This window comes from Myxococcus sp. SDU36 (assembly GCF_030168875.1).
GTDB classification, from domain to species: domain Bacteria; phylum Myxococcota; class Myxococcia; order Myxococcales; family Myxococcaceae; genus Myxococcus; species Myxococcus vastator.
This window is the reverse complement of sequence record NZ_CP077414.1, coordinates 1,941,909-2,403,281: the sequence shown is the minus strand read 5'-3', so window position 1 is coordinate 2,403,281 and position 461,373 is coordinate 1,941,909. Positions and strand designations below refer to the sequence as shown.

The window sequence follows — 461,373 nt, the reverse complement described above, 5'->3', positions numbered from 1 at the left end:
CCTCTTCCTGATGAAGAAGCGCTACGCGTGACGGGGCAGGCGTCCGGGGCCCGCCTGGACGCCTGCTTTCAAAGCCGGAAAGGGCTCGGGATGATGGGAGCTGCCAGGGAGTTGTACTGGCTGCATCCGTTTTCCCCCCCAGACCGGAGAGTCGATGACCCGCTTCCTCCTGGGCGCCCCCGCCCTGCTCGCCCTCGTGTCGTGCGCTGGTGCCCCGTCTCAGCCGGCCGCCGTCACCCCCGCGCCCCACGTGGCGCCCGTCGTCGAGCGGGCCCTCGCGGTGCCGGACGCGCCGCGGCTGACGCGCAAGGAGCAGGTGCGGCGCATCCTCCCCTACAACGTGCGGCTGCAGCTGTCCTCGAAGGGCAGGGTGCGGAGCACGGCGTCGGGCGTGGTGGTGGGCGCCGAGCGGGATGCGGACGGCGCCACGGTCGCCTGGGTGGTCACCAACGCGCACGCGGTGGCCATGGATGGGATGGAGGCGCCGGAGTTGCGCGTGCTGGTGGACCGCCGCGCGGAGTCGCTGGAGCACCGGGGCGAGGTGGTGGCCATGGGCCAGGTGCCTGACCTGGACCTCGCGCTGGTGCGCGTGCCGGGGCTGGACCTGCCCGCGGTGGAGCTGGCGGACGACGCGGAGCTGGAGCTGGGCGAGGACGTGGTGGTGGCCGCCTCGCCGTTCGGCCGCGCGCTGTCGCTGTCCGGCGGCATGCTGTCCCAGGTCGAATGGGACAAGGCGTCGCAGCGCCCGAAGATGGTGAAGACGGACGCCCCCATCGGCTATGGCGCGTCGGGTGGCGGCATCTTCAGCCTGGCGACGGGCCGGCTGCTGGCCATCGTGGAGGGGTACCGCACCGCGAAGGTGGACTTCGAGGTGCAGGAGGAGAACTACAGCTTCGACGTGCCCATGCCCGGAGAGACGTTCGCGGCGCCCAGCGCGAAGGTGCGCCACTTCCTCCAGGCCAAGGGCTTTGGCCGGCTGCTGGCGCGCAAGCCCCTGACGGAGGGTGGCGTCGCACACGCCGCCGGGCGTTAGTCCCTTCGCGCGGTGTCCCGGTCCGCCGGGCTTGCCTGGCTGGAATCTCGACACCGCGCGAGAGCGGGGTACATCCGCCCGACGGGAGGTGTGGGATGGCCGGACGTGTCTCGTGGGATCAGTACTTCATGGACATCGCGACGCAGGTGGCCTCGCGCGCCACGTGTGATCGGAAGCACGTGGGCGCCGTCATCGTTCGGGGCAGGACCATCCTGTCCACCGGCTACAACGGCGCCATCCGCGGGCTGCCGCACTGTGATGACGTGGGCCACATGATGGAGAACGGCCACTGCGTGGCCACCGTCCACGCGGAGGCCAACGCCATCATCCAGGCGGCCACCAACGGCGTCAGCATTGAAGGGGCGACCATCTACACCACCGCCTCGCCGTGCTGGCCGTGCTTCAAGCTGATCGCCAACGGGGGCCTGGTGCGCATCGTGTTCGGCGAGTTCTACCGGGACCCGCGCATCTTCGAGTACGCGGCCCGGCTGAAGCTGGACCTGGTGGGTCTGGGCGAGGCCGCCCGGCCTCCCGCCTCGGGTACCTGATCACCCTGCACGGCGGGGCAGGAGCGGCCGCTGCGCGCGGCGCGCGCGCGCCTCAATCGTCACCTGGAAGACACTCATGGTTGGACGTAAGTCCGCGCCGTGCATGGGGAATTCGCCGCTTCCGGCAAGAATTACCGACCCAGGGTTGACGATGTTGGAGCGGCTCCCTAACTCTTGGCTCGGCTGGGTGGCGGCGGGGGTGGAGCAGGGAAAATCCCGAGGAGTTCCAGTTGGTTACATCGACAGCAATGTCAAATAGTGCACCCTCTGAGGAGGACGCGCAGCAGCCCGTGGTGGGCGCGGCCAGGTACCTGGCCGTCCCCACGCTCATGGACAGCCTGCTGCACGACGTCCGCAATCCGTTGAACGCGCTGGCCATCCACCTGGAGGTCCTGGCGGAGAAGCTGAAGGCGGAGACCGGGAGCGTGCCGCCGTCGCAGGAGAAGAACCTCAAGGCCATGCGCGATCAAATCCAGCGCGTGGACGGCATCCTGAAGCTGTTCAACGACTTCGTCGTCTTCCGCGGCGGCGCGCCGGGCGTGGCGGACCTGACGGAGGTCACCACGCGGGCGCTGGGCGTGCTGGGGCACGAGGGCCGCAAGCGCCGCGTCCAGGTCCAGGCGGCGGTGGAGGCGGGCGTCCAGGTCCACCTGGGGGACACGTCGGAGCTGGGCTTCCTCCTCATCCAGACGCTGCTGCGCGCCTTCCACCGGGCGGAGAATGGCGGCTCGATCCGCGTCACGGTGCGCGGGGACGAGAAGAGCGCGGTGCTGGAGGTCGAGGACTCGGCCGGCGCCTGCCCCGAGCCCCTGCCCGATGCCGTGGCCGCGCTGCAGCTGCGCTGTTCAGAACTGGGCGTCGACCTGTACGTCCGGGCGGGGGTTTGCCGCCTGGGTTTCTCCCGCGCCTGAGTGTCACAGCCAGACGGGCCGGATCTTGATTTCGAGTCACGACAACTTCGCGTCACGACGCAGTACGGGAGGTCTTCACTTGGGCAGCGCACGAATCCTGGCCGTGGATGACGAACGCGACACCTGTGAGGCGCTGGCGGACATGCTCAGCGCATGGGGACACAAGGTCGAGATCGCCTTCGACGGGCATGACGCCCTCCGCAAGGCAAACGAATTCCGGCCGGACGTGGTCCTGTCGGACCTGGCCATGCCGGAGACGGATGGGCTCTGGTTGCTGCGCAACCTGAAGGAGGAGCTGCCGGACTGCCCGGTGGTCTTCCTGACGGGGCGGGGCACCATCGACGCCGCGGTGGAGTCCATCCGAGAGGGCGCCTACGACTTCATCGTCAAGCCGCTGGACACCGCGCGGCTCAAGGTCTGCATCGACCGGGCGCTGGAGAAGAAGGAGACGATGCGCGAGGTGCAGACGCTGCGGCGGCGGCTGAAGCAGCTCGGCTCGTCGGACCTGATTGCCCAGTCCGCGGGCATGCGCAAGGTCATCGAGCTGGTGGAGAAGGTGGCGCCTTCCAAGGCCAGCGTGTCCATCAGCGGCGAGTCCGGCACGGGCAAGGAGGTGGTGTCCCGCGCGGTGCACAACCTGTCGCTGCGCCGCGACAAGCCCTTCATCGCCATCAACTGTGCGTCCATCCCGGCCACGCTGATTGAGTCCGAGCTGTTCGGCCACGAGCGCGGCGCCTTCACCGGCGCGGATCAGCGGCGGCCCGGCGTGTTCGAGATGGCCCACGGCGGCACGCTCTTCCTGGACGAACTGGGTGAGATTCCCATCGAGCTGCAGGCCAAGCTCCTGCGCGTGCTGGAAGAGGGCAGGCTGCGCCGGCTGGGCGGCAAGGTGGAGATCGAGGTGGACGTGCGCGTGCTGTGCGCCACCAACCGCGACCTCAAGCAGGAAATAAAGAACGGGCGCTTCCGCGAGGACCTCTACTTCCGCCTCAACGTCTTCCAGATCCACCTGCCGCCCCTGCGCGAGCGCCGCGACGACGTCCCCATCCTGGTGCAGCACTTCGTGGAAAAGTTCCGCGGCGACTCCGGCAAGCGCGTCAGCGGCGTGCACCCGGAGGCCATGGAGGTCCTGAAGAACTATGAATGGCCCGGCAACATCCGCGAGCTGCGCAACGCGGTGGAGCGCGCCGTCATCCTGTGCGACGGGGACCTCATCACCCGCGAGCACCTGCCGCCCGACATGGCCGGCAAGAGCCCGGAGCGCCACACCTTCCGGCTGCCCTTCGGGCTGAGCCTGGACGCGGTGGAGCGCGAGTACATCCTGGGCAGCCTCCAGCGGAACGGGAACAACAAGGCCCGCACCGCCGAGGTGCTGGGGGTGAGCGAGAAGACGCTCTACAACAAGCTCAACCGCTACGCGGCCGAGGCCCGCGCGCAGCAGGCGCCCGGCGGTGGCGGCCCCCTGGGCGGGCAGGGCAGCGACGGCGGGATGGGTGCCATGGGCACCAACTCGTTCGTCATCCGCTGACCTCATGGGTAGGAAATCCCCTTCGGATTCCGGGCCCTTGGCCTGGCTCGGCGAGGACGCCCGCCCAGGCGGCGACCCCGCCGCGAAACCCCCGTCAATTCTTGACTTTTGACCTCCGGGCGGGGGATTCTTGGGGGGTCTCCCACCCACAGGGAGTGCCCGGCCGTACATGTTCCACGCCTCGGGCAACTCCAGCGGCGCCAACGATTCGGGCGCCCCGGAGTGTGCATCGGGTGCCGCGGGGGGGCACAAGGAAGGCCACAACGCAATGAGCGACGCGCGAGTACTTCACTTCTTCGGCGGCAAAGGCGGGGTAGGCAAGACTACGCTCGCGGCGGCATATGCGTTGAGGCTGTTGGAGGAGGCGCCCAAGGAACGGGTGCTGCTCGTGTCGTTGGACCCGGTCCGCTCCCTGTCGGACCTGGTGAAGAAGAAGCTCCCGGCCAAGGCGACGAAGCTGCTCCCTGGCAAGGGAGAGGGCGGCGTGTACGGCCTGGAAGTGGAGCCGGCGGCGCTGATGAAGCCCTTCCTGGCGTCCTATCTGCCGGCGCTGGCGAAGGCCGCCGCGAAGGGCACGCACGTGTCGGAGGACGACATGGGCAAGCTGTATCAGCAGGCCGTGCCGGGGCTGGAGGAGCTGGTGGCGCTCTTCCACGTGGTGGAGCTGCTGGAGGGCGAGGCGTTCGACCGCATCGTGGTGGACGCCGCGCCGACCAGCCACACCCTGCGGCTGTTCGACCTGCCGACGAGCCTGCGCAAGTTCCTGGGCCTGGTGAAGGCCGGTGGGGACAAGACGGAGGCGCCGGCGAAGAAGGGCAAGAAGGCGGCGGCCGCCGCCGAGGCGCCCGGCGTCCTGGAGCAGGTGGGGCAGAAGGCGGAGAAGCTGCTGGCGCTGCTGAAGGACCCGGCGCGCACGGCCTTCCACCTGGTGGCGCTGGCGGAGCCGGTGCCCGAGGCGCAGACGCGCATGCTCTTCACCCAGCTTCGCGAGCGCGGGCTGCCGGTGACGGAGATCGTCGTCAACCAGATCGAGGACAAGGACGGCTGTCCCGCGTGCCAGGGGCGCCGCGGCCTGCAGGCCCCCCACGTCCGCAAGTTCCAGGCGCTGGACAAGCTGGTGCCGGTGCACCTGCTGGGTCGGCGTGAGGTGGCGCCGCGCGGGCTGGAGGGCCTGGCGCTGCTCGCCAAGGCATGGGCCGGCGGCAAGGAGACCAAGGCGCTGGAGTTCTCCGCGGCCGAGGGGCCTCCGGCGCTGGTGCGCGCGCCGTCCATGCCGCCCATCGCCGCGCCGCCGCTGCCGCCCACGCGGCTCATCTTCTTCGTGGGGCAGGGCGGGGTGGGCAAGAGCTCCTGCGCCGCGGCCGCCGCGGTGACGCTGACGGAGAAGGAGGGGCCGGTGCTCCTCATCTCCACGGATCCGGCGCACTCGCTGTCGGACGTGCTGCAGAGCCGCCTGACGGACACGGAGACGCAGGTGAAGGGCACCAAGGGCCTGTACGCGCGCGAGCTGGACATCGCCGGCTGGTTCAATGCCCTGCGCAAGCGGGTGAAGGAGAAGGCGGAGAAGGCCTTCGAGGGCGCGCCCCGTTCTGGCAGCGAGGTGCCCGCGGATCTGCTCTACCTGCGCAACCTGCTGGAGTGCGCGCCGCCGGGCATCGACGAACTGGCCGCGCTGTCCTGCCTGACGGACGCGCTGGTGCAGGAGCGGTTCAAGCGCATCGTGGTGGACTCGTCGCCGGTGGTGACGTCGGTGCGCGTGGTGGAGCTGGCGGAGACGGCCAAGACGTGGCTGGGCGCGCTGCACGGGGTGCTCACCAAGCACCGCGCCAAGGGCCTGGGCGAGCTGGCGGATGACATCGCCGGGATGATCAAGCACGTGAAGCGCTTCGAGGACGCGCTGGCCTCCCCGAGCGAGGCGCGCTTCGTGGTCGTCACGCGCGGCGAGGAGCTGGCCGCGGCCCGCACCGAGCGGCTGGTGGAGTACCTCAAGGAGAAGAAGCTCCCCGTGGAGCGGGTGCTCGTCAACCGCGTGGGCCCCAAGTCCACCTGCGAGAAGTGCGAGAACCGGCGCAAGCTGGAGCTCAACGCGGCGAAGGCCATTGAGAAGAAGCTGGGCCTGCCCGTCACCATGGCGCCGGCCCTGGGCCGTCACCCCGCGGGGCTGCGCGAGCTGAAGGCCTTCCGCACCGCGTGGTACGCGCTGTCGCCGCCGGCCGCGAAGATCAAGGCGGCCTGAGGTCCAGGTTCGTCGTGGAGCGGGTCCCTGGGGGCCCGCCGGGCTTCATTCCGCCCGGCGGGAGCGTCCCGGCCGTTCCGCGGCAGTAGAGGGGGCCGCCGCCACATCCGCCTCACGCCCTGATTCCACCCCGAAGAATCATCCCTTCCCACCTGCCCCCATGCGCACCATGACGACGCGCATCATGGGTGCCAAGGGGGTTGCGCGGGCCGTATCTGAAAGCGAGCGTGTGCCGCCGCGGGACTGATGGCTGGAAGGCACGGAGGCCCCGCGGGGCTCAGGCCTCGCATTCCGAAGGTGCGTCAGTGAACGTCTCCAGGCCGGGGAAGGTGAGGGCGCCCGTCTCCGTCAGCGTGCCTTCCAGCGGCGCCCGCCCCTTCAACCGAAGCGCTACCTGCCTGCCGCGGACCGTGTAGCGGCCTCGCACTTCTTTCTGGCGGGGCGTTCCCTCCGGGTCGACCTCCTTCGTCCACAGGGTGGCCTTGCCGGACGGGCCGAAGCGCAGCCCCTGGGTGGTGCCGTAGACGCCCACGCCCGGGCCGAACCAGGAGACCTCGCGCAGCAGCACGGGGACATCCGCCTCCCGCGCCGGGCTGCGGCCCAGCAGCTTCTGCCAGCCCAGGGTGTCCCGGATGGGGGTGAAGTCCGCGTCCTCCTTCGCGCGGGTGAGGCGCCGGGCATCCAGCTTCACCGCCTGGGTGAGGTGCTCGACGATGACGTCCCGGTGGGCGCTGTACTCGCAGACCTTCCCCTGCTTGCGGAGCACCCCCAGGGTGGCGGCCAGGTTGTAGTGCGCCAGCGCATAGTCCGGGGACTCCCGGGCGGACGCCTGGAAGCGCTCCAGGGCCTCTGGGTAGCGCCCCGCCTGGTACAGCCGGAAGCCCTGGGTGTTCAGTCCCCGGGCATGGGGGGTGGACGCGGCGCCCGCGAGGGCCAGGAGCAACAGGGGCAGGGCGGCCGGGTGCATGGGCCTCCAGAGTGGGGTGCGTAACCGCTTGCGCGTTGAAAGCCGCCTTACCCTGGTGCTAGTCCCGCGCCATGGCAACCGGTACCAGCTATGTGCTCGAGTTCGAGCGCCCCCTGATTGAGCTGGAAAAGAAGATCGACGAGCTCAAGGTCCTCTCCACCAGCGGCACGGTGGATTTCTCCTCGGAGATCTCCAAGCTCGAGAAGAAGGCGAAGAAGCTCCAGACGGAGATCTTCAGCGACCTGTCTCGGTGGCAGGTGGTGCAGATGTCCCGGCACCCGAACCGCCCCTACTTCCTGGACTACGTCCACTACCTCTTCACCGACTTCGTCGAGCTGTGTGGTGACCGGGCCTTCGGCGAGGACCCGTCCATCGTCGGCGGCTTCGCGCGCTTCGACGGCAAGCCGGTGATGGTGATGGGCCACCAGAAGGGCCGCAACACCAAGGAGAACATGGCGCGCAACTTCGGCATGCCGCGCCCGGAGGGCTACCGCAAGGCCCGCCGCCTCATGGAGCTGGCCGAGCGCTTCGAGAAGCCCATCCTCACCTTCGTCGACACGCCGGGCGCGTACCCGGGCATCGGCGCCGAGGAGCGGGGGCAGGCCGAGGCCATCGCCGTCAACCTGGAGGTCATGAGCCGGCTGCGCGTGCCCATCATCTCCACGGTGGTGGGCGAGGGTGGCTCGGGCGGGGCGCTGGCCATTGGCGTGGGCAACCGCGTGCTGATGCTCCAGAACAGCGTCTACTCCGTCATCTCCCCGGAGGGCTGCGCCTCCATCCTGTTCCGCGACGCCGCCAAGGCGGACAAGGCCGCGGACGCGATGCGGCTCACCGCGAAGGACCTGCTGGAGATGAAGATCATCGACGAGGCCATCGTCGAGCCCGCCGGTGGTGCCCACCGCGACCCCGCGAAGATGGCGGAGGCGCTGGGCAAGACGCTGCGCAAGCACCTGGGACAGCTCGCCGAGCTGTCACCCGATGAACTGGTTCAGGACCGGTACGCGAAGTTTCGCGCGCTCGGTGTGTTCTCCGGACGCTGAAACCTCCTATCAGGGCCTCACACCATGCGACCGCTCGTCCCCACCCACGTTGAGACGCTCAAGCCGTACGTGCCCGGCAAGCCCATTGAGGAGACCGAGCGGGAGTTCGGCCTCAAGGGCGTCATCAAGCTGGCCTCGAACGAGAACCCGCTGGGGCCCTCTCCGCGCGCCGTGGAGGCCATGCGGAACATCGCTGGCGCGGCGCACCTGTACCCCGACGCCACGTCCTTCCACCTGGTGCGCAAGCTGGCCGCGCACGTGGACGTGAAGCCGGAGCAGGTGGTGCTGGGCAGCGGCTCCAACGAACTCATCGAGCTGCTCATCCGCACCTTCACCACGCCGGAGGACGAACTCCTCCTGTGCCAGGGCTCCTTCTCCGCGTACCGCATCTCCGCGCAGGCCCACGGCCGGCCCTTCGTGGAGGTGCCCATGCGGGAGGGCTACCAGTACGACCTGGAGGCCATGGCGAAGGCCCTCACCCCGCGCACGCGGATGGTGTTCCTGGCCAACCCGGACAACCCCACGGGCACCGCGTTCAGCCGCGACGCCCTGACGCGCTTCCTGGCCGCCGTGCCGCCGGAGGTGCTGGTGGTGCACGACGAGGCCTACTTCGAGTTCGTCGAGTGGCCCGAGTACACCAGCGCCGTGCCGCTGCTCGGCGGGCACCCGAACCTGGTGGCGCTGCGCACCTTCAGCAAGATTCACGGGCTGGCGGGCGTGCGCCTGGGCTACGGCATCATGAATGCCCAGCTCGCGGCGTACCTGCACCGCACGCGCATGCCCTTCAACCTGACGGTGCTGGCCCAGGCCGCGGGGCTGGCGGCCCTGGAGGACACCGAACACGTGCGCCGCACGCGGGAGGTGAACCGCGCGGGGCTGGACTACTTCGGCGTGGAGCTGCCGAAGCTGGGCGGCACGCTCACGCACAGCCACGCCAACTTCGTGTTCGTGGACTTCGGCCGTCCGTCGGTGGCGCTGTACGAGCAGCTCTTGCGCAAGGGCATCATCGTCCGGCCCTTCGCGGGGCAGGGCTTCCCGAACCACGTGCGCATCTCGGTGGGCACGCCCGCGGAGAACGCCCGCTGCGTCCAGGTGTTGAAGGAGATTTTGACATGAGCGCCCGGCCTTTCATCGTCGCCATTGACGGCCCCGCGGGCGCCGGCAAGTCCTCGGTGTCCAAGCTGCTGGCGCGCCGGCTGGGCTTCTCGCTGGTGGACACGGGCGCCATCTACCGGTGTGTGGCGTTGATGGCCCGGCGAGAGGGCATCGCCTTCGATGACGACGCGCGCCTGGGCGAGCTGCTGGGCCGCGTGCACATCCACTTCCAGGTGGTGGGCGAGGAGAACCACGTCTTCCTGGGCGGCCAGGACGTGTCCGGAGAGATTCGCACGCCGGACATCTCCATGGCGGCGTCCCAGGTGTCCGGGCGGCCGGTGGTGCGCGCGGGCCTGCTGCAGCTCCAGCGGCGGCTGGCGCTGGAGTCGGAGAAGGGCGCCATCCTGGAGGGCCGTGACATTGGCACGGTGGTGTTTCCGGACGCGGACGCGAAGTTCTTCCTGGCGGCCAGCCCCGAGGTGCGCGCCCGGCGCCGCTACGAGGAGCTGTTCCAGAAGGGCGTGGAGAGCAGCCTGGACGCGGTGCTCGCGGACCAGACGAAGCGGGACCGCGACGACTCCGCGCGCGCCGTGGCGCCGCTGAAGGCCGCCGAGGACGCGGTTCACGTGGACTCCAGCAGCGCCCCCCTGTCGGAGGTGGTGCACGGGCTGGAGTCTGAAATCCTGCGCCGGATGGCCCCGCGCGTCGGGCCGGAGCCTAGAAGCTGACGCCTTCCTTCGTCGGCGCGGGCACCTGCAGCGGCAGCTTCAGCGCTCCGGTGCCGTCGCCGTAGAAGGCGTGGTAGAGGAACAGGTCCGCCACCACCTGCTTCACGTAGCCGCGCGTCTCCTTGAAGGGGATGGTCTCCACGAAGAGGTCCAGCGGCAGCGAGCCCCGCTCCTGGATCCACTTCGCCGCCGAGCCCGGGCCCGCGTTGTACGCGGCCGCCGCGAGCACCGGGTGCGCGAAGCGCTCCATCAGCCGGGACAGGTACCAGGCGCCGTAGCGGATGTTCCGCTCGGGGGAGAAGAGGTCCGCGGGCGCGGGGGCGGGCTCGGTCAGCTCCTCCGCGATGGCGTTCGCCGTCTTGGGGATGATCTGCATCAGCCCGCGCGCGTCGGCCAGGCTCATCACCTCCGGCCGGAACGCACTCTCCCGCCGCATGATGGCCCACACCAGATAGGGGTCCACCTGGTGCCGCGTCGCCGCGCTCTCCACCGCGGTGGCGAAGGCACGAGGATAGAACGGCGCCAGGGCCTCCGGAGCGCGCGCGCCGAAGGCCCGGCCCCACAGGTGGCGCGCCGCCACCGTGTAGGCGTGGCCGTACTCGCTCAGTCCCAGCAGCGCGTGCGCGAAGGGCAGGGCCTGGTCCGCCGAGCGCAGCCGCGCCGCGTGGGCTTCCACCTCGTCCGCCGCGTCGCGGAACAAGCCCGCGCGCGTCAGCTCCACCGCCAGCTCCAGTTCGGGCGGGCGGGGCAGCTTCAGCACCTGCGGCGGCTGTGGGAAGTGCGCGGGCGCCTTCAGGCTCAGCGCCTTGAGCCGCTCGTTGGCCATCAACGCGTAGAAGGACGCGGGCGCGGAGGTGATGACGGCCTCGTAGGCGGGGCCCAGCGCGTCCGCCTTCGCGCCTTCCAGCTCGCGGCTGCGCGCCATCCAGTAGCGCGCCTGCGGCCCCATGTTGCTCCTGGGATAGGCGGCCAGGAACGCCTCCAGCGCGGCGCGGGCCTTCGCGTACTCCTCCTGCCGCAGGTGGGCCAGCGCGCGGAACCACATGCCCTCGTCGCGCCGGCGTGAGCGCGGATAACGCGTCTCGAAAGCCGTGAAGGCCTGCACCGCGTCCGCGAAGCGTCCGGCCTGCAAATCCAGCCAGCCCGCGAAGAAGGCGCCTTCATCACCCGCGGGCTGCGAGGGGTACTTCGTGTCCAGGCCCGCCATCAGCGTTCGGGCCTTGGCGTTGTCGTCCGACCGGAGCGCGCGCCGCGCCACCAGCAGGTCCGCCTGCGCGGCGACGGTGGCGGGGCCCTTGCGCGCCAGCGCGAGCGCCTTCTCCGCATCCTCCGTCCGCCCCAGCGCGAACCAGGCCTTCGCGCGCAGCAGCGCCACGCGGGCCGCCTGGGCCTTGTCGAGCTTCACCTTGTCCAGCGTCGCCAGCTCGTCGAGCCCGCGCTGCGCCGCGCCCGCGCCCAGGAAGCGGTCGGCGCGGGTGGTGCGCTCGGTGTAGCCCAGCTTCACTGGAGGTGTGCTGCCCTCCGTCAGCCACGCCATGGCCTCGTCGCCGTAGGGGTGGGTGGGGAAGCGCAGCGCCACCGTCAGCATGTCGGCGCGCTGCCCGGCGCGGTTGCCGGAGCCGCCTCGCGCCAGGGCCCGCTGATAGAGCAGCTCCACGGTGGGCGACGCCTTGGCCGCGTCCTCCAGCACCCGGGCCGCGTCCTTCGGCTTGCCTGCCTTGAGCAGCGATTCGCCCAGCCGCGCGCGGGCGCGGGCCGCGAGCTCCGCGGGCGCCCTGGCTTCCAGCACGCGCGCGAAGTCCTCCGCCGCCCCCGCGGCGTCCCCGGCGTAGAAGCGGGCCTGGCCCAGGTAGAAGGCGTGGTACGGCGCCAGCAGTGGTGGGGCGGGCCAGGCGGCCAGCAGCTCCCTTGCCTCGGCGGCCTGGCCATCAGAGAGGGCGAGCGTCCCCGCGAGCAGCGCCAGCCGCCCCGCGTCGTCGCACTTCTTCGCGGCGCAGGTCGTCAGCTCCGCGCGCGCCAGGGCCGCCGCATCCGGCTTGTGGAGGCGGACGGCCTCCAGCGCGGTGGGGGATTGTCCCAGCGACATCCCCGCAACCACCCCCACGACCCACCCACTCAAACTCATGTGGTCTTCCTTTCACGACGCGGCTTTGCGGCCTGCCAACGAGACGCACACACCGATCATTCCCCTTGCCCTGGAGGGAGGGTGGTTTGACAGCGGGCGCGACAAGTCCTAGATCCGCGCGGTGTCGGGCCAGTCCTGACTGTTCAGCACCCGATGTCATTCGCTGAAAGCGTCCAGGCGATTACGTGCACTTGGGTAGGAACAGCCGACCCATTGCGTCACCCGGAGTGAATCACTACCTTGCGCCGCCGCTCAGCGCCACTCCGGTCCGTCGTCGCATGGCGGGTCCAGTCGTTGTCGTCAGGTAGCACTGCTCGTTCACAGCGCTCGGGGGGGAAACAGTTCAGAGGGAGGGCTTCATGAAGCCGTGTCCAGCCGATCTGCCACAAACCATCAACCCCGAAGCCGGGCCGAAGCGTGCCGGCGTCGAGACCCACCGCAACCTCAACTGTCATCAGTATGACAACTGCCTGGATGAAGCCGTCCGGCGGGGTTGGCAGTCGTTCACCTGCATGAAGTGCCCCATGTATCAGCAGGTGGCGCCGCCGCAGATGGGGCTCGAGGCCTACGCCACGCAGCGCCGGCCTGTCTGAGCGGGGTTCCTGGCGTTGACGCCCCTGGCCACACCCACCGGGGGCACCCCGCACGGCGTCTCCGTGCGGGACCTCAGGGGACGGCCGCGTAGATGACAGCCACCCAGTATTGATTCGTGCCGAAGCGGCGGGAGTCTCCCCGCACCACGCCCACGCCCACGCGGTTGTTCGTGGCGTCGGCCAGGCTGCGGGACTCCGGAATCGCCGTGGGGTCCGACACCACGAAGAAGTCCACGGACGCCGTTCCCGCGTCGGGCAGCAGCTCGAAGACGCGGTCGTGCACCGGGGCTTCACCGGGCTGGGCAGAGGGCTGGTCCAGCTCCAGCGCGCGCGTGGCGTGGGCGCGGGCCAGTGTCTCGAGCGCGGCGTTGCGCGTCAGGGGCGGCAGCTTGCGGGTGGCGCGCAGCCGGCTCAGCGCGTCGTAGGCATCCTGCCGCGGGTCCGCCAGCTCCGGCGAAGCGGGTGGGGCGACGGTGAAGACCTCGGTGAGGACGGCCTCCTTGCGCCCGTTCACCGTGTGGAACGCCACGCCCACGCCCATGAAGCGGAAGCCCGGGTCCAGTACGTTGCGCCGGTGGCCAGGGCTGTGCTCGATACCGAAGTGGGCCGCCAGCGGCCCCGCGGCCAGACCCAGGTTCTCACCCGCGCGCACATAGCGTGCGCCCGCCGGCAGGCGCGTCGTCAGCGTGGACCCGTCCGGGGCGATGTGGGCGAAGAAGCCCTCCTTCGACATGCGCGCGCTGTAGTCCAGGGCCACCTGCTCCAGCACGGCGTCGGGGGACAGCTCGGGCAACGCGTGGGCGCGGCGGAGGGCGTTGATGCGCGCGTAGACGGCCCGGCGGGCGTCCTCCAGCGTGGTGGGCTCGGCGGTGTCCTCGATGGCGGCGTGCTTGCGGGGTTCGCCCAGGTCCACCAGGAAGAGCGCCGCCACCTCCGGCCCGCCGTCCGCGCGTCCCACCACCTCCACCGTGTACGTGCCCGGCGTGGCGAAGGCGAGCCGGCTGCAGAAGCCGCCCCGCGCGCCCCGGCTCTGGACGGGCATGAGCTTCACTCCGCCGTTCGGCTGGGTGACGTACACCTCTGCCCGCCGCAGCGGTGGGACCAGGGCGCCGCAGAGCGTCATGGCCGAGCGCTTGTCCTGGGCGATGAGGCGCGGGAAGTCCTGGAGCTCCGCCTTGCGGTCCACCAGCAGCAGGACGAGCGCCGCGCGCTTGCCGAGGACGGACACGCCCACGCCGAAGTGCGAGGCGCGCTCGCTGTTGAAGTCGTCGCGGTCGAGGAAGGTCTCGATGGCGTGCCGTGGCACCCACGCCCGGATGACCAGCGCCCGAGGGGAGGGATCCGCCGCGCCCGCGTCGCTGACGGCGGAGGTGAGGGTGAAGAGGCCCGGCGCGCCGGTGGTGTATTCGGTGAGGGCCTCGTGCGCCAGGCGCCGCGCGGCGGTGGTCAGCTTCGGGTCCTCCACCGGGACGCGCCGCCCCACGCGCTCGAATTCGCGGCTGACGTGCTGGGCGGCGCTGCGTTCCATGCCGGACGACGACGGCGGAGGCGCGGCGGCCAGGAAGGCGCCGAGCGCCAACAGGGCCAGCATCATCGACGCGCCACCTGGAACGTGAAGGAGAGGGCCGTCACTGTGCCGGGGCCGAGCCGCGCGTTGAGCTGCTCGCACAGCGAGGCCGCTTCGGACTCCAGCGACTGGGCCCACTGGGCGCCCGTCACCGCCACCACCAGGGTGGTGCCATGCAGGGCCTGGGGGGTGGTGTGGCGCGCGAGGTGCGGACCGACCACCGCCGCCCACACCGGCGCCAGCGCGTGGCCCTTGCCGGACTCTCCCGCCAGGCGTGCCAGGACGCGGGGAAGGAGACTTTCCAGGGACTTGGGTTCACCACGGGCCATCAGGGGGGCGATCATCGATCCGTTACCCCCGAAAGCCAACTGTCGCTTGCGGAGGAGGGGCGCACGGCGGGCGGACGGGCTATGATGGGGCTCGAAGGGCGGCGGCCGGCGCCGCGTACCGTCGCGCAGCGCGCGTCCTGCCTGTAAGGTCGCGGACGGTCCCCCCGGAGCCGCATCCGTATGAGTCCCACACCCCGTCCCCTCGTGCTGGCTTGCCTGGCCTGTGTCCTGCTGTGCCTGAGCGGCTGCGGCGACATGGACATGGGGACTGACCTCCCCATCGGTCCGTTCCCACAGGGGACCTACTGCTCCGTCGATCAGGACTGCCCGGACCCCGCGCTCTTCTTCTGTGATTCGGCCACCTCGCGCTGCGAGCCCGCCTGCCTGACGCGCGAGGACTGCGGCCAGGCGCGGCGGGGCGCTCATGCGCTGGCCGCGTGTGACGAGGCCGGCGGCGCCGGTTGCCAATGCGACATGAACCGGTGCGTGCCCGTCGTCTGTGCCGCCGACACGGACTGTGACGCGGGCGCGGTGTGCCGTGACGGAGCGTGTGGCGCGCCGCCGTCCGAAGCCCGGGCGGTGGCGTGCGAGGTGACGCCGGACGTCGTCGTGGGCACCCCGGGCATGACGGTGGACTTCCGGGTGTGGGTGCGCGAAGCGACGGGCGCGCCGCTGGTGCTGCGTGATGGTGTGGCGTGGGAGGCGCTGTCTGCCTCCGTCGTCGGGGGCGGAGACGGCCACCAGGCCTCCGTCGTGCTGGGCGAGCCCGCCTCGGAGCACCTGGCGCTGGCGGCCCGGGTGGGAAGCGCCTCCTGCCATGCGCGCGTCACCGTGCTGCCCGCCGAGGTGACCCCGGGCGGGGTGCGCGTGCTGGTGGTGGATGCGCTCACCGGGCGCCCGGTGCCGCTGGCCGTCGTCGCGGTGTCCGATGACGACGGCGACCTGGAGGCTGCCATGGTGACGAACGCCGACGGCGCCGCCTGGGTGCCCGCGGAGGGGGAGGTGGCGCTCTCAGCCTTCCACCCCGACTACGGCTACCTGACGCTGGCGCGCCACGACGCGAGCCAGTTCCGCGACGTGCGGATGGCCCTGCGCCGCAACCCCCTGGACCGCTTCGGCGGCGTGAAGGGCCCCTTCCCCACGCTGACGGAGCCCTCCTCGACGGCGGTTTCGCTGCGCGTGGGGCTGATGGGGTTGTCCGTGCCGGGGCTCCCCTCCGAAATGGCGCCCGAGTCCTTCCTGGGCCCGGAGCGCGAGGTGGCGCCCCCCTTGGGCACGGGCCCGGACCGCCTGTCGCTGCCGTCGGGGAGCGCGCTGTGGCTGGCGGGCAGCACGATGCCGGAGGTCGCGGCCCCGGGCGTGGCGGGTGTGTGTGATGGCTCGCTGCCGGGCGTGCTGGACGCGGAGCTGGCCATTCGCACGGGCGCCTGTGGGACGCGGACGGCCTGGGCGCTGACGGGCGCGCTCCCCCTGAACGAGCTCCCCCTCAACCTGCTGGCGCCGGGGATGGATCCGCTGCTGCAATTGGGGCAGTTGGTGCCCGGCTCCACGCGCTTCTTGTCGGCGCTGTCGCGTGACGCCCGCTTCACCCTGGCGCCCACGCCCGGCATCCTCACCGGCGAGCCGGATACCGGTGCGGCGGAGTACGCGCAGGCGCTGCCTTTCGAGCGGGGAACGCCGGGCGTGCGGCTGTCGTTCCCCTTCGCCGTGCGTGTGCCGCCGCTGCCTCAGTACCGGGGCGCGCACCTGGACCGCGCCTACGTGTTGGCCACCGTGGCGGTCCCCGGCCGGGGCATGGTGCCGTTGGGGCTGGGCGCCGCGGCCAACGTGGCGCCGGCCGACCCGAACACGGACGCCGATGCGCGGCTGGGCCGGCCCGGGCTGGTGCCTGTTCGCATGGCGCCCACGCACCGGGGCCTGGAGGGACTGCCGTACCGGTTGGTGGTGTCGGCCACGTCGGGGGCCCACGCCCAGGACGGCACGGTGGCCACCAGCGCGCTCGTGGCGAGGCTGCCCCGGCCGGAGTTCGACCCGGACGGCCTGCGGCCCGTGGACGCGGGGCTGGGCTTCCTCTCCCTTCCGGAGTCCGCTCGCTACAACTTCGACCGGGACGCCCACGGCGAGCTCGACGGCCGCGAGTTCCGGGCCCAGGTGGACGGACGGGCCAGCGTGGTGCGCGCCGAGTTCACCAACCGCGCCGGCCGCCGCTGGACGGTGTTGATGGACCCGGACGACACGGACGACGGCGTCGTCGTTCCCCGGCCGCCGCTGGGGTTCGAGGACCGCACCTTCGACGGCTTGCCGCAGCACGGGCGGGCGAAGCTCCAGGTGGAGGCGCTGCGCGTGCGGGGCCTGGACCGGCGCATGGGGCAGGGCCCGTCCCGCCTGGTGGCCGCGGAGGGCCTGGGCGTGGAGCGGCTCGCGGACCTGACGGAGGCCGTCGCCACGCTGAGCCTGGGCCGGCCGGAGGTGACGTGGCGCCATCCGGAGGCGGATGGGCAGCGGCTGGCCCGAGGCAGCGCGGTGCGGGTGAGCGTCTCCGGCTTCCGCCTGGGCACGGGTTCAGGGGGCGAAGGCCAGGTGCGCGTCAGCCTGCGGGGCGGCACGGATTGCGACGGCCAGGTGCTGTTCGCCGCCGCCCCCGTGGCGCCAGGACGCGGCGAGGCGGAGCTGCAGCTCCCGGCGACATGCTCGGGGCTGGGCGTGTCGCTGGTGGCCACCCTGGTGGACCCGGAGGGTGACCCCCTGCGCCCGCTCGTCGCCGCGACCCGGCACGTCGACATTCCCTGACACCCGAGTGCGGGAACACCCACCTGGATTCCCATGCACTGACTCGCTTTCTTGATTTGCCGGGTGGTAGCGTTGTTGTCCCGGGAGGCAAGGTGCAGAAGGAGACGGTCGTCACGGTCATCTCGAAGATCTCCGACCGGCCGGTCAACCTCGACGCGGCGCTGGTGGTGATCTACGGCTTGGACCTGGGGCGCAAGTTCGACCTCACGTCCGAGGAGACGCTCATCGGGCGCTCGTCCAAGGCGGACATCCAGATCGACCAGGAGTCGGTCAGCCGCAACCACGCGAGCATCACCAATTCGCGTGAGGGCGTGCGCATCCGCGACCTGGGCTCCACCAACGGCACGTTCGTCAACGACGAGCTGGCGGAGGGCGTGCGCGAGCTGCGCAACGGCGACCTGGTGAAGATTGGCCGCACCATCTTCAAGTACATCGCCGGCGGCAACATCGAGGCCGCGTACCACGACGAAATCTACCGGCTGACCACGATGGACGGCCTCACGCAGATCTACAACCGGCGCTACTTCGACGAGCAGCTGGACCGGGAGATTTCGCGGAGCCGCCGCTACGAGCGGATGCTGTCGCTGGTGCTGCTGGACATCGACCACTTCAAGGCGGTGAATGACAAGTACGGGCACCTGGCGGGTGACTCGGTGCTCAAGCAGCTGGCGTCCACGGTGCGCACGAAGATCCGCCGTGAGGACGTGTTCGCGCGCTACGGCGGCGAGGAGTTCGCCATCCTGCTGCCGGAGGTGTCGCTGGCCGGCACGCGCCAGCTCGCGGAGAAGGTGCGCCGGCTGGTGGAGAAGCAGTACTTCGAGTTCGACCGGCAGGCGATCCCCGTCACGGTGTCCGTGGGCCTCGCGGTGCTGGAGCCACACCACCGCGAGTCGGGTGAGCTGGTGCGCGACGCCGACGAGAAGCTCTTCGAGGCGAAGACGTCCGGCCGCAACCGCGTGGTGGGCTGAGTCTCCAGCCCACCACAAGCCTGTCCAGGCGCCCTGCGCTTCAGCCCGCGAAGACGGAGCGGCGCTCGCGCAGCAGCGACTGGAGCATGCTCTGGATGGCCTCGCGGGTGCGCTCGGTGAGGCGCTGGACTTCGCCCAGGTCGTCCGCCGCCTCGGGCGCGAGGTCCTCGACGCCAATGGGTTCGCCGAAGCGGATGCTCCACTTGGCCGGCAGGGGCAGGGGGCCCAGCGGCGTAAGGGGCACGTAGGGCAGGCCCAGGAAGGACGCGGGGATGCGGCCCAGCAGGGGCGACGTCTCCTCCGCGCCGACAATGGCCACGGGGACGATGGGCGCGCCCGTGCGCAGCGCCAGCTTCACGAAGCCGCCGCGGCCGAAGCGCTTCAGGCGGTAGCGCTCACCGAAGGGCTTGCTGAGGGCCTGGTAGCCTTCGGGGAAGACGACCAGCGGGCGGTGCTCGTCCAACAGCCGCAGCGCGTTCTCCGGGCAGGCCCGCACGGCGCCCAGGCGGTTGAAGAGGGTGCCCACCATCGGTGCGTGGAAGACCTGGTCCTCCACCAGCCAGCGAGGCTCGCGCAGGTCCGGGCGCTCACGCGTGAGGGCCATGGACATGACGAGCCCGTCGTAGGGCAGGGCGCCCGAATGGTTGGCCACCAGGATGGCCGCGCCCGGCGGCACGTGGTCCACGCCCTGGACGGACACGCGCCAGTACTGCGAATAGAGGAACTCGAGCACGGGCTCCAGCCGCTCGACGAGCGATGGGTCCTTGCCGTACGCGTCCAGGTTCTCGCCACCGCCGGCGCCCAGGCCCGCGCGGACCATGTCCTTCAGCCCGCCCATCGCGAGCATCGCCCGGGCCAGGCTCTCGCTCGCCAGCGCCTGCCCGGCGATGTCACGCGCCAGGGACAGGGCCGCCACGGCGCGCTCCGCCAGGGGACGGACGCCCTCGGGCTCACCGCGTCCGAACTCCGGAGAGAAGGACTCCCGGTTGGACTCACCCGGGCTCGCGGCGGGCGGCGGTACCAGCGACAGCGGGCCCCTGCGGCCGGGCGGGAACTCGTCGCGCGTGGCATCCGGCAGCTCCACCTCCGGCTCCACCGCGGAGGTGTCCGCCTCTTCCGTCACCACGACGCGGACGGACGTCTCCTGCTCCCACCGGGTGACGGCCGGAGCCTCCGGTGGGGCGTGGTGGGCACGCCCCGCGTCCATGGCGGCCCGCGCGGCGCTGTCCGCCACCTGCGCGGCCACGGCCGCGGCGAGCGCCTGCTCCTGTTCCAGCGGCTGGGCAGGTGAGCCCTGCTCCAGTGCTTTCTCCACCGCGGCTTCGGCCAGCTCGGTCGCGAGCTCCGTGGCCATGAGCCGCTCGAGCTCGGCGTCGGGGCCGGGCTGTGCGCCCAGCGCCGCGTCCACCGCGGCGGTGGCGGTGGCTTCGGCCACGTCGGCGGCCAGGGCTTCCGCCAGGGCATGGTCCACGTCGCGCTGCTTCGACGTGGGGGGTCCGGCATCGTTCACCGGGCCGGGGGCTGGTGCGTCCAGCGTGGATGCCGCGGGCTCGCGCAAGGGGAGGGCGGCGTCGCCTGGGCCGTGGACAGAGTCCCGGGTGGCATGCGGCGGCTGAGCGTGGGCAGTGGCCTTCGCGCCCTGCGCCGGGGCCCGCGTCGCCGATGCCTGCGCCGGAGGCCGGGCAGCCGCGGCGCCCTTCTTGCCTCCGGCCGCCTTGCCGCCCTTGGCCTTCGCGGGCGTCTTCTTGCCCTCGTGCTTGCGCGACTTCGCGGAGGCCGCCTTGCCACCGGCCTTCGCGGCCGCCGTCCCGCCATTCCCCTGCTGCTTCTTCGTCACCGTCTCCGCGGCGGCGGCCTTCTCCTCGCCACCCGGCGTGGACGCCTCGGTGGGGCGCGACGCGGCGCCGCGCTTGAAGGGATCGTTCCCAAGGACGCCCTTGGCCATGACTAGCTCCTCTTCAGCGCCGCAGCGGCGTCTCTGACATGGTGGAGGGGGATGAACCCGAGTACGGATTCGGCGCGCTCGCCGTCCGCGACCCATGAGTAATGGATGTAGTCGAGCAGGGCCACGGGCAACGTGCCCGCGCCCACGGCGTCCAACGTATGCAGGCCGGCCCGAAACAGCGGCCCTGGCAGGGGAAGCGGCCGCGCGCCCGCCTGCTGAATGAGTCCGGAGATCGACATCACCCCGTGGCCCACGATGTTGAACTCGCCGGAAGCGTCCGCGCGCAGGGCCAGGTGCAAGGCCCGCGCGGCGTCGTCTTCGTGCAGCCCCTGCCAGAGCGGATCAAAGCCCATCAGCGTGGGCACCACCGGGTTCTTCAAGAAGCGCGTGGCCGGGTTGTCCACGGAGGGGCCGAGCACCGGCGCGAAGCGGAGCACCAGCACGCGCATGTCCGGATGCCGCTCCCGGAAGGCGCGCACCTGGCCTTCCACCTCCACCTTGTCGGTGACGAAGCGGCTGTGCGGGCAACCCTGGAGCGCCGAGTCCTCGCGCAGCAGGGCGGGGTTGTTGCCGCGCGCCCCGTAGACGGCCGTCATGGAGGGCACCACCAGCCGGGGCAGCCGCGCGCGGCCCGCCGCCGTCAGCACGTTCATGGTGCCGATGACCTCCAACTCGTGCGCCAGGGAGCCGTTGCGGATGGGGCCGAAGAGGAACGCCAGGTGGTAGAGCGCGTCCACGGGGCGCTCGGTGAGCGCGTCGGTGAGCTCGCTCTCGGCGTCGTACCGGGTGAGGTCCACGCGGTGGAACTCCACCTTATCGCCCTCCGGCCGGGTGACGTCGAGCACGAGGATGCTCTCCACGTCGGGATCCTGGTCCAGCCGCGACAGCAGGAGCCGCCCATAGTCGCCGCTCGCGCCGGTCACCGCGATGCGCAGCCGCCCCTTGCCTGGTCGTGACACGTCCATACGCGGCGCCGTGTGTTAGCCCAGCCGCCTGAGATTGTCAGCCGCGACGCCTGTTGTGTTGCTGGACAACGTCGCCTGGGTGGCGGAGGGTGTCCGGCCGTCATGTCCCGGATTGCCCGTCTCAGCGACGTCCTCATCAACAAGATCGCCGCCGGCGAGGTGGTGGAGCGCCCCGCCTCCGTCGTGAAGGAGCTGGTGGAGAACGCCATTGACGCCGGGGCCAGCACGGTCCGCGTCGAGCTGGACGGCGGGGGCGTGGACCGCATCATCGTGTCGGATGACGGGCACGGCATGGGGCGCACGGACGCCGTGGCCTGCCTGGAGCGCCACGCCACCAGCAAGCTGCGCGAGCTGGACGACCTGTTCCACATTGACTCCATGGGGTTCCGGGGCGAGGCCATCCCCGCCATCGCATCCGTCTCCCGGTTCACACTTCACACCGCGGACCCGAGCTCCGAGGTGGGCACGCGGGTGTCGGTGGAGGGAGGTGGGCCACCGCTGGTGGAGGACGCGCCGCCGAGGACGGGCACGGTCATCACGATAGAGGACCTGTTCTTCAACGTGCCCGCGCGCCGCAAGTTCCTGCGCCGGGGCGACACGGAGCTGAAGCACGCGGAGGAGGCCGTGGTGCGGCTGGCCCTGGCGTACCCGGAGGTGGGCTTCTTCGCCTCGCATGAGGGCGGCACGCTCTTCTCCAGCGCGGCCTGCCCGGATGACCCGCGCGAGCGGATCGCCGCGGCGCTGGGCTCCACGGCCCATCCGCACCTGTTCCCCGTGGAGGAGCGCCGGCTGGGCGTGGCCGTCACGGGGTATGCCGCCTCGCCCGAGTTCACCTTCAACAACGCGCGCGGCCTCTACACCTTCGTCAACCGGCGCTACATCCGGGACCGCGGCCTCATTGGCACCATCCAGCGCGCGTACCAGGACTTCCTCGCCGCCGGGCGCCAGCCCGTGGTGGTGCTGCACATCGACGTGGACCCGCGCGCGGTGGACGTCAACGTGCACCCCCAGAAGCAGGAGGTCCGCTTCGCCGACGCCCGGGGTGTCCAGGAGGCGGTGACGGCCGCGCTCACCCGCATGCTGCGCGCCGCGCCGTGGCTGGGCTCGGGCGTGGAGGGCACCGGGCCCCAGGCCGGCCAGCCCATGGACGCCGCGCACTACGCGCACGCGGTGGAGCGCTTCCTCACCCGCGCCCAGGAAGCCGCGTGGGGCGGCCCGCTGCCCACCGCCATGGACGCGCCGGGGCCCGGTCCGGGGGCGCCGCCCCTGGGGCAGGGGGGCCGGCCGGGCGCGCTGCCCTTCGCCGCCGCGGTGGGGCAGGCCCCCGCCTTCGGACAGGCGCAGCCCCAACTCAACGAGGCCCCCCCGCCGGGCTACTTCGGCGCGCTGCGGCCCCTGGGCATGCTGGGCGGCCGCTTCCATCTCTGCGAGGGGCCGGGGGGCACGCTGGTGGTGATGGACCCGCACGCGGCGCTGGAGCGCGCGCGCCTGACGGGCTACCTGCGCGCGTTGGAGTCCGGCAAGCCGCCTCCGGCGCCCACGCTCTTCGGCACCACGCTGGAGCTGCCCGTCGCGGCGGCCAAGGCCCTGGTGGAGGGCAGGGACGCCCTGTCCCGCCTGGGCTTCGACGTGGAGCCGTTCGGCGGCACCACGGTGGCGTTGAAGACGGTGCCGCCGGGACTGGAAGGCGCGGACGCGCGCGCGCTGCTGGAGGCCCTGGCGCGGGCGCTTCCGCCGAAGAGCGCGACGCTGGACACGGTGTCGCTGGCGGAGGCGGTGCGGGTGATGGCGTGCCACGCCGCGAAGCAGGCCGGCGCGGCGCCGCTCTCCGACGCGCAGCTCCGCGCGCTGCTTGGGGAGCTGGACCGGGCCGACTTCCATCCCCCGTGCAGTCACGGCACGGTGGTGGTGCTGGAGATTCCCCTCCTGGAGCTGGAGCGGCGCGCCCGCTGAGCGCCCTGAAAATTGACGGGGGGGGACCCCCTGTTAGCGTGCGCCACACGCCTGTAGCACCCAGGCCAACCTCCGCAGCGCACAGGAGCGGGCACATGCACGGGGTGATCACCCTGCGGGACGTGGTGGCGAATCTCGGCGTGGTGCTGCGCGAGTTCGGCGCCGGATGCGTGGTGCGCTGCTTCGTCGCCTCGCTGCGCCGCCGACGGACCACCTTCCTGGAAATCGCGCTGCGCCCCAAGCGCCCCTGACGCCAAAGCCGCCATTGATGCTCCGCCGCCTCCTTCCGCTCGCACTGCTGCTCTCCACCCCCGCCGCCGCGCAGTATGACGGTTACGGCGATGAGGACGTGTCCACCTCGCTGGATGGGGTGGGCCGCATCACCATCCAGGGCGGCTGGCGCGTCACCCCCAACAAGACGCTCTACGACGGCTGGTATGCGCGCTCCGCCAACCAGGGGCTGCCGCGTGCCCGGGAAGTGGCGGGCGGGCCCACGGTGGTGGGGTCCTTCGCCTACGCCATCTCCGACCTGCTGGAGGTGGGCATCGACCTGTTCGGCACGCAGAGCCGCCTGTACCTCAACGAGCCGGGCGTCGACGGGGGGCCGCCGCAGGCCCGGCAGGTGGACGTGCTGGGCTACGGAGCGCTCATCGGCCTGCGCTTCCAGACGGTGCTTCCGCGGCTGGGCCCGCATGGGCTCGTGCCCTTCGCGGGCCTGCTGACGGGGCCCACGCTCACCTCGTCGGAGCGCAAGGGGGAGGCGCTCCAGGAAATCACCACCCAGACGTGGATGGGCAACGTCGGCGCCACGTTGCGCCTGACGCCGCGCTGGGGCATCACCGCGGACTACCGGCTCGCGTTCCTCCGAGGCCCGGTGGGGCCGTCCACGGCGCGCGTCGGCTCGTTCAGCCTGGGCGGGAGCTGGCTGTCGCTGGGCGTGACGTACAGCTTTCCAGCGGAGCCATCACGGCCGCTGCCCGGGAGCCTGTAGCTCCGGAGGGGAGGCGGGCGAGCGGGCGCTGTCGCCCTTCTTCTGGGAAATGCATGGGCTAAGCAGCGCTGTTCCGCTGCGGAAATTATCGCCGCATGACCGGGAGAACTCCTTACGATGCGCGAATCGGCCGAGATCATTTCCGGGCCTAGGAAGATGTCCATGCCAGACCAGCCGAAAACGGATGTGGAAAAGGAGCTCACGGACCTGCGCCGTGAGATCGTCGAGGCACGCAACCTCGTCATCAAGAGCGACAACCTGCTCAAGAACCTCCATGCGGAGGTGAAGGCGGTTGGCAAGCGCCACGAAGATTTCCAGAAGCGCCAGTGGCTGTCGTCCGCGGTGGCCTACGTGCTGTTCGCGGTCATCTCCGTGGGCGCCGCGCTGATGATCACCAGCGCGCGCAGCTCCAGCGCCACCAATGAGAAGGAGCGCCTGGAGAAGACGGTCGCCGACCTCTCCGGCCAACTGGAGAAGCAGCGCGCGGACACCGCGGCGCACCAGGCGGTCCAGCAGGAGGCGAACAAGGTCTACAAGATGATGACCAGCCTGCCCGGCGACGAGCGCCTCAAGGGCATTGACGCGCTGGTGAAGCTGGACACGTCGCGGCTGAGCACCCTGGAGCGCCAGGCCCTGAATGACCGCGCGGGCGTGCTGCGCCGGGAGACGGGCGACGCCGCGTTCGAGCAGGGGAAGATCGCCTTCCGCAAGAACGAGATGGACGGCGTCATCTCCAACATGGAGCGGTTCCTGGCCATGAACCCGCCGCAGGACCAGGCGCTGGACGCGTCCTTCTTCCTGGGCACGGCCTACAACAACACCCGCAACCACGAGAAGGCCGTGCCGCTGCTCGCCCGCTTCGTGGACGGTGACCGCAAGTCGAAGACGCGCGACTACGCCATGCTGCTGCTGGCGCACTCCTACCAGGAGGTCGGCCAGTACGATAAGGCGCTGGAAGTCGCCCGTGACGCGGCGGGCGCCTACCTGAACAGCCAGTACCAGTCGCAGTTCCGGGGCCGCATCGCCACGGTGAAGCGCCTGATGAACCCGGCGTCCGCGGCTCCGGCCCAGGCGACCAGCCAGCCCGGCCAGTAGCCCCAGGGGGCCCGGCGCCCCAGCCACCGGACGGTGGACACACGGAAGCGTTGCCACGCGGGGGCCACGGTCATAAGACGTGGGCCCCGTGTCCGCTCCCGACCCCCGGAAAGATCCCCGCTACCGCCGCTTTCGTGGTGCCGCGTATGGGATTTACATCCTCCTCACCACGCTGTTCTCGCTGTGGCTCATCTGGAGCGTCGGCCGCTCCGTGTCGGCCATGACGCCGGAGAAGCTGCCTGCCGCCCCCGTGGCGCTCACGTTCCGCGAGTGCCTGGACGGCGCGCGCGCCTTGTGGTCGGAGCTGGAGAGCGGGCGCGAGAAGCTGGTGAACGTGTCGCCCGCCAAGAGCGTTGACCAGGAGTGGATGCGCTTCCGCACCGCGTGGCTGCAGAAGCTCCGCGTGCGGGAGTCCGAATGCGCGCTCGACTCGCGTGATCGCGCCCCCCTGCGCGAGGTGTTCCGCCGCCTGGTGCGCGTGCAGGACCTCTACGCCATCCACGCGGTGCAGTACGCGGGGGAGGTGGGCGGCGCGGTGGATTCGCTGCACGAGGCCATGAGCGCCGCGGGCCGCAACCCCGGCGCCGGCCGGCTGCCCTGAGTCAGCGCACCGGCAGCAGGGCGGTGTAGCGGCCCAGGTGGTCCGACACCGTCTGCGACAGCAGCACCGGGGATGGGCGCCCTCCCAGGTCCGCCACCCGGTAGAAGCGCACGGAGGCGTAGGGCGAGGGCGCGCCGGCCTCCGTCACCAGGCCCCGCACCGTGCGGCCGCGCTGGAGCGGGAAGGTGGCCAGCACCTGCTCGGAGGCGTCGTCGCCGGGGAGCACGGTGATGACGCGGCTGACGCGAGGCAGGTTCTCCGTGGGGATGAAGTCCACGCGGTAGATGCCCGGATCCAACCCCAGGCGGAAGGCGCCCGTGTCGTCCGTGGTGCCCAGGGACTCGCCGCCCGCCGGGGGCCGTGGCCAGCCCGGCACCGGTCCCACCGGATCCGCCAGCACCCGCACGCCCAGCGCCGGGGAGGTGTTGTCCGTCTGGAGAATCGTCCCCCGGATGATGCGCCGGTCCGGGCACACGACGTCCGGCAGCACCGCGCCGGTGCGAGGCACCTCCACCAACTGCACCGTCAGGCCCGCGGTGGAGCCTGACGGCGGCACCACCACCAGCGACAGGGTACCGCCCGGCCCCGAGGGGAGCGTCTCCACCGTGAAGCGACCCTCCCCGTCGGCGACGACCAGGGGCCCCTGGTACGTGCCGCCGCCTCCCACGGGCCCCCGCAGGGACACCGAGGCCCGCGCCACCGGCCGGCCGTCCCGTCCCAGGATGCGGCCGGACACCTGGACCGGCTCGCCATAGTCACCCAGCTCCAGCGGCGCGGTGAGCGGCTCGCGGGGATCCACGGTGAACGTCTTCTGCGGCACCCACGCGTCGCCCGCCGCCGTCACGCGCACCAGGAGGCTGGTGCGCTGCGAGGCCTCCAGCGGCAGGGCCAGGGAGAAGTCGCCCGAGCCGCGCGCCACCGGCACGCGCTGGGACAGGGGCGTCAGGTCCGCGTCCAGCGCCTGGACCTGCAGCGCGGCGTCCACGGGCTGCGCGCCCTGGCGCACCACCCGGCCTTCCAGCCGGGCCACCTGGTTGGGGGAGGGCAGCACCAACTGCAGGGGCACGGCGCCGCCGGGCGACACGGCGGCGGCGCCGCGCACCGGTGGCAGCCCCACGTCCTCCGGCTCCAACGTCACCGTGTACGTCCCGGTCCCCACGGGCAGCTCCCAGGCGCCGTTGAGGGGGACCAGGTCGGCCGTGAAGAGGCGCGCCACGCCCGGCAGTAGCGCGCTCTCCCCGCGGGCGGTGAGGTGCAGCGGCTCGTTGTAGGGATGCGGGGCGCTGCCCCCGGGCGTGGTGGCGCGCACGGTGCTGCCCTGGACGGTGGCGGGCCCGAACAGCGCCAGGTTCAGCTCCGGCCGGATGGCGTCCACCGGGAAGTCCTGCGCGTGCAGGCCGTCATGGGGGTTGGGCGTCACCTCCACCACGATGTCCCGGCCCGGGTCGCCGCACCCGTCGGGGAAGCACACCTCGTTGGAGGCACAGTCGCTGTCCGCGCGGCACACCAGCTGGCTGGGGTCCGGCGCATCCTCCAGCAGCACGCAGCCGGTGCCGGACAGGCCGGACACCAGGACGGTCCACGCGAGCCGCCGCGGCGGCCACAGGCGCCTCACCGGCAGTCTCCCTGGACGGTGTTGACCACCCACGAATAGGTGACGACGAAGCCCGGGTTGTTGAGCGTGGTGCCGTCCGGCAACTGCACCGGCCGGGGCCGCACGACGCGGTCCACCAGCTCCGCGTCGCTCACCAGCGCCTCCACCAGGTGGGGGCCCGGCGTGCCCAGCGGGTTGTTGGCGGACGCGAGGCTGATGAGCAGCGTGCCCCGGTCCGAGCGCCGGGGCTCGCGGGTGCTGGCCAGCTCATATTGGCGGTAGGGGCCGCGCGGGTCCTGCGGGTTGTAGTCCACGTACCAGTGCACGACGATGCGGTCGTCCACGTCCGGGTCCTCGACGGCCACCTCGAAGGTGAGGTCGCAGCCGTCCGCGCCGAAGTCCGGGATGAAGCGCTGCTGGGGCGCGACGAGGCTGTCGATGATGCGCGGCGGCCGGTTCATGAACTCCGGCACGGCGTCCAGCAGCGTGTCGTCCTGGGGGATGAGGCAGCCGGACGCGGCGCAGCCCGTGGCCAGCAGCAGCCACAGCTTGCGTCTCCAGGCGTGTCGCCGCGTCGTGGCTTCCATCATCATGGACGGGCCGCTCCCCTAGAGCAGCTCGTCTCCCTCCTCGGGCGGCAGCGGCCGGCCCGACTTCTCCGCTTCCAGCTTCTCCAGATGCCGGAAGATGGTGCGCGGGTCCACTCCCAGGTCCTTGGCCGTCTTGGTGCGGTTCCCATTGTTCCGGGCCAGCACCTCGTTGATGTAACGCTTCTGGAACTCTTCCTTTGCCTGGAGCAGCGGCATGATGGGCTCCAGGTTCTCCGGCTTCAGGTCCAGGTCATCCGGCCCCAGCAGCGGCTTGTCCGCGAGCACCACCGCCTTCTTGAGCCGGTTCTCCAGCTCGCGGATGTTGCCCGGCCAGCCGTACTTGCGCATGGACACGGTGGCGGAGGGGGTGAAGCCGCGGGCCTTGGAGCTGAACTCGCGGGCGTACTTCTGGAGGAAGAAGCGGCCCAGCACCACCACGTCCTCGCCGCGCTCGCGCAACGGCGGCAGCTTCAGCGTGACGACGTTGAGGCGGTAGTAGAGGTCCTCGCGGAAGGTGTTCTTCTTCACCTCGTCCTCGAGCACCTTGTTGGTGGCCGCCACCACGCGGATGTCCACCGGCTCGCCGCGGTTGTCGCCGACCTTGTAGACAATCCTCTCCTGGAGCGCGCGCAGCAGCTTCACCTGGAGCTGCAGGGGCATCTCCCCGATTTCGTCCAGGAAGAGCGTGCCGCCGATGGCCGCCTGGAACTTGCCGGCCTTGGTGGCCACCGCGCCGGTGAAGGCGCCCTTCACGTGGCCGAACAGCTCGCTCTCCAGCAGGTTCTCCGGAATCGCGCCGCAGTTGATGGTGATGAAGGGGCCCTTCGCGCGCGGCGAGCGGCGGTGGATCTCCCGGGCGATGAGCTCCTTGCCGGTGCCCGTCTCGCCGGTGATGAGCACGGAGATGTCCGTGGGGGCAATCTTGTCGATGCGCTTGTACACGTCCCGCATGCCCTGGCACGCGCCGACGATGTCGCCGTAGCGCTGGTCCTCCAGCTTGCGGCGCAGCTCGGTGTTGTCGAGCTTGAGGTCGCTCACCAGCATCGCGTTCTGGAGGATGAGCGACGCCTGCGCCGCGAAGATGGTGAGCATGTCCGCGCTCTTGGGCTCGAACCGGTTCACCAGCCTGTCGTTGCCCACGTAGAGGACGCCGAAGAGGTCGCCCTTCTGCATCAGCGGCACGCACATGACGGAGTGGACGCGCAGGTTCACCACCGAGTCGCTCTTGTTGAACTCCGGCGAGTCCAGCGCGTCCGCGACGATGAGCGCCTTCTGCTCCTTCACCACCTTGGCGATGATGGAGTCGGAGATCTTGTCCTTCTCCACCGCGTCCTCGATGTTCTCCCGGGACACGTTGCGCGCCACCTTCACGCGCGGCTCCCCGTTCTCCATCAAGATGAGGAAGCCCTTGTCGGCGCGCGTCACCTCGATGGCCTCGTCCATCAGGCCCTCCAGGAGGCGCTCCACGTCATAGAGCCCCAGCAGCCGCTCGCTGAACGCGGTGAGCCGGCGCAGCAGCAGCAGCTCGCGGCCGGGGACGCCAGGCAGCTCCGAGGTGTGCGAGTCCGGATTGGACGTGTGCACCAGCTCGCGCGGCGCGGGCATGGGCGGAGGTGGGGCGCGGGGGGCGTCGTCCCGGGCGAAGATCAGCTCGGTGTGGCCCACGCGGACCACGTCGCCGGTGGAGAGCGCATGGGCGTCGCGCTTCTTGCCGTTGACGTGGAAGGTGGCGCCCAGGCTGCCCACCTCGTAGCGCGTGCCGTCGAAGGTGACGTGCAGGGCGCTGGAGGGCACGGAGGTGTCCTCCAGCGGGATGTCGTTGTCCGGGCCCCGGCCAATGCTGGTGAGGCGCTTGTGCAGGGAGACGGCGCGGACCTTGCCATCGGGGGTGCGGACGGTGAGGCTGGCCATGGCTTCACGTACCTGGAGGGAGTCTCCGTCAAAAGGAGAGGGTGAGACCGGCGCCGAGTCCGCCGGGGGTCGGGTAGAGGCCCACGCGCGTGTACGTCTTCGGTGCCGTCGCGCGGGCGGAAGGGGGGCGGGAGGACGGCGCCGTGGGTTGTTCGGCGCGAGGCTCCACCGTGCTGCGGACCACCTGGTCCTCGTGGTGGAACAGCGCGTCCACCACGCCCACGGCGTAGATGGCGTAGAAGCCCGCGGCCGACGACAGCTTGAGCAGCTGCCACGTGTCGCGCTGCTGGGCCCGGCTGGTGGGGATGTAGCGCACCGTGACGGAGGCCCGGCCGTCCGGGTCCAGCACGTTGTCCAGGTCGATGGTGCGCTCCTCGAACAGCCCCTCGTAGGCGAAGAAGGAGATGATGCTCGTGACCGCCAGCACGCCTTCGGTGGCGGCGAAGACGATGCCCAGGCTGTTGCGGCCCTGCTGGAACTGGCCGGCGCCGAAGGGGACGAAGTTGACCAGGAAGCTGCGCTTCTCCACCGTGCGCACCGTCACCTGGGACGCCAGCTCCTCGGCGCGGCGGCGCTTCACCTCCGCCTCCAGGCGCTCGCGCTCGCGGCGCTCGGCCTCCGCCTTCTCGCGCTCCTGGCGCAGCCGCCGCTCCTGGCGCAGGAAGTCCAGCTCCGTGTCCATGTCCTCCTTGAGCGTGTCGAAGAAGGCCACCGCGGGCGGCGGGACGACGAAGGGGTCCAGGCTGAAGTCCGGATCCAACCGGAGCAGCGCGCGCAGGTGACGGCGGGCGTCGTCGGTGCGGCCCAGGTTGAAGGCCGCCAGGCCCGCGAGCTTGTGCAGCTCCGCCAGGTCGTCCTCGTCCAGGCCGCCCCGGTCGATGCGCGAGCCCGCGCGGTCCATCACCTCCGCGTACTTGCCGTACTCGAAGCTGGCGCGCAGCGCGGCGACCTCCGGATCCCCGGCGTCCTGGGCGAGCGTGGCGGCCGGAGCGAGCAGCATCAGCGCCGTGAGCAAGAGCGGGAGGCGGCGGCTCATTCTGGGCGGAGGCTCCCGCGCAGCGTGGTGGGTTCGCCCGGCCGCAGCTGCACCACCCGGCGCTCCGGCACGTAGCCGGGGTGGGAGACCTCCACCACCACGGTGTGCTGGAAGCCCGCCGGGCCGCGCGGAGAGCGGACCTCGAAGGGCGTCCTCACGCTGTCCTCGGCGGAGCGGAGCTGGTCGCCCACCCGCACCAGCGCGCCCGCGGGCTCGAAGTCCACCGACAGGCGGGACGTCTTGGGCTGGGCGCGCAGGTGGAAGACGTTGTCACCGTCCGGCTGCACGTCGATGGTGTCCACCACGTCCTCGCAGTAGTCGCAGGAGATGGTGACGGTGTGCCGGCCCGGCGTCACCTCCACGTCATGCTTCTGCAGCGGCTGGGCGCTGGCCGCGCCGTCATCCACGCGGATGCTGCCATAGGGGCGCACCAGGATGGACACCGGCAGCTTGCGCACCAGCGGCTTGCGCGGCGCCTCCTCGTCCTCGGGGCGCGTGCCCAGGCCGCGCACGGCGCCGCCCACGGCCGGCGCGCCGTCCGTCCGCGACGCCAGGCCTCCCGGTGCCGTCGTGTCCTTGACCGGGCGCGGCGCCGCTCCCCCCGGGCGGGGCGGCTGCGCCGTGCCTGGCGCCGGACGCCCGGCGCTCTCCTTCGGGGCCGGAGTCGTGTCGGGGGCGAGCGGCTCGGAAGGCGGAGCCGAAGGCGGCGTGGCCGCGACCTGTCCGGGCGTGGTGGCGTCGGGCGGTGGGGTGACTTCGGCGACGTTCGCGTGGCGGGCCTGCCAGCCGCCCAGGCCCAGCAGTCCGGCGGCGGCCACGCCCACGCCCAGCCGCAGGCCCCGGCGGCGCCACGTCTTGAGGCGCTGGGCGCGCTGGAGGCCCTTGAGGAGCGCTAGCGCCCGCGCGTTGGTGGCGTCCAGCGCCAGCACCTGGTTGAGGCTGGCCAGGGCGCGCGGGGTGCGCTTCTCCGCGAGCTTCCGCTCGCTGCGCTCCAGCAGGGTGGCGACGAGGCGCTGACGGGCCAGCTTCCGGTACGACGGCGGGTCCGCGAAGTACGACACCAGCTCCTCGCCCACGCGGGCGAAGCCCAGGCCGGCCAGGTAGTCCGCCAGGGCGTCCCGCAGCCGGGCCGCGTCGGGGTAGCGCCGCTCCGGCTCACGCTGGAGGCAGGTGGCGCAGATGTCCGCCAGCTCGTCGGACAGCGCGGGCACGCGCCGGCGCGCGTCCTCGTAGTCCCCGTCCAGGATGCGCTTGAGCGTGGCGGTGGTGTTGGACGCGCTGAAGGGCAGCCGTCCCGTCATCGCCGCGTAGAACATGATGCCCACGCTGAAGACATCCGCCGCGGGGCCCGCCTCCAGGCCTTCGATGATCTCCGGAGCCATGTGGGCCGGCGAGCCCACCAGCGTTCCGGTGACGGTCATCCGCTCCTCAATGTCCATCAGCCGCGCGATGCCGAAGTCCATGAGCTTGAGGACGCCGTCCTCGCGCACCATGACGTTCTCCGGCTTGAGGTCGCGGTGGATGACGCCGGACTCGTGCGCGTGCGCCAGCGCCGCGGCCAGCTCGTGGATGACCATGGCCGCCAGCTCCGGCGGGTCCATGGGCCCCTGGTCCATGAACGTCTTCAGCGTCTGTCCGCGGATGTACTCGGTGACGATGAACGCGTCCTGGGCATCCGCCGCGGAGAAGTCGAAGACCTCCAGGATGTTGGGGTGGTGCAGCTTGGCCACCGCGCGGGCCTCGCGGGCCAGCCGCCGGCGGGACTCGTCCTTGCCGGCCAGGTGCGGGTGCAGCACCTTCACCGCGACTTCACGGTCCAGGGCGGTGTCGAGCCCCTTGTACACGACGCTCATGCCCCCCGAGCCCAGCTGCTCGAGGATGCGGTAGCGACCGATATGGCGGCCGACGAGCGTCGTCATGGCGTGTTGGCGGTCCCCTCAGTCCCCGAAGCTGATGCCCATGCTCTTGGTGAAGCGCACCAGCTCACCCGCCGGATCCACCCGGCGCTCCTTGCGCGACTCGCTCAACGGGACCGCGATGATTTCGCCCGCGCGCAGGGCCACCATGTGGTCCCACTGGCCCGCGCTCACCAGGTCCAGCACCTTGCAGCCGTAGCGCGTGGCCAGCACCCGGTCCGCCGCGCTGGGGCTGCCTCCGCGCTGGAGGTGGCCCAGCACCGTCACCCGAATCTCCGCCTCGATGTGCCGCGCCAGCAGGTCCGCCAGCGCCTTGCCGGAGCCGCCGAGCCGCACCACGCCCCGGCCGGGGATGGCCTCCGCCGCGTCCAGCACGGCCAGCTCGCCGCCCTGGGGGAACGCGCCTTCGGAGATGGCGATGATGGAGAAGCTGCGACGGCGGGTGGAGCGGCGGCGGAGCTTCTCCACCACGGCCTCCACGCTGTACGGAATCTCCGGAATCAGGATGACGTCCGCGCCCCCGGCGATGCCGCTCTCCAGGGTGAGGAAGCCGGCGTGGCGGCCCATGATCTCCACCACCATCACCCGGTCATGGGCCTCCGCGGTGGAGTGCAGGCGGTCGAGCGCCTCGGTGACGATGAGCCGCGCGGTGTCGAAGCCGAACGTCTGATCCGTCCCGGACAAATCGTTGTCGATGGTCTTCGGACAGCCGACCACCTTGAGCCCCTTCTCCACGAGCCGGTGGGCGATGGACAGCGTCCCATCCCCCCCCACGGCGATGAGCCCGTCCAGGCCCAGCTCCTCGCAGCGGCGCAGGACCTGGTCGGACACGTCCCGCTCCACCCACTGCCCGTCCTCACGGGTCGCGTAGCTGAAGGGGTTGGCCTTGTTGGACGTGCCCAGGATGGTGCCGCCCTTGGGGAGGATGCCGCGGATGTCCTCCTCGGTGAGTGGGTGGGTGAGCCCTGGCTCCACCAGCCCCATGTAGCCGTTTTCGATGCCCACGAACGCGTGGCCGAATTCGTGCGCGCCCCGCTTCACGAGGCCGCGAATGAGCGCGTTGAGGCCGGGGCAGTCGCCACCGCCGGTCAGGACTCCGAGTCTCATGGGACGGGGCATACAGGTCGGACGCGGGTGTCAGAGGGAGGGTGCTTCACCATGACAGAAACGTCGGACCTGATTGTAGGGGGGCCCCCGGGGGGGTGCAACGCGCGAATCACCGGCCAGGGCGGATTCGCGAGTGGAAACGGGCCTTTTCCTCAATCCCGCTTCAAGCGGCGGCGCGAGGCCACCCGGTCCAGCAGGGCCTGGAGGCGAGGCTCGGGCTTGTCGGGGAGCGCCCTATCTGTCGGTGACTGTAGGGGCATGGCCTTCGCGAGGCCATAGATCTCGATCAGCCGCTCCTTGAGCAGCTCGCTGTCCGGGCGTTCCTGGAGCGCGCGCCGGTAGCAGGCCGCGGCGCCCGCATAGTCGCCCAGCGCGAAGAGGCGCTCGCCTTCCTGGGCGGGGGAGGAGGGGCCCACGGGGAGGGGGATGCTGGCCTCGGCCCGGGCGGCCTCGAGCACCGCCAACTCCGCGGGTTGGAGCAGCTCGCGCGCGTTGGCGAGCTTGAGGGCGAGCGCCGCGTCGTGCGGAAAGGCCCGCGCGAGCGACTCGTACAGGCCGAGCGCTTCGGTGAGCTCGCCGCGGCGCAGGGCGCGATCGGCACGTGACTCCATGTCGGCCCTGGCGGCGGGGTTCATCTCCCCGGCAGGTTACCCGCGCCGCGCGGGGATGTCACAACGAACACGCAGGGCGCCGCCGCGACAAGGCGCGGCTTCCGGGAGGCCACACGCCGTGTCGGGGTGGCCGACACCCAGGCGCGGCTTCCGGGACGCCGGTGGCGCCCGCGCTCCGCTGCCGAGCCACCATGTGAGGGATTGCGCCCGATGCGACCTGTTTCGACGTCGAGCCATGACGGTGAAACCTGTATCCTGAGAATACCTTCCATTCCGGAAAGGCCTCAAAAGGAGGCGTCATGCAGGTGAAGTCCATGGTCATGGCCGTGGTGTTGGCGACGGGGCTGCTGGCGGGCTGCGGTGGTGTCGAAGGCGGCCTGGAGGACTCCTCGCCCGCCGCCGTCGAGGCGGCCACCTCGCACCCCAATATCTGTATCGCCAAGTGTAACATTCGGTTCGATCACTGCGTCGACACGGGAGGGGACGTCTCGGTTTGCTTCCAGCGCTTCGATGAGTGCGTCACGAGCTGCCCCACCGCGGAGGCGGACGCCCCCGCGCCGCGGTAGTGCGCGAAGGCTGAGCGCCTGACGGTTCGACTCGAATCGCCAGGAATGAAGACGCCGGGCCGCGGCCTGCCCGGCGTCCGTGCTGTCGCGACTCTTTCCTGGAAGCCATTCATGTCAGACACGTCCTTTCCCTTCCTCCGCCTCCGTCACGCGGTGGCGATGCTCGCCGTGGGCCTCGTCGCCAGCGCTTCCCCCGCCTCCGCGCGAGGGCGCTACTACAACGATTCCGGCAGCATCGAGACGCATCATCCCAGTTGGATGAGCTGGGTCCCCGACTCGACGAGCCTCGCCGCCCTGTCCTTGCCGGGGACGCATGACACGATGGCGTATCAGTCCTACGGCGGCTCCCTGACGCAGACCCAGTCCCTGGACCTGCGCCGTCAGCTCGACGCGGGCATCCGCGCGCTGGACATCCGTTGCCGGCACATCGCGGACAGCTTCACCATCCACCACGGCGTCGTCTACCTGCACGTCAACTTCGACGACGTGCTGCGGACCGCCATCCAGTTCCTGAACGCGAACCCCAGCGAGACGCTGGTGATGCGCGTGAAGAAGGAGCACACCGAGGAGAACGTCACGCGCAGCTTCGCCGCGACGTTCGAGGCGTACCGGAACAACCCGGCCTACAGGCCCTACCTCTGGACCGGGAGCCACGTGCCCGCCCTGGGCGAGGTCCGCGGAAGGATTGTCATCCTGGATGGCTTTGGCGGTGGCGCCTACGGCATCCCCTGGGGAGGGCTGGACCTCCAGGACGACTGGACGGTGTCCACCCTCTTCGACATCGACGACAAGTGGAACAAGGTCCGCGCGCACCTGGGGCGCACCAACACGGGCTCGCCGTCCACGCTGTTCGTCAACTTCCTGAGTGGCGCCTCCGCGCTCGCGCATCCCTTCACGGTGGCGGGCGGAGACGGGATGAGCATCCGCGGCGTGAATGACTTCGCCATCGACCACCTGGTGGCGGGGCACGTCCAGCGCGCGGGCATCCTGATGATGGACTTCCCGGGCGCCGGCTTGATTGACGCCATCCTGGCCCTCAACTTCCGCCTCTTGTCGTCGTCGACGTGGCTGCCGGAGGACTTCAACGTCATCTTCAGGAACACCGCGCACACCATCGGCGGCAACGCGGAGGCGCGGTGGCACGGCATCCGGAGCTTCGTCCACAACGCCGCGCCCGGACGCAACTGGCACATCGCCGCGCTGAAGAAGTCCTGGGGCGGGTGGATCAACCACCAGGGGAACTTCTACCAGTCCGACGCCATGGATGATTACACCCACATCGCCTACCTGACGCACTCGGTGACGAGCGTGGTGGGCAGGGACTTCCTGTCCAACTACGTGAGAGGGCAGCTCGGAGGCCTGTCAGGGAACGCGGCGAACCGGGCGCTCACGCTGCATGGTCACCTGAGCGCCAGGTTCCCATTCCAGCGCTGGTCCGTGCTGGTGAAGCAGTCGCCGGGTGGACTCAGCAACTGGGCGTACTCGGACTACGGCAGGGGCGCGCACCTGTCGTCGGGTGACTACACGTACGCGGTCCAGGGGCACTCCGCCTCGGAAGGGGTCTACCTCCACGAGCACTCGGGCTTCGAGGGCAACCTCGTCTGGCTCGGCGGCAGCGTGGGCGATCTGCGCGGCGTGGGGTTCAATGACGTGCTGAGCTCCGTCACCGTGCTGGGGCCGTACCAGGCGACGCTGTGCGAGCACGCGAACCTGTCGGGCCGCTGCTTCACCACGTCCCAGACGGTGGGGGACGTCAACGCGATGCCGGGTGGCTCGTGGCACGACAAGGTGTCCTCCGTGTCGATGACCCGGACGGGCCTGCGGTAGTCGCGGGCAGGGCGCGGGCTGCTTCGCCTCGGTGCGGCGGGAGAACACGTCGGTGTTTTCGTTGGCCAGGTCTTCCAGCCAGGCCAGGTCGCCGCCAGCCGCGTGCGGAGTCACTGCTCGGAGGCGCTGTTCGCTTGGGAATGGCGAACAGGGAGGCGCCCTGGGAAACGAGGGGGCGATTTCGCCGTGGGATGCCGAGATGGCGCTTGCGGCGGTGCCGAGGCGAGGCCAGTGTCGTGCTTCTTCGAGGCACTCACTTCCAGGATGGACACATGACCTACAAGCCCGACGGCTACACCTCCGCGGCGCCTTATCTCGTGGTGGACGGCGCGAACCGGACCATCGACTTCCTCGTCGACGTCTTCGGTGCCGAGCGGCTGCGCATGATTCCCGGAGACGCCGGCAAGCTGGTCCATGGAGAGGTGCGCATCGGCGACACCGTCATCATGCTGAGCGACGCGGCCAACGGCTGGCCCGTGGTGCCGGCCCATGTCCACGTGTACGTCGCGGACGTGGACCGGCTCTACCAGCGCGCGATCGATGCCGGCGCCGTGGCCGTGAAGGCTCCCGTCAACAGCGGGGATGGTGACAAGCGCGGTGGGTTCCGCGACGCCGGTGGCACCACGTGGTGGGTGGCGACGCAAGAGGCGTCTTGACAGGCTCCGCCGTCCTCGCAGGGGGGCGAGGAGCCCCGCGGAAGGTGGTTTGCTGCCCGATAGTGGCGCGTGGGGTCGTGGCGCACGGCGGCGGAGGCATTATTCTCCCCGCGATGCGCATGAACCGTTCCCTGGCGTTCTGTCTCCTGCTGACAGGCTGTGCGACCACGCCGCGAGAGCCCGCCTCCGTTGCGGAGGCGTATGCCCGCGCCCTCGAGGAAGGGCGTGTCGAGGACGCGTACGCGCTGACGACGGGTGGGCCCGAGGAGGAGGTGGCGTTCCTGGAGCGCTATTCGGACGCGGGGGCTCGCGGCGCCAGGGCCGCGGACGTCCGGGCCGGCGCGTCGAACCTCGAGGCGCGAGCGCCCTCCCTGACAGTCGCGCAGTCTCCCCAGGGGTGGCGTGTCGTCGAGGCCCGGCCCGCGGATGTGCCTCGGGCCGCCCTTCGCCAATTCATCGACAGGGTGGAGGCTCGTGATTGGAAGTCCGCCTGGAGCCAGCTCGCCGGGCTCCTGCGCGCGCGTTACACACCGGAGCGTCTTCGCGAGGACTTCGAGCGAGAACCCCTTGCGAGGGAACGTCTCCAGCGTGCCCGGCTCGCGCTCAATACGCACGTCCGCGTCGGCGCGGGCGAGGCCGTGTTCCCGCTGGGTGACGAGCGCGCCGTCCGGCTGGTGCTGGAAGATGGCGAATACCGGATCGCCGCGATTGAGTGAGCCCGACGCGCCTGCTCAGCGCGTGAACTCCAGCGCCAGCTTCTCCTTCCGGGCAGGCGCGGGCGTGGGGGGGCGACTATGATGCCAGGGTGCATGCCACCGTCCTGGTCGTCGGACTGCTGACGCTGCCGGGCGCGCTCGGAACGGAGCTGCGCCGGGATGGCTATTCGTTTCGCCCACCGGAAGGCTTCCACATGGTGCGGTGGGAGCAGTATGCCGGCTCGCGCGTGGGCGCGGTGGCGCTGGACCCGGACGCGCCGCGCGCCCTGTCGGCGGCGCTCACCGACGGCGAGGGCCCGGACGCGGCCACGCTGCTCGTGTCCGTGGTGGGGCGCGGCTTCAGCGCGAGCCCCTCCGACCGGGAGGAGTTCGCGTCCGCGGTGATGCAGCACTTCCCGCGCGAGCTGGGACTCCCGCTGTCCGCCGAGCGCGTGGAGCGCCTGGGCGGGGTAACACCGCGCGTGGAGGTGCTGGGCACGCTGCGCGAGGCGGGGCAGGTCCGCACGGTGCTCGTCGCGGGCCTGGCCTCGGAGGGCGCGCACGCCGTGGTGATGGTCAGCGCTCCCGCGGTGCGGTGGCAGACGCTGGAGCCGCAGGTGCGTGCCTCGCTGGAGACCTTCCGCCACGAACCGCCGAGCGCGGGGGGCCCCGTCCCACGCCGGGTGCTGGGCGCGCTGGCGGGAACCCTGGCAGGAGCGCTGGTCGTCTCGTACACGGCGTGGCGCCGCCGGCGGCTGCGTCACGCGGCGGGCAGCCCCACGACGTAGCCGTCCGCGACCGGAGCGGCCCTGGGTGGGCTCTGGCGCGAGCGAGGGGACCGGCGTGGACGCTCAGTGCACGGAGAGGAACACCCGGGCCTGCGGGATGCCGCGTGAGACGGTATCGAAGTCGCGGAAGAAGCTGTTTCGCTCGAAGAAGGTGAAGCTGGCGCCCAGGCCCAGGTTGGCGAACAACGGCACGTCCAGCAGCAAGGTGCCCTCATGGACCAGGTGGTTGCCATCCGCGCCGTTGAGCGTGTGCAGCCACGTGCTGCCCGCGTGCAGCTTGAGGTACTCCCAGGGCCAGCGCCCGTAGGACAGCTCGACGTGGAGGCCCAGGCCCGGGCCGTAGTCGTAGTCGCGGCCCACCTCGTCGGCGTACTCGGAGGTGATGCCCGCGAGCACCACGCCTCGCAGGTGCAGCGCCAGGCGCAGCTCACGGCCACCGCGCGTCAGGTAGCGGTACAGGAGCCCCGCGCCTATCGACTGGCCGCCCAGCTCATAGGCCTGCGTGTCGTTGTAGTCGAAGTGCTGGAAGGCGCCGAGCAGCACGCGCTCGTTCCCGCCGTTCTCCAGCGGGAGCATCGCCAGCGCGCCCTTCACCTCGGCGCGGCTGATGAGCCGGCTCTCGCCGGTGGTGAGCTGCACGCCCAGGTTGAAGGCGTCGAAGGGTGCGTCCACCGGGAAGCGCAGGGCGTCGCCGTAGCGCAGGTCCAGCTCCGCGAAGAACTGGTTGAGCGTCGGGCCCGCGTCGATGTTCAGGTAGCCGGTGCGCGTCAGCGCGGCGAACACGGGCGGCTGCCAGTCCTCTGGCGTGGGGGCGCTGCGCCAGGCCTCCCCGCGCACCACGCGGTTGAAGCCCCGGACGGGATTGAGCAACCCCGCGCTGACCTCGCGGGCGACGCGCCGGGTCCCCGTGGCGCGCTGATCCAGCAGCATGGAGGACAGCCGGTAGATGACCTCGCCATGGGCCCACCCGCCCACCGTGGTGTTGATGAGGTCGTTGAAGGAGGGCAGGTGGTTCTCGGCGAACAGCTCCCACTGGAGGCTGCCCACCAGGGTGAAGCCCAGGGCGCCCCAGAAGCTGAAGCCGTGGTCCCGGGCGGCGTTGAAGTACAAGCTGCCGTGGTAGGGGTGCGCGAACTGGTTGGTCATGAAGTCGTCCTTGTCCCAGACGAACCCCGTCTCCAGGTTCGTTCGCCATGCGTCCAGGCCGACCCGGGCAAAGTCCTTGTTCAGGATGAATCGGTCGAAGCCCCACACCGTGAGGTTGATGGCCGTCACTTCACCCAGGGCCCACCAGAGCTGGCGAGGCCGGGGAGGTGGGGCGGCGTCCTCCGCGTCTGTGGCGCGTGGCGCGTCCGCGGGCAGTGCCGCCGCCTGGGCGAGCGAGGGCAGCAGGGCCAGCAGCAGCGCCACCTTCCGCCACCGCGCCGCGGGTCCGCGCCGGCCGCACCACTGGCTGTGACGCATGCCGGCTCCCCCACCCGAAGGGCGAAGATGGGGATCCCGTGCGCGGTGCGACCATGGACCGGCGGCGCGGGCCCGCGTCGGTGGGTGGACGGACCGGCCGGCCGCCTGCCCGGCGCGGGACATGCCGCTGGACGTCCGTCGGAGGGCGCGGTGGGGTAGGGTGCGCCGCATCCATGTTCGCCTTCATCCTCGCAGCGGTGCTCACGCAGTCGCCGGTGGCTCCGGCGGAGCCGAGCCCGCCTCCCGCACCTGGCACCCCCGAAGCCGCGCCCACCGTGCCCTTGAGCGCGTTGCCACCCGCCACGCACGAGCTGTTCCAGCGCATCGAGGGACAGGTCGCGCAGGTGCGCATCATCGAGCGGCGCTCCGGCACGCGCTCGTCCATCGGCTCGGCCTTCTTCGTGTCGGCCGCCGGGCACGCGGTGACGAACTACCACGTGGTTTCCGACGTGGTCATCCACCCGGAGGACTACACGGCGGAGCTGGTCTTGAAGGGCGGCGGGGAGCCCGTCCCGGTGCGCCTGGTGGACGTGGACGTGGTGCACGACCTGGCCATCATCCAGACGGCCACCCCGGTGCAGAGCTTCTTCGACCTGGACGACCGCGAGCCGCCGCAGGGCGCGCGGCTGTTCGCCATGGGCAATCCGCGTGATCTGGGCACCACCATCGTGGAGGGGACGTACAACGGCTTCATCCACGACGCGCTCTATGAGCGGCTGCACTTCAGCGGGGCCATCAACCCGGGCATGAGCGGCGGTCCGACGCTCACGGGCGAGGGCCGCGTGGTGGGCGTCAACGTGGCGACCATGGGCAACCAGGTGGGCTTCCTGGTGCCGGTGAAACGCGCGCGAGCGCTGCTGGCCCGCGCGCTGGAGGCCAAGGACTCCGGCGCGCAGGCGCTGCTGGACACCGTGCGCGCGCAGCTCCTGGACAACCAGCAGCGCGTCACCGAACGGCTGCTGGGCGCGCCCCTGCCGCGGCAGACGCTGGGCAGCTACCGCGTGCCGGGGCGCTGGGGCACGTTCCTCAAGTGCTGGGGGGACACGCCGCATGACCCCGAGGTGCCGTACACGGTGACCAACTACCAGTGCTCGTCGGAGGAGGACATCTTCGTGTCCTCGCGCCACCGGACGGGCGTGGTGGCCTTCCTGCATCAGCACGCCACCAGCCAGAAGCTGGGGGCGCTGCGCTTCTCCGCGCTCTACAGCGCGCTCTTCTCGCAGGACCCTGACGTGGTGGCGGCCACGCGGCAGGACGTCACCAACTACCGCTGCCAGTTGGAGTTCGTGGACGTGGCGGGCCTGCCCGTCCGGGCCGCGCTGTGCATGCGCGCCTACCGGAAGTTCCCCGGCCTCTATGACCTGGTGCTGCGCGCGGCCACGCTCAACGCCAGCACCAGCGGCGTGGACACGTCGCTGACGCTGGCGGGCTTCACCGCGGACAATGGCCGCAAGCTGGCGCGCCGCTACCTGGAGGGGCTGTCGTGGACGAAGTAATCTTCCTGGAGGTGCTGGAAGGGGACTCCGTCCAGGCCCGTCACCGCCTGGAGCGCTTCCCCGTCAACGTCGGCCGGGGTTACGGCAACGACGTCATCCTGGACGACCCGAAGGTCTCCGCCGAGCACCTGCGCATCGAGCGCCGCGAGGACGGCACGCTGGTGCTGCGCGACGTGGGCAGCCAGAACGGCACCTACCGCGTGGAGCCCTGGGCGCGGCTGGCCGAGCTGGAGCTGGCCACGGATACCCGCGTGTCGGTGGGGGACACGGTGCTGCGCTTCCGCGCGCGCGGTCACCCGGTGGAGGAGACGGTCGTGGCGGCGGCGCCCACCGCGCCCAGGCCGCGCGTGTTCGAGCAGCCCCGCTATTTCTCCCTGGCCCTGCAGGCCCTGCTGGGCGCCAGCCTGCTGGAGGGCTACCTGGCCAACTACGGGCGCACGGACTGGGGCGAGCTGACGGTGGCGCTGGTGGTGCCGCTGGGCATCACCTTCCTGTGGGCGGGGGGCTGGTCGGTGGCGAGCCGCATCGCCCGGCGCCAGTTCCACTACCGCACGCACGCCACCGTGGCCGCGCTGGTGTTGCTGGGCTCCGTCGTCATCCAGCCGCTGCTCACGCTGGTGGGCTTCAGCCTGGGCGTGGGTGGCAACCTGTCCTGGGCTCACCACGTCGCCTTCCTGGCGCTGATGGCCTGGGGGCTCTACTGGCACCTGCGCTACGTGACGCGCTGGGAGCCGGGGCGGCTCATGCGGGTCATCGCCGTCGTCACGCTGTCGTTTGGCGCGCTGTCGCGAGCGGATGAATGGCTGGGCAACGAGTCCTTCAGCACGGAGCTGGGCTTCCGCCGGGCGCTCCTGCCGCCGGCCCTCCGGCTGGTGGGCACCGAGCCCATGGATGACTTCTTCTCCGACGCCGTGGAGGTCCAGGAACAGGTGGACGCGCTGGCGCGCGACCCGTGAACCTCCGGGGGCCGGCAGGACGTCACGGGCGGGAAGGCGGATGTCAGACCGGGCAGGTAGGAATGCCGGGATGGACGTCCATCAGGAGTTGAGGCCCGTCATCGGTGCCCGGTGGTCGCAGGTCCGGGACTCGCGGGGGGAACGGCCCGGGGCCGGACACCGGGACGGAGAGGTGACGCACGTCTTCGTGGCGCCGGACCTGGCGTCCTTCCGGGTGGTGGCGCGGGGGCTGCTGGCGCGGGGCGAACCTCCGGAGCGGGTGCGCTTCGAGGAGACGCGGGGACGCCAGGGCACGTGGCTGGAGGCCGCGCGCTGGGAGGCCTGGGGGCGCGCCGCGTCCGGGGTGCCCCGGGACTTCGTGGGGTTGGCGCAGAAGGTGGTGTGCCACCGTGAGCCCGCGCGCTGGGGGCTGCTGTACCGCGTGCTGTGGCGGCTGACCCACGGAGAACCGTCGCTGCTGGAGTGCCACGACGACGCGGACGTGCGGCGGCTGCGGTGGCTGGAGCACGCGGTGCGGCGGGACTCGCAGGCCCTGATGGCGGCCGTGCGCTTCCGCCGGGTGTGGCGGGACGGGCGCGAACACCATGTCGCGTGGTACCGGCCCGAACACCTCATCGTCCGGGACGTGGCGCCGTTCCTCGTGCGCCGCTTCCCGGCCTTCTCCTGGAGCCTGTTCACGCCAGGGACGTGGGCGCATTGGGACGGGGAGCGGCTGACCTTCGAGGAAGGCGGGGCGCCGCCGGAGTGGGCACGCGCCCGGGTGGGGCTGGCGGCGTCCCCTTCGCGCCCCCGGGCGGACGCGGAGCGCACGCCCTTGCTGCTGGTGGGGGCTTCACCCCTGGACTGCGCGCAGCCGCCTTTCGCGGGGGCCGCGGGCGCGCTCCTGGAGGTCGTGTTGGGACGCGCGGGGCTCACGCGCGCCAGTCGTCAGGTGGTGCGGCCGTGCGGGGACGGATGCCGCTCGCGGCGTGGGGGGCTCGCTCCGACGGCGCGGGGGGAAGGGCACACCTGCCGGCATGGGCTGGAGGCCGTGGTGGCGGCGGTCCGCCCGCGGATGATCATCGCGCTGGGGCCCGTGGCGGCGCACGCCTTCCTGGGGGTGGCGTTTCGCATGCACCTGAGCCGGGGGCAGCTGTTGGACACGCGGTGGGCGGAGGGCTGGATGGCCACGTATGACCCCGAAGCGGTGCTCCGGCTCCCAGCGGGCCGGGCGCGGGCGGAGGCGCGCATCCACTTCGAAGCGGACCTCCGGTCGGCGGCGGCGTGGCTGCGGCGCGCTCAGAGTCCGCGCACGGCGTGAGGCTGGTAGGGGGCCTCCAGGGCCTTCACCTCGTCGGCTGTCAGCTTGAGGTCCACCGCGCGCACGGCATCCTCCAGGTGCTCCAGCTTCGTGGCGCCGATGATGGGCGCCGTCACCGCGGGGCGCGAGAGGAGCCAGGCCAGGGCCGTCTGCGCGGGGGGCACGTCGCGCTTCTCCGCGACGCTCCGGTTCGCCTCCGCCACGTCCCAGTCGCCGGCCTGGTCATAGAGCATGGGGGACAGCGTGTCCGACTTGGCCCGCGTCGTGGCGTCCCTGTCTTTCAGCGACTTGCGCGAGCCGGCGAGCAGGCCGCGCGCCAGCGGCGACCAGGGGATGACGCCAATGCCCTCTGCTTCGCACAGGGGCAGCATCTCCCGCTCCTCTTCGCGGTAGACGAGGTTGTAGTGGCCCTGCATGGACACGAAGCGTGTCCAGCCGCGCAGGTCCGCGACCCCCAGCGCCCGCGCGAACTGCCACGCATACGCGGAGGACGCGCCCAGGTAGCGCACCTTGCCCTGGCGCACGAGCTGGTCCAGGGCGGCCAGCGTCTCCTCCAGCGGCGTGTTCGGGTCCATCCGGTGAATCTGGTAGAGGTCGATGGCCTCCACGCCCAGCCGCTTCAGACTGGCCTCGCAGCCCTGGACGATGTGCTTGCGCGACAGGCCCCGCATGTTCTGCCCGTCCCCCATGGGGAAGTAGACCTTGGTGGCCAGCACCACCTCGTCCATGCGCGCGTAACGGCGCAGGGCCCGGCCGGTGATTTCCTCACTGGCGCCCAGTGAATACATGTCCGCGGTGTCGAAGAAGTTGATGCCCAGCTCCACCGCCCGCCGGAAGAACGGCTGCGAGGCCTCTTCGTCCAGCACCCAGGGGCGCCACCTGGGCGTGCCGTAGCTCATGCAGCCCAGGCCGAGTCGAGACACGCGCAGGCCCGTGCGGCCAAGGTTTGTATATTTCATTTCGTGGCGTCCTCGCTGCTCCAACACAGGATGCGGCCGTCATAGCGCGATAGAACGGAGTGCGCGCGCTAGGGCTTTCCCGGCTTCTCGGAATCCGGTACATAAAGTCCGAATCCGAGGGGGCGCTGAACGGATCGCCGTGGGGTGCCCCTCGTCTTTCAGGGGAGGGGTGTGCGCCTTGGTGTTCCGGCTGGCGTCTTCCAGTCAGGCAACGGGACTCCGACGACATGCACCTTCCGATTCGCTCCCAGTACGCCTCCGAGGCTGCTCGCCCGGGAGATGCCACCCTGGTGGACGTGTGCCGGGCCCGGGCGGCGACGCAGCCCGAGGACTGGATTTACACGTTTTTGGAGGATGAAGGCGAAAGCGTCCTCACGTACGCGGAGCTGGATGCGGGGGCACGGGCCGTGGCCGCGCTGCTCCAGCGGCACCTGGCGCCCGGCGATCGCGCGTTGCTGCTGTATCCACCGGGCCGTGAGTACGCGCTCGGCTTCCTGGGGTGCCTCTACGCGGGCGTGGTGGCCGTACCGGCCTATCCACCGGACCCGATGCGGCTCGGCCGCACCTTGCCGAGGCTCCAGGCCCTGGTGGCGGACTGTGGCGCGCGGGTGGCGCTGACGACGTCCGGCATCGCGGACATGGTGGAGCCGCTGACGGAAGGCGCGCCGGACTTGCGCGCGCTCCGCTGGCTGGCCACGGACACGGTGGCCCTGGCGGAGGCAACGGCCTGGCGCGCACCGGCCCTGAGCGGCGAGTCGGTGGCGTTCCTCCAGTACACGTCGGGTTCGACGGGGACGCCGCGAGGCGTGGTGCTGCGGCACCGCCACCTGCTGCACAACTCGTGGTTGATCGCCCGCGGCTTCGACGCGAGCCCGAACGCGGTGGGCGTCCTCTGGCTGCCGCCGTACCACGACATGGGGTTGATTGGCGGGCTCCTCCAGCCGCTGTACCGCGACTTACCCATGGTGCTGTTGCCACCGCTGTCGTTCCTCCAGCGGCCCATGGGCTGGCTGGAGGCCGTGTCGCGCTACGGGGGCTCGGTGTGCGGCGCGCCCAACTTCGCGTTCGACCTGTGCGTCCGGAAGAGCACGCCCGCGCAGCGGGCCGCGTTGGACTTGAGCCGCTGGGAGTCGGCCTTCTGCGGCGCGGAGCCGGTGCGCGCGGACACGCTGGAGCGCTTCGCGGAGGCGTTCGCGCCCGCGGGCTTCCGGCGTGAGGCGTTCTACCCCTGCTATGGCCTGGCGGAGGGGACGCTCATCGTGTCGGGCGGCGTGCGCGCGGCGGCCCCGGTGGTGCGGCGCTTCTCACGGGAGGGCTTGCTGCGGGGTGAAGCGCGAGCCCCCGAGGACGGGTCCGCGGAGGCCGTGCTGGTGGGCTGTGGCCAGGTGCTGGGCGACCAGGACGTGCGGGTGGTGGATCCGGTGACGCGCCGTCTGTGTCCGCCGGGACGCGTGGGCGAGCTGTGGGTGCGGGGCCCCAGCGTCGCGGACGGATACTGGCAGCGGCCGGCGGAGACGGAGCGCACGTTTCACGGGCGGCTCGCGGACTCGGGCGAAGGTCCGTACCTGCGCACGGGGGACCTGGGCGTCATCGAAGACGGGGAGGTCTTCGTCACGGGCCGCGCGAAGGACGTGCTCGTGCTTCGGGGGCGCAACCACTATCCGCAGGACCTGGAGCAGTCCGCGGAGCGCTGTCACCCCGGCGTGCGTCCCGGCTGTGGCGCCGCGTTCCTCGTGGAAGAGGCGGGTGAGGAGCGGTTGGTGCTCGTCCAGGAGGTGGCCGCGAAGGTGGCGGCCGACGGCGCGGTAGCCGAGGTCGTCACGCGCATCCGCGCGGCCTTGTCCGAGGAACATGGCCTGGCCGCGTCCGCGGTGGTGCTCATCTCCGCGGGCTCCCTCCCCAAGACCTCCAGCGGCAAGGTGCAACGGCGCGCCACGCGCGAGGCCTTCCTGGCGGGGACGCTGGACGTCGTCCTCGCCTGGCGGGAGGCGTTGCCCACCGGGCGTGACGAGCCCTCGCGAATGGGCGCCTCGCACGGTGAGGCCGTGCCTGCCTCCGTCGCGCCGGGGCGCTCAGCCGCCGAGGTGCTCCCCGCGCTGAGCCGCGAGGTGGCGGCGCTGCTGGGCGCGGACGCGCGCGCCGTGGATGTCGACGCGCCGCTCTCTGGGCATGGGCTCGATTCGCTCCGAGCGCTCGAGGTGGTGCATGCGGTGGAGGCCGGCTGGGGGGTCAGTCCGCCGGTGGCCTTCCTGCTCCAAGGCCCGAGCTTGCGTGAAGTGGCGGAGTGGGTATCGCGGGCCGCGGCCGACGCGTCCCCGGTCCTCACGGCCTCGCCCGCGTCCGCGGCGTCGTTCGTGCCGCTGGGGCAGCGCGCGCTCTGGTTCCTCCAGCGCATGGCGCCTGGGAGCACCGCCTACCACGTGGCTCGGGCGGTGCGGTTCCTCACGCCCGTCGACGCCGCCGCGCTGGACCGCGCCTTCGCGGCGCTGGTGGCCCGTCACCCCGCGTTGCGCTCCGCGTTCCCGGACGAGCAGGGGGCGCCGGCGCGTCGGGAGAGCGAGTCCGTCCCCGCGCTGGTGCGCGAAGCCGCGGCCGCGTGGACGGAGTCCGCGTTGCGTGAGCGGCTCGACGCGGAGTCGCACCGCGCGTTCGACCTCGAACGCGGCCCCCTGCTGCGGGTGCACCTGTTCACCGGAGCGCCGCGTGGGGACGTGTTGCTGCTCGTCATGCACCACCTCGTCACCGACTTCTGGTCGCTGGAGGTGCTCGCCGGAGAGCTGGGGGCGCTGTACGCGGCGGAGGTCAAGGGGACGGCCGCGTCGTTGCCGCCACCGCCTCCGTCCGCGTCGCCCGTCCTTCAGGCGCTGGAAGCCAGCCTGGAGGACGCGAGAGGAGACGCGATGGTGGCCTGGTGGCGCGAGCGGCTGGGCGGCGAGCTGCCGGTGTTGGACCTGCCCACGTCGCGCCCGCGTCCGCGGCTCCAGTCCTTCCGTGGCGCCACCGTCACCTTCACCGTGCCGCCGGAGACGGCCGCGCGGCTCAAGGCGCTGGCGCGCGACCAGGGCGCGACGCCCTTCATGGCGCTGCTGGCGGGCTATCTCGCGTTCCTGAGCCGCTACACCGGCCAGGAGGACCTCGTCGTGGGAACGCCCACCGCGGGCCGGCCTCGCGCGGACCTGTCACGGCAGCTGGGGTACTTCGTCAACCCGGTGGCGCTGCGCGCGCGCGTGCCGCGGACCCAGTCCTTCTCCGAGCTGCTGGCCCACGTCCGCGCCACGGTCCTGGACGCCCTGGACCATCAGGCGCTGCCCTTCGCGCGGCTCGTCGAGCAGCTGCAGCCGCGGCGAGACGCCTCGCGCGCGCCCGTCTTCCAGGCGATGTTCGCCTTGCAGTCCGGCCGTCCGGGACGCGAGGCGCTGGGCGGCCTGGCGCTGGGCGCGGAGGGCGCTCGAGCGCGGGTGGGCGAGTTGGACGTCGAGGCCGTTCCCCTGCGGCACCGCGCCTCCGCCTTCGACCTCTCGCTGATGATGGCCGAGGTGGAGGGGGGCTTCGTGGCCAGCCTGGAGTACTGCTCGGACCTCTTCGATGCGGACGCCGCGGCGCGGATGGCGCGCCACCTGGGGGCGCTGTTCGACGCCGCCTCGTTGGCGCCGCGCGCGCACGTGGGGGACCTGCCCCTGCTGGACGCCGCCGAGCGCGACCGCGTGCTGTCCCACGGACATGGGGCGGCCCGCGTTCCTGGGGAAGCCCAGGCCGCGTCCGGGCACATGGCGCCGCCTGGGCTGCTCGCGCGGTTCGGCGCGTGGGCCGCGGAGACGCCGGACGCGGTCGCGCTGGTCGCGGGTCCGGCCCGTTGGTCCTACGCGGCGCTGGATGTCTGGGCGGGGCGGTTGTCGGCGCGGCTGCGGCGACACGGCGTGGCGCGAGAGGCGCGGGTCGGCGTGCTGCTGTCACGAGGCGGGCCCGAGTCCGTCGTGGCCTTCCTCGCCGTGCTCGCGGCGGGGGGCGTGGTGGTGCCGCTCGACCCCACGTCTCCCGCGGAGCGCCTGGAGTGGATGCTGCGGGACAGTGGCGCCCGGGTGCTGCTGTCCCACGCGAGTCTGGCCCGGCATCTGGCGGTCCCCGAAGGCGTCGAGGTCCTGACCTGGGAGTCGCACGGCACGCGGGAGGTGCTGGACGCGACGCCCAGGGTCTCCGCCGCGGAGTCGGGCGCCGCGTGGCCATGCGAGGCCGCCGCGTATGTCATCTACACCTCCGGGAGCACCGGGCGTCCCAAGGGCGTGGTCGTCACCCACCAGTCCATGGCGCACCTGGCCCGGTCCTCCCTGGCGCTGCGGCCCGGCCCCGGCACCCGGGTGCTCCAGCACGCGTCGCCCGCCTTCGACATGTCCGTGTGGGACTATTTGATGGCGCTCACCACGGGGGCCGCGCTGCACGTGGCGCCAGCGGGGGAGGTGCTCGCGGGAGACGCGCTGTACCGGGTGCTGCGCGATGAGCGCATCACCTCCGCGCTGCTGCCTCCCTCCGTGGTCGCGTTGCTGCCGGATGCGCCCCTGCCGGACCTGGCGGTGCTCGTCGTTGGCGGCGACGTGTGCCCGCGCGAGCTGGTGACTCGCTTCGGGCCGGGCCGCACCTTCATCAACGGGTACGGGCCCACGGAGGTGACGGTCTGCGCGACCTGGGAGTGGAACCCTCCGGGTGACCTGGCGCCGGGCATCGGCGTGCCCATGGCGCACGTCGACACGTACGTGCTGGACGCGGCCCTGCGCCCCGTACCGGTGGGCGTGGCGGGCGAGTTGTTCGTGGGCGGGGAGGGCGTGGCGCGCGGCTACCTGGGCCAGCCGGGCCTCACGGCCGAGCGCTTCGTTCCGGACCCGTATGGCGGCGCGCCCGGTGCGCGGCTCTACCGCACGGGGGACCGGGTGCGGTGGTCGCCGGACGGGCGGCTCGAATTCCTGGGGCGCGTGGATGCCCAGCTCAAGCTGCGCGGCTTCCGCATCGAACCGGGCGAGGTGGAGGTGGCCCTCCGGGAGCTTGCGGGGATGCGGCAGGCGCACGTGCGCGTGTGGTCGCCGCCCGCTGGAGGGGAGGCGCGGCTGGTGGCCTACGTGGTGCCGGGCCCCGGAGCGCCGCTGCCGCCGGGCGAGGTCCGCGCGCGCCTGCGTGCCCGGCTCCCGGAGCAGCTCGTCCCGGTGGACCTCATCTCCCTGGAGGCGTTGCCGATGACGACCGGCGGCAAGGTGGACGCACGCGCGCTGCCCGCCCCGGTGCGGACCGTGACGGCGGAGAGCGCGCCGCGCACGCCGTTGGAGGAGTCCCTCGCGAAGGCCTGGGCGGAAGCCCTGGGGCTGCCCTCCGTGGGGGTGCACTCGCACTTCTTCGACGACCTCGGCGGCAGCTCGCTGGCGGCGGTGCGGACGTGCGCGCGGCTGCGCGAGACGCTGGGCCAGGACGTGCCCATCACCCACCTCTTCGAACACCCCACCGTCCACTCCCTTGCCCGGCGCCTGGCGTCCGAGGCGCGTCCAGGGTCGGCGTCCGACGAGAAACACCAGACGCGCGCGGAGGCCCGGCGACAGGTCCTCCAGCGTCGCGGAGGAAGGAACCCTCGAGGCAATGGCTGACCACGACATGACGGGCGGAGACAGCACGGGGATGGGCAACGACATCGCGATCATCGGCATGGCGGTCCGCTTTCCAGGGGCCCGCGACGTGGAGGCGTTCTGGGGGAACCTGCGTGACGGCGTGGAGTCCATCACCCGCCTGCCTCCGGAGGCGCTGGAGCCGTCGCCCCTGGTCCCCGCGCCGGTGCGTGGCCATCCGAACTTCGTGCCGGTGGCCTCGGAGCTGGAAGGCGGAGACCACTTCGACGCGGCCTTCTTCGGCGTGGCGCCGCGCGAGGCGCAGTGGATGGATCCGCAGCAGCGCGTGTTCCTGGAGTGCGCGTGGGCCGCGCTGGAGGACGCCGCGCTCGACCCCGAACGTTTCGACGGGAAGGTGTCGCTCTACGCGGGGGCGGGCGCCTCGCTGCACACGTTGGGGTTGTTGGGGCAGGGCGCCCTGGACCCCGCGTCGCTCTACGAGCTGCTGGGCACCACGGGGGAGAACCTCGCGACGAAGGCGTCCTTCAAGCTGGGCCTGCGCGGTGAGAGCCTGTCCGTCTACACCGCGTGCTCCACGGGCCTGGTGGCCGTGCACATGGCGTGTCAGAGCCTGCTGATGCGCCAGTCGGACGTGGCGCTGGCGGGCGCGGTGCGGCTGTCGCTGCCACAGCGGTCGGGCTACCTGTTCCAGGAGGGGATGATTCTCTCTCCGGACGGCCACTGCCGGGCGTTCGACGCACGCGCGGCCGGAACGGTGCCGGGCAACGGCGCGGCGGCGGTGGTGCTCAAGCCCCTGGCGGACGCGCTGCGGGATGGCGACACCATCCATGCCGTCATCAAGGGGTCGGCCATCAACAACGATGGCGCCGCGAAGGTCGGCTACACAGCGCCGAGCGTGGAGGGGCAGGCGGACGTCATCAGTGAGGCCCTGGCCTACGCGGGACTGGAGGCGCGGGACATCGGCTACGTGGAGGCGCACGGGACGGGCACGGCGCTGGGGGACCCCATCGAGGTGGCGGCGCTGACGCGGGCGTTCCGCCGTCATACGGACGCGACGGGGTACTGCGGCCTGGGCTCGGTGAAGACGAACGTGGGCCACCTGGACACGGCGGCGGGGCTCGCGGGGCTCATCAAGGCGGTGCTGGCCCTGAAGCACGAGGCGCTGCCGGCCAGCCTCCACTTCGAGCGCCCCAATCCGGCCATCGACTTCGCGGGCAGTCCGTTCTTCGTCGTGGACGCGCTCCGGCCCTGGCCTCGGGGCGACGTGCCCCGGCGCGCGGGCGTCAGCTCGTTCGGCATTGGGGGGACGAACGCCCACGTGGTGCTGGAAGAGGCGCCGCTGACCGCTCAGACCCCGGAGTGCTCGCGCCCCACGCAGGTGGTGACGCTGTCGGCTCGAACGGCCGAGGCGTTGGCGTCCACGGCGCGGGAGTTGGCGGACTGGCTGGAGCGCGCGCCCGGCGAGGTGTCGTTGCCGGACGTGGCCTTCACCCGCAACACGGGCCGCCGCGCCTTCGAGCACCGGAGGGCCGTGGTGGCGGGCGACCGGGAGGCGCTGGTGGCCGCGCTGCGGGCGCCGGGACGGGGGCGCGTGGTGGAGGACGTCGCGGCGGCGCGCGAGGCGCGCGTGGCGTTCCTGCTGCCGGGACAGGGCGCGCAGTCCGTGGGCATGGGGCGAGCGCTTCACGCCGCGGAGCCCGTGTACCGCGAAGCGCTGGAGACCTGCCTGCGGGAGCTGGGGCCGCGGCTGGAGGCGTCGGTGCGCGCGGTGTTGTTCCCCGCGCCAGGAGGCGAGGACACCGCGAAGGCGCTGCTGGCGGACCCGGGCTGCGCGCTGCCCGCGCTGTTCTCGGTGGAGTACGCGCTCGCGCGCCAGTGGGAGTCGTGGGGCGTGAAGCCCCATGCGCTGCTGGGGCACAGCTTCGGTGAGTACGTGGCGGCGTGCCTGGCGGGCGTGCTGCCCCTGGAGGACGCGCTGGCCCTGGCGGCGGCGCGTGGCCGGCTGATGGCGCGCATGCCCGCGGGCAGCATGACGGCGGTGGGGTGCTCCGAGGCAGTCGTGCGTCCCTTGCTGACGGGGGCGTTGTCGCTGGCCGCGGTGAATGGGGCGGAGCGCTGCGTGGTCTCCGGCCCCACGCCGGAGGTCGAGGCCCTGGAGCGCGAGCTCACGACACGGGGCGTGGGCGTGCTGCGCCTGCCCGCGGCGCATGCGTTCCACTCCGCGGCGGTGGAGCCGCTGATGGAGGACCTGCGCCAGGTCGTCTCCGGGCTGCGCTTGTCCGCGCCCCAGCGCCCCTACGTGTCCAGCGTCACCGGGACGTGGATTCGCGCGGACGAGGCAACGGACCCCGCCTACTGGGTCCGGCAGATGCGGGCGCCGGTGCGCTTCGCGGATGGACTGGAGACACTCCAGGCGGACGGCTGCACGGTGTTCCTCGAAGTGGGGCCGGACCAGGCGCTCACGGCCCTGGCGAAGCTGGGCTTGCGCGGACACGCGGGGCGGGCCGTGGCGTCGCTGCCGCGGGCGGGGTCGGCGTCGAGCCCGCATGCGGCGCTGATGGCGGCGCTGGGCGCGTTGTGGGAGCAGGGATGGGCGCTCGATTGGAGCCAGGTCTACGCGCACGAGCAGCGCCGGAAGTTGCCGCTGCCTGTCTATCCCTTCCAGCGCCAATCCATGGGCACCGCGCCCGCGCCCGTGCTCGCCAGTCCACCGGTGCCTCGTGAGGTGCCGCCTCCTCCCGCCGACGTGGCGGCGGTCCAACAGGAAGGACCGCCCGACGTCGCGGGGCCTCGGACGGACGTGGAGCGGCAGGTGCTGGCCATCTGGCGCGAGCGGTTGGGCCGCGCGGACTTTGGCATCCACGACGACTTCCTGGAACTGGGGGGCAACTCGCTGATGGCCGCGCAGATGCTGACGCGGCTGCGCGAGGCGTTCCCGGTACAGCTCCCCTTGAGCGACGTGTTCGAGGCGCCCACGGTGGCCGGGGTGTCCGCGCGCATCCAGGCGCGGATGGGCTCGGCGGGCGCGGTGGCGGGGGAGGCCGCGCTGCCGCCGCTCGCGCGTATCGCGCGTGACGGCGTGTTGCCCCTGTCCGTGGTGCAGGAGCGTGTCTGCGCGCTGGAGCAGGCGCTGCCGGGCAACCCGGCGCTCAACATGTACGTGGTGCTGCGGCTGCGCGGGGCGCTGGACGTGGCGCTCATGGAGCGGAGCCTGGAGGCGGTGGTGCGCCGTCACGAGGCGCTGCGCACCTCCTATCCGCGCGTCCAGGGCGCGACGGTCCTCCGCATCGCGCCGGAGGTGAAGCTGCCGCTGACAGTGGAGCCGCTGGCAGCCGAGGGCTGGGAGCAGCACGTCCATGACGAGGTGGCGCGTCCCTTCGACCTGGAGCGCGGGCCCGTGGTCCGCGCGCGCCTCTGGCGGCTGTCTCCGGAAGAGCACCTGCTCGCCGTCACGGTGCATCACGTGGTGTGTGACACGTGGTCGCTGGTGGTGCTCGGCAAGGAGCTGGGGGCGCACTACAGCGCCTTCAAGCGGGGGCAGCCCGTCGCGTTGCCCGCCCTGGCCGTGCAGTACGCGGACTACGCGGCCTGGCAGCGACGGGCGCTGAGAGAGGGGGCCTTCGCCGCGCAGGCCGCGGCGTGGCGCGAGCGGCTGGTGTCGCTCCCGGGGCCCTTGGCGCTGCCGGTGGACCGTGCCCCGGGCGAGGGGCACGCGCTGCGGGGCCAGCGGCTGAACGTGGGGTTCTCCCGCGCGCTGTCGGAGTCGGTTCAGGCCCTGGCGCAGCGTGAGGGCATCACCCCGTTCATGGTGCTGCTGGCGTCGTGGAAGGCGCTGCTGTCGCGCTGGTCGGGCCAGGACGACATCGTCGTGGGGACCCCCATTGGCAACCGCAGCCGGCCGGAGCTGGAGCCGCTGATGGGCTACGTGGCGCACGCCGTCCCGCTTCGGACGGACCTGTCCGGAGCCCCGCCGTTCCGCGAGCTGCTGGCGCGAGTCCGGGACGTGTTGCTGGAGGCCTACGCGCACCCGGATGTCCCGTACGAAGAGCTGGTGCGGGAAATCGAGCCGCGGAAGGACACGGGCCGCGAGCGCGTCTTCGACACGTTGCTCGTCCTGCACACCCGCTTCGAGCCCAACGTGGAGCTGCCCGGCCTGCTGATGAGTCTGGTGGAGCTGGAGAACGGGCCACCGCAGTTCGGCGCGGTCCTGTCGAACCTGTCCATCTCCCTGGGCGAGCACGCGCACGGCTTCGCTGGCACCGTGGACTACGCGGACGAACGCTTCGAGCGGGCGACCGTGGAGCGGTTGATGGCGCACTGGACCACCCTGCTCGAAGCCGCGGTGGCGGACCCCGACCTGCCGGTGTCCGAGCTGCCACTGGAGGCGCCGCCATCACCGCCCGCCCGCCCGCTGGCGGACAGCCGCCTCCCCGCGCCCGTGCCCTTGGCGTCGCTGCTGCGGGAGCGCGCGGCGAAGGCCGCGTCAGCCGTCGCGTTGACGGCGGCGGATGGGCGGGCCGTCACGTGGGGAGAGCTGCGCGCGGGAGCGGGGCGGCTCGCGTCCGAACTGAAGGCGCGAGGCGTGGGCCCCGACGCCCTGGTGGCGGTGTGCCTGGACGCGTCGGTGGAGCAGGTGGTCGCGCTGTGGGCGGTCCTGGAGGTGGGCGCGGCCTATGTGCTGTTGCCGGTGCCTCGGCTCCGTGAGCTGTCCGCGTTCGCACCGCCGGGCGCGCCCGCTCCGTTGCTGCTGACGCGCGCGAACGTCCGCACGAGCGAACCGCTCGACAGCTCGCGCGTCCTCCACGTCGATGGGGTGCTCGCGGCTCCAGAGGCCTCGGAGCCCGCGTCCCAGGCGGGGGCCGAGCCCGTCACCGAGCCCGTCTCCGAGCCTCCTTCCGAGCGGGTCTGCCTGGAGCCCCTGCGCGGGCCTGGGGGCGAGCGGCTTCACGCCATCCACACGCACGGCACGGTCGCGGCGTTGTTCGCGCGGTTGGATGCGGGGGGAGCGCCGGAAGGGGGCGTCTGGCTCGCGGCGGAGGCGCCCACCGAGCCGGGGGCGGGACTGGAGTTGCTGTGGGCCCTGACGCGCGGGCTGCGCGTGGTGCTGCCAACGGAGCGTGCGCGCTTCGCGTGGGGAGGCTCGGGCGCTGGCGGCTCGCGGCGGCCCATGGACTTCAGCCTGTCCTTCTTCGCCAACGACGAGGACTCGCTGGGTGGGCGCAAGTACCGGCTGCTGCTGGAGGCCGCGAAGTTCGCGGACGCCCATGGCTTCTCGGCGGTGTGGACGCCGGAGCGGCACTTCCATTCGTTCGGTGGGCTCTATCCCCGGCCGGCGGTGGTGGGAGCGGGCGTGGCGACGGTGACGGAGCGCCTGGGCATTCGCGCGGGCAGCGTGGTGCTTCCGCTGCACGACCCCGTCCTCGTCGCCGAGGAGTGGGCCGTGCTGGACAACCTGTCCGAGGGCCGCGTCGGCGTGTCGTTCGCCTCCGGCTGGCACGTGAATGACTTCGTGTTCGCGCCGGACCGCTATGCGCGCAGGAAGGAGGTCCTCCTTCGCGGCATCGAAGACGTGAGGACGCTGTGGGGCGGGGGCACGGTGCTCCGGCGCAACGGCAATGGGGAGGAGGTGGCGCTGTCGCTGCGGCCTCGGCCCGTGCAGAAGTCGCTGCCTGTCTGGCTCACCGCCGCTGGGAGTCCGGAGACGTTCCGCCTGGCCGGAGAGCTGGGGGCCTACGTGCTCACCAACTTGATGGGCCAGCAGTTGGATGACCTGGCCTCCAAGGTGGCGTTGTACCGGGACGCGTGGCGCCAGCACGGTCATCCGGGCCGGGGGCACGTGAGCCTGATGATGCACGCGTACCTGGGCGACGACCCGGCCGTGGTGCGCGAGCGGGTGCGACAGCCGCTGCTCGACTACTTCCGCGGCTCGGTGGACATCCTCGCGGGCTTCGTGGCCAGCCAGGGCCTTCAGGTGGACCCGCGCTCACTGACGCCCGCGGACATGGACGCGCTGCTGAGCCACGGCGTCGAACGCTACATGGACGACGGCGGCCTCTTTGGCACCCCGGAGAGCTGCGGCCCCGTGGTGGAGCGCGTGCGGCGGCTCGACGTGGACGAAATCGCCTGCCTCGTGGACTTCGGCGTGGAGGTGGACGCGACCCTGGAGGGGCTGCGTCACCTGGACGGGCTGCGGGCCCGTCATTCGCCGGAGCCAGGCCTCGCGGTGCCGGTGCCCCGGTTGAGGGAAGGGCCCGACGCAGCGACGGCCTTGTTGTCGCTCGTGCGGGAGGCGGAGGTCACGCACCTGCACTGCACGGCGGCGCTCGCGCGGTCGCTGCTGGCGCTCCCCGGCGCGGAGGCGGCGCTGCGTCCCGTTCGTCAGGTGCTGCTGGAGGACGCCGCGCCCGACGTGGCGGCGTCGCTGGAGCGGCTGCTCCCGGGGCGCGTCGCGCATCGCCATGAGGCCCTGGGGCCCGGAGCGTGGGCGATGGGCACGGAGGCTCCAGCCGGCACGGCCTGGAGCGTGGTGGACGGGCGCGGTCAGCCCGTCCCCCTGGGCGTGGTGGGGGAGTTGATGGTGGAGGGCGCGGGTGTGCCAGGGGGCTTCTGGAACGCGCCGGAGCGCTCCGCGTTGCGAGTCCTCCCCACCGCGCAGGAAGGCGTGCGCCGTCTGAACACCGGGCGCAGGGCCCGGCGCCGGGCGGATGGAACACTGGAGTTGCTGCCCGCCGTGCCCACCCCCACGCGCCGTCCCGCTCCGCCGAAGGCCGCCGCCATGCCGGGCGCCGCCGCGAAGGCACGGCAGGGGCCGCCGCCCATCCCCGTGGTGTCGCGAGATCGGCCGCTGCCGCTGTCGTTCTCACAGCAGCGGCTCTGGTACATGGACCGGTTGGAGCCGGGGAACGTCGCCTACAACAACGCCGTCGCGTTCATGCTGAGCGGTGCGCTCGACGTGGCGGCGCTGACCCAGGCGTTCAATGCGGTGGTGGCCCGGCACGAGGCGCTCCGGACCACCTTCGCCCAGGTGGGCGCGGACGCGGTGCAGGTCATCGCGCCAACGTTGGAGGTTCCCATCCCCTTGCTCGTGGCGGAGGGGGCGAGCGAGGACGTCGTCGCGAGCTGGGCCCGTGAAGAGGCGCGCCGTCCCTTCGACCTGGAGCAGGGGCCGCTGCTCCGGGCGATGTTGCTCCGGCGGGGCGACACCGAGCACGTCCTGCTGCTCACGCTCCATCACATCATCTCGGACGGCTGGTCCGCTGGCGTGATGGTGCACGAGGTGGCCCGCTTGTACGAGGCCGCGAAGACGGGCCAGCCCGCGGCGCTGCCCGCGTTGCCCGTGCAGTACGCGGACTATTCCGTCTGGCAGCTGGAGTGGATGAAGGGCCCCGCGCTGAAGTCCGAACAGGACTGGTGGCGCGAGGTGTTGACGGGCGTGCCCGTGCTCCAGCTTCCAACGGACAGGCCTCGGCCCGCGGTGCAGACCTACGAGGGCGAGCGGCGCGCCGTCACCCTCCCTCGCTCGCTGACCGAGGCCCTGGCCTCCGTGGGCCGGCGGGTGGGGGCGACGCCCTTCATGGTGCTGATGGCCGCGTGGCAGGCCTTGCTCCACGCGTACTCGGGGCAGGAGGACTTCGCGGTGGGCACGCCGGTGGCCGGCCGGAACCGCCCGGAGGTCGAGCCGTTGATGGGGTGCTTCATCAACTCCATCGCCCTGCGTGCGGACCTGGCTGGCGACCCGGCCTTCGCGGAGCTGGTGGGCCGCGTGCGCCGGACCGCGCTGGAGAGCTTCGCCCACCAGGAGGTGCCCTTCGAGAAGCTGGTGGAGGCGCTGCACGTCCCGCGCGACCTCAGCCACACGCCCGTCTTCCAGACGATGCTGGTGCTCCACAACACGCCCACGCCGGAGCTGTCGCTGGCCGGGCTCCAGCTTCGCGGCCGGCCCGTCCACACGGGGGCCACCAAGCTGGACCTGACCCTGGAGCTCGCGGAGACGCCAGCGGGCCTGAGCGGCGGCATCGAATACAACACGGACCTCTTCGACGCGGACACCATCGCGCGGCTCGCGGGGCACCTGCTCCGCGTGTTGGAGTCGGTGGCGGCGGCGCCGGAGCTGCGGCTGTCACAGCTCGAGCTGCTGACCGGGGCCGAGCGCCAACGGTTGTTGGTGGAGTGGAACGCCTCGCCGCTGCCGGGCGTCGCGGCGGTGGACAGCGTCCCGGCGCGCTTCCTGGCGCAGGTGGCGCGCACGCCGGACCGGGTGGCGGTGGAGGACGGCCATCAGGCGATGACGTATCGCGAGCTGGCCGGACGGTCGGGGCGCATCGCCGGATACCTGTCGGCGCGAGGCGTGGGACAGGGGGCCATCGTGGCGCTCGCGCTGGCACATCCCTCGGAAGTGGTGGTGGGGCTGCTCGGCGTGATGCGCGCGGGGGCGGCGGCCGTCGTGCTCGACCTGGACCACCCGATGGAGCGCCTCGCGGGGCTGCTCGCGGAGACGCGAGCCAGCGGAGTGCTCACCACGGAGGCTTCACGCGCCCGGGTGCCCACGCGCGAGGGGACGGAGGTCCTCCACCTGGACTCCGTGCCCGCCAGCCTGGAGGCGCCGCCCAGCGCCCCGGCCGCGGACGACGCGGCGTGTGTCGTCTACACGTCGGGGTCCACGGGGACGCCGCGGGGTGTGGTGATGGAGCACCGGCAGTTGGTGTCCGCGACGCTCGCGCGGCACGAGGTCTACGGCGCGCCGGGCGTGGTCATGTCCCTGGCGCCGTTCACCTTCGATGCCTCGCTGGCGGGCCTGCTGTGGTCCTTGTTCGGTGGCGGCACGCTGCGCTACCCGGAGGCGGAGGAGCGCGAGGACCCACGCAGGCTGGCGGAGCGGGTCGTGCGCTCGGAGGTCACTCACTTCATCTCCGTGCCCGCCCTCTATGGGCAGGTGCTCGCGGCGGCGCCTCCGGGCGGCCTGCCGAGCCTGCGCGCGGTGAGCGTGGGCGGCGAGGCGTGTCCGGTGGAGCTCACGCGAGCGCATCACGACGCGCTGCCCGCGGTCCCCTTGTTCAACGAGTACGGCCCCACGGAGGCCACCATCTGGAGCACGGTGCACCGGGTTCGCGCGGACGCACCGGGCCGCGTGCCCATTGGCCGCGCGGTGCCGGGGGCGCGGGTGTACCTGCTGGATTCGCGGCGCAACCTGGTGCCGCAGGGAGCTCCCGGAGAGGTGTACGTGGGCGGCGCGGGGGTGGCGCGAGGTTATCTGGGCCAGCCCGCGCTGACGGCCGAGCGATTCGTGGAGGACCCGTTCGAGGGACGTCCGGGCGCCCGCATGTACCGCACGGGCGACGTGGCCCGCTGGCGCGCGGACGGAGCGTTGGAGTTCGTGGGCCGCGTGGACCGGCAGGTGAAGGTGCGGGGCTTCCGCATCGAGCCGGGTGAAGTGGAGGCCGCGCTGCTCGCGAGCCCCCAGGTCAAGGACGCGGCCGTCATGGCGCGTGTGGACGGGCGTGGCCCTGGCCGCCTCGTGGCCTACGTCGTGCCCGCCCGGGAGGGCGCGGACAGCGCACCCGACGCCGCGGCCTTGAAGGCGTGGCTGATGTCCCGGCTGCCGCCGTACATGGTCCCCTCGGCGTTCGTCACGCTCGGCGCGCTGCCACGCACCCGGCACGGCAAGGTGGACTTCCGGGCGTTGCCCGCGCCGGAGCGGCCCACGGCGGACGCGCAAGGTCCCGTGGCGGCGCCGCGCTCGGAGGTGGAGGAGACCCTCGTGGCGCTCTGGCGCGACGTCCTCTCGGTGGAGCGCGTGGGCATCCACGACGACTTCTTCGAGCTGGGCGGTGATTCCATCCTGGGCCTGCAAATCGTCACCCGGGCGCGCGCGGCGGGCATCGAGTTGTCGCCGAAGCAGTTGTTCCAGAACCCGACGGTGGCGCGGCTCGCGGCGGTCGCGGGGACGCGCCTCGCGGTGCAGGCCGAGCAGGGCCCCGTCACCGGGCCCGTGGCGCTGACCCCCATCCAGCACTGGTTCTTCGAGCTGGCGCTGGAGGATGCGCACCATTGGAACATGTCCCTGCTGTTGGAGGCGAAGGCGCCGCTGGACGCCGCGCTGTTGCAGCGGGCGCTGGGGCACCTGCTGGAACACCATGACGCGCTCCGGCTGCGCTTCGCTCCCGGTGACGAGGGCTGGCACCAGTCCGCCTCCGCGCCAGGGGCGGCCGTCACGGTGGCTCACGTGGACCTGTCCTCCGTGCCGGAACCCGAACAGCCGGCGGCGCTGCTTCGGCACGCCGAGGCGGCGCAAGGGAGCCTGCGGTTGGAGGGGCCCCTGGTCCAGGTGGCGGTGCTGGAGGGGGGCGCCGGACGTCCTTCCCGGCTGATGCTGGCGGTCCACCATCTGGTGGTGGACGCGGTGTCGTGGCGCATCCTCCTGGAGGACCTGGCGGCGGTGTACGCGAAGCTCGCCGCGGGCGAGGCCGTGGCGCTCCCGCCGAAGACGACGTCGTTCCAGGCGTGGGCTCGGGGGCTGGAGGCGTTGTCTCGCTCGGAGGCGCTGGCGGCGCAGCGGGCATGGTGGCTCGAACGTCCGTGGCGCGAGGCTCCGCGGCTCCCCGTGGACCTGGCGGGTGGGGCCAACACGGAGGCCACCGCGAGCAGGGTGCGCGTGACGCTGGACGCCGAGCACACGCGGGCCTTGCTGCACGACGTGCCGAAGGCGTGGCACACGCAGCCTCAAGAGCCGTTGCTGACGGCGCTGGCCCAGGCGCTGACGGCGTGGTCGGGCGGCGCCGTCGCGCTGGTGGACGTGGAGGGGCATGGACGGGAAGACGTGCTGCCCGGCGTGGACGTGTCCCGCACGGTGGGCTGGTTCACCCGGGTGTTCCCCGCGCTGCTGGACCTGCGTGCAACGAAGACGCCCGGTGAGGCGCTTCGCGCGGTGAAGGAGGGCCTGCGCGCCGTGCCCTCGCACGGCATGGGGTGGGGCCTGCTCCGCTACGTCGCGAAGGACGCGGCGCTGGCGGCGTTGCCGCTGGCGGAGGTGGGCTTCAATCACCTGGGACAGGTCGATGGCGCGGTGGGCGCGGGGGCCCCCTTCGTGCTCGCTCCGGAGGGCGAGGCGTTGCGTCAGCGGGCTCCGAGCGCGCGCCGACCGTACCTGCTCGACGTGACGAGCGCGGTACGTGACGGGCGGCTGGAGGCCATCTGGACCTTCAGCGAGGCCGTACACCGTCGCGAGACGGTGAGCCGCGTGGCGGAGGACTTCCTGGCCCGGCTCCGGGAGCTGGTGGAGGCGTCGCGCGCGCCGGAGGCGGGGGGCCATTCGCCCTCGGATTTCCCGCTCGCGAAGGTGAAGCAGGCGCAGCTCGACAAGCTGGCCGCACGGTTCGGAAAGAAGACGCGATGAGCGACAACATCGACGACCTGTACCCCCTGTCGCCGCTGCAGGGCGGCATGTTGTTCCACGCCATCGCCGAGCCCGGCAGGGGTCTGTACTTCAACCAGCTCGTCTGCGAGCTGCGGGGCCGGTTGGATTTGGACGCCTTCACCCGAGCCTGGAATGGCGTCGTGTCCGCGCACCCCGTGCTGCGCACGGCGCTCGTCTGGGATGACGTCGACGAGCCGGTGCAGGTCGTGCTCCATGAGGTGGACCTGCCCGTGCGCGTCGAGGACTGGCGCGACGTGCCGGCTGAAGCCCGGGAGTCGCGGTTGGAGGCCTTCCTGGCGGAGGACCGGCGCGAGGGCTTCGACCTCTCCTCCGCGCCGTTGGTGCGGCTGGCGCTGTTCCGGTGTGGCGACGACTCACACCGCTTCGTGTTCAGCCATTCGCACCTGATATTGGACGGCTGGTCCGTGCCGCTGGTGCTCCGCGACGTCTTCACCTTGTACGAGGGCGCGCTCTCGGGACGGCCGGCCCGACTCTCCCCACCCAGGCCCTTCCGGGACTATGTCGAGTGGCTGAGCGAGCAGGACCTGGCGGTCTCCGAGTCCTTCTGGCGTCAGGGGCTCGACAGCTTCGATGCGCCCACGAATCCGCGGCAGGTGCTCGGGAGTGGTGAGGGGACGGGGAAGGCCTCGCAATCCTTGTTCCTGTCGGAGCCGCTCACCGCGGCGTTGACCGGCTTCGCCCGGCGGCAGGGCCTCACGTTGCATACCCTGGTGCAGGGGGCCTGGGCCCTGGTGCTCGGCCATCTGTGTGGCACGGAGGACGTCGTCTTCGGCACCACCGTCTCCGGGCGTCCGCCAGGATTGGCGGGCGTGGAGGACATGGTGGGGTTGTTCATCAACACCCAGCCCGTGCGTGTCCGGCTGCCACCCGAAGCGCCCCTGTCGGCGTGGCTGCGCGGCATCCAGGAGCTGCAGTTGGAGGCGCGTCAGCACGAGCACGCGCCGCTGGTGAAGGTCCAGCGCTGGAGCAGCGTGCCCGCGGGGACGCCGCTGTTCGAGACCCTGGTCGTCTTCGAGAACTACCCGCTGGACGCCGCGCTCACGTCGGCCTCCCGGGCCCTGGAGGTCCGGGACATCCGGGCCGTCGAGGCGGACCATTTCCCGCTGACGCTCATCTCGACGAACGGGACGCGGCTGCCGCTGTACCTGCGCTACGACCGGAAGCGGTTCTCCTCGGCCTTCGCGGATGCGCAGCTCGAACGGCTGCGCGTCGTGTTGGAGGCGATCGTGGCGAGTCCGGAGCGCGCCTTGGGCACGCTGGCCTTGAGCTCGGAGGCCGAGCGTCACCAGGTCCTCGTGGCGTGGAACGACACGCGCACGGCGTTCGCGGACCAGGCCTCGGTGCTGGGGCGCTTCCAGGCGCAAGTGGGCCGATGCCCGGCCGCCGCGGCGGTGAGGTGCGAGGAGGAGGTGCTGACGTACGGGGAGCTGGAGGCGCGGGCGAATCAGTGGGCGCACCACCTGCGAGGGCTGGGCGTGGGGGCGGAAGCGCCGGTGGGGCTGTGCCTGGAGAGAGGCGTGGAGTGGGTGGCGGCGATGCTGGGCATCCTGAAGTCAGGAGGCGCCTACGTGCCGTTGGACGCGGGCCAGCCGGAGGCGCGGCTGCGGGCGTTGGTGGAGGAAGTCGGCGCGCGGGTGGTGGTGACGGAGGCGAGGCACGCGGCGGTCTTCGAAGGGACGCGTGCGCGCCGGGTGTTGGTGGAGGAAGCGGCGCGCGCGGGACAGCCGGTGACAGGCGTGGGTGTGCCAGTGGCGCCCGAGCAGTTGGCGTACGTGTTGTTCACGTCGGGGAGCACGGGGCGCCCGAAGGGCGTGGGGGTGTCGCACGGGCAGTTGAGCAACTACGTGCAGGCGGCGATAGCACGGCTGGGGCTGGAGGCGTGCCGCAGCTTCGCGCTGGTGTCGACGCTGGCCGCGGACCTGGGGAACACGGTGCTGTTTCCCGCGCTATGCGTGGGGGGTGAGCTGCACGTCTTGACGCAGGAGCGGGCGATCAGCCCGTCGGGAGTCGCGGAGTACTTCGAGAAGCACCGGGTGGAGTGCGCGAAGGTGGTGCCGTCGCACTTCGCGGCGCTGCTGAGCGCGGCGGAGCCGGTGCGGGTGGTGCCGAGGAAGCGGCTGGTGTTGGGAGGAGAGGCGGCGTCGTGGAGCCTGGTGGAGCAGGTGCACGCGTTGGCGCCGGAGTGCGAGGTGTACAACCACTACGGCCCGACGGAGGCGACGGTGGGCGTGCTGGCGGGGCGCGTGGAGTCGCCGCGCCGGGTGACGTCGCCCGCGACAGTGCCGCTGGGCAGGCCGCTGGGAAACACGCGGGTGTACGTGCTGGACGGGAGCATGCGGCCGGTGCCGGTGGGGGTGGCGGGAGAGCTGTACGTGGGGGGCGCGCAGGTGACGCGGGGTTACCTGGGGCGCCCGGAGTTGACGGCGGAGCGGTACGTGCCGGACCCGTACAGTGGGGAGGAGGGCGGGAGGCTGTACCGGACGGGGGACAAGGTGCGGTGGTTGGGGGATGGGAGGCTGGAGTTCATCGGGCGGACGGACTTCCAGGTGAAGGTGAGAGGCTTCCGGGTGGAGCCCGGGGAAGTGGCGGCGGTGCTGCGCGAGCACCCTGAAGTCCAGGATGCCGTCGTCGTTGCTCGCGAGGAGGGGGCTGGCAGCAAGCGGTTGGTGGCCTATGCCACCCCCGCGGCGGAGCCGGCACCGGACCCGGCCGCGCTCCGTGCATTCCTCCAGCAGCGGCTCCCGGCGCACATGGTGCCTTCGGCGTTGGTGATGTTGGACGCCTTGCCGCTGACACCCAACGGCAAGGTGGACTGGCGCGCGTTGCCAGCCCCCGAGCGTTCGGAGGAGGTGTCACGGCCATTCGAGGGGCCTCGCGACGCGAAGGAAGCGGCCCTGGCCGCCATCTGGGAACAGGTGCTGAGCCGGTCCCAGGTGGACATCCACGAGAACTTCTTCGAGTTGGGCGGTGACTCCATCATCGCCATCCAGGTCGTCTCGCGTGCCGAGCAAGCGGGCCTGTACTTCCGGGTGAAACAGCTCTTCGACCATCCGACCGTGGCGACCCTGGCCGCGGTGGCGGGCGATGCTCCCACCGCTGACTCCGAGCCCGCCGCCGAACGCGCCTCCGGCCCCGCCTCCGGCTTCCCCTTGGTGGGCCTGTCCGAGGAGGATGTCGAAGACCTCTATCCGCTGTCATCGCTTCAGCACGGCATCCTCATCTCCCATCTTCAGGAGCGAGAGACTCAGCCGTACTTCAATCAAATCTCCTTCGAACTCGAAGGCCCCTTGGACGAAGCCGCCTTCACGGAGGCCTGGCGGCAGACGGCGGATCAGTACGAAATCCTCCGGACCGCGTTCTTCTGGGAAGGGTTGGATGCGCCGCTCCAGGCGGTGATGCGTGAAATCTCGCTGCCCCTCGCCACCGAGGATCTGCGCGCGCTGTCTCCGGCGGAGCAGGAGGCTCGGTTGGCCGCGTTCTTCGAGGAGGACCGCCGCCGAGGGCTGGTGCTCTCCCGTGCTCCAGGCTTCCGGTTGACGCTGCTGCGCACGGGCGCGCGGGTGTGGCGCGCGGTGTTCAGCCTGACGCACCTGTTGCTGGATGGCTGGTCCACGCAATTGGTGTTGCGAGAGGTCTTCTCCCGCTACGAGGCGCTCCGGCGTGGCTTGACGTTGCCTCGGCGCGCGGTGCGTCCGTATCGGGACTTCATCGCGTGGTTGGGGCGACAGGACCTCGGCGCGGCCCGGGACTTCTGGCGTGGCGCGCTCGCGGGTTTCACGGAGCCCACGCGGCTGGATTTCGGTGGGGCGCCGCGAGCGTCGACGCTCCTGGGGGAAGTCCAGTTGCGCATGAGCGCGGCGGAGACGTCTGCGCTCGGAGCGTTTTCGCGCCGGCACGGCGTCACGGGCGGCACGCTGCTGCAAGCAGCCTGGGCGCTGCTGCTGGGTCGCTACTCGGGCGAAGACGACGTCCTGTTCGGACTGACGGTTTCAGGCCGGCCTCCGGAGCTGGCGGGCGTCGAGCAGATGGCGGGCCTGTTCATCAACGCCATTCCCGTTCGCGTGAAGCTGCCCGGGGCCAGCCCGGTGGTGTCGTGGCTGAAGGAGTTCCAGGCGTGGCTCCGGAACGCGCAGCAGTATGAGTCGTCGCCCCTGGTGGAGGTCCGCCGCTGGAGCGACGTGCCGCCGGGCCCCGCGCTGTTCGAGAGCCTCGTCGTCTTCGAGAACTACCCGCGCGATGCGGGCCTCACCACGATGTCGGACGAGCTGGTGGTGCGCAGCCCATACATCGTCGAGGTGGATTCCCACCCGCTGACGATTCTCGCCGTTCCGGGCCGCGAGTGGCAGCTGCGCCTCACCTATGACGCCAGGCGCTTCGATGCGGCAGTCGCGAAGCGGGTGGTGGCGCAGGTCCACCAGCTCCTGCGCGAGCTGTGTGTCCCCGAGCACCGCACGTTGTCGGAGCTGTCGTTGATGTCGGCGGAGGAGCGGCGCCGGGTGGTGGAGGAGTGGAGCGGGCGGCGCGTGGAGTATCCGAGGGACGCGTCGCTGGCGGAGTTGTTTGAAGCGCAGGTGGCGCGGACGCCGGAGGCGGTGGCGGTGGAGGCGGTGGGGCAGACGCTGACGTACGAGGCGCTGAATCGGCGAGCCAACCAGTTGGCGCACCACCTGAGGGGAATGGGAGTGGGCTCCGAGGTGCGGGTGGGGCTGTGCGTGGAGCGGGGCGTGGAGTGGGTGGTGAGCGCGCTGGGGATTCTGAAGGCGGGGGGCGTGTACGTGCCGCTGGACGCGAGCTACCCGCTGGAGCGGCTGGGGTGGATGAAGCGAGAGGCGGGGGTGGCGCTGCTGGTGGCGCAGGAGCGGCTGGCGGATGAGGTGGCCGCGGGTGGTGAACTGGTGGTGTGCGTGGACACTGAGTGGGACACGCAGATTGCCCTCCAGCCGGAAACCACGCCGAGCACCCATGTGGGCGGGGCCAACCTGGCGTACGTGATGTTCACGTCGGGAAGCACGGGGAAGCCGAAGGGGGTGGGGGTGTCGCAGCGCGCGGTGACGCGGCTGGTGGTGGGGAGCGGGGTGGCGGACTTCGGGCCCCAGGAGGTGTGGCTGCAGTTGGCGCCGACAGGCTTCGACGCGTCGACGCTGGAGGTATGGGGCGCGCTGCTGCACGGCGGGAAGCTGGTGGTGTACCCGGAGGGCCCGCTGGAGTTGGAGGGGCTGGGGCGGAGGCTGAAGGAGGCAGGGGTGACGTCGCTGTGGCTGACGTCGGCCCTGTTCGAGCAGATGCAGGCGTACCAGCCCGAGGCGCTGAGTGGAGTGAGGCAGGTGCTGGCGGGAGGAGACGTGCTGGCGGTGGGGCGTGCGAGGGAGCGGGTGAGGAGTGGGGGCATCCTCATCAACGGGTACGGGCCGACGGAGGGGACGACGTTTACGACAGTGCACCGCGTAGCAGAGGAGGACGCGGGCGGGACGGTGCCCATTGGGAAGCCGGTGGGGAATACGCGGGTGTACGTGCTGGACGAAGGAATGCGTCCGGTGGCGGCGGGGGTGAGGGGTGAGTTGTACGTGGGAGGGGACGGGCTGGCGGAGGGGTACGTGGGGAGGCCGGAGTTGACGGCGGAGCGCTTCGTACCCTCGCCATTTGGGGACGGAGAGCGGCTGTACCGGACGGGGGACGAGGTGCGGTGGCAGGAGAATGGGCTGCTGGAGTTCCTGGGCCGACGGGACACGCAGGTGAAGGTGCGTGGTTACCGGATTGAGTTGGGGGAGGTGGAGGAGGCGCTGAAGCAGCACGCGCAGGTGAAGGAAGCGGCAGCGGTGGTGAGGGGGGAGGGGCAGGAGAAGCGGGTGGAGGCGTACGTGGTGGCGCCGGGAGCGGACGCCGCGGCGCTGAAGGAGGCGGTGAGGCAGAGGTTGCCGGAGTACATGGTGCCGTCGGTGGTGGTGGTGCTGGAGGCGTTGCCGCTCACGCCCAACGGCAAGGTCGACCGCAAGGCGCTCCTGGCCTCGGAGGCAGGTGTCCCCGAGCAGCGACAGCACGTCGCGCCGCGCACGCCCACCGAGCAGAAGCTCAGCCACCTGTGGTGCGCGGTCCTGGACCTGAAGCAGGTCAGCGCCGACGCTGACTTCTTCGAGCTGGGCGGTCACTCCTTGCTGGCGACTCAGCTCATCGCGCACATTCGCTCGGAGTTCGGTGTGGAGCTGCCGCTGCGTACGCTCTTCGCCTCGCCCACGCTCGACGCGCTGGCGCGGAAAATCGAAGAGGCAGCGCGGGCCGCGATACCCCTGAGTGCGCCAGCGATGACGCCGGTGGCTCGAACGGGCGCATTGCCCGTGTCGTTCGCCCAGCAGCGGCTCTGGTTCATCGACCAGCTTCATCCGGGCAGCGCCGTCTACAACGTCCCCATCGCGCTTCGCATCGAGGGCACGCTGAACGTGGCCGCGCTGCAGCGCGCGTTCTCGGCCCTTGTCGCGCGGCATGAGCCGCTGCGCACGACGTTTTCCTCTCACGAAGGCGAACCCGTTCAGGTCATCGCGCCGGCCGGGGACTTCGCGCTCGAGTTCGAGGACTTGAGCGCGCTCCCTGAAGCGGAGCGCGAAACCGACTTCCGCGGGCGAGCGATCCGCGAGTCCTTGCGGCCCTTCTCACTGGAGCGAGGTCCCCTGGTCCGCGCGGTCCTGTCTCGGCTGTCGCCGGAGACACACGCTTTGGTGTTGGTGCTGCATCACATCGTCTCGGATGGTTGGTCCCTGGGCGTGCTGGTCCGCGAAATGGGGGCGCTCTATTCCGCCTTCCACGAGGGACGGTCGCCCGGGTTGCCGGCGCTGCCCGTGCAGTACGCGGACTATGCGGTGTGGCAGCGGCAGTGGCTGAGCGGTGCCCCGCTGGACGCACAGCTCGCCTGGTGGCGGCAGCAGTTGTCCGACGCGCCTCCGTTTCTGGACCTCCCCACGGACAAGCCGAGACCCGCGACGCTTTCGCACCGAGGCGCCCTGGTGCCGGTTCACCTGTCGCGTTCGTTGAGGGACGCGGTGACGGCGCTCGCCCATGCGGAAGGGGCCACTCCCTTCATGGTGCTGCTGGCGGCCTTCCAGCTCCTGCTGTCGCGCTACTCCGGGCAGGAGGACGTGTTGGTGGGCTCGCCCATCGCGGGGCGCCGGTACCAGGAGACGGAGGGGCTCATCGGCTTCTTCGTCAACACCCTGGTCCTTCGCGGACAGGTTCGGCCCGAGGCCACCTTCCGCGAGCTGCTGGCGCAGGTGCGTGAGCGGACGCTCGGCGCCTATGAGCACCAGGACCTTCCCTTCGAGAAGCTGGTGGAGCACCTCCAGCCCGAACGGAACCTGGGGCGCAGCGCGCTCTTCCAGGTCCTCTTCGTGTTGCAGAACGCCCCGGTGGGGCCCTTGTCGCTGCCCGGGCTGTCCGTGAAGCCGATGGGGTTGCTCGACCGGGAGACGGCGCGCTTCGAGCTGTCACTGAGTCTCGGCGAGACACCGGAAGGCTTCGAGGGTGCGCTTCAGTTCAGCACCGACCTCTTCACGGAGGCCACGGCGGAGCGGATGGTGTTCCACCTGGAGCAGGTGCTGAAGGCCATCACCACGCGGCCCGAATCGCGCCTCTCCGAGATACCGCTGCTGACTGATGCCGAGCGTCATCAGGTGCTGGTGGAATGGAACGACGCGGCTCAGGCTTTGCGGTGGGAGGCTGTCCACCGGTGCGTCGAGCACCACGCGGAGCGGACGCCCGAGTCGCCCGCGGTGCGGTGCGAGGAGCGGGAGCTGACGTACCGCCAGTTGGAGGCGCAGGCCAACCAGGTGGCGCACCAGTTGAGGGGAATGGGGGTGGGCGCGGAAGTGCCAGTGGCGCTGTGCCTGGAGCGGGGCGTGGAGTGGGTGGTGGCGATGTTGGGGATTCTGAAGGCGGGAGGCGCGTACGTGCCGCTGGACCCCGCGCAACCAGAGTCCCGCCTGCGCGCGCTGGTGGAAGAGGTGGCCGCGCCGGTGGTGGTGACGCAGACGCGGCATGCGGCGGCTTTCGAGGGGCTGTCGGCGCGCCGGGTGGAGTTGGATGGAGACGCGGCGCGGCTCGAGGCGCAGCCGACGGAAGCGCCGCGGGTAGAGGTGCACCCGTCGCAGCTGGCGTACGTGCTGTTCACGTCCGGAAGCACGGGGCGGCCCAAGGGCGTGGGGGTGTCGCACGGGCAGCTTGCCAACTATGTGGAAGCGGCGAACGCGCGGCTGGGGTTGGCGGAGTGCCGCAGCTTCGCGCTGGTGTCGACGGTGGCGGCGGACCTGGGAAACACGGTGCTGTACGCGGCGCTGTGGACGGGGGGACTGCTGCATGTGCTGACGCAGGAGCGGGCAAGCAGCGCGGCGGGAGTGGAGGCGTACTTCCAGCGGCATGCGGTGGAGTGCTTGAAGGTGGTGCCCTCGCACCTCGCGGCGCTGATGAGTGGCGCAGCGCCTGGGCAGGTGCTGCCGACGAAGCGGCTGGTGGTGGGAGGAGAGGCGGCCTCGTGGGGCCTGCTGGAGCAGGTGGCGGCGTTGGCGCCCGGGTGCGAGGTGTACAACCACTACGGCCCGACGGAGACGACGGTGGGGGTGCTGGCGGGGCGAGTGGAGCTGCCGCGTCGAGCGGAGTCACCCGCGGCGGTGCCGCTGGGACGGCCGATGGGCAACACGCGGGCGTACGTGTTGGACGGGAGCCTGCGTCCCGTGCCGGTGGGAGTGGGGGGAGAGTTGTACGTGGGAGGAGCGCAGGTCACGCGAGGGTACCTGGGGCGCCCGGAGTTGACGGCGGAGCGGTACGTGCCGGACCCGTACAGTGGGACGGCTGGAGCGAGGATGTACCGCACGGGAGACAAGGTGCGGTGGTTGGGGGATGGGCGCCTGGAGTTCATCGGGCGGACGGACTTCCAGGTGAAGGTGAGAGGGTTCCGGGTGGAGCCCGGAGAAGTGGCGGCGGCGCTCAGAGCGCATCCCGACGTCCAGGACGCGGTGGTGGTCGCGCGAGAAGAGGTGCCTGGCGACAAGCGGCTGGTGGGCTACGCCGTTCGCACGGCTCGGGCTGCTCCGGACATCGCGGCCCTCAGGGCCTTCCTCCAGCAGCGGCTTCCTGGGCACATGGTGCCGTCAGCGCTGGTGGTACTGGAGGCCTTGCCGCTGACGCCCAACGGCAAGGTGGACTGGCGCGCGCTGCCCGTGCCGGACGTGTCGGCGCGGGGCTTGGCTCCCGCCTATGAGGCGCCGGCTTCCCCCATGGAGGAGGCGCTGGCCGCTGTCTGGGCCCACGTCTTGCGGATGGAGCGGGTGGGCCGGGAGGATGACTTCTTCGCGTCGGGTGGACATTCGCTCCTGGCCACGCAGGTGGTGTCGCGCGTGCGTGCGGTCCTGGGCGTAGAGGTCCCGCTGCGGGCTCTCTTCGAGGCGCCCACCTTGAGGTCCTTTGCCCAGCAGGTGGAGCAGGCGACTCGGAGCCAGGCGCTGCCCGCGCTGCGTCCGAGGCCTCGGGGGGACCGGGTGCCGCTGTCCTTCGCGCAGCAGCGACTGTGGTTCCTGGATCGGCTGAAGCCGGGCGGCACCGAATACAACGTACCGTATGTGCTGCGGGTGGAGGGGCCCCTGGATGTGTCTGTCCTGGAGCGAGCCTTGTCGGAGCTGGTGCGCCGTCATGACGTCCTGCGGACGGCCTTCCCGGAGGAGGGCGGAGCACCTGTCCAGCGCATCGCTTCGCCATCGCCGGTCCACCTCTCCGTGGTCCAGTTGGGTGCCCAGGATGAGTCCGAGGTGCGGCACCGGGTGCGCGCGGAAGTCGACCGCTCATTCGAGCTCGCGCGTGGGCCGCTGCTACGCCCCCTGCTGTTGAAGCAGTCCGAGCAGGCGCACGTCCTCGTGCTGCTGCTGCATCACATTGTCTCGGACGGCTGGTCCGCGAGCGTGCTGCTTCGGGAGTTGGCGGCGCTCTATGACGCTTTCTCGCAAGGGCTGCCGTCACCCTTGCCGGAGCTGCCCGTGCAGTACGCGGACTACGCGCTGTGGCAGCGCGAGTGGTTGAAGGACGAAGTGTTGGAAGCGCAGGTTCGCTACTGGCGCGAGGCGCTGGCGGGCGCGCCGCGATTCCTGGACCTCCCCACGGACAGGCCTCGCCCCGCGGCGCAGACCTTTCGAGGCGGAGTCCAGCGGCAGATGTGGCCGAAGGCGCTGTGGCAGCAAGTGAAGGCGACCGCGCGGCGAGAAGGGGCCACGCCGTTCATGGTGCTGCTGGCGGCGTATCAGACGGTGTTGTGGCGGCTCTCCGGGCAGGACGACATCAGCGTGGGCTTCCCCATCGCAGGTCGCACGCAGGCGGAGACGGAGGGGCTCATCGGCAACTTCGCCAATACCCTGGTGCTGAGGGCCCGCGTACGTCCCGAGCTTTCCTTCCGGGATCTGTTGGCGCAGGTTCGTGAGGTGACCCTGGGCGCCTACGCGCACCAGGACGTCCCGTTCGAGAAGCTGGTGGAGGCACTGCAGCCAGAGCGGGACCTGAGTCGCAGCCCGTTGTTTCAAGTGTCCCTGACACTTCAGAACACGCCTGCGCCCGAAGTGACGCTGCGACAGGGCTTGTCGCTGACGGTGATGGACGCGCGGATTCAGACGTCGAAGTTCGATCTGTCGATGTTCGTCGCCGAGCTGTCGGAAGGTGCCGCCGCGTCAGTCAATTACAACAGCGACCTGTTCGACGCGAAGTCGGCGGAGCGACTGCTGAAGCAGGTGTCGGTGCTGCTGGAGGCCGCGGTCGCGAATCCGGAGACGCGCCTGGGTGAGCTGCCATTGATGCCATCCACCGAGCGTCTGCGATTGGTGGAGGAGTGGAGCGGGCGGCGCGTGGAGTATCCGAGGGACGCGTCACTGGCGGAGCTGTTCGAAGCGCAGGTGGCGCGGACGCCGGAGGCGGTGGCGGTGGAGGCGGAGGGGCAGACGCTGACGTACGAGGCGCTGAATCGGCGAGCCAACCAGTTGGCACACCACCTGAGAGGGATGGGCGTGGGCCCCGAGGTACGGGTGGGGCTGTGCGTGGAGCGGGGCGTGGAGTGGGTGGTGAGCGCGCTGGGGATTCTGAAGGCGGGGGGCGTGTACGTGCCGCTGGACGCGAGCTACCCGCTGGAGCGGCTGGGGTGGATGAAGCGAGAGGCGGGGGTGGCGCTGCTGGTGGCGCAGGAGCGGCTGGCGGATGAGGTGGCCGCGGGTGGTGAACTGGTGGTGTGCGTGGACACGGAGTGGGAGTCCATCGCGCGGCAGCCGGAGACGAATCCAAGGGTGGGCGTCAGCGGGGCCAACCTGGCGTACGTGATGTTCACGTCGGGAAGCACGGGGAAGCCGAAGGGGGTGGGGGTGTCGCAGCGCGCGGTGACGCGGCTGGTGGTGGGGAGCGGGGTGGCGGACTTCGGGCCCCAGGAGGTGTGGCTGCAGTTGGCGCCGACAGGCTTCGACGCGTCGACGCTGGAGGTATGGGGCGCGCTGCTGCACGGCGGGAAGCTGGTGGTGTACCCGGAGGGCCCGCTGGAGTTGGAGGGGCTGGGGCGGAGGCTGAAGGAGGCAGGGGTGACGTCGCTGTGGCTGACGTCGGCCCTGTTCGAGCAGATGCAGGCGTACCAGCCCGAGGCGCTGAGTGGAGTGAGGCAGGTGCTGGCGGGAGGAGACGTGCTGGCGGTGGGGCGTGCGAGGGAGCGGGTAAGGGGTGGGGGCATCCTCATCAACGGGTACGGGCCGACGGAGGGGACGACGTTTACGACAGTGCACCGCGTAGAAGAGGGGGAGGTGGGGGCGACGGTGCCCATTGGGAAGCCGGTGGGGAATACGCGGGTGTACGTGCTGGACGAAGGAATGCGTCCGGTGGCGGAGGGCGTGAGGGGCGAGTTGTACGTGGGAGGGGACGGGCTGGCGGAGGGGTACGTGGGGAGGCCGGAGTTGACGGCGGAGCGCTTCGTACCCTCGCCGTTTGGGGACGGAGAGCGGCTGTACCGGACGGGGGACGAGGTGCGGTGGCAGGAGGGTGGGCTGCTGGAGTTCCTGGGCCGGCGGGACACGCAAGTGAAGGTGCGGGGTTACCGGATTGAGTTGGGGGAGGTGGAGGAGGCGCTGAAGCAGCACGCGCAGGTGAAGGAAGCGGCAGCGGTGGTGAGGGGAGAGGGGCAGGAGAAGCGGGTGGAGGCGTACGTGGTGGCGCCGGGAGCGGACGCCGCGGCGCTGAAGGAGGCGGTGAGGCAGAAGCTGCCGGAGTACCTGGTGCCGTCGGTGGTGGTGGTGTTGGAGGCGTTGCCGCTCACGCCCAATGGCAAGGTCGACCGCAAGGCGCTCCTGGCCACGGAAGCAGGCGTCCCCGAGCAGCGACAGCACGTCGCGCCGCGTACGGCCACCGAGCACGCATTGGCGGGCATCTTCTCGGAGGTGCTGGGCGTGCCACGTGTCGGTCTGCACGACGACTTCTTCGAGCTGGGCGGCCACTCGTTGTTGGCGACCCAGGTCGTGGCGCGTGTTCGCACGGAGCTGGGCGTGGACATGCCGCTGCGTGCTCTCTTCGAGGCGCCAACGGTGTTGCGGCTCGCGGTCTGGTTGCAAGGCTCGGACACGGAAGGGGCCACGCGTGACTGTGTGGCATTGCAGCCCGAAGGTGCCGGCACGCCTGTGTTCTTCGTGCACGCCGTCGGCGGCGCCGTGGGGCCGTATCGTGCGCTGGCTCGGCGCATGGGGCGCGAGCGGCCTCTCTATGGCTTCCAGGCCGCGGGGCTCGATGGACGCGAGCCTCCTCTGGAGCAGGTGGAGGCGCTCGCCCGCCGCTACGTGGAGGCGATGCGCGAGCGTCAGTCCGAGGGCCCCTATGTGCTGGGCGGCTGGTCCCTGGGTGGCGTGGTGGCTTTCGAGATGGCGCGCGAGTTGGAGCGACAGGGGCAGTCCGTGGCGCTCCTGGTGCTGCTGGATAGCTTCGCTCCCGACGAGAACGCGCCTATGCGGGAACCCGATGGGGCGTTGCTGCTCGCGGGGATGGCCATGGACCTGGCACGGACGGCAGGTGCCGAGTCCACCCTACGTCCCGAGGCGCTCTCGGGCCTGACCGACGAGGAGCAGTTCGTCGTCGTCGTCGAGCACGCGCGACTGGCGGGGTGGCTGCCTCCCGAGGTCGAGGCGTCAACGCTCCGGGCCTGGCGTGATGTGACTCGCGCGAACCTGCGGGCGTTGGCGGCCTACCGCCCCGGTCCCGTTCGGTGCCCCGTGCTGCTGCTGCGCGCGAAGGATGCGCAACGCTCCCAGGCCGTGGAGCCGTCCCACGGGTGGGCTCGCTGGGTGCCATCGGGCCTCACAATGGAGGACGTTCCGGGGGACCACTACAGTGTGCTCCGGGAGCCGCAGGTGGAGACGCTGGCGCGCCGTCTTGTCGAGCACGTCGAATCCGCTACGGAGCGGCACGTGGAGCCGGGGCAGCAACGCGGGGGCTGAGCGAGGGCGCCGACTGCGCAACATCGGGCGCGAGTGCATCCACGAGCCCCTGGGCCACGGCGGCGGCGAAGGCCTCCAGGGTGCGTTGCTCGCGCCAGCGCGCCGCCTCCTCGAAGTCGAGCGCGTGGTGGGTCTCGATGATGACGGAGGGGATGCGCGGCTTTCGCAGCACGAAGATCTGCCGGTGCGTGGGCTCACGCGCCACGAAGACGCCGGGCTGGGCGGTGTCGATGGCGTAGAGGCCTTCGTAGTCCACGCCGTCGTAGGGCGGGAAGCCCGCCTGTCCCAGCCTGCGCGCCAGGGCTCGGGCCAGTCCCGCGCGTCCAGTCTGGAGGAGCGCGGTGGCTTCCGCGGACTCAGACCAGAGCACGGTGAAGCCGGGCGCGGCGTCCTGCCGGAAGCACTCCTGGCCCGGCATGGGGGACCAGGGCAAGGCCGTGCCTCGCGAGTCCGAATGCAGGCTGAGCATCGCGTGCGCGCGCCACGCCTCGGCGGCGGTGACGCGTAAGGGGTAGGGGACGCGCTCGCCCGGTTTGCGGCTCAGCCGCACCTGGAAGTGCCCCGTGGCTTCCAAGCGCTTCGCGAGGTCTTCCGCCACGCGGAGGGTGAAGGTCTCCTCGTCCTCGCAGGTGACGCCCTTGTTGCCGGTGTTCCCCTCCGCGCCATGGCCCGCATCCAGGTAGATGCGCCGCTTTCCGAAGCCCTTGGGGAAGCGCACCTCGGACACGGTGAGCGGCGCGCCCGAAGCGGGCCACGTGGGCGTGGGGACGACGGTGGCGGGTTCGGAGGCGGTGGCGGGCCCGGCGAGCAACAGCAGCCCCAGTCCCAGCAGCGAGGAAGTCTTCGGCATGGTGCGTGATGCGCCCGGGAAAGGAGCGTCGCCGCTCAGTCTCCCTCGTACGCAGGGGGCCGTGGAAGCCCACCCGCCCCGCAAAGACAACGGGCAGGCTCCCAGAAGGGAGCCTGCCCGTGTCACTTCCTATCGGCTGGAAGGCCGTGCGCTGCTACGCGCGGACCTCGGGAGAGGACTCGGCCGGCTTCGGCAGCGGAGCCTCCTTGCCCGGCTCGCCGCCCGGGGTGCCCGCCACGCCGAAGGGAGGCGTCTCCAGCGCCGCCCTCAGGACGTCATCCATGTGGGTGACGAAGATGAACTCCAGCTCGTTGCGCGCCTGGTCCGGCACGTCGATCAGGTCCTTGCGGCACCGCTCGGGCAGGATGACCCGCTTGATGCCCGCCCGGTGCGCCGCCAGCACCTTCTCCTTGATGCCACCCACCGGCAGCACCAGGCCACGCAGCGTGGCCTCGCCCGTCATCGCCGTGTCGTGACGCACGCGGATGCCCGTCAGGAGGCTGGTGAGCGCCGTCAGGATGGTGACGCCCGCGGAAGGCCCGTCCTTCGGAATGGAACCCGCCGGGAAGTGCAGGTGCAGGTCCGTCTTCTCCAGGAAGTTCGGGTTGATGCCGAGCTGCTCCGCCTTGCTGCGCAGGTAGCTCAGCGCCGCCGTGGCGCTCTCCTTCATCACGTCGCCCAGCTGGCCGGTGAGCGTCATGCCGCCCTTGCCCGCCATCTTCGTCGCCTCGATGAAGAGCAGGTCGCCACCCGCCGCCGTCCAGGCCAGGCCCGTGGCCACACCCGGCACCTCGGTGCGCTCGGCGACCTCCGAGTAGAACATCTCGGGCCCGAGGATCTCCTTCACCCGGTCTGGGTTGATGGTCTGCTTCTCCATCTTCCCGCCGGCCACCTCCACCGCCACCGCGCGGCAGATGTCCGCGATGCGGCGCTCCAGGTTACGCACACCGGCCTCGCGCGTGTACGCGGTGGTCAGCGTGAGCAGCGCCTCGTCGGTGATTTCGATGTGGTCCGGGCTCAGCCCGTGCTCCTTGAGCTGCTTGGGCACCAGGTGGATGCGGGCGATGCTCTGCTTCTCCTCGAAGGTGTAGCCCGTCAGCTCGATGATCTCCATGCGGTCCCGCAGCGGACCGGGGATGGGGTCGAGCTGGTTCGCCGTGGCGACGAACATCACCTTGGACAAGTCGAAGGGCACGTCGAGGTAGTGGTCGCTGAACGTGTTGTTCTGCTCCGGATCCAGCACCTCGAGGAGCGCCGCGCTCGGGTCGCCACGGAAGTCGGCGCCAAGCTTGTCGATTTCGTCCAGCATCATGACCGGGTTCTTCGTGCCGGCCTTCTTCATGCTCTGGATGAAGCGGCCGGGGAGGGCGCCCACGTAGGTGCGACGGTGGCCGCGGATCTCCGCCTCGTCGCGCACGCCGCCCAGCGACAGGCGCACGAACTTGCGGCCCGTGGCCTTGGCCACGCTCTGGCCCAGCGACGTCTTGCCGACGCCCGGCGGACCGACGAGGCACAGGATGGGGCCCCGCATGTCGTTCTTCAGCTTGCGGACAGCCAGGTACTCCAGGATGCGCTTCTTCACCTTCTTGATGCCGAAGTGATCCTTGTCCAACTGCTGGCGCGCGTTCTCGATGTCGAGGTTGTCCTCGGACATCTTCGCCCACGGCAGGTCGGCGATCCAATCCAGGTAGGTGCGCGCGACGGTGTACTCGCTGGAGGCCGCCGGAATCGTCTTCAGGCGGTTGAGCTCCTTGTTGGCGACCTTCTCCACGTCGGGCGGCAGGCCGGCCTTCTTCAGGCGCTCCTGCAGCTCGTCGAGCTCCTCTTCCTCCTCGCCCATCTCCCCCAGCTCTTCCTTGATGGCCTTGAGCTGCTGGCGCAGGTAGTACTCGCGCTGGGTCTTCGACATCTCGCCCTTCACGGCGGAGTCGATCTTGTTGGAGAGCTTGAGGATCTCCCGCTTCCGGTTGAGCAGCTCCAGCACGAGCTTCATCCGCGCCTTGAGGTCCACCGTCTCCAGGACGGCCTGCTTCTCCTCGATGGGCACGTCCACGTTGGCGGCGATCAGATCCGCCAGGTGGCCGGGGTGGGTGATGCTCTCCACCAGCTCGGTGGCGGCGGCGGGCAGCTCGGGCATCAGCTCGATGACCTCGCGCGCCAGCTTCTTGAGGTTGATGCCCAGCGCCTCGACTTCCACGTTCTCCGAAGAGGTCTTGTCCTCCACGGCATCCACGCGGGCCTTGAGGTAGGGCGCCTCCTGGACCAGCTCCACCACGCGGAAGCGGGCGAGCCCCTGCACCACGAGCGAGTAGTTGTCCTCGCCCATCTTCAGGAGCTTCACGATGCGGGCGACCGTCCCCATGGTGTAGAGGTCGGCGGCACCCGGATCTTCCTCTTCGGCGCGGCGCTGGGTGACGACGCCGATGACCTGGTCGTCACGCACGGCGTCCTTGATCAGGGCGATGGTCTTCTGGCGGCCGACGGCCAGCGGAAGCACTCCGCCCGGGAAGAAGACGCTGTTGCGCAGGGGGAGGATGGGGAGCACCTGCGGGATGTCTTCCTTGTTGATGAGCCCCGGAGGGGCCATCGCGGTGGGCATAGCGCTCGCAGCGGTGCCCTTCTTCTTCTCATCGGACATGGAGTTCAGCCTTTTCCCTTCGACAACCAGTGAACATTTCCAGGTTTTCTGCGGCGGATGAACCAACGTAACAACCAAAACGGACATGGCAAACGCAGTGTGCGCTTTTCCGCCCCCCGTCACATCTCCAGGGTTCCTCGGAAGTCTCGCGTCTGGACGGAGGGTGGGGCATGATCACCCCTCTAGCATCTGATGCGGCGCCCCGCCGGGGTGCGCAGCTCTTCGAGAGGCCCCCCATGAAGCGCCGATCCTTCGCCCACCTGCTCCTGCTGCCGTCTCTCTTGTGGACGTCGTGCCGGTCGCCCGTCGACGAGCCGGGCTCCAACCTCCCCGGGAGGTGCGAGAGCGAGTCCCCCGTCATCGCGCCACAGAAGACGGACATCCTCTTCGTCATCGACAACTCCGGCTCCATGGAAGAGGAGCAGAACGCCATCGCCACCGAGCTGCCCGCCTTCCTGGAGGCGCTGAAGGAGGGCAGCGGCGTCTCGCAGGACTTCCGGGTGGGCGTGATCACCACGTCCGTGTACCGGCTGGCCATGTTCCAGGGGCAGACGACCTTCCGGGAGTACGCCAATGAGGCCGGCCGGCTGCAGCGCGTGCCGGACGCGGCGGGCAACCCCACCGACGAGCGCTTCATCGACGGCACGGATCCCTACGTGCTGGAGAAGTTCCGGCGGCTGGTGATTCAGGGCACGCAGGGCAGCGGCCAGGAGACGCCCTTCGAGGCGGTCCGGCTGGCCGTGACGGAGCCGCTGGTGTCGACGCCGGGAGCGGAGAACGGCAACGCCGGGTTCCTGCGCGACGGCGCTCGGCTGCTGGTGGCGGTGGTCACCGACGAGGAAGACTGCAGCACCACCCAGCGCCCCCCTCCGGTGTGGGTGTCCGACGACACGTCCATCGACAACTGCAGCGAGCAGGCCCATCTGCTGACGCCGGTGGAGGAGTACTTCGCCACGTTCCAGCAGCTCCGGGATTCAACGGGGGCCTCGCGCCAGGTGCTCTGGGCCACGATTGGTCCGGTGGCGCTGTCCGACAAGCGGGCGGAGCTGATCCGCGATGTGACACCCGACGGTGTCTTCGTGCGCAACGTCGACTGCCCGACCTCCTACGGTCCCGGCCACCGGCAGCGCGCGATGGCGGGGATGTTCGACCAGGGGCTCGACAACCTCGACTCCATCTGCCGGGACAACTACCGCGACACCCTGCTGCGCATCGCGGAGCTGGCCACGGTGGCGCAGAGCATCGAGGTGGTGAACCTGCCCGACCCCCGGCTGGTCCAGGTGGAGTTGACGCGCGCGAACGACGAGGTGGAGCGGTGCTCGGTGGCCGCGGGCGACCTGCGCTACGAGGCGTCCACGGAGGCGTACCCGGCCCGCCTGTTCTTCCAGTCGAGCTGCCTGCGCCGCGCGGACGACAAGAAGGTGGAAGTGAAGGTCCTCTGCGCCGGCTGAGCCTGGAGGACCCGCGCCAGCGGGTCTGATCCACGCACCCACCGCCATGCGTCCCATGAAGGCGCATGTCAGACCTCCGAGGATAGTGGACGACCGCCCCACCGGTCGTCCGGTCCGGAGGGGACTGGCGAGGAGGCGAGATGCGCGCGGCGGAGCAGCGAGTGGGAGTGGCGCAGGGGACGGGCTCGGTCGTGGAGCAGCTTCGGGAGCGGATCCGCCAGTTGCAGGCGGCGCCCCGGCGCTACCTGGCGGTGCTCCGCACGGGCCTGTCGGCGGTGGACGCCTTGCTGCCGACGGGGGGCCTGCCGCTGGGGCAGGTGGTGGAGCTGTGCGGCGAGGCGGCCTCGGGGCGCACCAGCCTGGCGCTGCACGCGGTGGCCGCGGCGCACCAGGAGGCGCGGCTGTGCGCCTGGGTGGACGGCCCCCGGGAGCTCTACCCGCCCTCGGCCGCGGCCCTGGGCGTGGACCTGGAGCGGCTGCTCATCGTCCGGCCCCAGAATCCCGAGCAGCGCATCTGGGCGGCGGTGCAACTGGCCCGGAGCGGGGCCTTCACCTGCGTGGTGCTGGACCTGACGCGCGGAGTGAGTCCCGGCGGGCGCGCGTGCCGGGTGGCCCTGGCGGAGGCGCGCAAGCTGGCGGACGCGGCGGCGCGCGGCGGCGGATTGCTCCTGCTGCTGACCTCGCCAGAGTCCCCGGCGGACGGCGGGGTCCGGCTGCGGACGGAGGCCCGGGACGGAGATGGCTGGTCGGTGGAGGTGGTGCGCAGCCGGCAGGGGGGCACGGGCGCGCGGGCGGAGCTGCCGTGGAGCGCGCTGTACCCGGCGCTGGGGCTGGAGGGAGGCGGCCGGCTGCTGGACGTGGCCGAGGACGCGGAGGACGACACGCCGGACTTCCTGCGAGCTCAGTCCGGAGCGCTGCGCAACGGGCTGGGCATCCTGGGCCAGCGTCCTGGCCGTGACGCGCCCATGCCACCCCTGCGGCAGGGACTGGCCGCGGCCCCGCCGGCGCACTGAGGCACGACATGCGCAGGGCCTATCTGCACCTCACCCGCTTCCCGGTGCAGCGCCGGGTGGTGGAGTCCCCGGAGCTGGCGGGCCGTCCCTTCGCGCTGGTGGAGGCGGTGCGTGGCCAGCGCCGCGTGGCCTTCGCCTCCACCTCGGCGCTGAAGGCGGGGGTGCGCCCGGGGATGACGCTGACGGCGGCCACCGCGCTGGAGCCGGGGCTGCGGCACTTCGAGCACCGCCCGGAGGACGAGCTGCGCGCGCTGACGGCGCTGGGGGAGGCGCTGCTGCCACTGGCCCCGGGCTTCCAGCTTTGCGCGCCGGACGGCTTGTGGCTGGACGCGGGGGCCGCGCACCTGTGCGACGGCGAGGAAGGCCTGGGCGCGCGGCTGCTGTCGCTGTGCGCCGAGCTGGGCTACCGGGCGCGCGTGGTGGTGGCCTCGGAGGCCTTCACCGCGCGCGCGGTGGCCCGGCATGGCGCGCGCCGGGTGGAGGTGGTGGCTCCGGGGGACAGCGCCCGGGCCCTGGCGCCGCTGCCGCTGTCCGCGCTGGAAGGCCGCGAGGGGGCGGCGTTCTCCGCGCTGGGCCTCACCACGCTGGGCGAGGTGGCGGCGCTGCCCGCGGGGGCCGTGGCGGCCCGGGGCGGCGCGGCGGGCGCACGACTCCACGCGCGGTGCCGCGGGGAGGACGACACGCCCTTCGTCCCCGCGGCGCTGGAAGCGGTGCTGGAGGAGCGCGTGGTGCTGGACTTCCCGGCCGAGTCCTTCGAGCCGCTGCGCTTCGCGCTCAAGACGCTGACGGACCGGTTGGGCGCGCGGCTGTCCGGGCGGTGCCGGGCGGCGGTGCGGCTCACCTTCACGCTGAAGCTGGACCCCTCGGGGCAACGGCAGGTGACGCTGACGCTGGCGCGGCCCACGGCGCGAGCGAAGCTGCTGCACGAGCTGGCGCGGCACCGGCTGGAGGAGCTGCGGCTGGAGCACCCGGTGGCGGAGGTGTCCGCGCGGGTGGACGAGCACTCCGAGGACGGAGGGCAGCAGCTCGCGCTGGGGGACGCGCCGGAGGGCGACGCGGCGCTGGAGGTGGTGCTGTCGCGGCTGGCGTCCACGCTGGGGGAGGCGTCGCTCTTCGCGGCGGGCCTGGCGTCGGTCCACCGGCCCGAGGCGGCCCATGGAGCACGGGCCTTCCGGCCTCCGGAGGCGCGGCGGGGCCTGTCCGCGGAGCTGCTGGAGCCAGGGGCCCAGCGCGGCGCGGTGCCGGCGGCCTCACGGGAGCGGCCCTCCCGGTTGCTGGCGGAGCCGGCGTGCCTGGACGCGGAGGTGGCGGAGTCCGGGCGCTTGCTGGCCGCGCGCATGGGGGGCCGGCGGCACCGGGTGACGGCGCTCACGGGGCCGGAGCGGCTGGGCGGGGAGTGGTGGTCACAGACACCCTTCCAGCGGGACTACTATCGGGTCCACTTCGAGGGGCTGGGCCCCGCCTGGGTGTTCCGCGACGGACGGGATGGACGCTTCTACCTCCAGGGACTGTTCGACTGAGGCCCGGCGGGCCAGCATAGTGGCCCCGTACCCGTCTCCCAGGTTCCCCGTCATGCGCGTCCTCCGCCCCGCGGCCGTCCTGCTGTGCCTCCTGCTCGCTTCGTGCGCTCCGCGTCAGGTCCGCCCGCCAGGGGCCCTGCGCAAGGTGGTGGTGGTGGTGGGCTCCCGGGTGGACGCGCTGCCGACCTTCACGTACCGGCAGGACATGATGGGGGAAGGCAACCCCCGTTCGGTGCTCGTCAGCCAGGCCCAGGCCACGCTGGGCGAGCGGGGCTTCGAGGTGGTGGGGACGCGCATCTCCCAGTCGCCGTCACCCACCATCCACGAGGTGGTGGCGATGATCGACGACAACGCGGCCGAGGCCGGAGTGGTGGTGGTGCTGAACTGGGTGGACGTGACGTCCGCCCAGTTGATGGGCCGCGCGGAGGTGCTGCTGGAGACCGGCGTGGTGGGCCCCAACGGAAAGCTGCGGTGGAACAACTCCACGCGCACCGTCTCCACGATTGGCATGTACCAGGCGCAGACGGACCTGCGCTCCTACCTGCGCAAGGCGGTGGTGGAGGCCATCCAGGCCATTCCGTGAGCCCCGGGCGCGGGGGCGGCTCAGAGCGCGCTCTTGGGGACGGCCAGGCGCAGGTGCTCGTAGACGGTTTCGGCGCGCAGGTAGAGGAACTGGGCGTCGCCGAAGGCCAGGGTGTCCCCGTCGTGGAGCACCACCTGGGCGCGGTAGCCCAGGGGGGCGCCGTTGATGAAGGTGCCGTTCATGGACTCGGCGTCACGCACGGAGAAGCCGCCGCGGGCGGCGTTCCAGCGCATCGTGGCGTGGTGCTGGGAGACGGACGGGTCGGGCACCACCAGGTCGCACTCCTCGGTGCGGCCGACCGTCAGCTCCTCTCCGTCCACGGAGGGCTGGAGGAAGTGGACCTCCAGGTTGTCGAAGTCGCGGAGCATGGCGAGCAGCCGCTCGTCCATGTGCGCGCGGTGTGCCATGCCGACGGTGCGTGCCGCCAGGCCCCGGTGGTGCTGGCGGATGAGCTCCACGGGCTGCTGGATGAGGGCCACGGGGCCGGACGCGGCCCGGAACGCGTCCAGCGAGGCACCGGCGAAGGGGCGGAGCTGATTCACGGACACCATGAGGGCTTCCACCCTACGTGCAAGTGGCGGGGACGGGAAGCGCCGCGTCCACGTCTTCCGCCGTGGTGTGTTGGAGGCAGGCGTGGGAGCGTGAAGGTGGATGCGGGTACTCGTCACGGGAGCTGCGGGCTTCATTGCCCACCACGTCAGCGCACGGCTGCTGGCGCGCGGTGATGACGTCATCGGCGTGGACAACCTGGACCCGTCCGGGGACGTGGCGTTGAAGCAGGCCCGGCTGTCGCGGCTCGGCACGCTGCCAGGGGCGGCGGGCTTCACCTTCCGTCCCGTGGACGTCACCGACGGCCCCTTGCTGCGGGCGCTCTTCGAGCAGACGCGCCCCGAGGCCGTGGTGCACCTGGCCGCGCGAGTGGGCGTGCGCGCGCCGGCGGGCACCGCGCAGGCGTACGTGGATGCCAACGTGTCGGGGTTCCTCCAGGTGCTGGAGCAGGCCAGCGCGGCCCGGGTGCGGCACCTGGTCTACGCGTCCTCCAGCTCCGTGTACGGCGCCGGCTCGGTGCCTCCGTTCCAGGAGGGCGCGGCGGCGGACCACCCGCTCAGCGTCTACGCGGCCACCAAGCGCGCCGATGAGCTGCTGGCGCACGCGTACAGCCATCTGCACGGGCTCCCAACCAGCGGCCTGCGCTTCTTCACGGTGTATGGCCCGTGGGGGCGCCCGGACATGGCGCCCCTGCGCTTCCTCCGGGCCCTGCGCGACGGCGCCGAGCTGTCACTGCATGACGAGGGCCGGATGCAGCGCGACTTCACGTACGTGGAGGACGTGGCGGAGGCCGTGGTGCGCGTGATGGATCGGCCGCCCCAGGGGGCACCGGCCTGTCGCGTCCTCAACGTGGGCCGGGGCGAGCCCGTCTCCGTGCGGGCCTTCCTGTCCATCCTGGAGCGGCGGCTGGGCGTCCGGGCGCGGGTGAAGTCCACGCCCGCGCAGCCAGGGGAGATGGACGCGACCTGGGCGGACGCCTCCGCGCTGGAGCGGGAGACGGGCTTCCGTCCGCGCGTCTCCGTGGAGGAGGGGCTGGCCCGGCTGGTGGCGTGGTTCCTCCAGCATGCCGGTGCATGAGGGACCTCCGTGTCCCTTGACGGTCGCGCCGACTACCCGGACGTCACCGTCACCTGGCCACGCTCCACGCGCCACACCTCGGAGGTGCAGGCCTGGGCGAAGGACGTGTCGTGCGTGACGAGCAGCAGCGCGCCGGGGTACTCCCGCAGCGCCGCCTCCAGCCGTTCGATGGACGGCAGGTCCAGGTGGTTGGTGGGCTCGTCCAGCACCAGGGCCCAGGCGTGTTGGCCCAGGCCCTGGGCGATGAGGAGCTTGCGCACCTCGCCGGGGGAGGGCTGCTCGGAGGCGAGCAGCCGCTCCGGGTCCACGCCGAGCGCCGCGACGAGTGACAGCACGCGGCCCCGTTCCTCGGGCGGCAGCGCGCGCACCGCGTCCAGCGTGGCCCGGGCCTCGTCCGCGCTGACGTCCTGGGGCAGGGAGAGCACGCGCTCCAGCGGAATGCGCGCGTTCTCCAGCAGCGCGCGCACCAGGGTGCTCTTGCCGGCGCCGTTGGGCCCTTCGATGCGCACGCGGGCCTCGCGGCTCACGGAGAGCTTCACGGGCCCCAGCAGCTCCACGTCACCGGCGCGGAGGCCGGGCACGTCCAGCGTGAAGAGCCACGGGTTCGGCGCGCGCACGTAGTCCAGGAAGACGGAGCGACCCAACGTCTTGTCCGCGGTGAGCTCGCCCACGGCCTCGCTGACGCGCTCCAGCTCGCGCCGTGCGATGCCCACGCGCCGTCCGGCCCCCGCCTCCGCCCAGCCAGCGACGACCTTGGCGCCCATGGAGCGGGCGTCGTTGTCGTTCTTGTTCTTCAGGCGACTGCGGGTGTGCCGCGCGGCGTCCGCGGACTGCTGTTCGCGCCGGGCCTGGTCCAGCAGGTGCGCCGCGCGGCGCTGCTCGGCGCGGGCCTGCTGGTGGGTGGCGATTTCAGTCTCGCGCTCCGCCTCCCAGTGCGCCCGCGCGGCGGTGTAGGCGCCGGGCCACAGCCGCGCGCTCCCGTGGTGGACGCGCAGCGTGGAGGTGGTGAGGGACTCCAGCAGGTCGCGGTCGTGGGACACCACGATGCCCAGGCCCCGGAAGCGGCGCAGCGCGGAGACCAGCCACGTCCGGGCCTCCGCATCCAGGTGGTTGGTGGGCTCGTCCAGGAGCAGCAAGTGGGGCTCCGCGGCCAGGGCGGCGCCCACCTGCCACCGCTTGCGCTCGCCCGGGGACAGCGTGGGCCAGCGCTCCAGCGCGGTGACGTCCAGGCCCAGCTGGCCTTGCAGTCGCCGCGCGACGGAGTCCCACGACTCCGCGAAGGCGGAGATGTCGGGCGTCAGCGCCTCCACCTCCTGACGGCAGAGGCGGAGGGTGGGAGCGGACGGCTCCAACTGGAGGTGCCCCTCGGTGGGGGTCAGCGCTCCCGCCAACAGCCGGAGCAGGGTGGACTTGCCGGCGCCATTGGCGCCCACGAGCCCCGTCCAGCCAGGGGACAGGTGGAAGTCGACATCGGAGAGGACGGGAACGGCGTCGGAAAAAGCGAACGAAACGCGGTGCGCGCGTACGGAAGGCATGAAGGAAGCTCCTGAAGCCAGGGCGCAAGCCAGCCTGAAGGCGGCTCAGCGCGGGAACGTCAACGGACCTGGGGGTTCAGCGAAGCGTCCTCAAGGGTGCGTCAGACCTCTCGTTGGGAGGGGGCGTCAATCCCTCCTGGGATGGCTGCAATCTATGTCCAGGCGCGCGCCGGAATGCAACCCTTGCCTTCATGGGGGCAGGGCGCGCGACTCCGGCAGCGCGGCTGGCTGTCTCGCATCAACCTGCCGCGGGCGCCGCGAAGCTCTCCATCCGGCGGGAGCGCCGCCACGCGCCGACGGACGCCAGCAGGGCGCCCAGCATGGCGAGCAGCAGGGCGAGCGCCACGTTGTGCAGCGCCTCATGGGTGCCGACGAAGAGGACGCGCGGGCCCTGGTCCCACAGTGGGCCGCTATAGGCGTGCAGGAGGGAGAGGATGCCGGTGGCGAAGCCGAGCGTGCCGGCAATCAAGGTGCAGAGTCCCAGCGACAGCATCAGCGGCACGTAGCGCGGCGCGGGCCGGCGCGCGTACTGGACGCACGTGGTGATGAGCGCGATCCCCGCGAGCAACGTGGGGTACATCCCCCAGCCTCCTGCGATGAAGATGTCCTGCATGTTCCCCTCCGGTGGGTGTGTCCGGAGGCTCTGACATCCGGACACAGGGAAGGTTCCCGCGAAGCGCCCTTGGGTGCCTGCGCCAGGGCTCAGTCGTCCTGCGAGTCCAGGGCGGGCCGCTGGCGCCGGGGTGCCCCGGTGGGCGTGCCGCCGGGGAGGGTGGCGTGCTCGGGGGCCACCGTGTTCCGGGCAATGGCCTGGGCGCTCAGGCTCGCGGCGGAGCGAGCCGGCGCCGGGGCGGGTCTGGTGGCCTCTCCCGTCTGGGCGAAGACCTCCTTGAGGGCGGCGACGGCGCCCAGCGTGGCGGTGGCCTCGTAGGGGATGAACATCTTGTTGTCGCCCTTGCCCAGCTCCTGGAGGGTCTCCATGTAGCGCAGCGCGAGCACCTCGGGCGTGGCGCGGCCGTTGTGGATGGCCTCGAAGACGAGCCGGGTGGCCTCGGCCTTGCCTTCGGCCTGCAGCATGGTGGCGCGCTTGTGGCCTTCGGCGCGGGCAACCTCGGCGTCGCGTTCGGCCTCGGCGCGGAGGATGCGGGAGATCTTCTCGCCCTCGGCCTGGAGGATGGCGGCGGACTTGTCGCCTTCGGCCTTGGTGACCTCGGCGCGGCGCTCACGCTCGGCGGTCATCTGCTTGGCCATGGCGGCCTTGATGGCCTGGGGCGGCTCGATTTCGCGCAGCTCCACGCGCGTCACCTTGACGCCCCACTTCTCGGTGGCTTCGTCCAGCACGATGCGCAGCTTGGTGTTGACCGTCTCGCGGCTGGTGAGCGTCTGGTCCAGCGTCAGCCCGCCCATGATGTTGCGCAGGTTCGTCATCGTGAGCTGCTCGATGGCGAGCGCGAGGTTCTCTATCTGGTAGAGCGCCTTCGCGGGCTCGACGATCTGGTAGTAGATGACCGAGCCGACCTCCATGTTGACGTTGTCGTGGGTGATGACCTGGACGGTGTCGAAGCCCATGACCTGCTCGCGCAGGTCCACGAGGTTGCTGCGCATGACGCGGTTGCCCGTGCGCATCTCGATGGCGCGGGGCGCGTCCACGAAGGGGATGAGGAAGTTGAGGCCGCTGCTGGCCGTCTTGTAGAACTTGCCCAGCCGCTCCACGACCATGACCTTGGCCTGGGGAACGATGCGGATGCCGGTGGCGGCGATGCCCACCAGGATGACCGCGAAGACGCCGAAAATCGTCACGACTTCCATCCCGCCTACTCCTTCCTCGGAGCCTCCGAGGGAACCGGCAATGACGCCGTCGGTCGGCGCACCCAGAGTTTGAGACCTTCCACCTGCTCCACGGTGACGCGTTCGCCTTCGGGCACCGGGCCCGACAGGGAGCGCGCCGTCCACAGCTCGCCATTGATGCGCACCGTGCCCCCGAGCGGGTCGCCCAGGGACTCCACCACCACGGCCTCCTGGCCAAGCATGGCCTCGATACCTGTCTTCAAATGCGTGGCGTCACGCATGAAAACGTTCTTGAAGAGGGTGCGAGAGGCCGCGAACAGGGCGACGGAGACGGCGGTGAACAGGTAGAGCTGGCCATTGAGCCCCAGGCCCAGGGCCGCCCCGACAGAGGTGGCCAGCGCCCCCACGGCGAGCCAGAGGACCATGAAGCTGGTGAGCTGGAGCTCCAGCGCTCCCAGAAGGAGCGCCGCGATCAGCCAGAGCTGCCACGCGGTGGGAGTGAGGTCCATGGCGAAGGATGTTTGTCAGTCGGGTTGGCGTCCTGTCAAACGGTCGCGAGGGCTTCAGTAAGCGCCGCGACGCTCTCTCGAAAGCGGAAGAGCGCAGTGGTCAAGAACGCGGACCAGCGCGGGGAGCAACCCATGAAGTCGCTTGCTCGCACCGCGAAGATCCAATCTAGCGCCTGAACGCCTGTTCGGTATCTAGATCCGGGCGTGGACTACGCCGAGCTGGTCTGCCGCTCCAACTTCTCGTTCCTTCGCGGGGCCTCGCATCCGGAAGAGCTGGTGGCCACCGCCGCGAGGCTCGGGCTGCGTGCGCTCGCGCTGACGGACGCGGATGGCCTGTACGGCGTGGTGAAGGCGCACCTGGCGGCGAAGGAGCACGGGGTGCGGCTCATCCTGGGCGCCGAGCTGACGCTGGAGGACGGCCCCCCGGTGGTGGTGTACGCGGCGGATGGGACGGGGTACTCGAACCTGTGCGCCCTGGTGTCCCAGAGCCGGATGACCCACCCCAAGGGGGAGGCCGGGCTGCCGTGGCGCGCGGTGGCGGACCGGTCCGCGGGGCTGCTCGCGCTCCTGCCCCAGCCCGCGCCCTTCGAGCAGGTCGCCTCGCTGGCGGAGTCCTTCCCGGAGCGCTTCCACGTCGGCGTCTGCCGGACGCTGTCCGCGGGGGACGCGGAGCGCGAGGCCCGGGCGGAGCGGCTGGCGCTGGAGCTCGGCGTGCCGCTGGTCGCGCACAACGACGTGCACACGCACCACCGTCGGCGTCAGGCCCTGCAGGACGTGCTGGTGTCCATCCGCCACGGGACGCCGGTGGACCAGGCGGGGACGCGGCTGCTGCCCAACGCGGAGCGGACGCTGAAGTCCCCACGGGACATGGCGCGCCTGTTCGCGGACCGGCCAGCGGCCCTGGCGCGCGCGGCGGAGCTGGCCTCGCGCTGCCACGCCTCATTGGATGACTTGCACTACCGCTTCCCGGAAGAGGGCCTGCCCGCAGGTCGCACGGCGGACGCACACCTGCGCGTGCTGACCTCCGAAGGGCTGCGGTTCCGCTATCCGGAAGGCGTTCCCCCGGCGGTGGTGAAGCAGATTGAGCACGAGCTGAAGCTCATCGCCGCGTTGGACTTCGCCGGCTACTTCCTGGCGCTGTGGGACATCGTCCGCTTCGCCAGGGCCCGGGGGATTCTCTGCCAGGGGCGGGGGAGCGCGGCGAACTCGGCGGTCTGCTACGCGCTGCAGATCACCGCCATCGACCCGGTGCGGATGGGCCTGTTGTTCGAGCGCTTCCTGAGCATGGAGCGCAAGGAGCCGCCAGACATCGACGTGGACTTCGAGCACGAGCGCCGCGAGGAGGTCCTCCAGTACGTCTACGAGAAGCACGGACGCCGACACGCGGGCATGGTGTGCGAAGTCATCTGCTACCGGGGCCGGCTGGCGCTGCGTGAGACGGGCAAGGCGCTGGGGCTGTCGTTGGACCAGGTGGACCGGCTGTCGAAGGTGTCCGCGTCGAACGGCTTCGACGTGACGCCGGACGTGCTGCGCGAGGCGGGCCTGTCCGCGGAGGACGGCCGGGTCCAGAAGACGCTGGCGCTGGCCATGGAGCTGGAGGGCTTTCCCCGGCACCTGTCCATCCACGTGGGCGGCTTCGTGATGACGCGCGAGCCGCTGACGGAGCTGGTGCCGGTGGAGAACGCGGCGATGCCAGGCCGCACCGTCATCCAGTGGGAGAAGGACGACATCAACGCGGTGGGGCTGCTGAAGGTGGACCTGCTGGCGCTGGGCATGCTGACGGCGCTGTCGAAGTGCTTCGCGCTGATTCGCGAGCACCACGGGCGGGAGCTGTCCCTGGCGACGGTGCCGGCCGAGGACCCGAAGGTCTACGACATGCTGTGCGAGGCGGACACGGTGGGCGTGTTCCAGATTGAGAGCCGCGCACAGATGAACATGCTGCCCAGGCTGCGGCCGAGGACGTTCTACGACCTGGTGGTGGAGATCGCGCTCATCCGCCCGGGGCCCATCGTCGGCAACATGGTGCATCCCTTCCTGCGCCGGCGGCATGGCCAGGAGCAGGTGGCGTACCCGAGCGAGGCGGTGAAGGAGATTCTCGGCAAGACGCTGGGGGTGCCGCTCTTCCAGGAGCAGGCGATGAAGCTGGCCATGGTGGCGGCGGGCTTCACCGCGGGCGAGGCGGACGGACTGCGGCGGGTGCTGAGCCACAAGCGCGCCGAATCCATGCTGCTGCAATACCGGGGGCGCTTCGTGGAGGGCTGCGTGTCGCGGGGGTACACGCGCAAGCAAGCCGAGGAGTGGTTCGACAACTTCCGGGGCTTCGCGCACTACGGCTTCCCGGAGAGCCACTCCGCGAGCTTCGCGTTGATTGCGTATGCGTCCAGTTGGCTGAAGTGCCACTACCCGGCGGCCTTCACGGCGGCGCTGCTCAACTCGCAGCCCATGGGCTTCTATGCGCCGCACACGTTGGTGGCGGACGCGCAGCGGCATGGCGTGGTGGTGCGGCCGGTGGACGTGCGGCACTCGAGCTGGGACTGCACGCTGGAGGAGGGCGGAGCCGCGCTGCGGTTGGGACTGCGGATGGTGAAGGGCCTGGGCGAGCCCGCGGGGCGGCGCGTGGCGACGGCGAGGCGCGAGGGCTTCCGCGACGTGGGCGACCTGGCGCGGTGGTCGCGGGCGCCTCGGCACGAGCTGACGCGGTTGGCCCTGGCGGGCGCCCTGTCGTCGCTGTGTGGCTCCCGGCGTCAGGCGTTGTGGGAGCTCCAGGCGCTGGGGCCGCTGGACGCGGATGACCTGTTCTTCGGCATGGCCATGGACGGCACGGCGGTGGAGCTGCCGTCCATGGATGTGCTGGAGCGGGTCGTCGCGGATTACGACACGGTGGGGCTGTCGCTGGAGAAGCACCCGCTGGAGCTGCTGCGCCCCGTGCTGAAGCAGCAAGGCGCGGTGACGGCGGAGGGGCTGAAGAAGGTGGCCCACGGGCGGAGGGTGGCGGTGGGCGGCATGCTCATCTGCCGCCAGCGTCCCCCCACGGCCAAGGGCATCTGCTTCATCTCCCTGGAGGACGAGACGGGCATCGCGAACCTGGTGGTGCCTCCGGACGTGTACGAGCGGTGCCGGAAGGACATCCATGGCGCGCTCTTCCTGGTGGGAGAAGGCGTCCTGGAGCGCTCCGGCAAGGTGACGAACGTGAAGTCCAGTCGCGTGGCGTCATTGCATGGACAGCGGGGTACGCTGCCTGGGCGATGACCGCCGAACTCGAATGGAATGACGGGGTGCGCCCCTACACGCCGCTCTCCACCCTCAAGCCCGTGGCGGACGGCGTCTGGTGGGTGGACGGGCCGGTGGCGAGGATGCGCGTGGGCCCCATCTCCCTGCCATTCCCGACGCGCATGGTCATCGTCCGCCTGAGGTCGGGCGGCTTGTGGCTCTGGTCGCCCACGGCGCCGACGCCCGGGTTGTTCGAGCAGGTTGATGCGCTCGGCCCGGTGGAGCATCTCGTCTCTCCGAACCGGTTCCATTACGCGGGCATCCCGGCCTGGAAGGCACGCCATCCGCGCGCGACGGCCTGGGCGTCTCCGGGCGTTCGCGAGCGGGCGCGCTCCCAGAAGATGGACGTCCCGTTCGATGCCGACCTCGGCGACGCCGCGCCCGCGGCCTGGGCCACGGAGCTGGGCCAGCTCATCTTCCGGGGCAGCCGCTTCGTGGAAGAGGTGGTGTTCTTCCACGGTGCGTCCTCGACCTTGATTGTCGCGGACCTGGTCATGGCGCTGGAGCCCGAGCGTCTCCGGCCCCGCCTGCGATGGCTGCTGACGCTCGGCGGAACGATGTGGCCGGGACAGACGCCACGCGAGGTGCGGGTGACCACTTGGGGACGGACGGCGCAGGCGCGCGCCTGCTACCAGCAGATGATGGCATGGCAGCCTCGACGGGTGCTCCTCGCGCACGGCCGCTGTCACCTCGATGAGGGCGTGGCCCCGCTCGAGCGCGCCTTCTCCTGGCTGCGCTGACGCACGGGCGTGGCGAATCCTGGCCGCGCGCGCCGCGTCAGCGCAGGTGCATGAACACCCGGGGGGAGGCGGGCAGCTCCACGTCGGGGGTGGTGAGCAGGCAGGTGACTCGGGAGCCCCCGGGGAATGGCAACCACCCGGAGCGCAGCATCAGGTGCGCGGGCGTACACGGGCTGCGCAGCATCGCGGCGCAGTCGACACCCTGGCTCACCATGTCCTGCATGGCCACCCACAGCAGCCGCCGTTGCTCCGAAAAAGGCAGCCCGTCCTGGAAGGCGAGCAGGTCCACCAGTCCCGCCGTCAGGAGGCCTCGGGCCGTCATCTGCAACGTGTAGTAGTTGACCAGGCCTTGGATGACGCCGTCCCGCTCCAGGACGAAGGTGCGTGGGACGTCGCGGAACTGGAGCTGGTGGGCCAGGCGCTCCGACGTGTAGGCATAGCCCAGGTTCACCGGCCGCATCATCTTCTGGACCAGGGCCATGCATTGCGACAGGTCCCGGGGCTGGTAGGCTCGGACGCCGTCGGTGCGAGCCGCCAGGAAGCCCCGGTGGTGGAGCGGACGCGTGAAGGTGAGGAACGCGCGCTCGGCGATGCTCAGCGACCAGCGGACCGCCTTCTCCGTATTGAAGACGTGCAGCCACATGCCCAGGCCGTTGAGGTAGCGCGTGTGGCTCCGCCGGCCCCAGAAGCCCGGGCCCAGGGTGCCGTTGGCCACGCAGCCCAGGGTGATGGCCGCGCCACGCTCGCGGTGACGTGCCTGCATGGTGTCCGACAGCTTGATGCCAATCCCCTGGCCCCGGTTCTCTGGCGCCACGCTGACCCAGCTCCCGTAGGTGCCATCCACCTGCCGCGAGCCGAGTTGGATTTTCGCGGGCTCCGCCAGGAAGGCCCCCACCAGCTTGCCCTTCGAGTACGCCCCCAGCAGGTAGTCCCGGTCCGCCAGGGGATTGCTGAAGAGCAGCCAGTCGAAGAAGCGCTCGTCCCAGACCGTCAATCCCATCTTCGCGCCGTAGGTGCGCTGCCAGACGCTGTTGATGAACCGGGACGCTTCCTTCGCGTCGCCCTCGAAGGCGCGGACCTCAACCATGACGGGCCTCGGGCGCGGAGGCGGGCACCGGCGCCAAGGTAGGAATGGGGACGGCGCTCATGGGCTCCACGGTGGTGGCGGACGGGTGCTGGCCGAAGAGGTGTGTGTACAGCGCGCGCGTGGTGGGGATGAGGGCATTCCAGTCGGGGAGGTGGACCTTCTCCGGGCCGACGAGCACCTTCGCGTAGATGGCCTCATAGACGCGCTTCACCGTGTTGGGCGCGATGGCGTCCACGTCGAACGCGGGCACCAGGCCCACCAGCTTGAAGCCGCGGAGCTCGGCGTTGCGCTGCGCCCGGGCCAGCTTCAGGGTGGAGTAGTAGAGGACGACCTCCGCGCCGATGCCGCGCCCCACCTGCTCCAGCAGGGAGATGCCAAACTGCCCCAGGCCCAGGCCTCGCTGCGAAGGCTCAACGGCCCCCATCGCGGCGGACAGCTGCAGGCCGCGAACGTTCTTCTCCAGCGTCAGCAGCCCGATGATTTCCTGGGTGGCCCGGTCCCTTCCCAGAATCGCATACACCGGCCGGTCCGGAGACTCGCCTTGGAGACAGACATGCTGCTCATAGAAAGAGTGCTCCAGGTGCCGGCTCTCCGTGCCGACCCGGATGTCCGGATACCATTTCCCCAGGAGCGCCGTGACCTGCTCGATGGAGCCCCGCGAGAGCTGCTCGAGGCCGCAGTCCTCTGGCGGTCTGAGCCCCCCCAGCATCTCGTCCAAACGTCGCCATTGCATCTTGTGCATGACGAACATGATTCGAGGTTGTGAACGCGCCGCGCAGCTGCTTTCTTCTGTATTTTCTTGAGTATGTCTTTGGCCGATCAGGTCCCCCGCTGAAGCGTGACGTGTCACACAGGCTCCGCGTTTGGGAGTGGGCAGGTGAGATGCGGGCCCGGCGTGAGGGGAGGGGTGGCCGTCCGCGAGCCGACGTCCAGGTGCCTTCAAGGGCGCCCGTCCCGGAGGGAGGGTTCGGGCGGCCCCGGGATGGGAATTGAATGTAAGTGATTGAGAATGATTGGGTGTGTCGTGTCGCTTGGGGCGGAGGCCAGGCGCGGCACCTCAGGCCAACAGCCGGACATCCTCCAGGCTCGCGGCGGGTTGGATGAGGTCCACGCCGTGCGAGGCGAAGCGCCGTGCCGCCGCCTTGCTCCGGGGGCCGTGGCCATGCTCCAGACACCACTGAGCATGGGCGCAGAGCAAGGCCAGCTCCAGCGTCCGTCCCAGCGTCAGCGAGAAGCGCCGGGCGCCCGCCTCCAGGGTGGCGGGGTCCTCCATGGCGCCGGCCACCCAGGCCCGCGCGTGCTCCAGCGCGCCGTGGGCCGCGTCGACACAGGGCCGCAGGCCCGCGTCCCGGGCCTGACCCAGGCGTCCCTCCACCTCGTGGAAGAACGCCTCCAAGGCGCCTTCCTTCGCCAGGGCGCGCAGGGTGTCCAGGGAGAGGACGTTCGTGGTGCCTTCCCAGATGGACAGCACCTGGGCGTCGGCCTGGAGCCGCGGAATGCCCGTGTCCTCCACGTAGCCCGCGCCGCCGAAGGCCTCCGTGACTTCGGAGGTGACGTGCACCACCTGCCGGCCGGTGGTCAGCTTCGCCAGGGGTGTCACCAGCCGCTGCAGGAGCAGCTCCTGCTCGGTGGCCGCCTTCGCCTCCATGCGGCCCAGCAGCTCCACGGCGCGGAAGGCCAGCAGGAACCCCGCCTGGAACTCCGCCTCCAGCCCCGCCAGGGTGTCCATGTGCAGCGGCTTGTCCGCCAGCGTCGCGCCGAACTGCACCCGCCGCTGGGCATAGTCCCGGGCCAGGGCCAGCGCCCGGCGCATGCTCCAGGCGGAGCCCACCGCGTTCCAGGTGCGTGTCACATTCAGCATCCACGCCATGTTCCGGATGCCATCCGTCAGCCCCGCCACGGGAATGGCCAGCGTGCCATCCAACGTCAGCTCCGCCGTGGGCACCTTGCGCGTCCCCAGTTTGTCTTTGAGCCGGTTGATGTGGATGCCATTGAGTCTTCCGGCCGCGTCTCGTGTCTCCACGTAGAACAGGGCCAGGCCCTTGCCGCCGGGGCCATTGCCTTCCGGGCGCGCCAGGGTGAGCGCCATCTGCGCCGTCGTCGCGGAGGTGAACCACTTCGTCCCGGACAACCGCCAGCCCTCCGGGGATTGCCGGGCCACCGTCTGCGTGAGCCCCACGTCCGAGCCGCCGGTGCGCTCCGTCATCCACTGGCCGGACGTCCACGCCGTGGCTGGCTCCCGGGACGTCAGGTGGGGCAGGGCGCGGTCGATGAGCGCCGCGTTGCCCAGCGTGAGCAGCGAGCGCGCCGCGCCGTCCGTCATCGCCAGCGGGCACGAGTACACGTCCAGCGACGCCTGCACGAGGTAGTTGAGGACGAACTGGTGGACGCGGCTGAGCTCGGCGTTCTTCTGCTCGTAGGCCGTGGCCACCAGGCCGCGACGCGCGGCCAGGGCCTCGGCTTCCTTCCACAGCGGTGACACCTCGATGTGGTCGACGCGGTGGCCCCACGCATCCCACTGCGTCAGCTCGGGCTCGTTCAGCCGGTCGCGGAGCTGGAAGCGGTAGAAGTAATCCCCGCCCAGCTCTCCCAGCTCGCGGAACTCCTCCGTCAACGCGCGCCGCAAGTCTTGGGGCAGGGTGCGCGCCAGGTAGCTCTGGAGCAGCGCATCGTCGTCGTACTGGTTGCCCAGCCTCGGCGGTTCCTGGAAGAAGCTCATGCGCCAAGGGTAGCACCCACGCTCCGCGGACCTGGCTGGCGCGACGCCGTTGTCGGCGAGCAGGCTGACAGGAACACTTGGGTTCAGTGCTTTTCTGTTTGTTCCGCAACTCCGTTTCGTTGAACCCGGACCGATGCGGTAGGCTCCGGCGCGAACACCCTGGAGCGAGCACCGCATGTCCCTGTTCAGGCGACCGCCATCCCCGGAGTCGGGCTCGTCGAGCGACGAGTCCAGCCGCAGCGTCACCCCCGTGGAGACGGCCGTGGTGCCGCCCGCGGCGCCCACGCCGGTGCTGTCGGGGCCGCCGCGCCCACGCGCCGGTGGCACGGGGGTGACCGCCGCGCTCCCGCCGCGTCCCCCGGGCGCCGCCACCGGCTCACGCCCCGCGCTGCCGCCGGAGCCGGCCGAGCCCGACTTCCCCACCGAGCGCCGCGCCGCGTCCTCGCCGCCGGACCGCCGGGGGCCTCCGCAGGGGCCGGCCACGCTGCCGTCCGTCATCGTCGCCCCGCCGGAGCGCCGTGGGCCCGGGCCGGCCCAGTACGCGGGCCCGGACCGGCGTGGCAGCGCCGCCGGCCCGCCGCAGTACAACGGCCCCGAGCGCCGGACGCGGCGGCCGGGAGAGGAGGGCGGCCCTGGCCAGGGCGACCGCTACTGGCCCGCCCAGCCGCGCACCCTGCTGGAGACGGGCCTCAACACCACCTTCGTGGAGGAGCTGGTCCTCAAGGCGCTCTTCTTCGCCGGTGAGATGCGTGGCATGGACATCGCCGCGCGCCTCCAGCTGCCCACCGCGCTGGTGGACGACGTCATCGAGGGCCTGCGCCGCCAGAAGTACATCGACATCCGCGGCGGTGGCGGCTCGGGCGTGGGCAAGTCGACGATGATCTACCAGCTCACCACGTTCGTGACGGACGTGCTGCGGCAGGTGCTCGACCGCAACCGCTACAACGGCCCCGCGCCGGTGCCCTACCTGGAGTGGGCGGCCGCCGTGAAGAAGCAGACCGTGCGCGGCAACCGCATCACCCGCGCGCGCATGCAGGACAAGTTCGGCGACCTCATCATCAAGGACTACATCTTCGACGGCATCGGTCCGGCGATGAACTCCGGCCGCGCCATCTTCTTCTACGGGCCCCCGGGCAACGGCAAGACGGCCATCTGCCAGGGCATGGTGAACTGCTTCGGCGGGGACATCTTCATCCCCCACGCCATCCTCATCGACGACTTCGTGGTGCGCATCTTCGACGCCAACCTCCACAAGGTGGTGGAGGACGAGCCCGGCACGCCGTCGTATGACCGGCGCTGGGTGCGCTGCCGGCGTCCGCTCGTCGTCGTGGGCGGTGAGCTGACGCTGGAGATGCTGGACCTCGTGTACTCGCCGGAGGTGAAGTACTACGAGGCGCCGTTCCAGATGAAGGCGAGCAACGGCATGCTCCTCATCGACGACTTCGGCCGGCAGAAGGTGTCCCCCAAGGACTTGCTCAACCGGTGGATCGTCCCGCTGGAGAGCGACATCGACATGCTCACCCTGCACACCGGCAAGAAGCTGCAGGTGCCCTTCGACGTGTTCGCGGCCTTCTCCACCAACCTGGACCCCAGCGACCTCGTGGACGACGCCTTCCTGCGCCGCGTCCGCTACAAGCTGGAGGTGCAGCGCCCGGACGAGCAGCAGTTCCACGACATCTTCCAGGTCATGTGCCGCAAGCGCGGCGTGCCCTACAACGCGGCGGCGGTGGACTACCTCATCGACGCGCACTACCGCCCGGTGGGCCGCCCGTTCGCCGCCTGCCAGCCGCGTGACTTGCTGGACCAGGTCATCGACATGGCGCACTACCAGGGCGTGGAGCCGCGCCTGACGACCGAGCTCCTGGACTCCGCCGTGCGTGGCTACTTCGTGCGCTTCGACAAGGACAAGCCGGCGGGGACGTCGGCCTCCGCGGGCTGAGGCGCCGTCATTCGCCCGGGGGCCGGGGCGCGAACGGTCCCCAGGGCGAGGGCTCCAGCCACCGGCGCACCTCGTCCACCGGCACGTTGGCCAGCACGTCCACCAGCGACATGCCGTGGACGAAGCGGCCCGGCCGGCCCTGCGCGTATTCGGGGTGGCGGAAGCGCTGCCAGAGCACGCGCACGTCCACGTCCCGGAACCGGCCCACCTGGAGGTACAGCGACGAGCCCAACCCCGAGTAGTACGTGTGCGCGCCCAGCTGCCGGCAGTACGCCACCAGCCGGGCTGACTTGTCCTCGCCCTGCTTGTCCAGCGTGGAGGCCAGGACGATGTTCGGCGTCAGGCCCAGCGGCTCGTTGAAGAGGGCCATGCTCGCCAGCAGCACCCGCAGCAGCGAACCGGGGCCCGACTCGCGCGCCGCCGCGTCATAGAAGGGCTCCAGCCGGGGCAGCACCTGCGAGGCGAAGCAGGGCCGCTTCGCGTACAGCGACACCAGCGTGCGCAGGTGCTCGCGGGCCCAGGGCTGACGGGCATCCACCGCCAGGTCCTTGATGAGGGTGTCCCGGTGCGGGTCCTCCAAGGGGATGGACAGCCACTGGAACCCGGGCTCCGTGGGCGGGGGCAGGGGGACGTTGTGGGGCAGGGCCACCCGCGTGCGCCGCTGCCAGCCGCGCCGCAGCCACTGCACGTTGTCCAGCACGACGAAGGTCCCCGCGCGGGCCAGCTGTTCGTGGAAGTCCACCCACGGCAGGTAGTGCGGCTGCTCGGCGACCACGACTCCAGGGATGCCCGGCACGCGCCGAGGATAACGTCCTGGCGCCACCCCGTGGCCACCCGTTTGCCCGCGGTCCCGCATGTTTCCAGCGAGCATGGGGTGTATCTGACCCCCGCGCTCCGGATGCTCCTGGCTGGAAATCCCATGCTGCAGAACCGTAGTATTTTACAGCCCGTGTGTTTGGGGCCACGGAGCAGGGCGACTGGATGAAGTTCCTGTGTCTCACCACCGATGCGCGGCACCCCGTGGCGGAGGAGTTGCGGCGCCAGGGCCAGGCCGTGCTCATCACCGCGGACCTGGTGGAAGCCGGCGCGGCGCTGGGGCACGGGCCCGTGGACGTGCTGGTGGTGGACGCGGCGGACCTGGCGGAGGACGCGCGCTGGTTGGACACGCTGCGGACGCGGGCCCGTCCCGAGGAGCCGCTGGTGCTGGGGCTGGCGCGGGAAGGCACCGACGCGGCGCTCGAGCTGCTGCTGGCCGCGGGGGTGGATGAGTTCCTGGTGGAGCCCTTCACCCCGGTGCAGGTGCGCGCACGGCGGGTGTTGCTGGAGCGGCGGATGGCGGCGCGGCGTCAGCGGCAAAGCTCCGAGGCGGAGGCGCGCGGCGAGCTGTCGCGGCTGGCCTCCATCATCCAGATGCAGTCGGACGTGTCGATGGCGGGCTACGGGCTCGACGAGCTGATGCGGCTGCTGTGCGAGCGCTCGCGAGTGCTGTGCGGCGCGGATGGCGCGGCGGTGGCGCTGCTGGAGGAGGCCGCCGAGGAGGTGCACTACCTGGTGGCCACCGGCAGTCTGGCGCCCTTCATCGGCTTCCGGCTGAAGGTGGAGGGCAGCCTCACGGGCACCAGCCTGCTGAGTGGCGAGGTGATGCGGACGGATGACTCGGAGACGGACGTCCGGGTCAACGCGGCGGCGCTGCGCCACGTGGGCGCGCGGTCGATGATCTGCGTCCCGCTGTGGCGCGAGGGCCGCCCGGTGGGCGCGCTCAACGTCACCAGCCGGCGGCCGAACGCGTTCGAGGACCGGGACGTGCGCACGCTGGAGCTGATGGCGGGCCTGCTCGGCGCGGCCATGGGCAACGCGGCCGAGGCCCAGGCGCGTCAGGAGTTGATGGCGCAGAACACGCTGGCCATGGGCGCGCTGGAGGAGTCGCAGGAGCTGTTCGCGTCCTTCATGGACAACATCCCCGCGGTGGCCTTCATGAAGGACGAGCAGGGCCGCCGCATCTGGGTGAACGCACGCTACAGCCGGTTCTTCGGCTACCCGGTGGGCGTTGACATGTCCCACGTGTCCGACCTGGAGCTGATGCCCGCGGCCTCCGCCGAACAGTCGCGCCGGGACGACGAGGCGGTGCTCGCGTCCGGGAAGCAGAGCATCTCCGAGACGATGATTCCCGCTCGCGACGGCACCGAGCGCCACTGGCTCACCTACCGCTTCATCGTGCGAGAGCGCTCGGGACGGCGGCTGCTGGCGGGCGTGGCGGTGGATGTCACCGACCGCAAGGCCATGCAGGCGCAGCTCGTGGTGTCGGACCGGCTGGCGGCGGTGGGCACGCTGGCGGCGGGCGTGGCGCATGAAATCAACAACCCGCTGGCCTTCGTCCTCTCCAACCTGTCGTTCCTCGCGGGCGAGCTGCACGCCCTGGCGCGGGAGCTGCCGTCGGGCCGCATGGGGGAGCTGGAGGAGGTGCTGCGCGAGGCCACCGACGGCGCGCACCGCGTACGGCAGATCGTCCGGGACTTGAGGACCTTCTCCCGGGGCGATGACGAGGTGGCCACCGCCGTCAACGTGCAGGCGGTGCTCGAGTCAGCCATCACCCTGGCGCGCAGCGAGCTGAAGGTGCGCGCGCAGCTTGTCCGCGACTACCGCGAGGTGCCGCTGGTGGAGGGCAACGAGGGCCGCTTCGGACAGGTGTTCCTCAACCTGCTCATCAACGCCGCGCAGGCCATTCCGTTGGGAAATTCGGAGCAGCACGAGGTCCGGCTGAGCCTGCGGAAGGCCGGGGACCGCGTCGTCATCGAGGTGCGGGACACGGGCGTGGGCATGCCGCCGGAGGTGCGCGCCCGCATCTTCGACCCCTTCTTCACCACCAAGCCGGTGGGGGAAGGCACGGGGCTGGGCCTGTCCATCTGCCACGGCATCGTCACTGGCTTCGGTGGAGACATCTCCGTGGAGAGCGAGGAGGGACGGGGCAGCACCTTCCGCGTCTCCCTGCCGGTGGCGCAGCGCGCGAAGGAGCCGGTGGCGCCGCCGCTGCGCATGCCCCTGGTGGGCTGAGCTCATCGGCGGAACACGGGCGGGAAGACGCGCGGGGCCTTCTTCTTGCGCAGGCAGCGCACGTCCGCGTCCATGTAGCAGGCGGAGAAGGCGCGGCGGCGCAGCCCGGGGCGCCCGCGTCCGGAGCGGTGCCAGAGGTGGTTGTGGACCAGGATGGCGTCGCCAGCGCGCACCGGCAGGGACACGACGCGGGCTTCAGCGTCGGCCGCCGCCACCGCGTCCGGAGGAATCACCCCGCCCAGGGCCGTCACCAGGCCGCCGCGGTGGCTGCCCGGGATGACCTCCAGACAGCCGCCGTTTTCGGGGGCGTCATCCAGCGCGGTCCAGACCTGCAGCTCCGGCTCCTGGGTGAGCCCCCACAGCCGGCCACCATCCTGGTGCCAGGGCAGGTTGCTGCCGCCGGCCTGTCCCTTGTGGAAGAGGATGGCGCGGTAGAGGACGATGTCGCCGGGGATGAGGGCCCGGGCGAGGCGTTCGAACAGCGGGTTCTCCAGCCACGCCAGGAAGCGCGGGTCCTTCTCCAGCTTCTCCAGCTTGCGGTAGTCCAGGGAGGGGCCCTGCCAGCCCAGGCCCAGGGGGGCGTCCTCGTAGCGGCCGGTGGTGGCGTCTGGCTGGAAGAAGAGGCCCGGGTGGACGACCCGGCCCAGCATCAGGTCGTCGGCTCGCTCGCGGAGCGCGTCCAGGCCCTCGTCCCCCAGCACGCGGCCCAGCTTCGCGTAGCCGTGCTCGGCGTAGTGGGCCAGGGCAGGGCGGATATCGAACCGTTCCACGTCGACGCAAAGCATGGCGCCCCCTCATACCCCGGCCCGAGCCCGTCAGGGCAGGTTGATGCTTGCGCCTCCGGCCCGGGCGCCGCATGGTGGGAGGTGGCATGCCCTACCGTCGCACCACGCGCTTTGTGACTGCCCCGGATGGTACCCGGGTCGCCTGGCATACCCACTTCGGCAACCTCCGGGAGGCCACCGCCGACTCGGAGCTGGCGGCCCGCCCCACGGTGCTGCTGACGAACGGGATTGGCTCCTCGGAGAACTTCTGGCGCTACCTGGTGGCGAACCTGGAGCAGGACCACCGGGTGGCGCACTGGAACTACCGGGGCCACGGCAGCAGCGATGAGTCCCTGGCGGACGGGTACCAGATTCCCGTGCACGTGGATGATTTGGAGCGCGTCACCGAGGCGCTGATGGCCCGGGGGGACGGCAAGCCGCCGCACCACGTGGCGTTCTCCATGGGCGTGCGCGTCCTGCTGGACCTGTACCGGCGGCGGCCGGACCTGGTGCCTTCCATGACGCTCATCGCCGGGGCGCCAGGTGCGTTTGGCTCAGGGACGGACACGGCGGGGGCCCGCGCGTTCCTGTCCGCCGCCCGGGGCATGCTCAAGCTGGCCACGCCCACGCTGCCGCTGGCGGCGCCCGTGGCGCACGCGGTGATGGCCAGCCGCTTCGCCTACCCCCTGGCGCGCATGGTGGGGGCGCTCCGGGCCCGGGCGCCTCGGGCGGACATCGACGAGTTCATGCTCGCCCTGCGCCGGATGAGCCCCCGGGCCTACTGGTACACCCTCCGAGGCATGGTGGAGGGCCACGCCTGGGACGTGGCCGGGACGGTGCAGGTGCCCACGCTCATCGTCGCCGCCAGCAACGACCTGCTCGTTCCGCTGGGGGAGATGGAGCGGATGCGTGACGTGATGCCACACGCACATTGGATGCGGGTGGATGACGCGGGGCACGCGGGCCTGCTGGAGGCCGGGTCGGAGATCGCCGAGGCCGTGCGCGTCTTCCTCGTGGACCACGGGTTGGAGTCGCCCCATGCGGTCGGGGAGCACGCTCCGGTGCCTCCGGCCTAGAGTCTGGAGCGGAGTCGCGTCCCGGGCCCTTGAAGCGGGTCAAGGGGCAGCACGTCCGCCGATCTCCGGGAACCGCTCATAGGCCCGCAGGAGCGCGTCCAGGTGGGCGGGGTTGTCCAGGTCGAGCGGCGCGTCGGTGAGCTGCACGACCCATCCGCCCGACTCCGTGCGCCGCGCTCGCGTGAGCAACTCGGCATCGCGAGCAGGATCCGGGAACCCGATGGCCTGCGCGGCTGCCGCAGACCAGTAGTTCAGCCACCCGAGGAAATGCGGAATCTCATCGGAACGAAGTTCCTCTGGGAGTTTGAGGAAGGGTAGACCGTGGGGCGGAGCGGGCGACTCATCCCCCGGGTGGCGAAATTGCTGAGCCACTGTCACGGCTATCCCCTCCGGATCCACGTACCCCCAGAACGCGCGAGCGCTGTCGCCTGTTGTCGCCAACACCTCTACCGCCGCTGCGATACCGGCTTCGTCGAGTGGCCAGTCCGCATGGACCTCAAAGCGTGGCCGGCTTCCGGGGGCAATCCGCCCTGGGCTTTCCCACCCGGCAACCGTCACCACATGCTTCTCATCATCGTTGCACAGGAACGGCAACCCTCCGTCTGTTCTGTTGGCCGCGACCCATTCATCACGATGGGGAAGTTCAATGAGTTCCTCTGTTTCAGAGCTCGTCCATCCCAGCCGCAAGCCGGGAATAGCACTTTCCATTCCATGAACAATGGCAAGAGGACGGCCATCGTCGCCGACGATCGCAGGCGCGTAGACGGCAAGGCGTAGATGTTTTTTCGTGGTTGCCATCTCAGCACCAATCCATGACGACGACATTGAGGGAGCGGTCCAGTTCAAGCAGCGCGGCTTTGTGTGCGGCACTTCGCACGCCAATGGCAAAGTTGTACCCGCATGCTTCTGCGAGTCTTTTCTCGCGCTTTATCTCCGGAAGCTTCACCTTGGCGAAGAACCTCTGAGAGCGAAGCGATTGTATGTCAAAGTCATCAGTCTTGACCTCCCATAACGTGCGTGTGGCAAGCACCAGTGCGTCAAACTGCTTGCCATTGACAAGCACATCCCAGCCGGGGACGCTGTTGTTCTTGATTGCGTCAGCGCACCTGTTGTGATTGTCGTTGCCGCCTCGGTGCGACACTGGGACCGGCCTGCATTCGGGATGTCGCTCGCGATCCAGTGGCTCGGTCGGCACCGGGGGCTGCCAGTCCTGTCCCGCTGGCTCGGGTTTCAGCTTGGGTGTGCGTTGCGCTTCCGCTTCCCGGGTTGCCACCTTCGCTCCTCGTGAGGCCCCTGCCTCCTCGGGGTAGGCGTGGCGGAGTGCATATGCATCCAGTTCTTCCTTGATGGCGACGGCGACCACCACCACGCCAAGGACGATTACGGCTCCCACGACGATTTCAGGAGCCACCAGAACGCAGAGCCCGACGCCCATGGCACCCGCGCCAGCGGAGGCGACCGCGCATCTTCCGGTGGTGTCGTGGAACTCGAGCCGGTCATGGTCGAGGGCCTGATAGCACCGCTCAATCAGCACGGGCCAAGGCAGGGAAGCCTCGCGGACAATGCACTGCCCACCGTCCGTCCAGGGCAGCGTCGCCGCTCGCTGAAGGTTGGCGATTCTCTGGCTCCGAACTCCCCTCGCGCTGGGCGACGGAGTCGACGTCGCGCAGGCGGAGAGAAGTAGCAGGAGTCCGGTGCAAGCGCGGGAACGCATGACCATCGCTCTTCCACCAAGGCAAGGAGCTCCGGGTCCGGGATGGCCCATTCTGGAGTATGCCAGCACGCGCTGATGACGCGGGGACTCGGTGCGTGCCCGTTGGCGAGGGATGCGCTTCGCCGGGTCGAGAGGTCCGTGGTTTGTTGCGGCGCATGGCACTCCCCGCGCTTCATCACGCCAAGCGTCCCGCCTTCGCCGCCACCTGGCCCACCGAGCTCCTGGACGTCATCACCGCGAGGCTCGCGGACGAGGTGCACGCCCAGGACCTGCGCGTCATCGTGCTCGCCCCCACCCAGGACCGGCTGCGCGTGGGCGTCTGGCTTGGCACCGAGTGGGACAACTACCCCGACGTGACGGGAGACGCGGCGGCCGCCGGCTTTGTCTCGCTGACGCCGTGGCTCGACGAGCTCGACGCGTTGTCCCTGGGTGAGCGGACGCTCCCCCAGCCCGAGGACTGGACGCCGCTCGCGCCGCTCCACTTCCACGATGAGGTGCGCAATGCCTCCTTCCTGGCCTGGTGGCTCGAGCTCCACCGCGCCCTCGTCGCCAGCGCCATCGAGCTTGGCACGCGCCTGCTGGCGGAGCGCTTCGAGCAGCCCGTGGGCGTCTTCGTGTCCATGGACGGAACCGAGGCCCAGCTCGTCTCCTTCTGTCACCCCCGAGGCGCCCCCCTCTGGCCCGTGCAGGAACACCGGAAGGAGCACGGCTACGGCAGCGCCTATCCGCGCGCGTCCCTCGAAGGCGACACGCTGGTCCTCTTCTACCCAGAGGGCGAGGGGGAAAACGGCGGGCCGCCCGCCATCCGCTGTTGGTCCCATGCCCAGGTCGTCCGGGCCCGCGCGGACCGGAAGGCGCTGCACGTCACCGCGCGCTTCAAGGGCGAGGACTTCGACGTGCGCTTCAGCGCGGGCCACACCCACCCCCGGTTCGGAGGGCCGCCGCCGCCCGCCATCATCAACGCCCTGCTCGGGTTCTTCAGGGCCAGCGGCGGGCTCGATGCTGGCGACGTTGCGCCACCGCTGCCCGCGAGCGCCGAGGAGGTGGCGGCCACCCTCGCCGCGCTCCCCACCGCTCATGAGCAGCTCCGGTACGTCACCGGCCTCGCGCGTGTCGTCAGCCTCGAGCGGCTGATCAGCCTTCTGGCGGGCCTCGAGGCGGCCGCGCCGACGCGCGGCGCCCTCCAACGCGCGCTTGCCGCGGACGCGCTGGACGCCGGGCAGTGGGCCACGGTGCTCGCCCATTTCGAGCAGATCTCCGAAGAGGACCGCTCGTCCTGGATGGAGACACGGGCCCTCACCGGGCTTGGGCGCTGGGAGGACGTGCTGCGCGTGGCCAGCGATGATGCCCTCCCGGAGCGGGCGCTGGCGCTCGGTGCACTGGGGCGCCTCGAAGAGGCGCTGCCCCTGGTCGACAAGGACAGCTCCGGGAGTGACGCGTTGGCGGTGCTCGCGCTGCTTCAGCAGGCGCATGCGCCGGAGCGGGCCTCCGCCACGCTGCGCGCCGCCCTCGCCGGAGGGGTCCGCGAGCACCTGCTCGTTCATGTGGAGGCCTCGCCGGGGCTGAGTCCCATCCTGAAGGCGCACCGGGCCTTCGAAGCGGCCGTGCTCTCCAGCCGCGACGCCTGCGAGCGGCTCGAGCTCTCCCCGCTGAGGCTGGAGCCGGCGCGGATCCTCGCTGTCGAGCCCGCCCCGCGGGCACTGATCGCGCCGCTCGAAGATGCTAACGCGGAGTCCAAGCGTTCGTACTTCCTCGCGTTCGTGGAGCGCCCCGGAGGACGCTGGTGGGGGGCCGACAGGAAGGGCACGCTGCGCGAGTACCGCGCGGACGGCGGCGCGAAGACACTCGCCACGTTCAGCCCCCGCATCAAGGAGCTCGTCGCGCTGGAGTCCGGAGTCGTAGCGGCCGTGGGCTCGACGCTCGTGCTGCTGGATGCGGCGGGCCAGGCGCGAGCGACGCTCCAGAGCCCTCGCTCGGGGGACGGCCCCATGGTGGCGCAGGGCGCGCTCCTGGCCTGCGCGAACGGCGAGGCGATCAACCTCTACCGCGCCACGGGCGACACGTTGCAGTGGCTGGCCCCGCTCGCCATGCCTGGCCACAGCGCCATTGGCCAGCTCGGCTTCACCGGGCCTGGACAGCTGCTCGTCACCGCCGGGCGGCACCTGGTCCTCTTCGACGTGAGCGAGCCCACGCGGCCGGTCCCCCTGCGGCGTTGGACTGACGACGTGGACTTCAAGCTCGTCTCCACGCGTGAGGGGGCCGCCGCGCTGACCCGGGGGGAGTGGGTCTGGCTGGTGGAGGTGGGCGAGGTGCTGCGCGGCAAGCACAAGCTGCACCTGGGCGCCTCGCCAACGGCCGCGGCGAGCGACGCGGCGCCATGGGCCTTCTCGGCGCGCGGCCGTGTGGTGGAGGTCTCCGGCGCGGTCGCGCGCGAGGTCTTCCTGGTGGGCGAGGATGGCTCCCGCCTCGGCCCCCGGGCCCTCTCCCTCTGGGGCAGTCATGGCACCGCTGTCACCCATGACACCGTGCTGCCCCTGTCGTCCGTGGAGCTCGACACGGCGCCCTTCACCGCGCATGTCGAGGCCCTCCTCCCGCGAGTGCGGGAGTGGCTGTTCGGCCACCTGGAGGCGTGGGCGCGCGACGGCGTCCGGGCCCCCGCCGGCGGGGGGCACGCGCCCCTGGGAGGCCTCGTCCTCACCTGGATGACGGGGTTGTGGGCGGGCCTGCGCGGCCAGCCGCCCTGCAGCGTTGTGTCCCTGGGGTATGACAACTCCGGGGAGCTTTCGCTCGAGGGGGTTGGGGCGCCACCGCCGGCCCTGGTCGCCCCCGCGTCCTCCATGGCCGCGGAACGACAGACCCGGGCGCTGGAGGAAGCGCGAGAGCAGCGCGCCATGCACGAGCAGCTTCGGGTGTGCCGCGCGCTCCTTCGCGAAGCCGCGGCGGCCTTCGCGCACCGCACCTCCGCGCGGACCTTCGTGCTCGCGCTCGACACCGAGGATGGCCTCGAGGTCCTCGACGTCCTCCCGGGAGGGGGCGCGGCGCTGCCCCACCGCGCCGCGGACGCGCCGCGCGTCGAGCGGACGCTCCGGGAGTTGCTGAGCGCCGCGGATGCGGGCCTGTCGATGCCGAACCTCGTGGCCCGCGCGCGCCGCGACGCCGCCGTCCGCGCCGACGTCCTGGCCCTCCTCGAGCAGGAAGGGCTCGAGGCCGCCGGCCGGGTCTCGCTCGAGCTGCTCGACGTCGACCTGGAGGGCTGCGCGCGCGCGTGGCTCGCCGTGGCCGCGCGCGACGTTCACCAAGGACTCCCAGGCCTCATCGCCCTGGCCCGGCGCGGCCACGCCGGGGCCCGCGCGCGGCTGCTGAGCCTCGTGGATGCCAGCGACACCCGCCTGGCGCTCCAGGCGCGCGTGGAGCTCGGTCGCGCCGACGAGGACGCCACGGTGCCCCTGCTGGAGCGCTACCTCGCGTCGCCTGGGGAGGTTGACGAGGTGCTGGCGCGTGCGCTCGCGGACCTGGGCGACGCGCGCATCGTCCGCCTGCGAGCCGCGCTCGAGTCCGCGCGCGCGCGGCAGGGTGCCGAGACGGACAGGCTCCTGCTCCCCCTGGTGCGCAGTGGCTGGGCTCCCGACGAGGAGACGGTGAGGGCCGGCAACGAGGCCCGCCTTGACGAAAGCGAGTTCGTCGCGAGCGTGTTCAGCGACGACGCGCCTGAGGGCTCGGCGAGCGCGGTGCGGCACTGGACGGCGCAGCGCATCGCCAGCGCGGTGGCCGCGACGGGCCCCCTCTGGCCCCAGGACGTCCCCCTCGAGCCGCACCGGACGGGTTGGCAGCGCTTCTTCACGCTCGCCTGGCCGTACTGGGAGTCCCGTGGGGTGCTTCCCATGCTGTACGAAATCCTGGCGAAGTGTGAGCAGGAGGCGGACGCGGAGCTGGCGTACCAGTTGCTCTTCCAGGGGCTGTTGCGCGGAGACCCACGGGGCGCCGCGCTCGGGCGGGCGCTCGCCCGGAACCCGGCCCACGCGAGCCGCCACGCGGAGACGACGCGACTGGCCACGTTTTCTCGCCTTCAGTTCGGCTGGTCCCTGGTGAAGGCCAGGCGCCTGCCGGAGGCGCGCCAGGTGGCGGACGCCGCGCTCGCCGACGCGCCCGAAGATGGACAGGTGCGCTTCTTCGACGCGCGCGTCGCCTGGCTCGAACGCGATGACCCCACCGCGGCGCTGGAGCGCATCGAGTCGGCCCTCCGCGCCGCGCGTGACTCCATGGGGCGCGCCCGGCTGCTCAACCTGTACGGCGCCGCGCTCGACGCGCTGGGCCGCCACGCGGAGGCGCTCGACTGGTTCCACAAGGCCTTCGCCGCCAACGAGTCGTCGGTGGACGGCCTTACCGGCAAGACAGGTGACCCGGAGATGTCCCACGCGATTCTGTCGAACATCGCGGAGATGCATTGGAGGCTGGGCCAGCGGGAAGAAGCCCGGCGTCACGCCGAGCAGGCCGCGCGGCGGGGTTCCACGACGGAGATCGTCATGGAAATCCTCGCCGAGACGCGAGCCTGACGGCCGGTCCGCGCCTCCACCCGCCGGCCCTTGCCTCCGCCGGGAGGATCAGATGCCGGGGTTGGGTCCAGTGAAAACGGAAACTGCCGCCCGGATTGCGTCGCAGGTGACAGATATGGGATGCAGGGGGCTCTTCAAGATTCAACGGAGACTCTTTGCCCATGTCCTGGTCCTTCCAGCAGTTGCTGGCGCCGCTGTCCGCGCTGCTCCTTTTGATGTCCGCATGTGGCGACGACCCCGAGGTCCGGCCCGTTTGCGGCAATGGCGTCGTCGAGGCTGGCGAGACGTGCGACGACGGCAACCGGAACAACGACGACGCCTGTGACAACTCCTGCCGCCGTCCCACCCCGGACGACGCGGGCACGGGTGAGGACGACGCTGGCACTGGTGAAGAGGACGCGGGCGCCGGCGAGGACGACGCGGGTACCACCGAGGACGCGGGCACCGGCGAGGACGACGCGGGTACCACCGAGGACGCGGGCACCGGCGAGGACGACGCGGGCACCACCGAGGACGCGGGCACCGGCGAGGACGCGGGCACCGGCGAGGACGACGCGGGCACCGCCGAGGACGCGGGCACCGGTGAGGACGACGCGGGCACCGCCGAGGATGGTGGCTCGGGCGAGCCGGATTCCGGCACCGACCTGGACGGCGGCCCGGGTCCTGACCTCGACGCCGGCACCGACGCGGGCACGGGCGAGGATGACGCCGGCACCGACGCGGGCACGGGCGATGACGCTGGCACCGACGCGGGCACGGGCGAGGACGACGCCGGCACGGACGCGGGCACGGGCGAGGACGACGCCGGTACGGACGCGGGCACGGGCGAGGACGACGCCGGCACGGACGCGGGCACGGGCGAGAACGACGCCGGTACGGACGCGGGCACGGTCCAGGTCGCGCTGGACAGCTTCGGTCCGACGGGTACCTTCGCGCGCTCCGGCACCACGGGAGCGACGTTCCCCGAGGCGCTGACGGTGCGCCTGCGTGAGGACGCTCCGGCGGAGGTCTGGGTGGAGGTTGCTTCGTCCAGCGCCGTGCTGAACGTGCAGGGTGGCCTGGTGCGCATCGCCCCGGGTGAGCGCTCCGCCACGGTGCAGGTGACGGCGAACCTGTCCGCGGATCCGGAGACGGACAAGGCGACGCTGACGGCCACGCTGGGCAGCGACACGCGCGAGGCCACGGTCCGGGTGCTCGCGGTGGATCAGGCCGCTGAGCTGTCCACGCTGTCGCCCGAGGTCATCTCGGTGAGCGCGGGCCAGACGCAGGGCTTCACGGTGGAGCTGGATGTCCCCCCGGCGCAGGACACGGTCATCCAGCTCGCGCTGGAGCCCGCGTCGCTGGGCACGGTGCCGGCGACGGTGACGGTGACGGCCAACAGCCTGTCCGCCAAGTTCGACTTCACCGCGGGCAGCGAGGGCGGCGAGGGCCAGCTGGTGGCCGCGCTGAACGGCTCGTCCATCGCGGCGGAGGTGCAGGTGAGCGGCGGCAGCAGCACGGGCCACGTCGTCATCAGCGAGATCGCGCCGCAGGGCCCTAGTGGTGCCAACGATGAGTTCATCGAGCTCTACAACCCCACGTCGAGCCCGGTGGACCTGAGCGGCTGGAAGGTCCAGTACAAGTCCGCGACGGGGACCGCCGGCTACACCGGCAACTACTCGCTGCCGGACGGCTCCATCATCGCGGCGCGTGGCTACTTCCTGGTGGGCGCGGGCGCGTACTCCGGCACTGGCGCCACGGCGCGTGACGCGAACTGGGGCACCACCTTCGCGATGGCCGCTGGCTCCGGCCATGTGCGCATCGGCTACCCGGAGCTGATGGGGAGCGACCCCATCGACTCGGTGCTGGTCGTGGACACCGTGGGCTACGGCAGCACCGCCAACCAGCCGGAGGGCAACCGCATCCCGGCCTCGGCGCCTGCCGCTGGCAGCTTCGAGCGCAAGGCCTCGGCCACGTCGACCGTGGATTCCATGACCACCGGCGCGGACGCGCTGCTGGGCAACGGCCACGACTCGAACGACAACGCGGCGGACTTCATCATCCGCCCGACGCGCCAGCCGCAGAACACGTCGAGCGCCGCGGAGCCGTAGCAGTCCACCTGTCCGCCCCTACCGCCCGTGTGTGCGGTAGGGGCTGGTAATGCCGCACGGGGCGGGCCATAAGCCTTCCCCGTGCGAGTCGTTTCGTGGAACGTGAACGGACTGCGCTCGGTGCACCGCAAGGGCTTCCTGCCCTGGCTCGCGGGGTGCCGGGCGCAAGTCGTTGGCCTGCAGGAGGTCCGCGCGCGCGCCGACCAGCTCCCCGACGAGGTGCGCTCACCGCCCCGGTGGAAGACGCACTTCGTGGCGGCGGAGCGGCCGGGCTACAGCGGCGTCGGGCTCTACAGCCGCCTGGAGCCCGATGAAGTCGTGACGGTGCTCGGCGTGGGGGAGCTGGACGTCGAAGGGCGCCTCCAGATTGCCCGCTTCGGCAAGCTCACCGTGGTGAACGGCTACTTTCCCAACGGCAACGGGAAGGACCGGGACCTCAGCCGCATCCCCTACAAGCTGACCTTCTACCGGCGCCTCTTCGAGCGGCTGGAGAAGCCCCTGCGCGACGGTGGCCGGGTGCTGGTGATGGGCGACTTCAACACAGCGCATCAAGAGCTCGACCTGGCGCGGCCCAAGGAGAACCGGGAGACGAGCGGCTTCCGGCCCGAGGAGCGCGAGGAGTTCGACCGGTGGCTCCGCGCCGGCTGGGTGGACACCTTCCGCCACTTCAACAAGGGTGGGGGGCACTATTCGTGGTGGAGTCAGCGGTTCGGCGTTCGGGAGAAGAACATCGGCTGGAGAATCGACTATGTCCTGGCCTCGCCAGCGGCCATGACCTACGTGCGCAAGGCTGGCATCCACCCGGACGTGCTCGGCTCGGACCACTGTCCGGTGAGCGTGGACCTGGACCCCGCGGTTCGCTGACGCTTGTTCGAGGCTCTCATGAACGCACTGCTCTCCATCTGGACGTGGATCGAGATTGGCCTGGTGGCGCTGGTCGGCTTCTGGGTGCAACTGTCGCTGGCCATCCTGACCTGGGCCTTTGACCACAAGCGCCACGTAACAGGGCGCTGCTTCCGGCTCATCGGCGTCACCGCGGCGAAGCTGACGCCGTTCTGGCGCTTTGGCGTGCACGGCCCGGTGCCGGACAAGCTCGCGCCGAACACGGTGGTCGTGAGCAACCACGAGTCCAACGCGGACCCGTTCCTGATTTCTCACCTGCCGTGGGAGATGAAGTGGCTGGGCAAGGCCAGCCTCTTCAAGATTCCCGTGGTGGGCTGGAGCATGTGGATGGCGGGGGACATCCCCGTGCATCGCGGCGACCGCGACTCGGCGACGGGCGCCATGGCGAAGTGCCGTCAGTGGCTGGCCAAGGGCGTGCCGGTGATGATCTTCCCGGAGGGGACGCGCTCGAAGACGGATGAGCTGCTGCCCTTCAAGGACGGCGCGTTCCGGCTGGCCATCGAAGCGCAGGCGGACGTGCTGCCCCTGGCGGTGAGCGGGACGCGGCGGGCGCTGCCGAAGCACTCCTGGCGCTTCGCCACCTCGCGCGGCTTGGTGACGGTGGGCACGCCCATCTCCACCAAGGGGATGACGCTGGCGGACGTGGAGACGCTGAAGAGCCAGGCCCGCGAGCAGATCTTGACGCTGCGGGCCTCGCTGATGCCGCTGACGCGCACCGGCACCGAGCCGGCCGTGCCTCCGGGGCCGGCCAGCGCCGCGTGACTCAGACGTCCTTCTTGTCGCTGTCGTCGACGATGTGGCAGCCGGTCTCCTCGTCGAGCGCGTCTTCAATGAAGCCGCGCACGATGTCCCGGCCGCCAATCTCGAAGGACAGGCTGACCTTGTCGCCTTTGACTGCCTCGTCCTGATCCACCTTCAGCCGTCCCCCCAGGGCGATGGCGTCCCCGTCGACAGTGGCGCCCTTGTGGACGCGGACCTCTCCTCCCAAGGACACCGCGCTGCCCGTCACCCGGGCACCCGCTTCGACGATGACGCGGCCCCGGATGGCGACGACGTCCTCCACCACCGCGCCCTTGCGGACGATGACGTTGCCCTCCACGGCGACGCCGTCCTTCACCTTCTCACCCGCTTCGATGATCAGGTCCGTGCCCTGGACGGCGCGGCTGCCGTCCTTCGACTGCGTGGCGCACACCACCTTCCACTTCTGGGGTGGCTTCGCGTCGTCCCCGGCGAGGGCAGGGGTGGCGAGGGTGAGCCCGAGGGCCAGAGCGGCAAAGGGGGACGAGCGCATGCGAGGCTCCTGTGAAGGCCGTGACACCGCTGCATACGCGCCCGTCCGGAAACGATTGCGTGCCCAGTCCCGTCGCGTTCCCGGCGTGCGGCTTGCACACTTCAATTCTCACCCTCCACCCGGGAACACGTCCTGTCCGCCACGCCCCTTCGAGATGACGACGCCCGTGACTTGAGCATCTGGGGCTATGCCCTGGGCTACTTCGTGGCCTATGCCCCCTACAGCGCGCTGACGAAGGCGCTGTCCGGAGGCACCTTGCCCGGCATGGGGCAGGGCATCTCTGGCTTCACGCTCCTGCCGGTGAGCACCGCGGCCTCGCTGGTGGGAATGTTCACCTTCCTCACGTGGATGCGCTGGTGGCGTCACGCGGGGCACCGTCAGGTGCTGGGCCTCCAGGTGCCGGTGCCGGGGCGGTGGACGCTGCTGTCGGGGTTCTGCTCGGCGGCCATCATCGGCACCACGACGCTGGCGTACACCCTGCCGGGGGCGTCCATCGTCTTCATGATGCTGCTGATGCGCGGCGGCGTGCTCGTCCTGGCGCCGCTGGTGGACGTCCTCAGTGGACGGCGGGTGCGCTGGCCCTCCTGGGTGGCCTTGGGCTTGAGCTTCGCGGCGGTGGCGGTGGCCGCGGGCTCGTCGGTGAGCCCCACGCTGACGCTCCTGGCCACGGTGGACGTGGGCGTGTACCTGGCGGCCTATTTCTTCCGGCTGCGCGCCATGAGCCGGCTGGCCAAGTCCGGCGAACGTGAAGTCTCCATCCGTTACTTCGTGGAGGAGCAGATGGTGGCCACGCCGGTGCTGGTGGGCACCCTGGCGATGCTGGCCCTCATCGGCGGTGACGGCGTGCTCGGGGACATCCGCGACGGCTTCACCGGGGCCATGTCGCGAGGCCACCTGGCCTCCGAGGTCGCGGTGGGGTTGCTGTCGCAGGCCACCGGCATCTTCGGCGGCCTCATCCTCCTGGACGGGCGGGAGAATGCCTTCTGCGTCCCGGTGAATCGCGCGTCCAGCGTGCTCGCCGGGGTGGTGGCCACGGTGGTGATGTCCGTCACGCTGGGGCAGCCGGGCGCGGGGGCCCTGGAGCTGGTGGGCGCCGCGCTCGTCGTCGCATCCATGGCGGTGCTGGCCGCGCCCACGGTGCTGGCCGCGCGGCGGAAGGCAGGGGAGCAGACCGCTCCTCCGGTGGCTTCCGCCCCGAGGCCGTGAGGCGCGTCAGTGCGATTTCTGCTCGGACAGGTGGATGGTGAGCACCGGGCAGGACGCGCGGGCGACGACCTTCTGCGCCACGCTCCCCAGGAGCAGGCGGGGGAGTCCGCGCCGGCCGTGGGTGCCCATGACGATGAGGTCGCATTGGTCCTGCTCGGCGAGGTCGAGGATGGTGGTGGCCGCCTCACCCACGACGATTTTCTGGCTCAGGGGGACGCCGGGTGGCTCCCCCTGGTTCACCTGCGCCGTCAGCTCCTTCGTCGCGGTCTCCACGGCGACGTGCTCCAGGGATTGGGAGTTCCACCCAGGCGCGGCCACCAGCAGGTCGGGCGCCACGTACTGGGGTGGCTCCCAGGCGTGGACCACCTCGACCGACGCCTTGAAGGGCCGCGCGAGCTTCACCGCGTAGTCAATGACTTCCCGGGAGCCGTCCGACAGGTCCACGGGAACGAGGATTCGGGAAACAATCGCCATGTCTTCTTTTCTGGGCATGGCCCGCTCCATATGGAAGCGCCGTGCCAGCGCTTCGCCGGCTGTCCGCTGGCCAGGCGTGCAAACCTTGCGGTGGGGGCGGCAGGCCGCGCAAGGCATGCGCAGGATGGGCACCTCAACGAACGGAGGATTTTGTCATGCGTCCTCTCCCCATCGACCAAGGAACCGTGCTCATCATCGGCGCGGCTCGGGGGATTGGCCGGGAGCTTGCCCGGCTGCTTGCGCGTCGCGTTCGGACCCTGGTGCTCGTGGACCGTGAGGCCCAGGCCCTGGAGCCCCTGCGCGAGGAGTTGCTGCTGCACTACCCGACGCTGGGCGTGCTCGTCGAATCCTACGACGTGTGTGACCCCCGGCAGGTGGACGCGCTGCTCGCTTCGCTGGAGGCGCAGTTCGTCCGCGTGGACGTGCTGGTGAACAACGCCGCGGAGGGCGACCAGGCGCTGTATGCCCAGGAGGGCTGGGCGCGTGTGGAGGCCATGCTGCGCGCCAACGTCTGGGTGCCCGCGCTGCTGACGCACCGGCTGCTCAAGCCCATGTTGGAGCGGGGGCGGGGCGGCATCCTCAACATCGGCTCCGGCGCGGCGCAGCTCATCCTGCCGGGCTCGGCCACCTTCGCCGCCACCCAGCGCTTCCTGGATGGCTTCACGGAGGCGCTGCGCCTGGAGGTGGAGGGGCAGGGCGTCACGGTGACGCGCGTGGCGCCGGGGCCGCTGTGGGAAGCGGGCATGGAGGGCACGGAGTCCCTGGCGCCGTTCTTCCACCTGTCGCTGGAGCGCTGCGCCCGCGAGGCGCTCGCCGGCTTCGAGCGCGGCGAGGCCCTGGTGTACCCGGGCCTGGGGCACCGGTGGGTGATGCGGCTGCTTCCAATGCTGCCACGCGGGCTCAAGCGGAGCCTGGGGCGGATGGCGCTGCGGGGCCTGCGGCGGGAGGCGTTGCTGCTCCCTGGGCAGGCCCCCAAGACGCTGCCGCTGTCGGGCGAGCCATCACCCGCGTGACAGGCGTGGCTCGACGCTAGAGGCCAATCTCCGCCAGGCGCGCCTTCACGCGCGTGGCCTTCACGCCGGAGTTGGCCGTGCCGCGCCCCTGCGAGTTGCCGCCCAGGCCGTAGTGGTGCAGCCCCACCACCTGGTGCGAGGAGGAGGACAGCACGGGCGAGCCGGACGAGCCGCCCAGCGTGTCCGCGTTGTAGGACAGGTCCGTGGTGCTGTAGTTGGCGTTGAGCACCACGCCCGGCGAGGACTTCTTCGTCGGCGTGCAGCCGCTGGACGTGTAGTAGTCGCAGTTCTGGTGGACCACGTAGATGCTGGAGTTGGTCGCGGCGTTGGCGCTGGCGACCGTCAGCCAGCCGTAGACGTCACCCGGGAGCTGGCCGTTGGTGGCCGTGCAGCGCAGCGCCGTCATGTCGTCGCCGGCCCAGGTGCGAATCATCGTGCCGCAGTTGTACCAGACGCGCGCGGTGGAGCTGACGCCGTCCTCGTAGTTGAAGGACGCGCGCACGCCGGAGGCCTGGGAGCTGCTGGCGACGCAGTGATTGTTGGTGATGATGACGTCCCGCGACACCAGCCACGCCGTGCAGCGCGAGCCCACCGCCGGAATGGACAGATAGCCCACCGCACGCGAGCGCGTGCGCTGCGTGCCGGACAGGGTGGTGGCGCTCACCCAGTTCACCGTGCCCACGATGACGTTGGACTCTTGCGACTGCAGCGGCTCCTGGCCGTCCGCGTTGGGGACGTCGAGAGGTGCTTCGGTACCGCAGGCAGACAGGGCTCCCACCAGGAACAGCGCACGAACGCTCTTCGGGAACATCGGAACACCTCCTCGCGCTGGATTGCGCGGCGAGGCGCCAAGGCACGCGCCGTGCCATGCCATGACTTCGAGCGACTCCGCTCGGAGCGTGCATCGCGCCGGCACGCGCGACTGGTGCGTCCCTGTCCAGACAACTGGGTTGTTGATGTAAAGGGGTTTCACAATCCCACCGGGGGTGGGTAGTGAAATTCGTGATTTACGAGTTTGTCCGGAGGTGACGCGTTCCGGGTCAATCCGTTCCCCGGCCGTTGTCTCCGGCCAGGACAGGCTCTGGAAAAGTACAGGGCCTCAGCCGATGACCATGTCCTCGCGCTCCAGGGTGCCGGAGCCGAAGTCACGCGAATGGCCCGCCGCGTCGGAGTAGCGCCGGAGGTTGAAGCGGGTGAAGAGCTCGTCGGACTCGCCGGTGGCCATCCACTGGGCCATCCGCTCCGCGACGGCGGGGGCCATCATGAAGCCGTGGCCCACGAAGCCTGACATCTGGAGCAGGTTGTCCAGGCCCGGGGTGCGCCCCAGGATCGGGTTGTTGTCCGGCGTCACGTCGTAGCAGCCGGCCCACTGGCGCAGCACCTTCACCTGGCCCACCTGGGGAAGCTGCTCCATCAGCGCCCGCGCGAAGCGCGACACGAAGCGCAGGGTGCTGCCCATGTTGAGGCCCGCGGGCTCCTTGGCGTCGCCCATGCCGCCCACGATTTCGCCGCGCATGGACTGGCTGAAGTACAGCCCGCTGTCGAGCACGGACACCAGCGGCGTCAGGAAGGGCTTCAGCGGCTCGGTGCTGAGGATTTCGTGGCGGTGCGGCTCGTTGGGCAGCTTCACGTCCAAGAGCTTCGCCACCTGGGGGCTCCAGGCGCCGGCGGCCAGCACCACGGTGTCGCAGGCGATGTCCCCGCGCGTCGTCTTCACCTTGCGCACCTGGCCGCCGCTCGTTTCAAAGCCGGTGACGTCCGTGTACGTCTCCACGCGGACGCCGCGCTTCTGGCAGCCCTGCGCGTAGCCCCACAGGAAGGGCCAGGGGAAGATGACGCCGTCCTCCGGATTGTAGGACGCGACGAGGCAGTTTTTCATCGTGAGGCCGGGGACGATGCCGCGCGCCTCGTCGGGGGTGATGAGCCGGGTGGGGACGCCGAAGCGGTTGTGCAGCGAGACGTTGCGCTCCAGCCGCTGGGCCACCGGCCGCGTCTTCGCCAGGAAGATGTAGCCACCCTGGCGCAGCCAGACGTTGATGCCCAGCTCGCGCGCGAAGCCCTTCATCAGGTCGATGGAGCGCTTGGCCAGCTCCACCAGCGAGGGCGTGCCCCACTGCATGCGCACGCCGCCGCCGTTGCGGCCGGACGCGCCCGCGCACAGGTAGCCGCGCTCCAGCACCACCACGTCCGTCTCACCGGCGCGCGCCAGATTGTACGCCAGCGCCAGGCCCATGATGCCGCCGCCGATGATGACCACCTTCGCCTTCGCGGGCACCGGGCCCTCCGGGCTCAGCGCGGCGGGGAAGGCGTCCACGTCCTGGGGCAGCCCGCCCACGGGCGGCTGGGACTCGTCCACGGGCGCGGAGGCCAGCAGCCGCAGCTCGGTGGGGTAGAGCGGCGGGCGCGGCGTGAAGGGCACCACGGCCGCGGACTTGAGCGCCTTCTCCTTCTCCAGCAGCGCGGCCACCGCCGCCGTGCAGCTCTTGCCCTGGCAGATGCCGGTGCCGAAGCCGGTGTAGCGCTTCACCGACTCCACGTCGCGGAAGCCCCGGGACACCGCGTGACGGATGTCGTCGACGGTGACGTCTTCACAGGAGCAGATCATCGCCTTGCTCATGACAGCCCTCCCACCAGCGCCTGGGCCGCGCGCCGTCCGGCCGCCGCCGCGTCCTTCGCCGTGCCTCCGCCCGTGACGTCCCCCGCGGCGTACACGTCCGGCGCATGGGTGCGTCCGTCCGCGTCCGTCTCCACCACGAAGAGCCCGCGCTGCGCGTCGAACGGCACCTTCGCGCCGCCCTGCCGCGCCAGCTCGAAGCTGGGGCTGACGGGGACGGACACCAGCACCGCGTCACACGACACCTTCTCCCGGCCGCCGCCCTCGCGCGTGTAGCTGAAGGCGCTCACGCCGCGCAGGCCATGGGCCTTGGGGTCGCCGCCGCGCACCGCCGTGGCATGGGCGCCCGGCGGCGGCGAGTCCCTCAGGTCCACCACAGCCACCACCTTCGTGCCGCGCTCCTGGAGCAGGTTCGCCAGCGCGTGCAGCTCCGCGCCCCAGCCCACCAGGGCCGCCGTCTGGGGCGCCACGTCGTAGCGGCGCAGCAGCAGGCTGGCCGCGCGGCCCGCGTAGACGCCGGGCAAGTCGTTGTTCTCGAAGGGCAGCGTGGGCGGATGGCCGCCGGGCGTGAGCAGGAAGCGCTCCGAGTACACCTTCACCAGGCGCGGCGCGTCCGCCTCCCAGGTGCCCACCGCGAGGAAGCGCCCCGCCTCGTCGTCATACAGGCCCAGCGCGGTGGCCCGCGTGAGCACGCTGCTGGGGGAGATGCGGTGGACGTCGTCCAGGCTGGGGCCGCCGGCCTCCGGCGCGCCGTTCGCGAGCCGGCCACCGAGCGCGTCGTCCCGCTCAATCAGGAGGAAGCCCACGTCCCGCTCGGTCAGCACGCGCGCCGCCGCCAGGCCCGCCGCGCCGCCGCCCACCACCGCCACGCGGGTGCGCACCGTGCGCGCGGGCGCCGTCACCGGCGCGGGCGTCCTGGGCAACAGGCCCAGCCCCGCGAGCTGCCGCGCCACCTTGGCCATCACCTGCTCGGCCACCGGCACGCCGGCGAACATCTCGTGGTGGTCCATGCCCTTGGGGAAGAACCAGTCGATGCTCTCGAAGATGTCCACCGTCGCGGAGGGGTAGGCGTTCTGCCGCTCCAGCTTCATGCCCTCCCGCGCGGGCGTGCGGCACGCGTAGACATTGGGCACGCCGTCCACCCGCATCAGGCAATGCGAGCAGGCCCCGGCGAAGCAGTAGGGGCCTCGCGGCCGGTGGTACTTGATGGAGCGGGCGAGCATGGGCTCACCCGCGGCAATCAGCGAGCACGCCACCGGCTCACCTTCGATGGCGGGGAGGCTCTCGCCCTCGAGGTCCACGGTGATGGCCCGGCCGCGCGGCGGTACGTCGGGGAGGCGTCGCATATGGGTGCGCGCAAAATGGCTTAGGCGGACCGGGCGGTCAAAGCCTCTGACGGCATGACGCGCGGTGCCCAACACGCCTGGCTGACAGTCGCGGTGATGGCGCGCCCGAGTCTGGCTAAGGCGCACACCGTAAAACGAGCGGGGACCGTCCCGGGCCGTGGGCGCCCGGGACAGTCCCCGTGAAGGCTCGCGTCGGTGCGTGACGCGCCGGGCAAAGCACCCGGCAATCCTTGTCAGACAGGCTGCCCGGTCGAGGGGATGATGGGCTCGGGCATGCCCTGCGGCCGGTGCCCGAAGCGGGTGCGGACCACCGCGCCCAGGGCCATCAGCCCGACCAGCGTGGTGAAGATGGGGCCGAGGATGGGGAGCGCGCTCACCACCATCAGCACCAGCAGCCCCAGGGCCAGCACCACCGCCTGCGTCTTCCGGCCGCGGAGGATGGGCAGCCGCGTGCCCAGCTCGCTCGCCACCGCCGCGTAGCCGAGCGCCGCCGCCACGGGGGCAGCCATCCACAGCACCAGCGCCACCGGGATGCCGATGATGGTGATGCACAGCACCACCGTGAGGGGAAGCATCGCCAGCAGTCCCACGAAGCCGGTGAGCCCCGTCTGCACCGGCTTGCGGCGCACCTCCTCACCCAGCTGCTTCATGCGCGCGGGGAAGAACATCTGTCCCAGGAAGCCGAGCCCGAAGAGCACCGCGAAGGTGAGGATGAAGCCCGCCAGGCCCGCGCCGTCATCGTCGCGGTCCCTCCGGTCTTCGGAAGGGTCCTTGGCTTCCTTCACGCCCTTCTTGATTTCGCTGGCCACCATGCGGCCAATGCCCGCGCCGCCGAAGGACTCGATGCTGCCTTCTACCTGGGCGTCGTCGTCGCGCTCCACGGAGCCGCCAAAGGCAGACACGTCGCCTTCCACGCGGGCGTCCGGCCCCAGGATGACGTTGCCGCCGAAGGCGTGGGCGTCCCCGTCCACGCGGCCGTGGACCTCCAGGTTGCCGCCGAAGGCGACCGCGTCATCCTTGACGTGGCCGTTGACCACCAGGTTGCCGCCGTACACCACGGCGCTCTCCACCGCCTGGCCTTCCTTCACCTCCAGGCTCTGTCCGCGCGCCACCACGTTGCGGCTGCCGTTGCGACGCATGGTGCGCCGCACCTCGTCGCGGGCCCGCTTCATCTCGTCCCGGGCGCGCTTCATTTCCTCCCGCGTCTCCTCGGCGAACTCGCTCGGGAGGTCGGGAATCGGAGGGATGGGCGGCGCCGCCATCACCGGCGGAGCGCTGGGCGCGGGCGGAGCCTCCGGCGCGGCGGGCGCGACGTGAGCGTTGGCCTCACCGGATTCGGCGGCGTGCCTCTCCTGCGCCGTCATGGGCCGCAGCGTGAAGATGGTGCCGTCCTGGTCCAGCCGCAGCGAGTAGGCGCGGGCCACGGTGCGCAGGGCCTGGTTCGCCGTGACGCCGCGCAGGTGGACCTCGGCGGGCACGTCCAGGTCGCCGGTGACGACCAGGTTGAGGCCGCCCTTGTCGGCGATGGTCTTCAGGGCGTCGCGCAGGGTGCCGCGGAAGCTGATGTCGACGGTGCTCTTGGCGGGAGCCGTCACGGCGGCCTGGGGCGCCGTGTCCTGGGCAAGCGCCAGGGGGGCGCCGAGCAGCAGAGCGGGGAAGAGGATTCGAGAGAGGATCTTCATGGTTCGCTCACGCTTCGGAAGGAGAGGGACCGGTGCCGACGAGCCGCTTGAGGCCGTACAGCGACGTCAGCAGGAGGAAGGCGAGGGAGCAGGCCACCGTCAGGCCCGCGGTGGTCCACAACGCGTTGGCGCCGCTGAGGACGCCCTCGACGAAGGGCCGCCCCTGCACCAGCACGGAGGCCAACCCGGTTCCCAGCCGGCCGAGCGCCTGGTCGCTCATCACCAGGTAGCCCAGCCCGCCCAGCATCGACGTCAGGAGGATGGCCAGCCCGGACCAGAGCTCATGGCGCCGGGGCACGGGTTCGGCGGACACGCGCGCCATGACGCTGGCCACCAGGGTGGGCGGGGGGAGGGGGTCCGCCAGCCGGTACAGGTCCTGCTCCATCAACCGGTGCTCTTCCAGGACTGCGGCGCAGGCGGCGCACTCGGCGGCGTGGTCCAGCGCGGGCCCTTCACCGGCCTCCAGCTCCGTGAAGAGGACTTCGAGGTCCGGACACAGGTGGGGATTCATCGCGGCGCCTCCTCGGTGGTCATCTTCTTGCGCAGCTTCTCACGCGCCCGGAAGAGCCGGGCCATGATGGTTCCAGGCGCACAGCCCATGATCTGGGCGATCTCCTTCGTCGTGCGCTTCTGGACGTAATAGAGGGCGAGCACCTCCCGGTCGTCGACGGACAGGGTGGCCATGGCCTCCTCCAGCGACTGCCGCTCCTCGCGGGCGATGGCGCCTTCCTCCAGCGACGCCTCGCCGCTGGGGAGCAGCTCCTTCATGGGCTCCAGCTCCTCGGTGCGCACCTTGGTGCGGCGGCGGAGCAGGTCCAGGCAGAGGTTGCGGGTGATGGCGAGCACCCACAAGTCGAACGGGCGCGCGTCGTCGTAGCGGTGGAGGTTCTGATAGGCGCGAAGCAGCGCTTCCTGCGCCACCTCCGCGGCCTCGGCCTCGCGCTGGAGCAGCCGCAGCGCCAGGCCGTAGACGGGGCGCTGCACGCTGCGAACCAGGGCCTCGAAAGCGGACGGGTCACCTCGTCGGGCGGCCTGCACGTCCGCTTTCCAGGGAAGCGGCGGGGCTTCCTCAGCCATCAGCATCCCGATGGCATGGGCGAGCGTCCCGGGAGCGTCGTCGAGGGCAAGAGCGTTCACGCCTTGTCCTACGGCGCGCCCGCCCGCCCATTGCATCCGGGCGGGACATCTCTATTTCTTCCGTGATTTCGAGGGCTTGGACTTCTGGGTGCGCTGGGCCGCGGTCTCCGCGCGGGCTGTCTCACGGGCGTCCTTGCGCTGGCGCTGCCGCTCACGGAAGCCCACGGGCGTGGCGGGCGCCTCCGGGGCCGCGGGACTGGCCTCGGGGGCCTTGGCGGCCAGGGTGCGGGCGCGGCCCGAGGTGGGCTCCAGGAGCTCAGGTTCCCGGGGACCGGCGCGGCGGCGGCCGGGCGCGCCAGCAGCGCCCCGGGCCTCGCGGTTTCCGGCGGGCGCGCGCGTGTCGCGGTCTCCGGACGCGCGGCGGCGGGTGTCCGTTCCCGGCGCGCCACGGCTTCCGGCGCGGGCGCCGTCCGTCTCACGGCGGGGCGGCCCCCGGCGGCTGGAGGGCTCGTGCGCGGCGGCGGCTTCGGCCTCCACCAGCCTCGGCCGCTGCGAGGCGCGGATGGTCTCCGCGCTGTCCTCGGCGTACTCGAAGTGGAACAGCCGCTTGACGACCAGGGTGGCGTAGGCGCCAGGCGGCAGGGTGAAGGCGATGTTGACCTTGATGTCGTCGCGGCTGAGCTCGTCCACCTGCGTGCGGCCCACGACGAGCTTGTGCGGGAACGACAGCAGGGGCCGCTCCTCGTGCTTGAAGTAGAGCCTGCGCTCGGCGCCGGGGACCTGCAGGTCCGAAAGCTGGAGCTTCTCGCGGCCCAGCACCCAGCGCACGGCCTCCTCCACCTTCGGGTCGCTGAACGTCGAGTTCGGCGCGAGCAGGGGGAAGGTGGCGTCGCGCAGCGTGCGGAGCACCTCCGGGCTGGCGTCGCGGTGGAACAGCAGCGTGCCGGCCTGGTAGCGCATGGGGAAGAGGTGCTCGCGCGGCAGCAGGAGCTGGAGGTAGCGCCGCACGCCCTCGTTCCAGAGGAAGCTCTGGTAGGTGAAGATGAGCATCGCGCGGTAGTCCGCGTCGATCTGCATGAAGGCGCGCAGGTAGTCCCCCGGCTGGTCGCGCAGGGACTTGAGGACGCGGTGGTACTTGCGCGTGCCCTCATACGGGACGCGCGCGTCCCAGCGGCCCCAGTTCTCCCGCCAGAAGGCCTTGATCTTGGCATCCTCCGTCCGGTCCAGCTCGGACGGCTTGGCCATGTAGTTGTGCAGCGCGGCCTCGAAGTCGCCCCGGATGAGGTCCTTGGCGATGAAGCCCTGGCCGTGCTTCAGCGAGCCGAAGCGCTGGCTGTCGAAGTAGTTGATGACGCCCAGGCGGTTGACCTCGGCGGTGGCCACGTTGAGGGGCCCCAGCGACGCGGGCTGGAGCGAGCGCACCGTGACGGAGAAGCGGTTGGAGGTGATGTTGGCGGCGGACAGCGGCTTGTCCGTGCGGCCCAGGTACTTCAGCCGCAGGTCAGGCTCCTGCATGTCCACGTCGGAGCCGTCCACCGCGATGATCTGCTCGGTCCGGCCCTGCTTGTCCTTGAGGCCGCAGTAGCTGATGGCGCCGGGCTTGAGCCCGAACGCATCCCGCAGCCGCGTCACCGCGTCGAAGGTGGACAGCTTCTGCTTGTCCATCAGGTAGACGCGGTGACGTCCCGAGTCGACTTCGTCGAAACGGTATGACTCCTTGACGGAGAAGTCCTCGGGCTTTTGTTTGATTCGCACGGCGCCCCCTTACCAGCGCGGCGCCCCGGAATGAAGCATCTGCGCCAGAAAGGGGATAACGTGACTTCTCATGCGAATCCTTCCCCTGCTGCTCCTGGCCCTGGCCCCAGGGTGTGCCTCCACGCTCTCCACGCAGCAGACCGCCCGGACGCTGGCGCCGGGGCAGGTCCAGGTGACGGGCGGGGCGGGGTTCTTCCTCCCGGTCGGCACGCTGGTCCGGGTGGTGGACGCCGGCAAACGCGAGGGCGAGGCGGCCCGGGACGCGATAGAGAATGACCGCCCCTACTCGCTGAGCGAGGAGGCCCAGCAGGAGCTTCTGACGGCGGGCGTGGCGCTGATGGTGGCCCCGCCGGGCGCCAATCCGGAGCTGATGGTCCGGGTGGGCGTGGTGGACCGGCTGGACGTGGGCCTGCGCTACAGCGGCATCTCCCTGCGCGGGGACCTGAAGTTCCAGCTGGCGCATGGCGGGGATGACGTGGGCCGCTACCTGGAGCTGGGGCAGCGCTCCTACGACATGTCGCTGGGGGTGGGGGTGTCCCGGCACTTCTTCAGCAGCCCGGTCCTGGACGTGCTGGAGGTGGTGGAGATGGGCGACTTCAGCCGCTACGACGTGGAGGTGCCCCTGTACCTGAGCGCGGACTGGGGGGACGTCTTCAAGCTCTACGCGGCGCCCAAGTACATCTACAGCCGCACCCGGCTGAACGCGCGGCTGGTGGACTACGCCGAGCAGGGGAAGCCGGTGACGGGCTTCGACGCGACGCTCCCCACCACGGTGGGCAGCCACTTCGTGGGCTCCACGCTGGGCATCGCCGTGGGCTACCGGTACGTCCACCTCTTCGCCGAGGTGACGGGGGGCTACTTCCGGAGCAGGCCCCAGCTCTTCGGGATGAAGCGGGACCTGGGCGGGGTGACGGTGATGCCGTCGGTGGGCCTGGCCATCCGGATGGGTGGGTCGGACCGGAAGCCGACGGCTGGCCGCTGACCAGGCGTGCAGTGGTGACTTCCGAGCGTTCCCCGGTGACGATGGCCTCTGGTAGTGTCCAGGCCGGTGAGGATTTTCGCGTGAGCCAGTCCCCCGTCCCCTTCGCTCCCAAACCCGGGCAGCTTCGCGGCCCCCGTCTGACAGGGCGCTTCGCGGATGGCACGCTCGGGGAGTTTCCCCTGGGGCCGGCGACGTCCCTGGGCCGGCATCCGTCCAACACGCTGCGGCTGGTGGACCGGGAGGTCTCCAAGGAGCACGCGGTCATCGAGCGCGTGGGCAAGGACTTCCTCCTCAAGGACCTGGGCTCGTCCAACGGCACCTTCGTGAATGGCCGCCGGGTGAAGGAGCTCAAGCTGCGCGACGGGGACGAAATCTCCCTGGGCGCCTCGCGGCTCATCTTCCACAGCGGCGAGCCGGCGGCGCAGCCCAACGCGCCCACCGCGCCGGGCGTGACGGTGGTGGCGCAGTCCATCTCCATACCGGCCTTCCTGGCGCAGATGGACCAGGTGCCGCAGAACTTCCGGCCCGCCGAGCAGGTGACGGACGTGGAGGCGCTGCGCCGCGACTACGAGAAGCTGCGCATCGCCCATGAGTTCCACCGCCAGGTGAGCCTGCAGGGCAGCCAGACGGGGCTCTTCGAGCAGATCCTCAAGGTGGCCTTCCAGCTGCTGGCCGCGGACCACGGCGTCATCCTGAAGGTGGCCGCGGACGGCGAGTTCATTCCGTCAGCGGTGCACCACCGCTCCGACAAGGCCGTCAACGTCATGCTGTCCGACACCGTGCTCAAGCGCGTGGTGGAGACGGGCAAGGCGGTGCTGACGGCGGACGCCATCATCGACGAGCGCTTCTCCGCGGCGGAGAGCATCGTCGCGCAGGGCATCCGGTCCGCCATGGCGGTGCCGCTGAAGGTGAACGGGAAGATTCAAGCGGTGCTCTTCCTGGACAGCCGGCAGCAGATCAACGCCTTCTCGGAGAAGGACCTGACCATCCTCTCCGGCATCGCCTCGCAGGCGAGCATCGCGCTGGAGAACGCGGCGCTGGCCGAGCAGATTCGCGCCGAGGCCGTGACGCGCGCGGAGCTCAGCCGGTTCCTGTCCAAGGCCGTCGCCGACGCGGTGATCGCCGGTGAGACGGAAGACCTGGCGCAGAGCCGGCTGGCGGAGGTGAGCTGCCTGTTCGCCGACATCCGCGGGTTCACCACCATTTCGGAGAACGACTCTCCGCAAGAGGTGGTGGACATGCTCAACGCCTTCTTCACCGCCATGGCCGGGGTGGTGTTCCGCCACGAGGGGAACCTGGACAAGTTCATTGGGGACTGTGTCATGGCCGTCTGGGGGCCGCCGTTGTCGCACCCGGATGACGCCGCCCGCGCGCTGCGGGCCGCCCTGGAGATGCAGGACGCCGTGCAGGAGCTGAACCGCCGCCGCGTGGACGCGGGCAAGCAGCCCATCGAGGTCGGCGTCGGGGTGAACACCGGGCAGGCCGTTGTCGGCTACATGGGCAGCGCCGAACGCCATGAGTTCACCGCCATTGGCGACACGGTGAACACGGCCTCGCGCCTGTGTGGCATGGCGAAGAGCGGTGAGGTGCTGGCCTCCGAGTCCACGGTGCGCAAGGCGGGCGCCGGCTTCGACGTGGAGGGGCTGCCGGCCCTCCAGGTGAAGGGCAAGGAGAAGGCCGTGCCAACCTACCGCGTCCACGGGCTGGAATACACCACCGCTGCCTCCTCCTCACGCCGCGCATGAGCCCGACGACGCAGGCCTGCCCCAACTGCGGCCATCCCCACGACATCCGCGTCTACGTGAGCGGCCAGCGTGTCCAGTGCCGCTGCGGCATCCGGTTCGAGGCCCGCCGGGGTGACGTGGCCGCCGAGGTGGCGCGCAACACGATGGTGCCCACCGGCAGCGGCATCCTAGAGCGGCGTCCGCCGTCCCCTGAGACGTCCGGCGCGGTGACGGTGGTGCCCCACGCGGAGCCGGAGCCGGGCATCGAAATTTCGCTCTCGCGCGTTTCGGAGCCCGTGCGCTCCGGGCCCCACGGCGGTGTGAATGGACCGCCGGGCGTGGCGGCGCCGGAGAGCAGCGGGGTGGCCATGCCGTCGAGCAATGGGAGTTCGGACGCGCCGGTGGACCCGACGCTGGTGCGCTCGTCCGCGAAGACGGGCTCGGGCGGCGCGCGCTCGGACCTGAACGGGCACGAGGACAGCACCTTCGTGGGGGGCGGCAAGGTGGAGCTGCCGGGGTTCGAGCTGCTGGAGCTGCTCGGGCGCGGCGGCATGGGTGAGGTGTGGCTGGCGCGGCAGCAGTCGCTGGGGCGCACGGTGGCGGTGAAGCTGCTGCCGCCGCGGCTGGCGAAGGACCCGGAGTTCGTCACGCGCTTCGAGAAGGAAGCCACGGCGCTGGCGGCGCTCAACCACCCGCACATCATCCAGATCATCGACCGGGGCGTGGCGGGCGAGCACTACTACTTCGTCATGGAGTACGTGGAGGGCCGCTCGCTGCGCGAGGCGATGTCGGCCGGGCTCACGCCGGAGAAGGGCATCAAGCTCCTCCTGGCGGTGGCGCGCGCCATCGAGTGCGCGCACGACAAGGGCATCATCCACCGCGACCTGAAGCCGGAGAACATCCTGCTGGACGGGCGCGGGCACGTGAAGGTGGCGGACTTCGGGCTCGCGGGCATCCGCGCGCCGGACTCACGCCTGCAGCTCACCGCGACGTCGGTGGCCATGGGCACGCTGAACTACATGGCGCCCGAGCAGCGCCGCGACGCGAAGAACGTGGACGGGCGCGCGGACCTCTTCTCGCTGGGCGTCATCCTCTACGAGGTGCTCACCGGAGAGCTGCCGCTGGGCCGCTTCAAGCTGCCCTCCGCGAGGGTGCCCGGGATGGACCCGCGCGTGGACCCGGTGGTGGACCGCCTGCTGGAGCAGGACCCGGCCGCGCGCTACGAGAAGGCCGGTGAGCTGTGCGCCGCGCTGGAGGCGATGACGGCCACCAGCTCCGCGCCGGGCATTCCCCAGAGCGAGCTGGACGGGGGCCTGGTGCCCGCGGCCGCGCGGTCGGTCCGGCCGGCGCGGCAGACGGCGCTGTCGCGGCAGCTCCGTTCGGGCTGGCGGCGCGTGCGCGGTGGCCTGTCGGTGGTGGGCGGACTGGCGCTGCTGGGCTTCGCGGTCCGGTGGTTCGTGGGGCCGGTGAGCCTCCACCTGGGCGACGACCAGCGCGTCATCCTCGGCACGCAGGGGGGCCGGGTGAGGCCCGGCAACCAGGTGCTGCCGCCGAACACCTACGGCGAGGTCTTCTCCACGCTCTCCTTCGCGGCGCCCGCCAAGGCCGGGGGCACCGCGCGCCTGGAGCTGGGCTTCAACGAGGGCAACGAGGAGCTCAACGTCCACAGCGGCCAATGGCGGCTGGTGGATGGGGAGCTCCAGGCCTTGCAGGCGGGCAAGGAGACCAATGGCCGGCGGCTGGTTCCGCGCGCGTACATCGCGCAGCGCTACTTCTCGTCCAACGATTTCACGGCCGAGGTGCTGATGGACGTGGCGGCGCTGGGACAGGAGTACGCGCAGGACGCGGATGCGCAGCACTACGGCGAGCTGGCGTTCCGCATCAAGGACTTGCAGGTCTCCGCGTTCGCCATTCCGGACGTGGGCATGCGGCTGTCGTGGCGCTACTTCATGCCGAACGGGCGCGAGGTGGTGGGGAACAGCGCGCAGGACACGGAGGCGCTCGTCGAGGACGAGATGCCGCTGCCGGCCCACGGCCCCTACCTGGTGCGGCTGCAGCTGCGCCGGAACAGCTCGGGCGTGCTGGTGGAGGCGTTCCTCAACAATGAGCGCTTCGCCCGCAAGCTGCTGGTGGGCCTGGAGGATCGCGTGGGCAAGGTGGCCCTGGGCTGCCGCAACCTGTCCTGCTCGTTCGATGACCTGAAGGTCCGGGGGCACCTGATGCCCCGGCCCGTCCGCCGCGTCGCCGCCAGCCCCGAATAGCAGCCCGCGCGGGCAGGCGGAGGCTTGCGCGGACGCCGCTCCATCCCCACCTTGCGCTTGGCATGTTCCGCCACGCGGGCGTCCATGCCGAGCCTTCAGGGGGACGGGATGGAGCTATGGCGCTGGCGCCCGTCGTCCTGTCACGGGCGCTGTGAGACGCGCTCAGTCGGCCCCGGTGTTGCCGGTGCCGCGCGTGGTGGAGAACACGAGCTGCTCCTCGCTGTCCGCCACCCGCACCGTGAGGGTCCGCTCCAGGCCCGCGAGGCCCAGCGGCGTGGACTGCGCCAGGTCCGCGAGCAGCGAGCCCGCGGCGCGCAGGTGGAAGCCGGTGGTCCACATGCCCTCCAGCTCGCCGAACACGGTGCGCAGCTCGTCCGGGGCCTTGCGCTCGTCAATGGCGCGGCGCAGGCGCACCATGCCGCTCACGAAGTTCCGGCACCGCATGAGCGTGTTGGGGTTCTTCGAGATGACCTCCGCGAAGCTGAAGTTGCCGCCGCCCGGACGCCACTCGCTCTCGATGAGCTGCAGGTCCTTGCCCAGCTCGCGCACCGTGGGGTCCTTCTGGAAGTACCACCTGGCGATCTGCGCCGCGCGGCTGGGCGACAAGTCACTCAGCATGAGGCTGCCTTGCTCCTGCACCTCGCGGAGGTAGGCCTCCCAGATGGGGGCGTAGACGGCGCGCCGGAACTCAGGGGAGGCGCGGGGGAGCTGCTCGCTCCAGGGCAGCGCGCGGGCCAGGGCGCGTGAGAAGCGCGACAGCTCGAGCGTCTGGATGCGGGGCACCAGGGCGCGCAACGAGTCATCCGCCATCTTCAGCTCGAGCCGCGTTTCGATGGGGTGCTTGCCCACGTCCTCCTGCATGCCGCTGATGACGCTGGCCGCGTCCTTCGTGTCCAGCACGCCCCAGACGACGGCGTCATCCACCGCCTGCTGCAGGTCCTTGCGCGACAGCTTCTTCTGCCGTCCCCACAGCATCAGGTGCAGGCCGTAGCCGAAGTCGGAGGCGACGGGGGTGGGGGAGAAGCGCGTCATGTCCGCCTTCAGGTCCACCAGCCACTGGCCGCGGGTGCCCAGCAGCTTGTCCTCGTAGCCCCGGCGGCCGAGGAACGCCATGCGCCGGGCGCCCTGGAAGTTCTCCTGCGTCACCCAGGACTGCTTGCTGACGTTCTTCGCCTTGAGCAGCTCGAACGAGCCAATCCCCAGGGAGAAGCCGTACGCCTGCTGGCGCGTGAGCGTGGTGGCGTGGAGGTAGTTGCGCAGCTCGAACTCGGTCTGCTGGGCGGGGAGGCTCTTCATCCACTTCAGCAGCTCCACCAGGTTGCCCTTGAGCAGGGACTCGTGGAAGCGCATCGCGGTGACGTCCTCCACGACGACCTCCATCAGCGTGGAGGTCTCCGCCAGGCGCAGGTATTCGTACTCGAAGCCCTCGGCGACCTGCGTGCGGACGGCGTTCTCCAGCGCCTCGGAGACGCGGGCCTTGAAGTCGGCCCAGGCCTGCGGGAGGTTGGCCGGGTCGGCCAGCTGCGGGTCCATGCCCAGCCGCTCCAGCACCTGTCCCAGCACCTTCTTCTGGGTGTCGTCCAGCTTCGCCTTGCTGGCCTTGTCCACCAGGCCGTCCATGATCTCCACCGCGGTGGCGCCCTTCTTGGCGAGCTCGCGGAGGACGGGCCCCAGCAGCGCCTCCAGCACCTGGCCCAGCTGGGACTTCACCGCCGCCGGGTCCAGCAGCTCCACGGTGATGCCCAGGCCGGCGGAGAGCGCCTGTTCGTGGGACTTCACCTTGCGCACGGCGACCTGGATGCGGCCGGCGCGGGGACGGGAGAAGCTGAGCTGGTAGTCGTCGGTGAGGGACACCCGGGCGGAGAGGCCGGCCTTGGCGCTGGTCTTCAACGCGAGCAGCTCGTTGCCGCGCAGGAAGCCCAGGCGGTTGAGGTTGGCGGGGAAGACGTCCGCCCAGTTGAGCTCCAGCCGCGTGTGGATCGCGCCGCGAACCTGCCACGCCACCGCGTCCCCCGTGCCAAGCTTGGCCAGGTCGGTGGCCTGCATCAGCCGCAGCTCGGACAGGTCGGCGCGCACCGCCTCGCGCATGTTCTGCCCCAGCGGGTGCGCGCGGTAGTCGCTGAGCGTGACGGACAGCTCCGTCTGGTTCTCGGAGGCGAGGAAGGACAGGCTGGCGCTCGCGGCGGCCTTCACGCGCGCGGACACCTGGTAGCGCATCCAGCCCACGTCGCTGCCCAGCAGCAGTTGGGGCCGGGGCCCTGACTCGGCGCTCTCCGGGCCCGGCTCGCCGATGATGCCGTTTTCGTCCACGTCACCGGGCGAGTTGAAGTTGCGGATGGACGCTTCGCCGGTGGTTTCGAAGGAGAGGGTGAGGCCGTGCATGGCCAGCTTGGGCGGAAGGATTTTCTCTTCCGTGAAGGTCCCCTGGGCCAGCAACACCTTGATGTCCTGGTCCTGCAGCTTCACGTCGGGCACCTTGTCCGCCACGACGTCGGGAAGCTTCTCCATCAGCTTGTTGACCACTTTCATGCGCATCCCCCTGGGCTGAAGCCTCCTGCACGGTGGCTGGAGGTCTCTTCGTCGTACGCCGTTGATCAGCTCGGAACAAGGCGGATACTCGAAAAGACCGGTGGTCAGCGGATACCTGCCCTGGAGGGAGGGGTCAGGGCTCGTCGCCCAGGCCGTACTCCTTGAGCTTGCGTGCGAGCGTGTTGCGGCCAATCTCCAGCACGCGTGCCGCGGCGGTGCGGTTGCCCTTCACGGCGTCCAGCACGCGCAGGATGTGGCGGCGTTCGACCTCCGCCAGCGACAGCAGGCCCGCATCCACGGGCGCGGGGGCCTCCGGCGCGTTGACACCGTGGGCGGCGGCTGGAGGCGCCAGGGCGGCCCGGTCGACGTTGGGCAGGGGCAGGTGCTCTTCGAGAATCTCCCCTTCGCAGAGCACCACGGCGCTCTCGATGCAGTTCTCCAGCTCCCGCACGTTGCCGGGCCAGCGGTAGCGCTTGAGCCGCTCCAACGCGGCGGCGCTGAGGCGGGGCGGCGTCAGCCGGTGCCTCCGGGCGACGGCGGCGACGAAGTGGCGGGCGAGCCGCTCGATGTCCTCCGCGCCGCGCTCCCGCAGCGGCGGCAGCACCACTTCGACGACCTTGATGCGGTAGTAGAGGTCCTCGCGGAAGCGGCCCTCGGTCACCATGTGGGCCAGGTCCCGGTGGGTGGCGGCGACGATGCGCACGTCCACCTTCACGGCCTGGGTGCCGCCCACGCGCTCGAACTCACGGTCCTGGAGGACCCTCAGCAGCTTGCCCTGCACGGGCAGGGGCAGCTCGCCAAGCTCGTCGATGAACACCGTGCCGCCGCTGGCCGCCTCGAACTTGCCGGGCACGCGGTGATCCGCGCCGGTGAAGGCGCCGCGCTCGTGGCCGAAGAGCTCGTTTTCGATGAGCGCGGCGGGCAGCGCCGCGCAGTCCACCTTGATGAAGGGCTGGTCCCTGCGGGGGCCATTCACATGGACGGCGCGGGCGAACAGCTCCTTGCCGCTGCCGCTCTCGCCGCGCAGCAGCACCGTCGCGTCGGTGGGCGCGGCCTTGCGCACCAGGCGGTAGATGGCCTGGAGCTGCGGGGACTCGCCGATGATGCGGTTGAAGAAGTAGCCCACCGGCACCTGGGGCTGGTCCTTCGCGCGCTGGAGCTCCTGATAGAGGCTGGTGCTCTGGAGGGCGGTGCCCACCTGCGAGGCGATGGCGGTGAGCCGCTGCGTGTCCTCATCGGTGAAGCGGTCCGCGCCGCGGCGGTTGAGGACCTGGAGCACGCCGTAGAGGGTGCCGTCCCCGTCGCGCAGCGGCACCGCGAGCAGGCTGGTGGTGCGGTAGCCCGTCATCCGGTCGATGTCCGCGAAGAAGCGCTGCTCGCCGCGCGGGTCCGGCACGTTGATGGCGTGGCCCGCCTCGGCGACGGTGCCGGCGACGCCCTGGCCCAGCTTGACGCGAATCTGGGACACCTCGGGCAGGTGCGCGGCGCGGCTGAACAGCTCGCGGCGGGCCGGGTCCAGCAGCCAGAGGGTGCCGCGGTCCGCCTGCAGGGTGATGGCGATGCGGTCCATCAGCGTCTGGAGGAACGCGTCGAGGTCCACCTCCCTGCCAACGAGCCCCCCGAAGGGGAGGAGGACCTGGGAGACGTCCGAGGGGGCTTGGGGCATGGCGGGCAACGGCGGAAGGACGAAGGCGGAGGCCACACCATAACATCCGGAGGGCATGGGGCCGCCCCTCTCAGGCCGCGCGGCCCAGCACCAGCCGCTGGCCCTCGCGCGCGGGCTCGCAGACGGGGAAGAGCGTGCGCGCCTGCTCCGCCATGTCCTCGAGCACGTCGTCACCGTGCGCCGGGTCGTGGTGGAAGAGGCACAGCCTGCGCGCGCCCACCAGCCCGGCCACGCCCGCCGCGTCCATCATCGTCGAGTGGCCCCAGCCCTTCTTCGACATGCCCTTGCGGCCCTCGTATTCGTCCGGCGTGTACTGCGCGTCCAGGCACAGGACATCCGCGCCCTCGAAGAGGCGGCCCACCTCCGGGTCCAGGTCCTCCACGCGCACCTCCACGTCGGTGGCATAGACGAACGCGTGTCCATCCGCCTCCACGCGGTAGGCCAGACATCCCTGCGGGTGCGGCACGTCGATGGGCGTGACGCGGAAGGGGCCCACCTCCACGGGCCGGGCGTGCAGCGCGGAGCGGAAGTCCATCCGCGAGCGCATGGTGGAGAGCGGCACCGGGAAGTGGGGCGGCTGCATCTGCGCGGCCAGCTCGGACTGGAGCGCCTGGGCCCCATTCGCGCCCGGGCCGTAGAGCGTCAGCTCGGACGTGGGCAGGTAGGCCGGCGTGAAGAAGGGGAAGCCCTGCACGTGGTCCCAATGCAGGTGGGAGAAGAAGAGCGTGGCCTTCTGGGGCGCGCCCTCGCGCATCATGACTTCGCCCAGCGCGCGGAGGCCCGTGCCCGCGTCCAGGATGAGCCGGTGGCCCTGGCTGGTGATTTCCACGCAGGACGTGTTGCCGCCAATGCGCGAGCCCGACACCGCGATGCTCCCCCGAACGCCATGAAACCGGACTTCCATCGTGAGCCTCCTGGAATGGCGCCTCCGCCTGGGGCGCCCTCATGCCTGGAGCCTCAGAGCACGGGGTGTGCCATTTCCAAGTGACTGGAATCAGGAGCGCGAGCCACGGGCGTGCCTGCCGGTGCTCCAGAATGGAGCGCGCCTGGCTGGTGCGGGCGATCCAAACTGGTGCTCAGGGCCCGCGTCTACGCGGTGGCGGCGGGGGCCGGCTGCGGACGGCGGGAGTCGAAGGCCATCAAGATGGCGCCGACGACGAGCGCGGCGTCCGCGACGTTGAAGGCATACCAGGGGTTGAGCGGCCAGAACCCGAGGTCCGCGACGACGAAGTCCGTCACGCTGCCCAGGCGGACGCGGTCAATCAGGTTGCCGATACCGCCGCCGACGAGGCCGAGCGCGACGTGCAGCCGGTAGTGGTCCGCGGGCGTCTGGCGGACCATGTGGATGACCAGCACGAAGACGGGGAGGGCCACCGCGCTGAGGATGAGCTGGGCATAGGGCAGTGACCGGAACATGCCGAAGGTGATGCCGGTGTTCTCCACGTACTGGAAGCGGAGGACGTCGCCGAAGACGCTCATGCCGAAGGCGCCCAGGGGCTTCACGTGCTCGCGGACCAGGACCTTCGTCCACTGGTCGAGGATGAGGAGCAGCGTGGCCAGCCCGCCCACGACCAGGTATTTTCGACGGTCCGGAGTCATTGCGGCGCAGCCTCCTACAATTGCCGGGGCCCGACAACCACCCGGAGTCTCAGTCCGCCTGCCTGGGAAACGAGTGCTTCTGTTCCTTCGGGGGCAGCACCAAGATGGGGGCAGTGTCATCCCGTCTCGCCAGCCGCCCGCGGTGTTCCCGCTGCAACCTGTCGCTGCACCTGTGTCTGTGTGACGAGATTCCCCAGGTCCACACACGGACGCGAATCCTCCTCCTGCAACACGTGATGGAGATCGCGAAGAAGAGCAACACCGGCGGCGTGGCCGCGCTGGCGCTGGTGAACTCGAAGCGCATCATCCACGGCTCACCCACGGGGAACTCGGAGCTGGAGCTGCTCTCCGAGCCCGGGACCTGGCTGCTCTATCCGGATGGGCCCGCCGCGCCTCCTGATGCGCCCTTGCCGCGGCAGCTGGTGGTGCTGGATGCGAGCTGGTCCCAGGCCCGGCGGATGACCCAGCGGGTCCCCCTGCTGCGGACGCTTCCTCGCCTGGCGCTGCCGCCTCCGGAGCCTGGACTGCTCCGGCTCCGCGAGCCCTCGCACCCCTCCGGGATGTCCACCCTGGATGCCGTGGCGCGCGCGGTGGCGGCGTTGGAAGGGCCCGAGGTGGCCCTGCCCCTGGCGCGGCTGGCCGCGCTCCGGGTCCAGCGGATCGCCGAGTGTGGGACCTTGTATTGAGTCACCCGGTGTCCGCGCTTGCGCGGGGATGGGGCGGCTCAGGATGTCTGTGATTGTGTTGCCGGGGACTCGCGGTGGCGTTCGTCACCGCGATGTCAGAGGCGCGGGTTAAAGGGAATGCTGCCGCAGATGAGATGCCTCCGAGTACCTCGTGAAAAATCAGGAAAACTTGCACTTGCGGACAAAGTAAATTTCACGTAACGTCTCTGTGACGTCAGCGTAGGCTGGCGCTTCTATTTTCAAGAAGTGATGAGGGGGAGGGTCCCCGGGAGCTTCGGGGGCGCTGCTGGGTGGATGTGGCTGTATCCGTGCCGACGCCGGCATGGGCGCCCTCCTGGGCGCGGTGTGTCTTTCAATCAGGCGGCTCAGATTCGTCAACCAAGGCTCTGCGGCCCATTGCTGGCTGCGAAGCCGTACTTCATTCCACGCCATGACCGCACGCATCAGAGAGCGCCAGGAGAGCTGGGGCACCATCATCTACGACAACCTCCGCGATGAGTTCTCGGCGAAGGTGTTCGAGGGCTGCGTGCCTGTGCCGCGAAGTCCCATCGGTTGTGGATGGCTGGTCACCGCGCCGTGCAACCTCAAATGTATCCACTGCTACGGGAACGTCGAGGACCTGCCGTCGAAGCGGCTCTCCACGCCCCAGCAGCTCAAGGTGGCCGACGAGATCATCCGCGCGGGAATCATGAGACAGATTCTCTCCGGCGGTGAGCCTTTGATGCGCCGAGACACCCTGAACGTCATCGACAAGCTCACGGACCATGGTGTCGCCACCATCCTCGGCACCAACGGCACCTTCCTGACGCAGCAGATGATGAAGACGGTGTCTCGCTGCACGCGCGTGGAGATCAGCCTTGATTCCATGGACGAGCGGGTCAACAACGAGATTCGCCCCAGCCGCGGCGCCAAGGGCAATACCTACCAGGAGACGCTCCGGGCCATGAGCCTGTGCGTGGACCATGGCGTGGCGCCGCGAATCCTGACCTGTCTCAACCGCCACAACAGCCAGCATGTCGAGGAGCTGGCCCAGTTCATCTACGAGCGGGGCATCCGCGACTGGGCCATCTCCTGGACGCTCTCCGCCGGTCGCGCCTATCACATCTACGGCGAGCTGATGCCCGAGGAGACGTCGCATGTCACCGCGGCCGTGGAGCGGCTTCGGGAGCGCTACCCGGACATGCAGATTCGCCTGTCGGACCGCACCGTCAACTACAGCCGCTACTACTTCCTCATCTGGCCAGACGGCATCATGGGTACCGAGGAGATCGTCACCGGCAAGAAGCTCTTCTTCAGCTCCCTGGTGACGGGCACCGTCCAGGACGGTTGGAGGCAAGAGAACTACGACCTGGACGCACACCTCCGGAAGTGGGTGGGGGACCGCATCGAGGTCATTCCCATGCAAGGCCGCGAGCCCCTGGTCGCATAGGATGTCCGCGGCATGGAGCTGATTGACGTCATCGACCCCCAGGGGCAGGTGGTGGGGCGCGCGCCCCGCGACCAGATATACGGCCAGCGGCTGCCCCACCGCATCGTGCATGTGCTGGTGGAGCGCGACGACGGCAAGGTCTTCCTGCAGCGGCGCTCCCGGCACATGACCTTCATGCCCGGCCACCTGTGCACGTCCGCGGGAGGCCACGTGAGCGCGGGCGAGGCGCCCCTGGAGGCCGCCCGGCGGGAGCTCCTGGAGGAGCTGGGCCTGGAGGGCTCGCTGGCGCCCGTGGCCGAGTTCGTCTTCGACGATGGGCACCACCGGCGCATCTTCCTCTACCGCGCCCGCCTGGAAGGCCCGCTGCGCTTCTCCGAGCGGGAGGTGGACGGGGGCCTCTTCCTGGCGCCGGACGAGCTGGGGCGCCTGCTGGACGAGCCCTGTCATCCTCAGTTGTGGCCTTGTCTGGAGCGCCTCTTCCCCGGGCCGAGCGCCGACGCGCGGACGCGATGGAAACCGTCCTCTACTCGCTGACCTCGGTCCTGTTGCGGTCGGGGAACAGCGTCTTCGACCGGCTCAGCTACGGGCTGCGCCGCCAGTCCATCCTCGTCCTCAACTTCGCCAACAACTTCGTCCCGTTCCTCTTGCTGGCGGCGCTGACGCCGCTGCTGCCCATGGAGGACAGGGCGGGGTGGGCGCTCTACGGCAACGCGAGGCTCGCGCTGTTCGCGGTGAGCGTCCAGGGGGTGGCCTTCGCCTTCTCCTACGGCTTCCGGAACCTCACGGTCGCCCGGGTGAACATCGCCTCGCGCACCGGGGATGTGCTCATCCCCCTGGCGCTCATGCTGTCCGGCCGCACGGTGCACTGGACCGACTACCTGTTCGCCCTCGCCGTGTCCGGCTGCTCACTGCTGGCGGCGGGAGGTGCCGCGGACAGCCGTCGCGCCCTGTGGCTGCCGGCGTTCTTCATCACCGCGGCCGTCGTCGTGCAGAGCCTCTGCGGGGAGCTCTTCTTCCAGGGCCAGCTTTCGGGCGTGGCGTCCAACCTGGAGGTGAGCACCGCCTTGATGTTCTGGCGGAGCGCGGCCTGCCTGGTGTTGCTGCTCCTCTTCGGCGCGCGGGGGACGCTGGGGGCGCGGCTGAGCGAGCTGGTCGTGGACAGCCGCGCCCGCACCAGCCTGCTCGTGCGCGCCCTCTTCACCGTGGGCAATCAGGTCGCCTTCGTCATGGCGCTGGCGGCGGGAAACCGCGTCGTCGCCTGGCCCATCCTCAACTCGGTGACGCTCTTCTCCCTGGTGTTCGCCAACGCCTTCATCCAGGAGGCGCCCGCGCGGCGCGAGGTGTTCGCCGTCGTGGCCATTGTCTCGCTGGCCGTGCTCAAGGCCGCGCTGTAGCGCGTGACGACGCCAGGTCAGGCAGCACCTGGTCCGCGAAGCGCAGCGCGAGGGCGGTGAGCGTCAGCGTCGGGTTGATGGCGCCGTTGTTCGGGAAGTTGCCGTTGGTGAGGGCGAACAGGTTCTTCGTCCCGAAGACGAGGTGCCTCCCGTCCACGACGCCCGAGTCCGGCCCCTGGCCGAAGCGCGCCGTGCCCACCGAGTGGTCCGCCCGGCGAATCACGCCCGAAACCCAGACGTCCGACTCGCGGCAGCCCGCGGTCTTCATCACCTGCATCAAGGTGTCGGTCATCCACTGCCAGCGCGCGGCGAACCCCGCGTCCACCGCGTAGTGCAGCTCCACCCGGCGCTCGCCCGGCGCGCCGGTGAAGCGCAGGCGGTTCTCCGCCTGGGGGAACTCCTCGATGAAGCCATGGAGGTTGAGCCGGCTCTCCCGGCCGAAGGAGGCGATGTACTCGGGCGCGAGCTGCTCCTGGCGGACCCAGGCCTGCAGGTCCGGCTCCTCCGGGTACTCGGAGAAGATCATCTTCCCGGCGGCCTGCTGCTCCGGCGTGTCGAAGTGCCGCGAGAAGAGGGCGGGCATGGGGACCTCGCGCCCGTTGAACTCCCGGGGGGGCTTCGCCAGCTTGCCCTCGAGCTTCAGCATCGGGTGGGTAATCAGGTAGCGCCCGAGCGCGGGCAGGCGCTGCTCATCGAAGCCCGAGTGCCACAGCAGCTTGGGCGTCTCCAGGGCGCCCGCGGCCACCAGCACGGCGTCCGCGTCCAGCGTGGCCGTCTCGCCCTCGGCGGTGCGGTAGGTGACGCCCTGGGCCACCTCGCCACTCATGCGCACGGCCAGCACCGGGCTGCTCGCGAGCAACCGGAAGCCCGGGTGGGACTCCATGTCCGCCAGCAGCAGGGTGGGGTCGAAGCGCGCGCCCATCGGGCAATACCGGCACGTGCCAAACGTCATGCACGGGCCGCCCACGCCCTCGCCGCCGGGGCCTCTGCGCGACATGGGGATGTGGTCGTAGGTGATGCCCAGCGCCTTCAAGGCGTGGCGCACCGGCTCCGACTCGATGGGATAGGGCGGGCTGTTCCACTTGAAGGGCCGCGAGCGCCAGGGCGTGGGATGGCCGTCCGCGGGCGCGTGGGGGCCGGTGACGTTCAGCAGGGACTCGGCCTGGCCGTAATAGGGCTCGAGCTGGGCGTAGCCGAAGGGCCAATCGTTTCCCTTGCCGGTGCGCTTGCGCAGCTCCAGGTCCTCGGGCTGGAGGCGGGGCGTCCAGCCGCTCCAGTGCAGCGTGGACCCGCCCACCGCCATGAGCCGGCTGCCCTTGATGAGGAAGTGGTCGCGCTCGGGCTGGACGCCGGGGCGGGAGTTGGCGTCACCCTGCGTGTCCTCACAGGCGTGGTAGGGCCGCACGCCCGTGGTGACGAAGTCCAGCCAGCGGCGCGAGTCCCGCATGGGCGTGCGAGGGCCGGCTTCGAGCATCACCACCTCGTAACCCCGCTCCAGCGCGGCGCGGGCGGTGATGACCGCAGCGACCCCACTTCCGACGATACACAGCCTCATGGTTGTCAATTCCTGTCAGCGGCCGCGCTGACTACAGGTCGTCCGAGGCGTGAAAGGAGCCAGACTCGCGCGGTTCGTGCCAGAGCCCGCCCATGTGGCCATTCATGTTGCCGAAGCCAAACGTCCGGAAGCCCCCGCCGACCAGGGACAGGATGGCCAGCTCACCCACGACCTTCACGCGGTGGAGCTCCGGCAGCTCGGAGAGCCACTCCACCGAGAGCTGCTCGGGCCGCTGCACCTCCGCCGCGAAGCGGGTGTAGGTGGCCAGGTACGACGGGCGCTCCTCGCATTTGAGGCGCAGATGGCCTTCCAGCAGCGCCTCGTCGAGCTGACCGTCCATTCCCACGAAGCGTGAGAGCCGGCGGGCCGTGTCGAGCAGGGCCTCCCGCACGTCGTCGGGGAGGGGCCCCGCGCTGTCGGGCGCGATGAGCTGGAGGGGCGCCGCACCCACCGTGGGAGGCGTGAGCCGCGGGCGAAGCGCGCCGCAACTGGAGGCCACCACGCCGATTCCCAACCACTGCAGGAGCTGTCTGCGATTCAGCAGCGCTTCCGTCAGCGCAGTCTCAGTGGAGGGAGATGGTTTCACGGCGTTATTCATGACGCGCTCAGCCCTCATGCTGCCCCAGTCTTCCCAGGGGAAGCAAGGGTTGCGGATATTACCTCGTTTGATGTCGGTCGGTCTTGATATGCTGTGAAAACTGGAGACTGCAATGAAGCGTTTTCTGTGGCTGTCTGTTGTCGCGGTGGCGTCGGTGTCCAACGTGGCGCTCGCGAGCGAGGCGCTCGCGAAGGCCAAGAACTGCACGACGTGTCATTCCGCGGCGGCGCGGCTGGTCGGTCCCTCGTTCAAGGAGATTGCGGCCCGCTATGCGAAGCAGGAGGGCGTGGAGGACAAGCTGACGCAGCGCGTGCGCAAGGGCGGCAGCGGCGCCTGGGGCGCCATTCCGATGCCGGCGAACGCCCAGGTGTCGGAGGCCGAGGCGCGCGCGCTGGTGAAGTGGATCATGACGCAGAAGTAGCGTGAACCGCCGCTGCCCGTGGCTTCTCTCCCCGTGGGACGTCCGGTATAGACCGGGGCCATGGCGTTCATCGCGTTCTCCACCATCAAGGGCGGCGTGGGCAAGACGACGCTCTGCGCGCATGTGGCGGCGGCCCTCGCGGATGCCGGCCGCCAGGTGCTGCTGCTGGACCTGGACCCGCAGGCCCATGCGTCGCTGGTGCTGGGGCTGGAGAGCCGGGAAGGCCCGTGCGTGGGGGATGCGCTCGGGCCCCGTCCCAAGCACACGCTGGCGCAGGTGGTGGTGGCTTCACCGAAGCGGCCCGGCCTGTTCATCGCCCCCGCCGCGCCGCGCATGGCCGCCCAGGAGCGCGAGCTGTTCCAGTGGGGCCACCGCCTCCAGGCGATTCCGCGCGCGCTCAAGACGCTGGGGTGGACGCCGGACATCGTCCTCGCGGACACCCCGCCCAGCATCGGCGCCTATACCGAGGCCGTGCTCGCCTCCGCGGACCTGGTCGTGGCCCCCGTGCCCACCGGCGCCTTCGCGCTCCAGGGCCTGGGGGAAATCGAGACCGCCTGGCGGGACGTCCGCGAGCAGGGCGGCGAGCTGGTCGCGGTGGTGAACCTGTGGGATCGCCGCACCACCGCCACCAACGAGGCCATGGAGGGCGCGCTGAGCGAGTCCACGGTGCCCGTGCTGCGGGCGCGGGTTCCGCGCTCGGAGTCCATCAACCAGGCGGGGCTGGGCTACGAGGTGGTGTTCGACACGAGCCCCCAGGCGGCCGGCGTGGAGGAGCTGCGGGCCCTGGCGCAGGAGTTGGCGAAGCGCGTGGGCCTGCGCTGAAACGGCGAACGGCACCGTCCGCCACGAGGGCGCACGGTGCCGTCCGGGTGAAGCCGAATCAGAGGTGGTAGTGGCCCGACGCCTCGGGCTGGTACGGCACCGCGACGATGCGCAGCCGCTTGGAGCGTCCGCCCGGCAGCGGCCAGGTGATGGACTGCCCCACGGACAGGCCGATGAGCGCGCTGCCGATGGGGGCCAGCACGGAGATGCGGCCGTCGTCGCTGCTGGCGTCGCGCGGGTAGACGAGGGTGACCTCCCGGCGCTCTCCCGACTGTTCGTCCTCGAAGACAACCTTGCTGTTCATCGTCACGACTTCGGGTGGGACCGCTTCCGAAGGCACGACGCGGGCCCGGGTCAGCTCCGCGTCGAGCATTTCCGCGAACTCGGCCGTCCGGCCGCCTCCGTGGTGGTCCACCACCTGGCGCAGGCGCTCCAGGTCGGTTTCAGTCACGATGAGGGATTGTTCGCTGGTCATGGCTCGGGCCTCCTGTGGGAGGGAGTGAAGGGTTAAGCCCGTTCCAACTGCCCAGCCCGCGGTTTATTCCCGAGTCGTTCCCAAGAACGACCCGGGCGTCCAACTTCGCTCAGAAGGCGCAGTCGGCCCCCCGGGTGGGCAGCACGGAGCGCCCCCCGGAGAGATATGCATCGCAGGCCTTGGCGGCTTCCCGGCCGTCCGACAGGGCCCAGACGATGAGGCTGGCGCCCCGGCTCGCGTCCCCGGCGCAGAACACCCCTTCCGCGGACGTGGCGAAGCGCGCGTCCACCTGCACCGTGCCGCGGGGAGACAGCTTCACCCCCAGCGCCTCGGAGAGGTTGCCCGCCTCGGGCCCCGTGAAGCCCATGGCCAGCACCAGCAGGTCCGTTTCGAACGTCACCTCGGTGCCGGGGCGTTCGATGAGGCGGGGCAGGGCGCCGGGCTCGGGCTGGAACTCGACCTCCACGGCGTGCAGCGCCTGGAGCCGTCCGTCGCTGCCCGTCAGCCGCTTCGTCATCAGCGCGAAGCGGCGCTCGCCGCCTTCCTCCTGGCTGGTGGAGGTGCGGAAGATGACGGGCCACCTGGGCCAGGGGTTGCCCTCCGCGCGCACCGCGGGCGGCGCGGGGAGCAGCTCCACCTGCCGCACGCTCGCCGCGCCCTGGCGCAGCGCGGTGCCCAGGCAGTCCGAGCCGGTGTCGCCGCCGCCCAGCACCACGACGTGCCGGCCCGCCGCGTCCAGGCGCGAATCCTTCTGGCCATGCCCCGAGACGAGCCGGTTCTGGTGCTCCAGGAACGCCATGGCCTGGACGACGCCGGACAGCTCGCGTCCGGGGACCTCCAGCTCGCGCGGACGGCGCGCGCCCAGGGCCAGCACCAGCGCGTCATGCTTCGCGCGCAGCTCGCGGTAGCTCAGGGCCCCGCCCACGTCCACGCCGGTGACGAAGGTGATGCCCTCCGCCTCCATCAACGCCAGGCGCCGGTCCACCACGGACTTCTCCAGCTTGAAGTCGGGGATGCCGTAGCGCAGCAGTCCGCCCGCATGGGCGTCCCGCTCATACACGGTGACGGTGTGCCCGGCCGCGTTGAGCTGCGCCGCCGCCGCCAGTCCCGCGGGCCCGGAGCCCACCACGCCCACCGTCTTCCCGGTGCGGCGCGCCGGAGGCCGGGGCTTCACCCAGCCCTCCTGGAAGGCCCGCTCGATGATCTCCTTCTCCATCTGCTCGATGGTGACCGGGTCCCGGTCGATGGCGAGCACGCACGCGGCCTCACACGGCGCCGGGCACAGCCGGCCCGTCATCTCCGGGAAGCCGTTGGTGCGGCTGAGCAGGTCATACGCCTCGCGCCAGCGCCCACGGAACACGGCCTCGTTGAAGTCGGGGATGAGGTTCCCCAGGGGACAGCCCTGGTGACAGAAGGGGACGCCACAGTCCATGCAGCGGCCGGCCTGCCGCCTGGCCTCGTCGGGGGCCAGTGGCAGCGCGAACTCGCGCCAGTCGCCCAGCCGGTCCGCCGTGTCCCGCTTGTCCGCGTGGACGCGCTCCCACTCGATGAATCCCGTCGGCTTACCCATGGCTCAAGCCCTCCCCGCCGCGGACCGGGGCAGCGGCAGCGGATGGGGTCTCCGGCGGTCTGCGCGCCGCGCGCCGTGCCTGGAGGACCCGCTTGTAGTCCGTGGGCATCACCTTCACGAAACGCGGCACCATCAGCTCCCAGTTGTCCAGCACCCGCCGCGCCAGCGCGCTGCCGGTGTGATGCAGGTGCCGCTCCACCATGCCGTGCACCAGCCAGATTTCGGACTCGTCCACCAGGGACTCCAGCTCCACCATCTCCAGGTTGCAGCGCTGCCGGAAGGATTGATCGCGGTCGAGCACATAGGCGATGCCGCCGCTCATGCCGGCCGCGAAGTTGCGCCCGGTGGGGCCCAACACCACCACCGCGCCGCCCGTCATGTATTCGCAGCCGTGGTCGCCCACGCCCTCCACGACGGCCTGCGCGCCGCTGTTGCGCACCGCGAAGCGCTCCCCCGCGAGCCCCCGCAGGTACACCTCGCCGGCCGTGGCGCCGTAGAGCGCGGTGTTGCCCACCAGCACGTTCTCCTCGGCGGTGAAGCGGCTGGCCTGCGGCGGGTAGACGATGATGCGCCCGCCGGACAGGCCCTTGCCCACGTAGTCGTTGGCGTCGCCCTCCAGCTCCAGCGTCACGCCCTTCACCACGAAGGCGCCGAAGCTCTGGCCCGCGGAGCCATTCATCCGCACGTGGAGCCGGCCATCCGGCAGCCCCTGGCCCCCATGACGCCGGGCAATCTCACCCGACAGCAGGGCGCCCACGGCGCGGTGCGTGTTGGCCACCGGCACGGTGAGCAGCATGGGCGGCCCGCCGTCCAGCACCCCGCGGGCGTCGCGCAGCAGCGCGTGGTCCAGGTGGTCGGACACGTCCTTGATGCGCGGCGCGATGCAGTGGCGCGGCTCGCTGTCCGGCGCGGCCGGCGCGGCCAGCAGCCCGGACAGGTCCACGCGCCGGGCCTTCCAGTGGTCCACCGCCGGGCGCTGCCGCAGCAGGTCCACGCGGCCCACCAGCTCCTCCAGGGTGCGGGCGCCCAGCGCGGCCATCCGCTGGCGCAGGTCCTCCGCGATGAGGAGGAAGAAGTTCACCACGTCCTCGGGCTTGCCCTGGAAGCGCTCGCGCAGCCCCGCGTCCTGCGTGGCGATGCCCGCCGAGCACGTGTTGAGGTGGCACTTGCGCAGCATGATGCAGCCCACTGCCACCAGGCTGGCGGTGGCCATGCCGAACTCCTCGGCGCCCAGGAGCGCGGCCACCAGCACGTCGCGCGCGGTGCGCATGCCGCCGTCCGCCTGCACGCGGATGCGCGAGCGCAGCCCGTTGTGCACCAGCACCTGCTGCGTCTCCGCCAGCCCCAGCTCCCAGGGCAGGCCCGCGTGCTGGATGCTGGACAGCGGCGAGGCGCCCGTGCCGCCCTCGTAGCCGGAGATGACCACGCAGCTGGCGCCGGCCTTGGCCACGCCCGCGGCGATGGTGCCCACGCCCACCTCGCTCACCAGCTTCACGCTGACCCGCGCGGCCGGGTTCACCGACTGGAGGTCGTAGATGAGCTGCGCCAGGTCCTCGATGGAGTAGATGTCGTGGTGCGGCGGCGGCGAGATGAGCGTCACGCCCGGCGTGGACCAGCGCACGCGGGCGATCCGCTCATCCACCTTGTGGCCGGGCAGCTGGCCGCCCTCGCCGGGCTTGGCGCCCTGGGCCACCTTGATTTGGAGCTCGTCCGCGTTGACCAGGTACTCCGTGGTGACGCCGAAGCGCGCGCTGGCCACCTGCTTGATGGCGCTGCGGCGCGAATCGCCATTCTCATCCCGGGTGTAGCGCCGCGACTCCTCGCCGCCCTCGCCGCTGTTGGAGCGCCCGCCCAGCCGGTTCATGGCGATGGCCAGCGTCTCGTGCGCCTCCGCGCTGATGGAGCCGAAGGACATGGCGCCGGTGACGAAGCGCCGGGCGATGGCGAGCGCGGGCTCCACCTCCTCCAGCGGCACCGGCGCGCGGCCCTCGTGGCAGACCTCGAGCAGGCCGCGCAGGTTGCAGTGCTCGCGCGTCTCGTCGTCCGCCAGCCGCGAGTACTCCGCGAAGGTGGCGGCGTCATTCTCGCGCACCGCCGCCTGGAGCCTGGCGATGGTGGCCGGGTTCCACTTGTGCCGCTCGCCCAGCCGGCGCCAGCGGTACTGGCCGCCCACGGGCAGCATGCCGGCCTCCACGTCCGCCTCCGCGCCGAAGCCCCGGGTGTGGCGCTCTTGCACCTCGCGCCCCAGCTCCGGCAGGCCCACGCCCTCCACGCGCGACGCCGTGCCGGTGAAGTGCCGCTCCACCAGCGCGCGCTGGAGCCCCACGGCCTCGAAGAGCTGCGCGCCGCGGTAGGACTGGAGCGTGGAGATGCCCATCTTCGACATCACCTTGAGCAGGCCTTCCTCCACGGCGTGGATGAAGCGGTCCTGCGCCTTCTCCGCATCCACGGCCAGCTCGCCGCCGTCCGCCAGGGCCCGGACCGTGTCCAGCGCCAGGTACGGGTTCACCGCCGCGGCGCCGTAGGCGAACAGGCAGGCGAAGTGATGCACCTCGCGCGCCTCCGCCGTCTCCAGCAGCAGGCCGGTGTACATGCGGATGCCGTCACGGACGAGCCGCTGGTGCACCGCGGACATGGCCAGCAGCGCGGGGATGGCCGCGTGCGCGGCGTCCACGCCGCGGTCGCTCAAGAGCAGGATGCTGGCGCCGGCGTCCACCGCGTCCACGGCCTCGTTGCAGAGCTTCTCCACCGCCGCCTCGAGCGCGCCCTCGCCGCCGTCCAGGGCGTAGAGGAGCGACAGGCGGCGCGTCTCGAACAGGCCCTCGTCGTTGATGGCCGCCAGCCGCGCGAGCTGTCCGTTGGTGAGGATGGGGCCGGGGAGCGACAGCCGGTGGCACTGCTCCGGCGTCTCCTCGAAGGTGTTGCTCTCCGGGCCCAGCGCGGTGGCCAGCGTCATCACCAGCGACTCGCGCAGCGGGTCGATGGGCGGGTTGGTGACCTGCGCGAAGAGCTGGTGGAAGTAGGAGAAGAGGCTGGGGGCCTGGTCGCTCAGCACCGCCAGCGGCGTGTCCGTGCCCATGGAGCCCACCGGCTCCTTGCCCGTCTCCGCCATGGGCGTGAGCACCGCGCGCACGTCCTCGGCGGTGTAGCCGAAGGCGCGCTGGGCCCGCCACAGCTCCTCGCCGCGCAGCCGCACCGGGGCGGCGACGGCGGGGAGGTTGTCGAAGGTGTAGACGTTGCGCTGGAGCCAGCGGCGGTAGGGCCAGCGCGTGGTGATGTCGCGCTTGACCTCCTCGTCCTCCAGGATGCGGCCCTCGGTGGTGTCCACCAGCAGCATGCGGCCCGGCGTCAGGCGGCCCTTGCGGCGCACCTGCGAGGGCGGCACGTCGATGACGCCCATCTCCGAGGCGAGGATGATGCGGTCGTCCTCCGTGACGAGGTAGCGCGCGGGCCGCAGGCCGTTGCGGTCCAACGTGGCGCCGATGAGCTGCCCGTCCGTGAAGGCGATGGCCGCCGGGCCGTCCCACGGCTCCAGCAGCGCGGAGGAGTATTCGTAGAAGGCGCGCCGCTCGTCGGACATCAGCGCGTCGCCCTCCCATGCCTCCGGAATCATCATCATCAGCGCGTGGGGCAGGGCACGGCCGCCCAGGTAGAGCAGCTCCACCATGTTGTCGAACTGCGCCGAGTCGCTCTTGCCCGGGACGATGATGGGCTGGAGCGCCTCCAGGCTGCCGCCCAGGCGCGCCGTCTGGAGCAGGCCGCGCCGCGCGGTCATCCAGTTCCGGTTGCCGCGCAGGGTGTTGATTTCACCGTTGTGCGCGATGAAGCGGAACGGCTGCGCCAGCTCCCACGTGGGGAAGGTGTTGGTGGAGAAGCGCGAGTGGACCAGGCCCAGCGCGCTCACGAAGTCCGGCTGCTGCAGGTCGCGGTAGAAGCGCGGCAGGTCCGCCGGCAACAGCAGGCCCTTGTAGACGAGCGTCTCCGACGACAGCGACGCCACGTGGAAGCGGCCCGTGGGGTCCACGCCGCGCGCCTGGATGAGCTTCTCCGTCAGCTTGCGGATGCGGTACAGCTTCCGCTCGAAGGCGCTGGGCACCATGCGCCGGCGCGCCACGAAGAGCTGGCGGATGACGGGGGCGGCCTCACGGGCCACGGGGCCCAGGTGCTCCGGGTCCACCGGCACGTCGCGCCAGCCGAGCACGCGCTGGCCCTCTTGTACGACGACCTCCTCGAAGGCGGCCTCACAGGCGGCCCGGGCCTCGGGCTCGGGCGGGAGGAACACCTGCCCCACGCCGTAGTGCCGGCGCGGCGGGAGGGCGAAGGGCAGCTTCGGGGCCTCGCGCTCGAAGAAGCGGTGGGGGAGCTGCACCAGGATGCCAGCGCCGTCGCCGGTCCGTGGGTCCCTGCCCGCGGCCGCCCGGTGGCTGAGCCGGTTGAGGAGCTCCAGGGCGTCCTCGACGATGCCGCGCGAGCGCTCACCCCTCAGGTGGGCGACGAATCCCACGCCGCAGGCGTCATGCTCGGTGTCCGGCTCATACAGGCCGTACCGACCGGGGCGGAATGCCGACATCAAGAGTCCCCTTTCCCGACGACGCGGGATGTCATCAATAATACTGTGTCGCAACACGCTAACGCGCTGCGTTGGCTGGCGTAAAGGGAAGTCCCTGACCCACGGTGCGAGGAGGGCGGGGTGAGGAGGGACCTGGCTGGCCCGGGATGAACTACAGTGCCGCGCGCTGTCCCATTCCGGCGGTGGCCACGGGGCTCCGACGCCTGGATGCCGCGCCGCGCGAGGTTGCTCCCATGCCGTACACGCCCATCATCGGCACGCTCGGCTACGTGATGTCGCCGGACGGGCAGCGCGTGCTGCTCGTCCACCGCAACGCCCGCCCGGAGGACGCCCACTACGGGAAGTTCAACGGCCTGGGCGGGAAGCTGGAGCGCGACGAGGACGTGGCCGCCTGCATGCGCCGGGAGCTTCGCGAGGAGGCCGGCATCGAGTGCACGCGAATGGTGCTGCGCGGCACCATCTCCTGGCCGGGCTTCGGCAAGCACGGAGAGGACTGGCTGGGCTTCGTGTTTCGCATCGACGGCTTCGAAGGCACCCCGCTGGAGCGCAACCCGGAGGGTTCCCTCTCCTGGGTGCCGGTGGCGGACCTGCAGGGCCTCAACCTGTGGGACGGCGACCGCCACTTCCTGCCGCTGGTGTTCGACGCCGACCCCCGGCCGTTCCATGGCGTCATGCCGTACGCCGGTAGCCGCGCGCTGAGCTGGTCCTTCAGCCGCTTGTAGGTGCGCAAGCCGTCCGTGGCGCACCGAGCGGGCATTCCAGCGTGCGTAGGAAGTTTTACTCAGCGAGCGTTGACGGGTGAGTGCCGTGGGGGGTATCCACGTCCGCAGTGAAAATGAGAACGATTCTCAATTTCGAGCTTCCGGGGCCCGCCGCGGAGGTCGCCTCCGCGGTGTTGGCTCAGCCCGCCGGGGCGCTCTTCCGCATGGGGGATGCCGCTGGCGTGGAGGGGTTCTGGGGCCGCTGGAGCGGAGCCGTCGTCGTGGCTGTCGTGCTCCACGCGGTCGTCGTCGCGGCGGGACTGTCCATGTCCCCGGCGCCGCCGAAGAGGGTGGTGCGTGAGGAGCCGGAGCTGGTGTTGCTGGCGCTCGCCGCGCCGCCTCCGCCGCCGCCCGCGGGAGGTGATGGGGCGCGGCCGGCCGCGAAGAAGGACGTGCGGCGCCAGGCCCGGCCCAAGCCCGTGCAGCGGGTGATGCCGGCCCCCGTTCCCCGGCCCGAGCCGGTGACGGAGGTGAAGCCAGAGACGCCCCCTGCGCCGGAGCCCGTGGTGGAGCCCGAGCCCGTTCCCGAGCCCACGGTGGCGAAGGTGGAGCCGGCGTCCGCGAGCAGTGAAGTGTCCGCGGTGGGCGGGGTGGTGGGTGGCGTGGTCGGCGGCCTCGTGGGTGGTACGCAGGGGGGCATCGTCGGGTCGACGGCCATTGGCGGCACGGGCGACGCGCTGACGCTGAAGCAGGTGATGCGGCCCCCCATGGTCCTCGAGCAGGTGAGGCCGAACTACCCCCGGCTGGCGAAGCAGCGGAACATCCAGGGGAAGGTGGTCGTGCGTGTCATCGTCGGCACGGACGGCCGGGTGGAGCAGGAGCACACCCGGGTGATGCGCTCCGTGCCCGCCCTGGACGCCGCGGCGATTGCCGCCGTCAACCAGTGGCGGTTCACGCCCGCGCTGGGCCGTTCGGGGCGGCTGGCGCGAGTCATGATCGACATTCCGGTGGATTTCTCACTGCGGTGAGATTGTGCGCACCTTTCGAAACATCCTCTTCTGGATTCATCTCATCGTCGGTGTCGCCACCGGGCTGGTGATTGCGATCATGTCCTTCACGGGCGTGGTCATTGCTTTCGAGAAGCAGCTCATCGAATGGGCGGAGCGGGAGGTCCGGACGGTGCAGCTCCCGGCTCCGGGCGCGCGCCGGCTCCCCGTGGAGGAGCTGGTCGAACGCGTCCGCGCGTCAGGCTCGGAGGGTCAGCCCTCAGGGGTGACGGTGTATCCGGAGCCGACGTCCGCGGTGCTCGTGAGCATCGGCCGGGGCGCGGTGAGCTACGTCAACCCCTACACCGGCGAGGTGCTGGGGAATGGCGCGACGGGCCTGCGCGGCTTCTTCCAGTGGAACGTGGGGCTTCACCGGTGGCTGGCCGCCGGCGGTGACAACCGCGCGGTGGGCAAGGCGATCACCGGCGCGAGCAACGCGGTGTTCCTCTTCCTGGCCATCTCCGGCCTGTACCTGTGGTGGCCGCGCAAGTGGACGCTGCGCGCGATGCGGCCGTCGCTGTGGTTCCGGCGCGGGCTCAAGGGCAAGGCGCGCGACTGGAACTGGCACAACGTCATCGGCTTCTGGTCGCTGCCGGTGCTCATCGTGCTCACGGCGTCGGGCATGGTCATCTCGTACAAGTGGGCGTCCAGCCTGGTCTTCACCGTGACGGGCAACACGCCGCCCGCGACGAAGGGGCCGCCGGGCTCGGCGACGGTGAAGGTCCCCGCGCCCGAGGAGGAGACGCCGCGCCAGCCGCTGGATGTCCTCATCGCCGAAGCGCAGCGGACGTCGCCCACCTGGTCGTCCGCGACGCTGCGTCTGGGCGGCGGCGCGGGTGGCGGGAAGGAGGGCGTGGACGCGGTGACGGTCACCCTCCGCGAGGCGGATGCGTGGCCGCTGTTCTCCTCCAAGCAGGTGTCCGTCAACCCCTTCTCGGGCGAGGTGGCGAAGCAGGAGACGTACGCGGACTACAGCAGCGGCCGGAAGCTGCGCACCTGGCTGCGCTTCCTGCACACCGGCGAGGCGCTGGGGCTCTGGGGCCAGCTGGTGGCCGCCATCGCGTCGCTGGGCGGCGTGTTCCTCGTCTACACGGGCTTCGCCCTGTCGTGGCGCCGGTTTTTTCCCCGGCGTCGGACGAACTCCGAGCCTGGGGAAGATGCCGCCGCTCAGTCCGAGCCGGCGGTCTGACGGGCGCTCCGACGCCTTGACTCGACAGGCTGAAGCTCATGAGTCGTCGTGGAGCCAGTAGAGGCGGTTGTTGCTCGTGAGGGCGCGCGCCAGGAATTCGCGGAGCGACGCGGCCACGGGTGTCACTGCCGGGTATGTGCCGTGGTACGCATCCAACAGGGAATAGGGAGGCGGCGAGGCCACGTCCACCAGGATGAAGTCCGAGTCCTGGCAGTCCACCAGCGTCCACCAGGACGCGGAGCCCATGGAGTCATCGTCGACGCCGCGCATCCGAACGCGGGCGCGCTGTAGCTCTCCGAGGGAGAGGAGGCTGTAGCGCGCGTTGGGCAGCGGCTCGAACAGCTCCGCGCCATTGCACCGCAAGTAGAACGCGCGCAGCTCGGCCCCGAGCTGCCAGCCCGCGCGCGATTCGAATGCGGCAATCTCCGCCTCGGTCGCGGGAGGGTGCGGGTAATGCTCGCGCACCACGGTGGCCAGGAGCTGTTCCAGGGACGGCGTCATGGGCTAGTCACTGTAGGGGAGGTTGGGTCCGGGGGTGGACCACCGACTGCCGCGCGCGTAGCACTGCGGATAGGCGGTGTTGAAGAGCGTGTGGACAGGGTCCGGCACGGGCAGAATGTTGCTCGGGTCGGTGGGGTGCCCTCCGTGGCCGAGGTCGCGAATGTGGTGGCCCGGCCAGTTGCGGCCGGCCGTGCTGGGCCATGCGCCAAACTCCTCAATCCAGTTGGTCCGGAACGCGTCCCGCGCGTTGTCCCAGATGCCTCTGCCGCGCCGAGGGGCGACGGCCGCGTAGTCGCAGCAGCAGTGAGTGAGCGGGTAGCGGGTGCCACCTTCCGCCGGGAGAAACATGAAGCGCCCGACCCAATCGCCCTTGATGTCCGCGAGCCAGATGCAGCCCATGAGCACGCGGCCCTCGGATGCGCACTGGCGCTGGCAGCGCCCCAACTGCTTGGCGTTGCACTGCCACGGGCCATAGTAGATGGTCGTGGTTACCCGGCCGCCGTTGGGGCTCGGCACCGCCGGCCCGACCCACTTCGCAGTGGCGGGGGGCATGCCGACTGCGCCGACCGTGACCGAGCCGCACGCGGCGAGCACCGACGCGGTCAGCGCGACGACGAGCGGACGATGCTCGGAGGGGGTAAACAAGCAAAACCGGATAACACTGACAGCGCGCCGCACGCAAGGCACGGCGGCGGGGCCCTCTTGGTGGGTTGGCGCGACTGTTGCCGCGCGTGTGCCGAGGGTCGCTTGAACCGAGTTGACAGGTTCCGACGGGCGCCACGGCCCCAGGGTGCCGCGGCGCCCGGGGCCTTATGCGTCACTGCGCTCCGGCTTCGCTCCTTGCCGGAACGTCAGTTCCGGTCCTTGCGGACGAGCACCTTCTTGCCGCGCAGGGTGGCGTTCTTCAGCGCGGCGATGATGCGGTTGGCCTCGGACTCCGGCACCTCGACCAGCGAGAAGCTGTCGCCAATCTGGATGGCGCCAATCTTGGAGGACTCGACGCCCGCCTCACCGGCGATGGCGCCCACCAGGTCGGCGGGGCGAATGCCTGCGTGACGGCCGGCGCCAATCCACAGGCGGGTGACGTCCCACGTCGGCGGGACGCCGCGGGCCTTCGGGCCCCGCTCCGGGCGGCCTGAACGCCCCGGGGGCGCGCTGAACTTGCCCGTGCGCTCCTGCGGCGGCGCGACGACGGGAATCTCCGTCTCCTCCGAGTCGCGGCCCTCGTCCTGGGCCTCATGGAGGAGCTTCACGGCGGCGGCGGCGATGTCCATGGCGTCGAACTCGCTGGCCAGGCCCTCCACCACGTTGCGGAGGGAGTCGTACTCACCGGCCACCAGCGTCTCGCGCAGGGACGCGCGCAGCAGCTCCTGCCGCTTCTCGCGCATGTCCGCGACGGTGGGCACGGTGGCCACCTCGATGCGCTGGCCGGTGACGCGCTCGATGTTGCGCAGCAGCCGGTGCTCTCGGGGCTCCACCAGGGTGATGGCCACGCCTTCGCGGCCGGCGCGGCCCGTGCGGCCGATGCGGTGCACGTAGGCCTCGGGCGCGTTGGGCACGTCGAAGTTCACGACGTGGGACAGGCGGGGGATGTCCAGGCCGCGCGCCGCGACGTCGGTGGCCACGAGCAGGTCGGTGCCCTGGGACTTGAGCTGCTTGATGACGCGGTCTCGCTGCTCCTGCGTCATGCCGCCGTGCAGGGCGTGGGCGCGCCAGCCGCGGCCGTTCAGGGAGACGGTGAGGTCATCCACCTCCGTGCGCGTGCGGCAGAAGATGATGGCGGCGGTGGGGGACTCCACGTCGAGCAGGCGGCCCAGGGTGGCGACCTTGAAAGCGCGCGGGACGACGTAGGCCGTCTGCCGGACGCGGGGAATCTCCCCCTGCTCCACCTTCTCGCGGGCGATCTTCACGCGCACGGGCTCGTGCAGGTGACGCTCGGCGATGCTGGCGATGCGCGGCGGGAGGGTGGCGGAGAAGAGGGCCGTCTGCCGGTCCTCGGGCGTGCCGGAGAGGATGGCCTCCAGGTCCTCGGCGAAGCCCATGTCGAGCATCTCGTCGGCCTCGTCGAGCACGACGACGCGCACGTCATCGAGCTGCAGCGTGCCGCGGCGCAGGTGGTCCAGCGCGCGGCCCGGGGTGGCGACGACGACGTCCACGCCGCGCTTGAGGACGCGGAGTTGCTGGCCGATGACCTGCCCGCCGTACAGGGGCAGCACGGTGATGCCGAGCTTCTGGCCGTAGCGGTGGATGGCCTCGGAGACCTGCATGGCCAGCTCGCGGGTGGGGACCAGCACCAGCGCGGACGTGGTGTTGGGCCGGCAGGCGCCGGGCTCCACCCGGTTGAGCAGGGGCAGGGCGAAGGCGGCCGTCTTGCCGGTGCCGGTGGCGGCGATGCCGAGCAGGTCCTTGCCGGCGAGCAGCGGCGGGAGGGCGGCGGCCTGGATGGGGGTGGGCTCCTCGTAGCCGAGCGCGCTGAGCGCCTCGACGAGCGCGGGCTTCAAGCCCAGGGAATCAAAGGTGGCCTCGGTGGGGGCGGGGGGCTGGGGTGCTTTCACGGCCTGGGCTTGTACCACCAGCAGGGGCCTTGTGCGCTCCCAGAATGAGGGGGAGGACGGGCCTTGAACACTCTCAGTCCTTCCAGAGCACCTTCCACGGGTGCTTGCGGAGGTCCGTCACCAGCGACCGCAGCTCGTCGTAGAGCGTGCCGTCCTGGAGCACCGCGCCCGCGGTGCCCTCGCCGGCCTCCAGCTTCGCCAGCACCCGGTCCGCGCGGGCCGCGATGCTCTCCAACTGCCCGGAGGCCGCCGTGAGGCGCTCCAGCGCGAGCTTCACCCGCGCGCCGTCCTCTGGCCCCAGCGGGCCCGTCACGGCCGCCAGTCCGTCCAGCGTCGTCCCGGCGGACTTCGTCAGCCCCGGCAAGTCCCGGCGCACCACCGCCGCCGCCGCCGCCGCGTCGTCCAGCAGCCGCGCGCCCTTGCCTCCAGGCTGGAAGGCCTCGCGCGCCAGGCCCGCGAGCTGGCGCAAGTCCTTCGAGGCCGCCGCCAGCTCGGACGCCAGCACCTTTACGTCGCCCCGGTTCTCCGTCAGCAGCTGGTCCAGCGTCCGCGCCAGCCGGGACACGTTCGCCGCGAGGCCGCGGATGGCCTCCGGGTCCTCCTCCAGCATCTGGGACAGCAGGTCCACGAAGCGGGTGAGCTGCTCGGCCAGGACGTCCAGCCGGGGCGCGTCCGTTCCCCGCATGGCCGTGCCCGGGGGCAGCCGCTCCCGCGCCGAGCCCGGGTTCAGCTCCAGATAGGGCTCACCCAGGATGCCCACCGTGGCCACCGTCACGCGCGCGTCCTTGCGCAGCGCGCCCACCGCCTCCGGCGCCACCGCCAGCTCCATCCGCACGGGCAGGGGACGCCCTTGCGCGTCCCGCCGCTCCGGCTGGAGTTCGATGTCCTGCACGCGCCCCACCTGCACGCCGCCCAGCTTCACGGGGGCGCCCTCGACCACGTTCCCCGTGTGGCCGAAGTCCACCGCCAGCCCCGTCTCCGAGCCCAGCTTCAACTCGCCCATCAGCCACAGCAACACCAGCACGCCCATGATGGTGGACAGCACCAGGGCGCCCACCTTCAACTCCAGCCGTCGCTCATCCATCCGTCGCGCCCTCCATGAATGGCGCCGTCAGTCCGCGCAGCTCGGGCGCGGAGGACTCCAGGAAGCCCTGCGGCGTGCCCAGGTAAGCACATTGCTTGTTCGCCACCACCAGCACCCGGTCCGCCAGCGCCTTCAACTGCCGGTAGTCGTGGGACACCACCATCCCCCCCAGGCCCCGCGCCTTCAGCGACGCGAGCACCTCCTCCACCTGGCCCGCCGCCTTCCGGTCCAGGCCCGTCGTCGGCTCGTCGAAGAGGAGATAGCGCGGCTTGAGCACCAACGCCCGGGCAATGGCCGTCCGCTTCTTCGCCCCGGGCCCCAGCTCCGGTGGCAGCCGGTCCGCCCAGTCCAGCAGCCCCACCTGCGCCAGCGCGGCGTCCACGTCGTCCACGGCCGCCGCCGGGTCCGCCAGCCAGACGTTCTGCCGGAGCGTGCGCCAGTCCAATAGCGCCGGGCCCTGCACCAGGTAGGGGGCCTTGCGCCGCAGCGGCACCAGCTCGCGCTCGGGCCGCGAGTCCACGCGCTCTCCCCACAGCGTCACTTCGCCCGCGTCCGGGCGCAGCAGCCCCACCGCCAGCCGGCACAGCACGCTCTTCCCGGTGCCGCTGGCGCCCGCGATGAACGTCAGCTCCTTCGTGGACACGTCCGCCGTGAGCCCCGCGAGCACGGGCCTGCGCCCCTCGTCGAACGCGACGTGCACGTCCCGGAACCGCAGGGCCTCGCTGTCGGGAAGGGGCGTCATGCGCGGGGCTCCCTCACAGGCGCAAGAGCTGGAAGGCCAGCGACACGGCGAGGTCGATGAGCAGGCACCCCAGGCTCGCCGCCACCACGCCGTCGGTGGTGGCCTCGCCCACGGCCTCGGCGCCGCCGCGCGCCTTGAGGCCCGCCACCGCCGCCGCCAGCGGAATGTAGAGCCCGCAGCCCGCGGCCTTCAGGAACGCGGCCAGCAGGTCCCAGCCGTCCACGTAGCGCGGGTCCATGAACGCCCGCCCGTCCACGCCGAAGGCGAGCTGCGCCACCGCCGACGCGGACAGCGTGGCCGCGATGGTGCCCAGGGTGCACAGCAGGGGCACGCCCACCACGCCCGCGATCACCCGCGGCGCGACGAGGTCCGCGTAGGGGTCGCCCGCGGACATCTCCAGGGCCTCCACCTGCTCGTTGACGCTCATGGTGGACAGCTCGGCCGCGTGCGCCGCGCCCGCGCGTGAGGCCGTGAGCAGCGCGGACACCGCCGGGCCCAGCTCGCGGATGAGCAGCTCGAAGTACGCGGGCCCCAGCACCGCCACGTTGCCCACGAAGCGCCGCGCCTGGCTGTTGGCGATGGTGACGAGCACCGCGCCGAAGAAGGCCATTCCGGACATCACCAGCCACACGCTGCGCCCGCCCAGTTCATGGAGCTGCGCCAGGGACTCACGCCAGGGCACGCCGTCCCGGGTGGAGGCCCGCACCGTGCGCGCCAGCATCACCATGGGCGCTCCGAGGAACGTCAGCACGCCGCTCATCCCATCCACCCCGCGAGCACGGACGTGAGGACGAAGTCGAGGACGAAGATGGCCGCGCAGCCGCGCACCACCGCGCTGGCCGCCGCCTGGCCCACGGCATGGGCGCCGCCTCGGGCGGCCAGGCCCACGGTGGTGGACAGCAGGGCGATGGCCAGCCCGAAGATGCCCGTCTTCACCACGCCGCCCAGGAGGTCGAGCGGCCCCAGCAACTGGGAGAACGTGCCGAAGAAGACGCGCACCGGGAGGCCCAGGGCGAGCAGGGCGGCCACGGACTCGAAGAGGATAGCCACCGCGAAGGTGACGCTGCTGAGCGCCAGCATGCTGACCTCCATGGCCACCACGCGAGGCGCGACGAGGATGGCGAAGGGGTCCAGGCCGATGCCGCGCAGCCCCTCAATCTGTCCGCCCACCTGCATCAGCGCCAGCTCCGCCGCGTTCCGCGCGCCCAGCCGCGCCGACATGATGAGGCCCAGCAGCAGCGGGCCGAACTCCCACAGCACGCCGTAGCCCGCCGCCCAGCCGAGGACGGCCCGCGCGCCGAAGCGCTGGACGTAGATGCCCGACTGCAGCACCACGATGATGCCGGCCAGCGCCGCCGTGGCCAGGGCGAGCGGCAGGGAGTCGTAGCCGAACTGCACCAGGGCGCGGCCCAGCTCGCGGCGCTCCAGCTTCGGCAGCGCCAGCACCGTGCGGCCCACGACCAGTCCGAGCGCGCCGGTTCCTCGGAGCACGTCCAGCGCCGTGCGCCCGAGCCTCGTCAGCACTGTCACGCTGGCACCTCGTCCGGTGCATCCTCCAGTTCGGGCGCGGGCGGCCCGTCATGAACCAACCGCCCCCCTCGCAGGTACAGCCAGCGGGGCAGGGGCAGGTCCATTGGCGCCTCCGTGGACACGACCAGCAGCGTGCCGCCCCGGGACACGTCCAGGAGCACCCGGGCCACCTGTCGGGCCGTGCCCGGGTCCAGCCCCGCGAAGGGGTCATCCGCCAGCAGCACCGACGGACGCGCCGCCAGGGCCCGCGCGATCCCCGCGCGCTTCTTCATGCCGCCGGACAGGCGCTCCGGCAGCGTGTCCGCCGCGTCCGCCAGCCCCACCGCGCCGAGGACGTCATGGGCGCGGGCCTGGGCCTCGGCCTCCGGGACGTGGCGGCGGGTGAGGGGCGCCATGACGTTCTGCAGCACCGTCATCGAGTCGAACAGGGCGTCCGTCTGGAACACCATGCCGAACGACGCCTGCTGCTCGCGCCGCTCGGCGGCCGTCAGCCGCGCCGCATTCCGCCCATCCCACAGCACGCAACCCTCCGTGGGCCGCACCAGCCCGGCCAGGGCCTTCACCAGCGTCGTCTTCCCCGCGCCCGAGCGCCCCAGCACCAGCGCCTGCGTCCCGGGCGGCAACGCGCAGCGCACGCCGGACAGGACCTGCCTTGCTCCGTACCGCACCGTGAGGGTGTCCGCGCGCAGGTCCATGGTGTCCGTCCGCCCGCCGCCTCAGGGCCGCCAGCGCACGAGCGCGCCGCTCTGGCCCGCGGCCCACACGTCCGCCGGGCCGGTCCCGCTCAGCGCGTTCATCTGGCTGGACGGAGACGGATTCGTGGCGTGGCTCCAGGCCGTGCCGCCGAAGAAGTGGATGTGGTTCGTTCCGGAGCTCACGGCGTAGAGGGCCTTGCTGCTGAAGGCCACCAGTCCGCGGATGTCCGCGGCGTTCCCGGAGGGCAGGGTGACGGCGGGCTTCACGCTCCACGTCGTGCCCGCGCGCTCCAGGAAGAGGCCGCCGTCACCCCCGGCGTAGACATGGCTGGGTGACAGCACCCGGATGGCGCGGAGGAACCCAGGCACTCCGACGTTGCCCAGAGACTCCTTCTGCCAGGCGCCGCCGTCCTCCGTGGGCCCGCGCCAGACCACGGGGTGGCTGGTGCCTCCCTGCTCCTCGGCCCCCGCGGCGAAGAGCGTCAGCGGGCTGGTCCCGTCAATGGACCGGAGGTTGCCGCCGAGCTCGACGAGCTGCTCGGGCGCGGCCTGCTCGGGAGCGCCCTCTTCGTAGTTCCACCGGAGGATGCGGCCCTGGCTGTCCACCGCGTAGAGCGCCACGCGGTTGCCGTCTTCGAAGCCCACCATCCCGTTGATGCTGATGCTCACCGGGCCCGCCACGTCGACGCAGGGACCGGTGTCGGTGGGGAGCCGGGTGGTGAACGTGCCCGCGCCGGAGCCCAGGAAGACGCGCCCGGCGCTCGTCACCCAGGAGGCGTTCCACTCACCCGGGCAGTCGGCCACGAGGGTGATCGTCTCGCCATCGACGTGGGCAACCCGGCCGTCGCGTCCCGCCAGCCAGCCCTTGTTGCCGGCGTACGCCGCCACCGTGTCCCACGTAATCGAGGCGGGCGTCGCGTTCGTCGTCGTCCAGGCCTCGGTGTCGCAGCCCGTCTGGTCTTCGTCCACCTGCCCGTCACAGTCGTTGTCCAGCCGGTCGCACACCTCGGTGGCCGCGTTCGACACGAAGCGCGAGCTGTCATCGCAGTCCGTGTTGTCCTCCACGGCCCCCTGCGACGGGCTGGCGCACCAGAGCCCCAAGGAGGTCCCCGCCTCACCGTCACCGTCCTCGTCCTGGAACCACTCCCGCGGCGTCTCGCTGCTGACGCAGGCCGTCAGCGCGGTGCTCGCGCACTGCTTGAACCCGGCGCAGTTCTGCTCGGTCTGGCACTGCGTGCCCACGTCGAACGGATCGTTGTCGGTGAACCCATCGCAGTCGTCGTCCTTGCCGTCGCAGACGAGCTCGGCCTGCCTGGGGTGGATGTCGGGGTCCTGGTCGTTGCAGTCACCGGCCTCCAGGACATAGCCCGCGGGAGGCGTGCAGGAGAGGTTGGGCAGGGCGGTCGGGTCGCCGAAGCCATCACCGTCCGCGTCGCGGTAGTAGGTCGCGCCGCCGGGGGCGTCCGCCTCGCCGTTGACGCAGTTGTTGTCCACGCCGTCGCACAGCTCCGTCGCGCCGGGGTGGATGGCCGGGTCGTCGTCGTTGCAATCCGAGCCAGGGAAGGTCCCCTCGCTGGAGACGTAGCCGTCGTCATCCAGGTCCAGGGCGCGCAGGTCCAGCTCCACGGCCGCGGTGCCCACCGTGGGCACCTGCGTGGTGACCTCGTGCCGTGCCACCACGGGCCCGTTGCAGGAGCGCTCATGGGCGGTCGCGGTGAGCCGCAGGTTCCGGCTCCAGCCCTCCCGGCCCAGGATGGCCACCGTCCGCACGTCGCTGCGGGCCGACGGCTCCATCCGGATGTCGGCGGTCTCGGTGCGGCTGGGTTCGTCCACGTCCGTGACGGTCAGCGTGAGACAGCCCGGGCGAAACGTCGCATACGAGACGAGTACGCGGACGGCCCCGGCATTGGGTGGGTCTTCCTGCTTCCGGCAGCCGGCAACGGAGAACACCACCGCGAGAACGCAACCCATCAGGAATAAACGCATCGGCCGAGCATTCCCGGGCGCTTGGCGGCGCCCGCAATCTTTCAACAGTGAGCTACGGAACCCAGGAGAACCCGACGCAACCCATAGACCGTCGCGCGGGCCAGCGTCCAGCCGCCGAATCGTCATAGCCCGTTCTCTCCACCTCCGTTTATATGGCGCGTCGCACCGCCCCCCCGAGGCCAGAGCCTTCCCCGCCCGTTCATGCATAGACCTCGTCACGCCATCACCGTGCCCCTCTGCGCCTGGCTCGCCCTGACAGCGTCCAGTGCGTCGGGACAGCAGCACGCGGCCTCCGACATCGCGGAGGATGCCCCAGCAAGTCCTCCGTCCCAGCCCCCGCCCGCGGAGGCCCAGTCCACGGCAGGCGGTCCGCTGACGCTGGAACAGGCGGTGCAGCTTGCCGCGAAGCGCAACGAGGTGGCCCTGGCCGCCGAGCAGCAGGCCGAGGCCGCACAGGCCCGGCTGGCTCGGGCCCGGGCCTTCTTCTTTCCAGAGCTGACGGGAACGGGCACCTACACCCGGCGTCTGAATGAGGTGACGCGCGAAGTGGGTGGCCAGACGGTGGTCATCCAGCGCAGCAACGCCTTCAACGCCAACTTCGTCGCCTCCATGCCGCTGTTCGACGCGCGCGGCATCTTCCTGTACCGCGCGGCGCGGCGGGAAGGCGACGCGGCGGAATGGGAGGCCGTGGAGGCGCGCCGGCAGATTGGCTTCGAGGCCGCCAACGCCTTCCTCGCCACCCTGGCCCAGGAGCAGGTGTACCGCGCGGCCGAGCAGCGCCTCGCGTTCGCCCGCCAGTCGCTCCAGGACGCGGCGGCCCGCGCCAAGGCGGGGCTGGCCAGCAGCAACGATGCGACGCGCGCGGAGCTGGAGGCGGCCAGCGCCGAGGTGCAGATGGCCAACGCGCGCAACGCCGCGCAGACCTCGCGCCTGGAGCTGGGCTTCCTGCTGGTGTCCTCGGTGAAGGGCGCGCTGGCCTCGCCGGACGCGCTGCTGTCGGATGCCAGCCGGCCGCTTCAGGCGCACGCCTCCCTGGCGGAGGGGGCCCTGGACCGCCGGCCGGACATCCTGGCCGCGCGCCTGCGGGTGGACGCGCTGGAGGAGGGCGCCAAGGAGCCGCTCGCCCGGCTGCTTCCGACGCTGGGCGCGTCCGCGAACTACCGCCTCACGAACGAGGCCGGCCTCGCGGGCCGCACGGGTGACGGCTTCCTGGGCGTCAACCTCATCTGGAACTTCTTCGATGGCGGCGAACGCTACGCCGAGCGCCGGGAGCGTCTGGCCCTGGCGAGGGCGGCGGAGCTCCAGGTCCAGGCGACCACGCGCCGGGTGGACGTGGACATCGAGCGGGCGAGGGTGGCACTGGAGAATGCGCAGGCCGCCCTGGCGCAGAGCGACCTGGCGGTCCGCACGGCGCGGCAGAACGCGGAGGAGCAGGGGATTCTCTACCGTCAGGGCCTGTCCACGGCGCTGACGGTGGCGGACGCGTCGCTGCGGCAGTTCGAGGCGGAGGTGGCGTATGCCCAGAGCCGCTTCGCGCTGGGCGTGGCGCTGCTGGGGCTGCGGGCGGCCGTTGGACTCGACCCATTGGGGAAGGAACCGTGAAGGCAATGCGACGCGCAGGAACGTTGGGCCTGGCCGTGGCCGTGCTGGCCCTGGGGGCTGGCTGCAAGAAGGACGCGCAGGGCGCCAAGGGCGGAGCCGCGCCGGCGGGTGGCGGCCGAGCCTCCATCCAGTTCCCCGTCGAGGTGGCTCCGGTGGAGTCGCGGGACGTAGAGTACGTGGTGGACGCGGTGGGCTCCGTGGACGCCTTCGAGCGGGTGCAGATCACCGCCCGCGTGCCGGGCGCCGTGGAGCGGGTGCTCTTCGCGGAAGGGCAGTCGGTGAAGAAGGGCGAGGTGCTCGCGGAGATAGAGCCCGCCCGCTACGCCATCGCCGTGCGCTCCGCGGAGGCCTCGCTGGCGCGGGCCCGCGCCACGCTGGTGGAGGCGGAGGCCGGTGCGAAGCGCCGCACCGCGGTGAACGAGGCCAGCCCCGGCCTGCTGCCCGCCGAGCAGTTGGAGACCTTCGAGGCCCGCGCGCGCACGGCGGCGGCGGACGTGGCGGCGGCGAAGGCGCTGGTGGACCAGGCGCAGCTCAACCAGCGGGACGCCTACGTGCGCGCCCCCATGGAGGGCGTGCTCCAGACGCGCACGGTGCAGACGGGCCAGTACGTGCAGCCCGGCGTCGTGCTGGCCACGCTGCTGCGGCGCGAGCCGTTGCTGCTGCGCTTCACCGTCCCGGCGGCGGACGTGTCCCGCATCCAGCCCGGCATGACGGCGCGCTTCTCCGTCAGCTCCGCGGGGGGTGGGTCCTTCACGGCGAAGATTACACACGTGGCCGCCGCCGCGGACGACGCCAGCCGCATGGTGCCGGTGACGGCGGAGATCTCCGGCGAGGCCGCCGAGCGGCTGCGGCCGGGCGCCTTCGCCACGGTGGTGGTGCCGGTGGACACGCGCGGCGGCAGCCCGGTGATTCCGCAGACGGCGGTGCGCGCCAGCGAGCGCGGCTTCCTGGCCTACGTGGTGGAGGGCAACAAGGCCCGCGAGCGCGTGCTGGAGCTGGGCATGCGCACCGCGGATGGCCGCGTGGAGGTCCGCGACGGCGTGAAGCCCGGTGAGCAGCTGGTGGTTCGCGGCGGCGAGGCCCTGCGCGACGGGGCCGCCGTCCGCGTGGCGGAAGCGCCCAAGCCCAAGGTCACCGGTGAGCCCGCCCTGCGGCCCGAGGCCGCCAGCGGCGGTGGAGGCACCCGGCCATGAACATCACCGAGGCTTGCATCAAGAAGCCCGTCCTGGCGTGGATGATCATGGCGGCCACCATCGTCTTCGGACTGGTGGCCGCGCAGCGTATCGGCATCAGCCAGTTCCCGGACGTCGACTTCCCCACCATCAACATCTCCGTCACCTGGGAAGGCGCCAACCCGGAGGCGGTGGAGAGCGACGTCCTCGAGTTCATCGAGGAGGCGGTGACGCAGGTGGAGGGCGTCACGGCCATCAACTCCACCGCGCGCCAGGGCGGCGGCAACATCACCGTCGAGCTGGACCTGTCGCGCAACGTGGACCTGGCGCTCCAGGACGTCCAGACGAAGGTGAGCCAGGTGCAGCGCCGGCTGCCGCTGGACATTGATCCGCCCATCATCTCCAAGTCCAACCCGGAGGACCAACCCATCCTCTGGGTCGGCGTGTCGGGGCCCTTCAGCCAGCAGGTGGTGAGTGACTTCGCCCGCTACCGCGTGAAGGAGAAGCTCCAGACGATTCCGGGCGTGGGCGAGGTGCAGCTCGGCGGCATGCTGGAGCGCAACGTCCGCATCTGGGTGGACGCGCAGAAGCTGGACGCGCTGGGGCTGACCGTCATGGACGTGACGGCCGCGCTCCAGCGGGAGCACGTGGAGCTGCCCGCGGGCCGCATCGAGACGCAGGGCCGCGAGGTCAACGTCCGAGTCATGGGCGAGGCGCTGGACCTGGAGACCCTGCGGCGCATCATCGTCCGCGAGCAGGACGGCTTCCCCGTCTACCTGAAGGACGTGGCGCTGGTGGAGGACGGCTTCGAGGACGTGCGCCGCATGGCGCGCATCAACGGCGAGCCGGCGCAGGGCGTGGGCATCAAGAAGCAGCGCGGCGCCAACGCCGTGGCGGTGGCGCAGGGCATCCGGGCCGAGCTGGCCAAGATGCAGAAGGACCTGCCGGAGGGGATGCAGCTGGGCGTCAACTTCGACTCGACGCAGTTCATCGAGGAGAGCGTCCACGAAATCGAGTTCGAGCTGATGCTCGCGTGCCTCCTCACCGCCTTCGTGTGCTGGGTGTTCCTGGGCTCGCTGTCCAGCACGATGAACGTGGTGCTGGCCATCCCCATGTCGCTGCTGGGGACGGTGGCGGTCATCTACTTCCTGGGCTTCACGCTCAACACCTTCACGCTGCTGGGCCTGGCGCTGGCGGTGGGCATCGTCGTGGACGACGCCATCATGGTGCTGGAGAACATCTACCGGCACTCCGAAGAGGGGAAGGACCGGGTGCGCGCCGCGCGCGAGGGCACCGCGGAGATCACCTTCGCCGCGCTGGCGGCGACGCTGGCGGTGATCGCCATCTTCCTGCCCGTCGTCTTCATGAGCGGCGTCATCGGCAAGTACTTCCTCCAGTTCGGCGTGACGCTGTGCGTGGCGGTGCTGCTCTCCTACGTGGAGGCCATCACCCTGGCCCCCGCGCGCTGCGCGCAGCTGCTCAAGACGTCGCGCGAGGGCCGCAGCACGGTGGGCGTGTGGGTGGACCGGGCCTTCGAGAAGCTGGAGCGCGTCTACGCGCGCACGCTGGCCTGGGGCCTGAAGCGGCCGTGGTGGGTGCTGGGCGTGGCGGTGGCGCTGACGGCCGCCAGTGGCTTCGTCTTCCGCGCGCTGCCAGGTGAGTTCGTGCCGTCCCAGGACCAGAGCCGTTTGCTGGTGCGCATGCAGACGGCGGTGGGCAGCAACATCGAAGAGACGAACCGGCTGTTCCTGCGGGCGGAGGAGTTCGCCAGCAGTCGGCCCGAGGTGACGCGCGTGTTCTCCGTCGTCGGCGGCTTCGGCAGCGGCGCGGTCAACACCGGCATCATGTTCGTCAGCTTGAAGCCGCCCGACGAGCGCATGTCGCAGTCGGACTTCCAGCAGATCCTCCGCAAGGAGTTCAACAGCTACCCGGGCCTGCGCGCGGTGGTGCAGGACCAGTCCCAGAGCGGCTTCACGGCGCAGCGCGGCTTCCCGGTGGAGTTCAGCGTGCGCGGCTCGGACTGGGAGCAGCTGGTGGAGGCCAGCCAGCAGATGCGGGAGCAGCTCCAGGCCAGCGGCAAGGTGGTGGACGTGGACACGGACTACCAGCTGGGCATGCCGGAGCTGCGCATCACCCCGGACCGGGGCCGCGCGGCGGACCTGGGGGTGCCCATCCAGTCGGTGGCCACCACCATCAACGCGCTGGTGGGCGGCGTGCGCGTGGGCAAGTACAGCACCGGCGGCCGGCGCATCGACGTGCGCATGCGGCTGATGAAGGACCAACGCGCCAGGCCGGAGGACCTGTCCACGCTGAAGCTCCGGACGGCCAGCGGCGCGCTGGTGCCGCTGTCCTTGCTGGTGTCGCAGGAGGAGCGGCCCGCGCTGCAGGCCATCACCCGGAGAGATCGCGAGCGCGCCATCAGCGTCTACGCGAACGTGGCGCCCAGCTCGAACCAGGAAGAGGCGCTGGCGACGGTGGAGCGGCTGGCGAAGGAGCTGCCCGGTGGCGTGCGGGTGGTGGCCGGTGGCGCCAGCGTGGCCTTCCGCGACTCGATGAGCAGCCTGTTCTTCGCGCTCATCCTCGGGATTGGCGTGGCCTACATGGTGCTGGGCGCGCAGTTCAATTCGTTCCTGCACCCGGTGACGGTGCTCACGATTCTGCCGCTGTCGGTGGCGGGCGCGGCCTTCGCCCTGTTCGCCACGGGCACCACGCTGAACATCTTCAGCATGATTGGCCTGCTGCTGCTCATGGGCATCGTGAAGAAGAACTCCATCATCCTGGTGGACTACGCGCTGCAAGAGCGTGAGCGGGGCGCGGACGCGATGCAGGCCATGCTGCGCGCGGGACCGGTGCGGCTGCGGCCCATCCTCATGACGTCCACCGCGACCATGATGGCGGCGGTGCCGGCGGCGCTGGCGCTGGGCGCGGGCTCGGAGACGCGCGCGCCCATGTCCATCGCCGTGCTGGGTGGACTGTCCGTGTCCACGGTGCTCAGCCTGCTGGTGGTGCCCGCCTTCTACGTGGTGGCGGACCGCATCAAGACGCGGCTGGGCGAGCGGTTCGGCAAGAAGGACGATGAGACCCAAGCGCCGCCGCAGCATCCCGGGCATGGCGATGCGCCGCGTCCGGCGGCGCACGGGTAGGCGGCACGTCGCGTCGTCCTCGCAGTGAAGGCCATCGCGCGCGTCTTCGTGACGCCGCGGTGGCCTTTCCTTTGTGGCGCGAAGCCGCAATGGATTCTTCGTTGAAGCGTTGGTGGATGGCCATGGTCCATTGTTCGTTTCGCGGTCGCAGCGCCTCCTTCGTCAACCGTCTGGGCGCAGGGGGCCTGGGGGTTGTGCTCCTGATGGGAGGCTGTGCCTCCTTCCCATCTACTCCGGAGGTGTCTTCTGCTTTGGCTCCGTCGGGCGCAGCCTCGGCCTATGCCGTGGGGGTCACGTCGCTGACGTTCGAGGACGCGGCCCGCCAGCGCTCGTTGAAGACGGTGGTCTGGTATCCGGCGCCGCTGGGCTCCCGCATGGTGGAGCACACGGCGTCTCCCATCTTCGTGCCCTTCGTCGCCGCGAAGGACGCACCGCTCTCGGATGCCCGGGAGCGCTGGCCGCTGGTGGTGCTATCCCACGGCAACGGTGGCGCGGCCATCAACATGTCGTGGTTCGGCGCGCACCTGGCCGCGCACGGCTTCATCGTCGTGTCGGTGGACCACCCTGGCAACACCTACGGAGACACGAGTCCGGAGGGCTATGTGCGCGGCTGGGAGCGGCCCCAGGACTTCACGGCGCTCCTGGATGGGCTCTTGAGGGACGCCGCCTGGGGGCCACGTGTGGATGCTGCGCGCATCGGCGCCGCCGGGCACTCCATGGGGGGCTACACGGCGCTGGCGTTGGCGGGCGCGCGGCTCAACCTGGCGCCGCTCGCGAACCTCTGCACGGGGCCTGAGACGCGCGAGCACCCGGGTTGCGACGAGCTTCGAGACGTCGACTACGGCCGCATCGACATGACGGTGGCGCGTGCGTCGTACAAGGACTCGCGGGTGCGCGCCGCCTTCGCCATGGCGCCGGGCCTGGCGGGGACCTACGAGGCGCGGGACGTGGCGGACATCGACGTGCCGGTGACGCTGGTGCTCGCCAAGGGGGACGAGCTCATGCCCCACGCCCAGCACGGCCTGCAGTTGGCGAAGCTGCTGCCAGACGCGACGACGGTGACGCTGGACGACGCGGCCCACTTCACCTTCCTGCCCGAGTGCACGGAGCTGGGCTTCAAGGCCGCGGCCATGCTGTGCCGGGATGCCAGGCCAGGGACGCGAGCGGCCTCTCAGGCACGTACCCTCGCGGAGGCGGTGGCATTCTTCCAGGAGGCGTTGGACGCTCGATAGGCCTTCGGTGGCGTGCTTCCTTCCGGGCACCCGCTCCCGGGACGCGCGCCGAGGTGCGGCGTGCCCGCGCCATGGCCACCATGACAGGCGCCGGAGGCACGCGGCACGGTCGCACTGGCACCCAAGGAGGCAGCCCCATGGCGGAGCACACCGAACCCCCCATCAACAATGCCACGCCGGTGAAGGAGCGCGACGAGCCCCAGGACCTCCAGGGCTTCCTGGACGAGCTCGGCAACAGCCGCGAATTCCAGGTGAATGGCGTGGACGCCCGGAAGGGCGCGGAGGCGGTGTTCTGCACGCTCGCCCGGCGCCTGTCCGACGGAGAGGACCTCAAGCTGCTCTGGTCGCTGGGGAAGGGCGGCATCGGCGCCATCCTCGGGACGTGCAACATCCACCGGGGCCCGTCCCACGCGAAGCGCATGGGCCGCGCGGAGTTCATCACCGACGTGGCGGACCACCTGCGCATCCCCGTGGACCAGGCGCAGCGCGTCCTGACGGTGGTGTTCACCGCCATCCGGGACAGGATTCCTGAAGACGAGGTGGCGGCCGTGGCCTCGCAGCTCCCGGCGGACCTCGCGGACCTGTGGCGCCGCCCCGTCTAGAGGCAGCGGCTACCTGCGCTTGGGCTTCTTGAGGAAGCGGCTCAGGCGCACCTTGCCCAGGCCCCGGCCACCGAAGAGGTACCAGGTGATGGCCGCGCCGAAGAAGGCCGCCGCCACCGCGATGCCCACCACGCCGAGCACCGGCACGTTGCCGTACATCCACGGCTTGGGCGCGAAGGAGATGAACGCGCCCACGATGAACCCGCACGCGCACAGGCCCATGAAGGCAATCACCGCCGCGCTGCGCAGGTTCTCATTCAGCTTGTCGAACTGGTCCGCGCGCACCGTGACGGTGAACTTGCCGGACTCCATGTCCAACAGGATTTGCGACAGCTGCGTGGGCAAATCCTGCGCCATGGACTGGAAGCGCAGCAGCGTGCGCATCAGCCCGCCCTGGAGCTGCATCGGATCGTAGCGCCCGGCGAGCAGCTCCTTGGCGTACGGCAGCGCCACTTCAATGATGTTCATCTCCGGGTACAGGCTGCGCAGCATGCCCTCCGTGGAGACGGAGGCCCGGCTGAGCAGCGCGTACTCCTTGGGGATGCGGATGCGGTACTTCACCGCCAGGTCCAACAAGTCCCGCAGCAGCGAGCGCGTGTCCACCTGTCCCAGCGTGGTGGCCAGGTGCTGGCCGAGCAGCGCATCGATGTCGTTGCGGAAGCCCACCAGGTTGGCGCGCGCGTCCGGCACGCCCACGCGGTAGAGGATGCGCGCCATGGACTCGCTGTCCTTGAGCGCCACCGCCAGGCACAACATGACCAGCGTCTCCTGCATGGGCCGCGACAGCCGGCCCACCACGCCGAAGTCCAGCAGCGCCAGCCGGTGGTCCTCCATCAGCAGGAGGTTGCCCGGGTGCGGGTCGCCGTGGAACAGGCCGTCCTCGAAGAGCTGCCGGAAGGAGGCGTCCAGGATGTTCTGGGCAATCGCCTTGCGCTCGGGCTCGCTCAGCTCCGCGGGGTTGAGCTTCACGCCGCGGATGAACTCCAGCGTCAGCACCGTGCGGCTGGACAGACTGGAGTAGACGCGCGGAATCTTGAGGTAGGGCCGCTCGCGGTGGTTCTCCAGGAAGGCCCGGATGTTGGTGGCCTCGTTGATGAAGTCCAGCTCCTCGTGGATGGCCCGGTCGAACTCGTCCACGATGCCGGTGGGCGTGTACACGCCCGTCTCCTCCACCACGGCCTCCAACAGGCGCGCCAGGCTGCGCAGCACGCCCAGGTCGGAGTCGATGCGCTCGGTGATGCCCGGCCGCTGCACCTTCACCACCACCTCTTCACCCTCCAGCGTCACCGCGCGGTGCACCTGGGCGATGGACGCGGCGGCCAGCGGCGCCGGGTCGATGGTGGCGAAGAGGCTCTCCACGGTGGCGCCGAGCGAACCTTCAATCTGCGCGCGGACCTCCTCCAGGGTGATGGGCTCCACGTGGTCCTGGAGCATGGCCAGCTCGTCGATGTACTCGGCGGGCAGCAGGTCGGCGCGGGTGGACAGCACCTGGCCCAGCTTGACGAAGGTGGGGCCCAAGTCGTTGAGCAGCATGCGGAAGCGCCGCGCGGTGGAGGCGCGCTGGGCCTCCGGCGAGACTTCCACCTTCTCCTTGCGGCCGAGGATGCGCCACAGGCCCGCGCGCTCCGCCAGCTCGCCAAAGCCGTGGCGCGCCGCGATGACGGTGATTTGCCGCACGCGGTTGAGGTCTTGGAGAATCACGGGGCGTTCCTGTCCTCTACGTTACGCCGGGACGGCCGGCTTCGCCACGAAGCGCAAGAGCACGTAGCCCACCACCGCGGAGAGCAGCGAGCCCACCAGGATGCCCAGCTTGGCCTCCGTGAGCAGCGCCGGCTGGGTGGGGAAGGTCAACCCCGCCACGAACAGGGCCACCGTGAAGCCAATGCCCGCCACCACCGCCACGCCGTGGAGCTGCGGCAGCGTCGCGCCGCCGGGCCGGTCCGCCACGCCCAGCTTCACCGAGCCCCAGGTGAACAGGAAGATGCCCACCTGCTTGCCCACGAAGAGGCCGGCGATGATGCCCAGCGGCAGCGGCCGGAGCAGGTCCGCCCAGCCCATGCCCTCCAGGGAGATGCCCGAGTTGGCCAGGGCGAAGAGGGGGACGATGCCGTACGCCACGGGCACGTGCCACAGGTGGACGAAGCGGTTGAGCGGCGGCTCCATCTCCTCCAGCCGCTCCTCGATGTAGAGAATCTGCGCGCCCCGGGCCGTCTCGTCCATGGCCGTCTGGAGCGCCCGGTCCACGTAGACGCGCAGCTCCTCCAGCACCTGGCGGCCCGGACGCAGGGGCCGCGCGGGCATGAACAGGCCCAGCACCACGCCCGCCAGCGTGGCGTGGATGCCGCCATGGTGCATCGTGTACCAGAGCGCCGCGCCCGCCAGCGCGTACGCCACGCCGTTGCGCACCTGGAAGTGGTTGAGGCACGCCAGCACGACGAGCACGCCCAGCGCCCCCACGAGCCAGCTCACGTGGAGCCCCGTGCCGTAGAACAGCGCGATGACGAGGATGCCGCCGATGTCGTCGAAGATGGCCAGCGCCGTGAGGAACACGACCAGCCCGTGGCTCACCCGCGTCCTGACCAGCGTGAGGCAGCCAATGGCGAAGGCGATGTCGGTGGCCATGGGGATGGCCCAGCCCGCCTGCGCGGGTGTCCCATGGTTGAAGACGGCGTAGAGCGCGGCGGGGACAATCATGCCGCCCAGCGCGGCGATGAGCGGCAGCACCGCGCGGGAGAAGGTGCGCAGCTCGCCGGAGCTCAGCTCGCGCTTGATCTCCAGGCCGATGACGAAGAAGAACAGCGTCATCAAGCCGTCGTTGATGAACTCGCGGACGGTGAAGCCCGCGTGGACGCCCGCCCCCCCCACCGTCATGCGGGCGTCGAACACGGCGAAGTAGGTGGCGGCCCACGGCGAGTTGGCCCACGCCAGGGCGGCCACGGCGCACGACGCCAGCAGGATGCCGCTGGCCGCCTCCAGGCGGAAGAAGGCTTGGATGGGGGCCAGGGCCACGCGGAAGAGCGCGGGCACGGGAGGCCGGGGTCGGGCCTCGGAGGGAGGGGGTGTCTGCGCCATGCGGCGCGCAAGATGCACCGCGTCGCCGGGCATGGCACCCGTTTTCAGCGGTGGGGTGGGTGGAATGTCGGCGGTGGGTGGTAAGGGAACTCGGCGGGTAGGGCGCCGGTTCGTTGATCCAGGGGTGGGGCCATGAGAGAAGGGCAGGGATGGCCGTGACGCAGCAGGCGAAGGCAGGCAGGAGCGCAGCGGTGGAGCTCCCCGGGGACATGACGCCCGAGGTGGGGCCGGTGAGCGAGGCGGCGGGCGCCCGGGAGATTGCCTCCCTGACCCCCATGATGCGCCAGTACATGGAGGTGAAGGCGCTCCACCCGGACTCGCTGCTGTTCTTCCGGCTGGGCGACTTCTACGAGATGTTCTTCGAGGACGCGGTGAAGGCCTCGGAGATCCTCCAGATCACCCTCACCGCGAGGGCCAAGGGCGCGGACAAGGTGCCCATGTGCGGGGTGCCCTACCATGCCGCGCGGCGGTACATCGGCCGGCTCGTGTCGGAGGGCCTGAAGGTCGCCATCTGCGAACAGGTGGAGGAGCCGGGCAACGGGCCGGGCATCGTCCGCCGGGAAGTCACGCGGGTCATCACCCCGGGCATGGTGCTGGACGAAGAGGTGCTGGAGCCGCAGGCCAGCAACTTCCTGGCCGCCGTGTCCTGGAACGACAAGGGCTGGGGCGCGGCGCTGCTGGAGGCGTCCACCGGCGAGTTCCTGGCCCTGGAGGCCCCGGGCATCGCGGAGCTGGCGGAGTCGCTGTCGCGCGTGGAGCCCCGCGAGCTGCTGGTGCCGGAGGGGAAGCGGGACGCGCCGGAGGTGGCGCAGCTGCTCGCCCGGCTGGTGCGCACGCCGGCGGTGGCGGAGGGCGAGGCCGCGTCGTTCGAACCCACGCGGGCGGCGGGCTACCTGCGGAGTCACTTCGCGGTGCAGTCGCTGTCCGCTTTCGGACTGGATGATGCCCCCCTGGCCGCGGGGGCCGCGGGCGCGGCGCTGCGTTACCTGAAGGACACGCAGAAGACGGCGGCGGCGCACGTGGACCGGCTGAGCCGGCAGGAGCGCGGCGGCAACCTCCTGATGGATGAGTCCTCGCGGGCCAACCTGGAGGTGCTGCGCTCGCTGCGGGACGGCGGGCGCAAGGGCTCGCTGCTGGGCGTGCTGGACAAGACGGTGACGAGCCTGGGCGCGCGCAAGCTGGCGCGCTGGCTTTCGTCTCCGCTGGGCGCGCTGCCGGAGATCCACGCGCGGCTGGACGCGGTGGAGGAGCTGTCCGGGCGCAGCGTGTGGCGCGAGGAGCTGGCCGGCATCCTCAAGGAAGTGGGAGACCTGGAGCGGCTGTGCGGCCGGCTGTCGCTGGGCGCGGGCAATGCCAGAGACTTGCGCGCGCTGGGCTTGTCGCTGGCGCAGCTTCCCCGGGTAGTGGCGGTGCTGGCGCGGTGTGAGTCCCCGCTGCTCAAGTCGCTGACGGGGCCCCTGGCCGCGCTGCCGGAGCTGGCGGCGCTGCTGGCGCGCGCGGTGGCGGACGAGCCACCGGTGACGCTGAAGGACGGCGGCATGATTCGCGCCGGCTTCCACGCGGAGCTGGACAAGCTGGTGGCGCTGTCCACGTCCGGCAAGGACCTGCTGCTCCAGATTGAACAGCGGGAGAAGGAGCGCACCGGCATCTCCTCGCTGAAGGTCCGCTACAACAAGGTCTTCGGCTACTACCTGGAGGTGACGAAGTCGAACCTCGACCGGGTGCCCAGGGACTACATCCGCAAGCAGACCACGGTGAACTCCGAGCGCTTCGTCACCCCGGAGCTGAAGGAGTACGAGGAGCAGGTCCTCACCGCCGAGGAGCGGCGCTGCGCGCTGGAGGTTCAGCTCTTCGAGGAGCTGCGCGCGCAGGTGGTGTCGGCGGCGCCGCGCATCCGGTCCGCCGCGGAGGCGGTGGCCACCGGGGACGCGCTGCTGTCCTTCGCGCGCTGCGCGGCGGAGTATGGCTACACGCGGCCGGAGGTGGACGCGTCCGTGGCGCTCAGCATCACCGCGGGGCGGCATCCGGTGGTGGAGCGCATGCTGGGGGCGGGGGATTCGTTCGTCCCCAATGACGTCCGCCTGGATCCGGCGGAGGACGCGCAGTTGATGGTGATCACCGGTCCGAACATGGCCGGCAAGAGCACGGTGATGCGGCAGGTGGCGCTGACGGCGCTGATGGCGCAGGCGGGCTCGTTCGTCCCGGCGAAGGCGGCGCGCATCGGCCTGTGCGACCGCATCTTCACGCGCGTGGGCGCGGCGGACAACCTGGCGCGCGGGCAGTCCACCTTCATGGTGGAGATGACGGAGACCAGCCACATCCTCCACCACGCCACGAGCAAGAGCCTCATCATCCTGGATGAGATTGGCCGTGGCACGTCCACCTTCGACGGGCTCTCCATTGCCTGGGCGGTGGCGGAGCACCTGCACGACACGGTGGGGGCGCGCGCGCTGTTCGCCACGCACTACCACGAGCTGGTGGACCTGGCCCGGGAGCGGCCTCGGGTGAAGAACCTGTGCATCGCCGTGAAGGAGCAGAACGGCAAGGTCATCTTCCTGCGCAAGCTGGTGCCGGGTGGGGCCAGCCGCTCCTACGGCATTGAAGTGGCGAAGCTGGCGGGCCTGCCGCCGGAAGTCGTGGGCCGCGCGCGCGAGCTGCTCCAGAACCTGGAGTCCGGGGAGCTGGATGACGCGGGCCGGCCCCGGGTGGCCGTGCGGCAGCCGCAGGGTGGGCGCCGTGGGGCCACGTCCGGGCAGTTGGGGCTGTTCGGCGCGGAGCCGGCGCCCACGGCTCAGGGCCCCGCGGGGGTGACGCCCGCGCAGCAGAAGGCGCTGGAGGCGCTGAAGGAGGCGACCATCGACCGGATGACGCCCCTGGAGGCGCTCAACCTGCTGGCGAAGCTTCAGCGCGAGCTGGAGTAGCCCGGGTTTACGCGGGGGCCTCCGCGAGAGTCTTTCGGTGAGGCCCCCCCGCCTGGGCGCTGATCCTCAGCTCGGCTGGCGCTCAGAGGGACATGCGCACTGGATGCATGCGGAGGGCCGCTTCCAGCGGTGCCTCCTCATGTCACGTCCTGTCTGCCCGGTGATTCACCAAAGATGTCCAAGGAGATGCCCACCCCAAAGGCCCTGCTGCCCCCCATAGGCGGAAGGGTAAGCCGTCCCAAACGGCCATTGCACAGGTGATGACTCAGGCCTCGCAAGAGGCGTGCTAGGTGAGTTCACTTCTTCTTCCAGCGGAACTGAAGGGGAGGAGGATCGGAGGCGCATGGACCACGGCTTCAGTACAGCACTCCATGTTCGGGTCAGCTCGCGGAGATGTCCGGAGTCGGCGCTGCGGGAAAGGGTGAAACGCGAATGCCACCCAGCAAGACGTGCGCGTTCTACCCATGCGAGCGCTTCCTGGACGGTCATGCCTATTCGCATCAGCCCCGCGTAGAAGTAGGCGTACTCGTCAGCAAGCCGGGTCGAGAAGGTAATTGGGTCATCCGTGTTGATGGAGACGAGCAGTGGCGTTTTAGAGACTACCGTTGGCCTGTGCCGCTTCTTCGCCCTACTGAAGTTCGGACCGAGCGTCAGTCTCACGACCGGAGGCGACTCATGTGCTGCGAGGCCCGAGGTCAACAGGTTGCTCGATGGATTGCTCTCTATGGTAACTTCTCGCCGTCCGAGCAACCACCGGAGCCAGCGCTGTGCCTCCTCCAGCATGGCGATTTCCCCAGCATCCACGCTCACGGTGACATGGCGCTGCCCGCGCTGGAACCATGCGCTGGACGTTAGGTGTCGGCGTACCACCTCGGAAGCATGCTCCGGATGAGCACTGTTAGATCCCGTTGCGACCCGCCGGGGATACCCCATCTGTGCGAGGGCTCGTGGACAATGGAGGAGTCTTCTCGCCTCCAGATACATGTCGAGGTCGGGGGAGGGATCCCGCTGCACCTCAATCAGAAGTCGCCGTAGTTCCGCACGAACCCGCTCCCGCCTTTCTCCCGAGCTGGTGAAATCTCCTCTTTGATATCGATCCAGTTCCCAGAGGAGGTCGTTAATCCGCTCTTCGGCGGGTTGTGGAATCATACGGGCACTGTGGGCCCACTGCCTGGGGTCGACGCCCAGTGCGACCCCATGGCCGATGCGGTCACCTTGTTGAATTGCCCCGAACTCGACCACTTCGTGAATCCGCCGCAGCCCTTCGACGAGACGTCGGAAGTCTTCACCGACGTGGTAGGTGATACCTAGCTTTGGTAGTGCCTGTCCTGGGCCACGAGATGCTAGTACCTGGGAGGCGTGAATGGACGCGCGTCGTGCCTCTTCCAAAAAACTGAGAGTGGCCCAGGTGGGAGCGGCAAGCTCGGAGCTGGCGACATCAAGCCCGCGAATGAGCAGCAACATGCTGGGAAATCGTTCGAGGGCCCCGGCCACGGCGAGTGCGCGTCGTCGCTGCTCCGAGACCCAGTCGCCGAAGCGAACGCCCGTTCCATTGCCCTCGGGGTCCGCATGGAGTCTGCGTTCTGGATGGCGGACATTTGTGCGTTCCTTGATGAAGTGGAAGACGATCCCCACTTCCGTTGGAGCACGAGTCAAATCCGTCGAAGGGGGGGCGTGAAACCGGAGGCTTCCATTCGCGAGCTTCTGAACGTCTCGGCAGACGTGCGCCCAGGACTCTGGTGGCGTCCGTCGAAGCTCCAGTGCTCCCAGTTGGAGGTCCGCGCTTTCGTGTTCAAGGGCTGCCTCGAAGAGAGTGAGGTCCAGGTCTCCACGGAGCGCCTTGAGGCGACTAAAATACCGCTGAAACCAGTCGAGTCCCGCCGTTCCCGGCTCCAGCACCAAGTAATCGTAGGCACGGCAACGAATGCGCTGGTACTGCCAGAAAAAGCGCGTGAAGTCCGCGTCCGCGCTGCCGGAGTGAATGGCCCTCAGTGCATTGGTGGTAAATATGGTTTCGGGAAACACCCTGCCAGAGGTACCCGGCATCCATACGGCCATGGGGTCCGCAGCATGGAGTTCCTCCAGGTTCCGTGGACGACGGGATGCTCCTTGCCGAGCGGCCAGTCGCCGGTAGCTATGACAGAGTGACGCCGTGTCCAATGGACCTGGGCCCCTCAACATCATTCGCATCGCGCCAGCGCACCAGTACCAGTGGTCATGAAGCGCGCGTCGCACGTGCTGTGCCTCCGCGGTGCGCCCCACCGAATGACGGCAGAATTCCGAGAATGATGTTTTCCTTCCTGCATTCACCCGGAGGAGATAGCCCGCCATTAGGGCGCGGACGATGGCTGTCGCCAGCAGCATGGATGTAAACGCGCTCTGGCTTCCAAAAGGCCAATCATGGCCCTGATGTGCATTGCCATCATGACACGGCACCTCCCGGAGGAACCCTCCCATCCATGAGGACCAGAGCTGGGAGAAGGAGAATGCAGCTTTCTCGTGCAGATGCGTCTCAGCGACAGGATGAGTCAAGACGTGCGCCAGTTGCGGACTGACGAGACCGACCCGATCTGTGGTCGGGTTGCTCGGCCCTCGTGAGTACAGGGCCGCGATCAGCAGGTCTGGAGGCAAGCGGAGCGAAAGCCACCGCCAATGGGAAACGTGATCAAGTGTGTCCCGGTGCGATGCCTCGGGAGTCTCACGGAGCCTGACGGTGCCGCCGGTCGCTTCGAGGTGACGGGTTGCCAGTCGGTGGAGATAGGCGTCGAGCGCAATGTCCAAAGCCAGTTTTCCACCGTCTTCCACGGAGAACCACGCGTGCTCTCTGACCCCTTGGAGTACTTCCAATGAAAGCCCACGAGCTCGGAGTCGGAGGTAGTCCTCCAGTTCTCGCGCCATGGCCTCCGTTTCAGGAGAGAGCACGCTAGGTGCCTGATGGCGGAGCGTCACGAGAGCCGAACTGAAGCCATGCCGAGAAAGCAAAGGCCAAGCTTCTGCCTCGGCCATGAGTCGCTCAAGGGGGATGTCGCCTGCCATGCGCCTTCCTCGTCAGGGTGGATGTGTTAAGATTTATTGAGCTTTTTCATGCGCTCGACCCATGGATGGGTAGGGAACTTTTGGTCGATGGCGGAAAGGAATGCATCTACATCCTGTAGAGGCACTCCATCCGCGAGAGTGCGATCACGACGCATTGATTGAACCTCGCCCAAGCTATTCTCATCCAAGGACAGTTTCGAGATGAACAATCGAGCTACATTGTCGGACAAGCCCGCTTCAGGTGTCGCCATCAATGGAAGTTGTTTGATCCACTGTGCGAGAATTCCGCTCCGCCGCCCGCTTTGGGAATCTAAAGAGGAATTAACGCGATCTAGGAAATCAGAATAATCGCTTGGTGTCACATCTAGACTAATTGTGTTTCCGGCGGTGCCTCTCCGATACGATGCCACTCGGTCCTTCAGGTAGCTGAGCGCAATGGTGTCGACTGCGTATGGCTTGAGTGAATGAATGTCATGAGCAAACCAGTCCTTAATGGCAGCCATTCGTTCAGTCCATGATCGGGGCGCATCCTCGTATTCCTTCAAGGAGGGCCAGCGTACATCGGGCCACGGGTGTATCGATTGCGAAGCCCCGCCGGGAAGTCGCATCGTAACGAAGGGCCAGACGGAGATCTCTGGTTCCGCAGTAATGGATTCATCATCCTGGTCCTGAATGTAATCAAAAGCAAGACGAAAAACGGCTTCGAGCGGAAGCGGGAGGTTCGAGGTTGATGTCGTCGGGGAAAAACTCTCAACAATGAGTTCGCGCTGTGGGTCGACTTGGATGAAAATAGCATTTCCCGCACGCGATTTCAGTGTGGCGTCCCGCAGGCGCAGACTGTACTGCTTGGCGTCTTCAGACAGAAAGAGTCTTGTGCGATCAAGCGCGAACCATGAGGCCACGTCGATTCTATCGGATTGATGCGCGAGCGTTTTCCAGAGATTGATGAGGACGATAGGTACGGATCGATCCCGGTACTGTTCGATAGTTTTTTTCAAGCGTATATAAATAGAATCTGGGAGGTTTCCCAATGCATCCTGTCGCAGTTTAGTTCGGTAATGCCCCAGATTAGTATCTTTTGTAGTGAAGATTCCACTGCGGAGTGGATGGCTGATGTGCTCGAGTTCGTCGAGGAGGTTATGGCGGTGACCCGTCTTAGGAGACTGCTTGTAGTCACTCTTGGTTGCAATGACGAAGGGGTGAGTCGGATTGGCTCCATCCAAGTTGCGAAGTGCCTGTTCGGGCTCAAGACTCTGGCCACTTCGTGACGAAACCGTAGCAAGTCGGGCGAGCCGTCGCATTTGTATCCGTTCAACTGACCAGCTTTCCCGAAAGGCGGGGATGATCTCACGTAAGAACGCTCCGGCTTCTTCATGGTTTAGGCCAGACTCTGGCGCGCCAAAAAGGATCGCATCGGAGCTTGCCCACTTCGCACTCTGCTGTTGTCTGGGAGAGAGTGGGGGGGGATGCATTGCCAGTTCGACGAGATCATTGGCCAGTTCAGGCCACATGGGAGCTTGTCCCCATGTTATCGGTGTTTTCTGCACCCGTTCGCGCGATAGCTGTATGACAAGTGTGAGAAAGTGACGTGCGACGAGACCCGTATTCTGCTCTTGGCGGGGGGGCGCGGTTTTAAGGAGTTTTGTCCAGTATCTGGAGAAGAGATTGTAGTCCAACGGTGCCTGCCATGCAGGCAGCGGCCATGGGACTTCAAGTTCTGGCTCCAAGCTTGATGCTTGCCTTGATACCATGACGAACTGCACACTTCCTTCGTCGATGGTTCCTTCGGCTTGGTCGAGAGGACCCGCCTGCTTGCTGTCCCCAGAGATGTCCGAAGCCAGTACCCAGCATGCGGTGACAGGTCCTGGCAAATAGTCGATGTTGGCGGGCAAAATGCCGATAATTGGATTCCTATTGAGTTCGGGCTTCAAGAAGGCATGGAAGCGACTCATTTTCTGCATCGTGAGGGTGTATGCGCTGCTCTCCTGTCTCATCCTTTCGATGGGTTCAAGCTCCATCTTTAGTCGTATCCGATCAGCTTTGAGCTGTAGTTGTCCGTCAAGTCGTGTGCTCGTAAGTGCACCGAGAAGGTGTTCTCTGCGTTTTGAATTCTTGACGTGCTCACGCACAGTTTCATCCCACAGCCATTTGACCATCCGGAACGTCCTTGTCGGTGAAATGAGCCCTTCACCAAGCGGACGCTCCCGGCGAAGGCGCGACATCAGTTCATCTACCTGTCGTAGTCGTTCCGGGAGAAGTTCGGAGCTCTGGCGATGAGCGAGGAAATAGTCACGTAGGGTCAGCGGCGTGTTGGTTTCCTTCCGGGGTATTTCTGGACGATGTGCGTCGATGGAGAACCGCTGCAGGAGCGATTGGATTTGTCGATTTCGAATTACCCGCTCGTCGGGACGCAGTGCTCCCAACCGGAAGCGAGCGGAGCTGGGAATGTCTTTGTCGAGCATGTCATTGGCCAGACGGAGGTATTTTGCTCCGTCCTTCGACGCCCGGCTCACCTGCGCGAGCACCGCCTCCTTGAGTCGCAACAGGAACAGCCCGCTGTCACCTGCCATGAGAAACGCCAAGCGCGGATGCCACAACTTCCTTAGCAGTTCAAGCAGCCGGGAGGACAGCTTGGGGTTCATGTCCGCGTCGTCGATCGCGATGAGAAACAACGGCCGCCTGTTGCTCCCCCAGCCGCGCTTTGTTGCATAGCCATCGACCAGTGCGTCGACAGCGCCTCGAAAGCCTTCCGACAACTGACCGCGCTCAAGCTCTTCCTCAACGATCTCAACAATGTATGAGCTTGCGTCTTGCCTTCCGATGCGTGCCTCCATGCTCTCGTCCCATGTTGCGAGCAGCCTCATCAATCGGGTCCACCTGTCGCGGAGGCGATTGCTAGCAGGCTCATCCCAGAGCGGCGTGTCTGACGTTCCGGTCGTGGGCGGCTCCACGGCGTCGACGACGCCCTTCAAGTGTCCCAGGACATGGAGCGCCAGATTGGTAGAGGGAGGCAATGGCTGCAGATCCAGCAACCCCACCGGGATGATTTGCTCGGCCATCCCTTCAAACCCACGGGGCTCCGGCTTCCCTAGGACATGACGCCGGTATACGTTGAGCAGGGTCAACAGGAGCGTGGACTTGCCGGTTCCTCGCCCACCATCAATCAGCAGCACACGGTTGGTTCGGGTCCTGTCGAGCTTCGGTAGGTACGAATGCTCTTCAGTCTTGCTTGGGAGCGGAGACCAGGGCTCGTCGACCATCACACGGAGGGTAGCGGCAATTTCCCGGCCCGCTCTTCGTTGATCTCTCGTTAGGCTGGAGTAGACAAGGGGAGTAGCTTCGGAACGTGGAGCCTGAATGGTCTTTGGATCGGATTTGGGCATGGCTAGATGTCGCTGCGCTACCAATACCTGAATGCCTGAGTAGTGCAGATTCTTCGCATGGACGAGCCCCATGTCAAATTTTGAGTTTGTGTAGTTGGTCGGAGGGGTTAGTGTCAGGACAGCCGCATTCCAAGTGCCTGAATTTATTGACATGTATGTGCGGGACAATCCCCTATGAAGGAAGCGTCAGGAGAGAAAGCAGGTAGTCATGGCCCCAACCGGCCTTCTTGCGGCGGGTTGCGATACTCGCTTTCGTCTGGGTCTCCTGCTTCAGTAAAGAGAGTGCAAGTCGCCACATCATGGCCATGCTCTGCTGAGCGTGTCCCTTCGTCGAGCGTGCGTGAGCATGCCGTCGGGGGCCAGTAGACTGGGGGCAGGCGTGGAGCGTTGGTGCCGTGCCGCGAGGATGGAAGGCGCACAGGAGGTCCACGGAAGCGGGCGGCCGCGCAGTCGGATGAAGATGAGAACTGGAACATCCTCGTCGCTGGGATGACCATCTCGTAAACTGGAGCCCTCCTCGCTCTGAAAGCGTCACATGGTCACTCGCCTGAGCGTCGTGGTCCTGCTCCTCGCCATCCTGAATGCGTGTGCGTCACCGCGTGTCGTCAGCCTCGACACGGGACAGGGCGCGCCCTTGGAGTACAGACCATCCTCCTCGAACAGGTCCATGAGAGTGGACGCAGAAACAATCGAGGAGGCGCTGGGACAGTTGGTGCTGGATGTTCCGCTGACGCTTCGTGCTCCATCGCAAGGCTGGCTGGTGCGCGCTTCCTACTCAGGCAACGCCGAGGACACTCGATGGCAGCGCCTGATGCGCAAGAGCTTCGGCGGTCTCTGTAAGTCGGGCCAGCGCAGGGACCACTGCCTCTCCCTTCTTGACGAGGGGATGGGGCTGGGCGAGTGGGACAAACTCGGGGTCGCCCTCGGCTTGGCGCTTGAGCCCCTCAAGGAGAGCATCGCCAGGGCAGTGGAGGAGACCCTGGCGCCCCAGCTCTTCTACACAGTCATCGCCACGGGTCTCGTCACCTGGGTCGTCTTGGCGGCCAACCCCGAGCCGGTATTCACCAAGGTGGCGGCCATCGTCTCGGCGGTCCTGCTCATCTACCTGGGAGTGGAGACCTTCCTGGTGATGGTGGACGCGAGCCAAGAGTTGAAGGGGGCGACCGACCGGGCCACGACATGGGTGGAGTTGGAGCAGGCCGGTCAGCGCTTCGCCAACCGGGTTGGCCCGGAGGTAGCGCGCGTCTTCGTCCTCGCGGTCACCTTGGTGGTGGGCCATGGCCTGACCGGGAGCGCCGCGTGGCTGGCCTCGCGACTGTCGATGTTGCCCCGCTTCACGGAGGCTGCGGTGGCAGGGGCCGCACGAGTAGGTATTGACCTGGCGAATGTAGGACAGGTGCATGCGGTGGCCGTCGCAGGAAGCTCCGTCATCATCTCCCTTCCTGCCACGGCGGTCGCGATGGCCGCTCCGAGCACGGTCGGGCGAGAATCCCCAGTTGGGGGTAATCCCGCTGGCTTCAGATCTTGGGGCTCGTTCAGCGGTCTCAAGCGTGCATTGGGCGCGGCGGGACCCGGCAAGCAGTGGCACCACATCATCGAGCAGACTCCTGGCAACGTGGAGCGGTTTCGTCCCCATGCCATACACAACACCGAAAACGTCATCCCGCTGGAGGCAGGACTGCACACGCGCGTGAGCGGCTTCTTCTCCTCGATTCAACAGGAAATCACCGGTTCGAGGCGCTTGACGGTGCGACGGTGGTTGAGCACTCAGTCTTATGAGGCCCAGCGCCAGTTTGGGCTGCAGGCCATCAAGAAGGTCCAGAAGGGGATTTGGGGAGTCCGGAAGTGATTCTCGAAAAGCTCGTAGAGACATTCGCCCAGCATGCCGCAGCTCAGACCGATGCGATGTGGCGGGGAGATGCGAAGACCGGAAACAAGCACGCCAAGCAGGTGAACGCGGCATTCGACAAGCTTTGCGCGCATGGCAACCCTGGGAGGGATGCACTCGCAGCGCTGTTCATGCATCCTCGCATGGATGTTCGAGTCAAGGCGGCAGCCTTCCTCCTTCGCCATAGAACGGAGGAGGCCAAGGCGGTCTTGACGGAGGCAGCTCAAGGGGACGGCTTTGTTTCCTTCGCGGCCTCCGAGGCGTTGAAGCGCTGGGAGGAAGGCACCTGGGCCTTGGACCCGGCATGAGTAGGATGTTGACCACGCGGTGCACCTCGCCGTCACTGCTTGGCGCTCGGGCGCTCAGTCCAGGCTCCTCCCGTGAAGCAGCACACGGGAGGAGTTTGTCATTGTCCCAGCACCAGCCACGCACCCACCAGGAGCATCCAGCCGAACACCGTGGCCTCGATGAGGCGCTGAACGAGCCCTCGCACGGGCGATTCGAACGACAGCACGAAGATTCCGGCGAGGACGCCCTTGCCCAGCGCGGACGTGAGCACCGCGAGGCCGGACACCGCTGCCATGTCCTCGAAGGTGCGCCCGAGTTCGATCAACCCCGCGCCCGCGCCGAAGTAGCCGATGGCGGCGACGAGGTTGTGCATCTGGTTCCGCCACGTCCCCCAGAACGGCGCGCCGGCGTCACATGGGAACACCGCGGCGCCGACATAGCTCACGCCCAGAAGGGAGAGCAGCACGAGCCCCGTCCTGGCGTCCTCCGGAAGCAGCCCTCCGAGCAACGCCGCGAACACCCAGACCGAGAGGCCCAGGGGCGCGAAGGCGAGCCAGGCCACTCGGGCCGCATCTGGAGCACCTGTCTCCCCCAGCTCGCTGAGGGTGTTCCGCAGGTGGCTGTAGCCAGGGCGGCGGCGCGCGAACCACCAAGGCGGTACCGCGGCCTGCAACCCGGCGAGGACCGCCACAACGAGGACCCAAAGGCTCATTTCCTCATGTTTAAGCGCCCGTGCCTCCTGGCAAAAACCTATCGCCTGGAGGCCTCCCCCAGTTGTGTCGATTCGCATCAAGCAGGAATGCCTGAGCGAAAGGAATCCTGGCAGTGCCTGTAGGTTCCTGACGGGGCCGGCACGAAAGTCCGTGCCGGCCCCGCCGTCCATGGAGGGCCGCGACGTCCTGCGCTTCCAGGGCATGTGTGACGCCTCCGGCGCGGTGGCGCTTGGCGGCGACCTGTTCGTCGTGGGCGATGACGAGGACAACGTCCTCCGTGTCTACGACGCGCGCCGGGGCGGTCCGCCGGTGCAGAGCGTGGACCTGTCCCCGGACCTGGAGCTGCCCGCGGCGAAGAAGAAGGCGCCAGAGACGGACATCGAGGCGGCCACCGGGCTGGGCTCGCTGTCCTTCTGGCTGACGTCGCACGGCCGCAACAGCTCGGGGAAGAAGATGCCCAGCCGGTTGCGCTTCTTCGCCACCGAGGAGACGGACGCGGGGCCCCGGCTGGTGGGGCGGCCGTACACGCAGCTCCTGGATGACCTGCTCGCCGCGCCGCGGCTGGCGCGCTTCGGGCTGGACGGCGCGGAGACGAAGGCGCCCAAGGCCCCGGGCGGGCTCAATATCGAAGGCATGACGGCCATGCCGGATGGGCGCTCCATCCTCGTGGGCTTCCGCAGCCCCGTGCCGGACGGCAAGGCGCTGCTGGTGCCGCTGCTCAATCCGGTGTCGTTGGTGGAGGAGGAGGGCGCTCGGGCCCAGCTGGGCGAGCCCGTGCAGTTGGACCTGGGCGGCCTGGGCATCCGCTCGCTGTCCTGGTGGCGCGGCCGCTACCTCATCATCAGCGGCGGAGCGGCGGCGGAGGGCACCTCGCGCCTGTTCACCTGGCGCGGCGGTGAGGATGCCCCGGTCGCCGTGGAGGCGGTGGACCTGGCGGGCCTGAACCCAGAGGCCTTCTTCACGCCGGAGGACGCCGAGGAGACCCTGCTGCTCAGCGACGACGGCACCGCGCCGGTGGACGGCGTCGAGTGCAAGCGGCTGAAGGACGCGTCGCGCAAGCGCTTCCGGGGCGTCTGGGTGCGGCTGCCGGAAGCGCCGTGAGGCGGCGTGTGCGTCCGTCCCCTCCGCTTGGGGTAGGCTGCGCGGCCATATGCAGCTGGCCATTCCGCATGCCCCCCGAAAGGTCCGACTGACGCAGGTGCCCGGCGCCGTGGGGCGCGTGGTGCGAGGCGTCCTCCTGGGGCTGGTGGCGGTGGCCGTCCTGGGCACCGGTGCCGGCTGGGCCGGACGCTACTTCGTCGAGGAGCAGGGCTTCGCCGCCCGCGCGGAGGAAGTGGAGGGGCTGGTGATGGCCTCCCGCCTGCCGCCCCTGGACGCCCGGGATGGGGGGGAAGCCGCCCTGGAGGTGCTCTACACCTTCGCGGAGGCGGAGCACTCCGTGGCCGGCATCCGGACCTTCGCCGAGTACGCGGAAGGGCTGGGGCGGGGCGCCCGGGTGACGCTGCTGGTGGACCCCGCCATGCCGGGCCAGCCGCGCGAGGCCAGCTTCGCCCGCTCCCGGGCGCTGCGCGTGGGGCTGCTCCCCTGGGGCATCGGCCTGGGCGTGCTGGTGGCCGTGGGGTACTTCGCGTGGGAGATGCGGCGGCTGTGGCGCTCCGAGGTGGAGCCGCTGCGGCTGGGCGCGCTGGTGTGGCTGACGCCGGACGGGCCCCTGCCGGAGACTCGGGGCGAGGTGTCCTTTCCGGCCCACTATTTCCGGCAGGACGTGAAGCACGCGGTGCGCGCGCGCGTCCGTCCGGGGCGGGCGCCCGTGCGCAACGGGGAGAAGGTGCTGGCGGCGGTGGTGCCCCGGCAGCCTGGGTGGGCGCGCGTCATCGACCAGGACCTCGCGGGCGTGCTGGGCTGGCTGCGCTGAGGCGGATGGTGGGGGCTGAAAATTTGCCGGCGGGGTGGGGCTGTGTGACACACGCCTGTAGCTCGCACCCACCCGGAGGAACCCCATGCACTCGCGCCTCGTCATCGTGCTGCCCGTGCTGCTGCTGCTCGTCCCGAGCGCGGTGGGGGCCGCCCAGCGAGACGAGGCCGAGGAGGCCTACCAGGGTGCTCGCAAGGTCTACTACGCGCTGAAGGACGACGCGGCCCGGCGCAAGCTGCGCCATCACTGGCTGAACGTGGTGGCGCGCTTCGAGTCCGTGGCCGCGCGCTTCCCGAAGTCGGCCCGCGCGCCGGATGCCCTGTTCACCGCGGCGGAGATGCTCCAGGAGCTGAGCCGCATCTCCTTCGTGGAGGACGACCTCAAGGCCTCCATCACCGACTACACCCGGCTGCTGGAGGGCTACCCGAAGCACCGGCTGTCGGATGACGGGGCGCTGGCGCTGGCGAAGATTCACGTCCACCGGCTGGACCAGCCGGAGTCCGCGCGCAAGGTCCTGACCCAGACGCTGGCCGTCAACGGCAAGGGTGACCGGGCGCGGGAGATGCGGGAGCTGCTGGCCTCGCTGCCGTCGCCCAAGGCCCCGCCGCCGCCCCCGCGCAAGGCCGCGCCTGTCGTGGCGAAGGCGGACTCCTCCGCGCCGGGCAAGACGGGCACCGCTGGCACGGCGGTCGCCGTGGCAGCTCCCTCCAGCGCGGGCGACAGCGACACGTCCAAGGCCGCTGCCTCCGAGCCGTCCACGGACGCGCCGTCCACGGACGCGCCGGCCGTGGAGGCCTCGGTGCCCGCGGAGCGGCCTTCGTCCAGCCTGGTGGCCGCCATCGAGAAGATGGCCCGCGAGCCGTCGCCCAAGCTCCCCCAGAAGGCGCCGAGCGCCCCCGCGAAGGCGGACACACGCGAAGGCAGCCTGGACGCGACCGTCGCCGCCGCCGTGGCCTCGAAGCCCGCGGCCGCCGAGCCCCCGCGTCCCATCACCCGTCCGGTGGACGACAAGGTGGCCCAGGCCCGGCTGAAGGCCGTGGCCAGACAGTCGCGCAGCATGGAGCTGACGCTGGTGGAGCAGCTCGGCCTGAAGGTGCGGCGCGTGGTCATCGACCCCGGCCACGGCGGCCACGACACGGGCGCCATTGGCAAGAAGGGGACGCGCGAGAAGGACGTGGCGCTGGCCATCTCCCTCAAGCTGGCGCAGGAGCTGCGCGAGAAGGGCCTGGAGGTGGTGCTCACCCGCGACGATGACCGGTTCATCCGGCTGGAGGACCGCGCCACGTACGCCAACGCCGAGCACGGCGACCTGTTCATCTCCATCCACTGCAACGCGGCGGAGAAGCGCACGCTGCGCGGAATCGAGACGTACACCCTCAACACGTCGGCGGACCGCTACTCCATCCGCCTGGCCGCGCGGGAGAACGCGTCCTCGGAGAAGGGCATCAGCGACCTCCAGTTCATCCTGGCCGACCTGGCCACGAAGGCGAACACCGAGGAGTCCTCGCGGCTCGCCAACCACGTGCAGCGCAGCCTCGTGGGGGACCTGTCCCGCAAGTACAAGGACATCCGTGACCTGGGCCACAAGGAAGCGCTCTTCTATGTGTTGTTGGGCGTGAAGATGCCGGCCATCCTGGTGGAGACGTCGTTCCTTTCAAACCCAGACGAAGAGGCGCGGCTCAAGTCCATTGTCTACCAGACCGAGGTCGCCAAGGCGATTGCCCAAGGCGTGGAGGAGTTCCTTGGAGACCACCGCCGCGTGGCGAAGGTGGACTGAGCGCGTCCGGCGCTTCGCCAGGAGTGGGTAGCAAGGACGGACGCGCTGGGCAGTTCAGTTCCGTTCGGCTGAGGAGCGCGCGTGTCACCGGGTAGACGCCGCCGGGCACCCGCGCGCTTTTCGTTCCAGGGGTGGGCAGCGCGTTACCCACGCTGGGCAATGCGCTTCCGCCCGCTGGGTACCTTCCGTCACACGATGCCACATGCCAAGGACCTGGCGCGGGCCGCGATGCCTGCCCGTTCCTCCCTGAAGGGCTCCCTCCAGGGACATGTGTGCGTTTCGCCGTAAAAACAAACAAGAAAAGACTCTCACGCATTGCCTGGAAGCGCACGCGAGGCCTTTGGTGCGACATGCGCTGAAGGGAGGGGTGCATCGGTCGGAGAGCGGGTTGCAAGTACCCTGTCGCAGCCGGGATCAACCGGCCGTTTGATGGAGCACGCAACCTCAATGAAAGCAATCAAGACCGCCGTCGCCGCTGTCACCGCCGCCGCGGCCCTCGTCGCCTTCTCCTCCGCCGAGGCCGCCACCGCCACCACCAACCTGAGCGTCACCGCCAGCGTCGGTGGCGCCTGCAGCATCGGCGCCGTCGGTGGCGGCGGCACGCTGAACTTCGGCACGTACGATCCCATCATCGTCAACTCCGCGCTGGGCGTCGACCTGCTCGGCACGGGCGCGCTGAGCGTGCAGTGCACCCTGCTCGGGACCGCGGTCATCACCCTGGGCCAGGGCCTGTACCCGTCCGCGGGTTCGACGGACGCGGCCCCGCTGCGCCGGATGCGCAACACCGCGTCGGCTGACTACCTGGCGTACCGCCTGCACCAGGACGTCACCCGCCTCATCGTGTGGGGCAACACCGCTGGCACGGGCCTCCCGTTCCTGGGCACGGGCATGCCCGTCGCCGTGCTGGTCTACGGCACCGTTCCGCGCGGCCAGAACGTTCCCTCCGGCACGTACAACGACACCGTCGTCGCCACCATCACCTTCTGAGCCGGGGCGACAACACATGCGTAACCGTCTTCTGTCCTGGACTGGCGGCCTGATGTGTTCGGCTGCCTTGGAATGGCTTGCCATGGGGGCCGCGAGCGCGGCCGAGATCGATGTCAGTCCGGTCCGGCTCGAGTTGGACTCCGGCGCCCGTGGCGTGGTGATGAACGTGAGGAACAAGAGCAGCGAAAGCACACGCTTCCAAGCCTCTGTCTATTCCTGGGTCCAGGACGAAGAAGGGCGCATGTCGCTCGCGCCGACGCAGGACCTGTTCTTCTTCCCGTCCCTGTTGACGCTGGAGCCCGGGGAGTCCCGGCCCATCCGGGTGGGCAGCTCCTCGGCTCCACAGGATACCGAGCGCTCCTTCCGCATCGTCGTGGAGGAGCTCCCGCCGCTGCAGCCGTCCACCCAGGTGACTGGGTTGAATGTCCTCACCCGTGTCTCAGTGCCTGTCTTTGTCGCACCCAAGAAGAAGACTGTTCAAGGAAAGATCGCGCAGGCCGTGCTGCGCGAGTCGAAGTTCCACGTCCGGGTGCAGAACCCGGGCACGGTGAACTTCTTCATCCGGAACCTGCGGGTCCGGGGGCTCGACGCCAAGGGCAAGCGGCTGGTGGAGAAAGAGGAGCCCGGTTGGTACGTCCTGGCGGGCGACGCGCAGGTGTTTGCCATGGAGGTCGCTGGCAAGGCCTGCCGCCAGGTCCGCACGGTGGAGGTGGAGATGGAGACAGACCAGGGCGTGCTCCGTCAGACGTCCCCCGTGGATTCTCCCGCGCCCTGCGCTCGTTGACCGACGCACCATGGCCCCCACCTGGCTTGCAGTGGCCCGCGGGTCCACCCGCGCGGCGCTGGCGTTATCCTTGTCATGGGGGGCCTTGCTGGCGAACGCGCAGGGCCCGGTGGCCGCCGCCCCCTCCTCGCCGCCGATGCCCATCGTCGCGGACTTCACCCTGAACGGCGTCCCTCGCGGCGCCGCCTTCCCCATGCTGCGGGGCAGCGACGTGCTGCTCCCCGCGGCCATGCTCGAGGCCCATGGCGTGGACCTGATGGCGCTCGGGGGCCGCCTGGAGGTCATCGAAGGAAAGACATACATCTCCGCGCGGTCCCTGGAGCCCGAGGGGAAGTGCGTCATGAACGAGCGGACCGTCAGCCTGTCGTGCGAGCTGCCCGCGTCCGTCTTTGACCAGACGCGCATCAACCTGGGGCCGCGGGCGCCGTCGGACTACGCGGTGCGCGGCAGCCCCAGCGGCTTCATCAACTACGCGGCCCACGCCCGCAACACCGCGCTGACCTTCTTTGGAGAGGCCGGCGCGTCCATGGGGCGGGGCTTGTTGACGACGCAGGCGCGGTGGCGGCCCGGCGCCGTGCCCCTGCGGGGCCTCACGCAGCTGTCCCTGGACTTCCCCACGCACATGGTGCGCGCCATCGCCGGTGAGTCCACGGGGTTTGGCGGCGTGCTGGGCGGCGGCGCGGTGGTGGCCGGCCTCCACGCCATGCGCACCTTCGAGCTGAATCCCTACTTCGTGCGCAACCCGATGCAGGACTACGCGGGGGACGTCGCCACGCCGTCCACGCTGGAGGTGTACGTCAACAACCACCTGGTGAAGCGCACCGAGCTCCCGCCCGGCCCCTTCCGGCTGGAGAACCTCACGGTGCCCCGGGGCGAGGGGAACACGCGCTACGTCATCCGGGACGCGTTCGGCCGGACGAGCGAGGTGAACACGTCCTACTACCTCAGCGGGCAGCAGCTCGCTCCGGGCGTGGTGGACTACCGGCTCTCCGCGGGCATCGAGCGGGAGAACGTCAACCTCTCCAACTTCGACTTCGGCCGGCCCATGCTCCTGGGCAACTTCCGCATGGGCGTCACGCCGTGGCTGACGCCGGGCGTGCGGCTGGAGCTGGCGCCCGACGTCGTCAGCGCCGGCGCCATGCAGCTCGTCCAGCTGCCCTTCGGCGAACTGGAGCTGTCACAGGCCGTCAGCCGCAGCGCGCGGCGCACGGGGCTGGCGGCGGGCATCGTGTACTCGCTCCAGCGCCGCTGGGTGGGTGGCTCCGTCTTCGGCCGGGGCATGAACACGTCCTACACGCACACCAGCCTCAAGCTGGATGACGACCACCCCGTCGTGGAGACGGGCGGCTCGCTGTTCCTGGCGCTGGGGGAGAGTGTCAGCGTGGGCGGGCAGGCGATGATGTCGCGCTACCAGCGGGACGGGTGGACGACGTGGCTGGGGGCCACCACCTCCGCGCGGCTGACCGACTGGTCCACGTTGTCCTTCTCCGCCAGCCGCAGCAACTCCGAGCGAGGCGCCGCCGTGGAGGGGATGGTGTACCTGAACGCCATCTTCGACTCTCGCACCACGGGCACGCTGGGGCACTCGCAGGCGCTGCGCGGGGAGGGCACCACGTCGGTGGACCTGGCCCGCTCGGTGCCCATGGAGGGCGGGCTGGGCTACCAGATGCAGGGCAGGGTGGGGGCGGTGGACCAGGCGATGGCGCGCGCCGACTTCGACTCCAACGTGGGCCGCGTCAGCGCGGGCGCGGAGTGGTTCGAAGGGCGGCTGGCGGGCATGGCCGAGGTCGCCGGCGGCCTGGTGCTGATTGGTGGACGCGTGCGTCCCACGCGCGCGGTGGACCAGGGCTACGCGCTGGTGCGCGTGAAGGGCGTGGAGGGCGTGGGCGTGCGGCTCAACAACCACGAAATCGGGCGCACGGACGCCAGCGGGGAGCTGGTGGTGACGCGGCTCCAGGCCTACAACGCCAACCGGCTCTCCCTGGCGGACCATCAGGTGCCGCTGGACGTCTACATCCCCTCCACGGAGCAGATGGTGGCCACGTACCAGCGAGGCGGTGTGGTGCTGGACTTCAAGACGCAGAAGGTCCGGGCGTACCGGGGCAAGGTGACCATCGCCTCGGCGGAGGACACGCGCTGGCTGTCCTACGGTGAGATTCGCGTCGAGCAGGACGCAGAGAAGTGGAGCTCACCCATCGGGTGGAATGGTGAGTTCGAGCTGGTGGGCCTGCCCGAAGGCCGCCTGCCGGCGACCGTCGTCTACCCCAAGGGCCGTTGCGCGACCTCGCTGGACGTCCCGTCACACGAGGGCAAGGTCATCGACCTGGGAACCGTGAGGTGTGTCCATGACGATGCGAACTAGGGCGGCCGCGCTCATCGTGGCGGGCGTCTGCGGACTGCTGCCCGGATGGGCGGGCGCCGTCTGCCAGATTCGCGGCACGGTGGGGGTGAGCTTCGGCACCTACCTCACCACGGACTTGCTGCCCCGGGACTCGGCCGGGAGCATCACCTACCGGTGTGAGGGGCAGCTCACCCCCGTCATCATCGACTTCAGCGCCGGTGGCTCGGGCAACGCCCAGGCACGCGGCATGGCGGGGCCGGGCGCTGCCCGCCTGCAGTACAACCTCTACCTGGACGCGACGCGCCTCGTTGTCTGGGGCAACGGCGCGGGCGGCACGGGGCGCTACGGGCCCGTCATTCCCGTGTCCGGGCAGGAGGTGACGGTGCCCATCTTCGGGCGCATCCCGGCCGGACAGGCCATCCCCGCGGGTGCCTACTCAGACACCCTGGTGGTGACGGTGACCTTCTGAGGGCCCAGTCCCTCCGTCACTGGAGCACCGCCAGCAGGTCGCCCCCCTGGACGGAGGCCTTGAGCGCCGGGACGACCTCCGCCACGGTGCCGGCGCGTGGGGCCCGCACCACGGTCTCCATCTTCATCGCCTCCAGGGTGACGAGCGGCGCGCCCGCCTCCACGGTGTCTCCCGACCTGGCGTGCAGGGCGATGACGGTGCCCGGCATGCTCGCCGCGACGTGGTGGGGGTTGGCGCGGTCCGCCTGGCGGCGCGCCTCCACGGTGGCGGCGCGGGCTCGGTCCCTCACGTGCACGGTGCGGGTGTGGCCGTTGAGGGCGAAGTAGACGGTGCGCACGCCTTCTTCATCCGGCTCGCCCACCGCGGACAGGCTGATGACCAGCGTCTTGCCTGGCTCCAGGTCCACCCATATCTCCTGTCCCACCTCCATGCCGTAGAAGTAGTTCGGGGTGTCGAGGATGGACACGTCCTCGTAGCGCCCCAGGTCCTCCAGGTAGCCGGCCATGACACGCGGATAGAGCGCGCTGGAGATGGCGTCCACGCGGGTGAGCGCGTGGCCTGTCTTCGCGGAGAGCTCCCGTTGGAGCGCGTCCAGGTCCAGCGGCGGCATGCTGGCGGAGGGCCGTCCCTCCACGCGGGGCAGGCCCTTGAGCACGGCGGCGCGCAAGTCCTCCGGGAAGCCGTTGGGCGGCTGGCCCAGTTCGCCCCGGAAGTAGCCCACCACGCTGGTGGGGAAGTCCAGACGCGGCGCCTGTTCAATCAGCGTCTGGCGCGTGAGCGCGGCCGCCTCCGCCAGCGTGGAGGCGCGCACGGTGAGGTCGTTCTTGAGCAGGAAGATGGCGAAGTCACCGACCATCTTCGACGACGGCGTCACCTTCGGGATGTCGCCCACCAGGACATTCACCAGCGCGAAGGCGTCCTTCACGTCGTTCCACCGGTTCAGCAGGCCCAGCTCCGCCACCTGCGGCCGGAGGTTGGAGTACTGGCCGCCGGGAATCTCGTGGTAGTACACCTCGCTGGTGGTGCTCTTGAGGCCGGCCTCGAAGGGGGCGTAGTACTCGCGCACGTCCTCCCAGTAGTTGGCCAGCGGCTGCAGGCGCGCGTTGGCCAGGCCCGTCTCGCGCGGGTGGCCGCGCAGGGCGCTGACCAGCGCATTCAGGCTGGGCTGGCTCGTCAGGCCCGCCATGCTGCCCAGCGCCACGTCCACGACGTGCACGCCCTGCTCGATGGCTTCCAGGTAGCTGGCGATGCCATTGCCGGACGTGTCGTGCATGTGCAGGTGGATGGGCAGCCGCGTCACCTCGCGCAGGCGCCGCACCAGCATGGCCGCGGCGCGCGGGCGCAAGAGGCCCGCCATGTCCTTGATGCAGAGGAAGTGCGCGCCGGCGTCTTCAATCCGCTTCGCGAGGTCCGCGTAGTAGTCCAGCGTGTACTTCGTGCGCTTGGGGTTGGCGACGTCTCCCGTGTAGCAGATGGCCACCTCCGCCACCTTGCCCGTCGTCAGCACGCGGCGGATGGAGACCTCCATGCTGCCCAGGTCATTGAGGCTGTCGAAGACGCGGAACACGTCCACGCCCGCCTCGGCCGCCTCGTCGATGAAGGCCTCCACGACGTTGTCCGGGTAGCTGGTGTAGCCCACGGCGTTGGCCCCGCGCAGGAGCATCTGCTGGAGCAGGTTGGGCGCGGCGGCCTTGAGCGCGCGCAGGCGGGCCCACGGGTCCTCGTTGAGGAAGCGGTAGGCGGTGTCGAAGGTGGCGCCGCCCCAGCTCTCCAGGCTGAACAAGTCGGAGGCCAGGTGCGCGGTGGCTGGGGCCACGCGGAGGAGGTCCCGCGTGCGCATGCGCGTGGCCAGCAGGGACTGGTGCGCGTCCCGCATGGTGGTGTCCGTCAGCAGCACGCGCTGCTGGGCCAGCACCCAGTCGGCCAGGCCGCGCGGGCCCTGCTCCGCCAGGATGTGCGCGGTGCCCCGAGGCACCGGGTCCGAAGGCGTCACCGGCAGCCGCGGCTCCATGAACCGCGTGGGCTTGAGCCGCTGGTCCTTCTTGATGGTGGGGTGCCCGTTGACGGTGACGTCGCCCAGGTACTGGAGCAGCTTGGTGGCCCTGTCCCGGCGGGGCTCCAACTGGAACAGCTCCGGCGTCTCGTCGATGAAGCGCGTGTACGTCTCTCCCTGCTGGAAGGCGGGGTGGGCGAGCACGTTCTCCAGGAAGGGCAGGTTCGTCTTCACGCCGCGGATGCGGAACTCGCGCAGCGCGCGCTGGCCCTTCATCACCGCGCCCTGGAACGTGGGCGCGTAGGCGATGACCTTCACCAGCATGGAGTCGTAATAGGGAGAGATGACGGCGTTGGTGTAGCCATTGGAGCCGTCCAGCCGGATGCCGAAGCCGGTGGCCGCGCGCCAGGCGGTGATGACGCCCGCGTCGGGCATGAACTGGTGGGCGGGGTCCTCGGTGGTGACGCGCAGCTGCACCGCGTAGCCCCGCGGCACCACGTCCTGCTGCCGGCGGATGCCCACCTCCGGCGCGTCCAGCCGGTAGCCCTCCGCGATGCGAAGCTGGCTCTGCACCAGGTCCACGCCCGTCACCTGCTCGGTGACGGTGTGCTCCACCTGGAGGCGGGCATTGCACTCGATGAAGTAGAAGGCGTCGCCCGCCACCAGGAACTCGGCGGTGCCGGCGCTGGTGTAGCCGGCCTTGTGCGCCAGCCGCACCGCCGCGTCGCAGAGGGCCTCCTTCACCGCCGGCGCCAGGTTGGGGGCGGGGGCAATCTCAATGACCTTCTGGTGGCGCCGCTGCACGGAGCAGTCCCGCTCATGCAGGTGGACGAGGTTGCCGTGCAGGTCGCCCAGGAGCTGCACCTCGATGTGGCGCACGTGCTCCAGGAAGCGCTCCAGGAACACCGCCGAGGAGCCGAAGGCGCTCTTCGCCTCCGAGCGCGCGGAGGCCAGCGCGTCCTCCAGTTCCCGCGCCTCGCGCACCACGCGCATGCCCCGGCCGCCGCCGCCATGGGCCGCCTTCACCAGGACGGGGCCGCCATGCTTCGCGAAGAAGGCGCGGGCCTGCTCCAGCACGTGCGCGTCGTCGCCCTCCAGTGTCACGCCAGGGACCACCGGGACGCCGCACGCCTCCGCCAGGTGCTTGGCGGCGACCTTGTCGCCCATGGTGCGGACCACGTCCGAGCGCGGGCCGATGAAGCGGATGCCGCGGCGCTCACACGCCTCCGCGAAGGCGGCGTTCTCCGACAGGAAGCCGTAGCCGGGGTGGATGGCGTCCACGCCCGACTTGACGGCCACGTCGAGGATTTCGTCGATGCCCAGGTAGGCCTCCACGGGCCGCTTGCCCCGGCCCACGAGGTACGCCTCGTCGGCCTTGTGGCGGTGCTCGTGGGTGCGGTCCTCGTCGCTGTAGATGGCGACGGTGCGGATGCCCAGCTCGTTGCACGCGCGGAAGACGCGGATGGCAATCTCACCGCGGTTGGCGCAGAGGACCTTCTGGATGGGACGCAGCGACACAGGTTCCATGCGCGCGCTGTATGAATCCCGGGGCCCCGGAGCAACGGCTGCCGGGGCGAACGTCCGATTCAACGCGCGGCGCGCCCCGTGAGCGCCGCGCCGTGCGTCAGGTGCCGGACTGAGAGGGCTGGGCGGCCGGCTGAGGGCCGGTCGCCGTCTCCTCGTAATCCAGGTCCCGGTGGAACGTCTCTTCCAGCCGGGTGAGGGCCAGCAGGGCCAGGCCGAAGCAGACGCTGCCGACGATGAGCGCCGCGGTGGACACCGACAGCTCACCCTTGAGGTAGGCGAAGGCGCTGGCCGCGAGCACCGCCGAGCCCCGCACGAAGTTGGGGACGGTGGTGGCCACGGTGCCGCGGATGTTGGTGCCGAACTGCTCGGCGGCCATGGTCACCAGCACGGCCCAGTAGCCCACGGTGATGCCAATCAGGAAGCTCAGCCCGTACACCATGGTGCTGGTGAGGCCCGGGGTGAGGCCGTAGATGAGCATCAGCAGGAAGCCCGCGCAGAGGTTCATCGCCACCGCGCGCTTGCGGCTCTTGAGCCACTGGCTGAAGACGCCCGCCAGCAAGTCTCCCAGCGTCAGGCCAATGGAGCCATAGAGGATGGCGTTGCCGGCCGTCACGGTGCCCTGGACGTTGAGGCCCGCCGTCAGCTCGGGCGCGAAGGTGAAGAGGATGCCCGTGGTGAAGTAGATGGGTACACCGACGAGGATGCAGCAGATGTACTTGAGGAACCGGCCGCCGGTGAGGAGCAGCAGCGGGTTGGCGCGCGAGGGGTCCGTCTTCTTGGTGAACAGCTCCGACTCCGACACCTTGAAGCGCGCGAAGAGCAGCGCGATGCCCATGAAGCCGCCGGTGAGGTAGGCCGTCTTCCAGTACAGGTGCTGGCCCACGAAGGCCGCGGCGACGATGCCGAGCATGCCCAGCGTGGCGACGATGGTGGTCCCCAGGCCGCGCTTCTCCTTGGGCAGGGACTCCGCCACCAGGGTGATGGCCGCGCCCAGCTCACCCGCGAGCCCCACGCCGCCCAGGAAGCGGAAGACCGCGTAGCTGGTGACGTCCCAGGCGAAGGCGTTGGCCAGGTTCGCGAAGGAGTAGAGCAGGATGGAGCCGAACATCACCGACAGCCGCCCGCGCTTGTCGGCGAGCACGCCCCAGAGCAGGCCCCCCACCATCATGCCCACCATCTGCGCGTTGTAGATGAGCAGGCCGCTCTGGAGGATGTCGGCCGGGTCGGTGATGCCGATGTCCTTGAGCGATGCGACACGCACCACGCCGAACAGCGTGATGTCGAAGAGGTCGACGAAGTAGCCGAGCCCGGCCACCAGCACGGTCAGGTTGAGGACCGAGCGGAGCTCTCTCAGGAATTTCATACGCCTGATTAACGGACTTTGGCGCGTGAGGAGCAAGCGCCCCGCGCGCGCCGTCTACATGACGCAGTGCATGAACCTGAATTCACCTTCAGGCCATGACCTGGGCGAGCGCCTGCTCTATCTGGGACAGGCCGTAGGGCTTGGGCAAGAGGATGGCGCCGGAGAGGGGCCCCTTGTCGCCCGTGTCCAGGTGGGTGCCGTGGCCGGACGCGATGATGACGCGCAGGCCCGGCGCGTCCTGGACGGCCTGGTGCGCCAGCTCGATGCCGGACTGGCCGGGCAGGCTCACGTCGGTGAACAGGAGGTCGAACTCCCGTGAGCCCAGGAGGGGTGTGGCCTCTTCCGCGCGGGTGACGGCCGTCACCGTGTGGCCCAGCGTCTCCATCAGCTCGCTCGCGGGGAGGCGGATGTTCTCGTCGTCCTCCACCAGGAGGATGCGCAGCGTGGTCCGCTTCGCCCGGACGGGGGCCGGCGCGGTGGCGCCGCGGGTGGGCTGGGTGGCCTCGCGCTGGGCGATGCGTTGCTGCCGGGTGGCCAGGAGCTGGCGGATCTTCCGCGCCAGGTCCTCGCGGCGGTAGGGCTTGCTCAGCAGTAGGACACCCGGGTCCAGCCGGCCGCCGTGGACGATGGCGTTCTCCGTGTAGCCGGACGTGAAGAGCACCTCCAGGTCCGGGCAGAGGGCCTTGGCCTTCCGCGCCAGCTCGGGGCTGCGGACCGGTCCGGGCATCACCACGTCGGTGAAGATCAGGTCGACGGGGATGCCGCTCTGGATGACCGCGAGCGCGCTCTGCCCGTCGGAGGCCTTGAGCACGCGGTAGCCCAACTCCGTCAGCATCTCCACCGCGGTGGCGCGCACCTCCGCGTCGTCCTCGACGACGAGCAGCGTCTCGTTGCCGCCTTCGACCTGCTCGGGGACGACCTCGGGGCGCGGCAGCTCCGCCTGGAGCGAGCGGGGGAGGTAGATCTTGATGGTCGTCCCGTGGCCGACCTCGCTGTAGATCTTGACGTGTCCGCCCGTCTGCTTGACGAAGCCATACACCATGCTGAGCCCCAGGCCCGTGCCGCGGCCCTCGGGCTTGGTGGTGAAGAACGGCTCGAAGGCGCGCTCCATCACCTGGGGCGGCATGCCGCAGCCGGTGTCGGAGATGGCCAGCAGGACGTGCTGGCCCGGCACGACGTCCGGGTGGAGCTGGGCGTAGTGGTCATCCAGCATGGCGTTGCCGGCCTCGACGGTCAGCCTGCCTTCGCCCGACATGGCGTCGCGCGCGTTGATGGCCAGGTTGAGGATGACGTTCTCGAGCTGGTTCGGGTCGACGAACGTGTTCCAGAGCCCGCCGCCGATGACGGTCTCCAGCGCCACGTCCTCGCCGAGCGCGCGCCGCAGCAGGTCGTCCATGTCGCGGACCAGGCGACCCAGGTTGATGACCGTGGGGTTGAGCGGCTGCCGCCGGGCGAAGGCCAGCAACTGGGACGCGAGCCGGGCGCCGCGCTCCACCGCGCCCACCGCCGTGGTCAGCCGGCGCTGCGCCTGGGCGTTGTCGCCCACGTCCTGGGACAGGAGCTGCAGGTTTCCACCGATGACCTGGAGCAGGTTGTTGAAGTCGTGCGCCACGCCGCCGGTGAGCTTGCCCACCGCTTCCATCTTCTGGGCCTGCCGGAGGGCGGCCTCCGTCTGACGCCGCTCGGCCTCGCTCTCCTCCAGCGCGCGGGTGCGCTCCCGGACGAGCTCCTCCAGGTGGTCCTTGTACTGGCGCAGCTCGTCCTGGGCGCGCTTCTGCTCCGTGATGTCGTGGCCCTGGACGAAGATGCCGGAGATGGACCCGTCCTGCTCGACGATGGGTTGATACACGAGGTCGACGTAGCTCTCCGTCAACGTGTCGTCGGGGGTCCGCTGGAGGAAGACCTTCATGCCCCGGCCGACGAAGGCCTCGCCCGTGGTGAAGACCCGGTCCAGCAGCTCGAAGTACCCCTGGCCATCCACTTCGGGCAGCGCTTCCCGGATGTGCTTGCCGAGGATGTCCCGGTGCCCGACGAGCTGCATGTAGGCCGCGTTGGCCAGCTCGAAGAGATGGTCCTTGCCGCGAAGGAAGCACATGAAGCCGGGCGCCTGTGCGAACAGGCGCCGGAGGTGGCGCCGCTCCTGGTCCAGGTTCAGGTTCACTTCCTGGACCTGCAGCGCCCGCTGGAAGACGCCTGCTTCCAACTGGGCTGAAGGCGGATTCACGGTGGCGGCGGACCCGGTCGCGGCCTGGACGGCCTCCTGGAGCCGCTGGAGCTCGGTGACATCCACCGTGTGCTGGAGGATGTAGGCCACCTCACCCGCGGCATCGAGCAGGGGGATGTGGGTGGCGCTCCAGTAGCGGTTCGTTGAGACGATGCCCTGCTTCGTCAGCTCGGGGACGCGGTAGGCAATCAGGGCCAGGATGTCCGGCGCCCGCTTCTCCAGGACGCGCAGGAAGGACTCCCGGAGCTGCCGGAGATTGGCGTTGTTCGGGTCCGACGGGTCGTCCGGGAAGGCCTCGAAGACGTTCCTGCCGAGCAGCTCGTCCAGCTTGCTGGCCGTGACGCGCAGGTATGCCGGGTTGGCGGCGACGAAGCGCAGCTCGCGGTCGAGCAGCATGTACGGGTTGGGTGAGACGTCGAAGAGCGTCTTGAAGTCGATGATGGGGTGCATCGTGCGGCGAAGCTCCTCCCCCTGAGGCGGGTTGCACCGGCGGGGGGCTGGGCGAGCTACCCTTGAACGGTCTGCCACCGGGACGCCATTGCCTCCGCCGCTGGGACGGTATCTTTGTCGCGCAGGCGACACACTCGGATAGCGGCAACGCACGGCCCCGGCGCGGATGTTCCAAAACCGCAGTCCTGGATGGGCAATGCCTACATGAACGAACCTTCAGCCAGTTTTCGCGGGTCGCACGCGCGCCTGGCGCGTGAGCGGACGGCCAGGGCTCGGAAGCGGCGCGCAGCGCCTACATGAACACATCATCAGTGATTCTCAGCAGGGGGGCGCTCGGCTGCCAGGCGGGCAATGCCTACATGAAGTTCTTTTCAGTGGTTTTGCCCCCCGTTCGGCGAGGGGGCGGACGTCCCGGCGCGCCCATGATGGCAGATGTCTGTCATTGCCACGCGAACACGCAAAGACAAACACAAATCTTGTCTGTGTTTAAATGTATGTGATTGGTGACTGTGTTTCACGCGAGGCCCCGGAGACTCCCGGGGCCTCAAGCGGTGCGGCCCGGACTCACGCGCCAGCGCGCTGGCGGTTCAGCCGGTCGTAGTGGCGGTAGCCCAGCTTGTCGAGCGCGCTCGCTGGCGCCAGGCCGATGTCCACCAGCGTCTTGATGTCATACGTGCCCGCGAGCACGGGCGGCGCGTAGTTCCGGACGGCCTCCTCGCCGCGGAACTTCTCCAGCGGGAAGAGCACGGTGTTCGTGTGCACATGCATGAAGTGCGCGGCGGACTGGCGCTGCCAGCCGGGCACGCCCGGGGCGGTGATGACGTGCGGCGTGGCGAGGAAGGTGCCACCCGTGAGGATCTCCAGCTGCTGGCCCACCTGCGCCACGATGCAGCCCGCGGGCGCCGTCCCCCGCACCTGGAGGCCGTTGGGCGCATCCGGCGTCGCGCGGGTGCGGAGGTAGAGGCCGCTCTTGTTGTCGGGGCCGGGAGCGGGGCTGCCTTCCGGGTCCAGGAAGCGGCCGCCCGGGAGCAGGGTGAGCAGGTTGAAGTCGGTGTGCTCCTCGCCCCAGACGATGTCCGTGTTCACCTGGGCGTGGGTGAGCGGCAGGTACTGGAGCGCGCGGGTGACGTGGGCGCCCCGATCACACAGGTCGGTGAACAGCGTCTCCGGCAGGCCCAGGGCCATGGCGGAGCCGCGGAGCAGCTTCAGGCCGGCCTCATGGAGGGAGCGGCCCAGCGTCATGATGCCGTCCTCGAAGTAGGGCGGCGCGTCCTGGGGCCACACGTTCTCCGGGTACAGCTCCGGGAACTCGAGCGCGGACTGCGCGTCGTTGGGGTAGGGCGCGACGAAGTAGCACTCCTTGAAGTCCGGCTGGCCGTTGCCGGCGACCGCGACCTCGGTGTTCGGAGGCGTCCATCCGCGCTGGTACCAGATGTCCGCGCGGCCGTAGGGCTTCTTCTCCTCGGCGGGCCGGGCGATGAACGCCGCGAACGCGTCGTAGAACCGGTTCAGCGCCTGGGTGTCGACGCCGTGGTTCTTCAGGTACACGAGACCGAAGACGCCAAAGGCCTCGCGGATCGCCGCGGCGGCGCGCTCGACGCGAGCGGAGTCATCCGACGCGAGGTCGGCGAGGTCGACAGTGGGGATGTTGAGCGAAGAGGTCTCGGCCATGATGGGGCCCAGGTGTACCGCTCCCCGGGAATAAATGGGAGGCCCTGCTGCTCGGACGCGGCAAACCCCGGATCCCCGGCGTGGGCGCCCCCCGGCGCAAATCCTGCGCTTCCCCCTGCGCGGCCTGGGGGCTGGGGTTATCGTCCGCCGCCCGCCGCCAAGAGGTCTCCCCGTGAAGAAGCTCGTCTCCGCCTGGTTCCGCATTCCCTTCTGGCAGCGTGTCCTGGGGGCGTTCGTGCTCGGGGCCGTGGCCGGGTGGCTCGTGGGGGCGCCGGCGGGCCCCTGGTTCCAGCCGCTGGGGACGCTCTACGTCAACCTCATCAAGATGATCGCCACGCCGCTGGTGTTTTTCGCGGTCATCAACGCGGTGGCGGCGCTCCACGGGCAGAAGAGCATGGCGGTGCTTGGGGGCAAGACGTTCCTCTGGTTCGCCGTCACCGCCGCGCTGGCGGTGGGGGTGGGCCTGGGCGTCGCCGCGCTGCTGCGCCCGGGGGAGGGCGTGGGCCAGCTCATGGCCAGTGAAACCTACCAGCCGCGGGACGTGCCGGGCCCCATCCAGGTGCTGCTGGACGTGGTGCCCACCAACCCATTCGCGGCGCTCGCGAATGGGAAGATCCTCCAGGTCATCTTCTTCGCCGGCCTGCTGGGCTTCGCGCTGGTGAAGCTGGGCCAGAAGGCGGCCCGGCTGCGCGAGCTGGTCCGCGAGGCCAGCGACGCGATGATTCAGGTCACCCGCTTCGTGTTGGAGCTCACGCCGCTGGGCACCTTTGGCCTCATCGCCGCGCTGGTGGGCACCTATGGCTTCGAGCGCCTGCTCCCGCTGGGCAAGCTGGTGCTGGCGCTGTACGTGGCGTGCGCGCTGCACATCGTCTTCGTGTACGGCGGGCTCCTGATGACGCACGGGCTCAATCCGCTGCGCTTCTTCCGGGGCGCCGCGCCGGGCATGCAGGTGGCCTTCGTCAGCTCGTCCAGCTTCGCGTCCCTGCCGGTGGCCCTGCGCGCGGTGACGCACAACCTGGGCGTCAACAAGGACTACGCGGCCTTCGCCGTGCCGCTGGGGGCCAGCATCAAGATGGACGGGTGCGGCGCCATCTACCCGGCCATCGCGTCGCTCTTCGTCGCGCAGTACTTCAGCCTGGAGCTGTCCGCGTCGCAGTACTTCATCATCCTGCTGGCGTCGGTGCTGGGCAGCTTCGGCACCGCGGGCGTGCCTGGGACGGCGGTGGTCATGGCCACGGTGGTGCTCAGCTCCGCGGGCCTGCCGCTGGAGGGGCTGGGCTACCTGCTGGCCATCGACCGCATCCTCGACATGATGCGCACGCTGACCAACGTCACCGGGCAGATGCTGGTGCCGGTGCTGGTGGCGCGCGAGGAGGGCCTGCTCGATGCCGCCGTCTACAACGGCGCGTCCCCCGCGCTCGCGCTGGAGGAGGACGTGGTGAAGGCGGACTGAGCCGCGCGCGCTCAGTCCTCGCCGTCGGGCCCCAGCCGGGGCTCGTATGGACCGCCCGCGGGGTGGTGCTCCTCCAGGTCGTTCTGGTGCGTCCGCTCCCACAGCGGGAGCCCGGCGCGGAACGCGGCCTGGGCGATGAGCAGCGTGGCCACCGGCGTCATCACGAAGACGAAGGCGACCCCCAGCACCGCGCGGGCGATCACGCTGACGTCACCCAGCCCCAGCGCCGCCGCGCCCAGCAGCAAGCCGACCCCCAGGGAAGAGGCCTTCGCGGCCGCCTGGAGCCTGAGGAACAGGTCCGGCATCCGGAACAGGCCCAGGCCCGCCAGGAGCATCAGCACCGCTCCCGATAGCAGCATCACCGCGGTCATGAAGTCCTTCATTGTCTGCCCCTGCCCGCGCTGTAGAGATACCTCGCGATGACGATGGTGCCCATGGACCCGATGACGGCCAGCACCAGCGCCACGTCCACCAGCTCCGGCTGCCCCACCCACAGGGCATAGACGGTGATGACCGCCGCCGTCTGGAGCGAGAAGAGGTCCAGCGCCACGACCCGGTCCGTCAGGGACGGCCCGCGGACCAGCCGGTGCAGCGAGAAGAGCATCGCGATGGACAGCGCGCCCAGGGTGCCCTGGATGATGAACTGCAAGGTGTTGCTCATCGCAGGGCCCTCAGCAGCGGCGTCTCCACGCGCTCGCGGAGCTCCCGGCGGAAGGCCTCCCGTGTCGTGGCGAACATCACGTGGATGTAGAGGGCCTTGCGGTCCTCGGAGACCTCCAGCCCCAGCGTCCCCGGGGAGAAGGTGACGATGAGCATCAGCAGGGTGATCTCCGCGTCCGTCCGGGCCTCCATTTCATAGCGGTAGATGGCGGGGCAGGAGATGAGCCTCGGCGTGGCGATTTCGTAGGCCACGCGCACGTTGGCGACCAGCACGTCCCAGCCGACCCGGGCCACCAGCCGCGCCACGTTCCAGGCCTGCGTCGCGTAGCGCGTGGGCAGGGGCTTCACGTCGATGAGGCCCAGCAGGAGGAAGCCAATCACGAAGCCCGTCAGGAGGTTCGCCGCGTTGACTTCCCCCAGCATCGCGGCCCAGAGCAGGGCCAGCATCAGGTTCCAGAGCAAGGCGGTCATGGGCGCTCCCTCAGCACCGCCCGCACGTACTCCGTGGGGTCGATGAGCTGTCCCGCCGCCGCGTCCGCCAGCTCCAGCAGCGGCTCCGCGCCTACGCCCAGGACGACCATGAAGGTCGTCATCGCGATGCACGGCCCGAGCACGCCGTCGCCCAGGCTCAGCGGCCGGTTGGGCTCCTGCGGCTGGTTCTCCGGGGGCGCCTTCCAGAAGGCCTCGCGCCAGATCTTCATCATGGAGAAGAGGGTCAGCAGGCCCACGACCACCGCCGTCCCCGCGATGACCCAGTGCTGGGTCCGCAGCGCGGCCTGGATGATGGCCAGCTTGGCGAAGAAGCCGGAGAAGGGGGGCACCCCCGCGAGCGACAGCGCGGGGATGAAGAACAGCGCGGCCAGCAGGGGCTGCGTCCGGTACAGGTTGCCCATCTGGTGCAGGTCATAGGTGCGGGTGACGCGCGCGGTGGCCCCGCTGACCAGGAACAGCGCTGACTTCGCGAAGATGTAGTGGATGAGGAAGGCGATGAGCGCCGCCAGGGCGCCGCGGGTCAGCAGCCCCAGGGCGGCGATGAGGTAGCCAATCTGGCTGATGATGTGGAAGGACAGCAGCCGGCGCACGTCGTACTGCGCGACCGCGCCCAGCACGCCCGTCACCATCGTCAGGCCGCCCATCACCAGCAGGAGGGTGCTGGTGAACCGCGCGTCCTGCGTGAAGACCAGGGTGAAGACGCGCGCCAGGGCGTAGACGCCCACCTTGGTGAGGAGCGCGGAGAACAGCGTCGTCACCGCCGCCGGAGGCGTGTGGTAGGACGCCGGCAGCCAGAAGAAGAGGGGGAAGGCGCCCGCCTTCAGCGCGAAGGCCACCAGGAAGAACATGGACACGGCCGTCATCAGCCTCGGCGTGCCCAGGCCCGGCACCGTGACGGACAGGTCCGCCAGGTTCAGCGTCCCCGCCACGCCGTACAGCAGGCCCACGGCGCACAGCAGCACCACGGAGCCGATGAGGCTCAGCGACATGTATTTGATGGACGCCTCGAGCTGCTCCTGCCGGGCCTCCAGCGCGAGCAACACGAACGAGGCGCCCAGCATGACTTCAATCCACACGAAGAGGTTGAAGAGGTCGCCGGTGAGGAACGCGCCGCACACGCCCCCCACGAGCACCAGCACCAGCGGGTAGTAGGCGCCCGCCTCCCGCGAGGCCGGGAGCGTGGCCGCGGAGAAGGAGACCACCGTCAGTCCCATCAGCCCGCTGACGAGCACCATCAGCGCGCTGAGCAGGTCCGCGACCAGGGTGATGCCGAAGGGCGCCGCCCAGCCGCCCATCTGCGCGGCCTGGATGCCGTTGCGCCGCACCGTCACCAGCAGCAGCGCGCCCACGGCGGTGACGGACACCATGGTCATCAGCGCCAGCCACCGGCGCGGCCAGGCGCGGGACGGGGCGAGCTGGCCCGCGGCCGCGGCGCCCAGGCACAGAATCATGGGCAGGCTGAGCAGCGCCGAAGACGGCATCATTGGGAGTCCTTGAGCTCGGTGCGCAGCGCGCGGGTGTCGTCGGTCCCCGTCTCCTGCGCCGCCCGGTGCACCAGCACCAGCAGCAGCGCGAGCAGCCCGAAGTTGATGACGATGGCGGTGAGGATGAAGGCCTGCGGCAGGGGGTCCGCGAAGGGCCGGGTGAGCGCCTCCTGGCCTTCGGGCACCAGGGGCGCGAAGCCGCGCTGCAGCCCGTTGACGGTGAACAGCAGCAGGTTGCTGGCGCTGCCCAGCAGCACCAGGCCCAGCGCCAGACGGACGACGCTGTGGAGCATCAGGCAGTACAGCCCCGCCGCGAACAGGGCGCCCACGGTGAGCGCGAGGAACAGCTCCATGTCTACCTCCCCAGCTCTGGCGCGGTCGTCTCCTCACCCCGGCTCATGCCCAGGATGAAGGACATCGCCGTGCCCAGGACGGCCAGGTACACCCCCACGTCGAAGAGCTGCGGAGTGCCCACCTTCAACCCGTCAGACCAGGGCAGGGGCACCTGGCCCCAGAGGCTGGAGAGGAACGCGCGGCCCCCCAGCATCGCGGGGACGCCGCTGATCAGCGCCACCAGCAGCCCCGCCGCCGCCAGCCGGGTGGGGTGGACGCGCAGCTGCCTGCGCGCAGCGGACCGGCCAAAGGCCACCATCTGCAGCGCGAAGGCCGCCGCCGCCAGCAGGCCGCCGACGAAGCCGCCGCCGGGGATGTCGTGGCCGCGCACGGCCAGCACCAGGGACACGAGCAGGAGCACCGGCGCCATCATCCGCGCCACGGTGTGCATCACCACGGGGTTCATACCTGTCTCTTCTTTCTCCGGGAGCGCGTGCGGAACAGGAGATAGACACCCAGCCCCGACGTCGCCAGCACGGCGGTCTCCCCCAGCGTGTCGAGTGCCCGGAAGTCCACCAGGATGACGTTGACGATGTTCAGCCCCTTGCCGCCAGGCACGCTCTGGGCCGCGTAGAAGTCCGCCAGCCGCGTATGGGTGGGCACCGCGGCCACGTGCAGCAGCGTCCAGGTGACGAGCCCGCCCACGGCCAGGGGCAGCGCCGCCGTCCACCAGCGGAAGCGGTGCTCGTGCGGCTGGACGGGGAAGCGCGCGAAGACGAGCGCGAACAGGATGACGGTGAGCGTCTGCACCACGACCTGCGTCATGGCCAGGTCCGGCGCGCCGAAGAACACGTACAGCAGCGCCTCCGCCAGGCCCAGCGCGCCCAGCGCGAGGATGGACGTCAGCGCCGAGCGCGACACCACGGCCAGCACCGCCGACACCAGGATGCCCACCAGGACCACCACCTCGTAGGCCTGCACGTCCATGGACACGCCCCGGGGCCATTGTCCCAGCCGCAGCACCACCGCGAGCGCCAGCAGCCCGCCGAATGTGGCGATGGTGACGACGATGTACTGGTGCAGCGAGCCGTTCTGGAGCACCCGCGTCATCCACGAGGACAGCTTGAGCAGGCTGCTCAGGGAGGCCTGGTAGAAGTGCTCCGGGCCGTGGCTGGACAGGTTCAGGGCGCGCAGGCCCTTCAGCACCGGCTGGCGCAGCGCGAAGAGGACTCCGCCCAGGACGAGGCTCCCCGCGCTCAATCCCAGCGCGGGCGTCACGCCATGCCACAGCGTCAGCTCCAGGCCTCCCGCCTGGCTTCCGCCGATGTCCACCGCCGCCATGGCCAGCAGGGGCTGGATGGCCCAGGGCACCAGGCCCAACACCAGGCCCGCGGCGGCGAGCAGCGCGGGCCCCACCCACATGGATGGCGGCGCTTCGTGGACCTCCGACTCCGGCCTTCCGGCGCGGAACGTCCTGCCCGCGAAGGGCTGCACGCCCACGCGGAGCGCCGCGGCCACCATGCCGCCGAAGCCCACCATGGCCCCCACCGCCAGGGGCCAGCCTCCCGGGCCCTTCAGGCAGGCCTCGTAGATGAGCTCCTTGCCCACGAAGCCGAAGAGCGGGGGCAGGCCCATCATCGACAGCGCGGCGGCGGCGGCGGCGGCGGCCGTCATCGGCAGGTGCTTGCGCAGCCCGCCCAGGTGCGTCACGTCGCGCGTGCCCGTCTCGTGGTCCACCGAGCCCGCCACCAGGAACAGCGTGCCCTTGTAGAGCGCGTGCGCGGTGAGGAACGTCACCATGGCCTGGATGGCGGCCGCGGTGCCCTGACCGAGCAACATCACCAGCGCCCCCAGGACGCTCACCGTGGCGTACGCGAGCACCAGCTTGAGGTCCGTGTGCCCCAGCGCCAGCAGGGCGCCCAGCACCATCGTCACCGTGCCCACGACGGTGAGGATGGTCTGCCACGAGGGGGTGCCTCCCAGGACGGGCGACAGCCGCGCCAGCAGGAAGACGCCCGCCTTCACCATGGTGGCGGAGTGGAGGTACGCGCTCACGGGCGTGGGCGCGGTCATCGCGCCCGGCAGCCAGGTGTGGAACGGCATCTGCGCGGACTTGGTGAACGCGCCGCCCAGGACCAGCAGGAGGATGGCCAGGTAGCGGGGGCTGCCGCGCACGGTGTCCGCGGCGGCGATGGTGCCGGAGATGGACAACGTGCCCACCAGGTCGCCCAGCAGGAGCAGGCCCACCAGCAGGGACTGGCCGCCCAGCGCGGTGATGAGCAGGGCCCGCTGCGCGGACTCGCGGGCGGCGTCTTCCTTGTGCTCGAAGCCGATGAGGATGAACGAGCTGAAGGTCGTCACCTCCCAGCAGATGAAGAGCAGGAGCGTGTTGTCGGCGAGGACGATGCCCAGCATCCCGGCCATGAACAGCAGGAGCCAGCCGTAGAAGCGGCCCAGCACCTCATGGTGGACCAGGTAGCGCCCCGCGTAGATGACCACGAGCGTGCCCAGGCCCGTGATGAGCAGCGCCATCAGCAGGGACAGGCCGTCCAGTCGCAGCGCGAAGTCGATGCCCAAATCGGGCATCCACGACAGCGTCAGCGAGGGCACCTCACCGCGAACTCCGGCGGGAACCTGTGCCCCGAACCACACCGCCAGCCCCGCCGGACACAGGGCGAGCACCCAGCCCCCCCAGGACTTGAACAGCCGGGTGATCGGTACGGCCAATGCCGCGATGATGAAGGGAACGAAGAAGGCGATGCCCAGAGCCATGACCGGCGCCCAGCAGGCCATTGCCGGGGGCCTGCCTCCAGGCTTCTTCCTTGCACGCTCCACCCGAGAGCCAGTGGTGGACACTCCCGCACGTCACCCGACTCCGAAGTGTCCACCAGTCCCCGGGGGCTGCCCCGGCCGCTGGACGGGCGGAGGTCCCGGCTCACGGGTCGCGAGGCTGGTGGTGGCGGGCGTCCAGCGGCAGCTCCAGGGTGAAGGTCGTTCCAGTCGCCGCGTCACTCTGGACGGAGACGGTCCCTCCATGTGCTTGCGCACACCCCCAGACGAGCGTCAGTCCAAGCCCCCAACCCCTCGAAGGGCCCTTGCTCGCCGAATGGGTCCGGGTGAAGGGCTTGAAAATCTGTTCCTGGTCCGCGGGCGTGATGACGGGGCCGCGGTTGTGGACCGACGCCCGGGCCAGGTCGCCGGCTCGGGTGGCGGTGAAGGTGATGGGCTCCGTGGCGGACCCGTACTTGATGGCGTTGCTGCCCAGGTTCCAGAGGGCGCGGCGCAGCTCCTCCGCGCTCCAGATTCCCCGGACGCGCTCCTCCGCCTGGAGCACGAAGCGGTCCCCATGGAGCGTGCTCAGCTCTTCGACCACCTCCTGGGCGACGCCGCCCAGGTCGCACATGTCGAGGCGAAGCGGGAGCCGCTGGCCCCCCCGGATGCGGTTCGCGTCGAGCAGGTCCCGCACCATCTGGTCGGTGCGGTCGATGTTCCGGTCGATGCGCAGCGCCAGGTCGCGTCGTTGGTCCAGTCGATCGGGATGCCGGATGAGGAGCTGCGCGCCTGACTTCGCCGCCGACAGCGGTCCGCGAAGGTCATGGGCGAGCACCGAGACGAAGTGCTCGCGAAGCGCCCGTTCGGCCTGCAACGCTTCGATCTTCTCGCGCAGGTTCGCGTAGAGCTTGGCGTTGTCCAGGTGGACGCTCAGCTGCTGGCTCAGGGAGAGGAGCCGCCCCTTCTCCCGGGCGGTGAACTCGCGGACCTCGGAGAGGCCGACGTACAGGATGCCCACCAGCGCGCGGTGGAGCGGGAGCCGGACCCCGAGCAGCGAATGCAGCCCGCTTTGGCGAAGCGTGGGGCTCAACTCGAACGCCGTCGTCTCGGCATCCCGGACGGAGAGGGTCTCCTCGCCCCCAACGGCGACGCTCCCTGGAAAGGACTCGGGACTGACGGAGGACACGTAGTGCTCGAGGTGCTCGCTCGCCAGCCCCGCGGCGGCCGCGGTGACCAGCGTCTCTTCCTCGGCGTCGTACAGGAGCACCGCCGCGCTCCGCGCGCCCATGGCATCGAGGATCAGCTCGAGGACCTCCTTCAAGTGGTCGTGGAGGGTCGTCGTCCCCTCCATGAGCGCGTCGTTGGCCACCTTCTGGAGGAGCCGCAAGTAGCGCTTCTCGGTCTGCTCGTCCTCCATCAGGTACCGGCTGAAGCGCTCCGTCACGAGCGTCGAGGCGGCATGCAGTTCGGTGAAGAGCCGCTCGACGTCCAGCGCGCTGGGACGGGCTTGCGGCGGAGCATCCGCCCACATGCCAGCGATGCAGCGGCCCAGGATGGCGAACTCCTCGGTGACCTCCGCCAGATTGAAGCCCTGCCGGAGGCGGGCGGCCACGTGGCTCTCGACGTGGGCTCTCCGGGCGCCGGCATTCGCACCGGGTGCGCCTTCCTCGTCAGCGAGCGAGGCCAGGTAGACAGGCATGAGGTTCTTGAGCTCGGGCCCGTCCAGCCCTCGGGCGGACGCGGCCCGGGCGGCCTGCTCGGACCACCGCTGGATGATTTCCTCTTGGTGTCGGCGGATGGTGCCCGCAACGCTGGTCATCGGGAGTCCTCATCCTCGATGATGGACATCGCTCGCGGCTTCCCGCATCCGGAGACACTCCAAGTGTCTGGTTGAAGGCAATGCGGGTCGGGGCCTCGCTCCCTTCGGCGATGGCGAGGCGCGCCGCCTCCTCGCCCGCCGTGTGGTCAGCACGGCTGCCGCCACCTCGGCTCCACGGGGGACGCCGTGGCTGCCACAGCGGTATGGGTCCGCAGGACCGCCGTGAACCCGGACAGGGGCAGCCCCAGCAGGGCGCCGTCTGCTCCGGTCACGCGGCCCACCGTGCCCGGCACGCCGCCGATTCGCGATGACGGCCACCCGCGGTCGCTGGTACATGGAGCCATATGGCGAGCCTCGAAGAACTGCGTGTCGACACGTACCGTTCACTGCGGGGTGTGCGGCTTGAGCGTCTCGGCCGAATGAACCTGCTCGTGGGTGGCAATAACGCGGGGAAGACCTCCGTGCTTGAGGCAATCGGGCTGGTCGCCAGGCCTGTGGATCCGGGACAGTGGATCCAGACCGTTACGAACAGGGATGCCTCCGGTCCTCTCGTGGATGGGCTCTGGGCCCTCTTTCCCGATAGCACCGCGCTCAAGCTCGAAGGCGAAAATGAACTGTCAAAGCCCATCTCCATCCATGGGCGTTTCGAGGGGCAGTCCAGACATGTCCGCGCTCAGGCGCTGGCGTATGTCGAGCAGCGATGGTCGGACGTTGACCGGTCAGGTTCAGATCCTCGAAGCGACGTCGTGGTCCGTCTCCACATGGACGTGAGCGCTGGCGACACGCCTCACATTGCTCATGAGCTGGACTTCGGCTCAACGCCTCGGCGCCTGCCCATCCCCCAGGGGGTCGCGCTGTTCCGTGTCTTCGTCGTCACGCCCATGACGCATCGATCGACCGCGCAGCTCATCACGCACCTCAGCCACGTCATCGACGAAGGTACGAAGGGCAAGGCCGTCGAACTGCTCAGGCTGTTCGACCCGCACGTCAGTGATGTCTTGATCAGCCGACCTTTCGGGCGCGACGCCATCCGTGTCGTCCATGAAAGGCGAGGGGTTGTAGACCTCGCGACCTTCGGTGATGGAATGCGGCGGGCGTTCGCGATGAGCGTCGCACTCTCACGGGCGAGCGGCGGCATCTTGCTCGTGGACGAAATTGAATCCGCCATCCATGCGCGCGCACTCGACTCCGTCCTGCCATGGCTCGTGCGGGCGGCCGGTGAAGCCAACGTACAGATTGTCGCGACGACCCATAGCCTGGAAGCGGTGGATGCTTCTCTGGGGGCGTTCGTGAGCTCGGCTCCAGAGGAGGTCATCACCTATCACCTTCGGCGCTCGGAGAGCGGTCATGCATGCCTCCGGTACGACCTGAATGGGCTGCGTAGCTTGCGTGATGAAGGGCTCGATATCCGATGAGCAACCATGTCTACCTGCTCACCGAAGGCGTGCATGACGTCGCATTCCTGGGCAAGCTGCTGAAGCTATCGCTGGGCTTCGAGTACGTCTCGAAGGAAGCGGGGCTTGACCCAGTATGGAAGCGCATCCTCCCCACAAAGTGGCCTCATGACGGCTCACTTCGAGCGTCCGTGCCCGCTCCGGTCTTCTACCGTGACCCAGGAAGTGAAACCTCTGTTGCTATCGTCAACTCCCAGGGCATCAGTGAGCTAGCCAAGAAGCTTGAGACGCATCGGAAAGCGTTGGCGCTAGACGGTGCGACCCTGGATGCAGTGGGGGTCGTGCTCGATGCCGACGCGCAGGAGGCGCCGCAACAACGGTTCACGAGAATGGCGGATGCAATCGCCACCAATGGTTACCCGTGTCCCTCGGTGATGGAGGTCGTGACGGGGCAGCCGCGAACGGGCGTGTTCGTCCTTCCTGGTGGAGGGCACCCCGGGACGCTGGAGGACCTCCTGCTGGAGTGCGCGGCTGTCGCGTACCCCAAATTGCGAACGCATTCAGAGCAGTTCGTGGATGGGCTGGACCGCACCGCGCCCGAGTTCATGTCAGGGGAGCTCAAGGACCTGTCCGCGCCCGCGGGCCGGCACAAAGCCGTGGTGGCGGCGATGAGCGCCATCCTGAAGCCTGGACGGCCGGTCCAGGCCACCATCGAAGACAATCGCTGGGTCGAGAAGAGCACCGTCGCTCTCCCGCGAGTCGCCGCGCTCGTGGGGTTCCTGGCCGACCTCACGCGAGCGCCCCCCTCGGCCGCCGTCGCGCCACCTGCTCCCCCGGCACCATCGGTTCCTTGATCCGCAGGTTCAGAGGGGGCCGTGGAGGGGTAGTTCCGCCTTTCGCCTCGCAGTGCTTCTTCTCGTCGCGTTCCGGAGGTGTCGCGAGAAGCGTTGCCAGCTCCGGGGACCACTCGGGCCCCTGACGCAGTCCTGTTAGGGTCTCGGCATGGTGGTGAAGATCGCGTCGCGGCCGGAGCCAGTGCGTCACCCCGAGCCAGGCCGGCTGCGCGCGTGGCACCTCGTGTGCCCCTCCGAGGCGCTCCGGCCTGGACAGGTGATGCGCTGGAGCACGGGCGCGCGGGAGCTGGTCCTCTTCAGGGGACGGAGCGGCGCGGTGCACGCGCTCGCCGCCCATTGTCCCCACATGGGCGCGCACCTGGGCGGTGGCACCGTGGTGGAAGATTCACTGCGCTGTCCGCTCCACCACTGGCGGTTCGACGGCAGTGGCGCCTGCCCAGGGAAGACGGCGCAGCGGGCGTTCCCCGTGGTGGAGCGCTACGGCGCCATCCTCGTCTTCAATGGTCCGGTGGTGCTCTTCCCGCCGCCGAAGGTGGGCAGCGATGCGTTGCGCTGGGGCACGTCGGCTCGCTTCGCGGTGCGCTGTGACTGGCTTCCCGTGGTGGCCAATGCCTTCGATTTGGAGCACCTGCGCACGGTGCACCATCGCGAGCTGCGGGACGCCCCGGTGGTGGAGCGGCCGGACCCGTTCACCTTGCGCGTTCGCTACACGTCCCGCGTCACGGGAACCGGGTTCAGTGACCGGGTGATGAAGTGGCTGTCCGGCAATCGCATCGGCGTCACGCTCACGCTGCACGGCGGCACGCTCCTGTCCGTGGAGAGCGACCTGGGGCGCACGCGCAGCGCGTTGCTCGCGGGCCTTCAGCAGGGCGAGGACGGCGTGTTCATCCGGCTGGCCTTCGCCGCGCGCCGCAGCCGGCTTCCGGGGCTGGATTGGCTAGCGCTCCAGGTGTCGCGGTGGCTGTTTACATCGTTCCTGCGACGCGACCTGTCCGTGCTCGACGGGATGCGCTTCAACCGGGTGGGGGCGGCGGAGGACCCGGTGCTGCGCCAGATGCTCGACTTCACCGACAGCCTGCCGGAGGCGCCCGATGACGACCGCGGGTGAGGGCGAGGCAACCCCGATTCCGGCCGCGCTCAACGCCGTCCTCCTGGTCTGCGCCATGGCGGCCTGTGCCGGGTGCTTGTGGCTGGCGTCCCACGCGGAGCGGCTCGCCGTCCAGCTTCTGGCCGCGGGCGTCTTCTCCTTCGTGAACAACACCGTGTTCTCACTGCTGCACGAGGCCACGCACGGCGTGCTGCACCCCGTGCGGCGAGTCAATGACACGCTGGGCCGGGTGGCCGCGGCGTTCTTTCCCACGTCCTTCACGATGCAGCGCGCCTTCCACCTGAACCACCACCGCCACAACCGGACGCACCTGGAGCAGTTCGATTACTTCCGTCCCGGAGACAACCGCTTCCTGAAGCGGGCGCAGTGGTACTCCATCCTCACCGGCCTCTACTGGCTGTTCGTCCCGGTGGGGGCGGTGGCCTTCGCGCTCGTCCCCGGGTTGCTCCACCGGCTGCGCGGCACGGGCACCCGGTACGGCGAGCAGACGGGCTCGGACGCGTACCTCGGGCGCCTGGATGCAGCGCCCGGAGGCGCCATCCGCGCGGAGGTGCTGCTGTCGGCCTGTGTGCAGGTAGGGCTCGTGGTGGCGTTGGAGGTATCAGCGGCGGGGTGGGCGCTCTGCTACGCGGCCTTCGCCGTCAACTGGAGCGCGCTCCAGTACGCGGACCATGCGTGGTCTCCGCTGCATGTCCGTGACGGCGCGTGGGACCTGCGCGTGGCCGCTCCGGTGCGCTGGCTGTTCCTCAACTACCACCATCACCGGGCCCACCACCGGCACCCGCATGTGCCCTGGCTCTACCTGGGCCGCTACGTGGACCCGGAGGTGATGCGGCCGTCCTTCCTGCGCATCTGGCTGTCCATGTGGCGAGGCCCGCGGCCGCTGCCCGCCGCCGTGGAGGAGCGATGAGCCCGCGTCCCGCGTTGTTCGGCTGGCCACGCAAGGAAGCGCTGGCCCTCACGTCCGCCATGGCCATGGGCTTCGCCCTGTTCTTCGTGGCCGTCTACGGCGGCGCGAGCTGGCTCACGGGCTTCTACACCGGGGGCCTCCGGGTGGATCTGCCCTTCGAGCGCCACATCCCCTTCATTCCGTCCTGGGCGCTGGTCTACGTCAGCATGGACGTGCTGCTCCTGCTGTCCCTGTGCGTCTTCCGGACGTGGCGGGACATGGTGCCCTTCGCGTTGGCGCTGTGCGTGGAGACCGCGCTCGCGGCCGTGTGCTTCCTGCTCTTCCCGGTGGAGGTGGCCTGGCCGCCGCGCGCCGTGGAAGGGCGCTGGGCGGGGGTCTTCCAACTGGCGGACACTCTGAACCTGGAGCGGAACTACCTCCCGTCCCTCCACGTCGCCTTCGCGTGCACGGCGGCCCTGGCTTACGCGGAGCGGGCCGGCGTGCTGGGGCGTGCCGTGTTCGGCCTGTGGGCGCTGGCCATCGCGGCGTCGACGTTGCTCATCCATGAGCACCACCTGGTGGACGTGGTGGCGGGGGCGTTGCTGGCCTGGGGCACCTGGCGGTGGGTGGCGCCCTGGGCGCGCCGCGCGGCGTTCCTGGAGGCCCTGCGAGTCGAGGCCCTGTGCGCCCGGGAGTCCTACCGCTTCGCGCGGCGTCACCTGCGCTACGGACTGATTGCCCTGGTGCTCTACCGCTACACGCTGAGCCGGTGGTGGCGCGAGGCGCGCGTGGCGCGGGTGGGCTTCTGCTTCCTCCAATTGGTGGACGACGTGCTGGATGGGGACCGCGCGGTGGACGGAGAGCCGCTCGACTGGGTGGACGCGCTCCTCCTGGAGTTGGAGTCCGGGCGAGGGGAGGACCGGGGGACGGCGGCCACGCTGGGGCGCGTGTTGCTGGAGCGGCTGGGGGACGACACGGCGCGCGCCCACGTCTTCGCGCTGGTGCGGACGATGCGCAAGGACCGGGAGCGGGTGAAGGACGGACAGTGGTGGAGCGCGGAGGCCCTGCGCGCGCAGCAGCACGACACGTTCCGCTTGTCGGTGGACCTGATGCTGCACGTCGCCGGAGCGGGCGTCCGGGCCGAGGAGGCGCCTGCGCTGATGGAGGCCTTCGGCTGGTGCTCGGTGATGAGGGACTTGCGGGAGGACCTGGCCCAGGGGCTCTACAACGTTCCGGAAGGGGTCGCGGCGGCCGTCCGTGGCGAGGGCGCGGACCCGACGCGCCTCGACGCGCTGCTGGGCACGGAGGCGGGCCGCGCGTGGATGGTGGCGGAGTACGTCCGGGCCAGGGCGTTGTTGGATGACTCGGCCGGACGGTTGGCGGCACTGGAGGGCCGTCCGGGGCTGGCGCTGCTGCGCCTGTTCCACCGCTCCATCGAGTCCTTCTGGCGCGGGCGCCTGCCCCGGCGCCACCCCTTCCTTCGCGAGGCGACGGCGCGCCAGCTTCAGGGCGCGTGAGCCGCGGGCCTGCGCCGCAGCCTCCGGCCCATGACGGCGCCCGCCAAGAGCGCGCCCAGTCCGATGACCGTCACCCCTGCCAGCGCGAGGTGCTTCACCCGCGTGAGGAGGGGATTGTCGAAGACGTTGGTGGAGTAGTGGAACGCGGCGATTTGCCAGCGGTCGCCCTCCCGGACCAGGGTGCAGGTCCACCGTCCGTCGATGACGATGTCCGTGCCGTCCGTGAGGACGTAGTGGTCCCGCGACGAGCCGCGCGCGATGCCGGTGTCTCCGTACAGGCGGGTCAGGTCGTCCACCTCGAACTTCGCCTGGATGCGGTCCACGACGCGATTCGGCCCGCGCATCATCTCGTCGTAGTACGCGCGGATGGACTCCTTCCCCACGCGCACGTCGTTGTTCATCGTGGTGAAGGCGACCTCCGGGTGCAGGTGGCTCAGCAGCCGGTCGATGTCCTGGGCGTTGAGGGCGTCTTCCATCTCCTGCTTGAGGACGCGCAGGGCGTCATGGGTGGCCGCGTCGGCGGTGGGCTGCTGGGCCAGCGCCGCGGACGGCAGGAACGCGAACAGCAGCGCCACCACACAACATCCAGGCAAGCGGATCATCGAGGCTCCGGAGGGGTGAAGCCGCCCATCCTAGAGAGCCTTGCGGCCAGGGGTGCATGGAAGTTGCCGTCCGAGGTGCCCCAGGGCACCGGGGGCCGGTGGACAGGGGCCCACGCCCTGGGGTGATTCCTGCCGGCCTGGCACGCCCCTATCCATCTGCGCCAGGTCCATTTCCCAGGAGGCGTGCCATGAAGGATCGTCCCGCAACACTCGTACTGTCCGGCGGTGGCGCCAAGGGAGCCTTCCAGGTCGGCGCCGAGCGCGTCCTCCGGGAGGTCCATGGCTTCCGCTGGGAGCGCATCTTCGGCGTGTCGGTGGGCGCTCTGAACGCCGCGCTGCTGGCCCAGCACGCCTACCGGGCGCTGAATGACATCTGGTTGAACCTCCGCGAGGCGGACCTCTACCGGAAGCTGCCCTGGCCGCTGGTGGCCCTGCGCGTGGGCCTGTTCCGCAAGCTGGGGCTGTATGACAACGCGCCCATGCGGGAGCTGATCCAGCGGCACGTCGCCGGAAACCGCTTCCGGGTGCCCGCCCACGTGGGGCGCGTGTCGCTGGTCTCCGGCAACTACGAGCTGGTGCCCAGTGACTCCAGGGACTTCCTGGATGCCATCTGGCAGAGCGCGACGTTGCCCATCCTCTGGGAGCCCGTCGGCGAGTCGGCCCTGGTCGACGGGGGCCTGCGCAACGCCACGCCCCTGGGGGATGCGCTGGAGTTCGGCCCGACGGAAATCGTCGTCATCGTCTGCTCACCGTCCCAGATTGAACGGGTGAAGCCACCGGCCAATCTCCTGGAGGTGGCCACGCGCAGCCTGGCCGACATCACCCTCAACGAAATCCTGCTCAATGACGTGGATGCCTTCGTGCGCATCAACGACATCGTCCGTCAGGCCTATGCGGCGGGGCTCACCGTGCGGCGGCCGGATGGGGTGCCCTACCGGTACTGCCGCATCACCGTCATCGAGCCCGCACGGCCCATGGGGGACATGTTGGACTTCGCGCCGGAGGTGATCCGGATGCGACTGCGACACGGCGAGGAGGTGGCCCGGGCCGTCTCGCTGCCCACGGGCGTGGGCCCTGGAGAGCGCGTGCAGCGCCGCGTGGAGCTCTTCCCGGAGCCCCCCATGCATGCCTAGAGCGCCGCGGGCCTGGCCGCCGCCTTGGAATGACCGATGGCGCGCGGCTCCGGCGCGTCGTCGTTGAGCTCCTTGTAGAAGCGCCGCCCGATGAAGCCGCCGAGCACCAGCGACACCACCAGGCCCACGGCGGCGACCGCCGTCATCGTCGTGCGGCCCTGGGCCAGACCGCTGCCCAGCTGCGCCGTGAGGAAGGTGCCGGGGATGGTGCCAATCATGATGCCGGCCAGCGTGGGCACCAGCCGCGCGCCGCTCGCCGCCGCCGCCGCCAGCATCACGTCGGTGGGGCAGAGTGGGTTGATGCAGGCGGTGAAGGCGAAGAGGAAGTCATGCCGCTTCGCCGCCCGCACCAGTGCGGGATACTTGCTGCCCGCCAGGCGCTTCATCAGCCCCGTGCCCAGCTTGCGCGCCGCGGCGAAAAGCAGCAGGCCCGACAGCAAGCTGCCCGTTAGTGAATAGAGGGTCGCTGCGAGCGTGCCAAACATCATCCCGCCCACGGCCGTCAGCAGCTGACCCGGAAGCAGTGTCACGGGCCGGATGGCAAGGAAGCCGATGTATGCAATAGGCGCCCACTTCCCGAAGGGCTCCAGCCAGCTCGCGAGGCGCTGCTGGTCGACGAAGTCCGGCCCGAGCAGCCGGAGTGCGACAAGCCCCCCCACTGAAACGAGCATCGGGGCCAACACCCGGAGCCAGGTCTTCACCGACTGCGCCACGCCGTACCTCCCCGCGGCCCCACTTCCGCCGCGCCGTGGGCCTGAAAGTGAAGGTGGTTTCGGGAATCCGCAATGTGCAGTGGGGTGTTTCCAACATGAAAGCGTCCGGCCGGGCAGCCCACCGCCCGGTCCGAAAGCTCGGCAGGCGTCGCGAAACCCACGAAATCACAGCTGTTTTCGTGTGGCGTACCAGGGGTGAACGGCTGGCGGTGTACGGAGCTTGCTTGCATCGGGGCGCTTCCGTCCCAAGGTTTCAGGCAAGGGGCACCAAGGCGAGGGCTGGGGTAGTCACGAGAGGAGACAGGCAAATGTCGGACAAGGACAACAAGGGCAGCATGACGGTGGCCGAAGCGGGTCGGAAGGGTGGCGAGACGGTCCGGAACGAGCGCGGTCGCGAGTTCTACGAGACGATCGGCCGCAAGGGCGGCGCCACGGTGAAGGCCGAGCGCGGTCGCTCCTTCTACGAGGAGATCGGCCGCAAGGGCGGCGAGACGGTGAAGGCCGAGCGCGGCGCCAAGTTCTATGAGGAGATCGGCAAGAAGGGTGGCGACCGTGTGAAGGCCACCCGCGGCCCGAACTTCTACGAGGAGATTGGCCGCAAGGGTGGGCAGAAGGTGAAGAAGCTCATCGAAGAGGGCAAGCGGGCCGCGCGCGCCGCCATGGCGGCGCAGGAGGCCGCGGCAGGTGCGCCCACCCAGGAGGGCGCGGCGCCGTCCCCACCGCCGTCGTCCGGAGAGCCGGCGGGGCCGGGCCAGAACGAGTAGCGTCGTGAGGCGTGGCGTCAGGCTCGCGGACCGACTAAGAGGGCCGCGTGTACTTGGTCATCACGTTCCTCGAACAGTTGGAAGGGACCGAGCGGGCCATCCGCCGGCTCCGGGAGTTCGGTATCCCGGAGCCGCTGGTGGTGCGGGCTCGGAGCGCGGCGGCGGCGCTGTCCGCCGAGGTCCCCGTGTTCGCGGGGCTCCGCAGCCTGGCGTTGGGCGCCGATGACGACCGCGTCATCCTGCTGAGCCTGTTGCCGGGCCTGCCCGCCGAGGAGATGGAGCGGCTGATCCAGCGCGTCCAACTGGAGATGGACGCGGACGACCCACCCATGGGCCGGCTGGTCGCCATGCCGGTGATCTCCGCGCCCACGCATCGCCGGTCGTGACGGGAAGCACCCCGTCGTTATAAGCACGGGCTGTGCAAGCGCTGCTCGTCTTCCTCTCCATCGCGGCGCTGTCGCTGCTCGCCTCCAGCCGAGCGCTGGACCCGGGGCGCTTTCCGGCGCTGGCGAGGCTGGCGGCCAGCGGCTTCCTCTTCGTCCTGCTCGGCATCCTCCTGGGGCCCTCCGTGGCGGGGGTGCTCACCGAGCGGCACCTGGAGGCCCTGCGCCCGGTGATGGCGCTGGGGCTGGGCACCGCGGGCGTGCTGCTGGGCCTGAACCTGGAGCCCCGCCTGCTGCGCCTGCTGCCACGGCCCGTGTACCTGGCGGCGCTGGCGCACTCCGGGACGGCCTTCTTCTTCGTGGCCTTGCCCTTGCTGGTGCCGCTCATCTTCACGTCCGTCCGGGGCCTGCTCGGCGCGGTGGGCGCGGCGGCGATGCTGGGGGCGGCGGCCAGCCTGTCGTCGGGGCACTCGGCCGTGCTCGCGTGGCGCTCGGGGCGCCTGGACCGGGCGCGCGGCCTGGGCGTGGCGCTGCTCACCATGTTGGATGACGCGGTGGGGCTGGGCGTGCTGGCGCTGGCGCTGATGCTCGGCGCCGCCAGCAACGTGGGCGAAGGCCTGGGGCTGGTGTGTCTGGCCCTGCTGCTGGGCGTCATGTGTGGGGCGCTGCTGGCCTTCCTCACGCATGCGTTGAAGGACCTGGCGGAGCTGACCACGGTGACGTTGGGTGGCGTGGTGCTGGTGAGCGGCGCGGCGGCGTACCTGCGGGTGTCGCCCCTGCTGGCGGGCGTGGCGTGTGGGGCGACGCTGGCGGTGGTGGGCGGCCGCACCTCGGAGCGGGTGGCGCGCGCGCTGGGCCGGGTGGAGCGGCCCGTGTTCCTGGTGCTGGTGTTCCTGGTGGGCTGCGCGGTGCATGCCCGGGACTACTGGGGCTGGGCGCTGATGCCCGCCTTCGTGGGCCTGCGCTTCCTGGGGAAGATGCTGGGCGGCCGGTTCGCGCGGCGGCTGGTGCAGCACACGCTGGTGCTGCCCCCCCGGCTGGGCTACGCGCTGATCGCCCAGGGTGGCCTGGCGCTGTGCCTGGTGGCGGAGTACGGGATGCTCGTGCCGGGGGTGCTGGCGCCGCGCGTGCTGGACGTGGTGGTGATGGGCGCGGTGGTCAACGAGCTGCTGGCGGGCCAGGCCTTCCAGTACGTGGTGGACCCGCCCCGCGGCATGTCCTCCGCGAGCTCGACTGACGGTGACAAGGTGGCGGCATGAAGGGGGCCGTCATCCGGCTGCTGCTGTTGATGGTGCTCCTGGCCATCATCAGCCGGGCGCAGGTGCTCCGGGCGGACTCGGGGACGCCGGTGATGCTGGCGGCGGGCGCGCTGCTGCTGTGCGGCCTGTTCGCGGGCAAGGTGGCCAAGGGCCTGGGCCTGCCGCGCCTCACCGGCTACCTGCTGGTGGGCGTGGCGGTGGGGCCCTATGCGCTGGGCTTCATTCCGAACGCGGGCGTGAAGGGGTTGGAGCTGGTGAAGGGGCTGGCGGTGAGCCTCATCGCGCTGGTGGCCGGCACGGAGCTCCGGCTGGGGCTCATCCGCCGCGTGGGCGCGCGCGTGGCCTTGCTGTGCGTGGCCGTGTGCGGCGTCACCTTCCTGGTGTGCTTCGGGGCCACCTTCGCGCTCAAGCCCTTCCTGCCCTTCCTGGAGGGCATGACGGTGCCCCAGGCGCTGGCGGTCAGCGCGCTGCTGTCCACGGTGGTGGTGTCGTTCTCGCCCACGGTCACCATCGCCATCGTCCAGGAGACGAGCGCGCGCGGCGCCTTCACGGAGTTCCTGATGGCGCTGGTCATCATCGGCGACCTGCTGGTGATGGTGGCCTTCGCGCTGGCCGCGGGCCTGACGAAGGCGAGCTTCGGCGGCGGGCTGGACGTGACGGAGCTGGTGGGCGGGGTGGGGTGGGAGCTGTTCGGCTCGGTGGTGGTGGGCCTGGTGCTGGCCGTGGGCATGCTCATCTACATGCGCGGCGTGAAGCAGGAGCTGCCCCTGTTCCTGGTGGGCCTGTGCTTCGCGGCGGCCGAAGGGGGCACGCGGCTGCACCTGTCCCCGCTGCTGGTGTCGCTGGCGGCGGGGGCGCTCATCGCGAACCTGGACGAGCACGCGGGCGAGCGCATCCACAGCGCCATCCAGCAGGCGGGGCTGCCCGTGTTCGCGCTCTTCTTCGCCGCGGCGGGCGCCGGGTTGAAGCTGGACTCCCTGGTGACGGTGGGGCCGGCGGCGCTGCTGCTGGTGGCGCTGCGAGGCGCGGCCATCTGGTTCTCCTGCCGCCGCTTCGCCCCGGCGGACGACCCGCGACTCAAGCGCTACCTGTGGATGGGGCTCATCTCCCAGGCCGGCGTGACGTTTGGCCTGGCGGCCCTGGTGTCCAGGACGTTTCCGTCCTTTGGCCCCCAGGTGGAGGTGCTCATCATCGCCATGATCACCGCCCACGAGCTGGTGGGGCCGGTCCTCACCCGGCGCGCCCTGGCGGCCTCCGGGGAGATCCGCGCGGAAGACGCGCAGGGAACGGCATAGGCTGTCAGGCATCCACACCTTCAGCAGCAGCCACGGGAGGCACGGAGGACATCATGGCCGCACCCATCCTCGAGGTGGACATGGAGCACCCCTCACCCCGCCACATCCAACGCGCGGTGGAGGTGCTGGAGCGCGGCGGCCTGCTGGCCTACCCGACGGACACCTACTTCGGGCTCGGCTGTGACTTGAGCTCCAAGAAGGGCATTGAACGGCTGTACCAGCTCAAGGGCCGCGACAAGAAGAAGCCCCTGTCCTTCCTCTGCCCCGACCTGTCGGACGTGGCCCGCTATGCGCATGTAAGCAACTTCGCGTACCGGGCCATGAAGGGCCTCACTCCGGGTGCGTTCACCTTCATCCTGGAAGCGACGCGCCTGGTGCCGGACCTGATGATGTCCAAGCAGAAGCAGGTGGGCATCCGGGTGCCTGACGCGTCGCTCGTCCGAGAGCTGGCCCGGGCCCTGGGCCGCCCCCTGGTGACGACCTCCGCGACCAACACGGAGGGTGAGCCCCTCACGGACGCCAGGGACATCAAGGACGCGCTGGGCCACGGCCTGGACCTCATCCTTGACGGGGGTGTGACGCTCAATGAACCGTCGACCGTGATTTCACTCATCGGCGATTCACTTGAAATCCTCCGGCAAGGGAAGGGTAGGCTGGAGGACTAGAACCCGAGAAAAGGGGGATTTCTTGGCACAGGGGGGAACACGGCCGAGCTCCGTGGATGCACCGGAGCAGGTTCCAGGGCTGCTGAAATTGTTACTGTTGCTCCTCTTCCGACCGGTGGACCTGCACTTCCGGCTGCGAGCCGCGGGCATCCGCGTTCCGGGGGCCCGGCTGGGGACGTTGTGTCGCGAGCAGCCAGAGGGCGGAGACCGGGCCACGGCCGTCTATGTCCGGCGCATGCTGCTGCTGCTGCTCGTCACCGCGCCGGTGGTGACGGAGGTGTTGGGCCTCGCGCTGCTGATGGCGGGCCTGCCGCTGGAGCGAGGCTGGGTGCTGTCGGCGCTGTGCTGCTCGGCGGTGGGGCTGGTGGTGGCGCAGGTGCTGGGGCTGGCCGCGGGTGTCCTGCTGGGCTCGCTGTCCAGCCTGGCCACGTTGCTGGGGCTGCACGCCACGGCCGCGGATGCCTTCGGGCCGGAGCTGGGTGGGGTGGCGGGCATGGTGGTGGGGATGTGTCTGGGCGGAGTGGCCGGGCTGGCGTGTGGGAGCATCAGCGGCATCGCCATTGGCCGAGGCCCCACCGTTGCGAGGGTCCAGATGGCGGCCATCCTGGCCAGCCTGACGCCGATGCTGCTCTGGACGGGGACGACGAATGCGTCCTACGCCGGCGCGGTGGCGGCCAGCGCGCTGGTGGCCTTCCTGGTGAGCGCGTTCCGGCTCCCGCTGTACGCGCTGGAGGTGCTGGCGTCGGCGGTGGCGTATGCCGTGGAGCGCTGGACGGGGCGGCCCACCTTGGGCTGGGTGCCGGTGCGTCACCACAACCTCAGCTATCTGCCGCATCCCTTCCTGGGACGGCATCTGGCGCTGGCGGTGCGCTCGCGGCCGGCGGAGGTGCTGGCGGTGGCGGATGCCTGCCTGCGCTCTCCGGGCAACATCGTGGTGGGGTGGCCGTGGGTGGTGCAGGCGCTGGAGTCGGCGTCGCCGGAGCGGGCAGGGGAGCCCCGGGCTTGAGCCGCTGAGTTGCCTCGCCGCGCGGCTCCGGTAGCCTGCGCGGCGATGGAAGGAATGCTCGACGCGTTCATCGCCTTCATCCGCGCGGAGCGCGGACTGTCTGGCAAGACGGTGGACGCCTACGCCGCCGACATCAACGTCTACTTCGAGGACCTGCGCGCCCGAGGCGTCTCCGACGTGACGCGGGCGCGGCAGGAGGACGTGTCCGCGCACCTGGCCGCGCTGGGCAAGCGGGGCGTGGGCAAGCGCAGCCAGGCCCGGCACCTGGCGGCCCTGCGCGGCTTCCACCGGTTCCTCGTCGCCGAGCGCATGGCGGACAAGGACCCGACGGAGGACCTGGACACGCCCCGCTCCCCCCGGAAGCTGCCGTCGTTCCTCACCCTGGAAGAGGTGGAGCAGCTCCTGGCGGCCCCGGACGAGCGCACGTCCACGGGCGTGCGGGACAAGGCCATGCTGGAGGTGCTGTACGCCACCGGCCTGCGCGTGAGCGAGCTGTGCGGGCTGGGCATCAACGACGTGCAGCTCACCGCCGGCTATCTGGTGGCGAAGGGCAAGGGCGCCAAGGAGCGGCTCGTCCCGCTGGGGAGCGTGGCCATCGAGAAGGTCCAGGCGTACCTGACGCAGTCCCGGCCCGTGGTGCTGGGGCGGCGCAAGTCCCAGGCGTTGTTCGTCACGCCGCGAGGTTCTGGCTTCACCCGGCAGGGCTTCTGGAAGCTGCTCAAGCGGTACGCGCTGAAGGCGGGCATCGCGAAGCCGCTGTCGCCGCACAAGCTGCGGCACTCGTTCGCCACGCATCTGGTGGAGCGCGGCGCGGACCTGCGCGCCGTCCAGCAGATGCTGGGGCACGCGGACCTCGCCACGACGCAAATCTATACCCACGTGAACGCGGCCCGGCTGCGGTCCGTGTACGACGAGTTCCACCCGCGCAGCGACGTCTTCGTCCCCAAGGCGAAGAAGCCGCGTGCCGCCGCGCGGTAGGGGGCGGCCCGGGCGCTCAGCTCCCCACGCTGTGGATGGGGAGGCCGAACGGGTCCGTGTGCGCCCGCCGGGGCTCGCTCCCCGGCAGCGGGGCCACGCGAATCAGCCCGGAGGCCATCAGCCGGTGCACGGAGCGGGACGCCGCCAGCTCACCCATGGCCGCCGTGCGCAGGGCCTGCCGGATGCTCCGGCTGCCGCGCAGCTTCGAATACAGGTACAGGTCATCCGCCGTCAGGTCGGGCGGGGTGGGGCGCGGAATCGGCTCGAAGACCAGGCGCCCGTCCAGCGCGAAGAGCTCGTCACTGAGCGCCAGCGTCAGGCGAATCTCCGCCTCGCGGTACAAAGCGTGGGCCTCGGGGACGGGGCCTCGCTCCAGGATTTGCGCGGCCAGGGCGACGGCATGGTCATACTGGCCGGCTTCCAGGAAGCGCTTCACCAGGGCGAGCAGCTCCTCCAACTCGGCGGCCTTGCCCAGCCGGGGGCCTCCGGCCTTGCGCGGGGCCAGGGCACCTCGCCGGTACAGGTGCAGCACCCAGCGCGCGGCGAAGAGCGGGGCCTCCCGGGCGCTGGCCAGCATCTCTCCCAGCGTGGCGCCGCTCGCCGCCAGGTCCAACAGGACGTCCTCCTCCTCCGAGTACGTCTCCACGGCGAACTCTCGGAAGACGCGGAACGTCGCGTCCATGCGGGGGAAGATGTCGCGGAACATGGACCACTCGCGCTGCCGCGTCACCGCGTCGCGGTGCAGGGTGGACAGCGACAGCTTGAGCCCAATCGCCCGGGTCGCGGGTGGCAGGCCGGGGGTGAACTCCACCTCGCCAGACTCCCAGGCGTAGCAGTCGAAGAGGGACTCACGCGCCTTGTGCTCCAGGGCCTCGATGAGGCGGGGCAGCTCCACGAAGCAGCGCTGGACCAGGAAGGTGCCGTAGGGCATGCGCGCGCCCTCGGCCGCCTCGAAGGCCGCCGCGGCGCGGGGCGCGTCCAGGATGCGGAGGTTCACCAGGACCTGCGCCAGGTGCTCGCGCGGGTCGTTCGAGCTCTCGCCCACCAGGTAGCCGTCCTTGACGTGGAAGCAGCGCCGCACCGCGCCGCGCTCCACCCGCAGCACCCCTTCAACCCCGGGCGCGCTGAACAGCGGCGGCATCACCAACTGCAAGCGATAGCTGGCGAGACTTCCGTTGAATGGCTCCATGCAGGTGCTTCCTCCAAGGTGGGTGGGCCCGCGTGAGGCACCCCCAGGGTACCGGTGCACCCCGTCGTTATTCAATTGCAAGTGCTTGGATTTGCTCGTGATTTCCTGGTGGGACGCAAAGTTCCAGGGAGAGTCCGTCTTGACTTCGATTCCTGGACAGCGTCGTGACACGGGCAACGGACGGTTGCAGGGCCGCGCCGGGTGTGCGAACGAGCCCTGTCGATTCCCGATTCCAGGTTCACACCCATATGCGGATTCTCTCAGGCGTTCAGTCGTCCGGCCGGCTGCACATCGGCAACTACTACGGCGCGCTCCGCCAGTTCGTGCAGCTCCAGGACGAGGGCGAGGGGTACTACTTCATCGCCAACCTGCACGCGCTCACCACCGTGCGGGAGCCCAAGGCCGCGCTGGCGCTGGCGCGCGAGGCCGCCATGGCCTACCTGTCGCTGGGGTTGGATCCGAAGAAGGCGGTGCTCTTCCGGCAGAGCGACGTGCGCGAGGTGCTGGAGCTGTACTGGATTCTGGGCACGGTGACGCCGCACGCGCACCTGGAGCGGGCCCACAGCTACAAGGACAAGGTGGCCAAGGGCATCAGCCCGGACTTCGGCCTCTTCGCCTACCCGGTGCTGATGGCCGCCGACATCCTGCTCTACAGCGCGGACTTCGTCCCGGTGGGCAAGGACCAGATTCAGCACATCGAGTTCGCGCGCGACTGGGCGGTGAAGTTCAACACCCAGTACGTGCCCGGCTACGACCCGGCGGACCCGGAGGGCAAGGAGCGGGGCCACGCGCCCGGCATCCTCAAGCTGCCCTCGGCACGCATCCAGGAGGCCACCCAGACGGTGCCCGGCGTCGACGGACAGAAGATGTCCAAGTCCTACGGGAACACCATCGAGCTCTTCGGGGACGAGAAGGAAATCAAGAAGCGCATCATGTCCATCAAGACGGACTCGACGCCGGTGGACGCGCCCAAGCCCACGGTGGACAGCCCGCTCTACGACTTGCTGAAGCTGATGCTGCCCGAGTCCGAGTTCGCCGAGGTGGACGCCACCTGGAAGGCGGGCGGGAAGGGCTACGGCGACTACAAGAAGAAGCTCCTGGAGGCCTACCACGCGACCTTTGGCCCGGCCCGTCAGCGGTACGCCGAGCTGGCGGCCGACCCGGGTGAGGTGGAGCGCATCCTCCAGGACGGCGCCAGCCGGGCCCGGGCCGAGGCGACCCGGCTGATGGACCAGGTCCGCAAGGCCGTGGGAATCCCATGAGTCGGTGTGCCTGAACGGGCTTTCACTGCCGATTGTTTGACCCACCTGGGGGGCACTGGTATGGGTGTGTGTCCTCCAGGCTCGTGCCCGCTGCCTAAGAAAGTCGGGCCCTTACGCGATGACGCGCCCCCACCCATCCCGTTGACGCCACCCAGGACATCCGGTGAGTGAGGAACGTCGCTCGCCGGCCGATGAGGCCCTTCGTGAAGGGGAGTTGCCGCGGAGTCCTGGCGACAACTTCCGCATCGCGCTGCCCAACTTCGAAGGTCCGCTGGACCTGCTGCTCCATCTCATCAAGGAGCATCGGGTCGACATCTTCGACATTCCGCTGGCGCTGATCACGGAGAAGTACCTCGAGCACCTGGAGCGGATGCGGGAGATCAACCTCGACATCGCCGGGGAGTTCCTGGTGATGGCCTCCACGCTGGCGCACCTCAAGAGCCGCATGCTGCTGCCCCGGCAGGACGCCGTCGCGGCGCAGGAGGGGGCGGAGGTGCTCGCGGTCGCCGAGGAGACCGAAGACCCGCGCGCGGAGTTGGTGCGGCGCCTGCTGGAGTACCAGAAGTACAAGGACGCCGCCGAGCAGCTCGCCACGCAGGACCTGCTCGGCCGCGACGTCTTCGCCCGCAACGTCCCGGTGGAGGCGGTGCCCATCCCGGAAGAGGAAGTGGGGCTCCAGGAGTTCAGCGTCCTCAAGCTGGTGGAGGCGCTCGACCGGGTGCTGGAGCGGTTGCAGCCCAAACTGCAGCACGAGGTGGTCCGGGAGCGCGTGACGCTGTCCGAGGCCATCCTCCGCGTAGTAGAGCGTCTGCGCCCCCATGGACAGGTTCTGTTCGAAAGCTTGTTCACGGAAGAGGACACCCCGTCGCGACAGGAGGTGGTCATCACCTTCCTGGCCATCCTGGAGATGGTGAAGCGGCGGCTCATCCGGGTGGTGCAGGACGAGCCGATGGGGCCCATCCTGCTGCTGCCCAACGGGGACGCGCTGGAGAAGCTGGCTCCCACGGAGGTCGACGACAGTGACTACCGGTAGCAACGGACCCCAGGACGAGACTCCCGAACCGGGCACGCCCGGCGGCCCCGGCCCGTTCTCCGAAGAGGAAATCGCCGCTGTCACGGGCCCCGGCCCGGCGGACGAGCTGGACGAGCTGGAGCCGGCCTCCATCGAGGAGGACTCGGACGAGGCGCCTCCGGACCTGGAGTCGTCGTTCGAGAAGCTCCTCTCCAAGAGCCGCAAGCTGTCCACGGACCGCATCCGCACCGTCATCGAGAGCGTGCTCTTCGTGGCGGAGCGGCCGCTGTCGGTGGACGAGCTGTACCTGGCCACCGGCATCGAGCGGGAGCTCATCGCCGAGGCCCTCAACCAGCTCTCCGGCATCCACCGCGACGGCATCAGCGGCATCGTGCTGTATGAGGTGGCGGGCGGGTGGCAGTTCCGGACGGACCCGCATTCGGGTGAGTATGTCCGGCGTTACCTGCGGGTGAAGCCACAGCGGCTGACCCGGGCGGCGGTGGAGACGCTGGCCATCATCGCGTACCGGCAGCCGGTGACGCGGCCGGAAATCGAGGACATCCGCGGCGTGGACTGCGGCGCGGTCATCAAGGCGTTGATGGACCGCAAGCTGGTGAAGATCCTGGGCAAGCGCGAAGAGGTGGGCCGGCCCATCCTCTATGGAACGTCCCGTGAGTTCCTGGAGTTCTTCGCCCTGAAGGACCTGTCTGCCCTGCCCACGCTGCGTGAGTTCCACGAGCTGACGCAGGAGCACCGGGAGATCGTCGAGAAGGAAGACACGCCGGCGCCCCCGGCGACGGGGACAGTGGAAGCGCTGTCGGACCCGGCATTCACGAAGCGGATGGAAAAGAGCGCGGCGGCCAGTGAAGCCGCGCTGGAGGACCTGGAGGAGGCCATGGCGGCCGCGGACCGGACACACAAGGTCAGCTCCAGCGTCCTGGACACGACGCCCCCGAAACCCGAGACGGGTGATACGACGGGGCCCAAGCCCGAGTGACGGGCAGCATGGAAGAAGGATGGTATGGCGGCCGAACGACTACAGAAGTACCTGGCCCGCGCGGGAGTTGCTTCGCGCCGGCATGCAGAAGAGCTGATTACCGCGGGCCGCGTCGCGGTGAACAACAAGACGGTGACGGAGCTGGGCAGCCGGGTGGAGCCCGGCACGGACCTGGTGACGGTGGACGGGACGCTGGTCACGCCTCCGGATGAATCCTCCTACTTCCTGCTCTACAAGCCCGTGGGCGTCGTGACGACGCTGTCGGATCCGCAGGGCCGGCCCACGGTGGCCAACTACGTGGAAGAGGTGGGCAAGCGCCTGTTCCCGGTGGGACGCCTGGACTACGACGCCGAGGGCGCGCTGCTGTTCACGGATGATGGGGCGCTGGCGCACAAGCTGACGCACCCCAGCTTCCAGGTGCCGCGCATGTACCTGGCGAAGGTGAAGGGCGAGCCGGACGTGGCCACGCTGGACAAGCTGCGCGGCGGCGTGCGGCTCGAGGACGGCATGGCCACGCCGGTGTCGGTGGGCGTGTTCGAGGCCGCGGAGCGGAACACCTGGCTGAAGATTGTCGTGGCGGAAGGGCGCCCGCACCTCATCAAGCGGCTGTGCGCCGCGGTGGGGCACCCGGTGGTGCGGCTGTTCCGTCCGTCCTACGCCGGCGTGGGTGTGGAAGGTCTGCGCCCCGGCCAGCTGCGCCCGCTCAAGACGAGCGAGGTGGAGCTGCTGCACTCGGTGTCGGATGGCAAGAGCGTGCCGCCGACGGGTGAGCTGAAGCTGCCTCCGCGCCGGCATGGCCGCGCGGCTCCGGGCTTCGACTCGGACGACGAGGCGGAGCTGTCCATGGATGACGATGCGCCCGTGGCCGCCAAGCCCGCGCGCAAGGCGCCGGCCCGTGCGGCCAAGACCGCGACGGTGGGTGGTTCGGGCCTGGCGCGTTTCGGACGGACCCAGGGGGCGTCGGCCGAAGGCAAGCCCGCTCGCCGCTCGTTCGGTGGTGATGAGGACAAGCCCGCGCGCCGTTCGTTCGGTGGTGACAAGGCAGGCGCGCCGCGTGGCCGCTCCTTCGGTGGTGACGACGCCAAGCCCGCGCGTCGCTCCTTCGGTGGTGACGACACCAAGCCCGCTCGCCGCTCGTTCGGTGGTGACGACACCAAGCCTGCTCGCCGCTCGTTCGGTGGTGATGACGCCAAGCCCGCGCGTCGTTCCTTCGGTGGTGACGACGCGAAGCCCGCGCGCCGCTCGTTCGGCGGTGATGACACCAAGCCCGCGCGTCGTTCCTTCGGTGGTGACGACGCCAAGCCCGCGCGTCGGTCCTTCGGTGGTGACGACACCAAGCCCGCTCGCCGCTCGTTCGGTGGTGACGACACCAAGCCCGCTCGCCGCTCGTTCGGTGGTGACGACACCAAGCCCGCTCGCCGCTCGTTCGGTGGTGACGACGCCAAGCCCGCTCGCCGCTCGTTCGGTGGTGACGACGCCAAGCCCGCGCGTCGCTCCTTCGGTGGTGACAAGGCAAGCGCGCCGCGCGGCCGCTCCTTCGGCGGTGACGACGCCAAGCCCGCACGTCGCTCCTTCGGTGGTGACGACACCAAGCCCGCTCGCCGCTCCTTCGGTGGTGACGACGCCAGGCCCGCGCGTCGTTCCTTCGGTGGTGACGACGCCAGGCCCGCGCGTCGTTCCTTCGGTGGTGACGACGCCAGGCCCGCGCGTCGTTCCTTCGGTGGTGACGACGCCAAACCCGCGCGTCGTTCCTTCGGCGGTGACAAGGCAGGCCCGCCGCGTGGCCGTTCCTTCGGCGGTGACAAGGCAGGCCCGCCGCGTGGCCGTGGCCCAGGCCGGTCCTTCGGTGGTGCCGAGGGCGGTGCCCCCAAGAGCCGTGGCACGGGCCGTCCCGAGCGCCGCGACTGGAGCTCGGGCGGAGACGCCGCGCCTCGTACTCGCGCACCGCGCGCGGGTGGCGAAGGCCGTCCGGAGCGCAAGACGTGGGGGGCTGGCGGTGGCGCTGGCCGGGCTCCACGGGGTGAAGGCCGTCCGTACTCGCCCCGTTCCGGAGCCGCGGGTGCTGGTCGCCCGGAGCGCCGTGAGTGGAAGCCTCGCGCTGAAGGGGCAGATGCGCCGCGTGGCCGGGGCGGCCCTCGCCGTGAGGGCTCCGAGGGCGGACGCCCCGCCCGCTCCACCTGGACGCCCACCGACGAAAGCGGGAATCCCCGTGAACGCGTCGTCCGGGCCGGGGCTCGCAAGGGTCCTCCCGCCGAGAAGTCCGGCGGATTCCAGGACTGGGGCAAGAAGAAGGAGCGGTCAAGCGCCCCCAGCTGGAGCAATGATCGTCCCCGAGGCGGCGCGGGCCGGCCGCCTCCCCGAGGCGGCGCGGGTCGGCCGCCTCCCCGGGGTCCTCGCCGTCCGCGTTGATAACTGACGCGGTGGATTGGGCGGGAATCGAGGGGGATTGATATAACCGGCGCCGACTCCTACACCGTTTCCCTCACCGGAGACCGATGCGAACCGGCGCACGCCCCCTCATTCTCGCACTTGCCCTGCTCCTCGGCTGCAACGGCAGCAGGGACCAGCTTCTCGCGGACCTCCAGAGTCCTCGTCCAGAGGTCCGCGCGCTCGCGGTGAAGAAGCTGGCCGGGCAGGGCAACCCGGATGACCTGGTCCTCTTCACTCGCGCGGCGAAGGACTTCGCCGCCATCGTCCGGGCCGAAGCCGCCGTGGCGCTGGGGGAGAGCCAGGACGCCCGCGTCGTGGACCTCCTGGGCGAATTGCTCGAGGACCAGGACGAAGAGGTCCAGGGCCGCGCCGCCATGGCGCTGTCCAAGGTGAACAACGAAAAGGCCAAGGCGTACCTCACGCTCCAGTACGGACGGCGGGGCCGAGCCACGCGGCAGGTCATCGTCCAGGCCCTGAAGAACGCCAACGTTCCGGGCGCCATGGCGGAGGTGGTCGCCGCCGAGGCCCGCACGCAGTGGGACCGCAACCAGCTCGCGTTGACCGAAGGCGCGCTGCCCGAGCGCGTGGGCGCCGCCGAGGAACTGGGCAAGAGCGGCCGTCCCGACGCCGTCAACCGGCTGCTGCCCCTGGTTCGCGACAGCCAGGTCATCCTCGCCGCCGCCGCCGTGCGGGGGCTGGGTGACGCCGGGGACAAGCGCGCGGTGGGCCCCATCACGCTGCTGCTGGAAGAGAACTTCCCCGAGCTGCGCGAGTCCGCCATCCACGCGCTGATGAAGCTCCGGGATCCGGTGGCCACGCAGCGCCTCCAGATGGTGGCGGTGGAGAAGAGCGTCGTCAGCCCGCTGGCCATCGAAGCCATCGTGTCCTTCCCCCGGACGCCGCAGACCGATGCCTCGCTGTGCGCCATCGTCATGGAGGGCGCGCCGGCGGAGGCGCTCGTCGCTGGCCGGAGCATGCGCACGCGCGGCGGCTGTCCGGTGGACCCCATTGGTGAGCGGCTGGCACGGCCGGCCACGGCCGCCAGTGGCCTCCAGGCCGTGGAAGGGCTGGGACCCGCGGCGCTGCCGCTGCTCGGCAAGGTGGTCCCGTGGCTGAGCCATCCGGACGCAACGCTGCGCCTGCTCGCGGTGGAGGCCGTGGCGCAGGTGGGAGACGCCTCCGTGGTGCCCGCGTTGCAGAAGCTCTACGAGCAGGAGGTCAAGGGCCTGGAAGCGCTGCGCGCCGACTGGGTGACCCAAGCGCTCCCGGAGAAGTTTGGCGTGGGGTTCGACCCGTCGACCATGCCGCCCACCCCGTCGACGCCCGGCCTGAAGGATGACCGGCCGTCGCGGCACGCGGACCTGCTGGAGCGCGTGAAGGAGCTCAATGCCGCCCGGGTGCGTGAGTCCGGACGGGACGTGGTGCGGCACCGCGTGCCCACCGAGCTGTACGACGACGTGGCGCCGGAGCGGCTGGTCCCGCTGGCAACGCTGCTGCAAGCGTTGGGGACGCTGAAGGCGCCCGGAGCGCTGGAGCTGCTCACCGGTTACGCCCAGGACTCCAGCGCCACGCTGCGCGTAGCGGCCCTGGTGGGACTGGCGCGGCTGGGCCCCGAGGGCGTCAACGTGGCCAAGGCCGGGCTCGTCGAGCCGGACCGCGACCTGCAGAAGGCCCTGGCCCAGGCGCTGGCGGAGGCCGGCGAGGCGGGGCAGGCCGCGCTCATCGAGCTGCTGCCGAAGATGGGGAGCGAGAAGCTGCTGGTGCTGGATGCGCTCACGCGTGCCGGCGGTGTGCCGGGCTCCGCTTCCGCGCAGCTCCAGGCCGTGGTGCGCGAAGGTGGACCGGAAGCGGCGCTGGCGGCGGCCCTGCTGGGACGGCTCCAGGCGAAGGACGCGGTGCCCACGCTGGTGAAGGCGCTGGACGAGCCCAACAGCGTGGCCCGCCGCGACGTGCTGCTGGCGCTGGGGAGCATTGGCGACGCACAGGCGGCGGACGCGGTGGCCAAGGACCTGTTCCACGACCTGCCCGAGATTCGCGCCGCGGCGGCTTCGTCGCTCCGGAAGCTGGGCAGCGCCGCGCATGCGGACCAGTTGGAGGCCCTCCAGGTGGACTACTTCCGGACGGTGCGTGAGGCCGCGGGCGCCGCACCGGGGTCCGAGAGCACCGCGTCGGAGGGCGCTCGCTGATGGAGCTGCGCAAGCTCAAGGACAAGGCGTCCGAGGCCTTCACCAAGGGACGCTTTTCCAAGGCGGCGGAGCTCTACGAGGACTACTGCCGGGCCGAGCCCAAGGACCATCAGTCGCGCCTGCGCTCCGGGGATGCCTGGGTGAAGGCGGGGCAGCGGGACCGGGCCATCTCGGCGTATCAATCCGCCGCGGAGGGCTTCGCGCGCGAGGGGTTCCTTCCGCGCGCCATCGCCGCGAGCAAGCTCATCCTCGAGCTGGACCCCGCGCACCGCGGCGTGCAGCAGATGCTCGCGGACCTGTACGCGCGCCGGGGAACGCCCATGGGCGCACGTGCCCGCGGCCCGATGAGCAACGCGTCGTCCGTGACGGTGAAGGCGTCCGCCGAGCCTGCTGGGACGTCGCGCCTGCCCGAGGCGGTGCGCGCGGCCGTCGCCGCCATTGATTTGGGTGAGGATGAGGCGGCCGGCGGTCCCGCGGCGGAGCTGTCCGCGGAGCTGCCTCCGGCGCTGGTGCTGTCCACCGATGCGTCCTCGCATGGCACCGAGGAAGTCGTCCACTCCGTCGAGGTGGGACTGGCGCCGGAAGAGGGGAGCGCCGGCGTGGAGGTGACGTTGGACGTGGAGCCCGTCGTGGCGGAGGCGCGGGTGGACGACGCGATGGCCCTCCCCGAACCGGACGCTCCGCCGCTCGCGACCCGGATTCCCGCGGTTCAGCCCGGAGGCGCGCGTGCGGCGACGAGCCCCTTGCCGCCAGGACTGGCACCGCGTGCGTCGCAGCGGCTGCCCGCCGTGGGCGCGGCTCGCGCGACCGCGCCCGAGCCGGAGGCTCCGCCACGTTCCGCCTCGAACAGCGGCCGCTGGCAGGCCCTGTCGTCTCCCATCACCACGCAGACAGAGGAGGACGCCGCTCCTGAAGCCGCGGTGTCCTCCGCGCCTCCAGGACTCCGGCCGCGCCGCGCCGACGCGCCGGTCCCCGCGGGCGCCACCGCGCTCCCGGGCCATGACTTGTCACCCGCGCTGGGCGCCTCCTTCCGGACGGCGGCGAGCCCGTCCTCCTTCACGGAGTTGGAGCTGGAGGCGGACTCCCTGTTGCACGCGGTGGAGCTGGCCGCGCAGGCGGCTTTGAGTCGACAAGGCCTGGGGGGCACGTCCATCAGCGACGGCCTCGAGGAAGAGATCTACAGCCTGACGGAGGAGGTCGCTCCCGAAGCGGCGTCCCTGGACGCGCTGCCCACGATTCCGCTCTTCTCGGACCTGCCTCGCGACGCCTTCATCGAGCTGTTCGAGCGCTGCCCGCTGCGCCGCTTCGGGCCGGGCGAGCGCATCATCGACCAGGGCAGCCACGGCGACGCGTTCTACGTCATCTGCGAGGGCGCGGTGCGCGTCTTCCGGACGGAGGACGGCCAGCGCCAGGACCTCGCGACGCTCGAAGGGGGCGCCTTCTTCGGGGAGATGGCCCTGCTCTCCGGCGCCGCTCGCACGGCCTCCGTGGAGTCCGCGTCCGACGACTCGCAGCTCCTGGAGATCTCCGCGGGGGTGCTCGCCGAGCTGTCGAGCAGCCACCCGCAGGTGGCCCTCGCCCTGAAGAAGTTCTGCCGCCAGCGCATGCTGACGAACGTCATGAACACGTCGGAGCTGTTCCGGCTCTTCGGGCGGAAGGACCGGCGCGCGCTCGTGGAGCGCTTCCGCTCCCGTGACGTCGAACGGGACGCGGTCATCATCCGCGACGGCGACCCGACGGATGGCCTCTACGTGGTGTTGTCCGGCGAGGTCGAGGTGCGCAAGGACGGCCACCTGCTGACGCAGCTCCGGGAAGGGGAGGTGTTCGGAGAGATTTCCCTGCTCCAGAAGACGCCCGCCACGGCGACCGTCACCGCCACCCGGCACACCTCGCTGCTGCGGCTGCCGCGCGCCGACTTCGACGCGCTCATCTCCAGCCACCCGCAGATCCTGGCCCTCATCTCCGACCTGAGCGACGAACGGCTCCGTCGCACGCAGCGCGTGCTGACCGAGGCCGGCGTCGAGGAAGACCTCATCCTCGTCTGACGTCAGCGGACCTTGGCGAGGTAGTCGTCTCGCGTCACCAGGCCGCGCGTCTCCAGGAGCTCCAGCATGGCCCGCAGCGAGCGGGCCTGCTGGGCCACCATCCGCTCCAGCCCCGCCACCTGCTGCGTCAGCTCCTCCACGCGCTGGGTGAGCTCCGTCTCACGGCCGGGCTGCGCCAGGGCCGCCGAGGAGACCGCGCGCACGGCCAGGGACAGGGGCGCGCTCTCGACGGGGGGCGCCAGCTCGAAGGTGGGCTCGTCCATGCCGAAGGACAGCGGGGTCGCCGTCGTGGAGGTGACCTCCCCGTGGTAGTGGCGGCGGATGGCGCGCTCGATGGACGAGGCGCTCGCGACGACCACCTGCAGGCGCTGGCCGCAGTGGAAGGCCAGCTCCTGGAAGGCCTCCACGTTGGTGGGGTCGGCGGTGGCGACGGTGAGCGTCTTCGCGGCCGGGTCCGCGGCGATGGGGAAGACGGTGTAGCGCTCGGCGATGTCCACCCGGAGCGCCTGCAGCACCACCGCGGACGGCGTGTGCTGCTCCAAATCCACCGTGGGGATGGCGAGCTGCCGCGACAGCGCGTGGACCATGGAGCTCTCGTCCACGAACCCCATCTGCACCAGGGTGAGGCCCAGCTTGCCGCCCCATTTGCGTTGTTCGGCGAGGGCGGAGCGGAGCTGGGTCTCCGAGAGGAGCCCGGCGTCCATGAGAATCTCCCCAAGCCGGCGCTTGCGGCCAGGGAGCGAGACAGAGGGTGTGACAGGCGGCTGTTTCACGGCCGTGAAGCATATCAGTCAGTCGGGCACGACCGGAGGCCCACCAACACCCCGGAGGCCAGGGAGGAGCGTGAGGGCACGGAATGGGGTAGAACCGTCCCTCCATGACGCGACGGATACTGCCGTTTCTCGCACTGCTGCTGGTTTCGGGCTGTGCGTCGCAGCGCCTGGCTGGCGCGGACCTGGACCGCGTCCGGCGTCCGGCCTTCATCTCCCGAATCAAGGACGGGGCCGGCCCCAAGAGCCACGTGTTCCGCGAGGACTCCGCGTACCGGAACAAGCTCAAGAAGCTGGAGCCGGTGGAGGCGGACCGGCGGCTGACGGTGAAGCTGCTCCAGGCCGTCACGCGCTTCGAAATCTCCGAGCGCCTCCGGGTCACCACGTTGTCGCAGCTGCCGCGTGAGTTCCCGTGGACGCACGTGGTGGACCCCGCGCAGGTGGCCTCGGTGCTGGAGAGCTTCCTGGTGGAGGAGGTGCCGGCCAACGCGCCGGACTACGACCTGGTGGCGTCGCTGGGCGCGGACACCATCGTCGAGTTCGTCATCGAGGACTACGGCATGCGCAGCGATGACGGCCGCGCGGGCGCGTACCTGCGAGGCTATGGCCGCATGTTCACCCTGGACGGGCGCACGGAGGTGTGGCGCCGCCCGTTCACCATGGACCATGTCGCCGAGGGCAAGGCGCACCTGGACCCGTTCAAGGTGGGCAAGGACCCGTCGCTCTTCCGCGAGGCGATGACGGCCATGCTGGACGACGTGGCGCGGCTGTTCGTGAAGGACCTGACGCCCACCGACCGCGGCGGCGCCCCGCCGGCCCGGGCCTCCTCGGCGAAGTCGGACGTGGTTTCCGGCAAGGCGGGCGCCCCGGCCCCCGAGGCGACGAAGCCTCCGGAGGACGGGCTGGCGCCCGGCGAGCTGCCGGACCCCGACCCCTGAGTCCCCCGGCCTTCTTCAGAACAGCGCGTGCTCCACCAGGAGCACCGTCAACCCCACGACGAAGCTGACGAGCGTCACCGGGAGGCCCACGCGGAGGAAGCGGAGGAAGGTCATGTTGACCTTGCCGCGCGCGGCCTCGAACACGATGAGGTTGGCCACGCTGCCCACCAGCGTCAGGTTGCCCGCCAGCGTGGAGCCGAGCGCGAGCACGTGCCAGCCCAGCTCCACGTCGTGCAGCGTGGGCACCCACGTCCGCGCCAGCATGACGAAGGGCACGTTGCTGAACAGGTTGGACGCCACCAGCGTCAGCCCCGCGAAGCCCAGCGTCTCCCGCAGGGGCGGGCCCGCCATGAGGGGCGCGAACAGGACGCGGATCTCCTCGGCCCAGCCGTGCTTGTTCACGCCGTAGACGACGACGAACAGGCTGGCGAAGAAGAGCAGCAGCACCCAGTCCACGCGCTCCAGCGCCTCGCGCGGCTCGCGCCGGGACAGGGCCATGACCAGGGCCGCTCCGGCCAGGGCGCTCCAGCTCATGGGCAGCCCGGCGAAGAAGGCCACCACGACCCCGGCCAGCACCACCAGCGTGAGCACCATGAGGCCCTGGTCCACGGGAGGCGGCGGCGGCCTGGGCTCGAAGCGCTTCGTCGGCAGGTCGTGCCGGAAGAGGTACAGGAGCCCGGCGGCGACCACCGCTGTGGAGAGCAGGGCGGGCAGGGCCATGTACGCGGCGAAGCTGGCGTAGGACAGCCCGGACGCACCCTGGATGAGCATGTTCTGCGGGTTGCCGGTGAAGGTCGCCACCGAGCCGCTGTTGCTGCCCATGCACACCGCGAGCAGGTACGGGGCGGGCGGCAGGCGCGCGTCGTCCACGGTGGCCAGCACCAGCGGCGTGAGCATCAAACACACGGTGTCATTCACCAGGACCGCGGACATCGCGGCCGAGATGAACGTCACGGCGAGCAGCAGCCGCCGGGGCGTGTGGGCCTTGCGCACGGCCCACGCGCCCGCGGTCCGGAAGAAGGCGGCCTGGGACATGTACGCGGCCAGCAACATCATCCCCAGCAGGAGGACGATGGTGTCCGCGTCGATGGCGTGTTGGTTCGCGTCGGCGCTGTGGTTGAAGACCTCGGCGGGCGTGACGACGCCGGCGACGACCATCAGCACGGCGCCCAGCAACGCGCCCCCGGGGCGATCCAACCGCAGGTACGGAAGCCGCGCACCGGCGATGAAGACGTAGGTGAACAGGAAGATGGCGAGGGCCACGGCGCGGCACACTAGTGGAGCGCCCACGCGTCCGCCTCCGCTTGTTTTAGCTGGAGGTCAAACCAACGAGGCGCGCTCCCGCGTTGTTTGCCTCGGTATACGTCTGTACAGTGCCCGGCCCATGAAGCCAGAGAAGGAACCGGGCGCTTTCGGAGGGGCCCGTCGCACGCCGTGGAACGCGCCTCGCGGGCTGGACGCCGTGCTGGAGGGGTGGCGGGCGGACCGGCAGCTTCGCTCCTGCTTCGTCCTGGATGAGGCCACCCCCGCGCGCGCCGGCGTCTTCGCGCCCATTCCGGAGGACGTGGCGCCCCAGGTGCACGAGGCGCTGGAGAAGCGGGGCATCCAGCAGCTCTTCTCGCATCAGGCGGAGGCGTACCGGCTGGCTCGGGCGGGCCAGAGCCTGGTCATCGCCACGCCCACCGCCTCTGGCAAGAGCCTCTGTTACAACCTGCCGCTGCTGGACCGCTTCGCGCGGGAGCCCCAGGCGCGCGCGCTGTACCTGTTTCCCACCAAGGCCCTGTCCAGGGACCAGGAAGAGTCCCTGCGCGCGCTGATGCGCGAGGCGGGCCTGTCCCACGGCGCCATCACCTTCGATGGGGACACGCCCGCGGATGCGCGCCGGGCCGCGCGGGAGCGCAGCGGCGTGCTGCTCACCAACCCGGACATGCTGCACACGGGCATCCTCCCGCATCACGCGAGCTGGGCGCGCCTGTTCTCCAACCTGCGCTACGTCGTCATCGACGAGCTGCACACGTACCGGGGCGTCTTCGGCTCACACCTGGCCAACGTGCTGCGCAGGCTCCAGCGCGTGGCGCGCTTCCACGGCGCGGACCCGGTGTTCGTCGCGGCGTCGGCCACCATTGGCAATCCGGAGGCCCACGCGCGGCGGATGCTCGGGCGAGACGTGACGCTGGTGTCGGAGAGCGGGGCGCCCTCCGGCGAGCGCCGCGTCATGGTGTTCAACCCGCCCGTGGTGAACGCGGAGCTGGGCATCCGGGCCAGCTACCTCAAGACGGCGGTGCGGCTGACGGCGGACCTGGTGCGCGCGGGCGTGTCCACGCTGCTCTTCGGACAGTCGCGCAACAACATCGAGGTGATGCTCAAGTACCTCCGCGACCGCTTCGTGGAAGAGAATCTGGACCCGGCCCTCATCCAGGGCTATCGCGGTGGCTACCTGCCGGGCACGCGGCGCGCCACGGAGGCGGCCCTGCGCGCGGGTGAGGTGCGGTGCGTGGTGGCCACCAACGCGCTGGAGCTGGGCATCGACATCGGCTCGCTGGACGCGGTGGTGTGCGCGGGCTACCCGGGTTCCGTGGCGGCGCTGATGCAGCGGTTCGGCCGGGCAGGGCGGCGCGGTGAGGGGAGCCTGGCGCTGCTGGTGACGTCGAGCGCGCCGTTGGATCAGTACCTCGCCGGAGACCCGCGCTACCTCGTGGGCTCGCCGGTGGAGCACGCGCGCATCGACCCGGACAACGTGGAGATCCTGGTCCAGCACCTCAAGTGCGCGTCCTTCGAGCTGCCCTTCGAGGAGGGGGAGCCCTTCGGGGACGTGCCGCCGGAGTCCACCACGGAGGCGCTCGGGTTCCTCGCGCAGCATGAGGTGGTGCACCCCACCGTGGGCGAAGCGGGCCGGCGCGTGTTCCATTGGTCCACGGATGCGTATCCGGCCAACCACGTGTCGCTGCGCAGCGTGGGCTGGGACAACGTGGTCATCATCGAGAAGGGGACGGACCGGACGCTGGCGGAGATGGACTTCCGTTCGGCGCACACGATGCTGCACGAGCAGGCCATCTACCAACACGAGGCCGAGCAGTATCAGGTCGAGCGCTTCGACTACGAGAACCACAAGGCCTTCGTGCGGAAGGTGGCGCCGGACTACTTCACCGACGCGATGACCTACGTGCGCGTGCACGTCATCCAGGAGGACCAGGCCGCCCCCATGGGCCCGGACCTCCAGGCGGGCATGGGCGAGGTGAGCGTCATCGAGAAGGTCGTGGGGTACAAGAAGATCAAGTACCACACGCATGAGAACGTCGGTTACGGCGACGTGGCGCTGCCGGAGATGCAGATGCACACCACGGCGCTGTGGCTGACGGTGCCGGAGACGGTGGTGCGTGCCATGCGCGCGCCGCGGCCGGCGGTCATCGACGCGCTTCGGGGCCTGACGACGGCGCTGCGCACGGTGGCGTGCGTGGGGTTGATGATTGACCCTCGGGATATCGGCAAGACGCTTGGAAGCCGGGATGACGCGGAGGGGCCGCCGCGCAAGGAAGGGGGCGTGGGCTTCGACCCGACGGTGTTCCTGTACGACAACGTGCCCGGCGGCGTGGGGCTGGCGGCGCGGCTGTACGATCAGCGGGACGAACTGCTGAGCCGTGCGCGCCGGCTGCTGGAGTCGTGTCCGTGTGAGGATGGCTGTCCGGCGTGCATCGGCCCCGCGGCGGGTGCGATGCCGGGACAAGCGCCCGTGGACCCGCATCCACGCAAGCGACTGACGCTCGAAGTGCTGTCGGCGCTGGGCATCGCGGGCATGCAGTAACCGGGAGGCGCGGCCGTGGACCTCAAGCGGAAGCTGGCGCGCCTGACGAGCGTGGGCCCCGGGGGCAAGTCACCCCCGAAGCCCCCAGCGGCGGAGCCACAGGCCGAGCCCGCGTCTCGGGCCGAGCCGAGCGTGCCCGATACGGTGGCCACGGCGGCGCTCCCAGTCACGGCCTCACCTCCATCCGCCCCGAGAGATCCCCGCATCGACAGCCTGCGGCGGATGCTGTCGGACTGGTCGGAGCGCCAGGGCGTGGCCGCCGCGCGCCGGGGCACGCCACCGCCGGCACCGCCGGGCCCGCTGCCCGTGGAGTCCCGCGCCACGGCCCACGGCACGGTCCACGTCTCCGAGCGCATCCTCGCCCCGGAACACCACCACGGCTCCGCGCCCCTCGCCGCGGCCCTGGACGTGGAGGGCGCCCTGGTCGCCAGCCTCGCGCTGCACGCGGACCTGGCGGGCGTGGACTTCCAGCGGATGCTCTTCCTGGACACGGAGACCACGGGGCTCGCCGGAGGAACCGGCACCGTGCCCTTCCTCGTCGGGCTGGCGTGGTTCGAGGGCCGCTCGCTCAAGGTGCACCAGCTCTTCCTGCGACGCCTGGGAGAAGAGGCCCCCATGCTGCGCTCGCTCGCCGAGCGCATGGCCGACTCCTCCTGCCTCGTCACCTTCAACGGCAAGAGCTTCGACTGGCCGCTCCTGCGCACGCGCTTCGTCCTCAACCGCGTCCCCGCGCCGGCGGAGCTGCCCCACCTGGACCTGCTCCACTGCGCCCGCCGCGTCTTCAAGCACCGGGGCGCCGGCACGCGGCTGGTCCACCTGGAAGACCAGGTCCTCGGCTTCCGGCGCGTTGACGACGTGGACGGCGCGCTGATTCCCGACCTGTACTTCCGCTACCTGCGCGGCGGGGACGGCTCGGCGCTGACGCCCGTGCTGGAGCACAACGTCAACGACCTCCTCCTCCTGGCGGCCCTGCTGGGCGAGCTGGTCCGCCGCTTCCGCGCGGGCGGCCCAGGCGCCTCCGTGCCCCGGGACGCGGACCCTCGCGATCTGCTCGGCTTCGCGGGCGTGGCGCTCCGGGCTCGCGACTACGAGCGCGCCCAGGCCTTCGCCCGGGCCGCGGCGGCGGGGGACACGGGCGCCGTGGGCATCGAAGCCCTGACCCTGGCCTCGCGGCTGTCACGCAAGGCGGGTGACGCCCAGGCCGCGGCGGCGCACCTGCACCAGGCCCTGAAGACGGCCCAGGGCTTCCAGGCCGCCACGCTGCACCTCCAGCTCACCAAGCTGTACGAGCACGGCCTCAAGGACCTCGCGCGGGCGCTGCACCACGCGAAGCTGGCCTCGGCGGCGGAGCTGCCCGTGGACCACCACCGACGACTGCTTCGCCTGGAGACACGCCTGGCTCGGAGCACCCGGGCGGCCTCACTGGACCTGGGAATGGGGAGCCCTCGCTCGGGGACCTGAGCATCCAGGGCTTCCGCACCACTGGAATCGGACAGTCGGTCGGGGAGGGACGCTCGCCCCATTGTCAGACAGGCACATGATTGAGGCACGCGCCACGGCCGTGCGCTATGAGGGCCTCATGAAAATTACCAAGGACAGCGTCGTCTCCATCGATTTCCGCCTCCATCTCGGCGACGGCAAGGCCGTGGACGAGAGCGAGCCGGGGGAGCCGCTCGTCTATCTGCAGGGGCACGAGGAGATCGTGCCGGGCCTGGAGAAGGCGCTGGAGGGCAAGTCGCGTGGCGACACCCTCCAGGTGACGGTGGGCCCCGACGAGGGCTACGGCGACTACGACGCGGAAGGCATCGAGGAAGTCCCGAAGACGGAGTTCCCGGAGGGCCTGGAGCTGGTCGCGGGCGGCGTGCTCAGCGCCACCGACCCGGACGGGGACGAGGTGGACTTCTTCATCAAGGAAGTGAAGGCCGACTCCGTGCTGGTGGACTTCAACCACCCGCTGGCCGGCAAGACGCTGCACTTCGAGGTCACCGTGCGGGACGTCCGCGCCGCGACGGCCGAGGAGCTGGAGCACGGCCACGCCCACGACCCCCACGACGAAGCGCACTGAGCCAGGCGGGCGCCTTCGCGGGCTCACCCTTGCTTCAACGCCGGGCGTCTCCAAGGAGGGACGCCCGGCGGAAGTGTCCCGCCTAGCCGCCCAGGAAGTCGGACGTGAAGGCGAAGGCGCCCATCATGTAGGGCAGGGCGCCGCCACGGTTCGGGTGGTTCAGGTACCACGCGAAGTTCAAGATAATCGTCGGCCGGTTGAACGACGAGCCCTCGCGCGTATTCAACGAGTAGGCCACCATGGGGCCGATGCGCGTGTGGCTGTTGTCCACGTTCTGCGCTCCGCCCGAGCCATCCTGGTAGCGCGGCCACACCCCGCTGAAGCGGGCCCCCAGCGTGAGCTGCGGCGTCGTCAGCATCATCAGGTCGGTGTCATTGGTGAACACCCAGCCCCGGCCGGGGATGAGCGTGTCCAGCAGCGCGTCATAGAAGGACGCACCATTGCCCTCGCGCAGCGCCACGTTCCAGTACTCGACGGACGTCTTGCTCCGCACCACGAAGGAGCCGAAGCGCGCCTGGAGCGTGGGCTCCAGCATGTAGTGGTGCCCGGAGGTGCTGTACGCGTCGTCCAGCGTGAGGCCGCGCGCGTCGTCGGAGAAGTCCGACATCGGGTTGGTGTACGACTGGAGGAACCCGAAGGTGCCGAAGTACCGGACGTACTCATAGGTCGCCCGCAGGTTGAAGATGGCCAGCGGCTGGACCTCGAAGACGGGGCCAATCTTCACCGAGGCGGGGTTGGCCTTGATGGCGAACGCGCCGTTGACGAAGTTGTCGCGCGTCAACATGGACTCGCCGTCGAACATCCGCTTCTGGAGGATAAGCCGGTTCTGGGTCTCCATGCCCAGCGGGTTCCAACGCAGGAAGTTGATGTTGGCGAAATACAGACGGGTGTCGGGCCCCAACGGTGGGAGCGTGGGGGCCGTGGGCGCATCCGTGGGCTTGGGCGCTGTCTGCGGAGTCGACGGCAGGGCAGCGACTTCGGGCTCTTCGGCGGCGGCTGGCGCGGAGAATCCCAGGCAGAGCGACAGGGAGAGCACGGACAGCGGTCGACGCAGCGTCATCAAGACACCTTCTCGGGGAGTGACGTGGGGGGGCGGTGTGCAGCGGGGGACGGCTCATCCGCGTAGCGCCGGCTGACGTAGAAGCCGAAGGCCGCCGCGGTGAAGTACATGATGAGGCTGTAGATGGCCGGGGGAATGGCCATGGTCGAGTTCGCCAGCAGCGTAGGGCTGAGCGCGATGGCAATCGCAAGCATCCCGTTGTGAATGCCAATCTCCATTCCAATGGCAACCGCTTGCCGCCGGGGCAGGCGCAGGGCGACGGGCACGAAGTAGCCCACCGCGAGGCTCACCACGTTGAAGGCCAGCGCCGCCGGGCCCACCTGGCGGAAGAAGCTGAGCGCATTCGCGCGCTCCGTGTACACGGACGCCCCAATCACGGCGAGGAGGAAGAGGGTGGACAGGATGCGAATGGGCTTGTCCATGCGCTGCGCCACGGCCGCGCTGCGCGAGCGGATGAACATGCCCAGGCTCACCGGCCCCAGGACGATGAACACCACCTGGACAATCTTCGCGAACTGCATGGGGACCGCGCGGCCTTCGTCCATGAAGTGCGCCAGCGACAGGTTGATGATGAGCGGCAGCGTGACGAGCGACAGCGCGCTGTTCACCGCCGTCAGCGTGATGTTGAGCGCCACGTCACCGCGGGCCAGGTGGCTGAAGAGGTTGGCTGTCGCGCCGCCAGGGGACGCGGCCAGCAGCATCAGCCCCACCGCCAGCTCCGGCGGCAGACGGAAGGCGTGGGCAATGAGCAGGCAGGCCACCGGCAACACCAACATCTGGCAGCCAAGGCCCACCAGGATGGCGCGCGGATAGACAATGACCCGCTTGAAGTCCGCCAGCGTCAGCGTCAGGCCAAGCCCGAGCATGATGACAGCCAGCGCCAGCGGCATCAGCACCGCCGTGAACACATTTGCCTGCATTCGCCCCCCGGATGGAGTGTCCAGCGTTGAGCATCAGCGTCGCGCAGGAGGGCATCGCGCTTCAAGATCCCCCGCTCTCAAAGGTTGCGAAAAGCGGAGGCAACCCATGACGCTGTATGTCATTGATGCGCTGCGGCCAGGCGCTCGTTCCCCGAGACACCGGCCCCTGGGTCGATTAGGACAGGGCCATGAGCCGAGTCCTGGACGAGCTGTTGTCGCTCCTCAAGCTGGAGAAAATCGAGGAAAACCTGTTTCGTGGCCGGAGTCAGGACCTGGGGTTCCGCCAGCTCTTCGGCGGCCAGGTGCTGGGACAGGCGCTGTCCGCGGGGAGCCAGACGGTGCCCGCCGACCGCCATGTCCACTCCCTGCACGGCTACTTCCTGCGGCCGGGTGACGCGACGCTTCCGGTCGTCTACACGGTGGACCGGGTGCGGGACGGCGGCAGCATCACCACGCGCCGCGTCGTGGCCGTGCAGAAGGGCGAGCCCATCCTGACGATGATCGCCTCCTTCCATGGGGACGAAGAGGGCTTTGCCCACCACGCGCCCATGCCGGAGGTGCCGGGCCCGGAGGAGCTGGCCACGGAGCAGGAGCTGCTGAGCCGCCTGTCCGCCCGCATCCCGGAGGCCCTGCGGGAGAAGTTCCTGGGGGAGCGGCCGATTGAGATCCGACCCGTGGCGCCGGTGGATCCGTTCAATCCGGAGGCGAAGGCGCCCATCAAGCACGTGTGGTTCCGCGCCAACGGCAACCTCCCGGAGGATCCGCAGGTGCACCGGTACGTGCTGGCCTACGCGTCCGACTTCAACCTCATCAGCACCGCGCTCCTGCCCCACGCGGCCAGCTTCTTCCAGCCCCGCATCCTGGGCGCCAGCCTGGATCACGCCCTGTGGTTCCACGGGGACCTGAAGGTGAGCGACTGGCTGCTGTACGCCATGGACAGTCCGTGGGCGGGCAACGCGCGCGGCCTGTCGCGCGGCAGCGTCTACACGCGTGACGGCCGGCTGGTGGCCTCGGTGGCCCAGGAAGGGCTGCTGCGCATCCGCAAGCCCAAGGCCTGAGCAGCGGGGACGACACCCCCACCCGGGTGGGGGGCCAGCCCCTTGTCGTGGCCTCGGGAATCCACGAAGGTTGCAATTCCCCGGAACTCCTGACGACACGGTGTCGTGGCACCCTCGTTGCTCAGCGAGCCCGTGGCTCAGCCAACAAGGATCCCCCGTGCCGAAATCGAAACCCTGGGAGCTGTCGCGACGCAGTCTGCTGCGGGGTGCCACGGGAGCGGCGCTCGCCTTGCCCTGGCTGGAGGCCATGGCGCCCTCCCTGGCCCGGGCGCAAGCGTCCGGCGCGACGCCGCCGCTGCGCTTCGTGGGCATGTTCCACTCCGCGGGCGTCGTCCCGGACCAATGGTTCCCGGCGACGGAAGGCGCGAGCTACGCGCTGACACCCACGCTGTCCCCGCTGGCGTCGGTGAAGGATGACGTCCTGGTGCTGAGCGGCCTGCGGCTGGGCGCGTGGGACTACTACGAGCGCACGCACGAGGGCGGCCTCCGGATGATGCTCACCGCGTCCGAGCGCATCGTCGCGGGCGACACGGACTCCATCGACCAGGTGATCGCGCGCGCCACGTCGGCCCAGGTGCGCGTGCCGGCGCTCACGCTCGGCGTGGAGAACCACGGCGACTCCAACCCGGGTTGCCGCGACGCGAACGGGGATGGCTTCTTCGACCCGAAGACGTCGTCGTATGACGACATGCAGGACCACGGCGTGGCGACGTTCTCCCGCGGCCAGCGGCTGCCCAACGTCTACGACCCGCGCGTCATCTTCGACCGGCTCTTCGGCTCGCTCCAGGCCGAAGGCCCCACGGACGCGGAGCGGCGCCTCGGGAGGTACCGGCGCAGCGTGCTCGACCGGATGACGGGCCAGGCGAAGGCGCTTCAGGCGAAGCTGGGCCAGGCGGACACGCTCCGGCTGGATGCGTACCTCACGGGCATTCGCGAAATCGAAGTCGCCATCCAGAAGGCGGAGCAGGGCGCCCCGGCCGCCGCGTGCCCCCCGGGGGCGCGGCCGGTGGGCCTCCCCATGGAGGGCACGGCCTACGCCAACCTGATGTGCGACCTCATCGTGAAGTCCTTCGAGTGTGACGCCACCCGCGTCGCCACGCTGATGCTCGGCAGTTGCGTCAGCCCGATGCTGTTCACCGTCAACGGCCGGGCCTTCTCCCACCACGGCGAGGCCTCCCACCACGGCAACGACGCGGTGAAGGTGGCGGCCAAGCTGGAGATCGACCGGTGGCAGGTGGGCCGCTTCGCGCACCTGGTGCAGCGGCTGAAGGCGGTGCCGGAGGGGGAGGGCACGCTGCTCGACAACGTGGCGGTCTTCTACTCGAGCGACATCTCGCACAGCGACTGGCACAACCACTACGACATGCCGGTGCTGCTCGCGGGGCGCGCGGGCGGCGCCCTCCGGCCGGGCCGGCACATGCGGGCGCAGGGCAAGCGGTGCGGGGACGTGCTCCTCTCCATCCTCCAGGCCTTCGAGATTCCACGGGGCACCTTCGGACCGCTGGCACAGGGACCGCTGGCCGGACTGGCGTGAGGGAGCCGTGGCGCTCAGCGACAGCTTCCGCCACCGCTGCCCGGTGCCGGCCGCGGAGTAGGGCGACGCACGGGCCGTGAATACAGCGCCCGGACGGACGTCGGGAGCAAGCGGGCATCCTGCGCTTGCTCCCGAAAGGTCTTTCGATGCGTACCCGTCTCTGGCCCGCCGTCCTCGCCGTGCTCACCCTGGGTACCGGCGCCTGTGTCGTGGCGCCCCTTCAGAAGGGGTACACCGAGTGCGGAGGGTTCATGGGTGATGACCCCTGCCAGCCGGGGCAGTACTGCGCGGACGCCACCTTCAGCGAGTGCGTGCCGGGTTGTACGAGCGACGTGAACTGCGCCCGCAACCAGGAGTGTGTGAAGGAATCCGGAGAGCAGGTGGGGACCTGCCTCAACATCTGCACGTCGTGCGCATACGATTGAGCCTGCGGGCAGGGCGCCCGCGGCTCGGGAGGTGACGTCGATGCGCGCGGTGGTGTTCCAGCACGAGGAGCACGAAGGGCCCGGCCTGCTGGGGCCGGTGTTGCAGGAGGCGGGCTTCACGCTGGTGAACCGCTTCCGCGCCGTGCGCCGGGAGGACGTGGACGCGGAGCTGCTGGTCGTCATGGGCGGCCGGATGGCCGTCTACGAATCCGAGCAACATCCCTTCCTGCGGCAGGAGCTGGGCATCCTCATGGAGCGGCTCGCCTACGAGCGCCCGTGCCTGGGCTTCTGTCTGGGCGCGCAGCTGCTCGCGGCGGCGGCGGGGGCGGACGTGTTCCCCGGGAAGAATGGCTTCGAGGTGGGCGTGGGCCCGGTGCGATGGACGCCGGAGGCGCAGAAGGACTCCGTGCTGTCCGGTGCCCGTCCGCGCACGGTGGTGGCGCACTGGCACGGTGACTCGTATGCGCCCGTCCCGGACGCCACGCTGCTGGCCTCCACGGACCGGTACACCCAGCAGGCCTTCCGGCTGGGCACGTCCTATGGCTTCCAGTTCCACCTGGAGCTGACCGCCATGGAGATGGGCCGGTGGCTCGACCTGGAGGCGGACAGCCTCCAGCAGCGCGGGAAGAACCTCCAGGAGCTGAAGGCGCAGTTGCCCAGGCTGAAGGCCGCGGAGGCCGACAACACGGAGGTCCTGCACCGTCTGGCGCACCACTTCGCGCGGGTGGCGGCGGGCCGCTGACGCGTCAGGCGCAGGGGCTTCGTGAGGGGAGGCGCTCCGGGCATCATGCAGGGCATGGACCCGGAGAACCCCGTTGTGAAGCTGTGCGCTCAGGGCATGCAGGCGGAAGCCGCCCGCCGTCCGGAGGAGGCACTGCCGTGGACGCGCTCCCCCATGTACCCGAGGGGCCCTACCGGAACGTCGTGGAGCAGGGCCTGGGCGCGGCCATCGCCCGCGTGACGGGCTAACGGCGCCCCTTGGGGCGGCGGGCCGCGCTCGCGGATGGTGACTCCACCTGGGAGGAGATGTCCGCGTCGCTGCCCTCACCCCCTGGGACACCGTCCGCGCCGTACGACAGGATGACAGGGCGGCCGCCATCATTCATGTACACGTAGTCGCGGTTCCACGGGTCCTTTGGCAGGCGCTCCAACGAGCGGGCCTGAAGGAGCTCCTCCAGGCCCGCCTGTGTCTCTGGGAAGCTGCCTGTCTTCAGGTAGTGGAGCTTGAGCCCTGTCTCCAACGTCTTGATGTCCAGGGTGGCGGTCTTCTGCTTGGCCTCCTCCAGGCTCGACATCACGGAGACGCCCACCGCCGCGGCGATGAGGCCGAGGATGGTGATGACGACCATGATTTCAATCAGCGTGAATCCGCGAACGTGACGCCGCCGCGCGTGCAGCTTCTGCTGGGTTGGATTCATTCTTGGGTTTGACCTCGTGTGACGTTGTGTCCGGCGCGCGCGTGCCCGACGTGTCGCCATGTCGTCTGGAACTGGGGCGTTGCACATGCCGGTGGCTGCGTGCGCCTGGCGCAGGGCTTCGATTCCAGGCGCGGACGTTCGCCAGTGCAGTCGCCGTGCCTGACTGGAATGCCTCTACTTCCTCGTGGACAACGACGAGGGCGAGGTCAGCCTGTGGAAGACGGATGGGGCCGCCTCCAACACGCACCAGTTGCGACGCGCGAGTCTTCTTCGCCGCGAATGATGGCTCGGGGGAGCGGCTCGTCGCCGTTTGCGGACAACCAACGGAGCGCCTTTTGCCCACCTTCTGGTGCTGGGAAGCGCTCCATCCCGACCACTTCCTCCGCTGTCAGGCGTGCATGGAGCTCCATCCGCTTCCATCCCGCATTTGATTTCAAGGGGTTGGCCCGCCTCGAAGTGTGGAGGTCGAAGGATCAGACCCTCGTGCGTTAATAGGTCGGCAGTTGAAACCTGCCCAGGGGACGGGTCGCGACGAGGGGGAACATGGCGCCGACGTACGACGCGCTGGTCATTGGCACCGGCTTTGGGGGAGCGGTGGCGGCTTGCCGGCTGGCGCAGGCCGGCTTGTCCGTGCGTGTCCTGGAGCGGGGCCTGCGCTACCCGAAGGGGAGCTTTCCCCGCGACTGGAGCAACCCGCTCAACGGCTGGCTCTGGCGATACAACCAGGGCCTCTTCGACGTGAAGCTGCTACCGGGGATGAGCATCGTCCAGGCCGCGGGCTACGGCGGCGGCTCGCTCATCTACGCCAACGTCCACCTGCGCCCGCCCGCGGAGACCTTCGACACCGACTGGCCCCAGGGCTACAGCCGCGCCGCGTTGGACCCGTACTACGACCTGGTCGCGTACATGCTGGACCTCCAGCCCATCACCGCGTCCGCGCGCGGCCTGCCCACCAAGGCGAAGCGGATGCGGGAGGTCGCGCGCAAGCTCGGCCGCGAACAGCAGTTCTTCTACCCGGACCTCGCCGTGCGCTTCGCCCCCGCTGGCGAGCCGCTGCCCAACAAGTTCGGCGTCGCCCAGGAGGGCTGCAACTACTGCGGCGAGTGTGACATCGGCTGCAACGTCCGCGCGAAGAACACGCTGGACCTCAACTACCTGGCCCTCGCCGAACAGCGGGGCGCGGAGATGACCACCCAGGCGGAGGCCACGCGCATCGAGCCGCTGTCTCCGGCGGGCTATCGCGTCACCTATACCGACCACGCCGCGGGCGGCGCCGAGCGCACCGTGGAGGCCCGCCGCGTGTTCCTGTGCGCCGGCACGGTGAACACCACGGAGCTGCTGCTGCGCTGCCGCGACCAGTGGGGCACGCTCCCGCGCCTCAGCGACCGGCTGGGGTGCCGCTACTCGGCCAACGGCGACTTCCTGGCCTTCGCCTTCGAGACGCGCGAGGTGTGGGACCCCTCCGAAGGCCCCACCATCACCACCAGCCTGGTGGTGGACCAGGGGCAGGGCGCGGACAAGACGTGGTTCCTCTTCCAGGAGGGCGGGCACCCCGGGCAGGCAGCGGGGCTGCTTCAAGTCATCGACATGGGCCGGGACCTCCGTGTCCCCGCGGACCTGCTCCAGAAGGAGCTGATCCGCGCCCTGCGCCGGCGCTCCCGGCCCGAAACCGTCATGGGCAAGGAGCGCGGGCGCTTCCAGGCCGTCTTCCTGGCCATGGGGAGGGACCGCGCCAACGGGCGGCTCGCGCTGCGGCCCCTGACTCGGGACATGGAGGTGCGCTGGGACGTGCCCTCCAACCTGCCGCTGTACCGGACGCAGGAGCAGCTCTGCCAGGACATCGCGCGGGCGCTCGGGGCGCGCGCCGTCTTCAACCCCCTGTGGGATCGGCTGCATATCCCCGTGTCCGTCCACAACCTGGGCGGCTGCGCCATGGCGGAGGAGCCCGCCTACGGCGTCCTGACTCCGGACGGCGAGGTGCACGGCCACCCCGGCCTCTACGTGCTGGATGGCGCCGCGCTGCCGGCGAGCACCGGGGTGAATCCGTCGTCCACCATCGCCGCGGTGGCGGAGCGCAACGTCGAGGCCGCCATCCGTCAGGTGCTGGGGAACCCCACCTGGACCGCCCCCGAGCGCGCCGGGACGGCTATGGGCCCAGCGGCGGCGGAGCCCTTCCGCGCGTCGATGCGGATGAGCCCGAGCGTGGCACCCACGCGGGGGGTGCCAAGGGAGGACCCGATGCGGAGTGTGGTGATTCCAGAGGGAGGCACGGTGCTGTCGCCAACGCCCGTGGTGGGCCTGCGCTTCACCGAGCGGATGCGCGGCTTCATCAACCCCGGCCACCTGCCGGACACGGATTACGCGGGCGCCGAGGAAGAGGGCAAGTCCGAGGGCAGGGTGGCTGAGTTCGTCCTCACCATCACCGTGACCCACCTCGACCGCTTCCTCGCGGAGAAGGCCCATTCGGGCATCGCGCAGGGCACCGTCCACGTCCACGGCCTCACGCCACCTGGCGGCGCGAAGGTGGACCACGGCGTCTTCAACCTCTTCGTGGACACGGACAGCTACTACGAGCGGCGGATGCTCTACCTGCTGCCCTTCACCGGCATGGACGGCCAGCAGTACCTGCTGGATGGCTACAAGCACGTCCGGGACGACGACGGCTTCGACATGTGGTCGGACACGTCCACGCTCTACACCGTCATCCGCCGGGGCAGCGACCGGCAGGCGCCCGCGGTGGCCAGCGGCATCATCCGTCTGGGCATGCCGGACTTCCTCCAGCAGCTCACGACCTTCGCCGTGCTGGGAACGACGTCACCGCTGGCGAAGGCCCATGCCCTGAAGCGTTTTGGAAGCATGTTCATGGGCAACCTCTGGGACGTCTTCGCGCGAACCAAGCTGGAATAGGAGAGGCGCATCGTGGCGAAGGCATCTCGGTACGACGTGGTCGTCGTGGGCTCCGGCTTCGGAGGCTCCATCAGCGCGCTGCGCCTGGCCCAGGCGGGCAAGTCCGTGTTGGTCCTGGAGCGCGGAAAACGCTACCGGCCCGGCGGCTTTCCCCGGGACGTGACGCGCACGGATGAGGTGCTCTGGCGCCATGCCGAGCGGCGCAAGGCGCAGGGCCTCTTCGACGTGCGCTTCCTGTCCGGCATCGGCACGGTGACGGCCAGCGGCGTCGGCGGCGGCTCGCTCATCTACGCCAACGTCCACGTGCGGCCAGACGCCGAGGTGTTCGAAGACCCGCGCTGGCCCCGGGCGTATCGCCGGGAGTCGCTGGAGCCCTACTTCGACAAGGTGGCGCGGGAGCTGCGGCTGAATCCGGTGCCGCCCTCGATTCCGCTGCGCAAGCGAGACCTCTTCCAGCGCGCGGCCCGGGGCATGGGGCGCGAGACGTTCGACCCGCCCGTGGCCGTGGCCTTCTCGGAGCCACTGGGTCCGGGGCGGCGCGTGTGCCAGCTCTGCGCCGAGTGCGAGTTCGGCTGCCAGCACGGCGCGAAGAACACCATGGACCTGACGTACCTGGCGCGGGCGGAGGCGCTGGGGGCGCTGGTCCTGGCGCGCACGCTCGTCTCCCACGTGGAGCCGGTGCGGGAGGGGTACCGCGTCCACTGCCGGGACCTGGTGTCAGGGGAGCGGCACACCGTGGAGGGCTCGCGGGTGGTGCTGGCCGCGGGGACGCTGGGCACGGTGGAGATATTGCTGCGCAGCCGGGACGTGGCGCGGACGCTGCCTCGGGTGAGCCGGCGGCTGGGCCACGGCTATTCGGGCAACGGGGACTTCCTGGCGTCGATGCAGGGCGCGCGCGAGGACCTCCAGCCCTGGGTGGGCCCCGACGTGTCCACGGTGATGCGCTTCACCGACCGTCAGCCGCGCTTCACGCTGGTGAAGGCCACGTTCAACCAGCCCGCCACGGAGGTCCTCGCGGGCCTGGGACAGCCGAGCCTCGGGCGGCTCCAGGGCCTGGGCGCGCCGCTGTGGACCTGCCTGGGGCCCGCCCTCCACGCGGCCCTCAAGAAGGGCCTGCTGAGCCGGCCCCTGCGCGACGACGTGGACGCGGCGCGCACGTCCAATCTCTTCGGCATCGGCCAGGACAACGCCAACGGGCGGATGCACCTGGATGACGGGCAGCTCGACGTGTCGTGGGACTTCGCCGGGGAGAACGCGGAGCTGGTGCGGCGGATGACGGACGCGATGCGGGACCTGGCGGCCCAGTACGGCGCCACCTTCGCGCCGCTGGTCACCTGGCAGCTCTTCAAGCGGCCATTCACGGTGCATTCGCTTGGCGGCGCGCATCTGGCGGAAGCGCCCGAGCGCGGCGTGGTGTCCACCGAGGGAGAGGTCTTCCACCATCCCGGGCTGCACGTGGCGGACGGCTCCGTCATCCCGACCGCCCTCGGCTTCCACCCGGTGATGACCATCAGCGCGGTGGCCGAGCGCATCGCAGAGGCCGTGGTGCACGGTTTCTCATCCCATTCGAGGAGCGCTTCATGAACACGCTGCCTTCCGCCGAGAGGCACGACTTTCCCGCGGGCGACGGCGCTCCGTTGCAGCTCACGCGTTACCAGGGTGGCGCGAAGGGGCCTGTCCTCCTCGTCCATGGCGCGGGGGTGTGGAGCGGCATGTTCATGCTGCCCACGGTGCGGGAGAACTTCGTGCAGCACCTGGTGCGCCACGGCTACGACACCTGGCTGCTGGACTGGCGCGCCAGCGTGGAGCTGCCGCTGCGGCAGTTCACGCTGGATGACGCCGCCCGCCACGACATGCCCGCCGCCGTCCGGCGTGTCCGCGAGCGCACCGGCGCGGACGCCGTGCAGGCGGTGGTGCACTGCGCGGGCTCGGCGACGTTCTTCATGGCGATGGCGGCGGGGCTGCTGCCGGACGTCCAGAGCGTGGTCGCCTCGCAGGTGGCGCTGCACCACATCGTCCCGCCTTCAACGCAGCTCAAGGCGATGCTGCGGCTGCCGGACGTGCTGGACGTCACCCGCGACTACCTGACGCCGGACGAGGACCCGAGCAGCCCCTTGTTCCAGGCGGCGTTCGGCACCTTCGTGGACCTGTTCCGCCATGAATGCGACAGCACCGTCTGCCGCCGGCTGACGTTCATGTACGGGCAGCTCTTCCGACACGCGCGCCTCAACCGGGAGACGCATGACCGGCTCGACGAGCAGTTCGGCCCCTGCAACATGCTGACGTTCCGTCACCTGGCGCAGATGGCGCGCTCGGGCTACGCGGTGGGCTTCGACCATGGCCGGGAGGAGAACCTCCGGCGCTACGGCCGGGAGCGGCCGCCGTCGTACCTGCGCGCCGAGCACCTGAAGCGCCCCATCACCTTCGTGTCCGGAGAGCAGAATGGCACGTACATGCCCGCGTCCACGGAGCTCACCTACGAGTGGCTGCGCGAAGAGAACGGTGAGTCGTACTACCAGCGGAAGGTCCTGGCGGGGTACGGCCACCTGGACACCTTCATGGGAAGCACTGCGTCGCAGGATACGTACCCGGTGATACGCGGCGCGCTGGAGGCCATGGCCTGAGCGGATGAGGCGGGGTACCGTCCCGGTTCCCGCCCCATGGACACCTCCTCTCCTTCAACGGCGCAGTCGCCTGCCGGTGTGCCGCCGGCCGGCCTGGGCTGGATGGCCCGCTTCGGCCCCGGCATGCTCGTCGCGGCCACGGGCGTGGGGGCAGGGGACCTGCTCACCGCGAGCCTGGGGGGCTCCGCGGTGGGGATGGCCATCCTCTGGGCCGCCATCGTCGGCGCGGTGCTGAAGGGCTTCCTCAACGAGGGCATCGCGCGCTGGCAGCTCGCCACGGGCACCACGGTGCTGGAGGGCTGGGCGCGGTTCGGCGCGTGGCTGCGCTACGGCTTCCTCCTCTATCTGCTGGGCTGGAGCTTCTTCACGGGCGGGGCCCTCATCTCCGCCTGCGGCGCCGCGGGCGACGCGCTGTGGCCCTTGTCGAGCGATCCGGACACGTCGCGGCGCATCTGGGGCGTGGTGCATGCGCTCGTGGGGCTGGGGCTGGTGTGGGCCGGGGGCTTCCGCTTCTTCGAGCGGCTGATGGCGGCGTGCATCGGGTTGATGTTCGTCACGGTGATTTTCACGGCCGCGGCCTCGGGACCGGACTGGAGCGCCGCCGCGCGCGGGCTGGTGATTCCGACGATGCCCGAAGGCGGCACCGCCTGGGTGCTGGGCCTGCTGGGCGGCGTGGGCGGCACCGTGACGGTGCTCTCCTACGGCTACTGGATTCGGGAGCGAGGCCGTGAAGGCGCGGGGTGGCTGCGGACGTGTCAGGCCGACCTCGCCATGGGCTACTCGCTGACGGCGCTGTTCGGCATCGCGATGGTCATCATCGGCTCCACCGTGCAGCTCCAGGGCAGCGGCCTCCGGGTGACGACGTTGCTGGCGCAGCGGCTGGGCGACATCATCGGGCCGTTCGGCTACTGGCTCTTCCTGTGGGGCTTCTGGGCCGCCGTGTTCTCCAGCCTGCTGGGCGTCTGGGAGGGCATCCCGTATCTCTTCGCGGACTTCCTGCGCGTCCACCGCCAGGAGCCCGCGCGCGCGGCGCCGCTGCGAAGCACCCGGGCGTGGCGCGGCTACCTCGTGGCGATGGCGGTGGTGCCCCTCCCGCTGCTGTGGGTGCCCCTGCAACGCGCCCAGCTGGCCTACGCGGTGATGGGTGCGTTGTTCATGCCGCTGCTCGCCGCGACGCTGCTGTGGATGAACAACCGGCGTGCGTGGGTGGGGGCGCTGCGCAACGGCTGGCTCGTCAACGCCGCGCTCATCGCCACGCTGCTCCTGTTCCTGGGCGTGGGGGCGAGCGAAGCGCTGGACGCGCTCCGCAAGTTGATGGCGCCCTGAGCGCTCGCGCCGCTACGCGCCTTCGGCCACCGCGGGCGGGGCCTCGCCCGGTGGCTCCGAGACAGACGTCTCATCCCAGCCGATGTAGCGCACGCCCTCCAGGGGCTTGGGCGCGTGGAACTCCAGGGCGCCCACGGTGGAGGTGAGCCGTCCGTCCGGTCTCCACGCCGCGAAGGGATGGGGGCGGGTGAAGCGCTCCAGCGTACAGGTGGCCACGTCGCTCTGCGCCACGTGGACGTCCCAGCCCGTCGGGTCCCGGTAGACGTAGCCCACCAGCGTCTTGGGGTCGCACCACGCGCGGCCCTTCACGGCCACGGTGGCCGAGCGCGCCTGGAAGCACAGCTCCCCCGGCTGAGGCGACCGCAGGCGCGTGAACAGCAAATCCGGGGCCTCGTGGAACCGGTGTTCCCGCTGCGCGGTGCGCAGGTAGATGGGCGACAGCCGGGGACTGAGCGGATGCTGGCGGGAGCGCACGGACAGCACCTCCAGGCGGGCCTCCGGGTCCTCCTGGAAGCGCGGCACGTAGAGCCACGACAGCTCCTCCAGCCGGCGGTGTCCCCACAGGTGCTTCTGCAGCCCCGGCGCGCCCTGGACGTCATACCGGTGCCCATCCACGGTGACTGCGCCGGTGAAGGTGATGTCGTCATGGGCATGGGCCACGTGCGTCGTGAGTGGCAGCAGGTCAGCGCCCCGCGGAGCACGTCGCACCGCCTCCGCGGTCTCCGGCGTGTAGCGCAAATCCCATTCGATGGAGTGGCCTCCCGAAGCGACGCGGCCATGGCTCCGGCCCGGCGCGAGCTCCGCGTCGCCAATCCGGAGGCCGAAGCGGCCAGGCGCCTCGGTGGAGAAGCGGGTGAGGGGATGAATGGCCTTCAATCCCAGCGCGGGCGTGGCGGTGGCGCAGTCGAAGGCCGCCGCCCACAGCATGGCGCGAGGCTCACCGGGCGCCCCCGGCGCGGGCGTGAAGAGCGTGTAGCGGAACCACCAGGCGCGCTCACCCCCAGGGTCGAGCACACACAGGAACCAGATTTCGAAGAAGCCTTGCTGCCCCTTCCAGCGCGGAAGATTGGCGCGCTCGCTCGACGGCATATCGTCCCCCTCACCAACGGCGCCAGGGCGCCATCGCGCCGGCTACCGTCGCAGACGGGCGACCCCCAGGGCAAGCCGCCTCAGCGGCCCGAGTCCTTCCAGGAGACGCGGTACGTGACGCAGTGTTCGTCGAACGCGCGGACCTCCACCGACGCGGCCACGCCGCCAGCGGCCCGGGACATGGCGAGCATGACGCCCTGCTTGAAGTAGCGCAGCATGCCGGGCTCGTTGAGCCAGACCTCGGCCTCCGTCGGTCCCGTCTCCGTGATGCGGACCTCGGTGTAGTTGTTGCTCGTCCGGAAGCCGTGCTGCGCCTTCGACAGCATTCGCCAGGGCCCCAGCAGCTTCATCACCCCGAGCAGGGCGCGGCCCATCAGCGTGTCGCGGTAGCCGTCAATCATCCGCTCGCCGAGCATCCGCCACGCCACCTCGTCGGGCTCGTGGGGGTGCAGCGCCTTCGCCGTCAGCGTGACGCAGCGAATCCACGACTCCAGGGAGTACGCGGGGAGCAGCGGCCGGTCCAGGTCCAGGCCCTCGCTTCGCAACTGCTCCTTGAGCAGGGGCGTCACCCGCCCGGACAGTCCCCGGACGAAGAGCCCTTCCACGATGGGAGGGAAGACGAGTCTTTCGGCCATGGAGTGCATTCCAGCCTGGGCTGTACCGGCCGGGTCAAGCCAGGCCCCTGAGGTTCTGTGCGGCGCTGACATACGTGGGTTGCGCACCTATCACAGTGCCGGTCCGCCGGGGATGCGCACCGAGACCTACGCGGCGGGTTGTCCCACCGGGCGCTTCGCGTAGCGCTCCGCCAGGAGCGAGCACACGAGGAGCTGGGCCTGGTGGTAGAACATCAACGGTAGGACGATGAGCCCCAGGGCGGGACTGGCGCCAAAGAGCAGCCGCGCCATGGGAACGCCCGAGGCCAGTGTCTTCTTCGACCCACAGAAGACCACCGCGATTTCATCCTCCTTGGAGAAGCCCAGCGCCCGAGCCGTCCGCGTGGTCAGCATCAGCACGGTGGCCAGGAGGAGCACCGCGCCCACGAAGGCGATGCCCAGCACCTCCGCGCCGTAGTCGGAGAACAGGCCCGAGGCAATGGAGTCACAGAACGACGAATAGACGAGGACCAGGATGAACACCCGGTCGAAGGCATTCGTGTAGGGCCGGTAGCGGGCGAACCAGCCGCCCACCAACGGGCGCAGCAACTGCCCCAGGGCCAGGGGGAGCAGCAGCAGGGTCGCCAGTTTGAGGACGGCCTGGCCCATGGACAAGGACTGCCCGGTGGCGCTGGCGAACAGGCCGATGATGAGCGGCGTCAGCACGATGCCCAGCAGGCTGGACAGGCTGGCGTTGAAGATGGCGGCGGGGACGTTGCCTCGGGCGGCGCCCGTCATCGCCACCGATGAGGAGATGGTCGACGGCACCGCGCAGAGATAGAGCAGCCCCATCGACAAGTCGGACGGCAGCCAGCGGCCCACCACCACGTCGCCCAGCCACCACAGCAGCGGAAACACCCCGAAGGTGAAGGCCTGGACCACCACGTGGACGCGCCACGTCACCACGCCCGCGCGGAGCTGGGCCGCGGGCAGGCCCAGGCCGTGGAGCAGGAACACCGCGAAGATGCCCACGTCGGCGACGACGTCCGCGTGCATCGGCCCGCCCGACGCGCCGAACCCCGGGAAGAGCGCGGCCAGGAGGACGGCGCCGAGCATCCCCAGCAGGAACCAGTCCCGGGCAAGTCGTTTCACGAGGCGAAGGGGCATGTCCGACTCCCCCTTACTCCGGGCGGCGGCGGACCTCCACCGCGGAGTGCGCGGGGCGGGAGGGTGGAGCCATTGCCGGCGCCAGCGCCTTGCTCCACCATGCGGACATGAACATGAATCCACATTCAGGTCGGTGCGCGCTGGTCACGGGGGCGGCTCACGGAATCGGCCTCGCGGTGGCGGAGGCCCTCACGGCGCAGGGGGTGCGGGTGCTGCTGGCGGACCTGGACGAGGTGGCCGGGGCGGAGGCGGCCAGGCGGCTGACCGGCGCTCGCTTCCAGCGCGCGGACGTGTCCTCGCGCGAGGACTGCCGGGCCCTGGTGGCCACCGCCGAGCGGGAATGGGGGCGCCTGGACATCCTGGTCAACAACGCGGGGGTCCAGCATGTCTCGCCGGTGGAGGACTTCCCGGAGGACCGCTGGGAGCAGCTCCTCCGCATCATGCTGGTGGGGCCCTTCCTGCTGACGCGCTACGCGCTGCCGCTGATGTACGCCCGCGAGTGGGGGCGCATCATCAACATGTCCTCGCTGCACGGCCTGGTGGCGTCGCCCTACAAGTCCGCCTACGTCTCCGCGAAGCACGGCCTCATGGGGCTGACGAAGACGGTGGCGCTGGAGGCCGCGGACAAGGGCGTCACGGTGAACGCCGTCTGTCCCGCCTATGTCCGGACGCCGCTGGTGGAGCGGCAGATCGCCGACCAGGCCCGCGTCCACGGCATCAGCGAGGCGGAGGTCGTGGAGAAGGTCATGCTGGCGCCCGCGGCCGTGAAGCGGCTGCTCGAGCCCTCCGAGGTCGCCGCCTACGTCACCTTCCTGTGCTCGGACGCCGCGGCGGGCATCACTGGGGCGGCGCAGGTGATGGACTGTGGCTGGACGGCGCGCTGAGCGCGTCCGGAGCCGGACTTCCCGGAGGCGCTTCGGTGAGCTGCTCCCGGAACGTCTCCGCGGACAGGTAGACGGACACCAGCGTGATGACGGCCAGCGCGACCATGTAGAGCGACACCGGCCAGGACTGTCCTCCAGACCAGGCGAGCAGCGCGGTGGCAATCACCGGTGACAGGCCGCCCGCGAACACCGACGCCAGCTGATATCCCAACGACGCGCCGCTGTAGCGGACGCGGGTGCCGAAGAGCTCGGAGAAGAAGCTGGCCTGGGGGCCATACATCGCCGCGTGCGCGATGATGCCCAGGACAATGGACAGCCAGATGAGCGCCGTGGCCTTCGTGTCGATGAGCCAGAAGAAGGGGAAGGCCATCAGCGCGCAGCCCACGGCCCCCGCCAGGTACACGGGGCGGCGCCCGAAGCGGTCCGACGCGGCGCCGAAGAGGGGAATCGCCACCAGGTGGACCGCCGTGGCCACCAGCACGCCGTTGAGCAGCGTGGAGCGGGGCAGGCCCAGGCGCTCGGTGCCGTAGGAGAGGACGAACGTGGTGATGATGTAGAAGAAGCCGTTCTCCGCGAAGCGCGCGCCCATGGCCAGGAGGATCTGCTTCGGGTACGTGCGCAGCGCCTCCAGCACCGGGAGGCCGGGCGGATGTGGCTCCTGCTGGCGCTGCTGGAAGACAGGGGACTCCGCCACGCGCAGGCGGATGAACACGCCCATGCCAATCAGCACCGCGCTGAGCAGGAAGGGGACGCGCCAGCCCCAGGCGAGGAACTGCGCCTCCGGGAGCTGGGAGAACACGGAGAACACCGCCGTGGCGACGAGCAGCCCCGCGGGGGCCCCCATCTGCGGCCAGCTCCCGTAGAAGCCGCGGCGGTGGGCGGGCGCGTGCTCCACGGCCATCAGCACCGCGCCGCCCCATTCGCCCCCCAGCCCGAAGCCCTGGACCAGCCGCAACAGCACGAGCAGGGCGGGGGCCCAGAAGCCCACGGCGTCGTAGGTGGGCAGCAGCCCCACGGCGAAGGTGGCCACGCCCATCAACATCAGGGTGGCGCTCAGCATGGCCTTGCGGCCAATCCGGTCGCCGTAGTGGCCAAACACCACGCCGCCCAGAGGCCGGGCGATGAAGCCCACGGCGAAGGTGCCGAAGGCGGCCAGCGTGCCTGTCAGCGGATCGAAGGAGGGGAAGAAGAGGCGGTTGAAGACGAGCGCCGCCGCTGTTCCATAGAGGAAGAAGTCGTACCACTCGATGGCGGTGCCAATGAAGCTGGCCACCGCCACCTTGAAGATGGAGTCCTGCGTCCCCTGTGTCCCAGCCATGCCTTCCCCTCCCGGGTTGGACGTTCGACGACGTTAGAGCACCAGTCGCAGCGTCGCGAAGTACGACGCGTCAATCTCGTCCCGAAGCCCGTCCTGCTTCTTCTGGTAGCGCGCGTAGCGGGCGCCAATGGCCACGTCGTCGGTGAACCAGTAGGTGCCGCCCACGTTGAGGAACGTCTGGAGCGTGCGGGTGATGGGCTCGCTCGACGGCGTCTCGCCCGTGGGGGCCACGAAGCCGGGCGAGCGGTCGGAGACGCGCGCGAACTGGAAGCCGATGCCGGACCGGCCGAGGACGTTGATGTCCATGCCCGCGGAGACGGTGGTGGCGGTGTAGTGGGTGTCGAGCAGCTGGTCGGCGAAGCCGGGCGCGCTGTTGACGACGTCGTTCTGCACGCGCGCGATGTTGAAGAAGGGCGTGATGAACAGGGGGATGCCCACGTTCGTATGCAGCTTCAGCATCACGTTGCCGCGCAGGTTGTTGCCACGCAGCAGCGGGTCGGTGCGTGACGACGTCTGGTAGTTCACGTCGAACACCTGGGCCAGCGCCTTGAACTCCACCAGGTCGTTCGCATAGGTGAGGGACGGGCTGAGCACCTGGAAGTGCAGGTCGTCATCGGGCTGGCCGTTGCGGTAGTTCGCCAGGGGCCGCTCCCAGAAGCGGCTGCCGCCGCCGAACGAGCCGCCCACCTGGTAGGAGCTGGAGGTGCTGAGCGGGTTGGCGGCGGTGAAGCCCATGCCCACGCGGAAGCCGTTCCATTCATAGGCCGCCTGGGCGCCCTGGCCCCGGTTGAAGCCGCTGTAGAGCAGCGGATCCCGCGTGTACTTGTCGGCCAGCAGCGTGTCCGCCACGTGGGTGGAGATGAAGTCCACGCTCGCGGGGTCCAGGACGATGCCCGCCTCCAGGATGGTGTTCCACCGCTGGAGGCGAATCACCTGGTCGCGAACACTGAGGGAGGCCGTGCCTTCCCACACGCCCGAGCCGTGCGCCTTGATGTTGCGCTCGAACTCGCTGCGGAACGAGACGTACGAACCCAGGCGGCCCTCGAAGCCGAAGCGCGTGAGCGCCAGCGTGGTGGCGCGGCTCTCCCGGTTGCGGTTGAGCGTCTGGATGAGGTTCTCCACGTGCACGCCCCCCGCGATGGCCAGCACGGGCTTCACGTAGAACGTCTCGTTGCCCACCGCGATCCGCGGCCGGATGACGGGCGGCGGGCGGGAATCCACCACTTCGGTGGTGCCCGCCATCTCCTCGGGTGTGGAGGCCGCCAGCGCGTCCTCCTGGGGCGCCTGGGTGACGGGCTCGCTCCCGGAGGGCGGCGTCGCCGCGGTGGCCTCCGGCGGGGTGGGGACCTCCGAGGATGCGGGCGCGGCGGTCTGGGCCCAGGCCCCGGGTGATGCGCCCAGGACAACCGCGCACAGGGGGGCGAGGACGGGGAGTCGCTTCAGCTTCATGGACAGGCTCGAGGAGGAGGCGCGGTGACGTGAGAGGCCGCCGCCGCGGGCCCGCGTTGGAGGGGAGGGGGCGCGGGCCCGCGACGGCGACCAGAAGGGGCGGGCGGCGCGTTACTCGGCCAGGTAGCGCATCACCAGGTCCATGCCGGCGTTGGAGCGCATGGAGCCGAAGTGGTTGGCGATGAAGCCCTTGTTGAAGTAGCCGCTGGTGTCGTAGTCGTTCAGCGTGGTGAGCGTGTTCGTCACGCAGCCGTCCATCTCGATGCGCGAGGCGGCCTCGGACACGTAGAGGTCCTGGTAGTTCCGGCCCTGCTCCTTGTCCGTCATGGTGATGGTGTAGTAGCGGACCACGTTTCCACCGCACTGGCCCGTCTTGCCGAAGGCGTAGTCGCCGTCCGCGCAGGGCGTGCTGAAGAGGTCGCGCGGGCCGTTGAGCGGCTTGTGGAAGTACGTCTGGACGTAGTTGGAGCGGCTGCCCATCTCACAGACGATGGTGCCGCGCATCGTCGGGTTCCGTGCGCACAGCTCGCCCAGCGCGGGGTCATAGGTGGACACCCCGTGGTTGGCGCCCGAGCCCATGATGACGTGGCTGACCTGGGTGAAGGGATTGAAGCTGCCCGCCCGGCCATGAGTCCAATCGACGTAGAGCCGGCGGAGCGCGTCGCGCGCCACCGTCACGCCCAGGGAGTGGCTGATGAGCGCCACCTTCCGGTTGGGGTTGTTCTGCATGACGGCCTTCACCATCGACTGGAGGATGGGCGTGGCCCAGCCATGGTCGATGTTGCCCGACGAGTTCTGCGTCTGGCTGTTCTCCGCCGGGTCCACGTTGGTGACGATGTCCGTGCGGAAGTCCACCGCCAGCACGCGGTAGCGCTGGGCGATGAGCCGCTCCGCCAGCTGCTCCCGCGCCGTGCTGTCCGCGGTGAACTGCACCTGTTCGTACGCGGTTTCCACGGTGGTGCCCGCTGGCAGGAGGAACTTCTCCCAGGTGTGCGGCCGGGTGGAGTTGCCGTGGACCAGGATGATGATGGGCTTGGTCGTGTCCTCGTTGTTCTGGATGTACTCCTTGGCCGCGCAGGGGAAGCCCTCGATGACCGCCCGCTGGCCGTTGATGAACCCGCTGGTCGCGTTGGGGCCGCCGAAGGCGCTGTTTCCCGTCCACTTGCCGTCGTTGTTGCCATCGACGTACGGGGTGGTGCCCGCGGTGTTCGCCCTGTCGTAGTAGAGGTTTTCGATGGAGCAGCCGGGGTGGTTGGTGAGCGGCCGGTAGTGGCCGTCGTAGCTCTGGTAGTTGTCCCGGTTCTGGGGCACCGTGGTGGTGATCTCCGCCATCTCCGGCGCGTCCGTGATGGGCCAGGCCGTGATGTCGATGCCCGCGGCGGTGACCTCCGCCGTCTTCGCGGCGATGCGCTCCCGGCAGGCCACGACATCGGCCGGCGTCGGGTTCGTGGGCGTCGGGTCCTCGCCAGGCTCCTGGTTCTGGCACGCCAGACCCCACAGACCGATCACCGCAGCTACAGTCCGCACACTCATGCGACGTGTTGCCATTCGCTCGCTCCGTTTCAATCGCTGACAGGGATGGCGATCCGTACCAAATGCCACGCCAATGAATCAAATCAGACTTGAAGGGTGATTCATATTTCGGTCGCGCCGGCTCCGGCCCATGGCGTCATCGCAGCGCGTCAGGAGTTGAATGGTGATTCAGTATTCCAATCCTTCAGTCAACTGAGGGGCCGACGTGCGCGTCGCGCCGCGTCAGGTTTGGGCTGGGTGAGTCGGCGTTGCGGTGCGTCATGTATTGGGACCTGCGGTAGGATCATGTCCCATGAGTCCACGTCACCTCAGCCGGAGTGAGTTCCTGGCCCTGACCGGGCTGCTTTCGGGGTCCGCGCTCCTGCCTCGCGGCGCCCAGGCGTCCGTGCCTGCCGCGCCAGCTCCGAAGGTGACGGTGGCCACGCCCGTGTCTTCCGCGGCGCTGCGGCGGAGCTGCCGGGCCGCGCTGTCATCTGGAGCGCCGGTGGACCCTGGCGCCGAGCTCATCCGCATTGGCGAATGGGTCCAGAGCAACGGGCTGGACAAAGACTTCTACGGCAACGGCGCGTTCGTGCAGGACTTCGAGGCGCGCATCGCGAAGCTGCTCGGCTGTGAGGATGCGTGCTTCATGCCCACGGGAACCATGGGCCAGCTCATCGCGCTGCGCATCTACGCGGATGCCAGTGGGAACCGGAACGTGGGGGTGCACCCGTCGTCACACCACGTGTTGCACGAGAACAACAGCCACGAGGTGCTCCACGGACTTCGTGACGTCCTCATCGCGCCGTGGAACCGGCCGCTGCGGGCCTCGGACGTGCGCGGGGCGAGAGAGCCCCTGGGGACGGTCAGCGTGGAGCTGCCGGTGCGCTGGCTGGGCGGTCAGCTGCCCACGTGGGCGCAGTTGGAGGACCTCAAGCGGACCTGCCGTTCGAAGGGCGTGCAGCTCCACCTGGATGGGGCGCGGCTCTGGGAGTGTCAGCCGTTCTATCAGCGCGCCTACGCGGACATCTGCCGGGGCTTCGACTCCGTCTACGTGTCCTTTTACAAGACGGTGGGCGCCATTGGCGGGGCCATGCTTGCCGGCAAGCGTGAGTTCATCCGGAGCGCTCGCACCTGGCGGCACCGCCACGGGGGCAACCTCTATCAGATGCTGCCGTACGTGGCCTCGGCGGCCATGCGGCTGGATGACGCGCTGGCGCGAATCCCCGAACACGTCCGGCGCGCGAAGCTGCTGGCGGACGCGCTGGCCGCCGATGAACGCCTGAGCGTGCTGCCCCATCCGGCGCAGACGAACATGTTCCGTGTCTACCTGCGGGGCGACCCCGTCGAGCTGTCCGCCCGGAGAGATGTCATCGCGCGCGAGGACAAGGTCTGGGTGGCCAACGGCTTCAGCGCCACGCGCGTGCCGGGTGTCTCGGAGACGGAGCTGCAGGTGAGCGACGAGCTGAGCGACCTGACCGAGGAGATCGCGGCGAAGGCGTTCCGGCGGCTGCTGGACGCGGCCTGAGTCCAGCGGCCTGTCGAGGGCCCTCAACTCGCGGGCGCCGTTATGGGCTCCTTCGTCCTCGCGAAGGACTCCAGGCGGTCCACCCGCCGCAGCTCGGGGAAGGCCCAGGCCCAGAGCGCGACCACCGCCAGCGTGCCCACCGCTCCCGCGACCACCGCGGGCACGGCGCCCACGTACTCAGCGAACCCGCCCGCGCGGAACTCGCCCAGCTCGTTGGAGGCGCCAATGCACATCATGTTCACCGCGCCCACGCGGCCGCGCATGTCGTCCGGGGTGGCCATCAGCTCCAGCGTGTGGCGGACCACGACGCTGATCATGTCCGCGGCGCCCGCGATGGCCAGCGCCGCCAGCGACAGGGGCAACGAGCGGCTCATCCCGAAGACGAGCGTGGCCGCGCCGAAGATGGCGACCGCGATGAACATCTTCCGGCCGGTGTTGCCGCCCAGGGGCCGCATGGCCAGGAAGACGGCGACCACCGCCGCGCCGAACGCGGGCGCACAGCGCAGCAGCCCCAGGCCCCAGGGTCCCGTGTGCAGGATGTCCCGCGCGTAGATGGGCAGGAGCGCCACCGCGCCACCGAAGAGCACGGCGAACAGGTCCAGGGTGATGCTGCCCAGCAGCAGGCGCTGCCGGCGAACGAAGCCGAGCCCCGCGACCAGGGTCGACAGGGAGAGCGGCTCGGCGGACGCGCGCCCGGTCCGCACCTTGAGAGTGAGAATCCAGACGACGGAGAGGGCACACAACGCCGCGGAGGCCGTGTAGGCGCCCGTGGCGCCGGCCCAGCCATAGAGGATGCCGCCCACGGCCGGGCCGCCAATGGTGGCCACCTGCCAGGTGGTGGAGTTGATGGCCACCGCGCGGGTCAGGTGCTCGGGCGGCACCAGATGCGGGGTGAGCGCGGAGCCCGCCGGAGCATGGAACGCGCGCGCCGCGCCGAACAGCACCAGGACGCCATAGACGAAGCGCACGTCGCGGATGTGACCCAGGGTGAAGGCGAGCAGCAACAGGCTGCAGACCCACATCACCGTCTGGCACACCGCCAGGATGGTCCGCCGGTCCACGCGGTCCGCCACCTGGCCACCCACCAGACACAGCGACAGGAACGGCACGAACTGCGCCAGGCCCGTGTACCCGAGCGCGAGCGCGCTGCCCGTGAGCTCGTAGACCTGCCAGCCGATGGCCACCGACTCAATCTGGACGGCCAGCACCGCGCACAGGCGCGCCAGCAGATAGAAGCGGAAGTCGCGATGTTGGAAGATGGAGCGCCCGGAAGCCGCGGCCTGATGAGTCATGCTCGCGGCGCTGTAGTCCACGGGCCGGCCGCGCGCCACCGTCTGATGGTGTCGGCTCCCGAGAGGGTAGGGGCCTGCGTCCTCCGAAGGGTGTTGGCGAAACGCTGGGGGGGCGTGCTATCCGCTGACGCCGCCATGAGCCCGACGAAGAAGACCGCCGCGAAGAAGGCCCCCGCCGCTGAGCTCCCCACGATTGCCTTCGCGTCGCCCGTGGCGTGGGCATCCTGGCTCGAAGCAAACCACGCCTCGTCGCGCGGCCTCTGGCTGAAGCTGGCGAAGAAGGGCTCGGGCATCGACTCCGTCACCTACGCCGAGGCGCTCGACGTCGCGCTCGAGTGGGGCTGGATTGACGGGCAGAAGAACGCCTTCGACGACACCGCGTGGCTCCAGAAGTTCACGCCGCGGGGCGCGAAGAGCGTCTGGTCCAAGATCAACTGCGAGAAGGTGGAGGCGATCATCGCCGCGGGCCGGATGAAGCCGTCCGGCTTGGCGGTCGTGGAGCAGGCCCGGAAGGATGGCCGCTGGGATGCGGCCTACGCCTCCCAGAGCAAGGCCACCGTGCCCGAAGACCTGGCGCGCGCGCTGGCCGCGAACGCCAAGGCGGCCGCGTTCTTCGCCACGCTCAACGCGGCGAACCGGTACGCCATCCTGTGGCGCGTCCACACCGCGAAGAAGGCGGAGACGCGGGCTCGGCGAATCGAACAGTTCGTCGAGATGCTGGCCCGGCACGAATCGCTGGACGCTTGAGCCGGACGGAGACCTGGCAGGTCCCCTCACGCAACTTCATCCTTTTTCACGAAAGGGCGCCTGGAGCCCATGGCACGGTGCTTTCAGCGGCCACGCATCCGCCAAGGGGAAGCCAATCCATGTTGCTCGACATGTACCTGTACTTCGGCCTGCCACTGCGGCCCGCGCCGCGCCGCGCCGTGTCCCAGGCCTCCGGACCTCGCACGTCCTCCACCGAGCGCACGGCTCCGGGGGAGCAGGCCACGTCCGGAGCGCGCGTCTCGGAGCGCAAGGCGGCGCCCCAGTTGACGGTCATCGAGGGGGGCGCGGCTGACGTGCGATGAGCGGGGTGGAGGTGGGCACCTTCACCTGCTTCTGGCTGGACGACGGCGGGGATGCGCGGCGCTGATTCCGGGAACAAGCGGGCCGCTGGGGTGTTGCGGGCCGTCCTTCCAGCGTCATCGTTCCTGGAGCGTGCATGCATCTCGTGACCCGATGCCTCGCGGCTGTCCTGCTGGCCACCGCCGCAGGCCCGGCGCAAGCGCAGTCCACCCCGCCAGCCCCGAAGCGCCCCTACAGCATCTCTCCCGAGCGCACCGAGCGCGTCCGCTCGCGGTACACCAAGTTCGAGTACCGCATCCCCATGCGGGACGGGACGCGCCTGTTCACCTCCGTCTACGTCCCCGCGGACGCGTCGCCGGGGAAGCGCTATCCCGTCCTCCTGGTGCGCACGCCGTACAGCGTCGCGCCCTATGGCGTGGACCGGTATCCCCCCGCGCTGGCGCCCACCGAGGCGTTCGAGAAGGACGGCTTCATCTTCGCCTTCCAGGACGTGCGCGGCCGCAACATGTCCGAAGGCGAGTTCGTCAACGTCCGCCCCCACAAGCCGAAGAAGGCCGGGCCGAAGGACTTCGACGAGAGCACCGACACGTTCGACACCATCGAGTGGCTGGTGAAGCGCGTGGCGCACAACAACGGCCGCGTGGGGCAGTGGGGAATCTCGTACCCGGGCTTCTACGCGTCGGCGGGCGCCATCGACTCGCACCCGGCGCTCAAGGCCGTGTCGCCGCAGGCCCCCATCGCCGACTGGTTCTGGGATGACATGCACCGCCACGGCGCCTTCAACCTGGCGCTGGCGTTCAACTTCTTCTCCACCTTCGGCAAGCCCCGGCCCCAGCCCACGGACAACGAGGAGTGGCAGCGCTTCGAGCACGGCACGCCGGACGGCTACCAGTTCTTCCTGGACCTGGGGCCTTTAGGCAACGCGGACGCGAAGCACCTGAAGGGGGACGTCGCCTTCTGGAAGGACGTCACGGCGCACCCCAACTACGACAGCTTCTGGCAGGCGCGGAACCTGCTGCCGCACCTGAAGAACATCAAGGCGGCGGTGCTCACGGTGGGCGGCTGGTACGACACCGAGGATTTGTACGGCCCGCTGCGGACCTACGCCGCCATCGAGAAGCAGAACCCCGGCATCTCCAACAGCCTCATCATGGGCCCGTGGCCGCACGGCGGCTGGCAGCGCGGCGGTGGCGAGTCCCTGGGCGACGCGGACTTCGGCTTCGCCACCAGCGAGGCCTACCAGACGCTGGCGCTCGACTTCTTCAAGCACCACCTCAAGGGCGGCGCGAAGCCGGACGTGCCGGAGGCCCTGGTGTTCGAGACGGGCGCCAACCGCTGGCGCCGCTTCGACACGTGGCCGCCCAAGGGGCTGCGCGAGACGCGGCTGTACTTCCAGCCCAAGGGGGGGCTGGCCACGACGGCGCCGAAGACGACGGGCGCGTCCTTCGCGGAGTACGTGAGCGACCCGGCCAGGCCCGTGCCGTACACGCAGGAGATGATGACGGGCTGGAGCAAGGACTACATGACGGAGGACCAGCGCTTCGCCGCGCGCCGGCCGGACGTGCTGGTGTTCGAGACGGAGCCGCTGGAGCGCGACCTCACGCTGGCGGGCCCGCTGGAGGCGGAGCTGTGGGTCTCCACGACGGGCACCGACGCGGACTGGGTGGTGAAGCTGGTGGACGTCAACCCGGGCAAGGTGCGCGGGTGGCGCAAGGGTGATGAAGAGAAGGGAGCGAAGAACCGGGGCCATCAGCAGACGCTGGTGCGCGGCGAGCCCTTCCGCGGTCGGTTCCGCGACAGCTACAGCGAGCCCAAGCCCTTCAAGCCCGGCGAGGTGACGAAGGTGCGCTTCGTCATCAACGACGTGTTCCACACCTTCCAGCGCGGGCACCGCGTGATGATTCAAGTGCAGTCGAGCTGGTTCCCCTTCATCGACCGCAACCCGCAGACCTACGTGCCCAACATCTTCGAGGCGAAGGAGGAGCACTTCACGCGCGCCTTCCACCGCGTCTACCACTCCGCGGCGAACCCCAGCTCCATCAAGGTGGGCGTGCTGCCCGCCCTGGACGAGTAACGCGAAGGGCACTCCCACGGGGAACCCACCATGCGTCACGCCATCAGGGCTGCTTCTGTGCAGCGGTGGAGGGACGGGTGTTCTCCTGGGGGTGCCAGCCTTGCGTTCCTGTTAGCCTGATTGTTCACGCGGTGGCACCCGAGACGGGAGGGACATGACCGGCACCCAGGGGCCCGACACCGGGCAGGTGCGGCTGGATGGGAGTGAGGGCGAAGGGGGTGGGCAGATTCTCCGCTCCGCGCTGTCGCTGTCCCTCATCACCGGCCGCCCGTTCCACATCACGCGCCTGCGCGAGCGACGTGATCCGCCTGGTCTGCGTCCCCAGCACCTGGCTTGCGTGCGCGGCGCCGAGGCCCTGTGTGGTGGCGGCGCCTCCGCCGAGGGCGCCACCGTCGGTGCGTCTGAGCTCGCCTTCACCCCGGCCCCCGTGCGCGCCGGCGACTACCTGCTGGAGGTGGGCACCGCGGGCAGCACGCCGTTGCTCTTCCAGTGCCTCGTCTATCCGCTGGCCCTGGCCGGCGGGGGGCGCCTGACGCTGCGAGGCGGCACGCACCTGCCGCACAGCCCCAGCTTCCACTACATGGCCACCGTCTGGCAGCCGGTGGCGCATGCGTATGGCCTGCCCGTGTTGCTGTCCCTGGTGCACGCCGGCTTCTACCCGGAGGGCGCGGGGGAGATTGTCGCGGAGGTGGGGCCGCCGCAGGAGCCACCCCGGCTGGTGGAGCTGCCCGCGCGGGGCATGCTGCGTGAGGTCCACGTTTCGTCCTTCACCGGCGGGCTGCCCTTCACCATCGCCGAGCGTCAGTCCCGGGCCGCCGTGGGGGCGCTGCGTGAGCGCGGCATCCTGGCGGAGGCGGACAACCGCCCGCTGGCGGTGACGCGCTCGGTGGGGACCGTGACGTTCGTGCTGGCCCAGTTCGAGCACACCATCGCGGGCTTCACCGCGCTGGGAGAGCGGGGCCGCCTCGCCGAGGACGTGGGGCGCGAGGGAGGAGAGGCGCTGGCGCGGTTCATGGAGACGGGTGGGGCGCTCGACGAGCACCTCGCCGATCAGATCCTCCTGCCCGCCGCGCTGCTGGCCGCCGGGCGCCTGGGACCGGCGTCACCGGGCACCACGCGCTTCACGGCGGCGCGAATCACCGACCACCTCACCACCCACGCCCGCGTCGTGGAGCGCTTCCTTCCCGTGCGCGTCACGGTGGAGGCGGGAGGTTCGGTGGAGGTCCGGCCCGCCTGACGTCCGGGCCGGAGGCGGCTCAGGCGGCTTCGTCGTCGCCGCGGTTGGAGCCGAAGGTGTTCTGCCCGGCGATGGTCTTGGACGTGTTCCGGTAGGCGCGGAGGCCGAAGGGCACGGCGACCACGAACACGAGCCCCGCGAGGCCCACGGCCATCCACGGAATCGGCTTCTGCTTGAGCTGGACGTCCTTGCCGTAGGAGTTGAGGTTGTTGCCCATGGCGCGCTGCTTGGCCGCCTCACGCTCCTCGGCGGTCATCTCGCGGGGGGCCTGGAACTCCTGGACCTGCTTGCGAGGTTGGGCCAGCGCGGCACCACCCGAGCTGAGCGCGAGGACGAGGAGCATCCGGGGAACGAGGTATCGCATATGGCTGGGGAGGCTATCACGACCCAACGGAAGGACTGAACAGGGCTTGCACCCCGAGTGAGCGTCCATTACGGGCCGGAGACCCACATCTCCACTCCGGACGCCATGCTGCGCCTGCCCTTCATCGTCCTCGCCAACCTGTACCTCCTCCTGGTCTCCCTGCTGGGCGCCCCCTTCCGGATGATGGCCGCCAGCCACCGGCCCGCCTACGTCCGCTTCCGGCTGACGGGGGATCCGCCGTACCGCGAGCGGCGCCGCCGCCGGTTGCAACTGGGGGGAAGCCGCCCCGAGCCGTCGGATGTCACGTCCGTGGAGCGCCTGCGCGAGTCGTTGGAGCTCCTGGCGAAGGACGGCCGGGTGAAGGGCATCCTCCTGGAGGTGGAGGACCTGGCCGTGCCCGCGGCGAAGCGGGATGCGCTGGTGGCGGTGCTGACGACCTTCCGGGCGCAGGGGAAGCGGGTGGTGGGCTGGGCGGTCCACGTGGACAACGAGGGGTATGCCCTCCTGTGCGCGGCGGACGAGGTGCTCCTGCCCCCCATGGGCCGCGTGGAGCTGGTGGGCTACGCCGCGGAGGCCACCGCCCTGGGCGAGGGCCTGTCGCGCGTGGGCATCCGGCCGCAGTTCATCCGGCGCGGGGATTACAAGACGGCGCCGGAACTCTTCACCCGGCCCGCCGTTTCGGACATCCAGACGCGGACGGTGGAGTCGTTCCTGGATGAGCGCTACGCGGACCTGGTGGACGTGGTGGCGCGGGGGCGGCGGAAGACGCCGGAGGAGGTCCGGGCGCTGATTGACCAGGGGCCCTTCAGTGCTCGCCGGGCGCTGGACGCGGGGCTGGCGGACGCGCTGGTGAGCGAGGCGAACCTCCCCGCGCACCTGGGCCTGGTGAAGCCGGGGGACGGGGAGGAGGAGACGGAGCTGGAGCCGATGGCGACGTACCTGTCCACGGTTCCCTTCCCGCCGGTGCGGTGGAAGCGGCTGCGGCGGAACCCGCGCGTCGCGGTGGTGCCCGTGTCGGGAATCATCATCCCGGGTAAGGGGGGCAGTGGGAAGATGGCGAACGCGGAGACGGTGGTGAAGGCGCTGCGCGCGGCGGGGCGGGACAAGCGCTCCAAGGCGGTAGTCGTCTACATCAGCAGTCCGGGCGGGACGCCGATGGCGTCGGAGCAGATGCTGGAGGCGGTGCAGCGGGTGGCGCGGAAGAAGCCCGTCATCGCGTACATGGACCGGGTGTGCGCCAGCGCGGGGTACATGGTGGCGGTGGGGGCGAAGGAGATCTGGTCCGCGCCGCACGCCATGGTGGGCTCGATTGGCGTCTTCGCCGGCAAGTTCGACGTGTCCGGGCTGATGGAGAAGCTCGGGGTCCACAAGACGGTGCTCGTCCGAGGGCGGAACGCGGCCATGCTCTCGTTCTCGCGGGGCTTCACGCCGGAAGAGGCGGCGACGCTGGAGGCGGAAGTCGAGGAGATGTACCAGGCGTTCCTCGACATCGTCGCGAAGGGGCGGGGGCGGACGAAGGAGGAGATTCACCAATTGGCGGAGGGCCGCGTGTACTCGGGCGTGCGCGGGAAGGCCGTGGGGCTGGTGGATCAGGTCGCGGGCTTCGAGGAGACCTGTCGCCACGCGTTGTCGCTGGCGAAGGTGCCGGCGGCGGAGCGGTTCGAGATCATGACCTATGGCGCGCCCAAGCAGCGGGTGAACGTGTTGAAGCTGTTGATGGGGGCGTCCCAGGCACAGACGTATGCGCTGTGCCCCACGGCGTTGGGCCTGAATGGGCTGGGTGGCACGGAGGCGTTTGAAGACAGCGCGCGCTTCGGGGTGGCAGATGTGGTGGGTAGAGTGTTGCCTGATGACCAGTGGCCATTCGGGGGCTGACGGGCGCGAGCGGTAGACTGGAGGGATGCTGACGGCACTCGCGTTGCTGACCGCATCCTGTCTGGCCCAGGCGGAGACGAAGCTGCCGTTCGTCACGAGCCTCCACTTCGAGAATGACGTGCTCGCCAAGAGCGACCGGCTCTACACGAACGGTGTCCGCGTCGAGCACTTCGGGGAGTACGACGGGTGCCGCTCCATCGCGCGGACGCTGCGGCTTCCGGACGGAGTGCAGCACCGGTACCTGTGTGGCGGCACGCTGGCGCAGAACATGTACACGCCCAGCCGGATCGTTCCGTCGCCGGAGCAGGAGGTGTTCCCGGACCCGAACGACCGACCCTACGGGGGCTGGCTGCACGGCGGCATCTTCTTCCAGCACCTCTATGCGGGGAGGGCGCCCGCGGACTCGTCGAGGCTGACGCTCCAGGCCACGGTGGGCGTCACGGGCCCGGCGTCCGGGGCGGCGCAGACGCAGCGGGGGCTGCACCGGGCGCTGAATGGCCTCTTCGGGCACACGGTGGCGCGGATTCCAGTGGGTTGGGAGAAGCAGCTCCCGACGGAACCGGCGTTCCACTTCTCCGCGCTCCGTGAGCAACCGCTGCTCTGGAGCCCCGTGGTGGACGTGACGTGGTCCGCCGGGGCGATGCTGGGCACGGTGTTCGTGAACGCGAGCCTGGGAGGGACGGTCCGTGTGGGCTATCTGGCCCGGCCGTATGGCCTGGCGCCCATCATGCCGTCCGTGGTCAAGGCGCTGGAGGCGCGGCGGGCGCCGGGGGAGGACGCCTCGGAGCTGATGGCCATCCGGGACGAGCGCGCCTGGGAGGCCTACCTGTACGCCCGGGGGCAGGTGCGGGTGGTGGCGAGGAACCTGTTCCTGGATGGCACGCTCTTCCGGCCGAGCCTCAGCGTCCGGAAGGCGCCCATCGTCGGGGACAGCGAGTTCGGCGCCGCCTTCCGCACGGGCGGGTTCCAGTTCGGCCTGGGCATGGTGTTCCGTTCCCAGGAACTGGCCGATCCGCCCAACCCGCTCCTGTCAGGGCATCGGTTCACTCAGATTCAGCTTTCATATCTGCACTGAAGTCTGGGTGGTGAATGACTCGCACACTGAGTCCGGCTCTAGTACCGTCAAACAATCGGCTGTACCTCCTCGTCAGGGACGGCGCGCTTCGCCTTCCTTGGGCGCCGCCAGAGAGGAGGTCCCCAACGCCTCGGGGTTCACCCCCGCCAGAACATCTTCCTTGATCTCTACCTTCGTTTTATCTCGCAATGACTGGACGAGCGTGTCGAGTGCCTTGGCCCGGCGCTCCGAATCCAGTCGCTGAACGATACGCCCCTTCACCTGGTCGAACTTCTGCTCGATCCCCACCTGACGGGCTTGCAGCATGAGCAGGTGAATGCCGACATCCGTCTCTATAGGCGACGAAAGCTGCCCGACGGCCTTGAGCGTGAATGCGGCATCCGCGAGGGTATCGCCTCCGGTGGCGCTCAATTCGTCTCGCGTGCGGAACCCGAGGTCGCCACCCTGCGCCTGGGTGGTGGTGTCCTGGGAATGCGTCCGGACAGCCGCATCGAAGGATTGCTGTACGCTCCCCCCGCGCTGTATCTCTGCGGAAAGCCGTGTTGCCTGTGCAAGTGCCTTCGCCCGCTCTGGACTGCCCCGAGGGGCTTTCAGGAGCAATTGACTGACTCGGACCCGTGCTGGCTTGACGAACTCAGCAAGGTTCGCCTCGTAGTAGGCGCGAGCTCTCTCCTCGCCCACGGTCGCATCTTCGCTGGACTCGGTGTGCGCCTTGACCAGTCGCTGAACCATGACTTTTTCGAGCATGGCAAGGACTTCGGGATCTGAATCCAGGCCACGTCGCCTGGCTTCTTGGACTAGCAATTCAAACCGAACAAGGTTGTCCAGGAATTCTTTCTTCTTTTCTTGAGAGGCATAACGGGTGCGGACGAAGGCCGGCTGCTCGGCAAGCTTCGCTTCGAATTCTTGCTGCGTGATGTTTCCGTCGCCGACAACTGCAACGACAGGTCCTTCGTTTTTTTGAGGGCTTGCTGGCTTTCCTCGATCGCACCCACCCACACCCAGCGTCAAAGATACGGCCAGCGAGGCCGTTCCTACCCACCGAAACTGCCTGACCATCGAGCACTCCACCCTGAAGACTGCACCCAGCGGACTTTCGTCCGAATCCGGTGCAATTGAATGTCATCTATCCGCTGCCGGACAACTGCCTTGCGGTCTTTCTCACGTATAGAGTAGATCGGCAGTCGGACGGAATAGCGGGTACGAAAGCACGATGAAACGCCAGCAGGCGCTGTGGAAGTGGATCTGTCTCTTCAGCCTGCTTGGCGCACCGGCGTGCGAGCGGTCCGTGCCGGCTCCAGCCGGGCCAGCGGCGAACGTCGTCGCTCGCTTCAAGGGCGGTACGGTCACCCGAGAAGAGCTTCTTCGCGAAAGTCAACGGCTACCGCCCAACCTGCGGGCGCGCTTCGAGCAGGGAACGGGGCGCGAAGAGTTCATCCGCGCGATGGTCGACAAGCGACTGCTGGCGCGCGAAGCCGAGCGGCGCGGGTTGACCCAGGATTCGGAAATCCGCCGCCAGGTTCGCGAATTGGAAGAGCGGCTGACCATCCAGGCGATGTTGGCTCAGGAGGAGAAGACCGTTGGTGCGCCCACGGACGCGGAGGCTCGGGCGCACTATCAGGCGAACCTCGAGCGTTTCGCGCAGCCGGAGCGCCTTCGGGTGGCCCGAATCCTGGTGTCGGTCCCTCCGGGCAGTCCTCGTGCGGCTCGGACGGAAGCCCGGCAGCGTGCGGACGCCTTGCGCCGGCGCATCATCGCGGGTGAGCCCGTTGCGAAGGTCGCGGCGGCGGGTGAGGGGCCTGAGAGGACCCGAGGTGGGGAACTGGGGCTGCTTTCTCGCGGAGAGTTCGGTAGCGCGGCCTTGGAAAAGGCGGCATGGGCGCTGACTCGGCAGGGCGAGGCGACGCCCGTCATCGACGACTCGGCTGGGGCTGTCATCTTGGTGCTCCTGGAACGTCAGGCCCCGCGTGTGCCGCCCTTTGAAGAGGTTCGCGAGGCGGTGCTGGGGCAGATGGCACCCATGGCCCAGCGGCGTGTCTTTGAGCAGGTGTTGGCGCGGTTGCGTGCGGAGGCCTCGGTCGAGCTGCCAGTGCAAGGCGCTTCGGCTTCAGCGTCAGCGGGCGCCGATACGGTGTCCCAGCACTGACGTATTCGGGGTGGTGGTCGTGGGCTCGTGGCAGCGACGCGCCGCGGGTGGGCTTCGTCGGATTAGAGGGGGAGCTGTGCTCCTGGATGACCTGAAGCGGGGACTGGCGCTGTTCGCGCTCGTGGCCGGACTCGTAGTCACGGGGACCGCTCACGCGCAAGCGCGCGTGGCAACAGTCTTTCCGTTGACGCCGCTGAGGCCTGGCGTGAGTGCCGTCGACCTGGGCATGTCGGTCGAAGGGGACGTTCGCCAGCTCCGGGTCGCGGTGAAAGCCACATCCGCATCGGCGGGGACTTTGGTGGATGTCCGCGACGTGGTGGTCAACCAAGACCTCGCGGGCGCCGTGCCATTCCATGTGCGGGTGCCCCTTCGCGGCGCGCTTCCCGCCGACGCCGTGGTGGAGATCGAAGCAGCTCCCGCGACGGGGGGAACGGGCACTCCTCTCGCGGCCCGGTATGACTTGACCCACGAGCCCCCGGTGCTGCCCACGGGCGCTGTGCGCGTCAATGCGAGCCAGGACCTGACGCATCTTGTGGTGACTGTGGGGGCACAAGGTCCTGTGTCCCATGCCGAGCTGACGCTCGTGGGGGCCTCGGTGGAGGCGCTGCGGCGGGTGCACGGAAGTCTCAGCGATGCGGAATCCGTGGCCTTCGCCAGCGTGCGCCGGTTGACGGCGCGACCGCGAGAGCAGGCCTCCAGTCAGGTCGACTTCATCGTTCCGCTGCTCGATGGGGTCCAGGTCCCTGCGGATGGTGTGGTGGTGGTCGACGTCGCGGTCCATGACCCGTATGGGCGCGTGGTGAACACGTCGGCCGTGGAGTTCACCAGCGGGCGCGCGTTCGATCCGCTCGTGGGGCTCTCGCTGAGCCCTTCACCCCTGCTGCTCTCGGGAGGATATGGCACCTCGGCGCCCGTGCAGGTGACAGGACAGTTCGCGCTCGCGGGCGACGTCAATCTGAGTGGCTCATTGCAGGGGGTCCAATACGAATCGTCGGACACCTCCGTCTTCGTCGTCTCGGCGGAAGGCGTGGTCCAGGCGCGGAATGATGGAACGGCCGTGCTCACCGCGACCTTCGCGGGCGTGAGTGAGGAGGCCGAGGTCGTCGTTGATTCGGACGCGGACCTCGTCGGCGTGCAGGTGCTCCCGCTGCAACCCGTGGTGGAGCGTGTCGGAGGGACCCTCGCGCTGCGTCTGGAGGGCGTTCTGTCGGATGCGACCTCGCCCGGCGGCGAGCGGCGTGTGGACCTCACGTCAGGAGGCGCGGGCACCACCTGGTCGTCCGACGCTCCCGACGTGGCGACCGTCGGAGGGGACGGAAGGGTGACCGGCCTGCGGCCCGGTGTTGCGCGCGTCCGCGCGGTCCATGACGCCTTCAACGCACACATCGATGTCACGGTGAGCGACGGCGTCCCCACGATTCGAGTAGCGGCTCCGTCCACGGTGACCGCGGGCACGTCCTTTGATTTCCACGCGACCGCGACGGACGACCTCGCGGTGTCCTACGTTGAATTCCTCATCAACGGCGTGCCCGCGGGCCGCGACATGGAAGCGCCCTACTCAACGCGGGTCCAGGCGCCTCCTTACGGCGGCGCGACGCTCACGCTGTCCGCGGCGGTCGTCGACAGCGGCGGCCAACGCACCGAGGCCACGTCAGTCAAGGTGCGCGTCGCGGGTGTTCCCGCGCCCAGCACCCAGCCGGTGGTCGTCGAGCTGCCCACCCCCGGAGCGCTGCTCGTCCAGGGACTGCCCCAGGTGCTCCGCGTCACGAGCGGCGCCTGGATGGGTGGGGGACTCTCGACCGAGGACTTCCAGGTCGTGCGGTACTACGTCGACGATGTCTTCGCGGGCTCTGTTGACCTGCCTCGCGTCGAGGTCCGAAACCATCCCACGACGGGAGAGGTCATCCTGGTGCCCCTCTGGGAGCTCAGCTTCACGCCTCGCCGTGACACCGCGGGGTCCAGCCTGGCGCTTCGGATGGAAGCCCTGGACCGGGGAGGCGCGCTGGTCCGGTCCGACACGCTGCTGGTCCGGGTGGTCGCGGATGCGCCGCCGTTGGTGACCGTGGAGCAACCCCGGAGCGCCACCGCGGACGCGGTGGCTGGGACGCCTTTTCGGGTCAGCGGCAGCGTCAGTGATGATGCGCTGGCCTTTGGCACGCAGGTGTCGCTGCGCGTTGATGGCACCACCGTCGATGCCGTTCGCGTCGCGCGGGGAGGCCTGGGAGGCACCGCCGCCGGGAGCGAGCGCTTCAACCTGACGTGGACACCTGTCACCGCGGATGTGGGCCGGCTCCGTCGGCTCGAACTGGCGGCGACAGACAGCGCGGGACAGCAGGTGTCGCGGCTGTTCAACGTCACGGCCAAGGCCAACGCTCCCCCGCAGGTCTCCATCTTGTCGCCAGCCGAGTCCGCAGTCCTGGTGGGTGGAAGCCGGGTCCGCCTGACCGCGCGCGTAACGGATGACACCTCCGACCCAGTCGAGGTCCGGTGGTCGGTGGGGAATGTGGCGGTCGGCATCTCCACCAACGCGCCCTACGAGGCTGCCTACACCCTGCCTTCGGTGACGACCTCGACCGGACTGACCGTTGCCGCTGAGGCGCGTGACGCCGCGGGAAACACGACCCGGACCCAGGTGAATATCTCCGCTGTCCCGGACACGCAGCCTCCAGCGGTGTCCTTTGTCGTCCCGAAGGACGAAGTTTCAGTCCCCAGGACGCAAGACCTCCTCCTCACGGTGGCAGGACTCGACGATGTCTCCGTCTCGAAGGTGGAGATCCTCCTGGACGGCGGAGTCATCTTCACGGACACCGCGCCCGGAACGAATGGAGGGGTACGAGGTTCTTTCGTCACCCACACCATCCTCACCGCGGCGCAGTTGCAGGCAGCGCCCACGCACGTCCTGAGCGCCAAGGCTTATGACGCCTCGAACAACGTGGGCGTGTCCCCCTCAATCACCATCCACACAAAGGCGGATACGGCGCCTGAGGTGTCGTTCGCACAGTCGACCCCATCCGAGGCCACGGTGGGCTCCCTCATCCATGTCGAAGTGCTCGCCACGGACGACGTGGGCGTGAATTCGGTGGAGCTGTTCTTGGACGGCGAGTCGAAGGGGACGGACACCGTTGCGCCCTTCCGTTTCTCTTTTGAGGTCACGGGCGCTCCGCGCACGGTGACGTTGGAGGCCAGGGCGTCGGACCGGTTCGAAGTGGCGACGGCGTCACGCCCCCTGGTCGTCGTGCCGGACAGCCGCAAGCCGATGGTGACGTTCCGAAAGCCGCTGCCAGGAGCACCCATCTTCGCGGGGCGGACACTGTCCGTGGAGGTCGCCGCCGCTGACGACGTGAAGGTCGAGCACGTGGAGTTGTTCGCGCCCCACAGCCTTGGCGTGGTGACCCAGCGGGACAAGGATGGCCTGTACGAGGTGTTTCATTGGACCGTTCCTGTCGGCGCGAACCTGGCAGGGGAAAAGCTGAGCCTTCGTGCAGTGGCCACGGACTCCTCGGGCCACACGGCTGAACGGGAGCTCGAGGTCTCGGTCGTGGAGGACCAGCCCCCTGTGGTGGCGGTGACCTCGCCCGCTGCGGGAACCTCCTACAAGGAAGGTGAGGACGTTCGCATCGCCGCGACCGTAGGTGATGACGACGGTATCGTGGCGATGGTGGGGCTCTCCGGGGGGCAACGTCAGGGCGACCTCCCCGAAACAGGCCCACAGCTGCCGCTCACTGCTCAGCAGTTCTTTACCGTCTGGGCCCCCATCGTCAGCAGCGGAGCGCCGCCAACCGTGGGGGTGGAGGCGAGGGACACCTCGGGACAGACGCAGAAGGCCGAGGTGCACCTCACGGTGCGGCCCGACACCGAATCACCAACAGCCGACCTGCTTGCGCCCGAGCCACCCGCCACGGGTGACCGGCTGACGGTTCGGCTGAATGGTGCGCTCGGGATGCGCGTTGCGGTCGAGGACGACGTCCGTGTGGCGCGAGTCGAGACCGAGCTCGTCGCGCAAGACGGGACGCTGGTGCCGCTTCCCAGCGGCGCGGCCACGCTCACTGCCAAGGATGCGCGCTACGAGGAGACTCGCGTTCCCAATCCGATTGCACCGGGAGAAATCCTGGTCAACCGGCGCTTCTTCGCGAGCTTCGAGGGCACGCTCAAGCTTCAGGGTGTCAGCCAGGGATTGTATACGCTCAGGGCGCGGGCCTTCGACCCGGCGGGCAACGCCACCCCTACGTCGGAGCTGGCGCTTGAAATCGTCGAGGCCCAGGACAGCGAAGCACCCCGGGTGACGCTGAAGTTCCAGGGCACTCCATCGGACACGTCCTGTGTGGCTGGGGCTCAAATCAAGCTCTACGCCGACGTGACGGATGATGGCGCGGTCCAGTCCTTCTCCGCGCACGCGGATGGAATACCGCTGACCGTGGACGCCTTCGTGCCGTCGACGCGCGTCACGCGGACCTGGGACCTGACCCTGCCCGAGCTGGGTTCGTTTGGCTCCCGGAGCTACACCGCCAAGGCGGAAGCAACGGACACGGCGGGCCGCACCACCCATGCGAGCGTGAGCTGCGAGCTGGTCACGGATGCCCCCGCGGTGGTGCGTTGGGTGCAACCCTCGAGCGGTGGTGGGCTCGTCGAGGAAGCGAAGCAGACCCTCCAGGTGGAGGTTGAAGAGGATACGGGCATCGACGCGGCCTGGCTGCTGGCCACCACTCGAGAGCCCGTGAGCGTTTCGGAGGACGGGCGCTTCTTGCTGCCCACACCCGGAGCCAGTGGGAACATGCACGGCGCCAAGGTCCGGTTGGAGTTCGGCCAGAACCAGGTCTTCGCGGTCGAGGCCGGCCCCACCGCGCTGGAGGTCGAATCCCCCACGACGGGCGTCGTGAGCGGGGCTCCCCAGCACCTCATCCTCCGTGCCGATCCAACCGCGGCGGCGGGCCTCCGCGCCGTGGTTCGCTATGTGTTCTCGGTGGCCCCCGGCATGGAGCAAAGCCCCTTCGTCCAGGACTTCCTGTCCAGGCACCCGGGGGGGCTGCGGCAGGTGGATTTGAGTGAGGCCTCCCATCAAGTCGACCTGACGTTCCCCGCGGAAGTCCGCGTCGAGGACGTCCAGGTGTCGTTCCTGCCGGAGACGGGGACGGAAGCCGCGTCCGCGATTTCGACCGTAGGGATTCGATACGAGGGCTCCTTCGCGCAGGTCCGGGCCTACGCCTCCGGCGAGCGGCTGACGGTGCAGCCCTTCGCAATGACCGTCCAGCCCGGCAAGCGGACCCCCGCGCAGACCGACTTCCGACTACCGGCTGGCTGGCATCCGAGCCCCGTGCGCCTCAGCGTGGTGGCGCGTGATCGCGCTGGCGCGGTGACCGTGGCAGGGCAGGAGGTCACGGCCCTGACCGATACGAAGGGGCCACAGGTCCAGATCACCGCCCCGACAGCCAACACCTCGCTCGTGGCGGGAGTGCCCTTCACGGTCCAGGTGCGAGCCACGGATGAGGTGGACGTCCGCCGGATCGAACTGCTGGTGGATGGGGTCCGAAGAGGACTCCTCGAAGGCCGGGGCCTGCGCGATGCGAACTTCCCCATCAGCATTCCGGCGCCCACGGAGGGTGCGCCAGTCCAGTTGATGGCCATTGCCGAGGATCTCGCCGGCAATGCTTCCGTGGCGCAGCCGCTCTATCTCGAAGTCCATCGAGACAGCAGCCCGGAGGTCTCGTTGTCCCAGCTGCGGTACGACCTGACCGACGGGCGACAGCAGGTCATCTCCGAGACGGAACTTCGAAGCGGGTATGTCCGGCTGCTTCAGGGCGTGCCCCATAGGATTCAGATCAGCGCCGAGGACGACGTCTCCTTGGCGAGCGTCGTCGTGACACACGCCGGGGGCACGCTCCTGTCGGAGTCGCTGTCCGTGGGGACGCGTACCTTCTCTGACTCTGTCACCTTCACGTCGCCTGTCATGGCCGACGGGGCGCCCTCGCTCTTCCAGGTGACCGCCACGGACTCCCTTGGCGCGCAGACGACCCACCGTGTGGTGATTGAGTGGAAGCGTCCGGAGTCGCCCTCGCTGGCCATTGCTACGCCTGCCCCCGGCGCAACGCTCACGGAAGGCAGCGTCTCCCTGGTGCTCTCCACCGTGGCCGCCGATGACACGGGCGTGGCCCGGGTCGAATATTTCGTCAATGGGCAGTCGGCGCTGACCGTCTCCCAAAGCGAGTCGAAGGTCATCAGCGCGGCGCCGCCGGATGGCTCGGAAGGAAGTCTGCCTCAGGCGTACGACCCGGCGCTCCGGGCCGCCATCACCTACCTGCCAATGTCCTTCCAGCAGGACCTGTCGAAGGTCAAGGAGTTCCGGGGCAACATCCGGCTTCCTCCTGGATTCGTGGCGTTGGATCCCAGCCGCCCGGACACCGAAATCACCGTGCGTGCCGTGGCCACGGACTTCGAAGGCCATGACACGCTACGGGAACACGTCGTCCGCGTGGTAGCGGATGTGGTGGCGCCCCAGGCCATCGTCCTCCGGCCTTCGTTGGGCGCGGATCTGGTTGAAGGGAGCGCGGTCGTCGTCGAGGCCGTTGGCATCGACAACGTCTTTGTCGAGGAGCTCGAAATCCTCGTCGGGCCTACGTTGAACCAGCTCCACGTCATTCGGAGCGCGGGCGGTTTCTCCACGGACTCCGCCGGTGAAATGGAGGGCTATTCGTATTCGAGCCCCGTGGTGCGCGCGGAGTTCACTGTTCCTCGGCTGAGTGAACTGGGCGCGGGAGATTCCGCGCCTTACCTCATCGCCGTCCGCGTACGTGACTCCGCGGGCAACTCCAACGAGGACGCCTTGGCGCTTCAGTTGGTGGACGTGGTTCGAGACCGAGAGCCCGCGGTGTCGCTGCTTTCTCCATTGGATGGCAGTCCTGTCGTGGAGCACAGCGCGGTGACCGTCACGGTATCGGCGGAAGACGACGTCGCCGTCACGAGCGTCCAGTTGCGGGTCAACGGCATGATGATGGAGCAGGTGCTTCGGGCTCCGCCCTTCGTGTTCCGGGTCGAAGTTCCCGAAGGCGGGGACGCCCTTGAGCTGCAAGCGGTGGCGCGGGACTCGTTCAACCACGAAGTCCGCAGCCAGGTGGTTCGGCTGCCTGTCGTGGACGACCGGGCTCCCACCGTTGCGATCGCCGAGCCACGAGAAGGTGTCACGCTGACGGAAGGCAGGGACTTTGCCTTCGTGGTGGCCGCCCAGGACGATGTGGGCATCGCCTCGGTCGAAGCCACGGTGGAGGGCGGGATCGGAGGCACGCTGCGCTTCGCCAGCACGACCGCGCCGCACCGCTTCCGCGTCCCCCTGCCATATGGCTCGGCGGGGCGCACGCTGACGCTGAGGGCCACCGCCCGGGACACGACGGGCAAGGAGGCCCTGGCCCCGGCGGTGCAGGTCGCGGTCCAGGCCGACACGTCGCCGCCGGAGGTGTCCTTCCGGACGCCCGCCAACCAGTCGGAAATCACGGCTGGGCAGGTGCTTCGCGTCGAGGTGGACGCGGACGACAACGTCGGCGTCGTTCGCGTGGACTTCACGCTCAACGGGGACTTCCACGCCACCATGCCCGCGCCGCCCTACGCCTTCTCGTATCGCGTGCCTCCAGACCAGGCGGGACAGGCCGTGGCCATCAACGCAACGGCCACGGATACGTCCGGCAACGTGTCATCCGCCTCGGTGTCGGTGGGCGTGGTGCAAGACGAGCTTCCAGAGGTTGAGCTCAGGCCCGTTGCCCAGATGGTGGCCGGCCGTCCCTCCTCCCTGGTGGCGGAGGCGTCGGATGACGTCGCGGTCGCCAGCGTGAGCTTCTTTGTCACGCGTCCGGGGGAGGCCGAGGTCGAAGTGGGGCGGCGCAACCAGTTGCCCTTTGAGTTCATCTACACGCCCGAACGGCTGGTTGGGAGTGAGCCTCTTCCGACCCTGGTGTTCCGCGCCCGCGCGGTCGACGTCGCGGGCCAGGAGCGGTGGAGCAACCCGGTTTCCGCTTCGGTCCAGAGAGATCAGCCGCCCACGGTGGCCATCACCCGGCCTTTCGCCGGGAGTGCGATTTTCGAAAGCACACCGGTGCGGGTGGAGGCAGATGCCACGGACCTTGAAGGGCCCGTGAAGGCCGTCCACTTCTTCGTGGACGGTAAGAGTGTGGGAACCGCCCTGGCGCCCGCCGGAATCGCCGGCAAGCCCACCGTCTTCACCACCACCTTCCATCCAGAACTGGGAAGTGGAAACCGGACGCTGGTGCTCACGGCGGTGGCGGTTGACTCCGCGGACCAGGAGGCACAGTCCGCGCCCGTGCACCTGGGCACCGTACGCGACACGGTCGCTCCCGAGGTCGAACTCGTGGATCCCCCGGGTCATGACGTCGTGACGGAGGGCACCACGATGGCGTTGACCGCCGGGGCCTCCGACAACGCGTCAATCGCCAAGGTGGAGTTCATCCTCGACGGGGGCGTCGTGGGGTCGACCACGGTCTCCTCGGGAGGACCCGCCAATCGCCCTCTGTATGGCGTGGAGTGGCCCGTCCCCTCGGGGCAGGCAGGGGACGTGCTGGAGTTCCGCGCCGCCGCGGAAGACCCGACGGGCAACCGCGGGGAATCGGCATCCGAGAAAGTGGAGATCGGCATGGCGCCGGCCTTCGAGTTCGACCCCTTCAATCAACTGGGGGCGCAGTCGTTCCTACGGGCGGGGCCCGAGCGGCGTCTGCTGATTGGCTCCGTCCGGGAATCAAACCATCAGGTCGCCATCACCCAGGTGGACCAAGGCACGGCGACGAATCTGGGGCTCGCCTTCGTGGACGGTCCACCGCGTGCCGCCGCATTGGTGCAAGGGCTCGCCGTGGTCGCCACGGCCCGGCCCACGGCAGTGGGGGGAGCGGTGCCGCATCCGCCACAGCTCACCCTGATTGACGTGTCGGGCGTACCGGCCGTGTTGCCACTGCGCCTGGGCACCGTTGACCTGCCTGGTGAGAACATTCATGGCGTGGCCGTCGCGGGGTACCTCGCCTTCGTCGCCAATGGTGACGAAGGCGTCGCCGTGGTCGACATTGGCGTCCGGGCCGCGCCGATCCGGCTGAGCTCACTTCCCACGGAAGGGCCTGCCCTCGACGTCACGGTTCATGGAGACCTGCTCCTGGTGGCGGGGGGCGCGGCGGGTCTGCGGGTGCATGACCTCCGCTCGCCCGGGATGAAGGAAGTCGGATTCATCGCGTTGCCGGGTGAAGCCGTGCGAGTCGTGGCGCAAGGCACGCGTGCATACGTGGCCTGCCGTGACGCCGCCGCGACGCTGGCGGTCGTGGACCTGACGCGTCCCAGCGAACCGCTGGTTCGTTCACTCCTCTCGCACCGGTCGGAACGGGAGTCCCTCTTCGCGACGGGACTTTCGGACGTGGCAGTGAGTGGAAACCTGGCGGTGGTGGCCGCCTCCTTGGTGGATGTGAATGGCCAGCCGGCCAAGGGACTGTTGTCGGCATCGACGTTGCGCGCGGATGGCACCGTGGCACTCCGGCCCATGAAGGCCAATCTGCCGAAGGCAGGCGACGTTGCGGTCATCTCCGGCGTCCCCGTGGCCAGTTTCGGCCAGACGGGCGGAGCGGCCTTCCTCCCGAGGCGCCTCTCGGTGACTGGAATGCGCCCGGAGGACGGCGCGGCGCAGGTCGCCGTGAATGCCCCCGTGGCCATCGAGTTCTCCACGCCACCGTCTTCGGGGGACGTGACGGAGCAGTCCGTGATGCTCCGAGAAGGCGATGCCGTGCTGGGGCGCTTGATTCCCGCCGCGCTCGAAGCCGATGGACGGACCGTGACACTGACACCGACAGACCCGCTGACGGTGTCCGCGCGGTACTTCGTCACGGTGACGACGGCTGTCAAGGATGTCAATGGAGCGGCATTGGCCGAGCCCTTCGTCGCGAGTTTCACGACGCGGGCAACCGCGGGGACTCCTCCCGCAATCTCCCAGGTGTCGCCATCCGCCGGGCCACTCGAGGGTGGCACACAAGTGACGGTTCACGGAGACCACTTCGCTCAGGGGGCCCGGGTGTACTTCGCTGGCGCCGAGGCCCGGGTGGTGGAGGTGTCCGAAGACCACAAGTGCATCACCGTCGTGACGCCCGCTCGGAGTGAAGGTCCGGCGCTCGTGACGGTGGTGAATCCGGATGGGGGAGAAGGGGTCCTCATCGGGGGCTTCGTGTACCTGCCCATGTTGCAGGTCTCATTCGTCGCGCCCGCCTCAGGTCCAGTCGCCGGTGGCACGCATGTGGAGGTTTCTGGCGCGGGCTTCCAGCGCGACGCGACCGTGACGTTCAACGGCATCCCCGCCACACAGGTCCGGGTGCTCGCGCCGGGCCGCCTGGAGGCGGTGACCCCCGAGGGCACCTTTGGGCCCGCCGACGTGGTGGTGACGAACCCTGACGGCCAGCGCGCGTACACCGCGGGGGCGTTCCTCTATAGCCGCCTGGCCGTTTCGCGCGTCATCGGGCGCTACAGTCCTCAGGTACACGGAAACACGCAGCCCGCCCATGTCTTGTCGCGGGGGGCGCCAGTGGCCGTGACACTTCAGGACAAGACAGCCTGGGTGTTGTCCGCGGCGCAGGTCTACACCGCGGCGAAGTCGCCCACGGAGTTGTTGACCCGGAGCATCCGTGGCGGGCTCGGTGCGGTCGACGTCTCGGCGCCAGCCGATGCTTCGGTGATGGGGGGCGTCTCCATTCAACCGCCGTATCAGCCCGTGGACCTGGCGGTGCGTGGGAAGCGTGCCTACGTAGTGGCCAACGGCAGTGAGCTGCCGCATGTAGACGTGGCGGGTGAGGGGGAAGGCGCCCTGATGGTGTTCGACTTGACGCACCCGAACGCCCCCACCTCGCTGCCGCCCGTGTCGTTCCCTGGGACGGCGCACGCCGTCGCGCTCGTTGGAGACCTGGCGTTGGTGGCGGCGGGGGATGCCGGCGTTCAGGTGTTCTCGATCTCGAACCCGGATCGGCCGTTGCTGTTGGGCTCGAAGCAGAACTATCTGATGGCGGGTGTCTTCGGTCCGGTATCGGTGACGAAGGTCGCGGCGGCCGGCCGTCATGCCTTGTTGCACGCCACGCGAGGAAGCGTGTCGAGCACGCTGCTCGTGGACCTCGCGACGCCTGGCTTCTCGGCGGTAGGCGAGCTGTCCGGAGACTTTGGTGAGATGGCCATCCGGGGTCCCCAGGCCCTTGCTGCGTCGCGCTCACTGCGGACCGTATCGCTCGTGCCGTCCTCACGGCCCTATGTCCACGCAGTGGTGCCTCCGCTCATGCGGTCAGGCCTCTTCGTGGGTGGTGCAGCCCATCCGCACGTGGCCGCGGCCATCACCTCACCCGTGGGGACGGTGGGCAGTCCCGCATCACTGCAGTTCGTGGACGCCTCCGACATGGCGGCGCCGCGCGGGATTGACGCCATTGACCTGTTCCCGGCGACGAACCTCTCCGACGTCGACATTGACGGGGACGTGGCCGTGGCATCCATTTCCGCCACCCATCGGAACCAGGCGAACGATGGCCTCGCCGTCGTCCAGTTGCCCTTCCCGGTCGTAGTGTCCAGCACGCCCATGAATGGCGAAGAGGATGTGCGTCCCACGGAGTCCGTGCGGCTGACGTTCAACGTCCCCGTCGCCCTGGGGGCCTCTGGAGTCAATTCTGCTCGACTGTACGAGCTCAACGGTTCGGCTGAGGGCGAGGATGTGACTGGGACGGTCACCGTGTCCGGAACCGAGCTGGTGATTTCTCCCAGCGGTGAACTGGGGCTGACGAAACGCTACCGCCTGGTGGTGCAGGGCATTCGCGAGGTCGTCGAAGGGGGGGCTGGCACCGGCGCGGTAATGCCGGGGACCTATGTCCTGGAGTTCACGACGGCTGGTGCGCGCGATGCCGTCAGGATGAGTGTCTCAGGCCTTTCCGAACGGGAGGGACCTGTCGAAGGGGGCACGGAGCTGACCATTGAGGGCAGCGGCTTCTCTGCGGGGATGCAGGTCGCCTTCAACGGTCGGGCTGCCACTCAAATCAATGTCTCCGTGGATGGGACGGAGGTGTCGATGCTGACGCCCGCCGGGACGGAAGGCGCCGCGACGATCGAGTTGACGAGCACCGCGGGCGTGTCCGTCATCCTGCCAGGGGCCTTCCTCTACACACGGGAGCTGGCGCTGACGAGTGTCGCGCCCGCGCGTGGCCCCATGTCGGGTGGCACACGTGTGCTCATCGAAGGCCATGGATTCTCTGTCACCGAGCCGGTCGTGGTTCGATTCAACGGTGTCGAGGGCCAGTTCGTGCGGGTCCTGGGCCTCAACCGGCTGGAGGTCTACACGCCGAACGGTGTTGCGGGGTCCGCGGATGTGACGGTTCAGAACCCGGATGGGACGACCCGAACCCTTCAGGACGCCTTCACCTATGATCAGCCCACGGGCGCGTCTGTGGCGCTCAACGGCACGCTGCGTGATGCCGTGGTGATTGGCTCCTATGCCTATGTGGTGGGGAGCAACGGCCTGCATGTCGTGGACATGTCGGGCGTGTATACGCGCGGCCCGAATGCGGGCGGAGGCGTCGCCATCCCGCCGGATCGCCAGGCCGGGTTGGTGGATGAGGACGGCATCGGTGGCGACGACCGCATCATCGGGACGTTGGGCACGGGCGACCTCTGGGCGGTGTCCTATCCGGGGTTGGAGGGAGACCGGCTCTTCGCCAGCGGTGTCGATGAAGACGGCAGTGTTGCCGCGGGCGCCATCTACGAGTTCGACATTTCGAATCCGGCTGAGCCTGTGCTCGTCATCGAGAGGAGTATTGCAGGGGCGGGAGTCTATGACGTGGATGCCCGCGGCGACCGGCTCCTGGCTGCCGCGGCAAACGCGGGCTTCCACACCTTCGACATCTCCCACGCGCCGTTCCCCATTCGGGAGTACGTGTCCGAGCCTGGCGCTCAGGCCATCGCCCTGGAGGGCGGGCTGGCCGTGGCGGGTGTGGGCACCCGCACCACGGCGGGGACCGTGTCCGGTGGGAAGCTGCGAACGCTGTCCGTCGAAGGCCCGCTGACGGTCCGCGGGGAGCTCGACCTGAACGTCCAACGCGTGCGGTTGCGCGGCACGCTCGCGGCCGTGGCGGCGGGTTCTGCGGGGCTGGTGCTGGTGGATGTGAGCAACCCGGACGCCCCCACCCAGGTGAGTTCGATTGACGTCCACGGCTTCGCCACCGACGTGCGCCTGGTGGGAGACCTGGCCTACGTGTCAGCAGGCACCGCGGGCGTGGCGATCGTGGACATCAGCACCCCCGGAGCGCCCCTCTTGTTGCGCCATGTGACGGGGGCGCACGCGGGCAGCACGCTTGCCGCGGCGGTGACGCCGGGCGGACGCGTCGTCAGCTTGCGCCAGCGCGCCGCGGGTGGTGGGTGGTCCCTGGACTTCGGTCAAGGCACCGAGCTTTCCGTGGTCAGCGCCAGCGTCTCGCCCGGTGATGTGGTGCCACTGAATCTCAGCTCGATCACGGTGACGCTTTCCACCTCGGTGGACTCGACGACCGTTGATTCGGCGCTTCAGCTCACTGCCGGTGGCGTCGTCGTGGATGGGGATAAGGAAGCGGGAACGACCGAGGACGCGCGCAGCACCATCGTGTTCCGATTGAAGGAGCCCCTGCCCGCCGATGTTCCCTTGCGGTTGACGCTCAGCGAGACGCTCGAGAGCACCGCGGGACATCCGCTTGTCGCGCCGTTCTTCGTGGACTTCTGGAGTGCAGCCGCGGAAGGCGCGGCGCCGCGCATTTCGCAGTTGGTTCCTCGAGTCGGGCCGGTGTCGGGCGGTGGCATCAGCGAGTTGCTCGGCTTTGACTTCGATGAATCAGCCGAGGTGTACATCGGTGGTGTCCGCGCCGCTGTCCTCGCAAGCTCGTCATCACGAATCACCGTGAATGTTCCCGCGGGGGCTCCGGGCCTGGCGGACGTGGTGGTGCGCAACGTGGCCACGGGGCTGAGCGCGCGCCGTGAGGGCGGCTACCTGTACACGCTGCCCCTGTACGTCGAGAGCGCGACCCCTCGGTTCTTGAACCCGCGCGGAGGCAGCACCGTGGACATCGAGGGAGAAGGGTTCCTCCCTGATTGGGCACATCCGCTGGGCTCTACCCAGGTGCGGGTGCGGGGGATCCTTGCGACCCAGGTGCAGGTGCTCTCGTTGACCCGGATGCGCGCCGTGGCGGGACCGGGGTCGTTTGGTGACGCACCCGTCGTCGTCGTCGCGCCAGACGGAGTTGACCGCAGCGCGGCGCCAGAGCGCGTGGGCTACGGCCTGCCGTTCCTCGGCGAGGAGAAGGCGCTGTCGGTTCGGCCGGGGGCGCTGACCCGCAGTCCGCTGTCTCCGTACTTCATCTATTCTTCGGGAGGCTCCGCGATCAGCGGAAACAAGTTCGAACAGTCCTACCTGGGGACGCTCACGGGTGGGGGCACCGTGCCCCAGTCCTACCGCATGGCGGCGTTCGACGTGCAGCTCGCCACGAGGCCACGGGCAGCAGGGGCCCAGGTGGTGAACTCGAACCGCGAGGACGACGCGCAGATTGACCGGTTGGTCGCCGTGCTCCAGGGCCGGTTGCCGCGGGGCACGCCCTTGCCAGATGTCGAGCTGATGCCGGACTCGCTCGACGTGGCGATTTCTGGCGACACGCTCTACGTCGCCAACGGGCGAAGCGGACTGGCCGTCCTCGACGGCCGTGGCACGACGCAACAGCAGCCGGACGGCACACTCGAAAGCCTCAAGCTCCTGGGCCGAGCCAAGCTGGGCACCGCCAATGAGCTCATGGCCTCGCGGGTGGTGCCTACGCCCGTGGGCGCTTGGGTGCTCGCCAATGGTCTGCAGGGAGACCCAGACGTTCCGCCTCCCAGCTTCTGTCTGCCTGTCCAGCCACAGATCGGGGCGAAGGGCAGTGTGCTGCTGGTGGACGCGCGTCATCCCGAAGACCCGCTGTTGGTCTCCCAGGTGGGAGGGGGAGAGGACTTCCAGCCCTACGGCGCCACCGTGAAGAATGGGCGGCTGTACGTGGTCACGGGCGACCACCAAGGCGTCTTGTACGTGAAGTGCGACGCATCCCAGCCGATGCCTCCGCTGCCGGACCACTCGCTCGATTACGGTCAGCGCACGGCCTACAAGGACCGCGAGGCCCTGCCGAAGAACAACCGGCTCCACATCTACAGTTCCGCCGGCGCTGATGCGCAGGTCGTCGGTTCGATTGCCATCGAAGGCAATCTCACGGACGTCGTCGTGCATGACGGCGTTGCCATTGTCGCCTCGGCCGAGTTTGGCCTCACGTTCGTGGACGTGAGCAACCCCGCGTCACCCCAGTTCGTCACCCAGATTGAATTCGACTCGACGCTCTCCAACACCCCGGGCCAGCCGCAGCGGTTGCGGCTCGTGGGTGACGTGCTGTTCGTGGCCGCCAATGAAGGTGGTGTCGTGCTGGTGGACGTGTCGGATCCGCGTAATCCGAACCTGTTGAGTGGCGGCAACACCGAGCCCGCGTTCGACTCCCTGGCGGTGGGAGATCGCCTGCTGCTCGCGGGAAGACAGCAACTGACGGAGCTGGAAACGCCATTCATGCTGGTGACGGGCTACAGCCCTGCGCGGGGTGAGCGCGTGCCACCCAGCCTGCCGCAGCTCGTGGTCCAGATGAACCGGCCGATCGCCGAGTCCACCGTCACGAGCGGCACGGTTCGCTTGAGGGGACCTGATGGCGCGCTGGTGCCCCTGACGTTAAGCGTGCGCGACATTCCGGGACAGCTCGACTTCGCCATCGTGGCGTCACTCGAGGCGCCTCTCCTTCCCGAGAGCACGTACCACCTGGAAGTGGATACGGCGGTCACGGATCAGCGCGCGGGCGGGTTGTTGATCCCGCTGAGAACGACGTTCGTCACTGGCAAGGCCAACGCTCGCCAACCGGTTATCGACACGGTGTCACCTTCGACGGTCTCCACATCAGGGGGACAGGAGGTGACCCTGAGCGGCAGTGGGCTCCTGGGCGTGAGCACCGTGAAGCTCTCCGCCAATCAGGTGGCGTCCATTGCGTCTCGCACTGACAGCGAGCTGCGGTTCACGCTTCCGCCGCTGACCGCGGGCCCCGTGGATCTCTGGGTGGTGGATGAAGGGCTCCCTGAGGCGTATTTCCCCGCGGCGCTGTTGGCGCTCGAACCGCTGCCCGGCCAGGTCACCCTCAGCCCGAACCATGGTCCGGTGGAGGGACACACGCGGGTTCGCGTCTCGATGTCCGCCCGCGCGGTGGCTCCGGGGACCACGGTTCGTGTGGGCAACAAGGCTGCGGTCGACGTGGACATCCTCGACCTGTCTTCGCTGGAGTTCACCACTCCGGAGGCGACCGGCGCGGGAATCGAGACCGTTGAGCTCGTCCCGCCTTGCGACGATGCACCGCAGACGCCGTGTCCTGGCGTTCCGGTCGGGACGTTCTCCTATGACTTGCCGATCGGCGTGGGAATGGACCTGCCCGGGTTCCCGCCGCGCGTTGCATCGGCGCTGGAGTTGGTGGGGAACACGCTCTACGTCGGTGTCTCCACACCAGGCCAGTCGGGCCTCGAGATTTTCGATGTCCGTCTGGAAGAGCGTCCGCTTCGGCTGGGGGGCCTGACCACCCATTCTCCCGTGCGAGACCTGGACGTGGATGGAGCCTTGGCGCTGCTGGCCAATGACGTGGCCGGTCTCGCGGTGGTGGACGTGACGCGCTCGGATGCGCCGGTGCTCATGCGCCAGGTCGCGACGGCGCAGGGCGGCGCGGGTTCAGGGTGGGCCACGGCGGTGCGAATCGAAGGCACCGACGCGTTCGTCGCAACCGTGGACCCCTCGGTGGCCGCCGGCTACGTCCAGGTGTTCGATGCCAGCTCGCCTGCGATGCTGGTTTCCAGAACGGTGTCGCTTGATGCGGATGCCCTGGCGCTGGAACTGGGACCGGAGCGCCTGTTCGCGCTGACGTCGAACGTGGTGGGCCCACAAGGCGATGGTCTCTCCCTGTCCATCTACGACCGCGAGGGCGTGCGCCTGGGGCGCATCCTGGTGGATGCCTCGGTGACCTCCTACGAGGCGCTCGTCCGCAGCCGCGTCGTGGTTCGAGGCGCTCGTGCCTATGTGACGGTGGGACGTCGCCTGTATGTGTACGACCTCTCCAACCCAGCAATGCCTGCGCTGATTCAGGACTCCGACCTGGGTTCGGCATCGACGGGCCTCGGCTGGGCGGCCGGCACGCTCTTCGTGGCGACCGGGGGGGAGCGCACGGTGCAATCCATTCCCCCGAACGAGCTGCTTCCCGTCGGGATGACGCCCGCACCAGGGGGGCATGCGATGCCGGACACACACGTGAAGGTGGACTTCACGCTTCCGGTGCTTCGGTCGTCGCTCACGCCGGAGACGGCGACGGTGTCACGCGTCCGCGCTGGTGACGTGAGCACCGTCGAGGGGACCTGGCACGTCGAGTACGCCGTGAGGGGCTCGTCGGTCATCTTCACTCCGAGCGAGCCGTTCGCGCCGAATGACGAAGTCACGGTGTCACTGAATGGACTGGTGTCCTTCAACCTGCTCCCCCAGGCGGTGGCGTTCTCCGGATCGTTCCATGTCGTCGACACGGATGCCGTGCAGCCCGTCATCTCGACACTGGTCCCTGCCTCTGGCCGTGCCGACCAGTCTACGCAGGCGTTGCTCGCAGGCCGCGGCTTCAGGGAGGACACCACGGTTCGCGTCGGTGGGCAGGTTGCAGCCGCCACGTTGGGTGAGGATGGCCTGTCCATGACGCTCCAGGTTCCGCCTGCCATCGAGGTCAACGGCCTCCCAGTAGCCGGTCCCGCGACCGTGGAAGTCATCGACCCGAGTGGCTTGTTCGCCCGGAGGATGGGCGGCTTCGTGTATCGCGAGCCTTTGACGCTGCTCAGCCTCACGCCGGGTCGGGCTCCGCAGCAGGGCGGGACGAGGGTTCGGCTCCAAGGACGGGGCTTCGCGCCGGGAATGAAGGTGTCCTTTGGTGGGACGAATTCATTCGACGTGCGTGTGCTGAGTACGGAGAGCGCGGAGGCTGTCGCTCCGCCTCATCCCGGCGGAATGGTCGACGTGGCCGTACAGGCAGGCACCGAAGTTTCGTCGCTGCCTGCTTCATTCCTCTACGGCTCAGGGGCCGTGGCGCGTCTGTCGACCGCGCCCGTGCGGGATGTGGTCATCGACTCTGGGGTCGCCTATGCGGCGCTGGGTGCGGTCGTCGACGTCCATGACGTAGCGGGTGGAGCGCCGCTTCAGGCGAATCGGAAGACGCCGAAGGGCGGCCTGCTGCTCGCCAATCTCAGTGACCCGACGCACGTTACCGTCATCAGCGAACTCGACTTCCCCGGGGAAGGGGGCAGCCACCGGGTCCTGAAGCGAGGCGATACCGTCTACGTCGCGGCAGGGTCGGGCGGCGTGCGCATCGTGGATGTCTCGACCCCGGCGGAGATCGAGGAGGCGTACCCGCAGCTCCAGGTCAGTGGTGCCGCGGCGGATATCGCCATCGGCGGCACATTGCTCTTCGTGGGCGATACGGCGGGTGTGCAGGTCTTCGACCTGGCCGACGGGACTCGCCGGCCGCTCCATATCGGAACGCGTGCGATTCCAGGCGGCGTGAGCGCGCTGGCGCTCCATGGGCCACACCTGCTCGTCTCCAGCGCGTCTCCTGGTGCCCCCGTGCTGTACGTGCTGGATGCCAGGACGGGCAACCTGACGCCCCATGGATCGGCCCACCTGTCCGCCCCCGCGGTGCACATCACCGCGGAGGGGACTCGGGCGTTCCTTTCGCTCGGGAAGGCAAAGCAGGTCGCCATCTATGATTTGACGGACGTGAACAACCCCGCGCCCGCAGGGACCCTGTTGGTGGACGGGCCGGTGGGGGATTGGGCGTCCGCCGAGCAGACACGCGTCGCGGGCGGCGTGGCCTACGTTGCCGCGGGCGGTGGGAAGGTGTTGCGGTACTCCGTCCTGGAGGGCGTCGCGCCCGTCCAACTGGGCCGAGCGACGGTGTTTGGCGACGCACGCACGCTGGCCTTCATGGGTCGCTACCTGCTCGTGGGGACGCTGTTCCTCGACAAGAACGGTACGCCCGTGGAGCTCCCCGTGAGTGATGCCGCGGACGCCAACCTTCCGCTCGCGGGCGCCCTGGCGTCGGTGGAGCTGGACACGCTCGACATCCGCGGAACCGTGCCAGGCGACGGAGAGGTGGTGCCTCCGGGCGCGGTCGTCCAGGTCTTGCTGACCGCGCTCCCGGATGAAGCAAGCGCCGGTGAGGTGACGCTGGTCCACCGTACTGACGACGAAGCCGTTCCCGTGGCGCGACGGGTTCGCGTGGATGCCCAGGGCGGGCAGGTGGAGCTGACACCCTATGTGCCATTGGCCCTGGACACGGCCTACGAGCTGCGGATCGGCGCGGACCTCAGGGACCTTCGGGGCGCGACGTTGGGAGTGCCTGGGCGCGTTCGCTTCCGGACCAGCCGCGATGCGTCACAGGAGCGGCCGGAGATTGCGTCCGTGTCGCCTGCTTATGGCCTTGCCGCGGGTGGAAATGAGGTGGAGGTGCTCGGGGGCGGATTCCTGAGCGGCTGCCTCGTGACGATGGGCGGCGTGCCCGCGCCAGTGAAGGAGGTGTCCTCGGATGGCCGGAGGATTCGCGTGACGGTGCCGGCAGGGCAGCCGGGGGCGGCCGCGGTCGAGGTCACCAACCCTGGCGGTTTGTCGCACCTGCTGCTGGGGGCCTACCGGTATCTGGAGTCCCCGGCCCTGGCCGATGTGCAGCCGCGACATGCGCCGTTTGGCAGTCGCGCCGTGGTGAAGGTGACGGGGGCGGGGCTCTTCCCAGGCTCACAGGTGCACTTCGACACGGTGCCCGCACGTTCGGTGGTGATGGATGATGCTGGCGCACTGCTCGTCGAGGTTCCCGACAACGTGACGGGACGTGTGGCCCTGACTGTGCTGACGCCAGGCGTTCCGCCCCAGCAGGCAACCTTGCAGGGTGGCTTCACCTTCACCCTCGTGGAGCGCGCGCGTCTCGACAACATGGGCGCCGTGATTGCCAGGCACGGACATCGCGTGTTTGCCGCGCGGGATGACGTGCTGACGGTGGTGGACTTCAGCGTGGCCGGGAGTCCGGGCGTGGTGGGGCAAGTCGAGGGCGTCAGCGACCCCGTGGACATGGCCCTCCATGGGACGGAGCTCTTCCTGGCCGGTAGGACCGAGGTGGTCCGCTACAATGTGTCCGAAGCCGTCTGCAGCCCTGCGCCGCACGCGCCGTGCAGTCCGGTGGAGCTGGAGCGCGTGCAACTGGCGCCGTCGACCCCGTTTGCCTTGAAGGCCGTGGCGGCTGGTGGCGCTGGTGCTTACGTGGCGGTGGCGGGTGGCAATGAGCTGGCGCTGCTCGCACCGGTTGATGGGGCCTACGTGGTGGTGGCCCGCACGTTCCTGGGAACGGGATCGGTCATCGACCTGGATGTGGTGGATGAGGCGCTCCTGGTCCTCATCGAAGATGGCGTGAGCGGCTCTCGGCTGGAGATTCGCAGCACCGAGGGCAGCACGCTTCCACTCCTGAACGCCATTCCCGACCTTGGAACGCCCATGGGCGCGTTGACGCGGGAAGGCCGCAGGGTGGCGGCCTCCGCGGGTGGAGCGCTGCACCTGTTCGACGTCACGGATCCGTCGGAGCCACGCGTATTGGCCTATGCGTTGGACCCGTCGGGTGGGTCCTCGAAGTCGCTGGTGCTGAGCGGGCCGTGGCTGCTGGCTGTCAACGGAAACCGCGTCTCGTGGCTGGACACGACGCAGTCGCTGACCGAACGCAGCTTCGCGCTCACGGGGAGCAGTGTCGCTGGCGCCACCATCGTCAATGGCGTGGCGGTGGTCAGCGTCGGCAACTCCCTGCGCGCGCTGGAGTTGCCGTATCCGACCGTTGCTTCACTGTCACCGCTGCCCGGCGAAGCCATCGCGATCAATGGCAGCGTGACCGTCTCCCTGGCTACGGACTCATCCGCCGCGATTGCCGCGGGTTCATCACTTCAACTCTGGGATGGTGCCTTGCAGGTTCCCGGAGCTGCGAATCCCGCGGCGACGTCGCTCGCGTTCATTCCTTCAACGGCGCTGGATCCCTCGCGCATCTATGAGGCGAGACTGGAGCTGGCGCCAGTGCCGTCTGTCCATGGCAGCCACCTGCTGGCACCTTGGAGCTACGGCCTTCGGGCGGGAGGGGCGCCGGTTTCGCTCCGTGTCGATACGATGCTTCCGGCCAGCGGCCCCGTGGCAGGTGGCGTTCCCGTGGTGTTGTCGGGCATCGGGTTCAATGCCTCGACCGTCGTGACGATTGGCGGGGAGGAGGCGCCTCGGATTGGCGATGCCCAGGAAGCTAGCCTGACCGTGACGCTTCCTCCGGCCGGTGCCGCGGGCCCAGCGGTGGTTCGCGTGATTCGCGCGGACGGTGCGGAAGCCACTGCCGCGTCGCCGTTCTTGTACGTCGCGCCCATGAGCTTCGTGGAGGTGACACCGCGTGCAGTGGACGTCGCGGGTGGCTGGGTTCGCATCGTGGGGTCGGGCTTCCATCGAGGCATCGAGGTCCGGTTCGATGGCGTCCGCGCGGAGACCCGGGGCTTCACTTCAGCAGGCGTGGAGGCGTTCGTTCCGGCGGGAGACATCCGTCATCTGTCGCTCACGCTGACGCAGCCTGGGGCCGCTCCCGTGAACGTCACGAACGCGGTTTATCGAGGTGACGTCCGGGCACCGGTGGTGGAGCACGTCGAGCCCCTTGACACCCTTGGCCTTCTGAACGTGCCGTTGGCGGCAATATTTGACGTGCGCTTCGACGAACCCCTGTCGACGGAGAGCGCGAATCAACTTCGCCTGCTTCGCCATTCCTCGGAAGTCCCGGTACCGGGCGCGTCCGAGTTGCTGCCGGACGGGCGGACACTTCGTTTCACGCCCTCCGAAGCGCCCACGTCCACGACGTTCTATGCCCTCACGGCATTGGGAGTGATGGACGTCGCCGGCAATGTCGCAAGCACCTTCCGGAAGAACTTCAGAACGGTTGACACCGTGAAGCCGACGCTCGAACTCCAGCGGGCGGGAGGCACCGTAGTGTTGACGAATGATGCGTTCGCGGCGGGCGTTACCTGGTCGTTCCAGGTCGCGGCCTCAGATGACAGCAATCAGGCGGTCACGACGACGCTGAGCGTGAACGGTGCGCCGCTCACCGGCGGCTCGGGAGGTACCTATTCGTACAGCTGGCTACCGACTGCCGTGGGCACGACGCAGCTTTTGACGGCGACCGCAACGGATTCGAGCGGAAATACCAGTCTGCCATGGGAGGTGCAGATTCAGGTTGTCGAGGATTCTCCGCCGTCCGTCACGATCCAGCAACCTGTTGCCGATGCGACTCGTGAGGAAGGTGCCACGGAGACCGTGGTCGTCTCCGCGGTCGACAACTCCGTGGTGACCGCGGTCGAGCTCCACCTGGATGGGGTCCCCTGGGCGAAGCTCAGCGGCTTGACCGCGACGACAGCGACCTTGACGCGTGAGGTTCCCCTGGGCCGGGTCCAGGGGAGCGCGACCAGTCAGCAGCGGGTCCTGACCGCGTATGCCACTGACAACAAAGGCCAGGTCACCGCGTCGAATCCGCGGACGCTGACAGTGACGCGGGACGCGGCACCTCCGACCGTTCTCGTGCGGACGCCCATGGAGGGAGGGCGCGTGGTGTCCGGAGCGACGCTGGCGCTCGAGGCGATTGCCTCGGATACGAATGGTGTCGCTGAGGTCGAATTCTTCGTCAATGAGACCTCGGTGGGCGTCGCCCGGAGCGCGCCCTGGCGCGTGACTTGGCAAGCGCCCGTCGTCACGACGGCACAACCGCACGTGGTTCGGGTCGTCGCGCGTGACACGCGGGAGAATGCAGGTGAAGCCACCGCGTCGTTCTCCGTGGAGCCTTCGTCGGTCCGGCCTTACGTTGCGCTGACGTCGCCCGATGCTGGCACGCAGTTGCAGGAAGGCAGGCCCTTCGGAGTGGCGGTGAACGCCGTTGCAGCGGGCGCCGTGGCCGCTGTTCGCATCACCGCGGGTGCTGAGGAGCACGTGTTGACCCAGGCGCCATGGCACACCGAGTTCATTGCACCGGTGCTGGATGGAGGCACCGCGCCGCTGGAGCTTACGGCCCAGGTCACCGACAAATCGGGCGAGTCCAGCCTGGTTGCTCGCCTCGCTGTGACGGTCCTGGATGACGGTCAAACGAGCGCGGATGTGGCACTGGCCCAGGAACCGGAGGGTCCGTTGCTTCTGGGCGGGTCGACGGTCGCGCTGACTGCAGCATTGGACGCAGGGACGCGTCCTGAGCTGTCCGTCCATGTCGGGGAGGCCGCTCTTCCCGTGCAACTCGCAACGGGCGGGCTGTCCGGAACCTCGCGTTTGCCAGAGGGGCCAGAAGGCGCTGCGGTCGCGACGCGCGCGGTTGTCACCGCTCCCGGCGGGGCTTCCGGTGTCGCAGTGCGCCAAGGTACGCTGGCCGTGCTGACCAGTGGCCAGCCAGTCGTCGTTGAGGATGCGGCGAACTTCATGGAGCCCGTGGCACTGGTCTCCCGTGGCGACTCCGTGCTGGTTGTCCGCTCGGACAGCGGAGGAGGGGGAGAACTGGAGCTGCGGTCGCGTCAATCCGGTGCGAGAGTGGCGGCTCGAAGCCTCGCTGGGACGCCAGTAGGTGCCATCTTTGCGGGTAATGAGGTGGTGGTCGCCGTTCAAAACAAGGGAGCGGGCTCGCTGGAGCGGTTCACGCTTCCGGACCTTGAGCCCAGCCCGCTGGCGTCCACACCGCTCGTGCGCGCACCGTCTGCACTGGACGGCGTGCGTGACTGGCTTGCCGTCGCGAACGACCAGGGCGTCGAACTGCGGCAGGTCGACGGAACGTGGATGGGCCGCCTGCTTCTGGGGCCGGTCACCTCGATTGCTATCGCGGGCTCGCACCTGTTCGCCAGCACGGCGACAGAGGTGGTTGCCGTGGACGTCACCGCGGTGAATGCGCCGCGCGAGCTGGCTAGAGCCAGCTTCGGTGGCACGTCTTTCAATGCGACCGCAGCGCTGGCGGATGGCGGCGTTTGTGTGGCCGGCAGCCTGGTTCGTTGCTTCGCGGTGGTCGAGTCGGAGACGCCGCAGTTGCTGACTCGCGGCGAAGTGCCGCTGGGCGGACAGGCGCTGAACGCGGCGCCATTTGGCGAACTGCTGGTCGTGGGGACCGCGTCGGGCGCTCGCATCATCGACGTACGTGGAACGCCCATGGGCGCCGGCGTGTATCCGGATGCGAAGGGCCCTGCCGCCTTGATCCCGGGAGCCCTGGTGAGCGGCACGTCCCGTGGGATCGCCCGTCAGGCCGTGATTCGTGGCCCGGCATCACCGCAGGTCGCCTTGCAGTTGCCCACCTCCGCGGCCCAGGGGGCTCGCGTCTCCCTTGATGCGACGGTGTCGGACGACGTGCTACCTCTCAATGGCTTCACGGCCGAGGTGTCCATCAACGGTGTTACCGCGGATACGCGTGACACCCAGCTCCCGGCGTGGATCGACCTGCCTGCTACGGGTGACTCGGCGGCGGTGGCGCTGGTCGTTCGCGATCTGGCGGGTCGGCAGGTCCGCGTTGAACGGACGATAACGCTCACGGAGTCTCCGTCAGCGGAAGGGCCCACACTTGCGGACGTGAGAATGCCCTCAGAGGTGGTCGAGGGGGCGTTCTTCCCGGTAGCGGCGGTCCCTGTCCATCCAGCCCAGGTGTCACAGGTGGAAGTCTCGCTGGCCGGCAGCGCTCCGGTTGTCCTGTCGGCGCCCCGGCTCGCGGGTGAGCTGCAGGCCCCCGACGTCCCAGCTGGCAGCCCTACGTCGATTCAGGTGACATCTGTCGCCCTGGATGCCCAGGGCACACGCGGCCCCCCGCTGACGCGGACAGTGTTGGTGCGGGACGGGGAGGGCGGACAAGCCCCGGTGGTGAGTGTGCTGCGACGGGCCCTGAGTGACTCGGGCGCAATCTACGAGGGCGCCTTCGTCACAGTCGAGGCTGCCGTCGCAACCGGCGACGTGGGCGACAGCATTCGTCTGATGGTGGAGGGACAAGAGGCCGCGCACGTTTCCGGCTCACACATCCTGGTCCCCGTCCGGATTCCTTTTGGAGGAGGCTCGCGGACAGTCGCGGTGACCGCCATGGCTCGGGACGCCGCAGGACGAGAATCCGAACCGGCGACGCTGTCGCTCACGGTTCTTGGCGACGTCAATCCACCAATCCTCAGCGTCATCAAGACCGATCCGACAGATGAGACCATTGCCGCGGGCAGTGAGTTGGTCGCGACCGTCGAGGCGACCGACGATGTCGCATTGGAGCGGGTCTCGCTTGAACTGTCGATCGCCGACGTCGTCCAGGCCCGTGGTGGCTTGGCGCTTCGTTACGAAATCCCCGCGCACACGCTGCCTGGTACCGAGCTGAAGTTGAAGGCGAGGGCCGAGGACAGGGCGGGGCAGGTGGCGGTCACTACCTTGAGCCGGTTTGTTTCCGCGGCAGCACTCCCTGTCCAGGTCGCGACGGTGCCGCTCGAGGGGGCATCTTCGCTCACTCGATTGGGGGACCGGGTCTACGCGGCAACAACGAAGGGGGTTTGGGTGGGGCGGTTGCACGGGCCCGCCCATGCACAGGAACTGGAGACAGTGGGGTTGTTGCCGACTCCTGTTCCGCCCGTTGGATTGGCCCCGTTTGCGGATCACGTCGCCGTCGCGCTTGATGCACATGGCCTCTGGCTTGTGAACACCAGCGGCTCTGGAACCCCCATTGTCTCAGCGCGGATGCCTGGCCGTTACACGGGGGTTGCGATGTCTGGCCGGCTCTTTGCATCGCTAATCAACGACAACGGGCATTATCGAACCGACACGGTGGACGTCACTGTTCCAAGCCGGCCCTGGCTTGTCAGCAGCACCCCGAACACCACGGTCTCAGGCCGTGTGATTGGCGCTGTGGCGGATGGCGTTATCCAGACGCTAGGCGCATCGATAGTGTCCGCTCCGGTGACAGGGGAGAATGGAGTGACGATCCAGCAGTCGTTCAACGTTCAGCCAGCGCTCGTTCGTGCTGCGCAAATCGATGGCGAGCTGGTGGTCGTTGGGACGGATCGCTCTGTGCAAGCCTGGGCGAGGACTCAGAATACTTCCTTTGAGAAACTGGATGAGGTGCCGCTGCCTTCCGGAGTCCGCTCCATCGAAGTTGTTCGTGGTCTGGCTTACGTCGCCGGAGAAGAGGGTTGGCTCCGGATTCTAGACTTCCGAAACCCTGCCGCGCCGCGAGTGCTGTCGCGGTCAAAGCTCGACGCACATGAACTCCTGGTCAGTGGCGGCCAGGTACTGGCGACGGGGCCCGCTGGCGTCAGTCTCTTGAACCTTCCCCAGGCGGTGCCGGCAACTGCCGCAGGACTCGTAACGGTGGGCCAGCCTGCGATGACGCTGACGGCCTTCCGCGGCGGGGCATTGGTCGCGGCGGGGGCGTCAGGTGTCCAAGCCGTCGATGTAACGCGGAGCGCCGTGCCGGTACTCGCGGGACAATTGTTCACAGGCAGCGACGTTCAGCAGGTGGAGCGAATCGGGCGCGACACGTTCGTTCTCGACGGCACCGCCATCCGGTTCGCACGGGAGACGACAGCGGGGACGCTCACATCCGACAACACGGAGACCCAGGGGCTTCAGCAAGCGCTGGGGAGCGTCGATCGCCTGGCCGTGGCCAGGGATCGACTCTGGGCGATCTCAACCTCAGGGGCCGTCAAGACGATTCAATGGCCGCGAGTGGGCCCTGGAGAGTCGCTGATTCTCGGCAGCGCGGCCTTCGACGTCGCGGGTGACGAGCGCCACGCCTTGGTCGCCATGGGGAACCACGGGGCTGCCATCGTGGGGGTTGCGCCCTCGGGACAGATTCGTCGTTCAGGAACACTCCCTGTGACAGCTTCAGCGGTGGCGCTGGAGGGTGCGCTTGCTGTCGTCGGCGGGCCCTCGACGCTCTCCGTGTTCGGGCTGGCTGACGACGCGTCTCCCGAATTGTTGGGCACCGTGCCCACCGCGGGCCCCGTACAGCGAATCCGCCTTGAAGGCAGGTTGGCCATCGTCAGTGAAGGAGCCGCAGGCGTTGAACTCTGGCATCTGCCTGCGGGGGCTCCAGCAGTCCGGCTGATGCACGTGCCTGCGTCAAACGCGCATGACGCTATCGTGGCCGCAGGTCGGCTCCTTGTCGCGGATACGCTTGAAGGCAACCAGGGAGCGGTGCGCGCGTACATGCCACCTGCGGCGGCCGTGCCGTCCGTACGCATCGTCACTCCTGCCAATCCTTCCGTGGTGGAAGCCGGGACGAATGTTGTCGTGTCGGCGCTCGCGGGTGGAATCGGGTTGGATGATGCCGAACTGGTCGTCGATGGAGTGGCTTCTGCAGTCGCCGAGGAAGCAGGGATGAAAGCCCGCTGGACGGTTCCGGCAGGCTCCGCAGTGGGACAGCGGCATGAATTGCAGTTCAGGGTGCGCGGTGCCGGAGGAATGGAAGCCCTCTCTATCCCCCTGTCGCTCACGGTCCTACCCCCGGCAACGCAATCTCCCAGCGTCAGTTTGACAGCCCCTGTGGGGGGAACGACCGTCGCTTCTGGCGCTACGCTGACAGTGCGAGCTCAAAGCACGGCGGGAATTGCGCCCGTTTCTGTCTCCGCCCGGCTCGGTTCAACGTATCTCGGGGAACTCAGTCAGAGTTCTTCGAACCCGATGCTCTTCGAGGCCATCTTCCGGGCGCCTGTGACGAGCACGCCGGAAACGCTGCCGCTAACCGTCCTTTTGGTGGACGGATCTGGTCGGACGGCGGAAGCCTCCGCGCAAGTGTCGCTAGGCGTGGACAACAACGCGCCTGGCACGCCCTCGGGGCTTCCCGCTCAACTGCGCGCAGGGCCTGCTGTCAACCAAATGACGATCCAGGCGACGGACGATGGGGTGCTGTGGATCGAGTTGGAGAAGGACGGAGCACGCCTGGCGCATTCGCAAGAGTCGAGCGGCACAGCCTCTCTTCGCCATGAATTGGTGCTCCCTGAAGACTCCGTCGGACAACAAGTGACGCTGACGGCCACGGCTGTGGATCTCATGGGGCGCCGTACTCCGGTGACTCAGTCGTACGTTGTCGCGGTGGATGGCGTGCCGCCGACAGTGAGCTTTGGGTCATATCCGCCGCCCTTGAGTGCATTTGAGGGTGCAAGCATCAACGTCTATGCGTCTGCCTCGGATCCAGACAACGACATTGAAAACATAAGACTATACGCAAATGGTGTGGAGTTTGCATTCAATGCATCACACTTTGTGTCTGCGAGCTATCTGCTGCCGAAACTGAGTGAACAGTCTGCCGTTGTGTTCCGCGCGGTGGCGACGGACCGGCGTGGCCGGACGGCTGCGGTCGAGCGGACCACCACGCTTCAAGCCAACCCCGCGCCGGTGCTGACGTATACGATGACGCCGAACCCTGCACTTCAGGGCGAGACAGTCCGCATCTGCGCACGAGCGAAAGACAACTCAAGCATTGCTCAATTCTCTGCCTCTGCGGACGGCGAGTCCCTTCTGGGTTCAACGTCCTGTGGAACTGGGTGCATTGACCTCTGCGCAGACAGGCTGATCGGCTTGTCTGCAACACAGGTCATGGTTGAATCCAGTGCCGTCGACGAACTGGGTGCGACGGCAAGTGGTTCGCATGTGTTTCAGGTGAATGAAAATCAGCCTCCTGCAGCCATGCTCTCCCCAAGCATTAATATGGCTGTGGGCATTGAGGGGAGCATCACGGGCACCTGGACTGACGAACGCGTCACACTTGCATGGGCAGAGTTTCGAGTGAATGGTGTCCGAGTAGGCAGCCGTATCAATGCTCCCTACAGGGGCTATCAGCTTAGCCGAGACTACACTCCGATATCGAGTGGCATGGTCCGTGTCAGCCTTGTCGTTCAGGATCACTTGGGGTTGGAGTCGGAGGCATTCCGCGACATCTTCGTCCTTGATCCTCAATATCCAGCAGACGTGACAGATGTCATTGCCGCCAACGATCATCGATTTGAAGGCATGGATATTGTTGTTCGAGGTGACGACAGGCTTCGAATTGACGGCACCCACGTCTTCAGAAACTTGCATGTGCGAGACCGCGCAGTCGTGACTCACAGTTCGCCAGGTGGCGCAGACGCCAACTACTTCGACGTCACGGTCACGGATGAGGTTCGAATCGACGTTTCGTCGAGCATCGACGTCAGTGGCAAGGGGTACCTGGGCGGCTGGCAGGCGGGCAATGGGCTGCGAGATGGACTGACGCAAGGAAACACCCCCACAGAGAAGGCCGCCGCAGGAGGAAGCTACGGCGGGTATGGCACTGTGCAGGCGCCCGCAGTGCCTGCGGCATTCGTTCCGCTTTACGGGGACTATGAGGACCCGGCGGATTTTGGCTCGGGTGGCTCGGGTGGCACGACGGCGGCTTCACCAGGAGGGAGTGGCGGTGGCCTGCTGCGGCTGAAGGCCGGCAGCCTCCTGCTGAATGGCAAGTTGCTGGCCAATGCCGAAGCGGGAAGCGGGACGCTCAGTTACGGTGGCGCAGGGGGTGGCATCCGGGTCGAGGTCGGCACGCTTGCAGGCACCGGCATCATCCAGGCCATGGGCGGGCCGGGGAGCGATTTAGTTTCAGACCGAGGAGGAGGCGGCGGGCGCGTTGCGGTCTATTACGACGAGGCTGAGAGCACCTTCCCCTGGAACAAAATCTCCGCCGCGGGCAACGGTGGCGGCGCTGGAACGGTGTTCCTCAAGTCAAGTTCCGCCCTTCATGGCGACCTCGTTTTCGATAACGACGGCAGGGCCAGCGCCACAGCCACGCCGCTCGCTGGAGGTGTGTTCAATCGGCTCGCGGTGCGAGAGCGCGCTCAATTGGAAGTAGCGAATGCGGTTTCAGCATCCAGCCTGGAGTTTCTTTCCCGCGGACAAGCCGTCTTCCATGGCTCGGTCAGCGGGGCAATTGGCTCCCTCTGGGTTGATGGCTATGAGACGACAGTGGAGTTGCACCAGCCATGGGCCTTCCCATCTGGGATTCCCGTGGAGGTTACAAACCAAGCGCAGCTCATCATCAATGGGGAGGCGCCACTGCGATTGGCCAGTCTGACGGTGGCAGGTGGCAGTGCCTCGCTGAAGCAGCGTCGCAACGAATCAGGCGGAGTGCACCCACTCATCCTAGAAGTCGAAGGGGAGGTGGAAGTCGGCAATCTTTATGCGAGCATCGACGTCAGTGGCACGGGGTACCTGGGCGGCTGGCAGGCGGGCAATGGGCTGCGAGATGGACTGACGCAAGGAAACACCCCCACGGAGAAAGCCGCCGCGGGAGGAAGCTACGGCGGGTATGGCACTGTGCAGGCGCCCGCAGTGCCTGCGGCATTCGTTCCGCTTTACGGGGATTATGAGGACCCGGCGGATTTTGGCTCGGGTGGCTCGGGTGGCACGACGGCGGCTTCACCAGGAGGGAGTGGCGGTGGCCTGCTGCGGCTGAAGGCCGGCAGCCTCCTGCTGAATGGCAAGTTGCTGGCCAATGCCGAAGCAGGGAGCGGGACGCTCAGTTACGGTGGCGCAGGGGGCGGCATCCGGGTCGAGGTCGGCACGCTTGCAGGCACCGGCATCATCCAGGCCATGGGCGGGCCGGGGAGCGGTTTAGTTTCAGACCGAGGAGGAGGCGGCGGGCGCGTTGCGGTCTATTACGACGAGGCTGAGAGCACCTTCCCCTGGAACAAAATCTCCGCCGCGGGCAACGGTGGCGGCGCTGGAACGGTGTTCCTCAAGTCAAGTTCCGCCCTTCATGGCGACCTCGTTTTCGATAACGACGGCAGGGCCAGCGCCACAGCCACGCCGCTCGCTGGAGGTGTGTTCAATCGGCTCGCGGTGCGAGAGCGCGCTCAATTGGAAGTAGCGAATGCGGTTTCAGCATCCAGCCTGGAGTTTCTTTCCCGCGGACAAGCCGTCTTCCATGGCTCGGTCAGCGGGGCAATTGGCTCCCTCTGGGTTGATGGCTATGAGACGACAGTGGAGTTGCACCAGCCATGGGCCTTCCCATCTGGGATTCCCGTGGAGGTTACAAACCAAGCGCAGCTCATCATCAATGGGGAGGCGCCACTGCGATTGGCCAGTCTGACGGTGGCAGGTGGCAGTGCCTCGCTGAAGCAGCGTCGCAACGAATCAGGCGGAGTGCACCCACTCATCCTAGAAGTCGAAGGGGAGGTGGAAGTCGGCAATCTTTATGCGAGCATCGACGTCAGTGGCACGGGGTACCTGGGCGGCTGGCAGGCGGGCAATGGGCTGCGAGATGGACTGACGCAAGGAAACACCCCCACGGAGAAAGCCGCCGCGGGAGGAAGCTACGGCGGGTATGGCACTGTGCAGGCGCCCGCAGTGCCTGCGGCATTCGTTCCGCTTTACGGGGATTATGAGGACCCGGCGGATTTTGGCTCGGGTGGCTCGGGTGGCACGACGGCGGCTTCACCAGGAGGGAGTGGCGGTGGCCTGCTGCGGCTGAAGGCCGGCAGCCTCCTGCTGAATGGCAAGTTGCTGGCCAATGCCGAAGCAGGGAGCGGGACGCTCAGTTACGGTGGCGCAGGGGGCGGCATCCGGGTCGAGGTCGGCACGCTTGCAGGCACCGGCGTCATCCAGGCCATGGGAGCAAGGGGGAGTGCTGCAACCCCAAGCCGAGGAGGAGGCGGCGGGCGCGTTGCGGTCTATTACGACGAGGCTGAGAGCACCTTCCCCTGGAACAAAATCTCCGCCGCGGGCAACGGTGGCGGCGCTGGAACGGTGTTCCTCAAGTCAAGCTCCGCCCTTCATGGCGACCTCATTCTTGACAACAATGGTTCGGATGGGCTTGCGTCAAATGTTCGCCCAACTGAACTCTTTCACACGGCTGAAGGCGTGCAGACATTCAGGGACTTCCTGGTTGCGCGAAAGGCCTCTGTGACCACACTTGATACACTGATTGTCACTGGCACACTGACCGTCGACTCAACTTCGCGACTTCAGTCCCAGAACATCAATCTGCCATTGCCATGAATCGCACTTTATCAAATCGAGGCGTTCCGGCGCCCCACTGGGCTCCCTGCACACTGATCACGGCTGTTGTCTTCCTGACAGCTATATCTACCACGGGCTGCCGCGATGCAGATGTCGTCGCCGAGGTGGGGAAGCGCGCCATCCTTCGTGCTGACCTAGAACAGTTTGCTGCCCGGCGGGCACCTGGCTTGGAATCGGTTGAAGCACAGTTGGACGCGCTTATCAGCCGCACTCGATTGGCCGAGCAAGCTGTCGAGCTGGGGCTTGATGAACGCGAAGACGTCCGCGCACGGCTCGCCGCAGCTCGCCGTGAGATCCTAGCGCAGGCGCTGCTACAGCATGAACTCAAGGACGCTACGAGTGAGGCAACGCTGCGTGCTCGCTTCGAGGCCTCGAAGGATACGTTGGCCCGCCAGCAGATCCATGTACGCCACATCATCGTGCGGCTTGCGGCCGACGCAGATGCGGCAACGCGACGCCGGGCTCGGGATCGCGCCAATGTCCTCTACGCCCGAATCATTGGAGGGGAGGACTTCGAACTCGTGGCACGCGAGGCGAGTCAGGGGGAAGCCGGCGCCGCACACACGGCGGACATGGGCATCATCCAGGAAGGGCAGGTCCATCCATCGTTCTTCGAGGCCGCAGCAGCGTTGGAGAAGGATGAACTGAGCAAGCCGTTCGAGACGCCGTATGGCATTCACGTGGTGCAGGCACTCGCGCCGGTCGAGACCGTGATTCCTTCGTTCGATGAGGTTCGAGGACGTCTTGCGGCAGACGCACGGAGTGAGGCGGAGAACCGCTTGATGTCTGACCTGGAGACCCGCATCCCCGTCAAGCGCTTCCCGGAGGCCATGCCGCCTTCGGATGCGGGAACCCATGGAGACGGTGCGTCGGGCGGGGGGGAGGGCTGATGATTCTCAGCCTGCTTCAGTTCCGGTTCGCTTGCGTCGGTGTGCTGAGCTTCTGCCTCGTCGGATGCAGCGAGAAAGCCGCGGTGGAACGCGCCGCGCCGATAGCTCAGCCTGAAGCCTCCAACGCGGTGCTGGCGGACCATCAGTTCACGCAGGCAAAGCAGCGCACCAAGGCGCTCGGGGAGCGCTGCGCGGCGGGCGGTGAATCCGACTGCGTCTCCCGGCTTTGTCTCCGTGCTGGGCCCCGGCTCGACCAGGACTACTTCTGCAGCCAGCAGTGCCTCGAGGACGAGGCCTGCCCGAAGGAATGGCGCTGCATTCAGATTCACCCTTCCGCCGGAGGCCAGGTGTGCATGCCGCCCGAAGGCTGGACAGGCGCTGTCGCGGAGCCTCGATGAAGCCGCTTGTGAGTACAGCCATTTCGCTGGTCGGTGCGCTTTACCTGATGCTGCCTGGAGGCGCCCGGGCGCAGGCTCTGTGCCTGCCGGGAAGCGACTGCTGCGGCGTCGAGCCGTGGTCACAAACCGTGGCCGAGCCGTCCGCGGGCCGAGGCAATGGTCAGGATACACCGGTGGCCTTCTCCAGGACCTACACGTCCCTGCCTCAAGCCGAGGCAGGCGGCGTCCCTCGCGTCTATCAGACGGAGGACGCCTGTGACGTGGCGGGCGCCTGTAGTCCGGGCAGTGTCCGTCATGAGTGGGCGTGCGCCACTGAGAGCGCTCCCGCTTACGAGCGGGCCGTCAAGAACAAGCGAGAGGCCTGGGAAGTCTACGTGCATGCCCCTGCCACCGGGCCCGGCGCGCCCGCCGAGGCGATGGAAAGGACGTCCGTTCTTCGCGGCGCGCAGGACATGGAGGGCACGGGGGCGCTCGAAACAGAGCACTTCACCTACAGCTACGGTCCGGGTGGGCAGCAGCAGTTGGCATCTTCCGAGAAGGCCAGTGTCTTCGGGAGCGCGGGGGAAAAGGCGCGGACCTACCACCGGTACAATGCGTCAGGCCGCCTTGTCGCCACCATCCGCTCCGGATGGACGCGAGTGATGGATCGGCAGACGGCCGTCTGGACCGCGCAGAAGCGCTGGATTGGCACATTCTACTTCGTTCAGCGCACGGGAGAGACAAGCCCGGATCCGCTCGGCAGGGTGCTCGAAACCCATGGCCCCTGCTGGGTGGAGAGCGAGGCCGCGACGGACTGCCCGGCAGGCACCAGCTATCCACTCACCCAGAATTTCTACTGGGCTGACTCCGAAACGACCGCCTTCCGCAGGAATCGCCTGATGCGCGTTGCCCGCTTCCCCGCGGGCCCGACGAGCACTCCTGTCGATACGCGCTACAACGGCTACGACGTGTCCGGAAACGTCACCGAACGTATCGACCCCAGCGGCGTCACCACGGCTTTCACCTGGGAAGGCAACCGGTTGCTGACCCAGACGGTGCACACATCGGGGCAGGTGGACGTGGTGACCCGCTACGGCCACGACGCCGGGCACCTTGCGTGGATGCAACGGCCCGAAGGGAACTTCGAGGTGTACTGCTACCGCGCGGGAACGCCGACAGCGGCTTGCAGCGGTGGCACGACGACAGACAAGCTCCAATGGAAGGCCCGGGCGGCGGACAACTCCGGCGCGGTCTGGACTGAGAAAGTCACGTACACGTACTGGCCAGATGGCTCCCTCAAAGAGGAGCGGTTCTTGGATGCGCCGGGCGTGGCCCGGCGGGTGCGTTCCTTCGCCGCTGATGCACATCTCCGTCCCACGCATGAGCAGTGGGGCATTGGCCCCGGCAGTTACACGGCAGCACGCTCCTATGACGGCGCGGACAACCTGACGGGGGTTGGCCATGCGATGAACGCGCCTCCTTCGTGGTGCGCCGTCGGTGGGGATGGCCGTCCTGTATCGCCCGCGTGCAGCGCGTTGTCCTATGACCGGGCCAATCGACTCATCCACGTGGACGAAGTTCCCGTGGACGGCACGGGGCAGCGCACGCTGTTGCGGCATGACGCGCACGGCAACGTCGCCGCGATCAAAACTGGATGCCTGGGCAGCGACACCTTCGAAGGCTGCACCCAGCCGGCAACCACCTTCACCTATGACGACTTCGGCAACCTCGTGGGGGCGGCACCGCCGCACATGAACGGCGCCATGCGCTACGCGTATGACGCACAGGGGAACAAGATCGCGGAGGTCTCCCCCTACATGAGCAGCGCCTTCAACATTCCGCTGCTCTATACCTATGACCACCTGTCCCGGCTGCTGATGACGCAAGCGGTCTACGTGGATGCCGACTTCGCGTTCACGCACTACAAGCTGGGCTACGACAACGACGAGACGCCGCCCGCGGGTTGCCCGACGCAGCTCAAGAGCATGGGCCGTCTTCGCTTCCGAGAAGACAGCTTTGGACGCACGTGGTTCGAATACGACGACCTGGGGCGGGTCATCCGCGAGCTGCGTGTGCGTGCCAACGCCACGGGATGCGGCCAGGGGCCCGACCTCAACCCGGACGCGCACTACAGCTACACGCCGAATGGAAACCTGGCCTCCATCACCTATCCCCACGGAAGAGTGGTCTCCTACGTTCATGGCGTGGGGGCGGCCGCTGACCGCGTCTCCGCCGTCGAGGTGGCGCTCCACGATGGAACGGTGTGGCAAGCCCACCGGGTCCTCAGCGATGTCCGCTGGGAGCCCTATGGCGGATTGCGTGGCTATCAGCAGCACCATGTCCGGAACGACGTCATCCGCTCGGTGGAATACATGCTGGGCGATGACGCATCCGTGGCGCCCACCTCATCAGAGGCCGCCTGTGCGGACGTCCCTCCGTCGCTCGCCGCCTCGGACCTGACGGGGCGCCTTCGTGCGCTGCGGGTCTCCACGGGCTCCAGCAGCCCGGGGACGGGAACCGGGGACATCTACAGCAGGACCTACACGTGGACAGCGGACCAGGTGCGGAGAATGGACACCTGCGTGCTGGACTCGCAGCAGGCCCAGACGGAGGAGTTCACCTATGACCGGACGCTGCGCCTGACACACGCCAGCCGGCCTGCGGGGAACCATGCCGCCACGGGGGGAACCTACGCATCCAGAACGTACGTCTATGACCGCCGAGGCAACCGCACCTCTTCCTCCGAAGACGGAAACATTGACTCGACGCTGTATTACGGCGCATCCACTCCCGAGTATCTGTTCATTGAGTATGCGGGCCCCGGACAGATGTTCGCCGATTTCTTTTATTTCGACCCCAACGGCAACGTCAATCGGAAGGCCACGCACCGGATGACGCCTGGTGACAACCATGCGCATCTCAATCTGAATCCGGCGGATGGGACGCGTGATCGCCACATGCGCTCCATGAGCGTCGGGTGGACGTCCTCCTACTACATGTACCTGTACGACGGCTTCCATCGGCGTCGGCTCAAGGACTATCCGACCGGCGCGCGTGACGAGTATTTCCACGACCTGGGCGTCCAGTTGTTGTCCGACCGGGGAGGGGATCGGGTCATCTCGCCCGTCAACTTCTTCGTGGAAGACGATTACGTGTGGCTTGGCGGGAGGCCAGTCGCCGTGGTGCGCGGCAAGTTCACTCCGCAGTGGACACGCCTTTCGGATACCTCCACCGACTGTACGCGCAACGGCGAGGCCGCCGCGTGCGGCCTCTATTTCATCGTCTCGGACCATGCTGGGCGGCCCGTGCTGATGATGGATGACTCCGGGCGCATCGCCGGGACCGGCGAATACGACCCCATGGGCCACGTCAACCGCGTGAGTCACTACGCGGCATCCGCGAATCCCTATGCGGATGACTTGGACCAGGAGCTGACCCGGCTCCAGCAGCCGGTTCGAAGTGCCTCCCTCAAGGTGCAGCAGCGCGTGATTTTCAGCCTCATCGATACCGAGTCATCCCACGATTACGTCGTGCTCAAGGACGGAAGCACGGGCGCCCAGCTCGCAGGTCCCTACAGTGGCGCGAATCGCGGCATGGTCTGGAGTGACTGGGTCGAGGGCACGGATGGGGAGATTGCCGTCCAGTTCCGCTCCAATGCGACCTGCGAGGCCGCCGCGTGTGACTCGGACGCGGGAGTGCCCGTCGGTTGCACATGTCCGGTCGCCGCCCGAAGGCGGGGCGTCGCCATTCAGAATTATAAGTACCGACGCTTCGAGCCAGGCGCGTCCCCGTTCTGGACACCGCTACGCCGGGTGGGCCAGTACTACGACACTGAGACGGACCTGTTCGAAGAAGGCCTGCGGACCTACGACCCGAGCGTGGGGCGCTTCTTCCAGCCCGATCCTCGGGTCTTGAATCCCGAATTCATCGTCTGGAGCGCCGTCCAGGGCCGCAGCGCCGCGCCCTACGTTGCTACCCACAACAATCCAATGCAGGCCTCGCGGGGCGCGGCCGATTTCCACCAGGTTCGCTTGCAGGCCACGCCCCCTTGGAATGTCCATCCCGCGCCTGGCGCATCGTTTGGGATGGATCCCCAGCACGGGGTGGAGCTGAAGCGGGCCGTGGAGCAGGGGGGCTCGCAGCGTGAAGCCGCGAGTCCGTAACGGCAGGGGAGCGGGGCGAGGCACCACCATGGATTTCGATTCACAGTTGCTGGGGAGTGCCCTCGCTCGGAGTGGCGGGGCCAGGGCGCGTCGTGCACAGAAGGGAAGTCGGATGAGTCGGCTGCTGCAGGTTCTGGCGATGGGGCTCTGGGTCGCCGCATGTTCTCAGGAGTCACGCCCCCCCGAGGAGACCGCCGCCAAGGTCATGCGCGCGGCGCTCGAGACTGGCGACCTGGCGCCCGCAGACCTCTGTTCGGCTGTGTCGACGGAAGAGCACTCCGCGGCTTGGGTGGCGGGCCCCATCGACTCATCAGGCACCCCGGGCGTGGTGTCCTTCACGGCGCGGGCTGGCGAATGGGGACTGCTCGCGCTCCAGCATGGGGATGGCCAGGGGCAGGGCGCTCCGGGAAGCGCCGAGGTGCTGCTGGACGGCCAGCGTGTCGTCAGTGCCAGCAGCGGCGAGGGCCGAAAGGCTGTTGCCGTGTGGCTGGGGGCGACCAACCAATTGGAGCTGCGCGCCACGGGGGGGAGCACCGCCCGGGCCTCCGTGGCCCGGCTGTCGCAGCTTCCATGCGCGGTGCTCGACCTGACAGTCGAGCGAGGCCGCGGCATCCCAACGCGTGAGACGCGAAGCTTCCACGGGGCCGGCCTTGGCGCGCAAGGCGTGCTCGTCGTGGAGACGCAGGAGGGAGCCGCGCTCGCGGGGCAGGTGATGTTGAACGGGCGCGTCGTCATGCGTCTGCGACCGGAGGAGGGGCCCGGTCGTCCGCACGTCCTCGAAGTGCCGCTGCTGGCGGCGAACACGCTGAAAGTGGAGCTGACGGGAGGCAGGGGCTCCGGGGTTCGCGTCCGCGTGGTGGATGTCGACTCCGTGGCGCCGCAGCTCGAGCTGACGTCGCCCCTGGAAGGGGCCCTGGCGGCGACTACGCCGCTTGAGGCCAGTGGCACCGCGGGGGCGGAGGTCACTCGCGTCGAGGTCAATGGAGTCGCCGCGACGCTGACGTCGGGCACCTGGACCGCCGCGGTTCCCTTGCTCCCTGGACAGAACGCGCTGGTCACGACGGCTCGGGATGCCTGCGGGAACATCCGCCGCACCTGCCGCTCTGTGACGCTCGACGACCAGAAGCCGGTGATTTCCATCAGCGGGGCTCAGGACGGCCAGTATCTCCGCGGTCCCGTGGTGTTGACGTTCACCGTGGAAGAGGACCACCTGGACACGGTGACCGCCACCCTGGACGGTCTGCCGTTCGAGAGCGGAGGAAGTGTTTCCGCCGAAGGTCCGCATGTGCTCGTCGTTCGCGCCGTCGACCGGGCGGGCAACGTGGAGGAGGTCGAGCGCGCCTTCACGATTGACTCGGTGCCGCCGACGCTGACGGTGCAAGCGCCTGCCGCGGGCCATGTGACCCAGGAAGCGCAGGTGGAGCTGGTCGCCTCCGTTGTGGAAGCCCATGTCGTGGCCAGTGTGAAGGTTGGTGGCCAGGACCTGGTTCGCGGCGAGGATGGCCTGTGGCGGCGAATGTTGACGCTGTCCGAAGGAGCGAACAGCTTCGTCGTCACCGCGCTGGATGCGGCGGGGAACTCGGGCGTCGCGTCCGTCACCGTTCTCAGGGACTCCACGCCGCCACAACTGGTGGTGAGCAGCCCCTCCGCGGGTGCCCGCATCGGGGGCCAGTCCGTGAAGGTCCGTGGCACGGCGACGGACACGACGCCCGTGGTGCTGACCCTGAATGGAACGCCCGTCAGCGTGGCGGCGGACGGCGGTTTCGAGGTCGATTTCCCCCTGGTTCAGGGGAGCAACACGCTGGAGCTCCTGGTCACGGATGCCATCAACCTCTCCGATTCACGCACGCTCCAGGTGCGCGCGAACAGCGTCGCGCCGACGCTCACGGTGACCGAGCCGTCGTCTGGCCTGCAGACCGAAGAGCCCACGGTGACGGTGCGGGGCACTGCCTCCGTCGCGGATTCCGAGGACAGCGTGACGGTGGTGGTCGGGAGCGCGCTGGCGGCGCTCACGGGGGATGGGGCGTTTGTCCGGACCGTGCAGTTGTCTCCGGGACAGCAGACGCTTCGCGTCGTGGCCATGGATGGCTATGGGCTTCGGACGGAGAGCAGCATTGATGTCACGCGAGTCGTGCCCCAACCGGATGGGGGTACAGGAGACGCAGGGACGCCGCCCGATGCCGGGAGCGGCTCCGACGCTGGCGGTGAGCCGCCGGTGGACTCGGGGACGCCTGGAACAGACGCTGGCACCGGTTCTTCCGCGCCCGTGCTTCGTGTGGATATGCCCTCGCCCGACGCGGTGGTGGGAGGCGCCACCCTGGCTGTGGTGGGGCAGGTGGAAGGGGGCACGCTCCCGCTTGACGTGAAGATCAATGGCGTCAGCGCGACGGTAACGGTGCGCAGCTTCAGCCAGTCGATCACGCTGCCAGAGGGGGAGCACTCGCTGAACCTCGTGGTGACCGACGCGGATGGCCGCACTGCGAGCACGGTTCGCGACGTCGAGGTGGACAGGACCGCCCCGTCGCTGGAGGTGACGCGCCCCGCCGCGAGCCCGCTCACCGTGAGCGAGTCGCCTTATCTGATTCAGGGAACCGTGGGCGACACCCACCTGGCGGGCGTCACCGTCCAAGGCGTGCCCGTGACGGTGCTGGGCGGAAGCTTCAGCATGCCCGTGACGCTGACCATGGGGCAGACCGTCGTGAGCGTGGTTGCCAGTGATCGGGCAGGCAACCAGACGCGGCGGGAGGTCGTGCTGAACGTGGAGAATGCCCCTCCGCGGGTGACCGTGCTCGAGCCGGTCAGCGGAAGCGAAGCCTCCGCCTCCATCGTCCGAGTCCGCGCCCGCGTCGTGGCGTTCTCGGCACTGAGCGAGGTCCGCGTTGGCACGGGCCTGGCCGCCGAGGAGTCCCCCGGAGTCTATGTCGCGGACGTTCCTCTGTCGCTCGGCGAAAACGTCCTGCCGGTGACCGCGACGGATGTGAAGGGGTTCACGGGGAGGAGCACCGTGACGGTGTTCTACCGGGATCCGGCCACGGAGCCGCTGGTCGTCACGGGCGTTCAGCCGGAGACAGGCGCTCTCGACGTCAAGACGGACGCGCTCATCAGCGTGTCGTTCAACAAGGCAGCCACCCTTGAATCGGTTCGCGCCGGTTTCCGGGTACTTCACCGAGGTTCGCCGCTCCCGGGCGGCTATTCGCTTGCTCCAGGCGGCCAGACCGCGACGTTCATCGCACGCGCCCCGCTGCCCGAGAGCGAACTGCTCCAGGTCGAGGTGGAAGACCTGGCCGCGGAGATCGGGCCCGGGCAGGCGACGGACTTCCGGAGCGAACTCCGCGTGCGCCGGCCCCTCACGCGTGTGCGGGGCTTCGTGATGGACGACAGCTTCCAGCCGCTCCCTGGGACTCGCGTGGTGCTGGAGAGCTCTGGGGAGTCCGTGCGCACGGGCGCCGACGGAAACTGGTCTCTCATCACCTCGGTGTCGGGGCCGCAGGTCCTGCGCTTCGAGGGCGGGACGACGCAGGAGGGGAGGCCTCTCCCCACGGTGCGAAGGCTGCTGACCCTCACCGCCGAAGAGGAGACAGTGGATGTCCCCATCGCGTTGACCGCCGTCGATACCGACAGCGCGGTTCGCGTGGACACCACCACGGCGCTGCACGTGGACTTCTCGCCGCGTCATGAGGGCCTGACCCTGGATGGGCCCATCAATGACGCCGCGGAGACGCTGCTGTTCGAAGATGGGAAGACACAGGGGACTCTGACGGCGACGCGTCTCGAGGTCGTCACGCTCCCGATGAAGCTGGAGAGCCATTCAACGCCCACCGCCATCTGGCAGATCGGGCCGGCGGGGCTCCGCGTCCAGAAGCCTCTGCTGCTGCAGTTCCCCAACGTCACGCAGATGGCTGCGGGCCGCTATGCCGTAGTGCTCGCACACGAGCCGCGCAACCACACGTTGGCGCGCATGGGGCTGGCTCGCGTGTCCTCGGACGGTGCGTTCATCCGGACGGAGACGCCGCTGGAGCTCCGGTCCGTGGAAGTCATCGGCTACATGGCGCTCACCGAGGCGCAGGATGACATCGTGAAGCGGGCCCTGGCGGACATGGGCGGGCAGGGGAGCTCCGCCAGCGACGGAGGCATTCAAGGGGCGCTGCCCCCTGGTCTGTTGCCCTCGCGCCCACTTGGGCCCCTTTGGCGGGAGGCGCTCGACGCGCTCCTGGGCACGGCGCACGCGCAGTACATGTATGGCAACCACGTCTATTCCAGCCTGGATCAATCCATCCAGAACCAGGTGCCCGCGACGGTGGTCGGAGCGCTTCGTGCCCCGGAGGATCGGCAACTCGACGTGGCGCTCCTGAAGGCCACGCAGGAGTTCATCGCCGTTCCTCGCCAGGTGACCTTCCCGTACCACCTGCCCGTGTCGATGCAGGTGACGCGCATTTCCGCTGGCGCCAGGAGCGAGCGTTTCGATGCCTTCCTCTCTGCGAAGGTCGAAGGTGGCGCTGAGATTGCCCCCCCCGCTGGCGAGGTCTGGGCGGCAAGCAGCCAGAGTGAGGACCAGACGGAAATCACGCTGACGGGCAACGTCGAGCTGACACGCGGCACCACGCTGATCACGTTCGGCGGGCGGATGGGGAGCGAGCGGAGGAGCTACACCCTTCGCGTCCAGGCGACCCTGGTGGAATCGGACGGCGGAACGGATTCCGATGGAGGTACGGAGGCGGATGGAGGCCCAACGGCAGGCCTCTATCGGCTCGTCTTCACGAAGGATGAACAAGCCACCGCGGGCACGGTCGAAATGCACTCGGTCGTGCGGTTCCCGGGATTGCGCGTCACGGTCACGGGACCTGGCCCGACGATGAGTGGCCTTACCGGCGATACAGGCGAATACGGCATTCCCGTCACGGTACCCGCCGGCAGCTCGATGGGCATCGCTTGCGCCGATGTGCCGCTTGGTTCCCGGCCCATGATCGGACGGGACACCGTCACGGGCGCGCCGGTCGTTCACTCCATGGTGACGGCCAGCTATCCGACGTGCTCGGCGACGTTCAACGTCTCTTCGGGCATGCAGACCCGCGCGGACCTGCTGGTTGACGCGCGACTGCTTCACGGAGCGCTGCACTTCGTTGACCGTGAAGGCCGTCCGCTGCGCCATGACTGCGAGGCCAACGCGTCCAGCGAGTACAGCCCGGATGCGGGTACCTACGTTTCGATTGCCAATGCGGACATTGCCCAGACGGAAGTCCATTTCTTCCGCGGGGAGGACCTGACCCGGCCCATCGCCCAGTTCACCGTGGGCGTGGCCGATGCGGAGTGCGCTCCAACGCCGCAAGGACAGCACGACCCGCAAGGTCACTATGCGCGCGTTCGCATGGGCCCCACGACGCCCTTCAAGCGCGTCATTCGCGACCGATGCCGGGAGCTCAATCCCGCCATCGTCCAGGATCCGAGCGCTCCGGCTCCCAGCAACCTGAGCGCCGCGGATCGCGCGTTCTACGAAACAGAGTGTCGGGACAACCACTCCAACTTCCTCCGGTTGGCAGCGGGAGAGCCGCTGGTGGTCGTCGCGGTCAACCATGCGACGGGCCACACCGGGATGACGCGGCTGCCCGTTCCGCCCATCTCCAAGAAGGAGCTGGATGCGGAAGGCCGCTGTGCTCAGGACGATGAGCTCGGGCCTTTGCAGGTCGTGGAGTTCGGGAAGACCGTGCAGCTCTCTCGGTGCTCGGTGGCACAGCTTGGGATTGACGCTCCGGTGTTCTTGTTCCCTCCGGAGATCGACGTCCGGATCTGGCGAAGCGCCGAGGCCGGTGGCCTCCGCCAGGACCAGCCACCGACGCTCATCCGGCATGGCGGCGCTGCCACGACCCGTGACACCTACGTGCACCTGGACACCCATTGGCGTGTCCGGACGATGGCCCCCGTTGAGTGGCGTAGCGATGACGGAGGTGTGCGCACCTCGCCGGTGGATGCGGGGCTACCGCCCGACCGGGTCAATGGTGGCGTATCCCCGTGCGGACCTTCTTCCGGGCTGGATGGAGGCTCAAACCCGAACTGCACCCCGAATGTCGTGCGGGACGTTGGCATCTCGGGAGTGCTGCTCGAAACCTGCTCGGAGTATGGGCCAGGTGCGGCTTCCTCCGCGACTAAGCAGGCCGCATGCCTTCGGAGCCAGGACCTCCAGGACGTGCCCGCTGGCGTCCCGCCCCTCGCGGGACGGGTGGTTCGCGTCACGAACTCCGCCGTGGAGCAACCCGAGGTGACCCAGTTCGGGGTGGTTCCAGGCCGAGGTTCCGCCGCGCTCCAGGCGGCGATGCGCATCCAAGGAGCTGGCGGTCAGCAGATGACCGTGGGCAGCTTGCCTCGCGCCAACTACTACCTCCACGTCGTTGGGCATGAGGTGTTCCCGCGTGACCTCGACGGCGACGGCGTTCTGGCTCCGAACGAGCGAAATAGCAGCCCGCCTGACTTTACAGAGCCCACAGGCCCGCACCTGCCAGGAATGCCCCAGCACGCGCTTGGGCTGAAGAACGTCTACTCCAGCCTGGATCCAGATGGGTTCCGCGTTCTGCGCTACGACCGGGACCGGGAGCATGAGTTCCGCGTCCTGGACCTCACCAATCCCCAGGTCGTTGCTCAAGGCGGGGCGAGCCAGCGCCCCGTCATGGGCGATTCGCCGGAGGCGAACGTAGACGACCTTTCGTATCGGTTTCTCGCGACGCTCCTGGAGCCCGACGCCCCCGGCCGGGCAGGAACGCTTTCGGGTGACTACGTGGTTCGCTTTGGCAGCGACCAGTATGGCGTGGAGTGCGACATCAGCCTGGACAACGGTGCGTTGGTCGGCTCGTGCGACAACGAGTTCATCGACGACGTCCTCGCTGCGAATGACATCCTGTACATGGAGCTGTACCTCAGCGGAAACGCCGAGAACGTCCTCTATCGGTTCAACCTGATGGGGGTGGCTCCTCGCGTCGACCTGTTGAAGGCGGGTAGCGCCTTCACGGCGCAACGCTCCGTGGAAGTCGATGACGAAGGTCAGGCGGTGCTTGACCGGCCCGTTTCGACTCCTGCCGTTGCGCGGTTCGCGCTCGACCCGGGTGTCATTCACCGAGGGCGTTTGAAAGTCTGCACGTCTGAAAACTGCGCCGCGGACAGCCTGCTCAAGCAAGCGGACGTAGAGCTGCTTGGCGACGGCGCCTACCAGATTCAAGGCGAAACTGGGACGGCGCAACAGAAGCTCGAACAGCTTGACGAGATGGGGCTCAACGCGGCCCGGTTCTTCCATCTCCCCATCCCCGCGCATCTGGTCGCCATGCCAGGTGCACCCGATCCCGGGACACGATTCTACCTGATCCAGGAGATTGAGCTTCCCGAGCCTCGCCGGCTCGTCCAGCGGCTGGGTCGGCCTCGAGGCAGTTTTGAGGGGGCCAATGCCCGAGCTCCGGGGCAAGCGACCATTCAGGGCATCAACGTGGCCGACGGGCACCTCTCTTTCGAGCACGAGGACTTCTCCGTCCCGCAAATGGCCGAGGTGGTCCGCTTCGCGCGCACCTACAACAACCAGAGCAGTCGGGTGGGGCCCTCGGGAGTGGGGTGGACGCACAGCTACGAGGGCTATGTCCAAGAGGAGAAGATCGGACGCTATACCGTCGTACTCGCGGGACAGGCGTATGACGTTCCGTTGTGCGGTGCCATTGACGAAGAGGCAGCCACCGCGGCGGATTGCGCCACCGACCGTTCACATGGCTTGGACGTGAAGCTGGTGAAGCGAGGTGACCTGAACGTCGTGGAGGTGAAGACCCCTGATGGGTTTGTCTACGAGTTTGGAACGCTGGCGCGTGGCTCCTCCACGAAGACGCGGCGACGCTGGCTGCTCGACAGGTTCCATGACGGTCGGGGTCGAGTGGGCGACGAGGGGTGGACGAAGCTGACCTACCGCGCGGAGGACACGCTCCTGGATACCGTGGAGCGTTCGCCCGGCAAGCTGCGCCTCGAGTTCGACTACGATGCGATTGACGTTGCGAATCCGGCCATCGCCTACCGGCTGAAAAACCTGTCGCGAAACCAAGGGTTCAAGCTGCTGAAGTCGGTAGAACTGGTCCTTGTCGCTGACCAGAATGTCTTGCACAGTCTGGATTTCGGGCACGACACCCGCGGAAACCTGACGCGCGTCACGAGGACGTCCACTCCGCTTCCCAGCGCAACGCCAGGGACGAACTCGAATGCAACGCAGTCGTGGGAGTATACGTACCTTCCACTCCCTGCCGGACTGTCTGGGCACAAGCTGTGGCTCGCTTCGAATGAACTCAAGACGGCAAAGTACCTTTTGAGCCCGCCAATGGGGGGCGACCGCAAAATCCAGTGGCAAGCGACGTACGGCCGTGAAGCAGCGCAAGGCACCTATGCGCATGTGGATTTGCACGAAGTCGTGACATCGGTCCATGGGACGGGGATGCCCAGCCCGGGCTGGCGCATCGTGGCGCCTGATTCCGCGATGCGAAAGATCCACCGGCCGGATGGTGTCGAAGTCACACTCCAGCTCAATGCCTATGGGAACACGAACGCAGTGCGCGTCCCTGATTTGGGGCCCAGCACGATGGCGTGGGGCAGTGATGCTCGGGGCGGCCCTGTGCAGATGGACGTCTCGGTGTCTCCCTCCGGGCGGAGCATCCGGAACGACCACAACAGCCGGATGCAGCTCGATCGCAAGCTGCTCGAACAGTCGCCTCCGAACAGCATCCCAGTGCCAGGTGTAGGCAGCTCGACCGAACTCTGGTCCGTCCAGTCCCGGCATGAGGTCACTGGACGCGTAACGAGCATGTCTGTGCTCAAGGATGGCACTCAACAATCCGCTGTAGCCACGCCACTGTCGGATGCGGGTGATCCGATGGGCGTCACCATCAGTGATACGCCCTTTGGGATCGCTTTCACCGCGTCCCAGTTCCCTGACCCAGACGGCGTTGTCGTCGAAGGAACGGACTCGGCGGGGAACACGATGACCTACTCGGGGCACGACACCCAGCCGCTTGGACTCCCCACGCTCGTGACCGTGACGCACCCTGCTCACGGTACCGAGACGCCTACTGGGGGATTGCTCCAGTACACCGTCGCCTACACCTACGACGGACTGGGTAACCGGATCTCAGAGTTCAATGAGACCACCGGGGCCCAGGTGGAGGTGGTCTATGACGCGGTCGGGCGAGCGCTTACGCGAACCGTTGCAGGGCAGCCGCCTCAGGAGTGGAGTTACGCCTACGAGCTTGGTGACGATGAACTGACCGTCACGGAGTCGCTTCCCCTTGGACATTGGGGCCGTACACAGATTCGGAAAACCGTGACCCAGGAAGGGCTCAAGCGCGAAGAAACCGTTCGCTACGGGCGGGACAACCAGCCGGCGACGGTACACTACACGGGATACGTGGGGACCCAGTTACGCTCGTTCCTGGACGAACGCGGGAAGCTCCATGAGCTCGTCTATGACTCAGCAGGACGATTGACCGGAGAAAAGGTCGAAACGGTCGCTGCCTATACCTACTCGCTCGATGAAGACGGCAAGGTTGTTGAGAAAACCGATAGCAGCGGGCTGCGGACGCGTATCGGCTACGACGCCCTGGGGCGCGCGGTCCGTTGGGAGTATGAATCGAAGCTCAATGACCCCGGCTGTTCGGGCTATTGCTCATTCTCTGATGTCGAAACAGTCGTCTTGAACGCATCAGGCGCCGTAGTCGAGCGGACATTTGGCTCACTCAAGGACGGGTCCATCCCAAGGCCCCATATTCTTGAGTCGACCGTGGACGCGCTTGGCCGCGAACGAAGGGTTGCCAGCCATGCGGACAGCCATGGCGGCATCAATTCACAAACGGAGTACGATGCGGCGGGGAGGGTAACGCTCCGGGAAGACCACGAGACAGGCCTCCGAGACACGTATGAATATGCCGACGTCATGGGACGAATGACGCGGCACGAGCGTACAGTTCAGTCCGTTCATGGAACAAGAACCCTGGTTGAGACGCGCGCCTACAGCGACTCATCTGCGGGGACGACGACGCTTGTCGTGACCAGGAATCTGAACGGCCGGGACGAGGATTCGAATAGGCAGGAGGTCAGGACGTACACTCTCGACACGCTCGGACGTGTTCGAACAATGCAGGAGACCGTGGACGGGCAACTGGCCGTTCATTCCTGGAGCCATGACGCGCTCAGTAGGCAGGTCAAGTACACCGATCCGTCGACGTTCAGCCGAGAGTCAACGTGGGAGTATGACTCGGCTGGCAACCTCCTGAAGGCCAGCGTCCCCTCCACTGGCACGGTTGAGTACTATCATGACGAGCAAGGCCGAATTCGCAGGCAAGTCGGGCCGCAGAGCAACGCTGAGTTGCAGATGTACTACGACGCGCTGGGGCGACTGGAGCGTCGCACCCAAGCGTTGGCCCCAAGCAGCCCCGCTGGCGCGGTGGCTGAGTGGAACTACGAGTACCTCGGTGGTGGACGAGAGAGGGAGCGTGCCCCTCATGACACCATCGTCACCCAAACTCGAAACGCCCGCGGGCTGGTAGAAGAGGAGCTTTGGGCACAAGGGGATTACGAGCCGCGTACTGTTCGTACGTGGTACGACGGAACCTGGGTAAAGCGACACGAGTCAGCGGAAGGCCAGTCCCGGCTTGAGGTGTCTCGGGAAGGGGCAAGTGGTGTTGATGACCGTGGCCGCACACGGAATGAAGTTGAAGCGTGGTCTTCACAGGGTCGCGAATACCGGTACGAGACGAGCACGCAGTGGCTTCCCCGACAGTCTACCGTCGTTGATTCGTGGATTTGGGGAACGACGGACCTGGGCGGCAGGACTGTAACAACACGATTTGACAGCCTCGGTAACGCTGTTCAGCGCACCCAGGGCGGCGGCACGGACCAGTGGGACTTCTATGCCGACGGGAAATCGATGTGGGAGGTTCCCTTCGGCTTTGATGCCGACGTTGCCGCACGAACGTGGACGTACGAGGCAAGCGGACGGGTCAAGGACATGCTCTTTGGCCCGGAAATCACCTCATATTCCTACTATGCGGAGGGCCTGCCCAAGTCCGTTACGACTCCAGATCAGCGCGTCCGGATGCTGGCATTCAATGCCCGAGGGCTGCTGGAAACAGAGAAATATGGGCGCGACGGCGACTTTCGGGTCACCCGTCATGCCGCACACGATAATGCCGGAAATGTCACCCAGGTCAGGCACGCAGCCGACTCGCAAGTCGAAACAGGCACATGGAATTACAACTATGGACCAAGCAATGAATTGATCCAGGTTTCAAATGCCGACATAGGATCATTCGAGTACACCTATGACGCCTTCGGGCGACTCGCCGGCATCAATCCTCCGGTTGGATCCGTCACGCCTGCTTCAACCTTCAAGTATGACTCACTCGGACGTGAGCGGTCGCGAACTCGCGGAACGTCCACTTGGAGCACCTTTTGGCTGAACGGGAATGCTGAAGTACTGAATCCGCTGGGAGAGCGAGTCGAACGGTTTTTCGATGGGCGCGGACGAACTGTTCGCGAAGTATTCAAGCCAGGTCCTCCTCAAAGTACCGCTTCAGGATCGCTGCGAACATTTAAAGACATCGAATCCGTCGACTATGTCTTTAACGGAATTGATCAGTTGCGGCAGGCGATTGAACGCCGTAGCAGCGGAGCAATCGCTCATAATCTGACTTACGATTCACGCGATCGACTCTGGACGAACAGCGATGGTGTGAGCTCGATAACTTACAGTTATCACAACAGCAGCGCGCTGCAGTCCCTGCAGTCCCCTGCAGGAATTGTTCAGTACAGCGTCGACGAACTTCAACGCCTGGTCACGGTGACTCTGGCTGATGGCCAGGCCCTTGGAGTGGGCTGGGAGGCTGGTGGATCACGACTGTCTAACCTGGGAGACTCAGCATTCAAACAATCATACTGCTATGATGCACGCGGCAGAATAAAATCAGTGACACATGCGGCCATTTTAGAGAATTGCACAAATCCAATCACCTCGCCGTTGCTTCGCCTTGGTTATGCCTACGACGATCGGGACAACAGACTCTCTGAGACTGTGCGCAGGCACGGTACGGAGATAGTCGAGACGACACATTATGGATACGATACAGCAGACCGATTGACCGGTGTCCGTTATCCGGGGGGCGAGTCCGTACTCTATCAACTTAGTCGTGACGGATCGCGGAAGGCCGAGAAGATTGCCCCCGAGTACGCGGGTGTGCTAGGTCCTGACGGTTTCGCCATTTTGACGGCTCCACAACAGCACCTCACCTATGAGTATGATCCTCAGATTGGGGGGCTGGTCACAGTCAAAAAGAAGGCCGAGGCACCGGAGACTGGAGAGCCGATGCCAGACATTACGGTGGCCCAGTACCAAACGAACAGTGCAGGGCGCGTTGTCAGCGAAAGGCGTGGAGACTTCACACGACTCACGCACTTCGACGCTGCTGGGCGTCTGGTCGAGGTGGAACAAACGGAGGGCCAACAGCTGAGTCAGGTGAAGTTCCAGTACGACTACGCGGGCCTGCGGCGTTCCCGGAAGACAGGTGACGCGACCACAGAATACTTGTGGAGCGGGGAGACGCTTGTCGAAGAGAGTCTGCCGAGTACCGGGACGGTACTCTACCAGCGCGCGGCCGGGTTGGTGGTGGCGGTGGGACGGGAGCGCATCCTCCATGACGGGCTCGGCAGCGCAGTGGGCCGTCTCGCGGCCGATGGCACGCTGACAGCCAATAGGTACGACGCCTGGGGCAACTACCGCGACGGGAACGGGCCGACGTCCAACCAGCCCAGCATCGGATACACCGGACACGCTTACGACGCCGACACGGGCCTCACCTACGCCCAGCAGCGCTGGCTCGACACGTCCACCGGGCGCTTCCTGTCCGAGGACCCTATGGGGGCGGGGGCGTACCTTGGGACGCCGCAGGGGTTGAATCCGTGGCTGTATGCCAATGGGAACCCGACGCGGTACACGGACCCCAACGGCGAGTCGGCGACGGTCATCGGCGCGACGACGGGCTTCTTCTGGGGCTTCGGCCAGATGGCAACCGCGTTGGGACGTGATGCAATCAATGGACGCGCGCGCGGTACTACCGATTACCTATCGCTCTGGGGTCAGAACATCATCGGCGGCGCTGAAATCGGTGCTTCCATCGACCTGACCGTCGCCAGCGGAGGGCTGCTGGCCTTCGCAGGGTCAGGCGCTCTTGGCGGTGCCGGCTTTAATGCACTCACCTTTGACGGTGAGGCCAAGAGTTGGTCCGAGTTCGGCGATGAGCAGATGGAGGGCGCCGCGTGGGGAGCTGCTGGTGGCGCCGTGCTTGGAAAGGCCACGCCGCTCCTCGCAAAGATCCCAGGCGTCAATCGCCTCGGAAGCGCCATCGGTGCAGTCGGGCAGAAGGTCCTTGGTCGCTACTCTGCATCCGCCGGCGACGAACTCTTCACCGGCGCACCCAACTTGTTCAAGGAGTTGGGCATTGGCTTCGGCGACGACCTTGCTTCGAGCGCTGCGCAGGGGCTCCAGCAGGGCGCAGCGGAAGCAGTCAATGGTGGGAGTGTGGTCGCGCCCTCTATCCCTGCGGGGGGATTGACGGCTACAACGCCTCGTCTTACAGAGGCCGTTGAGGGTGGCTCGGACGATGTAATCAGATTCTATCACGGCACATCGAAACAAGGGGCTGCCTCTATCAGAACAAATGGCATCGACCTCAAGTACGCCCGAATGGAGAACGACTTTGGCCCGGGCTTCTATGTGTCCGAGAGTCGGGAGATGGCTGTGCTTCGTGCGACACAACAATTCGGCGATGACGCCACGCTCCTGGAGTTCCAGGTGTCCCGAGCCGAGTTGGCTAAGCTTGATCGACTCCACTTTGACGGGCCAACGCCGGACTGGTCGGACTTCGTTCGGTTTCACCGTCAGTTCGAGCCCATAACCTTGTTCCACGGAGGAAGGCCGTACGATATTGTTTCCGGACCGATGTGGCAGAAGCTACCGCCATCCGGGTTTGGTCCCGACGGCCGTACCGTGGGCCATTGGCCGTGGCCTTCGGATAGCCAAATGAGCATCCATACTCAAAGGGCTATTGAACTCTTTCAGCGAGGGCTCCGATGAGCTGGCGCCAAGATCTAAACAAGTATGACCCTGACACGCTGTTAATTATTGAGATAGCTGAGCGCTTCCTTCAGGACTACTTCCACCACGATGCCGATAGGGCCGAAGGTATCTTGACTGAATACTTCAGGCAGTTTGGGAAGTGGTTCGACGAGGGGTTTGTACGGCACCAGCACTCCTGGCACCTTGCTGCAGAGGCGCACTTCTGCGTCCATCTTGGAGGCCGTCGAGGCGAGCTTCCAGAGTGGCGACTGAAGGAAGGCCTGCTCAGGACGCCTCCGGATGCCTTGGAGTACCTGAGGCAGCACTACTGGAACCGACACAGAGGGGGCTAATCCGGAGAGCAGTTGAGGTGAAGGAAGGATAGGCAGTGGCGGAACCAGACGGCGAGCTTCGCGAGAGGAGTACCCGCGCGGAGCCGACGCACCGCCCGGGCCACTTCTTCGACGGCGCGAGGCGCGAGCTTGCGCAACTGCCGCTTCAGGTCGGCCCACCACAGCTCGATGGGGTTGAAGTCGGGGCTGTGGCAGGTACATCACGTACGTCCCCACCGCCTCGCCCGCCTGCAGCCCCGACACGCCGCCCGACTCCTTCAGCTGCCGCCAGCGGAATAACAGGCTGGAGTTGATGCCGTGCTCGCGGGCTACCAGGGAGACGCTGCTCCCCGGCGCCTCGCACTTGGCCACCAAACGCAGCTTCTCCTCCGCCGAGTACCGGCGGCGGCGCTTGCTCCCCTCGGCCCCCTCCGGGTCTTCTTCTCCATCGTCAGACTCGCTTTCTTGCCGAACGAGCCTGTCCGACTCTTCAGGGGCTACACCAACAGCGTACTGCGCTTTCGTCCTTAGCCTGGTATGCTCTGCTGCATGCTGCTAGAGCTAGCTGTCGGTGACGCTTATGGCGCCGGTTTTGAGTACGTCAGTGCAGAAAGGGTGCTGCGGGATAACGACCTTTCCCGCTACGTGGAGCATCCTCGGCCCCTTCTCGCCCCCGGAAGCTACACGGACGACACGCAGATGAGCCTCGCGGTGGCGGAGGCCATGCTCTCAGGCGAGCCATGGACGCCACAGCTCTTGGCTCGCTGCTTTGTTGCAACATTCCGGCGAGACCCTCGTAAAGGGTATTCGCGGCGCTTTCAGGCGTTGCTCGAGCAAATTGAGACGGGCGAAGAGTTCCTCGAGCGAATCAACCCGAATAGCGATAGGAGTGGCGCGGCCATGCGTGCTCCACCACTTGGCTTGTTGTCCTCCTCTGGGCAGGTCATCGAGCGGTGCACGATACAGGCTGAGCTGACTCACCGCACGGTGGATGGTGTGAACTCTGCCGTGGCGGCAGCGCTGATGACGCACTTTCTCGCGCACGACATCGGCCCAAAGAAGGAGCTTGGCGCATTCCTCGAGTCCCAAGTGCCAGGGCAATGGGCGAAGCCATGGGTCGGCGAAGTGGGACAGAAGGGATGGATGAGTGTACGGGCCGCCGTTACGGCGGTACTTGCGCACGATACGCTCGCGGACATTTTGCGTGCATGCGTGGCCTACGGGGGGGACGTGGATACGGTCGCGGCCATTGCACTCGCGGCTGCGGCCTGCTCAGGTTACGTAGAGCAGAACATCCCTGCGCACTTGGTTGAAGCACTGGAGAACGGAGTCTTTGGCCGAGACTACATCGTCGCCCTCGATGCACGATTGATGGCCCTCGCAGCTGACTCCCGGTCCCGCTGACGGGCCGCGATGACCTCTCCTTGGAGTAGCGCCCAGGCCGAGGGACAAATCACGAAGCTCAAGTTCCTCAAGCGTCTGATGTATGGCCGCGCCAGCTTCGACCTGCTGCGTCGTCGTGTGCTGCTCACCATTTGAGCCTATGGCCCACACGAAGTGCGGGAGAGCCACGGAACAGGGGCACGCCCACCGCAGGGTGTACCCATGCCGACGTGCAGCCAAGGGCCTCCACGCCACCGAGGCTTGATGGTGAGCGGCCCCCCGCACCAGCGCTCCTGATAAACCCGTTCAGCGGGCCAACACTCAGTAGCCGTGCCTGACACCTACAGGGTGCGCAGGGCGTACAGCCCCGTTAAACGACGTTGACAGCCCCCCCTGGGCTGGCAGATTCCGCGCCCGCTGGCGGCTTACAACCGCCCGTTTTCCAAAAGGTTTCAGGTGTCCTGATGAGCGTTACCCAGGCCGACATCCTCACGGCGATGTCGAAGGTGATGGATCCCGAGCTTCACATCGACCTCGTGAAGGCGGGAATGGTGAAGGACGTCCGCGTCTCCGGGGACACCGCGAAACTCAAGATCGAGCTCACCACGCCTGCCTGCCCCATGAAGGGGAAGATCCAGGCCGACGCCGAGGCCGCCCTCAAGGCCGTCCCGGGCCTCAAGTCCTTCGACATCGAGTGGGGCGCCCAGGTCCGCGCGGCTGGCGGGGGCATGCCCGCTGGCGCGCTCCTCCCCCAGGTGAAGAACATCATCCTCGTCGGCGCGGGGAAGGGCGGGGTGGGCAAGTCCACCGTCGCCGTCAACCTCGCCACCGCCCTGGCCCAGCACGGCGCCAAGGTGGGCCTGCTCGACGCGGACTTCTACGGCCCCTCCGTCCCCCTGATGACCGGCCTGGGCGACAAGCGCCCCGTCAGCCCGGACGGCAAGTCGCTCAACCCGCTGGAGGCCCACGGCCTCAAGGTCATGTCCATCGGCTTCCTCGTGGAGGCCGACCAGGCGCTCATCTGGCGCGGCCCCATGCTCCACGGCGCGCTGATGCAGCTCGTCCGGGACGTGAACTGGGGCGAGCTCGACTACCTCGTCCTCGACCTGCCCCCCGGCACCGGTGACGTCGCGCTCACGCTGTCCCAGTCCATCCGCGCCGCGGGCGCCGTGCTCGTCACCACGCCGCAGGACGTGGCGCTCGCGGACGTGGTGCGCGCCAAGCAGATGTTCGACAAGGTCCACATCCCCGTGCTGGGCATCGTGGAGAACATGAGCCAGTTCGTCTGCCCGAACTGCTCGCACATCACGCCCATCTTCAACCACGGCGGCGGTCGCAAGGCCGCGCAGATGTTCGGGATTCCATTCCTCGGCGAAATCCCGCTGGACCTGAAGGTGCGGGAGTCTGGAGACTCCGGCGTCCCGGTGGTCGTAAGCGCCAAGGACAGCCCGGAGGCGAAGGCCTTCCAGGAGGTCGCGCGGAACATCGCGGGGCGCGTCTCCGCCCAGAGCATCAAGAGCGTTCCGCTGCCGGTCATGCAGGCCCGCTAACTATCGAGGAGACTTCATGGCCCCGGCCGGCAACGACGACTTCCCGCCTGATCCGCTGCTCGACGACGACGAACGGCAGGACCGCTCCAGTGGCTCCAACGGGCCCGCGGGCTTCGTTCCGGAGTTCGTTCGCCGCATGGCCGTGGCCGGCCTGGGGGCCCTCTTCATGACAGAAGAGGGCATCCGCAACCTCGCGGGCCAGCTCAAGCTCCCCAAGGAGGCCCTGGGCTTCATCCTCGGCCAGGCCGAGAAGACCAAGGACGAGGTGACGCGCGCCGTCACCGAGGAGCTCCGCCGCTTCCTCCAGTCCGAGAAGCTGCGCGACGAGTTCCTCAAGCTCATGTCCGGCATGACGGTGGAGATCAAGGCGCAGATCCGCCTGGTGCCTCCCGAGAAGGAGGAGCAGCCCTCCGATCCGGAGGCCCCCGCCGAGCCCCCCTCCAAGCCCCGCCGCTCCGCCGCGCCCAGCGTGGTCATCTCCGAGCTCAACGCCAAGCGCCCCGGCGCCAAGCGCACCAAGAAGGAGTAGCGGTGGACGCACCGGCCCCGCGCCCGAACGAACGCAAGAGCGCCCTGGCCAAGCGGCTGCCGCTGCTCCTGCTCGCCGCCCTCGGCCTCTACCTGTGGCAGGTGACGGGCACGCCCGAGCGTGACGTCGCGTTCCAGCTCGCGGGACCGGGCTGGGCCTCCGTGCGCGCCGTGGACCTGCAGATCTCCGACCCGGAGGGCCAGCTCCTCAAGCGCGAGGAGCGGTTCTTCCCCTCGGGGCCGCCGCCCGAGCTCGCGTACAAGGTGGACCTGCCAGAGGGCACCTGGGCCGCGGCGCTCTTCGTGAAACGTGAGGGCAGCGACGCCCGTGTGCGCCTGGAGACGCCGCTCGTCGTCGGCGAGGACCGCTACATCGTCCGGCAGCTCCAGTTGCCCGCCGCAGTTCGTTGACCGACCCGGAGGCGTGGGCTAAGGCCGCCCGCACGCCGTACTTCACGCTTTCCGACCCAAAAGGTGCGTACACGCCATGGCAACGGAACACATTGTCGTCGTCGGGGCAGGGCAGATGGGCGCGGGCATCGCGCAGGTGGCACTCGTCGCGGGCCTCCGCGTCACGCTGGCGGACGTCTCCAAGGAGGGGCTCGCCAAGGGCGCCGACCGCATCCGCGCCGGCCTGAAGAAGCTGGTGGAGAAGGGCAAGCTCGACGCCGCGAAGCAGCAGGCCGCCGAGGCCAACCTCACCACCGTGACGAAGGTCACCGACGCCAAGGACGTGGACTTCGCCGTCGAGGCCGTGACGGAGAGCGAGGGCCTCAAGCGCGGCATCTTCCTGGACCTGGACGAAGTCGTGCGCCCGGGCGGCGTGCTCGCCACCAACACGTCGTCCATCCCCATCACCCGGCTGGCCGCGTACACCAAGCGCCCCGAGTCCGTCATCGGCATGCACTTCATGAACCCGGTGCCGGTGATGCAGCTCGTGGAGCTCATCCGCGGCGCCGCCACGTCCGATGAGACCTACGCCACCACGCGCTCCCTCGCGGAGAAGATGGGCAAGACGACGGTGGTCTCCAAGGACTACCCGGGCTTCATCGTCAACCGCATCCTCATCCCCATGCTCAACGAGGCCTGCTTCGCCGTCATGGAGGGCCTGGGCTCCGTCGAGGACATCGACACCGCGATGAAGCTGGGCACCAACCAGCCCATGGGCCCGCTCCAGCTCGCGGACTTCATCGGCCTGGACACCGTGCTCTCCATCGCCGAGGTGCTCCACAAGGGCCTGGGCGACCCCAAGTACCGCCCCAGCCCCCTGCTGCGGCAGTACGTGGAGGCCGGCTGGTACGGCAAGAAGAACGGCCGCGGCTTCTACAAGTACTGAACCGCCACGCGGCGACCCACTTCCACCTCAGGAGCCTCGAACATGGCCTACGAGAACATCCGGCTGGAGCAGGAGGGCGCCGTCGCGACCCTCTTCATCGACCGCCCCAAGGCGCTCAACGCCCTCAACACGAAGACGCTGCAGGAGCTCGAGTCCGCGCTGAAGGCCCTGCCCGCGGACGTGCGCGTCCTCATCGTCACCGGCGGCGGAGAGAAGGCCTTCGTCGCGGGCGCGGACATCGCGGAGATGGCCGCGCTCACCGACGCCCAGGCCCAGGAGTTCGGCGCCCTGGGGCACCGGGTCATGGCCGCGCTGGAGGCGCTGCCCATCCCGACGATCGCCGCCGTGAATGGCTTCGCGCTCGGCGGCGGCTCCGAGCTGGCCCTGGCCTGTGACTTCATCTACGCCTCCGAGAAGGCCCGGCTCGGTCTTCCCGAAGTCGGCCTGGGCGTCATCCCCGGCTTCGGCGGCACCCAGCGCCTCACCCGCCTGGTGGGCCGCGCCCGCGCCAAGGAGCTCATCTTCACCGGCGACCGCATCGACGCGGCCAAGGCGAAGGAGCTGGGCATGGTGCTGGAGGTCCTCCCCGCGGACGGCCTGCTCGCGCACTGCCGCGCCGTGGCGGAGAAGATGCTCAAGAACAGCCCGCTGGCCATCTCCAAGGCCAAGCAGGTCATCGAGGCCGGCGCCGACCAGGACCTGCGCGCGGCGAACGAACTCGAGCGCAAGGCCTTCGGTGACCTGTTCGGCTCCGAGGACCAGCGCGAGGGCATGAAGGCCTTCCTCGAGAAGCGCATCGCGACCTTCACCGGGAAGTAGCGCGGTGAAGGGGCTCGCAGCCGGGGGACTGCTGACGTGTCTCCTGGCCGCCACGCCGGCCCGGGCCTCTGACGACGATGGGGACGCGCGGGCCCCCGTCCTGGTGTCCTGGAAGCGCACGCTGTGCCTCTACACGGGCTGCTTCCTGGAGCCGCTCATCCCCGACGTCCGCTACGAGTGGGGGCCGGACGCCCAGGAGGGCTGGGTGCTGTCCTGGCCCATCCACCCGTGGGCCCTGCCGCCGCTGGACGTGCCAGGGCCCACGCTGGTCGTGTCGCCGTTCCTGGAGCCGCAGCTCCGGCTGGGGCGGTCGGCCTTCCGGATGCTCGCCGGGGCACGGGTGTATGCGTTTCCTGACGCGGCGCGCTTCGGAGTGTTGGCCGAAGGGGCGGGGCTGTGGGGAGAGGATGGCTCGGGGGGCGTGGCCGGGCTGGGGTTGTCCTATGACTTCATCGAGCGGCACCGCGACACGGTGCCGTGGACCCTGTCCGTGGTCGTACGGCGGGCATGGACGGGGGAGGGGAGCCGGCTGGACGTCAGCCTCGACGTCACGGTGCCCCTCAACATGTTCTTGGGTACTCCCGGGGAATCCCGGGTCTCAGGCGACCGGACGGTGTCCCGCCGGCACGCCACGGCGCGCTTCCGCGCACGCGCCGCGTCTTCGCTGTTCCAGAGGGAAGCCCCTCATATTATGGAGGTTCCATGAACTTCGAGTTGACCGACATCCAGCGTGAAATCCAGCGGATGACCCGCGAGTTCGCGGCCAAGGAGCTCATCCCCAACGCCCGCAAGTGGGACGAGCACCACGCCTGGCCGACCGACGCGGTGAAGAAGCTCGCCGAGCTGTCCCTGCTGGGCGTGGCCGTCCCCGAGCAGCACGGCGGCGCCGGGCTCGACAACGTCTGTTACGCCATCGCCATGGAGGAGATCAGCCGCGGCTGCGCCTCCACCGGCGTCATCATGAGCGTGAACAACTCCCTCTACTGCGATCCGATCATGAAGTTCGGCACGGACGCGCAGAAGGAGCAGTTCCTGGCGCCCTTCGCCCGGGGTGAGAAGCTGGGCTGCTTCGGCCTCACCGAGCCCGAGGCCGGCAGCGACGCCGCCGCGCAGAAGACGGTCGCCGTGCGCAAGGGCGACGAGTACGTCATCAACGGCTCGAAGAACTGGATCACCAACGGCCCCAAGGCCGACGCCATCGTCCTGATGACCATGACGAACCGGGAGGCGGGCCACAAGGGCATCACCGCGTTCATGGTCCCCACGGACACCCCGGGGTTCATCCGCGCCGAGCCGGACAAGAAGATGGGCATCAGCGCCGCCTGGTCCTGCTCCATGTTCTTCGAGGACATGCGCGTGCCGGCGAAGTACATGCTCGGCAAGGAAGGCGAGGGCTTCAAGATCGCCATGAGCACGCTGGACGGCGGCCGCATCGGCATCGCGTCGCAGGCGCTGGGCATCGCCCGCGCGGCCTACGAAGAAGCGGTGCGCTACTCCGGTGAGCGCAAGTCCTTCGGCAAGCCCATCCGCGAGCACCAGGCCATCCAGTTCATGATCGCCGACATGGCCACGGAGATCGACGCGGCCCGGCTGCTCGTGTGGCGGGCGGCCCTGCAGAAGGACAAGGGCGTGCGTCACAGCGCGGAGAGCGCCATGGCCAAGCTGTACGCCAGCGAGATGGCCAGCCGCGTGGCGAACAAGGCCCTGCAGGTGCACGGCGGCATGGGCTACAGCAAGGAGATGGACGTGGAGCGCCACGTGCGCGACGCGCGCATCACCGAAATCTACGAAGGGACGAGCGAGATCCAGCGCATCGTCATCGCCGCCAACCTGCTGAGGGAGTAACCGTCATGACCCGAGCGCTTCTCTCCGCAGTCGTCCTGGCCTCGGCGGTGGCGCTCGCGCAGGGCGCCGCCCCCACGAAGGCGCCCACCGGCGGCAAGCCCGCCGCCGCGACGCCGGCCCCCGCCAAGCGCGACGGGCCGGACATCGAGCGCATGCCCTTCACGCCCGACTCCGTCCGCCAGGTCGTCCAGCACCACCAGCGCCGCATCCAGGAGTGCTACGAGGACTACATGGCGGAGAAGGACCGGACGGTGGAGGGGAAGCTGATGACGACCTTCACCATCGACGCCAACGGCCTGGTGAAGGACGCCCGGGTGGTGAAGAAGACCAGCACGCTGAAGGACCCGAACCTGCACGACTGCGTCCAGGCCGTCCTGTCGTCCATGACCTTCCCGAAGCCCCCGGATGGCGCGGACCACCCCATCGAATATCCGTTCAACCTCAAGGCCATCGAGTAGGACTACCGCCGTGAACCTCGAGCTCACCGAGACGCAGACCCTCATCCGTGACACCGCTCGCAAGTTCGCCCGCGAGCGCGTGGCACCGCAGGCCCGAGCGCTGGACCGCGAGGAGCGCTTTCCCACGGACCTCTTCCGGGAGTTGGGGGAGATGGGCCTGCTGGGGGTGAACCTCCCAGCGCGCTACGGCGGCGCGGAGGCCGGCGTGGTGTCCTACGCGCTGGCGATGATGGAGATGGCCGCGGCCGACGCGTCCACGTCCGTCGCCATGGCCGTCACCAACATGTGCGGCGAGCTCATCAACGCGTTCGGCACCGACGCGCAGCGCGAGAAGTACGTGACCCGGCTGGCGTCTGGCGCGGCCATCGCTGGCTCGTTCGCGCTGTCCGAGCCCCACGCGGGCTCCGACCCGGGCGCGCTGCGCACCACGGCGGTGCGGCGTGGGGACACGTGGGTCCTCAACGGCAGCAAGCAGTGGATCACCTCCGGCGCGCATGCGGGGGTGCTGGTGGTGTGGGCGCGCACGTCCCCCGCCGGCAACAAGGGCTTGTCGTGCTTCATCGTCGAAGGTGGGACGAAGGGGCTCATCATCGGCAAGCACGAGGACAAGATGGGCCTGCGCTCCTCGAACACGGTGCCCCTCACGTTCGAGGACTGCGAGATTCCGGCGGAGAACCTGCTGGGCGCCGAAGGGCAGGGGTTCAAGCTGGCCATGGTGGCGCTGGACGGCGGGCGCATTGGCATCGCGGCGCAGGCCTGCGGGGTGGGCCGCGCGGCGCTCGAGGCGACCGTGGCCTACGTGAAGGACCGTCAGGCGTTCGGCCAGGCCATTGGCGACTTTCAGGGCCCGCGCTTCATGCTCGCGGACATGAAGGTGCAGTTGGAGGCGGCGGAGCTGCTGACGCTGCGCGCCGCGTCGATGAAGGAGCAGGGCCAGCCGTTCTCCCGCGAGGCCTCCATGGCGAAGCTCTTCGCCAGCGAGATGAGCAACAAGCTGGCCGACAAGGCCGTACAGCTCCACGGCGGCTACGGCTACATCGACGAGTTTCCGGTGGAGCGGTACTTCCGCGACGCCCGCGCGCAGACCATCTACGAAGGCACCAGCGAGGTGCAGCGGATGGTGATTGCCCGTGAGAGCTTCAAGCTGAACGGCTGAGCGCGGCCCTGGAATATCAGGGCCTTGGCAGCCTGTTCGAGCCTCAGGCTGAGGACAGACGCCCTCCGGGACAGGGCTGCACGGCAGGGCAGGCGTTCTTAACTAGGTGCCAGGAACAGCACAGGGGGCACGAGCTCGCTTGACTACCGGAATCACCGGTGTCTAGGGTGCGCGGCTTCCATTAAATCAAGTCCTCAATGAGGAGGACGCACGTCCCGGCCCGCTGCTCCCCGCAGGCCGCGACGGAAAAACCACCATCAGGGGGCAGTTGTACCGGTTTCAAAGGACTTCCATTTCATGCAGCAGAACGTGAACCAGCAGGTCGGGATGGACGGCGGCGACGAAGACTTTGCCGCAATGTTCGAGGCCTCGCTCAAGGAGCGCGGTGGTGACGGGATCCTGAAGGAAGGGGAGATCGTCAAGGGCACCGTGGTCCAGGTGACGAAGGACTTCGCGATTGTCGACATCGGCTACAAGTCCGAGGGACAGGTCCCGATCTCCGAGTTCACCAATCCTCGCGGAGAGGTCTCGGTTCAGGCCGGTGACCCCGTCGAGGTCCTCCTGGAGAGCCGCGAGAACGACACCGGCATGGTCGTCCTCTCCAAGGAGAAGGCCGACAAGATGCGCATCTGGGACGAGATCAGCGCCGCGTGTGAGCGCGATGAGATCGTCAAGGGCACCATCGTCGGTCGCGTGAAGGGCGGCCTGTCCGTCGACATCGGCGTGAAGGCGTTCCTGCCCGGCTCGCAGGTTGACATCCGCCCCGTGCGGAACCTTGACCAGTACATCTCGAAGGAATTCGAGTTCAAGGTCATCAAGTTCAACAAGAAGCGCGGCAACATCGTGCTTTCCCGCCGCGTCCTCCTCGAGAAGCAGCGCGAGGAGATGAAGAAGGAGACCCTCAAGAACCTCAAGGAGGGTGCCGTCCTCAAGGGCGTGGTCAAGAACCTCACCGACTACGGTGCGTTCATCGACCTGGGCGGTATCGACGGCCTGCTCCACATCACGGACATGTCGTGGGGCCGCATCGGTCACCCGAGCGAGATGTTCAACGTGGGTGACGAGGTTCGCGTCGTCGTCCTCAAGTTCGACCCGACGCAGGAGCGCGTCAGCCTGGGCCTGAAGCAGATCCAGGAGGACCCGTGGCACCGCGCCGACGAGAAGTACCCGGTCGGCACCCGCGTGCGCGGCAAGGTCGTGTCCATCACCGACTACGGCGCGTTCATCGAGATCGAGCAGGGCGTCGAGGGTCTGGTGCACGTGTCCGAGATGTCCTGGACCAAGCGCCTCAAGCACCCGTCCAAGATCCTGGAGGTCGGCCAGGAGGTGGAGGCCGTCGTCCTGGACATCGATCCGAAGGCCAAGCGCATCGCGCTGGGCATGAAGCAGATCGAGCAGAACCCCTGGACGCTGCTCGAGGACAAGTACCCGATCGGCTCCGTCATCAAGGGTCAGATCCGCAACGTCACCGACTTCGGCGTGTTCGTCGGCGTCGAGGAGGGCGTGGACGGCCTGGTGCACGTCTCCGACATCTCCTGGACGGTGCGCATCAAGCACCCGGGCGAGATGTTCAAGAAGGGCGACGAGGTCGAGGCGGTGGTGCTCAACATCGACGTCGAGAACGAGCGCTTCAGCCTGGGCATCAAGCAGCTCCAGCCGGACCCCTGGGAGACGCTGTCCGAGCGCCTGCCCGTGGGCAGCCGCGTGAAGGGCAAGGTCACCAAGGTCACCGACTTCGGCGCGTTCGTGGAGATCGAGCCGGGCATCGAGGGCCTCGTCCACGTCTCCGAGTTGAAGGAGGAGCGTGTCGAGAACCCGCGTGACGTGGTGCAGGAGGCGCAGGATGTCGAGGTGAAGATCATCGACATCAACACCCCGGACCGGAAGGTCGCGCTGTCGATGAAGGCGCTGATCGGCGAGGGCGAGGACTACCGCGAGTACCTCCGCAAGCAGGCGGAAGGCTCGAAGGCGCGCCTCGGCGACGTGATGGCGAGCAAGCTGAAGAAGTAGTCTTCAGCCGCACGCGCTAGCACGGCGAGACGGCCGGGTTCCCGAGAGGGGGCCCGGCCGTTGCCGTTTCGGGGCCCCGAAACGGACGCGAAATTAGCGCGCCGCGTCGTGCACAGTGGACGCTCCCAGTCGTGTGGCGAGCAACGATGCTTGAACTCGGTGAAGTGGCCGGTGATAAGGGCCACCGACGCTGTTATCGAAGGTCATCCGCACATCCTCAAGAGGAGGCAGTTTTCATGGCTCGTGACGTCGTCATCGTGGGCGCGGCCCGTACCCCCATTGGTGCCTTTCAAGGCGCGCTCGCCAAGCTGACGGCCCCTCAGCTGGGCGCGATCGCGATCAAGGCGGCGCTGGAGCGCGCGGGCGTGAAGCCTGACGCCGTGCAGGAAGTCATCCTGGGCTGCGTGCTCACCGCCGGCGTGGGCCAGGCCCCCGCTCGCCAGGCGGCCATCTTCGCCGGTCTGCCCGAGACGGTCCCCGCCACCACGCTCAACAAGGTCTGTGGCTCCGGCCTCAAGGCCGTCAGCGCGGGCGCGCAGGCCATTGCCCTGGGTGAGGCGGACGTCGTCGTCGTGGGCGGCATGGAGTCCATGAGCAACGCGCCCTACATCAGCCACACGATGCGTGGCGGCGCGCGCATGGGCAACGTGGAGTTCAAGGACGCGATGATCCACGACGGCCTCTGGGACGTGTACGGCAACGTCCACATGGGCCTCTGCGCCGAGGAGTGCGCCACCACGCAGGACATCAGCCGCTCGCAGCAGGACGAGTACGCGCTGGAGTCCACGCGCCGCGCCATCCAGTCCCAGAAGGAAGGCCTGTTCAAGGCGGAGATCGTCCCGGTCCAGATTCCCGGCAAGAAGCCGGAGGACGTCGTCACCGTCTCCGACGACGAGGGTCCCCGCAACGCGAAGCCGGAGAAGATTCCGGGCCTGAAGCCGGTGTTCAAGAAGGACGGCACGGTGACGGCCGCCAACGCGTCCTCCATCAACGACGGCGCCGCGGCGCTGGTGCTGATGAGCGAGGAGCGCGCGAAGGCCGAGGGCCGCGCCATCCTGGGCCGCATCACGGGCTACGCGCAGGCGGCGCGCAAGCCGGTGGAGTTCACCATCGCCCCCACGGACGCCATCAACAAGCTGCTGACCCAGAAGGGCGTCAGCGCGGGTGACGTGGACCTCTGGGAGATCAACGAGGCGTTCGCGGTGGTGTCCATCGCGAACAACCGGCTGCTCGGCCTGGACGTGTCGAAGGTGAACGTGCGCGGCGGCGCGGTGGCGCTGGGCCACCCGATTGGCGCGTCCGGCGCGCGCGTGCTGGTGACGCTGCTGCAGACGATGAAGGACCTGGACAAGAAGCGTGGCGTCGCGTCGCTCTGCATCGGCGGCGGCGAGGGCATCGCGCTGATGGTGGAGCGCTGAACTTCCTCTCCCGATAGGGGAGGGGCACGGGGTGGGAGCCTGACAAGGGCCTTCACCCCGTTCGCACATGCGGGAGGGCGGATGAACAAGGTCTACGCGAACGCGGACGAGGCGGTCGCCGACATCCCAGACGGCTGCACGCTCATGAGCGGCGGCTTCGGGCTGTGCGGCAACCCGGAGAATCTCATCGAGGCACTTCACCGGAAGAACGTGAAGGACCTCACCATCATCTCCAACAACTGCGGCACCACCGAGCTGGGGCTCGGCATCCTGCTCCAGAACAAGCAGGTGAAGAAGATGGTGTCCAGCTACGTGGGAGAGAACAAGGAGTTCGAGCGGCAGTTCCTCTCCGGTGAGCTGGAGGTGGAGCTGACCCCGCAGGGCACCCTGGCCGAGCGCATCCGCGCGGGCGGCTGCGGCATTGGCGGCTTCTTCACCCCGACGGGCGCCGGCACCCAGGTGGCCGAAGGGAAGGAGACGCGCGTCATCGACGGGCGGCTGCATGTGCTGGAGACGCCGCTGAAGGCGGACTTCGCCATCGTCCGCGCGTGGAAGGCGGACCGCTGGGGCAACCTGGTGTTCCGCAAGACGGCGCGGAACTTCTCCCCGATGATGTGCATGGCGGCCAAGGTCACCATCGTCGAGGCGGAGCACATCGTGGAGCCCGGTGAGCTGGACCCGGATCTGGTGCACATCCCGAGCATCTTCGTGAAGCGCATCATCCAGGCGAAGAACCTCCAGAAGTGGATCGAGCGGCGCACCGTCCGCAAGTCGGCCTGAGGAGCCCAGCCATGCCACTGACTCGTGAACAGATTGCACAGCGCATCGCCCAGGAGCTGCGGGACGGCTTCTACGTCAACCTGGGTATCGGCATGCCCACCCTGGTGGCCAACTACATCCCGCCGGGCATGGACATCGTGCTCCAGTCGGAGAACGGCCTACTGGGCATTGGCCCCTGGCCCGTGGAAGGCCAGGAGGACCCCGACCTCATCAACGCCGGCAAGGAGACGGTGACGGCGGTGCCCGGCGCCGCGTTCTTCGACTCGGCGCTGTCGTTCGGGATGATCCGCGGCGGCCACATCGACATGGCCGTGCTGGGCGCCATGGAGGTCAGCGAAGAAGGCGACCTGGCCAACTGGATGATCCCCGGGAAGATGATCAAGGGCATGGGCGGCGCCATGGACCTGGCCGTCGGTGCCCAGCGCATCTTCGTGGCCATGGAGCACGCCAACAAGGACGGCAAGCCCAAGATCCTCAAGAAGTGCTCGCTGCCGCTGACAGGCCTCAAGTGCATCCACCACATCGTCACGGACCACGCGTACATCGACGTGACGCCGCAGGGGCTCGTCCTGCGCGAGGTGGCCCCGGGGGTGACGGTGGAGCAGGTGCAGAAGCTCACCGAGCCGAAGCTGACAGTGGCCCCCGACGTCCGTGAGATGAAAGTCTGAGCGTGTGGGGTTAAGGTGCACCGCCGCGGGCGTTGTACGAATCCCGCGGCGGAGCGCTTCCCATGGCAGACAGTCCCAACACCTCGACCCCTCATCCCCGCGCGCCCCGTCTGGAGTACGAGCTGCCGGTGGCCTACCGCAGCGTCTCCGGCTTCGTCACCGACTGGGCGGTGAACCTGTCGAAGGGGGGCCTGTACATCAACACCGACAAGCCGCTGGCCGTGGACACGGTGGTGCGCCTGCTGGTGACGCTGCCCGGCGCGCACTTCCCCGTGGAGCTGAAGGGGCGGGTGACGCGCACCAATGGCATGGGCGTGCCCGCGCCCCAGTCCCCAGGGATGGCGGTGGAGTTCCTGGACGTCGATGAAGACAAGCGAACGCGTATCGAGGAGTTCGTGGAGCGCCTGCGCTCGGAGCTCCCGCCCGAATAGCGCCTGAAATGCTGCCGCTCCCTGAACTTCCCGTCCAATTGACTGTCGAACGCCTGGGCCAGCTCGGCGAAGGCGTGGCCTCCTGGCAGGGGCGCACCGTCTTCATCCCGGGGACCTTCCCGGGTGACACCGTGCGCGTCCACCTGGAGACGCAGGGCCGCGTGCTGCGCGGAATCCTCCGGCAGGTGGTGTCTCCAGGCCCGGACCGGCGTGACGCGCCCTGCGTGCACGCGTCCGACTGCGGCGGCTGTGACTGGCTGGGGCTGGCCGAGCCCGCCCAGCGCACCGCGAAGCAGGAGATCGTCCTGTCGACGCTGGAGCACCTGGGCCACCTGGCCCGGGACAGCTTCACCGTGCGCCCGCTGCTGGTGGCGCCTCGCGACTGGGGCTACCGGCGCCGCGCGGTGCTGCATCCCGTGGGCAAGGGGGCGCTGGGGTACTTCGGCCGGCGCAGCCACGAGCGCGTGCCCGTGGAACGCTGTGGCGCGCTCACGCCCGTGCTCACGGCGCTCCCCGGGAAGCTGGCCCCGCTGCTCAAGCCCCTGGCGAAGGACACCGAGGAGGTGCTGCTGCTGGCGGAAGGGGACAAGGCCGCGTTCGCCGTGAATCTCAGCGGCCCGGTGATGGCGCGCCACCTGGAGGCCGCCGAGGCGGCCGTGCGCGCCCTGCGGCTGGAGGGGGCGGTGCTGGTGCCGAAGGAGGGCTCGGCCCGGCTCCTGGGCAAGCCCGCGCTGCGCTCCTGCTCACCGCTGCGGCCGGAGGTCCCCCTGTACCTGCGGCCGGATGCCTTCGCCCAGGCTCATGCCGAGGCCAACGTGGGGCTGGTGACCTCGGCGGTGTACGAACTGGGGGCCCGGGAGTCCGACACCGTGCTGGAGCTGTATTCGGGCAACGGCAACTTCACCTTCCCCCTGGCCGGAACCGCCGCGTCCGTGCTGGGCGTGGAGTCCTCTCCCGTGGGCGTGGAGCTGGCTCAGCGGAGCGCTCGGGAGGGCGGGGTGGCGAACGTGCGCTTCATCCAGGGTGACGCCCGCAAGGTCTGCGACGGGCTGGTGGCCGAGCAGCGCCGCTTCGACGTGTGCCTCGCGGACCCGCCGCGCGCGGGAGCCCCGGGCCTGGCGAAGTGGATGGTGGCCCTGGGCGTGCGCCGCGTGGTGTACGTCGCGTGTGATCCGGCGTCCCTGGCTCGGGACGCCGCGGGCCTGGTCGCCGCGGGCTACAAGCCCCTGGCCCTCCAGGTGGTCGACATGTTCCCTCAGACGCATCACGTCGAGGCCGTGATGGCCTTCGAGCGGTCGGCCTGAACAGCGGCAACACGTACCATCAGTCTTTGTCGCGCCGAGCAGACCGATGGACGAGCGCGGCGGCGTTCACTCTGGATTCAAGCAGGAATAGTCTGGAATTCAGTAAATTTTAGTGATTACACCGCGTGTACCAGGGAGGCAGGCGTCCGCTTGCTTCACGGCCGTTCATTCCCGATTGCGCGCGGGCCGTCCCCGGACATGATGGTTGCGTGGATGCCCGCATCGTCGAGTTCGCCGAAGTCCTCCGCCAGAACGGTGTGCGTGTCAGTACGTCCGAGGTCCAGGACGCGCTGCGCGCCACGTCCGAGGTAGGCCTCAAGGACCGGAACCTGTTCCGTTCGGTGCTCCGCACCACGCTGGTGAAGCGCGAGCTGGACGTGGACACCTTCAACCGCGCCTTCGAGTTCTACTTCTCCGGCGCGGCGCGGACGTTCGAGGCCATCGACAAGTCGCTGGCGCAGCAACTGGAGGAGGAAGGCTACCTGGAGGGAGACCTGCTGAAGATGGTCCTCATCCAGATGCACCAGCTCCTCCCGGAGATGTCTCCCCTGGCCCAGGCCGTGCTGATGGGAGACCGGGCCCGGCTGGCGCAGATCTTCCGGATGGCCTCGCTGCAGTTGGACTTGTCGCGAATGGAGAGCCCGCTCCAGGCTGGCTTCTTCTCCCGGCGCATGCTGGCGGCGGCCGGGGCGGACAAGGCCCGGTCCGACATGAAGTCACTGGAGGACGAGCTGCGGGCCCGGGGCCTCACGCCAGAAGGGGTGGAGATTGTCTCGCGCCACGTCGCCGCGGCGATGCGGAAGATCGAGGACGCCGCCCGCCAGGAGGTGAAGCGCCAGGCGGAGGCCCGCATCCGCCGCCGCACCGACACCGCCGCGGACAAGCCGCTGCACCTGCTCACCCAGGCGGAGGTGGACCAGATGGAGTCCGCCGTGCGCACCCTGGCGGAGAAGCTGCGCAGCCGGCTCATCCGGAAGCAGCGCTCGCGCCGCAAGGGTGCCCTCAACGTGCGGCGCACCCTGCGCCGGAACATGCCGTGGGGCGGGGTGCCCATGGTGCCCCAGTTCCGCAGCCGCCGCCCGGAGCGCCCGGAGCTGGTGGTGCTCTGCGACGTGTCCGACTCCGTGCGGCAGGCCTCGCGGATGATGCTGCTGTTCATGCACACGATGCAGTCGCTCTTCGTCCGCGTGCGCTCGTTCGTCTTCGTGTCCGACGTGGGCGAGGTGACGCAGTACTTCAAGGACCTGGAGGTGGACGCCGCCATCGACATGGCCACCGCGGGAAAGACGGTGTCGCTGAGCGCGAACTCCAACTACGGCCGCGCCCTGGCCGACTTCACCCGGGACCACCTGGGCAGCATCACCCGCCGCACCACCGTCATGGTGATTGGCGACGGGCGGAACAACTACAACGCGAACAACGCCTGGGCCCTCAAGGATCTGCGCCGCAAGGCGAAGCGGCTCTTGTGGATCTGCCCCGAGGAGCGTGGCAACTGGGGCATTGGCGACAGCGAGATGCTCACCTACGAGAAGCACTGTCACCAGGCCGTCGTCGTCACCTCCGTGTCGGACCTGGCCCGGATCGCCGACCAGCTCGTGCCCGCGTAATCCCGGGCCCATTCCTCCCAAGGCACCTCCCCATGTCCTCCTTCCTCGTCGACGACCACGGCTTCCAGGACGTCCCCAACCGCGAGTCGTCCACGGACCTCACCGCCGCCGACGACCGCACCCTCCGCTGGGCCGCGCCCCCGCTGGACGCGGCGATGCTCGACGCCCTGGTCCGCTACCAGCAGACCTACCTGGCCCAGGCCTCCGGGCAGGGGACGGAGACCCTGGCCAAGGCCCACACCGAAGCCCTGGCCGTGTCCGGGCTGGACGCCAGGACGGCGGAGCAGGGCAGCGCGTTGCTGCGGGCCTTCGGAGGACGGCGCTGGGCGGTCCGCAAGCTCCAGGACAAGCTGGGTCAGCTCCAGGGCGGCGCGGCGGACGAGCTCAAGGGCCGCATCCAGGACGAGCTGCTCAAGAAGGAGCGCGAAACCGACGCCCTGGCGCGGCGTTACGGCGAGGACGCCCTGGCGCTGCTCCGGGCCCGCGAAACAGAGCTGGTGGACCTGCACACCCGCCTGACGCACCTGCTCAGCCGGGGATGACGCCGGGCGGGCGGCGGGTTGCATTCCGCGTCCGGCCATCGGATAAGGGCACGTACTTGCTCAGGGTTCTTCCATGAAGCGCTATTTCATCCACACCTTCGGCTGCCAGATGAACGTCAACGACTCGCTCCGCATGAGCGAGGTGTTGAGCCAGATGTCCTACGCGCCGACGCCGGTGCCGGACAACGCCGACCTCATCATCCTCAACACCTGCTCCATCCGGGAGAAGGCGGAGGACAAGATGCTGTCCGCCCTGGGGAGGTACAAGCCGGTGAAGGCCAGCCGCGGCGCGCTGATTGGCGTGGGCGGGTGCGTGGCGCAGCAGGAGAAGGACAAGCTCCTCAAGAAGGTGCCGTACCTGGACTTCGTCTTCGGCCCCGACAACATCGCGCGCCTGCCGGACATCATCGGCCGGGTGTCCGCGGAGCGGGCGCGGGTGGTGGAGACGGCCTTCGTGAACTCGGAGGAGTACGTCTTCCCGCGCGCCGACCCGGAGACGTCACGCGGCAAGGTCACCGAGTTCGTCACGGTGATGAAGGGCTGCGACAACGTCTGCTCGTTCTGCATCGTGCCGCACACGCGCGGCCGCGAGGTGAGCCGGGCGTTCCCGGACGTGCTCGTGGAGGTGGCGGACCTGGCCAAGGTCGGCGTGCGCGAGGTGACGCTCATCGGCCAGAACGTGAACTCGTACGCGGGCGGCATCTCCTTCGCGCAGCTGCTGCTGCGCACCGCGGAGGTCCCGGGCATCGAGCGCGTGCGCTTCACCACCAGCCACCCGCACGACTTGTCCGACGAGCTGATCGAAGCCTTCCGCGTCCAGCCGAAGATCACCCCGCACTTCCACCTGCCGGTGCAGTGTGGCAGCGACCGCATCCTGAAGATGATGCGCCGCGACTACACGGTGGTGCAGTACCTGGAGCGCCTGGCGAAGCTGCGCGAGGCGCGGCCGGGCATCGCCGTCACCACGGACATCATCGTCGGCTTCCCCGGGGAGACCGAGGAGGAGTTCGAGCTGACGATGCAGCTCACCGAGCAGGTCCGCTACGACAACCAGTTCTCCTTCGTCTACAGCCCGCGGCCCAAGACGGGCGCGGCCCTGCGCGAGAAGGACTGGGGCCCGGTGCCGCACGAGGTGAAGATCGCCCGCCTGGAGCGGCTGCAGAAGCTGCAGCGGCGCATCAGCGGCGAAATCACCGCGGCGCTCGTGGGCTCGGAGGTGGAGGTCATGGTGGAGGGGCACTCGCGCTACGACGCCACCAAGCGCTTCGGCCGCACGCCGGAGAACCGCACCGTCAACTTCGAAGGGGACGCCCCCGCGGGCGCCTTCGTGACGGTGAAGGTGGAGCGCGCCACGCCCAACCAGCTCGCGGGCAAGCAGGTGGCCCTGCTCAAGCCGCCCACGGTGGAGCCGCTGCCGGTGCCCCTGGCCGATGCGCCGTTCCACGTCGTCGCGGAGGCGTAGCGCCATGCCGCTGAGAACGTTCCGAGGAATGTCGCCCCGCGTCCACCCGGGCTGCTTCGTGGACGACTCCGCCCAGCTCGTGGGCGACATCGAGGTGGGGGAGGGCTCCTCCATCTGGTTCAACTGCGTGCTGCGCGGGGACGTGAATCCCATCCGCATCGGGAAGCGCACCAACGTGCAGGACCTCTCCCTGGTTCACGTCACCAGCGGCAGGTCCGCCACCACGGTGGGGGACGACGTGACGGTGGGGCACCACGTCATCCTCCATGGGTGCACCATCGGCAACCGGGTGCTGGTGGGCATGGGCGCCACCGTCATGGATGACGCGGAGGTGGGGGACGACTGCATCATCGGCGCGGGGGCCCTGCTGACGCCGGGCACGAAGATTCCCCCGGGTTCCCTGGTGGTGGGCTCTCCGGGCCGGGTGAAGCGCCCCATCACCGAGGCGGAGCGTGAGTTCCTCCTGATGTCCGCCCAGCACTACGTGTTGCTCGCGGCCGAGTACCACACGGACCGCTGAGTCGCTCGCGAGCCTACGCTGGGCGTGTTAGGAGCACATCCATGGCTCTCGTGCCTGCCACAACGCTCAAGGCGTGTCCGCTGTTCAAGGGTTTCACGGACACCGGCATCCAGATTTTCGCCGGGGTTGCCGTCGCCCGTGCGTTCCCCAAGGGAACCGCGCTCTTCGCCGAGGGCAAGACGGGCGAGTCGCTCCTCATCGTGGGGGAGGGCACCGTGCGCCTGAGCGCCAGGAGCGCCGGGGGCGAAGACGTGTCCCTGGGTGAGGTCGGCTCCGGCGAACCCCTGGGTGAGCTGGCCCTGGTGCAGAAGGGTGAGCGGCTGTGCACCGCCACCGCCGTCACCGACGTGTCGGCCCTGGAGATTCGCGCCGCGGATTTCCAGAAACTCCTGGCCACCAAGCCGCAGGCCTGCGTGAAGCTGCTGATGGGCATCGTCGCGCACTTCGGCCAGAAGGCCCGCGGCAACCGGGACATGCTGCGCACGCTGATTCGAAAAGCCCCCGCGGCCTGAGCCGAAGGAGACGCCATTCGGGCGGGCGGTGGTTAAGCTGCTCGGCGGGGCGGCATGGGCCTCCTGGACGATTGGAACCCAGGTGGGCAGGCTGCCCGATGGGGCGGCGCGACGTCGGGACAGTGGGGCGGCGGGAGGCGGCGGTCGGAGAATAAGCAGGGACGAGGGGCGCCAAAGAGGGCCCAGGAGGAGGCCGGGTTTCAGGGATTTTGGGGTCGCTTCCCCTTGTTTGACCCGGAGTTTTGACGGCCGGGGCGGGCCCCTCGGACGTGAACGGACAGGACGACGCGTGCAAGAACTTCTCACCAACCTCCTCGGCGACTCGCAGGGCTTCTTCGCCTATGCCACCGTGTTCGGCATCCTGGTGGCCTGCGGTCTGGGTGTTCCTCTCCCGGAGGACATCTCCCTCATCCTCGGGGGCTTCCTGGCCCACAAGGGGGCCGCCAACCTGTCGGTGATGATGGTGGTCGGCTTCGCGGGCATCCTCGTCGGGGACAGCCTCATCTACCTCGCGGGCCGCCGGCTGGGCGGGAAGCTGGGACGTGAGGGCAGCGGCGGCTTCTTCGCCCGCATCGTCACACCCGAGAAACGCGCGAAGGTGGAAGGCCTCTTCGTCAAGCACGGCCAGAAGATTGTCTGCATCGCCCGCTTCATGCCGGGCGTGCGCGCCGTGACGTACTTCACCGCGGGCTCCGTGGGCATGTCCTACTGGCGCTTCATCTTCTGGGATGGCCTGGCGGCGCTGCTGTCCGCGCCCGTGTTCATCTGGCTCGGCTTCCACTTCGGTGGCGAGCTGGACACGCTGATCTCCAAGTTCAAGGAAGGGCAGTTCGCGGTCATGGGCGTGCTGGCCGTGGCCGCCATCGGCTACTTCGTGTGGCGCCGCCGGCAGGCCGCGCAGCGCGCCCAGGCCACCGCCACCGTGGAGCCCGTGGCGGTGCCCGCGCTGGTCCACGACTCGGTGGCCGTGCCGCTGCGCCCCCAGGTGTCCAGCACGGGCGACGCCCTGTTCGTCGCGGCGCCGGAGCAGGCCGCCGCCGACAGCTCGCACGAATTGCAGAAGTAGACGTAGGCCTTCATGTACAGGGCGCCGGGGACAACAGCTTCCCCGGCGTCTTCCGTGGTTGCCGGGCTTCCGGGATCAGGGTCAGGATTGAGGGATAGCCTCAACGTCGACCCTCTTCCGAGCCCTGCGAATGCCCAAGACTCTTCTTCGTGCCTGTGCCGTGGTCCTGCTCGCAGCGACGAGCACCGCGCAGGCGCAAGCCTTCCCCCCGGTCCCCTCCGAGGCCGAGGACTCCTCCACGCCCGCCGACGCCGTACCAGCGGACGCCCCCGCTGAGGCGCTCCCTGATGCGCCAGCGGCGCCGCCCGAAGCCGAAGCGAGCGAAGCGCCGGCCACCGCTGTCACCGAGCCCGTCCCGGCGGTGAGCCCCGAGGTGCCGCCCGTTGCGCCGAACGGTGGCGCCTTCGCGAAGGACACCGGGCTGGTCCCCGAGGGGACGCCGTACCTGCCACCGCACATCGAGGACTACGCCAAGGCCCGCGCGCTGGCCGAGGAGACGGAGCGCAGCGCGCCGGCCCTGGTCGTCAGCGGCGGCATCAGCCTGGGCGCGTATCAGGCGGGGTTCATCTCCACGCTGGTCCGGTTCTGGAGCGTCGCGCAGCGAGAAGGCGCGCAGGCGGACCTGGGCAACCCGGCGCCGCGGGTGTGGACGGGCGCCTCGGCGGGGGCGGTGAACGCGCTGCTCGGCGGACTGGCCTCGTGTGACACGGCGTTCGCCCAGCCCACGTGGGCGCCAGAGCAGAGCCTCTTCTGGAGCGTGTGGATCGACCAGCTCGACCTGGGGCGGCTGCTCCCCGAAGAGCGGAATGAGCCCGCTCAGGGCACGCACCTCTTCAGCGAGCCGCACATGCAGGACACCCTGCGGCTCATCCTGAAGAAGGCCCAGACGACCCGCTTCAAGGAGGACTGCACCTTCGCCTACGGCATCACCGTGACGAACCTGCGCGGGCGCGAGGTGCCCTTCGGCCAGGGCGGACCTGACTCCCAGTTCAAGCTGAAGCGCGTGACGGAGAAGCTCGTCGTGCAGGTGATGACGCAGGGCGAAGGGAAGCTCACCGCCCGGCTGCCCTTCATGGAGGGCGCGGTGAGCGCGTCGTTCCCCCACATCGGAGTGAAGCCCAAGGAGCTCGCGTACTACCCGGCGCTGGGCGCCCAGCCGACGGGCGACGGCGGCCACGAGGTGTCCCTGGAGAACCTGCTGCTCACCCCGCAGGCCTCTGGAGCCTTTCCGCTGGCGTTCCCGCCGGTCCCCGTCGATGTCTCCTTCTTCAACGAGACGCAATGGGGGCCCTTGGAGCCCCTCAAGCTCATTGACGGCGGCGTGCTCAACAACAACCCCGTGGACCTGGCGGTGCGGCTCGGCTCGCGGTGGGTGGAGCGCAGCGAGTCGCGGGAGACGACGCTCAATCGCGAGCGGTTCCCCGTCGTCTACCTGGACCAGGACGCCGTCGGCTGGGACTGGGCGCCAGCGCCCGCGCGGCCGAAGCGCTCCCGCAGCCCCTTGGACGAAGCCTACTTCCAGTACCTGGGCAACGTGCTGAGCGCCGCGCGCGACAGCGCCGTGCTCAACACGCTGGAGCACGACATCAATCTGTCGGGCCGCATCCAGATTCCCCGCCGCACGTCCGTGCTCCCGTCGGAGTTCCAGTTCGCGATGATGGGCTTCTACGACCGGCGCTTCCGCGAGCACGACTTCTACCGGGGCATGCAGGACGCCATCCGCTTCCTGTCGACCCAGCTCACCTCGACGCGCGCCGTCGACCTGCTGGTGCCTCGCGCCGACAAGGAGCGCCTGAGGGATCGCGAGCTGCGCGTGCTGAACGTCCTGGGCATCGACTCGCCCGGCTTCCGTTGCGTCGTGGGCAGCGATTGCAAGGCGACGCCGCAGCTGGAGCGGCTGCGCAAGGCCACCGACACCCTGACGCAGCAGGCGAAGGCGGGACAGCTCCAGAAGGGACAGGTCGACGACCTGCTCGCCGTGCTGGGCGACGTGGGCTACCAGTACAGCGACGGCGTCATGGAGGGCATCGAAGCCACGGGGACCCGCGAGGACCTCATCCCGGTCCGCCAGCGCGTGGGCACCGCCTTCCACAGCCTCGTCACGCAGCAGAAGGGCAACCTCAAGATTCCACTCCGCCCCGCGGGCTCCGCGTTCCTGGATGAGTGGCTGACGTACTCGAAGCCGCACCACGTCTGGACGCTCAGCGCCATGCGCCAGCGAGGCGTGGGCGTGGGCGTGGAGCTGCCATTCCTCGGGTCCGAACAAGGCCGCGAGGACTACGCCTACAGCCGCAACGAGTGGCGCTTCGGCACCGTGTTGTCCGGGCTGGGCGTGCGGGACATGGACCAGCTCGTGCCCAACGACACGCGCATCCGTTGGGCTTCGCTGGGCCTCTACATCGACTGCGTCTCCGACATGGATGGCTTCTCCGGCGCGATTCCATTCCTGGATTTGGGCCCGTACGTCCGGTGGCGCGCCGGACTGGGCGTGTCCGCCGGATACCTCACCCAGCCCAACGAATGGGCGCTGACGATTCCGGAGGCCCGCCTGGGCGTGGACCTGGCGGAGATGGTGGGCGTGCGCCTCACGGTGCCGGTCTACCTCCTCAAGAAGACGGAGGGAGAGCGGCAGCTCATCAGAGGGACGCCCAAGTACTTCAAGGAGCTGGGCCTGGGCGTCGAGTTCCTCCTCACCCGGTGGTGAGCTTCAGCGCGCTCCGGAGCCGGTCCGCCAGCTCGCGGACCCCCGGGGCGCGCAGCACGCTGTAGTGGTCGCCGGACACGGCGTGTTGCTCCAGTCCGGCGCCCACCAGCGCCTTCCACCCACCGTCCTCGGGCAGGCCCTCCGCGCCCTCCGTCGCCTGGAGCCGCAACACCCGGCCCAGGTTCAGCGCGGGCGGCTGGTAGCGGCGGGCGGCCCGGAGGTTGGCCTCGAACACCTGAAGCAGGGCCCGCAGGTGCGCGGGCTCCATTCCCGGCGACAGGGTGCCCGCGCGCTGGCCGGCTTCCCAGAGCGCCTCCAGTGGGGCCTCGGGCGACTGGGACGCGTCCTGCGGGGCGATGTCCGTGAGCCCGATGCCCAGCACGTCGCTCGCGAAGGCGGCGATGACTCGCGCGGCGTCGGGCTCGGGCTCGGCGGCGGTGAGCGCCGCGGGCGTGTAGGCGTCGATGAGCGCCAGCAGGGCCACCGCGTCTCCATGCTCGCGAAGCTGGCGCGCCATCTCATAGGCGATGACGCCGCCCACGGACCAGCCGCCCAGCAGGTAGGGCCCGGCGGGTTGGACCGCGCGGATGGCCTCCACGTAGGCGGCGGCCATCTCCTCCACCGTGCCCAGCGGAGGCGTGCTTCCGTCGAGCCCCTGGGCCTGGAGGCCGTAGAACGGACGCTCCGGCCCCAGCAGCCGGGCCAGCTCCGCGTAGGCCAGGACGTTGCCGCCGACCGGGTGCACGCAGAAGAACGGAACCTCCGTTCCACTCCGGCCCGCATCGAACGGGACCAGCAGTGACGACTGGCCGGCGTCGTCGCGACGCAGCAAGGCGGCGAGCTGCTCCACCGTGGGCGCCTGGAACAGCGCGGCCAGCGGAAGCGGCCGGTCCAGGGACTCGCGCAGGGCCGAGACGAGCCGCACGGCCAGCAGCGAGTGTCCACCCAGCTCGAAGAAGCCGGAGCGCACGCTGATGGGCTCCAGGCCGAGCACCTGCTCCCACGCACGCACGAGCCGCAGCTCCAGCGCATCCCGAGGCGCCACATGGACCTCCTGGCTCCGAGTGTCCGCGAGCGTGGGGGAGGGCAGGGCCTTGCGGTCGACCTTGCCGCTGGGTGTGAGCGGCAGGGACGCCAGTGGCACGAAGGCCGCGGGCACCATGTACTCCGGCAAGCGCTGCTGGAGGTGCTGGCGCAGGGCATCGGCGGTGACCGCGTCGGCGACGACGTAGGCGACGAGCCGCTTGTCTCCCGGCACGTCCTCGCGCGCGAGCACCACGGCGTCCCGCACCGCGTCGTGCGCACGCAAGGCGGCCTCGACTTCGCCCAGCTCGATGCGGAAGCCGCGCAGCTTCACCTGGAAGTCGAGCCGGCCCAGGTACTCCAGCGTGCCGTCGTGCCGCCACCGCGCCTTGTCTCCCGTGCGGTAGAGCCGCCCGCCGGGCGTCGTCGCGAACGGGTCGGGGACGAAGCGCTCCGCCGTGAGCCGTGGCTGCCCCAGGTAGCCACGGGCCAGCCCGTCTCCCGCCAGATAGAGCTCGCCCGCGGTGCCCAGCGGCGCAAGCTGTTGCCTCGCATCCAGCACATACGCCCGCGTTCCCGCCAGCGGCTTGCCGATGACGGGGACCGGACTCGGACTGCGCTGCACCTTCGCGAACGTGGCGTACACGGTGCTCTCCGTGGGGCCGTAGGCGTTGAACGCCGTCGTGCGCTCCGTGGTCGCCAACTGGCTCCAGAGCGACGGGTCCATGGCCTCACCCGCGCACAGAATCCTCGCGGGGACGTGGGGCCGCTCCAGCAGCCCCGCCTGGAGCAGGAGCGTCAGCTGCGCGGGCGTGCAGTCCAGCACGTCCACGCGCTGCTGCTCCAGCCACGCCACCATCGCCTCGGGATTCCTCCGGGTGTCCTCGGGCAGCAGGCACAGGCAGTGTCCGTCCGCCAGGTGCACGAGCTGGTCCATGCTGACGTCGAAGTAGAGCGGCGCGTTGAGGCTGAAGCGCTGTCCCGGGGCCAGCCCCGGGTGGAACGCCTGGCTCGAGGCCGAATGCAGCGCGGCCAACGAATGGTGCTGCACCATGACGCCCTTGGGCAGGCCCGTGGAGCCGGACGTGTAGATGACGTACGCGAGGTGCTCTCCCCGGACGTTCACCGGGACGTTGTCCGTGGGCAGTGACGCCAGCTTCGAGGCCTCGGTGTCCAGGCACAGCAGGTGCTGGACTCGAGGCTGCCAGGACTCAACCAGGTGCTGGACGGTGAGGAGGACGGACGCGTCACTGTCCTTCAGGACGAAGGACTTGCGCTGCGCCGGGGACGCCGGGTCGATGGGGACGAAGGCCCCGCCGGCCTTGAGCACCGCCAGCACCGCGACGATGGCGTCCGGCGTGCGCTCCAGGCACAGGCCCACGCGGACCTCCGGGCCCACGCCCAGCGAGCGCAGGTGCGCGGCGAGCTGGTTGGCCTTCGCGTTGAGCTGGCCAAACGTCAGCGCATGCGTCCCCATCGTCACGGCGGGGGCATCGGGCGTGTGGGCCGCTTGCTGCTCGAAGCGCGCGCGGAAGAACCCGCCACGCGCGCCGTCCGGTGCGACGCTGTGCCAGTCCACCATCAACTGCCGCAGCTCCGTCTCCGTGTGCAGGGGCAGGGTGGCGATGGCCACCTCCGGTGAGAGCACGGCGCGCTCCAGCAACAACTGGAGGTGGGTGGCCAACCGCTCCGCCGTGGCGCGCTCGAACAGCTCGGTGCTGTAGGCCAGCGCCCCTTCGTACCCGTCCTGGCCGCGTGACAGGTCCAGGTTCAGCTCGAACAGCGTCACACCGGAGGCGTCCACGTCCGCGGGACGCACCGCCAGCTTGGGCAACACCAGCTCCGGGACCTGGGTGTTCTGGAGCGCGAACATCACCTGGAACAGCGGCGTGCGGCTCAGGTCGCGCGAAGGCTGGAGTTCCTCCACCAGCCGCTCGAAGGGCACGTCCTGGTGCTCGTAGGCCCCCAGCGTGGTGTCTCGCACTTGCGCCAGCAACTGACGGAACGTCGTAGAGGGCGTGACTCGGGCGCGCAGCACCAGCGTGTTGACGAAGAAGCCGATGAGAGGCTCGGTCTCCGCGTGGCGCCGGCCGGCGATGGGCGAGCCCACCAGCACGTCGTCCTGTCCCGAATGACGGGCGAGGACGGCCTGGAAGCCCGCCAGCAACAGCATGAAGGGCGTGACGCCTTCACGCTGAGCCAGCACCTCCAACATCAGGGAGAGCTCGTGCGTCAGTCGCACCGGAACCGCCGCGCCGTGGTGGCGCAGCACCGCGGGCCGCGGCTTGTCGGTGTGCAGCTCCAAGGCATGCGGCGCGCCCGCCAGTTGCGTCTTCCACCAGCCGAGCTGCTCCTTCAGCGTCTCGCCCTGGAGCCAGCCGCGTTGCCACACCGCGTAGTCGGCGTACTGCACCGGAAGCTCGGGCAGGGTCGCGGGTGTCCCAGACTGGAAGGCCCCGTAGAGCGAAGTCACCTCACGGACCAGCACGCCCATGGACCAGCCGTCCGAGACGATGTGGTGCAGGCACAGCAGCAAGACGTGCTCGGACGGCTCCAGCTTCAGCAGGGTGACGCGCAGCAGCGGCCCCTCGGAGAGCTTGAACGGCTGCCGCGCATCCTGAGTGGCGCGCTTCAACGCCTCCGCGTCCCGCTGCGCCCGGTCCTGGACGTCAGAGAGGTCCACCACCACCACCTCCGTGGCGTGCGGCGGGTGGATGACCTGCCGGGGCTCACCATCCACGGACTGGAACGTGGTGCGGAGCGCTTCGTGCCGCTCCACCAGGGCATTCACGGCGCGCCGCAGGGCCTCGACGTCCAGGGCGCCGGACAACCGCAACGCGGACGGCATGTTGTAGGACACGTCCCCCGGCTTGAGCTGGTCCAGGAACCACAGCCGCTGCTGCGCGAAGGAGAGCGGCACCTGGCCGTCCCTCCCACCGCGCCTCAAGGGTGGGAGCCTGGAGCCTGAGGTGGCGGAGGCCAGACGCTCGGCGAGCGCGGCCACGGTGGGGGCCTCGAAGAACGTACGGAGGCTCAGCTCCACATCGAAGGCCGCGCGGAGACGGGCCACGACCTGGGTGGCCAACAGGGAGTGGCCTCCCAGCTCGAAGAAGTTGTCGCGCCGTCCCACGGTGGGAACGCGCAGCAGCTCCTTCCAGACCTCCGCCAGCCGGACTTCCACCGGCGTCGCGGGGGGCTCGGCGTCGCGCGTCAGCGTGAGCTGCGAGTCCTCCGCTGCCGGCAAGGCCTTGCGGTCGACCTTGCCGGTGGACGTGAGCGGCAGGGACGCCAGTGACACGAATGCAGCGGGCACCATGTACTCGGGCAGACGCTGCTGGAGGTGCTGGCGCAGGGCATCGGCGGTGACCGCGCCGCCCACGACGTAGGCGACGAGCCGCTTGTCTCCCGGCACGTCCTCTCGCGCTAGCACCACCGTGTCTTGGACCCCGTCGTGCGCGCGCAAGGCGGTCTCGACTTCGCCCAGCTCGATGCGGAAGCCGCGCAGCTTCACCTGGAAGTCGAGCCGGCCCAGGTACTCCAGCGTGCCGTCGTGCCGCCACCGCGCCTTGTCTCCCGTGCGGTAGAGCCGCTCGCCGGGCGTCGTCGCGAACGGGTCGGGGACGAAGCGCTCCGCTGTGAGCCGTGGCTGCCCCAGGTAGCCCCGAGCCAGCCCGTCTCCCGCCAGATAGAGCTCGCCCGCGGTGCCCAGCGGCGCAAGCTGTTGCCTCGCATCCAGCACATACGCCCGCGTTCCAGCCAGCGGCTTGCCGATGACGGGGACCGGACTCGGACTGCGCTGCACCTTCGCGAACGTGGCGTACACGGTGCTCTCCGTGGGGCCGTAGGCGTTGAACGCCGTCGTGCGCTCCGTGGTCGCCAACTGGCTCCAGAGCGACGGGTCCATGGCCTCACCCGCGCACAGAATCCTCGCGGGGACGTGGGGCCGCTCCAGCAGCCCCGCCTGGAGCAGGAGCGTCAGCTGCGCGGGCGTGCAGTCCAGCACGTCCACGCGCTGCTGCTCCAGCCACGCCAGCATGGCCTCCGGGTCCTTCCGCGTCTCCTCGGGCAGCAGGCACAGGCAGTGTCCGTCCGCCAGGTGCACGAGCTGGTCCATGCTGACGTCGAAGTAGAACGGCGCGTTGAGGCTGAAGCGCTGCCCCGGGGCCAGCCCCGCGTGGAACGCCTGGCTCGAGGCCGAATGCAGCGCGGCCAGCGAGTGGTGCTGCACCATGACGCCCTTGGGCAGGCCCGTGGAGCCGGACGTGTAGATGACGTACGCGAGATTCTCCCCGCGGACCTCCACCGCGACCTCGTCCGTGGGCAGTGACGTCAGCGTCGATGCCTCGGCATCCAGACACAGCAGGTGCTGTACTCGAGGCTGCCAGGACTCAACCAGGTGCTGGACGGTGAGGAGGACGGACGCGTCACTGTCCTGCAGGACGAAAGACTTGCGCTGCGCCGGGGACGCCGGGTCGATGGGGACGAAGGCTCCACCCGCCTTGAGCACCGCCAGCACCGCGACGATGGCCTCTGGCGTGCGCTCCAGGCACAGCGCCACGCGGACCTCGGGGCCCACGCCCAGCGAGCGCAGGTGTGCGGCGAGCTGGTTGGCCTTCGCGTTGAGCTGGCCAAACGTCAGCGCATGCGTCCCCAGCGTCACGGCGGGGGCATCGGGCGTGTGGGCCGCTTGCTGCTCGAAGCGCGCGCGGAAGAACCCGCCACGCGGGCCGTCGGACGCGGTGCTGTTCCAGTCCACCATCAACTGCTGCTGCTCCACCTCCGTGTGGAGGGGCAGGGTGGAGACCGGGACGTCCGGCGCGGCCACGGCGCCTTCGAGCACCATTTCGAAGTGCGCCACCAACTGCTCCGCCGTGGCGGGCTCGAACAGCTCCGTGCTGTAGATGAGCGCGCCCTGGTAGCCCTCTGGGAGACGGGACACCGCCAGCTCCAGCTCGAACCGGCTCATGCCATGGGCCGGCTCCAGCTCTCGCAGGGTGAGCTCCGGGAGGGAGAACTCGCCGGCCGGTGCGTTCTGCAGGGCGAAGAGGGCCTGGAACAGCGGCGTGCGGCTCAAGTCTCGCGACGGCTGTAGCTCCTCCACCAACCGTTCGAAGGGCACCTCCTGGTGCTCGTAGGCGCCCAGGGTGGTGTCGCGCACTTGCGCCAGCAGCTGGCGGAACGTCGTCTCCGGGGAGATGCGAGCGCGCAGCACCAGCGTGTTCACGAAGAAGCCGATGAGGGGTTCGGTCTGCGTCTGACGGCGGCCGGCGATGGGCGAGCCCACCAGCACGTCGTCCTGCCCGGAGTGACGGGCCAGGAGCGCCTGGAAGGCCGCGAGCAGCAGCATGAACGGCGTGACGCCTTCCTGCTGGGCCAGGGCCTCCAGCGACTGACTGAGCGCGAGCGGGAGCTGCACCGGCACTCCGGCGCCGTGGTGATTCAGCACCGCGGGCCGGGGCTTGTCGGTGGGCAACTCCAGCGCGTGCGGCGCACCGGCCAGCAGCTCCTTCCACCAGTCCAGGTGGTGCGTCAGCGTCTCGCCCTGCATCCACCCGCGCTGCCAGACGGCGTAGTCGGCGTACTGCACGGGAAGCTCGGGCAGGGTGACGCGCTGGCCGCGCCGGAAGGCTTCGTAGAACGCGGCCACTTCGCGGACGAGCACGCCCATGGACCAGCCGTCCGAGATGATGTGGTGCATGCAGAGCAGCAGCACATGCTCGGTGGGAGCGAGCTTCAGCAAGGTGACGCGGAGCAGCGGACCCGTGGACAAGTCGAAGGGCCGTTGTGCGTCATGCGTGGCGTGCTTCAGCGCCTCCGCCTCCCGGTGCGCCCGTCCGTGGAGCGCCGAGAGGTCCACCGTGGTCATCGGCAGCGCGCGCGGTGGCTGGACGACTTGACGGGGCTCACCCGCCTCGGCCTGGAACGTGGTGCGGAGCGCTTCGTGCCGCTCCACCAGGGCATTCACGGCACGCCGCAGGGCCTCGACGTCCAGGGCGCCGGACAACTGGAGCGCGGACGGCATGTTGTAGGACACGTCTCCCGGTTGGAGCTGGGCCAGGAACCACAGGCGTTGCTGCGCGAAGGACAGCGGCGCCGGACCGTCACCCTGCGCGCGCGTGAGTGGTGGCAGGCGCGTGGCGGACGCGGCGGAGGACAGACGCGCCGCGAGTCCCGCCACGGTGGGCGCCTCGAAGAAGGCGCGCAGGCTCAACTCCACGTCGAAGTCGGCGCGGATACGGGCCACCACGCGCGTGGCCAGCAGGGAGTGGCCCCCCAGCTCGAAGAAGTTGTCGCGCCGTCCCACGGTGGGGATTCGCAGCAGCTCCCGCCAGAGCTCCGCCAGCCGGGCCTCCGTGGGTGTCGCGGGCGGCTCGGTGTCACGGGTGAGCGCCAGCTGCGAGCCCTCCGGCGCCGGAAGGGCCCTCCGGTCCACCTTGCCACCAGGCGTCAGGGGCAGGGCGCTCAGCGACACGAAGGCCGCTGGCACCATGTACTCCGGGAGGCCCCGGCGCAGGTGCTCGCGGAGGGCGGACGCCTCCACCGAGGCCGCTTCCGCTTCGGACGACGGTACGACGTAGGCCACCAGCCGCTTGTCGCCAGCGGCGTCTTCGCGGGCCTGGACCACGGCGTCGTGGACCGCCGGGTGCGCGCGGAGGGCGGCTTCAACCTCTCCGGGCTCGATGCGGACGCCGCGGACCTTCACCTGCGTATCGCCGCGGCCCAGGTACTCCAGGTTCCCGTCCCGGCGCCACCGGGCCAGGTCGCCGGTCCGGTACAGGCGCTCGCCTTCCACGAAGGGCGAAGGCACGAAGCGCTCCGCCGTCAGGTCCGGCCGCCCCAGGTAGCCGCGGGCCACGCCGCCGCCGCCGATGAACAGCTCGCCGGGCACGCCCGGGGGGACGGGCTCCAGCTCGCGATCCACCACGTACAGCCGCACGTTCGTCAGGGCCCGGCCAATGGGGACCTCGCGCTCGGCTCCCTCGGCCTGCCGGGCGCCGGTGGACGACAGGTCCACGGACGTGGCCACCGCCGTCACTTCGGTGAGTCCGTACGTGTTCAGCAGCGGCACCTCGGCGCCGACGCTCCGACGCCACTGGGCGACCCGCTCCGGGGCCACGCGCTCGCCGCCAGTCACCACCCACTTCAGTCCCTGGGGAAGGCGGGCGGTGCCAGCCTCGAGGCTCGCCGTCACGTCGTGCCAGAACGCCGTGGGCAGGTTGAGCTGCGTCACACCCGCCGCTTCGCACTTCGCCAGGAACGCGCCGGGCTCGTCGAGCATGTCCGGCGTCCGGAGCACCAGCGTCCCGCCGCTCGTCAGGCACGGGTAGATTTCCTCCGCGCTCGTGTCCCAACTGATGGAGGCGAACTGGAGCACCCGGTCTCCCGGCGCCACTGGGAACGCCTTCCACGCCGCGCGAGTGAAGTTCACCAGTGACTGGTGCTGGACGACCACGCCCTTGGGGCGACCCGTGGAGCCGGACGTGTAGAGCACGTACGCCGAGGCCTCGGGGGGCACCGGGACCGAAGGCGCTTGAACCACACCGGTAGAAGGCGGCACCTCCGCGTCCAACCAGACGCGGCCCTCCGCTTCTCCCAGCCGCGCTCGGAGCGCCGCGCGGGCCACGATGACCTGGGCGCCGCTGTCCTCCAGCATGAAGCGCAGGCGCTCCACCGGGTACTCCGAGTCCAGCGGCACGTACGCCCCGCCGGCCTTGAGCACCCCCAGCAGCGCGACCAGCAACTCCACCGAGCGCTCCACGCACACGGCGACGCGATGCTCCAGCCCCACGCCCGCCGCGCGCAGGCGGAGGGCGAGCGCATTCGCCCGCTCATCCAGCTCCCGGTACGTCACCGACTCGGCGCCCGCCATCACGGCCAGCGCGTCGGGCGTGCGCGCCACCTGCGCCTCGAAGAGCGCGTGGATGCGCGCGTCCTCGGGCAGCACCTCCCGAGCCCCGTTTGACGCTTCGAGCAGGGCCCGGCGCTCCTCCGGAACCATCAACGGCAGCGCGGCCACGCGCTCATCTGGCCGGGCCAGGATGCCCTCCAGGAGCCGCGGGTAGTGCGACGCCAGCTGCCGGGCCGTGTCGGCTTCATACAGGTCGGTGCTGTAGTTGAGCGCCCCGCTGAAGCCGTCCGCGCCGCGGAGCAGGTCCAGGCTCAGCTCGAACAGGGCCACGCCCGAGTCCTCGCCGTCGGCCGGCCTCACCGTCAGGCCGGGCAACACGAGCTCGGGGATGGGCGCGTTCTGCAAGGTGAACAGCGTCTGGAAGAGCGGGGTGCGGCTCGTATCGCGCTCGACTTGGAGCTCCTCCACCAGCCGCTCAACGGGGAGGTCCTGGTGCTCGTAGGCGCCCAGCGTGGTGTCGCGCACTTGCGCCAGCAACTGGCGGAAGGTCAGCTCCCAGCTGAAGCGCGCGCGCAGCACCAGCGTGTTCACGAAGAAGCCAATGAGCCCCTCCGTCTGCGCGTGATGCCGTCCTGCGATGGGCGAGCCCACCAGCACGTCGTCCTGTGCCGAGTACCGGTTCAGCAGCACCTGGTACGCCGCCAGCAGCACCATGAAGGGGGTGACACCTTCACGCTGGGCCAGCGTCTCCACGGCCTGACTGAGCGCCAGGGACAGCCGCACCGGCACGGACGCGCCCCGGTTGCCGAGGAACGCCGGGCGCGGCTTGTCGGTGGGCAGCTCCAGCGCATGCGGCGCACCGGCGAGCTGCTCTCTCCAGAAGCCGACCTGCTGCTTCAGCGCGTCACCCTGGAGCCAGCCGCGCTGCCACACCGCGTAGTCGGCGTACTGCACGGGAAGCTCGGGCAGCGTGACGGGCTGGCCGGCGTGGAAGGCGCCGTAGAGCGACGTCACCTCGCGGACCAGCACGCCCATGGACCAACCATCCGAGATGATGTGGTGCATGCACAGCAGCAGCACGTGCTCGGCCGGCGCCAGCTTCAGCAGCGTGACGCGCAGCAGCGGGCCCGCGGTCAGGTTGAATGGACGGCGGGCATCGGCGGTGACGCGCTTCAGCGCCTCGGCCTCTCGCTGCGCCCGGTCCTGGATGCCGGAGAGGTCCACCGCGTCCACCGCCACGGCGTGCGGCGGGTGGATGACCTGGCGGGGGGCGCCCTCCTCGGTCTGGAAGGTGGTGCGGAGCGACTCATGTCGGCGGACCATTTCGTCCACGGCCCGCTGCAAGGCGGTCGCGTCCAAGGTCCCCGACAGGCGCAGCGCCGTCGGCATGTTGTAGGACGCGTTGCCCGGCTGGAGCTGCTCCAGGAACCACAGCCGCTGCTGCGCGAAGGAGAGCGGCACCGGCCCGTCCCCGCGAGCCTGCGTCAGGGCTGGGAGCTGGGGACCGGATGAGGCGGACGACAGCCGCTCCGCGAGCGCGGCCACGGTGGGCGCCGCGAAGAACGCGCGCAGGTTGAGGTCCACGTCGAAGTCTGCGCGGAGGCGGGCCACGACCTGGGTGGCCAGCAGGGAGTGCCCGCCCAGCTCGAAGAAGTTGTCGCGGCGGCCCACCGCGGGGACGCGCAGCACCTCCTTCCAGAGCTCCGCCAGCCGGGCCTCCAGGGGCGTCGCGGGCGGCTCGACCTCGCGTTTGACGGCCAGGTTCGAGACGTCCGGGACGGGCAGGGCCTTCCGGTCCACCTTGCCAGTGGCGGTCAGGGGCAGGGTGCCCATCAGCACGAAGGCGGACGGCACCATGTACTCCGGCAGTCGCTCCTGGGCGTGCTGACGCAACTGCTCCGCGCTCACGGGAGCTTCGGGGTCGACGACGACGACCACGTAGGCCACGAGCCGCTTGTCGCCGGGCACGTCCTCGCGCGCCAGCACCACGGCGTCCTGGACCTTTTCGTGGGTCCGCAGCACGGCCTCGATTTCGCCCAGCTCGATGCGGAAGCCGCGCAGCTTCACCTGGAAGTCGAGCCGGCCCAGGTACTCCAGCGTGCCGTCAGGCCGCCACCGCGCCTTGTCTCCCGTGCGGTAGAGGCGGGCACCCGGCGTTCCACTGAAGGCGTCCGGGATGAAGCGCTCCGCCGTCAGTCGCGGCTGTCCCAGGTACCCGCGGGACAGACCGTCTCCCGACAAGTAGAGCTCGCCCGCGATGCCCGCCGGAGCCACCCGCAGCCGCGCATCCAGCACGTACGCACGCGTTCCCTGGATGGGCCGCCCGATGACAGGCACGGGCGCGGAGCTGTTCCGGACCGACGCCGTGGTGGCGCAGACCGTGCTCTCCGTGGGGCCATACGCATTGAAGGCCGTCGTGCGGTCCGTGCTCGCCAACTGCTTCCAGAGCGAGGGCGCCATGGCCTCGCCCGCGCACACGATGCGCGAGGGCACCTGGGCCTGCTCCAGCAGCCCCGCCTGGAGCAGGAGCGTCAACTGCGCCGGCGTGCAGTCCAGCACGTCCACGCGCTGCTGCCCCAGCCACGCCAGCATGGCCTCCGGGTCCTTCCGCGTCTCCTCGGGCACCAGGCACAGGCAGTGTCCGTCCGCCAGATGGGCGAGCGGTTCGAGCGCGCCGTCGAAGTGGAACGGGGCGTTGAGGCTGACCCGCTGCCGTGGGGCGCCCACCGCCTGGAACGCCTGCGCCGTTCCGTCATGCATGGCGAGCAACGAGCGGTGCTGCACCATGACGCCCTTGGGCGTGCCCGTGGAGCCAGACGTGTAGATGACGTACGCGAGGTTCTCTTCGCGCACGTTCACCACGACGTTCCGCGTGGGCAGTGACGCCAGCTTCGAGGCCTCGGTGTCCAGGCACACCACGTTCCGGACCTGGGGCTGCCAGGCCTCGGCCAGGTGCCGGAGCGTGAGCAGGACGGATGCGTGACTGTCCTTCAGGACGAAGGACTTGCGCTGCGCCGGGGACGCCGGGTCGATGGGGACGAAGGCCCCGCCCGCCTTGAGCACCGCCAGCACCGCGACGATGGCGTCCGGCGTGCGCTCCAGGCACAGGCCCACGCGGACCTCGGGGCCCACGCCCAGCGAGCGCAGGTGCGCGGCGAGCTGGTTGGCTCGCGTGTTGAGCTGGGCATACGTCAGGACCTGGTCCTCCAGCGTCACGGCGGGAGCATCGGGCGTCCGGGCGGTTTGTTCCTCGACGCGAGCGTGGAAGGTCGCCTCGCGGGGACCGTCCAGCACGTCCAACGGCTGCGACGCCTCCTCCTTTTCGAGCGGCAGCGCGGAGACAGGGGTGTCCGGCGACGTCACGGCCTCTTCCAGCAGGACCTGGAGGTGCGCCACCAGCCGCTCCGCCGTGGCGGATTCGAACAGGTCGGTGCTGTAGACGAGCCCGCCCAGGTAGCCCTCGGCCGCGCGGGACAGGACCAGCTCCAGCTCGAAGCGGCTGACGGTGTGCTTCGATTCGAAGCCCCGGAGGGACAGGTCCGGGAGCGTCAGCTCGGGGACCGGCGTGTTCTGCAGGGCGAACATCACCTGGAACAGCGGCGTGCGGCCCTCCTCGCGAGCGGGCCGGAGCTCCTCCACCAGCCGCTCGACGGGGAGGTCCTGGTGCTCGTAAGCGCCCAACGTGGTGTCACGGACCTGGGCGAGCAGCTCCCGGAAGGTCGTCTCCTCACCGATGCGCGCGCGCAGCACCAGCGTGTTGACGAAGAAGCCGATGAGCCCCTCGGTCTGCGCGTGACGACGGCCGGCGATGGGCGAGCCCACCAGCACGTCCTCCTGTCCGGAGTACCGGTTCAGCAGCACCTGGAAGGCGGAGAGCAACACCATGAAGGGCGTTGCCCGCTCCTTGAGCGCGAGCGCGTCCACGGCGTCGCTCAGGGCCGCCGGCAGTTGGATGGGCGTGTTGGCGCCCTGGAGGGACGGCTGCTCCGGCCTCGGCTTGTCGGTGGGGAGCTCCAGGTACGGCGGCGCGTCCGCGAGCATCCCGCGCCAGTAGTCGAGCTGCGCTTCCAGGACCCGGCCCTGGAGCCAACTCCGCTGCCACGCCGCGAAGTCCGCGTACTGGAATGGGAGCGCGGGCAGGGGGGACGGCTGTCCCTGCCTGAAGGCGGCGTAGAGCGCCGCCATCTCCCGGACCATCACTCCGTTGGACCAGCCGTCGGTGACGATGTGGTGCATGTTGACGACCAGCACATGCTCCGTCGCCGACTGCTTCATCAGAATGCCGCGGACCACCGGGCCCTTCGCCAGGTCGAAGGGGCGCTGGACCTCTTCCTGAACCCGGCGCAGCGTCTCCTCTTCACGGAGGTGGGCGCTGGCCGAACCCGACAAGTCCAGGACCTGGATGGGGACCTGAGCAGGCGGGTGGATGACCTGGACGGGTGAGTCGCCCTCCATGCGGAACGTCGTCCGCAGCACCTCGTGGCGGGCGACCAGCGTGTCGAAGCTTCGCTGGAGCGCGGGCAGGTTCAACACGCCCGTGAGCTGGAGCGCCAGCGGGTGGTTGTAGGCACTGCTGTCGGACTCGCTCCACTGACTGATGACCCACAGCCGCTGCTGGGAGAAGGACAGGGGCAGCGATGCGCGCCGGTCCGCGTGGGTCAGGGCTGGCACCGCGGCCGCGGGCTGCGTGGGCGCGTTCTTCTGGCCGTCCAGGTACGCCGCGAGTCCGGCGACCGTGGGGGACTCGAAGAAGGCGCGCAGCGGGAGCTCGATGCCGAAGCGCGTTCGCACACGCACCACCACCTGGGTGGCCAGCAGCGAGTGGCCCCCCAGCTCGAAGAACCCATCGTGGATGCCGACCCGGCCGACGCTGAGCACCTGGGCGAAGAGCTCGGCCAGGGCTTCCTCCGTCGGCGTGCGCGGCGCCACGTAGAGGCCTCGCTGGACGGTGGGCGCCTCGGGGGCGGGGAGGGCCTTGCGGTCCACCTTTCCGCTGGGCGTCAGCGGCAGGACGCCCAGGTGAACGAAGGTCGAAGGCACCATGTGCTGGGGGAGCTGCTTCAGCAGGTGCGCTCGAAGTGTCTCAGCCTCCAGCGGCGCCGAGTCACCCGTCACGTACGCCACGAGGCGTGCGTCCCCTTGCGTCTCCTCGCGCACCAAGGCGACGGCGTCGCGCACGCCGGGATGCGTGCGCAGCGCGGCCTCGACTTCACCCAATTCAATGCGGAAGCCGCGCAGCTTCACCTGGAAGTCCGCCCGGCCCAGGTACTCCAGCGTGCCGTCCGGCAGCCACCGCGCCACGTCTCCGGTGCGGTACAGGCGCGCACCTGGAGTGCCGCTGAAGGCATCCGGGATGAAGCGCTCCGCCGTCAGTTGGGGCCGCTGCCAGTAGCCGCGCCCCACCTGCACGCCGCCAATGTGCAGCTCACCCGGAATGCCCACCGGCGTCGGCTGCCCGTGCGTGTCCAGCACGTACAGCACCGTATTAGCTACGGGGCGGCCAATGGGCACCCGGTGGAAGTCCTCGCCACGCGGGCAGGGCCAGTACGTGACGTCCACCGCTGCTTCTGTCGGGCCGTAGAGGTTGTGTACCCGCGCTGGTGCGGGCAGCCGCGCGTAGGCCTTCTTCACCAACTCCGCGCTCAGCGCCTCGCCGCTGCACACCACCCGCCGCAGGCTTGCCAACCCCTCCAGCCCTGGCTCCTCCACGAAGGCGCGCAGCATTGACGGCACGAAGTGCACCGTCGTCACGCCCTCCGCCTTCATCAGCTTCACCAGGTACGCCGGCTCCTGGTGTCCACCCGGCCGCGCGAGTACCAGCTTCGCCCCCGCCAGCAGCGGCCAGAAGAACTCCCACACCGACACGTCGAAGCTGAAGGGCGTCTTCTGCAGCACCACATCCGCGCCGCTAAGCCCGTACTCCTCCTGCATCCACTTCAGCCGGTTGACGACGCCTCCGTGCGCATTCATTGCCCCCTTCGGCCGCCCCGTGCTTCCCGACGTGAAGATGACGTACGCCAGCGACTCCGGGCCCACCTGCACCAGCGGCTTCGTCACCGCCTGCTTCGACACCTCCGCCGCTTCACTGTCCAGGCACACGACTCGGGCGGAACTGGCCGGAAGCACCGACTTCCACTTCTCGTGCGTCAGCAGCACCGAGGCGCCTGTGTCCTCCAGCATCCACCCCAGCCGCTCCTTCGGGTACGCCGGGTCCACTGGCACATAAGCCGCGCCCGCCTTCAGCACCCCCAGCAGCGCCACCACCAGGTCCACCGAGCGCTCCAGGCACACGCCCACCAGCGCCTCCGGCGCCACCCCCAGGGCCCTCAACTGGTGCGCCAACTGGTTGGCCCTCGCCTCCAACTCCTGGTACGTCAGCCGCTCCGTCTCGAACGCCACCGCCACCGCGTCTGGCGTCCGCTCGACTTGCGCTTCCACCAGTGCGTGGATGCTCGCCTCCGAAGCGGGCGCCAGCTCCCGTCCCTGGAAGCCCTTCAGCACCTGGCGGCGCTCGGCCTCCGAATGGATGGCCACGCGCTGCAGTGACAGGTCCGGCGTGACGATGACGGCCCGGGCGAGCTCGGTCAGATGGCCCGCGAGCCGCTCCACGGTGCCGACGTCGAAGAGGCTCGACGCGTACTCAAAGCGGCAGAAGAGGGTGTTCTTGCGCTCGACGATTTCCAGGCTCAGGTCGAACTTGGAGGTATCCGCCTCGATGCCGAGCTGGCTCAACTTCAGCGATTGATGCGCCACGTCCACGGTGGGCGTGTTGACCACGTTGAGGACGGCCTGGAACACGGGCGTGCGGCTCTGGTCACGCGGCAACTGGAGCGCTTCGATGATGCGCTCGAAGGGCGCGTCCTGGTGCGCGAACGCATCCAGTGACTGGTGCTTCACGCGGCCCAGCAGCTCCCGGAACGACGGTGCTCCCTCCAGTCGCGAGCGCAGCGCGAGCGTGTTCACGAAGCAGCCCAGCAGTCCCTCCACCTCCGGCCGGGAGCGTCCCGCCGTGGGGATGCCCACCGCGAAGTCCTCCTGACCCGCGGTGCGCCCCAGCAGCGCCTGGAACAGCGCCATGAGCACCATGAACGACGTGGCGCCCTCGCGCCGCCCGAAGGCGAGCAGGGGTTCCGAGACGTCGACGGGCAGTTCGAAGCGGAAGCTGCCGCCCGCGTAGGATTGGATCGCGGGCCGGGGCCGGTCCGTGGGCAACTCCAGCGCGGGGACGGCCGTGAGCCGCTCCTTCCACCACCGGACCTGCTGCTCCATCACCGCGCCTTCCAGCCACTGGCGCTGCCACACCGCGTAGTCGGCGTACTGCACCTCCAGCGGCGGAAGCGGCGAGGGGATGCCCGCGCTGAAGCAGGCGTAGAGCACCGACAGCTCGCGGCCCAGCACCAGGGTGCACCACGCGTCGGAGATGACGTGGTGCTGCATCAAGCTCAGGACGTGCTCCTCCGGTCCCAGCCGGAGCAGCACCGCGCGCCCCACCGGGCCCTTCTCCAAATCGAAGGGAATCGCCCCGAGCGCCGCGCACCGCCGCAGCATCTCCGCTTCACGCGCCTCCGCCGTATCACCGGGGACGTCTTCCAGCGGCATCGGCAGCAAGCCCTCCGCGTGGATGACCTGGACCGCGCCGTCTTCCGTGAGCTGGTACGTCGTGCGGAGGACTTCGTGCCGCTGCACCACCTCGTTGAGTGCGGCCTGGAGCGCTTCGACGTTCAGCGGGCCCGTGAGGCGGAAGCTGGAGCCGTTGTTGTACGCCGTGCTGCCTGGATCGAGCTGCTGGAGGTACCAGAGCCGCTGCTGCGCGAAGGACAGGGGCAGCGGCCGGTTCCGGGACACGCGAGCAATCGCGGAGGGCTCGGGTTGCAGCATCGGCGCGGGCGCCGAGGGCGCGGGGGGCGCCTTGGGCTTCGGCGCGGGGGCCTGCACCTTGGGCGCGGCGGGGAGGGTGACGTGCTCCACGCGGCCGTCCACGCGGAGCCGCGCGTGCCGCCCGGTCCGGAAGAGCCGGGCCTCGCTGCTCGACGGGTGCTGCACGAAGCGGCGGCGCTCCTGTTCGTTGGCGCGCCACAAGTCCCAGGGGAGGCCCGCGCCCTCCAGGGCCAGCTCACCGACGACACCGGGGGGCACCGGCAATCCAGCCGCGTCCAGCACCCAGGACTGGAGCCCTTCGGGGACCCGCTCCGTCGGAGGCCGTGGCAGCAGGCCGCCCTCGCTAGCGGCACCCGCGAGCAGGACCTCCGTGCCCAGGTTCCGGTGCAGCGACATGGCCAGCTCCGCGGAGGCGCCGTCCAGGACGAGCGCGCCCACGGGCTCCAGGGCCTCGCGGGCCTGCGGCAGCTCCACCAGCGTGCGCGCCAGCCGCGCCGAGGCATGCAGCAGGACGGCGCCCGACTGCCGGGCCAGCGCCAGCAGCTCGTCCACCGCGAGCGTTCCCTCCGCTTGCCGCTGGACCTTCCGCTGCGAGGCTTCCTGCACCAGCCGCTCGCGAATCACGGTCAGCCGGCGCAGGCCCTCCAGCACCACCGGCGTGTCCAGGCCGAAGTCGATGAGGCAGGCCACCTCGTCCACGTCGGCTTCCCGGACGTGGAGCAGGCGCTGCACGCCGCTCTCCACCGTGCCGATGAGGCCGGTGCCCTTCGCGTGGTGCTCGAAGGTGTGTTCCAGCAGGGCGTTCACGTCCTCCTCGGACACCTTGTCGATTTCGCCCTGGTAGCCCTGCGCGGCCAGCAGCGAGGCGGAGATCTCCGCCGAGCTCCGGAAGTAGCCCAGCAGCGGCTTGCGGACCGTGCGCAGCACCTCCTGTTCGTCATCGCCGATGAACGCGTGCAGCATCAGCGCGACGTGGCCCCGGCCCGGGTGCCCGTTGCGGCGCCAGGCTTCGCGGTAGAGCGCTACCTTCTGCTTCAGCTCCTCCAGTGACTGCGTCAGCAGACCGGTGAGCACGCCGGCGCCCACCTCGCCAGCCAGGCGGAACGTCTCCGGACTGCCGGCGGCCGTGAGCCACACGGGCAGGTCCTTCTGGACGGGCTTGGGCCGCAGGCCCACCTCCACCGTGACGCCGCCACCACCTGGACGGCGGAGCTTCTCGCCTCGCCAGAGGGCCCGGAGGGTCTCCAGGTTCCGCAGGAGGACGTTGCGGCGATCCTCGTAGTTCTGCGGGGCGAAGGTGAAGTCCGCCACATGCCAGCCCGTGGCAATCGACAGGCCCGCGCGGCCTCCGGAGAGGTTGTCCACCACGGACCACTGCTCGGCGACTTGCAGCGGGTCATGCAGCGGGAGGACGACGCTGCCCGAGCGCAGGCTCAGGTTGCGGGTGATGGTGGCCAGCGCGCCCGCCACCACCGCGGGCTGGGGATAGAGGCCGCCGAACGAGTGGAAGTGCCGCTCCGGCGTCCACACCGCGGAGAAGCCGTTGGCGTCCGCGTACTTCGCGCCTTCGACCAGCAGTTCGTACTTCGGACCGACGAGCGAGTCCTCATCGTTCGCGAAGTAGATGAGGCTCAGGTCCATCGCGCCCTGGCGCGGACCGCCGCCCTGGAGGACCTCCCACTGGGCCGTCACCTGCTCGGAGGGGAAGGTCACGGTCAGCCCGCGTGAAAGGGCCCACAGGGCCTCCAGCTCCGGACGCTCCGCCGAGGACTCCGCGGCGGCCACCCACGTGGCGCCTTCAGCGGGCCGCAGCCGCTTGTCGAGCGCGTCGAAGAGCTCGGTGAGCCCCTGATGCACCAGGGCCCACGGCGACTGGTTGGCGCCCACGGGCAATAGCCACGCCAGCGCTTCAGGGGCCGGAGCCGGGCTCTCCGCCAGCGCACCGGAAGACGCCAGCGCGTCCTCCACATGGAGCACCCGCGCCGCATCCAGCCGCGCGGCGGTCATGATGCCTCGCCACGTGATGAGCACCGGCACCCGGGCTCCGGGTGACGCGAAGTCCGACAGGCGCCCCAGGTCCGTGGGGCCCACGGCCACGACGGCGCCGCCGGCCTCCAGGACACCCCAGAGGACGGCCAGCTTCGCGGGGGACGGCTTCAGGCAGACGGCGACGGGCTCACCGGGCTGCACGCCAAGCGCACGCAGCCGAGCGGCGACGTCGCGCGCACGCTGGGCGAGGTCGCTCCAGGTCCACGATGTCGAGCCCTGCATGACGGCGGTGGCTCCCGGCTGACGGGCCGCTCGCTGGGACAGTCGGGTGGGAATCGAGGTGGAGACGGGCCGGGGCAAGGGGGCGGGCCACGCGCTCCGGTCTGCCTCCGTGGCCAGGGGCAACCGGGAGATTCGCTCCGAGGGCCGGGCCAGCGCCGAGCCCAGCAACACCTGAAGGTGTTCCACCATGCGCTGGGCCGTGGCTTCATCGAACAGCTCGGTGGCGTACTCCAGCGCGCCGCCGATGCGGCCGGAGTCATCGCCGAGCACCAGCGACAGGTCGGACAGCGTCGCGCCCCACTGCACCGGCGCGTCCGGCACTTCCATCATGGTTCCGCGGACACCGGTCAGCTCCAGCGCCGCGGCGGCTCCACCCGCGGTGGTGTGGAAGACGAAGATGGTGTCCGTCAACCGGCCACGGCCAATGTCCTTGCCGGGGATGAGGGCCTCCACGAGGTGCTCGAAGGGCACGTCCGGACGCAACTGGACGTCGTTGACCTCCTGCCGCACGCGGGCCAGCAGTTCGAGGAACGTCGGATCATCCGCGAAGCTGGTGCGGAACGCGGCCGAGTGCGCCACGTACCCGATGAGCGGCAACAGCTCCGGCCGGGTGCGGTTGCCAATGGGCGTGCCGACGATGATGTCCGTCTGTCCGCTGTAGCGGTGCAGCAGCGCCTGCCACGCGGCGAGCACCATCATGTAAGACGTGTAGCCCTCACGCTTTCCGAACTCCGCCACCTCGCGGGACAGCGCGGCCGAGAAGGACACCGGCATGCGCACCGACGTGAGCGGACTGGTAGGCGGGCGCGGCCGGTCCGTGGCGAGGCCTAGCTGCCGTGGCATGGCGGCGAGCTGCTGACGCCACCAGGACTCCTGCTCGGGGAGGCGCCCTTCGGCGACGACCTTGCGCTGCCATGCACCGAAGTCCGCGTACTGCACGGGCAGCGGGGACAGGGGAGACGGCCGTCCCTGCTGGAAGGCCGCGTAGCACTGGAACAGCTCGTGGATGAAGATGGAGATGGACAGCGTGTCGCTGACGATGTGGTGGATGTTGCCCAGCAGGATGTGCAGGCGCTCGTCGAGCCGGACCAGCGTGGTCCGGACGACGGGGCCCTTCACGAGGTCGAACGGCTTCGCGGCGTCCTCGCGCGCCAGCCGCATGGCCTCGGCCTCGCGGTGCTCGGGGGCGCCGGTGAGGTCCACGCGCACCAGCGGGATGTGCATCCGCGCGTGGAACCGCTGCACCGGGCGGCCGTCCACCACGTCGTAGGTCGTCCGCAGGGACTCGTGGCGCTGGATGATCTCCTGGACGGCGCGCTCCAGGAGGACCGCGTCCACGGCGCCTTCCAGCCGCAGGACGAACGGGATGTTGTAGGCGGACAGCCCCGGCAGGTGCTGCTCCAGGCGCCAGACGCGCTCCTGCACGAAGGACAAGGGCAGGGGCTCGTTCCGCGGCAGCGGGACGATGGGCAGCTCGCGCGAGGTCTCCACGGCGGGGGCCTGACGCAGCAGGGGCTCGATGCGCTGCGCGATGCCCGCCACGGTGGGGGCCTCGAACAGCGCGGCCAGCGGGAGCTGGACGCCGAACGTGGACCGCACCTGGTTGAGGAGCTGAGCGGCCATCAGCGAGTTGCCGCCAATCTCCAGGAAGTTGTCGTCGCGGCCCACGAACGTCATGCCGAGCCGCTCGCGCCAGAGTGATGCCAGCCGCTCTTCGATGTCGCCTCGCGGCGCGTCTTCACGCTCTGGCGTGGCGGCAGGCGCAGGCGTCCCCTGGGCCTGCTGCGGCGACGTGGCCTGGGGCGGCATCGAGGAGCCATTCTGTCCGCCAGGCACGTGGGCAGCGGACTGAGTAGCGCCGGGCGCCGCGAAGCCCGCGGACGCCTGGGCCATCGACGTGGACGCCGCGGGCTGAGCAGCCGCAGGCGCCGGCCGCGCCGGTGCCTCCACCCAGCACCGCTTCTCCTGGAACGGGTACGTGGGCAGGTGCAGGCGCAGCCGCTGTTCGTGGCCGTAGAAGACGCTCCAGTCCACCGAAGCGCCCAGGGTCCACAGCTCGCCCACCGCGGTCATCAGGCTCGCGTGCTCCGTGCTCGTACCGCCACGACGCAGCGTCGCCACCGCCTTGACCCGCTCCTTGTCACGCCCCAGGCAGGCACGCACCAACGGCGTCAGGTCCTGGCCCGGGCCGACCTCCAGCAACAGGCTGCATCCCTCTTCGAGCAGGGCCCCCACGGCGTTCGTGAAGCGCACCGGCTGACGCATCTGCGCCGCCCAGTACTCCGGCTGGGCCAGCTCGTTCGCCTGGGCCCAGCGCCCCGTGACGCTGGAGGCATACCGGAGCGTCGGCGCATGGCGCTGGAGCGAGCTCACCACCTCCGCCAGCGCCGGCATCAGCGGCTCCACGTCCGCCGAATGGAACGCATGCGGCGCGGGCATCCGCACGGTGCCCACCTCACGGCGGCGCAGCTCCTCCTGAAGCCGCTCCACCTCCGCGACGGGCCCGGCGACGACGCAGCGGTCCGGCGCGTTGATGGCCGCCAGCGACAGCCGCCCCGTCAGCAGCGGCAGCACCTGCGACTCCGGCATCGCCACCGCGAGCATCGCGCCCGGAGGCATGCGGTGCATCAGCTCGCCGCGCGCCACGGCGAGCCGCATCGCGTCCTCCAGCGACAGGACACCGGACACGCACGCGGCGGCGTACTCACCGAAGCTGTGCCCCAGCACGGCGTAGGGCCGCAGGCCCCAGTCCATCCACATCCGCGCCAGCGAGTACTCCACCGTGAACAGCGCGGGCAGGGCGGCGCGGGTGTCGGCCACCGCGGCCGCGTCCATCCCAGGCCCGGCGAACAGCACCTCGCGGACCCGCTCCCGGAGCGCGGGCTCCAGCAGCGCCAGGCACGCATCCGCATGCGCGCGGAAGGCCGGCTCCGCTTCGTACAGCTCGCGGCCCATGCCCGCCTGCTGCGCGCCCTGGCCGGGGAAGATGAAGGCCACGCGGCGGCGGTTCACGTCGGCGTCCGTCACCTTCACCGGCGTGTACGGCTTGCGCAGCCGCGCCGTCAGGTCCGCGGCGTCCCGGGCCACCACGGTGCGCCGGAACTCGAAGGCCTTGCGGCCCACGGCATGCGTGAAGGCCACGTCCGCCAGGGACAGGTCCGCGGCGTGGGCCTCCGCATGTCCGGCGAGCTGCCGCGACGCCGCCTCCAGCGCCTCGGCGGAGCGGGCGGACAGCGTGACGACCTGGTGCGAGCGCGTGGTGGAGCCGCTGTGCGCCATGGGGGACTCCTCGAGCACTGCGTGGGCGTTGGTGCCGCCAATGCCGAAGGAGCTGACGGCCGCGCGGCGCGGCGTCTCGGTCCTCGGCCACGGCCGCAGGGTGGTGTTGACGAAGAAGGGACTGGCGTCGAAGTCGATCTGCGGATTGGGTCGCTCGAAGTGCAGGCTTGGCGGCACCTCGCCGTGGTGCAGGGACAGCGCGACCTTCATCAGTCCCGCAAGTCCCGCCACCGTGTCCAGGTGCCCCATGTTGCTCTTCAGCGAAGCCAGGGCAATGGTGCCCCGGTGCTCGGCGCCCAGGCCGTAGGCGCGCTGGAGCGCGGCCACTTCAATGGGGTCGCCCAGCGGCGTCGCGGTGCCGTGGGTCTCCACGTAGCCGATGTCCTGGGCCCGCACGCCGGAGCGCGCGAGCGCCTGGGCGACGACCGCCGCCTGCCCCTGGACGCTGGGGGCGGTGTAGCCGGACTTGTAGCGCCCGTCGTTGTTCGTCGCCGTGGCCCGGATGACGGCGTAGATGGAGTCGCCGTCCCGCTGCGCGTCCTCCAGCCGCTTGAGGACCACGCACGCGACGCCGTTCCCGGACACCGTGCCCTGCGCGCTCGCGTCGAAGCTCCGGCAGTGGCCGTCCGGAGAGAGAATCATGCCCTCCTGGTAGACGTAGCCGGTGCGCTGCGGGACGGCGATGCGCGTGGCCCCCGCCAGCGCCACGCCCGAGCGACCCGCCAGCAGGTTCTGGCACGCGAGGTGGACGGCGACGAGCCCCGTGGAGCACGCCGTGTACACGAGGACGCTCTCACCGGTGAGCCCCAGCTTGAACGAGGCCTTGGTGGCCAGGCTCTCATGGGTGGCGGTGCCGTAGAGCTCGAACAGCGCCGCGCCATCCAGCGGCAGCGTGGCGCGGACCGCGTCCTTGTAGCCGGAGTCGATGGCGCCCGCGTACAGCGAGATGGCCTCGGGCGTGCGCTCCGGGTCGATGCCCGCGTCCTCCAGCGCGGACCACGCCGTCTGGAGGAAGAGCCGCTGCTGCGGGTCCATCCACTGCGCCTCGCGCAGCGACAGGTCGAAGAAGCCCGGGTCGAAGTCCTCGATGCCGTCCAGGACGCCGCCGGCCGGGACGAAGGCCGGGTGCTGCGACAGCTCCACGCCCTCGGGCAGGCCGGGCAGCCGCTCCAACTGCTCGGGGGTGAAGCGGGAGATGGACTCCACGCCGTCGCGCAGGTTCCGCCAGAAGTCCTGGACGGAGCGGGCACCCGGGAAGCGGCCCGACATGCCCACGATGGCGACCAGGCCAGTGCCCGTGGTGGGCTTCGCCTCGGCGTTGCCAGGTTCGGAGACAGGCTGGGGCCGCGTGGGGGCCTCATCCCCCTTCGCGTCGCGCTCCAGGACGGCGGCCAGCGCGTCCACGGTGGGGTGCTCGAACAGCCACACCACCGGCACCTCCCGGTTCAACGTCTCCCGCATGCGCCTGGCGATGCGCACCACCGACAGGGACGTTCCGCCCAGGTCGTCGAAGAGGTGGTCATGGAGGCCGATGCGCTCCGTGCCCAGCTCCTTCGCCCACAGCGCGGCGAGCTGCTGCGCCAGCGGGCTGGAAGGCTCCACGAACTGGCCATCGCGGCCCGTGGAGGCGCTGTCCGGCGCCGGGAGCGCCTTGCGGTCCACCTTGCCGCTGGTGCTCAGCGGCAGCGTGGGGAGGACCACGAAGACGGACGGCACCATGTACTCGGGGAGCCGCTGACGCATGCCCGCGCGCAGCGCCGCGACATCCAATGGCGCGTCGTCGCGGCCCATGGCGTAGGCCACCAGCCGCTTGTCGCCGGGGACGTCCTCGCGGACCACGGCGGCGGCCTCCAGCACGCCGGGCTGGGTGCGCAGCGCGGCCTCGACGTCCGCCAGCTCGATGCGGAACCCCCGCACCTTCACCTGGTTGTCGGTGCGGCCAATGAACTCCAGCGTGCCGTCCGGGCGCCACCGGACCAGGTCTCCCGTCCGATAGAGGCGCGCGCCGGGCTGGGTGGCGAAGGGGGCGGGGATGAAGCGCTCCGCCGTGAGGTCCGGCCGCGACACGTATCCGCGCCCGAGCCCTTCACCGCCCACGTACAGCTCGCCGGGCACCCCCACGGGGACCAACTGGAGCTGCGAATCCAGCACGTAGGCCTGCGTGTTCGAGACCGGCCGGCCAATGGGCACGGAGGCCCCCACCTGCGAGGCCTCGGTGGCCGTGTAGTTGGTGGAGATGATGGAGTTCTCCGTCGGGCCGTAGCCGTTGGAGACGGGGACGCCGGTGGCCGTCAACGTGCGGCGCGTGTGCGGCGCGGACAGGATGTCACCCACGACATGGATGGCCCGCAGCTTCTTCAGCAGGTCGGTCCGGTGCTCCACCACCTGCGAGAACAGGCCCGCGGGGAAGTGGACGAGCGTGACGCCGTGGCGCTCCACCACGCGGGACAGCGTGTCCAGGTCACTGGCCTGCGCCTCCGGCGGATAGAGGACAACGCGGTTGCCGTTGAGCAGCGGCATCCACAGCTCCATCACCGAGCCGTCGAACGAGGCGGGCGCCATGACGAGCCCCGTCTCCCGGACGCCGAAGCGGATGAAGGGCTCGCTGTGCATGAGGCGCAGGACGCCTCGGTGCGGGATGGCCACGCCCTTCGGACGGCCCGTGCTCCCGGACGTGAACATCACGTAGGCCAGGTGGTTCGGGCCCACGTCGGACACAAGAGGCGTGGTGGGCCACTCCGGCAGGTCCACCTCTTCCAGGAGCAGGGTGGGAAGCCCGCCATCGGGGAGCGGCAGCTTCGCGTGGTTGGCCCGCGACGTGAGCAGCAGGTGCGGTGGCGCATCCTCCAGCATGATGGCCAGTCGCTGCGCGGGGTACGACGCGTCCAGCGGCACGAAGGCGCCTCCGGCCTTGAGCACCGCCAGCATCGCGATGACCCACGCCGAGCCCCGGTCCAGGCTCACGGCCACGAGCACTTCCGTGCTCACGCCGCGCGACCGGAGCAGGTTCGCCAACTGGTTGGCCCGCGAGTCCAACTGCTCGAAGGTCACCGTCTCGTCACCAGACTCCAGCGCCACGGCGAACGGGCGCAGGGAGGCGTGCCGCGCGATGACCTCCGCGATGGTGCCGCCAGCGCCGTCGTACCGGGCCGACGTGTCGTTCCACTCCTCGAGGAGCTGCTGACGCTCGCCTGGGGTGAGCAGCGCCAGCGTGCCCAGCGGCTGGTCCGGAGCCGCGGCCACGGACTCCATGAGCACGCGCAGGTGCCCGGCGAGGCGGGCCACGGTGGCGGGCTCGAAGAGGTCGGTGCTGTACTCGATGGCGCCGCGCAGGCCGTCGGCGTCGTCCATGAGGACCAGGCCCAGGTCGAAGCGCGAGGTCGCGATGTCCACGTCCGCCGGCCGCAGCGTGAGGCCGGTGGCCCGCATCGGACCCATGGGGGTGTTCAGCAGCGAGAAGAAGGTCTGCACCAGCGGATTGCGGCCCAGGTCCCTTCGCGGCTGGAGCTCCTCGACCAGCTTCTCGAAGGGCAGGTCCTGGTGCTCGTACGCGGCCAGGGTGGTGTCGCGGACCTGCGAGAGGAACGCGCGGAACGAGTCCCGCGGACGGACCCGGGCTCGCAGCACCAGGGTGTTGACGAAGAACCCGACCAGGCCCTCGACCTCGCCGTGGCGGCGGCCCGCGATGGGCGAGCCCACGAGCAGGTCCTCCTGCCGGCTGTAGCGCGCGAGCAGCACCTGCCACACGGCCAGCAGCGCCATGTACGGCGTGCCTCCCGCCTGCCGCGCGAGCGCGAGGAACGGCGCCACCACGTCCTGGGGCAGGTGGATGGGGTGGAGCTCGCCGAACTGCGAGCGCTGGGTGGGCCGCGGCTTGTCGGTGGGCAGGTCCAGCACCTGGGGCGCACCGGCGAGCTGCTCCTTCCACCAGTCCACCTGCGCGGTGAGCACGTCCCCCTGGAGCCATTGCCGCTGCCAGGACGCGAAGTCCGCGTACTGGATGGGCAGCGGCGGCAGCGCCGGGCTTCGGCCCTGGGCGAACGCGTCGTAGGCGGCGGCGACCTCGCGCACGATGACGCCGAGCGACCAGCCGTCCGACACGATGTGGTGCATGGTCAGCACCAGCACGTGCAGCTCGGCGTCCAGCTTCAACAGCAGGGTGCGCAGGAGGGGGCCCGCGCTCAAATCGAACGGCTGTCCCGCCTCCGTGGCGGCCAGCCGGCGCGCCTCGGCCTCCCGGTCGCCTTGGGGCAGTCCGGTGAGGTCCGTCAGCGGGAGCGCCCACTGCGTCGCGGGGTGGATGACCTGGAGGGGGTCACCGTCACGCATGACGAAGCAGGTGCGCAGCGGCTCATGACGTCTGACGAGGTACTCCAGCGCGCGTCGCAGGGCCTCGGTGTCCAGCGCGCCTTCCAGCCGGACCGCTCCCGGCAGGTTGTACTGGCTGCCACCGGGCTGGAGCTGGTCGATGAGCCACAGGCGCTGCTGCGCGAAGGACGGCGGCAGGTCCCCGTCGCGCGGCACGGGCCGGAGCGCCGGAATCTGGGGCGCGCTGGCGCGCATGAGCATGCCTTCCTCGACGAGCTCGGTGACGCGGGCCACGGAGGGCGCGTCGAAGAGCGCGTTGAGGGACAGCTCCACGCCGAACGTCGTGCGCAGCCGGGAGATGAGCTGCGTGGCCAGGAGCGAGTGGCCTCCCAGCGCGAAGAAGTCGTCGTGCAGGCCCACGCGCTCCACGCGCAGGAGCTCACGGAAGAGGGCGGCGACACGCTGCTGGAACGGAGTCATGCGCTCTTGAACGGGCGGGGCAGCGGCCCCGGGGCCAGGGGTGGCAACCGGCTGAGGCAGGGCCTTGCGGTCCACCTTGCCGTTGGGAGACAGGGGGAGGGACGGCAGCGTCACGATGGCCGTGGGCACCATGTGGGCCGGGAGCTGCTCAGCCAGCCGTGCCCGCAGCGCCGTCACGTCCGGCGCCGGTTCTCCCGTGACGTAGGCCACGAGGCGCTGATCGCCTGGGACGTCTTCGCGCACCAAGGCGACGGCCTCGAGCACCTCGGGGTGGGCTCGCAGTGTGGCTTCAACTTCACCCAGCTCAATGCGGAAGCCGCGCAGCTTCACCTGGAAGTCCGCCCGGCCCAGGTACTCCAGCGTGCCGTCCGGCAGCCACCGCGCCACGTCTCCGGTGCGGTACAGGCGCGCACCTGGAGTGCCGCTGAAGGCATCCGGGATGAAGCGCTCCGCCGTCAGTTGGGGCCGCTGCCAGTAGCCGCGCCCCACCTGCACGCCGCCAATGTGCAGCTCACCCGGAATGCCCACCGGCGTCGGCTGCCCGTGCGTGTCCAGCACGTACAGCACCGTATTGGCTACGGGGCGGCCAATGGGCACCCGGTGGAAGTCCTCGCCACGCGGGCAGGGCCAGTACGTGACGTCCACCGCTGCTTCTGTCGGGCCGTAGAGGTTGTGTACCCGCACTGGTGCGGGCAGCCGCGCGTACGCCTTCTTCACCAGCTCCGCGCTCAGCGCCTCGCCGCTGCACACCACCCGCCGCAGGCTTGCCAACCCCTCCAGCCCTGGCTCCTCCACGAAGGCGCGCAGCATCGACGGCACGAAGTGCACCGTCGTCACGCCCTCCGCCTTCATCAGCTTCACCAGGTACGCCGGCTCCTGGTGCCCTCCAGGCCGCGCGAGTACCAGCTTCGCCCCCGCCAGCAGCGGCCAGAAGAACTCCCACACCGACACGTCGAAGCTGAAGGGCGTCTTCTGCAGCACCACATCCGCGCCGTTAAGCCCGTACTCCTCCTGCATCCACTTCAGCCGGTTGACGACGCCTCCGTGCGCATTCATTGCCCCCTTCGGCCGCCCCGTGCTTCCCGAGGTGAAGATGACGTACGCCAGCGACTCCGGGCCCACCTGCACCAGCGGCTTCGTCACCGCCTGCTTCGACACCTCCGCCGCTTCACTGTCCAGGCACACGACTCGGGCGGAACTGGCCGGAAGCACCGACTTCCACTTCTCGTGCGTCAGCAGCACCGAGGCGCCTGTGTCCTCCAGCATCCACCCCAGCCGCTCCTTCGGGTACGCCGGGTCCACTGGCACATAAGCCGCGCCCGCCTTCAGCACCCCCAGCAGCGCCACCACCAGGTCCACCGAGCGCTCCAGGCACACGCCCACCAGCGCCTCCGGCGCCACCCCCAGGGCCCTCAACTGGTGCGCCAACTGGTTGGCCCTCGCCTCCAACTCCTGGTACGTCAGCCGCTCCGTCTCGAACGCCACCGCCACCGCGTCTGGCGTCCGCTCGACTTGCGCTTCCACCAGTGCGTGGATGCTCGCCTCCGAAGCGGGCGCCAGCTCCCGTCCCTGGAAGCCCTTCAGCACTTGCTGCTGCTCGTCCTCGGGCAGCAGCGGCAGGGCATGGATGCGCGTCTGCGGGTCACGCACGACGGCCTCCAGCAGCGTGTGGAAGTGGCGCGTCAGCCGCTGCGCCGCTTCAGGCGTGAAGAGGTCGAGGCTGAACTCCAGCGCCCCCTCCAAGCCGCCGTCCCCCTGGTCCATCATCGACAGGGTGAGGTCGAGTCGCGCCGTCTCCGTGGTGGACCGCAGCGGCTCCACCGTCACGTCCGGCAGGGACGGCGGCTGCATGGGCGCGTTCTGCAAGGCGAACATCACCTGGATGAGCGGCGACCTGCCGCCGCCGCGCTCGCCGCCAACGGCCTCGACCAGCCGGTCGAATGGCACGTCCTGGCGCACGTAGGCCGCCAGCGACTCCTCGCGCACGCGCGACACCAGCTCCGCGAAGGTCGGGGCTCCATCCAGCCGCGCCCGCAGGGCCAGCGTGTTGACGAAGAAGCCCACCAGCGGCTCCAGCTCGGACTGCGTGCGGTGGGCAATGGGGCTGCCCACGCAGAAGTCCTTCTGTCCCGAGTACCGGGAGAGCAGGACCTCATAGGCCGCGAGCAGCACCATGAAGAGCGTGGCCCCCTGCTCACGCGCCACCTTCTCCAGCGCCTCCACCAGCTCCGGAGACACCGTGAAGAACTGGCTCGCGCCCCGAACCGTGCGGGTCGCGGGCCGGCCCAGGTCGCCGTTCAGCTCCAGCGCGGGCACCCCCTTGAGGTGGCTCCTCAGCTCTTCGAGCTGCGTCTGGATGCCGTGCGACTGCACCCACTGACGCTGCCACGCGGCGAAGTCCGCGTACTGCACGGCCAGGGGCGGCAGGGGAGACGGCTGCCCCTCACGGAACGCGGCGTAGAGCGCGGCGACCTCGCGCACCAGCACCCCCAGGGACCAGCCGTCCGAGGCGATGTGGTGCAGGCACAGCAGCAACACGTGCTCCTCCGCGTCCAGCCGGAGCAGCACGGTGCGGAGCAGCGGCCCCACGTCCAGGTTGAACGGAAAGTGGGCTTCCTCCGTCATCCGGTGCCGCACGCGCGCGTCGCGAGCCGGCCCGTTCAGCGCGGACAGGTCCTCCACGGGCAGGTCCCAGACCGCCGGCGCCGGCTGGACCTGCTGCGTGGGCAGGCCCTCCGTCGCGGTGAAGGCGGTGCGCAGCACCTCATGCCGCTTCACGACTTCAGCGAAGGTGCGCCGCAGCACGTCCACGTCCAGCGACCCCGACAGCTTCAGGGCGAAGGGCACGTTGTAGACAGCCTGGCCCTTCTGGAGCTGCGACAGGAACCACAGGCGCTGCTGTGAGAAGGACAAGGGCAGCGCCGAGTCCCGGGGCACGGGGAGCAGCGGCGGCATCGCCGCGCGCGAGGCCTGCATCATCAGCGCCTCGACGCGCTCCGCCAGTCCCGCCAGCGTGGGGGCTTCGAACATCGTCCGCAGCGGGACCTCCACGCCCAGCGCCGCGCGGATGCGCGTCACCAACTGCGTGGCCAGGAGTGAATGGCCGCCCAGCTCGAAGAAGTCGTCATGAGGCCGCACGCGCTCGACGCGCAGCACCTCCCGGAACAGCGTCGCCAACTGCTGCTGGAGCAGGGGCAGCGCTGCCGCCTGCTCGTCCTCCGCGGGCGACAGGTCCGGTGCAGGGAGCGCCTTGCGGTCCACCTTGCCGTTCGGCGACAGGGGCAGGGTGCTCAGCGCCACCACGGCGTTGGGCACCATGTACTCGGGGAGTCGCTGGCGCAGATGCTCCCGGAGGGACGGGGTGTCCACGTCCTCGGGCGTCACGTAGGCCACCAGCCGCCGGTCGCCAGGGAGGTCCTCGCGCACCACGGCGATGGCCGTCTCCACCGCGGCGTGGGTCCGCAGGGCGGCTTCAAGCTCCCCCAGCTCGATGCGGAAGCCGCGCAGCTTCACCTGGAAGTCCACGCGGCCCAGGAACTGGAGCGTGCCGTCCACCTGCCAGCGAGCGCGATCACCCGACCGGTACAGCCGGGCCCCCGGAGGCCCGAAGGGATGGGGCACGAAGCGCTCGGCGGTCAGCGCGGGCTGCCCCAGGTATCCGCGGGCCAGGCCGTCACCGCCGATGAACACCTCGCCCGGAATCCCCACGGGCACGGCCCGCATGTCGGGGTCCAGCACGTACACCTGGGTGTTCGCGATGGGGCGGCCGATGGAGACGGAGTCACCCACGGCGTCGCCCGGCGACATCCGGTGGCACGCGGTGAAGGTGGTGCCCTCCGTGGGGCCATAGCCGTTCACCAGCCCCACGCCCTGCGCCAGCCGTTCACGGACGCGAGGCGCCGGCAGCACATCGCCGCCCGCGAGGAGCTGACGCACCTTGCCCAGGGCCTCCGGCTGGTGCTGCTGCATCTGGTCGAAGAGCGCGGCCGTCAGCCAGAGCACGGAGACTTGATGCCGTTGCAGGGCCTGTCCCAGCTCGGCCAGGTCTGGCGTCCGCTGGGGATGGAGCACCAGGCGAGCCCCGTGCAGCAGCGCGCCCCAAATCTCCAGGGTGGAGGCATCGAAGGCCAGGGGCGCCAGTTGCAGCACCACCTCCGACGGCCCCAGGTCCACGAAGTGTGCGCCGATGAGCAGGCGCACCACGCCCCGGTGCGGAATGGCCACGCCCTTGGGAGTCCCCGTCGAGCCGGAGGTGTAGGTGATGTACGCGAGCTGGTCCGGTCCCACGAGTCCGCCCGTCACGGGCGTCGACGGCTGGCGCTCAATTCGCGCCCATTCGTCATCCAGAATCACGATGAGCTGCGAGCCCGCGGGCAGATCCTCCTCCAGCGCGGACTCGGTGAGGATGGCGGCCACCCCCGAGTCCTCGGTCATGAAGGTCAGCCGCTGCGCGGGGTACTCCGGGTCGAGTGGCACATACGCGCCGCCCGCCTTGAGGATGCCCAGCAGACCCACCAGCAGGTCCAGGCCCCGGTGCAGGAAGACGCCCACGCGTGCTTCGGCGCCCAGCCCCAGCGAGCGCAGGTGGTGCGCGAGCTGGTTGGACCGCGCATCCAGCTCCGCGTACGTGAGCGTGCGTCCGTCATGCTCCACGGCGATGGCCAACGGCGTCCGCAGCGCCTGGGCCGCGAAGAGCGACGGCACCGTCGCATCCACGGGGTAGGCGGCCTGGGTGGCATTCCAGTCCGAGAGGACCTGCTGCCGTTCCCGGACGTCCATCAGCGGCAGCGCACTGAGCCGCTGCGCACCGGCCCCGTCCGCCACCGCCGCCAGGAGCACCCGCAGGTGCGCCACCATCCGCCGGGCGGTCTCCGGGGTGAAGAGCTCCAGGCTGTACTCCAACTGGCCTTTCAGCGCGCCGCCCTGCGCCATCAACGCCAGCGTCAGGTCGAAGCGGGAGGTGTCCGTCGCGTCCGGCAGCAAGTCGACGTGGAGCCCCGGCAGCGACGGAGCCTGGAGCAGGTCCGCGCTCAGGAGCACGAAGAGCGTCTGGAACAGCGGCGTCCGGGACAGGTCGCGTTCGCCGCCCACGGCGTCCACGAGCTGCTCGAACGGGACCTCCTGATGGGCGAAGGCCCCCAGGGCCTCTTCTCGGACCCGGGCTACCAGCTCGCTGAAGGTCGGGTTGCCGTCCAACCGGCAGCGCAGGGCCAGCGGATTGACGAAGAAGCCGATGAGCCCTTCGAGCTCCGACCGGTTGCGGGCGGCCACCGACGTGCCCACCGTGAAGTCCGTCTGCCCGGAGTAGCGCGCGAGCAACGCCTGCCAGCCCGCCATCAGCACCATGAACAACGTGGCGTTGTGGGCCGAGGCCACCCGCTCCAGGCCCGCGGTCTGCTCGGCGGACAGCGAGAAGAAGTACGAAGCTCCCTTGGCGCCACGGACGGCGGGGCGCGCATGGTCGGTGGGCAGCTCCAACGTGGGAGCGCCTTCGAGCCGCGAGCGCCACCACTCCACCTGCGCCGTCAGCGCCGGGCCCTCCAGCACGCGCCGCTGCCACGCGGCGTAGTCCGCGTACTGCACCGCCAGCTCGGGCAGCGGGGACTCGCGGCCCTGCGACAGCGCCTCGTACAGCGCCGCCACTTCCCGCACCAGCACGCCCATGGACCAGCCGTCCGAGACGATGTGGTGCATGCACAGCAGCAGCACATGCGCGTCCGCGCCGGTGCGCAGCAGCACCGTGCGCAGCAGCGGGCCCTTCTCCAAATCAAAGACGCGGTGGGCCTCTTCGGCCATGCGGGCCTGCACGGCCGCGTCACGAGCCTCGGGCGCCAGGCCGCTCAGGTCCTCCACCGGCAGCGGCCATTCCGCGGGGGCCGGGTGGATGCGCTGGGCGGGCTGGCCCGCTCGCGTGACGAAGGTGGTGCGCACCGCCTCGTGGCGGCGGACCACTTCCGCGAAGGTGCGCCGCAAGGCGTCCACGTCCAGCCGTCCCGTCAGCCGCAGGGCGGCGGGGATGTTGTAGGCGACCTGTCCCGGTTGCAGTTGCTCCAGGAACCACAGCCGGCGCTGAGCGAAAGAGACGTCGAAGGTCACCTCACCCTGGGCAGGCCGGGGCAGGGACTCCAGGGGCAGCAAGGTGCGGGTCCGCGGCGCCGACTCCAGGCGCGCGGCGAGGCGGGCCACGGTCGGGGCCTCGAAGAACGTGCGGAGCGGCAGCTCCACGCCCAGCTGCGCGCGCAGCCGGGTCACGACCTGCGTGGCCAGCAGCGAGTGGCCGCCCAGGAGGAAGAAGTCGTCGTTCAGGCCCACGCGCTCCAGGCCGAGCGCCTCGCGGAACAAAGCCGCCAACTGCTGCTCCAGCTCCGTCCGGGGCTCCACGAAGTCCGCCGCCCCCAGGCTCAGGTCCGGGGCTGGCAAGGCCTTGCGGTCCACCTTGCCATTCGGCGACAGCGGGAAGGCGTCCAGTCCGACGAACGCGGACGGGACCATGTAGTCGGGCAGGTGCTGGTGCAGGTACTCGCGCAGCGGGGCCATTTCCGGCCGCGGAGGAACGACATACGCCACCAGTCGACTGCTCCCGGAGGCGTCCTCGCGCACCACGGCCGTGGCCTCGGAGACGGAGGGATGGCCGCGCAGCACGGCTTCGATTTCACCCAGCTCGATGCGGAAGCCGCGCACCTTCACCTGGTGGTCCAACCGGCCCAGGAACTCCAGCACGCCGTCCGGACGCCAGCGGACCCGGTCGCCCGTGCGGTACAGCCGGGCTCCGGGGGCGGCGCTGAACGGGTGGGGCACGAAGCGCTCGGCGGTGAGGTCCGAGCGGTTCAGGTAGCCGCGCGCGAGGCCCGCTCCTCCCAGGCACAGCTCACCCGGCACGCCCACGGGCACGGGACGCAGCGCCGAATCGAGGACGTAGACCTCGGTGTTGTCGATGGGCCGGCCAATGGGCACGGAGCGGCCCACCGCGTCCCCGGGCGACAGCATGAACCGGGTGGCCACGGTGCTGCATTCCGTTGGCCCGTAGGCGTTGGTCAGCGCGGCGCCCTGTGCCAGCCGCTCCCGCGCCCGAGGGGCCGGCATCGCCTCGCCGCCCACCATCAGGTGGGAGACTCGCGCCAGTGCCTCGGGCTGGTGCTGCTGCAACAGCTCGAAGAGCGACGTCGCCAGGAGGAGCGACGACACCTTGTGCTCGACGATGAGGCGGGCCACCGCGTCTGGCTCGGGCGTGCCGGGCGGATACACGACGAGCTTGCCGCCGTGCAGCAGCGTGCCCCAGAGCTCCACGCTGGAGACGTCGAAGGCCAGCGGTGAGAGCTGGAGGGTGACCTCCTCGGGCGCCTGAGTCACGAAGCGCGAGGCCGCGCTCAGTCGCAGCAAGCCCCGGTGCGGAATGGCCACGCCCTTGGGCGTTCCCGTCGAGCCGGAGGTGAAGGTGGCGAACGCCAGCCCCTCCGGGAACGCGGGGACCTGCACGGCCTCCGTGGATTGACGAGCGATGTCCGCCGCATCGGCGTCCAGCGCCACGACGTGCCACGGGCCGTCCTTCAGCGAGGGCAACAGCGACTGCCACGTCAGCACCGCGGACAGGCGCGCCATGGAGGACGCGTGCTCCAGGCGCTTCACGGGCCAGGCCGGGTCCAACGGCACGTAGCAGCCACCGGCCTTCAGCGCACCGAGCACCCCGATGACCAGCTCCAGCCCGCGCGACGCGCACACGCCAAGGCGGGACTCCGGCGCCAGCCCCAGGGACACCAGGTGCCGGGCCAACTGATTGGAGCGAGCATCCAGCTCCGAATAGGTGAGCGAGCGGCCCTCGAAGGTCACCGCCACGCGCTCCGGCGTCCGCCGGGCCTGCTCCATGAATCGCTGATGGACCGTGGTGTCAGCGGGGTAGGGAGCGGCCGTGTCGTTCCAGGCCACGAGCACCTCGTGGCGCTCGGCCTCGCTCCACAGCGGCACCGCGCCGATGCGGCGAGCCGCGTCCTCCGCGACGCCACGAAGCAGCCGCTGGAGGTGGTCCACCATGCGGCGCGCGGTGTCCGGAGTGAACAGGTCCAGGCTGTACTCGAGCTCTCCCTCCAGCCGTCCGCCGCGCTCCACCAGCAACAGCGTCACATCGAACCGGGCCGTGTCCGTGCCCGTGCGCAGGACGTCGACGGCCATGCCCGGCAGCGTGGGCGGCTGCATGGGGGCGTTCTGGAGGACGAAGGCGGCCTGGAACAGCGGCGTGCGCGACAAGTCTCGCTGGCCCTCCAGCGCCTCCACCAGCCGGTCGAAGGGGACGTCCTGGTTCGAGAACGCCGCCAGCGACTCCTCGCGGACGCGCGCCACCAGGTCATCGAAGCGCGGATCGCCGTCCACGTTCGCGCGCAGCGCCAGGGTGTTGACGAAGAAGCCGATGAGCCCTTCGATCTCCGGCCGCGTGCGATGCGCCACCGGCGTGCCGACGCAGAAGTCCGTCTGCCCGGAGTAGCGTGCGAGCAACGCCTGCCAGCCCGCCATCAGCACCATGAAGAGCGTGGCCCCCTGTTCCTGTCCCACGCGCTCCAGCCCGGCCACCAGGGAGGGCGGCATCGTGAACGCATGGGTGGCGCCTCGCAGCGTCCGTACCGCTGGCCGCGAGTGGTCGGTGGGCAGCTCCAACGTGGGAGCGCCTTCGAGCCGCGAGCGCCACCACTCCACCTGCGCCGTCAGCGCCGGGCCCTCCAGCACGCGCCGCTGCCACGCGGCGTAGTCCGCGTACTGCACCGCCAGCTCGGGCAGCGGGGACTCGCGGCCCTGCGACAGCGCCTCGTACAGCGCCGCCACTTCCCGCACCAGCACGCCCATGGACCAGCCGTCCGAGACGATGTGGTGCATGCACAGCAGCAGCACATGCGCGTCCGCGCCGGTGCGCAGCAGCACCGTGCGCAGCAGCGGGCCCTTCTCCAAATCAAAGACGCGGTGGGCCTCTTCGGCCATGCGGGCCTGCACGGCCGCGTCACGGGCCTCGGGCGCCAGGCCGCTCAGGTCCTCCACCGGCAGCGGCCATTCCGCGGGGGCCGGGTGGATGCGCTGGGCGGGCTGGCCCGCTCGCGTGACGAAGGTCGTGCGCACCGCCTCGTGACGGCGGACCACCTCCGCGAAGGTGCGCCGCAGCACCTCCACGTCCAACCGCCCCGTCAGCCGCAGGGCGGCGGGGATGTTGTAGGCGACCTGTCCCGGTTGCAGTTGCTCCAGGAACCAAAGCCGCTGCTGCGCGAAGGACACCACCAGTCCTTCGTCGGCGGACGGGCCGCGCTCCAGCGGCACCAGGGCCGGGACACCCGGAGCCTCGGCGAGTTGGGACTGCGCGTCGATGCGCTCCGCCAGACGGGCCACGGTGGGCGCGTCGAACAGGGTCCGCAGCGAGATCTCCGTGTCGAGTTGCGCGCGCACGCGCACGACCACCTGCGTGGCCAGCAAGGAGTGTCCACCCAGCGCGAAGAAGTCATCGTTCGCGCCGACGCGGGACTGGCCCAGGATTTCACCGAAGATGCGCGCCACCTGCTCCTCGGTGGGCGTCCGGGGCGCGATGAAGGCGTCCGCGGCCCCCAGGCGTTCCGCCTCCGGCGCGGGCAGCGCCTTGCGGTCCACCTTGCCGTTCGGAGACAGGGGCAGGGTGGGCAGCACCACGAAGGCGGAGGGCACCATGTGCGGCGGTAGCTTGTCCGCCAACGCGTCGCGGAGGCGGCTCACCGCCCGCGCACTCCGAGCCCCCCGCAGCGGATCGCTGGCGAGGCGCTCCCAGGAGGAGCACTGCTTCGGCTCAGGGGACAGGTCGAGCGTGTCCGCCTCACCGGGGCGCGCGAACACCACGTCCAGCGCGCCATCGCGGTGCGCGGAGGCCCAGCTCACCCGGACCTCGTAGCCGAGCTCCGTGCCCAGGGCATACAAGTCCTCCGGCTCCACGCCACGAGGCCCCGGCCAGTCACGCAGGGCCTCGCGCAGGCCCGCCACCGTGGGCGGAGGCGTGGCGGCCAGCAGCTCAACGAGCCGGGTGGGCTCCAGGACTCGCGCGTTGGGGACCCCACGCACGGCCAGCAGTCCAGGCCGCGCGCGCAGTTGCTCGCGCAGTCCGTCCAGGGTGAGTCCGGCGCCTTCTACCCAGTCCGGCTTCGTGCGCCGGGCGGGAGTCTCGGCGGCGTCGCCGACGTGGAGGACGACCTCGTAACGGAAGCGGCTCAGCTCGTTGTCGTAGCGCCCGTGCTTCGGCAGCACGTCCACCCGTTGGATGCCGGGGATGCGCGCCGGCAGGGCGGTGAAGAAGGTAGGGGAGAGGACCAGCTCCTTCTCCGCCAGGAGGTCGCGCTGGACGCGGTAGGCGAACTGGGATGTGGCCACGGGGCCCGCGGTCCGGTGCAGGCGCACCGACGCGCGGAAGGCCTTGAGCAGCTCCAGGCTCCGCACGTCGCCCAGGAACACGCGGCCCCCTGGCTTCAGGACGCGCGCGGCGCCGCGAAGTACGTCGAGCAGGAACTCAGGGCTGGAGAAGTACTGGACGACCGAGTTGATGACGACCGTGTCGAACGAGCCCGGCTCCAGGCCAGAGAAGTCGTCCACGCTCCGGTGCAGCAGGTGTACGGAGTCCAGGGCTCCGCCCATGCGCTCACGCTGGCGCTCGATGCGGTCCAGCGCGGGCCGGGCGAAATCGACGCCCCAGTAGGCCTCGCAGCGAGGCGCCAGCCGGTACAGGAGGAGGCCGGTGCCACACCCCAGCTCCAGCACCCGCTTGGGCTGGAAGCCGAGGATCTGCGCCACGGTGGTGTCCACCCACTCGCGCATCTGCGCGGGCGGCAGTGGCTCGCCGGTGTAGCTGTCCTCCCAGCCGACGATGTTGAACGTCGGGTCTTCGCTCTCCGGAGTCTCGCGCGCGTAGGCCTCGTCGTAGATGGCCTTCCACTGGGAGGACGCGTCGACCTCCTGCGCCGCCGCCGCATCGTCCAGGACGACGTAGGCCACCAGACGCTGGTCCCCCGTCGAATCCTCACGGGCCAGCACCACGGAGTCGCGGACGGCCGGGTCCGCGGTGAGCGCGGTCTCGACTTCACCCAATTCAATGCGGAAGCCGCGCAGCTTCACCTGGAAGTCGGCCCGGCCCAGGTACTCCAGCGTGCCGTCCGGCAGCCACCGCGCCACGTCTCCGGTGCGGTACAGGCGCGCACCTGGAGTGCCGCTGAAGGCATCCGGGATGAAGCGCTCCGCCGTCAGTTGGGGCCGCTGCCAGTAGCCGCGCCCCACCTGCACGCCGCCAATGTGCAGCTCACCCGGAATGCCCACCGGCGTCGGCTGCCCGTGCGTGTCCAGCACGTACAGCACCGTATTGGCTACGGGGCGGCCAATGGGCACCCGGTGGAAGTCCTCGCCACGCGGGCAGGGCCAGTACGTGACGTCCACCGCTGCTTCTGTCGGGCCGTAGAGGTTGTGTACCCGCGCTGGTGCGGGCAGCCGCGCGTAGGCCTTCTTCACCAGCTCCGCGCTCAGCGCCTCGCCGCTGCACACCACCCGCCGCAGGCTTGCCAACCCCTCCAGCCCTGGCTCCTCCACGAAGGCGCGCAGCATTGACGGCACGAAGTGCACCGTCGTCACGCCCTCCGCCTTCATCAGCTTCACCAGGTACGCCGGCTCCTGGTGCCCTCCAGGCCGCGCGAGTACCAGCTTCGCCCCCGCCAGCAGCGGCCAGAAGAACTCCCACACCGACACGTCGAAGCTGAAGGGCGTCTTCTGCAGCACCACATCCGCGCCGTTAAGCCCGTACTCCTCCTGCATCCACTTCAGCCGGTTGACGACGCCTCCGTGCGCATTCATCGCCCCCTTCGGCCGCCCCGTGCTTCCCGACGTGAAGATGACGTACGCCAGCGACTCCGGGCCCACCTGCACCGACGGCTTCGTCACCGCCTGCTTCGACACCTCCGCCGCTTCACTGTCCAGGCACACGACTCGGGCTGCACTGGCCGGAAGCACCGACTTCCACTTCTCGTGCGTCAGCAGCACCGAGGCGCCTGTGTCCTCCAGCATCCACCCCAGCCGCTCCTTCGGGTACGCCGGGTCCACTGGCACGTAGGCCGCGCCCGCCTTCAGCACCCCCAGCAGCGCCACCACCAGGTCCACCGAGCGCTCCAGGCACACGCCCACCAGCGACTCCGGCGCCACCCCCATGGCCCTCAACTGGTGCGCCACCTGGTTGGCCCTCGCCTCCAGCTCCCGGTACGTCAGCCGCTCCGTCTCGAACGCCACCGCCACCGCGTCCGGCGTCCGCTCGACTTGCGCTTCGATGAGCTCCGTCAGCGTGCCGGACGGGGGCGCTTCGACGCGGGGATTCCAGCTGTGGAGCGCGTGTTGCCGCTCGGCATCGTTCATCAATGGCAGGGTGGTCAGCGGCGCATCCGGCGCCTCCACCATGCCGCGAATCACATGCTCCAAATGGCTCAGGAGCCGGTCCGCCGTCTCCGCGTCGAACAGGTCAGCGGAGTACTTGCAGCCAATCAGCAGTCCTTCGGGGCGGTGCGTCGCCTCGAAGGTCATGTCCAGCTCGGCGGTGTGGTTGTCCACCAGGGACACATCGAGCGTCAGCCCGCCCCGGACGGACAACGCTCGCGGCAACTCGTAGTCGTCGAGGATGAAGCCCACGTTGTACAGCTCGCGGCGCTCCGCCCCAGGTTGTTGCACGGCCGCGAGGATCTGCTCGAACGGCACGTACCCATGCGCGAGCGCGCCCAGCATCCGCGACTTCACCTCGGAGAGCATGTCCGCGGACGTCGCGGCTTCAGGCAGGCGGACCCGCAGCGGGATGAAGTTGGTGCAGTCGCCCATCAGTTCGCGAGTGCCCGCCGCGTCTCGACCGGAGATGACGGTGCCCACGACGAAGTCGGACTGACCGCTCCAGCGGTGCAGCACCGTGGCCAGCGCGGACATCACGCCCATGAACGGCGTGGCGCCCTGACGCCGTCCCAGGGCATGCAGCCTGGCCATGAGGGACGCGGGCAGCAGCCGCAGGCGACGGGCACCGTGGACGGACAACCGCTGCGGCCGGGGCCGGTCGGTGGGCAGGGCCAGCAACTGGGGCGCGCCAGCCAGCGCCTCCTTCCACCACGCCAGCTCCGGGGTGAGCGCCTCCGGCGTGAAGTACGCGCGCTGCCACGCTGCGAAGTCGCCGTACTGGAACTCCGGCTCCGCCAATGGTGACGGCCGGCCCTCCACGAACGCGCCGTAGAGTGCCGCCAGCTCGCGCATGAACAGCGCGACGGACGTGCCGTCCACCACCAGGTGGTGCAGAACGGTCAGCAGGACGTGGTCCTCCGGCCCGAAGCGCAGCAAGGAGCACCGCACCAGCGGGCCCGCCTCCAGGTCCATGGGGCGTTGCGCGTCGAGCACCGCCTGGGCTTCGAGCGTCGCCTGCCGCGCGTCACCACTCGCGCCCGTGAAGTCCAGGCGCGGAAGGGAGACGGGGCCCGGCGCCTGCACGCGCTGAAGCAGCGCGCCATCGCGGGACGCGAAGCGGGTGCGCAGCACCTCGTGCCGGCGCAGCACCTCCGACAGGGCCCGCTCCAGCGCCGCCACGTCCAGCGTTCCACGCAGCGTCAGCGCCACCGGAATCTGGTTCGACGTCCAGGACGGATCCAACTGGAGCAGGTACCACAGCCGCTCCTGCGTGAAGGACGCGGGCGTGGACGCCGCACCGTCAGGGCGGCGCTGGAGCGGTGGCAGCCGGCGGCCCGTGCCCTCCGCGGACACGGACTCCGCCAGCGACCGCAGACTCAGGTCCTGCAACAACGCGGCGATGGAGACGCGCACGCCCAGCCGCTTCTCCACGCGGCCCTGGAGGTCGGCGGCCCCCAGCGAGTCCAGGCCCAGCAACGTCAGCGGCGTGCTGGCGTCCTGTCCAACGGCCTCGGCCCCGAGCACCGCCACCAACTCCTCACGCAGCGCCGCCTCCAGTGCCTCCTGGGAGAGCGCGGGCTGGATGGCCGGAGCCGGCTCGGGAGCGGGGAGGGACGCGGGCCCCGAGATGACACCCGCCCCGCTGCGCCACACGATGGACAGCTCGCCGGACACCAGGGCGGCACGGCAGGCGAAGCGCTGGATCTTCCCGCTCGACGTCTTCATCACCGAGCCGGGCGGCAGCAGCGCCAGCGTGTGCGGCTGGACCTGGAGCTCCGCGACAATGGCCTTCCGCAGCGTGTCCGCCACGGCGCCCAGCGCGGCCGGGTCCGAGCCCTCCGCCAAATCTCGCGACACCTCCGCGACCACCGCCAGGGCCTCGCCCTCCGGCGTCTCGATGGCGAACGCCGCGACGCAGCCCGGACGCACCTTGCGGTGCGCCCGCTCCACGATGCTCTCCACGTCCTGCGGATACAGGTTCCGGCCCCGCAGGATGATGAGGTCCTTGCGCCGGCCGGTGACGATGAGCTGCCCGTCCTCCAGCAGCAGCCCCAGGTCGCCCGTGCGCAGGTACTTCGGCCCGGCCTCCGCGCCCACCGGGACGGCCTGGAAGATGTCCACGCTGGCCTCGGGCTTGCGCCAGTAGCCCTGCGCGACGCTTCCACCGGAGACCCAGATTTCGCCCACCTGGCCCGGCGCCCGTGGCACGCGCGACTCCGGGTCCACGATGAGCAGCCGCTGCTCGGCCAGCGTGGCACCGCAGCCGATATGCGTCCTGGAGCCCTCGGAGCCGGGCTCGGCGCGGACCGCCTGCCCGCGGCCCAGCGCGGCGTCCTGCAGGACGTGCACCCGCGGCACGCGACCCTTCTCCTCACCCGTGACGATGAGCGTGCCTTCGGCCAGGCCGTAGCAGGGGTAGAAGGCCTCACGGCGGAACCCGCAGGGCGCGAACACCTCCGCGAAGCGATCCAGCGTCGCGGCGCGAATGGGCTCCGCGCCGCAGAAGGCCACGTCCCAGGCCCGCAGGTCGAGCGCCTGGATGTCCTCGGGCGTGGCCCGCCGCGCGCACAGCTCGAAGGCGAAGTTGGGTCCACCGCTGACGGTGCCGCCATACCGGGACACGGCTTCCAGCCAGCGCATGGGCCGCTGGAGGAAGGACATGGGGGACATGAGCGTCACGGGGAAGCCCGCGAACAGCGGCTGGAGGATGCCGCCAATGAGGCCCATGTCGTGGTACGGCGGCAGCCAGATGACGCCGGAGCTGCGCGGCCCCGTCTGGAAGGCGCCGGCAATCAGCCCCAGGTTGTGAAGCAGGTTCGCGTGGCTGAGCATCACCCCCTTGGGCGTGCCCGTGGAGCCGGACGTGTACTGGAGGAACGCCAGCGTCTCCGGGCTCACCCGCGGCTCAACCCACGACGACTCACCGCCCGCGGGCAGGTCATCCGTTGACAGCCACTTCAGCGCCCGGAAGTCCGGCGCCTGTTCGAAGACGAAGTCCGCGAGCGAGAGGATGCCGGACGTGGTGAGCACCACCGTGGCTTCGGCGTCCTGGATGATGGCGCGAAGGCGGGGCAGGGTGCGCTCCAGTCGCACCGGGTCCGGCGGATAGGCGGGCACCGCCACCGCGCCCGCATAGAGGCAGCCGAAGAAGCCCGCGACATAGTCCAACCCCGGCGGATACAGCAGCAACACGCGCTGGCCCTGCGCGCCCTGGGCCTGCAACAACGCGCCAATGCGCGCCGCCTGCGCGTGAAGCTCCCTCGCGCTCAGCGAGGCTTCCTCCGCTTCGGAGTCGCCGAGGAAGGCGTACTGTTTCCGGTGCGCCGTCTCGCTCGAGGCGCGTTGGATCAGGACTTCGAGGAGGGTTCGCGGAGTCTCATGCATGGCAGCGCGCTCGTCTGTCCGGAAGGAAGCGAGGCGCTACATAGCAGGCAAATCCGACCCTCTAGGGGCTGGCCAGACTCACCGGAAATTTCCCGGAATCACGCATGACGCGGAGTGCGAACAGGGCACGCAGAGCGCGTCTTCAGGCTCGTCCAAACAGCCCCTTGAGCCACCCCATGAAGCCCTTCTGCTTGGGGGCAGCAGTCACGCTGACAGTGGGCATCGCGGACACCGGGGCCGATGAAGGTGGCCGGACGGGCACCGGGCGCGTGGCCGACGCGGCGGCGCCCGTGGACATGGGCACCTTCACCGGAGCGGACGGCCCCGTGGCCGTGGCCCCCGCGTGCCCCACGCTCCGTGCCGCGGCTGCCGGGCTGGACGCGGACGGCGGCTCCGGTTCGACCTGCGCCAGCCGTGCCTTCACGGCCTCCGGGGTGTCGCGCGTGCTGAAGGTGCTCGTCACCTCGCGGCCCGAGGAGGCCTCGCGCGCGGTGACCTTCAACAGCGACTCGTTGCTGACCTCGAAGGTGACGCTCACCTGCACCGCGCCACGCGGGAGCTTCGGCAGGCCCTCCAGCTTCAACGTGCCCAGGTACTCGTTGTCCGCGGCCTTGTCGGAGTCGCCCTGGAACACCGTGAGCTCCAGCTCCGTCTGGCCGTCGCGGTGCGTGGCCAGGGTGTAGCTCTTGGTGGACGGCAGCGACGTGTTGCGCTCCATCACCGCCTTGAAGCGGCCACCGGGCAGGCCCACGCCAATGGCCATGGGCAGCACGTCGATGAGCACCACGCCTTCCAGCTGCCCCAGGCTGTGCGCCAGCAGCGCCGCGCCCAGCGCCACGGCCTCGTCCGGGTGCACGCCCTTGCTGGGCGGCTTGCCGAAGAGCTTCGTGATCTTCTCGTGCACCAGCGGGAAGCGGCTCTGCCCACCCACGAGGATGACCTCGTCGATGTCCTGCGGCGCCACCTTCTTCGCCCGCAGGACCTCCTCGCAGACCTGGAGGGTGCGATTGACCAACCCCTCCGTCAGCTCCACCAGCTTCTGCCGCGAGAGCATGACGTCCAGATCGCACGGCTTGTCGTCGATCATCGTCACGAACGCGACGTGCACCCGCACCTCCGAGCGCTCCGACAGCGCGCACTTGGCGCGCTCGGCCGCGTCGTTGATGCGCTGCATGGCCACCCGGTCCCCTTGGAATGCGCGGCCGGTGGCCTTCTGGAACTCGTCCAGGAGGTACGTGACGATGGCGTTGTCGAAGTCGATGCCGCCCAGGAAGGTGTCGCCGCCGGTGGAGATGACCTCGTAGACGTTGTCGTTCAGCTCCAGCACCGACGCGTCGAAGGTGCCACCGCCCAGGTCGTACACCAGCACGCGCTGGTTCAGCGCGCGCCCGTAGCCATAGGCCAGCGCCGCCGAGGTGGGCTCGTTGAGGATGCGCTCGATGTACAGGCCCGCCAGCTTCCCGGCCTCGCGCACCGCCTGGCGCTGGTTGTCGTTGTAGTAGGCGGGGACGGTGACGACCGCGCGGGACACCGGGTGGCCCAGCTGGTTCTGCGCGACCTCGCGGACCTCCCGGAGGATGAGCGCGGAGATCTGCTGCAGCGTGTAGACGTGCTCGCCCAGCTTCACGCCCGCGTCGCCATTCTCACTGGCGGCGATCTCATAGTGGAAGCGGTCCTTGAGCTGCTCCACCACGGGCGACGCGAAGGGCCGGCCCACCATCCGCTTGGCGCCGTACACCGTCTGGCGCGGGTTGGTGAGCATCTGCCCCTTCGCGGGGTGGCCCACCACCAGCTTGCCCCGCGTGTTGACGGCGATGATGGAGGGCACCGTGTTGTGGCCCTCTCGGCTGGGCAGCACGCCCGGCTTGCCGTTGCGGACGTACGCCGCGCACGAGTTCGTCGTCCCCAGGTCAATGCCAATGACGACGCCCGCGCGCTTGGGCTCCTCCGAGCTGAGGTTCAACGCCGCGTGGGCCATCATCTGGGGTGGCGGCGCGGCGGCCGCGCTCCCTGCGACGGGCGCCGGTGCGACGGGCGCGGCGGAGAGGGCGACGGGCGCATGCTCCGTCGGTGGTGGGACCGTGTAGTCCGCCGGCCCCACATTGGGAGGAACCGGGGGGACCTCCGACTGGGCGTGAGGCAGGGTGACGACCAGCGAATCGAGGAACCGCCGGGTGGGCGCATCCGCGTTCAGGAAGCGCAGGCCCATGCCGAGCACGCCCTGTCCGCCCTGACCTGTGACGTAGTGGACGACGGCCGCCGCGTGGATGATGCGCTCCCCGCCCGCCAGCTTGAGCTCCAAGGTGACGGCCGTGCCCGGGGGCTTCACCGCGCGTGCGCGCAGATAGATGCCACCCCGGGTCACATTCGGGCCGTACTTCGCCAGGAACTCCTCGAGCGTCGCGAAGGGCAGCTTCACGACGAGCCCGACCGCACCCTGATTCGAATCCGTCAATGCCCGGTTCCTGAGACGAGAGGGGATACTGGGTTGCGATTATCGCCCGAACTCCGAGGGAACGGGCGTCAAATCAGCGCCCTTCTCCGTTGCGCCGGGGCAGCGTACCTCGTATGGAACCGCACCCGCGGGCTGTGGTGCCCCGCGGGCATCTGCCCACGGGAGCGCCGCTCATGCTCAACCCCGATATCCGGCTCGCCCTCACCTTCGACGACGTCCTGCTGGTCCCGGCCGAGAGCTCGGTCGTCCCCAAGGACGTCGACCTGACGACCCGGCTCACGCGCAACCTCCGTCTCAACATCCCCCTCCTGTCGGCGGCCATGGACACCGTCACGGAGTCCCGGACCGCCATCGCCATGGCCCAGGAGGGCGGGATTGGCGTCATCCACAAGAACATGACGCCCGAGCAGCAGGCGCTCGAGGTCCTCAAGGTCAAGAAGTTCGAGAGTGGCATGGTGGTGGACCCCGTCACCATCGAACCGGAGGCCCCGCTGGGCCGCGCGCTGGAGCTGATGCGCCTTCACGGCGTGTCTGGCATCCCGGTGGTGAAGGGCCGGCGCCTGGTGGGCATCGTCACCAGCCGCGACGTGCGCTTCGAGACCAACTTCACCCAGACGGTGGAGTCGATGATGACGCGCAAGCTCGTCACCGGCCACGAGAGCATCACGCAAGCAGATGCGCAGAAGCTGCTGCACCAGCACCGCATCGAAAAGCTGCTCGTCGTCAACGAGGACTTCGAGCTCAAGGGCCTCATCACCATCAAGGACATCGAGAAGCGCCGCACGCACCCCAACGCGGCCAAGGACGGCAAGGGGCGCCTGCTGTGCGCCGCCGCCGTGGGCGTGTCCGCGGACCGCGAGGCCCGCGTGGAGGCGCTCATCAAGGCCGGGGTGGACGTCATCGTCGTGGACACCGCGCACGGCCACTCCACCGCGGTGCTGGACGGCGTGCGCGACACCCGGAAGAACTTCCAGGGCTTCGACCTCATCGCCGGCAACGTCGCCACCGCCGAGGCCACCCGCGCGCTCATCCAGGCCGGCGTGGACGCGGTGAAGGTGGGCATCGGCCCCGGCTCCATCTGCACCACCCGCGTGGTGGCCGGCGTGGGCGTGCCCCAGGTGACGGCCGTGGATGACTGCGTCCGCGAGGCCCAGAAGCACGACGTGCCCGTCATCTCCGACGGCGGCATCAAGTACTCGGGCGACATCGTCAAGGCGCTGGCGGCGGGCGCCAACACGGTGATGATTGGCTCGCTCTTCGCCGGCACCGAGGAGTCCCCAGGCGACGTCATCCTGTACCAGGGCCGCAGCTACAAGAGCTACCGCGGCATGGGCAGCCTGGGCGCCATGAAGCAGGGCGCCAAGGACCGCTACTTTCAGGCGGACGTGGAGGCCGTGAAGCTGGTGCCCGAGGGCATCGAGGGCCGCGTGCCGTACAAGGGCACCCTGGCGATGAACGTCCACCAGATGCTGGGCGGCATCCGCAGCGGCATGGGCTACGTGGGCTGCCGCAGCATCGACGAGCTGCGCACCCAGGCCACCTTCGTCCGCATCACGTCAGCCGGGCTCAAGGAGAGCCACGTGCACGACGTCATCATCACCGAGGAAGCGCCGAACTACCGCGTCGAGTAGTCCGGCGGGCGCCAGGGGAGGGCGGTGGCCCGTCCTCCCGCGCCGCGCCCGGGGCCATGAAAAAGGGCCCGCGCCTCCTGGCGGGGCCCTGGTGTCCAGCCAGCAAGGGCCAGCAGCGACCTACCGGCCGCGCTTGCGGCCACCGCTTGACGCGGGGGCGGGCTCATCAGCGGCGGGGGTGGACGGGGCCACGCGCTTCGCCGCGGCGTTCACCTGGTTGAGCAGCGTGTCCTTGTCGTCCGGCTCCAGCGTCTCAATGGCCTGACGCAGGGTGTTGAAGTCGAGCCGGGCGATGGTGACGGTGTTGCCGCCCTTGATTTCCTGGACGGTGGGCACGCCCACCAGCTCCCGCATGTAGGTCTCGAACTCCACCCGGACGTCGGCCGTCTGCTGGATGCAGGTGTCCTTCGCGTTGACCAGGTGCTGCGTGCCCTCGCGGTAGCTCAGGTCCGGGTTGCGGTTCATCGCATCCTCGAACGTGGCGGTCCGCTTGCGGAGGGAGGAGTAGAGCTCGATGTAGTCCACCAGCCGGTCCGTCTCCGGCCGGTTCACATTGCGCGCCTTGATGAGCGCCTCGGTGGCGTCCTCACAGGAGATCTTCTCGAGCTCGGCGGCGCCCGGCGTCTCCTTCGCGGAGAAATTCTGGGTATCGCGGTCCAGCCGCTCATCCGAGGAGATCTCCTTCACGCATCCGGAGGCGGACAGCAGGAGTAGGGTCGCAGCGGCGGTAGGGGCGGACAGGCGGCGGAGCATCCAGGCCTCGAACAATTGAAGGTACTTGGGCGTTGTATTCCGGAAGTTTGTAGCGATAAGGGCCCCCAGCCGTCAACGACGCCCCTCTTGGAGACCCCCAGGTGGACCTGCACGCCGAAAAAATCCTGATCCTCGATTTCGGGAGCCAGTACACCCAGCTCATCGCCCGGCGCGTCCGCGAGCTGGGCGTCTACTGCGAAATCCACCGCCCGGACCTCCCGGCGGAGGACATCCGAACGTACGCTCCCCGTGGCATCATCCTCTCTGGCGGGCCGGCGTCCGTGGAGGCCCCGGATGCCCCCCGGTGCGACCCCTTCGTCTTCGAAGCCGGCGTCCCCGTGCTGGGCATCTGCTACGGCCTCCAGCTCACCGCCAAGCTGCTGGGCGGCAAGATTGACCGGAGCGCCCACCGCGAGTTCGGCAACGCGGAGGTGGAGGTGCTGGCCCGCCGAGGCCCCTTCGCCGAGTTCACCCCCGGGGACAAGGTCCAGGTCTGGATGAGCCATGGGGACCGGGTGCAGGAGCTGCCCCCGGGCTTCGAGGCCATTGGCCGCAGCGGCAACTCGCCCTTCGCCGCCACCGCCCACACGACGAAGCCCTGGTTCGGCCTCCAGTTCCACCCGGAGGTGGTCCACACGCCGCAGGGCAAGGCCATGCTGCGCGCCTTCGTCTTCAACGAGTGCAAGGTCAGCGGCTCGTGGACGATGAAGGGCTTCATCGACGAGGCCGTGGGCACCATCCGCCGCCAGGTGGGTGAGCACGGCCGGGTCATCTGCGCGCTGTCGGGTGGCGTGGACAGCTCCGTGGCCGCGCTGCTGCTGCACCGGGCCATTGGCCCGCGCCTCCAGTGCATCTTCGTGGACAACGGGGTGCTGCGGCAGGACGAGCGCGCGCAGGTGGAGGCGCTCTTCGTGGACCGCTTCCACGTCCCGCTGAAGACGGTGGATGCGCGCCAGCGCTTCCTGGACAAGCTGGCCGGGGTGACGGACCCGGAGAAGAAGCGGAAGATCATCGGCCGCGAGTTCATCGCCGTGTTCGAGGAGGCCTCGCGCGACGTGCAGGACGCGGAGTTCCTGGCCCAGGGCACGCTGTACCCGGACGTCATCGAGTCCGTGTCGTACAAGGGCCCCTCCGTCACCATCAAGAGCCACCACAACGTGGGCGGCCTGCCGGAGACGATGAAGCTCAAGCTGGTGGAGCCGCTGCGCGAGCTCTTCAAGGACGAGGTCCGCGCCCTGGGCCGCGAGCTGGGGCTGCCGGATGAGATGGTGTCCCGCCAGCCATTCCCAGGCCCCGGCCTGGCCATCCGGGTGCTGGGGGAAGTCACCGAGCAGCGCCTGGAGCTGGTGCGGCGCGCGGACGCCATCGTCCAGGAGGAGATTCGCGCCGCCGGCCTCTACAAGGAGGTGTGGCAGGCCTTCGCGGTGCTGCTGCCGGTGCAGAGCGTGGGTGTCATGGGCGACGAGCGCACCTACGAGTCCACCTGCGTGCTGCGCGCCGTCACCAGCGTGGACGGCATGACGGCGGACTGGGCCCGGCTGCCGTTCGCCGTGCTGGAGCGCATCTCCACGCGCATCACCAACGAGGTGCGCGGCATCAACCGCGTCGCCTACGACATCTCGTCCAAGCCCCCCGCGACCATCGAATGGGAGTAGGGCGGCTGCCCGGTGCAGGTGCCGGGCAGCCTCTTCGTGTTTCAGGGGCCCTGGCCGACCGCGCCGGGGCCCCTTGCTTCGCCCGGAGGCATCACCCCGCCGGGCTGGCCTTCACGGGCGGAAGCTTGGTGCTGCCGGGACGCAGCTCCTCGAGCAGCCGCGTGGCGCCGTAGATCTTCGTCAGCGACTCGATGATGGCCTGGCTGTGGACGCTGACCGAGCGGTTGACGCTCTCGTCGAAGCCGTACTCGCCGCCCAGGGACTGGATGTTGCCGTCGAACACGATGCCGACGATCTCCGCGTCCTTGTTGATGACGGGCGAGCCGGAGTTGCCACCGATGATGTCGTTGGTGGAGACGAAGTTCATCGGCGTGGTGCCGTCCAGCGCCTTCTCGTTCTTCAGCCAGGACTTCGGCAGCGCGAAGGGCTCCTCGCCCGTGGCGTGCGCGAAGGTGCCCGCCATCTGGGTGATGGGGCTGACCTGCTTGCCGTTCTCCGAGTAGCCCTTCACCGCGCCGTAGGACAGGCGCAGGCTGAACGTCGCGTCCGGGTACTGGTTGGTGCCGTAGATCTCGAACTTGGCCTTGGCCACCAGCTCGCTGTTCTTGCGGAGGACGGACTCGACGTTCTCCTCGAACGTCTTGCGCACGGCCCGCATGTCCGGGTCCAGCGCGACGGCCAGTTGGATCATCGGGTCCTTGGACGCCGCGATGGCCGCCTTGCCGCCCTTGTGGAGCGCCTGGCGGGCCTTCACGTCGCGCAGCTTGGTGCCCTTCACCAGCCGGGCGGCCAGCTTCTCCGGGGACTCCTTGCCCAGCACCTTCTTCACGAAGGGGTGGTCGGAGCCCAGCTCCTCGCGCATCTTGGTGAGGCTGAACGTCAGGCGGGCAATCTCCAGCTCCGGGTAGATGGGCGCCGGGCTGAACAGCTGGGCCTCCAGCGCCGGGACGTTGGCCTGGTTGAACTCACGCAGGCGCTCGCCGTTCGCCTTCGGCAGCTCCTCGGCGCCGCGCACCAGCGTGCGGGCCACCTGGAACAGCGAGGAGGACAGGCCGCCGCCGTTCTCCATGAACGTCAGGTCCTTGCGGATGTTGCGCAGCTCCGTCTGGGCCTTGGCGATCTCATCCCAGGCCGCGCCGTACTTCGTCTTCATCTCCGGGTTGGCGTTGACCTTCTTGCGCAGCTCCTGCTCGGCGGCGACCTTCTGCGCGAAGAACGTCTTGTCCAGCAGGGCCTCGTGACGGCCCTTCATCGCCTTCACCGCGTTCTCCACGCCGAACAGCATGTTGGTGGAGATGCGGCGCTGCTCGGCGCCACGGCGGCCGAACTCCGTCAGCATGCCGCGCATCTCGGAGAGCATCATCAGCGTCTTGGGGAGCTGCACGTCGCGGTGGAACTCCAGCTCCGCGATGGTGAGGCCACGCGAGGTGCGGCCCGGGTGGCCGGAGATGAAGGTCAGCTCGCCTTCCTTGGCGCCCTTGTCGGACCACTTGAAGAAGTTGTTCGTCGTCGCCGGCTTGCCGTCCTCGTAGACGCGCAGGAACGTCACGTCGAGGTCGTAGCGGGGGAACTCGAAGTTGTCCGGGTCTCCGCCGAAGAACGCGATGGCGTGCTCGGGCGCCATCACCAGGCGGACGTCCTGGAAGCGCTTGTACTCGTAGAGGTTGTACTGGCCGCCCTGGTACAGGGTGACGACGTCACAGCGCGCCTTGGCGTTGCCCGCGGAGCAGGCCTGCTCCAGCTCGGACATCTTCGCCTTGAGCGTGTCGGCGTACTGCTTGCCCGTCAGCCCCTGGGTGGCCTTGTTCAGCGTCTCCGTGACGTCGGTGATCTTGACCAGCTGGTTGATCTCCATCGCCGGGCACTGCGTCTCCTCGCGCTGCGTCTTCGCGTAGAAGCCGTTGGCGATGTAGTCCTTCTTCGCCGTGGAGAGCTGGTCGATACAGCCGCGCGCGCAGTGGTGATTCGTCATCACCAGGCCGTTGCCGGACACGAAGCTGGCCGAACATCCGCCCGCCAGACGCGCCGAGGACAGGCGCACGTTGTCCAGCCACTGCTGGGAGGGCTCGAAGCCGTACTTCTCCTTCACCTTCGCGGAGGGAAAGTTGTTGTAGGTCCACATGCCCTCGTCGGCCATCGCGGGAGCCGCGCCGAGGAGGGTGGCAATCACGAACAAGCGCTTCATGAAACGGTCCTTTCCAGGGCCATGGGTGTCGCGGTTCTGCGGGAAGCTCCTGGCTGGGTCAAGCCAGTAAAAAGCGGGGAAGATCTCCCGGGGAACCCAACACACGAGCAGGCTTCTGATTCCCGCCGCCAGGGGTTGGACTCCGAGGAGAAACCCCTTCAACGCGACGTGTCATCCGGCTACGTTCCATGGCTGGGATTCGCGCATCCTACGCCTGGGACGCGCACGGCCGGCTGTCAGTCCTTCCGGAGCGCCTGAAGCGGGTCCATCCGCGTCGCCCGGCGGGCCGGAACCCAGCAGGCGAGCAACGCCACGGCGGCGAGCAGCGCCGCCATGGTCCCGAAGGTCCAGGGGTCTCTCGCGCTGACGCCGTGAAGCTGGCTCGCGAGCCCCTGGGACAGGGCCAGCGCCGCCCCAAGTCCCACCCCCAGGCCCACCGCGGTCATCCCCGCGCCCTGGACCATGACGAGCCGGAGCACATCCGCCGGCCGGGCGCCGAGCGCCATCCGGACGCCCAGCTCCCGCGTGCGCTGGGAGACCCGGAGCGAGACGACCCCATAGAGGCCGTAGGCGGCGAGCAGGACGGCGAGGAGCGCAAAGCCGCCGAACAGCCCCAGGACGAGCCTGCGCATCGCCAGGGACTGCGAGACGACCTGGTCCAAGGTGAGCGCCCGGTAGACGGGCACAGTGCCATCCACGCGGCGGATGGCCTCCCGAATGGCCGGGAGCAGCGTCTCCGGCGGCACCGTGGTGCGCGTCACCAGGACGAGGCCGTCATCACCCCAGGGCCTGCCATGAGGGACGTGGAACTCGGCGAGGGGTTCGCGCTCCAGCCCCGCCTGGCGGACATCCCCCACGACGCCGACGATGGTGTACGGCGTCGCCCCGATGCGCAGCCGCTGACCCAGGGCACCTCCCGCCGGAAAGTGTCGGCGGGCCAGGGCTTCGTTGACGATGACCACGCCGGGCTGGTCTGGCGCGGCGTCCAGGGGCGTGAAATCGCGCCCCTGGCGCAGGGGGATGCCCATGGCGGCGAAGTAGCCCGGACTGGATGCGCGGCGCTCGGCGCGGGGTTCGTCGCCGGGCGCTGGCAGCGGGGCGCCTTCGACCTGATACCGGGCGTTGTTCCAGGCCCGTTGGATGGGGAGCACGGACGTCATGCCCGCCGCGGTGACGCCCGGGAGCGCGCGAACCGCCTCCAGCACCGGCTCCAGGAGCCGTCCCGGCAGCTCCGCGTCCAGGCCGCCCTCATTGAAGAACCGGTCGTCTGGGATGGACAGATTTAGCGTGAGCACCTGGCCGGGGGCCAGTCCGGAGGAAGTCCCCAGCAGGTGCAGGAAGCCGCGTCCGAGCAGGCCCGCGCCGACGAGCAGCACCAGCGATAGGGCGATCTCCACGACCACCAGCGAGGCCCCCAGGCGACGGCCGAAGCCCGGCACCGTGCCGCCATCACCCGCGGCGGCGAGCCCGCCACGGAGGTCCAGCCGGGAGACCTGGAGGGCCGGAAGCAGCCCGAAGGCCAGGCCACTGACGCTGGTGATTCCGAAGAGGAACAGGAAGGCCGTGCCGTCCAGCGCGATGTCCTGACGCCGGGGCAGGTGCTCCGGAGCCAGGGCCAGCAGCGCGTCCAGACCCCAGCGCGCCAGCAATGCGGCCAGCGCGCCGCCCAGCAGCGCCAACAGGAGGCTTTCGACCAGGAGCTGCTGGACGACCCGGGCCCGGCCGGCGCCCAGCGCCAGACGAACGGCCAGCTCGCGCCGCCGGGTGCCCGCGCGGGCCAGCAGCAGGTTCGCGACGTTCGTACACGCGATGAGGAGCACCAGGGCGACGGCACCGAACAAGACCTGGAGCGGCGCACGCCAGGACTGTGTCTGGCTTTCGTCGAGCGGGATGACGCGGGCGCTCCGCTCCCGGTGGGATTCCGCCTGGGCCGACGCGGAGTCCGCGGCGACTTGCTTCAACTGGGCCTCGGCGGAGGCCAGCGAAACACCTGGCGCCAGCCGGGCCCGGAGGGTCAGCACCGTGGACCGGGTCCGGGCGGCGGCGTCCGGCGGCGCCACCAGGGGCAGCCAGACGTCCGTGGACGCATCGAAAGAGGCCGGCATCACGCCGATGACGGTGTGGGCCAGGCCATCCAGGCTCACGGAACGGCCGAGGACGGCCGGGTCAGCGCCGAAACGGGCTCGCCAGAGACGCTCGCCGAGGACCGCGACCGGGGCCTGACCGGGCAAATCCTCGTCGGAGGCGAAAGTCCGGCCCAGCAAGGGCGGCACGCCATGAACCGTGAAGAAATCAGCCGTTCCGCGAAGGGCCTGGAGGCGCTCAGATGCCTCCGAGTCCTGGAGCGTGACGCCGCCGCCCGTGAACGCCGCCATGTGCGCGAAGGCCGGGCTGTGTTGGCGCCAGGCCCAGAACGTGGGCCAGGACACCGGGCCGCCATAGCCATGGGGGCGCACCTCGACGAGGCTGACCAGCCGCTCGGGCTCCGCGTACGGCAGCGGCCGGAGGAGGACCCCGTGGACCACGCTGAAGATGACGGCGTTGGCGCCAATGCCCAGCGCCAGGCACAGCACGGCGGCCGCGACGAACCCGGGGGAACGGCGGAACGTGCGGAGCGCGAAGCGAACATCCGCGGCGAGCGAATCGAAGAAGGTCATGGCGGGCCTCGCAGGTGCAGAGCTTGCCGGAACGGCCCAGGAACCAGGGCGGGGAACGGCCTGAATCGACCCCAGGTTTCGCGCTCGCTTAGTTTACATAACGCATGTTATCGGACGTTCTTTCATAGAGGGAGAGGCCACGTCGTGGACGGTTATCCGCGGCCCCATGGCCACCAACCCACGGCCCGGCTGGCTGGCTGGCACTCGGTGCTTTCCGGCACTCACTCCGGCGCATACGGTGGTCGGCGCATGCGTCTTCTTCGATTCGGACTCGTCGCCGCCACCTGCTGTGGCGCTCTCGTCCTCTCGGGCTGTCCCGACAAGCCGGCCGCCGTTCCGGATTCGGGCGTCGCCGAGGCGCCTCCGGTCCCCGCGCCGCCACTGCCGACCCGGTTCTCGCTCAGCTACCAGGCCTTGCCCAGCGCGCCGGCCGAGGCAGCAGCCAATGACGCGGGCGCCGCCGACGACGCTGGAATCGCCATCGCGGGCCTCACGGAAGTCGCCCCGGCCCCCGATGACGTCTCCATCATCGAGCCCACGTCGCTCCTGGAGCTCCGGACGACCCGCCCGCTCAAGAACTACCGCGTGCGCCTGTTCGACGAAGCCGACCGGGCCATGGTGTCCGATGACGACGTCGAGGAATCCGAAGCCGGCCTCGTCTACCGAATCCAGCTGCCGCAGCCGCTCAAGTCCGGCTTCAAGTACACCCTGGTCGTGGAGGCGCAGACTGGCACCGCGTTCACCGACGGCCTGGGCCGTGACGTCGACGAGTTCCGCCAGGCCCTTCAAATCGCTGGCGATAAGGAAAAGCCAGCCCCTGCGCCCAAGCCCGCCGGCAAGAAGAAGCGCCGCTGAGCCTGGGCCGCCCGGGACTGGCCTTGAATCAGCGATCCGCGACCGGCGGCAGGCCCAGTGCGTTCTTCAGCTCCCGCAGCTTGGCCTGGATGAGCTTCATGTTCTGGGGCCCCATGCGCAGCAGATGCTTCTGCGCGGGGCTCAGGTCCTCCAGCTCCGGCGCCGCATAGGCATACAGCGCGCCCTCCGACACGACTTCCACCGGGCCTTCCTGCGCGGGCACCTTGAGCAGATGTTGGATGGCCGCGCTCAGGGAGCTGCTGAACGTCTGTCCCGGCGGCGCAATCTCCGCGTGGGCCTGATCAATCGCCGGCTTCAGCTCGCGGTACACGCTGGTCGCGGCCTGCGTGTCGATGGAGCCCATCACGCGAGCCACGGTGTCGTAGCGCGCGTAGCCGGCCGGGTCGATGACCGTCGTGCCGTCCACCTCGGTCACCTGGAAAGCGCCCGTGGGCGCCAGGAACCCGAGCACCGTGCGCGGGCTCGAGCCGTCCGCGATGTTGTTCACCGCGGCCGTGAAGCGCCGGACCAGGTCCTTCTCGTTCATCCACCGCGCGAGCTCGGGTTCAGGCGAGAGCTGACTCGCCAGGCTGCGGACCTCGGCGTCCCGCTCCGGCAGCGACGTTTCGGGCATCGTCTGCGGTGCCGCGGCGATCTCGCCAGCGGGCTCCGTCGGAGCCGCAGGCACCTCCGCCGGAAGCGACTCCTGACGCCGCAGACCAAAATACGACGCCACCAACGCCAGGCCCGCCAGCCCCAGGACGACAGCCAGCGTCTTGCCCTTGGAGCGCGGTGCGGCTTCGGGAACCTCGGCCGGCGTCGGATTCGTCGGGTCGTTCATTCATTCCTCCGTAGGTGGACGCATCAACCTACAAACGCCCCCCCAGGTCATTCCAGCGGACCGCTCCACTTCGCACACGTAGATGTTCACCGTCCGGTACTCGCGAATGCACGGCTACTGCCAGGACGGCGAACCGGGCACAGTCACCCTGCCCGCTCAGCCGTCCTGCTCCATCGCCCGGACGCGAGCAAGCGTCTGCAGATCCCGCTCGGTCGGCCCCAGCTCCAAGATGATGCGGCTCACGTCGTAGAGCACGTCGCCGCGCTCGAAGACTGGCAGCCGGGGAACATCCTGGTTCAGCTCGTCCGCGCCGCGGTTGTACGCCACGTCCATCAGCGTCCGGAGCTGGAAGGCATCGTAGAGGTTGTACTCGACGAGGAACCGGAGGGCCTCCACGTCGCCTCGGCGCTGGTACGCGCGCCACAGCAGCACCGCGTCGTAGCCATTCACGCCCTTCATGTGCGGCGGACGCTCCGCGCCAATCTTCCCTTCGATTTCCTTCAGCCCGCCGCCCATGCCCAGGCGCCGCGTCACGAACCGCAAGTCGATGTGCGCGTCCGGCACCGGAAAGCGCCCCGGGCCGAAGTAATTGCGCAGGACGGGCACGTCGAAGCACGAGCCGTTGAAGGTCACCCACAGCCGCCGCACCGCCATGGCCTCCGGCAGCGCGTCCATGTTCCGGCCCTGGATGAAGACGTGAAGGCCCTTCGAATCAAACAGGCTCACCACCGTGGGCGCCTGGGCCTCCCGGCCGTCCGTCTCGATGTCGAAATAGACGGCGTCGTCCTGGAACTCCGGGTACAGCCGCCAGTGCTCCCGGCCCGGAAGCAGCTCCGCGAGCTTGCGCAAGTCCCGGCGGGCCAGCGCGTCCTTCGCCTCGGCGATGCGCGCCCGAGCCACGTCGTCGGCCTTCCGGCTCAGCGCCACCCCCTGGCCCGCTTCCGGAAAGTCCTCCCAGGTCCGGATGCCGCGGGACCACAAGTCCTTCTCCCGCCAGGGGCCGACGCTGGGGATGTGCTGGAACGTCCGCTGCAGCATCAATCGAGCGCGCCCAACCTTCCCGCCACCAGGTCGTCCAGGAGCGGGATGTCCGCCTCGCAGAACGGCAGTGACTGCATCTGCGCCGGCGTGTGGAACGCCAGCGCGTGGGCGCCGAGGGGCCGGGGCTCGCCCGAGACAATCCGGGCCAGGTACAGCACCAGCTCCACTGTCAGGTCCGGATAGGTGTGCGGGCCTTCCCAGAGCCGCCGGCCCACGGCGAGCTCCACGTCCAGTTCCTCGCGGCACTCACGGGCCAGCGCGGCCTCGTCCGTCTCCCCGGCCTCCACCTTGCCGCCGGGGAACTCCCACAGCAAGGCGCGGCTTCCACCGGGGAGCCGCTGCTGCACCAGGAACTGGCGTCCATCCTCCGGCCGCGGAATCAGCGCCGCGACCACGCGGACCGTCCTGCGGGCCGGCGCCGTCACCCGTCAATCCCCTTCATATCCAGGGAGTACAGGTAGCCGCTGTTCGACAGCACGAACAACTGCCTGCCCGCGACGAAGGGCGGCGCGGAAATGCCGCTCCCGGGGTTCCACGACACGCGCGAGCGCCCCGTCTTCGGCTCCAGGAACAGCAGCGAACGGGACGTGGGCACGAGCAGCATTCCCTGGGCGAACACCGGAGCGAAGGCCGCCCGTTCCCCCAGGGGATGCGACCAGAGGAGCCGTCCCGTCTCCGCCAGGTAGGCATCCACCCGGCCGTCGCCCGAGGCGAAGAGCACCTGGCCACTCACCAGCAGCGACGTCATGCCGGCCACGGAGGTGTTCCACACCAGGTCGCCCGACTCCGCCTCGAGCGCGAAGATGCCGCTCTTGTACGACGTGACGTAGAGCTGCCCGTTGGCGTCCATCACCGGGCTGCTGTCCACGTCCAGGAACTCGGAGCCCGGACCGGACAGCGAGCGCTCCCAGGTGACGCCGCCGTCGTCGACGCTGAGCGCCACCACGAAGCCGTCGGAGAAGCCGATGTAGGCCACGCCTTCGCGCACCAGGGGCCGCGAAGCCCCTCGGACGGTGAAGCCGGTGGGCGGATCCCGGCGGTACTGCCAGGCCCACTGCCCATCCGCGAGCTTCACCGCGAAGAGCGTGTCACTCTCCGAGGCCACGAGCACCAGGCCGTTCGTGACCACGGGCACCGTGGCCAGGGCCTCGCCCGCGACGTACTTCCACTTCTCCTCGCCCGAGGCGACGTCCAGCGCGTACAGCACGCCGTCACCGCCCGGAATGTAGGCCACGCCGTCCACCACCCGGGGCCCGGCGCTGAAGCGGCTGCCCGTCTTGTACGTCCACTTCACCTGGCCGTCGGGACCCACGCCGCGGGCGAACCCGTCCCGCGTGAGCGCGACGGCCGTCCGGCTGACGGCGTCATAGGCCGGCGTCGCCGTCTCACGCGGCCCGTACTCCAACGTCTGCGCGGGCGCGAGCGGCGTCCACCAGTTGACGGAGAAGTACTCCAGCGGCGTGTTCGACGGCGGCCGGGGCAGCTCCGGATTGCCGTAGTACCGCGCACCGCTGCAGCCGCCCAGAAGCCCTGCCGCCACGGCGCCACCCAGCCAACGCTTCCAGCTCACGAGCCGCATCGTCATGGCGTGTGTTTCTACCCTGCGTCCGGAGCGGGTGCAGCCGCCGGAGCCTCCGGGGCGGGAACCTTCACACCTTCGGACGCCAGCACCGCCAGGCGCTCACCGGCCTGACGCGCCGCCGCCGTGTTCGGCTGCGCCGTGGTCAGCTTCGACAGCACCTGGGCCGCCTCTTCCTTCTTGCCCAGGAGGATGAGCATCCGGGCCTTGTGGTAGTCACCCATGCCCAGCAGGAACGGGCCCCCCGCTGAGCCCATCTGCTCGAAGGCCTTGATGGCGTCCTCGTACTTGCCATCCGCCTCGAGCGCGTAGCCCTGGCCCTCAAGGGCCTCCGCGCGGAGCGGATCGTTCTGGGGCGCGCCCTTGAGGTACTCGCCGAAGGCCGTCTGCGCCGCGGCGTAGTTGCCCAGCCGGAACTGCGCCTTGCCCTCGGCCAGGGCGGCCGTCGCCGCGGACGGGGTGCCGCCGTGCGCCGCGCGGAACTCGCCCAACGCCTTCACCACGGCCTCGTCGCGCTCCTTCACCGTCTTGAAGGGGGGCTCGGTCTCACCGGGCTGCGCGGGCTCCACGCCCTCCACGGGCCGGTCGAGCACGGTCAGCGCCTGTCCCAGCGCCTGGGCGGCCTTCTCCTCGCCGCGCTTGGACACCTCGCTGGCGATGGCAACGCCCACGCCGCCCAGGATGAGCACGCCCGCGGCGAGCCCGATGATCTTCTGGCGCTGCGCAAGCCAGTCGCTCGCCTCGGTGCCCGCCTTCTGGAAGGTGTCCGGCTGGCTGAGCTCTTTCTGGCGAATCTTCTCGGTCTTGGTGGTTCCGGCCACGTCTGGAAACCTCTTTTAAAGAGCGGCGCACTGTATGGAGCGCGCGCCGCGAGTGTCAACGCACTGACGCCTCAGCGCTTCCCCTGGCGCTGCGGCCGCTTGCGGGCCTCGCGCTTGGCCTGCCCGGGCCGGCCCTTGAAGATGAGCCGGATGGGCACGCGCAGGTCGAACGTCTTGCGCAGCTGGTTGGTGATGTACCGCCTGTACATGTCCGGAACGCCGTCCGGATGGTTCACGGTGATGGTGAAGGTCGGCGGCGCCGCGGCCACCTGGGCGATGTAGTACATGCGCAGCGGCTTGCCCCGGACGATGGGCGCCGGGTGGTTGTCCACCATGTGCTCCAGCAGCCGGTTGAGCTGCGGGGTGGGCGCCCGGAAGCGGAACTGGTCGGCGAGCTCCGTCGCCACGTCCACGACCTTCTCCACCTTGGAGCCCGTCAGCGCGGAGGTGAAGAGGATGGGCGCGTAGCCCACGAACTTGAGCGAGTGCTTGAGGGACTCGCGGAAGGTCTCCTGGCGGCGCTGGTCGGCGCCCACCAGGTCCCACTTGTTCACCACGATGACCAGGGCGCGGCCCCGCTCCTCGGCCAGGCCCGCCAGCTTGGCGTCCTGGTCCACCGCCGGCTCCATGGCGTCCATCAACAGCACCGCCACGTCGCTGCGCTCCATCACCTTGAGCGCGGCCACCACGGAGAACTGCTCCACGCGCTGGGCAATGGACTTCTTGCGCCGGATGCCCGCCGTGTCGGTGAGCAGCAGCTTGCGGTTCTTGTACGTGAGCTCGGAGTCCACCGGGTCCCGCGTCGTGCCGGCCACCTCGCTGGCCACCACCCGCTTCTCCTTCAGGATGGCGTTGACCAGGGTGCTCTTGCCCACGTTGGGCCGGCCGATGATGGCCAGGCGGATGATGCCGTCGTCCGGCGGCGCCTCCGCGTCCTCGCCCTCTTCCTTGGGCGGCAGCCTGGCCACGACGGAGTCGAACAGCTCCTGCATGCCCAGGCCGTGCTCGGCGGACAGGGCCTGCACGTCGCCCAGGCCCAGGCGGTAGAATTCACCGGCCAGCGCCTGCATCTGCCCGGACGTGTTGTCCAGCTTGTTGGCGGCCAGCACCACCGGCTTGCCGCTCTTGCGCAGGTAGTTGGCCACGGCCTCGTCCGCGGGCATGAGGCCCGCCCGGGCGTCGGTGACGAAGACGATGACGTCGCACTCGTCCACGGCCAGCTGCGCCTGCTCCCGCACCTGCTGGAGGAGCTGATCCTCGTCACCGGGCACGAAGCCGCCGGTGTCGATGAAGGTGAACTTGCGGCCTTCCCACTCCGCGTCCGCGTAGTGGCGGTCCCGCGTCACGCCCGGCTCGTCCTGCACCAGCGCGACGCGCCGGCCCACCAGCCGGTTGAACAGCGTGCTCTTGCCCACATTGGGGCGTCCGACAATTGCGACCAGGGGCTTCATTTCAGTCGTATCCCAGCTTCTTGAGGCCTTCGGGGCGCTCGCTCCAACGCGGTTCCACGCGGACGCGCAGGTCCAGATACACGTGCGCGCCCAGCAGCCGCTGCACGGACTTGCGCGCGTCGGTGCCAATGGTCTTCAGCATCTGCCCCTGTTTGCCGATGATGATGGCCTTCTGGCTGTCGCGCTCCACGAAGATGGACGCGGCGATGCGGATGAGCCCGCCCAGTTGGTTCGGCGGCGTGCCCGGCCGGGGCTCGCGCTCGGATTCGTCGAAGATGTCCACCACCACGGCCGTGGAGTACGGAATCTCCTGGCGGCAGTGCCGCAGCACCTGCTCGCGGATGTACTCGGCCGCCAGCGCGCGCTCCTGCTGGTCGGTGAGCATGTCCTCGTCGAAGACATTCGCGCCTTCCGGCAGGTGCTCCAGGACGGTGTGGAACAGCCGCTCCACCCCGTCCTTCTCCCGGGCGGAGATGGGGACCACCTCCGCGAAGGGGAACTCCTGGCGGTACAGGTCGATGAGCGGCAAGAGCTGCCCCTTGGCGACGCTGTCGATCTTGTTGATGACCAGGAAGGTCGGCTTGCCGATCTTCTGCAGCCGCTCGAGGATGGCGCGGTTGCCCGGGCTCACCTCGGGCTTCTCGCTGGCCGGCGGCTCGATGAGGAAGAGGACCAGCTCCACCTCCTCCGCCGCCTGGAGGGCCACCTCGACCATGTAGCGGTTCAGCTCGCCCTTGGCCTGGTGGATGCCCGGCGTGTCGATGAACGCCACCTGCCCTTCCGGACGGGTGACGACGCCGAGGATGCGGTTGCGCGTCGTCTGCGGCTTGGGGGAGACAATGGCGATTTTTTCGCCGGTCAGTGCATTGAGCAGCGTGCTCTTACCCACGTTGGGGCGCCCGATGAGGGCGGCGAAGCCGCTGCGGTGTGTCTTGGGGGAGGCCATTGCTTCGGAGGTGATCTGGGACGCCGCGTACCACGGAGGCCCGAAAAGGGAACGTCTGGACAGCGCCTCTAGCAGCCCACCGCCCGTCCGGTCATGCCAGGACGGGCGGCGAGTGGACAGGCTACGGCTGGGTCGTGGAGATGGTCAGCTTCTTGATGACGACATCCTGGCGGGGGCGGTCCCGCCCGTCGCGCGGCGCGCCGGCGATCTTCTCCACCACGTCGTAGCCGCTGAGCACCTCACCGAAGATGGTGTGCTTGTTGTTGAGGTACGTCGGCTTGGACGTGGTGATGAAGAACTGGCTGCCGTTGGTGTTGGGGCGGCCGACGTTCGCCGTGGCCAGCAGGCCCACTTTGTCGAAGGTCCGGCCGCTCTGGTACTCGTCCTCCACGTTGAAGCCCGGACCACCGCTGCCGCTGCCCGTGGGGTCTCCGCCCTGGATCATGAAGCCCGGAATCACGCGGTGGAAGATGATGCCGTCGTAGTAGGGGCGCTGGGTCTTCTCACCCGTCTTCGGGTCCTGGAAGGGCAGCTCGCCCGTCGCCAGGCCCACGAAGCTGCTCACCGTCTTCGGCGCGTCCTTCGCGAACAGCTTCACCACGATCTGCCCCTCCGTGGTGTCGAAGGTGGCGTAAAGGTCATTGCCCGCGCGGGCCTCGTCCAACATTCCCATGCTACCCTCCCGTGTGGGGGCCCGTCCGAGGACGAACCCGGTCATGTGTCACGGCCTTGGTGAAACCGTCTTCGCGCCCGCGTCCTTCGGGGGCGCCGCTGCCTTGCTCGCCGCGGGGGCCGTCACGCCCTTGGGAGCCTTGTCGCCCAGCAGCACGCGGGTGAGTACCACCGCGGTGCGCGGGCGATCCCGGTTGTCCCGGGGCACGTTGCTGATCTTCTCCACCACGTCGTAGCCGCTGAGCACCTCACCGAAGATGGTGTGCCTGCCGCCCAGGTGCCCCGGCGTGGAGGTGGTGATGAAGAACTGGCTGCCGTTGGTGTCGGGCCCCGCGTTGGCCATGGCCAGCAGGCCCGGCTTGTCGAAGGTCCGGCCGCTCTGGAACTCGTCTTCGAAGCGGTAGCCCGGGTCGCCGGAGCCGCTGCCCGTGGGGTCTCCGCCCTGAATCATGAAGCCCGGAATCACCCGGTGGAACACCGTGCCGTCATACAGCGGCTTCCTGGCCATCTTCTCCGTCTTCGGGTCCCGCCATTCCTTCTCACCGGCGGCCAGCCCCACGAAGTTGGCCACCGTCCTGGGCGCTTCCTTGGCGAAGAGCCGGACCACGATGGCGCCCTCGCTCGTCTGGAGCGTGGCGTACAGGTCCTTGCCGGCCGCGGCCTTCCGCGTCCACTTGCCGGAGTCAGCGGCGAGGACGGATCCCGCCAGCAGGCAGGTCACCAGCGCGAGCGTCTTTCGGAGGGAGGCGGGGGGCATGTCGGCGCGGCACCTTACGCGCCGCCCCCTGCCCCATCCAAGGGGTTTCACGCCGGGGTGTCGTGTCGTGGCGTTCCGGGCGGGGGGGAGGTGGGACACGAGGCGTCTTCCCGCAGCTTCTCCAGCGTCGCCTGCGCGGCGGACTGCTCCGCCTCCTTCTTGCTGCGGCCGGAGGCCCGGGCGAAGGCCGTGTCCCCCAGCATCAGCTCCACCTCGAACACCTTGGAGTGTTCCGGACCGGACTCGGAGACCACGCGGTAGCGGGGCTGCAGCTTGAGCCGCTCATGGGCCAGCTCCTGGAGCAGCGTCTTGTAGTCGAGCCGCCCCTGGCCGTTGGAGACCTCGTCCAGCAGGTCCGCGAAGTACCGGTCCACCAGCGCCATCGCGGCGTCCAGCCCGCTGGTGAGGAACACCGCTCCGAAGACGGCCTCCAGGGCGTCCGCCAGGACGGAGTTCTTCTCCCGGCCGCCGGACATGAGCTCGCCCCGGCCCAGCAGCAGCAGGTCGCCCAGCGGAATGGTCCGGGCCACGCGGGCCAGGCCGTCCTCGTTGACGACGCGGGCGCGCATCTTGGTCAGGGCGCCTTCGGGCAGGCCCGGGCAGCGCGCCATCAACCGGTGGCTGACGGCCAGGTTGACCACCGAGTCGCCCAGGAACTCCAAGCGCTGGTTGTCCTTCAGCTCCTTGTCCCGCGTCTCGTTGACGTACGTCTTGTGCGTCAGGGCCTCCAGCGCCGTCTCCATCCGGGAGAAGCTCAACCCCAGCCGCGACTCCAGCAACTGAACCCGCTCGGACGGGTTCATCTTGTCCGCACCACTCAACGCATCACTCCTGAGGCGCGTCCGGGCCCACCAGCCTCACGGCCGCGGGAGGGACCTTCAGCAGGTCCGCCACCATCCGCACGATGCCTGGAAACTCATCCAGTTCGAACCGCCCCGCCCACTCCTTGCCCTGGGGACCCGCCAGCAGCCCCCGGAAGGTGCGGCCCGCCACCCTCGCGGCGGCGAAGCGGTACGGACGGCCCTCCACCTGCAACTGCGCCAGCAGCTCCAGGCTGCTGCGAGGAGGCACCAGCGCCTCCGCGCCGAACTTCTCCACGATGTCGGAGAAGCGCACCAGCCCGGCGCCCACGGGCGCGGCCTGCGGGCGGCTGGCCGGCTCTCCAAAGAGCGCGACCAGGTAGCCCGTCAGCGCCGCGCGCTCGCGGAACTCCGACAGCTCCAGCGTGTGGCCGCTGCCCGTGGGGAGGTCTTCCTTTCCCCGGGCCACCCGGGCCACGCGAAAGTTGCCCAGCCGGTCCGACACCAGCGTGACGACCAGCTCCCCGTCCACCACGTCCGTGGCCAGCTCCAGCGTCTCCGGCTCCACGCGCGGCGTCAGCCCCAGCACCTGGAGCTCCGCCGAGCGGCGCTGGACGTGGAAGATGTGCTCGTTGAACGCGTCCGCGAGCAGCGCCTCGATGTCGGCCACGTCGCTGAGCGCGCCCACCAGGATGGGCGCCAGCCCCACCACGGCGGGCGGCGCGATGGGGATGAGACGGTCCCCCATCACCTGGAAGGTCACCTCCGGGATGAACGCCCGGGTGACGGGATTGACCAGCGGGGACGACTCCAGGTCCAGCACCGCCTCGGTGCCGGCCGCGTCCTCCCGCAACTGCAGCCCGAGGCCTTCCAGCCGCGCGGTGTCCATCAAGCCCCTTTGAAGGTTTCTCGGGCGATGATTGTACGCTGGATCTCGCTGGTGCCTTCGCCGATCTCACACAGCTTGGCGTCGCGCAGGTAGCGCTCGACGGGGAACTCGCGGGTGTAACCGTACCCACCGTGGATCTGCACGGCCTTGTTGCACGCCCGCATGGCCGCCTCGGAGGCGAACAGCTTCCCCATGGAGGCCTCCCTCGAATAGGGCTTGCCCTCGTCGGCCAGCTTCGCCGCGCGGTGGACCAGGAGCCGGGCGGCGTCCAGCTCCGTCTTCATGTCCGCCATCATCCAGCGCAGGCCCTGGAACTCGCTGATGGGCTGGCCGAACGCGGTGCGCTCGCGCGAGTAGCCAATGGACTCTTCCAGGGCGCCCCGGCCCAGGCCCACCGCCAGCGCGCCGATGGTGATGCGGCCGCGGTCCAGAATCTTCATCGTGTCGATGAAGCCGTGGTCCAGCTCGCCCACGCGCGCCGAGTCCGGCAGCTCCACGTTCTCCAGGATGAGCTCGGCCGTGTCCGACGAGCGCATGCCCAGCTTCCCGTGGATGGCGCGCTGGCTGAAGCCCGGCTGGCCCTTCTCCAGCAGGAACGCGGTGATGCCCTTCTGCCGCTTCTGCGGCGAGGTGACGGCCAGCACCACGAACACGTCACCCACCGTGCCCTGGGTGATGAACATCTTCGCGCCGTTGAGCACCCAGCCGTCGCCCTTGCGCACGGCCGTGGTCTTCATGCTCGACGCGTCCGAGCCGGACCCCGGCTCCGTCAGGCCCCACGCGCCCAGATACTCCCCCGTGGCCAGCCTGGGCAGGTACTTCTGGCGCTGCGCGTCCGAACCGAACACGCGCAGGTGGCTGGTGCCCAGGCCGTTGTGGCTGGCCACCGTCAGCGCGAGCGAGCCGTCGTAGCGGGCGATCTCCTCCACCGCCACCGCCACGGCGAGCGAGTCCATGGCCGCTCCGCCGAACTCCTCGGCGACCAGCATGCCCATCACTCCGAGCTGCCCCAGCTCCCGGACGACCTCCATGGGGAACTTCTCGTCCTTGTCCCACTCCCGGGCATACGGCTTCACCCGCCGTTCGCAGAAGTCACGGAGGGAGGACTGGAGGGCGCGATGGCTTTCAGGAAGGTCAAAATCCATGGTCAGCAGGATCTATAGCAGACGGCCCAGGCGCAGCCCGGGCCTTGGAGGTGGGGTAACGCTACCTACTCAAACCGGATAGACGCCGTGTTTCTTTTCCGCACGGGGCTGCTGCCGCTGCGAGTAGACGCCGTAGCGCTGGGTGAGCTCTTGACGCAGCCGGTCACCCGGGACGATGTCGTCAATGACGAGCTCGCTGGCCAGCTTGTAGATGTCCACGTCCTGCTTGTACTCGTCGCGCAGCTTCTGGACGTAGGCGGGCCGCTCGGCCTCCGGCAGCTCTTGAATCTTGTTGTAGTAGACGGCGTTCACCGCCGCCTCCGGGCCCATGACGGCGATCATCGCGCCGGGCAGCGCGAGGGTGGCGTCCGGGGCGAAGCCGGGGCCGCTCATGGCGTAGAGGCCGGCGCCGTAGGCCTTGCGGACCACCACGCAGACGCGGGGCACGCTGGCCTCGGACACGGCGGAGATCATCTTCGCGCCGGCGCGGATGATGCCCGCGCGCTCCACCTTGGTGCCAATCATGAAGCCCGGCACGTCCGCCAGGTAGAGCAGCGGGATGTTGAAGGCATCACACAGCCAGATGAAGCGGGCCGCCTTGTCCGCGCTGTCCACGAAGAGCACGCCACCCTTGTACTTGGGCTGGTTGGCGACGATGCCCACCGGGCGGCCGTCGATGCGGGCCAGGCCGGTGACGAGCTCCTGGGCGAAGAGCTTCTTCACCTCGAACCAGCTGCCCTCGTCGATGAGCTCGTTGATGAGCTCATGCATGTTGAAGGGCTTGTTCTGGTCGACGGGGACAATCTCCTCCACCTTCTTGCCGCCAGCCTTGGGGGCCCTGGGCTCGGCGCGCGGCGGCGTCTGGGAGAAGTTCTCCGGGAAGTAACCGATGTACTTCTTCGCCGCCTCGATGGCCTCCTGCTCCGTCTTCACCAGCACGTCGCCGACGCCGGAGACGGAGCAGTGCATCTTCGCGCCGCCCATCTCCTCCAGGGTCACCTTCTCGCCGATGACCATCTCCGCCATGCGCGGGCTGCCCAGGTACATGGAGGCATTGCCCTCCACCATGATGACCAGGTCGCAGAACGCGGGGATGTACGCGCCACCGGCGGCGGACGGCCCGAAGAGCAGGCACACCTGCGGCACGAAGCCAGACATGTGCACCTCGTTGTAGAAGATGCGGCCGGCGCCCCGGCGACCGGGGAACATCTCCACCTGGTCGGTGATGCGGGCGCCCGCGGAGTCCACCAGGTAGAACAGCGGGCAGCGCAGGTCGCGGGCCGTCTCCTGGATGCGGAGGATCTTCTCCACCGTGCGGGCGCCCCAGCTCCCGGCCTTCACCGTGGAGTCGTTGGCCATGATGGCCACGGTGCGCCCGGCCACCTTGCCCACGCCGATGACGACACCATCCGAGGGCAGGTCCGGGTCCAGGTTGTTGGCGAGCTTCGCGTCCTCCACGAAGGAGCCTTCATCCACCAGCAGGCGGATGCGCTCGCGGGCGAAGAGCTTGCCCGCCTCCGTGTTCTTCGCGTGGTACTTCTGCGAGCCACCCTTCTCCACCTGGGCGATCTTCTCCAGCAGTCTCGAGTCTTGGGACATGGCCCGTGGCACATAGCAGAAAGGGCTACGGCTGGCTGCCTTCTCGCTGGGGGACCGGCGCGGCGTGACAGGCAGACGACGCACCGCACAGAACAGTCCCCGCGGGGGATGCCGCTCCTGGCTCCCCTGCCTACCTTGGTGCGTAACGGGGGCGCGCTCGCGAGTGACGCGCACCCGGCAACCATCGGGCCCAGGAGGGACGCATGTTCGCAGCGAAGAAAGGCAAGTGGATGGCCAAGGGAATCGCCCGGAGCGACCTGTACCGCAAGTGGCTGGCCCACAAGCTCATCAATGACCTGCCGCGCGTGGCGCGGAACCGTTGGGATGACTTCGAGCCGGATGACGTGCTGCGGCATGTGGGATTGACGACCTACAAGCCGGCGCGCGCGGGCCTGGGCAGCCTGGGCGTCTTCCTCCTCGGCGTGGCCGCGGGTGGCGTGGCGGCCCTGCTGATGGCCCCGAAGACGGGCACCGAGCTGCGGACCACCGTGAAGGACAAGGCCACGGCCTACATGAACAAGCAGCACGTCAACCTGGGCCAGGAGCGCACCGCGAACGCCTGAGCGGCGCGCGCGGCCTTCGGGACAGGACGTGATGAACCTTCGGGGACGGGGCACCGGTGAGGACCGGGCCTTCCGTCCCCGAGCTCTTTCGTGTGGGCTAGCGGCCCTTGTAGACGGGGGCGCGCTTCTCCGCGAAGGCGCGCAGGCCCTCCAGCCGGTCCTCCGTCTTGAGGATCTCCTCGTACTTGCGCAGTTCCAGCGCCAGCGCGTCGTCCAGTTCCAGGCCCGTGCCCTCGTCGATGGCGTGCTTGGCCGTGGCCACGGCGATGGGCGCGTTCTCCACCACCGACTCCGCCACCCCGTACGCCACGGCCAGCAGGTGGCCCTCCGGCGCCAGCCGGTTCACCAGGCCCACGCTGAAGGCCTCCGCGGCGTTGATGCGGCGGGCGGTGAGGATGAGGTCCTTGGCGCGGCCCGGCCCCACCAGACGCGCCAGGCGCTGCGTGCCTCCGCCGCCGGGGATGATGCCCAGCTTCACCTCGGTGAGGCCCAGCTCCGCGGCCGGGGCCGCCACGCGCAAGTCACACGCGAGCGCCAGCTCCGTGCCGCCACCGAAGGCCGCGCCGTTGATGGCGGCGATGAAGACGCAGTCGCTCTTCTCGAGCGCGCGGAAGGTGCGGCGCAGTCCCTCCAGGAAGGCGCGGACCTCGTCCTCGGCCATGGTGGCGCGCTCCTTGAGGTCGGCGCCGGCGCAGAAGGCCTTGTCGCCCGCGCCGGTGATGACGACGGCACGCACGTCTCGACTGGAAGACACGCGGGTCACCAGCTCGCCCAGCTCCTTCAGCATGGCGCGGCTGATGGCATTGCGGCGGCTCTCGCCGTCGATGGTCCAGATTTCGATGGGACCGCGTGCGTCGACCTTGAATTCCGGCATGTTCGCTCCCCTTTCCTGGCAGGCGGGCTGCTCTGGGCCGCGGCAGAGTGCGTCCATAAGCCGGGTCTGGCAAGGCGGAAACGGTTAGCATGGGAGACATGGCCACGCCTCCGCGCTTCATCTCGCACCGACTCTCCCGGTGGGCCCCCTGGCTGCCCGCCATCGCCTACGTGGCGCTCCTGCTTCCGCTCGAAGCCCTGGGTCGCGGCGGTGGCGGCGAGCACTACTCCCGCCCCTCGTCCGGCAACGGCGGTGGCCGCGGCGGCGGAGACGGGGACGGCGTCGCGCTCTGGGTCGTCTACCAGCTCTTCAGCCTCGTCTGGCGCTACCCCAAGGTCATGCTGCCGCTGCTCTGCGTTGGCGGCGTCGTGTACTGGCTGTACCGCCGCAACCTGCACCCGGACGCCACCACGAAGCGCGCCCTGGAGCAGCGCGAGGCCTATCAGCGCACCCAGGTGTCACAGCGGGACGTGCAGGGCTGGGTGAACGCCCTCAAGCTGAAGGACCCCGCCTTCGAGCTGGCGCCGATGCTCGACAAGACGAAGTGGCTGTTCATGGCGCTGCAGCAGGCGTGGTTCCTGCGGGACATGACGCCGGTGCGGCCCTTCCTGTCGGACGCCACCTTCCAGCGCTTCGGTGTCCAGTTGGCGCTCATGCGCGCGCAGGGCGTGCGGGACGCCATCACCGACTTCGAGGTGCTGGACCTCCAGCTCATCGGCCTGGACCAGAGCCCGTGGTTCGACAGCATCCACGTCCGGGTCCACGCGCGGATGCGCGACACCGACGTGCCCGTGTCCTTCACCGACGCGCAGGCCACCGAGGCCGCGCGCAAGGCCCCCAGCGAGGCCTTCACGGAGGTCTGGACCTTCGTGCGCAAGCCGGGGGCGCAGACGCGCATCGGCGCGGACCTGTTCCAGGGCAAGTGCCCCAACTGCGGCGCGCCCTTCAACGGCGGCGCGGCCAACAGCTGCGAGTTCTGCGGCGCGGTGGTGAACTCGGGCAACTTCGACTGGACCCTGTCCGAAATCACGCAGGGCATCGAGCACGCGCCGTACCACAAGACGGTGGACGGGCTGATGCAGGCGCGCGAGGCCGACCCGGCGCTCAACCTGGAGATGCTGGAGGACCGCGCGTCGCTGCTGTTCTGGAAGTGGATTGACGCGCAGAGCCGCCGGGACATGAAGCCGCTGGCCAAGGTGGCCCGGGCGGACCTGGTGCAGGGGCTGGAGTCAGAGCTGGAGGCGCTGGGACGGCAGGGCCGCCGCCGCATGTTCCTGGAGTGCGCCGTGGGCTCCGCGGACGTGCGCGCCTTCCAGGTGAATCCCCAGGGCGACGACGTGGCGCACGTGGAGCTTCGCTGGAGCGCGCGCATGGGCAGCGGGGCCGTGAAGGAGCCGCCCTCCTCCCGGACCACCGTGCCCCAGCGCCACATCTTCACGCTGACGCGCAAGCACGGCGCGAAGACGAACACCGCCAACGGCATGTCCACGGACCGCTGCCCGCAGTGCAACGCGCCGCTGACGAACAGCGCCGCCACGGACTGCGAGTACTGCGGCACGCCGCTGTCCACCGGTGAGCGCGACTGGGTGCTCGCGGCGGCGCGCACGTTCGAGGCATGGAACGCGGACGAGAACGCCCGGTTCCGGGCCCTCCCCCCGCGCCGGGCCGCGCCGCGACAGCGCATGGGTGGCCAGGCCCCCGCGCCGCGGCCCGAGGACGCGGTGATGGACGTCCAGGAGCGGCAGCGCCTGCTGTACATGATGGCCTCCATCGCCGCCGCCGACGGCGAGGTGACGTCCGCGGAGCGCAAGCTGCTGAAGCTGTGCTCGGAGCGCTGGGGCGTGGCGTGGGACAACGTGGAGCTGGCGCTGAGCATGGGGCCCCAGCTCTTCGACCGCCTGGCTGCGAAGGGCAGCCCCGAGGCGGAGGTGTTCCTGCGCAACATCGTGGAGATGGCGCTGGTGGACGGCCGCATCGACCGCAAGGAGCGGCGGATGCTGGAGCACGCCGCCGCCCACCTCGGGCTTCAGGAGCGGCTGGCGTCGATGATTGACGGGCGGTAGGGCCCCTCCCTGGAGCACCTCGCGCCCGAGCGTCGCCTCGGGCGCGAGCCTGTGGTGCGCGGTGACCTGAAAGCGCCGCGAGCCCGAGCGCCGGAAGCGTCAGGTGCGGTGGGCCGCCCCGCCACCGGGCGACGTGGGCGCCGCGTCCCCTTCCGCGCCCTGGTAGGTTTCGATGACGCCGTGGACGCGGCCTGTCACCACGCGAAGCGTCTGAGCGGCGGTGGTCGTCTGCTCGACGCGCCCCAGCGTCTGCTTCATCATCGCGGACAGCGCATCCACCGCGCCGGAGATCTGCGCCACGCCCGCGGCCTGCCGCGCCACCGCCGCTGAAATCTGCTGCACCCCGTCAGTGCTGGTGCGCAGCATGGTGGACAGGCCGCGCAGGCGCTCCCCCGACGCTCGCACCACCTCGATGTCCTGTGCCATCCGGTCCGCGCCCTTCAGGGAGAGCTCCACGACGTGCTGGAGCGACTGGTGCGCGGTGTCCAGGATGCCGCTCACCTGCCCCGCCGCCCGGACGGATTGCCGCGCGAGCCGCCGCATCTCCGTGGCCACCACCGCGAAGCCCTTGCCGTGCTCCCCCGCGCGCGCCGCCTCGATGGCCGCGTTCACCGCCACCATGTGGGACTGGTCCGCCAGGTCCTTCACCGCCAGCGTGACGCTGGAGAGGCGCCGCGTCTGGCCGTCCAGGCCGCGCAGGAGCCCGGCCATCTCCATCACCTGCGCGCGGATGGCCTCCAGGCCCTCCATGCTCTGGCCCAGCATGGCCTCGGCGTCGGCGCCCACGTCCCCCGCCTGGAGCGTGGAGGCGAGGATGGCGTCCGCCTGACGCGAGGCCGTGGAAGACGCCCGCTGCATCTCGTTCGTCGCCGCCTGCGTCTGCGTGAGCGCCGTGGACTGACGCGACAGCATCGCGCGCTGGTCATCGGTGCTCGACACGAGCGAATGGGTCGCCTCCGTCAGCGCCCGCGCCGAGTCCACCAGCGGCTCCACCACCCGCGTGCGCACCTCCCCCTGGGACAGCTCCAGCCACGCCTGCCGCGCCGCCAGCTCCCGGGCATCCTTCACCGCGCCGCGCCCGCCAATCACGAGGAACACGTTCTCGAACACGACCCAGGCGATGTGCTCCCACGCGCGCCAGAGACTGGCGGCCTCCACGCCGAAGATGGACACGGGCCAGTACAGGCCGCGAAGCAGGTGGTCCGCCGCCACCAGCGCCGAGTACAGGAACAACACGCGCACGTCCCGGTACATGGCCAGCAGCGCCAGGGTGCCGAAGATGTGGAAGTGCGTTTCGATGCGCCCATCCGTCAAGTGGATGAGCAGCCCCGACACCAGCGCCTGCGCCGTGGCGATGACGAACCGCGTGGCCTCCCGCCCCGGCAACGTCCACGCCATGGCCACCGGCAGGCTCGCCAGGAGGGTCCCCAACCCCGCCGCCGCCCAGACGTGGGGATGGACCTGACTGGACGTCCCGCTCCAGGTCCGGGGGGACAGCAGCAGGGCCACCACCAGCCCGGCGATCCACTGAAGCACCATCAACACGGAGAACATCCGGTCCGTGCGGCGGCTCAGCGCTTCCTGGTGCGCCTCGAACAACGACCGCGAACGTCGCGCGAGGACGTCGGCATCGAGCGAAACGTTCATCCGGCACTTCCTGTCGAGGCAGCAGGTGGGGCGAAAACGACCCCAACCCTATCCGCTCATTACCTCGAAGCGTAAGTCCAGGCGGAATTTTTCAATGATAACTGATTTTCAGGACTACCGGGTGCAGTGAGACCCCCGTGCTTCACGGGGCCCGCTCACGTCTGGGCCCGGCGGGCGGCCTTCTTTTCGCGCTCGCCCAGCGCGGCCTGGAGGTACTTGCCCGCCAGCTTCCGGCCGATGAGCTCCTGGGCAATCTCCCCGGCCTCCACCAGCCGGTCCAGGTTGATGCCCGTGTCCACGCCCATGCCATGGAGCATGAAGACGGCGTCCTCGGTGGCCAGGTTCCCCGCCGCGCCCGGGGCATAGGGGCACCCACCCAGACCGCCAATGCTGGCGTCGAACGTCGTCACGCCCGCGGACAGGCCCACCAGCGCGTTCGCCAGCGCGGTGCCGCGCGTGTCGTGCAGGTGTAGCGCCAGCTTCTCCACGGGGAGGTGCTGCAGCAGCGCCTCCAGGAGGCTTTCCGTCTGGCGCGGCGTGCCGATGCCAATCGTGTCTCCCAGGCTGAGCTGGTAGATGCCCGCGTCGACGAGCCGCCGGCAGATGTCCACCACGCGCTCCACCGGGACGTCGCCCTCATAGGGGCAGCCCCACACGGTGGACAGGTAGCCGCGCACGCGCATGCCCGCCTGGAGCGCGGAGGCCGTCACCTCGCGCGCCCCCACCACGGCCTCGGCGATGCTCTTGTTGATGTTCTTCTTCGAGTGCGCCTCGGAGGCGGAGATGAAGACGGCGGCCTCCTCCAGGCCCGCGTCCTTCGCGCGCTCCAGGCCCCTCAGGTTGGGCACCAGCGCGGAGAACACGACGCCCTCGCGCCGGCCCACCAGCCGCAGCAGCTCCTCGGCGTCCGCGAGCTGGGGAATCCACTTGGGTGACACGAACGACGTCACCTCGATGCGCTTCTCCCCCGCGGCCACCAGCGCGTTGATGAGGCGCGCCTTGTCCCGCGTGGGCAGCGTGCGCAGCTCGTTCTGCAAGCCGTCCCGAGGGCCGACTTCGTAGACATCGACCTGCCTGGGCAACTGGCCCAGCCAGCCCAACCTCGCCCTGGAGTGTTCCTTCAGCTCAGCCATGGCGCCGCTCCGCTCCCACAATCAGGTCGGTTGACTGCGCGTCCAGCGGCTCACCCGCCACGCCACCGTGCACCCAGACGACGGAAAACCCCGTGCTTTCCAACAGCCGCACCCAATCCGCAAGGGGATAGTAACGAAGGGAATAGGATGCGCGCAGGCATCGCCCCTCCGGGGAGGTCAGCGTCCGCTGTCCCTCGTCCCGCCCCGTCGAGGCGTCGAAGCAGCTCTCCTCCTCCAGGACGCTTCCATCCGGCAGCGTCTCGCGGAAGGCCGCCCGGGGGGATGCCGCCAGTCGCTCATACGGCACCGTCTGGAACACCCACCGTCCTCCTGGCCGCAGCACGCGCGCGACCTCGCGGAGGATGTGCATGTGCTCGCCATCCGTGAAGGCGGCCAGCGTCGAGTACCACGCATAGGCCCCCGCCAGGGACGCCTCGCGAAACGGCAGGGCCCGCAAGTCTCCCTGGACCGCCGGGAAGCCCGGGCGCCGCATGGCCAGGGACAGTGCGTCCAGCTCCAGCCCGATGACGCGCCCCGCCAGAGGCCCCGCTGCGTTCAACCGCGCCGCGTGACGGCCATGTCCGCACCCCAGGTCCACCACCGGCGCCGGCCCCGCCACGTCCGCGAAGGCCCGGGCCAGGTAGTCCACCTCGCGCGCGGTGACGGCCTCCGACAGGAACGGCAGCGTGCTGCGCAGGTAGAGCTCCCCGAAGAAGCTCATCGCGACGGCAGGCCCGCGCGAAGGCGCCGCACGGCTTCATCCAGCACCGCCTCCGTCTTGCAGAAGGCGAAGCGGGCCAACCCCTGCCCCAGGTGCCGGTGCTCGGGGCCATAGAAGACGCTGGGCGGAATGGCCGCCACGCCCACCTCGGACACCAGGTGGCGGCAGAAGGCCACGTCATCGGCGAAGCCCTGGCGCGCGATGTCCGCGAGGATGAAGTAGCTGCCCTCCGGGGCGAACGCCGTCAGCCCGGCCTCGCGCAGCCCGGTGAGCAGCCGCTCCCGCTTCGCCGCGTAGGACGCCGTCAGCGCCGTGAAGTACGCGTCCGGCAGCCGCAGCGCCTCCGCCATGGCGGCCTGCAGCGGCGCGGCGGTGGCGAAGGTCACGAACTGGTGGGCCCGCTGCACCGCGTCCCGCAGCGGCGGCGGCGCGATGACCCAGCCCACCTTCCAGCCCGTGAGACTGAACGTCTTCCCGCCGCTGCTCACCGTCACGGTGCGCTCGGCCAGCCCGGGCAGCGTGGCCGGACGCAGGTGGCGCGCGGGCTCGAAGACGATGTGCTCGTACACCTCGTCGGAGAGGACCTTCACGTCGAACTCCGCGCACAGCTCGCCCAGGAACGTCAGCTCGTCGCGGGTGAACACCTTCCCCGTCGGGTTGTGCGGCGTGTTGAGGATGAGCAGCCGGGTGCGCGGACCGAAGGCGGCGCGGACCTCGTCCCGGTCGAACCACCACTGCGCGTGGCCCGCGTCTGGCGGGCGCAGCGGCACGAAGCGCGCGGTGGCCCCCGCGAAGGTGATGTTGGCGTCGTAGGAGTCGTAGAAGGGCTCGAAGGCCACCACCTCGTCGCCCGGGTCCACCAACCCCAGCAACGTGTCGAGGATGGCCTCGGTGGCGCCGCTCGTCACCGTCACCATGGTGTCCGGGTCCACCGCCTGGCCGTGGAAGCGCGCCGAGTGCTCGGCGATGGCCACGCGCAGCTCCCGGGCACCCGCGCCCATGGCGTACTGATTGCCCCCGTCACGGATGGCGCGCTGCGCGGCTTCCTTGATGGCCGCTGGGCCGTCGAAGTCCGGGAACCCCTGCCCCAGGTTCACCGCGCCGTGGCGGGCGGCCAGGGCGCTGAACTCGGAGAAGACGGTGGTGGCGAACCGGGTGACTCGCTGCGCGGCTACGGGCCTGGACATGGACGTCGGCTCCTAGCGCCGCGAACAGTCCGGGCGCTCAGGGCCTGACGATAGCGTCCACCTGCATGGAACGCGCGTCCTTCACCACTTCCCGCTGGCGGGCCGCCCGGGAGACGCCCAGCGCCAGCCCCGTCACCACCATGACCAGGGGCACCGCGCAGAGCAGGTCCGTGGCGTAGTGGAAGCGGCCCACTAGCGTGGCCGCGATGAGCCCCAGGCCCGGCAGCAACATCACCCAGAAGACGCGGCGGGAGAACCGCCACGCGTAATACAACACCAGCAGCGTGGCGCCGGTGTGTCCCGACGGGAAGCAGTCACGCGCGAACAGCGGCTTGCGCATGAGCGAGTCCAGCAGCGGCGTCAGCGTTCCGCGCAGCGGCCCATCGAACGCGTCGATGAGGAAGTAGCGAGGCCCCACCGCCGGCACCAGCGCGTAGGCCGCGTAGTTGAGAAAGAAGAGCAGCCCCAACGCGGTGAGGTACTCGTTGTACTCCGCGCCGCCCTGGCGCCGGTAGAGCACCAGTCCCAGCACCAGCGCCCAGACGAAGTGGCCGTAGTAGCAGACCATCAGGATGTCGTTGAGCCACGCCGGGACGACGCGCGACAGCACCACCGCCGCCTGCATGCCGAAGAGCCGCTGGTCGGCCGCCACCAGCTGCGCGTCCTTCAGGAGGGGGTTCACCGTGTCCACCACGGGCGCCAGCCAGTCATGCGTCAGCACCGCCGTGGGCAGCAGCCACCAGTCCGCGAGGAGGTGGAGCCACCGGTGCCCCGGGAATGACGCAGCCAGCGTGCGGAGGACGAGCGGCCCCACGCCCACCACCGCGAACAATCCCGCGCAGCGCAGCGCATCCGGCGCCCAGCGGCCCGGCCCCAGCAGGAGCAGCGCCGCCAGCGCGCAGGACACGACGACGATGAGGTCCACGGTGGTGAGCTGGACCCGCACCTCGTCACCGCGCACGCTTTGGGAAACCCAGGCACTCACGCCGACTTACGCTCCCCCGGCTGCGCGTCTCGCGCGCCAGAAACGCCGAGCTCGAGGCTCTGAACGACCGCCCCCTTCCCCGCCACCCTACTCTCGCGCCCCGTCCACCGCTCCAGCAAGGCGAGCAGCGCGGGGAAGAAGACCGTGGTCCCCAAGAAGGTGCACATGACCCCCAGTAGCGCAATCTGACCGATACTCCGCAGCCCCTGGTGGTTGGCGACCAGCAGCGCGCCATACCCGGCCGCGTTGGACAGCGTGGCCACCACGGCCGCCAGCCCCGTGTGGCGCACCACCTTGCCGAGCGAGCCGGGCCCCTCTTCCTCGTACCGGTGGAACAGGTGCACCGAGTTGTCCACGGCGATGGCCAGCAGGTTGGGCAGCACCACCGCGTTGATGAAGTTGAGTTGGACGTCGAAGAGGTACATGCCCCCCGCCAGGCACGTCATGCCCAGGAACAGCGGCCCGGTGACGAGCAACGCGCGCTTGAAGCCGCGCAGGCCCACCAGGATGACGACGAACACCACCACGGCGGCGGACCCCAGGATGAGCGGCCCGTCCGCGCTCACCAGCGCGAAGATGCGCGCGGCGATGCGGTTGCTGTCCAGCACGGCCAGGTCGATGCCGCGCGCGCTCACGCCCTCCACCACCTGGTCGATTTGCGTGGCCCAGCGCCGCAGCTCCTCGGTGTCGGAGTTGGAGACGGACGGGAACAGGAGCAGGAAGGTGCCCTTCCCGTCCGTGGCCTCGAAGCGCCGGCGCACCTCCACCGGCACCGCCTCCAGGCCGTAGGGCTTCGCCGCCAGCATCCGCTGGAACTCCTGGAGCCTCGCGTCCTCGCGAAGCGCCGCGGGCAGGTCCTCCAGGCCCTGGAAGGCCTCGCGCAGGGCCGCCAGCTCCACCTCCCGGCGCTCGACATCGGAAGGCAGCAGGTCGTTGAGGGACGCGGAGCCGAGGATGGCGGAGTCCGCGCCGTTGCGCTGCTTCACCTCCGCGATGACGGCCTCCACCTGCGCGGCCTGCGCCACGTCGTCCACCAGGAAGATGGCCGGGTTGAGGGGCTGGCCCAGCTGCTCGGTGACGCGGTCATCCAGGCGCGACGCCGGGGACTCGCCCTTGAGCTTGCGCATGTCCGTCTCGAAGCCCAGCTGGGGCGCCACGGAGACGGAGAACGCGGCGAAGCCCACCACCGACAGCGCCAGCGCGGCGATGACGCCCGTGGGCCAGCGCCGCCACGCCCGCTCCGGCGGGGCCACCTGGGACGCGGTGGCCTCCGCCGCCACGTCCGCGCGGGCCGGACGCAGGCGCTCCGCGATGGCCAGCAGCGACGGCCCCATCGCATACGTCGCGAGCACGGCCAGCAGCACGCCCAGGCCGGCCAGCAGGCCGAACTGGTTGAAGGCCTGGAACTGGGCCAGCAGCAGCACGAAGAACGCCGCCGCGTTCGTCACCGCGGACGTCACCGCGCCGCGGAAGGTGCCGCGCACCGCCGTGGCGATGGCCTCGCGCGCCGGACGCGTGCGCCGCTCCTCCCAGTACCGCATGCACAGGTGGACGCCGTACTCGATGCCCAGGCCAATCAAGATGGCGACGAGGAAGCCCGTCACGATGTTGAGGTGGCCAATGGCGAGCTGCGCCGCAGCGAACGTCAGCACCACGCCCACCATGACGGGGATGCCGACGACGGCCAGCGCCGCGACGCGCCGCGTGGCGAGCAGGATGAGGCCCACCGCGATGAGCGCGGACAGCGTGCCCGCGCGCGACAGGTCGCCGCGCATCACCGCGTCCTCTTCGATGCGCCCCTGGAAGTTGCCCGTGGCCTGCAGCGCCACGCCCGGATAGCGCCGCGCCGCGAGCGCGCGCCCGGTGCCCATGGCCTGGTCCACGAAGCGCCGCGCGAAGGCCAGGTCTCCCGCCGTCCCGGACGGCTTGATCATCAAATAGACTTCGGTGCCGTCCACGCTGGCCAGCGTCTCGCGCATGGGCGCGTCCGGCGCGTGCTTCTTCGCGATGGCCTCGAAGTCCGGCGGCTCCGGCGTGCCCCCCAGGTCGAAGAAGAACGGGTTGGCGCGCTGCCGCTCGTAGCGCATGCGCGCCGTCAGGTCCTGGCGCAGCGAGGCGAGTTTCTCGATGGGCAATAACAGCAGCGCATTTCGACGAAAGAAGTCCACGTCATAGCGGTGCTCGACGTAGCGGACCTCCGGCATCGCTTCCAATTGCGTCTGCAATTCGGCCGCGTAGGCCTCCAGGCGCTCCGGAGTGTCTCCCTTTGCAACGAGGACCAGGTAGCCATCCCCGCCTGCCTTCTCTGACACGCGTGTCAGATCCCGCACTTCTGGGGAGCCCCTCGGGAGCAGTTCCACGAACGACCCGCGGAACTCCAACCGAGACGCCAGCGCCACACCGCCCAGCGCGAGCAGTGAGAACACGAGCAACACCTGCCAGGGGCGCGAAACCGCGGCCTGGATGAAGCCTTCGAACCACCGTTGAGACCTGGCCAACGTCGACTCCTCGGGGACCGGCGACGGAGCAAATTCCCGGCCAGTCAGCGGCGCTCTTGAACAGCGGGTGAAATGGAAGGCCTCCAGGCGCGCCACACGGACAGCAGGTGTGCAGCCCGATGCACACCCCCGCGCTCCAGTATCGACTGGAGAACACCGTGTGTCGGACGGCGGGGTGCCATCAAAGTCTCAGTGCTGTCAAGGCGAGCCCGGATGCGGGTGACGACAGCGGGCTGGAGGGCGCGGCGCTTGCCTTGACACTGCCGCGCTCCCTCTTTATTCACGCCCCCGCGTCCCCCGTCAGAGGCCGCCGGACGCAGAAATCCCCGACGCGGATTGCTCCCTGCATCGGGGGGAGTCGCGACTGGAGAGCCCCATGAGCGACGTCTTCGACAAGTGCCGTAACTGGAAGGACTACCGTATCGCGAAGGCGACGGGTCTCTATCCGTACTTTCGCGCCATCGAAGCGTCGCACGGCGCCACCGAGGTGGAGATCGAAGGCAAGCGCGTCATCATGGTCGGGTCCAACAACTACCTGGGCCTGTCCGCCGATCCGCGCGTGAAGGAAGCGGCCATCCAGGCGACGGAGAAGTTCGGTACCACCAGCTCCGGCTCGCGGCTGCTCAACGGCACGCTGGCGCTGCACGAGGAGCTGGAGGCGCGGCTGGCGAGGTTCCTCAACCGCGAGTCCGCCATCGTCATCTCCACGGGCTTCCAGACGAACCTGGCGCTGGCGTCCATCCTGGGCCGGCACGACATCGTGTTCAGTGACCGGCAGAACCACGCCTCGCTGGTGGACGGCATCCGCCTGTCCTTCGCCACCGAGCGCAAGTTCCGCCACAACGACATGGAGCACCTGGAGCAGCTGCTGTCCCAGGCGGACCCCGAGGTGGGCAAGATCATCGTCACCGACGGCGTCTTCTCCATGGAGGGCGACCTCTGCAACCTGCCCCGCATCGTGGAGCTGGCGAAGCACTACAACGCGCGGGTGATGACGGATGACGCGCACGCCATGGGCGTGCTGGGCACGCGGGGCCGGGGCACGTCCGAATACTTCGACTTGGAGAAGGAGACGGACCTCGTCATGGGGACCTTCTCCAAGAGCTTCGCGTCGCTGGGCGGCGTGCTGGCCGGCCCCTTCGAGGTCATCAACTACATCCGCCACAAGGCGCGCTCGGTCATCTTCTCCGCGTCCATGACGCCGGCCTCCATCGCCGCGGCGCTCAAGGCGCTGGAGATCATCGAAGCGGAGCCGGAGCGCCGCGCCCGCCTGCTGGACATCGCGGAGAAGATGCACAACGGCTTCCGCGCCATGGGCTTCGACACGGGCGTGTCGGTGACGCCGGTGGTGCCGGTGCACATCGGCGACCAGGTGAAGTGCTTCCGCTTCTGGCGCGCGCTGCACGAGGCCGGCGTCTTCGCCAACCCGGTGATTCCGCCCGCGGTGGAGCCGGGCCACGCGCTCATCCGCACCTCGTACATGGCCACGCACACGGACGCGCAGCTGGACCGCGTGCTGGACACCTTCGAGAGCATTGGCCGGAAGCTGGGCGTGATTCCGCAGACGCGCCCCACCGTCTATGAGCCGGTGCAGATTGCCCGCCCGGGTACCCGCATCCTGGCCAACCGCGCGAGCGAGATGTGGGCCGCGGGCTCGAACGGCCTGCTGGCCGACGCGGGCGGCATCACCCTGGACCAGTTGTCGCGCATGTCGTCGCGCGAGGTGGCCGGGCGCCTGTTCGACGCGGTGGAGCAGCTCACCTGGCGCGCGGCCAACCTCCAGCCGGAGGACCTGCGCAAGCTGGGCAACGCGCCGATGAAGCTGTGGGAGAAGCGCGGCGAGCTGCCGGGCCTGCTGCTGGAGAAGGGCGCTCACTTCTTCATGCGCAACGGCGTCCACTCCGACCGGAACTGAACCGCCCATGGCCCTGCACGCCGAGTCGCCCCAGCCAGCCCGCGCGTCCCCGCCCATGCCGTCGGACGTGCAGGTGACCCCTGTCCGCGGCGAGGCGGAGCGGATGCAGTTCATCCGCCTCCCCTACGCCCTCTACCAGAGCGACCCGCACTGGGTTGCTCCGCTGGAGATGGAGCGCAGGGACTTCCTGGACCCGAAGAAGAACCCCTTCTTCGAGTACGGCGAGCTGGAGCTGTTCCTCGCCCGGCGTGGCCCGGACGTGGTGGGCCGCATCGCGGCCATCCGCAACCCGCGGCACATGGAGATTCACGGCACGAAGGAGGGCTTCTTCGGCCTCTTCGAGTGCGTGAATGACGCGGGCATCACCCGGAGCCTGCTGGAGGCCGCCGCGTCCTGGCTGCGCCAGCGGGGCATGAACGCCATGCTGGGGCCGGCCAACCTGTCCTCCAACCAGGACTGGGGCCTGCTCATCGACGGCTTCGACACGCCGCCCGCGGTGATGATGCCGCACAACCCGCCCTACTACGCGGCGCTGCTGGAGGCCTGCGGCCTGACGAAGGCCAAGGACCTGTACGCCTACGAGCTGTCGTCCTCCGCGCAGCCGCCGGAGAAGGTGGTGCGCATCGCGGAGAAGCTTCGCGTGCGCGACGGCGTCGTCGTGCGTCCGGTCAACATGAAGGACCTGGACGCCGAGGTGAAGCGCATCCGCGAAATCTACAACTCGGCGTGGGAGAAGAACTGGGGCTTCGTGCCCTTCACCGACGCGGAGTTCGACCACCTGGCCAAGGAGCTCAAGACGGTCGTCCGGCCGGAGCTGGCGCTCGTGGCGGAGGTCCAGGGCGAGCCGGTCGCCTTCTCCCTGACGGTGCCGGATGCCAACCAGGCCATCCGCGCGGCCAACGGGCGGCTCACCACGTTCGGCCTGCCCATCGGCCTGGTGAAGCTGGCGCTGGCCTCGCGCCGCATCAACCGGCTGCGCCTCATCATCCTCGGCATCAAGGAGGGCTACCGGCGCCGCGGCCTGGACGCCATCCTGTACCTGGACACCCTGCGCACGGCGAAGCGGCTGGGCTACGTGGGCGGGGAGATCTCCTGGACGCTCGAGGACAACCACCTGGTCAACCGCGCCATCGAGTCCATGGGCGCGCAGCGCTCCAAGACGTACCGCGTCTACACGCGCGCGCTCTGACCGCGGCCCGCCCCCGAGGAGTCTTCCTTGCGCTTCCTGCTCACTGGCGGAACCGGGTTCATTGGCCAGCGGCTCGCGCGCCGCATCGTGGAGCGTGGCGACACGCTCACCCTCATGGTGCGCGCCAGCTCGCGGCGCGGGCCCCTGGAGGGACTGGGCGCCCGCTTCGTGGTGGCGGACCTGACGACGGGCGCGGGGCTGGCCGAGGCCGTGCGCGACGTGGACTGCGTGCTGCACCTGGCCGGCGTCACCAAGTCCCGCGCGCCCGAGGGCTACCTCGAGGGCAACGCGAAGGGCACCCGCCGGCTGGTGGAGGCCATGGCCGCCCTGCCCCACCCGCCCCGGCTGGTGTACTGCTCGTCGCTGGCCGCCGCCGGTCCGTCCACGCCAGGGCGCCCGCGCCGCGAGGAGGACCCGCCCGCGCCCGTGTCCCTCTACGGCCGCAGCAAGCTGGGCGGAGAGGAGGCGGTGCGGGCGCTCGCGGACCGCGTCCCGTCCGTCATCGTCCGGCCGCCCATCGTCTACGGGCCCGGTGACGTGGAGTTCCTCCCGTCGCTGCTGCCCATGGCGAAGCTGGGGCTGGCGCTGAAGAGCGGCTTCGGCCCCAAGCGCTACTCGCTCATCCACGTGGACGATTTGTGCACCGCCCTGCTCGCGGCCGCGCAGCGCGGCGCCACGGTGACGAAGGAGGACGCGGCGCGCGGCGTGTACGCCGTGTCCGACGGCGTGGAGCACTCCTGGGAGGACGTCTGCGCGGCCATGGCCGGGGCGCTCGGCAAGGGCCGGCCCGCGGTGCTGTCCGTGCCGCAGACGGTCAGCTACATGGTGGGGCTGGGCTCGGAGGCCGTGGCCCGCCTGCGCGGCACGGTGCCCATCCTCAACCGGGACAAGGTGCGGGAGATGCGGTGCCCCGCGTGGACGTGCTCCACCGAGCGCGCGAGCCAGGAGCTGGGCTTCCTGCCCACCATCCCCCTGGCCCAGGGCCTGGCCGGCACCCTGGCCGCGTACCGCGAGGCGGGCGGGCGCTGAAAAGACGAAGGCCGAGGCACCCTTGAAGGGGACCTCGGCCTGGACAGGGGACGCGGACCGCGCTGGGCGTCAGGGGACCGCCGTCTGCCCCGCGCTCTTCTCCGCCGACGCCGCGTTCTCCTTCTCCAGCTGCGCCCGCTTGCTCTTCAGCGTGGACAGCAGGCCGTCGAAGCCCTTGTCGGCGAGCAGCTTGCGGAACTGCCCCTTGTACGTGTCCACCAGCGACACCTCGTCGGTGATGACGTCGTAGATGCGCCACGCCCCGCTGGCCGACGTGCGGTACAGGCGGTACTCGACGGGGACGGCGTCCTTCTTCACCGTCACCGTGGTGCCCACGGAGGCCTCGTTCCCGTCGATGCCTTCCTCGCCGTACTTCACCTGCGCTTGCGCCTGCCCCAGGGCCTTCTGGGCATAGGACGCGCGCAGCAGGCCCGTCATCGTGTCGGTGAACTCCTTGCGCTGGGCGGGCTTGAGGCCGGCCCAGGCCTTGTCACCCAGCGCGCGCTTCGCCAGCTCCTCGAAGTCGACGAACTTCTCCACCACGCTGGCGAGCGACTGCGCGGTGGCGCCGGACGCGTTGGCGGCCTTCTGCACGTCCGCGTTCCCGGATTTGACGACCGTCAGCGGGCCGGGCGCGGCGGCGAGCAAGGTGGCGGCAAGCAGGGAAGCAATCATTCAATGGGCTCCGGGTGAAAGGACGACAGGGAAGACAGTGGTGAGCGCATGGTTATTCACTCGGGGCCAGCGGCGCCCCGGTTACCCGCGCAAGGGCGGCCATTCCTACCCGAACGTCGTGCCAGCTCTTGCCTTTGTCACCTGAAGCCTGGGCATAGGCCGTGAAAGCGTCCACCAGGTCACGGGTGTCACCGGTCCCCAGGTCGAACGCGGTGAAGGCAGCCGTTACCCACCGGCGGGCATTTCGTTCCGCTTCGCCAAAGGCCCGGGCGCGGCTCCAGGCGGCCACCAGTTCGCCGTGCACCTTGGCGACCTCCAGGCGGATGCCCGCGCGAATCTGCTTCTCCTGCGCGCGCAGCTTGTCCAGCTCCGCGCGGGCCTGCTCGAGCTGGGCATCCTTGATGGGAATATCGAACGTCCCCCGCATCACCAGGCCCAGGCCCGCGGTGCGGTCGTTGAATGGATCAAAGGCGAAGGGCGTGCGCTGCCGCGTGGCGCTGGTGGTGAAGCGCACGTCGTAGAAGCCGGCCAGGCCCAGGTCCGGGTAGTAGCTGCGCTCACGGATGAAGACCTCCTGCTCGCGCGCGGCGATGCCCGCGGCGACAGCCGTGAACTCCGGACGGTACTGCTCCGCGCGCACCAGGGCCTGCTCCAGGCTGGGCACCGGCACGTCCTCTTCGAGCTCCAGGTCTTCTTCCACCACCCTCACGTCGTCGTCGGGCCCCGCGTTGGCCAGCAGGCCAATGGCCGCGAGCGCGAGCTGCCGCCCCTGCAGGGCCTCCGCCTTGCGCGCCTCGACAAGCTGCCGGAAGAACCGGACCTTGTACGAGTCCACCGCAGACACCTGGGCGGAGTCTTCCTTGAGCAACCTGTCGATGCGCTGGCCGGCGTCCTCCAGCCGCTTCGACACCTCTTCAATCTGCTGAAGCCCGTTGCGCGCCAGTTGGTAGCCGAAGTACGCCTGCGCCGCCTGGAAGCCGACCTCGTTGCGCATGCGCTCGCGCAGCGCGGCCCCCACCACCGGCCCCTGCGCGCCCGCCTTCTCCAGCGCCGTCAGCTTGCCGAAGGTATAGAGCGGCAGCACCGCGTTGCCGGTGGAGAACATCGTCACGCCGACGCGGCCGAAGTTCAGGTCGCCTTTGAGGGTGGCCTCCGTGGTGGGCGGTCCGCCCAGGCCGTCGTTGCGAGCCTCGGGCGTGGGGCCCCCCGCGCCCACGGTGATTTCGAACCTGGGGAACCAGGCCCAGCGCGCCTGCTGATAGAGCGCCTGGAACTTGCGCAGCTCCGCCGTCGCCTCCTCGACCCGGGAGTCGGATTCACGAGCCCGCGCCACCAGCTGAGCCAGCGTGAGCGGCGCCCGCCGCGCCAGCTTCTCCTCCGAGTCCGGCGCCTCTGTCACGCCGTCCTTCACCTGCTCCGCCTCGGAGGAAGGCTCCAGGGCTGGCGCGGGTGAAATCGCCTGCCCCCGCTGGGAGGGGCCCGGCGTCTCCTCAATCGAGCCGGGGGCGATGGCCGGCGGGCCTGGCGGCAGGTCCCGTCCTCCGGTGCCCTCGCGCGGCGTGGGCCGCGTCCCTCCCGGCGCCCCCGTCCCGGGCACCGTCGTGGGCGCATCGGAAGCAGGCGTCCCCACGTCCGGTGTCGCTGGCGCGGGCGTCGCTCCGGGCGCGGGCGTGGCAGGCGCCGGCGAGCTTCCGGTGCTACCCGATGAAGGGCTGCTCCCCGTCCCGACCGACCCGGGGGTGAGCTGCGCTCCGGCAACGCCCGCCGCGAGCACCAGCGCCACTGTCACGCCATGATCCAGGTGTCTGCGCATCAACCCGCCTTGTGTGGCTCCCATATCCGAGAACCCCACGGAGGCGCAGCATGTCCGTTCGGCATCGAGCCGTCACCGGGGTTGTTCGTCCCAGGGGCGCCCCGGCCGGAGAGGGGGATGCGCCCTGTCGTGGAACCCGTGACACTCGCGCGTTAAAAGGAGTTGGTGGGACGTGACGCATGCAGCAGATTGCGCCCTGTTCCCGAGACAGAGGATCCCCACACATGCCCCATACCGATCGCGTCAAGCAGATCCTGTCGTGGTACCCGTCCGACAACCCCGGCACGCTGACCAACCTGGCCCGGCTGCTGAACACCGGCACGCTGGCCGGCACGGGCAAGCTCGTCATCCTCCCTGTCGATCAAGGCTTCGAGCACGGCCCGGCTCGCTCGTTCGGTCCGAACCCCGCCGGCTACGATCCGGACTACCACATCCAGCTGGCCATCGAGTCGGGCTGCAACGCCTACGCGGCGCCGCTGGGCTTCCTGGAGGCGGTGGCCGGCAAGTACGCGGGTGAGATTCCCCTCATCCTCAAGGTCAACAACTCCGACAGCCTGGCCAAGGTGCCCCACCCCATGTCCGCGGTGACGAGCTCCGTGAAGGACGCCGTCCGCCTGGGCTGCACCGCCGTCGGCTACACCATCTACCCGGGCTCCGGGGCGCGCAACGAGCAGTACGAGGACCTCCGCGACATCATCGCCGAGGCCAAGTCGTACGGCCTGCCCACGGTCCTCTGGGCCTACCCCCGCGGCAACCTGTCCAAGGAGGGTGAGACGGGCATCGACGTGGTGGCGTACGCGGCGCAGATCAGCGCCCAGCTCGGCGCGCACGTCATCAAGGTGAAGCCGCCGCAGGATCACCTCGAGCAGGCCGAGGCGAAGAAGGCGTTCGAGAAGGCTGGCATCGCCACCAAGACGATGGCGGACCGCGTCCGCGAGGTCGTCCGCTCCGCCTTCAACGGCAAGCGCATCGTCATCTTCTCCGGCGGCGAGGCCAAGGGCACCGACGCCCTGCTGGAGGAGATCAAGCAGATCAACGCCGGCGGCGGCTTCGGCTCCATCATGGGCCGCAACGCCTTCCAGCGACCGCACGCGGAGTCCATCAAGCTCCTCAAGGACGTGATGGCCATCTTCGCCGGCAAGGCGTAGGCAGCTCGGCGGCGAACGCCGGAGCCCGAAGGCCCGTCAGCGCCCCGCTGGCGGGCCTTTTTCGTGCGCCACGCAGGCCGCGCGACGCGAAAAAACAAAAAGGCCCGCCAGGTTTCCCTGGCGGGCCTCTTCATTTCAGAGTGGAGCTAATCGGGATCGAACCGATGACCTCTTGAATGCCATTCAAGCGCTCTCCCAGCTGAGCTATAGCCCCGTCTTTGCTACTGAGCCGCTTTGGGGAGCGGCCCGACCGGCGAAGTGGGTGCCTTCTACCGCTTCTTCGCTCCAGGCACCAGAACTCTTTGGGGCCTTGGTGCGTTTTTTTGCTCTTTCAACCGCTCCGCCACTTCGTCCCCTTCCCGGAGGAGATCGGTGAGCTCGCGAGCGTGGGCTTCGACCGCCTGCTCCGCCGCTTCCACCGCCTTGAGCGCGGCGCCGAACCCCGCGGGCAGCTCCAGCCGGCCCTTCTGGACCTGGCGCCAGACGGCTTCGCCCAGCTCCTTGAGCGCCTTCTCCTTCTGATCCTTCAACACGGTGGTGCGAGCGTTCGCCCGGGCCAGGTCCGTGTTGCGCTCCACGGCCTCGCGCAGCTCGGCCAACCGGGCCTGCGCCGCCTGGAAGGCCTCGTTGATCTGCTTCACCACCTCGGACTGCTTCGAGTCGGCCGCCAAGTCAGTCACACTCCTTGAGAACTCAACGATTGCGTAGCGTGCGCTCTCGGAGCCTGTCAACCCGGCCCCGCCCCTGTCCGCCGCAGCCGGGCCGCGAAGAAGCCTCCCCCGGGGACCTTGGGAGGCAACGCCTTCAGATAGGGGCCCTGCGCGGCGAGCGCCGCCCGTTCCGCGCCGAGGACGTCCTCGACCGGCTCCAGCGTGAACTCCGGATGCTTCGCGAGGAAGGCCTCCACCACCGCCTCGTCCTCCTCGGGCAGCACCGAACAGGTCGCATAGACGATGAGTGCACCCGGCTTCGCCTGGCGTGACACCTCTTCCAGCAGCTCCGTCTGCGTGGCCTGGTACTTGGAGATCTCCTGGGCGGTGAGCTTCCACTTCTGATCCGGCTCGCGCGCCAGGGAGCCCGTGCCGCTGCACGGCGCGTCAATCAGCAGGACGTCCGCGTCGGACAGCGGAAGCGGATGCGGAAAGGCGACCTGCCGGAGGGAGAAGTGGCGCACGCGCTCGCGCGCCTCGGCCAGCCTGCGCCGCGAGCGGTCCCCGGCCAGCACCTTGCCCCGGGGCCCGACGAAGTCCGCCAACGCCAGCGTCTTGCCGCCCGCGCCGGCGCACACGTCCGCCACGGTGAAGCCCTCCAGCGGACGGCACAGCTCGGAGATGAGCTGGCTGCCCACGTCCTGCACCTGGAGCCGGCCGGACTTCATCATCCGCGTCTCGAAGACGCGGTGGCTGGAGTCCGTCACCCGCACCGCGTCCGGCGCCGCGGCCACCGGCTCGGCGTTGACGCCCTCCTCCTTCAGCGCCGCCAGCACCGCGTCCCGGGTCCCCGGAGGCCGCGCGCGGAAGTGCAGCGACGGCTCTTCATCGAGCGACGCCAGCAGCCCCTCCAAGATGTCCTCCGGGTACACCTGGGCCAGCCGCTGCACCAACCAGTTGGGGAACGAGTAGCGCAGGGCCAGCCGCTCCGTCTGGGACTCCGGGAGCGGCGCCTCCGGCAGCGGCTGCTCCACCACGCGCTGGAGCAGGTCGTCCTTGATGGTGCGCGGACGCACGGGCCCCGGCAGCCGGACCTCGGGACCGATGCGAGCCCAGCCCTCACCACAGAAGACGCGGCGCCAGAGGGCATAGCGCACCAGCGCCTGGTCCTCCGTCAGCCCCACCTTTCCCATGGTGTGGCCCAGCAACCGGGCCGCCAGGTCCAGCAGGCGCTGGTGCCGGGACAGCTCCCGCACGGCCATGGCGGTGAAGCGCCGCTCCTGGCCGCCCAGGCCATTGGCCTCGCGCAAGGCGTTGGCGAGCGCGGCCTTCAAGGGTTCACCGCGAAGCACCGCGATATGGGCTTCGAGTGCCGCCGTCGCACCACGGCGAGACGGACGACCCAGGCGCTCCGGGTCCACGGGCGTTGCCGGCCAGACGGAATCCACGTGCCTCAGCCCTGCCCTTTCAGTCCCACGCCCACCACCAGACAGCCCGCCGGGCTGCGCATCCGAGGCGTCTGCCCGGCCCCCAGGAAGAAATACCCGGGCGCCGCATGCGAAACGCCATCCACTTCAAGTACGCCTTCGACCACCTGAATCCCCACGCCCCCGGGTGTCGGGTGGACCGCCCCGTTGAAGTCGCCTCCGGCCGTCACCGACACCCACACCGCCTTCAGCGCGTCTTCCCGCGCGAACTGGACGTGGGCGCCCTCCGGCGACCAGGCGCTCGCGGGAGGCCGCTGGCCCTGGGTGGCCAGCCGCTCCACATCCTGACGCAGCGCAATGAAGCGCTCCACCAGGGCGTAGATGTCGTCAATCTGGAACGGCTTGATGAGGATGGCGTCCGCCACCTGGGGCTGGACGGTCTGGATCACCTCGTCCGGCGTCGCGGCGCTGACAATGGCCACCGCCTGCTGACGCTTCCGGGCCGCCTCGACGACCGTCCGGCCGCCCAGCTCACCTCCCGCGATGCGCAGGTCGCTGATGACCAGGACGAAGCGCTCGGCCTGGAGGGCCGCGACCGCTTCCTCCCCGGTGCTGACCGCATGGACCTCCGCGAGCTCGGAGATGAGCTCGCCCATGCCTTCCCGCAGGCTCGCGTCATCCTCGACCAGCAACACCCTCATTGACGGGGGACCTCCGCCGCCCCTACCTGCTGGAGCCTGTCCTTTATCAGGACCGGGCGCGTCCAGCGCAAGAGCAGCGCGCCGGTCCTGCCCTTCGGATGATGGCCCTCCCCGGACTCGAACCGGGACGCGGGGTCAGCCGCAGCGGATTTTGAGTCCGCCTCGTCTACCAATTTCGACAGAGGGCCCCCTGCTGTCGCGACGAGCAGACGTATACCGCGACTTGATACCAAGTGCATCCGAAGATTGCGGTGCTCCACGCACATCGCTAAGAGGGGCCCCCCATGTACAACCTTCTCATTTCCCTCGGTGTGGGAATCGCCGTCGCGCTCCTGGTGAAGGTCGCCGGCTTCTCCATCTGGGCGGGGCTCGTCCCCGGAGTCCTGGCCCTCGTTGGCACCTACATCGTGCTCGCTCGCCGGGTGGCCAGCCGCGTCCAGGCGCTGATGACGGTGGTCCAGAAGGACCTTCAGTCCCAGCCCAGCAGCCAGAAGGACGCCCAGTCGCGGGTGGACCGGGCGGTGAAGACGCTGGAGCAGGGCCTTGTCTACGACAAGTGGCAGTTCCTGGTCGGTCCGGAGCTTCACTCCCAGATCGGCATGCTGAAGTACATGGTGAAGGACCACGACGGCGCCAAGGCCGCCTTCGCCAGGGGCAGCGGCCGCAATTACATGGCCAAGGCCATGGAAGGCGCCCTGTACTTCCAGCGCAAGGACTTCGACGCCATGAAGAAGGCGTTCGAGTCCGCGACGAAGAGCGGCAAGAAGGAATCCATTGTCTGGGCGGCCTATGCCTGGTGCCTGATCCAGAACAAGGACAAGGACGGCGCGCTGCGCGTGCTCGCCCGGGGCGTGGAGGAGAACCCCAAGGACGAGAAGCTCAAGGGCAGCCTCTCCCAGCTCCAGAACGACAAGCGCCTGAAGATGAAGCCGTACGAGCCCATGTGGTGGCAGTTCGGGCTCGAGGCGCCGCCGCCGGTCATGCCCCCCATGGGCGGCCGCCGCATGCAGTTCAACACCCGACGCTAGCGGCTCGGCGCGCGGCCCTCGAGCGTCTGCCCGCGCACGGGAATATCTACCGGTCTGCCCCTCGGCGCGCTGCAACGTCTTCCGACCCTGTACAACAGGGTGACGCAGAGGGTGCGCAACCGCCCGGAAACACTCTGACTGCCCTCCCCCACCGCGGGGCATGGTGCTTGCTCCCGCACCGTGCTCACGGATGGCGGGGAGAGGCCCCGTCTCACGGAGCCTGACAGGCTTGGCAGCCGGAGGTCTCGGGTGAAGGTTGTGGGCATTGGGGTGTGCTTGCAGGACCGGGCGGCGGCGGATGCGCGTGGGGCGCAAGGGCGTTGGGAGCACACGGCAGGGCGTGGCACCCGAGACTTTCGGCCTGCCATTTCGCAGCAGCCGAATGAAGCGGAGTGGTGCATGGAACGGCGCGGCCGGACCTCCGAGCGGTCCCTTCTGCTCGTCATCGAAGACGACGCCCAGGTCCGCGAGAGCCTCGTGGACCTGCTCGCCATCCGCTTCGATGTGCTCGCCGCACCGGATTCGGATGCGGGGCTGGAGCTGGCGCGGGAGCACCGCCCGGACCTCATCCTCCTGGACAGGTTCCTTCCCAGTGGAGACGGGCTCGCGGTGCTGGAGATGCTCCAGCGCGAGTCGCGCACGGAGGCGGTGCCCGTCATCTTCCTGACGGGCGACGCGGACGAGGCCACGCTGGAGCGCTGCCTGGAGATGGGCGCCGTGGACTTCATCCACAAGCCGGCCAGCGCGCGGGAGCTGCTGGCCCGTATCGACCGGGCGCTGCGCCAGAGCGAGCAGCAGCGCCGGCTGCAGATCCTCGCGCAGACGGACGGCCTCACGGGGCTGGCCAACTTCCGGGCGCTGACGCTCCGGATGGAAGAAGAGTTCCGCCGGGCCCAGCGCTATCAGTACCCGCTGAGCGTCGTCATCATCGACCTGGACCACCTCAAGGCCATCAACGACGGCATGGGCCATGACGTGGGCAACCGGGCGATCCTCGCGCTGGCCACCCAGCTGAAGCACGAGCTGCGCGAGTCGGACTTCGCGGCCCGCTTCGGTGGAGACGAGTTCGTCGCGCTGCTGCCGCACCAGACGGCGCTGGAAGCAGCCGTCTTCGCCGAGCGCATCCGCACCGGGCTGCGCGCCGTCGGCGTCCAGAAGAACGACGGCCGCCCTGCCCCCTTCGGACTGAGTGTCAGTGTGGGCATCGCCGACCATACCTTCGAAGGGCCTCGCGAGGACACCGAGTCGCTGATGAAGGCGGCGGACGCGGCCCTCTACGAGGCAAAGCGCGAGGGGCGGGACCGGGTCGTCGTGTTCGGCAGGCCCGCGAATTCGCCTCCAGCGCAGCGGCACTGAACGGGGCGCGGTGAGGCAGGCAACGGCGGGGCAGCAGCGAGGGCGCGGATGATGCTGGGGAACAGACTGGCGACGGGTTCGAGGGTGGCGGTGGTGGGAGGCGGCATTGCCGGAGCGGGGCTTGCCGCCTCGCTCCTCTTCAACGGGAGGGCCCGCGGGCTGGCGCTGGACGTGCGCGTGTACTCCGGAGGAGCGCAGGAGCGCACCGCCCCGCCGGCGGTGCTGACGCCGGAATGCCGCTCACGCCTGGCCGCGCTGGGCTGCCGCATTCCCTCCGAATGGCGCGCCCATGAGCTGCGCGGCATGGAAATCATCGCCGAGGGCCGGCGCGAGCTGCTGTCCTCCACGCCCGGTGGCCTCTGGGTGGTGGACGGCTGGCCCCAGGGCCTGGGCGGCCTGGAGCAGGTGCGGGACGTGCTCGCCACCGCGTCCAGCGCCCAGGGCGCCCGCTTCCTTCCCCGCCATGTCGAGCGCGTGGAGCGGCAGGCCCCCGCGCCAGATGCGCCCGCCTCCGTGCGCGGCGCGGGTTCGCTGGTGGTGCGCGCCCAGGGCAGTGGAGATCGCTTCCACGCGGTGGCGCTGGCGTCGGGCGCCGGGCCGCTGATGGGTGACGCGTTCTTCAAGGGCTTCCGCCCTGCCCCCACCCTCCCTGCGGTGCAGGCCCGCCTGCGCCATGCTTCGCCTCGGCGGGAGCTGGCCCCGGTGGCCCGGCTGTGGATTTCGCCCCTGCCGACGGTGGATGGGCTGTTCCTGCTGCCCGGCGCCAGCTCGGTGTATGCGCTGGCCTTCGGGCCGGCGGTGACGCCCGCGGACCTGTGCCAGGTGCTGATGATGGCCGCGCGCGACGGACTGGTGGATGAAGGCTTCGAGCTGGCGGCCCTGGAGACCACCCGCCTGCCCCATGGACCGGGCCGGACGCTGGTAGCGCCGGGACAGCTTGCCGTGGGGCCCGCGGCCTTCGGCCACCCGCTCCAGGTGGGGCTGTCGGAGACGCTGGCTTCATGCAGCCGCGCGGCGGTGGCGCTGCTCGACGGCGGACTGGACGCGGGCACGCTGGAGCGCCGCTATGTGCGCGAGGGCCTGGGAGAGCTGCTGGAGGACGCCGCCGCGGGAGCCCGGACGCTCACCTGGCTGCGCCGCGCGGGGCCTCGGGCGCCGGAGGCCTTCGTCAAGGCGAAGGGGCGACAGACGCTGGGCGGCACCTTCGGCGGCGGCGTGCTGGGCCTGAGCGGCCCCACGCCCGTCGCGCTCCTGGGCACCGCGCGCTGGGCGGGCATCAAGGAGCTGGTGGGCTCCTGGCTGCGCACCACGGTGGAGCCGGTGCCCTCGGTGGTGCCGGAGCTGGAGCCGGAACTCTACTACGTCGTGGATGACGACCCGGACGCGCGCGAGGCGCTCACGGCGCTGCTGGAGAGCACCGGGGCGAAGGTGGTGTCCTTCGCCGACGAGCTCGCCCTCTTCTGCGCGGTGGCCCGGCGGCCGCCCACGGCCATCCTCCTGGACGTGGTGCTGCACTGGGTGGACGGCCTGCGGCTGGCCGAGGGCCTGAAGCAGCATCCCCTCACCCGGAACACCCGCGTGCTGGTGATGAGTGGCCTCAACCGGCCCCATGTCCGGCAGCGAGCCCTGGACGCGGGGGCGGAGACCTTCCTGCCCAAGCCCGTGGACCCGGACCGGCTGCTGCGCATCCTCACCGGCCGGGCCCCGGTGATGCCCGAGCTGGAGCCCGCGCCGCACGGCTCGGACGACGCGCGCGAGCTGGCCGCGGACCGCTACGCGTCCTGACCGCCACCGGGGATGGCCACCGCGGAGACCGGGGCGTGGATGACCTCGGCGCTCCCGGGCATCAGCGCCTTGAGGTTGCCGCGGATCGTCTCGCAGATCCGCTCCAGCGGCAGGTCGTTGTCGTCGTGGCCGAACGGGTCCTCAATCTCCACGCCAATCTCTTCAATGCCGAAGAAGACGTAGGCGACGATGAACGTGGCCGGCACCGTCAACCAGCCGAACGAGTCCACCAGCGCGAACGGCAGCGTGTAGCAGTAGACGAGCAACGCCCGCCGCAGGTGCATCATGTAGGCGAACGGAATGGGCGTCTTGTGGATGCGCTCGCAGCCGCCGACGTAGTCGATGAGCAGCTGGACGTTCTGGTCGAGCTGCATCTGGACGTATTCGGCGTAATAGCCCCGCTGCCGGCCCTCATCGAGCACGGCGGACATCTTCTGCGACACCGCAAGCGGGACGTGCTGGCTGCCGAGCACCGCGTCCGCTTCGTCACGCGGCAGCTCGGAGGCGACGGGGCCCAGGTCGCGCTCCCCTCGCAGTGACGCGGCGGCGGCATAGGGGAAGGTGCAAATCCACCGCAGCAGCGCGCCGTAGAGCGCGGCGTCCCGGCGCATGAAGACGCCGGAGGCACGGGCCAGGTTGCGCGTCTCGTTGACGATGCCGCCCCACAGCTTCCGGCCTTCCCAGAAGCGGTCATAGGAGGCGTTGGTCCGGAAGACGAGCAGCAAGCTGAGCGAGATGCCCGCCAGCGTGTGCACCGTGGCCGGGATGTCCAGGGGCTTGAGGTGGTGATGGACCGCGGTGACGCCCACGGCCCACAACACACAGACGAGGACCCGGGCCACGATTTCGCGGACCATGGAGCCGCGGAGATAATGAAAATAGCTCCACCAACGGTGCGGGTCGTAGTCAATCATGGTCGCAGGCTGCGTACGCTGCCGCGCCTGCGCGGGGCATGGCAAGCGCCAATCCAGGGAGGACCCTTGGGATGTGTCCGCCCTGGACTGGCGCTGGTGCCCCTGGCAGCCTGCCCGTCAGTGGGAGATGGAGGCAGGGGCTGGCGGATTACCCGAGCGGAGCACCTTGCGCACGGAGAGGGCGCCCGCCATCAGCGCCACGCCCCGGAAGAAGATGCCGATCCCCACCAGCGTGCCCACCAGCCAGACGGCGGAGATGGGCCACTGCCGCATCACGACGATGCCCAGGAAGATGGACACGGCGCCGTAGAAGAAGTCCCAGCCCCACTGAGGGTAGCGGTCCATCACCGAGGTGATGGCGTGGAAGAGCCCGCTGGCGAAGAAGTAGCCCGCCAGCAGCAGCGTCATCGCGCCCAGTCCCGCCGCCGGGTAGACGAGGACGAACAGCCCCACGACGACGGAGAGGATGCCGCTGAGCAGGTACAGCCAGAACGGCCCGCCCTGCTTGCGCGTCCGGAAGGCGGAGATGGCTTCCATGACGCCTGCGCCAGCCAGCATCGCGCCGAAGAGGATGGCCGTCACCAGGCTGGTGAAGAAGGCGGCCCCCAGCGCGACGATTCCCAGCAGCGTCATCAAAATCCCCATGATGAAGGGGCCACCCCAGGCCGCCGAGTTCGCCCTCCGCCTCGTGTCAGGGGTCAGGACTTCCGGTCTGCGTTCATTGGTGAAGGCCATGGTGACTGCTCCCGAAGCGGGTTCACTTCGGAGGCCGAACCGCCCCGCGTCTCGTCCGCCTGTCGGCTGGCGACAGAAGCGCCCGGCACATCCACCGCCGAACATGGGCTCCCGCGCCGGGGCCGACAACGCTCGCTGGCGCCGCTCCGCTCCCCGCCTGCCCCAGACTTGAGGCCGCGCGGGTGCGCCGCTGCCGCTAAGGCGCACCGCCGCCGCGCGGAAGCGCCGCCTCGTATGGGGGCGTCAGGAAGACAGCACCGGGCTCCTTCCGGAACCACGTCAACTGCCGTTTGGCGTAGCGGCGCGTCTCCTGCGCGGTGTCGTGAATGGCCTCTTCGCGCGTCATCCTCTCCTCAACGACGGCGCGCGCCTGCACATAGCCCACGCTGCGCATGGGCGCCGCCTCCGCGTACCCTCGCGCCAGCAGGTCGCGGGTCTCCTCGACGAGCCCACGCTCGAACAACCTCCGCGTGCGCGTGTTGATGAGCCCGTACAGCACGTCGCGCGGTGGCGACAGGACATACAACTGGAAGGGATAGCGGTCCGGCGCGAAGGCATGGGCCTTCCGGAACGCCGAGGCGGGCACACCCGTCTGCGCATGAATCTCCAGCGCCCGGATGACGCGGACCAGGTCCTGCGACGGGAGCTTCGCCGCCGTCTCCGGGTCCACCTCCGCCAGCTTCCGGTGCACCGCCTCGCGCCCCTCACCGGCCGCGAGCGCCTCCAGCTCCGCCCTCAGCTCCGGCAAGGCCCCGGGCGCCTCAAGCACACCGTGGAGCAACACGCGCAGGTACAGCCCGGTGCCGCCCACGACGAAGACAGGCCGGCCGCGCGCGGCGATCTCCGCGATGACGGCGTCCGCGCGCCGTTGGTACTCGACAGCGGAGAAGGTCTCCATCGGGTCCACGGCGGACACCAGGTGATGAGGCACCGCGGCCAGCTCCTCCGCGGAGGGCTTCGCCGTGCCGATGTCGAAGTGCCGATACACCTGCTGTGAGTCCGCGCTGACAATCTCGCCACCGGCCCGCTGGGCCAGCGCGATGGCCAGCGCCGTCTTCCCCGACGCCGTCGGCCCGGCAATCACCGTCAACAGGGGCCGCTGCGCTCCACCCTCACCCATTCGCCAACGCTCCCTGAATCACCGCCGCCGCGGACGCATCCCGCGCGAACACCAGCCGCACGGGCGAAACCTCCGACAGCAACCGCCCCGCCGCGCCGAGCAGCCCACCCCGCCCCACGGGCGTCGCCTCGGGCAGGAGGGCATTGACGAGCAGCATCCGTCCGACGTCTCCAGCGGCCCGCGGCTCCCACCGCGACACGCCGTCCCACGCCAGCGTCCCCACCGCGCGCAACGCCGCCTCCGCGGCCTGCCCCACGTTCCAGGGCGTCCCCGCCGCCCGCCAGCCCCGGCCGGGCTCCGGCCACACGGCCACCAGCTCGTCGGACAACACCTGTCCGCCCGCCCGCGCCCACAAGGCCCCCAGCGTGCTCTTCCCCGCGCCCGAGTGCCCCGTGAAGAGCGCGGCCCGGCCCTGGTGCGCCACCGCCACGCCGTGCACCAGCAGCCCGCCACGCCGAGCCAGCGCCCGGGCAAGCATCACCTTCAGCACCGTCTCCACGGGGAAGCGCCCCGGCCCCTCCACGTGGGCCTGGAGGCCATCAGCGGACAGGGTCGCGTCGTAGTCCTCGCCGGCCAGGCGCAGCGCGCCGTCCTCCCCGCGGAGGACTCGGGGCAGCTCGCGAGTGGCTGGAGCGGGACGCGCGTGGGCGGGGGCCACGGCCACGAGCCGAGCCACCTCATTGTCCTGTCGCGCTGGGGACACCACGAACCGGGAGAACATGCGCCGGAGCGAGTCTCGCAGGTCCGCCTCACCGACTTCCACAACGCCGGTCCACCCGGCGATTCGCAGGCACAGGGTCGCGTCCGCCGAGGGGCCTCCCGGCGGAAGGCTCAGGGAATGCACTCCGACTCACCAGGAATCTGGCACTGGGAAATCTGCGCGAGCGCCACGAAGGGCTGCTCCCAGAGAATGGCCGGCGCCTCATAGGCGGGGCCGGCGTCGGGCGGGGGCGTCGTCGGGAAGGCGTCCGAAATCATGAGGTGTGCGAGCGAGGAAGAAGGGACGTTCTTCATTCAAGGGAAAGGGACTGGGAACGCGCAGATGCGGCCATCCTCCGAGCCCACATGGAGGCGGCTCACCGTGTGGTCGATGGTGGGAGTCCCGATACGCTGCGCCCCCCCAATCGAGACCCGTCCGGAGTCGGAGCCATCCAGCAGCTCCAACTGGTGGACCTGCCCGTCGGAGCTGCCAACGTAGAGGCGCACGGCGCCATTCCGGTTGAAGGAGAAGGTGCCGGAGGGAGACGCAATCGGCGTGCTCCACCGGAGCACCGGCGGCGACTGGGCGGGCCCCGAGACGTCGTACAGCGCCACCTGGCCGGCCGCGAGGCTGGCCACGAAGCCCCCGCCCTGGGGCCGCACGAAGCTGGTGAAGGCAGGCGTGTTCGGCGCCGGGCGCGAGGCGACGGGCAGGCTCCACGCGAGCTGCGCCGTGGCGGCGTCGACGCCGTGCACGAAGCCGTCGCTGTCCGTCACCAGGATGAGGTTGCTGTACGCGTTGCGAACCAGGCTCAGCTCCACGTCGCCCACCGGGAGCTGGCCCAGCACCTGGCCCGTCAGCGTGTTCAGCACCCGGAGCGTGTTCGGCGAGCCCGCGTGCGCGCGCGTCGCCACGAAGAGCCGGTTGGTGGTGTAGTCCACCACCATGCCGCCCGCCACCATGCCCAGGTTTCCGGGCTGGTAGCTCCAGACCAGCGCGCCGGTGGCGGCATTCAGGGCCACCACCCGGTTGCGCGAGGCGTCCGCCAGCCGCGTGGCGAAGAAGACGAGGTCGCGGTTGGGATGCGCGGCCCGGTACGCGGCGTTCGCGTAGTCGAAGAGCTGCGTGACGGGGAACGATTGGATGGTGCCAATGGGCTGGCCGCCATTGTCCCAGCGCCACAGCACCTGGCCGGTGGCGGCGTTGAGCGCGCTGGCCACCCCACCCTGGTCGCCCACGAGGAGGTACTGCCCGGACAGGCCATGCAGCGGCACCACCGGGAAGCGGCTGCCGATGAGGCCCGCCAGCGGGCGAGGCCGCCACCGCTCCGCGCCATCCGCCGATGGGTTGGTGACCTGGGTGAGGTTGGCGACGACGGAGTCGTTGAAGGCGCTGAAGATGCCCGTGCCCAGCTCGGTGATGGGCTGCTGCATGGCATTCAGGCCCACCGAGTAGCACCACAGCGGCGCCGCGCCCACGCGAGCCCGAGGCGTGGCCACCAGGGCCTCCGACGTGGGCTGGTTGCCCGGCGAGTACCACCGCAGGTCATCCGAGTTGAAGACGCGGTAGTAGTACGTGGTGCCGTTGGTGACGGACGTATCCGTGAACGTCGTGGTGGCGCCCACGTCGTCCGCGTACACCACCTGGGCGTTGCCCAGATGCGCCCCCACCGCGTAGGTCAACCCTTGCGTCGGCGAGAGGTTCGGCGGCGCGCCCTCCGCGCGAAGCACCAAGACGCCCCCGTGTACCGCCGGGTTGTCCCAGGTGAGCGTCACGCTGCCATCGCGCGCCACGCCCGTGAGGCGGTTGACGTCCGGCACGGTGCCCTGCACCAGCGTCATGGGGGTTTCAACGCGAATCTGCGGCCCGCCGTAATCGTCGATGAGGTGGAAGCGATGACGGAACGTGGTGGGCCCGGACAGCGACGCACCCGACCCGAAGTTGGAATACACCACCGTGAAGGAGCGCTCGCCGTTGACCGGGATGCCCGTGGCGTTCGTCGACTCCCAGGTGATGCCCGTGTTGTTGTTGGACGCCATGCGCCACCCGGAGGGCGTCCCCAGCACACCGGAGATGGTGAAGTAGTTGAGCGCGGGCCGCAGCATCCGGACCTCATGCAGCGGCATGGGGCCCCGGTTCTGGATGGTGTAGATGACGGACCGGTTCGTGGAGTTGGCGGCCACGGCGCGGATGTTCGTCCGCACGCGGTGCGACACGATGCGCCCCTGGTTCGAATCCACCAGGTTCGACGTCACGGAGGCGCCGTTGCGCGTGGCATCCACCTGCCCCCGGAACCGGTAGTTCGCGAACTGGGGCCCCGTCACCTGGTACGTCCAGACGAAGTGCGCGGAGGCGCCCGGATCCAACCGGGGGACGCTCGCGGGCCCAGGCCCCGACACGAGCGCCGCCGCCGCCGAGCCCTCGAACACGGGCGCGCGCGGCGTCACGTTCAGGAACGTGTCCGTCGACGACGGGTTGGTCACCGTGAGCCGCACGCGCACGGTTTCATTGTTGAACGCGTCGTCGGTGTCCACGTCCATGGCCACCGGGAGCGCGCCCACGTTGACCATCCGCGTGTCCACCACGGGCGACCGGGTGTTCCCGTTCCCGCTGACGCCCCGCACCTGCGCCACCAGCGTCCCGGCCGAGCCCGTCCGCGCGAGCGCGGCGTAGACGCCCGCGTTCCGGCTGGGGATGTTCGTGCGGAACGACGCCGGCTCGATGTCCACCACCTGGAAGGTGACGGCGCCCGCGCCCGTGGAGGGCCCTTCAATCGTGCTGTTGTTCTGGTTCGCGCCCGTCCGGTTCTCCACCACCATGCGGGCGTCGACGTCGCCCCCCACCCCCATCACCCGCGGCCGCACGTCCACCTGGGTGTACAGGCCGGAGCGAATCCAAGTGGCGGCAGGGGTCGTCACCGACGTGGTGAAGTCCCCGCCCGCGCAGGTGTCGCGCGCGAGCGTCTGATTCGCCACGAAGCGCTCGTTGTTCTGGTCGCTGTTCGACGTCGGCGGAACCACGCGCAGGACGAACCGGGCCGTGTCGCCCTGCCCCAGGCCATAGTCGCCGCTCCCACCACAGGAGTCCGAATTGTAGAAGATGACCCACCGCTCGCTGGCGATGTAGTCCACCGTCCAGCCCGGGGGCGGGATGGACGCGAGCGGGATGTAGCCATTGGGCAGCGCGAACCACACCTCGTTGATGCGCCGGAACTGCGGCGACCCGCTGGAGGTGTTGTTGCGGACGTCGACCGTCAGCTCGGAGGCTTCGTCCATCACCACGCGCGCGCGGGTTTCGCCACCCTGCGGCTGCGTGGTCAAGACGAAGGTCCGGGACGTCGTCTGCGCCCACCCCAGCGTGGGCGCCAGGAGCGCGGCGGCGGCAATGAGGGGAATGGAGAATGGACGCATGAATGGAGCCCTCACGGATCCAGAGTGAAGGAAGCCGCCGTCAGCGGCGCCCCATCGAGGAAGAACCGGGCCTGCCACGTCCCGCTCATGCCGGACGTCGCCACGGCCGTGCCGGCCACGGGCAGGGAGAAGCGCACCGTGCGCGACTCGTCCACGCGCGAATCCACCTCCGCCGAGCGCCGCTCATACGGCAACCCGGAAGGCGGCACGAACTCCACGGACACCGTGTGCCGGCCACGCACGCCGCTCACCGTCAGGTCCACGTTCACCTGCTCCACCGACAGCGCGCCCCGGCCGCCCTCTCCCAGGTCCATGACGGTGGCCGAGCCCCGCGGCACCGCCGCTGGCGGCGGCACTTCTGGCTCCTCCACCGGCGCGGGCGGCGGACGGGCCTCCGAACCCTCGCGCGGAGGCAACACGTCCGTGGGCGCCACCGGCTCCAGCGCCGGGGGCGCGTGGACGGGGGCACGGGGCGCCACGCCTTCCGTGCACGAGGCCAGCATCACCGCCGCCGCCAGGAGCGCCAAACGCGTCCGCATCACCGTGCCTCCTCCAACTCGTCGATGAGCCCCAGCCGGGTCAGCTCCGAGAAGAACTTGAGCGTGTCGGTCAGCACCTGCTCCACGTTCCACCCATGACGCTGGGCCACCTGCTCCACCAGGGCCCGCGCAGTGCGCGTCCCGTCGCACAGCTTCCAGATTTCAATGGCCGTTGCGTTGAGCCCACGCAGGGTGTTGCCCTCGGCGTCCAGGATGATGAAGTCCGAGCCGAAGCGCTGACCGGAGACGCCCTCGCGCCAGCGCGGCGCATGGTCCGCCGCGAATTCCTTGCTCATCGCGCACCTCCCCGGCCCAGCAGCGCCGCCAGACGCCACTTCACGGCCACCCGCAGGCGGCCCAGCCACCGGGGCCCTCGGTCCCACCCCGTCTCCAGGACGACGCCGCCCCGGCGCACGCGGCGCACCCGCCCCAGCACCCGTGATGGCGCCAGCGGAGGATCCTCCTGGGGTGAGTTGTCGCCGCGCAGCGCCACCGCCTCGGCATCCCACCGCCGCAGCCGGTGCAGCACCAGGGCATGATCGAAACGCGCCAGCAGGACGTCACCAGGCTGCGGCGCCCCCTCCAGCGGCTCCACGCCGGCATGGTCGCCCGAGCACAACGACGGCCACATGCTGTCCCCGTGGACGGGGACCCAGCTCAGGGCCGGATGCACAACGGGGGCGGAAGTGTCGCGCGGCATCGCAGGCCAGTCTAGCCGACCCGACCCGCGCCCGCGAGTTCCACCGCCCCGATAACCCAGCGTTTATCAGGGGTTACGCACCTGCCTCAGTTTCTCAGACTTGGCAAGAACCGCCTGGAATACTGTTCTGGACCCCACGGAGCCCTATGCCGGGACAGCCTTCCGCTCCCGCACCACCCTGGCGACCTCGTCGAGCGCGACGGGGATGGGCTCCCCGCCGGCCATGGGCTTCAGCTTCGCCTGGCCACTGGTGCGCTCGGCCTCGCCCAGCACCAGGGTGAAGTCCGCGCTGCTCTTGTCCGCGCGCTTCATCTGGCTCTTGAGGCTGCCTCCGCGGGTATCGAACTCCACGCGCAGGCCCTCGCGGCGCAGGCGGCTGGCCAGCACCAGGGCGGCGTCGTGCGAGCCCGCGTCCGCCACCGCGACGAAGATGTCCGGCCGCACGGCGAACTGCTGGCCGCTCTCCTTCAGGAGCAGCACCAGGCGGTCCAGGCCACAGGCGAAGCCCACCGCGGGCGCGTCCGGCCCACCCAGGCTCTTCACCAGCTTGTCATAGCGGCCACCGCCGCCCACGGTGCTGGCGGTGCCCAGCGCGGGGTGCGAGGCGACGAACTCGAAGACGGTGCGCGTGTAGTAGTCCAGCCCACGCACCATGCGCGGATTCACGACGTGCCGGACGCCCAGCGCCGTCAGCTTCCGCTGCACGTCGTCGAAGTGCGCGCGGCAGGGCTCGCACAGGGTCTCCAGCACATTGGGACCGGCCGCGGCGATGGCCTGGCACTTCTCGTTCTTGCAGTCCAGGACGCGCAGGGGGTTCTTCTCCATGCGCTTCTGACAGTCCCCGCACAGCTCCTCGCGGTGGGCCTGGAGATACGCCACCAGCTTCGCGTGGTACGTGGGCCGGCAGGCCTCATCCCCCAGCGAGTTGATGTTCAGGGTGATGTCCTTGAGCCCCAGCCGCTCCAGGAACTGCATCACCATGTCCATCATCTCGACGTCCTGGGCGGCCTCTTTCGCGCCGTAGGCCTCCGCGCCGATTTGATAGAACTGCCGATAGCGGCCCGTCTTCATCCGCTCGTAGCGGAACATGGGCCCCGTGTAGAACCAGCGGGTGAGCGGCTCCTGGTTGGCCACGGAGTGTTCGATGTACGCGCGCGCCGCGGGCGCGGTGCCTTCCGGGCGCAGGGACAGGCTGCGGTCCGCCTTGTCGTTGAAGGTGTACATCTCCTTCCCGACGATGTCGGTCTCCTCGCCCACGCTGCGCACGAACAGGGCGGTGTCCTCCACCATGGGCGTGCGGATCTCACCGTAGCCGAAGCGGCCGAACAGCTCGCGGGCCAGCCCCTCCACGTGCTGCCAGATCTCAATCTCCCCGGGGAGGAGATCGTTCATGCCCTTGACGCCCGCGACCTTCTGGCTCACGCGATGACTCCGATTCGCTTGCCCAGCCGCACCACGGCCTCCTCCTGGAGGCTCTCATCCCAGGTGATGCGCTTGGGCTCGAACAGGAGGATGACGGTGGAGCCCATCTCGAAGCGGCCCAGCTCCCCACCCTTCTCCACCGGCATGGCCGCGCCGTAGCGGTGCACCTTGCCGGGCTGCCCGGTGTGCGTCGTCACCTCGTCGTAGGCCGCCTTGATGCGCGACACGCAGGTGGCGCCCACCTTCACCACCGCGCACTTGCCCGCCACGGTGTCCAGGTACGTCACCAGCCGCTCGTTGACGCAGAACAGGGACTGCTTGTTCTTCACCGACGCGGGGTTCACCGGCCAGAACTCGCCGGGGATGTACGCGTAGCCCGTAATCGTGCCGCCCAGCGGCGCGTGGATGCGGTGGTAGTCGCGCGGCGACAGGTAGATGGTCGTCCAGGCGCCGCCGTGAAACGGCCTGGCGGCCTCGGCGTCTCCCAGCAGCTCGTCCACCGTGTACTCGATGCCCTTGGCCTGCAGGCAGCGCCCGTGGTCCGAATAGCCCACCTGCGACACGCGGCCGTCCACCGGGGACACCACCACCTGCTCCCCCGCGTCCACCGGCCGCAGGCCGGGCTTCAGGCCCCGGGTGAAGAACTGGGCGAAGGTCGGGTACTGCTCGAAGGAGTGCTCGGCCTCCTCCATGTCCACGTTGTAGGCCTTGGCGAAGGCGCGCATCGCGGCCTGGTGCACCGGCGCGGGCACGGGCAGGCGCGTGGCCATCCCCACCACGGAGGAGAGCGCGGACTTGGGCAACACCTGCATCAACTTCATGAAAGTCTGGTCGTTCATATCGGCGAATCGGTGCTAGCGACCGGCGTCGGTCGCGGGTGCCGGACCGCCGTCGGGAGTGACAGGGACGGTCTGGACGGCACTCTTGGGTAACAGCGTGAGGACCTTCCCTGCTTCAATCAGGAGGAAGGCGTCCTGATGCTGGGGGTACTCCAGGCGGCAGGCGGTGCGGTCGGCGAGCTGCCAGGTCTCCCGCATGCCACGCCCCTGCACGTCGATGGGGGTGCCCCGCTGGAAGCACCCCCGGAAGCCCGCCACCAGCTCGGACGCGGCCGTGCCAGCCTGAGGGCCAGCGCTGGCGTCCGGAGGCCCGGCGTCCGGGACTTCCGCCGGAGCCGCGGGACGCGCCGGCTCCTCGGTGGACGGCGCGGTGTAGGAGCCCGGCGGCAGCTCCCGAGCGCTGGCCACGGCCTCATCCCGCTCGCTGGCGGCCGCCGCCATCCGCTGCCGGCCGTCCTTGATGCGCTTCAGCAGCTCGCGGGCGCCCTCGGCGTCCAGGCTGTCCGCGGGGACGCGCTGGAGCTGCGCCTCGATTTCACCCACCCGCGGATCCAGGTAGGCGTCATCCAGCTTCTGCGCGTAGAGCTCGCGGAAGCGGCGGGCGGCCTCCTCGTACTCGGCGGAAGGCGCGGGAGGCTCGCGGCGGCAGCCGGCGGGCGCCAGCGTGAGCAGCACTGCGGAGACGACGCCCACGAGGGGCCTGAGGGACGCTCGGAGGACCAGGGTGCGCACGACACGGGTTTATGTCATTTCCCCGCGCCTGTCCGCCTTTTGTGCCCCGGAAGCGCGCCTCAGACGCCCAGGAACAGGCGCTTGCCGAAGTTCAGCGCCAGGTCCGCGTCGAAGATCTTCTGCGCCGACGTCTCGATGTCGTACTCGACGCGGACGTACTCCACCGTGCGCGCGTCCGTGTCGCAGATGACGAAGCACGCCCGGTTGTCGTAGTCGCGCGGCTGGCCCACGCTGCCCACGGAGATGATGTACTTGTAGCCCCGGCGGATGCCGAACTTCTGGGCCACCACGTCGTTCACCTCGCCGTTGCCAATGGCGAAGGCGCGGCACAGGTGGCTGTGGCCAATGAAGGTCACCTCCGGCAGCTCCGCCACGTAGGGCGTCAGCTCCCGGGCCTGCTCCAGCGCGAAGATGTACTCGTACGCCTTCGGGTCGATGGGCGACCCATGGCAGAAGCCCACGTCGCCAATCCGGTACGTGTACGGGAGGCTGCGCAGCCAGGCCATGTTCTCATCGGTGAGGACGTTGGCGGACCAGTCCAGCGCGTGCCGGGCGGCGTCGTAGTAGTACGAGTAGTCCATCCGCCCCGCCACCGCCGCGTCGTGGTTGCCCAGGAGCGTCACCTCCGCCACCGAGCGCACCAGCTCACAACACGGGTTGGGCGACGCCCCGTAACCGACGATGTCCCCCAGCGAGACGAACCGGTCCACCTTCTGGTGCTCGGCGACGCGGAGCACCTCGGTGAGCGCCTCGATGTTGGAGTGGATGTCGGAGATGACGGCGATGCGCATGCGGGGCCTCGGTCCGGTGGCGTGGGCTCAACCCGCCCAGCCGGCCTTCACCTGGTTCTGCTGCTGCTGCGAAATCATCTGGCGAAGCCGTCCCAGGGTATCGCTGTCCAGGGACTCGAAACGCAACCCCATGCCCGCGGGAAGCGCTCGTTCCTCCGCCTCCCGGAGCCACACCACCGTGGCCTGGGCCTGGATGTCCTCGTGGCCCGCGGGAGACAGCTTCACCACCGTCCGCGCCCCCCGCGCCAGGGGCGTGCTCGTGCGGAGGAACAGGCCTCCCTCGCTCAAATTCGAGATTCGCGCGTAGAGCGTGACGTTGTCACCCTCGCACCAGCACCGAAGCTGGGTGGGAATTCGCGTGGACTTTCGGTTTTCGCTCAACCCGGAACCTTCTTCCGTCACCCGAATCCG

287 protein-coding genes, 2 tRNA genes and 1 pseudogene (1 of these 290 cut by a window edge) are annotated in these 461,373 nt (G+C 69.7%); 153 read left to right on the top strand and 137 right to left on the bottom strand.

Translation table 11 applies throughout. The annotated features are described in order from the left end of the window. From KGD87_RS09310 to KGD87_RS09285, 6 genes are all read left to right on the top strand, one after another. Positions 1-31 carry the end of a PrkA family serine protein kinase gene (locus KGD87_RS09310; RefSeq protein WP_284667110.1) on the top strand. Its footprint begins 2,216 nt before the window's first position, so the window shows 31 of its 2,247 coding nt (coding positions 2,217-2,247); its start codon lies beyond the left edge, outside the window; its stop codon occupies positions 29-31. Between the two features lie 123 nt (positions 32-154). Further along, positions 155-1,033 carry a S1 family peptidase gene (locus KGD87_RS09305; protein WP_284667109.1) on the top strand — a complete coding sequence of 293 codons (879 nt, stop codon included), beginning with the start codon at positions 155-157 and terminating at the stop codon, positions 1,031-1,033. Between the two features lie 95 nt (positions 1,034-1,128). Further along, positions 1,129-1,581 (top strand): deoxycytidylate deaminase, encoded by a 453-nt coding sequence (locus tag KGD87_RS09300; RefSeq protein ID WP_163786031.1) that lies wholly within the window; start codon positions 1,129-1,131, stop codon positions 1,579-1,581. Positions 1,582-1,829: 248 nt separating this feature from the next. Then, positions 1,830-2,492, top strand: coding sequence for a sensor histidine kinase (locus tag KGD87_RS09295; protein WP_284667108.1), 663 nt, complete (start codon positions 1,830-1,832; stop codon positions 2,490-2,492). Positions 2,493-2,571: 79 nt separating this feature from the next. Further along, positions 2,572-4,020, top strand: coding sequence for an enhancer binding protein Nla6 (gene nla6, locus KGD87_RS09290; protein ID WP_284667107.1), 1,449 nt, complete (start codon positions 2,572-2,574; stop codon positions 4,018-4,020). 268 nt (positions 4,021-4,288) lie between these two features. Continuing rightward, complete coding sequence (locus KGD87_RS09285) at positions 4,289-6,256, top strand: ArsA family ATPase (protein WP_284667106.1); 1,968 nt, start codon at positions 4,289-4,291, stop codon at positions 6,254-6,256. Between the two features lie 277 nt (positions 6,257-6,533). On the opposite strand, the gene KGD87_RS09280 is transcribed toward KGD87_RS09285, so the two are convergent. Continuing rightward, the gene (locus KGD87_RS09280) at positions 6,534-7,223 is read right to left on the bottom strand and encodes a tetratricopeptide repeat protein (protein WP_284667105.1); all 690 of its coding nucleotides are present in this window, start codon (positions 7,221-7,223) and stop codon (positions 6,534-6,536) included. A gap of 71 nt (positions 7,224-7,294) precedes the next feature. Here KGD87_RS09280 and KGD87_RS09275 point away from each other — a divergent pair, with 71 nt between their 5' ends. The 3 genes from KGD87_RS09275 to cmk are packed head-to-tail and all read left to right on the top strand — an operon-like array spanning position 7,295 to position 10,086. After that, positions 7,295-8,263 (top strand): acetyl-CoA carboxylase carboxyltransferase subunit alpha, encoded by a 969-nt coding sequence (locus KGD87_RS09275; protein WP_176411788.1) that lies wholly within the window; start codon positions 7,295-7,297, stop codon positions 8,261-8,263. 24 nt (positions 8,264-8,287) lie between these two features. Then, positions 8,288-9,379, top strand: a complete 1,092-nt coding sequence (gene hisC, locus KGD87_RS09270; protein WP_284667104.1) for a histidinol-phosphate transaminase — start codon at positions 8,288-8,290, stop codon at positions 9,377-9,379. Further along, on the top strand, positions 9,376-10,086 hold the full coding sequence (cmk, locus tag KGD87_RS09265; RefSeq protein WP_284667103.1) for a (d)CMP kinase: 711 nt from the start codon (positions 9,376-9,378) through the stop codon (positions 10,084-10,086). The genes hisC and cmk overlap by 4 nt, the downstream gene beginning before the upstream one ends. Here the strand turns inward: cmk and KGD87_RS09260 are convergent. Beyond that, positions 10,076-12,211: a lytic transglycosylase domain-containing protein gene (locus KGD87_RS09260; RefSeq protein WP_284667101.1), complete on the bottom strand. Its 2,136-nt coding sequence runs from the start codon at positions 12,209-12,211 to the stop codon at positions 10,076-10,078. The two genes, cmk and KGD87_RS09260, sit on opposite strands and share 11 nt — an antisense overlap. 359 nt (positions 12,212-12,570) lie before the next feature. Between KGD87_RS09260 and KGD87_RS09255 the strand changes: the two genes are divergently transcribed. After that, on the top strand, positions 12,571-12,804 hold the full coding sequence (locus tag KGD87_RS09255) for a hypothetical protein (protein WP_002636478.1): 234 nt from the start codon (positions 12,571-12,573) through the stop codon (positions 12,802-12,804). A gap of 73 nt (positions 12,805-12,877) precedes the next feature. Here KGD87_RS09255 and KGD87_RS09250 read toward each other — a convergent pair whose 3' ends face one another. Next, the gene (locus KGD87_RS09250) at positions 12,878-14,395 is read right to left on the bottom strand and encodes a CAP domain-containing protein (protein WP_284668607.1); all 1,518 of its coding nucleotides are present in this window, start codon (positions 14,393-14,395) and stop codon (positions 12,878-12,880) included. Beyond that, positions 14,395-14,700 (bottom strand): DciA family protein, encoded by a 306-nt coding sequence (locus KGD87_RS09245; protein WP_163784984.1) that lies wholly within the window; start codon positions 14,698-14,700, stop codon positions 14,395-14,397. Before KGD87_RS09245 ends, KGD87_RS09250 begins: the two co-directional genes overlap by 1 nt. 180 nt (positions 14,701-14,880) lie before the next feature. On the opposite strand from KGD87_RS09245, the gene KGD87_RS09240 reads away from it, so the two are divergent. Both KGD87_RS09240 and KGD87_RS09235 read left to right on the top strand, forming a co-directional pair. Continuing rightward, a complete protein-coding gene (locus KGD87_RS09240) occupies positions 14,881-17,490 on the top strand; it encodes a carboxypeptidase-like regulatory domain-containing protein (protein WP_284667100.1) in 2,610 nt (869 codons plus the stop codon). A gap of 92 nt (positions 17,491-17,582) precedes the next feature. Next, positions 17,583-18,458, top strand: a complete 876-nt coding sequence (locus KGD87_RS09235; protein ID WP_284667099.1) for a GGDEF domain-containing protein — start codon at positions 17,583-17,585, stop codon at positions 18,456-18,458. Between the two features lie 40 nt (positions 18,459-18,498). Here the strand turns inward: KGD87_RS09235 and KGD87_RS09230 are convergent, their stop codons facing one another. Together KGD87_RS09230 and KGD87_RS09225 are read right to left on the bottom strand one after the other, a co-directional pair. Next, the gene (locus tag KGD87_RS09230; RefSeq protein ID WP_284667098.1) at positions 18,499-20,403 is read right to left on the bottom strand and encodes a lysophospholipid acyltransferase family protein; all 1,905 of its coding nucleotides are present in this window, start codon (positions 20,401-20,403) and stop codon (positions 18,499-18,501) included. Positions 20,404-20,405: 2 nt separating this feature from the next. Then, complete coding sequence (locus KGD87_RS09225) at positions 20,406-21,368, bottom strand: SDR family oxidoreductase (RefSeq protein WP_284667097.1); 963 nt, start codon at positions 21,366-21,368, stop codon at positions 20,406-20,408. Positions 21,369-21,470: 102 nt separating this feature from the next. Here KGD87_RS09225 and mutL point away from each other — a divergent pair, with 102 nt between their 5' ends. The 5 genes from mutL (at position 21,471) to KGD87_RS09200 (ending at position 26,008) form a co-directional block, all read left to right on the top strand. Beyond that, positions 21,471-23,321, top strand: coding sequence for a DNA mismatch repair endonuclease MutL (gene mutL, locus KGD87_RS09220; protein WP_284667096.1), 1,851 nt, complete (start codon positions 21,471-21,473; stop codon positions 23,319-23,321). A gap of 95 nt (positions 23,322-23,416) precedes the next feature. Further along, on the top strand, positions 23,417-23,572 hold the full coding sequence (locus KGD87_RS09215) for a hypothetical protein (protein WP_284667095.1): 156 nt from the start codon (positions 23,417-23,419) through the stop codon (positions 23,570-23,572). Positions 23,573-23,589: 17 nt separating this feature from the next. After that, positions 23,590-24,312, top strand: a complete 723-nt coding sequence (locus KGD87_RS09210; RefSeq protein WP_284667094.1) for a hypothetical protein — start codon at positions 23,590-23,592, stop codon at positions 24,310-24,312. Between the two features lie 162 nt (positions 24,313-24,474). Then, positions 24,475-25,407, top strand: coding sequence for a tetratricopeptide repeat protein (locus KGD87_RS09205; protein ID WP_284667093.1), 933 nt, complete (start codon positions 24,475-24,477; stop codon positions 25,405-25,407). A gap of 88 nt (positions 25,408-25,495) precedes the next feature. Continuing rightward, positions 25,496-26,008: a hypothetical protein gene (locus KGD87_RS09200; RefSeq protein ID WP_284667092.1), complete on the top strand. Its 513-nt coding sequence runs from the start codon at positions 25,496-25,498 to the stop codon at positions 26,006-26,008. Position 26,009: 1 nt separating this feature from the next. Here the strand turns inward: KGD87_RS09200 and KGD87_RS09195 are convergent, their stop codons facing one another. The 7 genes from KGD87_RS09195 to KGD87_RS09165 all read right to left on the bottom strand — a co-directional run bounded on the left by KGD87_RS09195 (position 26,010) and on the right by KGD87_RS09165 (position 34,797). Then, positions 26,010-27,623: a peptidase associated/transthyretin-like domain-containing protein gene (locus KGD87_RS09195; protein ID WP_284667091.1), complete on the bottom strand. Its 1,614-nt coding sequence runs from the start codon at positions 27,621-27,623 to the stop codon at positions 26,010-26,012. Further along, the gene (locus tag KGD87_RS09190; protein WP_284668606.1) at positions 27,620-28,192 is read right to left on the bottom strand and encodes a hypothetical protein; all 573 of its coding nucleotides are present in this window, start codon (positions 28,190-28,192) and stop codon (positions 27,620-27,622) included. The genes KGD87_RS09195 and KGD87_RS09190 overlap by 4 nt, the downstream gene beginning before the upstream one ends. Before the next feature lie 18 nt (positions 28,193-28,210). After that, positions 28,211-30,103: a sigma 54-interacting transcriptional regulator gene (locus KGD87_RS09185; protein ID WP_284667090.1), complete on the bottom strand. Its 1,893-nt coding sequence runs from the start codon at positions 30,101-30,103 to the stop codon at positions 28,211-28,213. Between the two features lie 28 nt (positions 30,104-30,131). After that, complete coding sequence (locus KGD87_RS09180) at positions 30,132-31,139, bottom strand: hypothetical protein (RefSeq protein ID WP_284667089.1); 1,008 nt, start codon at positions 31,137-31,139, stop codon at positions 30,132-30,134. Beyond that, positions 31,136-33,058, bottom strand: a complete 1,923-nt coding sequence (locus KGD87_RS09175; RefSeq protein WP_284667088.1) for a serine/threonine-protein kinase — start codon at positions 33,056-33,058, stop codon at positions 31,136-31,138. The genes KGD87_RS09180 and KGD87_RS09175 overlap by 4 nt, the downstream gene beginning before the upstream one ends. An 18-nt stretch (positions 33,059-33,076) precedes the next feature. Beyond that, complete coding sequence (locus KGD87_RS09170) at positions 33,077-34,162, bottom strand: 6-phosphofructokinase (protein WP_284667087.1); 1,086 nt, start codon at positions 34,160-34,162, stop codon at positions 33,077-33,079. Positions 34,163-34,314: 152 nt separating this feature from the next. Continuing rightward, positions 34,315-34,797, bottom strand: a complete 483-nt coding sequence (locus tag KGD87_RS09165) for a tetratricopeptide repeat protein (RefSeq protein ID WP_284667086.1) — start codon at positions 34,795-34,797, stop codon at positions 34,315-34,317. Between the two features lie 275 nt (positions 34,798-35,072). Here KGD87_RS09165 and KGD87_RS09160 point away from each other — a divergent pair, with 275 nt between their 5' ends. The 5 genes from KGD87_RS09160 to KGD87_RS09140 all read left to right on the top strand — a co-directional run bounded on the left by KGD87_RS09160 (position 35,073) and on the right by KGD87_RS09140 (position 39,305). Then, positions 35,073-35,339 (top strand): hypothetical protein, encoded by a 267-nt coding sequence (locus tag KGD87_RS09160; protein ID WP_284667085.1) that lies wholly within the window; start codon positions 35,073-35,075, stop codon positions 35,337-35,339. A gap of 111 nt (positions 35,340-35,450) precedes the next feature. Further along, positions 35,451-37,166 carry a phosphatidylinositol-specific phospholipase C gene (locus KGD87_RS09155; RefSeq protein ID WP_284667084.1) on the top strand — a complete coding sequence of 572 codons (1,716 nt, stop codon included), beginning with the start codon at positions 35,451-35,453 and terminating at the stop codon, positions 37,164-37,166. 272 nt (positions 37,167-37,438) lie between these two features. Then, positions 37,439-37,822, top strand: coding sequence for a VOC family protein (locus tag KGD87_RS09150; RefSeq protein ID WP_284667083.1), 384 nt, complete (start codon positions 37,439-37,441; stop codon positions 37,820-37,822). A 119-nt stretch (positions 37,823-37,941) separates the two neighbouring features. Further along, positions 37,942-38,538 (top strand): hypothetical protein, encoded by a 597-nt coding sequence (locus KGD87_RS09145; protein ID WP_502888011.1) that lies wholly within the window; start codon positions 37,942-37,944, stop codon positions 38,536-38,538. Positions 38,539-38,627: 89 nt separating this feature from the next. Further along, a complete protein-coding gene (locus KGD87_RS09140; protein WP_284667081.1) occupies positions 38,628-39,305 on the top strand; it encodes a hypothetical protein in 678 nt (225 codons plus the stop codon). A gap of 63 nt (positions 39,306-39,368) precedes the next feature. On the opposite strand, the gene KGD87_RS09135 is transcribed toward KGD87_RS09140, so the two are convergent. Next, on the bottom strand, positions 39,369-40,769 hold the full coding sequence (locus tag KGD87_RS09135; protein ID WP_284667080.1) for a DUF3943 domain-containing protein: 1,401 nt from the start codon (positions 40,767-40,769) through the stop codon (positions 39,369-39,371). Between the two features lie 173 nt (positions 40,770-40,942). On the opposite strand from KGD87_RS09135, the gene KGD87_RS09130 reads away from it, so the two are divergent. The 3 genes from KGD87_RS09130 to KGD87_RS09120 all read left to right on the top strand — a co-directional run bounded on the left by KGD87_RS09130 (position 40,943) and on the right by KGD87_RS09120 (position 44,521). After that, the gene (locus KGD87_RS09130) at positions 40,943-42,265 is read left to right on the top strand and encodes a S1C family serine protease (protein WP_284667079.1); all 1,323 of its coding nucleotides are present in this window, start codon (positions 40,943-40,945) and stop codon (positions 42,263-42,265) included. After that, positions 42,253-43,221: an FHA domain-containing protein gene (locus tag KGD87_RS09125; RefSeq protein ID WP_284667078.1), complete on the top strand. Its 969-nt coding sequence runs from the start codon at positions 42,253-42,255 to the stop codon at positions 43,219-43,221. Before KGD87_RS09130 ends, KGD87_RS09125 begins: the two co-directional genes overlap by 13 nt. 70 nt (positions 43,222-43,291) lie before the next feature. Continuing rightward, positions 43,292-44,521, top strand: coding sequence for a DUF4130 domain-containing protein (locus KGD87_RS09120; protein WP_284667077.1), 1,230 nt, complete (start codon positions 43,292-43,294; stop codon positions 44,519-44,521). On the opposite strand, the gene KGD87_RS09115 is transcribed toward KGD87_RS09120, so the two are convergent. After that, the gene (locus KGD87_RS09115; protein WP_284667076.1) at positions 44,500-45,480 is read right to left on the bottom strand and encodes an aldo/keto reductase; all 981 of its coding nucleotides are present in this window, start codon (positions 45,478-45,480) and stop codon (positions 44,500-44,502) included. The two genes, KGD87_RS09120 and KGD87_RS09115, sit on opposite strands and share 22 nt — an antisense overlap. Before the next feature lie 227 nt (positions 45,481-45,707). Between KGD87_RS09115 and KGD87_RS09110 the strand changes: the two genes are divergently transcribed. From KGD87_RS09110 to KGD87_RS09100, 3 genes are read left to right on the top strand one after another with little or no spacing between them, the layout of a single operon-like run. Then, positions 45,708-51,104 (top strand): non-ribosomal peptide synthetase, encoded by a 5,397-nt coding sequence (locus KGD87_RS09110; RefSeq protein WP_284667075.1) that lies wholly within the window; start codon positions 45,708-45,710, stop codon positions 51,102-51,104. After that, positions 51,097-62,475, top strand: coding sequence for a non-ribosomal peptide synthetase/type I polyketide synthase (locus tag KGD87_RS09105; protein WP_284667074.1), 11,379 nt, complete (start codon positions 51,097-51,099; stop codon positions 62,473-62,475). Before KGD87_RS09110 ends, KGD87_RS09105 begins: the two co-directional genes overlap by 8 nt. Further along, positions 62,472-75,992: a non-ribosomal peptide synthetase gene (locus KGD87_RS09100; RefSeq protein WP_284667073.1), complete on the top strand. Its 13,521-nt coding sequence runs from the start codon at positions 62,472-62,474 to the stop codon at positions 75,990-75,992. Before KGD87_RS09105 ends, KGD87_RS09100 begins: the two co-directional genes overlap by 4 nt. Here the strand turns inward: KGD87_RS09100 and KGD87_RS09095 are convergent. Beyond that, entirely contained in the window at positions 75,949-76,842 is an 894-nt protein-coding gene (locus KGD87_RS09095) for an N-acetylmuramoyl-L-alanine amidase family protein (protein ID WP_284667072.1), read from the bottom strand. The genes KGD87_RS09100 and KGD87_RS09095 overlap by 44 nt on opposite strands. A 154-nt stretch (positions 76,843-76,996) precedes the next feature. Beyond that, positions 76,997-79,480 (bottom strand): endopeptidase La, encoded by a 2,484-nt coding sequence (gene lon / locus KGD87_RS09090; protein ID WP_284667071.1) that lies wholly within the window; start codon positions 79,478-79,480, stop codon positions 76,997-76,999. Positions 79,481-79,716: 236 nt separating this feature from the next. Between lon and KGD87_RS09085 the strand changes: the two genes are divergently transcribed. The 4 genes from KGD87_RS09085 (at position 79,717) to KGD87_RS09070 (ending at position 84,047) form a co-directional block, all read left to right on the top strand. Then, the gene (locus tag KGD87_RS09085; RefSeq protein WP_284667070.1) at positions 79,717-80,931 is read left to right on the top strand and encodes a vWA domain-containing protein; all 1,215 of its coding nucleotides are present in this window, start codon (positions 79,717-79,719) and stop codon (positions 80,929-80,931) included. Positions 80,932-81,071: 140 nt separating this feature from the next. Continuing rightward, complete coding sequence (locus KGD87_RS09080; protein ID WP_284667069.1) at positions 81,072-81,944, top strand: ImuA family protein; 873 nt, start codon at positions 81,072-81,074, stop codon at positions 81,942-81,944. 8 nt (positions 81,945-81,952) lie between these two features. Then, positions 81,953-83,464, top strand: a complete 1,512-nt coding sequence (locus KGD87_RS09075; protein ID WP_284667068.1) for a Y-family DNA polymerase — start codon at positions 81,953-81,955, stop codon at positions 83,462-83,464. Positions 83,465-83,516: 52 nt separating this feature from the next. Next, positions 83,517-84,047, top strand: a complete 531-nt coding sequence (locus KGD87_RS09070; RefSeq protein ID WP_284667067.1) for a hypothetical protein — start codon at positions 83,517-83,519, stop codon at positions 84,045-84,047. 20 nt (positions 84,048-84,067) lie between these two features. Here the strand turns inward: KGD87_RS09070 and KGD87_RS09065 are convergent, their stop codons facing one another. Next, on the bottom strand, positions 84,068-84,598 hold the full coding sequence (locus KGD87_RS09065) for an FHA domain-containing protein (RefSeq protein ID WP_284667066.1): 531 nt from the start codon (positions 84,596-84,598) through the stop codon (positions 84,068-84,070). 100 nt (positions 84,599-84,698) lie between these two features. Here KGD87_RS09065 and KGD87_RS09060 point away from each other — a divergent pair, with 100 nt between their 5' ends. Beyond that, the gene (locus KGD87_RS09060; protein ID WP_284667065.1) at positions 84,699-85,673 is read left to right on the top strand and encodes an NAD-dependent epimerase/dehydratase family protein; all 975 of its coding nucleotides are present in this window, start codon (positions 84,699-84,701) and stop codon (positions 85,671-85,673) included. A gap of 32 nt (positions 85,674-85,705) precedes the next feature. On the opposite strand, the gene KGD87_RS09055 is transcribed toward KGD87_RS09060, so the two are convergent. The 4 genes from KGD87_RS09055 to KGD87_RS09040 form a co-directional block, all read right to left on the bottom strand. After that, entirely contained in the window at positions 85,706-87,208 is a 1,503-nt protein-coding gene (locus KGD87_RS09055; protein WP_284667064.1) for an ATP-binding cassette domain-containing protein, read from the bottom strand. Between the two features lie 238 nt (positions 87,209-87,446). After that, on the bottom strand, positions 87,447-87,821 hold the full coding sequence (locus KGD87_RS09050) for a hypothetical protein (protein WP_284667063.1): 375 nt from the start codon (positions 87,819-87,821) through the stop codon (positions 87,447-87,449). 89 nt (positions 87,822-87,910) lie between these two features. Next, positions 87,911-89,017 (bottom strand): SPFH domain-containing protein, encoded by a 1,107-nt coding sequence (locus KGD87_RS09045; RefSeq protein WP_284667062.1) that lies wholly within the window; start codon positions 89,015-89,017, stop codon positions 87,911-87,913. 5 nt (positions 89,018-89,022) lie between these two features. Next, on the bottom strand, positions 89,023-89,505 hold the full coding sequence (locus KGD87_RS09040; protein ID WP_176417087.1) for an NfeD family protein: 483 nt from the start codon (positions 89,503-89,505) through the stop codon (positions 89,023-89,025). Between the two features lie 204 nt (positions 89,506-89,709). Here KGD87_RS09040 and KGD87_RS09035 point away from each other — a divergent pair, with 204 nt between their 5' ends. Beyond that, positions 89,710-92,754 (top strand): error-prone DNA polymerase, encoded by a 3,045-nt coding sequence (locus tag KGD87_RS09035; RefSeq protein ID WP_284667061.1) that lies wholly within the window; start codon positions 89,710-89,712, stop codon positions 92,752-92,754. Beyond that, positions 92,751-93,515 carry a DUF4336 domain-containing protein gene (locus KGD87_RS09030; RefSeq protein ID WP_284667060.1) on the top strand — a complete coding sequence of 255 codons (765 nt, stop codon included), beginning with the start codon at positions 92,751-92,753 and terminating at the stop codon, positions 93,513-93,515. The genes KGD87_RS09035 and KGD87_RS09030 overlap by 4 nt, the downstream gene beginning before the upstream one ends. Before the next feature lie 37 nt (positions 93,516-93,552). On the opposite strand, the gene KGD87_RS09025 is transcribed toward KGD87_RS09030, so the two are convergent. The 3 genes from KGD87_RS09025 to KGD87_RS09015 all read right to left on the bottom strand — a co-directional run bounded on the left by KGD87_RS09025 (position 93,553) and on the right by KGD87_RS09015 (position 97,321). Then, positions 93,553-94,602 carry a GNAT family N-acetyltransferase gene (locus KGD87_RS09025; protein WP_284667059.1) on the bottom strand — a complete coding sequence of 350 codons (1,050 nt, stop codon included), beginning with the start codon at positions 94,600-94,602 and terminating at the stop codon, positions 93,553-93,555. Continuing rightward, entirely contained in the window at positions 94,595-95,344 is a 750-nt protein-coding gene (locus KGD87_RS09020) for a hypothetical protein (protein ID WP_284667058.1), read from the bottom strand. Before KGD87_RS09020 ends, KGD87_RS09025 begins: the two co-directional genes overlap by 8 nt. Positions 95,345-95,659: 315 nt before the next feature. Further along, the gene (locus KGD87_RS09015) at positions 95,660-97,321 is read right to left on the bottom strand and encodes an acyl-CoA dehydrogenase family protein (RefSeq protein ID WP_284667057.1); all 1,662 of its coding nucleotides are present in this window, start codon (positions 97,319-97,321) and stop codon (positions 95,660-95,662) included. Between the two features lie 175 nt (positions 97,322-97,496). On the opposite strand from KGD87_RS09015, the gene KGD87_RS09010 reads away from it, so the two are divergent. After that, a complete protein-coding gene (locus KGD87_RS09010) occupies positions 97,497-99,260 on the top strand; it encodes a DUF8689 domain-containing protein (protein WP_284667056.1) in 1,764 nt (587 codons plus the stop codon). Between the two features lie 7 nt (positions 99,261-99,267). Here KGD87_RS09010 and KGD87_RS09005 read toward each other — a convergent pair whose 3' ends face one another. Further along, positions 99,268-100,035 carry a WbqC family protein gene (locus tag KGD87_RS09005; RefSeq protein WP_284667055.1) on the bottom strand — a complete coding sequence of 256 codons (768 nt, stop codon included), beginning with the start codon at positions 100,033-100,035 and terminating at the stop codon, positions 99,268-99,270. Between the two features lie 206 nt (positions 100,036-100,241). On the opposite strand from KGD87_RS09005, the gene KGD87_RS09000 reads away from it, so the two are divergent. Then, positions 100,242-102,311, top strand: a complete 2,070-nt coding sequence (locus tag KGD87_RS09000; RefSeq protein ID WP_284667054.1) for an ATP-binding protein — start codon at positions 100,242-100,244, stop codon at positions 102,309-102,311. A 2-nt stretch (positions 102,312-102,313) separates the two neighbouring features. Here KGD87_RS09000 and KGD87_RS08995 read toward each other — a convergent pair whose 3' ends face one another. Then, positions 102,314-103,096 (bottom strand): phytanoyl-CoA dioxygenase family protein, encoded by a 783-nt coding sequence (locus KGD87_RS08995; RefSeq protein ID WP_284667053.1) that lies wholly within the window; start codon positions 103,094-103,096, stop codon positions 102,314-102,316. A gap of 86 nt (positions 103,097-103,182) precedes the next feature. On the opposite strand from KGD87_RS08995, the gene KGD87_RS08990 reads away from it, so the two are divergent. Then, positions 103,183-104,151, top strand: a complete 969-nt coding sequence (locus tag KGD87_RS08990) for an alpha/beta fold hydrolase (protein WP_284667052.1) — start codon at positions 103,183-103,185, stop codon at positions 104,149-104,151. A 39-nt stretch (positions 104,152-104,190) separates the two neighbouring features. On the opposite strand, the gene KGD87_RS08985 is transcribed toward KGD87_RS08990, so the two are convergent. Both KGD87_RS08985 and KGD87_RS08980 read right to left on the bottom strand, forming a co-directional pair. Further along, positions 104,191-104,949: a DUF5953 family protein gene (locus tag KGD87_RS08985; RefSeq protein WP_284667051.1), complete on the bottom strand. Its 759-nt coding sequence runs from the start codon at positions 104,947-104,949 to the stop codon at positions 104,191-104,193. 1 nt (position 104,950) lies between these two features. Beyond that, positions 104,951-105,865 (bottom strand): DUF6310 domain-containing protein, encoded by a 915-nt coding sequence (locus KGD87_RS08980; RefSeq protein WP_284667050.1) that lies wholly within the window; start codon positions 105,863-105,865, stop codon positions 104,951-104,953. A gap of 155 nt (positions 105,866-106,020) precedes the next feature. Between KGD87_RS08980 and KGD87_RS08975 the strand changes: the two genes are divergently transcribed. The 4 genes from KGD87_RS08975 to KGD87_RS08960 all read left to right on the top strand — a co-directional run bounded on the left by KGD87_RS08975 (position 106,021) and on the right by KGD87_RS08960 (position 114,173). Continuing rightward, positions 106,021-110,418, top strand: coding sequence for a tetratricopeptide repeat protein (locus KGD87_RS08975; RefSeq protein WP_284667049.1), 4,398 nt, complete (start codon positions 106,021-106,023; stop codon positions 110,416-110,418). 161 nt (positions 110,419-110,579) lie between these two features. Then, a complete protein-coding gene (locus KGD87_RS08970; RefSeq protein ID WP_284667048.1) occupies positions 110,580-112,508 on the top strand; it encodes a lamin tail domain-containing protein in 1,929 nt (642 codons plus the stop codon). 81 nt (positions 112,509-112,589) lie between these two features. Further along, positions 112,590-113,372 carry an exodeoxyribonuclease III gene (locus KGD87_RS08965; protein ID WP_284667047.1) on the top strand — a complete coding sequence of 261 codons (783 nt, stop codon included), beginning with the start codon at positions 112,590-112,592 and terminating at the stop codon, positions 113,370-113,372. Positions 113,373-113,390: 18 nt separating this feature from the next. Then, positions 113,391-114,173: a lysophospholipid acyltransferase family protein gene (locus KGD87_RS08960; protein WP_284667046.1), complete on the top strand. Its 783-nt coding sequence runs from the start codon at positions 113,391-113,393 to the stop codon at positions 114,171-114,173. 1 nt (position 114,174) lies between these two features. Here the strand turns inward: KGD87_RS08960 and KGD87_RS08955 are convergent, their stop codons facing one another. Next, positions 114,175-114,702, bottom strand: a complete 528-nt coding sequence (locus KGD87_RS08955; protein ID WP_284667045.1) for a hypothetical protein — start codon at positions 114,700-114,702, stop codon at positions 114,175-114,177. 171 nt (positions 114,703-114,873) lie between these two features. Between KGD87_RS08955 and KGD87_RS08950 the strand changes: the two genes are divergently transcribed. Beyond that, the gene (locus tag KGD87_RS08950) at positions 114,874-115,908 is read left to right on the top strand and encodes a hypothetical protein (RefSeq protein ID WP_284667044.1); all 1,035 of its coding nucleotides are present in this window, start codon (positions 114,874-114,876) and stop codon (positions 115,906-115,908) included. Between the two features lie 6 nt (positions 115,909-115,914). Here the strand turns inward: KGD87_RS08950 and KGD87_RS08945 are convergent, their stop codons facing one another. Beyond that, entirely contained in the window at positions 115,915-116,382 is a 468-nt protein-coding gene (locus tag KGD87_RS08945) for a universal stress protein (protein ID WP_284668605.1), read from the bottom strand. 155 nt (positions 116,383-116,537) lie between these two features. Between KGD87_RS08945 and KGD87_RS08940 the strand changes: the two genes are divergently transcribed. Continuing rightward, positions 116,538-117,395 carry an SDR family NAD(P)-dependent oxidoreductase gene (locus KGD87_RS08940; RefSeq protein ID WP_284667043.1) on the top strand — a complete coding sequence of 286 codons (858 nt, stop codon included), beginning with the start codon at positions 116,538-116,540 and terminating at the stop codon, positions 117,393-117,395. A gap of 16 nt (positions 117,396-117,411) precedes the next feature. Here KGD87_RS08940 and KGD87_RS08935 read toward each other — a convergent pair whose 3' ends face one another. The 7 genes from KGD87_RS08935 to truD form a co-directional block, all read right to left on the bottom strand. Beyond that, positions 117,412-118,206: a trypsin-like serine peptidase gene (locus tag KGD87_RS08935; RefSeq protein ID WP_284667042.1), complete on the bottom strand. Its 795-nt coding sequence runs from the start codon at positions 118,204-118,206 to the stop codon at positions 117,412-117,414. Positions 118,207-118,494: 288 nt separating this feature from the next. Beyond that, a complete protein-coding gene (locus KGD87_RS08930) occupies positions 118,495-120,012 on the bottom strand; it encodes an FAD-dependent oxidoreductase (protein ID WP_284667041.1) in 1,518 nt (505 codons plus the stop codon). After that, positions 120,009-121,355, bottom strand: a complete 1,347-nt coding sequence (locus tag KGD87_RS08925; RefSeq protein ID WP_284667040.1) for a 2Fe-2S iron-sulfur cluster-binding protein — start codon at positions 121,353-121,355, stop codon at positions 120,009-120,011. Before KGD87_RS08925 ends, KGD87_RS08930 begins: the two co-directional genes overlap by 4 nt. A gap of 233 nt (positions 121,356-121,588) precedes the next feature. Further along, on the bottom strand, positions 121,589-123,037 hold the full coding sequence (locus KGD87_RS08920; RefSeq protein WP_284667039.1) for a DUF8173 domain-containing protein: 1,449 nt from the start codon (positions 123,035-123,037) through the stop codon (positions 121,589-121,591). A gap of 7 nt (positions 123,038-123,044) precedes the next feature. Beyond that, the gene (locus tag KGD87_RS08915; RefSeq protein ID WP_284667038.1) at positions 123,045-123,548 is read right to left on the bottom strand and encodes a hypothetical protein; all 504 of its coding nucleotides are present in this window, start codon (positions 123,546-123,548) and stop codon (positions 123,045-123,047) included. Beyond that, positions 123,545-124,114 carry an RNA polymerase sigma factor gene (locus tag KGD87_RS08910; RefSeq protein WP_284668604.1) on the bottom strand — a complete coding sequence of 190 codons (570 nt, stop codon included), beginning with the start codon at positions 124,112-124,114 and terminating at the stop codon, positions 123,545-123,547. The genes KGD87_RS08915 and KGD87_RS08910 overlap by 4 nt, the downstream gene beginning before the upstream one ends. A 111-nt stretch (positions 124,115-124,225) precedes the next feature. Further along, a complete protein-coding gene (gene truD, locus KGD87_RS08905) occupies positions 124,226-125,869 on the bottom strand; it encodes a tRNA pseudouridine(13) synthase TruD (RefSeq protein WP_284667037.1) in 1,644 nt (547 codons plus the stop codon). Between the two features lie 70 nt (positions 125,870-125,939). Here truD and KGD87_RS08900 point away from each other — a divergent pair, with 70 nt between their 5' ends. From KGD87_RS08900 to KGD87_RS08890, 3 genes are all read left to right on the top strand, one after another. After that, positions 125,940-126,851 (top strand): type II toxin-antitoxin system TacA family antitoxin, encoded by a 912-nt coding sequence (locus KGD87_RS08900; RefSeq protein WP_284667036.1) that lies wholly within the window; start codon positions 125,940-125,942, stop codon positions 126,849-126,851. 80 nt (positions 126,852-126,931) lie between these two features. Beyond that, complete coding sequence (locus KGD87_RS08895; RefSeq protein ID WP_284667035.1) at positions 126,932-128,596, top strand: adenylate/guanylate cyclase domain-containing protein; 1,665 nt, start codon at positions 126,932-126,934, stop codon at positions 128,594-128,596. Continuing rightward, positions 128,593-130,836 carry a serine/threonine-protein kinase gene (locus tag KGD87_RS08890; RefSeq protein ID WP_284667034.1) on the top strand — a complete coding sequence of 748 codons (2,244 nt, stop codon included), beginning with the start codon at positions 128,593-128,595 and terminating at the stop codon, positions 130,834-130,836. Before KGD87_RS08895 ends, KGD87_RS08890 begins: the two co-directional genes overlap by 4 nt. A 162-nt stretch (positions 130,837-130,998) precedes the next feature. On the opposite strand, the gene KGD87_RS08885 is transcribed toward KGD87_RS08890, so the two are convergent. The 4 genes from KGD87_RS08885 to lspA all read right to left on the bottom strand — a co-directional run bounded on the left by KGD87_RS08885 (position 130,999) and on the right by lspA (position 136,630). Then, entirely contained in the window at positions 130,999-133,365 is a 2,367-nt protein-coding gene (locus KGD87_RS08885) for a hypothetical protein (protein ID WP_284667033.1), read from the bottom strand. 133 nt (positions 133,366-133,498) lie between these two features. Next, entirely contained in the window at positions 133,499-135,088 is a 1,590-nt protein-coding gene (locus KGD87_RS08880; RefSeq protein ID WP_284667032.1) for a sigma-54-dependent Fis family transcriptional regulator, read from the bottom strand. Positions 135,089-135,101: 13 nt separating this feature from the next. After that, positions 135,102-135,935: an MBL fold metallo-hydrolase gene (locus KGD87_RS08875; RefSeq protein ID WP_284667031.1), complete on the bottom strand. Its 834-nt coding sequence runs from the start codon at positions 135,933-135,935 to the stop codon at positions 135,102-135,104. A gap of 185 nt (positions 135,936-136,120) precedes the next feature. Continuing rightward, positions 136,121-136,630: a signal peptidase II gene (gene lspA / locus KGD87_RS08870; RefSeq protein WP_284667030.1), complete on the bottom strand. Its 510-nt coding sequence runs from the start codon at positions 136,628-136,630 to the stop codon at positions 136,121-136,123. 104 nt (positions 136,631-136,734) lie between these two features. On the opposite strand from lspA, the gene KGD87_RS08865 reads away from it, so the two are divergent. The 4 genes from KGD87_RS08865 to KGD87_RS08850 all read left to right on the top strand — a co-directional run bounded on the left by KGD87_RS08865 (position 136,735) and on the right by KGD87_RS08850 (position 140,139). Next, the gene (locus KGD87_RS08865; protein ID WP_284667029.1) at positions 136,735-137,316 is read left to right on the top strand and encodes a tRNA-uridine aminocarboxypropyltransferase; all 582 of its coding nucleotides are present in this window, start codon (positions 136,735-136,737) and stop codon (positions 137,314-137,316) included. Between the two features lie 430 nt (positions 137,317-137,746). Continuing rightward, on the top strand, positions 137,747-138,745 hold the full coding sequence (locus tag KGD87_RS08860; RefSeq protein ID WP_284667028.1) for a radical SAM protein: 999 nt from the start codon (positions 137,747-137,749) through the stop codon (positions 138,743-138,745). Positions 138,746-138,757: 12 nt separating this feature from the next. After that, a complete protein-coding gene (locus tag KGD87_RS08855) occupies positions 138,758-139,279 on the top strand; it encodes an NUDIX hydrolase (RefSeq protein WP_284667027.1) in 522 nt (173 codons plus the stop codon). Continuing rightward, positions 139,255-140,139, top strand: coding sequence for a hypothetical protein (locus KGD87_RS08850; protein WP_284667026.1), 885 nt, complete (start codon positions 139,255-139,257; stop codon positions 140,137-140,139). Before KGD87_RS08855 ends, KGD87_RS08850 begins: the two co-directional genes overlap by 25 nt. Here the strand turns inward: KGD87_RS08850 and KGD87_RS08845 are convergent. Continuing rightward, positions 140,123-141,694, bottom strand: a complete 1,572-nt coding sequence (locus KGD87_RS08845) for a GMC family oxidoreductase N-terminal domain-containing protein (RefSeq protein ID WP_284667025.1) — start codon at positions 141,692-141,694, stop codon at positions 140,123-140,125. The genes KGD87_RS08850 and KGD87_RS08845 overlap by 17 nt on opposite strands. A 31-nt stretch (positions 141,695-141,725) precedes the next feature. Then, positions 141,726-142,280 carry a hypothetical protein gene (locus KGD87_RS08840; RefSeq protein WP_284667024.1) on the bottom strand — a complete coding sequence of 185 codons (555 nt, stop codon included), beginning with the start codon at positions 142,278-142,280 and terminating at the stop codon, positions 141,726-141,728. A gap of 124 nt (positions 142,281-142,404) precedes the next feature. Here KGD87_RS08840 and KGD87_RS08835 point away from each other — a divergent pair, with 124 nt between their 5' ends. Beyond that, positions 142,405-142,713 (top strand): c-type cytochrome, encoded by a 309-nt coding sequence (locus tag KGD87_RS08835; RefSeq protein ID WP_163780566.1) that lies wholly within the window; start codon positions 142,405-142,407, stop codon positions 142,711-142,713. 60 nt (positions 142,714-142,773) lie between these two features. After that, positions 142,774-143,535 (top strand): ParA family protein, encoded by a 762-nt coding sequence (locus KGD87_RS08830; protein ID WP_284667023.1) that lies wholly within the window; start codon positions 142,774-142,776, stop codon positions 143,533-143,535. A 58-nt stretch (positions 143,536-143,593) separates the two neighbouring features. Here KGD87_RS08830 and rnk read toward each other — a convergent pair whose 3' ends face one another. The 3 genes from rnk to gltB form a co-directional block, all read right to left on the bottom strand. After that, on the bottom strand, positions 143,594-144,010 hold the full coding sequence (rnk, locus tag KGD87_RS08825; protein WP_284667022.1) for a nucleoside diphosphate kinase regulator: 417 nt from the start codon (positions 144,008-144,010) through the stop codon (positions 143,594-143,596). Positions 144,011-144,119: 109 nt separating this feature from the next. Next, complete coding sequence (locus tag KGD87_RS08820; RefSeq protein WP_284667021.1) at positions 144,120-145,580, bottom strand: glutamate synthase subunit beta; 1,461 nt, start codon at positions 145,578-145,580, stop codon at positions 144,120-144,122. After that, the gene (gene gltB, locus KGD87_RS08815; protein WP_284667020.1) at positions 145,573-150,150 is read right to left on the bottom strand and encodes a glutamate synthase large subunit; all 4,578 of its coding nucleotides are present in this window, start codon (positions 150,148-150,150) and stop codon (positions 145,573-145,575) included. Before gltB ends, KGD87_RS08820 begins: the two co-directional genes overlap by 8 nt. Before the next feature lie 233 nt (positions 150,151-150,383). Here gltB and KGD87_RS08810 point away from each other — a divergent pair, with 233 nt between their 5' ends. From KGD87_RS08810 to KGD87_RS08800, 3 genes are all read left to right on the top strand, one after another. Next, positions 150,384-150,872: an NUDIX hydrolase gene (locus tag KGD87_RS08810; protein ID WP_284668603.1), complete on the top strand. Its 489-nt coding sequence runs from the start codon at positions 150,384-150,386 to the stop codon at positions 150,870-150,872. A 113-nt stretch (positions 150,873-150,985) separates the two neighbouring features. Then, positions 150,986-151,879: an energy transducer TonB gene (locus KGD87_RS08805; RefSeq protein ID WP_284667019.1), complete on the top strand. Its 894-nt coding sequence runs from the start codon at positions 150,986-150,988 to the stop codon at positions 151,877-151,879. A 4-nt stretch (positions 151,880-151,883) separates the two neighbouring features. After that, positions 151,884-153,086 carry a PepSY-associated TM helix domain-containing protein gene (locus KGD87_RS08800; protein ID WP_284667018.1) on the top strand — a complete coding sequence of 401 codons (1,203 nt, stop codon included), beginning with the start codon at positions 151,884-151,886 and terminating at the stop codon, positions 153,084-153,086. A 36-nt stretch (positions 153,087-153,122) separates the two neighbouring features. On the opposite strand, the gene KGD87_RS08795 is transcribed toward KGD87_RS08800, so the two are convergent. The 9 genes from KGD87_RS08795 to KGD87_RS08755 form a co-directional block, all read right to left on the bottom strand. Then, entirely contained in the window at positions 153,123-153,587 is a 465-nt protein-coding gene (locus KGD87_RS08795) for an SMI1/KNR4 family protein (RefSeq protein ID WP_284667017.1), read from the bottom strand. Positions 153,588-153,590: 3 nt separating this feature from the next. Next, positions 153,591-154,139 carry a hypothetical protein gene (locus tag KGD87_RS08790; RefSeq protein WP_284667016.1) on the bottom strand — a complete coding sequence of 183 codons (549 nt, stop codon included), beginning with the start codon at positions 154,137-154,139 and terminating at the stop codon, positions 153,591-153,593. A 299-nt stretch (positions 154,140-154,438) separates the two neighbouring features. Beyond that, entirely contained in the window at positions 154,439-156,142 is a 1,704-nt protein-coding gene (locus KGD87_RS08785) for a DEAD/DEAH box helicase (RefSeq protein ID WP_284667015.1), read from the bottom strand. Between the two features lie 73 nt (positions 156,143-156,215). Next, positions 156,216-157,226 carry an MlaD family protein gene (locus tag KGD87_RS08780; RefSeq protein WP_284667014.1) on the bottom strand — a complete coding sequence of 337 codons (1,011 nt, stop codon included), beginning with the start codon at positions 157,224-157,226 and terminating at the stop codon, positions 156,216-156,218. Beyond that, positions 157,219-157,968, bottom strand: a complete 750-nt coding sequence (locus KGD87_RS08775) for an ABC transporter ATP-binding protein (protein WP_284667013.1) — start codon at positions 157,966-157,968, stop codon at positions 157,219-157,221. Before KGD87_RS08775 ends, KGD87_RS08780 begins: the two co-directional genes overlap by 8 nt. A gap of 13 nt (positions 157,969-157,981) precedes the next feature. Continuing rightward, on the bottom strand, positions 157,982-158,728 hold the full coding sequence (locus KGD87_RS08770; RefSeq protein ID WP_284667012.1) for an MlaE family ABC transporter permease: 747 nt from the start codon (positions 158,726-158,728) through the stop codon (positions 157,982-157,984). Continuing rightward, positions 158,725-159,498: an MlaE family ABC transporter permease gene (locus tag KGD87_RS08765; RefSeq protein WP_284667011.1), complete on the bottom strand. Its 774-nt coding sequence runs from the start codon at positions 159,496-159,498 to the stop codon at positions 158,725-158,727. The genes KGD87_RS08770 and KGD87_RS08765 overlap by 4 nt, the downstream gene beginning before the upstream one ends. After that, positions 159,495-160,193: an ABC transporter ATP-binding protein gene (locus KGD87_RS08760; protein WP_284667010.1), complete on the bottom strand. Its 699-nt coding sequence runs from the start codon at positions 160,191-160,193 to the stop codon at positions 159,495-159,497. Before KGD87_RS08760 ends, KGD87_RS08765 begins: the two co-directional genes overlap by 4 nt. Positions 160,194-160,214: 21 nt before the next feature. Next, the gene (locus KGD87_RS08755; protein WP_284667009.1) at positions 160,215-162,164 is read right to left on the bottom strand and encodes a putative metal-binding motif-containing protein; all 1,950 of its coding nucleotides are present in this window, start codon (positions 162,162-162,164) and stop codon (positions 160,215-160,217) included. Between the two features lie 216 nt (positions 162,165-162,380). Between KGD87_RS08755 and KGD87_RS08750 the strand changes: the two genes are divergently transcribed. From KGD87_RS08750 to KGD87_RS08730, 5 genes are all read left to right on the top strand, one after another. Continuing rightward, entirely contained in the window at positions 162,381-163,781 is a 1,401-nt protein-coding gene (locus KGD87_RS08750) for a TolC family protein (RefSeq protein ID WP_284667008.1), read from the top strand. Between the two features lie 5 nt (positions 163,782-163,786). Beyond that, positions 163,787-164,974, top strand: a complete 1,188-nt coding sequence (locus KGD87_RS08745; RefSeq protein WP_284667007.1) for an efflux RND transporter periplasmic adaptor subunit — start codon at positions 163,787-163,789, stop codon at positions 164,972-164,974. Beyond that, the gene (locus KGD87_RS08740) at positions 164,971-168,096 is read left to right on the top strand and encodes an efflux RND transporter permease subunit (RefSeq protein WP_284667006.1); all 3,126 of its coding nucleotides are present in this window, start codon (positions 164,971-164,973) and stop codon (positions 168,094-168,096) included. The genes KGD87_RS08745 and KGD87_RS08740 overlap by 4 nt, the downstream gene beginning before the upstream one ends. Before the next feature lie 251 nt (positions 168,097-168,347). Further along, positions 168,348-169,328, top strand: coding sequence for an alpha/beta hydrolase family protein (locus KGD87_RS08735; protein ID WP_284667005.1), 981 nt, complete (start codon positions 168,348-168,350; stop codon positions 169,326-169,328). Between the two features lie 137 nt (positions 169,329-169,465). Then, positions 169,466-169,930 carry a DUF2267 domain-containing protein gene (locus tag KGD87_RS08730; protein WP_284667004.1) on the top strand — a complete coding sequence of 155 codons (465 nt, stop codon included), beginning with the start codon at positions 169,466-169,468 and terminating at the stop codon, positions 169,928-169,930. A gap of 9 nt (positions 169,931-169,939) precedes the next feature. Here KGD87_RS08730 and KGD87_RS08725 read toward each other — a convergent pair whose 3' ends face one another. Both KGD87_RS08725 and nhaA read right to left on the bottom strand, forming a co-directional pair. Further along, positions 169,940-171,631: an ABC1 kinase family protein gene (locus KGD87_RS08725; RefSeq protein ID WP_284667003.1), complete on the bottom strand. Its 1,692-nt coding sequence runs from the start codon at positions 171,629-171,631 to the stop codon at positions 169,940-169,942. Positions 171,632-171,652: 21 nt separating this feature from the next. After that, positions 171,653-173,002, bottom strand: coding sequence for a Na+/H+ antiporter NhaA (gene nhaA, locus KGD87_RS08720; protein WP_284668602.1), 1,350 nt, complete (start codon positions 173,000-173,002; stop codon positions 171,653-171,655). A 149-nt stretch (positions 173,003-173,151) separates the two neighbouring features. On the opposite strand from nhaA, the gene mutS reads away from it, so the two are divergent. Beyond that, positions 173,152-175,923, top strand: a complete 2,772-nt coding sequence (gene mutS / locus KGD87_RS08715; RefSeq protein ID WP_284667002.1) for a DNA mismatch repair protein MutS — start codon at positions 173,152-173,154, stop codon at positions 175,921-175,923. Between the two features lie 165 nt (positions 175,924-176,088). On the opposite strand, the gene KGD87_RS08710 is transcribed toward mutS, so the two are convergent. Both KGD87_RS08710 and KGD87_RS08705 read right to left on the bottom strand, forming a co-directional pair. Continuing rightward, positions 176,089-178,959 carry a hypothetical protein gene (locus tag KGD87_RS08710; RefSeq protein ID WP_284667001.1) on the bottom strand — a complete coding sequence of 957 codons (2,871 nt, stop codon included), beginning with the start codon at positions 178,957-178,959 and terminating at the stop codon, positions 176,089-176,091. Positions 178,960-178,985: 26 nt separating this feature from the next. Next, a complete protein-coding gene (locus KGD87_RS08705; RefSeq protein ID WP_284667000.1) occupies positions 178,986-182,132 on the bottom strand; it encodes a hypothetical protein in 3,147 nt (1,048 codons plus the stop codon). Positions 182,133-182,877: 745 nt separating this feature from the next. Between KGD87_RS08705 and sitA5 the strand changes: the two genes are divergently transcribed. Further along, on the top strand, positions 182,878-184,191 hold the full coding sequence (gene sitA5 / locus KGD87_RS08700; protein ID WP_284666999.1) for a SitA5 family polymorphic toxin: 1,314 nt from the start codon (positions 182,878-182,880) through the stop codon (positions 184,189-184,191). Further along, positions 184,188-184,538 carry a DUF2019 domain-containing protein gene (locus tag KGD87_RS08695; RefSeq protein ID WP_284666998.1) on the top strand — a complete coding sequence of 117 codons (351 nt, stop codon included), beginning with the start codon at positions 184,188-184,190 and terminating at the stop codon, positions 184,536-184,538. The genes sitA5 and KGD87_RS08695 overlap by 4 nt, the downstream gene beginning before the upstream one ends. Before the next feature lie 98 nt (positions 184,539-184,636). Here the strand turns inward: KGD87_RS08695 and KGD87_RS08690 are convergent, their stop codons facing one another. Next, positions 184,637-185,230, bottom strand: a complete 594-nt coding sequence (locus KGD87_RS08690; protein WP_284666997.1) for a DUF998 domain-containing protein — start codon at positions 185,228-185,230, stop codon at positions 184,637-184,639. A gap of 151 nt (positions 185,231-185,381) precedes the next feature. Between KGD87_RS08690 and KGD87_RS08685 the strand changes: the two genes are divergently transcribed. From KGD87_RS08685 to KGD87_RS08655, 7 genes are all read left to right on the top strand, one after another. Then, positions 185,382-186,332: a DUF3616 domain-containing protein gene (locus KGD87_RS08685; RefSeq protein WP_284666996.1), complete on the top strand. Its 951-nt coding sequence runs from the start codon at positions 185,382-185,384 to the stop codon at positions 186,330-186,332. Between the two features lie 49 nt (positions 186,333-186,381). Further along, a complete protein-coding gene (locus tag KGD87_RS08680) occupies positions 186,382-187,146 on the top strand; it encodes a DUF3592 domain-containing protein (protein ID WP_284666995.1) in 765 nt (254 codons plus the stop codon). An 85-nt stretch (positions 187,147-187,231) separates the two neighbouring features. Further along, a complete protein-coding gene (locus tag KGD87_RS08675; protein ID WP_284666994.1) occupies positions 187,232-188,923 on the top strand; it encodes an N-acetylmuramoyl-L-alanine amidase in 1,692 nt (563 codons plus the stop codon). A 447-nt stretch (positions 188,924-189,370) separates the two neighbouring features. Then, positions 189,371-189,910, top strand: a complete 540-nt coding sequence (gene pru / locus KGD87_RS08670; protein WP_284666993.1) for a fruiting body development fimbrial-like coat protein PRU — start codon at positions 189,371-189,373, stop codon at positions 189,908-189,910. An 82-nt stretch (positions 189,911-189,992) separates the two neighbouring features. Continuing rightward, entirely contained in the window at positions 189,993-190,694 is a 702-nt protein-coding gene (locus KGD87_RS08665; RefSeq protein ID WP_284666992.1) for a fimbrial biogenesis chaperone, read from the top strand. A gap of 85 nt (positions 190,695-190,779) precedes the next feature. After that, positions 190,780-193,056, top strand: coding sequence for a fimbria/pilus outer membrane usher protein (locus KGD87_RS08660; RefSeq protein WP_284666991.1), 2,277 nt, complete (start codon positions 190,780-190,782; stop codon positions 193,054-193,056). Continuing rightward, positions 193,040-193,504, top strand: coding sequence for a Csu type fimbrial protein (locus KGD87_RS08655; protein ID WP_284666990.1), 465 nt, complete (start codon positions 193,040-193,042; stop codon positions 193,502-193,504). The genes KGD87_RS08660 and KGD87_RS08655 overlap by 17 nt, the downstream gene beginning before the upstream one ends. A gap of 16 nt (positions 193,505-193,520) precedes the next feature. On the opposite strand, the gene KGD87_RS08650 is transcribed toward KGD87_RS08655, so the two are convergent. The 4 genes from KGD87_RS08650 to KGD87_RS08635 form a co-directional block, all read right to left on the bottom strand. Continuing rightward, positions 193,521-197,024 carry a pyruvate carboxylase gene (locus tag KGD87_RS08650; RefSeq protein ID WP_284666989.1) on the bottom strand — a complete coding sequence of 1,168 codons (3,504 nt, stop codon included), beginning with the start codon at positions 197,022-197,024 and terminating at the stop codon, positions 193,521-193,523. Positions 197,025-197,121: 97 nt separating this feature from the next. Continuing rightward, complete coding sequence (locus tag KGD87_RS08645) at positions 197,122-198,387, bottom strand: MFS transporter (protein ID WP_284666988.1); 1,266 nt, start codon at positions 198,385-198,387, stop codon at positions 197,122-197,124. A gap of 88 nt (positions 198,388-198,475) precedes the next feature. After that, entirely contained in the window at positions 198,476-201,061 is a 2,586-nt protein-coding gene (locus KGD87_RS08640; RefSeq protein ID WP_284666987.1) for a response regulator, read from the bottom strand. A 564-nt stretch (positions 201,062-201,625) separates the two neighbouring features. Then, positions 201,626-202,732, bottom strand: coding sequence for an isopenicillin N synthase family dioxygenase (locus tag KGD87_RS08635; RefSeq protein WP_284666986.1), 1,107 nt, complete (start codon positions 202,730-202,732; stop codon positions 201,626-201,628). Between the two features lie 172 nt (positions 202,733-202,904). Between KGD87_RS08635 and KGD87_RS08630 the strand changes: the two genes are divergently transcribed. Next, on the top strand, positions 202,905-204,185 hold the full coding sequence (locus tag KGD87_RS08630; protein WP_284666985.1) for a dicarboxylate/amino acid:cation symporter: 1,281 nt from the start codon (positions 202,905-202,907) through the stop codon (positions 204,183-204,185). 11 nt (positions 204,186-204,196) lie between these two features. On the opposite strand, the gene mnhG is transcribed toward KGD87_RS08630, so the two are convergent. The 8 genes from mnhG to KGD87_RS08590 all read right to left on the bottom strand — a co-directional run bounded on the left by mnhG (position 204,197) and on the right by KGD87_RS08590 (position 211,745). Further along, on the bottom strand, positions 204,197-204,568 hold the full coding sequence (gene mnhG / locus KGD87_RS08625) for a monovalent cation/H(+) antiporter subunit G (protein ID WP_284666984.1): 372 nt from the start codon (positions 204,566-204,568) through the stop codon (positions 204,197-204,199). Further along, positions 204,565-204,846 carry an MrpF/PhaF family protein gene (locus KGD87_RS08620; RefSeq protein ID WP_284666983.1) on the bottom strand — a complete coding sequence of 94 codons (282 nt, stop codon included), beginning with the start codon at positions 204,844-204,846 and terminating at the stop codon, positions 204,565-204,567. The genes mnhG and KGD87_RS08620 overlap by 4 nt, the downstream gene beginning before the upstream one ends. Continuing rightward, entirely contained in the window at positions 204,843-205,316 is a 474-nt protein-coding gene (locus KGD87_RS08615) for a Na+/H+ antiporter subunit E (protein ID WP_284666982.1), read from the bottom strand. Before KGD87_RS08615 ends, KGD87_RS08620 begins: the two co-directional genes overlap by 4 nt. Then, the gene (locus tag KGD87_RS08610) at positions 205,313-206,818 is read right to left on the bottom strand and encodes a proton-conducting transporter transmembrane domain-containing protein (protein WP_350102507.1); all 1,506 of its coding nucleotides are present in this window, start codon (positions 206,816-206,818) and stop codon (positions 205,313-205,315) included. Before KGD87_RS08610 ends, KGD87_RS08615 begins: the two co-directional genes overlap by 4 nt. Continuing rightward, complete coding sequence (locus KGD87_RS08605; protein ID WP_163782568.1) at positions 206,818-207,174, bottom strand: NADH-quinone oxidoreductase subunit K; 357 nt, start codon at positions 207,172-207,174, stop codon at positions 206,818-206,820. The genes KGD87_RS08610 and KGD87_RS08605 overlap by 1 nt, the downstream gene beginning before the upstream one ends. A 2-nt stretch (positions 207,175-207,176) precedes the next feature. After that, positions 207,177-207,620: a Na+/H+ antiporter subunit B gene (locus KGD87_RS08600; protein ID WP_284666980.1), complete on the bottom strand. Its 444-nt coding sequence runs from the start codon at positions 207,618-207,620 to the stop codon at positions 207,177-207,179. Further along, on the bottom strand, positions 207,617-209,926 hold the full coding sequence (mbhE, locus tag KGD87_RS08595) for a hydrogen gas-evolving membrane-bound hydrogenase subunit E (RefSeq protein WP_284666979.1): 2,310 nt from the start codon (positions 209,924-209,926) through the stop codon (positions 207,617-207,619). Before mbhE ends, KGD87_RS08600 begins: the two co-directional genes overlap by 4 nt. A gap of 163 nt (positions 209,927-210,089) precedes the next feature. Next, the gene (locus KGD87_RS08590; protein ID WP_284666978.1) at positions 210,090-211,745 is read right to left on the bottom strand and encodes a sensor histidine kinase; all 1,656 of its coding nucleotides are present in this window, start codon (positions 211,743-211,745) and stop codon (positions 210,090-210,092) included. Positions 211,746-212,089: 344 nt separating this feature from the next. On the opposite strand from KGD87_RS08590, the gene KGD87_RS08585 reads away from it, so the two are divergent. From KGD87_RS08585 to KGD87_RS08565, 5 genes are all read left to right on the top strand, one after another. Then, positions 212,090-213,160, top strand: a complete 1,071-nt coding sequence (locus KGD87_RS08585; RefSeq protein WP_284666977.1) for an AAA family ATPase — start codon at positions 212,090-212,092, stop codon at positions 213,158-213,160. After that, positions 213,157-213,993 (top strand): DUF3226 domain-containing protein, encoded by an 837-nt coding sequence (locus KGD87_RS08580; RefSeq protein ID WP_284666976.1) that lies wholly within the window; start codon positions 213,157-213,159, stop codon positions 213,991-213,993. The genes KGD87_RS08585 and KGD87_RS08580 overlap by 4 nt, the downstream gene beginning before the upstream one ends. A gap of 148 nt (positions 213,994-214,141) precedes the next feature. Next, positions 214,142-215,101, top strand: coding sequence for a Rieske 2Fe-2S domain-containing protein (locus tag KGD87_RS08575; protein WP_284666975.1), 960 nt, complete (start codon positions 214,142-214,144; stop codon positions 215,099-215,101). Continuing rightward, the gene (locus KGD87_RS08570; protein ID WP_284666974.1) at positions 215,085-216,011 is read left to right on the top strand and encodes a fatty acid desaturase; all 927 of its coding nucleotides are present in this window, start codon (positions 215,085-215,087) and stop codon (positions 216,009-216,011) included. Before KGD87_RS08575 ends, KGD87_RS08570 begins: the two co-directional genes overlap by 17 nt. Then, entirely contained in the window at positions 216,008-217,507 is a 1,500-nt protein-coding gene (locus tag KGD87_RS08565; RefSeq protein ID WP_284666973.1) for a phosphatase PAP2 family protein, read from the top strand. The genes KGD87_RS08570 and KGD87_RS08565 overlap by 4 nt, the downstream gene beginning before the upstream one ends. On the opposite strand, the gene KGD87_RS08560 is transcribed toward KGD87_RS08565, so the two are convergent. Next, positions 217,495-218,109, bottom strand: a complete 615-nt coding sequence (locus KGD87_RS08560; protein WP_284666972.1) for an SgcJ/EcaC family oxidoreductase — start codon at positions 218,107-218,109, stop codon at positions 217,495-217,497. The two genes, KGD87_RS08565 and KGD87_RS08560, sit on opposite strands and share 13 nt — an antisense overlap. A gap of 188 nt (positions 218,110-218,297) precedes the next feature. Between KGD87_RS08560 and KGD87_RS08555 the strand changes: the two genes are divergently transcribed. Beyond that, positions 218,298-219,242 (top strand): patatin-like phospholipase family protein, encoded by a 945-nt coding sequence (locus tag KGD87_RS08555; RefSeq protein WP_284666971.1) that lies wholly within the window; start codon positions 218,298-218,300, stop codon positions 219,240-219,242. Here KGD87_RS08555 and KGD87_RS08550 read toward each other — a convergent pair. Continuing rightward, entirely contained in the window at positions 219,239-219,943 is a 705-nt protein-coding gene (locus KGD87_RS08550; RefSeq protein WP_284666970.1) for a TVP38/TMEM64 family protein, read from the bottom strand. The genes KGD87_RS08555 and KGD87_RS08550 overlap by 4 nt on opposite strands. A gap of 320 nt (positions 219,944-220,263) precedes the next feature. Between KGD87_RS08550 and KGD87_RS08545 the strand changes: the two genes are divergently transcribed. Genes KGD87_RS08545 through xerD form a run of 7 tightly spaced genes read left to right on the top strand, consistent with a single transcriptional unit; the run spans position 220,264 to position 226,305 of the window. After that, positions 220,264-220,719: a general stress protein gene (locus KGD87_RS08545; protein WP_284666969.1), complete on the top strand. Its 456-nt coding sequence runs from the start codon at positions 220,264-220,266 to the stop codon at positions 220,717-220,719. 47 nt (positions 220,720-220,766) lie between these two features. After that, positions 220,767-221,105, top strand: a complete 339-nt coding sequence (locus tag KGD87_RS08540; RefSeq protein ID WP_284666968.1) for a hypothetical protein — start codon at positions 220,767-220,769, stop codon at positions 221,103-221,105. Positions 221,106-221,137: 32 nt separating this feature from the next. Then, complete coding sequence (locus KGD87_RS08535) at positions 221,138-222,361, top strand: sodium:proton exchanger (protein ID WP_284666967.1); 1,224 nt, start codon at positions 221,138-221,140, stop codon at positions 222,359-222,361. Then, positions 222,358-223,656, top strand: coding sequence for a cation:proton antiporter (locus KGD87_RS08530; RefSeq protein WP_284666966.1), 1,299 nt, complete (start codon positions 222,358-222,360; stop codon positions 223,654-223,656). The genes KGD87_RS08535 and KGD87_RS08530 overlap by 4 nt, the downstream gene beginning before the upstream one ends. A gap of 53 nt (positions 223,657-223,709) precedes the next feature. After that, a complete protein-coding gene (locus KGD87_RS08525) occupies positions 223,710-224,321 on the top strand; it encodes an L-threonylcarbamoyladenylate synthase (RefSeq protein ID WP_284666965.1) in 612 nt (203 codons plus the stop codon). A gap of 22 nt (positions 224,322-224,343) precedes the next feature. Continuing rightward, on the top strand, positions 224,344-225,327 hold the full coding sequence (locus tag KGD87_RS08520) for a hypothetical protein (protein WP_284666964.1): 984 nt from the start codon (positions 224,344-224,346) through the stop codon (positions 225,325-225,327). A 45-nt stretch (positions 225,328-225,372) separates the two neighbouring features. Continuing rightward, positions 225,373-226,305 (top strand): site-specific tyrosine recombinase XerD, encoded by a 933-nt coding sequence (gene xerD, locus KGD87_RS08515; protein WP_284666963.1) that lies wholly within the window; start codon positions 225,373-225,375, stop codon positions 226,303-226,305. A gap of 16 nt (positions 226,306-226,321) precedes the next feature. On the opposite strand, the gene KGD87_RS08510 is transcribed toward xerD, so the two are convergent. Continuing rightward, positions 226,322-227,494, bottom strand: coding sequence for a DUF4388 domain-containing protein (locus KGD87_RS08510; RefSeq protein WP_284666962.1), 1,173 nt, complete (start codon positions 227,492-227,494; stop codon positions 226,322-226,324). Between the two features lie 248 nt (positions 227,495-227,742). Here KGD87_RS08510 and trpS point away from each other — a divergent pair, with 248 nt between their 5' ends. The 6 genes from trpS (at position 227,743) to KGD87_RS08480 (ending at position 237,426) form a co-directional block, all read left to right on the top strand. Beyond that, positions 227,743-228,756 carry a tryptophan--tRNA ligase gene (trpS, locus tag KGD87_RS08505; RefSeq protein ID WP_284666961.1) on the top strand — a complete coding sequence of 338 codons (1,014 nt, stop codon included), beginning with the start codon at positions 227,743-227,745 and terminating at the stop codon, positions 228,754-228,756. A gap of 163 nt (positions 228,757-228,919) precedes the next feature. Further along, positions 228,920-229,789 carry a segregation and condensation protein A gene (locus tag KGD87_RS08500; RefSeq protein ID WP_163780651.1) on the top strand — a complete coding sequence of 290 codons (870 nt, stop codon included), beginning with the start codon at positions 228,920-228,922 and terminating at the stop codon, positions 229,787-229,789. Then, a complete protein-coding gene (scpB, locus tag KGD87_RS08495; RefSeq protein WP_163780654.1) occupies positions 229,776-230,765 on the top strand; it encodes an SMC-Scp complex subunit ScpB in 990 nt (329 codons plus the stop codon). The genes KGD87_RS08500 and scpB overlap by 14 nt, the downstream gene beginning before the upstream one ends. Before the next feature lie 24 nt (positions 230,766-230,789). After that, positions 230,790-233,174 carry a pseudouridine synthase gene (locus KGD87_RS08490; RefSeq protein WP_284666960.1) on the top strand — a complete coding sequence of 795 codons (2,385 nt, stop codon included), beginning with the start codon at positions 230,790-230,792 and terminating at the stop codon, positions 233,172-233,174. A gap of 86 nt (positions 233,175-233,260) precedes the next feature. Further along, entirely contained in the window at positions 233,261-235,381 is a 2,121-nt protein-coding gene (locus KGD87_RS08485) for a HEAT repeat domain-containing protein (protein ID WP_284666959.1), read from the top strand. Beyond that, positions 235,381-237,426, top strand: a complete 2,046-nt coding sequence (locus tag KGD87_RS08480) for a cyclic nucleotide-binding domain-containing protein (protein ID WP_284666958.1) — start codon at positions 235,381-235,383, stop codon at positions 237,424-237,426. Before KGD87_RS08485 ends, KGD87_RS08480 begins: the two co-directional genes overlap by 1 nt. A 2-nt stretch (positions 237,427-237,428) precedes the next feature. Here KGD87_RS08480 and KGD87_RS08475 read toward each other — a convergent pair whose 3' ends face one another. Then, positions 237,429-238,199, bottom strand: coding sequence for a GspE/PulE/PilB domain-containing protein (locus KGD87_RS08475; protein WP_502888010.1), 771 nt, complete (start codon positions 238,197-238,199; stop codon positions 237,429-237,431). Positions 238,200-238,303: 104 nt separating this feature from the next. On the opposite strand from KGD87_RS08475, the gene KGD87_RS08470 reads away from it, so the two are divergent. Next, on the top strand, positions 238,304-239,134 hold the full coding sequence (locus tag KGD87_RS08470; protein ID WP_284666956.1) for a hypothetical protein: 831 nt from the start codon (positions 238,304-238,306) through the stop codon (positions 239,132-239,134). Positions 239,135-239,149: 15 nt separating this feature from the next. Here the strand turns inward: KGD87_RS08470 and KGD87_RS08465 are convergent, their stop codons facing one another. Further along, the gene (locus KGD87_RS08465; RefSeq protein WP_284668601.1) at positions 239,150-240,397 is read right to left on the bottom strand and encodes an ArsB/NhaD family transporter; all 1,248 of its coding nucleotides are present in this window, start codon (positions 240,395-240,397) and stop codon (positions 239,150-239,152) included. Between the two features lie 121 nt (positions 240,398-240,518). Here KGD87_RS08465 and KGD87_RS08460 point away from each other — a divergent pair, with 121 nt between their 5' ends. From KGD87_RS08460 to KGD87_RS08450, 3 genes are all read left to right on the top strand, one after another. Beyond that, positions 240,519-242,936 carry a DEAD/DEAH box helicase gene (locus KGD87_RS08460; protein WP_284666955.1) on the top strand — a complete coding sequence of 806 codons (2,418 nt, stop codon included), beginning with the start codon at positions 240,519-240,521 and terminating at the stop codon, positions 242,934-242,936. A 15-nt stretch (positions 242,937-242,951) separates the two neighbouring features. Next, positions 242,952-244,397 (top strand): ribonuclease H-like domain-containing protein, encoded by a 1,446-nt coding sequence (locus KGD87_RS08455; protein WP_284666954.1) that lies wholly within the window; start codon positions 242,952-242,954, stop codon positions 244,395-244,397. A 118-nt stretch (positions 244,398-244,515) separates the two neighbouring features. Then, positions 244,516-245,001, top strand: coding sequence for an FKBP-type peptidyl-prolyl cis-trans isomerase (locus tag KGD87_RS08450; protein WP_284666953.1), 486 nt, complete (start codon positions 244,516-244,518; stop codon positions 244,999-245,001). Between the two features lie 82 nt (positions 245,002-245,083). On the opposite strand, the gene KGD87_RS08445 is transcribed toward KGD87_RS08450, so the two are convergent. Beyond that, positions 245,084-246,061 carry a hypothetical protein gene (locus KGD87_RS08445; RefSeq protein WP_284666952.1) on the bottom strand — a complete coding sequence of 326 codons (978 nt, stop codon included), beginning with the start codon at positions 246,059-246,061 and terminating at the stop codon, positions 245,084-245,086. Beyond that, a complete protein-coding gene (locus KGD87_RS08440; protein ID WP_284666951.1) occupies positions 246,061-246,981 on the bottom strand; it encodes a bile acid:sodium symporter family protein in 921 nt (306 codons plus the stop codon). Before KGD87_RS08440 ends, KGD87_RS08445 begins: the two co-directional genes overlap by 1 nt. A 188-nt stretch (positions 246,982-247,169) precedes the next feature. Between KGD87_RS08440 and tesB the strand changes: the two genes are divergently transcribed. The 4 genes from tesB to KGD87_RS08420 all read left to right on the top strand — a co-directional run bounded on the left by tesB (position 247,170) and on the right by KGD87_RS08420 (position 250,740). Continuing rightward, positions 247,170-248,039, top strand: a complete 870-nt coding sequence (gene tesB / locus KGD87_RS08435) for an acyl-CoA thioesterase II (RefSeq protein ID WP_284666950.1) — start codon at positions 247,170-247,172, stop codon at positions 248,037-248,039. Between the two features lie 157 nt (positions 248,040-248,196). Next, positions 248,197-249,573: a DUF1552 domain-containing protein gene (locus tag KGD87_RS08430; RefSeq protein ID WP_284666949.1), complete on the top strand. Its 1,377-nt coding sequence runs from the start codon at positions 248,197-248,199 to the stop codon at positions 249,571-249,573. Between the two features lie 146 nt (positions 249,574-249,719). Next, a complete protein-coding gene (locus KGD87_RS08425) occupies positions 249,720-249,998 on the top strand; it encodes a hypothetical protein (RefSeq protein WP_284666948.1) in 279 nt (92 codons plus the stop codon). A gap of 40 nt (positions 249,999-250,038) precedes the next feature. Next, entirely contained in the window at positions 250,039-250,740 is a 702-nt protein-coding gene (locus KGD87_RS08420; RefSeq protein ID WP_284666947.1) for a glutamine amidotransferase-related protein, read from the top strand. Positions 250,741-250,963: 223 nt separating this feature from the next. Here the strand turns inward: KGD87_RS08420 and gspG are convergent, their stop codons facing one another. Next, the gene (gspG, locus tag KGD87_RS08415) at positions 250,964-251,416 is read right to left on the bottom strand and encodes a type II secretion system major pseudopilin GspG (protein WP_284666946.1); all 453 of its coding nucleotides are present in this window, start codon (positions 251,414-251,416) and stop codon (positions 250,964-250,966) included. 543 nt (positions 251,417-251,959) lie between these two features. Between gspG and KGD87_RS08410 the strand changes: the two genes are divergently transcribed. From KGD87_RS08410 to KGD87_RS08395, 4 genes are read left to right on the top strand one after another with little or no spacing between them, the layout of a single operon-like run. Next, a complete protein-coding gene (locus KGD87_RS08410) occupies positions 251,960-254,323 on the top strand; it encodes a GMC oxidoreductase (RefSeq protein ID WP_284666945.1) in 2,364 nt (787 codons plus the stop codon). 12 nt (positions 254,324-254,335) lie between these two features. Further along, a complete protein-coding gene (locus KGD87_RS08405; protein WP_284666944.1) occupies positions 254,336-255,907 on the top strand; it encodes a GMC family oxidoreductase N-terminal domain-containing protein in 1,572 nt (523 codons plus the stop codon). Beyond that, complete coding sequence (locus KGD87_RS08400) at positions 255,904-256,947, top strand: alpha/beta fold hydrolase (protein WP_284666943.1); 1,044 nt, start codon at positions 255,904-255,906, stop codon at positions 256,945-256,947. The genes KGD87_RS08405 and KGD87_RS08400 overlap by 4 nt, the downstream gene beginning before the upstream one ends. A gap of 36 nt (positions 256,948-256,983) precedes the next feature. Next, the gene (locus KGD87_RS08395; RefSeq protein WP_284666942.1) at positions 256,984-258,273 is read left to right on the top strand and encodes an Nramp family divalent metal transporter; all 1,290 of its coding nucleotides are present in this window, start codon (positions 256,984-256,986) and stop codon (positions 258,271-258,273) included. A 12-nt stretch (positions 258,274-258,285) separates the two neighbouring features. Here KGD87_RS08395 and KGD87_RS08390 read toward each other — a convergent pair whose 3' ends face one another. The 3 genes from KGD87_RS08390 to KGD87_RS08380 form a co-directional block, all read right to left on the bottom strand. Continuing rightward, complete coding sequence (locus KGD87_RS08390; protein WP_284666941.1) at positions 258,286-259,362, bottom strand: hypothetical protein; 1,077 nt, start codon at positions 259,360-259,362, stop codon at positions 258,286-258,288. 80 nt (positions 259,363-259,442) lie between these two features. Beyond that, a complete protein-coding gene (locus KGD87_RS08385; protein ID WP_284666940.1) occupies positions 259,443-259,997 on the bottom strand; it encodes a DUF2378 family protein in 555 nt (184 codons plus the stop codon). Positions 259,998-260,123: 126 nt separating this feature from the next. After that, positions 260,124-261,122 (bottom strand): bile acid:sodium symporter family protein, encoded by a 999-nt coding sequence (locus KGD87_RS08380; RefSeq protein WP_284666939.1) that lies wholly within the window; start codon positions 261,120-261,122, stop codon positions 260,124-260,126. A gap of 113 nt (positions 261,123-261,235) precedes the next feature. Between KGD87_RS08380 and KGD87_RS08375 the strand changes: the two genes are divergently transcribed. After that, complete coding sequence (locus KGD87_RS08375) at positions 261,236-262,006, top strand: 3-hydroxybutyrate dehydrogenase (protein ID WP_284666938.1); 771 nt, start codon at positions 261,236-261,238, stop codon at positions 262,004-262,006. On the opposite strand, the gene KGD87_RS08370 is transcribed toward KGD87_RS08375, so the two are convergent. From KGD87_RS08370 to KGD87_RS08360, 3 genes are all read right to left on the bottom strand, one after another. Next, positions 261,960-263,324, bottom strand: a complete 1,365-nt coding sequence (locus KGD87_RS08370; RefSeq protein WP_284666937.1) for an MFS transporter — start codon at positions 263,322-263,324, stop codon at positions 261,960-261,962. The two genes, KGD87_RS08375 and KGD87_RS08370, sit on opposite strands and share 47 nt — an antisense overlap. Positions 263,325-263,357: 33 nt before the next feature. Then, a complete protein-coding gene (locus KGD87_RS08365; protein WP_284666936.1) occupies positions 263,358-264,773 on the bottom strand; it encodes a dihydrolipoyllysine-residue succinyltransferase component of 2-oxoglutarate dehydrogenase complex in 1,416 nt (471 codons plus the stop codon). A 111-nt stretch (positions 264,774-264,884) separates the two neighbouring features. Further along, positions 264,885-266,282, bottom strand: a complete 1,398-nt coding sequence (locus KGD87_RS08360; RefSeq protein ID WP_284666935.1) for an esterase/lipase family protein — start codon at positions 266,280-266,282, stop codon at positions 264,885-264,887. A 316-nt stretch (positions 266,283-266,598) separates the two neighbouring features. Between KGD87_RS08360 and KGD87_RS08355 the strand changes: the two genes are divergently transcribed. Then, positions 266,599-267,813 carry a threonine aldolase family protein gene (locus tag KGD87_RS08355; RefSeq protein WP_284666934.1) on the top strand — a complete coding sequence of 405 codons (1,215 nt, stop codon included), beginning with the start codon at positions 266,599-266,601 and terminating at the stop codon, positions 267,811-267,813. A 23-nt stretch (positions 267,814-267,836) separates the two neighbouring features. On the opposite strand, the gene KGD87_RS08350 is transcribed toward KGD87_RS08355, so the two are convergent. Then, positions 267,837-269,144: an MFS transporter gene (locus KGD87_RS08350; RefSeq protein ID WP_284666933.1), complete on the bottom strand. Its 1,308-nt coding sequence runs from the start codon at positions 269,142-269,144 to the stop codon at positions 267,837-267,839. Between the two features lie 96 nt (positions 269,145-269,240). On the opposite strand from KGD87_RS08350, the gene KGD87_RS08345 reads away from it, so the two are divergent. The 4 genes from KGD87_RS08345 to rtcA all read left to right on the top strand — a co-directional run bounded on the left by KGD87_RS08345 (position 269,241) and on the right by rtcA (position 273,484). Next, positions 269,241-269,852 (top strand): YdeI/OmpD-associated family protein, encoded by a 612-nt coding sequence (locus tag KGD87_RS08345; protein WP_284666932.1) that lies wholly within the window; start codon positions 269,241-269,243, stop codon positions 269,850-269,852. A 119-nt stretch (positions 269,853-269,971) separates the two neighbouring features. Next, on the top strand, positions 269,972-270,175 hold the full coding sequence (locus tag KGD87_RS08340; protein ID WP_284666931.1) for a hypothetical protein: 204 nt from the start codon (positions 269,972-269,974) through the stop codon (positions 270,173-270,175). Positions 270,176-270,309: 134 nt separating this feature from the next. After that, positions 270,310-272,247, top strand: coding sequence for a CocE/NonD family hydrolase (locus KGD87_RS08335; RefSeq protein WP_284666930.1), 1,938 nt, complete (start codon positions 270,310-270,312; stop codon positions 272,245-272,247). A gap of 154 nt (positions 272,248-272,401) precedes the next feature. Further along, positions 272,402-273,484, top strand: coding sequence for an RNA 3'-terminal phosphate cyclase (rtcA, locus tag KGD87_RS08330; RefSeq protein WP_284666929.1), 1,083 nt, complete (start codon positions 272,402-272,404; stop codon positions 273,482-273,484). A gap of 19 nt (positions 273,485-273,503) precedes the next feature. Here the strand turns inward: rtcA and KGD87_RS08325 are convergent, their stop codons facing one another. Then, positions 273,504-273,827, bottom strand: coding sequence for a hypothetical protein (locus tag KGD87_RS08325; RefSeq protein ID WP_176421411.1), 324 nt, complete (start codon positions 273,825-273,827; stop codon positions 273,504-273,506). A gap of 78 nt (positions 273,828-273,905) precedes the next feature. Here KGD87_RS08325 and sppA point away from each other — a divergent pair, with 78 nt between their 5' ends. Continuing rightward, on the top strand, positions 273,906-275,723 hold the full coding sequence (gene sppA / locus KGD87_RS08320; RefSeq protein WP_284666928.1) for a signal peptide peptidase SppA: 1,818 nt from the start codon (positions 273,906-273,908) through the stop codon (positions 275,721-275,723). Between the two features lie 25 nt (positions 275,724-275,748). Beyond that, positions 275,749-276,798: a lipid A deacylase LpxR family protein gene (locus KGD87_RS08315; protein WP_284666927.1), complete on the top strand. Its 1,050-nt coding sequence runs from the start codon at positions 275,749-275,751 to the stop codon at positions 276,796-276,798. Between the two features lie 72 nt (positions 276,799-276,870). Here KGD87_RS08315 and KGD87_RS08310 read toward each other — a convergent pair whose 3' ends face one another. Next, the gene (locus KGD87_RS08310) at positions 276,871-277,857 is read right to left on the bottom strand and encodes a peptidylprolyl isomerase (RefSeq protein WP_284666926.1); all 987 of its coding nucleotides are present in this window, start codon (positions 277,855-277,857) and stop codon (positions 276,871-276,873) included. Positions 277,858-278,011: 154 nt separating this feature from the next. Between KGD87_RS08310 and KGD87_RS08305 the strand changes: the two genes are divergently transcribed. From KGD87_RS08305 to KGD87_RS08280, 6 genes are all read left to right on the top strand, one after another. Continuing rightward, positions 278,012-278,944, top strand: a complete 933-nt coding sequence (locus KGD87_RS08305) for a peptidylprolyl isomerase (RefSeq protein ID WP_284666925.1) — start codon at positions 278,012-278,014, stop codon at positions 278,942-278,944. 76 nt (positions 278,945-279,020) lie between these two features. Further along, a complete protein-coding gene (locus tag KGD87_RS08300; RefSeq protein ID WP_284666924.1) occupies positions 279,021-311,072 on the top strand; it encodes an Ig-like domain-containing protein in 32,052 nt (10,683 codons plus the stop codon). Positions 311,073-311,281: 209 nt separating this feature from the next. Continuing rightward, positions 311,282-311,983 (top strand): peptidylprolyl isomerase, encoded by a 702-nt coding sequence (locus KGD87_RS08295; RefSeq protein ID WP_284666923.1) that lies wholly within the window; start codon positions 311,282-311,284, stop codon positions 311,981-311,983. Continuing rightward, entirely contained in the window at positions 311,983-312,381 is a 399-nt protein-coding gene (locus tag KGD87_RS08290; RefSeq protein ID WP_284666922.1) for a hypothetical protein, read from the top strand. The genes KGD87_RS08295 and KGD87_RS08290 overlap by 1 nt, the downstream gene beginning before the upstream one ends. A gap of 173 nt (positions 312,382-312,554) precedes the next feature. Further along, complete coding sequence (locus tag KGD87_RS08285) at positions 312,555-316,523, top strand: hypothetical protein (protein ID WP_284666921.1); 3,969 nt, start codon at positions 312,555-312,557, stop codon at positions 316,521-316,523. A gap of 112 nt (positions 316,524-316,635) precedes the next feature. Further along, positions 316,636-330,654: an RHS repeat-associated core domain-containing protein gene (locus KGD87_RS08280; RefSeq protein WP_284666920.1), complete on the top strand. Its 14,019-nt coding sequence runs from the start codon at positions 316,636-316,638 to the stop codon at positions 330,652-330,654. A 41-nt stretch (positions 330,655-330,695) separates the two neighbouring features. Here KGD87_RS08280 and KGD87_RS37035 read toward each other — a convergent pair. Further along, positions 330,696-331,370: pseudogene (locus tag KGD87_RS37035) on the bottom strand (transposase); the annotation flags it as partial. Positions 331,371-331,517: 147 nt separating this feature from the next. Between KGD87_RS37035 and KGD87_RS08265 the strand changes: the two are divergent. From KGD87_RS08265 to KGD87_RS08150, 24 genes are all read left to right on the top strand, one after another. Next, positions 331,518-332,372 carry an ADP-ribosylglycohydrolase family protein gene (locus KGD87_RS08265; protein ID WP_284666918.1) on the top strand — a complete coding sequence of 285 codons (855 nt, stop codon included), beginning with the start codon at positions 331,518-331,520 and terminating at the stop codon, positions 332,370-332,372. A 9-nt stretch (positions 332,373-332,381) separates the two neighbouring features. Continuing rightward, on the top strand, positions 332,382-332,507 hold the full coding sequence (locus KGD87_RS08260; RefSeq protein WP_284666917.1) for a hypothetical protein: 126 nt from the start codon (positions 332,382-332,384) through the stop codon (positions 332,505-332,507). Positions 332,508-332,815: 308 nt separating this feature from the next. Next, positions 332,816-333,901, top strand: coding sequence for an iron-sulfur cluster carrier protein ApbC (gene apbC, locus KGD87_RS08255; RefSeq protein ID WP_284666916.1), 1,086 nt, complete (start codon positions 332,816-332,818; stop codon positions 333,899-333,901). 16 nt (positions 333,902-333,917) lie between these two features. Further along, a complete protein-coding gene (locus KGD87_RS08250) occupies positions 333,918-334,430 on the top strand; it encodes a hypothetical protein (protein ID WP_176413532.1) in 513 nt (170 codons plus the stop codon). Between the two features lie 2 nt (positions 334,431-334,432). Beyond that, complete coding sequence (locus tag KGD87_RS08245; protein ID WP_163787404.1) at positions 334,433-334,840, top strand: hypothetical protein; 408 nt, start codon at positions 334,433-334,435, stop codon at positions 334,838-334,840. A 76-nt stretch (positions 334,841-334,916) separates the two neighbouring features. Continuing rightward, positions 334,917-335,765: a 3-hydroxyacyl-CoA dehydrogenase family protein gene (locus KGD87_RS08240; protein ID WP_284666915.1), complete on the top strand. Its 849-nt coding sequence runs from the start codon at positions 334,917-334,919 to the stop codon at positions 335,763-335,765. A gap of 42 nt (positions 335,766-335,807) precedes the next feature. Continuing rightward, complete coding sequence (locus KGD87_RS08235) at positions 335,808-336,584, top strand: enoyl-CoA hydratase-related protein (protein WP_163787402.1); 777 nt, start codon at positions 335,808-335,810, stop codon at positions 336,582-336,584. Between the two features lie 4 nt (positions 336,585-336,588). Next, on the top strand, positions 336,589-337,290 hold the full coding sequence (locus KGD87_RS08230) for a hypothetical protein (protein ID WP_284666914.1): 702 nt from the start codon (positions 336,589-336,591) through the stop codon (positions 337,288-337,290). Next, complete coding sequence (locus KGD87_RS08225) at positions 337,287-338,429, top strand: acyl-CoA dehydrogenase (protein WP_163783637.1); 1,143 nt, start codon at positions 337,287-337,289, stop codon at positions 338,427-338,429. Before KGD87_RS08230 ends, KGD87_RS08225 begins: the two co-directional genes overlap by 4 nt. A 5-nt stretch (positions 338,430-338,434) precedes the next feature. Continuing rightward, positions 338,435-338,887 (top strand): AgmX/PglI C-terminal domain-containing protein, encoded by a 453-nt coding sequence (locus tag KGD87_RS08220; RefSeq protein ID WP_176411852.1) that lies wholly within the window; start codon positions 338,435-338,437, stop codon positions 338,885-338,887. A 10-nt stretch (positions 338,888-338,897) separates the two neighbouring features. Continuing rightward, entirely contained in the window at positions 338,898-340,043 is a 1,146-nt protein-coding gene (locus KGD87_RS08215; RefSeq protein WP_284666913.1) for an acyl-CoA dehydrogenase family protein, read from the top strand. Positions 340,044-340,340: 297 nt separating this feature from the next. Next, on the top strand, positions 340,341-342,053 hold the full coding sequence (locus KGD87_RS08210) for a 30S ribosomal protein S1 (RefSeq protein WP_002639616.1): 1,713 nt from the start codon (positions 340,341-340,343) through the stop codon (positions 342,051-342,053). 236 nt (positions 342,054-342,289) lie between these two features. Continuing rightward, positions 342,290-343,471 (top strand): thiolase family protein, encoded by a 1,182-nt coding sequence (locus KGD87_RS08205; protein ID WP_284666912.1) that lies wholly within the window; start codon positions 342,290-342,292, stop codon positions 343,469-343,471. 81 nt (positions 343,472-343,552) lie between these two features. Then, on the top strand, positions 343,553-344,251 hold the full coding sequence (locus KGD87_RS08200; RefSeq protein WP_163783632.1) for a CoA transferase subunit A: 699 nt from the start codon (positions 343,553-343,555) through the stop codon (positions 344,249-344,251). 11 nt (positions 344,252-344,262) lie between these two features. After that, on the top strand, positions 344,263-344,919 hold the full coding sequence (locus KGD87_RS08195) for a CoA transferase subunit B (RefSeq protein ID WP_284666911.1): 657 nt from the start codon (positions 344,263-344,265) through the stop codon (positions 344,917-344,919). A gap of 62 nt (positions 344,920-344,981) precedes the next feature. Further along, complete coding sequence (locus KGD87_RS08190; protein WP_284666910.1) at positions 344,982-345,350, top strand: TIGR02266 family protein; 369 nt, start codon at positions 344,982-344,984, stop codon at positions 345,348-345,350. Positions 345,351-345,358: 8 nt separating this feature from the next. Beyond that, positions 345,359-346,654, top strand: coding sequence for a class I SAM-dependent RNA methyltransferase (locus tag KGD87_RS08185; RefSeq protein ID WP_284666909.1), 1,296 nt, complete (start codon positions 345,359-345,361; stop codon positions 346,652-346,654). Positions 346,655-346,863: 209 nt separating this feature from the next. Then, entirely contained in the window at positions 346,864-348,261 is a 1,398-nt protein-coding gene (locus tag KGD87_RS08180; protein ID WP_284666908.1) for a VWA domain-containing protein, read from the top strand. A 32-nt stretch (positions 348,262-348,293) separates the two neighbouring features. Beyond that, entirely contained in the window at positions 348,294-348,803 is a 510-nt protein-coding gene (locus KGD87_RS08175; protein ID WP_284666907.1) for a hypothetical protein, read from the top strand. Positions 348,804-348,876: 73 nt separating this feature from the next. Continuing rightward, entirely contained in the window at positions 348,877-350,265 is a 1,389-nt protein-coding gene (miaB, locus tag KGD87_RS08170; RefSeq protein WP_284666906.1) for a tRNA (N6-isopentenyl adenosine(37)-C2)-methylthiotransferase MiaB, read from the top strand. 4 nt (positions 350,266-350,269) lie between these two features. Further along, on the top strand, positions 350,270-350,785 hold the full coding sequence (locus KGD87_RS08165) for a gamma carbonic anhydrase family protein (protein ID WP_284666905.1): 516 nt from the start codon (positions 350,270-350,272) through the stop codon (positions 350,783-350,785). Between the two features lie 41 nt (positions 350,786-350,826). Further along, a complete protein-coding gene (locus KGD87_RS08160; RefSeq protein ID WP_284666904.1) occupies positions 350,827-351,297 on the top strand; it encodes a cyclic nucleotide-binding domain-containing protein in 471 nt (156 codons plus the stop codon). 289 nt (positions 351,298-351,586) lie between these two features. Beyond that, positions 351,587-352,363, top strand: coding sequence for a DedA family protein (locus tag KGD87_RS08155; RefSeq protein ID WP_284666903.1), 777 nt, complete (start codon positions 351,587-351,589; stop codon positions 352,361-352,363). A gap of 130 nt (positions 352,364-352,493) precedes the next feature. Next, positions 352,494-355,067 carry a patatin-like phospholipase family protein gene (locus tag KGD87_RS08150; protein WP_284666902.1) on the top strand — a complete coding sequence of 858 codons (2,574 nt, stop codon included), beginning with the start codon at positions 352,494-352,496 and terminating at the stop codon, positions 355,065-355,067. Here KGD87_RS08150 and KGD87_RS08145 read toward each other — a convergent pair. Together KGD87_RS08145 and KGD87_RS08140 are read right to left on the bottom strand one after the other, a co-directional pair. Further along, positions 355,054-397,941: a non-ribosomal peptide synthase/polyketide synthase gene (locus tag KGD87_RS08145; RefSeq protein ID WP_284666901.1), complete on the bottom strand. Its 42,888-nt coding sequence runs from the start codon at positions 397,939-397,941 to the stop codon at positions 355,054-355,056. The genes KGD87_RS08150 and KGD87_RS08145 overlap by 14 nt on opposite strands. 142 nt (positions 397,942-398,083) lie before the next feature. Continuing rightward, positions 398,084-400,396 carry a TIGR02266 family protein gene (locus tag KGD87_RS08140; RefSeq protein ID WP_284666900.1) on the bottom strand — a complete coding sequence of 771 codons (2,313 nt, stop codon included), beginning with the start codon at positions 400,394-400,396 and terminating at the stop codon, positions 398,084-398,086. A 173-nt stretch (positions 400,397-400,569) separates the two neighbouring features. Here KGD87_RS08140 and guaB point away from each other — a divergent pair, with 173 nt between their 5' ends. Then, the gene (gene guaB, locus KGD87_RS08135) at positions 400,570-402,027 is read left to right on the top strand and encodes an IMP dehydrogenase (protein ID WP_163786237.1); all 1,458 of its coding nucleotides are present in this window, start codon (positions 400,570-400,572) and stop codon (positions 402,025-402,027) included. Positions 402,028-402,147: 120 nt separating this feature from the next. Here the strand turns inward: guaB and KGD87_RS08130 are convergent, their stop codons facing one another. Further along, complete coding sequence (locus KGD87_RS08130; protein ID WP_284666899.1) at positions 402,148-402,795, bottom strand: hypothetical protein; 648 nt, start codon at positions 402,793-402,795, stop codon at positions 402,148-402,150. A gap of 86 nt (positions 402,796-402,881) precedes the next feature. Here KGD87_RS08130 and guaA point away from each other — a divergent pair, with 86 nt between their 5' ends. Beyond that, positions 402,882-404,435: a glutamine-hydrolyzing GMP synthase gene (guaA, locus tag KGD87_RS08125; RefSeq protein ID WP_284666898.1), complete on the top strand. Its 1,554-nt coding sequence runs from the start codon at positions 402,882-402,884 to the stop codon at positions 404,433-404,435. 91 nt (positions 404,436-404,526) lie between these two features. Here guaA and KGD87_RS08120 read toward each other — a convergent pair whose 3' ends face one another. Both KGD87_RS08120 and KGD87_RS08115 read right to left on the bottom strand, forming a co-directional pair. Further along, positions 404,527-406,620 (bottom strand): S46 family peptidase, encoded by a 2,094-nt coding sequence (locus tag KGD87_RS08120; RefSeq protein WP_284666897.1) that lies wholly within the window; start codon positions 406,618-406,620, stop codon positions 404,527-404,529. Positions 406,621-406,856: 236 nt separating this feature from the next. Continuing rightward, positions 406,857-409,277, bottom strand: coding sequence for an ABC transporter permease (locus tag KGD87_RS08115; protein ID WP_284666896.1), 2,421 nt, complete (start codon positions 409,275-409,277; stop codon positions 406,857-406,859). A 249-nt stretch (positions 409,278-409,526) separates the two neighbouring features. Here KGD87_RS08115 and KGD87_RS08110 point away from each other — a divergent pair, with 249 nt between their 5' ends. Then, complete coding sequence (locus tag KGD87_RS08110; RefSeq protein ID WP_284666895.1) at positions 409,527-410,132, top strand: hypothetical protein; 606 nt, start codon at positions 409,527-409,529, stop codon at positions 410,130-410,132. A 28-nt stretch (positions 410,133-410,160) separates the two neighbouring features. Here the strand turns inward: KGD87_RS08110 and KGD87_RS08105 are convergent, their stop codons facing one another. From KGD87_RS08105 to KGD87_RS08045, 13 genes are all read right to left on the bottom strand, one after another. Continuing rightward, positions 410,161-410,973: a DUF3014 domain-containing protein gene (locus tag KGD87_RS08105; protein ID WP_284666894.1), complete on the bottom strand. Its 813-nt coding sequence runs from the start codon at positions 410,971-410,973 to the stop codon at positions 410,161-410,163. A 156-nt stretch (positions 410,974-411,129) separates the two neighbouring features. After that, positions 411,130-412,011, bottom strand: a complete 882-nt coding sequence (locus tag KGD87_RS08100) for a ribonuclease H-like domain-containing protein (RefSeq protein ID WP_284666893.1) — start codon at positions 412,009-412,011, stop codon at positions 411,130-411,132. Next, entirely contained in the window at positions 412,011-412,439 is a 429-nt protein-coding gene (locus KGD87_RS08095; RefSeq protein WP_284666892.1) for a (deoxy)nucleoside triphosphate pyrophosphohydrolase, read from the bottom strand. Before KGD87_RS08095 ends, KGD87_RS08100 begins: the two co-directional genes overlap by 1 nt. Beyond that, a complete protein-coding gene (locus tag KGD87_RS08090) occupies positions 412,436-413,599 on the bottom strand; it encodes an outer membrane protein assembly factor BamB family protein (protein ID WP_284666891.1) in 1,164 nt (387 codons plus the stop codon). Before KGD87_RS08090 ends, KGD87_RS08095 begins: the two co-directional genes overlap by 4 nt. Positions 413,600-413,610: 11 nt before the next feature. Continuing rightward, complete coding sequence (locus KGD87_RS08085) at positions 413,611-414,414, bottom strand: tetratricopeptide repeat protein (protein ID WP_284666890.1); 804 nt, start codon at positions 414,412-414,414, stop codon at positions 413,611-413,613. 71 nt (positions 414,415-414,485) lie between these two features. Then, positions 414,486-415,865: a ribosome biogenesis GTPase Der gene (gene der, locus KGD87_RS08080; protein WP_284666889.1), complete on the bottom strand. Its 1,380-nt coding sequence runs from the start codon at positions 415,863-415,865 to the stop codon at positions 414,486-414,488. A gap of 1 nt (position 415,866) precedes the next feature. Next, positions 415,867-416,811, bottom strand: coding sequence for a GTPase Era (era, locus tag KGD87_RS08075; RefSeq protein ID WP_284666888.1), 945 nt, complete (start codon positions 416,809-416,811; stop codon positions 415,867-415,869). A gap of 121 nt (positions 416,812-416,932) precedes the next feature. Further along, positions 416,933-417,484, bottom strand: coding sequence for a peptidylprolyl isomerase (locus KGD87_RS08070; protein ID WP_284666887.1), 552 nt, complete (start codon positions 417,482-417,484; stop codon positions 416,933-416,935). Positions 417,485-417,532: 48 nt separating this feature from the next. Beyond that, positions 417,533-418,240, bottom strand: a complete 708-nt coding sequence (locus KGD87_RS08065; RefSeq protein WP_284666886.1) for a peptidylprolyl isomerase — start codon at positions 418,238-418,240, stop codon at positions 417,533-417,535. A gap of 47 nt (positions 418,241-418,287) precedes the next feature. After that, entirely contained in the window at positions 418,288-419,043 is a 756-nt protein-coding gene (gene rnc, locus KGD87_RS08060) for a ribonuclease III (RefSeq protein ID WP_284668600.1), read from the bottom strand. Between the two features lie 22 nt (positions 419,044-419,065). Then, positions 419,066-419,929, bottom strand: coding sequence for a hypothetical protein (locus KGD87_RS08055; RefSeq protein WP_176410792.1), 864 nt, complete (start codon positions 419,927-419,929; stop codon positions 419,066-419,068). Further along, positions 419,929-421,074 (bottom strand): acyl-CoA dehydrogenase family protein, encoded by a 1,146-nt coding sequence (locus KGD87_RS08050; RefSeq protein ID WP_284666885.1) that lies wholly within the window; start codon positions 421,072-421,074, stop codon positions 419,929-419,931. The genes KGD87_RS08055 and KGD87_RS08050 overlap by 1 nt, the downstream gene beginning before the upstream one ends. Positions 421,075-421,143: 69 nt before the next feature. After that, positions 421,144-422,673: an acyl-CoA carboxylase subunit beta gene (locus tag KGD87_RS08045; protein WP_284666884.1), complete on the bottom strand. Its 1,530-nt coding sequence runs from the start codon at positions 422,671-422,673 to the stop codon at positions 421,144-421,146. Positions 422,674-422,876: 203 nt separating this feature from the next. On the opposite strand from KGD87_RS08045, the gene KGD87_RS08040 reads away from it, so the two are divergent. Next, positions 422,877-423,236, top strand: a complete 360-nt coding sequence (locus KGD87_RS08040; RefSeq protein WP_284666883.1) for a YtxH domain-containing protein — start codon at positions 422,877-422,879, stop codon at positions 423,234-423,236. 97 nt (positions 423,237-423,333) lie between these two features. On the opposite strand, the gene KGD87_RS08035 is transcribed toward KGD87_RS08040, so the two are convergent. Continuing rightward, positions 423,334-424,110, bottom strand: a complete 777-nt coding sequence (locus KGD87_RS08035; RefSeq protein WP_284666882.1) for an enoyl-CoA hydratase-related protein — start codon at positions 424,108-424,110, stop codon at positions 423,334-423,336. Positions 424,111-424,208: 98 nt separating this feature from the next. Between KGD87_RS08035 and KGD87_RS08030 the strand changes: the two genes are divergently transcribed. Further along, the gene (locus KGD87_RS08030; protein ID WP_284666881.1) at positions 424,209-426,173 is read left to right on the top strand and encodes a TIM44-like domain-containing protein; all 1,965 of its coding nucleotides are present in this window, start codon (positions 424,209-424,211) and stop codon (positions 426,171-426,173) included. A gap of 99 nt (positions 426,174-426,272) precedes the next feature. Here KGD87_RS08030 and KGD87_RS08025 read toward each other — a convergent pair whose 3' ends face one another. From KGD87_RS08025 to KGD87_RS08000, 6 genes are all read right to left on the bottom strand, one after another. Then, complete coding sequence (locus KGD87_RS08025; RefSeq protein ID WP_284666880.1) at positions 426,273-427,820, bottom strand: methyl-accepting chemotaxis protein; 1,548 nt, start codon at positions 427,818-427,820, stop codon at positions 426,273-426,275. Between the two features lie 155 nt (positions 427,821-427,975). Continuing rightward, positions 427,976-428,953, bottom strand: a complete 978-nt coding sequence (locus KGD87_RS08020; RefSeq protein WP_284666879.1) for a hydroxymethylglutaryl-CoA lyase — start codon at positions 428,951-428,953, stop codon at positions 427,976-427,978. Beyond that, entirely contained in the window at positions 428,946-429,674 is a 729-nt protein-coding gene (locus KGD87_RS08015; protein ID WP_284666878.1) for a class I SAM-dependent methyltransferase, read from the bottom strand. The genes KGD87_RS08020 and KGD87_RS08015 overlap by 8 nt, the downstream gene beginning before the upstream one ends. Beyond that, positions 429,671-430,861 (bottom strand): aminotransferase class I/II-fold pyridoxal phosphate-dependent enzyme, encoded by a 1,191-nt coding sequence (locus KGD87_RS08010; protein WP_284666877.1) that lies wholly within the window; start codon positions 430,859-430,861, stop codon positions 429,671-429,673. Before KGD87_RS08010 ends, KGD87_RS08015 begins: the two co-directional genes overlap by 4 nt. A gap of 37 nt (positions 430,862-430,898) precedes the next feature. Further along, positions 430,899-431,807, bottom strand: coding sequence for a phosphatase PAP2 family protein (locus KGD87_RS08005; RefSeq protein WP_502888034.1), 909 nt, complete (start codon positions 431,805-431,807; stop codon positions 430,899-430,901). Between the two features lie 35 nt (positions 431,808-431,842). Then, on the bottom strand, positions 431,843-434,344 hold the full coding sequence (locus KGD87_RS08000; protein ID WP_284666875.1) for an efflux RND transporter permease subunit: 2,502 nt from the start codon (positions 434,342-434,344) through the stop codon (positions 431,843-431,845). A 376-nt stretch (positions 434,345-434,720) separates the two neighbouring features. Here KGD87_RS08000 and KGD87_RS07995 point away from each other — a divergent pair, with 376 nt between their 5' ends. The 3 genes from KGD87_RS07995 to KGD87_RS07985 are packed head-to-tail and all read left to right on the top strand — an operon-like array spanning position 434,721 to position 438,477. Further along, positions 434,721-436,259 (top strand): aminotransferase class I/II-fold pyridoxal phosphate-dependent enzyme, encoded by a 1,539-nt coding sequence (locus tag KGD87_RS07995; RefSeq protein ID WP_284666874.1) that lies wholly within the window; start codon positions 434,721-434,723, stop codon positions 436,257-436,259. Positions 436,260-436,266: 7 nt separating this feature from the next. After that, on the top strand, positions 436,267-437,448 hold the full coding sequence (locus KGD87_RS07990; RefSeq protein WP_284666873.1) for a GNAT family N-acetyltransferase: 1,182 nt from the start codon (positions 436,267-436,269) through the stop codon (positions 437,446-437,448). A gap of 27 nt (positions 437,449-437,475) precedes the next feature. After that, the gene (locus tag KGD87_RS07985) at positions 437,476-438,477 is read left to right on the top strand and encodes an NAD-dependent epimerase/dehydratase family protein (protein ID WP_284666872.1); all 1,002 of its coding nucleotides are present in this window, start codon (positions 437,476-437,478) and stop codon (positions 438,475-438,477) included. Positions 438,478-438,546: 69 nt separating this feature from the next. On the opposite strand, the gene KGD87_RS07980 is transcribed toward KGD87_RS07985, so the two are convergent. Then, positions 438,547-439,152 (bottom strand): MlaC/ttg2D family ABC transporter substrate-binding protein, encoded by a 606-nt coding sequence (locus KGD87_RS07980; RefSeq protein WP_163785149.1) that lies wholly within the window; start codon positions 439,150-439,152, stop codon positions 438,547-438,549. A 52-nt stretch (positions 439,153-439,204) separates the two neighbouring features. Next, positions 439,205-440,965, bottom strand: a complete 1,761-nt coding sequence (locus tag KGD87_RS07975; protein WP_284666871.1) for a TolC family protein — start codon at positions 440,963-440,965, stop codon at positions 439,205-439,207. A gap of 224 nt (positions 440,966-441,189) precedes the next feature. On the opposite strand from KGD87_RS07975, the gene KGD87_RS07970 reads away from it, so the two are divergent. Continuing rightward, on the top strand, positions 441,190-442,113 hold the full coding sequence (locus KGD87_RS07970; protein WP_284666870.1) for a class I fructose-bisphosphate aldolase: 924 nt from the start codon (positions 441,190-441,192) through the stop codon (positions 442,111-442,113). A gap of 141 nt (positions 442,114-442,254) precedes the next feature. Here KGD87_RS07970 and KGD87_RS07965 read toward each other — a convergent pair. The 5 genes from KGD87_RS07965 to KGD87_RS07945 form a co-directional block, all read right to left on the bottom strand. After that, positions 442,255-442,327, bottom strand: a tRNA-Ala gene (locus KGD87_RS07965). Between the two features lie 55 nt (positions 442,328-442,382). Then, a complete protein-coding gene (locus tag KGD87_RS07960) occupies positions 442,383-442,784 on the bottom strand; it encodes a hypothetical protein (protein WP_284666869.1) in 402 nt (133 codons plus the stop codon). A gap of 56 nt (positions 442,785-442,840) precedes the next feature. Continuing rightward, positions 442,841-444,115, bottom strand: a complete 1,275-nt coding sequence (locus tag KGD87_RS07955) for an RsmB/NOP family class I SAM-dependent RNA methyltransferase (RefSeq protein ID WP_502888033.1) — start codon at positions 444,113-444,115, stop codon at positions 442,841-442,843. Positions 444,116-444,216: 101 nt separating this feature from the next. Next, a complete protein-coding gene (locus tag KGD87_RS07950) occupies positions 444,217-444,891 on the bottom strand; it encodes a response regulator (RefSeq protein ID WP_284666867.1) in 675 nt (224 codons plus the stop codon). A 102-nt stretch (positions 444,892-444,993) separates the two neighbouring features. Continuing rightward, positions 444,994-445,079 (bottom strand) — tRNA-Leu (locus KGD87_RS07945). Positions 445,080-445,175: 96 nt separating this feature from the next. On the opposite strand from KGD87_RS07945, the gene KGD87_RS07940 reads away from it, so the two are divergent. From KGD87_RS07940 to KGD87_RS07930, 3 genes are all read left to right on the top strand, one after another. After that, entirely contained in the window at positions 445,176-445,919 is a 744-nt protein-coding gene (locus KGD87_RS07940) for a tetratricopeptide repeat protein (RefSeq protein WP_284666866.1), read from the top strand. 399 nt (positions 445,920-446,318) lie between these two features. Then, positions 446,319-447,275, top strand: coding sequence for a GGDEF domain-containing protein (locus KGD87_RS07935; protein ID WP_284666865.1), 957 nt, complete (start codon positions 446,319-446,321; stop codon positions 447,273-447,275). A 48-nt stretch (positions 447,276-447,323) separates the two neighbouring features. Beyond that, positions 447,324-449,060, top strand: coding sequence for a response regulator (locus KGD87_RS07930; protein WP_284666864.1), 1,737 nt, complete (start codon positions 447,324-447,326; stop codon positions 449,058-449,060). On the opposite strand, the gene KGD87_RS07925 is transcribed toward KGD87_RS07930, so the two are convergent. The 14 genes from KGD87_RS07925 to KGD87_RS07860 all read right to left on the bottom strand — a co-directional run bounded on the left by KGD87_RS07925 (position 449,048) and on the right by KGD87_RS07860 (position 461,343). Then, positions 449,048-449,974 (bottom strand): bestrophin family protein, encoded by a 927-nt coding sequence (locus KGD87_RS07925; RefSeq protein WP_284666863.1) that lies wholly within the window; start codon positions 449,972-449,974, stop codon positions 449,048-449,050. The genes KGD87_RS07930 and KGD87_RS07925 overlap by 13 nt on opposite strands. 117 nt (positions 449,975-450,091) lie before the next feature. Continuing rightward, positions 450,092-450,619: an HdeD family acid-resistance protein gene (locus KGD87_RS07920; RefSeq protein ID WP_350101743.1), complete on the bottom strand. Its 528-nt coding sequence runs from the start codon at positions 450,617-450,619 to the stop codon at positions 450,092-450,094. Positions 450,620-450,905: 286 nt separating this feature from the next. Beyond that, complete coding sequence (gene miaA / locus KGD87_RS07915; RefSeq protein ID WP_284666861.1) at positions 450,906-451,829, bottom strand: tRNA (adenosine(37)-N6)-dimethylallyltransferase MiaA; 924 nt, start codon at positions 451,827-451,829, stop codon at positions 450,906-450,908. Next, on the bottom strand, positions 451,822-452,673 hold the full coding sequence (locus KGD87_RS07910; protein WP_284666860.1) for a hypothetical protein: 852 nt from the start codon (positions 452,671-452,673) through the stop codon (positions 451,822-451,824). Before KGD87_RS07910 ends, miaA begins: the two co-directional genes overlap by 8 nt. Beyond that, a complete protein-coding gene (locus KGD87_RS07905; RefSeq protein WP_284666859.1) occupies positions 452,661-452,807 on the bottom strand; it encodes a hypothetical protein in 147 nt (48 codons plus the stop codon). The genes KGD87_RS07910 and KGD87_RS07905 overlap by 13 nt, the downstream gene beginning before the upstream one ends. Before the next feature lie 36 nt (positions 452,808-452,843). Beyond that, entirely contained in the window at positions 452,844-455,939 is a 3,096-nt protein-coding gene (locus KGD87_RS07900; RefSeq protein WP_284666858.1) for an outer membrane protein assembly factor BamB family protein, read from the bottom strand. An 11-nt stretch (positions 455,940-455,950) separates the two neighbouring features. Then, positions 455,951-456,478: a hypothetical protein gene (locus KGD87_RS07895; RefSeq protein WP_284666857.1), complete on the bottom strand. Its 528-nt coding sequence runs from the start codon at positions 456,476-456,478 to the stop codon at positions 455,951-455,953. Continuing rightward, on the bottom strand, positions 456,478-456,774 hold the full coding sequence (locus KGD87_RS07890) for a PqqD family protein (protein WP_284666856.1): 297 nt from the start codon (positions 456,772-456,774) through the stop codon (positions 456,478-456,480). Before KGD87_RS07890 ends, KGD87_RS07895 begins: the two co-directional genes overlap by 1 nt. After that, on the bottom strand, positions 456,771-457,178 hold the full coding sequence (locus KGD87_RS07885; protein WP_284666855.1) for a S24/S26 family peptidase: 408 nt from the start codon (positions 457,176-457,178) through the stop codon (positions 456,771-456,773). Before KGD87_RS07885 ends, KGD87_RS07890 begins: the two co-directional genes overlap by 4 nt. Before the next feature lie 144 nt (positions 457,179-457,322). Continuing rightward, on the bottom strand, positions 457,323-458,570 hold the full coding sequence (gene hisS, locus KGD87_RS07880; protein ID WP_284668599.1) for a histidine--tRNA ligase: 1,248 nt from the start codon (positions 458,568-458,570) through the stop codon (positions 457,323-457,325). A gap of 26 nt (positions 458,571-458,596) precedes the next feature. Next, on the bottom strand, positions 458,597-459,439 hold the full coding sequence (asd, locus tag KGD87_RS07875; protein WP_284666854.1) for an archaetidylserine decarboxylase: 843 nt from the start codon (positions 459,437-459,439) through the stop codon (positions 458,597-458,599). A gap of 15 nt (positions 459,440-459,454) precedes the next feature. Beyond that, positions 459,455-460,171: a cystatin family protein gene (locus tag KGD87_RS07870; protein WP_284666853.1), complete on the bottom strand. Its 717-nt coding sequence runs from the start codon at positions 460,169-460,171 to the stop codon at positions 459,455-459,457. A gap of 59 nt (positions 460,172-460,230) precedes the next feature. Continuing rightward, positions 460,231-460,962 (bottom strand): metallophosphoesterase family protein, encoded by a 732-nt coding sequence (locus KGD87_RS07865; protein ID WP_090492537.1) that lies wholly within the window; start codon positions 460,960-460,962, stop codon positions 460,231-460,233. A 27-nt stretch (positions 460,963-460,989) separates the two neighbouring features. Beyond that, complete coding sequence (locus tag KGD87_RS07860; protein ID WP_284666852.1) at positions 460,990-461,343, bottom strand: TIGR02266 family protein; 354 nt, start codon at positions 461,341-461,343, stop codon at positions 460,990-460,992. Between the last annotated feature and the right edge of the window lie 30 nt (positions 461,344-461,373).

Excerpts from the sequence above, each read along its gene's own strand:
- KGD87_RS08745 (WP_284667007.1), top strand. The coding sequence starts at position 163,787 with ATGCGACGCGCAGGAACGTTGGGCCTGGCCGTGGCCGTGCTGGCCCTG.
- KGD87_RS08600 (WP_284666980.1), bottom strand. The coding sequence starts at position 207,620 with ATGAACCCCGTGGTGATGCACACCGTGGCGCGGATGATGGCGCCGGTG.
- lspA (WP_284667030.1), bottom strand. The coding sequence starts at position 136,630 with ATGACTCCGGACCGTCGAAAATACCTGGTCGTGGGCGGGCTGGCCACG.
- KGD87_RS08480 (WP_284666958.1), top strand. The coding sequence starts at position 235,381 with ATGGAGCTGCGCAAGCTCAAGGACAAGGCGTCCGAGGCCTTCACCAAG.
- apbC (WP_284666916.1), top strand. The coding sequence starts at position 332,816 with ATGAGCGTTACCCAGGCCGACATCCTCACGGCGATGTCGAAGGTGATG.
- KGD87_RS08900 (WP_284667036.1), top strand. The coding sequence starts at position 125,940 with ATGCGAATCCTTCCCCTGCTGCTCCTGGCCCTGGCCCCAGGGTGTGCC.
- KGD87_RS08610 (WP_350102507.1), bottom strand. The coding sequence starts at position 206,818 with ATGCCGTCTTCGGCGCTGCTCAGCCTGCCCATGATTCTGTGCCTGGGC.
- KGD87_RS08365 (WP_284666936.1), bottom strand. The coding sequence starts at position 264,773 with ATGAAGCTGAAGCGACTCCCCGTCCTCGCCCCCCTGTGCGCGGTTGTC.
- KGD87_RS07865 (WP_090492537.1), bottom strand. The coding sequence starts at position 460,962 with ATGCGCATCGCCGTCATCTCCGACATCCACTCCAACATCGAGGCGCTC.
- KGD87_RS08010 (WP_284666877.1), bottom strand. The coding sequence starts at position 430,861 with ATGTCCAGGCCCGTAGCCGCGCAGCGAGTCACCCGGTTCGCCACCACC.
- KGD87_RS08960 (WP_284667046.1), top strand. The coding sequence starts at position 113,391 with ATGAACGCACTGCTCTCCATCTGGACGTGGATCGAGATTGGCCTGGTG.
- KGD87_RS08250 (WP_176413532.1), top strand. The coding sequence starts at position 333,918 with ATGGCCCCGGCCGGCAACGACGACTTCCCGCCTGATCCGCTGCTCGAC.
- KGD87_RS08920 (WP_284667039.1), bottom strand. The coding sequence starts at position 123,037 with ATGAAGATCCTCTCTCGAATCCTCTTCCCCGCTCTGCTGCTCGGCGCC.
- KGD87_RS07900 (WP_284666858.1), bottom strand. The coding sequence starts at position 455,939 with ATGCGTCCATTCTCCATTCCCCTCATTGCCGCCGCCGCGCTCCTGGCG.
- KGD87_RS08845 (WP_284667025.1), bottom strand. The coding sequence starts at position 141,694 with ATGAGGCTGTGTATCGTCGGAAGTGGGGTCGCTGCGGTCATCACCGCC.
- KGD87_RS08460 (WP_284666955.1), top strand. The coding sequence starts at position 240,519 with ATGAAGCCAGAGAAGGAACCGGGCGCTTTCGGAGGGGCCCGTCGCACG.
- mutL (WP_284667096.1), top strand. The coding sequence starts at position 21,471 with ATGTCCCGGATTGCCCGTCTCAGCGACGTCCTCATCAACAAGATCGCC.
- KGD87_RS07920 (WP_350101743.1), bottom strand. The coding sequence starts at position 450,619 with ATGGGGATTTTGATGACGCTGCTGGGAATCGTCGCGCTGGGGGCCGCC.
- KGD87_RS08865 (WP_284667029.1), top strand. The coding sequence starts at position 136,735 with ATGGGGGCAGTGTCATCCCGTCTCGCCAGCCGCCCGCGGTGTTCCCGC.
- KGD87_RS07970 (WP_284666870.1), top strand. The coding sequence starts at position 441,190 with ATGCCCCATACCGATCGCGTCAAGCAGATCCTGTCGTGGTACCCGTCC.
- KGD87_RS08580 (WP_284666976.1), top strand. The coding sequence starts at position 213,157 with ATGAGCAACCATGTCTACCTGCTCACCGAAGGCGTGCATGACGTCGCA.
- KGD87_RS08810 (WP_284668603.1), top strand. The coding sequence starts at position 150,384 with ATGCCGTACACGCCCATCATCGGCACGCTCGGCTACGTGATGTCGCCG.
- KGD87_RS08220 (WP_176411852.1), top strand. The coding sequence starts at position 338,435 with ATGACCCGAGCGCTTCTCTCCGCAGTCGTCCTGGCCTCGGCGGTGGCG.
- KGD87_RS08570 (WP_284666974.1), top strand. The coding sequence starts at position 215,085 with ATGACGACCGCGGGTGAGGGCGAGGCAACCCCGATTCCGGCCGCGCTC.
- KGD87_RS08775 (WP_284667013.1), bottom strand. The coding sequence starts at position 157,968 with ATGACGCCCCTTCCCGACAGCGAGGCCCTGCGGTTCCGGGACGTGCAC.
- KGD87_RS09075 (WP_284667068.1), top strand. The coding sequence starts at position 81,953 with ATGCGCAGGGCCTATCTGCACCTCACCCGCTTCCCGGTGCAGCGCCGG.
- KGD87_RS09225 (WP_284667097.1), bottom strand. The coding sequence starts at position 21,368 with ATGGACGTGTCACGACCAGGCAAGGGGCGGCTGCGCATCGCGGTGACC.
- KGD87_RS08340 (WP_284666931.1), top strand. The coding sequence starts at position 269,972 with ATGTTGCTCGACATGTACCTGTACTTCGGCCTGCCACTGCGGCCCGCG.
- KGD87_RS09205 (WP_284667093.1), top strand. The coding sequence starts at position 24,475 with ATGCCAGACCAGCCGAAAACGGATGTGGAAAAGGAGCTCACGGACCTG.
- KGD87_RS08820 (WP_284667021.1), bottom strand. The coding sequence starts at position 145,580 with ATGGGTAAGCCGACGGGATTCATCGAGTGGGAGCGCGTCCACGCGGAC.
- KGD87_RS08605 (WP_163782568.1), bottom strand. The coding sequence starts at position 207,174 with ATGGAGCTGTTCCTCGCGCTCACCGTGGGCGCCCTGTTCGCGGCGGGG.
- KGD87_RS07890 (WP_284666856.1), bottom strand. The coding sequence starts at position 456,774 with ATGAGCAAGGAATTCGCGGCGGACCATGCGCCGCGCTGGCGCGAGGGC.
- KGD87_RS09030 (WP_284667060.1), top strand. The coding sequence starts at position 92,751 with ATGACCGCCGAACTCGAATGGAATGACGGGGTGCGCCCCTACACGCCG.
- KGD87_RS09150 (WP_284667083.1), top strand. The coding sequence starts at position 37,439 with ATGACCTACAAGCCCGACGGCTACACCTCCGCGGCGCCTTATCTCGTG.
- mnhG (WP_284666984.1), bottom strand. The coding sequence starts at position 204,568 with ATGAAGGACTTCATGACCGCGGTGATGCTGCTATCGGGAGCGGTGCTG.
- tesB (WP_284666950.1), top strand. The coding sequence starts at position 247,170 with ATGAGCCGAGTCCTGGACGAGCTGTTGTCGCTCCTCAAGCTGGAGAAA.
- KGD87_RS08525 (WP_284666965.1), top strand. The coding sequence starts at position 223,710 with ATGGCCGCACCCATCCTCGAGGTGGACATGGAGCACCCCTCACCCCGC.
- KGD87_RS08990 (WP_284667052.1), top strand. The coding sequence starts at position 103,183 with ATGCCCTACCGTCGCACCACGCGCTTTGTGACTGCCCCGGATGGTACC.
- KGD87_RS09065 (WP_284667066.1), bottom strand. The coding sequence starts at position 84,598 with ATGGTGTCCGTGAATCAGCTCCGCCCCTTCGCCGGTGCCTCGCTGGAC.
- KGD87_RS09175 (WP_284667088.1), bottom strand. The coding sequence starts at position 33,058 with ATGACGACGCTCGTCGGCCGCCATATCGGTCGCTACCGCATCCTCGAG.
- era (WP_284666888.1), bottom strand. The coding sequence starts at position 416,811 with ATGGCCTCCCCCAAGACACACCGCAGCGGCTTCGCCGCCCTCATCGGG.
- guaB (WP_163786237.1), top strand. The coding sequence starts at position 400,570 with ATGCTCAACCCCGATATCCGGCTCGCCCTCACCTTCGACGACGTCCTG.
- sitA5 (WP_284666999.1), top strand. The coding sequence starts at position 182,878 with ATGGTCACTCGCCTGAGCGTCGTGGTCCTGCTCCTCGCCATCCTGAAT.
- KGD87_RS08210 (WP_002639616.1), top strand. The coding sequence starts at position 340,341 with ATGCAGCAGAACGTGAACCAGCAGGTCGGGATGGACGGCGGCGACGAA.
- KGD87_RS08615 (WP_284666982.1), bottom strand. The coding sequence starts at position 205,316 with ATGACCGCCTTGCTCTGGAACCTGATGCTGGCCCTGCTCTGGGCCGCG.
- KGD87_RS08485 (WP_284666959.1), top strand. The coding sequence starts at position 233,261 with ATGCGAACCGGCGCACGCCCCCTCATTCTCGCACTTGCCCTGCTCCTC.
- KGD87_RS08945 (WP_284668605.1), bottom strand. The coding sequence starts at position 116,382 with ATGGCGATTGTTTCCCGAATCCTCGTTCCCGTGGACCTGTCGGACGGC.
- KGD87_RS08980 (WP_284667050.1), bottom strand. The coding sequence starts at position 105,865 with ATGCGTTCCCGCGCTTGCACCGGACTCCTGCTACTTCTCTCCGCCTGC.
- KGD87_RS08205 (WP_284666912.1), top strand. The coding sequence starts at position 342,290 with ATGGCTCGTGACGTCGTCATCGTGGGCGCGGCCCGTACCCCCATTGGT.
- KGD87_RS07995 (WP_284666874.1), top strand. The coding sequence starts at position 434,721 with ATGAGCGACGTCTTCGACAAGTGCCGTAACTGGAAGGACTACCGTATC.
- KGD87_RS08035 (WP_284666882.1), bottom strand. The coding sequence starts at position 424,110 with ATGCCGGAATTCAAGGTCGACGCACGCGGTCCCATCGAAATCTGGACC.
- KGD87_RS07895 (WP_284666857.1), bottom strand. The coding sequence starts at position 456,478 with ATGCGGACGCGTTTGGCGCTCCTGGCGGCGGCGGTGATGCTGGCCTCG.
- KGD87_RS08160 (WP_284666904.1), top strand. The coding sequence starts at position 350,827 with ATGGCTCTCGTGCCTGCCACAACGCTCAAGGCGTGTCCGCTGTTCAAG.
- KGD87_RS08510 (WP_284666962.1), bottom strand. The coding sequence starts at position 227,494 with ATGGAGCCATTCAACGGAAGTCTCGCCAGCTATCGCTTGCAGTTGGTG.
- KGD87_RS08235 (WP_163787402.1), top strand. The coding sequence starts at position 335,808 with ATGGCCTACGAGAACATCCGGCTGGAGCAGGAGGGCGCCGTCGCGACC.
- KGD87_RS08165 (WP_284666905.1), top strand. The coding sequence starts at position 350,270 with ATGCCGCTGAGAACGTTCCGAGGAATGTCGCCCCGCGTCCACCCGGGC.
- rnc (WP_284668600.1), bottom strand. The coding sequence starts at position 419,043 with ATGAACCCGTCCGAGCGGGTTCAGTTGCTGGAGTCGCGGCTGGGGTTG.
- KGD87_RS09085 (WP_284667070.1), top strand. The coding sequence starts at position 79,717 with ATGAAGCGCCGATCCTTCGCCCACCTGCTCCTGCTGCCGTCTCTCTTG.
- KGD87_RS08390 (WP_284666941.1), bottom strand. The coding sequence starts at position 259,362 with ATGCCGTCGAGCGAGCGCGCCAATCTTCCGCGCTGGAAGGGGCAGCAA.
- KGD87_RS09080 (WP_284667069.1), top strand. The coding sequence starts at position 81,072 with ATGCGCGCGGCGGAGCAGCGAGTGGGAGTGGCGCAGGGGACGGGCTCG.
- KGD87_RS08680 (WP_284666995.1), top strand. The coding sequence starts at position 186,382 with ATGCAGCTGGCCATTCCGCATGCCCCCCGAAAGGTCCGACTGACGCAG.
- KGD87_RS08265 (WP_284666918.1), top strand. The coding sequence starts at position 331,518 with ATGCTGCTAGAGCTAGCTGTCGGTGACGCTTATGGCGCCGGTTTTGAG.
- KGD87_RS08890 (WP_284667034.1), top strand. The coding sequence starts at position 128,593 with ATGAGCCCGACGACGCAGGCCTGCCCCAACTGCGGCCATCCCCACGAC.
- KGD87_RS08620 (WP_284666983.1), bottom strand. The coding sequence starts at position 204,846 with ATGAGCAACACCTTGCAGTTCATCATCCAGGGCACCCTGGGCGCGCTG.
- KGD87_RS08375 (WP_284666938.1), top strand. The coding sequence starts at position 261,236 with ATGAATCCACATTCAGGTCGGTGCGCGCTGGTCACGGGGGCGGCTCAC.
- KGD87_RS09050 (WP_284667063.1), bottom strand. The coding sequence starts at position 87,821 with ATGCAGGACATCTTCATCGCAGGAGGCTGGGGGATGTACCCCACGTTG.
- KGD87_RS08925 (WP_284667040.1), bottom strand. The coding sequence starts at position 121,355 with ATGCGACGCCTCCCCGACGTACCGCCGCGCGGCCGGGCCATCACCGTG.
- KGD87_RS09180 (WP_284667089.1), bottom strand. The coding sequence starts at position 31,139 with ATGAGCCGCCGCCTCCCGCTCTTGCTCACGGCGCTGATGCTGCTCGCT.
- KGD87_RS07975 (WP_284666871.1), bottom strand. The coding sequence starts at position 440,965 with ATGCGCAGACACCTGGATCATGGCGTGACAGTGGCGCTGGTGCTCGCG.
- KGD87_RS07930 (WP_284666864.1), top strand. The coding sequence starts at position 447,324 with ATGATGCTGGGGAACAGACTGGCGACGGGTTCGAGGGTGGCGGTGGTG.
- KGD87_RS07925 (WP_284666863.1), bottom strand. The coding sequence starts at position 449,974 with ATGATTGACTACGACCCGCACCGTTGGTGGAGCTATTTTCATTATCTC.
- KGD87_RS08400 (WP_284666943.1), top strand. The coding sequence starts at position 255,904 with ATGAACACGCTGCCTTCCGCCGAGAGGCACGACTTTCCCGCGGGCGAC.
- KGD87_RS07980 (WP_163785149.1), bottom strand. The coding sequence starts at position 439,152 with ATGATTGCTTCCCTGCTTGCCGCCACCTTGCTCGCCGCCGCGCCCGGC.
- KGD87_RS08860 (WP_284667028.1), top strand. The coding sequence starts at position 137,747 with ATGACCGCACGCATCAGAGAGCGCCAGGAGAGCTGGGGCACCATCATC.
- der (WP_284666889.1), bottom strand. The coding sequence starts at position 415,865 with ATGAAGCCCCTGGTCGCAATTGTCGGACGCCCCAATGTGGGCAAGAGC.
- KGD87_RS07935 (WP_284666865.1), top strand. The coding sequence starts at position 446,319 with ATGGAACGGCGCGGCCGGACCTCCGAGCGGTCCCTTCTGCTCGTCATC.
- KGD87_RS09010 (WP_284667056.1), top strand. The coding sequence starts at position 97,497 with ATGTCCCTGTTCAGGCGACCGCCATCCCCGGAGTCGGGCTCGTCGAGC.
- KGD87_RS08195 (WP_284666911.1), top strand. The coding sequence starts at position 344,263 with ATGCCACTGACTCGTGAACAGATTGCACAGCGCATCGCCCAGGAGCTG.
- KGD87_RS09145 (WP_502888011.1), top strand. The coding sequence starts at position 37,942 with ATGAACCGTTCCCTGGCGTTCTGTCTCCTGCTGACAGGCTGTGCGACC.
- KGD87_RS09045 (WP_284667062.1), bottom strand. The coding sequence starts at position 89,017 with ATGGAAGTCGTGACGATTTTCGGCGTCTTCGCGGTCATCCTGGTGGGC.
- KGD87_RS09055 (WP_284667064.1), bottom strand. The coding sequence starts at position 87,208 with ATGCCTTCCGTACGCGCGCACCGCGTTTCGTTCGCTTTTTCCGACGCC.
- KGD87_RS08370 (WP_284666937.1), bottom strand. The coding sequence starts at position 263,324 with ATGGCTGGGACACAGGGGACGCAGGACTCCATCTTCAAGGTGGCGGTG.
- mbhE (WP_284666979.1), bottom strand. The coding sequence starts at position 209,926 with ATGGCTCTGGGCATCGCCTTCTTCGTTCCCTTCATCATCGCGGCATTG.
- KGD87_RS08315 (WP_284666927.1), top strand. The coding sequence starts at position 275,749 with ATGCTGACGGCACTCGCGTTGCTGACCGCATCCTGTCTGGCCCAGGCG.
- KGD87_RS08575 (WP_284666975.1), top strand. The coding sequence starts at position 214,142 with ATGGTGGTGAAGATCGCGTCGCGGCCGGAGCCAGTGCGTCACCCCGAG.
- xerD (WP_284666963.1), top strand. The coding sequence starts at position 225,373 with ATGGAAGGAATGCTCGACGCGTTCATCGCCTTCATCCGCGCGGAGCGC.
- KGD87_RS08770 (WP_284667012.1), bottom strand. The coding sequence starts at position 158,728 with ATGAGCGGCGTGCTGACGTTCCTCGGAGCGCCCATGGTGATGCTGGCG.
- KGD87_RS08240 (WP_284666915.1), top strand. The coding sequence starts at position 334,917 with ATGGCAACGGAACACATTGTCGTCGTCGGGGCAGGGCAGATGGGCGCG.
- KGD87_RS09210 (WP_284667094.1), top strand. The coding sequence starts at position 23,590 with ATGCTCCGCCGCCTCCTTCCGCTCGCACTGCTGCTCTCCACCCCCGCC.
- KGD87_RS09130 (WP_284667079.1), top strand. The coding sequence starts at position 40,943 with ATGTTCGCCTTCATCCTCGCAGCGGTGCTCACGCAGTCGCCGGTGGCT.
- KGD87_RS08335 (WP_284666930.1), top strand. The coding sequence starts at position 270,310 with ATGCATCTCGTGACCCGATGCCTCGCGGCTGTCCTGCTGGCCACCGCC.
- KGD87_RS08055 (WP_176410792.1), bottom strand. The coding sequence starts at position 419,929 with ATGGACACCGCGCGGCTGGAAGGCCTCGGGCTGCAGTTGCGGGAGGAC.
- KGD87_RS08710 (WP_284667001.1), bottom strand. The coding sequence starts at position 178,959 with ATGGCAGGCGACATCCCCCTTGAGCGACTCATGGCCGAGGCAGAAGCT.
- KGD87_RS08650 (WP_284666989.1), bottom strand. The coding sequence starts at position 197,024 with ATGGAACCTGTGTCGCTGCGTCCCATCCAGAAGGTCCTCTGCGCCAAC.
- KGD87_RS08115 (WP_284666896.1), bottom strand. The coding sequence starts at position 409,277 with ATGACCTTCTTCGATTCGCTCGCCGCGGATGTTCGCTTCGCGCTCCGC.
- KGD87_RS08930 (WP_284667041.1), bottom strand. The coding sequence starts at position 120,012 with ATGAGCAAGGCGATGATCTGCTCCTGTGAAGACGTCACCGTCGACGAC.
- KGD87_RS08280 (WP_284666920.1), top strand. The coding sequence starts at position 316,636 with ATGAGTCGGCTGCTGCAGGTTCTGGCGATGGGGCTCTGGGTCGCCGCA.
- pru (WP_284666993.1), top strand. The coding sequence starts at position 189,371 with ATGAAAGCAATCAAGACCGCCGTCGCCGCTGTCACCGCCGCCGCGGCC.
- KGD87_RS08100 (WP_284666893.1), bottom strand. The coding sequence starts at position 412,011 with ATGCTGCAGCGGACGTTCCAGCACATCCCCAGCGTCGGCCCCTGGCGG.
- KGD87_RS08970 (WP_284667048.1), top strand. The coding sequence starts at position 110,580 with ATGTCCTGGTCCTTCCAGCAGTTGCTGGCGCCGCTGTCCGCGCTGCTC.
- KGD87_RS08545 (WP_284666969.1), top strand. The coding sequence starts at position 220,264 with ATGTCGGACAAGGACAACAAGGGCAGCATGACGGTGGCCGAAGCGGGT.
- KGD87_RS08975 (WP_284667049.1), top strand. The coding sequence starts at position 106,021 with ATGGCACTCCCCGCGCTTCATCACGCCAAGCGTCCCGCCTTCGCCGCC.
- KGD87_RS08200 (WP_163783632.1), top strand. The coding sequence starts at position 343,553 with ATGAACAAGGTCTACGCGAACGCGGACGAGGCGGTCGCCGACATCCCA.
- KGD87_RS08045 (WP_284666884.1), bottom strand. The coding sequence starts at position 422,673 with ATGTCCCAAGACTCGAGACTGCTGGAGAAGATCGCCCAGGTGGAGAAG.
- KGD87_RS08185 (WP_284666909.1), top strand. The coding sequence starts at position 345,359 with ATGCTGCCGCTCCCTGAACTTCCCGTCCAATTGACTGTCGAACGCCTG.
- KGD87_RS09060 (WP_284667065.1), top strand. The coding sequence starts at position 84,699 with ATGCGGGTACTCGTCACGGGAGCTGCGGGCTTCATTGCCCACCACGTC.
- KGD87_RS08790 (WP_284667016.1), bottom strand. The coding sequence starts at position 154,139 with ATGCCCCCCGCCACTGCGAAGTGGGTCGGGCCGGCGGTGCCGAGCCCC.
- nhaA (WP_284668602.1), bottom strand. The coding sequence starts at position 173,002 with ATGGCGCAGACACCCCCTCCCTCCGAGGCCCGACCCCGGCCTCCCGTG.
- mutS (WP_284667002.1), top strand. The coding sequence starts at position 173,152 with ATGGCCGTGACGCAGCAGGCGAAGGCAGGCAGGAGCGCAGCGGTGGAG.
- KGD87_RS08385 (WP_284666940.1), bottom strand. The coding sequence starts at position 259,997 with ATGGCCGAAAGACTCGTCTTCCCTCCCATCGTGGAAGGGCTCTTCGTC.
- KGD87_RS07905 (WP_284666859.1), bottom strand. The coding sequence starts at position 452,807 with ATGATTTCGGACGCCTTCCCGACGACGCCCCCGCCCGACGCCGGCCCC.
- KGD87_RS07990 (WP_284666873.1), top strand. The coding sequence starts at position 436,267 with ATGGCCCTGCACGCCGAGTCGCCCCAGCCAGCCCGCGCGTCCCCGCCC.
- KGD87_RS09025 (WP_284667059.1), bottom strand. The coding sequence starts at position 94,602 with ATGGTTGAGGTCCGCGCCTTCGAGGGCGACGCGAAGGAAGCGTCCCGG.
- KGD87_RS08780 (WP_284667014.1), bottom strand. The coding sequence starts at position 157,226 with ATGGATGAGCGACGGCTGGAGTTGAAGGTGGGCGCCCTGGTGCTGTCC.
- KGD87_RS09165 (WP_284667086.1), bottom strand. The coding sequence starts at position 34,797 with ATGAACCCCGCCGCCAGGGCCGACATGGAGTCACGTGCCGATCGCGCC.
- asd (WP_284666854.1), bottom strand. The coding sequence starts at position 459,439 with ATGAACGACCAGACTTTCATGAAGTTGATGCAGGTGTTGCCCAAGTCC.
- KGD87_RS08120 (WP_284666897.1), bottom strand. The coding sequence starts at position 406,620 with ATGAAGCGCTTGTTCGTGATTGCCACCCTCCTCGGCGCGGCTCCCGCG.
- KGD87_RS08395 (WP_284666942.1), top strand. The coding sequence starts at position 256,984 with ATGGACACCTCCTCTCCTTCAACGGCGCAGTCGCCTGCCGGTGTGCCG.
- KGD87_RS08795 (WP_284667017.1), bottom strand. The coding sequence starts at position 153,587 with ATGACGCCGTCCCTGGAACAGCTCCTGGCCACCGTGGTGCGCGAGCAT.
- KGD87_RS08675 (WP_284666994.1), top strand. The coding sequence starts at position 187,232 with ATGCACTCGCGCCTCGTCATCGTGCTGCCCGTGCTGCTGCTGCTCGTC.
- KGD87_RS09135 (WP_284667080.1), bottom strand. The coding sequence starts at position 40,769 with ATGCGTCACAGCCAGTGGTGCGGCCGGCGCGGACCCGCGGCGCGGTGG.
- KGD87_RS09110 (WP_284667075.1), top strand. The coding sequence starts at position 45,708 with ATGCACCTTCCGATTCGCTCCCAGTACGCCTCCGAGGCTGCTCGCCCG.
- KGD87_RS08645 (WP_284666988.1), bottom strand. The coding sequence starts at position 198,387 with ATGAAATTCCTGAGAGAGCTCCGCTCGGTCCTCAACCTGACCGTGCTG.
- KGD87_RS09260 (WP_284667101.1), bottom strand. The coding sequence starts at position 12,211 with ATGAGTTTGAGTGGGTGGGTCGTGGGGGTGGTTGCGGGGATGTCGCTG.
- KGD87_RS08940 (WP_284667043.1), top strand. The coding sequence starts at position 116,538 with ATGCGTCCTCTCCCCATCGACCAAGGAACCGTGCTCATCATCGGCGCG.
- KGD87_RS09160 (WP_284667085.1), top strand. The coding sequence starts at position 35,073 with ATGCAGGTGAAGTCCATGGTCATGGCCGTGGTGTTGGCGACGGGGCTG.
- KGD87_RS09300 (WP_163786031.1), top strand. The coding sequence starts at position 1,129 with ATGGCCGGACGTGTCTCGTGGGATCAGTACTTCATGGACATCGCGACG.
- KGD87_RS08655 (WP_284666990.1), top strand. The coding sequence starts at position 193,040 with ATGACGATGCGAACTAGGGCGGCCGCGCTCATCGTGGCGGGCGTCTGC.
- KGD87_RS08565 (WP_284666973.1), top strand. The coding sequence starts at position 216,008 with ATGAGCCCGCGTCCCGCGTTGTTCGGCTGGCCACGCAAGGAAGCGCTG.
- KGD87_RS08260 (WP_284666917.1), top strand. The coding sequence starts at position 332,382 with ATGACCTCTCCTTGGAGTAGCGCCCAGGCCGAGGGACAAATCACGAAG.
- KGD87_RS08955 (WP_284667045.1), bottom strand. The coding sequence starts at position 114,702 with ATGCGCTCGTCCCCCTTTGCCGCTCTGGCCCTCGGGCTCACCCTCGCC.
- KGD87_RS08755 (WP_284667009.1), bottom strand. The coding sequence starts at position 162,164 with ATGGGTTGCGTTCTCGCGGTGGTGTTCTCCGTTGCCGGCTGCCGGAAG.
- KGD87_RS08110 (WP_284666895.1), top strand. The coding sequence starts at position 409,527 with ATGCGTCTTCTTCGATTCGGACTCGTCGCCGCCACCTGCTGTGGCGCT.
- KGD87_RS09155 (WP_284667084.1), top strand. The coding sequence starts at position 35,451 with ATGTCAGACACGTCCTTTCCCTTCCTCCGCCTCCGTCACGCGGTGGCG.
- KGD87_RS08995 (WP_284667053.1), bottom strand. The coding sequence starts at position 103,096 with ATGCTTTGCGTCGACGTGGAACGGTTCGATATCCGCCCTGCCCTGGCC.
- KGD87_RS08410 (WP_284666945.1), top strand. The coding sequence starts at position 251,960 with ATGGCGCCGACGTACGACGCGCTGGTCATTGGCACCGGCTTTGGGGGA.
- KGD87_RS08290 (WP_284666922.1), top strand. The coding sequence starts at position 311,983 with ATGATTCTCAGCCTGCTTCAGTTCCGGTTCGCTTGCGTCGGTGTGCTG.
- KGD87_RS08750 (WP_284667008.1), top strand. The coding sequence starts at position 162,381 with ATGCATAGACCTCGTCACGCCATCACCGTGCCCCTCTGCGCCTGGCTC.
- KGD87_RS09275 (WP_176411788.1), top strand. The coding sequence starts at position 7,295 with ATGGCAACCGGTACCAGCTATGTGCTCGAGTTCGAGCGCCCCCTGATT.
- KGD87_RS08490 (WP_284666960.1), top strand. The coding sequence starts at position 230,790 with ATGGCGGCCGAACGACTACAGAAGTACCTGGCCCGCGCGGGAGTTGCT.
- KGD87_RS08885 (WP_284667033.1), bottom strand. The coding sequence starts at position 133,365 with ATGAAAGTGGTCAACAAGCTGATGGAGAAGCTTCCCGACGTCGTGGCG.
- KGD87_RS08470 (WP_284666956.1), top strand. The coding sequence starts at position 238,304 with ATGACGCGACGGATACTGCCGTTTCTCGCACTGCTGCTGGTTTCGGGC.
- KGD87_RS08635 (WP_284666986.1), bottom strand. The coding sequence starts at position 202,732 with ATGGCCGAGACCTCTTCGCTCAACATCCCCACTGTCGACCTCGCCGAC.
- KGD87_RS09255 (WP_002636478.1), top strand. The coding sequence starts at position 12,571 with ATGAAGCCGTGTCCAGCCGATCTGCCACAAACCATCAACCCCGAAGCC.
- KGD87_RS08355 (WP_284666934.1), top strand. The coding sequence starts at position 266,599 with ATGAGTCCACGTCACCTCAGCCGGAGTGAGTTCCTGGCCCTGACCGGG.
- KGD87_RS09000 (WP_284667054.1), top strand. The coding sequence starts at position 100,242 with ATGAAGTTCCTGTGTCTCACCACCGATGCGCGGCACCCCGTGGCGGAG.
- KGD87_RS08305 (WP_284666925.1), top strand. The coding sequence starts at position 278,012 with ATGAAACGCCAGCAGGCGCTGTGGAAGTGGATCTGTCTCTTCAGCCTG.
- gltB (WP_284667020.1), bottom strand. The coding sequence starts at position 150,150 with ATGTCGGCATTCCGCCCCGGTCGGTACGGCCTGTATGAGCCGGACACC.
- KGD87_RS08760 (WP_284667010.1), bottom strand. The coding sequence starts at position 160,193 with ATGGACCTGCGCGCGGACACCCTCACGGTGCGGTACGGAGCAAGGCAG.
- KGD87_RS09020 (WP_284667058.1), bottom strand. The coding sequence starts at position 95,344 with ATGCACAAGATGCAATGGCGACGTTTGGACGAGATGCTGGGGGGGCTC.
- KGD87_RS08105 (WP_284666894.1), bottom strand. The coding sequence starts at position 410,973 with ATGAACGACCCGACGAATCCGACGCCGGCCGAGGTTCCCGAAGCCGCA.
- KGD87_RS08190 (WP_284666910.1), top strand. The coding sequence starts at position 344,982 with ATGGCAGACAGTCCCAACACCTCGACCCCTCATCCCCGCGCGCCCCGT.
- KGD87_RS08310 (WP_284666926.1), bottom strand. The coding sequence starts at position 277,857 with ATGGTCAGGCAGTTTCGGTGGGTAGGAACGGCCTCGCTGGCCGTATCT.
- KGD87_RS08040 (WP_284666883.1), top strand. The coding sequence starts at position 422,877 with ATGTTCGCAGCGAAGAAAGGCAAGTGGATGGCCAAGGGAATCGCCCGG.
- KGD87_RS08050 (WP_284666885.1), bottom strand. The coding sequence starts at position 421,074 with ATGGATTTTGACCTTCCTGAAAGCCATCGCGCCCTCCAGTCCTCCCTC.
- KGD87_RS08020 (WP_284666879.1), bottom strand. The coding sequence starts at position 428,953 with ATGGCTGAGCTGAAGGAACACTCCAGGGCGAGGTTGGGCTGGCTGGGC.
- KGD87_RS08015 (WP_284666878.1), bottom strand. The coding sequence starts at position 429,674 with ATGAGCTTCTTCGGGGAGCTCTACCTGCGCAGCACGCTGCCGTTCCTG.
- KGD87_RS08585 (WP_284666977.1), top strand. The coding sequence starts at position 212,090 with ATGGCGAGCCTCGAAGAACTGCGTGTCGACACGTACCGTTCACTGCGG.
- KGD87_RS08560 (WP_284666972.1), bottom strand. The coding sequence starts at position 218,109 with ATGATCCGCTTGCCTGGATGTTGTGTGGTGGCGCTGCTGTTCGCGTTC.
- KGD87_RS08150 (WP_284666902.1), top strand. The coding sequence starts at position 352,494 with ATGCCCAAGACTCTTCTTCGTGCCTGTGCCGTGGTCCTGCTCGCAGCG.
- KGD87_RS08380 (WP_284666939.1), bottom strand. The coding sequence starts at position 261,122 with ATGCCCCTTCGCCTCGTGAAACGACTTGCCCGGGACTGGTTCCTGCTG.
- KGD87_RS09240 (WP_284667100.1), top strand. The coding sequence starts at position 14,881 with ATGAGTCCCACACCCCGTCCCCTCGTGCTGGCTTGCCTGGCCTGTGTC.
- KGD87_RS08065 (WP_284666886.1), bottom strand. The coding sequence starts at position 418,240 with ATGCCCCCCGCCTCCCTCCGAAAGACGCTCGCGCTGGTGACCTGCCTG.
- KGD87_RS08445 (WP_284666952.1), bottom strand. The coding sequence starts at position 246,061 with ATGACGCTGCGTCGACCGCTGTCCGTGCTCTCCCTGTCGCTCTGCCTG.
- rnk (WP_284667022.1), bottom strand. The coding sequence starts at position 144,010 with ATGACCAGCGAACAATCCCTCATCGTGACTGAAACCGACCTGGAGCGC.
- KGD87_RS08640 (WP_284666987.1), bottom strand. The coding sequence starts at position 201,061 with ATGCACCCCATCATCGACTTCAAGACGCTCTTCGACGTCTCACCCAAC.
- KGD87_RS09170 (WP_284667087.1), bottom strand. The coding sequence starts at position 34,162 with ATGAGACTCGGAGTCCTGACCGGCGGTGGCGACTGCCCCGGCCTCAAC.
- rtcA (WP_284666929.1), top strand. The coding sequence starts at position 272,402 with ATGACCGGCACCCAGGGGCCCGACACCGGGCAGGTGCGGCTGGATGGG.
- gspG (WP_284666946.1), bottom strand. The coding sequence starts at position 251,416 with ATGAATCCAACCCAGCAGAAGCTGCACGCGCGGCGGCGTCACGTTCGC.
- hisC (WP_284667104.1), top strand. The coding sequence starts at position 8,288 with ATGCGACCGCTCGTCCCCACCCACGTTGAGACGCTCAAGCCGTACGTG.
- KGD87_RS07885 (WP_284666855.1), bottom strand. The coding sequence starts at position 457,178 with ATGCCGCGCGACACTTCCGCCCCCGTTGTGCATCCGGCCCTGAGCTGG.
- KGD87_RS08420 (WP_284666947.1), top strand. The coding sequence starts at position 250,039 with ATGCGCGCGGTGGTGTTCCAGCACGAGGAGCACGAAGGGCCCGGCCTG.
- KGD87_RS08530 (WP_284666966.1), top strand. The coding sequence starts at position 222,358 with ATGAAGGGGGCCGTCATCCGGCTGCTGCTGTTGATGGTGCTCCTGGCC.
- KGD87_RS09305 (WP_284667109.1), top strand. The coding sequence starts at position 155 with ATGACCCGCTTCCTCCTGGGCGCCCCCGCCCTGCTCGCCCTCGTGTCG.
- KGD87_RS08875 (WP_284667031.1), bottom strand. The coding sequence starts at position 135,935 with ATGGAAGTCCGGTTTCATGGCGTTCGGGGGAGCATCGCGGTGTCGGGC.
- miaA (WP_284666861.1), bottom strand. The coding sequence starts at position 451,829 with ATGGGTGAGGGTGGAGCGCAGCGGCCCCTGTTGACGGTGATTGCCGGG.
- KGD87_RS09115 (WP_284667076.1), bottom strand. The coding sequence starts at position 45,480 with ATGAAATATACAAACCTTGGCCGCACGGGCCTGCGCGTGTCTCGACTC.
- KGD87_RS08935 (WP_284667042.1), bottom strand. The coding sequence starts at position 118,206 with ATGTTCCCGAAGAGCGTTCGTGCGCTGTTCCTGGTGGGAGCCCTGTCT.
- KGD87_RS08325 (WP_176421411.1), bottom strand. The coding sequence starts at position 273,827 with ATGCTCCTCGTCCTCGCGCTCAGCTCGGGTGGTGCCGCGCTGGCCCAA.
- KGD87_RS07950 (WP_284666867.1), bottom strand. The coding sequence starts at position 444,891 with ATGAGGGTGTTGCTGGTCGAGGATGACGCGAGCCTGCGGGAAGGCATG.
- KGD87_RS08730 (WP_284667004.1), top strand. The coding sequence starts at position 169,466 with ATGGCGGAGCACACCGAACCCCCCATCAACAATGCCACGCCGGTGAAG.
- KGD87_RS07940 (WP_284666866.1), top strand. The coding sequence starts at position 445,176 with ATGTACAACCTTCTCATTTCCCTCGGTGTGGGAATCGCCGTCGCGCTC.
- KGD87_RS09285 (WP_284667106.1), top strand. The coding sequence starts at position 4,289 with ATGAGCGACGCGCGAGTACTTCACTTCTTCGGCGGCAAAGGCGGGGTA.
- KGD87_RS09295 (WP_284667108.1), top strand. The coding sequence starts at position 1,830 with ATGTCAAATAGTGCACCCTCTGAGGAGGACGCGCAGCAGCCCGTGGTG.
- KGD87_RS08345 (WP_284666932.1), top strand. The coding sequence starts at position 269,241 with ATGAGCCCGACGAAGAAGACCGCCGCGAAGAAGGCCCCCGCCGCTGAG.
- KGD87_RS08175 (WP_284666907.1), top strand. The coding sequence starts at position 348,294 with ATGTCCTCCTTCCTCGTCGACGACCACGGCTTCCAGGACGTCCCCAAC.
- KGD87_RS09230 (WP_284667098.1), bottom strand. The coding sequence starts at position 20,403 with ATGGCCAAGGGCGTCCTTGGGAACGATCCCTTCAAGCGCGGCGCCGCG.
- KGD87_RS08665 (WP_284666992.1), top strand. The coding sequence starts at position 189,993 with ATGGGGGCCGCGAGCGCGGCCGAGATCGATGTCAGTCCGGTCCGGCTC.
- KGD87_RS08985 (WP_284667051.1), bottom strand. The coding sequence starts at position 104,949 with ATGGCAACCACGAAAAAACATCTACGCCTTGCCGTCTACGCGCCTGCG.
- KGD87_RS08855 (WP_284667027.1), top strand. The coding sequence starts at position 138,758 with ATGGAGCTGATTGACGTCATCGACCCCCAGGGGCAGGTGGTGGGGCGC.
- KGD87_RS08450 (WP_284666953.1), top strand. The coding sequence starts at position 244,516 with ATGAAAATTACCAAGGACAGCGTCGTCTCCATCGATTTCCGCCTCCAT.
- KGD87_RS08850 (WP_284667026.1), top strand. The coding sequence starts at position 139,255 with ATGGAAACCGTCCTCTACTCGCTGACCTCGGTCCTGTTGCGGTCGGGG.
- KGD87_RS09105 (WP_284667074.1), top strand. The coding sequence starts at position 51,097 with ATGGCTGACCACGACATGACGGGCGGAGACAGCACGGGGATGGGCAAC.
- KGD87_RS09015 (WP_284667057.1), bottom strand. The coding sequence starts at position 97,321 with ATGAGCTTCTTCCAGGAACCGCCGAGGCTGGGCAACCAGTACGACGAC.
- KGD87_RS08915 (WP_284667038.1), bottom strand. The coding sequence starts at position 123,548 with ATGAATCCCCACCTGTGTCCGGACCTCGAAGTCCTCTTCACGGAGCTG.
- KGD87_RS08030 (WP_284666881.1), top strand. The coding sequence starts at position 424,209 with ATGGCCACGCCTCCGCGCTTCATCTCGCACCGACTCTCCCGGTGGGCC.
- cmk (WP_284667103.1), top strand. The coding sequence starts at position 9,376 with ATGAGCGCCCGGCCTTTCATCGTCGCCATTGACGGCCCCGCGGGCGCC.
- KGD87_RS08090 (WP_284666891.1), bottom strand. The coding sequence starts at position 413,599 with ATGACGATGCGGCTCGTGAGCTGGAAGCGTTGGCTGGGTGGCGCCGTG.
- KGD87_RS09095 (WP_284667072.1), bottom strand. The coding sequence starts at position 76,842 with ATGCCGAAGACTTCCTCGCTGCTGGGACTGGGGCTGCTGTTGCTCGCC.
- hisS (WP_284668599.1), bottom strand. The coding sequence starts at position 458,570 with ATGAACGATCTCCTCCCCGGGGAGATTGAGATCTGGCAGCACGTGGAG.
- KGD87_RS08740 (WP_284667006.1), top strand. The coding sequence starts at position 164,971 with ATGAACATCACCGAGGCTTGCATCAAGAAGCCCGTCCTGGCGTGGATG.
- KGD87_RS08880 (WP_284667032.1), bottom strand. The coding sequence starts at position 135,088 with ATGCCCTCCGGATGTTATGGTGTGGCCTCCGCCTTCGTCCTTCCGCCG.
- KGD87_RS08440 (WP_284666951.1), bottom strand. The coding sequence starts at position 246,981 with ATGCAGGCAAATGTGTTCACGGCGGTGCTGATGCCGCTGGCGCTGGCT.
- KGD87_RS09100 (WP_284667073.1), top strand. The coding sequence starts at position 62,472 with ATGAGCGACAACATCGACGACCTGTACCCCCTGTCGCCGCTGCAGGGC.
- KGD87_RS09185 (WP_284667090.1), bottom strand. The coding sequence starts at position 30,103 with ATGGCCAGCCTCACCGTCCGCACCCCCGATGGCAAGGTCCGCGCCGTC.
- KGD87_RS08425 (WP_284666948.1), top strand. The coding sequence starts at position 249,720 with ATGCGTACCCGTCTCTGGCCCGCCGTCCTCGCCGTGCTCACCCTGGGT.
- KGD87_RS09280 (WP_284667105.1), bottom strand. The coding sequence starts at position 7,223 with ATGCACCCGGCCGCCCTGCCCCTGTTGCTCCTGGCCCTCGCGGGCGCC.
- KGD87_RS09245 (WP_163784984.1), bottom strand. The coding sequence starts at position 14,700 with ATGGCCCGTGGTGAACCCAAGTCCCTGGAAAGTCTCCTTCCCCGCGTC.
- KGD87_RS08835 (WP_163780566.1), top strand. The coding sequence starts at position 142,405 with ATGAAGCGTTTTCTGTGGCTGTCTGTTGTCGCGGTGGCGTCGGTGTCC.
- KGD87_RS09120 (WP_284667077.1), top strand. The coding sequence starts at position 43,292 with ATGGACGTCCATCAGGAGTTGAGGCCCGTCATCGGTGCCCGGTGGTCG.
- KGD87_RS09070 (WP_284667067.1), top strand. The coding sequence starts at position 83,517 with ATGCGCGTCCTCCGCCCCGCGGCCGTCCTGCTGTGCCTCCTGCTCGCT.
- KGD87_RS08830 (WP_284667023.1), top strand. The coding sequence starts at position 142,774 with ATGGCGTTCATCGCGTTCTCCACCATCAAGGGCGGCGTGGGCAAGACG.
- KGD87_RS09190 (WP_284668606.1), bottom strand. The coding sequence starts at position 28,192 with ATGATGGAAGCCACGACGCGGCGACACGCCTGGAGACGCAAGCTGTGG.
- KGD87_RS08910 (WP_284668604.1), bottom strand. The coding sequence starts at position 124,114 with ATGGCTGAGGAAGCCCCGCCGCTTCCCTGGAAAGCGGACGTGCAGGCC.
- KGD87_RS08590 (WP_284666978.1), bottom strand. The coding sequence starts at position 211,745 with ATGACCAGCGTTGCGGGCACCATCCGCCGACACCAAGAGGAAATCATC.
- trpS (WP_284666961.1), top strand. The coding sequence starts at position 227,743 with ATGCGGATTCTCTCAGGCGTTCAGTCGTCCGGCCGGCTGCACATCGGC.
- KGD87_RS09215 (WP_284667095.1), top strand. The coding sequence starts at position 23,417 with ATGCACGGGGTGATCACCCTGCGGGACGTGGTGGCGAATCTCGGCGTG.
- KGD87_RS08225 (WP_163783637.1), top strand. The coding sequence starts at position 337,287 with ATGAACTTCGAGTTGACCGACATCCAGCGTGAAATCCAGCGGATGACC.
- lon (WP_284667071.1), bottom strand. The coding sequence starts at position 79,480 with ATGTCCGATGAGAAGAAGAAGGGCACCGCTGCGAGCGCTATGCCCACC.
- KGD87_RS08805 (WP_284667019.1), top strand. The coding sequence starts at position 150,986 with ATGAGAACGATTCTCAATTTCGAGCTTCCGGGGCCCGCCGCGGAGGTC.
- miaB (WP_284666906.1), top strand. The coding sequence starts at position 348,877 with ATGAAGCGCTATTTCATCCACACCTTCGGCTGCCAGATGAACGTCAAC.
- KGD87_RS08555 (WP_284666971.1), top strand. The coding sequence starts at position 218,298 with ATGAAGGATCGTCCCGCAACACTCGTACTGTCCGGCGGTGGCGCCAAG.
- KGD87_RS08070 (WP_284666887.1), bottom strand. The coding sequence starts at position 417,484 with ATGGGAATGTTGGACGAGGCCCGCGCGGGCAATGACCTTTACGCCACC.
- KGD87_RS09040 (WP_176417087.1), bottom strand. The coding sequence starts at position 89,505 with ATGGACCTCACTCCCACCGCGTGGCAGCTCTGGCTGATCGCGGCGCTC.
- KGD87_RS08145 (WP_284666901.1), bottom strand. The coding sequence starts at position 397,941 with ATGCATGAGACTCCGCGAACCCTCCTCGAAGTCCTGATCCAACGCGCC.
- KGD87_RS08690 (WP_284666997.1), bottom strand. The coding sequence starts at position 185,230 with ATGAGCCTTTGGGTCCTCGTTGTGGCGGTCCTCGCCGGGTTGCAGGCC.
- KGD87_RS09250 (WP_284668607.1), bottom strand. The coding sequence starts at position 14,395 with ATGCTGGCCCTGTTGGCGCTCGGCGCCTTCCTGGCCGCCGCGCCTCCG.
- KGD87_RS08025 (WP_284666880.1), bottom strand. The coding sequence starts at position 427,820 with ATGAACGTTTCGCTCGATGCCGACGTCCTCGCGCGACGTTCGCGGTCG.